473 protein-coding genes, 7 pseudogenes, 1 riboswitch and 1 other annotated feature (2 of these 482 cut by a window edge) are annotated in these 461,373 nt (G+C 44.3%); of the genes and pseudogenes, 407 read left to right on the top strand and 73 right to left on the bottom strand.

Going from position 1 to position 461,373, the window contains the following annotated elements; genetic code table 11:
- Positions 1–1,262 carry the 5' portion of a phosphoglycerate dehydrogenase gene (gene serA / locus PWYN_RS24295; RefSeq protein ID WP_036657251.1) on the bottom strand. Its footprint begins 331 nt before the window's first position, so 1,262 of the gene's 1,593 nt are visible here — the first part of the coding sequence; it begins with the start codon at positions 1,260–1,262; its stop codon lies beyond the left edge, outside the window.
- A 248-nt stretch (positions 1,263–1,510) separates the two neighbouring features.
- Positions 1,511–1,736, bottom strand: a binding site (T-box leader).
- A gap of 125 nt (positions 1,737–1,861) precedes the next feature.
- Complete coding sequence (locus PWYN_RS24290; RefSeq protein ID WP_036657249.1) at positions 1,862–2,767, bottom strand: hypothetical protein; 906 nt, start codon at positions 2,765–2,767, stop codon at positions 1,862–1,864.
- An 80-nt stretch (positions 2,768–2,847) separates the two neighbouring features.
- Here PWYN_RS24290 and PWYN_RS24285 point away from each other — a divergent pair, with 80 nt between their 5' ends.
- Genes PWYN_RS24285 through PWYN_RS24275 form a run of 3 tightly spaced genes read left to right on the top strand, consistent with a single transcriptional unit; the run spans position 2,848 to position 4,648 of the window.
- Entirely contained in the window at positions 2,848–3,441 is a 594-nt protein-coding gene (locus PWYN_RS24285) for a CPBP family intramembrane glutamic endopeptidase (RefSeq protein WP_036659149.1), read from the top strand.
- Positions 3,438–3,812, top strand: a complete 375-nt coding sequence (locus PWYN_RS24280) for a hypothetical protein (protein ID WP_036657246.1) — start codon at positions 3,438–3,440, stop codon at positions 3,810–3,812. Before PWYN_RS24285 ends, PWYN_RS24280 begins: the two co-directional genes overlap by 4 nt.
- A 5-nt stretch (positions 3,813–3,817) precedes the next feature.
- Positions 3,818–4,648, top strand: coding sequence for a metallophosphoesterase (locus tag PWYN_RS24275; protein WP_036659148.1), 831 nt, complete (start codon positions 3,818–3,820; stop codon positions 4,646–4,648).
- A 7-nt stretch (positions 4,649–4,655) separates the two neighbouring features.
- Here the strand turns inward: PWYN_RS24275 and PWYN_RS24270 are convergent, their stop codons facing one another.
- Positions 4,656–5,585, bottom strand: coding sequence for a polysaccharide deacetylase family protein (locus PWYN_RS24270; protein WP_338049230.1), 930 nt, complete (start codon positions 5,583–5,585; stop codon positions 4,656–4,658).
- Positions 5,586–5,670: 85 nt separating this feature from the next.
- Here PWYN_RS24270 and PWYN_RS24265 point away from each other — a divergent pair, with 85 nt between their 5' ends.
- The 54 genes from PWYN_RS24265 (at position 5,671) to PWYN_RS24005 (ending at position 51,814) form a co-directional block, all read left to right on the top strand.
- On the top strand, positions 5,671–6,069 hold the full coding sequence (locus PWYN_RS24265; RefSeq protein ID WP_036657244.1) for a hypothetical protein: 399 nt from the start codon (positions 5,671–5,673) through the stop codon (positions 6,067–6,069).
- 191 nt (positions 6,070–6,260) lie between these two features.
- Positions 6,261–6,875 (top strand): genetic competence negative regulator, encoded by a 615-nt coding sequence (locus PWYN_RS24260; protein ID WP_036657240.1) that lies wholly within the window; start codon positions 6,261–6,263, stop codon positions 6,873–6,875.
- A gap of 102 nt (positions 6,876–6,977) precedes the next feature.
- Complete coding sequence (gene prsW, locus PWYN_RS24255) at positions 6,978–7,673, top strand: glutamic-type intramembrane protease PrsW (protein WP_036657237.1); 696 nt, start codon at positions 6,978–6,980, stop codon at positions 7,671–7,673.
- Positions 7,674–7,995: 322 nt separating this feature from the next.
- Positions 7,996–9,354 carry a germination protein YpeB gene (gene ypeB, locus PWYN_RS24250; RefSeq protein WP_036657235.1) on the top strand — a complete coding sequence of 453 codons (1,359 nt, stop codon included), beginning with the start codon at positions 7,996–7,998 and terminating at the stop codon, positions 9,352–9,354.
- A gap of 126 nt (positions 9,355–9,480) precedes the next feature.
- Positions 9,481–10,200 carry a creatininase family protein gene (locus PWYN_RS24245; RefSeq protein WP_036657232.1) on the top strand — a complete coding sequence of 240 codons (720 nt, stop codon included), beginning with the start codon at positions 9,481–9,483 and terminating at the stop codon, positions 10,198–10,200.
- 84 nt (positions 10,201–10,284) lie between these two features.
- A complete protein-coding gene (locus PWYN_RS24240) occupies positions 10,285–10,938 on the top strand; it encodes a flagellar brake protein (RefSeq protein WP_036657229.1) in 654 nt (217 codons plus the stop codon).
- A 144-nt stretch (positions 10,939–11,082) separates the two neighbouring features.
- A complete protein-coding gene (cmk, locus tag PWYN_RS24235) occupies positions 11,083–11,793 on the top strand; it encodes a (d)CMP kinase (protein WP_036657227.1) in 711 nt (236 codons plus the stop codon).
- Entirely contained in the window at positions 11,790–12,377 is a 588-nt protein-coding gene (locus PWYN_RS24230; RefSeq protein ID WP_036657224.1) for a lysophospholipid acyltransferase family protein, read from the top strand. Before cmk ends, PWYN_RS24230 begins: the two co-directional genes overlap by 4 nt.
- Positions 12,378–12,555: 178 nt before the next feature.
- On the top strand, positions 12,556–13,899 hold the full coding sequence (rpsA, locus tag PWYN_RS24225) for a 30S ribosomal protein S1 (protein WP_240479824.1): 1,344 nt from the start codon (positions 12,556–12,558) through the stop codon (positions 13,897–13,899).
- A 251-nt stretch (positions 13,900–14,150) separates the two neighbouring features.
- Positions 14,151–15,473, top strand: a complete 1,323-nt coding sequence (gene der, locus PWYN_RS24220) for a ribosome biogenesis GTPase Der (RefSeq protein WP_036657221.1) — start codon at positions 14,151–14,153, stop codon at positions 15,471–15,473.
- Positions 15,474–15,485: 12 nt separating this feature from the next.
- Positions 15,486–16,103 carry a glycerol-3-phosphate 1-O-acyltransferase PlsY gene (plsY, locus tag PWYN_RS24215; protein WP_036657219.1) on the top strand — a complete coding sequence of 206 codons (618 nt, stop codon included), beginning with the start codon at positions 15,486–15,488 and terminating at the stop codon, positions 16,101–16,103.
- A complete protein-coding gene (locus PWYN_RS24210; RefSeq protein ID WP_036657216.1) occupies positions 16,096–17,136 on the top strand; it encodes an NAD(P)H-dependent glycerol-3-phosphate dehydrogenase in 1,041 nt (346 codons plus the stop codon). The genes plsY and PWYN_RS24210 overlap by 8 nt, the downstream gene beginning before the upstream one ends.
- Before the next feature lie 67 nt (positions 17,137–17,203).
- The gene (locus PWYN_RS24205; protein ID WP_036657214.1) at positions 17,204–17,479 is read left to right on the top strand and encodes a stage VI sporulation protein F; all 276 of its coding nucleotides are present in this window, start codon (positions 17,204–17,206) and stop codon (positions 17,477–17,479) included.
- Between the two features lie 422 nt (positions 17,480–17,901).
- A complete protein-coding gene (locus tag PWYN_RS24200; protein ID WP_036657210.1) occupies positions 17,902–18,081 on the top strand; it encodes a DUF2768 family protein in 180 nt (59 codons plus the stop codon).
- Between the two features lie 42 nt (positions 18,082–18,123).
- Positions 18,124–18,426 carry a 2Fe-2S iron-sulfur cluster-binding protein gene (locus tag PWYN_RS24195; protein WP_036657206.1) on the top strand — a complete coding sequence of 101 codons (303 nt, stop codon included), beginning with the start codon at positions 18,124–18,126 and terminating at the stop codon, positions 18,424–18,426.
- 20 nt (positions 18,427–18,446) lie between these two features.
- Entirely contained in the window at positions 18,447–19,097 is a 651-nt protein-coding gene (locus PWYN_RS24190) for a hypothetical protein (RefSeq protein ID WP_169744150.1), read from the top strand.
- A gap of 17 nt (positions 19,098–19,114) precedes the next feature.
- The gene (locus tag PWYN_RS24185; protein WP_036657201.1) at positions 19,115–19,483 is read left to right on the top strand and encodes a 2Fe-2S iron-sulfur cluster-binding protein; all 369 of its coding nucleotides are present in this window, start codon (positions 19,115–19,117) and stop codon (positions 19,481–19,483) included.
- A gap of 46 nt (positions 19,484–19,529) precedes the next feature.
- Complete coding sequence (locus PWYN_RS24180) at positions 19,530–20,282, top strand: hypothetical protein (RefSeq protein WP_240479823.1); 753 nt, start codon at positions 19,530–19,532, stop codon at positions 20,280–20,282.
- A gap of 822 nt (positions 20,283–21,104) precedes the next feature.
- Complete coding sequence (spoIVA, locus tag PWYN_RS24175; RefSeq protein WP_036657199.1) at positions 21,105–22,583, top strand: stage IV sporulation protein A; 1,479 nt, start codon at positions 21,105–21,107, stop codon at positions 22,581–22,583.
- A gap of 352 nt (positions 22,584–22,935) precedes the next feature.
- Positions 22,936–23,208 (top strand): HU family DNA-binding protein, encoded by a 273-nt coding sequence (locus tag PWYN_RS24170; protein ID WP_036657196.1) that lies wholly within the window; start codon positions 22,936–22,938, stop codon positions 23,206–23,208.
- A 114-nt stretch (positions 23,209–23,322) separates the two neighbouring features.
- A complete protein-coding gene (gene mtrB, locus PWYN_RS24165; protein WP_052088375.1) occupies positions 23,323–23,571 on the top strand; it encodes a trp RNA-binding attenuation protein MtrB in 249 nt (82 codons plus the stop codon).
- Between the two features lie 98 nt (positions 23,572–23,669).
- Complete coding sequence (locus PWYN_RS24160) at positions 23,670–24,212, top strand: hypothetical protein (RefSeq protein WP_036657192.1); 543 nt, start codon at positions 23,670–23,672, stop codon at positions 24,210–24,212.
- Positions 24,213–24,325: 113 nt separating this feature from the next.
- Positions 24,326–25,195: a heptaprenyl diphosphate synthase component 1 gene (locus tag PWYN_RS24155; protein ID WP_036657189.1), complete on the top strand. Its 870-nt coding sequence runs from the start codon at positions 24,326–24,328 to the stop codon at positions 25,193–25,195.
- A 2-nt stretch (positions 25,196–25,197) separates the two neighbouring features.
- On the top strand, positions 25,198–25,950 hold the full coding sequence (locus PWYN_RS24150) for a demethylmenaquinone methyltransferase (protein ID WP_052088373.1): 753 nt from the start codon (positions 25,198–25,200) through the stop codon (positions 25,948–25,950).
- Entirely contained in the window at positions 25,943–26,818 is an 876-nt protein-coding gene (locus PWYN_RS24145; protein ID WP_036657186.1) for a UbiA-like polyprenyltransferase, read from the top strand. The genes PWYN_RS24150 and PWYN_RS24145 overlap by 8 nt, the downstream gene beginning before the upstream one ends.
- Positions 26,815–27,417 (top strand): UbiX family flavin prenyltransferase, encoded by a 603-nt coding sequence (locus tag PWYN_RS24140; protein WP_036657183.1) that lies wholly within the window; start codon positions 26,815–26,817, stop codon positions 27,415–27,417. The genes PWYN_RS24145 and PWYN_RS24140 overlap by 4 nt, the downstream gene beginning before the upstream one ends.
- A gap of 3 nt (positions 27,418–27,420) precedes the next feature.
- Positions 27,421–28,281: a menaquinone biosynthetic enzyme MqnA/MqnD family protein gene (locus PWYN_RS24135; RefSeq protein ID WP_036657181.1), complete on the top strand. Its 861-nt coding sequence runs from the start codon at positions 27,421–27,423 to the stop codon at positions 28,279–28,281.
- Positions 28,278–29,246: a polyprenyl synthetase family protein gene (locus PWYN_RS24130; protein ID WP_036657179.1), complete on the top strand. Its 969-nt coding sequence runs from the start codon at positions 28,278–28,280 to the stop codon at positions 29,244–29,246. The genes PWYN_RS24135 and PWYN_RS24130 overlap by 4 nt, the downstream gene beginning before the upstream one ends.
- A 110-nt stretch (positions 29,247–29,356) precedes the next feature.
- Positions 29,357–29,800 (top strand): nucleoside-diphosphate kinase, encoded by a 444-nt coding sequence (gene ndk, locus PWYN_RS24125; RefSeq protein ID WP_036657177.1) that lies wholly within the window; start codon positions 29,357–29,359, stop codon positions 29,798–29,800.
- A 30-nt stretch (positions 29,801–29,830) separates the two neighbouring features.
- The gene (locus tag PWYN_RS24120; protein WP_036657174.1) at positions 29,831–30,628 is read left to right on the top strand and encodes a CheR family methyltransferase; all 798 of its coding nucleotides are present in this window, start codon (positions 29,831–29,833) and stop codon (positions 30,626–30,628) included.
- Positions 30,629–30,731: 103 nt separating this feature from the next.
- Positions 30,732–30,893, top strand: a complete 162-nt coding sequence (locus PWYN_RS29705) for a hypothetical protein (protein ID WP_169744149.1) — start codon at positions 30,732–30,734, stop codon at positions 30,891–30,893.
- 309 nt (positions 30,894–31,202) lie between these two features.
- Entirely contained in the window at positions 31,203–32,372 is a 1,170-nt protein-coding gene (gene aroC, locus PWYN_RS24115) for a chorismate synthase (protein WP_036659142.1), read from the top strand.
- 2 nt (positions 32,373–32,374) lie between these two features.
- Complete coding sequence (aroB, locus tag PWYN_RS24110; RefSeq protein ID WP_036657172.1) at positions 32,375–33,478, top strand: 3-dehydroquinate synthase; 1,104 nt, start codon at positions 32,375–32,377, stop codon at positions 33,476–33,478.
- Positions 33,472–33,846, top strand: coding sequence for a chorismate mutase (gene aroH / locus PWYN_RS24105; RefSeq protein WP_036657169.1), 375 nt, complete (start codon positions 33,472–33,474; stop codon positions 33,844–33,846). Before aroB ends, aroH begins: the two co-directional genes overlap by 7 nt.
- Before the next feature lie 321 nt (positions 33,847–34,167).
- Positions 34,168–35,721 (top strand): anthranilate synthase component I, encoded by a 1,554-nt coding sequence (gene trpE, locus PWYN_RS24100; RefSeq protein ID WP_036657166.1) that lies wholly within the window; start codon positions 34,168–34,170, stop codon positions 35,719–35,721.
- 57 nt (positions 35,722–35,778) lie between these two features.
- Complete coding sequence (gene trpD / locus PWYN_RS24095; RefSeq protein WP_036657164.1) at positions 35,779–36,819, top strand: anthranilate phosphoribosyltransferase; 1,041 nt, start codon at positions 35,779–35,781, stop codon at positions 36,817–36,819.
- Entirely contained in the window at positions 36,809–37,639 is an 831-nt protein-coding gene (trpC, locus tag PWYN_RS24090; RefSeq protein ID WP_036657161.1) for an indole-3-glycerol phosphate synthase TrpC, read from the top strand. The genes trpD and trpC overlap by 11 nt, the downstream gene beginning before the upstream one ends.
- Complete coding sequence (locus PWYN_RS24085; RefSeq protein WP_036657158.1) at positions 37,632–38,309, top strand: phosphoribosylanthranilate isomerase; 678 nt, start codon at positions 37,632–37,634, stop codon at positions 38,307–38,309. Before trpC ends, PWYN_RS24085 begins: the two co-directional genes overlap by 8 nt.
- Positions 38,306–39,505 carry a tryptophan synthase subunit beta gene (gene trpB, locus PWYN_RS24080; protein WP_036657156.1) on the top strand — a complete coding sequence of 400 codons (1,200 nt, stop codon included), beginning with the start codon at positions 38,306–38,308 and terminating at the stop codon, positions 39,503–39,505. The genes PWYN_RS24085 and trpB overlap by 4 nt, the downstream gene beginning before the upstream one ends.
- A complete protein-coding gene (trpA, locus tag PWYN_RS24075; protein ID WP_036657153.1) occupies positions 39,502–40,341 on the top strand; it encodes a tryptophan synthase subunit alpha in 840 nt (279 codons plus the stop codon). Before trpB ends, trpA begins: the two co-directional genes overlap by 4 nt.
- A gap of 42 nt (positions 40,342–40,383) precedes the next feature.
- Positions 40,384–41,481: a histidinol-phosphate transaminase gene (gene hisC, locus PWYN_RS24070; RefSeq protein ID WP_036657151.1), complete on the top strand. Its 1,098-nt coding sequence runs from the start codon at positions 40,384–40,386 to the stop codon at positions 41,479–41,481.
- A gap of 49 nt (positions 41,482–41,530) precedes the next feature.
- Positions 41,531–42,625, top strand: coding sequence for a prephenate dehydrogenase (locus PWYN_RS24065; RefSeq protein ID WP_036657149.1), 1,095 nt, complete (start codon positions 41,531–41,533; stop codon positions 42,623–42,625).
- 784 nt (positions 42,626–43,409) lie between these two features.
- The gene (locus tag PWYN_RS24060; RefSeq protein ID WP_036657147.1) at positions 43,410–43,997 is read left to right on the top strand and encodes an RNA polymerase sigma factor; all 588 of its coding nucleotides are present in this window, start codon (positions 43,410–43,412) and stop codon (positions 43,995–43,997) included.
- 5 nt (positions 43,998–44,002) lie between these two features.
- The gene (locus tag PWYN_RS24055; RefSeq protein ID WP_036657144.1) at positions 44,003–44,596 is read left to right on the top strand and encodes a zf-HC2 domain-containing protein; all 594 of its coding nucleotides are present in this window, start codon (positions 44,003–44,005) and stop codon (positions 44,594–44,596) included.
- A gap of 132 nt (positions 44,597–44,728) precedes the next feature.
- Positions 44,729–45,316, top strand: a complete 588-nt coding sequence (locus tag PWYN_RS24050; protein ID WP_036657142.1) for a histidine phosphatase family protein — start codon at positions 44,729–44,731, stop codon at positions 45,314–45,316.
- Between the two features lie 90 nt (positions 45,317–45,406).
- On the top strand, positions 45,407–46,492 hold the full coding sequence (locus tag PWYN_RS24045; protein WP_036657139.1) for a hypothetical protein: 1,086 nt from the start codon (positions 45,407–45,409) through the stop codon (positions 46,490–46,492).
- A gap of 19 nt (positions 46,493–46,511) precedes the next feature.
- Positions 46,512–47,018: a gamma carbonic anhydrase family protein gene (locus PWYN_RS24040; protein WP_036657136.1), complete on the top strand. Its 507-nt coding sequence runs from the start codon at positions 46,512–46,514 to the stop codon at positions 47,016–47,018.
- Between the two features lie 18 nt (positions 47,019–47,036).
- The gene (locus tag PWYN_RS24035) at positions 47,037–47,216 is read left to right on the top strand and encodes an IDEAL domain-containing protein (RefSeq protein WP_036657134.1); all 180 of its coding nucleotides are present in this window, start codon (positions 47,037–47,039) and stop codon (positions 47,214–47,216) included.
- A 129-nt stretch (positions 47,217–47,345) separates the two neighbouring features.
- Positions 47,346–47,777 (top strand): DUF2487 family protein, encoded by a 432-nt coding sequence (locus PWYN_RS24030; RefSeq protein ID WP_036657131.1) that lies wholly within the window; start codon positions 47,346–47,348, stop codon positions 47,775–47,777.
- Positions 47,778–48,042: 265 nt separating this feature from the next.
- Positions 48,043–48,597, top strand: coding sequence for a QcrA and Rieske domain-containing protein (locus tag PWYN_RS24025; RefSeq protein WP_036657129.1), 555 nt, complete (start codon positions 48,043–48,045; stop codon positions 48,595–48,597).
- 5 nt (positions 48,598–48,602) lie between these two features.
- Positions 48,603–49,274 carry a menaquinol-cytochrome c reductase cytochrome b subunit gene (gene qcrB, locus PWYN_RS24020; protein WP_036657126.1) on the top strand — a complete coding sequence of 224 codons (672 nt, stop codon included), beginning with the start codon at positions 48,603–48,605 and terminating at the stop codon, positions 49,272–49,274.
- A 30-nt stretch (positions 49,275–49,304) separates the two neighbouring features.
- On the top strand, positions 49,305–50,177 hold the full coding sequence (locus PWYN_RS24015; protein ID WP_036657124.1) for a menaquinol-cytochrome c reductase cytochrome b/c subunit: 873 nt from the start codon (positions 49,305–49,307) through the stop codon (positions 50,175–50,177).
- Positions 50,178–50,271: 94 nt separating this feature from the next.
- Positions 50,272–50,889 carry a DUF1405 domain-containing protein gene (locus PWYN_RS24010; RefSeq protein WP_036657121.1) on the top strand — a complete coding sequence of 206 codons (618 nt, stop codon included), beginning with the start codon at positions 50,272–50,274 and terminating at the stop codon, positions 50,887–50,889.
- Positions 50,890–50,947: 58 nt separating this feature from the next.
- Positions 50,948–51,814 carry a sporulation protein YpjB gene (locus PWYN_RS24005; protein ID WP_052088371.1) on the top strand — a complete coding sequence of 289 codons (867 nt, stop codon included), beginning with the start codon at positions 50,948–50,950 and terminating at the stop codon, positions 51,812–51,814.
- 566 nt (positions 51,815–52,380) lie between these two features.
- Here the strand turns inward: PWYN_RS24005 and PWYN_RS24000 are convergent.
- Positions 52,381–53,250 carry a YitT family protein gene (locus PWYN_RS24000; RefSeq protein ID WP_036657119.1) on the bottom strand — a complete coding sequence of 290 codons (870 nt, stop codon included), beginning with the start codon at positions 53,248–53,250 and terminating at the stop codon, positions 52,381–52,383.
- A gap of 103 nt (positions 53,251–53,353) precedes the next feature.
- On the opposite strand from PWYN_RS24000, the gene PWYN_RS23995 reads away from it, so the two are divergent.
- From PWYN_RS23995 to PWYN_RS23870, 26 genes are all read left to right on the top strand, one after another.
- Complete coding sequence (locus PWYN_RS23995; RefSeq protein ID WP_036657116.1) at positions 53,354–53,683, top strand: nucleotide pyrophosphohydrolase; 330 nt, start codon at positions 53,354–53,356, stop codon at positions 53,681–53,683.
- 57 nt (positions 53,684–53,740) lie between these two features.
- Positions 53,741–54,262 carry a tetratricopeptide repeat protein gene (locus tag PWYN_RS23990; RefSeq protein ID WP_036657114.1) on the top strand — a complete coding sequence of 174 codons (522 nt, stop codon included), beginning with the start codon at positions 53,741–53,743 and terminating at the stop codon, positions 54,260–54,262.
- A gap of 33 nt (positions 54,263–54,295) precedes the next feature.
- A complete protein-coding gene (dapB, locus tag PWYN_RS23985) occupies positions 54,296–55,099 on the top strand; it encodes a 4-hydroxy-tetrahydrodipicolinate reductase (RefSeq protein ID WP_036657112.1) in 804 nt (267 codons plus the stop codon).
- Positions 55,100–55,117: 18 nt separating this feature from the next.
- Positions 55,118–55,537 carry a methylglyoxal synthase gene (mgsA, locus tag PWYN_RS23980; protein ID WP_036657109.1) on the top strand — a complete coding sequence of 140 codons (420 nt, stop codon included), beginning with the start codon at positions 55,118–55,120 and terminating at the stop codon, positions 55,535–55,537.
- On the top strand, positions 55,534–56,253 hold the full coding sequence (gene bshB1 / locus PWYN_RS23975; RefSeq protein WP_036657107.1) for a bacillithiol biosynthesis deacetylase BshB1: 720 nt from the start codon (positions 55,534–55,536) through the stop codon (positions 56,251–56,253). The genes mgsA and bshB1 overlap by 4 nt, the downstream gene beginning before the upstream one ends.
- Positions 56,254–56,280: 27 nt before the next feature.
- On the top strand, positions 56,281–57,441 hold the full coding sequence (bshA, locus tag PWYN_RS23970) for an N-acetyl-alpha-D-glucosaminyl L-malate synthase BshA (protein ID WP_036657105.1): 1,161 nt from the start codon (positions 56,281–56,283) through the stop codon (positions 57,439–57,441).
- 12 nt (positions 57,442–57,453) lie between these two features.
- Positions 57,454–58,749 carry a CCA tRNA nucleotidyltransferase gene (locus PWYN_RS23965; protein ID WP_036657102.1) on the top strand — a complete coding sequence of 432 codons (1,296 nt, stop codon included), beginning with the start codon at positions 57,454–57,456 and terminating at the stop codon, positions 58,747–58,749.
- The gene (locus tag PWYN_RS23960; RefSeq protein WP_052088369.1) at positions 58,736–59,536 is read left to right on the top strand and encodes a biotin--[acetyl-CoA-carboxylase] ligase; all 801 of its coding nucleotides are present in this window, start codon (positions 58,736–58,738) and stop codon (positions 59,534–59,536) included. Before PWYN_RS23965 ends, PWYN_RS23960 begins: the two co-directional genes overlap by 14 nt.
- 336 nt (positions 59,537–59,872) lie before the next feature.
- The gene (panB, locus tag PWYN_RS23955; protein WP_036657100.1) at positions 59,873–60,739 is read left to right on the top strand and encodes a 3-methyl-2-oxobutanoate hydroxymethyltransferase; all 867 of its coding nucleotides are present in this window, start codon (positions 59,873–59,875) and stop codon (positions 60,737–60,739) included.
- A gap of 1 nt (position 60,740) precedes the next feature.
- Positions 60,741–61,631: a pantoate--beta-alanine ligase gene (gene panC, locus PWYN_RS23950; protein WP_036657098.1), complete on the top strand. Its 891-nt coding sequence runs from the start codon at positions 60,741–60,743 to the stop codon at positions 61,629–61,631.
- Positions 61,624–62,007, top strand: coding sequence for an aspartate 1-decarboxylase (panD, locus tag PWYN_RS23945; protein WP_036657095.1), 384 nt, complete (start codon positions 61,624–61,626; stop codon positions 62,005–62,007). Before panC ends, panD begins: the two co-directional genes overlap by 8 nt.
- Positions 62,008–62,113: 106 nt before the next feature.
- On the top strand, positions 62,114–62,755 hold the full coding sequence (locus PWYN_RS23940) for a tetratricopeptide repeat protein (RefSeq protein ID WP_036657093.1): 642 nt from the start codon (positions 62,114–62,116) through the stop codon (positions 62,753–62,755).
- A 115-nt stretch (positions 62,756–62,870) separates the two neighbouring features.
- Positions 62,871–65,732, top strand: coding sequence for an ATP-dependent DNA helicase DinG (gene dinG, locus PWYN_RS23935; RefSeq protein ID WP_036657090.1), 2,862 nt, complete (start codon positions 62,871–62,873; stop codon positions 65,730–65,732).
- 80 nt (positions 65,733–65,812) lie between these two features.
- Positions 65,813–66,466, top strand: coding sequence for a redox-sensing transcriptional repressor Rex (locus tag PWYN_RS23930; RefSeq protein WP_036657088.1), 654 nt, complete (start codon positions 65,813–65,815; stop codon positions 66,464–66,466).
- A complete protein-coding gene (locus PWYN_RS23925) occupies positions 66,453–67,754 on the top strand; it encodes an amidohydrolase (RefSeq protein WP_036657085.1) in 1,302 nt (433 codons plus the stop codon). Before PWYN_RS23930 ends, PWYN_RS23925 begins: the two co-directional genes overlap by 14 nt.
- Before the next feature lie 39 nt (positions 67,755–67,793).
- Positions 67,794–68,312, top strand: coding sequence for a cell wall elongation regulator TseB-like domain-containing protein (locus PWYN_RS23920; protein ID WP_036657083.1), 519 nt, complete (start codon positions 67,794–67,796; stop codon positions 68,310–68,312).
- A gap of 400 nt (positions 68,313–68,712) precedes the next feature.
- The gene (locus tag PWYN_RS23915) at positions 68,713–69,246 is read left to right on the top strand and encodes a hypothetical protein (protein WP_036657081.1); all 534 of its coding nucleotides are present in this window, start codon (positions 68,713–68,715) and stop codon (positions 69,244–69,246) included.
- Positions 69,239–70,741, top strand: coding sequence for an AAA family ATPase (locus PWYN_RS23910; protein WP_036657078.1), 1,503 nt, complete (start codon positions 69,239–69,241; stop codon positions 70,739–70,741). The genes PWYN_RS23915 and PWYN_RS23910 overlap by 8 nt, the downstream gene beginning before the upstream one ends.
- Positions 70,742–70,873: 132 nt before the next feature.
- Positions 70,874–71,746, top strand: coding sequence for a 3-hydroxyacyl-CoA dehydrogenase family protein (locus PWYN_RS23905; RefSeq protein ID WP_036657075.1), 873 nt, complete (start codon positions 70,874–70,876; stop codon positions 71,744–71,746).
- On the top strand, positions 71,743–72,951 hold the full coding sequence (locus PWYN_RS23900) for an acetate kinase (RefSeq protein ID WP_036657073.1): 1,209 nt from the start codon (positions 71,743–71,745) through the stop codon (positions 72,949–72,951). Before PWYN_RS23905 ends, PWYN_RS23900 begins: the two co-directional genes overlap by 4 nt.
- Positions 72,952–72,972: 21 nt before the next feature.
- Positions 72,973–74,268 (top strand): asparagine--tRNA ligase, encoded by a 1,296-nt coding sequence (asnS, locus tag PWYN_RS23895; RefSeq protein ID WP_036657070.1) that lies wholly within the window; start codon positions 72,973–72,975, stop codon positions 74,266–74,268.
- 19 nt (positions 74,269–74,287) lie between these two features.
- Complete coding sequence (locus PWYN_RS23890) at positions 74,288–75,049, top strand: DnaD domain-containing protein (RefSeq protein ID WP_036657068.1); 762 nt, start codon at positions 74,288–74,290, stop codon at positions 75,047–75,049.
- A gap of 123 nt (positions 75,050–75,172) precedes the next feature.
- Complete coding sequence (locus PWYN_RS23885) at positions 75,173–75,748, top strand: RNA polymerase sigma factor (protein ID WP_338049246.1); 576 nt, start codon at positions 75,173–75,175, stop codon at positions 75,746–75,748.
- Positions 75,745–76,209 carry a hypothetical protein gene (locus tag PWYN_RS23880; protein WP_052088365.1) on the top strand — a complete coding sequence of 155 codons (465 nt, stop codon included), beginning with the start codon at positions 75,745–75,747 and terminating at the stop codon, positions 76,207–76,209. The genes PWYN_RS23885 and PWYN_RS23880 overlap by 4 nt, the downstream gene beginning before the upstream one ends.
- Before the next feature lie 14 nt (positions 76,210–76,223).
- Entirely contained in the window at positions 76,224–77,327 is a 1,104-nt protein-coding gene (locus tag PWYN_RS23875) for a hypothetical protein (RefSeq protein ID WP_036657062.1), read from the top strand.
- Positions 77,324–78,043 carry an SLC5/6 family protein gene (locus PWYN_RS23870; RefSeq protein WP_052088362.1) on the top strand — a complete coding sequence of 240 codons (720 nt, stop codon included), beginning with the start codon at positions 77,324–77,326 and terminating at the stop codon, positions 78,041–78,043. Before PWYN_RS23875 ends, PWYN_RS23870 begins: the two co-directional genes overlap by 4 nt.
- 77 nt (positions 78,044–78,120) lie before the next feature.
- On the opposite strand, the gene proC is transcribed toward PWYN_RS23870, so the two are convergent.
- From proC to proB, 3 genes are read right to left on the bottom strand one after another with little or no spacing between them, the layout of a single operon-like run.
- Positions 78,121–78,990 (bottom strand): pyrroline-5-carboxylate reductase, encoded by an 870-nt coding sequence (gene proC, locus PWYN_RS23865; RefSeq protein WP_036657060.1) that lies wholly within the window; start codon positions 78,988–78,990, stop codon positions 78,121–78,123.
- Positions 78,991–79,017: 27 nt separating this feature from the next.
- Positions 79,018–80,265, bottom strand: a complete 1,248-nt coding sequence (locus PWYN_RS23860; protein WP_036657057.1) for a glutamate-5-semialdehyde dehydrogenase — start codon at positions 80,263–80,265, stop codon at positions 79,018–79,020.
- Positions 80,266–80,312: 47 nt separating this feature from the next.
- Entirely contained in the window at positions 80,313–81,416 is a 1,104-nt protein-coding gene (proB, locus tag PWYN_RS23855; RefSeq protein ID WP_036657054.1) for a glutamate 5-kinase, read from the bottom strand.
- A 639-nt stretch (positions 81,417–82,055) separates the two neighbouring features.
- Here proB and PWYN_RS23850 point away from each other — a divergent pair.
- On the top strand, positions 82,056–82,286 hold the full coding sequence (locus PWYN_RS23850; RefSeq protein WP_036657052.1) for a hypothetical protein: 231 nt from the start codon (positions 82,056–82,058) through the stop codon (positions 82,284–82,286).
- 64 nt (positions 82,287–82,350) lie between these two features.
- On the opposite strand, the gene PWYN_RS23845 is transcribed toward PWYN_RS23850, so the two are convergent.
- Positions 82,351–83,259 carry a LysR family transcriptional regulator gene (locus tag PWYN_RS23845; RefSeq protein WP_036657049.1) on the bottom strand — a complete coding sequence of 303 codons (909 nt, stop codon included), beginning with the start codon at positions 83,257–83,259 and terminating at the stop codon, positions 82,351–82,353.
- Between the two features lie 205 nt (positions 83,260–83,464).
- Between PWYN_RS23845 and leuC the strand changes: the two genes are divergently transcribed.
- From leuC to PWYN_RS23775, 13 genes are all read left to right on the top strand, one after another.
- Entirely contained in the window at positions 83,465–84,889 is a 1,425-nt protein-coding gene (gene leuC / locus PWYN_RS23840; RefSeq protein WP_036657046.1) for a 3-isopropylmalate dehydratase large subunit, read from the top strand.
- 28 nt (positions 84,890–84,917) lie between these two features.
- Positions 84,918–85,520, top strand: a complete 603-nt coding sequence (gene leuD / locus PWYN_RS23835; protein WP_036657043.1) for a 3-isopropylmalate dehydratase small subunit — start codon at positions 84,918–84,920, stop codon at positions 85,518–85,520.
- A 197-nt stretch (positions 85,521–85,717) separates the two neighbouring features.
- Positions 85,718–87,235, top strand: a complete 1,518-nt coding sequence (locus PWYN_RS23830) for an N-acetylmuramoyl-L-alanine amidase family protein (RefSeq protein WP_036657041.1) — start codon at positions 85,718–85,720, stop codon at positions 87,233–87,235.
- A 129-nt stretch (positions 87,236–87,364) separates the two neighbouring features.
- Complete coding sequence (locus PWYN_RS23825; RefSeq protein WP_036657038.1) at positions 87,365–88,786, top strand: N-acetylmuramoyl-L-alanine amidase family protein; 1,422 nt, start codon at positions 87,365–87,367, stop codon at positions 88,784–88,786.
- Positions 88,787–88,894: 108 nt separating this feature from the next.
- Positions 88,895–89,554, top strand: coding sequence for a GerMN domain-containing protein (locus PWYN_RS23820; protein ID WP_036657036.1), 660 nt, complete (start codon positions 88,895–88,897; stop codon positions 89,552–89,554).
- A gap of 80 nt (positions 89,555–89,634) precedes the next feature.
- Positions 89,635–92,385 carry an S-layer homology domain-containing protein gene (locus PWYN_RS23815; protein ID WP_036657033.1) on the top strand — a complete coding sequence of 917 codons (2,751 nt, stop codon included), beginning with the start codon at positions 89,635–89,637 and terminating at the stop codon, positions 92,383–92,385.
- A gap of 209 nt (positions 92,386–92,594) precedes the next feature.
- Positions 92,595–93,287 (top strand): endonuclease III, encoded by a 693-nt coding sequence (gene nth / locus PWYN_RS23810; RefSeq protein WP_036657031.1) that lies wholly within the window; start codon positions 92,595–92,597, stop codon positions 93,285–93,287.
- 26 nt (positions 93,288–93,313) lie between these two features.
- A complete protein-coding gene (locus tag PWYN_RS23805) occupies positions 93,314–93,580 on the top strand; it encodes a hypothetical protein (RefSeq protein WP_036657028.1) in 267 nt (88 codons plus the stop codon).
- A 1,037-nt stretch (positions 93,581–94,617) separates the two neighbouring features.
- Positions 94,618–98,307, top strand: coding sequence for a dynamin family protein (locus tag PWYN_RS23795; RefSeq protein ID WP_052088360.1), 3,690 nt, complete (start codon positions 94,618–94,620; stop codon positions 98,305–98,307).
- Between the two features lie 147 nt (positions 98,308–98,454).
- Positions 98,455–99,645, top strand: a complete 1,191-nt coding sequence (gene purT / locus PWYN_RS23790; RefSeq protein WP_036657024.1) for a formate-dependent phosphoribosylglycinamide formyltransferase — start codon at positions 98,455–98,457, stop codon at positions 99,643–99,645.
- On the top strand, positions 99,635–100,093 hold the full coding sequence (locus PWYN_RS23785; RefSeq protein WP_205622790.1) for a GNAT family N-acetyltransferase: 459 nt from the start codon (positions 99,635–99,637) through the stop codon (positions 100,091–100,093). The genes purT and PWYN_RS23785 overlap by 11 nt, the downstream gene beginning before the upstream one ends.
- Positions 100,094–100,276: 183 nt before the next feature.
- The gene (locus tag PWYN_RS23780; RefSeq protein ID WP_052088359.1) at positions 100,277–101,788 is read left to right on the top strand and encodes a spore germination protein; all 1,512 of its coding nucleotides are present in this window, start codon (positions 100,277–100,279) and stop codon (positions 101,786–101,788) included.
- Between the two features lie 6 nt (positions 101,789–101,794).
- Entirely contained in the window at positions 101,795–102,964 is a 1,170-nt protein-coding gene (locus PWYN_RS23775) for a Ger(x)C family spore germination protein (RefSeq protein WP_052088357.1), read from the top strand.
- Positions 102,965–103,194: 230 nt separating this feature from the next.
- On the opposite strand, the gene PWYN_RS23770 is transcribed toward PWYN_RS23775, so the two are convergent.
- A complete protein-coding gene (locus tag PWYN_RS23770; RefSeq protein WP_036657019.1) occupies positions 103,195–104,295 on the bottom strand; it encodes a GerAB/ArcD/ProY family transporter in 1,101 nt (366 codons plus the stop codon).
- A 215-nt stretch (positions 104,296–104,510) separates the two neighbouring features.
- Here PWYN_RS23770 and PWYN_RS23765 point away from each other — a divergent pair, with 215 nt between their 5' ends.
- From PWYN_RS23765 to PWYN_RS28365, 9 genes are all read left to right on the top strand, one after another.
- Positions 104,511–106,160 (top strand): response regulator, encoded by a 1,650-nt coding sequence (locus tag PWYN_RS23765; RefSeq protein WP_036657016.1) that lies wholly within the window; start codon positions 104,511–104,513, stop codon positions 106,158–106,160.
- A gap of 9 nt (positions 106,161–106,169) precedes the next feature.
- Positions 106,170–107,987 (top strand): sensor histidine kinase, encoded by a 1,818-nt coding sequence (locus PWYN_RS23760; protein ID WP_084147021.1) that lies wholly within the window; start codon positions 106,170–106,172, stop codon positions 107,985–107,987.
- Positions 107,984–109,009 (top strand): substrate-binding domain-containing protein, encoded by a 1,026-nt coding sequence (locus tag PWYN_RS23755; protein WP_036657014.1) that lies wholly within the window; start codon positions 107,984–107,986, stop codon positions 109,007–109,009. The genes PWYN_RS23760 and PWYN_RS23755 overlap by 4 nt, the downstream gene beginning before the upstream one ends.
- 196 nt (positions 109,010–109,205) lie before the next feature.
- The gene (locus tag PWYN_RS23750; RefSeq protein ID WP_205622789.1) at positions 109,206–110,276 is read left to right on the top strand and encodes a galactose ABC transporter substrate-binding protein; all 1,071 of its coding nucleotides are present in this window, start codon (positions 109,206–109,208) and stop codon (positions 110,274–110,276) included.
- Between the two features lie 121 nt (positions 110,277–110,397).
- Complete coding sequence (locus PWYN_RS23745) at positions 110,398–111,909, top strand: sugar ABC transporter ATP-binding protein (RefSeq protein WP_036657009.1); 1,512 nt, start codon at positions 110,398–110,400, stop codon at positions 111,907–111,909.
- Positions 111,910–112,016: 107 nt separating this feature from the next.
- Positions 112,017–113,024 carry a galactose/methyl galactoside ABC transporter permease MglC gene (gene mglC / locus PWYN_RS23740; protein WP_036657007.1) on the top strand — a complete coding sequence of 336 codons (1,008 nt, stop codon included), beginning with the start codon at positions 112,017–112,019 and terminating at the stop codon, positions 113,022–113,024.
- 514 nt (positions 113,025–113,538) lie between these two features.
- Positions 113,539–114,072, top strand: coding sequence for a hypothetical protein (locus PWYN_RS23735; RefSeq protein ID WP_036657004.1), 534 nt, complete (start codon positions 113,539–113,541; stop codon positions 114,070–114,072).
- Positions 114,073–114,127: 55 nt separating this feature from the next.
- Positions 114,128–114,556: a hypothetical protein gene (locus tag PWYN_RS23730; RefSeq protein ID WP_240479819.1), complete on the top strand. Its 429-nt coding sequence runs from the start codon at positions 114,128–114,130 to the stop codon at positions 114,554–114,556.
- A 183-nt stretch (positions 114,557–114,739) separates the two neighbouring features.
- Positions 114,740–116,206, top strand: coding sequence for an RCC1 domain-containing protein (locus PWYN_RS28365; protein WP_052088355.1), 1,467 nt, complete (start codon positions 114,740–114,742; stop codon positions 116,204–116,206).
- A 31-nt stretch (positions 116,207–116,237) separates the two neighbouring features.
- On the opposite strand, the pseudogene PWYN_RS30820 reads toward PWYN_RS28365, so the two are convergent.
- Positions 116,238–117,160, bottom strand: a pseudogene (locus tag PWYN_RS30820) (IS110 family transposase); the annotation flags it as partial.
- Positions 117,161–117,484: 324 nt separating this feature from the next.
- Between PWYN_RS30820 and PWYN_RS23715 the strand changes: the two are divergent.
- From PWYN_RS23715 to PWYN_RS23695, 5 genes are all read left to right on the top strand, one after another.
- Positions 117,485–118,153, top strand: a complete 669-nt coding sequence (locus PWYN_RS23715) for a Type 1 glutamine amidotransferase-like domain-containing protein (protein ID WP_036657000.1) — start codon at positions 117,485–117,487, stop codon at positions 118,151–118,153.
- A 164-nt stretch (positions 118,154–118,317) separates the two neighbouring features.
- Entirely contained in the window at positions 118,318–119,319 is a 1,002-nt protein-coding gene (locus PWYN_RS23710) for a phosphotransferase enzyme family protein (protein WP_036656997.1), read from the top strand.
- Between the two features lie 370 nt (positions 119,320–119,689).
- Positions 119,690–120,340 (top strand): hypothetical protein, encoded by a 651-nt coding sequence (locus PWYN_RS23705; RefSeq protein ID WP_036656993.1) that lies wholly within the window; start codon positions 119,690–119,692, stop codon positions 120,338–120,340.
- 87 nt (positions 120,341–120,427) lie between these two features.
- A complete protein-coding gene (locus PWYN_RS23700) occupies positions 120,428–120,877 on the top strand; it encodes a hypothetical protein (RefSeq protein ID WP_036656990.1) in 450 nt (149 codons plus the stop codon).
- Between the two features lie 201 nt (positions 120,878–121,078).
- Positions 121,079–121,756 (top strand): phosphotransferase enzyme family protein, encoded by a 678-nt coding sequence (locus PWYN_RS23695; RefSeq protein ID WP_276203449.1) that lies wholly within the window; start codon positions 121,079–121,081, stop codon positions 121,754–121,756.
- A 685-nt stretch (positions 121,757–122,441) separates the two neighbouring features.
- On the opposite strand, the gene PWYN_RS30375 is transcribed toward PWYN_RS23695, so the two are convergent.
- A complete protein-coding gene (locus PWYN_RS30375) occupies positions 122,442–122,564 on the bottom strand; it encodes a hypothetical protein (RefSeq protein WP_276203438.1) in 123 nt (40 codons plus the stop codon).
- A 113-nt stretch (positions 122,565–122,677) separates the two neighbouring features.
- Between PWYN_RS30375 and PWYN_RS23690 the strand changes: the two genes are divergently transcribed.
- The 8 genes from PWYN_RS23690 to PWYN_RS23655 all read left to right on the top strand — a co-directional run bounded on the left by PWYN_RS23690 (position 122,678) and on the right by PWYN_RS23655 (position 134,097).
- Positions 122,678–124,636 carry a WG repeat-containing protein gene (locus PWYN_RS23690; RefSeq protein WP_036656987.1) on the top strand — a complete coding sequence of 653 codons (1,959 nt, stop codon included), beginning with the start codon at positions 122,678–122,680 and terminating at the stop codon, positions 124,634–124,636.
- 278 nt (positions 124,637–124,914) lie between these two features.
- Positions 124,915–125,589 carry a CAP domain-containing protein gene (locus PWYN_RS23685; protein ID WP_052088353.1) on the top strand — a complete coding sequence of 225 codons (675 nt, stop codon included), beginning with the start codon at positions 124,915–124,917 and terminating at the stop codon, positions 125,587–125,589.
- 284 nt (positions 125,590–125,873) lie between these two features.
- The gene (locus PWYN_RS23680; protein WP_084146917.1) at positions 125,874–126,719 is read left to right on the top strand and encodes a GDSL-type esterase/lipase family protein; all 846 of its coding nucleotides are present in this window, start codon (positions 125,874–125,876) and stop codon (positions 126,717–126,719) included.
- 55 nt (positions 126,720–126,774) lie between these two features.
- Positions 126,775–127,755 carry an ABC transporter ATP-binding protein gene (locus PWYN_RS23675; RefSeq protein ID WP_036656983.1) on the top strand — a complete coding sequence of 327 codons (981 nt, stop codon included), beginning with the start codon at positions 126,775–126,777 and terminating at the stop codon, positions 127,753–127,755.
- Complete coding sequence (locus PWYN_RS23670) at positions 127,748–128,737, top strand: ABC transporter permease (RefSeq protein ID WP_036656981.1); 990 nt, start codon at positions 127,748–127,750, stop codon at positions 128,735–128,737. The genes PWYN_RS23675 and PWYN_RS23670 overlap by 8 nt, the downstream gene beginning before the upstream one ends.
- 67 nt (positions 128,738–128,804) lie before the next feature.
- Entirely contained in the window at positions 128,805–130,787 is a 1,983-nt protein-coding gene (parE, locus tag PWYN_RS23665) for a DNA topoisomerase IV subunit B (protein ID WP_036656979.1), read from the top strand.
- A 263-nt stretch (positions 130,788–131,050) separates the two neighbouring features.
- Positions 131,051–133,492, top strand: a complete 2,442-nt coding sequence (gyrA, locus tag PWYN_RS23660; RefSeq protein WP_036656977.1) for a DNA gyrase subunit A — start codon at positions 131,051–131,053, stop codon at positions 133,490–133,492.
- Positions 133,493–133,665: 173 nt separating this feature from the next.
- Positions 133,666–134,097 (top strand): MarR family winged helix-turn-helix transcriptional regulator, encoded by a 432-nt coding sequence (locus tag PWYN_RS23655; RefSeq protein ID WP_036656974.1) that lies wholly within the window; start codon positions 133,666–133,668, stop codon positions 134,095–134,097.
- Between the two features lie 84 nt (positions 134,098–134,181).
- Here PWYN_RS23655 and PWYN_RS23650 read toward each other — a convergent pair whose 3' ends face one another.
- Both PWYN_RS23650 and PWYN_RS23645 read right to left on the bottom strand, forming a co-directional pair.
- Positions 134,182–134,910 carry an RluA family pseudouridine synthase gene (locus PWYN_RS23650; RefSeq protein WP_036656972.1) on the bottom strand — a complete coding sequence of 243 codons (729 nt, stop codon included), beginning with the start codon at positions 134,908–134,910 and terminating at the stop codon, positions 134,182–134,184.
- A gap of 3 nt (positions 134,911–134,913) precedes the next feature.
- A complete protein-coding gene (locus PWYN_RS23645; protein ID WP_036656970.1) occupies positions 134,914–135,777 on the bottom strand; it encodes a class I SAM-dependent methyltransferase in 864 nt (287 codons plus the stop codon).
- Positions 135,778–135,929: 152 nt separating this feature from the next.
- On the opposite strand from PWYN_RS23645, the gene PWYN_RS30370 reads away from it, so the two are divergent.
- The 6 genes from PWYN_RS30370 (at position 135,930) to PWYN_RS29435 (ending at position 139,081) form a co-directional block, all read left to right on the top strand.
- The gene (locus PWYN_RS30370) at positions 135,930–136,052 is read left to right on the top strand and encodes a hypothetical protein (protein ID WP_276203437.1); all 123 of its coding nucleotides are present in this window, start codon (positions 135,930–135,932) and stop codon (positions 136,050–136,052) included.
- Positions 136,053–136,224: 172 nt separating this feature from the next.
- The gene (locus tag PWYN_RS30365) at positions 136,225–136,353 is read left to right on the top strand and encodes a hypothetical protein (protein WP_276203436.1); all 129 of its coding nucleotides are present in this window, start codon (positions 136,225–136,227) and stop codon (positions 136,351–136,353) included.
- A gap of 23 nt (positions 136,354–136,376) precedes the next feature.
- Entirely contained in the window at positions 136,377–137,207 is an 831-nt protein-coding gene (locus PWYN_RS23635; protein ID WP_052088351.1) for a helix-turn-helix domain-containing protein, read from the top strand.
- Between the two features lie 103 nt (positions 137,208–137,310).
- A complete protein-coding gene (locus PWYN_RS23630; RefSeq protein ID WP_036656967.1) occupies positions 137,311–137,682 on the top strand; it encodes a VOC family protein in 372 nt (123 codons plus the stop codon).
- Between the two features lie 164 nt (positions 137,683–137,846).
- The gene (locus PWYN_RS23625; RefSeq protein WP_036656964.1) at positions 137,847–138,299 is read left to right on the top strand and encodes a flavodoxin; all 453 of its coding nucleotides are present in this window, start codon (positions 137,847–137,849) and stop codon (positions 138,297–138,299) included.
- Between the two features lie 2 nt (positions 138,300–138,301).
- Entirely contained in the window at positions 138,302–139,081 is a 780-nt protein-coding gene (locus PWYN_RS29435) for a hypothetical protein (RefSeq protein WP_157261253.1), read from the top strand.
- Between the two features lie 72 nt (positions 139,082–139,153).
- Here PWYN_RS29435 and PWYN_RS23615 read toward each other — a convergent pair whose 3' ends face one another.
- Positions 139,154–140,005, bottom strand: a complete 852-nt coding sequence (locus PWYN_RS23615) for a GNAT family N-acetyltransferase (protein WP_036656962.1) — start codon at positions 140,003–140,005, stop codon at positions 139,154–139,156.
- 50 nt (positions 140,006–140,055) lie between these two features.
- Positions 140,056–140,337: a GNAT family N-acetyltransferase gene (locus PWYN_RS23610; RefSeq protein WP_036656959.1), complete on the bottom strand. Its 282-nt coding sequence runs from the start codon at positions 140,335–140,337 to the stop codon at positions 140,056–140,058.
- A 215-nt stretch (positions 140,338–140,552) separates the two neighbouring features.
- Here PWYN_RS23610 and PWYN_RS23605 point away from each other — a divergent pair, with 215 nt between their 5' ends.
- From PWYN_RS23605 to PWYN_RS23595, 3 genes and pseudogenes are all read left to right on the top strand, one after another.
- Positions 140,553–141,158 (top strand): 50S ribosomal protein L25, encoded by a 606-nt coding sequence (locus tag PWYN_RS23605; RefSeq protein ID WP_052088346.1) that lies wholly within the window; start codon positions 140,553–140,555, stop codon positions 141,156–141,158.
- A 349-nt stretch (positions 141,159–141,507) separates the two neighbouring features.
- A complete protein-coding gene (locus tag PWYN_RS30360; RefSeq protein ID WP_157261299.1) occupies positions 141,508–143,343 on the top strand; it encodes a fibronectin type III domain-containing protein in 1,836 nt (611 codons plus the stop codon).
- 156 nt (positions 143,344–143,499) lie between these two features.
- Positions 143,500–143,967 (top strand): annotated as a pseudogene (locus PWYN_RS23595) (glycoside hydrolase family 2 TIM barrel-domain containing protein); the annotation flags it as partial.
- A gap of 104 nt (positions 143,968–144,071) precedes the next feature.
- Here the strand turns inward: PWYN_RS23595 and PWYN_RS23590 are convergent.
- Positions 144,072–144,701, bottom strand: a complete 630-nt coding sequence (locus tag PWYN_RS23590) for a GyrI-like domain-containing protein (protein ID WP_036656954.1) — start codon at positions 144,699–144,701, stop codon at positions 144,072–144,074.
- Positions 144,702–144,914: 213 nt separating this feature from the next.
- On the opposite strand from PWYN_RS23590, the gene PWYN_RS23585 reads away from it, so the two are divergent.
- The 7 genes and pseudogenes from PWYN_RS23585 to PWYN_RS23555 form a co-directional block, all read left to right on the top strand.
- Positions 144,915–145,874 (top strand): ABC transporter permease, encoded by a 960-nt coding sequence (locus tag PWYN_RS23585; RefSeq protein ID WP_052088344.1) that lies wholly within the window; start codon positions 144,915–144,917, stop codon positions 145,872–145,874.
- A gap of 14 nt (positions 145,875–145,888) precedes the next feature.
- A complete protein-coding gene (locus PWYN_RS23580) occupies positions 145,889–146,785 on the top strand; it encodes a carbohydrate ABC transporter permease (protein ID WP_036656951.1) in 897 nt (298 codons plus the stop codon).
- Between the two features lie 96 nt (positions 146,786–146,881).
- On the top strand, positions 146,882–148,723 hold the full coding sequence (locus PWYN_RS23575) for a type 2 periplasmic-binding domain-containing protein (protein WP_036656948.1): 1,842 nt from the start codon (positions 146,882–146,884) through the stop codon (positions 148,721–148,723).
- Positions 148,724–148,856: 133 nt separating this feature from the next.
- Complete coding sequence (locus PWYN_RS23570) at positions 148,857–150,605, top strand: sensor histidine kinase (RefSeq protein WP_052088342.1); 1,749 nt, start codon at positions 148,857–148,859, stop codon at positions 150,603–150,605.
- Positions 150,598–152,004: a response regulator transcription factor gene (locus tag PWYN_RS23565; RefSeq protein WP_036656945.1), complete on the top strand. Its 1,407-nt coding sequence runs from the start codon at positions 150,598–150,600 to the stop codon at positions 152,002–152,004. The genes PWYN_RS23570 and PWYN_RS23565 overlap by 8 nt, the downstream gene beginning before the upstream one ends.
- Positions 152,001–153,668 (top strand): extracellular solute-binding protein, encoded by a 1,668-nt coding sequence (locus tag PWYN_RS23560; protein ID WP_052088341.1) that lies wholly within the window; start codon positions 152,001–152,003, stop codon positions 153,666–153,668. Before PWYN_RS23565 ends, PWYN_RS23560 begins: the two co-directional genes overlap by 4 nt.
- 395 nt (positions 153,669–154,063) lie before the next feature.
- Positions 154,064–154,939, top strand: a pseudogene (locus PWYN_RS23555) (MFS transporter); the annotation flags it as partial.
- 101 nt (positions 154,940–155,040) lie between these two features.
- On the opposite strand, the gene PWYN_RS23550 reads toward PWYN_RS23555, so the two are convergent.
- Positions 155,041–156,396 carry a PFL family protein gene (locus PWYN_RS23550; RefSeq protein ID WP_240479862.1) on the bottom strand — a complete coding sequence of 452 codons (1,356 nt, stop codon included), beginning with the start codon at positions 156,394–156,396 and terminating at the stop codon, positions 155,041–155,043.
- Between the two features lie 56 nt (positions 156,397–156,452).
- Positions 156,453–156,722: an ACT domain-containing protein gene (locus tag PWYN_RS23545; RefSeq protein ID WP_036656939.1), complete on the bottom strand. Its 270-nt coding sequence runs from the start codon at positions 156,720–156,722 to the stop codon at positions 156,453–156,455.
- 237 nt (positions 156,723–156,959) lie between these two features.
- Here PWYN_RS23545 and map point away from each other — a divergent pair, with 237 nt between their 5' ends.
- The 5 genes from map (at position 156,960) to PWYN_RS28350 (ending at position 165,105) form a co-directional block, all read left to right on the top strand.
- Positions 156,960–157,706 (top strand): type I methionyl aminopeptidase, encoded by a 747-nt coding sequence (gene map / locus PWYN_RS23540; protein WP_036656936.1) that lies wholly within the window; start codon positions 156,960–156,962, stop codon positions 157,704–157,706.
- A 346-nt stretch (positions 157,707–158,052) separates the two neighbouring features.
- A complete protein-coding gene (locus PWYN_RS23535) occupies positions 158,053–159,612 on the top strand; it encodes an IS1182 family transposase (protein ID WP_036656933.1) in 1,560 nt (519 codons plus the stop codon).
- A 202-nt stretch (positions 159,613–159,814) separates the two neighbouring features.
- A complete protein-coding gene (locus tag PWYN_RS23530; protein WP_036656930.1) occupies positions 159,815–161,449 on the top strand; it encodes a diguanylate cyclase in 1,635 nt (544 codons plus the stop codon).
- 46 nt (positions 161,450–161,495) lie between these two features.
- Positions 161,496–161,873, top strand: coding sequence for a response regulator transcription factor (locus tag PWYN_RS23525; protein ID WP_036656927.1), 378 nt, complete (start codon positions 161,496–161,498; stop codon positions 161,871–161,873).
- On the top strand, positions 161,857–165,105 hold the full coding sequence (locus PWYN_RS28350; RefSeq protein WP_052088339.1) for an ATP-binding protein: 3,249 nt from the start codon (positions 161,857–161,859) through the stop codon (positions 165,103–165,105). The genes PWYN_RS23525 and PWYN_RS28350 overlap by 17 nt, the downstream gene beginning before the upstream one ends.
- Here the strand turns inward: PWYN_RS28350 and PWYN_RS23515 are convergent, their stop codons facing one another.
- Positions 165,106–165,792, bottom strand: coding sequence for a DUF421 domain-containing protein (locus tag PWYN_RS23515; protein ID WP_036656924.1), 687 nt, complete (start codon positions 165,790–165,792; stop codon positions 165,106–165,108). It lies immediately after the preceding gene.
- Between the two features lie 286 nt (positions 165,793–166,078).
- On the opposite strand from PWYN_RS23515, the gene PWYN_RS23510 reads away from it, so the two are divergent.
- Together PWYN_RS23510 and cysI are read left to right on the top strand one after the other, a co-directional pair.
- On the top strand, positions 166,079–167,935 hold the full coding sequence (locus PWYN_RS23510; RefSeq protein ID WP_036659121.1) for an assimilatory sulfite reductase (NADPH) flavoprotein subunit: 1,857 nt from the start codon (positions 166,079–166,081) through the stop codon (positions 167,933–167,935).
- Positions 167,936–167,978: 43 nt separating this feature from the next.
- Entirely contained in the window at positions 167,979–169,703 is a 1,725-nt protein-coding gene (cysI, locus tag PWYN_RS23505; protein WP_036656921.1) for an assimilatory sulfite reductase (NADPH) hemoprotein subunit, read from the top strand.
- A 239-nt stretch (positions 169,704–169,942) separates the two neighbouring features.
- Here cysI and PWYN_RS23500 read toward each other — a convergent pair whose 3' ends face one another.
- Positions 169,943–170,704, bottom strand: a complete 762-nt coding sequence (locus tag PWYN_RS23500; RefSeq protein WP_036656918.1) for a hypothetical protein — start codon at positions 170,702–170,704, stop codon at positions 169,943–169,945.
- A gap of 160 nt (positions 170,705–170,864) precedes the next feature.
- Here PWYN_RS23500 and PWYN_RS23495 point away from each other — a divergent pair, with 160 nt between their 5' ends.
- Together PWYN_RS23495 and PWYN_RS23490 are read left to right on the top strand one after the other, a co-directional pair.
- A complete protein-coding gene (locus PWYN_RS23495; RefSeq protein WP_036656915.1) occupies positions 170,865–171,575 on the top strand; it encodes a response regulator transcription factor in 711 nt (236 codons plus the stop codon).
- A 1-nt stretch (position 171,576) separates the two neighbouring features.
- On the top strand, positions 171,577–172,956 hold the full coding sequence (locus PWYN_RS23490) for a sensor histidine kinase (protein WP_036656912.1): 1,380 nt from the start codon (positions 171,577–171,579) through the stop codon (positions 172,954–172,956).
- A 90-nt stretch (positions 172,957–173,046) separates the two neighbouring features.
- Here the strand turns inward: PWYN_RS23490 and PWYN_RS23485 are convergent, their stop codons facing one another.
- The 3 genes from PWYN_RS23485 to PWYN_RS23475 are packed head-to-tail and all read right to left on the bottom strand — an operon-like array spanning position 173,047 to position 176,406.
- The gene (locus PWYN_RS23485; protein WP_036656909.1) at positions 173,047–174,126 is read right to left on the bottom strand and encodes a mannose-1-phosphate guanylyltransferase; all 1,080 of its coding nucleotides are present in this window, start codon (positions 174,124–174,126) and stop codon (positions 173,047–173,049) included.
- A complete protein-coding gene (locus PWYN_RS23480; protein ID WP_036656906.1) occupies positions 174,119–175,225 on the bottom strand; it encodes a hypothetical protein in 1,107 nt (368 codons plus the stop codon). The genes PWYN_RS23485 and PWYN_RS23480 overlap by 8 nt, the downstream gene beginning before the upstream one ends.
- Positions 175,225–176,406 (bottom strand): glycosyltransferase family 4 protein, encoded by a 1,182-nt coding sequence (locus PWYN_RS23475; RefSeq protein ID WP_036656903.1) that lies wholly within the window; start codon positions 176,404–176,406, stop codon positions 175,225–175,227. Before PWYN_RS23475 ends, PWYN_RS23480 begins: the two co-directional genes overlap by 1 nt.
- A gap of 210 nt (positions 176,407–176,616) precedes the next feature.
- Between PWYN_RS23475 and PWYN_RS23470 the strand changes: the two genes are divergently transcribed.
- The 3 genes from PWYN_RS23470 (at position 176,617) to PWYN_RS23460 (ending at position 178,503) form a co-directional block, all read left to right on the top strand.
- The gene (locus PWYN_RS23470; protein WP_052088334.1) at positions 176,617–176,901 is read left to right on the top strand and encodes a helix-turn-helix domain-containing protein; all 285 of its coding nucleotides are present in this window, start codon (positions 176,617–176,619) and stop codon (positions 176,899–176,901) included.
- Positions 176,882–177,823 (top strand): DUF1861 family protein, encoded by a 942-nt coding sequence (locus PWYN_RS23465; protein WP_036656900.1) that lies wholly within the window; start codon positions 176,882–176,884, stop codon positions 177,821–177,823. Before PWYN_RS23470 ends, PWYN_RS23465 begins: the two co-directional genes overlap by 20 nt.
- An 89-nt stretch (positions 177,824–177,912) precedes the next feature.
- Positions 177,913–178,503 (top strand): 50S ribosomal protein L25, encoded by a 591-nt coding sequence (locus PWYN_RS23460; RefSeq protein ID WP_169744148.1) that lies wholly within the window; start codon positions 177,913–177,915, stop codon positions 178,501–178,503.
- 84 nt (positions 178,504–178,587) lie between these two features.
- Here the strand turns inward: PWYN_RS23460 and PWYN_RS23455 are convergent, their stop codons facing one another.
- The 3 genes from PWYN_RS23455 to PWYN_RS23445 form a co-directional block, all read right to left on the bottom strand.
- The gene (locus tag PWYN_RS23455; RefSeq protein WP_036656894.1) at positions 178,588–179,334 is read right to left on the bottom strand and encodes a YdcF family protein; all 747 of its coding nucleotides are present in this window, start codon (positions 179,332–179,334) and stop codon (positions 178,588–178,590) included.
- A 59-nt stretch (positions 179,335–179,393) separates the two neighbouring features.
- Positions 179,394–179,798, bottom strand: a complete 405-nt coding sequence (locus PWYN_RS23450; protein ID WP_036656891.1) for a CBS domain-containing protein — start codon at positions 179,796–179,798, stop codon at positions 179,394–179,396.
- 208 nt (positions 179,799–180,006) lie between these two features.
- Positions 180,007–180,882 (bottom strand): manganese catalase family protein, encoded by an 876-nt coding sequence (locus PWYN_RS23445; protein WP_036656889.1) that lies wholly within the window; start codon positions 180,880–180,882, stop codon positions 180,007–180,009.
- A gap of 209 nt (positions 180,883–181,091) precedes the next feature.
- On the opposite strand from PWYN_RS23445, the gene PWYN_RS23440 reads away from it, so the two are divergent.
- The 9 genes from PWYN_RS23440 to PWYN_RS23400 all read left to right on the top strand — a co-directional run bounded on the left by PWYN_RS23440 (position 181,092) and on the right by PWYN_RS23400 (position 198,185).
- Positions 181,092–182,585: an amino acid permease gene (locus tag PWYN_RS23440; RefSeq protein ID WP_036656886.1), complete on the top strand. Its 1,494-nt coding sequence runs from the start codon at positions 181,092–181,094 to the stop codon at positions 182,583–182,585.
- A 155-nt stretch (positions 182,586–182,740) separates the two neighbouring features.
- On the top strand, positions 182,741–183,421 hold the full coding sequence (locus tag PWYN_RS23435) for a response regulator transcription factor (protein ID WP_036656884.1): 681 nt from the start codon (positions 182,741–182,743) through the stop codon (positions 183,419–183,421).
- The gene (locus PWYN_RS23430; RefSeq protein ID WP_036656882.1) at positions 183,414–184,604 is read left to right on the top strand and encodes a sensor histidine kinase; all 1,191 of its coding nucleotides are present in this window, start codon (positions 183,414–183,416) and stop codon (positions 184,602–184,604) included. Before PWYN_RS23435 ends, PWYN_RS23430 begins: the two co-directional genes overlap by 8 nt.
- A 67-nt stretch (positions 184,605–184,671) precedes the next feature.
- Positions 184,672–185,355 (top strand): ABC transporter ATP-binding protein, encoded by a 684-nt coding sequence (locus tag PWYN_RS23425; protein WP_036656880.1) that lies wholly within the window; start codon positions 184,672–184,674, stop codon positions 185,353–185,355.
- The gene (locus PWYN_RS23420) at positions 185,352–188,006 is read left to right on the top strand and encodes an ABC transporter permease (protein ID WP_036656878.1); all 2,655 of its coding nucleotides are present in this window, start codon (positions 185,352–185,354) and stop codon (positions 188,004–188,006) included. The genes PWYN_RS23425 and PWYN_RS23420 overlap by 4 nt, the downstream gene beginning before the upstream one ends.
- Positions 188,007–188,805: 799 nt before the next feature.
- Positions 188,806–190,779, top strand: coding sequence for an ABC transporter ATP-binding protein/permease (locus PWYN_RS23415; RefSeq protein WP_036656875.1), 1,974 nt, complete (start codon positions 188,806–188,808; stop codon positions 190,777–190,779).
- 171 nt (positions 190,780–190,950) lie between these two features.
- Entirely contained in the window at positions 190,951–192,117 is a 1,167-nt protein-coding gene (locus PWYN_RS23410; RefSeq protein WP_036656872.1) for a hypothetical protein, read from the top strand.
- Positions 192,118–192,130: 13 nt separating this feature from the next.
- Positions 192,131–197,566: a diguanylate cyclase gene (locus tag PWYN_RS23405; RefSeq protein ID WP_036656870.1), complete on the top strand. Its 5,436-nt coding sequence runs from the start codon at positions 192,131–192,133 to the stop codon at positions 197,564–197,566.
- Between the two features lie 55 nt (positions 197,567–197,621).
- Positions 197,622–197,708, top strand: a riboswitch (cyclic di-GMP riboswitch).
- Between the two features lie 102 nt (positions 197,709–197,810).
- A complete protein-coding gene (locus PWYN_RS23400) occupies positions 197,811–198,185 on the top strand; it encodes a response regulator (RefSeq protein WP_036656867.1) in 375 nt (124 codons plus the stop codon).
- Positions 198,186–198,198: 13 nt separating this feature from the next.
- On the opposite strand, the gene PWYN_RS23395 is transcribed toward PWYN_RS23400, so the two are convergent.
- The 3 genes from PWYN_RS23395 to PWYN_RS23385 all read right to left on the bottom strand — a co-directional run bounded on the left by PWYN_RS23395 (position 198,199) and on the right by PWYN_RS23385 (position 200,807).
- Entirely contained in the window at positions 198,199–198,954 is a 756-nt protein-coding gene (locus PWYN_RS23395; RefSeq protein WP_036656864.1) for a PIG-L deacetylase family protein, read from the bottom strand.
- Between the two features lie 2 nt (positions 198,955–198,956).
- Positions 198,957–200,297 (bottom strand): MFS transporter, encoded by a 1,341-nt coding sequence (locus PWYN_RS23390; protein WP_036656862.1) that lies wholly within the window; start codon positions 200,295–200,297, stop codon positions 198,957–198,959.
- Between the two features lie 81 nt (positions 200,298–200,378).
- Complete coding sequence (locus tag PWYN_RS23385) at positions 200,379–200,807, bottom strand: PH domain-containing protein (protein WP_036656860.1); 429 nt, start codon at positions 200,805–200,807, stop codon at positions 200,379–200,381.
- Positions 200,808–201,282: 475 nt separating this feature from the next.
- Here PWYN_RS23385 and PWYN_RS23375 point away from each other — a divergent pair, with 475 nt between their 5' ends.
- The 3 genes from PWYN_RS23375 to PWYN_RS23365 all read left to right on the top strand — a co-directional run bounded on the left by PWYN_RS23375 (position 201,283) and on the right by PWYN_RS23365 (position 203,965).
- Positions 201,283–202,065: a CPBP family glutamic-type intramembrane protease gene (locus PWYN_RS23375; protein ID WP_036656855.1), complete on the top strand. Its 783-nt coding sequence runs from the start codon at positions 201,283–201,285 to the stop codon at positions 202,063–202,065.
- Positions 202,066–202,186: 121 nt separating this feature from the next.
- Positions 202,187–203,002 carry a GNAT family N-acetyltransferase gene (locus PWYN_RS23370; RefSeq protein WP_036656852.1) on the top strand — a complete coding sequence of 272 codons (816 nt, stop codon included), beginning with the start codon at positions 202,187–202,189 and terminating at the stop codon, positions 203,000–203,002.
- A gap of 87 nt (positions 203,003–203,089) precedes the next feature.
- A complete protein-coding gene (locus PWYN_RS23365; RefSeq protein ID WP_036656849.1) occupies positions 203,090–203,965 on the top strand; it encodes an AraC family transcriptional regulator in 876 nt (291 codons plus the stop codon).
- Between the two features lie 93 nt (positions 203,966–204,058).
- On the opposite strand, the gene PWYN_RS30745 is transcribed toward PWYN_RS23365, so the two are convergent.
- Complete coding sequence (locus tag PWYN_RS30745; protein WP_420805824.1) at positions 204,059–204,511, bottom strand: CPBP family glutamic-type intramembrane protease; 453 nt, start codon at positions 204,509–204,511, stop codon at positions 204,059–204,061.
- A gap of 331 nt (positions 204,512–204,842) precedes the next feature.
- Here PWYN_RS30745 and PWYN_RS23355 point away from each other — a divergent pair, with 331 nt between their 5' ends.
- The gene (locus tag PWYN_RS23355) at positions 204,843–205,904 is read left to right on the top strand and encodes a hypothetical protein (protein WP_036656845.1); all 1,062 of its coding nucleotides are present in this window, start codon (positions 204,843–204,845) and stop codon (positions 205,902–205,904) included.
- A 103-nt stretch (positions 205,905–206,007) separates the two neighbouring features.
- Positions 206,008–206,463: a hypothetical protein gene (locus PWYN_RS23350; RefSeq protein ID WP_036656842.1), complete on the top strand. Its 456-nt coding sequence runs from the start codon at positions 206,008–206,010 to the stop codon at positions 206,461–206,463.
- A 17-nt stretch (positions 206,464–206,480) separates the two neighbouring features.
- On the opposite strand, the gene PWYN_RS23345 is transcribed toward PWYN_RS23350, so the two are convergent.
- Both PWYN_RS23345 and PWYN_RS23340 read right to left on the bottom strand, forming a co-directional pair.
- A complete protein-coding gene (locus PWYN_RS23345) occupies positions 206,481–207,257 on the bottom strand; it encodes an AraC family transcriptional regulator (protein WP_036656840.1) in 777 nt (258 codons plus the stop codon).
- A gap of 19 nt (positions 207,258–207,276) precedes the next feature.
- Positions 207,277–207,858: a LysE family translocator gene (locus PWYN_RS23340; protein WP_036656837.1), complete on the bottom strand. Its 582-nt coding sequence runs from the start codon at positions 207,856–207,858 to the stop codon at positions 207,277–207,279.
- Positions 207,859–207,947: 89 nt separating this feature from the next.
- On the opposite strand from PWYN_RS23340, the gene PWYN_RS23335 reads away from it, so the two are divergent.
- The 9 genes from PWYN_RS23335 to PWYN_RS23295 all read left to right on the top strand — a co-directional run bounded on the left by PWYN_RS23335 (position 207,948) and on the right by PWYN_RS23295 (position 214,340).
- The gene (locus PWYN_RS23335) at positions 207,948–208,280 is read left to right on the top strand and encodes a hypothetical protein (RefSeq protein WP_036656834.1); all 333 of its coding nucleotides are present in this window, start codon (positions 207,948–207,950) and stop codon (positions 208,278–208,280) included.
- Positions 208,281–208,318: 38 nt separating this feature from the next.
- Positions 208,319–208,753, top strand: coding sequence for a GrpB family protein (locus PWYN_RS30160; protein ID WP_052088333.1), 435 nt, complete (start codon positions 208,319–208,321; stop codon positions 208,751–208,753).
- Between the two features lie 24 nt (positions 208,754–208,777).
- Positions 208,778–209,047 carry a hypothetical protein gene (locus PWYN_RS30155; protein ID WP_036656832.1) on the top strand — a complete coding sequence of 90 codons (270 nt, stop codon included), beginning with the start codon at positions 208,778–208,780 and terminating at the stop codon, positions 209,045–209,047.
- A 44-nt stretch (positions 209,048–209,091) separates the two neighbouring features.
- Positions 209,092–209,568 (top strand): DinB family protein, encoded by a 477-nt coding sequence (locus PWYN_RS23320; protein WP_036656829.1) that lies wholly within the window; start codon positions 209,092–209,094, stop codon positions 209,566–209,568.
- A 143-nt stretch (positions 209,569–209,711) separates the two neighbouring features.
- The gene (locus tag PWYN_RS23315) at positions 209,712–210,542 is read left to right on the top strand and encodes a hypothetical protein (RefSeq protein ID WP_036656826.1); all 831 of its coding nucleotides are present in this window, start codon (positions 209,712–209,714) and stop codon (positions 210,540–210,542) included.
- A 264-nt stretch (positions 210,543–210,806) separates the two neighbouring features.
- Positions 210,807–211,409, top strand: a complete 603-nt coding sequence (locus tag PWYN_RS23310; protein WP_036656823.1) for an RNA polymerase sigma factor — start codon at positions 210,807–210,809, stop codon at positions 211,407–211,409.
- Positions 211,336–212,661 (top strand): DUF4179 domain-containing protein, encoded by a 1,326-nt coding sequence (locus tag PWYN_RS23305; RefSeq protein ID WP_036656820.1) that lies wholly within the window; start codon positions 211,336–211,338, stop codon positions 212,659–212,661. Before PWYN_RS23310 ends, PWYN_RS23305 begins: the two co-directional genes overlap by 74 nt.
- A 102-nt stretch (positions 212,662–212,763) precedes the next feature.
- Entirely contained in the window at positions 212,764–213,174 is a 411-nt protein-coding gene (locus PWYN_RS23300) for a GNAT family N-acetyltransferase (RefSeq protein ID WP_036656818.1), read from the top strand.
- A 38-nt stretch (positions 213,175–213,212) separates the two neighbouring features.
- A complete protein-coding gene (locus PWYN_RS23295; protein ID WP_036656816.1) occupies positions 213,213–214,340 on the top strand; it encodes an SGNH/GDSL hydrolase family protein in 1,128 nt (375 codons plus the stop codon).
- Positions 214,341–214,383: 43 nt separating this feature from the next.
- Here PWYN_RS23295 and PWYN_RS23290 read toward each other — a convergent pair whose 3' ends face one another.
- Positions 214,384–215,211 (bottom strand): lipase family protein, encoded by an 828-nt coding sequence (locus PWYN_RS23290; protein WP_240479818.1) that lies wholly within the window; start codon positions 215,209–215,211, stop codon positions 214,384–214,386.
- 141 nt (positions 215,212–215,352) lie between these two features.
- Between PWYN_RS23290 and PWYN_RS29420 the strand changes: the two genes are divergently transcribed.
- From PWYN_RS29420 to PWYN_RS23255, 8 genes and pseudogenes are all read left to right on the top strand, one after another.
- Positions 215,353–215,631 (top strand): alpha/beta fold hydrolase, encoded by a 279-nt coding sequence (locus tag PWYN_RS29420; RefSeq protein WP_338049244.1) that lies wholly within the window; start codon positions 215,353–215,355, stop codon positions 215,629–215,631.
- Between the two features lie 38 nt (positions 215,632–215,669).
- Positions 215,670–215,939 carry a hypothetical protein gene (locus tag PWYN_RS29700; protein ID WP_205622787.1) on the top strand — a complete coding sequence of 90 codons (270 nt, stop codon included), beginning with the start codon at positions 215,670–215,672 and terminating at the stop codon, positions 215,937–215,939.
- Positions 215,940–215,972: 33 nt separating this feature from the next.
- The gene (locus tag PWYN_RS28345; protein WP_052088331.1) at positions 215,973–217,412 is read left to right on the top strand and encodes a sensor histidine kinase; all 1,440 of its coding nucleotides are present in this window, start codon (positions 215,973–215,975) and stop codon (positions 217,410–217,412) included.
- 56 nt (positions 217,413–217,468) lie between these two features.
- Positions 217,469–217,870, top strand: coding sequence for an HIT family protein (locus PWYN_RS23275; protein ID WP_036656809.1), 402 nt, complete (start codon positions 217,469–217,471; stop codon positions 217,868–217,870).
- Complete coding sequence (locus PWYN_RS23270) at positions 217,867–218,877, top strand: HD domain-containing protein (RefSeq protein WP_036656807.1); 1,011 nt, start codon at positions 217,867–217,869, stop codon at positions 218,875–218,877. Before PWYN_RS23275 ends, PWYN_RS23270 begins: the two co-directional genes overlap by 4 nt.
- Before the next feature lie 253 nt (positions 218,878–219,130).
- On the top strand, positions 219,131–219,505 hold the full coding sequence (locus tag PWYN_RS23265) for a hypothetical protein (RefSeq protein WP_036656804.1): 375 nt from the start codon (positions 219,131–219,133) through the stop codon (positions 219,503–219,505).
- Between the two features lie 172 nt (positions 219,506–219,677).
- Positions 219,678–220,474 (top strand): annotated as a pseudogene (locus PWYN_RS23260) (hypothetical protein).
- Between the two features lie 23 nt (positions 220,475–220,497).
- Positions 220,498–221,061 carry a cysteine hydrolase family protein gene (locus PWYN_RS23255; protein ID WP_036656802.1) on the top strand — a complete coding sequence of 188 codons (564 nt, stop codon included), beginning with the start codon at positions 220,498–220,500 and terminating at the stop codon, positions 221,059–221,061.
- A 103-nt stretch (positions 221,062–221,164) separates the two neighbouring features.
- Here the strand turns inward: PWYN_RS23255 and PWYN_RS23250 are convergent, their stop codons facing one another.
- Positions 221,165–222,289, bottom strand: a complete 1,125-nt coding sequence (locus PWYN_RS23250) for an N-acetylmuramoyl-L-alanine amidase family protein (RefSeq protein WP_036656799.1) — start codon at positions 222,287–222,289, stop codon at positions 221,165–221,167.
- A 193-nt stretch (positions 222,290–222,482) separates the two neighbouring features.
- Between PWYN_RS23250 and PWYN_RS23245 the strand changes: the two genes are divergently transcribed.
- The 3 genes from PWYN_RS23245 to PWYN_RS23240 all read left to right on the top strand — a co-directional run bounded on the left by PWYN_RS23245 (position 222,483) and on the right by PWYN_RS23240 (position 223,766).
- Positions 222,483–222,791, top strand: a complete 309-nt coding sequence (locus tag PWYN_RS23245) for a hypothetical protein (RefSeq protein WP_157261250.1) — start codon at positions 222,483–222,485, stop codon at positions 222,789–222,791.
- A 195-nt stretch (positions 222,792–222,986) separates the two neighbouring features.
- On the top strand, positions 222,987–223,088 hold the full coding sequence (locus PWYN_RS29695; protein ID WP_084146909.1) for a sporulation protein YjcZ: 102 nt from the start codon (positions 222,987–222,989) through the stop codon (positions 223,086–223,088).
- 246 nt (positions 223,089–223,334) lie between these two features.
- Positions 223,335–223,766 carry a DUF4362 domain-containing protein gene (locus PWYN_RS23240; RefSeq protein WP_157261249.1) on the top strand — a complete coding sequence of 144 codons (432 nt, stop codon included), beginning with the start codon at positions 223,335–223,337 and terminating at the stop codon, positions 223,764–223,766.
- A gap of 27 nt (positions 223,767–223,793) precedes the next feature.
- On the opposite strand, the gene PWYN_RS23235 is transcribed toward PWYN_RS23240, so the two are convergent.
- The gene (locus PWYN_RS23235; protein WP_036656792.1) at positions 223,794–224,474 is read right to left on the bottom strand and encodes a DUF5680 domain-containing protein; all 681 of its coding nucleotides are present in this window, start codon (positions 224,472–224,474) and stop codon (positions 223,794–223,796) included.
- A gap of 136 nt (positions 224,475–224,610) precedes the next feature.
- Here PWYN_RS23235 and PWYN_RS23230 point away from each other — a divergent pair, with 136 nt between their 5' ends.
- Positions 224,611–225,210 (top strand): class I SAM-dependent methyltransferase, encoded by a 600-nt coding sequence (locus tag PWYN_RS23230; RefSeq protein WP_036656788.1) that lies wholly within the window; start codon positions 224,611–224,613, stop codon positions 225,208–225,210.
- An 88-nt stretch (positions 225,211–225,298) separates the two neighbouring features.
- Here the strand turns inward: PWYN_RS23230 and PWYN_RS23225 are convergent, their stop codons facing one another.
- Positions 225,299–227,164: an LTA synthase family protein gene (locus PWYN_RS23225; protein ID WP_052088329.1), complete on the bottom strand. Its 1,866-nt coding sequence runs from the start codon at positions 227,162–227,164 to the stop codon at positions 225,299–225,301.
- A 405-nt stretch (positions 227,165–227,569) separates the two neighbouring features.
- Here PWYN_RS23225 and PWYN_RS23220 point away from each other — a divergent pair, with 405 nt between their 5' ends.
- Positions 227,570–228,133 (top strand): GNAT family N-acetyltransferase, encoded by a 564-nt coding sequence (locus tag PWYN_RS23220; RefSeq protein WP_036656785.1) that lies wholly within the window; start codon positions 227,570–227,572, stop codon positions 228,131–228,133.
- Between the two features lie 166 nt (positions 228,134–228,299).
- Here the strand turns inward: PWYN_RS23220 and PWYN_RS23215 are convergent, their stop codons facing one another.
- Complete coding sequence (locus PWYN_RS23215) at positions 228,300–228,689, bottom strand: hypothetical protein (protein ID WP_036656783.1); 390 nt, start codon at positions 228,687–228,689, stop codon at positions 228,300–228,302.
- 139 nt (positions 228,690–228,828) lie between these two features.
- On the opposite strand from PWYN_RS23215, the gene PWYN_RS23210 reads away from it, so the two are divergent.
- Both PWYN_RS23210 and PWYN_RS30355 read left to right on the top strand, forming a co-directional pair.
- Entirely contained in the window at positions 228,829–229,491 is a 663-nt protein-coding gene (locus PWYN_RS23210) for a CTP synthase C-terminal region-related (seleno)protein (RefSeq protein WP_036656780.1), read from the top strand.
- A gap of 92 nt (positions 229,492–229,583) precedes the next feature.
- Positions 229,584–229,736 (top strand): DUF255 domain-containing protein, encoded by a 153-nt coding sequence (locus PWYN_RS30355; protein WP_084146907.1) that lies wholly within the window; start codon positions 229,584–229,586, stop codon positions 229,734–229,736.
- On the opposite strand, the gene PWYN_RS23205 is transcribed toward PWYN_RS30355, so the two are convergent.
- Both PWYN_RS23205 and PWYN_RS23200 read right to left on the bottom strand, forming a co-directional pair.
- The gene (locus PWYN_RS23205; protein ID WP_240479817.1) at positions 229,719–230,588 is read right to left on the bottom strand and encodes a VCBS repeat-containing protein; all 870 of its coding nucleotides are present in this window, start codon (positions 230,586–230,588) and stop codon (positions 229,719–229,721) included. The two genes, PWYN_RS30355 and PWYN_RS23205, sit on opposite strands and share 18 nt — an antisense overlap.
- 285 nt (positions 230,589–230,873) lie before the next feature.
- Entirely contained in the window at positions 230,874–231,593 is a 720-nt protein-coding gene (locus PWYN_RS23200) for a class I SAM-dependent methyltransferase (RefSeq protein ID WP_036656778.1), read from the bottom strand.
- A gap of 115 nt (positions 231,594–231,708) precedes the next feature.
- Here PWYN_RS23200 and PWYN_RS23195 point away from each other — a divergent pair, with 115 nt between their 5' ends.
- The 7 genes and pseudogenes from PWYN_RS23195 (at position 231,709) to PWYN_RS23170 (ending at position 236,549) form a co-directional block, all read left to right on the top strand.
- Positions 231,709–232,188, top strand: coding sequence for an RrF2 family transcriptional regulator (locus tag PWYN_RS23195; protein WP_205622786.1), 480 nt, complete (start codon positions 231,709–231,711; stop codon positions 232,186–232,188).
- 95 nt (positions 232,189–232,283) lie between these two features.
- Positions 232,284–233,153, top strand: a complete 870-nt coding sequence (locus tag PWYN_RS23190; RefSeq protein WP_036656772.1) for an aldo/keto reductase — start codon at positions 232,284–232,286, stop codon at positions 233,151–233,153.
- A 108-nt stretch (positions 233,154–233,261) separates the two neighbouring features.
- Entirely contained in the window at positions 233,262–233,432 is a 171-nt protein-coding gene (locus PWYN_RS30150) for a hypothetical protein (protein WP_240479816.1), read from the top strand.
- A complete protein-coding gene (locus tag PWYN_RS30475) occupies positions 233,366–233,539 on the top strand; it encodes a GNAT family N-acetyltransferase (protein WP_338049243.1) in 174 nt (57 codons plus the stop codon). The genes PWYN_RS30150 and PWYN_RS30475 overlap by 67 nt, the downstream gene beginning before the upstream one ends.
- Positions 233,540–234,132: 593 nt before the next feature.
- Positions 234,133–235,050: an AraC family transcriptional regulator gene (locus tag PWYN_RS23180; protein WP_036656770.1), complete on the top strand. Its 918-nt coding sequence runs from the start codon at positions 234,133–234,135 to the stop codon at positions 235,048–235,050.
- A 74-nt stretch (positions 235,051–235,124) separates the two neighbouring features.
- Positions 235,125–235,742, top strand: a pseudogene (locus PWYN_RS30145) (aminoglycoside phosphotransferase family protein); the annotation flags it as partial.
- A gap of 234 nt (positions 235,743–235,976) precedes the next feature.
- Positions 235,977–236,549: a GNAT family N-acetyltransferase gene (locus PWYN_RS23170; protein WP_036659114.1), complete on the top strand. Its 573-nt coding sequence runs from the start codon at positions 235,977–235,979 to the stop codon at positions 236,547–236,549.
- A gap of 84 nt (positions 236,550–236,633) precedes the next feature.
- Here PWYN_RS23170 and PWYN_RS23165 read toward each other — a convergent pair whose 3' ends face one another.
- Positions 236,634–237,002, bottom strand: a complete 369-nt coding sequence (locus PWYN_RS23165; RefSeq protein ID WP_036656767.1) for a hypothetical protein — start codon at positions 237,000–237,002, stop codon at positions 236,634–236,636.
- Between the two features lie 27 nt (positions 237,003–237,029).
- Positions 237,030–237,971, bottom strand: a complete 942-nt coding sequence (locus tag PWYN_RS23160) for an SDR family oxidoreductase (RefSeq protein ID WP_036656765.1) — start codon at positions 237,969–237,971, stop codon at positions 237,030–237,032.
- A gap of 167 nt (positions 237,972–238,138) precedes the next feature.
- Between PWYN_RS23160 and PWYN_RS23155 the strand changes: the two genes are divergently transcribed.
- From PWYN_RS23155 to PWYN_RS23145, 3 genes are all read left to right on the top strand, one after another.
- Complete coding sequence (locus PWYN_RS23155) at positions 238,139–238,516, top strand: MerR family transcriptional regulator (protein ID WP_036656762.1); 378 nt, start codon at positions 238,139–238,141, stop codon at positions 238,514–238,516.
- A 247-nt stretch (positions 238,517–238,763) separates the two neighbouring features.
- Entirely contained in the window at positions 238,764–239,885 is a 1,122-nt protein-coding gene (locus PWYN_RS23150) for a PTS transporter subunit EIIC (protein WP_036656760.1), read from the top strand.
- Between the two features lie 649 nt (positions 239,886–240,534).
- Positions 240,535–240,942, top strand: a complete 408-nt coding sequence (locus PWYN_RS23145; RefSeq protein WP_052088324.1) for a 2'-5' RNA ligase family protein — start codon at positions 240,535–240,537, stop codon at positions 240,940–240,942.
- Positions 240,943–241,330: 388 nt separating this feature from the next.
- On the opposite strand, the gene PWYN_RS23140 is transcribed toward PWYN_RS23145, so the two are convergent.
- Positions 241,331–241,699 (bottom strand): hypothetical protein, encoded by a 369-nt coding sequence (locus PWYN_RS23140; RefSeq protein ID WP_036656758.1) that lies wholly within the window; start codon positions 241,697–241,699, stop codon positions 241,331–241,333.
- A gap of 27 nt (positions 241,700–241,726) precedes the next feature.
- Positions 241,727–242,668, bottom strand: coding sequence for an SDR family oxidoreductase (locus PWYN_RS23135; protein WP_036656756.1), 942 nt, complete (start codon positions 242,666–242,668; stop codon positions 241,727–241,729).
- A 164-nt stretch (positions 242,669–242,832) separates the two neighbouring features.
- On the opposite strand from PWYN_RS23135, the gene PWYN_RS23130 reads away from it, so the two are divergent.
- The 3 genes from PWYN_RS23130 to PWYN_RS30140 all read left to right on the top strand — a co-directional run bounded on the left by PWYN_RS23130 (position 242,833) and on the right by PWYN_RS30140 (position 244,750).
- A complete protein-coding gene (locus PWYN_RS23130) occupies positions 242,833–243,210 on the top strand; it encodes a MerR family transcriptional regulator (protein ID WP_240479815.1) in 378 nt (125 codons plus the stop codon).
- A 170-nt stretch (positions 243,211–243,380) separates the two neighbouring features.
- The gene (locus PWYN_RS23125; protein ID WP_036656751.1) at positions 243,381–244,076 is read left to right on the top strand and encodes a CTP synthase C-terminal region-related (seleno)protein; all 696 of its coding nucleotides are present in this window, start codon (positions 243,381–243,383) and stop codon (positions 244,074–244,076) included.
- Between the two features lie 524 nt (positions 244,077–244,600).
- Entirely contained in the window at positions 244,601–244,750 is a 150-nt protein-coding gene (locus PWYN_RS30140; protein ID WP_276203446.1) for a DUF255 domain-containing protein, read from the top strand.
- Here PWYN_RS30140 and PWYN_RS23120 read toward each other — a convergent pair.
- Together PWYN_RS23120 and PWYN_RS23115 are read right to left on the bottom strand one after the other, a co-directional pair.
- Positions 244,733–245,602, bottom strand: coding sequence for a VCBS repeat-containing protein (locus PWYN_RS23120; RefSeq protein WP_240479814.1), 870 nt, complete (start codon positions 245,600–245,602; stop codon positions 244,733–244,735). The genes PWYN_RS30140 and PWYN_RS23120 overlap by 18 nt on opposite strands.
- A gap of 286 nt (positions 245,603–245,888) precedes the next feature.
- Complete coding sequence (locus tag PWYN_RS23115) at positions 245,889–246,608, bottom strand: class I SAM-dependent methyltransferase (RefSeq protein ID WP_036656748.1); 720 nt, start codon at positions 246,606–246,608, stop codon at positions 245,889–245,891.
- Positions 246,609–246,926: 318 nt separating this feature from the next.
- On the opposite strand from PWYN_RS23115, the gene PWYN_RS23110 reads away from it, so the two are divergent.
- Both PWYN_RS23110 and PWYN_RS29415 read left to right on the top strand, forming a co-directional pair.
- The gene (locus PWYN_RS23110) at positions 246,927–249,029 is read left to right on the top strand and encodes a thioredoxin domain-containing protein (RefSeq protein ID WP_036656746.1); all 2,103 of its coding nucleotides are present in this window, start codon (positions 246,927–246,929) and stop codon (positions 249,027–249,029) included.
- A gap of 202 nt (positions 249,030–249,231) precedes the next feature.
- Positions 249,232–249,444: a hypothetical protein gene (locus PWYN_RS29415; protein ID WP_157261248.1), complete on the top strand. Its 213-nt coding sequence runs from the start codon at positions 249,232–249,234 to the stop codon at positions 249,442–249,444.
- 205 nt (positions 249,445–249,649) lie between these two features.
- Here PWYN_RS29415 and PWYN_RS23105 read toward each other — a convergent pair whose 3' ends face one another.
- Entirely contained in the window at positions 249,650–250,570 is a 921-nt protein-coding gene (locus tag PWYN_RS23105; protein ID WP_036656743.1) for an ArsR/SmtB family transcription factor, read from the bottom strand.
- Between the two features lie 177 nt (positions 250,571–250,747).
- Here PWYN_RS23105 and arfA point away from each other — a divergent pair, with 177 nt between their 5' ends.
- From arfA to PWYN_RS23065, 9 genes are all read left to right on the top strand, one after another.
- On the top strand, positions 250,748–252,253 hold the full coding sequence (gene arfA / locus PWYN_RS23100; protein ID WP_036656741.1) for an arabinosylfuranosidase ArfA: 1,506 nt from the start codon (positions 250,748–250,750) through the stop codon (positions 252,251–252,253).
- 57 nt (positions 252,254–252,310) lie between these two features.
- A complete protein-coding gene (locus PWYN_RS23095; RefSeq protein WP_036656738.1) occupies positions 252,311–253,804 on the top strand; it encodes an alpha-N-arabinofuranosidase in 1,494 nt (497 codons plus the stop codon).
- Between the two features lie 12 nt (positions 253,805–253,816).
- Positions 253,817–254,101 (top strand): DUF6171 family protein, encoded by a 285-nt coding sequence (locus PWYN_RS28865; protein WP_084146900.1) that lies wholly within the window; start codon positions 253,817–253,819, stop codon positions 254,099–254,101.
- 90 nt (positions 254,102–254,191) lie between these two features.
- A complete protein-coding gene (locus PWYN_RS23090) occupies positions 254,192–256,006 on the top strand; it encodes a cache domain-containing sensor histidine kinase (protein WP_036659112.1) in 1,815 nt (604 codons plus the stop codon).
- Positions 256,007–256,032: 26 nt separating this feature from the next.
- Complete coding sequence (locus PWYN_RS28340; protein ID WP_052088322.1) at positions 256,033–257,541, top strand: response regulator; 1,509 nt, start codon at positions 256,033–256,035, stop codon at positions 257,539–257,541.
- Between the two features lie 120 nt (positions 257,542–257,661).
- The gene (locus PWYN_RS23080; RefSeq protein ID WP_036656735.1) at positions 257,662–258,966 is read left to right on the top strand and encodes an ABC transporter substrate-binding protein; all 1,305 of its coding nucleotides are present in this window, start codon (positions 257,662–257,664) and stop codon (positions 258,964–258,966) included.
- A gap of 36 nt (positions 258,967–259,002) precedes the next feature.
- Entirely contained in the window at positions 259,003–259,887 is an 885-nt protein-coding gene (locus tag PWYN_RS23075; RefSeq protein WP_036656732.1) for a carbohydrate ABC transporter permease, read from the top strand.
- Entirely contained in the window at positions 259,884–260,708 is an 825-nt protein-coding gene (locus PWYN_RS23070; protein ID WP_036656730.1) for a carbohydrate ABC transporter permease, read from the top strand. The genes PWYN_RS23075 and PWYN_RS23070 overlap by 4 nt, the downstream gene beginning before the upstream one ends.
- Positions 260,709–260,798: 90 nt before the next feature.
- Positions 260,799–261,182: a hypothetical protein gene (locus PWYN_RS23065; RefSeq protein ID WP_036656727.1), complete on the top strand. Its 384-nt coding sequence runs from the start codon at positions 260,799–260,801 to the stop codon at positions 261,180–261,182.
- 177 nt (positions 261,183–261,359) lie between these two features.
- On the opposite strand, the pseudogene PWYN_RS28860 reads toward PWYN_RS23065, so the two are convergent.
- The 4 genes and pseudogenes from PWYN_RS28860 to PWYN_RS23045 form a co-directional block, all read right to left on the bottom strand.
- Positions 261,360–261,518 (bottom strand): annotated as a pseudogene (locus PWYN_RS28860) (transposase); the annotation flags it as partial.
- Between the two features lie 496 nt (positions 261,519–262,014).
- Positions 262,015–263,445: a hypothetical protein gene (locus tag PWYN_RS23055; protein WP_157261247.1), complete on the bottom strand. Its 1,431-nt coding sequence runs from the start codon at positions 263,443–263,445 to the stop codon at positions 262,015–262,017.
- 175 nt (positions 263,446–263,620) lie between these two features.
- Complete coding sequence (locus tag PWYN_RS23050; protein WP_036656723.1) at positions 263,621–264,328, bottom strand: ABC transporter ATP-binding protein; 708 nt, start codon at positions 264,326–264,328, stop codon at positions 263,621–263,623.
- 180 nt (positions 264,329–264,508) lie between these two features.
- Positions 264,509–265,066, bottom strand: a complete 558-nt coding sequence (locus PWYN_RS23045) for a beta-class carbonic anhydrase (RefSeq protein ID WP_036656721.1) — start codon at positions 265,064–265,066, stop codon at positions 264,509–264,511.
- Positions 265,067–265,245: 179 nt separating this feature from the next.
- Here PWYN_RS23045 and PWYN_RS23040 point away from each other — a divergent pair, with 179 nt between their 5' ends.
- From PWYN_RS23040 to trmD, 8 genes are all read left to right on the top strand, one after another.
- Complete coding sequence (locus PWYN_RS23040) at positions 265,246–266,763, top strand: carboxypeptidase M32 (protein WP_036656719.1); 1,518 nt, start codon at positions 265,246–265,248, stop codon at positions 266,761–266,763.
- 90 nt (positions 266,764–266,853) lie between these two features.
- Positions 266,854–267,501: a PAQR family membrane homeostasis protein TrhA gene (trhA, locus tag PWYN_RS23035; RefSeq protein WP_036656717.1), complete on the top strand. Its 648-nt coding sequence runs from the start codon at positions 266,854–266,856 to the stop codon at positions 267,499–267,501.
- Positions 267,502–267,650: 149 nt separating this feature from the next.
- On the top strand, positions 267,651–268,007 hold the full coding sequence (locus PWYN_RS23030; RefSeq protein WP_036656715.1) for a putative DNA-binding protein: 357 nt from the start codon (positions 267,651–267,653) through the stop codon (positions 268,005–268,007).
- 22 nt (positions 268,008–268,029) lie between these two features.
- The gene (gene ffh / locus PWYN_RS23025) at positions 268,030–269,418 is read left to right on the top strand and encodes a signal recognition particle protein (protein ID WP_036656713.1); all 1,389 of its coding nucleotides are present in this window, start codon (positions 268,030–268,032) and stop codon (positions 269,416–269,418) included.
- A 287-nt stretch (positions 269,419–269,705) separates the two neighbouring features.
- A complete protein-coding gene (gene rpsP / locus PWYN_RS23020; protein WP_036656710.1) occupies positions 269,706–269,978 on the top strand; it encodes a 30S ribosomal protein S16 in 273 nt (90 codons plus the stop codon).
- 22 nt (positions 269,979–270,000) lie between these two features.
- The gene (locus PWYN_RS23015; RefSeq protein WP_019910364.1) at positions 270,001–270,231 is read left to right on the top strand and encodes a KH domain-containing protein; all 231 of its coding nucleotides are present in this window, start codon (positions 270,001–270,003) and stop codon (positions 270,229–270,231) included.
- Positions 270,232–270,335: 104 nt separating this feature from the next.
- On the top strand, positions 270,336–270,860 hold the full coding sequence (rimM, locus tag PWYN_RS23010) for a ribosome maturation factor RimM (protein WP_036656705.1): 525 nt from the start codon (positions 270,336–270,338) through the stop codon (positions 270,858–270,860).
- Positions 270,860–271,606 (top strand): tRNA (guanosine(37)-N1)-methyltransferase TrmD, encoded by a 747-nt coding sequence (gene trmD / locus PWYN_RS23005; RefSeq protein WP_036659109.1) that lies wholly within the window; start codon positions 270,860–270,862, stop codon positions 271,604–271,606. Before rimM ends, trmD begins: the two co-directional genes overlap by 1 nt.
- An 887-nt stretch (positions 271,607–272,493) precedes the next feature.
- Here the strand turns inward: trmD and PWYN_RS23000 are convergent.
- Entirely contained in the window at positions 272,494–273,435 is a 942-nt protein-coding gene (locus tag PWYN_RS23000; RefSeq protein WP_036656703.1) for a DUF4097 family beta strand repeat-containing protein, read from the bottom strand.
- A gap of 265 nt (positions 273,436–273,700) precedes the next feature.
- On the opposite strand from PWYN_RS23000, the gene PWYN_RS22995 reads away from it, so the two are divergent.
- From PWYN_RS22995 to PWYN_RS22945, 11 genes are all read left to right on the top strand, one after another.
- Entirely contained in the window at positions 273,701–273,997 is a 297-nt protein-coding gene (locus PWYN_RS22995; protein WP_036656701.1) for a hypothetical protein, read from the top strand.
- A gap of 155 nt (positions 273,998–274,152) precedes the next feature.
- Entirely contained in the window at positions 274,153–274,497 is a 345-nt protein-coding gene (gene rplS / locus PWYN_RS22990) for a 50S ribosomal protein L19 (protein ID WP_036656698.1), read from the top strand.
- A gap of 197 nt (positions 274,498–274,694) precedes the next feature.
- Positions 274,695–275,315 (top strand): signal peptidase I, encoded by a 621-nt coding sequence (lepB, locus tag PWYN_RS22985; protein WP_036656696.1) that lies wholly within the window; start codon positions 274,695–274,697, stop codon positions 275,313–275,315.
- Positions 275,316–275,343: 28 nt separating this feature from the next.
- Positions 275,344–276,204: a ribosome biogenesis GTPase YlqF gene (gene ylqF / locus PWYN_RS22980; protein ID WP_036656693.1), complete on the top strand. Its 861-nt coding sequence runs from the start codon at positions 275,344–275,346 to the stop codon at positions 276,202–276,204.
- 160 nt (positions 276,205–276,364) lie between these two features.
- Positions 276,365–277,036 carry a ribonuclease HII gene (locus PWYN_RS22975; protein WP_084146898.1) on the top strand — a complete coding sequence of 224 codons (672 nt, stop codon included), beginning with the start codon at positions 276,365–276,367 and terminating at the stop codon, positions 277,034–277,036.
- Between the two features lie 116 nt (positions 277,037–277,152).
- A complete protein-coding gene (locus tag PWYN_RS22970; RefSeq protein ID WP_036656691.1) occupies positions 277,153–279,315 on the top strand; it encodes a hypothetical protein in 2,163 nt (720 codons plus the stop codon).
- The gene (locus tag PWYN_RS22965; RefSeq protein ID WP_036656689.1) at positions 279,312–279,614 is read left to right on the top strand and encodes an EscU/YscU/HrcU family type III secretion system export apparatus switch protein; all 303 of its coding nucleotides are present in this window, start codon (positions 279,312–279,314) and stop codon (positions 279,612–279,614) included. Before PWYN_RS22970 ends, PWYN_RS22965 begins: the two co-directional genes overlap by 4 nt.
- Positions 279,611–279,997 (top strand): YraN family protein, encoded by a 387-nt coding sequence (locus PWYN_RS22960; protein ID WP_036656687.1) that lies wholly within the window; start codon positions 279,611–279,613, stop codon positions 279,995–279,997. The genes PWYN_RS22965 and PWYN_RS22960 overlap by 4 nt, the downstream gene beginning before the upstream one ends.
- 145 nt (positions 279,998–280,142) lie before the next feature.
- Positions 280,143–280,544, top strand: coding sequence for a hypothetical protein (locus tag PWYN_RS22955; protein WP_205622785.1), 402 nt, complete (start codon positions 280,143–280,145; stop codon positions 280,542–280,544).
- Between the two features lie 135 nt (positions 280,545–280,679).
- The gene (locus tag PWYN_RS22950; protein WP_036656684.1) at positions 280,680–281,189 is read left to right on the top strand and encodes a phosphoesterase; all 510 of its coding nucleotides are present in this window, start codon (positions 280,680–280,682) and stop codon (positions 281,187–281,189) included.
- A 273-nt stretch (positions 281,190–281,462) separates the two neighbouring features.
- Positions 281,463–281,885 carry a hypothetical protein gene (locus tag PWYN_RS22945; protein WP_036656681.1) on the top strand — a complete coding sequence of 141 codons (423 nt, stop codon included), beginning with the start codon at positions 281,463–281,465 and terminating at the stop codon, positions 281,883–281,885.
- A gap of 24 nt (positions 281,886–281,909) precedes the next feature.
- On the opposite strand, the gene PWYN_RS22940 is transcribed toward PWYN_RS22945, so the two are convergent.
- From PWYN_RS22940 to PWYN_RS28855, 4 genes are all read right to left on the bottom strand, one after another.
- Positions 281,910–282,380, bottom strand: a complete 471-nt coding sequence (locus PWYN_RS22940; RefSeq protein WP_084146896.1) for a magnesium chelatase subunit ChlI family protein — start codon at positions 282,378–282,380, stop codon at positions 281,910–281,912.
- Positions 282,329–284,026: a recombinase family protein gene (locus PWYN_RS22935; protein ID WP_084146894.1), complete on the bottom strand. Its 1,698-nt coding sequence runs from the start codon at positions 284,024–284,026 to the stop codon at positions 282,329–282,331. The genes PWYN_RS22940 and PWYN_RS22935 overlap by 52 nt, the downstream gene beginning before the upstream one ends.
- Positions 284,027–284,051: 25 nt before the next feature.
- Positions 284,052–284,924 (bottom strand): ImmA/IrrE family metallo-endopeptidase, encoded by an 873-nt coding sequence (locus PWYN_RS28335; RefSeq protein ID WP_052088318.1) that lies wholly within the window; start codon positions 284,922–284,924, stop codon positions 284,052–284,054.
- Positions 284,925–285,368: 444 nt separating this feature from the next.
- On the bottom strand, positions 285,369–285,716 hold the full coding sequence (locus PWYN_RS28855; RefSeq protein WP_036656674.1) for a helix-turn-helix domain-containing protein: 348 nt from the start codon (positions 285,714–285,716) through the stop codon (positions 285,369–285,371).
- Between the two features lie 144 nt (positions 285,717–285,860).
- On the opposite strand from PWYN_RS28855, the gene PWYN_RS22915 reads away from it, so the two are divergent.
- The 26 genes from PWYN_RS22915 (at position 285,861) to PWYN_RS22800 (ending at position 301,299) form a co-directional block, all read left to right on the top strand.
- Positions 285,861–286,112: a helix-turn-helix transcriptional regulator gene (locus PWYN_RS22915; RefSeq protein WP_036656671.1), complete on the top strand. Its 252-nt coding sequence runs from the start codon at positions 285,861–285,863 to the stop codon at positions 286,110–286,112.
- On the top strand, positions 286,113–286,262 hold the full coding sequence (locus PWYN_RS29410; protein ID WP_157261246.1) for a hypothetical protein: 150 nt from the start codon (positions 286,113–286,115) through the stop codon (positions 286,260–286,262).
- A gap of 131 nt (positions 286,263–286,393) precedes the next feature.
- Positions 286,394–286,909 (top strand): helix-turn-helix transcriptional regulator, encoded by a 516-nt coding sequence (locus PWYN_RS22910; RefSeq protein WP_036656668.1) that lies wholly within the window; start codon positions 286,394–286,396, stop codon positions 286,907–286,909.
- Between the two features lie 9 nt (positions 286,910–286,918).
- Positions 286,919–287,209 (top strand): hypothetical protein, encoded by a 291-nt coding sequence (locus tag PWYN_RS22905; protein WP_036656665.1) that lies wholly within the window; start codon positions 286,919–286,921, stop codon positions 287,207–287,209.
- Positions 287,206–287,487, top strand: a complete 282-nt coding sequence (locus PWYN_RS22900; protein ID WP_036656661.1) for a hypothetical protein — start codon at positions 287,206–287,208, stop codon at positions 287,485–287,487. The genes PWYN_RS22905 and PWYN_RS22900 overlap by 4 nt, the downstream gene beginning before the upstream one ends.
- Positions 287,484–287,738: an AbrB/MazE/SpoVT family DNA-binding domain-containing protein gene (locus PWYN_RS22895; RefSeq protein WP_036656658.1), complete on the top strand. Its 255-nt coding sequence runs from the start codon at positions 287,484–287,486 to the stop codon at positions 287,736–287,738. The genes PWYN_RS22900 and PWYN_RS22895 overlap by 4 nt, the downstream gene beginning before the upstream one ends.
- Before the next feature lie 116 nt (positions 287,739–287,854).
- Positions 287,855–288,094, top strand: coding sequence for a hypothetical protein (locus PWYN_RS22890; protein ID WP_036656656.1), 240 nt, complete (start codon positions 287,855–287,857; stop codon positions 288,092–288,094).
- Between the two features lie 99 nt (positions 288,095–288,193).
- The gene (locus PWYN_RS22885; protein WP_036656653.1) at positions 288,194–288,454 is read left to right on the top strand and encodes a hypothetical protein; all 261 of its coding nucleotides are present in this window, start codon (positions 288,194–288,196) and stop codon (positions 288,452–288,454) included.
- Positions 288,451–290,439 (top strand): AAA family ATPase, encoded by a 1,989-nt coding sequence (locus tag PWYN_RS22880; RefSeq protein ID WP_036656650.1) that lies wholly within the window; start codon positions 288,451–288,453, stop codon positions 290,437–290,439. Before PWYN_RS22885 ends, PWYN_RS22880 begins: the two co-directional genes overlap by 4 nt.
- The gene (locus PWYN_RS22875; protein WP_052088316.1) at positions 290,440–291,483 is read left to right on the top strand and encodes a recombinase RecT; all 1,044 of its coding nucleotides are present in this window, start codon (positions 290,440–290,442) and stop codon (positions 291,481–291,483) included.
- Positions 291,483–292,190, top strand: a complete 708-nt coding sequence (locus PWYN_RS22870; protein ID WP_036656648.1) for an MBL fold metallo-hydrolase — start codon at positions 291,483–291,485, stop codon at positions 292,188–292,190. Before PWYN_RS22875 ends, PWYN_RS22870 begins: the two co-directional genes overlap by 1 nt.
- Positions 292,187–292,378 carry a hypothetical protein gene (locus tag PWYN_RS22865; protein WP_036656645.1) on the top strand — a complete coding sequence of 64 codons (192 nt, stop codon included), beginning with the start codon at positions 292,187–292,189 and terminating at the stop codon, positions 292,376–292,378. Before PWYN_RS22870 ends, PWYN_RS22865 begins: the two co-directional genes overlap by 4 nt.
- Positions 292,371–292,571: a hypothetical protein gene (locus PWYN_RS22860; RefSeq protein WP_036656643.1), complete on the top strand. Its 201-nt coding sequence runs from the start codon at positions 292,371–292,373 to the stop codon at positions 292,569–292,571. Before PWYN_RS22865 ends, PWYN_RS22860 begins: the two co-directional genes overlap by 8 nt.
- Positions 292,568–292,846 (top strand): hypothetical protein, encoded by a 279-nt coding sequence (locus PWYN_RS22855; protein WP_036656641.1) that lies wholly within the window; start codon positions 292,568–292,570, stop codon positions 292,844–292,846. The genes PWYN_RS22860 and PWYN_RS22855 overlap by 4 nt, the downstream gene beginning before the upstream one ends.
- Before the next feature lie 4 nt (positions 292,847–292,850).
- Positions 292,851–293,753, top strand: a complete 903-nt coding sequence (locus PWYN_RS22850) for a DeoR/GlpR family DNA-binding transcription regulator (protein WP_052088314.1) — start codon at positions 292,851–292,853, stop codon at positions 293,751–293,753.
- Positions 293,713–294,057 carry a replicative helicase loader/inhibitor gene (locus PWYN_RS22845; RefSeq protein WP_036656639.1) on the top strand — a complete coding sequence of 115 codons (345 nt, stop codon included), beginning with the start codon at positions 293,713–293,715 and terminating at the stop codon, positions 294,055–294,057. Before PWYN_RS22850 ends, PWYN_RS22845 begins: the two co-directional genes overlap by 41 nt.
- A complete protein-coding gene (gene dnaB, locus PWYN_RS22840) occupies positions 294,026–295,438 on the top strand; it encodes a replicative DNA helicase (protein WP_036656635.1) in 1,413 nt (470 codons plus the stop codon). Before PWYN_RS22845 ends, dnaB begins: the two co-directional genes overlap by 32 nt.
- 10 nt (positions 295,439–295,448) lie before the next feature.
- Positions 295,449–295,730 carry a hypothetical protein gene (locus PWYN_RS22835; protein WP_052088312.1) on the top strand — a complete coding sequence of 94 codons (282 nt, stop codon included), beginning with the start codon at positions 295,449–295,451 and terminating at the stop codon, positions 295,728–295,730.
- Positions 295,684–295,842, top strand: a complete 159-nt coding sequence (locus tag PWYN_RS29685; RefSeq protein ID WP_169744145.1) for a DUF6906 family protein — start codon at positions 295,684–295,686, stop codon at positions 295,840–295,842. Before PWYN_RS22835 ends, PWYN_RS29685 begins: the two co-directional genes overlap by 47 nt.
- Complete coding sequence (locus tag PWYN_RS22830) at positions 295,842–296,048, top strand: hypothetical protein (protein ID WP_036656633.1); 207 nt, start codon at positions 295,842–295,844, stop codon at positions 296,046–296,048. Before PWYN_RS29685 ends, PWYN_RS22830 begins: the two co-directional genes overlap by 1 nt.
- A gap of 128 nt (positions 296,049–296,176) precedes the next feature.
- Positions 296,177–296,710: a crossover junction endodeoxyribonuclease RuvC gene (locus PWYN_RS22825; RefSeq protein WP_036656630.1), complete on the top strand. Its 534-nt coding sequence runs from the start codon at positions 296,177–296,179 to the stop codon at positions 296,708–296,710.
- A 2-nt stretch (positions 296,711–296,712) separates the two neighbouring features.
- The gene (locus tag PWYN_RS22820; protein ID WP_036656627.1) at positions 296,713–297,771 is read left to right on the top strand and encodes a hypothetical protein; all 1,059 of its coding nucleotides are present in this window, start codon (positions 296,713–296,715) and stop codon (positions 297,769–297,771) included.
- Positions 297,772–298,224: 453 nt separating this feature from the next.
- Complete coding sequence (locus PWYN_RS22815; RefSeq protein WP_036656624.1) at positions 298,225–298,701, top strand: ArpU family phage packaging/lysis transcriptional regulator; 477 nt, start codon at positions 298,225–298,227, stop codon at positions 298,699–298,701.
- An 80-nt stretch (positions 298,702–298,781) separates the two neighbouring features.
- On the top strand, positions 298,782–299,963 hold the full coding sequence (locus tag PWYN_RS22810) for an MrcB family domain-containing protein (RefSeq protein ID WP_169744144.1): 1,182 nt from the start codon (positions 298,782–298,784) through the stop codon (positions 299,961–299,963).
- A complete protein-coding gene (locus PWYN_RS22805; RefSeq protein WP_036656622.1) occupies positions 299,960–300,289 on the top strand; it encodes a nucleotide pyrophosphohydrolase in 330 nt (109 codons plus the stop codon). Before PWYN_RS22810 ends, PWYN_RS22805 begins: the two co-directional genes overlap by 4 nt.
- A 41-nt stretch (positions 300,290–300,330) precedes the next feature.
- Positions 300,331–301,299 (top strand): AlbA family DNA-binding domain-containing protein, encoded by a 969-nt coding sequence (locus tag PWYN_RS22800; RefSeq protein ID WP_036656620.1) that lies wholly within the window; start codon positions 300,331–300,333, stop codon positions 301,297–301,299.
- 160 nt (positions 301,300–301,459) lie between these two features.
- Here PWYN_RS22800 and PWYN_RS29405 read toward each other — a convergent pair whose 3' ends face one another.
- A complete protein-coding gene (locus PWYN_RS29405; RefSeq protein ID WP_157261245.1) occupies positions 301,460–301,636 on the bottom strand; it encodes a hypothetical protein in 177 nt (58 codons plus the stop codon).
- Positions 301,637–301,743: 107 nt separating this feature from the next.
- Here PWYN_RS29405 and PWYN_RS22795 point away from each other — a divergent pair, with 107 nt between their 5' ends.
- From PWYN_RS22795 to PWYN_RS22745, 11 genes are all read left to right on the top strand, one after another.
- The gene (locus PWYN_RS22795; RefSeq protein ID WP_036656616.1) at positions 301,744–302,475 is read left to right on the top strand and encodes a restriction endonuclease; all 732 of its coding nucleotides are present in this window, start codon (positions 301,744–301,746) and stop codon (positions 302,473–302,475) included.
- Positions 302,476–302,923: 448 nt separating this feature from the next.
- Entirely contained in the window at positions 302,924–303,172 is a 249-nt protein-coding gene (locus PWYN_RS22790; protein WP_036656614.1) for a hypothetical protein, read from the top strand.
- A gap of 92 nt (positions 303,173–303,264) precedes the next feature.
- The gene (locus tag PWYN_RS22785) at positions 303,265–303,606 is read left to right on the top strand and encodes a hypothetical protein (RefSeq protein ID WP_036656610.1); all 342 of its coding nucleotides are present in this window, start codon (positions 303,265–303,267) and stop codon (positions 303,604–303,606) included.
- 293 nt (positions 303,607–303,899) lie between these two features.
- Positions 303,900–304,502, top strand: a complete 603-nt coding sequence (locus PWYN_RS22780) for a hypothetical protein (RefSeq protein WP_052088308.1) — start codon at positions 303,900–303,902, stop codon at positions 304,500–304,502.
- A gap of 65 nt (positions 304,503–304,567) precedes the next feature.
- Positions 304,568–305,872 (top strand): site-specific DNA-methyltransferase, encoded by a 1,305-nt coding sequence (locus tag PWYN_RS22775; RefSeq protein WP_036656607.1) that lies wholly within the window; start codon positions 304,568–304,570, stop codon positions 305,870–305,872.
- Positions 305,873–306,007: 135 nt separating this feature from the next.
- Positions 306,008–306,217 (top strand): hypothetical protein, encoded by a 210-nt coding sequence (locus PWYN_RS22770; RefSeq protein WP_036656603.1) that lies wholly within the window; start codon positions 306,008–306,010, stop codon positions 306,215–306,217.
- A 98-nt stretch (positions 306,218–306,315) separates the two neighbouring features.
- Positions 306,316–306,789: a hypothetical protein gene (locus PWYN_RS22765; protein ID WP_157261244.1), complete on the top strand. Its 474-nt coding sequence runs from the start codon at positions 306,316–306,318 to the stop codon at positions 306,787–306,789.
- 84 nt (positions 306,790–306,873) lie between these two features.
- On the top strand, positions 306,874–307,788 hold the full coding sequence (locus tag PWYN_RS22760; protein ID WP_084146884.1) for a phage terminase small subunit-related protein: 915 nt from the start codon (positions 306,874–306,876) through the stop codon (positions 307,786–307,788).
- Positions 307,769–309,085, top strand: coding sequence for a PBSX family phage terminase large subunit (locus PWYN_RS22755; RefSeq protein WP_052088307.1), 1,317 nt, complete (start codon positions 307,769–307,771; stop codon positions 309,083–309,085). Before PWYN_RS22760 ends, PWYN_RS22755 begins: the two co-directional genes overlap by 20 nt.
- Before the next feature lie 3 nt (positions 309,086–309,088).
- Complete coding sequence (locus tag PWYN_RS22750; protein ID WP_036656600.1) at positions 309,089–310,561, top strand: phage portal protein; 1,473 nt, start codon at positions 309,089–309,091, stop codon at positions 310,559–310,561.
- Positions 310,554–311,384 (top strand): phage minor head protein, encoded by an 831-nt coding sequence (locus tag PWYN_RS22745; RefSeq protein ID WP_036656596.1) that lies wholly within the window; start codon positions 310,554–310,556, stop codon positions 311,382–311,384. Before PWYN_RS22750 ends, PWYN_RS22745 begins: the two co-directional genes overlap by 8 nt.
- Here the strand turns inward: PWYN_RS22745 and PWYN_RS22740 are convergent, their stop codons facing one another.
- A complete protein-coding gene (locus tag PWYN_RS22740) occupies positions 311,385–311,672 on the bottom strand; it encodes a hypothetical protein (protein ID WP_036656593.1) in 288 nt (95 codons plus the stop codon).
- A 64-nt stretch (positions 311,673–311,736) separates the two neighbouring features.
- Between PWYN_RS22740 and PWYN_RS22735 the strand changes: the two genes are divergently transcribed.
- From PWYN_RS22735 to PWYN_RS22610, 27 genes are all read left to right on the top strand, one after another.
- Positions 311,737–312,972, top strand: a complete 1,236-nt coding sequence (locus PWYN_RS22735; protein WP_036656590.1) for an XkdF-like putative serine protease domain-containing protein — start codon at positions 311,737–311,739, stop codon at positions 312,970–312,972.
- A 21-nt stretch (positions 312,973–312,993) separates the two neighbouring features.
- Positions 312,994–313,941, top strand: a complete 948-nt coding sequence (locus PWYN_RS22730) for a xkdg (RefSeq protein ID WP_036656588.1) — start codon at positions 312,994–312,996, stop codon at positions 313,939–313,941.
- On the top strand, positions 313,941–314,246 hold the full coding sequence (locus tag PWYN_RS22725) for a Rho termination factor N-terminal domain-containing protein (protein ID WP_036659097.1): 306 nt from the start codon (positions 313,941–313,943) through the stop codon (positions 314,244–314,246). Before PWYN_RS22730 ends, PWYN_RS22725 begins: the two co-directional genes overlap by 1 nt.
- Positions 314,224–314,610, top strand: a complete 387-nt coding sequence (locus PWYN_RS22720; RefSeq protein WP_036656586.1) for a DUF3199 family protein — start codon at positions 314,224–314,226, stop codon at positions 314,608–314,610. The genes PWYN_RS22725 and PWYN_RS22720 overlap by 23 nt, the downstream gene beginning before the upstream one ends.
- An 8-nt stretch (positions 314,611–314,618) precedes the next feature.
- Positions 314,619–314,933, top strand: coding sequence for a hypothetical protein (locus tag PWYN_RS22715; protein ID WP_240479813.1), 315 nt, complete (start codon positions 314,619–314,621; stop codon positions 314,931–314,933).
- Entirely contained in the window at positions 314,926–315,414 is a 489-nt protein-coding gene (locus tag PWYN_RS22710; protein ID WP_240479859.1) for an HK97 gp10 family phage protein, read from the top strand. The genes PWYN_RS22715 and PWYN_RS22710 overlap by 8 nt, the downstream gene beginning before the upstream one ends.
- On the top strand, positions 315,411–315,905 hold the full coding sequence (locus PWYN_RS22705) for a hypothetical protein (RefSeq protein ID WP_036656578.1): 495 nt from the start codon (positions 315,411–315,413) through the stop codon (positions 315,903–315,905). Before PWYN_RS22710 ends, PWYN_RS22705 begins: the two co-directional genes overlap by 4 nt.
- The gene (locus tag PWYN_RS22700) at positions 315,902–316,162 is read left to right on the top strand and encodes a hypothetical protein (protein ID WP_036656576.1); all 261 of its coding nucleotides are present in this window, start codon (positions 315,902–315,904) and stop codon (positions 316,160–316,162) included. Before PWYN_RS22705 ends, PWYN_RS22700 begins: the two co-directional genes overlap by 4 nt.
- Positions 316,143–317,495: a phage tail sheath subtilisin-like domain-containing protein gene (locus PWYN_RS22695; RefSeq protein WP_036656572.1), complete on the top strand. Its 1,353-nt coding sequence runs from the start codon at positions 316,143–316,145 to the stop codon at positions 317,493–317,495. Before PWYN_RS22700 ends, PWYN_RS22695 begins: the two co-directional genes overlap by 20 nt.
- Positions 317,496–317,498: 3 nt before the next feature.
- Entirely contained in the window at positions 317,499–317,942 is a 444-nt protein-coding gene (locus PWYN_RS22690; protein WP_036656570.1) for a phage tail tube protein, read from the top strand.
- A gap of 88 nt (positions 317,943–318,030) precedes the next feature.
- The gene (locus PWYN_RS22685; RefSeq protein ID WP_036656567.1) at positions 318,031–318,237 is read left to right on the top strand and encodes a hypothetical protein; all 207 of its coding nucleotides are present in this window, start codon (positions 318,031–318,033) and stop codon (positions 318,235–318,237) included.
- Positions 318,238–318,325: 88 nt separating this feature from the next.
- Complete coding sequence (locus PWYN_RS22680; RefSeq protein WP_036656564.1) at positions 318,326–318,736, top strand: hypothetical protein; 411 nt, start codon at positions 318,326–318,328, stop codon at positions 318,734–318,736.
- A gap of 11 nt (positions 318,737–318,747) precedes the next feature.
- Complete coding sequence (locus PWYN_RS30350; RefSeq protein ID WP_276203435.1) at positions 318,748–318,873, top strand: hypothetical protein; 126 nt, start codon at positions 318,748–318,750, stop codon at positions 318,871–318,873.
- 40 nt (positions 318,874–318,913) lie between these two features.
- Positions 318,914–323,086 carry a lysozyme family protein gene (locus tag PWYN_RS29800; RefSeq protein WP_052088304.1) on the top strand — a complete coding sequence of 1,391 codons (4,173 nt, stop codon included), beginning with the start codon at positions 318,914–318,916 and terminating at the stop codon, positions 323,084–323,086.
- A gap of 3 nt (positions 323,087–323,089) precedes the next feature.
- Positions 323,090–323,728, top strand: a complete 639-nt coding sequence (locus PWYN_RS22670) for a hypothetical protein (RefSeq protein ID WP_036656561.1) — start codon at positions 323,090–323,092, stop codon at positions 323,726–323,728.
- 1 nt (position 323,729) lies between these two features.
- On the top strand, positions 323,730–324,710 hold the full coding sequence (locus tag PWYN_RS22665) for an XkdQ/YqbQ family protein (RefSeq protein WP_036656559.1): 981 nt from the start codon (positions 323,730–323,732) through the stop codon (positions 324,708–324,710).
- Positions 324,711–324,712: 2 nt separating this feature from the next.
- Positions 324,713–325,054 (top strand): hypothetical protein, encoded by a 342-nt coding sequence (locus tag PWYN_RS22660; RefSeq protein WP_036656556.1) that lies wholly within the window; start codon positions 324,713–324,715, stop codon positions 325,052–325,054.
- On the top strand, positions 325,044–325,487 hold the full coding sequence (locus PWYN_RS22655; RefSeq protein ID WP_240479812.1) for a DUF2634 domain-containing protein: 444 nt from the start codon (positions 325,044–325,046) through the stop codon (positions 325,485–325,487). The genes PWYN_RS22660 and PWYN_RS22655 overlap by 11 nt, the downstream gene beginning before the upstream one ends.
- A complete protein-coding gene (locus PWYN_RS22650; RefSeq protein WP_036656554.1) occupies positions 325,484–326,314 on the top strand; it encodes a baseplate J/gp47 family protein in 831 nt (276 codons plus the stop codon). The genes PWYN_RS22655 and PWYN_RS22650 overlap by 4 nt, the downstream gene beginning before the upstream one ends.
- Positions 326,311–327,141 (top strand): hypothetical protein, encoded by an 831-nt coding sequence (locus PWYN_RS28325; RefSeq protein ID WP_052088302.1) that lies wholly within the window; start codon positions 326,311–326,313, stop codon positions 327,139–327,141. The genes PWYN_RS22650 and PWYN_RS28325 overlap by 4 nt, the downstream gene beginning before the upstream one ends.
- A complete protein-coding gene (locus PWYN_RS22640) occupies positions 327,141–327,437 on the top strand; it encodes a hypothetical protein (protein WP_036656552.1) in 297 nt (98 codons plus the stop codon). Before PWYN_RS28325 ends, PWYN_RS22640 begins: the two co-directional genes overlap by 1 nt.
- A gap of 15 nt (positions 327,438–327,452) precedes the next feature.
- Positions 327,453–331,229 (top strand): LamG domain-containing protein, encoded by a 3,777-nt coding sequence (locus PWYN_RS28320; RefSeq protein WP_052088301.1) that lies wholly within the window; start codon positions 327,453–327,455, stop codon positions 331,227–331,229.
- 14 nt (positions 331,230–331,243) lie between these two features.
- Positions 331,244–332,050 (top strand): hypothetical protein, encoded by an 807-nt coding sequence (locus tag PWYN_RS22630; protein ID WP_036656550.1) that lies wholly within the window; start codon positions 331,244–331,246, stop codon positions 332,048–332,050.
- A gap of 106 nt (positions 332,051–332,156) precedes the next feature.
- Positions 332,157–332,441, top strand: a complete 285-nt coding sequence (locus tag PWYN_RS22625) for a hemolysin XhlA family protein (protein ID WP_036656548.1) — start codon at positions 332,157–332,159, stop codon at positions 332,439–332,441.
- Positions 332,441–333,358, top strand: a complete 918-nt coding sequence (locus PWYN_RS22620; RefSeq protein ID WP_036656546.1) for a peptidoglycan recognition protein family protein — start codon at positions 332,441–332,443, stop codon at positions 333,356–333,358. The genes PWYN_RS22625 and PWYN_RS22620 overlap by 1 nt, the downstream gene beginning before the upstream one ends.
- Before the next feature lie 23 nt (positions 333,359–333,381).
- The gene (locus tag PWYN_RS22615; RefSeq protein WP_036656544.1) at positions 333,382–333,660 is read left to right on the top strand and encodes a holin; all 279 of its coding nucleotides are present in this window, start codon (positions 333,382–333,384) and stop codon (positions 333,658–333,660) included.
- Positions 333,661–333,844: 184 nt separating this feature from the next.
- Entirely contained in the window at positions 333,845–334,423 is a 579-nt protein-coding gene (locus PWYN_RS22610) for a sce7726 family protein (protein ID WP_036656542.1), read from the top strand.
- On the opposite strand, the gene PWYN_RS22605 is transcribed toward PWYN_RS22610, so the two are convergent.
- Positions 334,392–335,468, bottom strand: coding sequence for a beta family protein (locus PWYN_RS22605; RefSeq protein WP_036656539.1), 1,077 nt, complete (start codon positions 335,466–335,468; stop codon positions 334,392–334,394). The genes PWYN_RS22610 and PWYN_RS22605 overlap by 32 nt on opposite strands.
- A gap of 454 nt (positions 335,469–335,922) precedes the next feature.
- Between PWYN_RS22605 and PWYN_RS22600 the strand changes: the two genes are divergently transcribed.
- Entirely contained in the window at positions 335,923–336,597 is a 675-nt protein-coding gene (locus PWYN_RS22600; RefSeq protein WP_036656537.1) for a hypothetical protein, read from the top strand.
- Positions 336,598–336,657: 60 nt separating this feature from the next.
- Here the strand turns inward: PWYN_RS22600 and PWYN_RS22595 are convergent, their stop codons facing one another.
- Positions 336,658–337,521, bottom strand: coding sequence for an ATP-dependent DNA ligase (locus PWYN_RS22595; RefSeq protein ID WP_036656535.1), 864 nt, complete (start codon positions 337,519–337,521; stop codon positions 336,658–336,660).
- 382 nt (positions 337,522–337,903) lie between these two features.
- Between PWYN_RS22595 and PWYN_RS22590 the strand changes: the two genes are divergently transcribed.
- Positions 337,904–338,605, top strand: a complete 702-nt coding sequence (locus PWYN_RS22590) for a hypothetical protein (protein WP_036656533.1) — start codon at positions 337,904–337,906, stop codon at positions 338,603–338,605.
- A 16-nt stretch (positions 338,606–338,621) separates the two neighbouring features.
- Here the strand turns inward: PWYN_RS22590 and PWYN_RS22585 are convergent, their stop codons facing one another.
- Complete coding sequence (locus PWYN_RS22585) at positions 338,622–338,834, bottom strand: hypothetical protein (protein ID WP_036656531.1); 213 nt, start codon at positions 338,832–338,834, stop codon at positions 338,622–338,624.
- A gap of 527 nt (positions 338,835–339,361) precedes the next feature.
- Between PWYN_RS22585 and PWYN_RS22580 the strand changes: the two genes are divergently transcribed.
- Entirely contained in the window at positions 339,362–340,042 is a 681-nt protein-coding gene (locus PWYN_RS22580) for a nucleotidyltransferase family protein (RefSeq protein ID WP_052088298.1), read from the top strand.
- On the top strand, positions 340,043–340,786 hold the full coding sequence (locus tag PWYN_RS22575; protein WP_036656529.1) for a Panacea domain-containing protein: 744 nt from the start codon (positions 340,043–340,045) through the stop codon (positions 340,784–340,786).
- Between the two features lie 364 nt (positions 340,787–341,150).
- On the opposite strand, the gene PWYN_RS22570 is transcribed toward PWYN_RS22575, so the two are convergent.
- On the bottom strand, positions 341,151–341,312 hold the full coding sequence (locus PWYN_RS22570; protein WP_205622784.1) for an aspartyl-phosphate phosphatase Spo0E family protein: 162 nt from the start codon (positions 341,310–341,312) through the stop codon (positions 341,151–341,153).
- A 237-nt stretch (positions 341,313–341,549) separates the two neighbouring features.
- The gene (locus PWYN_RS22565; RefSeq protein WP_052088296.1) at positions 341,550–342,371 is read right to left on the bottom strand and encodes a hypothetical protein; all 822 of its coding nucleotides are present in this window, start codon (positions 342,369–342,371) and stop codon (positions 341,550–341,552) included.
- A gap of 284 nt (positions 342,372–342,655) precedes the next feature.
- Between PWYN_RS22565 and PWYN_RS22560 the strand changes: the two genes are divergently transcribed.
- The gene (locus PWYN_RS22560; RefSeq protein WP_052088295.1) at positions 342,656–342,877 is read left to right on the top strand and encodes a hypothetical protein; all 222 of its coding nucleotides are present in this window, start codon (positions 342,656–342,658) and stop codon (positions 342,875–342,877) included.
- Positions 342,878–342,888: 11 nt separating this feature from the next.
- Complete coding sequence (locus PWYN_RS22555) at positions 342,889–343,215, top strand: YolD-like family protein (RefSeq protein ID WP_036656528.1); 327 nt, start codon at positions 342,889–342,891, stop codon at positions 343,213–343,215.
- A 102-nt stretch (positions 343,216–343,317) separates the two neighbouring features.
- Here the strand turns inward: PWYN_RS22555 and PWYN_RS22550 are convergent, their stop codons facing one another.
- On the bottom strand, positions 343,318–343,755 hold the full coding sequence (locus PWYN_RS22550) for a helix-turn-helix domain-containing protein (RefSeq protein WP_052088293.1): 438 nt from the start codon (positions 343,753–343,755) through the stop codon (positions 343,318–343,320).
- Positions 343,756–343,798: 43 nt separating this feature from the next.
- A pseudogene (locus PWYN_RS22545) lies at positions 343,799–345,046 on the bottom strand (YifB family Mg chelatase-like AAA ATPase); the annotation flags it as partial.
- Between the two features lie 196 nt (positions 345,047–345,242).
- On the opposite strand from PWYN_RS22545, the gene PWYN_RS22540 reads away from it, so the two are divergent.
- Together PWYN_RS22540 and PWYN_RS28845 are read left to right on the top strand one after the other, a co-directional pair.
- On the top strand, positions 345,243–345,758 hold the full coding sequence (locus PWYN_RS22540; RefSeq protein ID WP_036656526.1) for an accessory gene regulator B family protein: 516 nt from the start codon (positions 345,243–345,245) through the stop codon (positions 345,756–345,758).
- Positions 345,759–345,765: 7 nt separating this feature from the next.
- Positions 345,766–345,888 (top strand): cyclic lactone autoinducer peptide, encoded by a 123-nt coding sequence (locus PWYN_RS28845; RefSeq protein WP_084146880.1) that lies wholly within the window; start codon positions 345,766–345,768, stop codon positions 345,886–345,888.
- Positions 345,889–345,980: 92 nt separating this feature from the next.
- Here the strand turns inward: PWYN_RS28845 and PWYN_RS22535 are convergent, their stop codons facing one another.
- The gene (locus PWYN_RS22535; protein WP_036656523.1) at positions 345,981–346,409 is read right to left on the bottom strand and encodes an organic hydroperoxide resistance protein; all 429 of its coding nucleotides are present in this window, start codon (positions 346,407–346,409) and stop codon (positions 345,981–345,983) included.
- 145 nt (positions 346,410–346,554) lie between these two features.
- On the opposite strand from PWYN_RS22535, the gene PWYN_RS22530 reads away from it, so the two are divergent.
- The 100 genes from PWYN_RS22530 to PWYN_RS22035 all read left to right on the top strand — a co-directional run bounded on the left by PWYN_RS22530 (position 346,555) and on the right by PWYN_RS22035 (position 446,500).
- Complete coding sequence (locus PWYN_RS22530; protein ID WP_036656520.1) at positions 346,555–347,022, top strand: MarR family winged helix-turn-helix transcriptional regulator; 468 nt, start codon at positions 346,555–346,557, stop codon at positions 347,020–347,022.
- A 340-nt stretch (positions 347,023–347,362) separates the two neighbouring features.
- Positions 347,363–348,523, top strand: a complete 1,161-nt coding sequence (gene sucC, locus PWYN_RS22525) for an ADP-forming succinate--CoA ligase subunit beta (RefSeq protein ID WP_036656518.1) — start codon at positions 347,363–347,365, stop codon at positions 348,521–348,523.
- Between the two features lie 64 nt (positions 348,524–348,587).
- A complete protein-coding gene (gene sucD, locus PWYN_RS22520; RefSeq protein WP_036656516.1) occupies positions 348,588–349,517 on the top strand; it encodes a succinate--CoA ligase subunit alpha in 930 nt (309 codons plus the stop codon).
- A 229-nt stretch (positions 349,518–349,746) separates the two neighbouring features.
- The gene (gene dprA / locus PWYN_RS22515) at positions 349,747–350,865 is read left to right on the top strand and encodes a DNA-processing protein DprA (RefSeq protein ID WP_036656514.1); all 1,119 of its coding nucleotides are present in this window, start codon (positions 349,747–349,749) and stop codon (positions 350,863–350,865) included.
- A gap of 37 nt (positions 350,866–350,902) precedes the next feature.
- On the top strand, positions 350,903–352,999 hold the full coding sequence (gene topA, locus PWYN_RS22510; protein WP_036656511.1) for a type I DNA topoisomerase: 2,097 nt from the start codon (positions 350,903–350,905) through the stop codon (positions 352,997–352,999).
- A 25-nt stretch (positions 353,000–353,024) separates the two neighbouring features.
- Positions 353,025–354,383 (top strand): FADH(2)-oxidizing methylenetetrahydrofolate--tRNA-(uracil(54)-C(5))-methyltransferase TrmFO, encoded by a 1,359-nt coding sequence (gene trmFO / locus PWYN_RS22505; RefSeq protein ID WP_036656509.1) that lies wholly within the window; start codon positions 353,025–353,027, stop codon positions 354,381–354,383.
- 15 nt (positions 354,384–354,398) lie between these two features.
- A complete protein-coding gene (hslV, locus tag PWYN_RS22500) occupies positions 354,399–354,941 on the top strand; it encodes an ATP-dependent protease subunit HslV (protein WP_036656507.1) in 543 nt (180 codons plus the stop codon).
- A 34-nt stretch (positions 354,942–354,975) separates the two neighbouring features.
- Positions 354,976–356,379 (top strand): ATP-dependent protease ATPase subunit HslU, encoded by a 1,404-nt coding sequence (hslU, locus tag PWYN_RS22495; protein ID WP_036656504.1) that lies wholly within the window; start codon positions 354,976–354,978, stop codon positions 356,377–356,379.
- A gap of 369 nt (positions 356,380–356,748) precedes the next feature.
- Positions 356,749–357,156, top strand: a complete 408-nt coding sequence (flgB, locus tag PWYN_RS22490; protein ID WP_036656502.1) for a flagellar basal body rod protein FlgB — start codon at positions 356,749–356,751, stop codon at positions 357,154–357,156.
- Positions 357,157–357,162: 6 nt separating this feature from the next.
- Positions 357,163–357,609 carry a flagellar basal body rod protein FlgC gene (gene flgC / locus PWYN_RS22485; RefSeq protein ID WP_036656500.1) on the top strand — a complete coding sequence of 149 codons (447 nt, stop codon included), beginning with the start codon at positions 357,163–357,165 and terminating at the stop codon, positions 357,607–357,609.
- A 27-nt stretch (positions 357,610–357,636) separates the two neighbouring features.
- Positions 357,637–357,948 carry a flagellar hook-basal body complex protein FliE gene (gene fliE, locus PWYN_RS22480; RefSeq protein ID WP_036656498.1) on the top strand — a complete coding sequence of 104 codons (312 nt, stop codon included), beginning with the start codon at positions 357,637–357,639 and terminating at the stop codon, positions 357,946–357,948.
- 33 nt (positions 357,949–357,981) lie between these two features.
- The gene (gene fliF, locus PWYN_RS22475; RefSeq protein WP_036656496.1) at positions 357,982–359,568 is read left to right on the top strand and encodes a flagellar basal-body MS-ring/collar protein FliF; all 1,587 of its coding nucleotides are present in this window, start codon (positions 357,982–357,984) and stop codon (positions 359,566–359,568) included.
- 4 nt (positions 359,569–359,572) lie between these two features.
- Positions 359,573–360,589 carry a flagellar motor switch protein FliG gene (fliG, locus tag PWYN_RS22470; protein ID WP_036656494.1) on the top strand — a complete coding sequence of 339 codons (1,017 nt, stop codon included), beginning with the start codon at positions 359,573–359,575 and terminating at the stop codon, positions 360,587–360,589.
- Positions 360,582–361,430 carry a FliH/SctL family protein gene (locus PWYN_RS22465; protein ID WP_036656492.1) on the top strand — a complete coding sequence of 283 codons (849 nt, stop codon included), beginning with the start codon at positions 360,582–360,584 and terminating at the stop codon, positions 361,428–361,430. The genes fliG and PWYN_RS22465 overlap by 8 nt, the downstream gene beginning before the upstream one ends.
- Positions 361,411–362,736 carry a flagellar protein export ATPase FliI gene (gene fliI, locus PWYN_RS22460; RefSeq protein WP_036656490.1) on the top strand — a complete coding sequence of 442 codons (1,326 nt, stop codon included), beginning with the start codon at positions 361,411–361,413 and terminating at the stop codon, positions 362,734–362,736. The genes PWYN_RS22465 and fliI overlap by 20 nt, the downstream gene beginning before the upstream one ends.
- A gap of 9 nt (positions 362,737–362,745) precedes the next feature.
- Positions 362,746–363,189 carry a flagellar export protein FliJ gene (gene fliJ / locus PWYN_RS22455; RefSeq protein ID WP_036656488.1) on the top strand — a complete coding sequence of 148 codons (444 nt, stop codon included), beginning with the start codon at positions 362,746–362,748 and terminating at the stop codon, positions 363,187–363,189.
- A gap of 18 nt (positions 363,190–363,207) precedes the next feature.
- A complete protein-coding gene (locus PWYN_RS22450; protein ID WP_052088291.1) occupies positions 363,208–364,146 on the top strand; it encodes a MotE family protein in 939 nt (312 codons plus the stop codon).
- Between the two features lie 23 nt (positions 364,147–364,169).
- Positions 364,170–365,555: a flagellar hook-length control protein FliK gene (locus PWYN_RS28315; protein WP_052088289.1), complete on the top strand. Its 1,386-nt coding sequence runs from the start codon at positions 364,170–364,172 to the stop codon at positions 365,553–365,555.
- 22 nt (positions 365,556–365,577) lie between these two features.
- Complete coding sequence (gene flgD, locus PWYN_RS22440) at positions 365,578–366,081, top strand: flagellar hook assembly protein FlgD (protein ID WP_157261241.1); 504 nt, start codon at positions 365,578–365,580, stop codon at positions 366,079–366,081.
- Complete coding sequence (locus tag PWYN_RS22435) at positions 366,078–366,461, top strand: TIGR02530 family flagellar biosynthesis protein (protein WP_036656484.1); 384 nt, start codon at positions 366,078–366,080, stop codon at positions 366,459–366,461. Before flgD ends, PWYN_RS22435 begins: the two co-directional genes overlap by 4 nt.
- A gap of 97 nt (positions 366,462–366,558) precedes the next feature.
- Positions 366,559–367,377: a flagellar basal body rod protein FlgG gene (gene flgG, locus PWYN_RS22430; protein WP_036656481.1), complete on the top strand. Its 819-nt coding sequence runs from the start codon at positions 366,559–366,561 to the stop codon at positions 367,375–367,377.
- Positions 367,378–367,500: 123 nt separating this feature from the next.
- The gene (locus tag PWYN_RS22425; RefSeq protein WP_036656479.1) at positions 367,501–367,725 is read left to right on the top strand and encodes a flagellar FlbD family protein; all 225 of its coding nucleotides are present in this window, start codon (positions 367,501–367,503) and stop codon (positions 367,723–367,725) included.
- Positions 367,722–368,189, top strand: a complete 468-nt coding sequence (locus tag PWYN_RS22420; RefSeq protein WP_036656477.1) for a flagellar basal body-associated FliL family protein — start codon at positions 367,722–367,724, stop codon at positions 368,187–368,189. Before PWYN_RS22425 ends, PWYN_RS22420 begins: the two co-directional genes overlap by 4 nt.
- Before the next feature lie 37 nt (positions 368,190–368,226).
- A complete protein-coding gene (fliM, locus tag PWYN_RS22415) occupies positions 368,227–369,225 on the top strand; it encodes a flagellar motor switch protein FliM (RefSeq protein WP_036656475.1) in 999 nt (332 codons plus the stop codon).
- The gene (gene fliY / locus PWYN_RS22410; protein WP_036656472.1) at positions 369,215–370,543 is read left to right on the top strand and encodes a flagellar motor switch phosphatase FliY; all 1,329 of its coding nucleotides are present in this window, start codon (positions 369,215–369,217) and stop codon (positions 370,541–370,543) included. The genes fliM and fliY overlap by 11 nt, the downstream gene beginning before the upstream one ends.
- Before the next feature lie 27 nt (positions 370,544–370,570).
- Positions 370,571–370,936, top strand: coding sequence for a response regulator (locus PWYN_RS22405; protein ID WP_019910416.1), 366 nt, complete (start codon positions 370,571–370,573; stop codon positions 370,934–370,936).
- Positions 370,937–370,945: 9 nt separating this feature from the next.
- The gene (locus PWYN_RS22400) at positions 370,946–371,473 is read left to right on the top strand and encodes a flagellar biosynthetic protein FliO (RefSeq protein ID WP_052088287.1); all 528 of its coding nucleotides are present in this window, start codon (positions 370,946–370,948) and stop codon (positions 371,471–371,473) included.
- Complete coding sequence (gene fliP / locus PWYN_RS22395; protein ID WP_036656468.1) at positions 371,470–372,231, top strand: flagellar type III secretion system pore protein FliP; 762 nt, start codon at positions 371,470–371,472, stop codon at positions 372,229–372,231. Before PWYN_RS22400 ends, fliP begins: the two co-directional genes overlap by 4 nt.
- A gap of 20 nt (positions 372,232–372,251) precedes the next feature.
- Positions 372,252–372,524 (top strand): flagellar biosynthesis protein FliQ, encoded by a 273-nt coding sequence (gene fliQ, locus PWYN_RS22390; protein ID WP_036656466.1) that lies wholly within the window; start codon positions 372,252–372,254, stop codon positions 372,522–372,524.
- A gap of 5 nt (positions 372,525–372,529) precedes the next feature.
- Positions 372,530–373,327: a flagellar biosynthetic protein FliR gene (fliR, locus tag PWYN_RS22385; RefSeq protein ID WP_036656464.1), complete on the top strand. Its 798-nt coding sequence runs from the start codon at positions 372,530–372,532 to the stop codon at positions 373,325–373,327.
- Positions 373,328–373,339: 12 nt separating this feature from the next.
- Positions 373,340–374,434 carry a flagellar biosynthesis protein FlhB gene (flhB, locus tag PWYN_RS22380; protein ID WP_036656461.1) on the top strand — a complete coding sequence of 365 codons (1,095 nt, stop codon included), beginning with the start codon at positions 373,340–373,342 and terminating at the stop codon, positions 374,432–374,434.
- Positions 374,435–374,454: 20 nt separating this feature from the next.
- A complete protein-coding gene (flhA, locus tag PWYN_RS22375) occupies positions 374,455–376,488 on the top strand; it encodes a flagellar biosynthesis protein FlhA (RefSeq protein WP_036656459.1) in 2,034 nt (677 codons plus the stop codon).
- Positions 376,485–377,849 carry a flagellar biosynthesis GTPase FlhF gene (flhF, locus tag PWYN_RS22370; protein WP_036656456.1) on the top strand — a complete coding sequence of 455 codons (1,365 nt, stop codon included), beginning with the start codon at positions 376,485–376,487 and terminating at the stop codon, positions 377,847–377,849. The genes flhA and flhF overlap by 4 nt, the downstream gene beginning before the upstream one ends.
- Complete coding sequence (locus tag PWYN_RS22365; protein WP_036656455.1) at positions 377,846–378,727, top strand: MinD/ParA family protein; 882 nt, start codon at positions 377,846–377,848, stop codon at positions 378,725–378,727. The genes flhF and PWYN_RS22365 overlap by 4 nt, the downstream gene beginning before the upstream one ends.
- A gap of 34 nt (positions 378,728–378,761) precedes the next feature.
- Positions 378,762–380,165, top strand: coding sequence for a protein-glutamate methylesterase/protein-glutamine glutaminase (locus PWYN_RS22360; RefSeq protein ID WP_036656452.1), 1,404 nt, complete (start codon positions 378,762–378,764; stop codon positions 380,163–380,165).
- Positions 380,166–380,198: 33 nt separating this feature from the next.
- A complete protein-coding gene (locus PWYN_RS22355; RefSeq protein WP_036656449.1) occupies positions 380,199–382,268 on the top strand; it encodes a chemotaxis protein CheA in 2,070 nt (689 codons plus the stop codon).
- 27 nt (positions 382,269–382,295) lie between these two features.
- Positions 382,296–382,757 carry a chemotaxis protein CheW gene (locus tag PWYN_RS22350; RefSeq protein ID WP_036656448.1) on the top strand — a complete coding sequence of 154 codons (462 nt, stop codon included), beginning with the start codon at positions 382,296–382,298 and terminating at the stop codon, positions 382,755–382,757.
- Positions 382,758–382,760: 3 nt separating this feature from the next.
- Entirely contained in the window at positions 382,761–383,387 is a 627-nt protein-coding gene (locus PWYN_RS22345) for a chemotaxis protein CheC (RefSeq protein WP_036656446.1), read from the top strand.
- Positions 383,380–383,877, top strand: a complete 498-nt coding sequence (locus PWYN_RS22340) for a chemotaxis protein CheD (protein WP_036656443.1) — start codon at positions 383,380–383,382, stop codon at positions 383,875–383,877. Before PWYN_RS22345 ends, PWYN_RS22340 begins: the two co-directional genes overlap by 8 nt.
- 89 nt (positions 383,878–383,966) lie before the next feature.
- Positions 383,967–384,299 carry a hypothetical protein gene (locus tag PWYN_RS22335; RefSeq protein WP_240479811.1) on the top strand — a complete coding sequence of 111 codons (333 nt, stop codon included), beginning with the start codon at positions 383,967–383,969 and terminating at the stop codon, positions 384,297–384,299.
- A gap of 93 nt (positions 384,300–384,392) precedes the next feature.
- Complete coding sequence (locus PWYN_RS22330; RefSeq protein WP_036656438.1) at positions 384,393–385,181, top strand: FliA/WhiG family RNA polymerase sigma factor; 789 nt, start codon at positions 384,393–384,395, stop codon at positions 385,179–385,181.
- Between the two features lie 29 nt (positions 385,182–385,210).
- Positions 385,211–386,620, top strand: coding sequence for a DUF342 domain-containing protein (locus PWYN_RS22325; RefSeq protein WP_036656436.1), 1,410 nt, complete (start codon positions 385,211–385,213; stop codon positions 386,618–386,620).
- Positions 386,621–386,671: 51 nt separating this feature from the next.
- Entirely contained in the window at positions 386,672–386,983 is a 312-nt protein-coding gene (locus PWYN_RS22320) for a hypothetical protein (protein WP_036656435.1), read from the top strand.
- A 31-nt stretch (positions 386,984–387,014) separates the two neighbouring features.
- A complete protein-coding gene (locus PWYN_RS22315; RefSeq protein ID WP_036656432.1) occupies positions 387,015–387,602 on the top strand; it encodes a hypothetical protein in 588 nt (195 codons plus the stop codon).
- Positions 387,599–388,201 (top strand): endolytic transglycosylase MltG, encoded by a 603-nt coding sequence (locus PWYN_RS22310; protein WP_036656430.1) that lies wholly within the window; start codon positions 387,599–387,601, stop codon positions 388,199–388,201. The genes PWYN_RS22315 and PWYN_RS22310 overlap by 4 nt, the downstream gene beginning before the upstream one ends.
- A gap of 209 nt (positions 388,202–388,410) precedes the next feature.
- Positions 388,411–389,112, top strand: coding sequence for a 30S ribosomal protein S2 (rpsB, locus tag PWYN_RS22305; RefSeq protein ID WP_036656428.1), 702 nt, complete (start codon positions 388,411–388,413; stop codon positions 389,110–389,112).
- A 103-nt stretch (positions 389,113–389,215) separates the two neighbouring features.
- The gene (gene tsf / locus PWYN_RS22300) at positions 389,216–389,881 is read left to right on the top strand and encodes a translation elongation factor Ts (RefSeq protein WP_476703795.1); all 666 of its coding nucleotides are present in this window, start codon (positions 389,216–389,218) and stop codon (positions 389,879–389,881) included.
- A gap of 190 nt (positions 389,882–390,071) precedes the next feature.
- Positions 390,072–390,800, top strand: coding sequence for a UMP kinase (gene pyrH / locus PWYN_RS22295; RefSeq protein ID WP_036659083.1), 729 nt, complete (start codon positions 390,072–390,074; stop codon positions 390,798–390,800).
- Positions 390,800–391,354 carry a ribosome recycling factor gene (gene frr, locus PWYN_RS22290; protein ID WP_036656423.1) on the top strand — a complete coding sequence of 185 codons (555 nt, stop codon included), beginning with the start codon at positions 390,800–390,802 and terminating at the stop codon, positions 391,352–391,354. The genes pyrH and frr overlap by 1 nt, the downstream gene beginning before the upstream one ends.
- A gap of 78 nt (positions 391,355–391,432) precedes the next feature.
- Positions 391,433–392,200: an isoprenyl transferase gene (locus PWYN_RS22285; protein ID WP_036656421.1), complete on the top strand. Its 768-nt coding sequence runs from the start codon at positions 391,433–391,435 to the stop codon at positions 392,198–392,200.
- 21 nt (positions 392,201–392,221) lie between these two features.
- Positions 392,222–393,025, top strand: coding sequence for a phosphatidate cytidylyltransferase (locus tag PWYN_RS22280; protein ID WP_036656420.1), 804 nt, complete (start codon positions 392,222–392,224; stop codon positions 393,023–393,025).
- A gap of 20 nt (positions 393,026–393,045) precedes the next feature.
- Positions 393,046–394,185: a 1-deoxy-D-xylulose-5-phosphate reductoisomerase gene (locus PWYN_RS22275; protein ID WP_036656418.1), complete on the top strand. Its 1,140-nt coding sequence runs from the start codon at positions 393,046–393,048 to the stop codon at positions 394,183–394,185.
- 134 nt (positions 394,186–394,319) lie between these two features.
- Positions 394,320–395,594, top strand: a complete 1,275-nt coding sequence (gene rseP / locus PWYN_RS22270; RefSeq protein WP_036656414.1) for an RIP metalloprotease RseP — start codon at positions 394,320–394,322, stop codon at positions 395,592–395,594.
- 33 nt (positions 395,595–395,627) lie between these two features.
- Positions 395,628–397,085, top strand: a complete 1,458-nt coding sequence (gene proS / locus PWYN_RS22265) for a proline--tRNA ligase (protein ID WP_036656412.1) — start codon at positions 395,628–395,630, stop codon at positions 397,083–397,085.
- Positions 397,086–397,255: 170 nt separating this feature from the next.
- A complete protein-coding gene (locus tag PWYN_RS22260; RefSeq protein ID WP_036656410.1) occupies positions 397,256–401,596 on the top strand; it encodes a PolC-type DNA polymerase III in 4,341 nt (1,446 codons plus the stop codon).
- 156 nt (positions 401,597–401,752) lie between these two features.
- The gene (gene rimP, locus PWYN_RS22255) at positions 401,753–402,220 is read left to right on the top strand and encodes a ribosome maturation factor RimP (RefSeq protein WP_036656408.1); all 468 of its coding nucleotides are present in this window, start codon (positions 401,753–401,755) and stop codon (positions 402,218–402,220) included.
- 26 nt (positions 402,221–402,246) lie between these two features.
- Positions 402,247–403,344 carry a transcription termination factor NusA gene (nusA, locus tag PWYN_RS22250; RefSeq protein WP_036656406.1) on the top strand — a complete coding sequence of 366 codons (1,098 nt, stop codon included), beginning with the start codon at positions 402,247–402,249 and terminating at the stop codon, positions 403,342–403,344.
- 27 nt (positions 403,345–403,371) lie between these two features.
- The gene (gene rnpM / locus PWYN_RS22245) at positions 403,372–403,680 is read left to right on the top strand and encodes an RNase P modulator RnpM (RefSeq protein ID WP_036656403.1); all 309 of its coding nucleotides are present in this window, start codon (positions 403,372–403,374) and stop codon (positions 403,678–403,680) included.
- Positions 403,673–403,996: a YlxQ family RNA-binding protein gene (locus tag PWYN_RS22240; RefSeq protein ID WP_036656401.1), complete on the top strand. Its 324-nt coding sequence runs from the start codon at positions 403,673–403,675 to the stop codon at positions 403,994–403,996. Before rnpM ends, PWYN_RS22240 begins: the two co-directional genes overlap by 8 nt.
- On the top strand, positions 403,989–406,751 hold the full coding sequence (gene infB, locus PWYN_RS22235; protein ID WP_036656399.1) for a translation initiation factor IF-2: 2,763 nt from the start codon (positions 403,989–403,991) through the stop codon (positions 406,749–406,751). Before PWYN_RS22240 ends, infB begins: the two co-directional genes overlap by 8 nt.
- Positions 406,752–406,769: 18 nt before the next feature.
- Positions 406,770–407,123, top strand: a complete 354-nt coding sequence (gene rbfA, locus PWYN_RS22230) for a 30S ribosome-binding factor RbfA (protein ID WP_036656397.1) — start codon at positions 406,770–406,772, stop codon at positions 407,121–407,123.
- Between the two features lie 21 nt (positions 407,124–407,144).
- Positions 407,145–408,122 carry a DHH family phosphoesterase gene (locus tag PWYN_RS22225; protein ID WP_036656395.1) on the top strand — a complete coding sequence of 326 codons (978 nt, stop codon included), beginning with the start codon at positions 407,145–407,147 and terminating at the stop codon, positions 408,120–408,122.
- The gene (truB, locus tag PWYN_RS22220) at positions 408,119–409,033 is read left to right on the top strand and encodes a tRNA pseudouridine(55) synthase TruB (protein WP_036656393.1); all 915 of its coding nucleotides are present in this window, start codon (positions 408,119–408,121) and stop codon (positions 409,031–409,033) included. Before PWYN_RS22225 ends, truB begins: the two co-directional genes overlap by 4 nt.
- A 38-nt stretch (positions 409,034–409,071) precedes the next feature.
- Entirely contained in the window at positions 409,072–410,019 is a 948-nt protein-coding gene (locus PWYN_RS22215; RefSeq protein ID WP_036656392.1) for a bifunctional riboflavin kinase/FAD synthetase, read from the top strand.
- A 150-nt stretch (positions 410,020–410,169) separates the two neighbouring features.
- Entirely contained in the window at positions 410,170–410,439 is a 270-nt protein-coding gene (gene rpsO / locus PWYN_RS22210) for a 30S ribosomal protein S15 (RefSeq protein WP_036656390.1), read from the top strand.
- 325 nt (positions 410,440–410,764) lie between these two features.
- Positions 410,765–412,867 (top strand): polyribonucleotide nucleotidyltransferase, encoded by a 2,103-nt coding sequence (gene pnp / locus PWYN_RS22205; protein WP_036656385.1) that lies wholly within the window; start codon positions 410,765–410,767, stop codon positions 412,865–412,867.
- Between the two features lie 235 nt (positions 412,868–413,102).
- Positions 413,103–414,089, top strand: a complete 987-nt coding sequence (locus tag PWYN_RS22200) for a polysaccharide deacetylase family protein (RefSeq protein ID WP_036656382.1) — start codon at positions 413,103–413,105, stop codon at positions 414,087–414,089.
- A gap of 59 nt (positions 414,090–414,148) precedes the next feature.
- The gene (locus PWYN_RS22195; protein WP_036656381.1) at positions 414,149–415,414 is read left to right on the top strand and encodes a M16 family metallopeptidase; all 1,266 of its coding nucleotides are present in this window, start codon (positions 414,149–414,151) and stop codon (positions 415,412–415,414) included.
- Entirely contained in the window at positions 415,392–415,838 is a 447-nt protein-coding gene (gene dut, locus PWYN_RS22190; protein WP_157261240.1) for a dUTP diphosphatase, read from the top strand. The genes PWYN_RS22195 and dut overlap by 23 nt, the downstream gene beginning before the upstream one ends.
- 177 nt (positions 415,839–416,015) lie before the next feature.
- Positions 416,016–416,909 carry a dipicolinate synthase subunit DpsA gene (dpsA, locus tag PWYN_RS22185; protein WP_036656375.1) on the top strand — a complete coding sequence of 298 codons (894 nt, stop codon included), beginning with the start codon at positions 416,016–416,018 and terminating at the stop codon, positions 416,907–416,909.
- Positions 416,910–416,911: 2 nt separating this feature from the next.
- Positions 416,912–417,508 (top strand): dipicolinate synthase subunit B, encoded by a 597-nt coding sequence (locus PWYN_RS22180; RefSeq protein ID WP_036656374.1) that lies wholly within the window; start codon positions 416,912–416,914, stop codon positions 417,506–417,508.
- Between the two features lie 56 nt (positions 417,509–417,564).
- Complete coding sequence (locus tag PWYN_RS22175; RefSeq protein WP_036656372.1) at positions 417,565–418,602, top strand: aspartate-semialdehyde dehydrogenase; 1,038 nt, start codon at positions 417,565–417,567, stop codon at positions 418,600–418,602.
- A 147-nt stretch (positions 418,603–418,749) separates the two neighbouring features.
- Complete coding sequence (dapG, locus tag PWYN_RS22170; protein ID WP_036656371.1) at positions 418,750–419,973, top strand: aspartate kinase; 1,224 nt, start codon at positions 418,750–418,752, stop codon at positions 419,971–419,973.
- A 14-nt stretch (positions 419,974–419,987) separates the two neighbouring features.
- Positions 419,988–420,866: a 4-hydroxy-tetrahydrodipicolinate synthase gene (gene dapA, locus PWYN_RS22165; protein ID WP_036656370.1), complete on the top strand. Its 879-nt coding sequence runs from the start codon at positions 419,988–419,990 to the stop codon at positions 420,864–420,866.
- Between the two features lie 567 nt (positions 420,867–421,433).
- Positions 421,434–423,113, top strand: coding sequence for a ribonuclease J (locus PWYN_RS22155; protein WP_036656367.1), 1,680 nt, complete (start codon positions 421,434–421,436; stop codon positions 423,111–423,113).
- Positions 423,114–423,323: 210 nt separating this feature from the next.
- The gene (locus PWYN_RS22150) at positions 423,324–424,100 is read left to right on the top strand and encodes a ClpP family protease (RefSeq protein WP_036659082.1); all 777 of its coding nucleotides are present in this window, start codon (positions 423,324–423,326) and stop codon (positions 424,098–424,100) included.
- Positions 424,097–424,315, top strand: a complete 219-nt coding sequence (locus tag PWYN_RS22145) for a YlzJ-like family protein (protein WP_036656365.1) — start codon at positions 424,097–424,099, stop codon at positions 424,313–424,315. Before PWYN_RS22150 ends, PWYN_RS22145 begins: the two co-directional genes overlap by 4 nt.
- A 117-nt stretch (positions 424,316–424,432) precedes the next feature.
- Positions 424,433–427,084, top strand: a complete 2,652-nt coding sequence (locus tag PWYN_RS22140) for an FtsK/SpoIIIE family DNA translocase (RefSeq protein WP_036656364.1) — start codon at positions 424,433–424,435, stop codon at positions 427,082–427,084.
- Positions 427,085–427,260: 176 nt separating this feature from the next.
- A complete protein-coding gene (sleB, locus tag PWYN_RS22135) occupies positions 427,261–428,118 on the top strand; it encodes a spore cortex-lytic enzyme (RefSeq protein WP_036656361.1) in 858 nt (285 codons plus the stop codon).
- Between the two features lie 129 nt (positions 428,119–428,247).
- Entirely contained in the window at positions 428,248–429,528 is a 1,281-nt protein-coding gene (gene yfmF / locus PWYN_RS22130; RefSeq protein WP_036656360.1) for an EF-P 5-aminopentanol modification-associated protein YfmF, read from the top strand.
- 2 nt (positions 429,529–429,530) lie between these two features.
- Positions 429,531–430,811 carry an EF-P 5-aminopentanol modification-associated protein YfmH gene (gene yfmH / locus PWYN_RS22125; RefSeq protein ID WP_036656357.1) on the top strand — a complete coding sequence of 427 codons (1,281 nt, stop codon included), beginning with the start codon at positions 429,531–429,533 and terminating at the stop codon, positions 430,809–430,811.
- Entirely contained in the window at positions 430,811–431,578 is a 768-nt protein-coding gene (ymfI, locus tag PWYN_RS22120) for an elongation factor P 5-aminopentanone reductase (RefSeq protein ID WP_036656355.1), read from the top strand. Before yfmH ends, ymfI begins: the two co-directional genes overlap by 1 nt.
- Before the next feature lie 95 nt (positions 431,579–431,673).
- Entirely contained in the window at positions 431,674–431,946 is a 273-nt protein-coding gene (locus PWYN_RS22115) for a DUF3243 domain-containing protein (protein ID WP_036656354.1), read from the top strand.
- Between the two features lie 174 nt (positions 431,947–432,120).
- Positions 432,121–432,888 carry a DUF3388 domain-containing protein gene (locus tag PWYN_RS22110; RefSeq protein ID WP_036656353.1) on the top strand — a complete coding sequence of 256 codons (768 nt, stop codon included), beginning with the start codon at positions 432,121–432,123 and terminating at the stop codon, positions 432,886–432,888.
- A 25-nt stretch (positions 432,889–432,913) separates the two neighbouring features.
- Entirely contained in the window at positions 432,914–433,906 is a 993-nt protein-coding gene (locus PWYN_RS22105; protein ID WP_052088283.1) for a RodZ domain-containing protein, read from the top strand.
- Positions 433,907–433,984: 78 nt separating this feature from the next.
- Positions 433,985–434,146 carry a hypothetical protein gene (locus PWYN_RS29680; protein ID WP_169744143.1) on the top strand — a complete coding sequence of 54 codons (162 nt, stop codon included), beginning with the start codon at positions 433,985–433,987 and terminating at the stop codon, positions 434,144–434,146.
- Between the two features lie 160 nt (positions 434,147–434,306).
- Complete coding sequence (locus PWYN_RS22100) at positions 434,307–434,795, top strand: YajQ family cyclic di-GMP-binding protein (protein ID WP_036659080.1); 489 nt, start codon at positions 434,307–434,309, stop codon at positions 434,793–434,795.
- 88 nt (positions 434,796–434,883) lie between these two features.
- Positions 434,884–435,471 carry a CDP-diacylglycerol--glycerol-3-phosphate 3-phosphatidyltransferase gene (gene pgsA / locus PWYN_RS22095; protein WP_036656350.1) on the top strand — a complete coding sequence of 196 codons (588 nt, stop codon included), beginning with the start codon at positions 434,884–434,886 and terminating at the stop codon, positions 435,469–435,471.
- Between the two features lie 42 nt (positions 435,472–435,513).
- Complete coding sequence (locus PWYN_RS22090; RefSeq protein WP_036656347.1) at positions 435,514–436,767, top strand: competence/damage-inducible protein A; 1,254 nt, start codon at positions 435,514–435,516, stop codon at positions 436,765–436,767.
- A gap of 314 nt (positions 436,768–437,081) precedes the next feature.
- The gene (gene recA, locus PWYN_RS22085; protein ID WP_036656344.1) at positions 437,082–438,143 is read left to right on the top strand and encodes a recombinase RecA; all 1,062 of its coding nucleotides are present in this window, start codon (positions 437,082–437,084) and stop codon (positions 438,141–438,143) included.
- 99 nt (positions 438,144–438,242) lie between these two features.
- Complete coding sequence (locus PWYN_RS22080; protein WP_036656342.1) at positions 438,243–438,986, top strand: regulatory protein RecX; 744 nt, start codon at positions 438,243–438,245, stop codon at positions 438,984–438,986.
- A 306-nt stretch (positions 438,987–439,292) separates the two neighbouring features.
- Positions 439,293–440,834, top strand: coding sequence for a ribonuclease Y (gene rny / locus PWYN_RS22075; RefSeq protein WP_036656339.1), 1,542 nt, complete (start codon positions 439,293–439,295; stop codon positions 440,832–440,834).
- Between the two features lie 88 nt (positions 440,835–440,922).
- The gene (locus PWYN_RS22070) at positions 440,923–441,717 is read left to right on the top strand and encodes a TIGR00282 family metallophosphoesterase (RefSeq protein ID WP_036656336.1); all 795 of its coding nucleotides are present in this window, start codon (positions 440,923–440,925) and stop codon (positions 441,715–441,717) included.
- 201 nt (positions 441,718–441,918) lie between these two features.
- Positions 441,919–442,179 (top strand): stage V sporulation protein S, encoded by a 261-nt coding sequence (locus PWYN_RS22065; RefSeq protein ID WP_036656334.1) that lies wholly within the window; start codon positions 441,919–441,921, stop codon positions 442,177–442,179.
- A gap of 170 nt (positions 442,180–442,349) precedes the next feature.
- Entirely contained in the window at positions 442,350–443,315 is a 966-nt protein-coding gene (locus PWYN_RS22060; RefSeq protein ID WP_036656332.1) for a dipeptidase, read from the top strand.
- 139 nt (positions 443,316–443,454) lie between these two features.
- Entirely contained in the window at positions 443,455–444,027 is a 573-nt protein-coding gene (gene pduL, locus PWYN_RS22055) for a phosphate propanoyltransferase (RefSeq protein ID WP_036656331.1), read from the top strand.
- 417 nt (positions 444,028–444,444) lie between these two features.
- Positions 444,445–444,759, top strand: a complete 315-nt coding sequence (locus PWYN_RS22050) for a hypothetical protein (protein ID WP_036656329.1) — start codon at positions 444,445–444,447, stop codon at positions 444,757–444,759.
- A 140-nt stretch (positions 444,760–444,899) separates the two neighbouring features.
- Positions 444,900–445,655, top strand: a complete 756-nt coding sequence (locus tag PWYN_RS22045; protein ID WP_036656325.1) for a DUF3888 domain-containing protein — start codon at positions 444,900–444,902, stop codon at positions 445,653–445,655.
- Positions 445,656–445,677: 22 nt separating this feature from the next.
- Positions 445,678–446,142, top strand: a complete 465-nt coding sequence (locus tag PWYN_RS22040) for a DUF1801 domain-containing protein (RefSeq protein ID WP_036656322.1) — start codon at positions 445,678–445,680, stop codon at positions 446,140–446,142.
- A gap of 88 nt (positions 446,143–446,230) precedes the next feature.
- Positions 446,231–446,500 (top strand): NifU N-terminal domain-containing protein, encoded by a 270-nt coding sequence (locus tag PWYN_RS22035; protein ID WP_036656320.1) that lies wholly within the window; start codon positions 446,231–446,233, stop codon positions 446,498–446,500.
- A 135-nt stretch (positions 446,501–446,635) separates the two neighbouring features.
- Here PWYN_RS22035 and dapA (PWYN_RS22030) read toward each other — a convergent pair whose 3' ends face one another.
- Positions 446,636–447,532: a 4-hydroxy-tetrahydrodipicolinate synthase gene (gene dapA / locus PWYN_RS22030; RefSeq protein ID WP_036656318.1), complete on the bottom strand. Its 897-nt coding sequence runs from the start codon at positions 447,530–447,532 to the stop codon at positions 446,636–446,638.
- Between the two features lie 118 nt (positions 447,533–447,650).
- On the opposite strand from dapA (PWYN_RS22030), the gene PWYN_RS22025 reads away from it, so the two are divergent.
- Positions 447,651–448,553 carry a LysR family transcriptional regulator gene (locus PWYN_RS22025; protein WP_036656315.1) on the top strand — a complete coding sequence of 301 codons (903 nt, stop codon included), beginning with the start codon at positions 447,651–447,653 and terminating at the stop codon, positions 448,551–448,553.
- Between the two features lie 16 nt (positions 448,554–448,569).
- Here PWYN_RS22025 and PWYN_RS22020 read toward each other — a convergent pair whose 3' ends face one another.
- Entirely contained in the window at positions 448,570–449,460 is an 891-nt protein-coding gene (locus tag PWYN_RS22020) for a helix-turn-helix domain-containing protein (protein WP_240479810.1), read from the bottom strand.
- 176 nt (positions 449,461–449,636) lie between these two features.
- On the opposite strand from PWYN_RS22020, the gene PWYN_RS22015 reads away from it, so the two are divergent.
- On the top strand, positions 449,637–451,706 hold the full coding sequence (locus PWYN_RS22015) for a beta-galactosidase (RefSeq protein WP_036656313.1): 2,070 nt from the start codon (positions 449,637–449,639) through the stop codon (positions 451,704–451,706).
- Between the two features lie 694 nt (positions 451,707–452,400).
- On the opposite strand, the gene kduD is transcribed toward PWYN_RS22015, so the two are convergent.
- From kduD to kduI, 3 genes are read right to left on the bottom strand one after another with little or no spacing between them, the layout of a single operon-like run.
- Positions 452,401–453,153, bottom strand: a complete 753-nt coding sequence (kduD, locus tag PWYN_RS22010; RefSeq protein WP_036656311.1) for a 2-dehydro-3-deoxy-D-gluconate 5-dehydrogenase KduD — start codon at positions 453,151–453,153, stop codon at positions 452,401–452,403.
- An 18-nt stretch (positions 453,154–453,171) separates the two neighbouring features.
- Positions 453,172–453,954 (bottom strand): DeoR/GlpR family DNA-binding transcription regulator, encoded by a 783-nt coding sequence (locus PWYN_RS22005; RefSeq protein WP_036656309.1) that lies wholly within the window; start codon positions 453,952–453,954, stop codon positions 453,172–453,174.
- A 35-nt stretch (positions 453,955–453,989) separates the two neighbouring features.
- Positions 453,990–454,823: a 5-dehydro-4-deoxy-D-glucuronate isomerase gene (gene kduI, locus PWYN_RS22000; protein WP_036656308.1), complete on the bottom strand. Its 834-nt coding sequence runs from the start codon at positions 454,821–454,823 to the stop codon at positions 453,990–453,992.
- 270 nt (positions 454,824–455,093) lie between these two features.
- Between kduI and PWYN_RS21995 the strand changes: the two genes are divergently transcribed.
- From PWYN_RS21995 to PWYN_RS21980, 4 genes are all read left to right on the top strand, one after another.
- The gene (locus PWYN_RS21995) at positions 455,094–456,773 is read left to right on the top strand and encodes a hypothetical protein (RefSeq protein ID WP_084146876.1); all 1,680 of its coding nucleotides are present in this window, start codon (positions 455,094–455,096) and stop codon (positions 456,771–456,773) included.
- A 150-nt stretch (positions 456,774–456,923) separates the two neighbouring features.
- Complete coding sequence (locus PWYN_RS21990) at positions 456,924–457,502, top strand: bifunctional transcriptional activator/DNA repair enzyme AdaA (protein WP_338049223.1); 579 nt, start codon at positions 456,924–456,926, stop codon at positions 457,500–457,502.
- The gene (locus PWYN_RS21985; protein WP_036656305.1) at positions 457,483–458,019 is read left to right on the top strand and encodes a methylated-DNA--[protein]-cysteine S-methyltransferase; all 537 of its coding nucleotides are present in this window, start codon (positions 457,483–457,485) and stop codon (positions 458,017–458,019) included. Before PWYN_RS21990 ends, PWYN_RS21985 begins: the two co-directional genes overlap by 20 nt.
- A gap of 76 nt (positions 458,020–458,095) precedes the next feature.
- A complete protein-coding gene (locus PWYN_RS21980) occupies positions 458,096–458,347 on the top strand; it encodes a YolD-like family protein (RefSeq protein ID WP_036656303.1) in 252 nt (83 codons plus the stop codon).
- Between the two features lie 51 nt (positions 458,348–458,398).
- Here PWYN_RS21980 and PWYN_RS21975 read toward each other — a convergent pair whose 3' ends face one another.
- Positions 458,399–459,337, bottom strand: a complete 939-nt coding sequence (locus tag PWYN_RS21975; RefSeq protein ID WP_052088282.1) for a DNA-3-methyladenine glycosylase family protein — start codon at positions 459,335–459,337, stop codon at positions 458,399–458,401.
- Between the two features lie 122 nt (positions 459,338–459,459).
- Here PWYN_RS21975 and ybaK point away from each other — a divergent pair, with 122 nt between their 5' ends.
- Positions 459,460–459,933 (top strand): Cys-tRNA(Pro) deacylase, encoded by a 474-nt coding sequence (gene ybaK / locus PWYN_RS21970; protein ID WP_036656300.1) that lies wholly within the window; start codon positions 459,460–459,462, stop codon positions 459,931–459,933.
- Positions 459,934–459,940: 7 nt separating this feature from the next.
- Here the strand turns inward: ybaK and PWYN_RS21965 are convergent, their stop codons facing one another.
- Positions 459,941–460,921 carry an NAD(P)-dependent alcohol dehydrogenase gene (locus tag PWYN_RS21965; RefSeq protein WP_036656298.1) on the bottom strand — a complete coding sequence of 327 codons (981 nt, stop codon included), beginning with the start codon at positions 460,919–460,921 and terminating at the stop codon, positions 459,941–459,943.
- Positions 460,922–460,954: 33 nt separating this feature from the next.
- A protein-coding gene (locus PWYN_RS21960; RefSeq protein WP_036656296.1) for a DUF4386 domain-containing protein crosses the window boundary here: on the bottom strand, positions 460,955–461,373 show its 3' portion. Its footprint extends 253 nt past the window's final position; 419 of the gene's 672 nt are visible here — the last part of the coding sequence; the start codon falls outside the window, past its right edge; the stop codon is at positions 460,955–460,957.

The following is a 461,373-nucleotide window of genomic DNA, read 5'->3' as shown; positions in this document are numbered from 1 at the left end:
GCCTTCAATGTAACCGTTAAAAGGTTAGTAAAGCCCTTTGTTTTCGAGGCTTTGGTTACCACAACGTTGACATCGCGAGTCTTAGCCAAATGCATCGAGTTTACAATATTCACGTCTCCGGCAAAGTGACGGGAGAGTACACCCTTTACAATATATCGTGTCAGCGGTTGTGTATCCACATCTGCAAGGTCTCCGGCATATTCAACGTGAATTTCACGGATGGCAGTATTTGTAATTTGGGTTACAAAGCTTCCTAGCTTTTCTCCAAGGTTGAAGTATGGCTGCAGTCTGTTCATTACACTAGGAGCAACAGGAGGAATATTAACGGCATTGATAAATGGTTCGTTCCGCAGAATGTGCAGTACTTGTTCCGAGACATCAATCGCAACGTTCTCTTGTGCTTCCACAGTGGATGCACCCAGATGCGGAGTTACAATAATTTTTGGGTGAGAGAGGAATGGATGATCCGCTTGCGGCGGCTCCTTCTCAAATACATCAAATGCGGCTCCGGCTACAATACCGCTGTCGATGGCTTCAACCATAGCCAGTTCATCAATAACACCGCCGCGTGCACAGTTGATGATACGCATTCCCTTTTTCATAACCTCGAACTGTGGACGGGAAATCATATGGCGAGTTTCCGGAGTAAGCGGTGTGTGTACTGTAATGAAATCTGCTCCGCGTACAATGTCATCAACAGAAGCAAGCTTTACTTCCATCTTTTCTGCGCGATCTGCTGTCAGGAAGGGGTCGTAAGCAAGAATGTCCATTTCGAAGGCTTTAGCCCGTTTAGCGACCTCGCTACCGATCCGACCCATGCCCAGTACGCCCAATGTTTTGCCGCGAAGCTCGACACCCAGGAAGGTTTTTTTGTCCCAGGTTCCGCTGATCGTTTTGGCATAAGCTTGCGGGATGTGACGGGCCAAAGCCATCATCATTGCGAAAGCATGCTCACAAGTTGTGATTGTGTTACCATCTGGTGCATTAATAACTACAATACCCCGTTTAGTTGCTGCTTCAAGATTAATATTGTCTACACCAACACCAGCACGGCCAATAACCTTCAGGTTAGTGCCGGCATCAATAATTCTTTCCGTAACCGTGGTTTGACTGCGTACGAGAAGACCGTCATATTCACCAATAATGGCAATGAGTTCATCTTCACTAAGTCCTGTTTTCTTCTCTACTGTTACATCCTGTGCGTCCATCAATTTCTGAATACCCAAATCACTGATTGGATCCGATACTAATACTTTAAACATGGTTTATATTCCTCCTTAAAGTTAAAAAGCATAATATGTTGAGGATGCCCGGAATAGGCGGTCCACAGTACCTGTAGTAATCATACGCAGTAGCAGAATACATAAAGAATTGAAAACAGCGGGGCAACGCGGTGGCGCATAAAAGAACGAAGGTGTGCCCGGGCCCAAAAGTTGGACTTTAGCCTATAAAAACACGTTTTTATAGTTTTAGGGTACAAAAAAGACCCTCACCCCATACTAATGCCATAGTAAGGGACGAGAGTCGTCGTGGTACCACCCTAATTCACTGTGAGATTAAATCACAGCCTCATTGGCCTGTAAAGGCCACACTGGTAACGGAGATGATCCGATTGTACCTACTTTAAGTTCGATACAATATCTCAAGAGTGCTAAAGATATCTGTCCGCCACCGGTTTACACCAACCACCGGCTCTCTGAAGACCTTCAGAATCTTTGTTCTATCATCGGTTTTGCGTGATTAATTTTTCATAATGTAACATGGTGATGCCAGAGGTGTCAATAGGTTATTCAAAGGCTCCCCCAATAAGGGAGTAATCTTGAAGTGGACTTGATTTTTCGTTATGATGCAATAACTGACCTTACTCTGAGAAAAAAGGAAGCTGGGGCAGGGTTTCCTTTCCGTAATACTGTTCCCGCCATTTAATGAAATCGTTCTGCTGTACAGCACCTGTAGAAATAAGCAGTGTAACAGAAGTCTGAACGTCCTTAAGTTTAAGGCTGCTGGCGGTACCGGAATAGATTAGGTCATCCATTTTTGCAGTTATGTCCTGCGGATCATATCCGGCATAAATATTGTGATTCAGCATCATATTGGCGATGGTTGCATTTTTAGTGAGTAAGGGCATTTTCTTCCACTCAATAAAGTTCAGAATTTTCAATTCACGGAGTTCACCCGAAATTTTATTGTTGCTTTTGGCACCCCACTTGAGCATGGAATCATAGAAATTTTTTTGGGCAAGGAGTCCATATTTGATTGCACTGGATGTGAAGCTGTTGCTCTTCAGCACCTTAGCGGTCTCTAAACCTCCAGATCCTGCTACCACTTTATCAGAGGCTTGGGAGAAGAGAGTGAGGCTTTTTAGAATATTAAGTTGGGATTGATGCAGCAAAGGGGAATTGCTGAAAATGGAGTCCTGATTAACTTTTTTATACTGCTGGTCCGCTAGAATGCCAAGGTCTTTGAGAATAGCATTGTTCTCACGAGGATCGTTGCTTCGTGCCAGCTTCTCAACCTTGCTGTTCCAATCCCGCTTGAATTCCCGGTAAGGCAAAAATACGTTATGATAGAAAGTAACCAGATCCTGTTGTTGATAGGAACCTGAAAATTCCTCAGTTTCTTTAGAACTGATCAAGCGGTTATACTTGTCTTCCGTTTTATCTGCTCCTACCTTCACACCTGTAAAAAAGGCGGCAAATGCGGATATCAGGAAAAATAACAAACCAAGTGTGTATAGCATTTGAGTGCGGGAGGTACGGCTGTTCATAAGTAAGTGCTCCTTTTTCTATAGGTAATATGGTTATGTACTAACTGGAGAATAATCAAATATAGAACAGGCAGGTTATGATGAAAAAATTCAAATTGGGTGATATTAAACTGAAAAGGGCAAACCCGCAGCAATTAACAGAACGATTACTATTGCTGAATCTTTATATTACACAGGGGCTTACTTTAATTATCGGTTTGATCTGGATTTTATTTCAGAAAAGAAATCCTTTTCAGGTATTAAATTTTCCGGACAGTGGACATTTTGTGGCATGGGGGCTCGGTCTTGCGGCAATTATGCTGGTAGTAGACTTTTTATTGTCTTTCATTGTACCTGAAGATACCATGGATGACGGAGGAATAAATGATCTTCTGTTCCGACGACGGCCCGTTTGGCATATCTTTTTAATTGCGGCTGTGGTTTCCGTTTGTGAGGAGCTTTTATTTCGCGGTGCGGTGCAATATGCATTCGGACCGTATTGGACTAGTATCCTATTTGCTGTTATTCATATTCGATATTTGCGTCACTGGATACCCACCGGTTGGGTTTTCCTAAGCAGTTATGGTCTGGGATACATTTATATCCTTTCCGGTAGTCTTTGGGCTCCGATTGTATGTCATTTCTTCATAGACCTGATCTCAGGCCTGGTGATTCGCTATAGGAGGGAGTCATGAGTGACGAACTTAGTCGGGTGAAATCCCGTAAGAAGCAGTATAAGAGTGAGGTAGTTCCCGCTGTCAAGGTGAAAAAAGAACGACATTCACCAGAAGAAACTCCAAAAGTGCTGGAGTCCTCCTCTGGTGAATTGACGAGAGCAAGCCGACTTAACTCTAGAGCGCAAGCGGGTACGGCTGTAAAAGATGGGGAGAAAACAGCCCAGAATGGTGAAGCTACGCCATCACGATCACAGACGTACACTTCGGAGCGGGTAAGGCTTAGCAAAATGTTTGTTAATTCTTTAATTGTACTGTTTGTAATCCTGCTCATATCTCTTCTATGGTGGGGTATTGAGGGCGCGCCGGAGCTGAGGACTCTGCTTTGGTAGGGGGCTTGTACGTTCTTTTAGCAGGCTTGATTGTATTGTTTACGGGGATACTGGGCTATATGATTGCCCAAGCCTTTGGGAAAAGCATTATTGCCGAGGAAATAGTATTGGATTCACTTCCATTGTCCTTTGACGGGTTTCGAATCTTGTTCATTACGGATATTCATCGACGCCGACTTCCCTCGGCGCAGTTGTCACGGTTAAAGAACCGGGTTGATGCTGTGTTTTTGGGCGGTGATCTAACGGAGAAAAATAGTCCCTTGGTACGGCTTGCCCACAACATGAAGCTTCTTGTTTCTATTGCACCTGTATACGCTGTACATGGGAATCATGATTATAGAGCAAATACCCCGATTGTGGATAATATTCTTCGGGGTAATGGAGTCCGATTGCTTATAAATGAGAATGTAGCTATTGAGAGACCGGATGCTACGCTATGGTTGACAGGGGTGGATTATCCAAAAAACGGCGGCAAGATCGCTTACGCTCCTTTGCCGCCGCTCCCCTATAGTGATACCAATCAGCCTTGCCGAATTATCCTTGTCCATGATCCTATGTGGCTCTCACAGCGCAGTTCTGTGCCGGCAGACCTAGTCTTGGCCGGACACACACACGGTGGACAAATCATTCTACCCTTTATCGGCCGCAGCAAACGAATTGAAACCTTTTATCATACCTATCATTCTGGAAGGTTCCGGTGGCCAAAGGGAGATGGCGGGAATTCTTTTGCCCAGTTGCTGATTAGCCGGGGATTTGGGACCTCCCACCTGCCGCTGCGCTGGGGGAGTCCGGCACAAATGCATATTTTGACCTTGCGCCGGGACACCTCCGCTTGAACCCGGATCAGCGCATTTTCAATTCAATGGAGCGGGGGTCTATGAAGCCATACCCTTTGCCCTCTAAGGTGCTAAGCAATGCATCCAAACCTTCAACAGTCCAAGGAAGCTCATGCATAAGAATATTGCTTCCGGAGTGCAACTGATCTGTGACATTTTTGATCAATTTTTCGGTTTTACCCGATTCACTTTCTTTCATCTCCCAATCAAGGGAACCCACAGACCAAGTCATATAGAGCATTTCGTTCTCTGCTGCTACCTTCCGTCCTACATCGCCGCCTGCACCATGTGGCGGGCGAAAGAAATGGGGCACGTCACCTGTTATTTCTTTAACAATATTCTGTACATCCTCCAACTGCTTCTTGACAGTGGCATAGGGTTTATCTTTCAGGATGATGTGATCCCAACTATGGTTCCCAATAATTCCGCCACGGTCATGAATGAGCTTAAGCAGCTCCGGATGCTCTTTGATACGATAACCATTTACAAAGAATATGGCTTTAGCCTTGTGATTGTCCAAAATATCCATCATTGGATTGATTAATTTGGCATCTTTCGGCCCATCATCAAAGGTAAGCAGTACTACCTTTTTAGGGGTACCCGCTTCGTTGGGGATGAGGTCATAATTTTTGTTCATGTGGTACAGAAGAGGGATTCCAGCTGGGTTTCCGGTGTTGGTATCCTCATTCCCGGCGGTATCAGGGCTTGGGGATACTGCTGGAGTTGCCTCAGTAGGACTAGGCTCTGGTGAAGGACTGAGCTCAGGCTCTGTGTTTTGTGATATAGCGGGTGTTGTTACCCCCTCTGTTGCAGCCGCCGTGGGCTGTAGGTTGGTCTCCTGAGCTGTATTCCTGCTGTTTCCGTCAGAATTACTGCACGAAACCAGCAGGAAAGCAGCTAGAAGAAGCACTGCTGTCTGTTTACCCACCTTTTTCATCTCACTTTCCTTTTATTAGACTGTATGAGTCGGAATCTTTCAGCAAACACTAGTCATGATTTTACCATACAAGGAGGTTAGAGATATGAAATCTTCGACATTTCTGTGCGGAGTGGTAGTTGGTGTAGCTGCCAGCATGTATATGCGCAAGAAGCGGTCTTCAATGATGTCCTCTTCTGGTCAATCGAAGGGTTCCATGAGCGGAGCCGCTGAAAAGGCCAAGGACAAAATCATGGGAATGGCTATGACTGGCTTTGGAAGCACTTCAGCAAGCGATACAGCAGGTAATACATCTAACAACACATCAAGCAGTTCACAAGGAAGCACATCACAAACCAGCGGCAGTACTGAACAGTATTCTCCAATTAAGTCAAAGGAAGCCAATCTAGACATGCTTAAGGATTTTATCCGCAGCAACCCTGATGTTAAGCATGAAGTGGAAAAGATTCTTAAAGAAACCCATACAACCATATCGGGTTTGTAACCCCAAAAAGCGCCTGCAGAATCATTTTGGGGATGCATATATCTCCAAAATGATTCTTTTTTTGTATATTTATTTTCGTGCATTTATGGCGTTGAAATGATAACATACATACATAGTAACCATTTTTGGCTCATTACTCAGGACTCATCATACATTATAATAAATTGAGCTTGCAAAAGGAGGATCCTGTCATGAGAATAGAGCGATTAAGTCAAGATAAGATACGGATTTTCCTCACTTTTGACGACCTGAGCGAGCGGGGCATCCAGAAGGAAGACATGTGGCAAGAAGTTCCGAAGGTACACGACCTGTTTACGGAAATGATGGACCAGGCTTACAGTGAACTTGGATTTGATGCCACTGGTCCTCTTGCCGTGGAAGTGTTCGCTTTGCCCGCGCAAGGTATGGTCGTTATAGTGACCCGGGGAAAATATGATCACCATCATTACGGTCTGTCCGGGGAAGAGGAATTGCCAGAAGAGATTTACGAAATGGAAGTTACCCTTGAACAAAGCGACTCCATTATGTACGCATTCCGCGATTTTGAAGTACTGATTGAAGCGGCTCATGTGCTCATCGGCAATATTACTTCCGAAGGAAAACTGTATTCTTATAATGATAAATGGTTCCTGTACTTCGATCCGAAGGAATTTGAGGAACCTGTTCTGCTAGGACTTATTGCCGTACTGTCAGAGTTTGCGGAATCATCTCCAGTTACTGAAGCAGTGCTGGACGAATACGGTAAGACAGTTATGGCGAAGAATGCGGTACAACAGCTATGCACTCATTTTAAACGTAAGGAATAAGTCATTTGTATCTGGATTGGAGGACTCTCCAATCCGGGTTAGGTCTCAGATATTAGTTGCTCATGCTGTTTTTAAGCTGCGTGGGTGCAGGGAGGTTATTCGGTGCTTGTGTTATCGGTTATTACGTCAGCAGTAGCACCGGGACTGGCTCTGCTGACCTATTTTTATTTAAAAGACAAGTATGATCAAGAGCCGCTCCACATGGTAATCAAGGTTTTTTTACTTGGACTTTTGATAGTTTTTCCAGTAATGATTATACAGAGAGGCCTTATGTTGGGTCTTAATGGCGGTCCATATGTGAATTCTTTCCTCATTTCCGCTGGCGTGGAAGAATGTTTGAAGTGGTTTGTGCTATATCACATGATATACAATCATACTGAATTTGACGAGCCATATGATGGGATACTATATGCTGTTGCGATTTCGCTCGGCTTCGCAACTATAGAGAATGTGATGTACGCTTGGTATAGCCAAGCTTCGATCGGCGCCATGTTCCTAAGGGCACTGTTGCCAGTTTCAGGACATGCTATGTTTGGGATTATAATGGGTTATCACATGGGTAGGGCGAAGTTCTCACAAGGAATCAGAACCCGGAGTATTTTGCTAATATCGCTGCTGCTGCCTTGGTTGTGGCATGGAATATATGATTTTATTCTCACTACAACAGCAAACTATTGGATTTGGTTTATTATCCCTCTAATGGCCGTATTGTGGTATGGAGGTATGGGAAAGGTAACCAGAGCGAATAACCGCTCCCCTTTTCGCTTTTTGAATCGGGAAGAAGAGGTTAACCTATAATTGAGATGGACACACTTACATCTGAAGGGCAGTTCCGAAAGTTAGGAATACCAGTCAGGAGGAAGGTGTCTTTTTTTGCGTGTAAAAGTTCGTATTGTTTGCAAACAGTGCGGGGAAACCTATATTTTAAGAGGAATCAAAGAAGAGGGTATCATTCAAACTGGGTTTAAGCAGTGTCTGTGCAGTAATAGCAGCGGTTTTCAGATTGAAGAGCGGGCCTAACGCCTCTTAATCGAATCTTCGTGGGGATATTTGTGAATAAGACTCCTTCGTTATTGTCAAACTAACGGCAATAAGCAATAGAAAGGAGATTTTCAGCCCTATGTATAAAAGACTGAGTGCCATAATGTTCCCGCTGACCACGCTGCTGTTGATAGGAGCGCTAGTATGGGGATACCAAGAGAATCAGGAGAAGAATTCGATTCTGATTAAGGCAGAGAACCAATATCAGCGGGCATTCCATGATTTATCCTATCATGTGGAACGGTTGCATGGTGAACTCGGCAATACCCTGGCCGTAAACTCGGCGTCTACCGGAATGCATCGCAAAGGATTGGTTAATGTATGGAGACTGACTAGTGAGGCGCAGAACGAGATTAATCAACTGCCTCTTACTCTGCTGCCTTTCAGTCAGACGGAGGAGTTTCTCTCCAAGATCTCCAATTTTTCTTATAAAGCCGCGATTCGGGACTTTACTAAAAAACCTCTAACGGACGGGGAACTGAATAATCTAAAAGCTCTCTATAAAAGCTCGGGTGAAATTTCCAAGGATCTTCAGGAAGTTCAGGACAAAGTCATTCAAAACCGGCTACGCTGGATGGATGTTGAAACCGCTCTGGCATCTGAAGAAGAGGTAAGAGATAACACGATTATCGATGGATTTAAGACCGTAGATAAAAGAGTATCTGCTTATCCGGAATTGGATTATGGGCCGTCTGTAGCCAGTATTTATGATAAAAGATCCGTTAAGAAACATGGAGGTTCCCTTGTTACAGCTGAACAAATCCGAGCTAAAGCCGCTAAATTCGCAGATGCGGGCAACGGAGCTAAGATTGATGTGAAGGGAAATGGAATAGGTACTGAATGGGCTTCCTATACAGCAACTGTAATGGGGTCAAATGCAGCAGTGCCAATAACTATGGACTTTACCACAAGGGGAGGGCATCTGATTTCCTATAGTGATAACCGTGAGGTTGGCCCTGCTAAGGTATCTATGACAAATGCGGTTTCCAAAGCGGAGCAGTTTTTGAATCAAAAGGGATACCCCAATATGACAGCTGTCCGCGCAGACCGTTTTGATAATTTAGGTAATTTAACGTTTATAACTTCACAGGATGGTGTGCTGATCTACCCAGAGAAGATAACTATTCGTGTAGGTCTTGATACAGGGGAAGTTACCGGATTCCAAGCCAGTGACTACGAGAATGAGCATCAAGAGAAACGTGTAATTCCCAAACCTGCAATAAGTGTTGCTGAGGCGAGAAAGTTCCTGAATAGTGAATTTAAGGAACTCTATAATCGTCTTGCTTGGATTGAGAATGAAGATAGTGAAGAAGTTCTGACCTATGAATTCGGCGGTAAAATCAACGGATCACAATATCGAATATATTTGAATGCTGCCGATGGGCATGAAGAAACGGTAGAGGAAATCAGAACCTCTTCAGGAGCACAGGATATGTAAATACCCGGAGAACGGGTTTAATATACGAAAGGCTGTCCCAAAGTATTACGGGGCAGCTTTTTTTTACACCAAGATCCTTGAATTTGGTAAAATAGAAGCATCAAAAACATTAGCAGGGGGATTAAAATGAAGTTTAGCAAATGTACATATGTGGAAATCAAGCAAAAAGCAGAAGAAGGATACATGGCGATTATCCCTACCGGATGCACAGAACAACAGGGTCCACATGCCACCGTGGATTTCGATACTTGGTTTGCAGAAGAATTAATGGATGAAGTGTCAGAACTATTAGCTGTAAATTTCGGAGTGAATTCACTGGTTTTGCCTGCAGTGCCTTTTGGACCTACACCCGAACATATAAACTTTGGGAGCGGGTATATTCATATTCCTCAAGCTTTGTATGAAGAATTCATATATTCAATTCTGAAATCGCTGTCCGACCAAGGGTTTAAAAAATTGATCCTTTGGCGTGGATGCGGAGGTCATCAATTGGATAAAGTTGTTACTAAGTTTAATGAAGAGTATGAAAATAGATCAGAAGTATTGAATATATCTCATCCCTTTCATGAGGTCTGGTGCCGTTGCAGCGATCCTGCAATAGAAGGCGGCCATGCCGATAGCTTCACAACTTCCATCACTTTATATAAACATCCAGAAGACATACGGGTTGATAAAATAAAGAATCCACACAGCTCAGAACCGGAGTGGGACGACCCGAATTTAGATTTTAGTAAATATTCAACAACAGGTGTAATTGGAGATCCTACATATGCAAGTTCTGAACTTGGAGAAAAGCTGTGGAAAGAGGTCGTCAAGACGTTAGTAAATACGTTTAAGGAGTTATAAGCAGTATTTTCTCCCCCGAATTATAAAACAGCATGTTATAATATTTTTTATCAATATCTTATTACATAAGTGGCGGTGACAGATTTGTATCCTAAAATCAATGATTATCTATATATTCAAATCGCTTCCAGTGATACTGAAGAAGCAGAAATTGAATACAAATCTAGAATTGCTGAGACAGAGGATCAATCTTTTTTGATTGAAATTCCCATTCAGGAAAAAGGCGGAAAGCTTAAAAAGTTATTTATGGGAGACGAGCTGTCCGTTTATTTTGTTAGCGAGGGTGGAATTAAGAATTATTTCTACACTCATGTAATCGGTTTTAAAGAAGATGTGATTCGTATGATACGGATCAATAAACCTGCAGAAGAGTCTATTTTCAAAGTACAAAGACGCAGTTTTTTACGCGTAAATGCTGAACTGGAGCTTGCGGCAAAGTCGGAGAGCGGTACACGGTTTTTGGTTCGGACCGATGATGTCGGCGGTGGAGGAACCTCCTTCCTGACAGATAACAACATAAAGCTCGAAGTGGGAAATAAGCTAATCTGCTGGCTGCTAATTCCGTACCGTAATGGTTCAACTGAGCATGTCTATTTCGAAGGTGAGGTTGTAAGAATTAAGCCTTTGGAGAGTGGAAAAAACCTGGCTATGTTGAAATTCGCTTCGATTTCTGATGGTGAAAGGCAAAAAATTATCCGCTACTGTTTTGAACGGCAGTTTGATTTTCGCAACCGATAAAGCTTTATTTATATCCTTTTTTTACTGTGTGCGCTTTTGCACTGAAATACAAACTGTGGTATAATTTTATAAGTCGCAGGCAATGCCTGCTTTTTTCTTGATAATATCAATAAGTATGCACGATGTTTGAGGAGGAATGCCCCGTTGGATAGGCAGGGTACACACATTTACGACAGAATAAACGTCGCTATCGACGGACCTGCCGGGGCAGGCAAGAGTACTGTTGCCCGATTGGTAGCACAGAAGCTGTCTTATATTTATGTCGACACGGGAGCAATGTACCGGGCAATTACCTGGTATATGATTCGGGAAGGCATATCTTCGGAAGATTACGATAATGTGTGTCAAAGGGTACACAATATGGTGATTGAATTAATACCGGAGAAAGACGTGCAGAAGGTGTTGATTAATGGGGAGGATGTAACGCCGCATATTCGCAGCCTTCAGGTCAACGGCTTGGTGTCGCAGTATTCGAAAATCGAAGGTGTCAGATCCAGACTCAGTCATCTGCAGCGTCAGATGGCGCTCCGTAAGGGAGTCGTAATGGACGGCCGCGACATTGGAACAACTGTATTGCCTGATGCCGAAGTGAAAATATTCATGACGGCAAGTGTAGAAGAACGGGCGCTCCGCCGTTATAAGGAATTGAGAGATGCGGAAGCAGTGAGTCTACAACAGTTAGAGAAGGATATCGCAGAGCGGGATCGGCTTGATGAGAGCCGGGAAATTTCACCGTTGCGCCGTGCAGAAGATGCAATTCTTCTTGATACGACGTCTATGGATATCCATCAAGTTGTTGAAGCCATTGTGTCACATTGCAGATCTCATGTTGACGGGGAGAGAAATCATCTATGATTTATGTTATTTGTCGAGGATTATTGCGCTTCATTTACGCCATTTGCTTCCCCTTAAAAGTGGTGGGGAAAGAAAATGTGCCCAAAGAGGGTGGAGTATTGCTCTGTGCGAACCACATCAGTCTGCTAGATCCTTTTACTATGGGGATTAAGCTGGAACGTCATGTGAAGTACATGGCCAAGGCGGAAATCTTCAAGGTTCCTGTGATTGGCTGGATCGCTAGACAAGTTGGCGCGTTTCCTGTTAAACGGGAAGGCGTTAGCAAAGAATCCATTAAAACGGCTCTTAATACGCTGCGTGGCGGTAACGTCATGGGAATCTTCCCCGAAGGTACGCGTAACTCCGATGCAGGATCTGCCAAAAAGGGTGCAGCAAGTTTTGCTCTTCGCAGTGGTGCTGCTGTTGTCCCTGCAGCCATTATCGGGCGTTATAAGCTATTTCGGCGGATGACTATCATCTACGGAGCTCCAATAGACCTCAGTGAATTTGCAGGTGCCGGCAGTGACTCGCTGGAAGCTGTAACTGATGTAATTATGGGCAGGATCCGTGTGATGCTTGAAACAGGTAAGCCAAGCCAAAGGTAACTGAACTGGCACATATACCGTCTATAAGAGGTAAAACGGCATAGCCGTTATATTGTTAGAACATACTATTCATAGAGATAGCCGTTTTTATGCTTTCTCTCAAGTAATGATGATTGTTTTGAACTCTGCTCTACGCGGGTTTAAATAAATGGGGTTTTGAATCGAGGAGGGTAATCACATGTCTGAGGAAATTAGAAATCAGGAATCTGCGGATAACGTTGAGAACAACGAGAACGCAGAAGCGACAGAAACTGTTGAATCCGCTGTGGTAGAAGAGAACAACGGAACTACAGAAGCTGTTGCCGGTAATGAAGAAGCGAGCCAAGAGGATTTGGAAGTTATCATTTCCGTGAAAAAGGGCGACACCGTGAAAGGAACGATCGTCAAAATCGAAGATAACCAAGCTTATGTAAGCATTGGATATAAATACGACGGCGTAATTCCGATTCGCGAATTGTCATCCGTACAATTGGACAACGCTGCTGAAGCGGTAGAAGTTGGACAAGAAGTAGAATGCAAAGTTGTCAGCATCAACGATAACAAGGAAAGCTTAGTGCTCTCCAAACGTGCGATTGACAGCGAAAAATCATGGGAAGATCTTGAGAAGTATTTTGCTTCCCAAGAAACTTTCGAAGTTACTGTGGCTGACGTAGTTAAGGGCGGTCTAGTAGCTGATGTTGGCGCTCGTGGATTTATTCCAGCATCCATGGTTGAACGTCACTTCGTTGAAGATTTCAGTGATTACAAAGGACGTACTTTGCGCGTTAAAGTGAAAGAATTGGATCGTGAAAACAGCAAAGTTATCTTGTCTGCTAAAGAAGTTCTTGAAGAGGAATTTGAAGCTAATAAGATCAAAATTATGGCTGAGCTTTCCGAAGGTCAAATTATTGAAGGAACTGTACAGCGTTTGACTCAATTCGGCGCATTCGTTGATGTAGGCGGTGTTGATGGCCTCGTTCACGTATCCGAGATTGCTTGGAACCATGTAGAGAAACCTTCTGATGTTGTATCTGAAGGAGATAAAGTCCGCGTTAAAGTACTTAAAGTTGATCCTGAGAAGGGCAAAATCAGCCTGAGTATCAAAGCTGCTGCTCCAGGTCCTTGGGATTCTGCCGGCGAATCAATCAAGATTGGTGATATTGTTACAGGTGAAGTTAAACGCCTTGTTAACTTCGGAGCATTCGTTGAATTGCTTCCGGGTGTTGAAGGTCTTGTGCATATCTCCCAAATTTCCCACAAACATATCGGCACTCCGCATGAAGTGTTGAAAGAAGGACAAGAAGTACAAGTGAAAGTACTTGACTTCAATCCTTCGGAAAAACGCGTGAGCCTTAGCATCAAAGAAACTGAAGAAGCTCCAGCTCCTTCAGCTAGACCAGAAAGAAGCAGCAACAGCAACAGAGATAGAGGTCCTAAAGAAGTGCTTAACAACCCTAACGTTTCGTTAAGCAACGAAGGCCTTAGCTTTACTCTTGCTGAGCGTTTTGGCGATAAGCTGGACAAATTTAAGGGTAACAACTAATCCGTTAACCCAAGAAGAGCAAAATATAAGGATACTATATAGGGTTAAACTTATGTGTTCTTATATTTGGAGTCATACCGGGTAAAGTAATCGGCGAACCCTCGATACGGGGGTTCGCCGATTGTGTTTTTTTGGACTCTTATTGGGGGAATAATAAATAAACGGTGAGATTGGTGTTTGGATGAGCGTTAGCCAATTTTGTTGATTTTTGCTATGATGAGTAACGTATAGGAAGACAGGAGGAATGGAATATGGCAAGACCCGTTGTGGCAATCGTTGGGAGGCCTAACGTCGGTAAATCGACGATTTTTAATCGGCTGATCGGTGAAAGAGTAGCCATTGTAGAGGATAAACCGGGCATTACACGTGACCGGATATACGGTATTACAGACTGGAACGGTAAATCATTCAGTGTAATTGATACCGGAGGTATTGAAATTGACGGTGATGATACGATTCTGAAATCGATTCGTGCTCAAGCAGAGCTGGCGATTGAGGAAGCTGATGTCATCGTATTTATGTGCGACGCTAAGAGTGGACTTACGAATTCGGATGAAGAGGTAGCACAACTCTTGTTCCGTTCAGGAAAGCCTATAGTGCTTGCCATTAATAAAGTGGACAATATGAAGCGTACTGACGATATTTATGAGTTCTACAGTCTGGGGTTTGGCGATCCTATTGGTATTTCAGGAAGCCATGGCACCGGGCTCGGTGATTTGCTTGACGCAGTAACTGAGCGCCTTCCGGAGCTTACAGAAGATGCATATGATGAAGATGTTATTCGCGTTGCCTTAATCGGGCGTCCGAATGTAGGCAAATCTTCTCTAGTTAACGCAATTCTGGGGGAAGAACGCGTTATCGTTAGTGAAGTTGCAGGAACGACACGTGATGCAATTGATACTCCCTTCGAAAAAGACGGACAGCGTTATGTACTCATCGATACTGCCGGGATGCGTAAGCGCGGCAAAGTGTATGAGTCTGTAGAGAAATATAGTGTAATGAGGGCTATGCGTGCTATTGAACGTGCTGATGTTGTACTCGTTGTCATTAACGGCGAAGAAGGCATTATTGATCAGGACAAACATATTGCCGGGTATTCACATGAGGCCGGTAAAGCAGCAATATTTGTTGTGAACAAATGGGATGTCATCGAAAAAGATGATAAAACCATGCAGAATTTTGAGAAGAATGTCCGTGACCATTTCTTGTTTATGAGCTATGCCCCAGTTGTCTTCTTATCGGCTTTGACCAAGCAGCGTCTGCAAAAACTGCTTCCGGTCGTACAGCATGTAGCTCAGCAGCATTCACTGCGCATCACGACGCATTTGGTTAATGATGTTGTATCCGATGCTGTGGCTATTAATCCTCCGCCTACGGACAAAGGCCGACGCTTGCGCATTAACTATGTAACGCAAGTTGCGGTTAAACCGCCTACTATAGTGGTGTTCGTTAACGATCCTTCGCTGATGCACTTCTCCTATGAGCGCTATTTGGAGAATAAAATCCGCGCGGCATTTAATTTTGAAGGAACGCCAATCCGTATCTTTACACGGCGTAAATCCGACGAAAGTTAGGGGAGAATCAGTGTGGCACTTGAATTTCTGGTCATTGTTGTAAGCTATTTGCTTGGCTCCGTAAGCTTTAGTGTATTGCTCGCCAAGCTTCTGAAAGGAATTGACATCCGTCAGTACGGAAGCGGCAATGCCGGGGCTACGAATACGCTGCGGGTTCTGGGGAAAGGACCTGCGATAACAGTGCTCCTTCTGGATGTTCTGAAGGGGATTGCTGCTGTCTGGCTCGGAACCTGGATTGGTGGTTGGGGAACGTGGGTAGCAGTTATCTGCGGGGTCGCCGCTATTATCGGCCATAATTGGCCTATATACTTCCATTTTCGTGGCGGCAAAGGTATTGCTACTACGATCGGTGTAATGGCTACGCTTTGTTTCTGGCCTGCCCTGATCGCGGGAGCCATCGCCATCGCGTGCATATGTATAACGCGCTATGTATCGCTTGGCTCACTGATTTTTGTTGTTCTCACACCGGTTATACTTTTGCTGACCGATTTTACGCAGCCTGTGCTCTGGACTAGTATTACCATAGCACTCTTCGCGTTTTGGAGGCACCGTACCAATATTGTGAAGATATTTGAGGGTCGTGAGAACAAAATTGGCTCCAAAGCAAAAGGGGGGGACCGCGTTGTCTGATAAAGTCACCGTACTGGTTGCGGGCAGCTGGGGAACTGCGCTGGCAAGCGTGCTGGCGGCTAATCATTCGGAGGTTTATCTGTGGACGCGAAATTCTGATCAAGCGGCCGAGATCAATAAATCTCACACCAATGATCAATATCTGCCGGGGATTATTCTGCCATCCAACATTGTTGCAACTACGGATATGGAATCTGCTGTAGCCGGTTCTAAGGCTGTTGTGATTGTAGCGCCTTCATCGGGAATGCGTCAGGTAGCCCATAGTCTGAAACAATATTGGAAGGAAGATATGCTCTGTGTACATGCGACCAAGGGGTTCGAGACGGAAACCATGAAGCGGATGTCGACAGTAATATCCGAGGAACTTGGCATTGCTGAGGGGAACGTTGTGGTGCTCTCTGGTCCTAGTCACGCAGAGGAGGTTGTCCGACACTGTCCAACAACCGTGGTCGTCGCCTCACCGGACGATAAAGCAGCTGCAGCAGCCCAAGAATTGTTCATCAACAATGATTTCCGAGTCTATACGAATCGCGACCTCATTGGTGTAGAACTTGCCGGAGCCCTTAAAAATATAATTGCCCTCGGAGCGGGTCTTTCGGATGGGCTTGGTTTTGGTGATAACGCCAAAGCTGCGTTGCTTACACGCGGTCTGGCAGAGATATCCCGTGTCGGAGTTGAGATGGGAGCGAACCCATTGACCTTTTCCGGCTTGGCGGGGATAGGTGACCTTGTAGTAACGGCTACTAGTCAGCACAGTCGTAATTGGCGTGCCGGGTCAATGCTTGGCAAGGGAATACCGCTGTCGGAGGTACTGGAATCCATGGGAATGGTTGTTGAAGGAATTCGTACAACGCAGGCAGCTTATGCGATTTCGGCCAAATTAGGCGTGCAGATGCCGATTACCGATCAAATCTATCATGTCCTTTTCAAGGACAGAAGTCCGCGAAGTGCCGTGGAGTCATTAATGGGACGTGATCGGAAAACGGAGATGGAAGCTATTTCTCAGGAAACCTGGGAGCAATGGCATTCCTAAGCTCTTTCACCTTTTACCGGAGATTCTCATATGTTGTTAGTGGGGATTGACGGAGGAGGGATGAAAAGTGAGCAAAAATTTTTCCAAAGATGCGTTGAACGCCATTAACAAAAAAGCGGGTAAGAATATTACGGAAGGCGCCGTCAAAAAGCTGGCCAGTACGGTCAAGCCGGGGACGATGCAAAATGAAGCCCAGCTCCGCCAGTTAATCAAACAAGTATCTGCAATGGCTAAAGTACCTGTCAGTGAGGATACCATTCAGGATATTATCAACACGGTTAAAAAGGGCGGAGCCGGGGCAGGTACCATGGAAACGTTAATGAAAATGATGCTAAAAAAATAGCTTGATGTAGTGTAAGACAAGAGGAAAAGGAATCGGACAGAATTTTACCGGTTCTCTTTCCTCTTTTTTTATAGGTTGTGGAAAATATTAACAGCAAGAGAACAAAAGGCCATTGATTACAGTAAAGAATATATTAAAATGATTAAAAACGGTGATGTCAATAAAATTAAAGTATGAGACCAATCAGGCGCTACGCATTCCATTTTAATATACTTTGGGGATGGGATGACTGTAGTTCTAGATGAATTCGCAAAGCAGACCCTAAATTAAGCTGTCATATGATCTAATGCTAAGCCTGCAGCCGATGTGGGTTCTTTTTTTTTTGTGAAAAATATTATATCTTTGAACGTTCTGTAAAGAAAATGAAATGGGGTTTATGATATGATGTTCACTATATAAAACAGCTTAGGGGGGATTTGACCATGGATCCAATGGCAAAAATGTGGTTGTCCCTAGTCGCAATTTTGATTATGGGAGTGTCTGTTTTTCTAATTACTTTTGCCCGCAGTAAAACAAAAGGCGTGATCAGAGTAGTATTGTCCGTAGTTGCTTTTGTAACGATGATCATTGGCTTTTTAGGCGGAGTGGCTTCTATTATGTGAGCCCTTACAAGAGACTACAGGCTATGCTGAAAGGGGGCGGAAATGGACGGATTATTAATATTAAAAGGTAAAACGGTAACCAAAGAAGTTCAGCCTCAGCAGGGCAGTACCCTTTTGGAACATGCCTTGAAGCACGGTGTGGATTGGCAAAACCTGTGTACACGCGGGACATGCGCACGCTGTCGTTGTTATATGGAGGCCGGAGCAGAGCTTCTGGAAGCTCCAACTAAAGCTGAAGAGAGACGCCTTGATCCTGAGGAATTGGAAGAAGGCTATCGCTTGGCTTGCCAGGCAATTATAAAGACACCAGGAATCCTTATAGCGCTGAACAAAACGTATTTCTAACAAGAGGTAACTCATAACAATTGAGCTGTTATTTTGTAGAAATGGAGTGTGAGGGTATGGCTGCTGCAGAGATGCCACCTGAGCTACGTGAAACGTTGAAGAGTGTATGCAATTTATTGAGCATGGATAGGATGGGGAACTCATCCTTGTGGTTGCTGGGAGGAAGCTGCGGGCTGCTGCTTCATAATGTACCTCTGGCAAGACCGCCTCGTGATATAGATTTGTATGCCGATCTGGGAGAGACCGATTCTCTGCATAATGCTTTAAGTCATTGGTCTCTTGATCACCCAGAGGAAAACTACAGCAAGGATTGTTTCTCCGTTATGAGTCATTACAGGTTTGGAACTTATCCTATTGAACTGGTATGCGGCTTCAAGATTTGTTCCGGTTATTCACAATATATAGTTGAGACAAGCCTATTGCTAAAAGATGCCCCCCTTACTTATTTTGAAGGTATAGGATATCTGCGGTTAATGCCCTTGGCTCATGAATTTGTGTTCAATATTCTACGAGGCAGAAGTGACCGCTATGAAAGCATAGCTGCGGTAATGAGAATGGATTTGGCAAGCCATTTACCGCTGCTGCAGTCTTTGTCCCAACGCAATACATTGGAGGAGTCCCACTTGCGTTTACTTGAACAGCATCTGTCTGTATCTTTGTCTCTCGTCTAGGAAAGGAAAATGACATCATGAAATCTCAACAGGGTTTGACCGTAATATTTCAGCCGGATAACCGAAAAGCTGTTGTGCCCCGGGGTGTGACGCTTTTAGAGGCTGCCCGTAAGGCCGGTGTAGCCATTACCACACGCTGCGGAGGTAAGGCAGGCTGTCTTATGTGTAAGGTAAGGATAGAAGGACAGGATGCGGCAGCAGTTCGTCCTGCGGGCGATGCAGAACGCCGCAAGCTCGGCAGCTTACTGCATGAGGGAGTACGTTTGGCCTGCCAGGCAGCCGTGTGGGATAATGTTACCGTTATTGTTCCTGAAGATCCCTTAAAGGCCGCAGTTCGCCGTAAGTTGGAGGCTGCACGGCGTGGAGAGGAAGAAGATTTGTGGTAGGACACTATGTCAATTGAAGGATAACAGAAGAGGGGGGCTTGACACGATGAGATACATACGAGCGAAGAGGAAATTCCCGACCCGCAGCCTACTTATGATGAGTGCACTGCTCTTTCTGACCTTTTCACTCTCTGGATGTCTGTACCCGAATAAAGAAGAAGGTCGGTCTACGGTTAATTACCGCGAAAGTGTGAAAAGGATTCAATCGGCTGTGGATGATTACAAACAAGAAGAAGGCGTTCTGCCTATAATCAATGCGGAGATAACCACTCCAAGATATGAAAAATTTCGAATTGATCTTGACATGTTGAATAAAAAGGGATATGTGGATGACATTCCAGCCACAGCATTTGAGAAGGGTGGAAGTGCATATTTTCTTATTTTAAATGAAGAGAGCAACCCGACCGTAAAAGTAATGGATCTTGAGACGGTTCAGAAGGTAAACGACGTACAGCTTCAAGTAACTCGGTTTAAGTCTGCTCATGGGGGCGGTCTTCCCGTTGGGGAAGAGATTTATCCAGGGCTTTATTCGATTGACTCGAAAAAAGCGGGAACCGCAACGATTAAGCTGTCCAGTGTATATTCAGGTCAGGAAATTCCGTTTATTATGGATAAAAACGGAAATGTTTACGTTGATTATGTTTTTGACATTATGACCGTTATTAATAAAAATGGAGGCCCACAGAAGCAAACAGCAGATTTAAGGCTAGATTTGGAGCTGGCTTCCTATTATGTTCCTGTTAAATCCTTGCCTTATCTGTGGATCAATGAACAGCCAGTCCCTCAGGCGCCTAATTAAGGACGGATATGAGTAGACGTGATTTGCTAAAAAGCTGGTCCTATAAACTAGGGTCAGCTTATTTTTTTGCCCAATTAACTGTTCTCCCACCGTATTGTCCAACACTAACCAATCAGTGTTATATAACTGGGGTGACAGCACGGGTTAAATTGAAAAGGGCCTTCAGAGATTACTATTTATTTTTAGGAACTATATTGATTGAAATTGAAAAACTGACAAAGGAATGTAGTAACGGAGGGGGATTTTGGAACTGGAAAAGCGGTAGCGTCCGGCCGAAAGATTTCCGTAGGAAAGCTCGCTTCGAAAGCATAAGCTGTCTCCGGATTTCATCCGCTAATAGCGGTATAAATCCAGAAAGTCTTACGACAACAGCGGTTGGAAGTCCAACATTCACCGCAGTTACGGCCCAAACCTAAAATAGATAAATGTTAAGTTCATCTCATAATGCGACTTCTTTAGGTCGCGCCATAAATAGTAGTTCTTTTCAAGATCCCGTCCTCATATGATTGATGAGAAAGGTTCCGGGCGCTCTACGACTGCATGCGTACACTACTACCTCATTGGAAATTCATAATTCAAATTGCGCAATTGCAGGTCATAATTTCGTACTGGATACATATGATGATACTAGTCCAAATGCATGTCCGAGCATTCGGAGTTTAGCGCGGGGCAGTACGTTCCGTCATCGTAAGCGGCTAAGCTTCGGGCGGACATACGCAAAGCCCGGTTAATGTCCCTAACAGGTCATGAAAGCCGGCGGAACGCGAAGTCGATGCTCTTCAGGCATTTTTTCTTCGGAGTAATATGAGGAGGGGATCTCTTTTGGAAAAAGTGGATATTTTCAAGGACATTGCCGAGCGAACCGGCGGAGACATTTATCTTGGAGTCGTCGGCGCGGTCCGCACGGGAAAATCAACATTCATTAAACGTTTTATGGAGACGATTGTATTGCCTAACATTACGAATGAAGCAGATCGTGTACGGGCAATAGATGAGCTTCCACAAAGTGCGGCAGGCAAAACCATTATGACAACGGAACCGAAATTCGTCCCTAACAACGCTGTTCAAATCAAGGTGGCGGAAGGGCTTGAGGTGAATGTACGGCTGGTAGATTGTGTAGGCTACGCTGTAGATGGCGCCAAAGGCTATGAGGATGAAAATGGACCGCGGATGATCTCAACCCCATGGTTCGAAGAACCCATCCCGTTCCAGGAAGCAGCAGAAATCGGCACACGTAAGGTTATTCAGGAACATTCAACACTGGGAGTAGTAGTTACTACTGACGGTACGATTGCTGAGATTCCCCGTAGTTCTTATGTGGATTCTGAAGAGCGTGTGATCGCGGAGCTTAAAGAGGTCGGCAAGCCTTTCGTACTTGTCATTAACTCCACTCGACCACGCAGCGAAGAAGCACAGCAGCTTCGCGGAGAACTTGCTGCGAAGTATGATATTCCGGTTATGACGCTTAGTGCTGCGAATATGACTGAGGATGATGTTACCGGGGTACTTCGCGAGGTGCTCTATGAGTTCCCGGTACACGAGGTTAATGTTAACCTGCCTAGTTGGGTCATGGTGCTGGATGAGAATCATTGGCTGCGCAGCAGCTACGAAAACTCTGTTCGTGATACCGTTAAGGATATCCGCCGCCTGCGGGATGTAGACCGTCTTGTAGCGCAATTTTCAGAGTATGAATTCATTGACAGAGCCGGCCTAAGCGGAATGAATATGGGTCAGGGAGTAGCGGAAATTGATCTATACGCTCCAGAAGAGCTCTATGATCAAGTATTGATGGAAGTCGTAGGCGTAGAGATCCGCGGCAAGGATCACCTGCTGCAATTAATGCAGGAATTCTCGCACGCCAAACGCGAATATGACCGGTTTGCGGAAGCGCTTGAGATGGTCAAGACCACCGGCTATGGAATTGCAGCCCCTTCGCTGGCGGAAATGGCACTGGATGAACCGGAACTGATTCGCCAAGGCTCACGCTTCGGGGTACGTTTGAAAGCGACAGCCCCATCCATTCATATGATCCGTGTTGATGTAGAATCGGAGTTCTCACCGATTATCGGAACCGAGAAGCAAAGTGAAGAGCTGGTACGGTACCTGATGCAGGATTTCGAGAACGACCCGATCAAGATTTGGGAATCCGATATTTTTGGAAGATCCCTGCATTCCATAGTCCGTGAAGGCATTCAAGGTAAGATTGCCATGATGCCAGATAATGCCCGCTACAAGCTTCAGGAAACTCTTGGACGTATTATTAATGAGGGCTCAGGCGGTTTGATCGCTATTATCCTGTAAGAATGAGATAGCTTCACGCACGATAAAGATGTGATGTGAAAACTATAGAACAAGCCAGTCTCTGGGGTATTGGGGGCTGGCTTGTTCTTGTTGCGGTTTGCGCAGCGATTTGCGTTTTTTGGAAGTATAGGTCTAAGAAATCAGTGATATATTACCGGAAAGTTGATACTTTCTACTCCTTTTTTAAGTAACGCCTTGAAATTATGATTGCGCTGTATTACTATAAGTTTGTTGCGCTTCAGGGTCACTGGGCGCCAGAGTCTTGCTTGTAGCGGGATTATCACGTATATTTTACGCTGAAACGGAAACAGTGAGTGATATTGCAACATATTGGTCGGGGAGGTGAGAAGACATGAACAAATCAGATTTGATCAACGCAGTAACGGAAGCAACTGAACTTCCCAAGAAAGATGTTACCAAAGCAGTAGATGCAGTATTCGAAGCCATTACGGGAGCTCTACAAGGCGGCGACAAAGTACAACTGGTTGGATTTGGTAACTTTGAAGTGCGCGAGCGTTCTGCACGTAAAGGCCGTAATCCACAAACTGGTGAAGAAATCGAAATTCCTTCGAGCAAAGTTCCGGCATTCAAACCGGGTAAAGCGCTTAAAGACGGAATCAAATAAAGATTTCTACATATCCTATTCCTTATTTGGTTACAACAACAATGCCGCCCTCCAAGGCGGCATTTGTTTTTTGGAAGCATAAATGGAATTAATAGGTTCAGAGGAGGATTAGAGATGAATGAGAACAATAATACCGGCAGCCCCGTTCCTACTGGCAGCGATTATATCGTAGTCAAAGCGAAAGAAAACGGTGTTCAAGTAATCGGGCTGACCCGAGGTCTGGATACAAGGTTCCACCATACGGAAAAGCTGGATAAAGGCGAGGTACTCATCGCTCAATTTACCGATCATACCTCGGCAATGAAAATTCGCGGCAAAGCTGAAATTTGGACGAAACATGGACAATTGGAGAGTGAAAGCTGAAAAGCAGGCATAGCCTGCTTTTTTTCGAAATATAAGTAAGTATGATAATCGTATAAAGGACGAAAGACACGGAAACGATGGATAGAGGGGGAAGGTCCATGAACCGGGGATGGTGGATCGGTGCTGTTCTGCTGCTAAGTGCAGCATCTACTATAATGCTACCTAAGCTGGCAGATATGGATTCTGTCCTTCAGAGGGAGCATGGGGTGCTGGAGACCTTCATTGGCGGGAGGGATAAGGTTCTTGATGAGTCCAATCTCGTGGATCAGTTGGGTTCTCTGCCTTTGATGTTATCCATCGACAGCGCGGGCTGGGAGAATAATATTCTGTCACTGGATTTGAAGATTACAAGTAATGATCCCGATCCGGAGGCAATATATAAAGATATGTCAAAGGTTATTTCCTTCGCTTTTCAAGATACACCTAATGTGAACGAGCTTTTGTTGCGTGTGATAGTTGAGGATAAATGGCTAGGAAGTCGTAGGCTCTTGCTGGCAGGGGATATCAGACGCACCGAATGGTCACACGAGCTGCAGCGAGAGCTTGATTCTACTGGTAATACGCCCCTTTCGGATCGGATTAAAATGGGTTTTCGGATTAGCGAAAGTGATCTATGGAATAAACAGTTCATATCTCCCTAAACAGGGTAAAAGAAACTAGGATCACCCACGATGCGTGACAAAAAAACATGTGATATAATAGACAAGATTGTGAACAAAGAAATTGTCATAATGTCATTGGCTCGGAGGCTGAAATGAAACCGTACCGCATACCACAGCTAGCTAAACCCTATACAGACTACGATATGATTCAGCGGCATGCGGAATTGCCGCCATTTCCTGATGTCCGTGGACATTTATTATATATATTTCTCAATCATGGCGCCTCGGGCCCGCAAAACAATGGAGAATTATATACATTAGTAACCACACTTGTACAACTGGGTCTGGATACCCATGAAGTCATTGACCGTTCTAATGGCGATCCTGATAAAGATACGATGCGTTCCCGTCAGCTTAAGGTGCTTGCTGGAGATTACTTCAGCAGCTGGTTTTACCAATTACTCGCAAAAAGTGAACAGATAGAGATGGTGGGTATCCTCAGTACGGCCATTGCTGAATTAAATGTAATGAAGGCACATCTTTACAGTAAAATGCGTGGAATGCTGCTTACAGCGGAACAATATCTGCGACACACGGTACAGCTGAATATGCAGCTGTTCCTTTCTTTTACCCCAATGATTGAAGAATCCCTTGCGGATCTGTGGCAAAGTCTGCTGCATGAGTTCTCCCACTGTGAGACGGTAGTTATGGAGCTGCGCCGTAGTGGCGATCCTGCCGAAGCCATTGATGGTTACTGTTATTTGCATTTGCTGGATGCAGTGACAGAGGACGAGAAGCCCCTGTTGCAGAATCGGAATATGGACCATAAGGACTGGAAGAAACTAAAAATGAAATATAAATGTGACTCACTATTGAAGGACAAATTGCATCAATCAGTGGAGACCATTCAAGGCATACTGCAAGGTGTTAAAGATGAAAGCCTAATTAAAGAATTAAGTGCTGCGCTGGATCGATTCCTGCTCCAGATGAAAATTACGGGACAAGCTGCCGGGGAGGGTTAATTATGTCTATAGAGAAAACAACAGCCGCCTCAGAAAATGCTGTGAAGCCCAAAGAGCAGTACGTACACTCCGTTTTTGAGAGTATTGCGGGCAATTATGATATTATGAACGATATTTTAAGTTTTCGACGCCATAAGGCATGGCGTAAGTTCGCAATGAAGAAGATGGCTATGAAGTCAGGAGACAATGCGGTTGATTTATGCTGCGGGACTTGTGACTGGAGTATTACAATGGCGGAAACCACCAAGACCGGGTCGGTCATTGGGTTGGATTTTAGCGCTGGTATGCTCGAGGTTGGCCGTCGTAAAGTAAAAGAACACCGGCTTGAAGACCGAATTTCCCTCGTACAGGGCAACGCAATGAATCTTCCATTCGGGGATCACTCCTTTGATTATGCAACGATTGGCTTCGGACTGCGGAACGTGCCTGATCTTGTTCAGGTGCTTAACGAAATGAAGCGGGTGGTGAAACCCGGAGGCATGGTCGTATGTCTAGAGCTTTCCAAACCTACAGTTCAGCCGTTCAAAGGCGTGTACTATTTTTATTTCCAGCGCGTGCTTCCCTTACTGGGCAAGTTGTTCGCTAAGAGCTATGAACAATACAAATGGCTTCCTGAATCACTGGCTCTTTTCCCTGATCGGGAAAAGCTGGCTGAGATTTTTCGTGAAACCGGACTTCATAAGGTTGAGTCATATCCTTTAACCGGTGGCATCGCTGCATTACATATTGGACGCAAGGAGAAGTTGGATGTTTAAGAAAATGGGCATCTTTTTACAAATGATCAAGTTTGAACACACTGTGTTTGCCTTGCCCTTTGCTTTTATGGGGGCATTACTTGGTTCTGTTGTTATGTATGGATCATTGCCATCATGGAGCAAGATTGGTTGGATTGTAATTGCAATGTTCGGCGCTCGCAGTGCAGCCATGGGCCTGAATCGTCTGATCGACCGTATTAGTGACGCTAGAAACCCCCGGACAGCCGGGAGAGCTATTCCAGCAGGCCTTCTGAAGGCAGGAGAAGTGGTTTTGTTTATCGCGATTTCTTTCTTTTTACTATTTTGGGCTGCCTTTAAGTTAAACCCTTTATCCACTAAATTATTGCCGATTGCCGTTTTTTTACTGGTCTTCTACTCTTTTACCAAACGCTTTACTTGGGCATGTCACATTATTCTTGGCTTGACGATCGCATTGGCACCGCTTGGAGGTTGGGTGGCGGTAACAGGAACTGTCGACTGGACGGCAATGGTATTTTACTTCACGATTGTGTTCTGGACGGCGGGGTTTGATATTATCTATTCCTGCCAGGACGTTGAATTTGATACAAAGGAAGGTCTTTATTCGATTCCTGTTCGATTTGGTGTTGCTAACGCACTTTTAATCGCTCGAGTATTCCATATTCTTACCGGTATTGGATTCGTATCTCTGTTGTTTATTACCGATTTGAGCTGGTGGTATGTTGCAGGGATGCTGATTGCCTATATTATCCTTTTTTACGAGCACCATATTGTATCCCCAAGCGACTTGAGCCGTTTGCAAACCGCATTTTTTACGATGAACGGCGTGCTCAGTATTGTCGTGTTCTCTTTTACTTTGATTGACTTGGTGGTGCAGTTCTACAAATGACCCACTCTAAACCAAAGAGCTTTGTAGTAGGAATTACAGGTGCAAGCGGTGCGGTCTATGGAGTTCGCTTAACTGAAACCCTGCTGTCTCTGGGATTTACTGTGCATTTGGTGGTTAGTAATGCGGGCTGGCGTGTACTTAAGGAAGAGCTCAGCGTTAATATCTCAGACCGGGACGGTTATTTGAGCGAAAAGTTCAGAGACTATCCCGGTTCTCTGCTGTATCACCCCATTGGTGATATTGGTGCGTCGATTGCAAGTGGCTCTTTTCGTGTGGAGGGTATGATCGTGATGCCTTGCTCAATGGGTACACTCTCCGCTATCGCTGCCGGAACCTCGGACAATTTAATGACTCGTGCGGCAGATGTGATGCTTAAGGAAGGACGGCCACTGGTGATCGTTCCCCGTGAGACACCTTTGCATGCCATACATCTTGAAAATATGCTGAAGCTTTCTCGACTAGGAGTGCGAATCATTCCGGCTATGCCAGCCTTTTATTACGGACCTGAGACTTTAGATGATATCGTCAATTTTATGGTAGGTAAGGTGCTGGACAGCTTTAATATTGAGCATGCTTTATTCCGTAGATGGGAGGGTTGACTTATGGGTAGTGACGGCTACACCGTTATCGGTAAGATCAGCTATACAAACTCATGGCCGGTATTTTATAATTTTCATCCTTCGACTTTGAGATACCCTGCAGAAATGGTGTCTGAGGTACCTTCGGTTCTCAATAGGGGAATGAGCCAAGGCAGTATACATGTAGGGGCGTTATCTTCTTTTGCCTATGCTGAAGCCAGCGACAGGTTGCTGCTTCTGCCGGATTTATCCGTCAGCTCGGATGGACCGGTCAAATCTATTATGCTATTTTCTAGAGCTCCTTTAACGGAGGTGGCCAATGGGATTATCGCCGTAACCAATACTTCTGCAACTTCAGTTAACTTGCTGAAGATATTACTCGAGAAGGCTTTCGGCGGAAAACCTCAGTACATAAGTGCTGATCCCGATCTGGAGGATATGATGGAGATTGCCGATGCCTGCCTGCTTATAGGAGATCAGGCCATTAGAGCTTCTTGGCAGGATCTAGGCTATATTGTTACCGATATTGGGGAACTATGGAAAGAATGGACTGGTTTGGGAATGACTTTTGCAGTGTGGGCTGTGAACAGGGATGCAGCAGAAGAGAAGCAGGAAGTCATAGCGGAAATTGTTAATGCCTTTGCAGCAAGTAAGAGACTTGGTCTTCAGGATCTGACGCCCATTGTCAAGGATGCCTGCATTGCCATCGGAGGGACCGAAGCCTACTGGTACGGGTATTTCCGTAATTTATGTTATGATTTTGGAGAAAGGCAGCAAAAAGGTCTGAATCTCTATTTTCGTTATGCCTATGAAATGGGTCTGCTGCTGCAGGAAGTGAAAATGGAGCTTTGGAGTCACAATCTGCTGACTAGGGTGAAAGAATGAAACGACTGCAAATGTTCGGTTTGCTAAATAAAGATATGGATCATATCGAAAAAGAGTTATATCGCAGCGTCCAGGGCGATGACGACTTGTTGTCTGAGACATCTCTGCACCTGTTGAGGGCAGGGGGGAAACGTCTCCGGCCTGTGTTTGTTCTCATGGGGGGCAAATTTGGTAATTATGATCTGGAGAAGCTGAAGCGTATTGCTGTTCCATTGGAGCTGATTCACAGTGCATCGCTTGTACACGATGATGTTATTGATGATGCAGATCTTCGGCGTGGCGAGCCAACGGTAAAGTCTAAATGGGGCGATAAAATTGCCATGTACACCGGGGACTATATCTATGCTAAGGCCTTGATTATGACCAGCGAGTTAAAGAATCCGAGAATTCACCAGATCTTGTCTAAAGCTATGGTGGAAATGTCCATTGGCGAGATGGAGCAAATCCGTGATTTTTTCAATAGTGAGCAAAGTATACGCCATTACCTGCGACGGATTCGCCGCAAAACGGCGTTGCTTATCGCTATCAGCTGTCAGCTTGGTGCTCTTGCTGCAGATGCCAATCCGGAAGATGCACGACTGCTATATAACTACGGTTACAATGTGGGGATGGCCTTTCAGATCCGTGATGATCTGTTGGATCTTTCCGGAACAGAGAAGCAAATCGGTAAGCCGCCGGGCAGTGATATGCGGCAGGGCAACATCACCCTTCCGGTTATCTACAGTTTAGAGGATGATAGGCTTCGAGACCGTTTACTCGAGGAATTGGATTTAATCCGCGGAGGACGGATGGAGGTGGGGCGCGCTATTGACCTTATTCTTTCCGGGGATGGCATTATCCGGGCAGAGGAATTAGCTTCTCGATATATCTCCAAAGCACTTACAGCGTTAGATGGCCTTCCGAATAATAAGACGAAGCGTAACTTGCGTGATATTGCATTCTTCGTTACAGGGAGAGCTTATTAAAATTCGTTAGCGGATGAACATTGGTACAATATTAAGCGTTCACAGAAGTAGAAGTTTCTGTTAAAATATCGAAAAACACATTATTCGTATGGAAATGGAGAGTGGACCCTATGGAACAAACGTACCTGATGATCAAACCAGATGGTGTACAGCGTGGATTAATTGGCCGCATCGTTGCCCGTCTGGAGGATAAAGGATTCAAATTGGTAGCAGCAAAGCTGTTAACGGTTACAGAACAACAGGCAAAGAGACATTACGCCGAGCATGAAAGTAAAGACTTTTTCCAAGAGTTGGTTTCGTTTATTACATCAGGTCCTGTTTTTGCAATGGTTTGGGAAGGTGATGACGTTGTAACCTTGTCGCGGATGCTCATCGGCAAGACCAAGGTAGGCGAGGCTTTACCGGGTACTATTCGCGGTGATTTTGCCAGTCATACTCCCCTTAACCTGATCCATGGCTCCGATTCTCCCGAAAGCGCGAAGCGAGAAATTAGCAACTTTTTTGCTCCAGAAGAATTAGCTCAGTATCAAAAAGACATCGCAGCTTGGATTTAGAATCCAGGCGGGAGGCAGGGGAAGAAGATTATGTCCGAACGTGAAGTGTCAGCCGTGGATCCTGATTACACCGGGTTTATCCATAACATTAACAAGAGTACAGGAATCGATCTGTCTCAATACAAGGAAGCCCAGATGAAACGGCGTCTGACTACTCTTCGTGTAAAGAATGGATATCATAGTTTCGCCGACTTTTTTGCCGCAATGATGAAAGATAAGGCCTTATTTTATGAGTTTTTGGATCGTATGACAATTAATGTATCGGAATTCTGGCGTAATCCCAATCGCTGGGAAGTATTGCGTGATGTTATACTGCCTGAGCTGCAGCAGGGGAACCGCAGGCTGAAGGTATGGAGTGCCGCTTGTTCCACAGGAGAAGAGCCTTATACACTGGCAATGATCCTGTCCGACAAAGGCATTCTTGGGCAGACGGGAATTCTGGCTACGGATATTGATGATGGTGCATTAGCCAAAGCTAAACAAGGCATTTACCTGGAACGTTCGCTTAAAGATGTACCGAAGGATGTAGCTCAGCGTTACTTTACACCTGAAGGGCCAATTTTTAAGGTGAGCGATTCCCTGAAGAAGCATATCGATTTCCGCAAACAGAATTTGTTGCTAGACAAGTTTGATGAAGGTTTTGACCTTATAATATGCCGTAATGTAATGATCTATTTTACTGAAGAAGCCAAGAACAAGCTCTACCAAAAATTCTCCAGCAGCCTTCGTCCCGGCGGATATTTATTCGTTGGAAGCACAGAGCAGATCTTCACGCCTTCTCAATACAACTTCGAATCCACGGAGACGTTCTTCTATCGTAAAAAATAAAGCCTAGTACATATCCATAAATGTTTCTGCGTATACTTTCACCTGTAAATACTGATACTGCATAGTAGGCTCAGTATGATAAGTGAAAGGTCGTTAGCAAACCATGGACAAAAGCAAGGTTATTGCCGCTTATAGACGCGGATTTATTACGATTCACGAATGCGGGCAAATCCTTGGTGTGGAGGAAATGCAGCTGAAGCGTCTTCTGCAACAAGAAGAGAGTAAGCGGGCTTTTCCACAGCAAAGGCAGCCCATCGGAAGCTGATCTGATATCCAGTATAAGTCTGAAGGCGTCGTCTCTACCCGTAAGGGCAGGGGCGACGTTTTTGTTTAAATATAAGAAAGTATAAGTTTTCAGTTTACTTTGCTTATATTTCTACGAGAAACGGATACCTGAAAGCGATATGGGTATCGCTGCTACGAAAGCATAGGCTTCATTAAGGATGGCAAAGGCTTTTCTTCTTATAATCCTAACATCAGTTTCTTGTCAAAGAGGATTCCCTATACTATAATGAGCAAAGATCATAAGGATTTTAGCGGTTTACAGTTTAAAAGTGTGAAGGGGGAACGCAGCATGAGTTTACGCTATTTGACGGCGGGGGAAACGCACGGGCCCCAGCTTACAGCCATTATTGAGGGTTTGCCAAGTAATCTTACACTGAATTTTGAGGAGCTTAATTTCCAGTTGCAGCGGCGTCAAAAAGGTTATGGACGAGGTCGTCGGATGCAAATTGAGAAGGATACGGCTCAAATTGTCGGCGGAGTTCGTCACGGCTTCACGACAGGTGCTCCAGTTGCCTTGGTAGTAGAGAACAAGGACTGGACCCATTGGAAGAACATTATGAATATTGAACCCATTCCAGGCAGCGATGAAGAGAAGCGCCGGGTGAATCGGCCACGTCCCGGGCATGCGGATCTGAATGGCGGATTGAAATATAATCTGACGGATCTCCGGAATGTTCTGGAACGCTCCAGCGCAAGGGAGACGGCGGCAAGAGTGGCCTGCGGCGCTATTGCAAGACAACTGTTGGCAGTCTTTGGTGTCAAGATAGCAGGTCAGGTTATTCGTATCGGTGAAATTGAAGCACCGGCTAACCAATTGCCTATTGATGAATTAATCGAATTAACGGAACAGTCCTCGGTACGAGTGGTAGATAAAGAAACAGAACTTAAGATGGAGTCGTACATAGACAAAATCAAAGAGGAAGGCGATTCTATCGGAGGAATTGTCGAGTGTATTGTGGAAGGTCTTCCGGTAGGATTAGGCAGCTATGTTCAGTCGGACCGTAAGCTGGATGGAGCGATTGCTGGAGCTGTAATGTCAATAAACGCATTTAAAGGTGTAGAAATCGGAATAGGCTTTGAAGCCGGCCGACTGCGCGGATCACAAGTGCATGACGAGATTATGTACAATGCAGAGCAAGGGTACTACAGAGCAAGCAACCGTTTGGGAGGATTTGAAGGTGGTATGACGAATGGGATGCCTGTGGTGGTACGTGGTGTGATGAAGCCGATCCCGACACTGTACAAGCCTTTACAGAGCGTAGACATTGATACCAAAGAACCTTTTACAGCTCAGGTTGAGCGTTCGGATGCATGTGCGGTTCCAGCAGCTTGTGTCGTACTTGAGAATGTAGTGGCTTGGGAAATCGCCAAGGCATTCCTGGATAAATTCGGCGGAGATTCTATCGAAGAGATTAAAGCTAATTATAACAATTACCTGTCCCAGTTGGAGAGCTACTAATTATGCGGAGTATAACGGTAGATTTGGGCGAACGTTCTTATCCTATCCATATTGGCAGCGGGCTTTTACAAAATATCGGTGCACGGTGCGTCGAGGCTGGTTATCCGGTCCGCAGTCCACTGTTGCTCGTTAGTGACAGTTCCGTAGCTCCTCTTTATTTAGCAGATCTGGAGTCTCGTCTTCGTGAACATGGTTATACAGTGGTTAGCCACATTATTCCTTCCGGTGAGGCTTCGAAATCGCTGACTTCCTACGAAGAAATAATGACAACAGCGATCAAGGCAGGCTTAGACCGCAGTTCTGCTGTAATCGCTTTGGGTGGCGGTGTGGTTGGTGATTTAGCAGGATTTGTGGCAGCTACTTATATGCGGGGTATCGGCTTTATGCAAATACCTACCACCATTCTTGCACATGATAGCAGTGTCGGTGGGAAGGTTGCAGTTAATCATCCTCTTGCCAAAAATATGATAGGTGCTTTCTATCAGCCATCAATGGTCCTGTATGATCTGGATACACTGAGTACACTTCCGCAGCGTCAAGTATCTTCCGGTCTGGCTGAAGTTGTGAAGCATGGTCTTCTTGTAGACCGCGATTTTGCCTACTGGTGCCGAGAGCATGCTTCGGAGCTCCTGGAATTAAATCCTGAAGCACTGGGCTACGCACTGGAACGGGGTTGTTCCATCAAGGCTGATGTGATAGCTGTTGATGAGCGGGAACAAGGACTCAGAGCTATCCTGAACCTCGGACACACCATCGGTCATGCCATAGAGGCCGTTAGCGGTTACGGTGTGGTTTTGCATGGTGAGGCTATTTCCATTGGCATGGCTGGGGCTGCGCTTCTAGCACATAAGCTGGGCCGTGATAAGTCTATATATGAGGAGACAGTTTCCATGCTGTCCTCACTTTCTCTTCCCGTGACTCTGCCCTCCCATTATGATGAAGATGAGTTGATGGCGGCCATGATGCATGACAAGAAGTTTAAGGAAGGCAAGATGACCTTCGTTATTCCGAATTCCATCGGTTCAGTCAGCATTATCAATGATGTGTCTGAGACCGCTGTGCGCGAGGTTTTAACACAGCTTAAGAAGGAGGGAAGCCCGTGGTAAACCGAGGGATTCGCGGAGCAACAACAGTTACCCGCAATGAAGAAATCGATATTTTACATGAAACTGTGGTATTGCTTCGTGAGATTGTCGAACGTAATGATGTCATTGCTGAAGATATTTGCAGTGTATGGATTACAATGACAGCAGATCTGGATGCAACATTTCCGGCGCGGGCCATCCGCGAGATTGAAGGCTGGGAAATGGTGCCGTTGATGTGTTCTACAGAAATCCCTGTTAAAGGGAGTCTGCCGCAATGTATCCGATTGATGGTGCAAGTCAACACAGACAAGAGTCAGCGGGAAATTCAGCATGTCTATCTGAATGAGGCCCAGAGACTGCGTCCTGATTTATCCCAAAGTAAATCCTAATCTTAAGCTCGGGGTTGTCAATGACTGTGAGCTTCATGTATAGTGTAATTAGACGAGTAGAGCAGAGTAAGTTGAGATGAGTATAGTTGAGCAGAGTGCTAAGGTTGTATTAGTATAATCGGATTACGTTTTACAGTGTTCATCTTTTAATATACGCTGGAGTTTATTTGTGATATCAGTGTATCTTGAAATGATGCCATTCTGTAGACTTCGGAGCCGATACTATGCTCTTTTTAACATACTTACTTACATAAACCTCTACTTCGGTGGAGGTTTTTCTGTATTTTAACACCCTATAACATTCCCTAAGGAGGGCTCATAATGACGAACCCCAGCGCCCAGGAAGTAGTAACACTATCCAAGCAATATAATTTGATTCCTGTTGTCAAACGGCTACTCGCTGATATGGAGACACCCATCCGAATTTTTCAGCGTTTTGCAGGACGTGACCGCGCCTTTTTACTCGAAAGTGTAGAGGGCGGCATTCAATGGGCCCGGTATTCTTTTATAGGCAGTGATCCTTTTCTAATGATTTCCGGTAAAAAGGGTGTAATTAACGTTGAATGCGGGGGAGAAAAGAAGCAACTCCACGGCAAGCCTATCGAAGAGCTTAAGGCATTGCTTCGTTCCTACCGTAGTCCCAAGCTAGAAGAGATGCCGCCATTCACAGGTGGAGCTATAGGTTTTTTCGGATATGACCTGCTGCAGTATTATGAAAAGCTACCTTCCCATGCCAATGATGATCTTAATATGGATGACATCCGCTTCATGTTCTGTGATCGCATTATTGTGTTCGATCATGTGAAGCAACAAATTCTTCTTGTCGGCAACTTGCATATTAAAGACGGTGACACCGACTCCGATATCAGAGCCAATTACGAGGAGCTAAGCGACAAGCTGGAGGCTATGGCGGAAGATTTGCAAAAGGAAGGTCCGAAGGAGAATGTGAACCGTCGAAGCATCCCATCGGACATTGAACTGGGTGATATACAATCTAACCTCACCAAGGAACAGTACATTGGCAATGTAGAGCAGGCTAAGGAATACATTCGTGCCGGAGATATTTTTCAGGTTGTATTATCCCAGCGATTCCATATAGATACCGAAGTTTCTCCCTTGCATGTATATCGTCTGCTGCGGACCTTGAACCCATCACCTTATATGTACTATTTGAAAATGGATGATGAGATCATTGTTGGAACTTCACCTGAAGCACTGGTCAAAGTGGATGGGGATCGGCTGGAGACAAGGCCTATTGCCGGAACGCGTCCGCGAGGTGAGAACGAAGCTATGGATCGTGCGCTTGCAGCAGAACTACTGGAGGATGAGAAAGAACGGGCAGAGCATCTAATGCTGGTCGATCTGGGGCGTAATGATTTGGGCCGGGTTTCCAAGTTCGGCTCCGTGAAATGTGATTCTTTTATGGAAATCGAAAAGTACTCACACGTTATGCACATGGTATCCAATGTTTCTGGCACTTTGCGGGAAGATAAAGATTTCTTTGATGCTTTCCTATCCTGTTTGCCTGCCGGTACGGTTTCAGGTGCGCCGAAGCTACGGGCAATGGGAATTATAGCTGAGCTGGAGAAGGAAGCCCGAGGTGCTTATGCCGGAGCTATTGGATATCTCGGGTTTTCAGGGAACATGGATTCTTGCATTACAATACGTACCATTATTTTTCGGAAAGGCCGGGCGTATGTTCAGGCCGGAGCGGGTATCGTCTGGGATTCTGTTCCGGAGAAGGAATACGAAGAAACAGTGAATAAAGCCAAAGGGATGCTGAAGGCGATTCGAATGGCTGAAGCAATGTTCCCGCCTGCGGTACAACAAAACGAGGTCATCAACCAAGATTATCTGTATGAATATACACCTTGAAAAAGGATTGAATCATAGAGAATAAGCTTTAAATTCATAAGGTGGGGGGAGAAAGAGATGGAAGCAACGCATATTATTCAAGCCGGTATTAGAGGACTGATAGAGGGGGATAACCTTACCCGAGGGCAAGCAAGGGATATTATGGGGGCAATCATGGAAGGAAGTGCATCCCCTGCCCAAATCGGTTCATTATTGACGGCGCTGCGAATTAAAGGGGAAACCGTGGATGAGATTACCGGATTTGCAGAGGCTATGCGCGGCTTCGGGACACATGTGGTCACAGAAACCTCAAGACTTCTGGATACATGCGGCACCGGGGGATCTGGTATTTCCAAATTCAATATTTCGACAGCCTCAGCGATCATTTCCGCTGCGGCTTCGGTACGGGTGGCTAAGCACGGAAACCGATCTGCTTCCAGCAAAGCGGGTAGTGCAGATGTTCTCGAAGCACTCGGTGTTAACATTCATCTGAATGCAGAACAGGCCCGGCAGTGTCTGGACAACATCGGGATATGCTTTCTCTTTGCGCAAATTTATCACCCGTCTATGCGCCATGCCGCCGCACCTCGCCGCGAGCTTGGTGTTCGGACAGTGTTCAATATGCTCGGTCCCCTTACAAATCCGGCGGGGGCTGATCGCCAACTGCTAGGAATATATGACCGCAACAAGACAGAAACCGTCGCTACCGTATTGAGGGAGCTAGGCTCCAAGCGTGCCCTTGTGGTAAGCAGTTTGGATGGGCTGGACGAGATCAGTATTTCGGCGCCTACCCAAGTGTCTGAATTGCGGGGAGGAAGGGTAACAACTTATGAAGTGACTCCACATGAGTTAGGCCTTGAAACGCATCCCCTGGAGAACGTTCTAGGCGGTGATGCGGTTGAAAATGCAGCCATTATCACTTCTGTGCTTCAAGGGGCCATGACTCCTTACCGGGATATTGTCCTCGCGAATGCCGGCGCCTGTATTTATGTGGCAGGACTTGCAGATACGTTGGCGGGTGGTGTGGAAAAGGCAAAGACTGTAGTAGATTCGGGACAAGCGCTCAGTAAGCTGGAACAGCTTGTAGCCATGACGAAGGAGCTTAACTATGTATCTTGATAGAATCGTTGCCACCAAAATTAGAGAAGTTGAAATTCTTAGCTCAACGTTTTCCTTGTCTGAAGCTGAACGTAAGATTGCTGAATTACCGGCAACTAGGGGGTTTCGAGATGCGCTGACGAACCGGAGGAATCGGAGTATGGGTCTTATCGCCGAGGTGAAAAAAGCATCGCCCTCGAAAGGTTTGATCCGAGCGGATTTTGACCCTGTGGCTATCGCCAAGGGATATGAAGCCGGAGGTGCGGATTGTTTATCCGTTCTGACGGATGTTGATTATTTTCAAGGCAGCGGCGCTTATTTACAGCAGGTTCGTGATGCGGTGAAGCTTCCTCTGCTGCGTAAAGATTTTATTGTTGATGAGAAGCAAATATATGAGGCGCGATTGCTTGGAGCAGATGCGGTCCTGTTAATTGCAGCGATTTTGACACCTTCTGTGCTATCGGCCTTTACAGATATTGCCGCAAGTCTCAGCCTAGATGTATTAATTGAGGTGCATGACCAGAGAGAACTGGATGCAGTACTTGATACAGGCAAGGCAGTGGATAACCATGTATTGCTCGGAATTAACAATCGTAATCTTCGAACTTTTGAGACATCATTGAATACAACGAAGATGCTGGCTAGCCTTATTCCACAAGGAGTTCCCGTTATTAGTGAAAGCGGAATCTCCGGCCCTATGGATATTGAATTTCTAAAAGGAACACGGGCTGAAGGCGTGCTGGTAGGGGAATATTTGATGCGTCAACCTAATGTTGAGGATGCCATCAATGGGTTGCTAGGCGCTCTGCCGGAAGGAAGGAATCGTGTCAGAAATGACTAAGACAATGGTAAAAATCTGTGGACTTCAGGACGTTGAAGTGCTAAAATCTATGTTACACTTGCCTCTGGATTATATCGGATTTGTCTTTGCCCCGAGCCGACGCAAAGTTACACCTGAAAGAGCCGCTGACCTTATATCTGAGCTTAAGGGCTGGCAGACAGGTGAGGCTCCCCGTACTGCTGGAGTTTTTGTGAATCCTGAGATGGACGAATTGAGAGAGCTGCTCTCTGTGGCCCCGCTGGACGTAATTCAGTTGCATGGTGATGAGGGGCCTGACTTTTGCCGTAAGGTGCAAGAAGCATTTCCACAGGTACAAGTATGGAAGGCATTCTCGGTTACAGCAAGAGAGGACAATAATGTCGGAGTGAACTTTAGAATTGAAGATTTTGCCGGTTCTGTTCATGCCCTGCTGCTGGATACCTATGATCCACAGCAAAAAGGCGGTTCTGGCCGCACATTTGCCTGGGAGGACATCCCGGGGTATAAAGAGCAAGCGGCGGCACTAGGTATACCGTTGTTCGTAGCCGGTGGACTCCATCCTGATAATGTTGGAGAACTGCTGGAGGGTTATGCTCCCGATGGAGTTGACGTTTCCAGTGGAGTAGAAACAGACGGTCTAAAGGATATCGTTAAGATGACAGCTTTTGTAGAGAGGGTGAAGCAATCATGATAGAAGTTCCGGATCAGCATGGACGTTTTGGTTCCTTCGGAGGACGTTACGTACCTGAAACTTTGATGAATGCCTTAATTGAGCTGGAAGAGGCTTACCGTAAGTATTCCGGTGATCCCGCTTTTCAGGCTGAAATAGATTATCTTCTTAAACAGTACTCCGGTCGGGAGACTCCGCTTTATTACGCTGAACGTCTCAGCAAACATCTTGGTGAAGCCAAAATATACTTAAAACGTGAAGATCTCAACCATACAGGTGCCCATAAAATCAACAACGCCATAGGGCAGGGCATTCTGGCTAAAATGATGGGTAAAACAAAGGTTATAGCAGAAACGGGAGCGGGGCAGCACGGGGTTGCGACAGCAACAGTTGCTGCGTTGCTCGGGATGGAATGCAAGGTGTTCATGGGAGAAGAGGATACACGCCGACAAGCGCTTAATGTATTCCGTATGAAGCTGCTGGGAGCCGAAGTTATTCCGGTTACCTCGGGTACTCGCACACTGAAAGATGCTGGTAATGAGGCGCTCCGCTATTGGGTCAGTCATGTGGATGATACGTTCTACGTGCTTGGCTCTGCAGTAGGCCCTCACCCTTATCCGATGATGGTTCGTAATTTCCAACGTATTATCGGTGACGAGACTCGTCGCCAAATCCTGGAGGCTGAAGGTCGTCTGCCAGATCTGCTGGTGGCTGCTGTAGGTGGAGGTAGTAATGCCATCGGGATGTTCTATCCTTTTGTTGGCGATGAAGGTGTGGGAATGATCGGCGTAGAGGCGGCTGGTAAAGGAGTCGATACCCCTTTCCATGCGGCTACAATGAGCAAGGGAAGTCACGGCGTGTTCCAAGGTTCGATGAGCTACCTGCTGCAGGATGAGTATGGACAGGTTCAAGAGGCTCATTCCATATCGGCAGGTCTGGATTACCCAGGCGTCGGTCCGGAGCACTCCTACTTAAAAGATATCGAACGTGCGCAATATGTTCCCGTAACGGACAATGAAGCTATGGACGCCTTAAAGCTGTTGTGTGTAACCGAGGGTATAATTCCGGCGCTTGAATCGGCACATGCTATAGCACATGTTGCTAAGATTGCTCGAGGCCTTACTAAGGATGATATTATTGTAATCTGTCTTTCGGGCCGCGGGGATAAAGATGTAGAATCGATCTTGGCCTACACAGAAGGGGCGGAGAAGAAATGACAACCGAAACCACTAACCGTATGGATGTGACTTTCCAGAATTTGAAGCAGCAAGGACGGGCGGCCTTGATCCCTTTCCTAACCGTAGGAGATCCTGATCTGGAGACCACACTTGCGATCATTCAGGAGCTGGAGGCAGCCGGAGCAGACATGCTGGAGCTGGGTGTTCCTTATTCAGATCCACTAGCAGACGGGCCCGTTATCCAACGTGCCTCGGCACGTGCGCTAAAGAGTAGCATTCATGTAAGAACCTGTATGGAAACGGCGCTTAAGGCTCGTCAGGCAGGGAGCACCCTTCCTTTTATCCTATTTACTTATTACAATCCTGTTCTGCAAATGGGATTAGATAAATTCTTTGCAGAAGTGAACAACCATGAGATCAGCGGGCTTATTATCCCTGACCTGCCTGTTGAAGAATCAGCGGATATGCGCCGCCGCAGCCGCGAGGCGGGAGTCAATCTTATTCCCTTGGTGGCTCCGACCTCCAGTGAACGAATCGCCAAGATCGTATCTGGTGCAAGTGGATTTGTGTACTGTGTATCCTCATTAGGTGTAACCGGTGAACGCTCCTCATTCCATGCTGGGGTAGAAGAGTTTATCGGCTCCGTCCGACAAGCGACGGATCTACCAGTAGCAGTTGGATTTGGGATTTCTACTAGTGAACAAGTTGCCCGGTTTGCGAGCATATGCGATGGAGTAGTTGTGGGCAGCGCTATCGTTCGTAAAGTTGAGGATGTTATTCCACTTCTCGACAATCCTGCGACACGTAGCGAAGGGCTTTTGCAAATCCGTGAATTTGTGGCACAATTAAGACCAGCGGAGTCGAGATCACTATAGTTGAATGACTGAACAAGTATGATGGAGAGCGAGGGACGTTGAATGAATCCGAAACCTAGTATTGTGAATTTGCCTGTCTACAAACCGGGCAAGCCCGTAGAAGAAGTGAAGAAGGAGTTGGGCCTTAATGAAGTGATTAAGCTCGCTTCCAATGAGAATCCTTACGGATCTTCACCTAGTGCCAAAGCAGCCATTATCTCCGAGCTGGACAATCTGAGTATTTATCCGGATGGATCTGCTGCTGAATTAACCTCGGCTTTAGCGGCTCATATAGGAGTAAATAGTGACAATATTATATTTGGTTGCGGCTCTGATGAGATTATAGCGCTGATAGCACGTGCCTTCTTCCTGCCTGGCGATGAGACGATTATGGCTGATCAGACGTTCTCTGTTTATAAGAGCAATGCTGATATTGAGGGTGCTGTTACTATAGAGGTGCCGCTGACCGCTGGAACACATGATCTTGAAGCGATGTTGGCCAAAGTCACTGACCGGACAAAAGTCATTTGGGTATGTAACCCTAACAACCCGACCGGAACCATTGTTTCGGCAGATGCGTTAACAACTTTTCTGGATTCGGTGCCTAATCAGGTCATGGTAGTGCTGGACGAAGCTTATTCTGAATATGTAACGGATCTAACCTACTCTGATGGAATCAAGCTGTTAGAGCGTTATCCTAATTTGGTTGTTCTGCGCACCTTTTCCAAAATTTACGGCCTTGCAGCTCTTCGAATTGGCTATGGTGTTGCAAGACCCGAAATCATTAAATTAATTAATCAAGTAAGAGAGCCCTTTAACACTTCCCGGGTAGCCCAGGCAGGGGCTTTGGCAGCATTAGGCGATCAGGATTATGTTCAGGAGTGCCGTCGTTTGAATGCTGCTGGAATTTTACAGTTGCAGGCCGAATTTAAACGTCTGGCCTTGGAATTCTTCCCGGCACACGGTAATTTTATTATGGTTGATGTTAGGAAGTCTGCGCTGGATGTATTTGAAGCCTTGTTGCGAAAAGGGGTTATTGTGAGAGCTGGACATCGTCTATATCCAACATATATTCGAGTCACAGTCGGCTCTGCAGAGCAGAACCAGGCTTTTGTTGAAGCTTTGGAACAAATCCTTACCGAGCAAGGTGTAAGAGCATAGTTAACGATACAGCGAATAGAAATTACAGAAGGCAGGTTGTTCAAAGAACATGACGACAAAAATAGCCATATTCGGTGTCGGTCTGATCGGCGGCTCACTGGCCCTTTGCTTTAAGGGCAAGGAGGGCCTAACCGTTGTAGGCCATGCCCATCGCCCCGAATCAGCAGTAAAGTATGTCAGCAGAGGTGTTGTTGACAGTGCGACACTTTCGCTTGAGGAAGCGGCGCTGGATGCTGACTTTATTTTTTTATGCGTACCCGTGGGTATGCTTGAGAGTTATTTGCAGCAGTTGAGCGTGCTTCCGCTTAAACCGGGCTGCATCATAACGGATGTTGGCAGCACAAAAGCAAGCATTGCCGCTTGTGCGGTCTCCTTGGATCTTCCGGGTGTTCATTTTATCGGGGGACATCCGATGGCAGGCTCTGAACGCTCGGGAGTGGAAGCAGCGTCTTCCCTATTATTCGAGAATGCGTATTATGTACTAACACCACCACCTGGAGTCCCAGAACAGGCTTACCGTTCCCTTGAATCCTTGCTACTACATACCAGAGCACAGATTGTTCGTCTGGAACCGGAGCGCCATGATGAAATTGTTGGAGCGATCAGCCATTTGCCGCATATTATAGCGGTGGCACTTGTAAATCAAATTCATGCTTATGATGACACCGATTCCTTATATAGTACGTTAGCCGCTGGCGGCTTCCGTGATATCACGCGGATTGCATCTAGTGATCCCGTAATTTGGCGCGATATTTTGTTGAATAATAGAATGGTTATGCTCAAGTTGCTTAAGGATTGGAATCAGGAGGTTTCTTCATTTGTTGATCTCTTGGAAAATGAGGACGGGGCAGGTATTGAGGAGGCTTTCCATGAAGCGAACGGATTTCGCAGCCAACTGCCGGAACGGCGCAAAGGTATGATTGCCCCCTTGTTTGATCTACACATTGATGTGCCTGACCATCCCGGCATTATTGGCCGTATTGCTACGGAGCTGGGAGACGAAGGAATCAATCTTAGCAACATACAGATTATTGAGAGTCGTGAAGACGTCCCGGGCATCATGCGTTTATCCTTTCGGCAAGAACATGATATGGAACGAGCCAAGATATTATTGCAGCATAATGATTATATGGTATATGTATAGCGCCGGGGCCTTTGCCCCGGTTTTTTGTTATGGGTTGTTCAAAAAATAGACAAAAAAAAGACCGCTTACAAAAAGCGGCCTTTGCTCATTAAGAGCAGCAGTTTTGGATAGGAGTGGAGAGAAACCATACTGTACTTTTATTATATGTATACGTTTACATTCTGTCAATACCTATTTACCAATCAATCCCTAGCTTGTAAAAATGCATTGATACAAGGCAAATAATCGGAGGTTCATTGAGGTGATGATTGTGCTCCTTCGATATCAATAGCCTAGAAATCGCTCCAGCTTTTGAAGTTAAGAGGGAAAATGTGTTCTATATGAAATAGCATGGAACATAAAATGTTAGAACGACTGGTAAGGTCATCGGTGTTTACAATGATAATATTAATATGGATATTAAGAAATAAAAAAAGAAATATATAGGAGAAAGAAGTGGAGAGATTTTGAAAGATATACCGATCGCTGAAATATCGAAGTATCGGTGCGGTTCCGGGGTTTATGAGCGGTTGATTACTTAAAAAATAATGTAATTTTATATTTTTCTAATTTTGCGAATCTACCAAGTTAATGAAATTTTATAGGGAAGTGTGTTACAATAGAGAAAGTATTTTTAGAGAATACTATATTTGTCGACGAACTGAAGCATTCCTGGAATATTGGGTATGTGAATATACATAAGCATTTCATTGAATGAGACCGCAACTTTTTAAGACCTGCCCGGTACTAATAACTAGGACCGGATGGGATTATACTTGCAAGGGCGAGGAGGGCCAATCCCACCATGACGGATTCCCAGTTGATCCAGCTAATTAAACAAGGGGATACAGAACTTTACTCGGAATTGATGCGCCGGTACCAGCGCAAGATACTGGCATTTGTCTATCATATGCTAAAAAACTCCCATATGGAGCTGATCGCAGAGGACCTCTGTTCAGAGACGTTCTATAAGGCGTTCCGAAGTCTGCATTCCTTCCGTGAAGTTGATGCATCTTTTTCAACTTGGTTGTATACGATTGCTCGCAACACTGTACTAAGCGAGCTTAGAAAACATCGTTCGGGTAATGTTTCGTTAGAAGAAAGTGGATATACACCAGTAGCTCCGCAAGAGGTTGCTCCTGAACAGGCTGCACTTCGAAAAGAACGAATGAATTTAGTTCGAGATGCGATTAACAACCTTCCAGAGAAGCAGCGCTCGGCGCTGATCCTGCGTGAATATGACCAGATGGATTATCAGGAAATTGCTGTGATTTTAGATCAGAGTGTAAGCTCTGTGAAATCACTCTTGTTTCGTGCCAGGAGCAGCGTGAAGCTCCAACTCGAATCCTATTTTTATGAGCCTGTATTTGAAGAGCAGGTTGAGAGGGTGTAAGGCCTATGGACTGCAGGGAAGCGCAGGACAATATTCCGCTCTTGTGGGACGCTCCCCCCACACACTTTAGGCGGATTATGTTAGAGAAGCATATTGCAGGTTGTCCATCTTGTGCGCATGAATGGGCGATATGGCAGGAGAGCAGTCTGCTTTTGCTAGAAATGAAGGAAGAAGTTAGTGAAGAACGAGCTGAAGTTATAAATGCCAGTGTAATGGAGCGGATTTATCTAGAGAGTCCTTGGTTGTTGCCAGGTGACGGGAAAACGGCAGGTAATTCAACAACTTTCCGCCGTAGAATCAGTCTTTGGATAGCGTGCTTTCTGGCTGTGTTTTTGTGCAGCTTCCTTTACTTTACAATGTTTAAAGATCCCGGGAACCTTACTGCATCGCAAAGTGGTATTGTAGATACAGGTGTGGCCGGATTAACAGTAGACTGGACGTCTTCATACCCTGCGACAGCCGCTGATAATGGTATTATTGAACCTCTCGTTGCAAATATGGGACCGTCTCACCCGCAATATTGGATGATATTGTCTATGCTTGGTATAACATTATCCGTGATCTCTTTAACACGATTAAATCGGTACCGTAGATCATAAGAAGCTCCTTTACGAATTTGTAAAGAGAGCTTTTTTTGATGGGCTGATGCCCCCAATATGCTTAAAAAGAAGACTTTTGAATTTATCCGTGGTACATTAAGAAACAAAACACGAGAGAGGACAGGTGCGCTAATGATAATTGGCTTAATACGCCATGGGTTAACAGATTGGAATGCCGTAGGGAAAATTCAGGGACAAAGTGATATTCCACTAAATGACGAAGGTCGACAACAAGCAGAAATGCTGGCAGACCGACTTCGGCAGGAGACCTACCAATGGGATTATTGCATTACCAGCAGCCTTTCTCGTGCAGAAGAGACCGGGGCAATTATTGCTGCCAAGCTTAAGCTTCCTTTGCTAGCCCCTGATTCTAGGATCAGAGAGCGTGCATATGGACAGGTCGAAGGACTTACAGCAGAAGAACGTGAACATAAATGGGGTAAGGATTGGAATCAGCTCGATTTGGGTCAAGAAAAAGACGAACAGTTACAGTGCCGCGCGCTTGCCTTTATGGAGGACATTTCTACAAAATATTCGGGGCGTAATATCCTAGTTGTATCTCACGGGGGATTTCTGGCTCAGCTCTACAATGCGTTGTATAAAGATAAATATTCAGAACGAATTGGCAATTTATCACTAACTATTTTGGAGAAAAAGGAACAGGTATGGAACCCTTTGTTGTACAATTGTTCCCAACATATCCTGCAAAAGCAGCACTAACCCGGCGACACGGGTTATTTTTTTTGCATTTAAGGGAATAAAATGGCTAGTATTTCCCATAATGGTAGTAAAACGGCGAGGCGATAAAAGATGAATCTGGCGGATATGCTCACCTATGCAGACATTGGGCAGTTGACCGCTATTGCGGGCCGATACCAATGCGATTGCAAACGAAACTCCAAGCACGACCTGATTCAGAACATATTAATCACTCTAGGCAGCAGAGATTTCATGAAGGCTCACATTCAGGAGTGCTCTCCGGGTGACCTGCGCTTCATGAACATGTTATTGTTTGATGAGAGAAGCTACTTCAGTCTTGAGGATTTGCTTGCTGCAGCCCGTCAAGCTACATTTGATGAAACAGTGGATAAGAAAGGAAGCTACCGGGATGTCGTAGCCCGTTTTAAGAGTAGCGGATGGATATTCAGCGGTCCTTCCCAGCAGACCCGTTATTTGTTTCAGGTGCCCATAGATCTGAAGGAGCGCTTCCGGGATCACATGGGGGAACATATCAGAGAACGGGTCGTATTCAGCATTGAGCCTGATATCTACAGAGATGAAGGTGATATGAGTGCCCTGGATCTCCTCTTACTGCTACGTTATATTAAAGATAACGAGCCGGAGTTGAATTTAGAAGGCGCTCTGTATAAAAGATATCAACAGGGTCTTGTGAATGCCCTTCACGTTCCCGAGCCGCTCCTTACTAAAGGGGGGTGGACTTTTGGATACGGAAGAGCCTTCGAACACTATCCGCCGAGGTTGGCCCTGCTGTATGACTATGCTCGCCACCGTCGCTGGATTACGGAGGAAGGGTCACGCCTCAAGTTATCTCATTCAGGTCATTTGATTGTTGAGGAAGGAAAATGCGAGAGCCTGATGCAGTTATACTCCTTTTGGTTAAGACTGTATAAAGGCGCAATTCCAAACCTGCCATCCCTAATTTACTGGATCAGCCTCTGCACAAGTGAATGGGTTACTGTTTCTTCACTACAGGAGTCCGTAGGGTGGTTAATCAAGCCGTTTTATTATGACGATGCCAGTTCAATTTTAGAGAAGCGTATTTTGCGTATGATGCTGCATTTAGGGTTGATACGTCTTGGGGAGACCTCAGAGGGGCTTGTGGCAAAAGTTACTCCTTGGGGAAAAGAGGCGGCTAAACCCAAGCAGTTGATGTAGTGGCAAGGGGGAGAGGGAAGTGCGGATTGGTTATGGTTCTTACATACCGCAGCTGGATGGTTCCGTTTATATTGCGGAAGGAGCAAAGCTGGTCGGTGACGTGAAGGTTGGACGTGACTCCAGTATTTGGTTCAACGCTGTACTTCGGGGAGATTTGGCACCGGTTATAATTGGGGAACGCTGTAATATCCAAGATGGTGCGATAGGTCACGTCGGTGAAGGTGTGCCTCTGATATTAGAAGATGACATATCTGTAGGACATGGAGCTATTATTCACGGCTGTAAAATAGGTAAGGGTACATTAATTGGAATGGGTGCAATTGTTTTGAACGGTGCAGAGATTGGTGAATATGCTTTAATAGGAGCAGGATCTATTGTAACCGAAAACAAAATAATCCCACCCTATACGCTTTCTTTGGGCTCACCTGCCAAAGTTGTGCGTGAATTGACCGAACAAGACCTGCTCAGAATGGCGCATACGGCTGAGAGTTATGTGAAGAAAGGCAAAGAATACAGGATTTTTTAAACAGCGGAGGTGTATCGAATGGACAAAATGAAGGCTACCTATGAAGTGATGCTGGGTCTAGCGGCGGAAATGGTGTGGGACGAAGCGCTGCGTAAGCGCCGTAGCGACATCTTGTACCGGGAGATCGACACAGCGCTGGCTGCCGGAGATGAGGCAGCTTTCCGAAATCTGACTGAAGAACTAAAGAGCTTGGCATAAAGGAGTACAGCGCGGGCTGTATCGTCCTTGTAATCTCTTAAGAAACGGATTCTGTTCAAAATAGAACAGGATTTCCGTTTCTTCGTGTTGTAGTATTGAGAAGACTATTGTAAGGGGAGAGGTTCGATAATGAAATTCAGTGATTTTGATTCGGTTAGCTGGGAAGAGCATCGCGGTTTTTATGATACATGTCTTATTCCGTTCACTGGATTGAAGGGATCGGAAAGTCCTGTGGAAACCGTTGCCGCTTTAGAGAGATTACGAGATTTCATGGACATAATTGAAAAGCCTTTTCGCGGGCGTATAGTTACATATCCGGTTTTACAATATGGAGGAGAGCATTCACTGAAGCTTATTAATGAGTTATGCTGTAATGTCAAATCCAAAAATTTCCGCTATGCCATCGTATTGACTGCTGATATAGACATTTCAGAGAGCAAGATTATTGAAAGCGATTTAGTTCTTTCCCTGCCTCATTTTAGAGAACTTACGAGCAAGGAAGTGCAGGCATTTACAGCTGAGAAAATACAAGAACTGTGGCTTAAAGGTGTTCCACTTTAAATGTGTCTAATTAGCGACAATTTTAACGGGTAATTACTTTTCAGCTTGTCACAAAACGGACAATATTCTTGACGGTTTTTAGAACCATAAGATATGATTAGGTTGATCTTATATGACATGTGATTATTATCATTGAAAACGCATTATAAATGATTGTGGCGGCATGGCCATGGTCTTAGACGAAAAGAGAAATATCAGAGAAATATGGCATCTTTGGGGCTTCACTGATAGGTGCTTGATACTTTGAAGAGGGGGTTATAACAATATGAGCAGCCATAATGAGCAACAAGAGACCTGGCCCGACAAACCACCCGGCCGCAAAGAAATGTCACGCAGACAATTTTTAACGTACACGCTCGGCGGCGCAACAGCCTTTATGGGAGCCGGCGCGATCCTCCCCATGGTCCGTTTTGCTGTGGACCCCATTCTACATAAGAAAGGCAAAGGGGATTTCATTAAGGTAGCGGAGACCAAGATCATTACAGATCAACCTCAGGAATTCACCTTCGAGCTTCAGCAGCAGGATGGTTGGTATGCGAGTACTGCTACACTAACTGCCTGGATTCGTAAAAATGAAAAAGGAGAAATTTATGCACTCTCACCTGTTTGTAAGCATTTAGGCTGCACGGTGGGCTGGAATAATAACAAAAGCACTCCTGATGAATATCATTGTCCTTGCCACGGAGCGCGCTACACAAAGGCGGGCAAGAACCTTGAAGTAGCTCCTAAACCACTAGACCAATACACACTGAAAATTGAAAACGGATGGGTACTTCTGGGTGATATCATTCCGAATTCCGAAGTCAACAAGGAGGCGTAAATCTGATGTTTAAAAATGTCTATAACTGGATCGATGAGCGTTTGGACATTACGCCAATTTGGAGAGATGTGGCTGATCATGAGGTTCCCGAGCATGTAAATCCAGCCCATCACTTTTCGGCGTTTGTGTACTGCTTTGGCGGACTTACTTTTTTCATAACCGTTATACAGATTTTATCAGGAATGTTCCTGACGATGTATTATGTTCCCGATATCATAAATGCTTATGCCAGTGTTGAATATTTGCAAACTAAGGTGGCCTTTGGACAAATTGTTCGCGGCATGCACCATTGGGGCGCAAGTCTAGTTATCGTAATGATGTTCTTGCATACCATGCGCGTATTCTTTACCGGATCCTATAAGGCTCCACGTGAAATGAACTGGGTAGTGGGGATGCTGATCTTTTTCGTGATGCTGGGCTTGGGGTTAACGGGCTATCTACTCCCATGGGATAACAAAGCATACTTTGCCACTAAAGTTACACTTGAAATTGCTAATTCCGTTCCCGTTATGGGGCCGGTGCTTAAGGAACTGATGCAAGGCGGAACAATAGTCGGAGCAGAAACACTTACCCGGTTCTTTGCCCTTCATGTATTCTTCCTCCCGGCGGTACTGCTTACTCTGCTTGTAGGACACTTTATTATGATCCGCAGACAGGGTATCTCAGGCCCGCTATAAAATAGCAAACCTATAGAGAGGAGGAATATAATGGCACACGGGGACAAATCCAAAGAAAAGATTGTATATGTCGGCGATACACGTGTACGTAAAGGCAATGGATTTATTTCACCGCCAGACTATAGTGCTTATCCGGGCAAATCAGAAGCCTTTATTCCTAATTTTCTGTTGAAAGAATGGATGGTCGGGGTAGTTGTGCTTGTTGGAATACTAGTGCTCACCATTTCTGAACCGGCACCGCTTGGTTTTCCAGCGAGCGCCACGGCAACAGTTATTCCGATTCCCGATTGGTATTTCTTGTTTCTATATCAATATTTGAAGCTTCCTTATGCATCAGGCAGCTACATCGTACTTGGGACACTTGGGGTTACGGGTGTTGCCTTCGGAGCACTTCTCCTAGCACCGTTTCTGGACACGGGCAGAGAACGTCGTTTCTATCGCAGACCGATTGCTTCATCATTAATGTTTCTCTCCCTAGTAGCTATTATTTATCTTACAAATGCTGCCTGGACCGACTACAAACATGAGATGGCTGCAACCAATCAAATCCCTGAGGATGTTCAACGTGAAGAAAAGGCAGCAGAAAACAAGGCCAAAGGCCTTCCTACTTCCAGTGCTGTAAAACCTAAAGAAGTTGCCATAGTGGACAAGGATGATCCGGCAATGGCTTTATTTAAACAAGCAACCTGCATTTCCTGTCATGCGACCGATTTAAAGGGTGGAGGAGGACCTTCACTCCGCGGTGTGGGAGATACACATGACAAGGAAGGTATTCTGACGATAATCAAAGAGGGCACTGGAAATATGCCCAAGATGTATGATGTTGCCATGGATGCGGGTCTAAGTGATAAGGATATTGATGATCTGGCAGGATGGCTTGCGAAACAAAAAAGTGAACAGTAAAATAAGAGTATGTCGCGAAGCCTGATCGTATATGCGGTCAGGTTTTTGCGTGAGAATAAGTACAGTAGGGATAATTCGGGGGGATAATGGATCTATGCTTGGGAAATGGAGCGAAAAAATACTTATAAACCGGTGGTTCTTATGGTTGCTCTTCACCGTTAACTTCCTCGGGACGATCTATGGTTACATATGGTATGGAAATCAACTCGAATACACTGCCGCCAATTACCCGCTCTGGCTGTTGCCGCTTGTTCCTGACAGTCCGACAGCCAGTCTCTTCTTCACCATAGCACTGCTATTTCTGCTCTACCCACCAAAAAGCATAGCAGTCACAACCTTGCGTGGGTTGATCGAAGCACTAGCTGTCATTACATCGATTAAATACGGGATATGGGCGGTCAGTATGATCGTTGCCGGAGGCTATCAAGGAGACGTTATCAGCTGGAAAGACTGGATGCTGATGATTTCCCATACGGGGATGGCTATCGAAGTCCTTCTATATGCCAGATTTTTTTTCTATCGAAAAATGCTTCCCCTTGCCCTTTTTTGGACTCTATTTAATGATACTGTGGATTATTCTTACGGGGTATATCCATGGCTGCCAAGAGTGCTTGAGGATGATGTGGTTAAAGTTCAGACGTTCACTTATGTCTTGACCTTGTTTAGCGCAGTTGTAGCTTGGCTGCCAAAGGGGCGTAAACAGGCATTGTAACCTTTTGTGTTCTAACCCTTGTCCTTATGCCATAACTATAAGGCAGGAGGGATGTCTCATGCCGCGTAAGGGGTATTATCGAATTATTATTCTTCTCTTTTGTTGGATACTGTACCTGGCTTTAGGGGGAATTACGGCCTTTGCAGCTACTATTGGTAATACCGCCGGGGCTGGCAACGGTGCTGAGCAAGGGAACGCCAAAAGCCGGGCACTTCAATTGGAACAAGCCGCAAAGACTTTATATGGACATGTCTTGGAAGGTGATGTAACCAAGGTCCGACAGGGGACGGAGGATATATCCCGCCTGTTTGTTTCATCTTCCTTCGAGGGTCTTACTTCAGTAGAAGGTATTAATGCGCTGTCAGGAGTTATTATGGATCTCAAGGCGGCTGTGGCCGGAGTTGAGGTTTCACCCCAGCGTTGGGAATCTGCTGCAGCTAAATTACGACTTGCGACTAACGCTCTTAACCACCCGCGTCAGCCGATTTGGACACAATATTATAAGCTGATCCGTGAGGATCTAAATAACATGGAAAAAAGCTCAACACTTAATGATGTTGCAGCTTGGAAAGCTGCACTTCAGCGTCTTCAAAGCCGTTATGATACCATTAGACCGGCAGTAATCATATCCCGGCCGGCTGAAGAGGTTAACACCTTCGATTCCTGGCTTTCCTATGCAGCGGGTGCGATTACTTCTTCCCAGCCGCTTGACCGTACACGGCTGCTCGAGATTGTCTCGTATGGACAAGAAGCTGTGAGGGTGTTGTTCGGTAAAGAAAAAGATGAGCCGGCCTTATCTTTACCTATGGCACCGGAAGAATATGGGGTATGGGCAATGCTCGCAGCTTGCTTCATTATGGGGGCGCTGGTATACACCGGTTACCGCAAATACCGTGCAGATAAGAAAGGGTGGAGAACGGTCTAATTCACTGCGGCAAAATCGTCAACCTACAGAAGTTTCAATATATATAGTTGCACAATGTACACTTATATTTCTCCCATAGCACACATTAGGGTGTTTAATTGCACTTTATACACTTATTTTTGGGTATTCCGGGGTGTAACCGACATATCCGTGTTTTTAGTTGCACAAAGTACATCTATCCATACATCCGAGCGCCAAAGGCTAGAAATAAGTGTATAAAATACATCTATTACACTGACTTCCTCCGTTTTTTCGGTAGGAAAGGGTTAATTTTATGTAAGAGAGTAGAAAGTAGTCCAGAAGCGAGAAGGTACGAAAGGTAATATGAAAAACCATAGGAGCGATAGCAGCGCCTTGTATCCGAATTAATGTTACTACTTTTATGAGAAGCTTCCATGCGAACCCGTTGGAAGTCAATGATCGGCTTTGAATTCACCTTAAATCAAAAGTTCAGTTCTATAGAGCTGAACTTTATTAGTTAATATAAAAGAGCCGATTTGAATGGTAATCTCCATTCAACGGCTCTTTTTGTGAATTTTGTAAGTGAAGTAGCAAGAGCATTAGGATTAGGTTTCGCGGAACCCCTCTCCGTGTACATCATGAACGTCATTGATAATAACAAATGCCCGAGGATCGATGGACTTAACTAGCTGGCTGAGTCTGCGGATTTCCTGCCGTGAAACCACACAATAAACCATATGCTTCGCCTGCTTGGAATAAGCACCGATGGCAGGAATCAACGTCACTCCACGATCCATTTCCACTGTGATCAAATCGGCAATTTCAGGAGCGTGATCGCTGATGATAGTAAAGGCTTTAGCAGCATATGCACCCTCTTGGATAAAGTCAATAACACGGGAAGAAATAAATACAGCCACCAGTGTGTATAGGATCTTTTCTCTGGGGATATAAAGCAGGGAAGCACCAATAATAAGGATATCAATAGAAAGGATCACCTGGCCCATACTCCAACCGAAGTTCCGTCCGCAAATTCTGGCGATGATATCGACACCGCCGGTGGTGCCACCAAACCGAAAAACGATACCAAGACCCGCCCCTAAAGTTACCCCGGCATATAATGAAGCAAGAATGAAATCATTTTTTGTAGTGAAAGGTACAATCCAACCGGAGTGGATCATTCTTTCGAACAACCACAGGAAGAAGGTAAGTGCTCCGATTCCAACTCCTGTATAGGCAATTTGCTTACCTCCCAGAATTTTCCACCCTAAAAAGAATAACGGGAGATTCAGTATTAGAGTCGTCAGGAAGATAGGGATTTGGAAGGCATAATTCAAAAGAATTGTAATCCCCGTTACGCCGCCCTCCATTAACTGGTTAGGGATAATAAAATAGAGCAGCCCGAATGCATAAATAGCGGTTCCGAGCAAGATGGGTGCTACGGTTTTGGTTATTGCAAATGTTTTGGTTGAATTCATATGATCCCTCATTATTTAAAAAAGATTTGTCTTCAAAACGTCTTTACGATAACATAGGGGCAAACAGAAGGCAAGATCCAGCAAGGAGGATGAGGTACTGTTTATGGAAAAAAGTCTTGGTGACATACAGCGTGAAGTGGACGCCTATATATCCCAGTTCAAGGAAGGGTACTTCAGCCCTTTATCTATGCTAGCGCGAATGTCCGAGGAAGTCGGAGAACTGGCGCGGGAAGTTAACCATCAATTCGGTGAAAAACCGAAAAGGCAAGATGAAGCGGATAATTCCATAGAGCTGGAGCTTGGAGACATCATGTTTATAACGATTTGTTTTGCCAATTCTTTAGGTATTGATCTAACGGAAGCGCATAATAAGGTTATGCATAAATTCAATACACGCGATGCTGATCGATGGACCAAAAAACACACAGATTGACCTGTGTTATCATATGCTGTACCAAACGACCGGCATTTAGCCGTGAGGATGGTGCATATGAGTCCAGATGATTATATTAGGCAGGCATACCGCTGTATACTGCGCAGTGACTTTGCAGAAGCCATTGTTTGTTTCGAAGCGGCAATTTCAGAAAATCCAGGTGATGCGGAAGTCCGTTACCGCTGCTCTATTACCTATGCTCGTAACGGAAGATTAGACAAGGCCATTGAACACGCTCAAGCTGCCGTAAAGCTGGATCGCAGCAAGCCGGAGTATACTTTGCACCTGCAGCATTTAAAGGGCTTAACGCTTGTTCAGGAAGCCAAAGTATTGCTTGAAGCGGAAGAGAAGGACAGTGACAATCCTTACCGACCTATTACCTTATTAAAAGAAGCTGTAACGCTCGATCCCTTGAACGGGGATGCTTATGTATGGCTTGCTCTAGCCTATAGTCGAATGAATGAACACATGCTGGCAATTGCTGCTTTGAAGGAAGTAATCTCCTTGCATCCCGATGACGCCGGGTTGCGGCAATTAATGAAAGATCTTCAGAAATCACTACAAAAGTATATGCATTAACCATAGAACCAATGAAAGCGGGGGAGTCATCAAATGAGTAACAAAATCAGAGTTATTGTAGCCGGTGCTGGTGGAAGAATGGGAAAAGAAGTGGTGAAGCTTGTACTTCAGGATGATGCCTTGGAGCTGGCGGCGGCGGTTGACCGCTCTCCGCAAGAGCAGGATGCGGGCCGGCTCGCCGGCCTTCCGGACGCCGGAATTGTTGTATCTGAGGATTTAGAGGAAGCGCTAGCGTCAAGTACAGCTGACGTATTGGTTGATTTCACTACACCGCAATCTGCTTATAGGAATACGGCACTCGCTATTAAATATGGAGTCCGTCCCGTGATTGGCACTACAGGGTTCACACCTGAACAGATTGCCGAGCTGGACAAGCAGTGTCTGGATCAAGGGATAGGCGGTTTAATTGCACCTAACTTTTCAATTGGCGTAATCCTAATGATGAAGTTTGCAGCACAGGCTGCCAAATATTTCCCTCACTTAGAGATTATCGAGTATCATGGAGACCAGAAGCTTGATGCGCCTTCAGGTACAGCTATAAAGACAGCTGAGCTGATCTCTGAAGCCCGGCAGGAACTTCGTCAAGGCAATCCTCAAGAGGAAGAAACGATTGAAGGCGCGCGCGGTGGATATTACAACGGGTTCCGTATACATAGTGTACGTCTTCCCGGAGTATTTGCTCAACAAGAGGTTATCTTTGGAGGTTTTGGCCAGTCCTTAAAGATTAGGGCTGATTCCTATGAACGGGCCGGATATATGCCGGGTGTCAAATTGGGCATTCAAAAGGTTATGGAATATACCGGAATGATATATGGTTTTGAACATTTTATTGAGTAGATGGGAGAGAACTGCCAGATGAAAGTAGCATTTATCGCACATGATCGCAAAAAAGAAGAAATGGTTAATTTTGTTACCGCCTATGAACATGTCTTTGAAGGACGTGAGCTATACTCTACCGGAACAACAGGCCAAAGAATTATGGAAACAACCCAGCTGAAGATACACCGTTTTATGTCAGGACCTCTGGGAGGAGATCAGCAAATAGGCGCATTGGTCGCTCAGGATGAGCTTGATCTTATTATCTTTTTACGAGATCCATTAATGGCTCAGCCGCATGAACCGGACATTACAGCACTGCTTCGGCTTTGTGATGTCTACGGAATTCCGGTAGCTACTAATATTGCTACAGCTGAGATTCTAGTTAAGGCGATTGACCGCGGTGATTTTGCTTGGCGGGATCTTGTACATAAGTACAAACCGGGTGTGGATGAATGAAGCTCGATATTCTTATCTTTGGTGCCCATGCAGATGATGCTGAAATTGGAATGGCAGGAACGATTGCGAAGCATACGGCTGCTGGATTTTCAGTTGGCTTGTGTGATCTTACGGCTGCGGAGATGTCCTCTAACGGTACGGTAGAAAAGCGCAAGCTGGAAGCCCAGCAGGCTGCAGAGGTGTTGGGGGTTAAGGTAAGAACTAACCTTGGACTACCTGACAGGGGTCTTTTTATAACAGAGGAGCATTTGGCAGCAGTGACTTCGGAGATTCGCAAGTACTCTCCGGATCTTGTGTTTGCTCCCTACTGGGAGGATCGGCATCCGGATCATATCGCTTGCAGCAAGCTGGTTGAAGAAGCTGTATTTAATGCCAAACTCCGTAAATATCTGCCGGATATGCCGGCAGTATCGGCACCTCAACTTTATTTTTATTTCATAAATGATTTAGGGCGCACGGATCTGATCGTTGATGTGACAGAGCATTACGTAGATAAAGAAAAGGCGCTATCCTGCTATCGTTCACAATTTCAGAAGACTCCGGGGGAGGACTTTGTCTCGACCCCCTTAAACGACGGTTATATAGAACGAGTACGATCCAGAGATATGCTGCTCGGGCAGCGAAGACTTATACCTTACGCGGAGGGTTTTGCTACTAAAGTTCCCCATACCGTGGGGTTGTTCGCTGCAGGATCTTCGAGCGTACAGAAGCCTTAATCAGAGGTCAGAGAGGGGGACGGAACGATGGAGCGGTTGTTGAAAATAGGCATTACCTGTTATCCGTCTCTTGGCGGCTCGGGTGTTGTAGCAACTGAACTGGGCAAGCTATTGGCTGAGAAAGGCCACGAAGTTCATTTTATTACACATAGTATCCCGTTCCGGCTTGGAACGTTTCAGAAAAATATTTTTTATCATGAGGTTGAGGTCAATGATTATTATGTTTTCCGTTATCCTCCCTATGACTTAGCGCTGGCTACCAAAATGGCTCAGGTCGCCAAAATGCAAGGACTTGATTTGTTGCATGTGCATTATGCAGTTCCACATGCGGTTTGTGCTCTTCTGGCTAAACAGATGCTTGGGAATCAGATCAAGGTTGTCACTACGCTGCATGGTACTGATATTACCGTATTAGGCCATGATGAATCGCTTAAGGATCTTATTCGTCTAGGAATCAATGAAAGTGATGCAGTAACAGCCGTATCATTGGATCTTATTCAGGAGACGCACCGCGCACTCGATATTACGCGTAATATTGACTTGACTTATAACTTTGTAGATAAACGTGTCTATTATCCGCGTGATATTTCCGATTTACGTGATGATTTTGCTACCCCTGACGAGAAGATACTTATGCATATTTCGAATTTTCGTCCGGTTAAGCGTGTCAGCGATGTCATTGATGTTTTTGCACGTGTGAGCGCCCGGCTTCCTTCTCGTCTATTACTTGTAGGTGAAGGACCGGAACTGCCGAAGATACAGGCTAAGATCGCTGAGATGGGGCTGGAGGACAAAGTGCGATTCCTTGGCAAGCAGGATGAAATCGCCCAGGTTATATCTATGGCTGATTTGCTGCTGCTGCCTTCAGAGAAGGAGAGCTTTGGTCTGGTAGCACTCGAAGCAATGGCTTGCGGTGTGCCTACCATCGGTTCAATGACCGGGGGGATCCCTGAATTAATTCAGCACGGAAAAACCGGCTTTCTCGCACCCGTCGGTGATACGGCAGCTATGGCTGATTACGCTATAACTCTGTTATCGGACGAATACAAAGCGCAGCAGTTCAGGGAGGCATGTCTCAGACGGGCGTGTGAGGATTTCAATAAAGATAAAATTACGAGACAGTATGAAGATATATATTACCGAGTACTGGGTTGCAAGGTACCCGGAATGGACGCAGTCCGAGGATAAGGGGTTATAGGTATGAATTGGACAATGGCAGATCCCGGCATGGCGATGGCTGCCGAAATTGTAGTCACCCGGCTGACCGCAAACGGTCATGAGGCTTTTTGGGTGGGGGGCTGCATTCGTGATGAACTTCTGAACCGTCCTGTACATGATATGGATATCACTACCTCCGCTTTACCTGAGGAAGTCTTATCTATCTTTCCCCGCTGCATTCCTACAGGATTGCAACATGGGACAATTACAGTGCTGCAGGATAAGTACGGCTTCGAGGTTACGACCTATCGGACAGAGAGCACATACGCCGATCATCGCCGTCCAGAGCAGGTTGTATTTGTAAAAGATGTGAAGGAAGACCTCCGCCGGCGGGACTTCACCATTAATGCGATGGCCTGCGGCGTAGAGGGCGAACTTATCGATCCGTTCTACGGAGCGAAGGATTTGGATCGTCGTCTCGTACGCTGCGTAGGAGACGCTGAGGAGCGCTTTGAAGAGGATGCGCTGCGTATGCTTCGCTGTGTACGGTTCGCCTCCACGCTGGACTTCAGCGTTGCCAAGAACACGTGGCGGGGGCTGCTGCGCCAGCGCGATAAGCTGGCGCATATCGCCGTGGAGCGTGTCCGCGCGGAGCTGGAGAGAATTGTGGAGGGACCGCATCCGTGGCGCGGTCTCGGTATGCTCTCGCGCAGCGGACTGCTGCAGCGCGGCAAGGCCCCGTTCCCCTGGATCGGTTCCGACCTGGCGGCAGCCGCCGCCTATGTGGCCGGGATCGGGGAACTGGAAAGCGCCCGCCTGCGGTGGGCGCTGCTCCTTCATGCCCTGGGGCGGTCGGCCGCTGAGGCCGACGAGCTCCTGCGGGCATGGACGTTCCCGGGGGCGACGCGGGTCGGCGTCGCCGGGGTGCTGCGGGTCCGCGAAGCTTGGACCGCTGCCCTTGAAGAAGTGCCGGCGGGGGACCCGGCCGGCACCGACAAGCTGCGGCGGCGTTGGATCGCCGCCGTGCTGACTCACGGGCAGGACGCCGCCTGCGGATGGCTGACGCTGCTGAAAGTGCTGCCTGCGGATAGCCCCGACGAACTTAAGGATTTCCCTGCTGTGGCTCAGACATGGATGTCCTGCATGACCGTGACCGGACTTGCAGATCTGGCCGTTGGAGGGACTGAGCTGGCAGAAGCCTTGGACAGACGACCCGGGCCTTGGTTAGGGTTAGTTCTAAATGAGCTGCTGCTGAAGGTGGCTACAGGGGATATTCCTAACGATAAACAACAATTACTTGCAGAAGTAAAAAGGATGGTTGGACATGAGCAACTATGATACGCTGCTGCTGGCCCATTTAAGACGGGAGCCTTCCGCTTCGGGCTGGACGGGTGGGCTGCAGCTTCTGGAGACGGTAGTGTCCACTCAGGAGGAAGCAAAAAGACTGGCGGAAGACGGAGCCCCGGAAGGGACGGCGGTCATCGCTGAAGAACAGACCGGTGGAAGAGGCCGGATGGGCAGGAAATGGCATTCTCCGCGGGGGAAAGGCATTTGGATGAGTGTTATCCTTCGCCCGAAGCTTCCCCTACACTCCACCCCTCAACTTACCTTGTTAGCAGGTGTGGCGGTTTGCAGAGCGATACGTCGAGTTGCCGGTGTTGGAGCCGGGATCAAATGGCCTAATGACCTGTTGGTCTCTGGGCGCAAGGTATGCGGAATTTTACTGGAATCCAGCATGAATGAAGGGCAGCTTCAGTACTGCATTGCAGGGATAGGGATAGATGCTAATCTGGCTGAGGACGATTATCCGGACTTCTTGAAAGGCATTGGAACTTCGCTAATGATTGAACGCGGAGGAGCTCCTGTGGATCGTGCAGAGCTTGCCGGAACGGTTCTGTCTGAACTGGAATTACTATATTCTTTATATTTGGAGCAAGGATTTAGACCTATCGGTATGCTCTGGGAATCTCTATCGGTGACACTAGGTCGGCAGGTTGCCCTGAATACAGCTCAAGGGCGCAGTGAAGGCAAGGCGGTTGGGCTTGATAGTGACGGGGGACTGCTGCTGGAAAATCATCATGGACAGATATTCAGTGTGTGTTCCGGTGAAATCGAGATGATATAACTCGGCAAGGGGTTCACCCCTTGTCATATTTTTTGGTGTATTTGTGAAATCAATTTGGTATACTATGGCTAGAGGCAGTATCAGAGGATACGAACTGCACTCTGCGTATGAATTAACTTTAGCGTTTGAAATTCATGAATCATTGGATTTACCTTCATAACTGTGTTATCGGTTACGTTGGATTCTGCTCTGAGCCGTAAGGACCGAGACAGAAGGGACGACACGCGAGTGACTCTTCTTACTGCCCTTCGGACCTTTTTAGCGGACATGCTAAAGGGTTTTTTTGTTTGCGCGAGTGACGCGTAAATGTATTCAAAAAAGGGGAGCGAAGCTTAAATGGCTGGAAAACAAGCATTGAACATTGTGAAAATGAAAAAAATGAAATTGGATGGTGTGCCTCTAAGCATGCTGACCGCATATGATTTTCCTTCTGCACGGCTGGCTGAGGAAGCGGGAATTGATCTCATTCTGGTGGGAGATTCTCTAGGTAATGTGGTTCTTGGGTATGACTCTACCTTGCCGGTCACTATTGAGGACATGGTCTACCATACCCGGGCAGTGACCCGCGGTGCGGAGCATACTTTTATCGTTGCAGATATGCCGTTTATGACCTATCACGGCGGAATTGACGAGACGCTGCGGAGCGTAAGAAGACTGATGCAGGAAGGCCGTGCTCATGCCGTCAAAATGGAAGGCGGACTGGAGATTTGCAATACTGTGGCTTCAGTGGTTTCCGCAGGTGTGCCCGTTCTTGGTCATATAGGACTTACACCTCAATCTGTCAATATGATTGGCGGTTACCGTGTTCAAGGCAAGGATCCACAGGATGCGAAACGCTTGATGGACGAAGCGAAGGCTCTGGAGGCTGCAGGTGCGTTTGGAGTGGTGCTGGAGCTGGTTACAGAAGAAGTAGCCGAAGCTATTTCAAAAGAACTTAGTATCCCTACCATTGGAATTGGTGCGGGTCGTTACTGTGACGGTCAAGTACTGGTTTTTCATGATCTCTTGCGTTATGCATCCCCATACCGGGAAAAGCGTTTTGTCAAAACCTATGCAGATGTTGGAAGCTTAATCCGTGAAGGGATTAGTCAATATGTACAAGAAGTGAAGCAACGTTCCTTCCCTGATGAAAGTCATATCTTTGCAGCGGATGAGACCGTACTTGAATCATTATATGGCGCTGCCGGAAAAGGAGTGAAATAAGATGAGAGTGGTAAGAAATGTAGAGCAATTACGTGAAGCGATGGAATATATGCGCGGTGGCGGTCATGGACCGATCGGTTTGGTTCCGACTATGGGTTTTTTACACGAGGGACATGGGAGCCTTCTGCGCCGGGCCGGGGAAATGTGTGGTACGGTCGTGATGAGTATTTTTGTCAATCCGTTGCAGTTTGGGCCCAATGAAGATTTCGAATCCTATCCGCGTGATGAGAAAAGAGATCTGGAACTCGCCGAGCGGGAGGGTGCCGATATTGTTTTTATTCCTAGTGTGGAGGTCATGTATCCTACACCGATCCGTACCCAAGTATCTGTAACCTCACTGACCACTCAGCTTTGCGGAGCTTCGCGTCCGGGTCATTTTGACGGAGTTACAACCGTAGTCTCCAAGCTGTTCAATATGGTGCAACCCGATTATGCTTTCTTCGGTTTAAAAGATGCTCAGCAGGTGGCTGTATTGCGGCAAATGGTTTCCGACCTCAACATGAATGTTAACATTATAGCCTGCCCAATTGTACGCGAAAGTGACGGCCTGGCGCTGAGTTCACGAAATGTTTATTTATCTAAGGAAGAACGTGATCAGGCACTTGTCTTGTCCCAGTCACTCCAAGAAGCCCGGCAAGCCTTTGAAGAAGGCAAAGCCAATACAGTGGCTGAGGTACAACAATTACTTGTATCTGTGATTTCGCGTTCACCGCTTGCAAATATTGATTATGCCGAGATTTTAACCTTTCCAGGGTTAGATTCTTTGGATGCCGATGCTTCCCTAATGACTATAGATGGTGAAATTATAATAGCGTTGGCTGTGAAGTTCGGCAAAACTCGTCTTATAGATAATATTGTATTCACGCCGAAGGAGGTTGTCGTTCTTGTTTAGACATATGATGAAGTCCAAAATACACCGTGCAACGGTTACGGAAGCTAATTTAAATTACGTGGGCAGTATTACCATTGATGAGAACTTAATGGAAGCCGCTGATTTATTAGAGAATGAAAAGGTGCAGATCGTTGATAATAACAATGGATCCCGCCTTGAGACTTATGTGATACCAGGTCCGCGCGGAAGCGGAGTAATTTGTCTTAACGGCGCAGCTGCCCGGCTGGTGCATCCAGGGGATACAGTAATTATCATTTCTTATGTAATGCTGTCTCAGGAAGAACTGAGTACTCATAAACCAACCGTCGTATTTGTTGACGATAATAATAAGCTGCTTAAGCAGGTTGATCACGAAATTCACGCTACAATAGCCTAAGCAATTATATATGTAATCAATGGAAGGGATGAAAGGACTGCTCTCGGCGAAAAATGAAGTCAGGCAAGTTGAACTGATTTCATTTTCAGTGAGGGTGGGATGTCCCGTGTTTCAACATTTATTTGCTGAAATGAACGAGATGCTACGCGAAATCATTATTGATTACCCTACAGCGGAGGGTGCCCGCCGGGAAGAGCTTTTATGCAAGTACAATCTGCTTCGTCGCCTTAGTGATGATGTGATGGATGAGTGGCTAGCGTTTGCAGAGAAAATGAGTGATTTTAACCAAGGGACGGACTTAACCTTGGAAATGGAAGAAGAACCGCCTCAGCGTGAAGCTCCAGAACTCTCCATGGAGTCCTTTGCCAGAGGACAGGGGTATTATAAACTGCTTATGTACCCGCAATGTATTGAGCAGTTTAAGACGGTCATTACCCGCTATCCGGAGAGTCTTTCAGGTCGTTTGTATTTAGCCATGTCGTTCCTTCATCAGGGTGAAGGCGAAGCGGCTTGGGTGCATTTGGAGCACATGGTGACTTTGGTAAGGAATAGGAAGCTGAAGGCAATGGTTTATAATGCCATGGGCTGCATTAGAGCTTCTCAGGAACGTTTCACGGAGGCTCGGGAGCTATTTAGTTTATCTCTGCAGCATGATCCTTCACTTCCTGAACCGAATGTTAACCTGGAGGTCTGCCGGAGCAAAGGCGGGGAACTTCAGTACGGAAGTCAGCTTGTTTCGCTTTTATAATCATAGTCCGTTATCTTAAGCGATGCATCCTCTGTCAAAGCGGTGTGCATCGCCTTTTTTCGTAACTTCTGTTATGCTGATAAGGAGTCTCAAGTGAAAGGGAATAGAACTTATAATGAAATTTGCCGTGCTTGATTTTGAAACTACCGGAACCCAATCTGTGGGTGAAATTATCCAGGTTGGACTCGCCATAATAGAAGAAGACCTGTCCATCTCCCGTGTCTACGGTTCTTTCGTCAAGCCCGCAGCACCCATTCCGCCCTTTATTACCGGTCTAACCGGAATAACCGACAGTGATGTGGAGAATGCCCCAGAACTGGAAGAAATGATGATGGAGCTTGTGCCCTTATTGGATGATGTTGTGCTCGTTGGGCATAACGTCTCCTTTGATTTTCATTTTTTGCAAAGTGCCCTGGACCGGTGCGGATATTTGCCGTTTCAGGGTCGTATTTTGGATACGATAGATTTTCTCAAAATATGTTTTCCATCCCTGACCACTTACCAGCTCGGAGCTGTCACTTCTCAATTTGGCCTCACGCATGAACGTCCGCACCAGGCGGACAGCGATGCTCATGCTACAGCTCTTGTGCTGCTTAAATGTCTAGAGGAACTATATAGCCTCCCCTTATTAACCATTCAACGCCTCAGTGAGCTCTTTACAGAGTCAGATGGTGACATGGGCTGGTATTTCGACGGTCTGCTCCGTGAACGGGAAATGGAGACCTTCCAGCCCGAAGGAGATTTGACCTTTTACCGACAGCTTGCCCTTAAGATAGGGGACTGGAACGAGTTGGCTCTTCCGCGTGCTGACAGTCATGAGAATCCATTAGAGCATTTATCTTTTACAGATTACATGTCTGAGGTAACCAAGCGCCTTAAAGAAACTTTGCCGCATTATGAAAGTCGGGAAGCCCAAGAAATCATGTTCGGCGAGGTCATGAAAGCACTGGAGGAAGAGAAGCATCTGTTGATCGAGGCAGGAACAGGTACAGGAAAGTCTCTTGGGTATTTACTGCCAGCCATTTATCAGAGTGTTCTTACAGATCAGAAAGTCATGGTCAGTACTCATACCATTAATCTTCAAGACCAACTGCGTGAACGAGATATTCCTTTGCTAACTCAAGTGGTTCCCTTTCCCTTCAAAGCTGCGATTTTTAAGGGCAGAGGGCACTATTTGTGTCTTCGGAAATTTGAACATAAAATTAATAGAAGAGACTTTATCAGCCCAAGAGAAGATATTATCACTTCAGCGCAAATGATTGTCTGGTTGACCCAAACGGAATCCGGGGATGATGAAGAGCTGAATATGGGTAACCGTGGCGGAGATTTCTGGGAAACGGTAGCTAGTGATACTGATTCCTGCCTAGGACGTTCCTGCCCTTGGTTCCGCAAATGCTTTTACCACCGGGCAAAGCATGAGGCAAGTATCGCTGACGTGGTCATAACGAACCACTCGAAGCTGTTCGCAGATGTAAAAGCGGGACATCAACTGCTCCCTGCATATGAACACTTGGTTATCGACGAGGCTCATCATCTGGAGGATGTGGCTGGTAAACATCTGGGGATGCACATGAAGCATTTCACTGTGGTTCACACACTTTCCCGACTGTTCAAAGACAGCCGTAACGGTCAATTGCCCACACTTCGCCAGCAGCTGCAATCTGCCGGAAGTGAGCAGGCCTCTGAATGGAGTCTAATTATTGATAGGATTTATTCCGATTTGATCACTGTCAAGGAGACATGGGACACATTAAGTGAGAAGTTATTTGGTCTTCTTCCCGAACGGAGTGATGCGGGTGCAGGAGAAGCTGGGCAACTGGTTATGCGTCTTCTCCCAGGCAACAAGCCGAAGAACTGGGAGGAGCTCTCTACCTTGGAGAGCGGGATGATAACTACCCTTAGTGATGCCCTGCGTTCGGGCGAGAGAATGCTGAATGAAATGCGGGATCAGGAGGGACAGTCCTCTTCAGACAGCCTTATAACTGATATTGGTGGATTATTTAAAGATTTGGCAGCCATTCGGGATAACGTGCGTTTTTTTATGGGCTTGAATGACGAGAATGTTGTATATTGGCTGGAGGCAAATGGAAATTACCGCAGCAAGTCTTTACAGCTCTATGCCGTTCCCGTCGATGTCAGTTCCCAATTAAAGGAGCTTTTCTTCGATAAGAAAAAAAGCATCGTGCTTACCTCGGCAACATTGTCTGTTGATAAATCATTTCAGTTTATGATTGATAATTTAGGGTTAAATGAAGCTGCCGAGAACGGTCGGCTAATGACCGCCCTTCTTCCTTCTCCCTTTCATTACAGGGAACAGGCGCTGCTTGTGATTCCAAGAGATTTTCCAAGTGTGAAAGGCAGCGTGGGAGATGCCCGCTTTGTCGATACGCTGGTGCAATCGCTTGCCGAAGCGGCAGTGACGACCCGAGGAAGAATGATGGTGCTATTCACATCCTACCGTATGCTTCGTCAGGTATACGATCCCTTGAAAGAAGCTCTGTCTTCACAAGAGATAACGGTACTAGGTCAAGGGATTGAAGGAGGCAGCCGGAGCAAGCTTATTCGCCGCTTTCAGGACAGCAATGCTTCGGTCCTCTTGGGGACCAGTAGCTTCTGGGAGGGCGTAGACATTCCGGGCGAGGCTTTGACCTGTCTGGCCATTGTAAGGCTTCCTTTCCAACCGCCTAACCATCCACTGGCGGAAGCGAAATCGGAGCTCCTGCAGGCCCAGAAGAAGAATCCTTTTATGAAGCTGTCAGTGCCTCAAGCAGTGATTCGGTTCAAGCAGGGTTTTGGGCGGTTAGTCAGGACTGCACAGGATAAGGGAATTGTAATTGTGTATGATACCCGAGTAATCGAATCTTATTATGGAAAATATTTTCTTTACTCTCTACCGGGGCCCAAAATGGAGCATATGCTGACAGATCAGATGGTCCCGCGTATTGCAGAATGGTTAGAGGAGGGGGGCGTCTCCTAAAACGCCCGATTTTTTGCACTTTTCTGAGTTGACTTTCAATTATTTTGGATACAATGTTAACACCTATAGGAGGAGAATATATGAAGTCGGATAAAATATCGGAGGCTGTCGTACGCAGACTACCTGTGTACCTGCGTTTCTTGAATGAACTCCACACTCGTGAAATTGCCACAGTTTCTTCTCAAGAGCTTGGACAAAAGCTCGATCTAAATCCAGCACAAATACGCAAGGATCTGGCTTATTTCGGTGATTTCGGAAGAAAAGGAATCGGTTATGATGTTCCTTACCTCATTGAAAAAATCCGCCATATCCTAAAATTGGATCAGCCGTTGAACGTAGCGCTTGTTGGTGCCGGAAATCTGGGGCATGCTTTGTCTAATTACAATGCCTACTTACAAGATACAATGAAGATAACAGCTATCTTTGATTCATATAAGCCGAAAGTTGGCCAAAAAATTAACTCACTTGTTGTTCAACCAATGGAAGAACTGGGCAGTACAATCCGTGAACAGGGCATCCGAATTGCTATTATTACTGTACCGGAGTTTGAGGCACAGAACGTAGCAGACACTTTGGTTGAATCAGGTATAGAGGCAATTCTGAACTTTGCACCGGTTATTCTGAAGACTCCTTCTAATATCCGCATTCATGCAGCTGATTTCACAACCGATTTGCAAAGTCTTGCTTATTATTTGCAGGATGGAAAGGAAGAAAGCGAACATGAAAAGCAATAAATGGACAATAAAGAACGGTAGATATGTAATACCTGGTTCTGATAAGCCTGTCCTTACCGGTTATATGACCATCGAAAATGATCTGATCACTTACATAGGTGAAGTGGAACCTCCTTTCGAAAGCGGAGTTGAGATTGTAGACGGCAGCCGATTGTTGTTCATGCCGGGTTTGGTTAACACACATGGTCATGCGGCGATGTCGCTACTTCGCGGATATGGTGATGATCTTGCCCTTCAGGTATGGCTTCAGGAAAAAATGTGGCCTATGGAAGAAAAGTTCACCGGGCAGGATGTATACTGGGGAACTTCACTCTCCGTATTAGAAATGCTCAAGGGCGGAACAACTACCTTCCTGGATATGTATGATCATATGGATCGGGTCGCCGAAGTAGTGGAGTTATCCGGAATTCGTTCTGTTCTAATGCGCGGAGTAATCGGCTTTTGTTCTGAAGAAATGCAGAATCATAAGCTTGCAGAAGCGATTGAATTTGCCCGGAACTGGCATGGCAAGGCGGATGGAAGAATTACAACTATGATCTCCCCACATGCACCTTACACATGTCCACCTGATTTTTTTGTTAAGTTCGTTCAGGCGGCTCATGATTTGGATCTTCCGATGCATACTCATATGTCTGAGACACGTCGTGAGGTTGAACAGAATGAAGCCGATTACGGCCTTCGACCGGTCGCACATTTGGAGAAGCTGGGTATGTTCACCCGCCCTTCGCTTGTAGCACATGGTGTTCATTTGAACGATGAGGAAATTGAAATTTTGGCTCGTCATCAGGTTGGCGTTTCCCATAATCCAGGCAGTAACCTGAAACTAGCCAGCGGAATAGCGCGTGTAACCGATTTACTGCGGGCGGGAGTGCCAGTGTCCCTTGGAACGGATGGAGCTGCGAGCAATAACAACCTGGATATGTTTGAAGAAATGCGTCTTGCGGCGCTGATTCATAAAGGGATAAGCGGAGATCCAACGGCCATTCCGGCACCGGAAGCCATGCGTATGGCTACGGAGTATGGAGCTAAATCTATCTTTTTGAACAATGTAGGACGTCTTGCACCTGGAATGAAGGCTGACTTTATCGCTATTGATATTGACCAACCTCACTTGCTTCCACATTCTGATCTGCTCTCTCATGCGGTCTATTCGGCAAGTGCGAAGGATGTTGAGCATGTATGGATTAACGGTCAGCAGGTTGTTAAGCACGGGAAATGCCTGACAATGGATGAAGAGATGATCCGCCACAAAGCTCAAGAGTCTTTTGAGAACCTTCTACAACGGTAATTATGAACGTCTGAATGTTATAGGAAAGGGAGCTGTACTTTGAAGAAAAGGAGAAAATGGCTCTTGCTGGGGTTAGGCGTGACTCTGCTCCTTCTGTTCGGATTAAGCCAGTTCTATGGCTATATTATGAAAGATCAATGGAATGAGCGCAGTGCCGCCAAAGCGGCAGCTAAAAGTAGGGCCGGATTGATTGAAATCACAAAGGCGCAGAAATCCGTCTGGGATGAAAATTCTATCTATTGGGTCCTAACGGGAAAGAACCGGGATGATACGGATATGATGGTGTGGGTCCGATTTACAGCCAACGGCAAGATTGCAGATGACGATACGGCTGTATATGCAGAAATGGTTAGTAACGGAACCTCTGAGGACAAAATCAGAGCGATTATAAAATCAGAAATGCCTGGAATTACCATAAAGCGCTTATTACCAGGTGTCTACAATGGTGAATATGCATGGCAGCTCTTCTACAAGAAAAACGATCGTTATCATTATCGCTTCTATCGTTTTGCAGATGGTTCCTCCATCGGGGATGAGTTCAGTCTGCCCAACCGCTAATATAAAAGCCGAGCAAACGTAATTGTTTGCCCGGCTTTTTTTGTCTATTAAGTGTACTCAGTAGCTGCATTGGAGTGTATACTGTAAGTTGCATTAATTGTACACTCTTCATAATTTCCACATTGTTAACAGAGATATTTATCACATTTCAGTTGTGACAAAAAGACCGAATCGCTAATAGATTCGGTCTTTTTGTCGATAAAGGGTTAAAAGTAACCATAAACAGGAAAACATTAGTAGTGAAAATTTTAAATATATTCACAATTTGTTTTCAAATAGTATATACACTTATGATATACTACTACTTGTATTCAAGGCATGTTGCAGTCATACACTCTTGATATTCTGTTATTAATGCGAAACTTATATATGTTCTGCCATTATGAGAGGAGGACGTTACTTGAAACTGCGTCTTGTACCTGTATTACTAACTTCACTGCTATCAGTCGCCCTTATGTTCGGCGGGTGGTTTCTGTATCGCCAGTTTGCTATCCAGGAACCCTTGCAAAAGATTGTTAACAGCTATCAGGGAGTCAACAAATCACACATATCTATTAACCGCAATGAAGTATCTTTGAAACTTGATTTACAACCTGGAACGAAACTACGCGATTTAGTCCAATATATTTCCACAGAAGGAGAATCTGTCATTGGAGGACGTTCCATTAAGTTGGATTTAGAACAACATTCCAGTGAAGAGCTTGATGAAATTTGGGATCAAGCAATGTTCTCTGTTGCTGAAGCCATGGAGAGCCGCAAATATACATTAATACCTGCTAAACTTGACCAGTTGAAGGAACAATATGAGGGCATCACTGCTACTACCGAAATTGATGACAACAATGTGTATGTGAGCTTGACGAACGGTAAGGAAAGCAAATTTATTATTTTACCGCGACAGCCTGAGAATATGGGGGTATGGAATAATGCCTAAGTGGATTAAAGAAGTATTAGTGGGATTTATTCCTGTACTGCTGATTTTTATGGCCTTTGTGGGAATAAATATACTGCCCATAATTATTGCTGTTGCCATGCTGGGTGCCCTGTTGCTCGTAGCCCATATGCGCGGCGGGTTGACCGTGAATGCCGGAGCTGAGAAGAAACGTAAGAAGAGCGGCCCATCTAAACTCACCTTTGAAGAAATCGGTGGACAGGACAGTGCCAAGCAAGAGCTGCGTGAAGCACTGGATTTTTTGATCCGACATGAAGAAATCAGTAAATTTGGTATTCGCCCACTGAAAGGTATACTTCTCACAGGCCCTCCGGGAACCGGTAAGACGTTAATGGCCAAAGCTGCTGCGCATTACACGAATTCCGTATTCATCGCTGCAGCGGGCAGTGAGTTTGTTGAGATGTATGTGGGTGTAGGTGCTGGGCGTATCCGTGATTTATTCCGTGATGCCCGTACCCGTGCTGTGAAAGAGAACAAGGAAAGTGCCATTATTTTCATAGATGAAATTGACGTCATTGGCGGTAAGCGTGAGGGGGGGCAGCAGCGGGAATATGATCAGACGCTGAACCAGCTGCTTACGGAGATGGACGGAATTTACAATAATGAAGCACCTCGTATCCTTTTGGTAGCAGCTACAAACCGCAAAGAAATGCTGGATTCGGCACTTCTGCGTCCAGGACGTTTTGACCGCCATATTCAAGTGGACATGCCTGATAAAAAAGGTCGTAAATCCATTCTCGATCTCCATGCCAAGAACAAACCTCTTCATGCAGAGGTTAGCCTGGATAAAATTGCTGAGGAGGCTTACGGCTTCTCGGGAGCTCAACTAGAAAGTGTTATGAATGAGGCAGCGATTTATATGCTGCGGGAAAATCTGACGGCAGTGGAACAGCGTCATTTATCCATGGCTATTGATAAAGTTATGATGGGCGAAAAGACAGACCGAGAAACCAATCAAGAAGAGAAAAAACGCGTGGCTATTCATGAGCTTGGACATGCTATTATGGCAGAACTGTTGCGTCCGGGTAGTGTAAGTCAGGTTACTTTAACTCCGAGAGGTCAAGCGCTTGGTTATGTCCGTCATAATCCGCAACAGGAACAGTACTTATATACAAAAGATTATCTGGAAGAACAGATTATGATTGCTCTCGGCGGAGCTGCTGCTGAAGTTATATTTTATGGCGGAAGAAGTACTGGCTCTCGCGGAGATTTCGATCAGGCACTCAATATTGTTGAGACAATGATGAAATCGGGACTTACTTCGCTCGGGATTGCCAAGCTTGAAATGGTAACAACGGAAGAGATTATGAAAGAGAATAGTAATATTTTGGATGAACTTATGGCACGTACACATGAGTTGCTAAATCAGCAGCGAAACGTGTTTAATTACTCCTTGGACATCCTTATGAAGGAAGAAGTCCTCTCTGGAGAGCAATTTCGTTGTCAATTTAGTGACAGCGTCCTTTTACCGGCATAATTCTTTATGCCGGTTATTTTTTTTTACTTTTCAGACATGCTAAGATATCATTATATGTCGGGCTTATAAATCTTTACGACAGACAAGGTACAATACAAAAGTATAGATACCTGAAAGGATGGAGACTTTTTGATGAATTTTAAAAAAATAGGTGTCATTGGCGGTGGCACGATGGGTCAAGGTATTGCTGAGATGTTATCAGCCAAAGGCCTCGATGTAATGTTAGTGGAGAAAACCCCAGAACGATTGAATTACTCCTATGAAATGATTGAGACCAGTCTAGACAAACAACTGGAGAAATGGGCAATCACTCAAGCGGAGAAGAAATTAATTCTCAGCCGGATTCAAAAGGTAACCCATTTTGCTGAACTAAGTTCTTGTGATATGGTCATTGAAACCATCACAGAAGATTTGGAAGCAAAAAAAGCAGTGTTCAACCAGCTTGACCAAGTATGTCCTAGCCATATTATCCTAGCTAGTAACACATCAACACTTAGCTTAACGGAACTTGCAAGCTCAACGATGTATCCGGAGCGCGTAATCGGAATGCATTTTATATATCCTGTAGCTAAAGTGGATCTTGTCGAAATCGTGCGTGGACTGAAAACATCCGATGCTACTTTTGAAGACACCAAGTTGTTCGTTGATGAAGTTGTTGAGAAAAAAGGCGTAATGATTTATGAATCCCCTGGATTTGTAACATCCCGCCTCATTTGCTTGTTCATTAACGAAGCTATGCATGTGCTTCAAGAAGGCGTTGCTTCACCGCAGGATATTGACGATGCTATGCGTATCGGCTACCAATTCCAATATGGACCTCTTGAAATGGCTGACCGTTTCGGTCTAGATTCCGTGCAGGCTGCGCTGGAACGGATGTTCCGTGAATATGGCGAGTTGAAATACCGTCCTTCTACTATTCTTAAAAAAATGGTGCGTGCAGGACAATTAGGTATGAAATCGGGCGAAGGCTTCTTCAAGTATGACAAGGATGGTGACCGTGCATGAATATTCTAGTTATTAACTCAGGCAGTTCTTCTTTGAAATATCAGCTTTACAATATGATTGACGAATCCGTCTTGGCTAAAGGTCTGGTAGAGCGTATTGGAATGGATTCTTCCATTTTGACTCATAAGCCAACCGGTAAACCGGATGTAACTGAAGTCAGCGAAATTTTGGAACACAATACAGCCATTCGTAAAGTTCTGGCTTGCCTTACTGATAAAGAGCACGGAGTTCTTGCTTCAACGGATGAGATTAATGCAGTAGGTCACCGTGTAGTTCACGGGGGAGAATTCTTCAAGGCTTCTGCGCTGGTGGATGCTGATGCAAAGACTAAAATTCGCCAATTGTTTGACCTGGCTCCGCTTCATAACCCAGCAGCAATGATGGGTATTACGGCAACCGAGATTAATATGCCGGGAGTACCGCAGGTTGTAGTATTTGATACAGCGTTCCACCAAACTATGCCTGAAAGTTCTTATATGTATGCTATTCCGAGAGTTTTGTATAATAAATACAAGGTTCGCCGCTACGGTGCACACGGAACATCCCATGAATTCGTAAGCAAAGCTGCTGCGGAATTCCTGGAACGTCCGCTGAAGGACCTGAATATTATCACTTGTCATATCGGTAACGGTGGCAGTGTGACGGCTGTGAAGAATGGTATATCTGTTGATACATCAATGGGTATGACCCCTTTGGAAGGCCTCATGATGGGTACGCGCAGCGGTGATCTTGACCCGGCAATTGTTCCTTATGTAATGAATAAGGAAGAACTGTCCGTAGGCGAGGTTAACTCTATGCTTAACAAACACAGTGGAGTCCTAGCTATTTCAGGATTCAGCAGTGACATGCGTGATATTGAGTCCGGGGCTGAGAAGGGTGATCCTAACTCAACACTTGCTTTTGATATGTATGAATATCGCTTGCGGAAGTACATTGGTTCTTACGCAGCTGCTATGAATGGTGTGGATGTTATCGTATTTACTGCCGGTGTTGGTGAGAATTCATCAATGCTGCGTGGAAGAATTCTTAACAATCTGACATTCCTCGGCATTGAACTAGATGAAGAGGCTAACAAGGTCCGCTCCGGCGACCCGCGCCGTATTTCTACGGTTGATTCCAAGGTGCAGGTGCTTGTAGTGCCGACAAACGAAGAGCTTGTCATTGCACGTGATACAAACCGTATTGTGTCAGGAATTAACGGCTAAATTAGAGGAGAGATTGAAGGCATGGCTAACAAGAGTGTAATTAAGACTGTGAATGAACATGTCGGAGAACCGGTAGTTATCGGTTGTTGGGTCAATAACAAACGCTCCAGTGGTAAAATACAGTTCCTTCAGCTTCGTGATGGTACAGGATATATCCAAGGGGTTGTAGTGAAATCGGAAGTATCCGAGCAAGTGTGGGATGATGCAAAGAGCCTGACTCAGGAAAGCTCATTGTATGTGACCGGAATTATCCGCGAAGAGCCGCGTAGTCAGTCAGGGTATGAAATGACTGTGACCGGCATAGAAGTGCTTCATTTGACGGAGAATTATCCAATTACACCGAAGGAGCACGGCGTAGATTTCTTGATGGATCACCGTCATCTTTGGCTTCGTTCCGCAAAGCAGCGGGCGGTGTTAGTTATTCGTGCGGAGATTATCCGGGCCATTCAGCAATACTTCGATACGAACGGATTTACGCTTGTGGATCCGCCGATTTTGACACCTTCCTCTGCTGAGGGTACAACCAACCTCTTTCATACGAAGTATTTCGAAGAGGATGCCTATTTGACCCAAAGCGGCCAGCTCTACATGGAAGCTGCTGCAATGGCGCTGGGCCGAGTGTATTCCTTCGGACCTACCTTCCGTGCCGAGAAGTCTAAAACACGTCGCCACTTGATTGAGTTCTGGATGATTGAACCTGAAATGGCATTCACAGATCATGAGGAGAGCCTGCGTGTTCAAGAGAACTTCATTAGCTATGTCGTGCAATCCGTAGTTACGAATTGCCGTCCTGAACTTGAGGCGGTTGGCCGTGATATATCTAAGCTAGAGAACATCAAGGCTCCTTTCCCGCGTATCAGTTATGATGACGCAATTAAATTCTTGAATGAAAAAGGGTTTGAGATTGCTTGGGGCGATGATTTCGGCGCACCGCATGAAACGGCTATCGCTGAAGAGAATGACAAGCCGGTATTTATTACTCATTACCCAGCTTCATTCAAGGCTTTCTATATGAAGCCAGATCCGGATCGTCCGGAAGTGGTATTGTGTGCAGATATGATCGCTCCTGAAGGTTATGGGGAGATTATTGGCGGCTCCCAGCGGATCGATGATCCTGCACTCTTGGAGGAACGTTTCAAAGAACATAATCTTTCAATGGATACGTACAAATGGTACATGGATTTGCGCACTTACGGTTCAGTGCCTCACTCTGGCTTCGGTTTGGGACTAGAGCGCACAGTAGCCTGGATTTGCGGTCTTGACCACGTTCGCGAGACGATTCCTTTCCCTCGTACACTGTACCGTCTTTACCCATAAGGGAAGAGAGGGGACGCATATGGACAGCAAAGGATGGAACACTTGGGGCGAAGGCGTCTCCTTTGGCTTGGATAATGGAATGGCAATCATTCCGTATGCCCTGCTTAAGAATTACCGCAAGCTGAACTTAAGCGGTAGTGAAACACTACTGCTTATCCACTTGCTCTCCTTTCGTCAAGTTGAGGGAATTGAATTCCCTTCTCTTGAGGAGCTTCAAGCTGTAACAGGGCGGAGCATACCCGTTATTGCCGGGGAGCTTCAGAAGCTTATGAAGGATGGATTTATCAGTATCGATGGTGATAATGATGAACTGCGCGACATGCATTATGAGCGCTATAACTTTTCTGGTTTGTACGGAAAGCTAGGTTCTTATCTGGCGACTCAAGCAAAAACTGCTGAACAAGAGGGAACTCAAGGAAATGGATCGAAGTCTTCGGTCTCTAGAGTAACTGACAATCGTTTTGGTGGTTCTCCACCTAATGGTGGGACTGGAAAAGGTCTATCGGATCCTGAGGAAGCAAGCCGCAGCTTGTTCAGTATTTTCGAAAAAGAATTCGGACGTCCATTATCCCCAATGGAATGCGAGACCATATCAGGCTGGTTAGATCAGGATCGCTATCCTGAGGAACTGATTTTACTGGCGTTGAAGGAATCCGTATTCGCGGGGAAACTTCATTTTCGTTATATTGATCGGATTTTACTGGAGTGGAGCCGAAATCGGGTCAAAAACGCCCAAGATGTGAAGGCCTATTCACAGAAATTCCGTGGTGGCGGTAAATAAATCATATATAAACCGTGTTGCAGGGGCATTTTAGCCCTTTGCAGCACGGTTTTTTCTATACATTTTGTAATTCAGAAAAAAGTTTCTATTAAGGCGCAGGGGTAGACATACTTTCTTGCGTCTATTGCTAAGGGAAGGAGGGGAGACGTCATTGAGGATGAGAATCTAATCAGAGAAATCTGTCAGGGCAATGTACAATCGTTCCGGCAGTTCGTTGAAGAATACAGTCAACATGTGTATAAAGTGACTTACTCGGTTTTGAGGGATGCCAAAGAAGCTGAGGATGCGGCTCAAGAGACCTTTTTGCAGATATATAAGTCTCTCCCCGACTACCGTCATCAGGGATTAAAAACCTGGATCACCCGCATTGCTCTACATAAAGCAATTGACGCCAAACGGAGGCGTGACAGATTGAGGGAACACCCGGTGGATTATGATAATGTGCTTAGTATTACTCCTGCGCAGGATGAAGACGTGTTACATGGAGTGATTCGACGGGATCGCAGGGATCGATTGTGGCAGGAAGTAGAAAGTCTGCCATCCGTTCACCGCGAGGTGGTTGTCGCTTTTTATTTGGAACAGAAAAACTACGAGCAAATTGCCGCAGAGCACGGGATCACCCTGAAAACGGTTGAATCCAGATTATACCGGGCTAGAAACTGGATTCGAACCCATTGGAAGGAGGAGGAATGGCTATGAAGGATAGCGAGAAGCACTTCATGGGTACAAATGGATTTAAAACATACCTTACGGGTCAAGGAACCCCTGCTGAACGAGAGAAATGGGAGGATATTCTCCTCGAAGATGAGGAAGCTCTCTCTTTATATATGGAATCTCTGGATGAATGGAAGGATGGAATTCCTGAATTAGTGGATCAGGTTTCTTTTGTCAACAAGGTTATGGAGGGATTGCCAGTAACGGGAAATAGCATTGAACCGCAGAGGCAGACTCGAAAACGCTGGTATGAGCGTACCCTTTTTCACTACGCAGTTGCTGCGTCACTGACCTTGTTGTTTATGTCCTCTGGTGTTTTTGACCGTCTGATGACGGGGAACATGGATGTAGTGGTACCAAATGATAGCGGAGGTTCCTACAGCGAACAAGTGATTCAGGCAACCAGCGGTTGGTTGGAACAGATTATGACGGATGGGAACCAATGAGAGGAGAGTTAAGCATGCAAAATCAGATCAATAAATTAGGTGCGTTTTTTCTAAATATCATACCGGGAGCAGGACATTATTATGTCGGTAAAAGAATCCTTGGGATCGTATATTTTCTAATCAGCTTCGGCGGATTATTTATGTCCTTCTTGGTTGCCCTTGCCTCACACGATGGTGAATTCGCATTACTCGGTTGGGTTGGCTTTTTAATAGTGTGGAGCATAAGTATGCTGCATTTGTTAATCGTTCTATTGAAATCGCCGAATCACACAGCAGCAGTAGCCAGTAACGGAGAGATGCAGGCCGTAATACCGGTACGAAATAATGATAATGAGAAATTTCATGTTATTCTGCTTTCTTTTATCCCTGGATTGGGTCATTTCCATATGGGGCTTATGCAGAGGGGGTTATCCTTTCTGATTTCCTTCTTCGGATATATGACGGTAATGCTCTTCCTTACAGGTGTTACATCCAGTTCTGCCTTTCTGCTATTGTTCGGCGTTCTGCCTGTGATTTGGCTGTATAGTATGTTCGATGCGGTACAGCATATACACCGCAAGCTGGCTGGAGAAGAGCTGGTCGATCGGACTTTGTTTGAGGATTTGGAGGCAGGCCGTGAGGATGGACGTCGCAGTAAAGTATTGGCTACGCTGCTGTCTGCTTTTCCCGGTGCTGGACAAATGTATCTGGGATTGCAAAAAAGAGGGCTCCAACTCATGCTGCTGTTCCTCGGTAGTATTTACGTAATGGATTTGCTTCGTCTATCCGTGCTCTTCTTTCTGATACCGGTCATATGGTTCTATAGTTTGTTCGACGGTCTGCAGCTCGTTAGCCGTTATGGGCGGGAGCAGTTGCAGGATAAGCCTGTAATTCAGGGTTTTATGAATCATCAGGGCTGGCTGGGAGCAGGGCTTCTGGCACTTGGACTGTATTATATTGTTGCGAACGTTGCAATCCCTGCCTTGGATGTCCGCTTTCCGGAATGGCGTCTGCAATATAGGTTTAGTACTTATCTAAAGACGGTTATCGTATCCATATTGCTCATTGGCGGCGGTGTTAAGCTGTTGGTAGGCAGTAAAAATACATCAGTAAAAAAGGAATCGGGTGCTAAAAGATGAGTAACTCAATAGAGGTACAGCAGGCAGTAGGAGCTGGCGTAGTTGATTTTAAAGAGGAGATCTCCCGGCGCTGGCGTGTAGGCACTTTATCTATGGGTCTGAGTCTATTGTTCCTGGGCGGGTTGATCATGGCCTCCCAATGGAAAGGCATGGATGTGTTTGAGACGGCGCTAGCCTGGTGGCCGCTAATCTTCATTTTATTAGGATTAGAAGTCGTTATCTACACGTTGTGGTTTAAGGGAAAAGGGAAAATGTATTATGATGTGCTTAGTATTTTCTTCGTCGGCTTCCTGTCCCTGTGCTGTCTGGTTTTCGCCGGACTTAGTTCCCTGGGTCTAACTCAGGAGATCCGCCAAATGGTCTCTTCTGTTGAACATAATTACCCGCTTCCCGAATGGAGCGGTTCTGTCCCTGCAGGAGTGAAGCAAGTTATCGTTCAGGGAGATAATCCGTATGGAGTTACAGTGGATAAGACAGGTGGAACCGAGCTCAATGTCTTCGGAACCTACGTTTCGAATGATGGGCGCTTGGGAGCGGACGATGAGGATCAGCTGCTTCGTACCAAGGTAGCGGGAGATACACTGTATATTCTGCTGGGTGATACCGCGCGAAATTCATTGGATCACACCCGAAATAAAGTGAATGTAACCGTTGCTGCTCCTTCAGAGCTTAAGGTGATCGTACGGGATAATAGCGGAAATAGGGTCGAAAGGTAAGATTTTTATAAAAAAAGAGCCTGTTCTGAGTAGAAAAAATCTACTAAGAAGAGGCTCTTGTTCATTAGACGATGAAACTACTTACTGAGTTCTTTCTCCAGGGCTGCACCCATCTCGCGGGAACGCTCGGCGCAGCGGTTTACGGCAGCAATAACCGTTTCAAAAAAGTCTCCTTTGTCGAGTACCTCCAGCGCAGCTTGTGTAGACCCGTTCGGAGAGGTGACCTTCTTGCGCAGGGCAGCTGGTGTTTCTCCGGTCTGTTGAACCATCCGAGCAGCCCCAAGCACTGTCTGCACGGTTAACTCACCACTTTGCTCTACAGACAATCCACCACGAATACCAGCAGCAATCATGGCTTCCATCATGTAATAAATGTATGCTGGACCGCTTCCGGAGATCCCCGTTAGAATTTCCATACGTTCTTCATCAATAACAGATGTAAGGCCTACCGCCTCGAACATATTCAGAGCCAGACGTCGGCCCTTTTCATCCACTTCTTTGGAGAAAGAGATTCCTGTAGCTCCGAGTCCAATGGAACTGGAGGTATTGGGCATTGTGCGAACAACAGGCTGTTGTCTTCCGAGCAGTCCTTGAATTGTACGGATCGTTAGTCCTGCAATAACAGAAATGACAAGCTGGTCCGGATTTAGCAGCGGGCCCAAGGTCCGTAAAGCTTCAGCAGCATCTTTAGGCTTCATGGCCAGAACGATAACGGGTGCAGTGCGCAGGTACTCCGTTTTCTGTTCGGGATCGTTGCTTGCGAGTACACTATAACGTGCTCGAAGCTCAGCCAATCTTTCGTTGCTACTACGATTAAGTACAACAACATGATCTGAGGCAACAACCGAGCGGGCAATCATACCGCGTACGATAGCTTCAGCCATGGATCCTGCTCCATAAAAGACAATTTTCTCGGAAATGAGGGGAATTGAAGGTTGTTGACACATTGATAAAGCCCTCCCTAGGGTTGAATTCTAGCCTCGAATTTGACCGTGGCCGTAAATCTTATATTTGGTTGATGTAAGTGCAGGCAATCCCATAGGTCCCCGGGCGTGCAGCTTTTGTGTACTGATGCCGATTTCGGCTCCAAACCCGAATTCAAAACCATCGGTAAAGCGGGTAGATGCATTGTGATAGACAGCAGCAGCATCCACCTCCTGCAAGAAGCGCGCAGCCGTGTCCGTATCTTCAGTTACGATACATTCTGAATGCTTTGTTCCATATTGAGCGATATGCTGCAAAGCTTCATCCAGATCGCCGACAACTTTGAGGTTGAGAATATAATCATTATATTCGGTGGCATAATCTTCTGGAGTAGCGGATAAGGCCCATGGGATTAAGGATAAGGTTTCAGGGCAACCACGTAGCTCTACATTAGCTTCCTTGAACACTTCGGCAAGTGCCAATAGGTTCGATTCGGCATAGTCACGATGGACAAGCAGTGTCTCCATAGAGTTGCATACAGAGGGCCGCTGAGCTTTTGCATTAAGACTAATGGCTTGTGCCATCTCTGGCACAGCACTGGAATCAAGATAAGTATGGCAGATACCGGCACCTGTTTCGATGACGGGTACAGTTGCATTCATGACTACATTTTGGATCAGGGAGCTGCCTCCGCGCGGAATAATAACATCAAGTAGGCCATTCAGCTTCAGCATTTGATCAACCGAGGTGCGGTTAGGGTCCTCGATCAGCTGAAGTGCATTCTGGGGCATTGCGGTCTCCGCAAGCGCATGATGCAGCACTTCTACAATCTTGCGGTTAGAGGATATGGCGGAAGATCCACCGCGCAGGACTACTGCGTTGCCGGTCTTAAGGCAGAGTCCGGCTGCGTCTACGGTAACATTTGGCCGGGCTTCGTAAATAATCCCAATGACACCCAGCGGTACCCGAAGCTTCTCGATGGTCAGTCCGTTTGGACGCTCCAACAGTTCCAGACGATCGCCGATAGGGTCCGGCAGTTCGGCAATTTGCCGTAATCCTTCTGCAATATCATCAATACGGCTTTCGTTAAGTGCCAGACGGTCTAACATCGATTCAGGAGTTCCGCCGATTCTGCCTCGTTCCAAATCCTCAGCATTGGCAGAAATGATAGCTGCTGCTTCGCGTTGCAAGGCATCGGCCATGATTAGCAGAGCCTCATTTTTTTGATCGGTTGTTAATCCAGCCAGTATTCCTGTTGTAGTCTTAGCCAATGTTGCTTTCGTTACAACTTCACTCATGACAATATTCCTCCCTGAACTTCTTGTTATTTTGAGTCTGCTGCCTATTATCTCAAAGTGATCCATTCATCCCGGTGAATGACTTCCAACCGAGGAACCTCTCCAAGCTTATCCACAATTTGGCGGCTTGGTAAGCCTTCAATCATTCGTAACTGAGCGTCATCATAGTTCACAATTCCCCGTCCAAGCAATCGGGAATCGGGTCCTAATACTTCTACAACATCCCCGGCATGAAAGTGGCCTTCCGTCCGTTTCACACCTACAGGAAGCAGACTGTGTCCACCATTCAGCAGAGCCTCAACTGCGCCCGCATCTACGTGTAAGGAGCCTAGAGGGGTAGACATAAAGCCTAGCCACTGCTTCTTAACCGGTAAAGAAGTGGAGGTAGTGGCAAAATAGGTTCCCCTTCCGGTACCTTCTACGGCAATTCGTAAATCCCCGGGTTCTGACACTTTCCCCACGAAGACGGGGACGCCTCCCCGGGTTGCAATCTTAGCTGCATCGATTTTGGAGCGCATGCCGCCGGTTCCGACACTGGAGCCAGCTCCTCCGGCGATCGCATAAATCTCAGGAGTAATCTCCTCTACCTGCTGATATCTGACTGCATTCGGATGCTTGCGCGGATCACCGCTGTATAGTCCGTCCATATCTGTGAGCACGAGCAGCATTGAGGCTTTAAGCAGGTTGGCGACAAGTGCGGAAAGGGTATCATTATCCCCGAATTTGAGCTCGTCTACAGAGACGGTGTCATTCTCATTAAAGACAGGTATCGCTCCTTGGCGAAGCAGCTCTTCTACGGTCATAACCGCATTGTTCATAGCACGGCGGCTGCAAAAATCGGTACGGGTTAATAAGATTTGCGCGGCAGTAATATTATGCGAGGTGAAGGCTTCCTGGTAAGCTTGCATAAGCAACGCTTGGCCCACTGCAGCTGCAGCCTGCTTCTCATGAAGCAGCTTCGGACGTGTAGGATAACCTATACTGCGAAAACCGGCAGCTACAGCACCCGAGGTAACCAGCAGCACCTCACAGCCGCTCTGCTGAAGCTCAGCGATCTCAGTTGCGAAGAATGCGATGGCCTCACGGTTCAATCCGCCTTCGGATCCTGTTAGAGAACTGCTTCCGATTTTGACCACTATTCGTGTCGTCAATGTCTTTCACTTCCTCAATAGTTAATGAAAATACAAAAAAGCCCCATCCTAAGACTTAGCAAAGGACGAAAGCTTGGTTAACTTCCGCGGTACCACCTTCATTGATGAGGTTCATCCGACTCTAGTCCTCATAACGGGAGGGTCCGTCCTGCTTAGGGCAGGCCGTTCGGGGGTAGGATTCGGAATGATATCACGGTAAATTCTCTCAGCTATTACGGAATTTACTCTCTGATCGTGATGGTTTCATTCGTACTGGTCCCGTCTGCACGTTTCATTGTTTGTTGTTTAGAATAACATGGAGCAGGGCGGTTTGCAAAGGGAGAACGAACTATATATGCCATACAGCTAATTATATAAGCTGAACAAAAGAAAATAACAAAAAGCGAGAAGGAACGAAGTGAAATTTGGAACTGTAGGAGCGACAGCGACCGCCTTTGTATCCGGATTTCAACCGCTAAAAGCGGGTTAAATCAAAGAAATCTGGAAACAACAGCGGCCGGAAGTCCAAATCTTCACGGTAGTGACACCAGAGCCTTAAGTTAATATCTTAAGTACATCTTATATAGATTGAAAATTTTTGTTTATCCTTAACTTGAACGGGTAAAATACTACTAATCTGTTACTAGGAGGTGGATAGAATTGGATAACAGCAAGGATGTCCTACAGGAACAGATTCAAAATGTAGAAGTCTTACAAGAGCAGATCCAAGATGCAAAAGAAGAAGCAGCAATTCAAAACCAAGTGACTCGTGAGTTTTTGGAGGAAAAGGCAGGCACTCGGAAAGATAATGGTCCAGTAGATGATGATACATCCCGTCTTAAGGATAATCAGAACCGTTTGACTTCAGTGCATAATAGACGCTTAGAATAATGTATACACAAACAAGCAGCCTAATGCCTAATGGCATCAGGCTGCTTGTTGTGCTTTTCTGAGGTTAGTGATTTAACCCAGCCACAGTAGTTTTGAACGTTTCGATAAAAGCCTCGGCGGCTTTTGACAGGTATCTTCCACGCCGATAGGCGATAACGAGAGTTCTGGTCGGAACGGGCTCCGCCAGCGGGAGATATACGGGAACGAACTCACTCCGTGGTGCTCTGGCAATAAAATGAGGGACGAGTGTTACACCCATTCCGGTTGCTACGAGTGATTGTACAGTTTCCATGTTGTTGCTTTCGAAGACTATTCTGGGATTGAAGCCGGAGTTCAGGCATAGTTCCATTGTCATTTTGCGAAAGCCCTGTCCTTCTTTTAGCACGATAAAGGATTCATCCTTTAATTCCTCCAGTGAGGTACGCACTCCTGTCAAAAGGCGTGAGGCGAGCGGATGTCCTGGCGGAACCGCAAGATCAATCCGCTCTTCTCCGAGTATTTCATAAGTCAGAGCAGGTATTTCAAGAGGGAGTGAGAGCAGACTAAGATCGGTCTGCCCGTTCGCCGTCAGCTTCTCTAAATTCATGGAGGAATCCTCAAGCAGATTAATATCAACTTCTGGGTATTTCTCTTTAAATACAGGAAGAACATGAGGAAGGAGATGGGCACCTGTAATCGGCATACTTCCAACAACAACCCGGCCGGTCCGGAGTTGGGAAATATCAGACATTTCCTGACGCAGCAGTTCAACAGCATCAATGATAGTCTGTGCCTGCTCAATAAATTTTGCTCCTGCGTGCGTCAGTTCAACCGAGCTTGTATTTCTTTGGAAGAGCAGGACTCCCAGCTCCTTCTCCAATTTGGAGAGCTGCTGACTTAGAGAAGGCTGAGCGATGTGCAGCTTATCTGCCGCGCGGGAGAAATTTCTTTCGGCTGCAATCTGCAGCACATATTGTAATTGTCTAAGTTCCATGGTTCTTACTCCTCTGATTTAATAAGACTACTTATAAGTATATCCTATAATGTGTTCGACTCCATCATCACACTTATAGGCTGAGACTATGGCTTTTATAGATATCATATCTTGGAATTATAAACAAAGCCATGTTATATTTATTTCATTCAAGAGAGACTCCACGCTCTCTTCCTAATGAACGATTAAATAATGAGGTGAATTCATGAGCAAGAAGACAATGTTTGAGAAGATTTGGGATAATCACGTTATACATCAAGAAGAAGGCAAACCAGGTATTTTGTACATCGATCTGCATTTGGTACATGAAGTTACTTCTCCGCAGGCATTTGAAGGACTTCGCCTGAGCGGTCGTCAGGTTCGCCGTCCTGAACTGACATTTGCAACTATGGATCATAACGTTCCTACTAAAGACCGTTTTAATATTACGGATCCTATATCCAAGCAGCAAATTGACACCCTTTCTCAGAACTGCCGTGATTTTGGCGTGAGATTGTTTGATCTTCATGATATTGATCAAGGGGTTGTTCACGTAATGGGTCCGGAAATCGGCCTAACACATCCCGGAAAAACCATTGTTTGCGGAGATAGCCACACTTCCACGCATGGAGCCTTCGGTGCTTTGGCATTCGGTATTGGTACGAGTGAGGTTGAGCATGTCCTTGCTACTCAATGTCTGCAGCAGTCCAAAGCTAAAACGATGGAAATTCGTTTTACAGGCAAACGGAATCCTGGTGTGACAGCAAAAGATATGATTCTAGGCGTTATCGCCAAATATGGAACGGATTTTGCAACCGGTTATGTTATTGAATATACAGGTCAAGCGATCCGTGACTTGTCTATGGAAGAGCGAATGACTGTTTGTAATATGTCGATTGAAGGCGGGGCGAGAGCAGGATTGATTGCTCCGGATGAGACTACTTTCGAATATTTGCGCGGACGTCAATACGTGCCGCAAGGTGAGGCTTATGATCAAGCCGTAGCCCAATGGAAAGGATTCGTAACCGACGAGGGTGCAGAGTTTGATACTGTGGTAGATTTCAATGTCGAGACTCTGATCCCACAAGTCACCTGGGGCACAAGCCCGGGAATGGGCACGGATATCTGCTCAAGCGTACCGAATCCGGCTGACTTCACTACAGAAAATGAACGTAAAGCTGCTGAAAAAGCTCTAGAATATATGGATTTGGCTCCAGGTACACCTATTTCCGAAATCAATATTGATTATGTGTTTATTGGTTCTTGCACAAACGGCCGTATCGAAGATTTGAGAGCTGCTGCACAAGTTGCTCAGGGACACACGGTATCAGAGAACGTTACAGCCATTGTTGTACCGGGCTCCGGACGTGTTAAGATGCAAGCCGAGAAGGAAGGACTTGACAAGATCTTCGTGGAAGCTGGCTTCGAATGGCGTGACGCAGGCTGCAGTATGTGTCTGGCGATGAATCCGGACGTTCTGCAACCAGGGCAGCGCTGCGCATCTACCTCTAACCGCAATTTTGAAGGACGTCAAGGACGCGGCGGCAGAACACACTTGGTATCACCGGCTATGGCTGCAGCTGCGGCCATCAAAGGGCATTTTACTGATGTACGGGATTGGAATTATAAGGCGGTAGCCGTCAACGCATAGAATTGAGAAGAAGTGGGAGGGTAATGAAATGGATGCTTTTAAGAAATTAACGGGAATCGTGGCACCAGTGGACCGGGTAAATGTAGATACGGATGCAATCATACCGAAACAATTTTTGAAACGGATTGAACGGACAGGCTTTGGGCAATTCCTATTTTATGAATGGCGTTTTGACGAAGCTGGCAGCGATAATCCAGCTTTCGAGATGAACAAACCGCGTTATAAAGGGGCCTCCGTACTTATTTCCCGAGCCAACTTTGGCTGCGGATCCTCCCGGGAGCATGCACCTTGGGCGATAATGGACTATGGATTCAAAACGGTAATTGCACCTTCTTATGCCGACATTTTTTATAACAACTGCTTTAAGAACGGTATACTTCCAATCAAATTGTCTGAGAGCCAAGTCGATGAGCTGTTTAATCGGACTGCTGCTCACGAAGGATATGTATTAACTGTTGATCTTGAAAACAAGACACTTAGCGATGAATTTGGCCTTACGATCCAGTTCGAGTTAGATGAGCATCGCCGCCAATTTCTTTTGCAGGGTTTGGATGATATTGGTCTTACACTTATGCATACTGATGAAATTGACGCATACGAGAAACGTCATGCAGCCAAACTATTCTCTTAATCGTTAAGATGGAGAGATAGCGACAACTTTCATGTTAATTTTACACAAAACTTCCATTTCCGGGATGCGGAATTGGAAGTTTTTTTGTTATACTCAATATATTCATAGTTTGTAAGCGTAACTTTTGGTGAATTTTACCGTCTAGTCTTTATATGTAATCATTTGTCTATTAATCAACCATTTAAGGGGAGAAAAGAATGAGGAAAGCCGGACTGCGACTACTGCTTCTGCTGCTGTTGCCCTTATTATTGATGTCGTTCATCGGTCGGGAAGCATCTGCTGCAGGAAGCGGCAAAATTATTCTCGATAACAAGGAACTTGTCCTGCCCTCAGGAGTGGTTCTTGAGAACACTAACGGGAGTGTTATGATCCCCATCAGAGTGGTTGTAGAAAACCTTGGATTCGAAGTGCTGTGGGAACAGAAAACTCACAAGGTAACTGTACGTCAAGACGGCAGAAGCGTAGAACTTGCAGTCGGGAGTAAGAAAGCCAACGCAGGCGGAGTATTGCTCGATCTGAATACTGCACCTAAGCAAACGGGCGGTACAGTGCTTGTGCCTATTCGTTTTGTTGGCGAGCAATTTGGGCTCAAGGTAGGTTGGGATAACAGTGATAAGACCGTTTATTTAACCGGGGTCACCCCTGCTACTTCTGAAGGCGCTAACAATAGTGATGGCTCAGGTTATGCGTTAGATGTACCTGTGAATACGCCGAACGAAACACCGAATTCCACTCCACCTTCTGGAACTGAGGGAAATCCGGCAGTGACGGTTACTCAGGTAAAAGGTGCCATATTCACAGAGAATCGGTTAATTGTAGCTTCGTCTGGCGCAGTGAAGCCAACTGTAACTACGATGAACAATCCTTATCGCATTGTAGTAGATTTTCCGGGAACCTCATTCGCTGCAGATTTTACAGGCGGAATAGGAGGCATATCAACAAATGGAGGTCTACAAGGAAAGCTGGATGTTACCGGTTATCCTCAAGTAGCAGAAGTCAGGTATGCGCTTTTCAGTAACACTCCTACTACCGTTCGTTTTGTCATCCAAATGACGGGCAGCAGTCCTTATCAGGTGGTAACAGATGACATCTCCGGGTTAACTACCATAGATCTCAATTTACCTTCGAGCGGTGTAGGTCCCATAGGAGGGATAACTGGAGGAGGCAAGCCTATTGTTGTTCTCGATGCCGGCCATGGAGGAACCCAGCCGGGCGCGATCAGCGTAACTAAAAAGATGGAAAAAGACTTTAATCTTTCAGTTATTCTGAAAGCAGCAAGCTTGTTGGAGCAGCAAGGAGGAGTAACCGTTCTATTGACCCGTACGGATGACCGTACACTTGGGCTGCAGGACCGGGTTAATATTGCTAAAAATGCGAATGCCAATATATTCGTCTCTCTACATGCCAATGCAATGCCTTCTTCAACTGCCAATTGGAATAAAGTGAACGGGAGCGAGACCTACTACAGTCGTAATGAAAGTCTTTTATTAGCTCAAATTATGCATAAGCATCTTGTGGCGGGGACGGGCTTAAAAGACAATGGGGTAAGAAGCAAGAGTTTGCATGTGACCAGAGAGACAACGATGCCCGCTGTTCTGCTGGAAGCAGGATATTTGACGAATAGCAGCGATGAGGCATCCCTATACAGTGAGGAATTGCAGAATAACTTGGCGAGGGAAATTGTTGCGGGAATTATGGAATACCTTGGCCTGTAGAGAAATGACTATGGAATATATTCGCAACTTTTAAATAGAATTGGCGTCTAATAGAGGTCGAAGTCGTCTGTTGTCAGGTCATCATGAACGCCGTTCCCAGGCGGAATACTAGATTCTCAGAGGTGAAGAATGAAGAAATTTTGCTGTATGTTGTTGTTGCTGCTCTTTGTACTAGTGTTACCAGAAAGTGGACATGCCGCTACTGTGACCGGCAAGATTTTTCTGGACGGCAAAGAACTGACGGCGAGTCAGGGTGTCCAGGTAGAGAATGTGAACGGCACTGTCATGGCACCCCTCAGAATGATATCTCAGAATTTGGGATACAAGGTGGACTGGGATCAAAAGAGTCAAATGGTTACCATAGGTCAGCAAGGAAAGACTATCCAACTGATCGTGAATCAAAAGTCTGCATCTGTTGATGACAAGACTGTAATTCTTAATACCGCACCCTTACTTAAGAACGACACGACTTTTGTGCCGATTCGGTTCATCAGTGAACAATTTGGCCTTACAGTCGGTTGGGACAACCAGGATAAAATTGTGACTCTTGTGACTCCGGTAAGTGCTCCGGATACTGGTAATGATACAGGGACTGGCGTTGTAGTGCCACCGGTGGATACTACCAATCTCACTCAGGTAAATGGAGTAAGCTTTAACAACAATCAGCTACTGATTACCATGCAGGGGGCCTCACAGCCTAAAGCGACATTACTTACCAATCCTAATCGGTTAGTAGTTGATTTTCCGAACGCAACCTTTTCTGATGTATTTGGCACAGGACAGTTGTTGGATCCAAACTTAAACGGCAAGCTGGATGTAGTCGGATACCCGGATGTGTCCGGAGTCCGCTATTCACTATTTAGTACTGCTCCCTACACGGTTAGGTTCGTGGTAGATTTGAATTATGCCAAAAATTATACAGTTAGTATATCCGAAGATGAAAATAAACTGGTTATTGTTGATTTAAACGCCGAAGATTCTGGTGAAACAGGAGCTTTACCGGGTAATAGTGGGAGAAAGCTTGTTGTACTGGATGCAGGACATGGAGCTAAGGATTCAGGAGCAGTCGGCGTTACCGGTAAATATGAAAAGGCTTTTAATTTGGCTATTGTTCTAAAAGCAGCTGCGCTGCTGAAAAAAGAAAAAAATATCGACGTTGTGCTCACACGCAGTGATGATACATTTCTTGAACTCAAGGAACGGGCTGCAATCGCTAATAATCTAAATGCTGATTTATTTATTTCCGTGCATGCTAACAGCAGTGCGTCATCAAGAGCCACCGGTGCAGAGACGTATTATCAACGTCAAGCCAGCAAAGCGTTTGCTACTGTTATGCATAAATATTTGGTGCCTGCTACTGGACTGAGTGATCGGGGCGTTAGATACGGGAATTTCCATGTAATACGCGAAACCAAAATGCCGGCTGTTTTACTTGAAGTAGGATACTTAAGCAATAAGGGTGATGAAGCCCTGCTCTTTACAGAGGCTTTGCAAAATCGTGTTGCTGCTGCAATGGTAAGTGGCATTAAGGAATATCTCGGTATAAAATAACAGCCAAACGGCAGACAAGCGTCGCAAACCCCACTTTCTGTTGATATAGCAGTGAAGAAGGCTTTGTGACGTTGGTCTGTCCGTATTTATCTAGGGGGCGCTATGAAAATGAAAACAAAATTGGGTTACGCAGGATTATCGATACTATTAATGTTTATTATGTCAGGATGCGGTGAGAAACCAGAGGCTTCATCTTCAAATCCATCGCAGAATTCTCCTGCGGTTGTCAGCGGAGCGGGCGGGAATGCTGTGAGTTCAGAGGGAACAGGAAATTCTGCCACTGAAGCCACTGCGGTACCTACTGATACTGCTACTTCCGTAGGTACCGACAATGCGGCACCGACAGAAAAGCCTGTTCAAAACAAAAAAAGTGAGACCATTGAAGTTTATTTTACCGATTCACAATTGATGGATTTGGTACAGGCAAAAGCTGATATTAGTTATAGTGCTTCAGATGAAGCCAGTAAGTACGGGGAAGCCTTTAAGGCACTGCAATCTAGTGAGAATCCAGATCTTATTCCTCTCTGGGGAAAGATTGAGCTAAAGTCCATAAAATTTGAGAATGGACAAATTGTATTAGATATCCATAAACCAATCGAGGCACAGCTTGGTGCAGGTGGTGAGTCCTTTGCCTTAAGCGCATTGGCAAAAACATTATTTCAGTTTAAAGAAGTAGAAAGCATTGAGGTTCTGCTGGACGGAGAGAAAGTGGAAAGTCTTATGGGGCATGTAGATCTAGAGCACCCTATGACCAGGGACAATAGTTAAATCTTCGCAGGAATATGAAGGCTTTATGGCGAACATCTATGGAAACTACTTATATGCGATTCAGAGAGGGGAATATCATTTTGTACGGAAATCATAAGTCAGGTCGTCCCGCAAGGGGCTATTCTTCTAAAGCGGTATCCGCAATACTTGCAGGAGCCATAGCACTCAGCGGCGCTAGTGCAGTATATGCCGATGGCGCAACTGCAGTAGCCGCAACTACTAGCACAACTCCGGCAACAACAGGTACGGCAACTGCTAGTGCATTTAGTGATGTGAAAAGTGGACTTTGGGCTGAGAAGCATATCTACAAGCTTGCAGCTCAAGGCATCGTTATCGGAAATAACGGAAATTTCCGTCCTAGTGATCCTGTAACTCAACAGGAAGCCGTACTCATGGCTTTACGTTTTATGAAGCTTCAGAATATGGTTGATAAAGATGCTCAAGTAGCTCTACCCACTGATTTCAAGGTTTCGAATTATTATAAGGCATATGTTGTATTAGCCTTCCAGCAGAAGCTCCTGGACAAGACGCTAGAGATGGATCCGAGTAATCTGAAGACATCCTGGGGTGAGCGTAAAGCGACACGGGAATGGATTGCCGAAGTGTTAATTCGTGCACTTGGTAAAGGTGCAGCTGCAGTCGCCGTAGCAAATGAGCCTACCGGCTTTGCCGATGACGCTAAGGTGTCAGCAAACAAACGGGGATATATAAATGCTGCTGTTGATCTAGGCTTGGCTAATGGTCTAGACGGCAATCGCTTTGATCCGCAAGGAGTTGTGACACGAGCGCAGCTTGCAACTTTTCTCAGCCGTGCGCAAGCACACAACACACTTGTCTACGACAATACTACAACCGGAACGGTAAGTGAGTTGAAAGACGGTAAGATCACGATTTACGACAATGGTAAATTATCAACCTTCAATCTTGTCTCAAGCACGGCCTATTTCTCAAGTGCCTCCGAAATCAAAGGCAGCCTAAGTGATATTAAGCCCTATACAAAGGTAATGGTAATTGGTACTAACAGTAATGCAGCCTATGTTGAAGTTATCGATCCTAAGCAGCAGGTTGAGAGTATTCAGGGCAGTTTTGCTATGATTACGAACAATAAACTTTTCATGAAGACCGCTGACGGTTATCCTGAATACGTAATCGATGCAGCTACTTCGTTTTTGGATGTAAATGGGGCCAAAATTGAGCCGTCTTCCATCGCTCCAGATAGCCTGATAAAGTTGTTGCGTGAGACTTATACCAGCTCCAGAAAGGTAGTCTCTGTTCAGGTGACTTCGGGAGTAATTAACAAAAACGGTACAGGAACAATGAAAAGCATCGATCTGAACGGTAAAAGCATCACATTCAAAAATGCAGCGGGTGTAGAAGAGACCTTCAAATGGAACGATTCGACCATCTTCCGCTATCAGAATGTCATTTTGGGTGCTGCAGAGCTGAAGGTCGGTTCAGCTGTGAAGTATACAATTACTAATAACTTAATCCAATCTGTTGAGGTCACTGAGTCGGTAGAACGGACTTTGCAAGGTACTCTTTATGAGCTTAGCAGTTCTTCCGTAGTCTATAAAAAAAGTGATGGTACCAAAGAAGTGAAACTGCTTGGTGCGGCCCCGGTAATCGTTATCCCAGGGATCACAAATCCCTTGGCTTCTGATTTGATTGCGGATGCTGTCGGCGGTGATAATATCCGGTTGACCTTGAATAGCAGCGATCAAGTTACCAAAATTGAAGTAACCAGTCGCCAAATTGAACTTTTTGCCAGTCTGACAGTAGTATCTTATAATGTGAAAAATAAGCTGTTGACTGCCTTGGACAGCAGTAATAAAGCCCACTTGTTTACATTGGATGATAAAACTAAGCTGACCAATGAGGGAACGGTTCCTACCTTGGCTAATATAGGTAACTTTTTAACTGAAGGACGTAAAGTTGCAGTAAGCGCAATTGGACAACGGACATTTTCATTGGAAGTTGTGACAAAGTATGAGGGTACGGTCACCTCGATCAATACAGCAACCCAGAAGATTGTAGTAAAAACGAATGAAGGTCAAAGTATTACACTTCCATTCCCGATTTCCGTTGATATATTCGGACGTACGAATGCAACTATAGCGGATGTTGCCGTTGGGAATACAGTTTCTGCAGTGCTTGCAGGTAATCAGGAAGTGATATCGGTATTAAGAGTCAAAGCCATACAGCAAGTTGTAGTTACCTTCTTGGATACAGCGAATAATCGAATGAATGTAAAATGGGCTGGGGGTACCGGCAATATTTATACATCAGGTGCGGTGCTGAATAATGAAGCAGGTGAAACTCTTAAATTAACTGATTTTAAAGTGGGCGATTATGTTAATCTCGTATCTATCGGATCCTCACCGGTATCCTTGCAATTGGTTAAACTTACTACAGGACAAGTCTTGTCTTTAGATACAACTGGAGGAACTTTAACAGTCAAGAACTTTGCAGGTACAACGCAGTCATTCTTGTCAGGCAACAACGTGAAGATCATCCGTGCCAGCGGCACTAGCACATCTTTGAGCAGTCTTGCTGTGTCAGAAAGAGTAGAATTGCGCAAAGAGGCTGACGGATCTACTATCATTCGTGTGCTGCCTATGCTTAGTCGTTATTACTCCCGTTATGAAAGTTTATCGAACCAAGTAGTAGTTAAGCGTGATAGCATAAATGACGAGAATTATCGTTTCCAACTCGCCTCAAATGCTTATATTCACCAAGGTGACACGACATTAACAGTGCAATCTCTCAAAGAAAATGATAATATTACAGTATATTTCAATAACGATGTAATTATTGAAATTGTGAAACAATAAGGCTATGGTGATTTTCCGTGTGAAACACCGTCTTGACGCAGATGATATCCTGCGTCAAGACGTTTTTTTTGAAATATAAGAGCGTTAATTTTTTCGCTTGTAATGTATGAATGTGTACGCTATAATACATACTTTGCTTATATTTCCTTACATCAGAGGAGACACGCCGGGATACTCACAGTGGCGTAATACTTCGTTGGGGGGATGCTATGAAAGTTGCAGATGTCCGCCACATTCTGGATACCATGGGAAACATGTTTCCGGAAGCTCATTGCGAGTTAAATCATAGCAATGCATTTGAGCTGACGATTGCCGTATTATTATCTGCTCAATGTACGGATGCGACGGTGAACAAAGTAACCGTGGACCTGTTCCAAAAGTATAAAGCCCCTCTGGACTACATTTCAGTTCCACTAGAGGAGCTGGAACAAGACATCAGACGAATCGGACTATACCGGAATAAGGCCAAGCATATTCAGAGTCTATGTTCCATACTGATTGAACAGTATGGAGGCGAAGTGCCGCAGGCGCATGATCAACTGGTCACCTTGCCAGGAGTCGGACGAAAAACGGCGAATGTAGTGGTTTCCAATGCTTTTGGAGTTCCCGCTATAGCTGTTGACACGCATGTGGAGCGAGTATCTAAGCGGCTTGCTTTGGCCGGCTGGAAAGATAGCGTGCTGGAAGTTGAAAAGAAGCTGATGAAGGCTGTTCCGAGAGAGGAATGGACATTAACACACCATAGGCTCATTTTTTTCGGACGCTATCATTGTAAAGCCCAGAATCCGCAGTGCCAGGTATGTCCACTTCTAGATGTGTGCCGTGAAGGTAAGAAACGTATGAAAATGTCGCTGATCAGGAAAGATAAAGATTCTGCGACCAAAACTAAACTAAAGAATTAGAGATGATGAAGAGGATGGGGATAGAGATGAAGTGCATTTCTGTATACACTGATAATTTTGAGGCTTTTTCGGATATTTTTGAACGGGTAGTAGACAGCCCTATGGAAGAGAATGAAGAGCAGGAAGTAGAAGGAATTACGGTCAGCCATTCCGGTGATGTTCCGGAGCATTATCTGGAGCGTATGTCCGTGAAACCAGAGGTTGTAGTAATGAGAGATAAATCCCGTGGTCTTACCATTCTGCAGCATGGTAAAGTTTTTGAAATTTTGCTGCCGGTTTTGGAAACTGCCTAAACCCAATGGATTGCAATCCATTGTCGAAATATAGAAACAGGGGTGTCCCAAGCTATGAAATAGCTTGGGACACCCCTGTTTTTTGAGTTGGATCATCATGCGCGCTTGTGAGGACGATCCGCGAACAGACCTTTGTTCCAATCACTGTGGACTCCAGATTTTTTAATTCCCCTTAACGGTGAAAATCCGGCGATTGCTTATGCTTTCGAAGCTAGTTTTCCTTTGGAAAACTTTCGGGCGACCGCTGCCGCTTTTCTACAGTCGTTCCTTCCTCTGTGTGACACATTCAAAGCTGTAGTGAAAAAAGAAGGACGAGAACACCAAGAACACCAAGAACACCAAGAACACCAAGGTAAGGACCTCGCTATTTGAACGGGAAACGTGTCTACACCAGGGACCAACTTTGCTTGCCTATGGATATGGAAGAAATATTCTCGAAACAAACTCCTCTCCTAAAATGCTCGCCAAAACCAGCTTACACATTCTCTGTGACACATTCAGAGTTGTAGTGAAACAAGAACACCAAGAACACCAAGAATTTTTTGTGAAAGCGTTTGAACAACTTCGCTATTTGTTATTTCTTTTGTTCAGCGTATTTAGAAGGAATTTTTCCTACTAATTTATAGATTAAACCACCTTCCGAGGGAAACAGAGGGGAAAATTCCCTCTAAATTTTGGTTTTAGCCTCAAAAAACCTCAATGTGGGTAATTCAGCTGCATTTAGTGGGAATTTTTCCCTCTAAACTTTATTTATCACAGGTCCAGTGTCCTAGTAGAAAAATGGATCTGAAACAAACACGGGAAAATCGTTGCTCTGCTGTCTTTTTACGTTTTGTACTAGACTGCCTCATTTATGGAAAACACACTTATGTGACTGTTCCTTTTTATTATCTAAGAAAGTTACAACGGTTCAGTAGTATTTGATTTGTGGCAAACTGGTGTTAAAATAGAATTATTCTATTCTAAAAAGTGTTGAACGGTAAAAATGTCATTGAAACTTACTGATTTCTTAAGGAACTAGCAGAGGTGGAGAGACGATGAGCGCAGAGCGGGCCAAGTTCGATAAAAATAGACAAATAAATACTAACTCCGTACTTCCCTTACTTAAAACCTTAATGGAGCAATGGGGAGATGCGGAGGCTGTACGTATATTTTCTGAACTACACCGGAAAGAACGGGCCGATGAGCTGACATTAGCCTTCTGTGGGCACTTTTCAGCCGGAAAGTCCAGCATGATTAATGCTTTATGCCAGAGTCATGTACTTCCCTCAGGTCCAATTCCGACCAGTGCAAATATTGTATCGATTAGATCCGGGAATCCTCGTGCTCTTATTTATCCCCGTAGTACAAATGATGACGTAGCCATTAAAGCCTGGGAGACGACCCCTGAGAAGCTTGGTGAATACTGTCGTAATGGAGGAGATTACTCTGCCATTGAGGTATGGGAAGAAGTTCCCCTGCTTGGATCGCACGGAGTTCTCATGGATACTCCCGGAGTTGATTCTACAGATGATGCTCATCAGAGTGCTACCCGGTCGGCACTTCATCTAGCGGATGTCGTGTTCTATGTTATGGACTATAACCATGTACAATCGGAGAATAACTTGGCTTTTGCCAAAAATCTTAGTGATTGGGGCAAGCCGCTCTACCTTATAGTTAACCAGATCGACAAGCATAGGGAACAGGAAATATCGCTGAAGGAATATCAACGCCAATTAGAAAACGCTTTCAATCAATGGGGCATTCGTTGTGCAGGACTTCTATTTACTTCCCTAAAAGTAGAAAACCATAATCTAAATAACTGGGATAGCCTAGTATTGCTGATCAAAGATCTTTTGGAACGTCGGGATGAACTGCTGCAATATAGTTTGTCTTGTTCTATACATCACGCGGCAGAGTCCGCACTAACTTCTTATCGTGAAGAGCAGAGGGAGGAAAGAGAAGAACTTTTTGCGGAGCTGTCTGGTGCTGATGTAAGGGTTATTAACAGTGAACTGGCTTCTATAGAAGAAGAACGCGAATTGCTGGAAAATCTAATGACAAAGTCCCGACTAGAGCTTCGTACCGGTCTAGATGATCTGCTTGGCAATGCCAACCTCAATCCTGCGGAGGTCCGAGACCTTGCAGGTCAATATATAGAAAGTTTAAATCCGAGCTTTCGACAAGGCCTATGGTTCACTTCCGCTAAGAAGGAAAAGGAACAGAACAGCCGATTGACGGCTTTTAGTGATTTACTAAGCCGTCAGGTGAATGCTCAAGTGGAGTGGCATTTAACGGCTCTTTTAAGAACTTGGGCCGAAACTCTTGAACTTTGGGATAAAGATACGGAGCAAACACTGAAGCTTAAGCTTCCGGTCATTCAACCGGGATGGTTGGCCGGCGCGGTGAAGCCGGGAACCAGCGGTACGGGCGAGGCGCTGCTTAATTTCTGCCGAAGTCTTTCGACAGAAATTAAAGCTCAATACCGCCGTGCTGCGCTGGAGCTGGCAGATGAGCTGCTGGCGAAGCTACCGCCTCTGATCGAAGAGCGCCGCGCTGCGCTGGCGCTCCGCGAGCTCGCGCTCGGGCAGCAGTCGCGCGCCTGCGCCGCGCTCGCAGCCCTGGACCGCGCGGCGGACGCCCGCGCGGCTGAGCTTGCGGCGCTGCTGCCGCCGCGCCGGACCCTCACCCCCGGCAGCCTGCCGGAGGTGAGGGCAACCCCGCGGGCGACCGCGCACAGCGCAGCGCCGCCCGCGGCTGAGCCGCCGCTGCGCACGGCGGCTCAGCCGGGTCCCGCCGCCGCAAGTCCTGCGGCGGCCCCAACGCCGGCGGGCGATCGCCACCGCCGGCTATCCGCAGCCGCGGCGACGCTTGCGGCTGCGGCGGAACGGCTGCGCCGGGAGCCGGCCATGGCCTCGGCGGCACGCAGCCTCGCGGCGCGGGCGGGCGATCTCGCCGGCGGCCGCTTCACTCTGGCGCTGTTCGGAGCGTTCAGCGCCGGTAAATCCTCCTTCGCCAACGCCCTACTCGGCGAAGAAGTGCTGCCCGTGTCTCCTCACCCCGCCACGGCCGCGGTCAACCGCATCTTGGCGCCGGAAGGGGACTTCCGGCATGCTACCGCGGTTGTGACCATGAAGACAATGGAGGATTTCTGGGGAGATATTACCCATTCCTTTAACGTGCTGCAACTTGGTGAGCCTAGATATGACACATGGTTTTCTGCCTTGGATAACCTGCCCTTAAGGGGGATCCATCCTTCTGTACTGCCTCATGCCGGATTTCTAAGGGCAGCAGCCGCTGGCTGGGAAGAATCAAAAGATCGCTTAGGAAAAGTCCGTACCGTAGATTTAGAGGAATACCGCTTGCTTGTTGCAGAGGAGACACGGGCCTGCTTCGTACAGGGTATCGATCTATATTATTCAAGTCCGCTTACGGAAAGCGGTATTGTCCTTGTGGATACGCCGGGAGCCGATTCTCTCCATGCCCGTCATACGGGGGTTACCTTTGGATACATGAAGGATGCGGATGCGATTTGTTTTGTGACCTATTACAATCATGCTTTTTCTAAAGCGGATCGAAGTCTCTTGGCACAGTTAGGGCGAATTAAAGACAGCTTTGCACTGGATAAAATGTTCTTCATTATCAATGCCTCAGACCTTGCCTCAAGCGAAGAAGAATTGGAAGAGGTAAGGAATCATGTGGCTGCCAATTTACGTGCAGGGGGACTTACTGCACCGCGTATCTACAGTCTTTCCAGCCTGCAAGCGCTGGAAGGCAAGAGATGTGGCAATCATGAAGTATATGAATCCTCCCGATTCGGACCCTTTGAGGAGGCTCTGGCCCATTTTGCAGGTGAAGAACTGCCTGGGCTTTCCTTAGCAGCAGCACGAGACAGTATCCTCTCCGTCCGCCGCCGCGCTGAGGAATGGCAGGCGATGGCTTCCCAGGAACAAAGTGTGCGTGAAGCCGGGTTTCAACAACAGGTAAAACGACGCACTCAAGCTGAAGTAAGGTTATCCCTGTTATTGACGGAGGAGCGGCCACGCCGCGACCTGCACCGTGAAGGTGAGGAGCTGCTGTATCATGTAAGGCAACGGCTTGGATTCTCATTTGGTCGTTACTTTCAAGAGTCTTTTCATCCATCATTGCTCCGAGAAGATGCCGGGAATCTGAAAGACATCTTTGCAGCTTGCGGACGGGAGCTTTGGCGTACAGTCCAGCGTGAGCTGGAGCAGGAGCTCTGGGCGACCACCCTGCGTCTGGAAGCAAAAGGTCGTCAGCTGGTCCGTCTAACTGTCGGTTCTGCGGCAGAGGAACTAGCCTTTTCTGAAAGTGAGACTTTGTTCCTCTTGGAGGAAGATCAACATTGGCCCCCCCCTAAGAGCGTGGAATGTCAGCTTCAACCGCTGAATTGGTCTAATCTATGGAATGATTTCAAATCACCCCGGCATTTTTTTGAAGGCTCTGGACGGGATAAAATTAAATCTGCTGTTGAACCTCTGCTAAAGGAAGCTGTTGCTAATGCTGCGGTTCAACTGGAAAGAGCGCTGCTTACTCATTATGAACGCTGCATTTTAGAAGCCTTGCAGGACTCTGCTGACCACCTTCGGAATTTATTGTCCGAGCAGGAATTAGCCATGTCGCTGGACCGGGAAGGAGGTGATTCAGCAGCGGGATTAAGTCAACTAGTCCGTGATTTATTAGATTTGGAACAATCTTTCGACGATCTGGTGGACAAAGTTGTGTGAAGTTTGTAGGAAAATGTCGAAGAACACTTGCTTTCTTCTCTATGATGGATGAAAATAAAGAAGTCTGAAAATTTACAAGGAAACTGTCGTATTTTCCTGAAAAGGGAAGAATGACAGTGAAATTGCCGAAAGAGGTCGAGATCGACAATGTGGGGAGCTCCTTTTTCAGCTCAAAGCCGCAAGCTGCTGCTGCTTGGCAGTGGTGAATTGGGTAAGGAGGTCATTATTGAAGCTCAACGCCTTGGCGTGGAGACCGTGGCCGTAGATCGTTACAACAACGCACCTGCGATGGGGGTTGCCCATCGTTCTCATGTCATTGATATGCTGGATGCGGAAAGTCTCAAGGCACTCATACGTTTAGAAAAACCTGATGTGATCGTACCGGAGATCGAGGCGATTGCAACCCAAGCACTAGTTGAACTGGAACAAGAGGGCTTCTTAGTCATTCCGACTGCCCGTGCAACCAGATTAACGATGGACAGGGAGGGGATTCGGCGGCTTGCTGCTGAAGAGCTTGGACTGCCTACTGCAGAGTACCGTTTCGCGGATAGTCTGGAAGAACTGCACCAAGCTATTACAGAACTCGGAACACCTTGTGTGGTGAAGCCTATTATGAGTTCATCTGGTAAAGGGCAAAGTGTATGCCGGAAGCCGGAGGATGCGGAAGACTGCTGGAATACTGCGCTGGAAGGTGCAAGAGCCAAAGGTACACGTGTCATCGTAGAAGCGTTTGTTACTTTCGAAAGTGAGGTCACCCTTCTTACCGTACGTTCAGTGGATGGAACGGTGTTTTGTCCGCCCATTGGCCACATTCAGAAGGATGGGGATTATGTTGAATCTTGGCAGCCTCATCAGATGAATCCCGGTCAATTGGATGAAGCACAGTTTATTGCCAGAACCATTACGGATGAGCTTGGTGGCCTGGGGATTTTTGGTGTGGAGTTATTTTTAACAAATCGTGGAGTGTTGTTCAGCGAAGTATCACCAAGGCCGCATGATACCGGTATGGTGACGATGGCGACTCAGGACTTATCACAATTTGCCTTACATGTCAGATCAATACTTGGATTTCCCGTTCAGACAGTGAATTTATTGACACCGGGAGCCTCTGCTACCCTTAAGGCGGTAGGGAATGGACAAGCCTTTGCTGTCACTGGACTGAAGGAGGCCCTTGCGCTTCCACGTACTCAGGTTCGGGTGTTCGGCAAGCCGGAAGTTCGTCCCGGTCGGCGGATGGCAATAACGTTAAGCGCAGCGGAAAATGTGGAAAACGCAAGGACGACAGCCAAGAAGGCAGCGTCTATGCTAAAAGTGGAGGTATATGAGGATGAACAGTAGTATTGCGGCACCAGTACTGCAAATTCGCAAATGCGGCATGAACGATCTGGAGAGAGTTACTGCACTCTTGCGTGAATTCGGCTATCCAACAACGCTTAGCGTAATGAAAGAGAGATTGCAAGATATGGAGAATGATTCCCTCCATTGTACATTCGTTGCCGAACTGGACAACGAAGTCGTGGGTATGATCGGACTGCGGCAAATAAGTTCATACTACAAACAACAAGACTGTATTACCGAGATAACAGCACTCATTGTATCAGAGCAACTAAGAGGAAATGGACTCGGCAAAAGACTTGTAGCCTCAGCGGAAGAATGGGCACGCCAGCAAGGTTGCTGTCAGCTTTTCCTAAGAAGTGGAAACCGAGTAGAGAGAGCCCCGGCGCATGCATTTTACCGTCATATCGGGTTTGAAAAGGCAGGTTACCGTTTCATCAAGGCGTTATAGTAGAACGTATACGTTAATGATCATCCCCATCCCGGTTCAGGCGGGATGGTTTTTTTTGTTTATACATAATTTTAAAAACATTAGCAAAAAATAAGAACACCATTCGAAGGAGAATAACGATCCTCTGTTTTACAAGCTGCAATTACAGGTATGACAATTAATAAGTGTCGGAGGAGGAGAAGGATGCCAAAGGGAAAAACAGAAGCTGAGAGATTATCAAAGGACGTACATATATCCGATAGTTCTAATGAAACATTACACACAGATTTGAATCAAAATCAGCAACTATTCAAAACCATTTTCGAGAATTGTTCCGATATTGTTTTCCATCCCTTTCGGATTTATGGAGAATTAAATGCCGTTTTGGTTTACGTAGACAATTTAATAGACATCAAATATCTTGAAGAGAATGTTTTACAGCAGATCATTAAAATTGAATTATCACTAGAGGAGGACAACATAGCCCGAATACGAACATTTTTAACTCAAGGTAACATGGCAGGACAAACAAAATACATTTCGGATATCATTCAGAAAATATTGACAGGTAATGTAGCCATTGTGGTTGATGGGGAATGTGAGGCTTTGCTTGTAAGCGTTAAAGGCTGGAAGAATCGAAGCATTGAAGAACCTTCTAACGAAATAGTCATTCGAGGACCGAAAGAAGGATTTGTCGAGAACATTTCAATTAATATGAGCATGTTACGTAGAAGACTTACCACTCCGCAGCTAAAAATGGAATCCCTAACTATCGGGAAAATATCGCGCACCGATATAGTTATTGCATATGTTGACGGCAGGGTGAAACCTTCACTCTTAGAAGAAGTAAAACAAAGATTAAATCATATTCAAATCGATGAAATCATCGAATCAGGCTATATAGAAGGTCTAATCGAAGATACCAAATATACTCCTTTTCCACAAATACAAAATACCGAGAGGCCAGATGTTGTCAGTTCGAGTTTATTAGATGGAAAAGTATGTATCTTAGTTGATAATACCCCGGTAGCACTTATAGTACCCCTGACATTCTGGACAGGAATGAGTTCAGTTGATGACTATTATGAACGATTTCCAGGCATTGTTCTTATTCGTTGGCTACGTTTGACACTTCTTTTAATTGCAGTGTTCCTCCCTTCGATTTACGTGGCTATTATGACGTTTCATCATGAAATGATTCCTGCCCATCTAATAATAAGCTTTGCTACTACCCGTGAATCGAGTCCATTTCCGCTTTTGACAGAAGCCTTGCTGATGGAGATATCGTTTGAAGCGTTGAGAGAAGCAGGTATTCGATTGCCGAAGAATGTAGGTTCAGCTGTCAGTATAGTCGGAGCATTAGTTATTGGGCAATCGGCTGTAATGGCAGGGCTCGTATCTGCACCAATGGTGATCGTGGTGGCTATTACAGGAATTGCATCATTTACGATTCCGCGTTTCAATCTTGGAATTTCCATTCGTATGCTTCGATTTCCTATGATCCTTCTTGGAGGTACTCTAGGACTATATGGAGTCATGCTTGGTGTTTTGGTTCTTATCATCCATATTTTAAGTTTAAGTTCGTTCGGCACCCCATATTTTACACCCGTAGCTCCGCTGAGGATTCGAGGCTTGAAGGATTTATTTAGCCGTGCTCCGTGGTGGAAGTTGAAATCAACCTTAGATTCAAACTCTAAATCGAGGGGAAATAGATAGCATAATATGAAACGACTCTCTTTTAGTTGTATCGTAATTTTGCTTACACTTGTGCTGACAGGGTGCTGGGATCGTACAGAAATAAATGATATTGCCATCGTTATGGCGGCGTCATTTGATCTTTTGGAAGATGGCAAGATGTTATGTACCTATCAAATTGCCAACCCAAGCACACAAACAGGCTCTTCGGAAGCTAAAGGACCCGGTCAAAAGTTTGTGATCGTATCAGCTGTTGGAGAGGATGTCCAGGAACTTCTGGCAAAGGCTCAAAAACAACTTTCACGCAAGATATTTAGGGCCCATCGAAGGATTATTATAATTGGCGAGCGCATGGCAGAACACGGCATTGGTGAAATATTAGATTCAATAAGTCGTGACCCAAGCAGTCGTATACGGACCTTTATATTGATAGTAAAAGGAGGGGAAGGACAGGATATTATCAAAATGGGATACCCCTTTGAGAGTACTCCTGCTGAAGGAATGCGGGAAATGATGGTGAATGTAGGGGAAGTACCCAAAATATTGATACGAGATTTAATTACGGCCTCTTCCAGTGAAGGCATTGAGCCCATAGTTGGAACCATTAAATCCTTATCAAATAAAAGTGAGAACGAGCCAGGATTTCAAATATCTGGTGCGGCGATACTCAAGGATTTAAAACTGTCAGGATACTTGAATAATGAAGAAACAAGCGGACTGCAATGGATCAAAGGAGATATTAGTAATTGGGATATAAAGATCAAAGTACCGGGGACTACCGGGAACGTCAGCATAACTTTAACTAATATGAGAAGAAGGATCAAACCGATAATGTATGGGGATGTAATCAAAATCAATCTAGAACTAGAAGGCAAAGGTGTAATTAAAGAAAATGATCCAAATCTGGATCTTTTTCAACCGAAGAATATTAATACTGTACAAGCGGCCCTCCAAAACCAGGTGAATGAACAAATTCGACAAATCATTTCAAAAGCACAGAAAAAATATAAAGCTGACATCTTTGGTTTTGGGGATGTGATCCACCGTAAATATCCCCGCCAGTGGAAGTCACTGGAAAAAGATTGGGATAATAAGTTTTCAATGGTGGAAGCAGCTGTTACTAGTGACCTTACTATCACAGACCCGGGAATCATTGGAGCGCCTTTATATCTCAAAAAAAGTGAAATAAATAAGTGAACCATTAAAATGGAAAAGACAAACCAATGCAGCTAGCCTCTTCTTTGTGGCTAGCTGCATTGGTTTGTCTATTCACTTTTTTTATTCCTGCCTCTAATCCATGTGATGATAGATCCAGCAATCGCTGATGAAATCAGAAATAACTGCATAATCCAAGGATTTTCCAACATGGTTTTCGATGCCCACGGCCATATAATCATTCATGAATTTCCTTCCACTGTAAAAGTTGTTCAAGAAGTTATTTTAAATATCCTTTTCTTTATCCATATTACGATTAACAAAATACCGGGTAAAACCAAAAACAAGGGTACCCAAAAATAAGGTGAAAGAATTTTGAACGCAACACCATAAATGTGCTCAACTATACTTGTAGACATCGTTAATCCAACAAATATTGCGGTAAATACCACGGGAAATAGGATGACCTTCCTATTTTTTATATATGTCAATTGCTGAATAGCAAGAGTCGCCATCATTATATGCAGGGATATCTTAAAAAAAGCATTCACTGTAATGTACAAAACTCCAATTACGTCGACATTTTCAATAACATCACCGACCCCTATCTGTTGTATAAGTGTGTAAACCGGAAATATACTCCTCTGAAAAATGTCTTCACCAAGAACTGAAATCGCTAGACAATCAAGTGATGCAAGAAAAATACCGACACTGAGGGTAGCAAGAAGACTCGTCGTCATCACTTTTTTCTTAGGCTTTACCAATGTCCATATCATTGCAAATTCAATAGTTTCAGCAAAGGACTGAGTTATTCCTATTGGCCATACTGCACCCCAGACTCGTCCCCAACCTAAATCAAGTACAGGTAGAAGATAGGTCAATCGGACAATTTTGGATGCGAAAAGCAATATGGTTTCGACAATAAATACAAGGAAAATGATCGGTAAAAAAAGTCCTGCCATTTTTCCAAGAAGTTGTATTCCATGATAGACACCATACAAGACCACAAGCATAAACAATCCAACAGTAACTATAGGGGGCGTCCTCGGTAATAATGTACTTGGAATCAAATAACTTAAATCGGCTACACCGCGTCCTGCATCATAAATAAATATTAAAGGGTAAAGCCAAGAAATGGGTGTGCCTATCCATCGACCGAACTGGGCAGGGAACCATTCTACAAGAGTTAATCCTGGATTCAGACGCATTAGGACGATATACATAGCGATGATGAAGGATCCCAGAATGGTTGAAAGAGCAATACTTATCCATGCATCCTTGCCAGCTGAAGCCGCAAATCCAAAAATACTGGAAGTGCCAATCTGGAACAACACCATAAGCGAAAATAGCTGGTAATTTGTTATTTTCTCCATTTCTCCTCCATCAATATATTACAATTGTTAAATAATGAGCTATAATTTATCTTGCCCATAAAAACAATAACAATGCTTGTATGGTTTTCGTAGACGAACTGGTTTAAAGTAACATCGCAACTAAACATAGATCGTGTCGAATGTATCATATAGAATAGAGTTAATATGTGACTTGTGAAAACGAAATATAACCATATTCAAAGAGGGATGAATGCATGTATAAATTAATTTTGGTTGAAGACGAAGAAGATGTAAGAGAAGGGATTATCGCTCAGATCGATTGGGCAAAATACGGTTTTGAAGTAGTTGATCAGGCGGAGAACGGAAGAGAGGCGGCAGAATCGATTGACCGACTCATGCCGGATGTAGTTGTAACTGATATTCAGATGCCATTTATGAACGGACTGCAGCTTGCGGAGTGGATTCGCAGTCGCCATCCGAATACAAAAATAATTATATTAACAGGATATGATGAATTTGAATATGCCCAGCGGGCCATCAAGCTGCAAATCGATGAATATGTACTGAAGCCTTTCTCTGCTCAGGAACTGATAGACATCCTGATTAAGGTAAGAGAACAGATTGAAGCTGAGATCTCCGAGAAAGAAAATGTTTATGTTCTCAGCGAACATTATCGTAAAAGTCTGCCTGTACTTCGTGAGCAATTCCTGTCTTCCCTTGTTTCCCGTAGACTTCCTTCTGCGGAGATTGCCGAGAAGAGTGCAGAATACGGGCTGAAGCTTTCCGGCGCCTTATTTCAGGCTTCTGTAATAAGTGTGGATTATATCCGCGGGGATGGACAGTCTAACATCTCGGGAACAAGACAGGTTTCCTTGAGAGATACTGGAGATCGTAATTTACAGCTGTTCGCTGTGCTTAATATCGCCGAGGAAATCTGCATGAAGCACGACTTTGGCAAGGTGTTTATCCATAGAGATGATATCGTTATGCTCTCGGTGAGCGGAACGCTGGAAGAGGCAGAGATTACCGGCAAGACTTTTGCGATTCTAGAGGAAATTAGACAGAGCGTGCAGCGATTTTTGAAGCTGACTATTACCGCAGGAGCCGGAACGGTGTGTCAATCCGCGGCACTGTTGTTCAATTCTTTCACAGACGCTTCGCAGGCCTTGGATTACCGGCTTGTTCTGGGCAACAATAGGGTGATCTGGATTGAGGATGTTGAATCCCGCTCTAATCGGATGCTTGCCTATGATGAGTTGACTGAACAGGCTTTGATTCGAACCCTGAAGCTGGGTACCGTGCAGGAGTTAACCGAAACCATCGATGAACTGTTCAGCGGTTTGGATGTGGATCAGGTTTCCACCCAGGACTATCAAATTTTTCTGCTGGAGATTATGACATCGATCCTGCGTGTAGCCAAAGAAGCAGGCAGTGAGACCACAGAGTTGTTTGGACCTGGCTTTTCTTCACTAATGGTCATGAACCGCTTTAATAATATGGGTGAGGCTAAACAATGGATCATTTCGGTATGCACCCGGCTTATGGATAATATCGCTACGGAGCGGCAGTCCAGCTATAAACTGTTGATTGAACAGGCTAAAGGGTACATCCGGGCCCATTATGAGGAATCTGATATTTCAGTCGGTAAGGTTTGTCAGCATCTCCACATCAGCACAGGTTATTTCAGCAGCATCTTCAAAAAAGAAACGAAAATGACTTTTGTCAGCTACCTGCTGCAAATTAGGCTTGAGGCCGCAAAGGACTTGCTGCGTTCAACAGAGCTTAAGGCTTTTGAGATTGCGGAGAAAATCGGCTTTGCTGATCCGAATTACTTCAGCTTTTGCTTCCGCAAAAAATATGGACAATCTCCTAAAGAGTACAAAAACAGCTCCAGGGGAGGATAAGCCATGTCGATGAAGAAGGCTTTTTTTCCGCTACGACCTGAGCGGCGCAAGGGAGGGAAGCTTCGGCTTTCCTCCAAGCTGCGCAGCATCCAATTCCTAATTACAGTTACCTTCACAACCGTTGCCGTTCTTGTAGCGGTTATTGTGAGTTTTATGCTATATAACAAGTTTGCTAAGACCGCTGAAGACAATGCTAATCTTAATATGCAGCAAATTATAGAACAGGTGAACTACAACTTGGAGCTGTATGTCAAAGGTATGCGTAATATCTATGAGAAAGCAGAGGAACAAATCTCCCAGACTTCATCCATCGATACTCCGCTCCTAAAGGAAAGGCTGTCCACTCTTCTTGAGACACGGGAAGATTTAGTATCTGTTGCATTGTTTACACCCCAGGGAAAACTGGTACTTGATGTGCCGAATACGACGATGCGCAATAATACGCAGCTGGGGAACCAAAGCTGGTTCACTGCACCGACGCGTACCACGGAAATCTCATTTTCCCCCCCGCATATTCAAAATTTATTCAAGAATCAATATACATGGGTCGTCTCCATGAGCAAATTGGTACAGTACAGAGAGAATGGAGTACTTAAAACCGGGATTTTACTGATAGACTTTAACTTTCGGACGATCGATGAGCTAAGCAAACAGGTAAAGCTAGGCAAAAGAGGATACGCTTACATCCTGGACCCTTTAGGTAATATTGTGTACCATCCTCAACAGCAGCTTATTTATGCCGGATTAAAATACGAGAATGTGGAACCGGTCCTTGAATATGCTTATCGAAGCTATTTGGATGAATCGACCGGGGAGAAACGTTTTATTACCGTTCGTACTCTGGCACAGACAGGCTGGAAGATCGTGGGTGTAGCGTATTACGACGAGATTGTTACCACGAAGCGAGACTTAAATCAGTTTCTAGCCGGTTTTTTGGCTGTTGTCATCCTAGGTGTGATTATCGCCTCAGTCCTCATGTCTGCTCTGATCGCAAGCCCAATCCGCAAGCTGGAACGGACGGTTAAGCAGGTGGGAGAGGGAGACTTGAACACTCCAATAGATGTCAGTGGAACGTATGAGGTAGAACAACTCTCCAAAAGGTTCAACTTAATGCTGCAGCGTATCCGCCAGTTGATGGATCAAATTATTTATGAACAGGAGACCAAGCGGAAGGGTGAGCTGGAAGTATTGCAATCGCAGATCAATCCTCACTTTCTCTATAACACGCTGAATTCGGTTATCCGGTTAGCGGAGCGCGGTAAAACAGATGAAGTGGTAACGATGATTCAGTCTCTATCCAAGTTTTTCCGTATCAGCTTAAGCAAAGGGAAGAATATCATAACCATTCAAGAGGAGCTGGATCATATCCGGCATTATCTGGTTATTCAGAGCTTCCGGTTCAAGAATAAATTTCGCTTTGAGATATTTGCAGACGAGGAAGTTTTGCCTTATCAGACCATTAAGCTTATTTTGCAGCCTATTGTGGAGAATGCCCTATATCACGGTATTGAGATGATGCCGGATGAAGGTCTAATTTCTATTCAGGCAAAACTTAAGGAAGGCATTGTAGAAATTTCGATTTGTGATAACGGACTGGGGATGTCGGAGGAAACTCTGAAAGGGATTTTGACAGGGGGAAGCAAGAGCGGAGGCGGATCCGGTGTAGGTGTACGAAATGTCAATGAGCGTATCGGACTATACTTCGGACGTGAATACGGGCTTTCTTTTGAAAGTGAAATTGAAGAAGGAACAACCGTCACCATTACATTTCCTGCTTTAATCAACCAAGAAGCCCCTATAGTTAAAGAGGGAGGGACTCCTGAATGAAAAAAGTTCGATTTGGCTTAACCTTGCTGCTGTGCGTTGCCCTTTGGGTAACAGTTACTTCCTGCTTTAGCGCAACACCTACCTATATTGGTAAAAGTAGTGAAACCCATAATATTCATATGATCGTGAAGATGAACAGAGGGGAATACTGGAATACCGTCAAGCAGGGGGCGGAGGCTGCAGCGAAAGAGTTCAATGTTAATTTGACCTTTAAGGCCCCAAATTCTGAGAGCGACGTCACGGATCAGATACAAATGGTAGAGGACTCCATTTCGGCAAAAGCCGATGCTATTATTTTGGCAGCCAGCAGCTATATGGGACTTGCGCAGGTTGTAGATAAAGCATCGTACTACAAAATACCTGTAATTTCGGTGGATGCAGAGGTTGGTTCGGCTAGAGTTACAACCTACGTGGGAGCGAATAGTTATGAAGCCGGACAAAAATCCGCAGAAAGGCTTATAAAGCTTCTGAACGGATACGGTGAAATCGGGATTATTAATTTTACTAACATGTCTTCCCACGAGGAGGACGAATCCTCTAGTTCCATGGATCTAGGAGCCAGGGATGCGGATGAACGAGAGAAAGGATTTTTGAATTACGCAGCCAGATACCCTGAGGTTCATATTGTTCAGATCTCTTACACCAATTCAGAGATTAAGGATGCAGAGGACCTTACACGACTTATGCTCATTAAGCATCCGAATTTACGCGGCATAGCAACGTTGAACGAAATTGCATCTCAGGGAGCAGCAAAAGTCATACAAAACTCAGAATTGGATAAGATAAAAATGGTTGCATTTGATAGCTCTCCAGCCATGATGGAACTGCTGCAGGACGGAACAGTACAAGCTGCGGTAATCCAAAACCCTTTTAGTAACGGTTATTTGGCTGTGAAGCATGCTGTAGAGGTAACAGAAGGTATAGATGTGCCAGATCGGGTGGATACGGGTACGAAGCTCATTGATCTGGAAAATATGTTGTGGCCGGAAAACCAGAAGCTGTTGTTTCCGTTCGTCAGATAACCTGATTCCTCAAAATGAAAGGAGGATTTTATAACTATATGAGTATTGTTATAAGAGTCTGGGCAGTACATTAGAATTTTCATAAAACAGAGTAGTATTTTATATTCGCAACCGTTTTCAAGTAATGCATAATAAGGATGTACCCGGGACAACACGGGATAACAAAAAAGAAATATAATCAGGAGGTCAATGAATAATGAAAAAAATCACTTCCGTATTACTCGCTAGTGCTTTGCTGGGTGCTGCTCTTGCAGGCTGCGGCGGCAACAACAAAGAAGCTAACACAGGTAACAATGCTGCTGAAGCAACTACTGCTCCTGCTGCCGATGCAGCTAAAACTCCAAAAGTTGGGGTAGCAATTTACAAATTTGACGACACTTTCATGACTGGTGTTCGTAACGCAATCCAAACTTCTGCTGAAGGTATTGCAGATGTAGACATCGTGGATAGCCAAAACTCCCAACCAACACAAAATGACAAGGTTGACTTGTTCGTTACAAAAAAATATAACGGTATGTTGATCAACCCGGTTGACCGTACAGCTGCCGGCGTTATCATCGACAAAGCAAAAGCAGCAAGCATTCCAGTTGTATTCCTGAATCGCGAACCGCTTCCTGAAGATATGAAGAAATGGGACAAAGTATACTATGTAGGCGCTAAAGCAGAAGAGTCAGGCACAATGTCCGGCCAACTGGTTGTTGACTACTGGAAAGCACACCCAGAAGCTGACAAGAACAAAGATGGAGTACTTCAATATGTAATGCTTAAAGGCGAGCCAGGACACCAAGATGCTGAGCTTCGTACAACTTACTCCATCCAAGCTATCGAAGATGCTGGAATCAAAGTTGAAAAATTGGCTGAAGATACTGCAATGTGGGATCGCGTAAAAGGTCAAGAAAAAATGGCTGCATTCTTGGGATCTAACGGCGACAAAATTGAAGCTGTTCTAGCTAACAACGATGACATGGCTCTTGGAGCTATCGAAGCTTTGAAAGCTGCTGGATACTTCACTGGCGACAAATATATGCCTGTAGTAGGTGTTGATGCTACTGCTCCTGCTGTTCAAGCTCTTAAAGATGGCACAATGCTTGGTACTGTTTTGAACGATGCTAACAACCAAGGTAAAGCAGCTATCACTGTTGCCGCTTTGCTTGCTAAAGGCGAAACACCAACAAAAGATAACGTAGGCTTTGACATCACTGACAACCAATACGTGTGGATCTCCTACAAAAAGATCACTAAAGAAAACGTTGATGAAGTAAAATAATAAAATTCTTTAAATAAAGGGTGGACGGGGAGCGCTTGCTCCCCGGAACTTCCTTTCGGGTAGGGAACAGGATAGAACCGCTGTGCCTCTCATAAAAAAAAAACTTAGGGGGCGTAAGAAAATGGCTCAAAGCGAGTTTTTGCTGGAAATGAAAAACATCACGAAGGAATTTCCCGGCGTTAAAGCACTAGATGGTGTAAGCTTGCAAGTAAAACCTGGATCCGTTCATGCACTTATGGGCGAAAATGGTGCAGGGAAATCAACACTGATGAAATGTCTCTTCGGAATTTACTCACCGGATGCCGGTGAAATCTTTCTGGACGGCGAAAAGGCCTCCATTAATAGCTCTAACGATGCACTCAAAAGCGGAATCTCAATGATTCACCAGGAGCTGCACCCTGTGCCATTCCGTAGTGTTATGGAAAATATCTGGTTAGGACGTTTTCCGACCAGAGGAATCGGGCCGCTTCAGTTCATTGATCACAAAAAAATGTACACTGATACGGAGAACCTTTTTAAGGATCTGGATATCGATCTGAATCCCGAAACTTTGGTGGGCAAGCTGTCCGTATCCAAAATCCAATCCATTGAAATCGCGAAAGCAGTCTCTTTTCATTCTCGCGTTATTGTAATGGACGAACCAACTTCATCCCTAACAAGCGTGGAAGTGGAGCATTTATTCCGGATAATCCGTGATCTCAAAAAAAGAGGCGTAGCCATTATTTATATATCTCACAAGATGGAAGAGATTCTCGAAATTTCCGACGATGTCACTATCATGCGTGATGGTAAAAAAATCGGTACCTGGCCCGCAGTAGAGATGACAACCGACCTCATTATCTCCAAGATGGTAGGACGGGACTTGACCAACCGCTTCCCGGAACGTTTTAACGTACCAAGTGAAGTCTACATGAAAGTAGAAGGTTTAACTTCTCCTGAACCAAGATCCTTCAAAGACGTTTCATTCGATTTGAGACGTGGTGAAATTCTCGGTATAGGCGGACTCGTAGGCGCTCAACGTACAGAAGTAATTGAAGCATTGTTTGGTCTACGTGCGATTAAGTCAGGTACGATTTCAATCGGTGGAAAACAGGTAAAAATCAATTCACCAAAAGATGCAAAGAAGCATGGATTGGCATTGCTGACCGAAGAGCGGCGGGTAACGGGTATTTTCCCAGTATTGTCCGTACACGAGAATGGTGCGATTGCAAACCTTGACCGTTATCAGAAACCGTACTTTCTACTTGATGGTAAGAAGAAAAAAATAGAAGTGGATAGAATGATTGAAAAATTGCGTACCAAGACACCAACGACTAAAACTCAAATCATGAACTTATCAGGCGGTAATCAGCAAAAGGTATTGCTAGCCAGATGGCTGCTCACCGAGCCTGAAATTCTTCTTCTCGATGAGCCAACACGCGGTATCGACGTTGGAGCTAAGTTCGAAATTTATACGATCATCGCTGATTTGGCGAAGCAAGGTAAGAGCATCATTATGATTTCCTCTGAAATGCCGGAACTTCTCGGAATGTCCGATCGGGTCATGGTTATGTCAGAAGGAAGACTGACAGGTATATTAGAAGGCGAGCAGGCTACGGAAACCGAAGTTATGCGTCTCGCTGCACAGCACTAGGATAGGAAAATAAGATTATGCTTTCGAAGACAGTTTTGCCAAGTAAAACTGGTGAATGCTTACGAAGAGAGCTACGCTCCGCGTAACTTTAAGGAGGAACACTACTAATGAACGCTAAAAAAGCTCAATCATTTATTACACAGAACGCAATTTACATCGTATTGGTATTGCTTATTGCGGGTATTGCCTTATACGAACCAGCCTTTATTTCTGTAAACACATTGCGTGACATTATGATTCAATCGTCCACGCGGATTATCATCGCACTAGGTGTTGCTTTTATCCTCATCACGGCTGGTACAGACTTGTCTGCAGGTCGGGTAGTAGGTTTCACGGCAGTTATCTCTGCTTCCATGTTGCAAATTCCAGATTATTCCCGTCGTTTCTTCCCAGATCTTCCGCATCTAAATGTATTACTGCCTATTATCATTGCGATCATTGCAGGTTTGATATGCGGTCTCGTGAATGGTCTGATTGTCTCCAAGCTTAATGTTCCACCGTTTATCGCAACGCTGGGTACAATGGTTATCGTATACGGTGTTAACTCCCTGTACTTCGATATGGACCCGAACCAATCGCAACCTATCGGCGGTCTTCGTCCTGACTTCACTAAAATCGGATCCGGATTTATTGGCAGCGGTCAGTATTCCATTCCGTATATCGTAATTATAGCCTTGGTAGTCGCCGCCTTTGTCTGGGTATTGTTTAACAAAACAAAACTTGGCAAGAACATGTACGCTATCGGCGGTAACATGCAAGCTGCTAAAGTATCCGGTATCGACGTTTCCAAGAACCTGATCTACATCTACGCTATTGCCGGTGCTTTGTACGGTCTGGCTGGTGTGCTTGAAGCTGCTAGAACAGGCGGAGCTACAAACAACTATGGTAACATGTATGAGCTTGATGCGATCGCAGCCTGCGTAGTCGGCGGTGTATCCACAACAGGTGGTATCGGTACTGTACCGGGCGTTCTGGTCGGTGTTATCATCTTCACCCTAATCAACTATGGTTTGACCTTTATCGGCATCAGCCCTTATTATCAGTTGATTATCAAAGGTTTGATCATCATCGCAGCCGTTGCTTTCGATATGCGTAAATATTCATCGAAAAAATAAATTGGCTCGGTGATTGAGCCGTAACTGCGGTGAATATTGAGCTTACGATCGCTGTTGTTCTCGGATTTCCTGATTTAAACCGCTGTTCGCGGTAGAAATCCGAGAAGAGCGTATGCTTACGAAGCGAGCTTTTCTTACGAAAAGCTTTCGGGCGACCACTAACGCTTCTCCAGCTCCAATATTCCCCTTCGTTACTTCTCATCACCTCGCCTAAGCAGGGTGGCAATCCAAAAAGCGTTTGCGATACACAGCAAACGCTTTTTGGCATGTTTATTTCGATTGCTTCGCTCCGAAATAACCCCCTAACCCCCCTGAAGTTTTAAGTTGCGCGAAACTTCATCTTTTTACACCCACTTCAAAAGGGTGATATTTGTCTTTCTTGCCAGAAGAAAATAATGTTTTTGACTGGATAATAAAGTATTAGACTACCGTCACTTCATTAAACTAACGAGCAGGATAGTTGAGTCGAGATGAAGAAAATAAGTATATCTAAATTATATATTGAGGTGAAAAAATGGGCAAAAACCAACTCCTTGAAGAGATGAAGAAAGATATGTTGCGTGAAATTCAGGTTGCCGTTAAGGAAATTAAATTGGATGAATCTGATGAAGTATGTTATATATCTCTTCTTGGAACCGATTACGAACCCGTACTTGGATTAATCACTTTGGGTATTAAATCATATCGAGACAAGATGATAAAAGAAGAGCACCCACAAGAACTTTGGTATCTGTGGAATTCTGGTGAGATGCCTGTTGAATATCAAGTGGGACTTGAAAAAGTGCTTTCTTCTTTCCAAGAGAAACAGGAGAAATTTGTGGAGCAAATTGGAGACAATGAGTGGGAAGAGTATTGGGAGGCTTGTCAAGATGTTCGTTTTGAAGTTGCGTATCAATTAAACTCATTAGATTGGAGTGGGATTTTGCCCGTCACATCTGATTTTGTTTTATTTTCAGATTGGGAAGCAATTGACGTTGAGAATGGTGACTTAGAAAGAAGTATTCCAAAGGAAAAGCTTTTAATCCTTAAGGAATCCAGTCTGGCTTGATATGTTATACGTTTGCTTAAGTAAAAGATTGAGGATGATTTGGGGCTGCCGTGACTTGCTCTTTGTATTAATGCATGTATGGCTAACGGGGAACGATAGTTCAATCAATACACGAAGGCAGCCGGCCAGATGGATCGGGTGCCTTTTCATCAAGGCTATAAGTCAATATAGACTGGGCAATGCTCTTTCAGATATTCTGCATTATATTGATGTAGAGAATCCGGCAAAACGTGAGGAGTTTCCCATCGATGAAAGCAAGCTTAAAGAGTGTTGCGGAACTTATTTGAAAGATAAGATCCAAGTTGAATTAATTAACGGAAAATTATACTTTACGAGATTCGTCGGCAATCTTCATATAGAGATTTATCCGGTTGGCGAAGGATTATTTGTACGCAGATATTGTGACCAAGTCCATCCATACAGTATTGCTGAGAACGAAAATGGAAAGATGACGTTTTTAGGATATGTCAAAGATAAATCCTAATACAAGACGGTACTTGTGGTTGCCACAAGCAGCCGTTTATTACGTTAACGGGCAGAATAACGTAATAGCTATATTGAAATATGATATTGAAGGGTGTTGGTATAAAATAGAGAATATAATAGGTATCTGGAAAATAAATGAATGAGTTAATCTGGGTTAATGCCTAAGAAGGGGAGGATTATATTGAAAAGAACAGGCATACATGAGGTCTTTCGAAAAATAGTAACGTTAGGGTTGCTTAGCCTGACCGTACTTACACCTACGATAGGTGAGGCAGCGAGTGTAGTCTCTAAACCTTCAGAAGAAAGGTTGCTGACTGATATCGTTCAGCTAGATGCTGGGAACAGGTCAGCATACGCCGTCAAGTCAGATGGGAGTGCTTGGGCGTGGGGAGGCGGATACGGCTCAATCGGCAATGGGGCGAAAACGCCTGCTTATACTCCGGTTAGGATGCATATTGAGGATGCACTCAAAATATCAGGTGGGGATAGACATTCGTTGATTTTGAAAAAAAATGGTTCAGTTTGGGCTGTCGGAGGCAACGAGCACGGTCAACTTGGTAACGGTCAACAGACTGCTTCGATCTTTGTAGAACCTGTTCAAGTAAGAGACTTGTCTGATGTAATCATAGTTTCGGCTGGAAGTGATCATAGTCTAGCGCTGAAGAGCGATGGTACCGTGTGGGGGTGGGGGGGCAATCAATACGGTCAAGTTGGTGATGGTGCAAGTACCAATTCCCTCGTACCTGTACAGGTCAAGAACTTGCCCAAGGTAGTTTCGGTATCAGCAGGAATGTATACTTCGGCTGCATTGGGCAATGGTGGGGAAGTGTGGGTCTGGGGTCTGGCGGCATATGGCGGAGACAAATCAGATGTCGTACGTAATCCAACGAGGCTGAAAGGAGATGGAGAATTTAAGGCTATTGCAGTTGATCAATTTTACGGAACTGCTTTGAGAGGGGACGGCACGGTGTGGATCTGGAAGAACCAAGCATGGGTCATGCCAAACCTGCCGACATTGGAGCCTTTTCAAATTGAAAACCTAAAAGATATTGTATCCATTAGCACCAACGCTGCAGTTCGAGCAGACGGTACCGTATGGCAATGGAATTTGAATGAGCGGGGAGAACCTCAAGTTACACAAGTTCTTGGTATTTCAAGCGCTGTATCCATTACTAACGGTGGGCGCAACCAGTATGCACTGCTGAGAGATGGACATGTCCTATCCTGGGGCACGAATGAGTTTGGTCAGACTGGACTTGGGGTTTTAGATTTTGAAATCAAGCTACCCCAATTCGTTAAAAAATCGATCGGTATTACTATAAATGGTGAAGAAGTAGAAATGGCGACGCCGCCGCTATTGCTGATTGATTCCGTGTATGTTCCCATAAGAGGGATTTTTGAGCAAATGGGTATGAAGCTTGAATGGGATGTGAAAACGAGATCGGTCATCGCTAAGAACGGCACATCTACCTTTACTTTAAATTCTGTAAGTGGACTAGCGACGATAAACGGGCAGACACTGTCCTCAGCCAAGAAAATAGTTTTCGTCAATGGCAGTGTGTTTGTCCCACTCCGACTTATCTCAGAGACATTTGGTTCCCAAGTGACTTGGGACGCAGCTGCTTACATGGTTAGAATTGATAAATAAGTTACGGACTTCTTTCTAATTGAATCATCACTAGGGACAAACGAGTGTGCCAAATCACTAGTTCACCATATTGGAATTTAGCTTCGCCTAGTATGCCAGCTAAGCTCGTTGCATTAACGCCTCGAATTTGAGGCAGCTTCTGCGCGTAGGGAATACGTTCGAGGATGAGATGGAGTTCAGTCTCAATCTGTTCCAGCTGGCGCTGTGTTAAGTCATACTCCTCAAGTAGTTGGCCCAGATGAAGCTTGTAAGCGTGGAGCGCCTGAGTCGCACCAACACTGCATTTAGCTAGCATAATGAGTTGCTCAGCTCGTTTAACTCCGGAATGACGCTTTACGTAATGCTTCCAGCCGGTAAGGACCTGTTCAGTCGTTAGTCGACTAATTTCGTTCGGTAGAGGGAAGAGCCTAGGTGTTGCGATGGCACTGGTGCAGGTAAGAATTTTAAAGACCTGTCGCAACTCGGGGAACACAATATCTACCCAACGATGAATCTGGTTAACAGCACTGTTGAGCCGTTTGGTGACGGTGCCCCGGTTTGCCATGAGAATTCGCAGTTCCTCGTAGGCTTCTGGATTAAAACGTACAGGAGAGTAGTATCCGTTTTTAATCATATCTGCAATAACAAGCGCGTCCTTACGATCGCTTTTAGATGGGTATTGTCGCGATTCTCCTTATTCTTTTTAACGAGGTGAGGGTTTACGAGAACAGCTTCAATCCCTTGAGAAGTAAGCCAGCGAGCTAGGCTCAGCCAGTAATGTCCGGTAGGTTCCATGCCTACAATGACTTTGTTAAGGTTGTAGTTCTTCAACAGATCCTGAATCCAACGTCCAAATAGCTCAAAACCTTTACGGTGGCTACTGAAGTCTAGTGGTGAACCCAGTACAATCCCACGAAAGCTGACTGCGCGAGCGACGTGTGTTTCCTGTGCTATGTCTACGCCGACAACAAGATGGGATTAAACTTCATAGTAGAGCGACCTCCTAGATGGGCTTTTTGAGGCAATGACCTCGTGTGCAACCCTATCTTACCGAGGCGCTCGTTTTTGTTCAAACTCCAAATTATTCAGTTTACAGGAATTCTAACGGGCAGTTTAACGTGGATACATATTTCACATCCTTCAATTCCAGGTTATGGTAATGTAAAGCTGAATTTATGAAAAGTGTACAAGGGAATGTAAGTGAAATGGCTGAAGAACCGTTCATCTTTCTAGCTTGCATAATATGTTTTCTCGTTAAGAATGGATGAATGTAAATAATACATATGGAGGTAATTAAGTTTGAGTACTCACTACTATCTCAGTTGGTTTAATGATTTTTTCCCAGAGAAGCTGGTCCAATGGTTGCATGAGGATATAAAAGATAGAAAATCGCTTGTTATGATTAGCGCTCAACCGTCTGGTTATAAAGGTGAGCAAATTAACATTGATGATGTTTCTGAAAGGACATGGTTAAATCAGGCTAACATTATTTTTGATGAATATCATTTAATTGATTACCGCATGCAGAAGGAAGATGCCCAGCGATTAATTCAAAACGCTTCTGTCATTTTTTTATGCGGTGGAGATCCTATTTTGCAGAACGATTTTTTGGCGGAATATGAATTATCGGATGTTATTAAGAACAGCATTGCCGTTATAATGGGTGCTAGCGCCGGTGCGATAAACATGGCTGCAAAATGGTTAAGCTTGAAAAACACTGGCTATGAAGTTGAAACAAGTACTATTTATGATGGTATTGGCTTTAATCATTTTGCCTATGAATCTCATTCTAAACGCGACTACGCCACGTTTGTTCAAGGCTACCTGTTCCCCTTGTCTGAAGAGATTGATGTTTATGCGGCAGAACAGGAGAGCGCTATGCGTGTGAAGGACGGCAAAATAGACATAATGGGTCCTTTATATTTAATTTCCCACTCAAAGATTCAGAAATTGGTTGAGACGCTCTAATTAGGGTTTTCGGGTAGAAATGATAAATTTTTTAGACCGCCTTCAATGGCGGTCTTTCTATGCTCAGCGGATGCTAGCTGCTCATTTTATTGAACTAACGGGACACTTTAACGCCGTGATATATGGATTAAATTTACGGGGGCACCCCGTGTTGGAGGAAGGTTATGAGTGGGTTATTTATGATGGCATCTGAAAATGAAATAGGGAAGGCGATTTCGCAGTCGAAGCTAGCAGCTTTGAAGGCACTTCAATATTACAACTTAGATTGGGAGCACATACGTTTCATCCAATTCTCCGATACATGTACTTTTCAAATTGATACAAGTAAGAATGGATCCTTTTTACTCCGTATTCATTGGGGAATGAGTGAAAAAGAAATAATATCTGAGATTGATTGGCTAGATTATTTGAATGAGAAATTCGATATTACTCTTCCAAAAGGAATATTAGACCGCGACGGTTTCAAGACTCTAAGAATTGTTCAAGAGGATGGTTACTATAGTTTCGCTTCGTTGATGCGATGGGTAGAGGGGACGCACGCGAGTGGAGGACTATCTGATGAGCAAATCTTTAAAGAGGGAATTCTCTTAGCAAAACTCCATAAAACATCAATGGATTTTGAGTTGACACCTAATTTCGCGAGACCCAATTGGGGGGAGCAGAGCTTTAGACGAGCTATGAGCCGCTTGAAAAAATATTATGATCGTTTCCTGTCAGATATAGAATTCCAATTGTATCAATTAGCGGCTGAGAGGATACTCTCTTGGATTACCCAACTTCACAAAGATAGCAGAAGTTATGGCTTAATCCATGGGGACCTGCACCAAGGAAATATTATTTTTTATAACGGTGAACCTCGTCCAATCGATTTTGGGAGATGTGGGTTTGGTTATTTTCTTTATGATATAGCACATACAATTCTAGGGATTTATCCATTAAAAAGGGAATTATTAATTAAGGGTTACGAGACAATTTTGAGATTAGAAGCTGACTGGCTCCCAGCGTTGGAGAGTTTTACTGTGATGGTCATGATCGAAAATTATTGTCACCATGCCCCTGACCCGAGGGAAACAGAGGGACTTAAGGAAGAGCAGGCTTATGCTCAAGCTATGATAAGAAATTACTTAAAAGGTAAACCATTTCTCTTTAAAACTTTAGATTTGTAATATGATGCATCGAAAAGTTCATTACGCTCCCTCAATATGATTCAGTTTTCTCGCTCAGGCTTATGAATTCGCAGGAATAAAGGTGAGAGTTTATCACCCAATTTGTTCCATATTCTGCACGTCTCCATGTCGCCCCTAGCGACTTTCACTCCCATGTCTCAACGGGTCATTGCCCTTTCATTCCTTCGTCACATCTAACTAAGGGGTTATTATTATTTTAACAATGTTATTGTTATCATGCCGACCGAGGCTCGAGAAGATAAGCGTCTTCTGATTCCATTGAGCGCGATAAAAACAATAGAACCTTGGCCTGATGAAGATGTTTCTTTTCCTCAAACTATCTAATTACGATTTTAAAAGGAGATTTATAATGAAGCATCTTTGGTGGAAAATTTCATTTTATTTCGTCTTGTTCGTGTTGGTCTTATTCATGGCAATCAATGACTATTCACCAGTCTTGATAGTAGGAACTGCTGTGATGGCTACCCTGATTTTTTTTATAATCCAATTCATTTATCCGTTAGCTTTGGAAAAGCGTGTGGATCGCGTGGAATCCTTTTTACGCAGCCAGAAAAACACGCCTGGACTCTATATTAATTATGTTTTTGCTAACAGACTTGAGGATGAAGCAAGAACGATTATGGAGCAGCTTATGAGCAAATATAAGCAGGCAGCAGCACAGGCATCGTACAAGGCGGCATACGGCGTTTATCGCAAAGATATGACTGCAGTTCAAGAAGCCGTACCGTACATCCGCTATTCTGATTACCGGGCATATTACGAAACGATTCTACTGTCGGAGGACGGGGAGAGTGCTCAGGCCCGAAAACATCTTGAATCCATCAAGAAGCCTTGGATGAGATCAGCACTGCTCGCGGAAATTGAACTCAAAGCTGGCTGCATCGAAACTGCGGTCAAGCACGCCAGGGAAGCCCTTAACTCTTCGAGAGGCGTCCAGCATTATGTGTTACATAAGGAATACGAAAGGATATTACCACAGGCTGTTGAACTCGTATCGTAAATTCGGAATGTGAAGGTAGGGTTAGGCTTGAATTTAGCGTAGTCCTGGTTCGTAAGGATATTCATATTTTTTGAGAGAGGTTTTAATTTGAAAAAAACATTCACAATCGTTTTATTAACTACAGTAGTTGCTCTTGTTTTAACAGTCATATCCACTCCATTTATTAACAATCATATTGCAAATTCCATAAAAAAAGATCTAGTAAAAGTATCGCTGCCAGACAAAACCGAATGGATAGATGATATATCATCAGCTGGAAAATTAATTGGGAATGGAAACGGAATGCAATTTTTTGGCGCTATTCTAATTAAATCGGAACTAACTTTGGAAGAATTAAATAAGTATTATTCAAAATATCGCGAGAATGAATGGAGTTACATTGTTGAACAGCAAGTGAGTGATACAATTGATTTTCTTAATGGTCACTTGAAATTCAAAGCATTGAAAGCAGATGAAGAACTAATTAACTATTATATTGTTTATACTTGGGGCAGCAGTGACTATCCATTAAGTGAGCTTGACATACGAGGACATTGACACTCTGGACAAGCAAGATCACGTGCTACGCGGCCCCACTAAGTAGAACCGTACCATAGATGACAGATCCTCATTCTGCTCCCTCGAAATGATTCAGTATCCTCACTCTAGCCCATGAATTCCCAGGATTTCACCCTGTGGTAAGTGTAAGGGAAGAGCACATGGTGGAGGCGGTATTATCGGTACCGGGATGGAGCTCCGATTACTGAATATTATTATAATTGCGGTAAAGTTCTGGGGAAACTGCACCAAATATCAAAAAGGTATACGCCTGTTCATCGCCGTTATAGTTTTTTTGATAAATTTAATGCTGAATATATCGATAAACTGATTCCTGACTCCTTATCCCTGATTAAGGAAAAACTAGTACAGATCCTCAATATTTTAAAAGGATTGGACATGAATCAGGAAACTTTCGGTATGATTCATTTTGATTATAACGATGGGAAGTATTCGATAGATTTTAATACCGGGCAAATAACCGTATATGATTTCGATAATTCATGTTTCGGTTGGTATATGTATGACCTGGCAAGTCTCTGGACTCACGGAGTGGGCTGGACTCATTCTGAACCAGACGCCGGTAAACGCAGAAAGTTTATGAATGATTATTTTGAAACCGTCCTCGCTGGATATAGATCCGAGGCCAAACTCGAAGATTCAATGTTGGATAGGCTGCCCTTATTTATTCAAGTATGCATTATGGAAAGTATTGTGGATGCTTTCGAGGTAATGCAGAACATCGGTGAGGAACCGGAGTGTGACGAGGAATTGTCGTATCTCATAAAATGTTTGGAGGACGATATCCCGTATAAGGGATTTTTCCATGACATTTACTCTTGTGAAGAACCCTTTGAGTATGAGGAACGAAATAGTTAGCCCAGACCTGAAACCCATTATGATGCACACCTACAAAGAATTTGGATTGATTCTTTGTAGGTGTATATATTTGAACTGTTATGTTTTTATAATTTGGTTGGCCGTTAGAGCGATACGGAGAACCGTATCATAAATTAGAACATGTCATTCAACGGGTAACGTTAGCTCATTGGAACAGCGACAGTCTAGGACTTTATTTTCTCGTCCTTTGCTGTCGCTGTTTCAATTTTTAGCGTCAGGCTAAAACTATTTTATGAAGTCTGACGATATGACAATTAGAACAGCCTCCTGGAATAAAAACATTCTGTCTAATACGTTTTTTTCTTTTAATATTTCTTTCACTCCAGGAAGTTGACGTTGGTGTTGACGTTGCCGCTGATAGCAGCGGAGAGAACGGAATGATTGCGGAGAAGTGTCAGCCTTCGCCTATGTATCCAAATTTGGATACAACAGCGATTGCAGTAACGTTCCGTTCGCGGAGCGCCCGCCCAGCCGACTCTCCTAACCTTCAATGTTTCAAGCTAGTGAAACTTCATCTGTTTAAATACACCAACTCCAAAGGGTGTTAGTAGTCTTTCTTTCACTCCAAAAAGTTGCTGTTGACGTTGGTGTTGATGTTGGTGTTGGTGTTAGTTAGGGTTACCGCTGATAGCAGCGGAGAGAACGGAATGATTGCGGAAAAGCGTCAGCGTTCGCCTTTGTATCCAAATTTCAACCGCGCTGCGGTTCCAATCCAGAAATTTGGATACAACAGCGATTGCAGCAACGTTCCGTTCGCGTAGCGGCTGTTCGTGGAGCGTCCTCCCACAGGCACCAACACTCCCCACAACTAAGCTCAACTTCATATGTGACAATATGACACATAAACACCCGCTCCCCCATATTCTATAGGCAAATGCCTTGTGCAAGGGAGCGAATGAAATGATACGGATGAGGTTAAATGGCTTGGATAGCGGGCAGGAAGATTACCTACTTCATGTGGAAGTATGGAAATGGAACGGAATGAGCTGGAAAGCTTGGTTGGGCCAGCAGCAAAGCTTTATCCGTGGCGAGGAAGAGCAATTTGTAACGATTCCGGCCGAACCGGGATTGTACCGTGTTGATTACTCCTCCAGACCGTGGGAGGCGCTCTTCCTGGTTGATCAGGAGGACGAAAATAATTTACAAGTGACAAAGCTGCACCCGGCCCCGTTTAAGCTTAAGGAAGGAATGCTGTGGGGTTATATCAATAATGAGGGTAAGACTGTAATTGAACCGCGATTTGAATATGCAGAAGAATTTCAGGAGAATGGGCTGGCGATTGTGCAATTTAAGGGACATAGTGGACTCATTGACCGCACGGGTCGGGAAAAAGTAAAACCCATTTATTCGTTTATCGCTCCTTTCTCTGAAGGCCGCGCAGTAGTTTCGGATGCTAAGGGATATTTTTTGATGGATGAAGAAGGTAAGCCGGTTACCTCGAAGCGTTATGATTTTCTGAACTCGCTGCAAGAGGGGCGGGCACTATTTTATACAGGATTAGAGAGTGGAAAAATTCTGTACGGGTATCTGGATCGTCAGGGTAAAGAGGTCATTCCTGCACAGTTTGAGGATGCCAGCGATTTTAAGGAAGGGACGGCCGTGGTTAAGATTACAAGCGGTGAATTCGCTTTGATTGATACTGAGGGGCGCAAACTGCATACCTACAATCATCCCTATGTAGGAAGTCTTAGTGAGGGTCTGCTTCCTTTTCAGGAGACGGAGAATGGGAAGTATGGTTACCTCCGAATGGACGGAACCATTGCTATACAACCGCAGTTCACATCTGCCTTACCATTTTCCGGGGGAAGAGCGGTTATAAATACAGCTGAGAATTATGGTAATGCATATGGCTTGATCGATAAGCAGGGAAAAAGTATTATCCCCGCGAGGTATTACGGAATCCAGCAGCTTGGAGAAGACAGGGTTGCACTCGGCACACCTATCTACCCAGATCAACCTTACCGCGGCTCCCGCTACGTCATTGCTGATGCCGAGACCGGAAAGATTTTAAGTGATTACCCACTGCTCGCCGTCAACAACTACGATAGGGGAGTGGCGTCAGTACATGATGCGAAGGAGACATATTTTATTGATAAAAGCGGCAATAGAGCGGCTCAACCACCAGTCATTCCTGGGGCGGGAACCCTTTCCTACAGTGGGAACTTAATAAGAGCAGATGTAGATCAGCGGACTGCTTATTATAATCGAGTGGGTAAGCAAGTTTGGAAGCAAAACGCTGTGATACCGCTTAGACCTCCTTATTCAGTGATAGAGAGAAAATATAAACCGAACATAGACTATTTAGTCTATTATCCGATAGTTGAAGGAATCGCAAATACAGAGGTCTCTAGAGAGGTGAATGACAGACTTCGGAAGCTCTCACTAGTAGAGGGAGCGGGGAGTGGTGGGGGATCGCAGGAGTTTAGTTATACCGGGGACTTTTCAGTAGCTTTCTTTCGTAAAAATTTGCTGGTGCTGGAATTGAACGGCTATAAATTCCCCTTCGGAGCTGCACACGGTATGCCTACCAGAAATTATGTACACATCAATCTGCGAAATGGAAAGTTCTATGAGCTGCGTGATTTATTTAAACCGGGCAGTAAGTATGTGGAAAAGCTTAGTGAAATCGTGGGAAAACAAATCGCTAATGACCCTCAGTATTCCTATGTATTCCCGGGTTCTTATACCGGAGTCTCTGCTAATCAGCCGTTTTATGTGGATGAACAAGCGCTTTACTTGTATTTTGCCCCCTATGATATTGCTCCTTATGCCGCAGGCTTTCCTACATTCCGGATTCCTTATGCTGAGATCATGGGGTTAATATCGACAGAAGGAGACTTTTGGCAATCCTACCACTAAAAAATGGGGTGTTTGCACCCGATATAGGTTATAAGGAAGCTATAATCTAAAGGTAAGATAAGGCCGCTCTTCAGGGGGCGGCAAACTCTTTAATGCTATTTTTTACAGAAATACGGACATGCCTTATTCACCCTGAAGCTTACATAAATTAACACCGCACAGCCCCTGAAATTGTGATACAATGACTGAGGACGAGAAAAGTTACATATTTGTAATCTTTTCCGCCGTGTATCTAAGACACCATAGAGAATAGCATCCAGAACTAAGGAGATGGCAAAATGAAAAGCAAAAACCTCAAAGCATTATTAATAGGCGGTAGCCTTGCAACCGTTATGGCGGTTAGTATTTCGTTACCCTCACAAGCTAGTGCGGCTACAAGCAGCCCTATTGATCTGACTAACACTCGTTACGAGCAAATACTGAAATATTATCAAACTTATTATAGCCAAACTGCCCCTACTGTTGTGGTTAAAACTCCTGTTGTAACAGAGCAGAAGGCTCCAGTAGCACCAGTAGCTCCAACAAAAACTACTCCTGTTACGCCACCCAAGAGCACACCAACAACGGCTGTAGCAGCTCCTAAATTAACTTACACTCAGCAGGTAGTAACCTTAGTCAATAAAGAGCGAACTGCTGCCGGCCTAAAACCGGTTACCGGATTGGACAGCTTAAATAAATTGGCGGCCACTAAAGCAACGGATATGCGTACTAACCAATATTTCTCTCATACCTCCCCTACTTATGGATCTCCATTTGAAATGATGGGTACTTTCGGAATTACTTATAGAGCAGCGGGCGAGAATATTGCCATGGGGCAAAAAACTCCGCAAGAAGTAATGACCGCTTGGATGAACAGCCCGGGTCACCGCAAGAATATCCTCAGTGTTGATTTTAACTATATTGGTGTAGGATTTGACAATAATTACTGGGTTCAAGAATTCATAGGTAAATAAGAGACAAAGTCTTACAGGATAAATCGTTCTTCGCTTTTTAGCGGAGAGCGGTTTTTTTATTAAAATATAAGAAAGTACAAGTTTTCAGTATACTTTGCTAATATTTCTACGAGAAACGGATACCGTCTCATTGAGGACGGCAAATCCGTTTTTTCTTGTGTGCGGGTATAAGGGTACATTTATGCGATTCATTTGCAAATTGCAGATAGAAGATTTATGTTTAACTACATAGCTGAAATTAGTGAACAATTTGGCAGAATATAAGGGATATGGAGGAATGGCTTTTGAATGATTCCAAATGGACCTGGCGGTTTGTATGCCTGATTTCCATAGCAGCAACCCTAATCTTTATAGTTGGTTTTGGTTATGCGGTGAAAGATATTGTCTACCCGCAAGGAGATGCTCCTCTGACCTCTCTGCCCCAGAAGACGGGTGCGCCGGATGAGGAAGTGACCGGAATTTTGAAGGTGGTCGCAATTGGGGACTCGTTGGCAAAAGGGACAGGCGATAATACAGGAAGCGGATTTGTAAAACGAGCTGTTGAGGGAATGTCAGAAGGAGACCAAGAGGTAAATTTGCTTGGGAACCTGGGAATAAATGGACTGACCACCCTTGGGCTACAAAGTGAGCTAAATGAAGAAGGCGTTAAGTATACCCTCCGTCAAGCCAATACCATTTTGGTGTCTATAGGCGGTAATGATTTATTTAGAGGAGCAGGTATTGTTCAGAGTAACAGGAATACAAGTCCACCATCCTCGGATGAACCCCCGGCTCCAACAGATGAATTAACATCGAAGGAACTTTTGGCAGCTTTGCCTGAAGCCTCAAAACGGCTTGAAGAAGCGCTTCGGAAGATTGCCGAAATTAATCCGGAAGCTAGAATCTATTTTTTGGGTCTATATAATCCATTTGGCGATATTCCGGAATTGCGTGTTCCCGGTAATCAAGCCGTAACAGCTTGGAATAACGCAGCGATGGATATCATTAATACTCACAATAACATGACACTGGTACCAACTTTTGATTTGTTTCACAATCACCTCGGGAAGTATCTATCAACGGATCATTTTCATCCGAACGGTGACGGTTATCAGCGTATAGCGGATCGAATTATACAGGCGGTGCAGTAGAGGACTGCAATTAATATGGATTTCGACATGAGGGTACTAAGGAGTTGTAGGGATAATGAATAATGAAGGGTACGGCAGCACCGCAAAGGTTGTCTTGTCTGTAAGTAACGTCCGTAAAAAAATCGCTCGCAAGTGGATTATTGACGATGTTTCCTTTGACGTAAGAGAAGGCGAAATATTTGGTTTTCTTGGACCTAACGGTGCAGGGAAAACTACGACCATACGAATGCTCGTTGATTTGATCCGGCCAAGCTCCGGGACTATTACCGTTTGCGGGTATAATGTTAACCGTCATCCTGAAAAAGCACTACAATTTGTGGGCTCGATCGTAGAAAATCCGGAGGTCTATACCTATTTAACGGGTTGGGAGAATTTACAGCACTTTGCCCGTATGCAGCCTGGAGTGGATGAGGCCCGGATCGCCGAGGTAGTGGAAATTGTACGATTGGATCAGCGGATACATGACAAAGTCAGAACCTACTCACTTGGAATGCGTCAGCGGCTGGGTATTGCACAAGCTTTGCTGGGACGACCTCGGCTGCTTATTCTGGATGAGCCTACAAATGGACTTGACCCTAAAGGCATTAAGGAGCTGCGAGAGTTTATCCGTAAGCTGGCTGATGAAGGTTTAGCTGTATTTGTCTCCAGCCATCTGCTTAGTGAAATTCAGCTTTTGTGCGACCGGGTCGCAATTATTAGTAAAGGCCGCGTTCTGGCTGTAGGCGGAGTAGACGAGCTTGTATCCAGGAACTCTCCATATGTATTATGGGACATTGAGCCTTTTGATAAGGGGAGGGAACTGCTTGCAGCCCGGAACGAAATAAATATAACAGACCGGGCAGAAGTCACTCTGGACGATACCGTAATTGCAGGTATGGGAACAAACTCGGTGATTACGATCATGGAGGATGAGCTAATTCCGGAGATCGTTGCCATGCTGGTTGCCGCCGGCATAGAAGTTAGAGGCGTGCATAAAATCAACCCTACACTGGAACAGCTATTCTTGAAACTGACGGAGGGTGAGACTATTGAATAATCTATTGCCGCTCATCCGAAATGAGTGCATAAAGATACTGAAAAAGAAACGGTTTTATGTTATTCTGCTTATTCTGGCTGTATTGGTACCGATGTTCACCTACGCACAGATGCGTATAGCAGAGCGCAGTCAGGATAAATTTAACTCGGATTGGCGATTGGAGGTACAACAGCGGATTACCGATAATCAGAATTCACTCAGCAGTGACCGGATTCCGGAGGAGTGGAAATCGTATCGCCGTATTTTTGTGCAGCAGCTTCAATATTACCTTGACCACGATGTGAATCCGAATGAACCAAGTGGTGTTACCTTTACCCGCGAATTTTTAGACAACTCCGTCACATTATTCATTCCGCTCTTAATCATGGCAGTGGCCTCTGATCTAGTATCAGGTGAAAGAACCACGGGTACAATTAAGATGCTTCTAACAAGGCCGGTCAAACGTTGGAGGGTACTCTTCAGTAAAATGACGGCTTTGATCATGTTTGTTTCATTAATTGTTTTGTCTACATTTTTAGTAAGCTACTTAATTTCAGGTCTGGCCTTTGGGTACAGAGGGTTTAATGTGCCGGTCTTTACAGGATTCCAGATCGGTGGGGATACCGTAAATATGTCCGCAGTGCACGCAGTGCCTCAATGGAAGTATATACTTATGCAATGCGGTTTGATCTGGTTTGTCAGTGTCGTTGTAGCTTTATTAGCCTTTATGGTATCCGTACTCGTTCGCAGCACGGCCGCTAGTATTGTGGTAATGATGGCGACACTAATCGCTGGAACCATATTAACGAACATGGCATCGGCTTGGACAACTGCCAAATATTTGTTTATGGTTAACCTAGGGCTAACCGGATATTTAGCGGGTACACCTGCGCCGATAGAGGGAATGACACTTCCATTTTCAATGGCAGTACTGGGCACATGGGGTGTGATTTCGGTGATCATTTCATTCACCGTCTTTACGAAACGGGATATCTTGAATTAGAATAAACAAAGTGACCAAAACATTTGTTTGCATTTTGGGTATAGAGACAAAAGAAGGAGGAGCATGAATGCTCGAACAGATCGATATGTTTGCAGAGTCATCAAAGACCGGTGCAGCAGCCCGGACTGGATACGATGCTGACGACATTCAAGTGCTCGAAGGTCTGGTTGCAGTACGCAAACGGCCTGGCATGTATATTGGCAGTACGAGCGCCTCGGGACTGCACCATCTAGTATGGGAGATTGTTGATAACGCAGTAGATGAACATTTGGCTAAATATTGTTCCAAAATTGACATTACGCTGCGTAAGGATGGCTCGGTTACCGTGATTGACAACGGTCGGGGAATACCGACAGGAATGCACAAGACGGGAGTACCTACGCCGCAGGTCGTGTTTACGATTCTGCATGCCGGCGGTAAATTCGGCGGTTCTGGCTATAAGAAATCGGGCGGATTGCACGGAGTAGGGGCTTCAGTTACCAATGCTTTGTCCGAGTGGCTGGAAGTTGAGATTTATCGCGAAGGCAAAATTCACCGGCAGCGTTTCGAATATTGGGTAGATAAGAACGGAAAAGAGCATGTAGGTGAGCCGGTTACTGGTTTGGAAGTTTTGGGTAATACGAACAAAACCGGTTCGAAGATTACCTTCAAACCGGATATTCGTGTCTTCCCGAATGGGATTGCTCTTAGCTACGATACGCTTGCCGAAAGAATTCAGGAGATAGCATTTCTTAATTCCGGTTTGCGAATTACACTTACAGATGAGCGCAGCAATAAGCAGGATGAGTATTTCTATGAAGGTGGAGCAAGTCAATTCGTTCAATTTCTGAATGAAGGCAAGGATGTCTTGCATGATGTCATCCACTTCACTGCAGAGAAGGATGATATAGAAGTAGAGATAGCCCTTCAATATAATGCTGGCTATACGGAAACCATTGCTTCCTTTGTGAACTCTATTCCTACCCGCAGCGGAGGTACTCATGAGACCGGCTTCAAGACAGCCTATACTCGTGTCATGAATGATTATGCGCGGCGTACGCAATTGCTGAAAGAGAAGGATAAGAATCTGGAAGGCAATGATTTGCGGGAAGGCATGATGGCTGTAATCAGCGTGAAAATGTCTGAAGTTGAATTTGTCGGACAGACCAAGGATCAGTTGGGAAGTGCTTCTGCGCGCAGTGCTGTAGACTATATGGTTTCTGAGAATACGGCTCGTTTTCTGGAGGAAAACCCGCAGGTTGCGCAAAGCCTGTTAAAGAAATCGATCCAAGCCTCGAGGGCCCGTGAAGCGGCCCGCAAAGCCCGTGATGAAATCCGTACAGGAAAAAAACGCAGCGAGAGCTCAAATCTTGGCGGCAAGCTGACACCTGCTCAGTCCAAAGATGTTACGCGTACAGAGTTGTTCATTGTGGAAGGCGATTCCGCCGGAGGTTCGGCGAAGCAAGGCCGTGATTCTAAGATACAGGCTATCTTGCCGCTTAAGGGCAAGCCGATGAATCCTGAAAAGGCCAAGCTGCTGGACATACTGAAGAATGATGAGTATAAAGCGATCATCTCTGCGATTGGAGCGGGGATTGGTACGGAATTTGCCGTGGAAGACAGCAATTATTCCAAAATCATTATTATGACCGATGCGGATACTGACGGAGCCCACATTCAAGTGCTGCTTCTTACGTTCTTCTATCGGTATATGAAGCCTTTGATTGATGCCGGAAAAGTATATCTGGCCCAACCGCCACTGTATAAGTTGACACGAAAGACGGGTAAGTTGGAAACAGTGCGTTATGCATGGAGCGATGAGGAATTACAGAATTACCTGAAGGAATTCGGTAAAAACTTCGAGCTACAGCGTTACAAAGGATTGGGAGAGATGAATCCTGACCAGCTATGGGAAACGACGATGAATCCTGAATCCCGCACACTTCTACAAGTGCAGATTGATGACGCTGCAAAAGCTGAGCGCCGAGTATCCACTCTGATGGGTGATAAAGTCGATCCCCGTAAGCGCTGGATCGTTGAGAACGTCGATTTCACTGAAATAATTGAGTAACACACACCATTTTTTATAGTAGTGCGGCAAGTGACGATAATCCCGATTTTTAAAGAGCTTGGTGATTAAAGGAGCGTAGAGGAATTTTGGAACTGGAGAAGCGCTAGCGTTCGCCTTTATTCTCGAATTTCATCCGTGAAGCGGTTAAAATTAAAGAAATTCGAGAATAACAGCGATCGGAAGTCCAAACATTCCATGAAGCGACGATTTATATCACCACACTATTTATAAACAGGGCAGTTTGAGGAACAGAAGGTGAGCCAATGAGTAGTTTATCAGAACAATTTTTACCGGCTTTTCTGGAAGAGGTCGTCGGTGACCGTTTTGGCCGGTATTCCAAATATATCATTCAGGATCGCGCTATTCCGGATGTGCGTGATGGACTGAAGCCGGTTCAGCGTCGTATTTTGTATGCGATGTATGATTCCGGCAATACTCCGGACAAGCCGTATCGGAAATCTGCTAAAACTGTCGGGGACGTTATGGGTAACTACCATCCTCACGGTGACTCCTCGATTTACGATGGCATGGTGCGTATGGCACAGCCCTGGAAGATGGGTCATGTGCTTGTTGACGGACATGGCAACTGGGGTTCGATGGATGATGATCCAGCTGCGGCTATGCGATATACAGAGGCTCGCTTGTCTCCTATAGCTATGGAGATGATGCGGGATATTGAGAAGCGGACGGTATTGTTTAAGGACAACTTCGACAATACAACTAAAGAGCCTGTTGTTGTTCCTTCACGGTATCCGAATCTGCTTGTAAATGGTGCAAGTGGTATTTCTGCAGGTTTTGCAACCGAAATTCCACCGCATAATCTGCGCGAAGTCATTGATGCCTGTATCGCAGTAATGCAAAAGCCCGATATTGAGCTTGAAGACATCATGACCTTCATCAAGGGTCCGGATTTTCCAACAGGCGGCACTATTATGGGCGGCGACGGAATCATGGATGCTTACCGTACCGGCAAGGGTCGTATTTATTTGCGGTCTAAGACGGATATTGAGAATTTACGCGGCGGCAAGCAGCAGATTGTTATTACTCAAGTCCCTTATCAAATCGTGAAATCACGACTGGTTACTGCAATGGAGAATATCCGTCTAGAGAAGAAAATTGAGGGTATTGCCGAAGTTCGTGACGAGAGTGGCCGGGAAGGCCTCCGTATCGTGGTGGAATTGAAGAAGGAAGCGGACGCACAAGGGATTCTGGCTTATTTACTCAAGAAAACGGATCTGCAGGTTACATATAACTTCAACATGGTGGCGATAGTTAACAAAGCGCCCCAGCAGCTCGGTTTAAAATCGATCTTGGAAGCCTATATCGCCCATCAACGCGAAGTTGTAACGCATCGGACACGTTATGATCTGGAACGTGCAGAAGATCGTGCCCATGTGTTGGAAGGGCTAGTTAAAGCCCTCAACATCCTGGATGAAATTATAGCGGCAATCAAAGCTTCGAAGAATCGTCAGGATGCACAGAATAACCTGGTGTGGATGTTTGGTTTCAGCGAACGTCAGGCAGATTCTATTCTTACTTTGCAATTATATCGGTTAACCAACTTGGAGATTAACTCTCTTCAGAAGGAACTTGACGAAATGCATGCTCGAATTGCGGTTCTACAGGGGATACTAGATAGCGATAAGAAGCTGATCGCTGTAATCCGCAAAGAACTCATGGAGATTCGTGAAAAATACGGGATAGACCGCCGCTCTCTCATCCAAGGTGAAGTGGAGGAGCTCAAGGTCAGTCTTGAAGTGCTGGTTAACGCAGAGGAAGTGTTAGTCGCGCTTTCTTCAGACGGTTATATTAAGCGTACTAGTATGCTTTCTTTTACCCGTTCTGGCAGTGAACGACATACTTCCGGGGTTAAGGAAGGGGACCATATCGTTAAGCTGATGGATCTGAATACAAGGGACAGCTTGCTGGTATTTACCCGTAAAGGCCAGTATTTCTTGCTTCCGGTTCATCAAATTCCGGAGTTTAAATGGAAAGAACCGGGAACAGCGATAGTAAACGTCATTAGTTTGGCTAAGGGAGACGGGGTTGTTAGCATTCTCCCTGTTAATAATCTGGATGATCCGCAGCAAAGTCTTGTGTTCATCACCCGTAAGGGTCAGGTGAAGCGTACAGAGCTCAAGGAGTACTCTACAAGCCGTTCCGGGGCAGTAGCGGCCTGTAAGGTGGCTGAAGGCGATGAAGTCATTACAGTGGCAATTAGCCGGAATGACAAGGATATTGTCTTGGTCACTCGCGAAGGCATGAGCATCAGGTTCCATGAGAATGAGGTAAACCCTATGGGCCGGGTGGCCTCAGGTGTAAGAGGGATTCAATTGCGCGAAGGAGATAGCATCATAGCCTCCTTCTGGGTCAGCGAAGATGAAGGTGAGATCTTGGCCATCACGGATCTAGGTTACGCCAAGCGCACACTGCTCTTGGATTATCCATCCCAGAGCCGCGGAGGCAAAGGGATGCCGACGTTCGAATTCAAGGAAGGCAAGCGGGTTCGTCCGAACGGAAGCCGATTGGCAGGCGCGTTCTATTGCAAAGATCCGCTGGAATTGACTGCTGTTACACAGGATGGTTTGATGCACACATTCACTTCCGAATCTGCACCTCTTGGAGAACGCCGATCTATAGGCAAGCAGATTGTCCCGGTTGAGAAAAAAGACGAGATATTAAATATCTTACTTACGATTAAGTAGAGATAGGAACTTAACAACAATAAGAGGCGTTTGATCTATCTCCTAAAGAGAGCGATCAAACGCCTTTATGTATAAATGTCAGTATTTTATTTTTTTCCTTTTGCAGGAAATTGAAACTCTTTCTCGAAATGTAGATATACAGAAAAGAACCGTGAGGAAAGGAAGGAATAAGTGTGCACTCCTCTGAATTCAGTAAAATTTGGCATAAGCTTTTGAAGGACTATAAGCTACATATGGATAGCAAACTTGCCCCGACGTTGACGGATGCCCAACTCACTGTGCTGGAATTGCTTCAAGAGCGTGATGTCATGAAACCTTCTGATTTGGCACCACACCTGGCAACCAGTCCGGCAGCAGTTACCATGCTGCTTGACCGAATGGAGAAACATGAATTAATCAGCCGCGACCGGGATGATGCTGACCGCCGGATAGTATGGATCAGTATCACCGAGACAGGGAAGAAGGAAACGGAGCGTGGCCTAAAGATACGCAGTGACTTTTTTGCTGAAGCCTTAGATCCTATTTCTTCACACAATCAGCAGTTGTTGCTATATCTGATGGGAAAGATGGTTGTTACTTCAACACCTGAGGCTGCAACGTCCTAAGGTTGTTATTTCTACTATTGGTAGTAAGAACGTTTACATATGATCCAAATGAAGCGGAATTCATGTGAAAAAGCAGGTCGTCCTTTAACGGACGGCCTGCTTTTGTAATTCCTGCGGCCACAAATTCCAAGGATGGCTTTGCGGCGGTAGGGATATTAATTGTATATCTTCTTTGGTAGTAGGATGGGGAAAGCCAACCAGTACCGACCAAAGTGCAATTTGCTGTCCCGGTTTGTTCACCGAGGCACCGTACTTCTGATCACCATACAACGGACAGCCCTTGGAACTAAGTTGCACACGGATTTGGTGGGAACGTCCAGTTAGCAGATCTACCTTGAGCAGGCTGAATCCTCCTGAAGTACCGAGTACAGTGTAATCCAAAATAGCTTCCTTACCACCGGGTGTTCCTTTTCGAACAACGCTAACGGTATTGCTTTTTTCATCCTTTAACAGAGTGTCTGTTAGACGTCCCTGCGAGGAAGGGAGCGTTCCATGAACCACTGTAAGGTATATTTTACGGAAGCTTCGGCTGCGTACACTTTCTGAGAGACGTGATGCAGACTTGGAGGTTTTGGCGAATACCATCGCACCGCCTACGGGCCGGTCCAGACGATGAACCAACCCCATATATACATTGCCGGGCTTGTTATAACGCAGTTTAACATCCTCTTTGAGGATATTGAGGAGATCCAGATCTCCTGTTGCATCCTCTTGTACAGGAATATTAACAGGCTTCACAATGCCGAGCAGATGATTGTCCTCAAATAAAATCTCGACTGACGGCAACCCGTTCTGGCTCTCATGCTGTGCCATGGCTTACGCCTCCCAGCGTCCCAGGATACCGCAAGGAAGGTTCAGTCCGGTGGAGGTAATCGGCAAGCCGATCTCGCCGGAGGTCAGTTTGCCCCCGTAGCGCTTACCCATCGTCATCGACAGCATATTGCGCAGAACAGTTGGAGAGATCCCTGTTGTATAGGAGTTAATGAGCATGAACAAAGGATTGTCACTCATAATTTCCATACAGCTTTCTAGGAAAGGATATAGACTGGATTCCAGCTTCCACATTTCGCCGCTTGGCCCTCTGCCATAAGAAGGCGGATCCATGATTATCGCATCATATTTACTGCCGCGCCGTTGCTCACGTTGAACGAACTTGAACACGTCGTCTGTGATGTAGCGGACAGGGCGTTCGCTTAGACCCGAGAGCTTCACATTATCCTTCGCCCATTGCACCATGCCTTTAGCGGCATCAACGTGAACGACCGATGCTCCTGCACTAGCTGCTGCTACAGTTGCTCCTCCTGTGTAAGCAAAAAGGTTAAGCACTTGGATGGGACGGTTTGCCGCTGAAATCTTGTCCATCATCCATTTCCAGTTAGCCGCTTGCTCAGGGAATAATCCTGTATGCTTAAAATTAGTCGGACGAAGTTGAAATTTCAACTTGCCGTAGTTAATGTGCCAATGATCAGGGACAGCTTTCTTCATATCCCATTGCCCCCCGCCAGCCGAGCTGCGGTGATAATGTCCGTGTACATTGTTCCATTGAGCCGTTTCCTGCGCCAAAGGCCATATGATTTGCGGATCTGGGCGTCTCAGTATTACATCGCCCCAACGCTCCAGCTTTTCTCCGCCTCCAGTATCAATAACTTCGTAGTCCTTCCAATCACTTGCTATATACATGTTTTTATCCATCCTTCAAAATTTCATTTAGCCTTTATTGTACAACATTTCGTCCTATAGCTACAAACAAATAGCTGCGACTATTCTCATTTTATCCCATAGAACGCATGTGTATAATATTACCAAGTTAAAAAAGGAAGGTGTGTGAGAATATGTTATGGAACAAGCTGCTTTTAAAAGGAGTGGTTACAGCTGTTATTCTGGCACTCCTAGCAACGATTGTGTATGATCAAGTTAGACTAAACCGGAGCCGGTTCAGTATCAAATGGATATAAGCACGGACAATTTTCAGATAAACAATATTAACTTTGTAGCCACTTCGAATCACGTATATTTAGCGGGAGGCTACTTTTTAAAGCTTACAGAAGGTAATAAATCTATAAATAATATAATCATTGATGGGAGTGTTTCCGGTAAGAGGCTGTTGGATATAGGGATAGTAGAGCCTTGAATATTACATACACGGAAAATATTTTGCTAAAAGATAAAATCAAGTCCTTCAGCTCCACTAAGCTTGGCAGTTATGAAATCTATGACCTTAAACCAAGAGATAACCCGGATGGCAAACCTGAATAAAACCTGGCAGAGAAAGGACACGTATGTTCAACCTATCAGAGCTATATTATCCGCTAACAGCGAAGCCTGCGCATACCAACGAGTTCTTGCCTTGTAAAGCATTGCAGCCATATATACGCTGTTTCTGGGGTCCAGAGTCTTCCTTGCGGGAACCGCAAACATCTACTATTCAAAAAGAGGTGATCATACCGGATACCTGCATGGACATTATTTGGGAGCTGGATGAAGCGGTAGGCAGGCCGAACATTTATTTTTGCGGAATTAATGACACTCCCTTTGAAATCATGCAGGAGAATATGAAAAGCGGAACAACACGTTTCGCTATCCGTTTTCATATTTGGGCGGTACAGTTTTTTGCCGATCATCATCTTAGGGATGTGCTTAATGTGAGTACAGATGTGGAGCATTACTTCAGTTCCTTCAGGAAAGACTTGGGTGATCTGCTGGCGGTGACTGACACCATGTCAGAACGGATCGCTGCTGCGGAAGCCTATTTGCTGCAACGTTTGGAGGGGACACACCGAACCAATGATAGTCTAATGAATGCCGTTCACATGATTATTAAACATAAAGGTGTTGTGACGGCTGAAGATTTGGAGATCAGTTCCGGTCTTAGTCGGCGTCAGCTTGAAAGGTTGTTTCAGGAGTATATAGGTGTTGCGCCCAAAAAATCAGCAGATCTCGTACGTTTTCAAAATGTATGGCAAGACTTGTACTACAGCCCAGGTAGAAGGGGGAGGGTACAGGATATTGTCTTTGCTTATCAGTACAGTCACCAGTCCCATCTCATTAATAATTTCAAAAAGTATGCCGGAAGAACTCCTATGGAGGCCTTAACGAATGCAGGTCGGTAATCATGTCGTTTTTTTGCAATACTTTGGATAGAAATGAAGGTAAGATGTCACTAGCAGAGATAACTGCCGTCATTAATAAATATTAAATGTGAGGGGACGAGCTATGATTTCTTCATTTGAGGGCATTAATATCTACAGTAAGGACACCGCTGCATTGGCAGCATTTTACACCGAGGTACTTGGTATTCCACTAGTCTTTGAAGGTTTTGGGGATTTTGACGGCGCAAAAATCAGCTTTAATGTCAATCAACCCGGCATAATCATATGGGATGAGAACAAATGGAACAAACTCACCGCCGGAGTTATTAATTTAGTATTCTCCTGCAGTAATCTGGATGATACCTATGAGACGCTCAAGTCCAGGGGGCTCAAATGCGAACCTCCGGTAACTATGGAATATGGCGGAAAAGAAATGAATTTCAGTGATCCTGACGGCAATAATATCACGCTGCTTCAAGGTTCTTATGTCGAATAAGCAGTAACATATATCAAAAGAAAGAACGCAACAGCGCCGGGGTAAAGTCGGTGCGATTGCGTTTCTTTTTTTCTTAATATTGACAATGATAATCATTATCAAATAAAATAAGGGTAACAAACTTAGATTAAATTTTATCTATCCACTTAAGGAGGAACAGATGTATGACCAAGGTTTTGGTTGCGTACGCGAGTCTGACCGGAAACACGGAAGAAATTGCGGAACTCATAGTTGAAGGAATACGCGAAGCAGGGGGAGAGGCTGTCTTGAAAGCGGTCACCGACTGTAACGCGGTTGAGATACAATCATACGAGGGTGTCCTGCTGGGTGCTTATACTTGGGGGGACGGTGAGCTGCCGGATGAATTTCTGGATTTCTATGAGGAGATGGAGGAGTTGGATTTATCTACTTCTAAATCAGCAGCCTTCGGAAGCGGAGATACCGGATACGATATATACTGCGGAGCTGTCGATCAAATTGAGAAAAAACTGAAGGAGCGCGGAGCTACTATTCTCCAAGAGAGTCTTAAGATCGAATACGGGCCAACCGCACCGGAAAAAGAAGCTTGCCGTCAGTTCGGCCGTCAATTTATTCAAGCCTGCAAAGCGGTTTCATAAATATGGGCGGCCCCGTGGAACCTTATTCGGCTCGAAATGGTACTTCACCAACAGAAGGGTATAGAAGACTTCACGATTATCGGGTGGAGCATATCCTGCTGGATCGAACCTATTTTTCAGGAAGGAGCCCTTCTGCCACAGGGCTTCCTCGCTGGCGCCAACAGGTCCAGTATGCAGTGGGGCACACATTGAACGATTTTTATAGTCTGCACCCGGATGTTCGCAGAGAAACACCGATTCAGTTTCTACTGGAACGCCGATGGCCTCCCAAGGGAGCATCCTTTTCTTCCTTAATGAATTACTGGGATATCAAGACAAGAATAGCCGATGAGCTGATGCGAATCGCTTCTATCAATCATTTGCAGGATATTCCTGTAAAATTGTATGAACAATGGTTTGTACTCGTACCGGAGCTTAAGATAGAGCTGTCTATTATATTTCAGCTGGCCTGGAAATCCCAACTCAGAGGCCGCAGTCTTCATGTTCAAAAGTTCATGGTTACGGCAGATGAAGAAGTGATTTCCGGATTTTTTCATATGGTTAATGTCTTTTGCCATTATGCTTACGGAGAGCCTCCCGAGCAGGTGGAGATCTATTCTCTGATGGATGGACGAAGACACACCTTTGATGGTAACTCCATAGAGCTTGCGAAATCCTTAGATTATGTTCGATTACTGTCTGTGTTTTTGGAACTGGACGAAGTTTCTAACTGTGCTTTAACATGTAGCGGCCGTAAAAGCGAGAAGAATGAGGATGCGTATGGGAGATTTGGATTGATGTAAAGGTTGATGTAAATAAACCTTAACGCTGGCGTTATAAGCTAGCGTTAAGGTTTTATTTGTTCTATTCATTAATCAGCCAATATACAGGTAATAATCCTGCTTGTTCAAAATGACAAAACCGCAGCTCTCATATAGCTTCAGGGCATTGGGATTATCCAGCGCTACTTCAAGATTTACTCCATTATAATTGCGGCGCTCACGCTCGATGGTCTGCAACAGAGCACTGCGTCCAATGCCGAGCCCGCGCAATTTCTTGTAGACCGTAAACCCGTAAATCCAGGTTTCGTTATCCTCTGTCCACAGGCGCATTTTACCGGCAGGTTGTCCATCCAGCTCAATAATAATATGCTCCTGCAAATCTTCCTGCTTCTGAAGTTCGTAGACTTTGGAGGCCTCCTCCTTCGTCATATTGAATCCTCCGCAGTCCAGATCCACAAGGATATGGGCTTCATTATCGCTCGCAGGCCGCAGGATTACTGCAGCTGTGGCGGAACTAGCTTCTGATGAGGCTAAGTGAGCCGAAGCCCCGTCCCATTTCATTTGATATTCTGAATGATTAAAGGAGAGTGGAAGAGTGCTTAGGAACGGCTTCGCTGTTGAAGAAGCTGCTGGGGCATTCAGTAGCAGTTTTGAAACATTTCCCCCGGTAATGATACTACGCGCCCGCTTCCATAGAGTGGTGAAGATACCTCTCCGGCGATAACCCGGACGTACCATTCCGCATACTTCCATCTCTCCACCGATGTTGTACATTCCTAAAAAGCCGACCAGCAATTCGTCCTCATAAGTTACCAGCCATTCTGCACCCTCTGAAGACGGGGGTTGACGCATCATGTCCCAATTTAGTTTTAGCGATATTCCGTCGAATTGCTCGCAGCGGCGCTGTAGCTCTTCCACCTCTTTTAAAGTATCGGTTGTTGTCAAACTTTTTCCTCCCAAGCTGTTGTCGTCATTTAATTAATTGCTTCTGGCGGTCATTCATTACTAAGCACGTCTTGGTATTCTGGATGTTTCTTGAATTGATGAGCCGCATAGGAACAAACCGGAACAATCTTCAATCCTTCATTTCGAGCCTTGTCTACTACAGCCTTAACCAGTTCTTCACCGGTACCCTGTCCGCGAAGCTCTTCTGAGACACGGGTATGTTCAATTACAAGAATTCTAGAATCCCCCTGGTGTTTGTATGTGATTTCCGCGAGAACTTTCTCTTCTCCAGCCACCCAAAAACGATCTTTCTCACTTTGAATTTGAACCATGTTTCATCACTCCCGCCGTTATTATTACCTTTATTTTACTACCCTGATTTGCAAAAAGCGAGGAGAGGCAAGTAGGCATCTATTTTATTGTTAATTCAATTAACGTTTAATTGGGTCGAAATAGGGGTAATTTGATAATCAGATATCCGTTTATTTTAAAATTCATATTTTTGCTAATATGGATTCCAATTAAATATTACTTAGGAGGAAATTTCATGAATACAACAGTACGTTTGACAGAAAGATCTGGATCATCTTCTTCACAACGGAAAAAAGGCTTTGTACCGGTCGTTATTTACGGTGCAGGTTCAGATAGTCAATCCTTTACAGCGGACGCAAAGACCATCAATGAAATACTAGGAAAGAACCCACGGGCGATTCTCAAAGTAGAGTTTCCGGGGTCCGGTTCCAAGAATGTAGTCATCCAGGAGGTACAACGCCAGCCGATATCCAAGCAGCTACTGCATATTGATTTTCAACAGATCGATATGAAGGCGGAGCTGGTTACAAAGGTAGCGTTCCATTTTACCGGCGAACCTGTAGGTGTGAAGAACGGAGGTACTCAGCAAGTAGAATTGTATGAGTTGGATATTCGTACTCTCCCTGATAATCTGACGGCATCCTTTGATGTTGATATCAGCGGATTGGACATTGGTGATCAACTGCTGGTTTCCGACCTTCCAACGCATAAAGGCTGGGAAGTATTGACCCCTGAAGACACACTTGTTCTTAGAATTGCACCTCCGGCTCATGAAGAGCCTGCAGAGGGTGAGACTGCTGCCGAGCCGGCAGCTGCTAACGCCTCCGGTGAAGACAAATAGTAAGTTAAATACTAAACACGTATTTCGATAACTGAACGTTCAGGAGTAGACTAGTACCCGTAAGAGGGGCTGTCTACTCTTTTTTTAAATCATTCATATATACGCAAATCCAAACCATAGGAGGTCTTTCGTTTGGTTTTCGCAAAGCAATAAATGGGCATTTCGCCTTATTTCGTTCTTTTTAACTTAAAATGGGTTGACTGGCGTAAAGATGGAGATCAAAATGAAGATAATACCATGGTATGGAATTAAAAAAGCTGCATCGACACAATGTGAAAGCGCTTTAGTGGGTTTAGCTATTCTGGGATTAATCGGTCTTATCTATCATTACTCTACGGGAGGGAAAGGTATGAAAAGAAGGTTCATTCACATCTTATTAAGCATGTTTATTGTTCTGGGTGTAACGATTCCTGTTTCGGGACTAGCCCAAGCAGATGCTGCGAGTGACGCATCGAATCGGGCGTTAATTTGGCTGAAGGCACAGCAGGATGCAACGGCAGGGTATGCTTTTGACGGGTTGGTTGATAGTTTTGAGGATTTCTGGGGGCCTAATAATCCCAAACAGATTGTATATACGTATGATCAAGCGGTCGCTGCCATTGCCTTCATGATCAAAGGTGAGCGCGCAAGAGCAGAAAAGGTAATGAACAAAATGCGGGACATTCAGGACCCGTCAGGGTTTTGGCTGAATTCCTATTGGTGGAACAACGGCTCCGGTGAGGAAATTCGCAAGCATGTCGGACCTGTAGTCTGGATGGCCATGGCGGCCATGGCTTATGAGAAGCAATACAACGACACACGTTATCGTCCGATGGCTCTGAAGGCGCTGGATTGGAGTCTAATGTATAAGAAAGCAAATGGCGGCATTGCCGGGGGCTGGAGCGGATGGAGTAACTCGGATGAGCCTTGGAGCTCCACTGAGCACAATATCGATATCTACCGGGTACTGCAATATTTCGCTTCTGTGGATGCCTCGAAGGCAACAGCTTACAATGGGGCGGCCACAGGAGTTAAAAGCTTCCTTGATAATTATGTATGGGATGATAGTGCCAAACGCTTTAAGGGCGGCTGGAAAAATGATACCAATCTAATTGATCCTAAAATTCCGCTGGATGTAAATCCATGGGGAGTATTGGCTCTAGGTTTGACAGGAACTCGCAATTATGGAGCCAGCTTGGCTTATGTAGAAAACGCTGCCGGTAATCCCGGTACGTTGGCAAATCCTCGTTATAAGCAGACCTTAACCTATAATGATGCCGGCAACACACTTACCGGATATGATTTTGACTGGACGGATCAGGTTCTGCCAGCCTATGACGATAACGGCAATCAGATCGGTAACACTGGTGCTGATGTGTGGTTCGAGGGAAGTGCATTTATGTCTCTTGCTTATTATATGCAGGGTAATTTGGCAAAAGCGGATGCGATCAACACTGAAATTATTAAAAAACAAGGTACAAGCGGACCTTCCCTTGGTGGAATTCCATATTCACTGAAAGGAACCAGCAATAGCTACTGGGTCATGGCACAGCAAAATTGCGTTTCCAGCACAGGCTGGCTTATTATGTCTCTACATCGGTTTAACCCATTCACGGGACAATATTTAAGCGGCGGCAGCAATCCGGGAGACACGACAGCGCCTACTGCACCGGCTAATCTTGCCGTTACAAGCAAGACGGATACAGCAGTCAGCCTGAGCTGGTCGCCTTCCACAGATAATACAGGTGTTACAGGCTATAACGTATACCGTGGGGCTACTCAGGTTTCAGTTACGGGGACATCTGCTACAATAAGTGGACTTACAGCGGGCACAGCTTATACATTCACAGTGAAGGCTACGGACGCGGCAGGAAATCTTTCCACTGCCAGTAATGCGGTTACAGTTACAACTAATACTTCTGGAGGTGGGGGAGATCATGTTACGGCTGACTTTACGGCTGGTGTAACCAAAGTTTCGGCAACAGAAGCAAGCATTTATATCAAGCCGGTTACCGCAGCTCTTTATGTAGACGTCCATTACAAAATAAACGGCGGCGCTCAACTAAATTACCGGATGACCAACACCTCGGGAACTTGGAAGCAGGCGGTAAGCGGTCTTAGTGCGGGCAGCAGTATTGAATATTGGTTCACCTATGAGAAATCCGGTCCGCAATACGATTCTCCACATTATACGTATGTACAATAGGCGGGACTTACGACTGGGAGAGCCATTCGCTCTTCCGGTCTTTTTTTGGTTTTTTCTCACGTTGCATGAGTGTTCGGATGGGTAGTAAACTTGGAGATAGATGGATTCTACCATTAATATACTTGGAGGTCTTACTATGCTTCGGCTATTCGATAGTCTTCCAGACTCCTTACCTTTGCCTCGGATAAACGAGACAGGGAGTTGTGTTTTGAGCTTGCTGATATCGTGTCCTTTAATCTTTATCCGCTTTGGTACGGGGATGAAGATCCGGGTGAGCTAATGCAGCTGGCAAGGCAGTGGGCAGATGCTGCAGGGGGTTCAGGCAAACCGATGATCATGAGTGAGTTCGGAGCCGACGGATATTATGGCTTACGCGACCCGAGTCGAGTCAAAGGTACTGAAGAGCGCCAATGTGATATTCTGGAACGCAATCTGCAGGCTTATACCTCCTCAACTTTAATATCCGGAATGTTCGTATGGCAATTCTGCGATTGCCGGGTAACCGAAGGGAATGGCTGGCTATTGGCTCGGGCTGGAACGCAGAACAGCAAGGGTGTGGTGGATAGATACCGCAGACCTAAGTTAGCGTATTCCACAGTGAAAGAATATTTCACTAAACATTAAACAAAGGCGCTAAGGTAAGCGAAGGATTACTACTAGGAATACTGAAAGTCTTCCATGAATAGCACGATTGTTAGTTATAGCACAAACTCCTGTTAGTAGAGTGATTAACTAGTCAATAAGTGAGCCTTAAATCGAAGAACAGTCTTTAGCTTATCCGGATGGGTTTTACGAGCATCGTTAAGATAGATCTCCTTGTGAGTGTGAAAAGTTCTTTGTAGACCGTTGTCCGTACAATATTGCTCCATTATAGCGAAACTGTGCGGCTCCTCATCGTAATGGCCGAGATGCAGCATTTGTATGCAAAGACCTTCCTCTAGACTGCTGAAGCTTGCCTTCTCTAACAGGGGGTGAGGCTTCTTGCGTTTCACTATCTCAATCACCTCATCCGCCAGCTCGGAAGTCACAAAATCAGGTTGTCTAATCATAATGGTGTACAGCAGCTCGTCTTTATCGAGGGCTGTTTTTCTTTTTCCTTCCTCACTTAAATCCCAGACCCCTTCCAATGGAAAGATGGAGTACTCATAATATCCGTCTGGCACCTTTCCGCTTTTTGGCATCATTTTTACACCATAAGATAGGGAGTAAAGGACACCGATGGCTTCAGCATAAGCCTCATGGTTAGGATTGCCTTTGCCGCTTACCATGAAGTAATTGTAACTTGGTATCGTTAGGATCTCCGGTTTATTTTTAGGCTGGTACAGGTGTTTATCTTGCTTCTTCCATTCGTATTTCATAGGATCAACCTCCTCTAATATCACTAAGATTATCATAACTAACTAGACAAGAGTATGTCAGGATTTAGTTGAAAACGGTCATTTCTCCTGTGAAAATGGTTCACAAGAATCGTACGATCCTCCCTTAAGGGAGTCCGTCTGTCACTCACCCCCAGGGTTTAGAAGCTGATAGGATGAAAGCGTAAACAAAATCTGGGTATAGGAGATTCCGCTATGGGGGTAACAACGGGTGAGCTTATTCGTAAGGTACAGCCGGTTAAGCGGCCGCGCAGGAAGATGCAGAACAAATATAAGTTGTTTTTCATGGCACTTCCGTTTCTTATTGTAACTTTTATATTTTATTATTTGCCGATTAGCGGATGGATTTATGCTTTCTATGATTTTATCCCCGGTATTCCGTTGTCGGACACCCCTTATGTAGGGTTGAAATGGTTCCGGACCATGGTTTCCAATCCAACTCAAACGGCGGAGGTCATGCGTGTTCTGAAAAACACGTTAGCGATGAGCTCACTGGGCTTAATTACCTCGGTTTTTCCGGTCATCTTTGCCATATTACTGTCTGAAGTCAAAGCAGGATGGTATCGAAAGCTTGTCCAGACATTAACTACCATTCCGAACTTTATCAGTTGGATTCTGGTGTATGCACTCGCGTTCTCCTTATTTTCTGTAGATAACGGCGTCATCAGTCATATTCTTGTCCAGTTTGGATTGGTGGGTGAAGACTTTAATTTCCTTGCCTCGAACTCTAACATTTGGGTAACGATGATTGCTTGGTACTGGTGGAAGTCACTAGGATGGGGAGCAATTCTATATCTTGCGGCAATCGCCGGGATCGATCAGGAATTATATGAGGCTGCTGAGGTGGATGGGGCGAGCCGATTCCGTAAAATCTGGCACATCACGGTTCCCGGTATTATTCCCACATTCTTTGTACTGCTGCTCCTCTCGATCGGCAACTTGGTTAACAACGGAATGGAGCAATATTTTGCTTTTCAAAATGCCATGAATAAAGATTCGATAGAAGTACTGGACCTATACGTGTACAATATCGCATTCGCCAACAATTTCCCGTTCGCTACAGCCGTCAGTATGCTTAAGTCGGTAGTCAGCGTAGTTCTGCTATTCGCAGCTAACACGTTGTCCAAGGTAGTTCGTGACGAGTCCATTATTTAAGCGGGGTGATCCAATTGAAAAATAAAAAAATGAAGCCCGGCGAGGTTTTTTTTCAAAGCCTAAACTATCTGCTCTTCGGATTATTTACGCTGTCCTGCATTTATCCGTTCTATTATCTATTCATCAATACGATCAGCTCCAATGATTTAAGCGCTGCGGGTTATATCAAATTCTATCCAAGGGATATTCATTTCGACAATTACTTCAAAGTCTTAAGTATAAGCGGCCTTAGTCATGCGGCACTCGTCTCCGTCTATAGAACCGTAGTTGGGACACTGCTTACTGTGGGCGCATCGGCCTTTCTCGGCTATCTTTTTACTAAGAAAGAAATGTGGGGCCGCCAAGTCTGGTACCGCAGCGTGGTAGTCACTATGTATTTCAGCGCAGGACTGATTCCTTGGTATATCACAATGAATAATCTGCACCTGACCAATAACTATCTTGCATATATTTTGCCATCGATTATTACACCCTTCAATATCATTCTAGTCAAAACCTTTGTGGAGGCGATCCCGCCCTCGTTGGAGGAATCAGCCTCCATGGACGGCGCGGGTTACATGCGGGTGTTCTGGAGTATCATTATTCCGCTAACTACACCTATTCTGGCTACGATTACGATTTTCTCTGCGGTGAATCAGTGGAACTCCTTCATAGATACTGCCTTTCTAATGACGGATACCAAATACTTCACACTGCAATTTCTACTATGGCGATACTTGAATGAATCGAGCTCACTTGCCGCGTTAATTCGCAATTCGCCGGATATGGCGGCCAGTATTCAGAACATGCAGACACCAACCTCGGTGAGAATGACCGTTACCATGATTGTCGTTTTGCCGATTCTCATTGTCTATCCGTTCTTCCAGCGTTTCTTTGTGAAGGGGATTATGATCGGTGCTGTAAAGGGTTGATTTCATTAAGAATTGGAGTAAGACAGGTGTGGGTTTGTCTCCGCTTCAACTGCGGGGTGGACTATAGGAAGCTATTTAAGGGAGGGGTACAAAGCAATGAGAGTAAAAAAAATATCGCTGCTTATGCTAGCCGCAATCCTCGTGTTTGTCTTGTCATCATGTAGTGGGGGGAAAGGGAACTCGGCGAATTCGGGTAAGGAGAATAATGCCGCGAAACCTACGACAGCTGCTACTAATGGAGCTGACAATACTGCTGAGGGAACGGCTGCAGATGGAACGCTCGATCATACGAAGCCGCTGAAGCTGACGGTGTTCTCTACAACCGCCAATTATGCCGGCCCGCAAACCGGTTGGTTCGCTAAAATTATCAAGGATAAATTCAACATTGAGCTGGAGATCGTCGCGTCGAACTTGACGGGAGGGGATACCAAAATCTCCGCCTTGATGGCCTCCGGTGATCTCGGAGATATTATCATCTTCGGGGACGACAAGAACCATTATCCGAACGCAATAAAAGGCAAGCTGCTATTGGACTGGACTCAGGACGGTCTGCTGGACACTTATGGGAAAGATATTGCTGCAAGTTTCCCAAAGGCCGTAGAGAAAGCTAAAGTTGCCTTTGGCGGCGGTTCATCCGTCTTTGGAATGGGGAACAGTGTGGCTACCAACCCTACAGGACCGTCTGAAGGTAAGGATATGACATGGGGCCCGGATCTTCGGTGGGATTTATACCAACAGATTGGCGCGCCTGAGATTACGAAGATTGAAGATTATCTCCCTGTCCTGAAGAAAATGCAGGATTTAGAACCCAAAAATGAGCAAGGCAAGAAGAACTATGCGTTCTCACTCTGGTCCGATTGGGACGGCAATTATAAAATGACATTGGCAAAACAATTCGCCAACATGCTGGGATATGATGAGATCCCGGATACAGCACTATATGTCAAAGCAGATGAAGAGAAATACTACGATTTTCTATCGGATGACAGCTGGTATATGAAATCTTTGAAGCTATATTTTGACGCCAATCAGATGGGGTTGCTGGACCCGGATTCATTAACACAAAAGTTTGATGATGTTGTAGCCAAATACAAGGATGGACGTCTTCTATTCTCCTGGTTTCCATGGCTCGGAGCTGCAAACTACAATACTCCGGAAAGAACAGCGGAAGGAAAAGGCTTCGCACTTGTACCCTTCAAGGATGAGCTAATGTACTCTACAGGCTTTAACGTATACGGCGGCAACGGAATTATTTCCATCGGTGCTAAAGCGAAGGAGCCTGCCCGGATTATGGAATTTATCAACTGGATGTACACCCCGGAAGGTGCTATGATCTCGGCGGGCAGCGGTACAGCAGTTCCTAATGGTCCTCAGGGCCTTACTTGGGACTTGGACAGCAGCGGGAAACCGTTGGTCACAGACTTCGGCTGGCAAGCCTTTACCGACCAGCAAAATACTCAAGTGCCTGCAGAATATGGCGGCGGTGACTATTACTATGGCTCCAATCAAATGAACTTCTCCTTTGTTGTTCCTGCGATGGTGAACCCGGATAATAACGAACCGTATGATCATAATTTGTGGACCACGACGCTGCAGCGTAATCCTTCGAAGCTTGACAGTGACTGGAGAGCGAAGATGGGCGTGCTGACACCTAAGGAATATTTTGAAAAGAATAATCTCCTGGCTGTTGCGCCACAAGGCTTTACCGGCAAAGAACCGCTGATGATGGACAAAACATTGGAACAAAAGAATAAACAAATCGGTACAGTGATTCAGCAGTTCTCCTGGAAGATGGTTTTTGCTAAAGATCAGGCCCAGTATGACAAGCTAAATAAGCAGATGCATGACAAAGTCAACGGCTTGGGTTATGCGGATGTGATAGATTTCTCTGTTAAAAAAGCAGAAGAACTTTTCGAAGCGCGTAAAAGCGTACAATAGTGCTGAATCATAACTAATAATAAGGCAGAGCGCCATGGAGGCAGTTCTGCCTTATTATTTTCAGAGATCGATAAATCTGATATGCTTAAGGAAGTAATTAAAGCGGTTACAAGAAGGCGGGAAGATAAGAAAGATGGTACTAGCGACTCTGCTGAAAAACACCCGAGCGAAAGCATCTTTGCGTAAAACGTTGGTTATTTATCTGATCGTCGGCAGCCTGTTGCCGGTTCTTCTTGTCGGGATTGTGACCTATACCTCCATTTACTCCATACTCACAGGTAAAATCGGCAACGGGATCAGTGCAAGCTTGAAGCAGGAAGCGTTTAGCCTGGAGAATGCTATTGATAATCTTGATTTTGCCTCCAAGCAGTTTGCGCTGGATGGCCAGATTGTTAAAGAAATGTCTTCCTTTCTTGAAGCAAAACAAATTTATCTCAAATCTCAGATCATGAATTCTATCAACCAAAAGATCAATTTGGTAAACTTCACGAACCCTTATATCGGACTGACAGCCTATATTATGCCGGATTCGCAAGACCCGGTGTTATTTACGAATATGAGTACAAGGCGGAATTTCAAAGTAGACACTCTGCCTGTCTTTATGCACTACAACGGAGCGGATTATTACGGACCCCATGGAACAATGTATGCCGTCGGCGATAATCTCGTCTTCTCCGAGAAGAGAATTGTACGAGTATCCGGTCAACACCCGCTGTATATTTATTTGGAAACCAATTATAGTTTATTCCGCAAGATTTTCAATCAGGAAGCCTATGGAATGAAAGTAAACCATCTGTTGGTTAATCAGCAAGGCAACATCAAGTATGTTATAGACGGCAAATTACCTACTGAAATTGTTAAAGCGGCCGGTGAAAGCTCAGAATCTCAGCATGAAGAGATAAGCGGCTATCATCTATTTCGTTATCAAAGTCCTCAAGGATGGCAGCTTGTTGCCGTCGTCAAGAAGTCGGTTTTTAACAGTGAAATTAACGCTTGGGTGTACAAAATGATTGTGCTAATCCTATCTACGCTATTGTTCGCCGGATTTCTGGCATTTCTAATATGGAAAAGAATCTACGGTCCGTTGCGCAAGGTTAACCTCGAAATTATTCGGATGGCGGAGAATGTGACAGTACCGGTTTCCTACACAAACGTTGTAGAATTTGACCTTGTACTAAACAATTTTCAGCAAATGAAGGATCAGGTCAATGCATTGATTCTCGCAGTAGCTCATAATGAGAAGCAGAAAAGTAAGTTTGAAATCGAGAAACTGCTTAGTCAAATTAACCCGCATTTTTTGCATAATACCTTGAATACGGTCCAGTGGCTGGCACGCTTAAACGGTCAAAAAGAGATTGATAAGCTGGTAACTTTGCTGGTGAAAGTCTTGCATTATAATCTGGGCAAACAAAGCATCATTGTCACAGTGGGTGAGGAAATTGATGCGATCCGCAATTATATGGAGCTGCAGCGTATCCGTTACGACTATGAATTCGAATTCAATGTGAGGGTAGATCATCAAGTCCTCTCCGCAGCCGTTCCACGATTTCTGCTTCAGCCGCTGGTGGAGAATTCCATCTACCATGGTCTGAGTGACAACGGAAGTGTAGACGTAATTATTACGGCACACGGCTCTTCAGAAGTGCTTCTATGTGTTAAAGATAACGGTACCGGTATAGAGCCCGCACAATTGGAGCAATTACTCTCCGATGATGATGAGGCTAAGAAACGAGGGCTTGGGATTGGTTTTTCTTATGTGAACCGGATGTTGAGGACTTATTTTGGAGACCAGATGAAACTTGAAATATTGAGCATTCCCGGTGAAGGGACTACCGTATCTATCATTATCCCGATAAAAAGTAAGGAGGACTTCGATGATTAGAGCTGTAGTAGTGGATGATGAGAGACTTGTACGCAAAGGCTTTATTTCTATGATCGATTGGTCATCATTCGGTGTAGTCATTATCGGGGAAGCTGGTGACGGTAAATCAGCATTGGAGCTGTTGGAGCAAAAAGAGGTAGATCTGCTATTTGTTGATATTACGATGCCGGGAATGTCCGGCTTTGAGCTGATTCGAACCGTGAGACAAAAATATTCCGGTATTCGTTCAGTTGTTCTGACCTGTCATCATGAATTCGATTATGTGCAAGAGGCGATGAGGCTAGGCGCAGTTGACTATATCGTCAAAACACTGCTTGAAATGGAAAATGCAGATGAGGTTATCGGGCGTTTAGTCGAACGGATCAAATGGGAGGATGGCAACCTTGAAGCGATGATTCGCGGTGAAGGAAAGCGGATGGCTGCAGATAAAGCGATGGTCTATCTCCCCTTAGGGCTGACTGTTAATGAGGAAGAGCTGTTTCAGTTATCTATAGTTAGGAATAATCCGTTAATCACTTTTCAGGAAATGTGGATGACTCCGCTGCACCAACGAATGCAGGAGGAAGATGGAGGACGTGAGCGCGCTATTCATCTTGGAGGACGGTGGCAGACGGTATTGGTCAGTGGCCTGCGGGATCATCCGCTGGAAGAAATTGAGGCCACCTTTACAGCTAAGCTTCAGCATGCTTTATTCTACATCGGAAACGACGAGGAGCTGACCTCTCTGGATTATAAGGAGCTGAAGGAGTCAGCTTCCTCACCGAAAGCCGCACAAATGAGCAATGACATCCTTACTCAAGCAGAGGATCTGAAATGGAGTATCGATGGATCGTCGTGGGAGATTTTTATCCAAGAGATTATCCTCCAGAAGCCTAACTATGAGCGTTTTCCTGCCTTTGGAAAGTCATTATGCCGGAGCTGGGGTCCGCTGCTACTGAAATCGGAGGAAGCCCAGGAATTGGAGGAGGACATGAGCCGGAATAGGAACTGGTGTCATTGGAAGCATTGGCTACGGCGTTTCTCCGATAGGATTCAACGCAGGATGATTGAACTGAGTATGACGAAAGAGGTAATGACCTGCCTGATTAAGGCCGTGATCTATATGAGAGAACACGCAGGCAACAAAATCAATCAAGGAGATGTAGCAGCCGCCATAAATATGAGCCGCGGTTATTTTAGTCAGTGTTTTGCCAGATTTGCCGGTGAGACCTTTGGGGAAAGTCTGCGGGGAATGAGGCTGGATCTTGCCAAATCTCTTTTGCAGGACACGAATGCATCCATCTGCGAGGTGGCTTCCCGCTCCGGCTTCGAGGATGATCGCTATTTCAGCAAATTGTTCCGGGAACGGGTAGGGAAGCTGCCCAGTGAGTTTCGTGCAGGCGGGATGGAGAAAATATGAATCGGATAAAACTCCTATTATGCCTGTTGCTGTTGTCTCTAGGTGGATGCAGAGGAGACAAGGAATCGGAGGGACATTCTGCTCTTCTAAATGGGAGTGATCATTCTGTCGAAACCAATGCGTATGGCAAATATACAGATCCGGTAGTCCTGCGCATCGGCTTTAAGGTTCCTGACTCCAAGCTAAATACAGGGGACAGCAATGATAATAATCCTATTTCCCGTTATCTCGAAAGCATTACGAATATCAAAGTAGTCCATACCTGGGAAGCAAAGGGGGAGGACACTTTTACCCAAAAGGCGCAATTATCTATCGACAGCAATGACCTGCCAGATGCTATGATTGTGAACCGAAATCAATTATGGATGCTGATCGACAATGATATGATCGAGGATTTATCTCAAACTTATAAGGACTATGGCTCCCAATTAATTAAGGATATGTATGAATCGACTAAAGGTGAGGCATTAAACGATGCCAGCCGGAATGGAAAGCTATATGGTCTCCCCAATGTGGCGATCAATGCGGATTCACCCTCACTCCTCTGGATTCGCCAGGACTGGTTGGAGAAGCTGAATTTGCAACCGCCGAAGAATCTCGGTGATATTGAGGCCATTGCCAAGGCTTTTATTGATAAAGACCCTGACGGTAACGGGAAAAGGGATACGGTTGGCCTCAGCGGCTACAAAAATATCGTGTATGGCACGAAGCCGCATGCGAACGGCCTGGATACCCTATTTAGCAGCTATCATTCGTTTCCAACGAATTGGATTAAAGACAGCAGTGGCAATATTGTCTATGGTTCTATAACACCTGAGACCAAAGAAGCGCTCGCCAAGCTTGCCAACTGGTACAAGAGAGGATTAATTGACCCTCAGTTTGCACTTTATAAGGAGACCCAGGAGCCTATCATTAACGGAAGAGCTGGAATGTTTTTTGGTCCTTGGTGGATGCCTTTTTATCCATTGTCTGAAGCGGTGGCTCTAGATATAAAGTCGGAATGGAGGGCCTATGCGGCTCCACTTGATGTGGAAGGGAAATTCATAACACACATGGCTCCTGTCACAGATCGATATTTGGTTGTACGTAAAGGTTATGAACATCCGGAAGCAGCTGTGAAGCTGTTGAATGCTTTTACCAGGCTTGAACGCCGGCAGGATCCCAACAAAGAGGAAGTTAGGAAGTTGGATGACTTTTCTGCACAAACCGGGATTCAACCACGTGCCTACTATCCATATGATCTTCTGATCGATTTCTCGGACGCCATTGAAAAGCATTATGCGGATATTCAGCAGACGCTCCACGGCAAGATTGACCCAAACACGCTTGATGCAGAGACGCGGAAGTTATATGAACAATGGATGGCGGAGGAGGAACAGCCGAAGAAGAATATGGAAGGCTGGAAGGCTGTAAATGCCTATAAATATGGAGCCGCTATATTATCCTCCACCCCAATCGAAGGAATCCGCAGTGTGTTTTACGGGAATACCCCGATCATGAAAAGTAAGTGGGATAATCTAATGAAGCTGGAGACAGAGACCTTTCTAAATATTATTGTCGGCGATGCCCCGATCAGTGACTTTGACCATTTTGTTGCCCAATGGAAAAAGCTTGGGGGGGACGAAATTACTAAAGAGGTAACGTCGATTGTTAACAAGAAATAATTTGTGGAATGTAACTTCTTTCTTCGCTGCCCATGCCAACAAATAATGCCTGCCCGCAAAATTTATCTGCGGGTTTTTGTTTGTGTCATCATTAGGCTGAATGCGCCCAAAGGGTCCGATTCGGCTAAATGAAGTGTAAAAGTACAATTGAATCCGCCCAAAGGGTGCGATCCCGCTGAATGAACTGTAAAAGTACAATTGAATCCGCCCAAAGGGTGCGATTCGGCTAAATGAAGTGTAAAAGTACAATTGAATGCGCCCAAAGGGTGCGATCTCGCTGAATGAACTGTAAAAGTACAATTGAATCCGCCCAAAGGGACCAACTAATCCGTAGGATTCTCGCTGATCTTTTGCAGCAAAGCAACGAGCTTCGATATTCCATGTTGGGAAATCGAATTATAACAACTCTGCTTCATTGGAAGCAACTACCCAAGAATCCTCCACCTCTACAGGTGGCGGGAGTGTTCAATGTAACTTTGTTTGTCGGTCTTCTACTTGGACAACAGCTTGGCTACGGGGACAACCGTATTATAACCGCGCTGAGTATAGCCATGATCGCATTCATCACTTTTATATGGGTTGAACTTCGCAAACCGCAGCCTTTGCTGCAGCTGTCATTATTCAAAAATCCACTGTTTTCTGTAAGCATACTTTGCGGTTTTCTTGTCTTTGCCGCCAATTTTTGTTTTAACATTATTGCACCCTTTTATGCGCAAAATATGCTGAATCTATCCCCTTTTTATGCGGGCTTTCTGCTCATGCTGTTGCCGATATCTATGGTTGTTGTCGCGCCGATCAGCGGAGCATTGTCAGATAAAATCTGTTCAGAACTTCTTACGTTTGCTGGACTGGTCGTCATGGTTACCGCTCAATTCGGCTTAGCCCAGCTTCATGCCGGCAGCTCTGTTCTTCTGGTCGGGCTTTGGATTGCCATGCTGGGGATTGGTAGTGGACTATTTCAATCTCCCAATAACTCACTTATCATGTCCAAAGTACCCCGAACCCAGTTGGGCTCTGCGGGAAGTGTGAATTCTTTGGTTCGGAATGTAGGTATGGTCGTCGGGATTACTATTGCTACTACCATCCTGTTCAATGTGATGAGCAGTAAAGCGGGTAACCGGGTAACCGGACTTATACCGGATCGGCCGGAGCTGTTTCTAGCGGGGATGCATGTCGTATTTGTAACCTCGGCGACAATTTGTCTAGTTGCGGCTATATTGACGGGCTGGCGGTTGCTGAGTGCGGTAAGAACCCAAAAAGTCGAAGCCTAGTTATACAGAGTTCTAAACCTAGGGCGGTTGTAGATTGAAAAAATATAGAGCCGCCTCCCCTGAATTCAGGCTGAGGCGGCTCTTCTTGCGTAATACCCAAATTAATTCTTGAAGCTGTGAATTGGAGCAGGGATGCGTCCGCCTCTGTTAATGAAATTCGCGCAGTTAAAGCTGTTGACCGCCATCACGGGAGCATAACCCAGTAGTCCGCCGAACTCGACCATTTCGCCTACGTCCTTGCCGATGACCGGAATTACGCGTACAGCAGTTGTTTTGTTGTTAACCATGCCGATTGCTGCTTCATCAGCTATGATTCCAGAGATCGTTTCTTTGGAAGTACTTCCTGGAATCGGGATCATATCCAAGCCTACCGAGCATACGCAGGTCATCGCTTCGAGCTTCTCCAGTGTAAGTGCCCCGCGTTGTACAGCCTGAATCATGCCGTGGTCTTCACTGACCGGAATGAATGCACCGCTGAGTCCACCAACATAAGAAGAAGCCATAACGCCACCTTTTTTCACATTATCATTCAAGATAGCCAGAGCGGCTGTGGTTCCTGGAGCACCTGCTTCTTCAAGTCCCATGACCTGGAAGATTTCAGCAATAGAATCACCGATTTCAGGTGTAGGGGCTAGAGATAAATCAATGATCCCGAAGGGAACGCCCAATCGTTTGGAGGCTTCCTGAGCGACAAGTTGTCCCACGCGGGTTACCTTGAAGGCGGTACGTTTGATCGTCTCGCACAAGGTTTCGAAGTCCTGGCCTTTTACTTCCTCCAACGCTCGCTTTATTACACCGGGACCGCTGACGCCTACATTAATAACACACTCGCGTTCGCCAACACCGTGGAAAGCTCCAGCCATGAAGGGATTATCTTCCACCGCGTTGCAGAAGACAACCAGCTTAGCGCAGCCAATGGAGTTTCTATCTTTAGTACGTATAGCCGTCTGGAGAATGATATCACCCATTAATTTCACAGCATCCATATTGATTCCGCTACGGGAGGAGCCTACATTCACAGAGGAACAGACTCTTTCGGTAACGGCCAGCGCTTCAGGGATACTGTCGATCAGAATCCGGTCACCCTTGGTGCAGCCTTTTTGCACAAGTGCGGAGAAACCGCCTATAAAATTGACGCCGACCTCTTTCGCAGCCTTGTCCAATATTTCGGCAACAGGAACATAGGTATCGGTCTTAATTGCACCTGCGGCAATACCGATGGGGGTTACTGAAATCCGTTTATTCACTATGGGAACACCGAATTGACGTTCCAGATCCTCACCGGTTTTTACCAGCTTCTCTGCTGATTTAGTGATTTTGTCGTATACATTTTGGTTGAAAATGCGCATATCCGTATGAGCACAGTCCATAAGGCTGATTCCCATGGTGATAGTGCGTACATCCAGATTCATTTCACGGATCATTTTATTGGTTTCCTGTACTTCCACGAGTGAAATCATCAAAATCCTCCTCTAGTTGGGCAAGTATTAGCTGATGAACGATAGCCGCGGCTCTATATCCGGTGCATAATATTAAAAATATCTTCGTGCTGTAGCTTAATCTCTACGCCAATGGCCTCGCCTACTTGCTGCAACTCTTCGACAAGGTTCTCAAAGGGCTGGGTCGCTCCGGAAATATCCACAATCATCATCATATTAAAATAGTCCTGAACAATCGTTTGAGAAATATCCAATATGTTCACCTGATGCTCGGCCAGATACGTACATACCTTGGCGATGATACCTACACTGTCTTTCCCTAATACTGTTATGATCCCCTTCACTCCGTTTGCCTCCCTATTTCTATTTAGTTCTCAACCGTCCTAGCATAAGGCATTGACCGTTTCAACTATTATGGCAAATGGCATAAGAAGGTACAACAAAAGGTTTTGTGACGGATGGTTTAAGTTGATTTGGATTTTTTTTAATTTTCTCTCATAATATAAAGAGTAGTGAAGAGTTTAACACCATAATCATGGGCCATTATCAACAATAATGTGTTCTGCAAAAGAGGCGAATTTATGATCATTATTAAAACTATGGAGGAAATCGAAAAAATGCGGGCGGCTGGTAAAATCCTTGCAGAATGCCACCAGCAAATTGAAAAGATGCTTAGACCGGGTATTTCAACTTGGGAAATAGACCAGTTTGCGGAGAATTTCATACGCTCTAAAGGAGCTACTCCAGAACAGAAGGGATATCACGGCTACCCTTATGCAACTTGTGCATCCGTAAATGATGTCATATGCCATGGATTTCCAAAACATGAACCCCTTCAGGAAGGGGATATAGTCACTATTGATATGGTGGTGAATCTGAATGGCTGGTTGGCAGATTCCGCTTGGTCCTATGGAATCGGAACGATTAGCGATACGGCTGCCAAGTTGCTTCAAACGACAAAGGAATCCTTATTTAAGGGAATTGAGCAGGCGGTAGCCGGGAACCGAATCGGTGATGTCGCGCATGCGATTCAAGTGTATGCAGAGTCTAACGGCTACTCGGTGGTTCGTGATTTCATCGGTCATGGGATAGGCTCTGAAATGCATGAAGCACCGCAGGTTCCTCATTACGGCCCGGCAGGTAAAGGGCCGAGGCTCAAAGAAGGGATGGTATTTACCATCGAACCCATGCTGAATACAGGCAGCTTCCGGACGCGCATTGACGCAGACGGCTGGACAGCCCGTACCATCGACGGAAGTTTGTCAGCTCAATACGAGCACACGTTAGCTATCACTCCTCAGGGAACGGTTATACTGACAGAGCTTTAATACATGGCCTATAGTTTTTCTTATGTAAGGGGCTGTCCCATAAGCCATGAAATGGCTGCTTGGGACCGCCCCGCTGTTTTTGAGTCGGATTGACTTGTGTACGTGGTGTGGACGCTCCGCGAACGGACCGTTGCTCCAATCGCTGTGCTCTCCAGATTTTATTTATTTCCCTTAGCGGTAAAAATCCGGAGACCAAGGCGACCGCTACCGCTTTTCCGCAATCAGTCCGTCCTCTCCGCTGCTTTGAGCAGAAAAAGTTTCTACAATCTTCTTTAAAATCACAAAAAGAAATCGCCCTTTTGGTAAAATGGAGGTACCACCCAACCATTCAAAAGGAGCGATTTCTTTGTACATTCAATATACCATGGACCAACTTTGCTTGCCAATGGATCTGGAAGAAGACATACCGGAAAATCACCTCGTTCGTGTCGTGAACGCAGCCGTCAATCGGCTGGACGACACCATCTTTGACGCTGCCTATCCTGGCGGCGGCCGCGACAGCTACCACCCTAAAATGCTCACCAAAGTTATTATCTACGCGTACACCCAGCAAATCTATTCGTCTCGCCAAATTGCCAAAGCGGTACAGGAGAATATTCCCTTTATGTGGCTGGCCGGACGGCAGCGACCCGACTTCCGCACTCTTAATCGCTTCCGTTTCCAGCGAATGAAGGACGTCCTTGAAACGGTATTTACCGCCGTGCTTCAGTTTTTGTCTGACGAAAAATACGTTTCGCTGGAGCATTACTTTGTGGACGGAACCAAAATCGAGGCGAATGCCAATCGCTACACCTTTGTGTGGGGCAAAGCGGTCAACAAGAACAAATTGAAATTACAGGAGAAGGTACACGCCCTGTTCGCGAGCATTGAAGCGGCAGAAGACCAAGAAGAACGCGAGCACCACGGAAACAACCTCCTTGAACTCGGGGAGTCTTCTGAGTGGAACAGCGAGAAACTCGAACTAGCAGCGCAGAGGCTTGAAGCCCAGCTATTGGAAAAACCCAAAGACAAACCCCTAAAAAAAGCCGTTCGGAAGATTCGCAAGGATTTGCTGCCTAGGCTACTGAAGTATGAGCAGTACCAAATACTGCTTGGCGACCGGAACAGCTTTAGCAAGACCGACCCGGACGCGACCTTCATGCGGATGAAGGAAGACCACATGCGGAATGGTCAACTCAAACCGGGTTACAATGTACAGATTGGAACCGAAAACCAATTTATATTGGCCTACAGCCTACACCCAAGACCTACCGATACCCGTTATTTACAGCCGCACCTGGAAAAGGCAAGGCAGATCCTAGGAAAACTTCCTGGGACGTTAGTTGCGGATGCAGGCTACGGCAGTGAAGAAAACTACGCCTATCTGGAAAAGGAAGAGATTCAGGCGGTAGTGAAATACGGCAGCTACCATAAAGAAAAGAGCAAAGCATGGAAAGAGAATGTCGGAAAGATTGAGAACTGGACCTATGACAAAGCCAAAGATACGTGGATATGCCCCACCGGACAAACGCTGCATTTCCGCAAGGAAAGTAAGGAGCTCTTGGAGAGTGGATATGAAATTGGAAAACGTCATTACCGCAGCTTAAGTTGCGACGGTTGCCCGCTGAAGGAACGCTGTACAAAGGCAACAGGAAATCGGGAAGTGGTTGTAAGTCTGGAACGACTGCGGTACCAGAAGCAAGCTCGGGCAATCTTGCAAAGCGAGGAAGGCTACGCTTTGGCTGTACGTCGAATGACAGAACCAGAAAGTGTGTTTGGACAACTGAAGAATAACCGGGGCTTCCGGCGGTTTCTGCTTCGCGGCATGGAAAAAGTGACGCTTGAAGTCGGGTGGCTTTCCCTTGCCCACAATCTACTGAAGCAAGCTGCAAATGACCAAAGACGCAGAGCAGCGATCCTCCAATAACAGGAGAATCGCTGCTCTGTTGACTTTTTGCGATTTTGAAAATGAAGAGGGTCTTTCTCCGCTCGTAAAAATCTACTTATGGGACAGCCCCTTTTTGTAAGTATAGGTGTGAAGGAGTAGCGATTTGACGAAACTTAATAATTGACAATAAGTAAAAAACATGTTTATGTAGAAGATTGACAACATGGCCGGGGGGGTTCCAATGACAATGCGGAAGTATAAGGATCTGATAGAGCAGCGGACGAGACAGACTCTACAGGAATGGTCAGAATACCGGGGGGTTGAGGAAAGGGATATATACCGTTTCTTGCATAATCTAAAAGGTACTGCTGGAACAGTCGGGATGAAATACGTGGAAAAATTAGCAGAGAGCACGATCTTACTATTCTCGGAGAACAGTGAGCGAAGCTGGTCCGTGGAGGAATGGGGGGAATATTTGTATCCATTCCTGCCTGTTTTTAGAGAGGATATCTCTGTCGATGTGTCCATACACGATAGTCAGCAACAAGCAACCGACAGTAATGCAGACCCTTCAAAATATGAAATTCTTATGATAGATGATGATGTGGAGTTGGTTGCTTTTTTCAAAGAGTCTCTGGAGAAGCAGTCCTATTATGTCACTATTGCTTTATCTGCGGAACGGGGATTGAAGGTTTTTTATGAGAGTAAGCCGGACCTGATCCTGCTAGATATTCTACTTCCTGATCAAAGTGGCATAGAGGTCTTGCATCAAATTGTAGGTAAGGCAAATAAAGAGCATATCCCCATCATGATCATTAGCAGTGAATTCTCCAAAGAGCTTCAAATGCAAGCCTATTCTCTGGGTGTGATGGATTTTGTGAAAAAACCGGTGGATATGGATCTTTTCCTGGTCTTAATCCAAAACCGTTTTAAGCTTAAAACGGATTGGCAGAAATCCATCATCGTGGATGAGCTGACGGGTGCCTTTAACCGCAAGCATTTCAATCAGACCTTAAAACAGCTGATCGCAGATTTCAAGCGTACCGAGCGGAAGTTTTCTTTAGCGCTGCTTGATCTTGATTATTTCAAAAAAGTGAATGATTCATACGGACATCTCGTTGGTGATGAGGTGCTGCAGACTTTTGCAGAAATCGTACAAAGTTCCATACGTATAGAAGATACCTTTTGCCGATATGGTGGAGAGGAGTTTGCCTTATTTCTGCCTAATACGGATGCATCCTCTGCGAAGTCTGTTGTAGAGCGTATTCAGGAACGCTTCTCTGACAGGGAATTCCAATCCAAAAATGAAACTTTCCGAGTAACGTTCTCGAGCGGAATAACAGAGATCATAAATCCTGATGTGGATGCCGATAAATTAGTAGAGGAAGCTGATCAGGCGCTTTATGTCGGTAAATATGCCGGTAGAAATCAGACCATCCTTTATACGGATCATTTGTCTTCGCTTCGATTAAAGTCAGTCCTTAATGTGATTATTGTAGATGATGATGCGCTGATACGCAGGATCGTATCCACTCAATTCTCTACTTGGGCTCCGTCAAATATTGCCAAGATTAGTATAAGCAGTTATGCGAACGGTCTGGATTTTTTGAACTCGAATTGGTATTCAGCAAACGAGAAGTATATCATCCTGTTGGACGGAGTGATGCCGGACCTTGACGGTGTCGAAGTGCTGGAACGTATCCGTAATGATTATCCGTCAGTCAATATACTGGTGATTATGCTGACAGGCAGAACGAATCAATCAGATATTGTGCATGCATTGCAAACGGGAGCAGATGACTATGTTATCAAGCCGTTCCACATGAAGGAATTGCTGCTGCGAATTGAACGTCTAGCCTTTAGATTTTTATTCTAGGTAGGTATCTTACAAAAGTAATTTGATTTCACAGCGGAGGTATTAGATGCAGAAAGTACTTGTTGTAGAAGATGAAGAAGTGCTGCGGATGTTAATAGTGGATACACTGGAGGATCTGGAGGGTGTAGAGATTCATACCGCGGAAAATGGTGTAGAGGCGCTGGCAAAGCTTTCTACGGAGACTTACAGTCTGGTGCTCCTAGATTATATGATGCCAGTCTTGACGGGGATTGAGGTACTGGGTCGGCTGGATGAGGCTACAAAAAGTGCTACTCCTATATTGATGTTGACCGCCAAAGCACAGGAAATGGACCGCAATAGAGCAATTTTAGCAGGCGCCCGTTATTTTATGCCCAAACCGTTCAGTCCAATGGAACTCTTGCAGATTGTGGAGGGGATCCTAAGTGATGAAGGAAAAGACTAAACCGACTAAAACAAGTATCAAAACAAAATATCTCCGCATTATTATTATTCTATTTTCCATCATAATCTTGTTAGGTTCGATTTCCTTCATCTATTTAAATAAAAAACAGACCCAGCAACAAGAGGCTCGGGAAGTTTTACAGAACAAAACGAATACGATAGATGTACTAGCTGAATCGTTGAAAGAAGTGATTTTCCGTGCTAGAAGTTATGCTGCATTTAAGAGTGACAACGATTTAGAGTTATTAAATACTGAGTTTCAAAAGCTTGATGGCCTAATGAATACCTATTCATTGCTTGATTTGTCAACGGAAGAAGTGCAATTTAGAGATGATATTGAAGCATTCTATACCCAATATAAAACGGATATTCTACCAGAAATGATTCGTTTGGTCGATGCCGATGACTATGCAGGATTGAGAGCCTTCTCTCAAGACGGCACTACTCAAGACGTAAATAGTTTCATCCTCTATACCAAAGAATTCAAGCAGAAGTCAGATCTTACTCTAGATACTATGGCTATGGACTCCATACATAAGGCGAACAATTTAACATGGATAGGGTTCTTATTCAGTACACTTATCCTGCTGTTCTTCACTTGGATCACTTGGCGAATTATTAAGGATTTGATTAATCCCATACTGTTACTTGAAGGTGCGACACACTCTGTGGCAGCAGGCGATGAAATTTTGTTAAGTCAGCTTCATAGTCAGGATGAGATCGGCCGCCTCTATAATGCCTTTCTTGATATGGCTAGAAGTATTCAAGATAAAGAAGAAGAGCTCATGATGCAGAATGAAGAGCTTTTCGCCCAGCAGGATGAGCTTCAAGCTCAGCAATCCAAGCTGCAGAACTCCTTAAGCGAGATTAATAGTATGATGAAGGCTCTTGATCAATCATCTGCGGTAGGAATACTTACAGATAAAGGGGTATTTAGCTATGCCAATGATAATCTGAGCGAATACACCCATTACAAGAAGTCGGAAATCATCGGTTATACGTACAGATTATTTGAAGTGAACAATATCTCTTCAATTCACTTCCAACGGATCTTCCGCAAATTAAAAAATGGTGGAGTCTGGAGCGATGAAGTTCAAATTCTAGCTAAAGACGAATCTTACCTATGGCTGCATCTGACTGCAGTCCCTTACTTAGACGAGAATGGTAACGTGTACCAATACATCCTGATTGCAAATGATATAACCTCTATGAAGAGCACTCAGCAAGAGTTAGCAACTACGTTAAAAAATACACAACAAACTCAAATGATGCTGGAGTTAAATAATCAATTGAACCATGAAATCACCTATACATTGGATAAGTATGAGTTTGCAGATAAATTTATACAGTCCATGAACAGGCTTTATTCCTTTGATTCCAGTTTCTTTCTACTAGTCAGAGATAAAATCGCAGCTGTCAGAGGGATACCTCAGGAGAGTGTTGAACGTTATATCGAAAATGACAACAATGAAATGTTATATCGTATGCAAACAGAGAAATCATATATTATTAAGCGTCTATCGACCCCATCCGAACAGGGAATCTCACCAGATGTAATGTACAGTTACGATTACTATACAACGGTTGTGAATGCCAAGGATGAGATTTTGGCTGTTTTTTGCGGCAGTAGAGTTGGACATTCCTTCACCAAGGAGGAGATCAACGAAGTTCAAGGGATGATGAATAGAGTAGCTCTTGCAATAGAACGGTTATTCATGTATGAGGAAATTGAACACGGAAGAAAACTGAATCAGGATATCGTGAATAATGTGAACGAGGGAATCCAATTTGTTGACTCGGAGGGTAACATACTCCATATCAATAAAGCTCTGCGCCAAATATTTGATTTCCGATTATCAAGCGAGGGGACGCAAATTCCTAAGGAACAATGGATGGAACATTTCACCTCGCAATCCATGGAATCTAAGGATTTCCAGAGGTTTTACCTTACAGCAATCTCCGAAAATTCGGTCGAATCCAGCAGTATGAAGTACTCTATTGGGTCGAAACCAGTGAAGCATATTGATGTGTATGCTATTCCGGTTTTCCGCCGTAATACCCGTATTGGTACATTATTCGTACATCGGGACATTACTAGAGAATATGAGCTTGATTTGATGAAATCAGAACTGGTTAGTACGGTTAGCCATGAACTTCGGACACCGTTATCGAGTGTGTTAGGCTTTACCGAACTACTGCTGTCTAAAACGATGAAGCCGGAGAAGCAATTGAAGTATCTGGAGACGATCCATAAGGAAGCAAAGAGATTAACCGATCTAATCAATGATTTCCTGGATCTCCAGCGGATGGAGTCGGGCAAACAGCAATATGTTACTGAGCATGCCAATCTTAGTGAAATCGTACTGGGTGTTATTGAACAATATAAACTGAGCAATACTCATCAGGTTCTTCTGGTCGATGAAGCTCAAAACGCCGAAGTGGATGTCGATAAGAATAAAATTATTCAGGTACTGACGAACCTGCTTGGTAACGCCATCAAGTTCTCGCCTAACAGCAGCGAAGTTAAAGTGCTCCTCCATAATGAACAGGGTTACATAGTTGTTCAAATTCAGGACTCCGGGATGGGTATTGCACAAGACCAAATCAGCCAGCTTTTCCAAAAATTTAGAAGAATAGATAATAGTGCATCAAAGAGAATCGGTGGAACAGGTCTGGGACTTGCGATCTGCAAGGAAATTATAGATAAACAGCAGGGTACCATCGGTATAGATTCAGTGGAGGGTGAAGGTACTACAGTCTGGTTCAGAATCCCTGTTCTTCATGCTGAAGCAACCGGGCAAGAGGAAGACCACAACAAATGGAGTACCGACAAAGAAAACAAGCCCAATGTTTTGATTGTAGAAGATGACAACAGTTTGTCTCTACTCTTATCAGAGGAGCTAAAAGCCAAAGGCTTTAGGGTTACTCATCATTACCATCCGCAGAAAGCTTATGATCAGGCTCTAAAGACATCATTTGTAGCCATAGTAGTTGATTTAATGCTAGGGGAAGAATTGGATGGGTGGGATCTCATCCGAATGTTGAAAACAGATCCGAGAACGGAGAACATTCCGATCGTAATCTCTTCAGCGTTGGATAAATCAGATAAAGATTTAATGAACGTTGTCCAAAAGTACCTAACCAAACCCTATCCACCAGGTGAACTGTCAAATACAATTGAAGAAATTGTGAAGATTAAGCAAGGTTTGGGTGAGGTGCTTTTTCCGGGATGATTAATTCTGAGCATAAGCAGGGATGATAGTTAAATCACCTTCCCCGTCGAATTCGGCATAAGCTATGCTCTTAATGTCCGGGTATCCCTTTTTTTCAATCTGACTCTTAAACCAAGCTTGATCTTTACCTAAACGATGGAGATTTTCCTTGTGTAAAACACCTTTTTCCACGATGCAAAGCGTCAACTGTACTTCCTGATCAGGAAGATTCAAATCCTTTCGGAGTACACCTTCGTATAGAGGTTTTTTAAGAATGCTTAAAGATCCGTTTGTTTCATAGATGGCAAAAGCAACTTCCTCCAGAGAAAAGGTGTTCTTCGCTCGAAGCATCATCCGCAATTGATCAAAGTCTAAGTTGTTTTTCCGGAGTTTAGTCAAATCAATTTTTCCATCATGAATCAGGATTTCCGCTTGGCCCTCCAAGGGTTTGCGAAGCTTGGGTATAAACTGCGTGATTTTTTCAAAAAGAACAGACAGTAGGGTCCAGATGACAAGGGTGAAGATCAACTTAAGCACGGAATGCTCTTTTTCATAAATCGTGTTTCCTACCAGATCACCCAATACGACAGCGGAAATAAAATCAAAGGGTGTCAATGCAGAAATCTCTTTCTTGCCAAGTAATCTCGCCATACTCCATAACCCAAAGAATCCTATGATTAACTTGGTCAAAATGGATCCGAGTTCCATTATGTACCTCCTATTTTAACAATTCACATCATTTGATTATCACGTTATCTAATCAAAGTCATCATTTTTTATAATGAAGCGGCTTAAATCAGGGTGATTTACTCTGATTTAGACTGCTTTTTCTTATTTTGCACATATTATTACCTAAGTATCCAATTTATAGGAAGTATATCTGCGTTGATGGATTTCCTTAATTATGTTAGCCTGAATCCATGGCAGTTTAGTATGGTTTACAAGAGGAAGCACTAATGTATATAGATTTCAGGATTAGGAGAGATGGATATTGTTGCAACTTCAAGTAACGAACAGTCCCTTTAATGAGAGCCAAGTCGAACTTCTCAATCGGCTTCTACCATCCTTAACGGAAACACAAAAGATATGGCTTAGCGGGTATATTTCAGCTCTTCAATCCGCTGCAGTGACACCGAATGGTACTGAGCCACAGTCTATTACAGCAGCAGTTGCAAATACGGATGTTATTTCAGCAGTAGGAGCATCCGCGGTTTCCCGTGAAGTTACCGTGCTTTTTGGTTCTCAAACCGGTAATTCTCAGAGACTTGCCGGAAGCTTGTCCCGGAAGTTGGAAGAGCAGGGTTATCAGGTAACTCTGGCTTCCATGAATACATTTAGACCCAACGGGCTGAAAAAGGTCGAGAATCTGCTTCTATTGGTCAGTACCCATGGAGAAGGAGAGCCGCCGGATAATGCCCGTTCCTTCTACGAGTTTATCTATAGCAAAAGAGCGCCGCAATTAGACAACCTGCGGTTTTCTGTACTGGCTTTGGGAGATACCTCTTATGAGTTCTTCTGCCAAACGGGAAAAGATTTTGATCAACGTCTGGAAGAGCTCGGCGGTAAACGGCTTACTCCTCGTGTAGACTGTGACTTGGATTATGACGATCAAGTAGCAGAGTGGTTTGAGAGTGTATTAAGTTCTCTAAACGGACAGTCCAATGCTCATGCTCTTGCCGCCGAGGTAGTTAAAGCTTCTGAAGCTGCGGAGTCTGAGGGGTCGGACTATTCACGTAATAATCCCTTTAGGGCTGAGGTTCTTGAGAATCTAAATCTTAATGGTCGTGGTTCAGACCGTGAAACCCGTCATCTTGAGCTTTCTCTTGAGGGCTCTAATCTGCAATTCGAACCCGGTGATTCATTAGGAGTGTATCCGGAGAATCACCCAGAGCTGGTAGATGCAATTATAGGGGCAATGGGCTGGAATTCCGGAGAGACCGTTCCTTTTAACAAAAAAGGTGAAGAAGGTACACTGCGCGAGGCTTTACTCTATCACTACGATATTACTGTCCTGACCAAACCTCTTTTGGAGCAAGCGGTTCAGTTCTCTTCCGTTAGCGGGTTGGGTGAACTTCTGTCACCGGGCCGGCAACAGGACCTTAAAGATTATATCCAAGGACGTGATCTCTTGGATTTAGTACAGGATTTTGGACCTTGGCAAGCTCCGGCACGCAGCTTTGTTACCATTTTGCGTAAGCTGCCCGCCCGTCTATACTCTATTGCAAGCAGCTGGAAGGCTAATCCGGATGAAGTGCATTTCACAGTAAGAGCTGTGCGCTACCAGGCTCATGGTCGAGATCGTTACGGTGTTTGCTCGGTTCATTGTGCGGAACGTGTGCAGCCGGGCGGAACTTTACCGATTTATATCCAGCACAATCCTAATTTCAAGCTTCCTGCTAATTCGGATGTTCCGATTATTATGATAGGCCCTGGAACCGGAGTAGCTCCGTTCAGATCTTTCTTGGAAGAGAGAGAAGAACTGGGTGCGCAAGGTAAATCCTGGTTAATCTACGGGGATCGGCATTTTGTAACGGATTTTTTATATCAAACCGACTGGCAGAGAATGCTTAATGACGGCGTACTCACGAAGCTGGATGTCGCGTTTTCCAGAGATACAGAAGAGAAGGTTTATGTACAGCACCGCATCATGGAGAAAAGCCGTGAAATCTATGAATGGCTTAAAGAAGGTGCCCATATCTATATCTGCGGTGACGAAAAGCATATGGCGCATGATGTTCATTCCGCCCTTATCACAGTTATTCAACAAGAAGGCGGTATAAGCCCGGAAGAAGCGGCAGCCTATCTTGAAGATATGCAGCAGCAGGGGCGTTACCAGCGCGATGTTTATTAATTACCTAGGAGTAAGTGAATGATAGCGGGAGGAGATAGCAACAATGGCAAACAATGAAGTAGTTAAGCCGATTGGCGGGCCGCCAAGTGATGTTGAGCATATTAAGATAGAGAGCAATTACTTGCGGGGTGCGTTAGTTGAAACCTTGAGAAACCCTATTACCGGGGGCCTGCCGGAAGATGATAACCGGTTGTTGAAATTTCACGGGAGCTATATGCAGGATGACAGAGATTTGCGTACTGAACGCGATCGTCAAAAGCTGGAGCCTGCTTACCAGTTCATGCTCCGTGTAGTCATACCGGGCGGTGTAATGACATCGGCACAGTGGCTAGTCATGGATGATCTGGCCCATAAATATGGAAACGGTACGCTTCGGATTACTACCAGACAAGCTTTTCAAATGCATGGTGTGCTGAAGTGGAACTTGAAAAAGACGATCCGATCCATTAACGATACTCTAATGACAACACTAGCCGCTTGCGGCGATGTTAACCGTAATGTGATGAGTAACCCTAATCCGTATCAATCAGAGGTTCATGCCGAGGTCTATGAATGGGCTCGTAAAGTTAGCGATCACTTATCGCCACGAACACCTGCTTATCATGAGATTTGGCTGGATGGGGAAAAGGTAGTGGACAGCTTGGCAGACGGGGCAGAGGTGGAGCCTATCTACGGTCCCGTGTATTTGCCGCGTAAATTCAAAATTGGTATGGCGGTCCCTCCTTCCAATGATGTAGATGTTTTTTCTCAGGATCTAGGATTTATCGCTATTATCGAAGAGGGAAAACTTGTAGGTTTTAACGTTTCGGTTGGCGGCGGTATGGGAATGACTCATGGAGATACCAGCACTTACCCGCAATTGGGACGTGTAATCGGGTTCTGTCGCCCTGAGCAGCTACTCGATGTGTCCGAGAAGACGGTTACTATTCAACGGGATTACGGCAATCGTTCTGTCCGCAAAAATGCGCGGTTCAAGTATACCATTGACCGTCATGGCATTGAATGGTTCGTAAGTGAACTGCATGAAAGATTGGGATGGCAGTTGGAAGCAGCACGTGCCTACCATTTTGATCATAACGGTGAACGCTATGGCTGGGTGAAAGGTACCAACGGCAAATGGAATCTGTCGCTTTATATTCAAAGCGGACGAATTCATGACGAGGACAACAATGCATTGATGACAGGATTGCGGGAAATTGCCAAGATTCATACCGGTGATTTCCGCCTTACCCCGAACCAGAATTTGATTATTGCCAACGTATCCAGTACTAAAAAGGGTAAAATCACTGAATTGGCTAAGCAATATGGACTCACGGACGGTGCACATCATTCCGCACTGCGGAGAAGTGCCTTGTCCTGTGTGGCCTTCCCTACCTGCGGATTGGCCATGGCTGAAGCGGAGCGTTATTTGCCCTCGTTGCTGGATAAGCTGGAGGTGATCTTGGATAAGGCTGGCCTTCGGGATGAGGAAATTAATATCCGTATGACAGGCTGCCCGAACAGCTGTGCCAGACCAGCGCTTGGTGAAATTTCGTTTATTGGTAAATCTCTTGGCAGATACAATATGTATCTAGGTGCAGGCTTTGCCGGTGACAGATTGAACAAGATCTATAAGGAAAATGTAGATGAGACCGAAATCTTGGAGATACTTGAGCCTATCATTCATCAATATGCTGCTGAACGCAATAACGGCGAGCATTTCGGCGACTTCGTCATTCGTGCTGGATATGTGAAGGCTGTTACCAACGGTCTGAATTTTCATGACTGAATGGTAGAGCAACAAACATTTCCGAACATTATAGACTGTACCAAATGATGCACATCAATGCTGTAAAAGCTAAAAAAACAAGCCAGTCTCCGCGTTATAGGAGACTGGCTTGTTTTGTTTTTGAATGGTTCCGCTGAAAGTAGCGGAGAGGACGGAACGATTGTGGAAAAGCGGTAGCGGTCGCCCGAAAGTTTTCCAAAGAAGAACTAGCTTCGAAAGCATAAGCTGTCTCCGGATTTTCACCGATAAGGGGAATAAAAAAAATCTGGAGAGCACAGCGGTTGGAGCAACGGTCCGTTCGCGGAGCGTCCGCATCGAGTGTCCAACTCAATCCTACTGGATTTAGGGGCAGCCCCTTCGAATCGCTTATTGAAGTGCTTCCCACTTAGCAATTTGCTGTTTGTATTGCTCCAACAGCTTGGTAAGTGATAGTTGGATAGCGGTTGCATCCTTGATTCATTAACTTGGTTTAACTCAATCTGAGCACTGAAAAAGGCGCTATTGGCAACATCATCCTTTGTAGTTGCTGCATATACGGCAATATTTTTAGGGCCAGCTTCATTAAGTGTCATAACTACATCGGCAGGTGTACCCCTTACTGCACCCACTGCGATTGGAGCTTCACCCAGATAATTTTCCTCAGTCAACTTAGCTTCAATGAATTCTATCTCAAGCAGACCTTCCTTAACAACATCTACACTAGGAACTGCTTTAACAGCGATGCCTTCTTCACCGAAGTCCACTGCCTGAGGGATAAGCTCAGTGTATTTGGCTAAAGTTGTTTTCCAATCCAATACCGTGTCAGGTGCATACTTTTTGGCTGCATCCAGCGGGTCGATCATTGAGAACATAGGAACTGCTATAGCTTTCGTAGATGAAACGGTCAGGCTTTCTTGAGAGTCTTGGGGAACATCTGAGGCATTTGCAATCAGCGAGCCCGTAACAGCAGACACCAATAAGGCAGACAGCACAGCACTTTTGAACATGATTTTGCGATTCATAATTAACACTCCTCGTTCGTTTGGTTTGTCTTACTTGCTTAACTTTATAGTTCAACGATGGCAGAACGATGGTTGAAGTGTGGAAAAACAATGGCATTCATCTCTACCTCAGGTTCCGTTAGTATAATGAAATATGAATGTAATTCGGGGGGCTAAGGTATTGGATAACTTTTTCATTGCTGTTGTGGATGATGATATACATATACGGAATCTAGTGGAGGCCTATCTGCAGAAAGAAAACTATCGCACCATCGGACTAGAGAACGCCGAGGATGCGTGGGAGTTATGGAGATCAGATCCGCCGGACATGTGGGTGCTGGATTTAATGCTGCCTGGTATGGATGGCTACGAGCTGTGCAGGCGTATTCGAAAGGAAGCCGAAGTGCCTATTATAATGATTTCTGCCCGGGATAATGAAGTCGATAAAATATTGGGATTGGAGCTGGGGAGTGATGATTATCTGGTCAAGCCCTTTAGCCCTCGAGAACTGGTAGCCCGTATTAAGCGCCAGCTGCAGCGGTGGTATCGCTTGAAAGGGTCTGAGGAGGCAATTCTAAATTCAGATGTCAAGCTGCAAATTCATCTAGGCCGACTTCAGCTTATGCTGACTGAGAGGCGCGTTTTTTGGTCAGGGGAAGAAACGGATTTAACACTCAAAGAATTTGATCTGTTAAAATCTCTGGCTGAGAATCCCAATCGTGCTTTTACAAGAGACGAGCTATTGACTAGGGTTTGGGGAGATGATTATTACGGAAGTGATCGAGCTGTAGACCATCTAATTAAACGGATTCGTAAAAAAATAGACGGATTGCCCATCGAAGCTGTGTGGGGTCACGGCTATCGCTTAAGAACCGACGGAGAGGAATCATAATATGAAGCTAGTTCATCAGATAAATCTGGCCTTCGCCAGCGTACTCCTAGTTGTGCTCACGGGTTCAGCCGTAATCATCCATTATGTATTACTTGATCATTTCATGGGTGCCAAGGCAGAGGAGATGCAGTCTATTGGATCAGTAATGACGGCCAGTCTGAATAGGGAAGCAGTAAAAGGTACGACAGCAGAAGGAGTGATAGCACTTACTCCTGTCTCCATAGTGGCTCCTGCCAAGGGGGTAGAAGCCATTATTACCGATAAAACAGGGAATGTTCTGTCAAGTTCGGTTGCAGCTAGTCCAAATGTGATTGCCTCAGAGATTTCAGAATGGGCTCAGGCGGAATATTCCAGGCCCTTGTCTACTGACCTAACCAATCTATGGGAAGGGAAAGATAACCGTTTTATTGTTGCTGTAAATCCTATTTCCCAAGGCATGTTGACACTCATTTCACCCGTCAGCAGAATTAAAGAAATTGAACAAGAGCTGCTAAAACAGCTACTAATGGTGATATGTCTGGGTGGAGCCATGATGTTCCTGCTGAGCTTGTTGATTACAAGAAAACTGATTAAGCCTTTGATGTCCTTAAAAGAAGAATTAAAAAAGGTGAAAACCCGACATTATTCAGAGGTTCAACTGATTCCTGCAGGAGGGGAAATTGGCACAGTTGCCGAAGCCGTGTATGATCTCGCACGGGACATGGACAAATATAGTCATGTACAGAAGCAGTTTTTTCAGAATGCTTCTCATGAGCTTAAGACACCGTTGATGTCCATTTCCGGTTACGCTGAAGGTATACGGGACGGTATATTTGAGGGGGAGAGTGTCCATAAAGGCTTGGATATTATCCTTAGTGAAAGCGGCAGGCTGAAGAACATCATTACCGAAATGACCTTGCTAGCCAAGCTGGATAGTGAAGAGGACATATTTCGCCCTGTGGAGGTGTGCATCCAGGATATATTGACAGAAAGCATCGAACGAGTGAATCCGTTATTAGTTAAGAAAGGATTGGAGCTGCAAATTGAATATAGTGCAGGGGAATCTCAACAGTTAATGATAAGAGCCGATCAAGATAAATTACTGCAAGCACTGCTAAATGTTGTAGTGAACGCAACAAGATATGCGAAGAAGCAGATTTGCATTCAAGCAGGGAAGAACAATGATCGTATTGAAATTATCATTACTGACGACGGTACGGGAATACCAGAGGATGTGTTTCCGTATTTATTTCATCGTTTTGTAAAAGGGAAGGATGGAGACACTGGCCTAGGACTGGCCATTTCCCGGGCGATTGTGGAACGGTGCGGAGGGCTGATTACTGCAGGGAACAGCAGCCGAGGAGGGGCAGTTATTTCTTTTAGCTTTCCATCTATTTTGTGATATGGATCAACGAAACCGCGAGAATCTAAACAAAAAAGCAATAGCACAGGGATCACTCCCCAACTATTGCTTTTTATAAAATGCTGAACCTTAGATATATTCCTTCATTCCTTTTTCTTTCAATATATCGACGATGTCTTTGACGGCCTGCGCATTGTCCTTAGGACAGATTAGAAGCGCATCCTCGGTATCTGCAATGATAAATCCGTCAACGCCAATGGTTGTAATAAGTCTGCCGTTGCCATAAATAATAGAATTGCGGGTATCAATGCCGATGTGATTGGCTTTAATAATGTTGCCCGACTCATCCGGAGGGAATATCGCACCAAGAGCATCCCAGCTTCCGATATCATTCCAGCCGAACTGGCCGGAGAGAACAACAACTTCATCAGAGCGTTCAAGAATACCATAATCAATCGATATGCTCTGAAGTGTCGGATAGATCTGATTGATTACAGCATCTTCCTGATCCGTACCTAGAGCATCACTGATGGGAAGCATCGTCTTATACAGCCGGGGAAGATATCTTTTGAAATTATCAATAATAACTGATGTTTTCCAAATGAAGATACCGCTATTCCATAAATAATTGCCGGATGCCAGATAACCTTGTGCTTTCTTGAAGGTTGGTTTTTCTACAAATTCAGCTACATCGTATATCGCAACAGGATGTATAGAAATAGGATCCTTATCATAGGCAATATAACCGTAGCCAGTTGATGGGAAAATTGGCGTAATACCAATGGTCACTATTTTATCTCTTTCCATCGCTACTGTGCATGCTTCATCTAGTGTAAGACGGAATTGTTCTTCATCTGTTATATGATGATCCGAAGGCAACACAACCATTAAAGAATCGCCGTGGGTTTTCTCTATACTAAAGGCAGCGAAAAGTATACTTGCAGCCGTATTGCGTGCAACAGGCTCAATGAGAATATTGTTCTTCGATACACTGCTATGCATAATACTTTCCAGCAGCACAGCCTGAGTACGATTCGTTACAATTACTGTATTTTCTTGAGGGATAATCCCTTTGAAACGCTCAATCGTATCATTTAACATTATATCGTTACCGCTTATATTGAGGAGCTGCTTAGGAACCTCTTGTCTGGAGAGAGGCCAGAAGCGGGTCCCGCCGCCGCCTGCTAGGATCGTCGCGAATTTATTCATGATGCATCACCAGATGGGCGATAGAGTAAGAAATGATACTCTCCGAGCCTTGATTCAGGTTCAATCCAGTACTGTGGATACCGTCATAACATGCCCCGGTTTGCGGATCAATGAGAGACATTTTTAAAGAGTTATGACCTAAATACCATTCATAGCACAGGGCTGCTTGTTTAAGATAAGTCGTGTCTTGAAGGATAACAGCTGCTTCTTTGCATGCGAGAAGCATTTCACAAGCCTCAATAGGCTGTTCATCGTAGGGAGCAGCTTCTCCACCCCGCAGCAGCCACCCATGGCTGCCAATCGGCTTATAATAGCCTTCATCAGAGAAGGTCTTAGAGGTCAGGAAATCCAGACTTTCTTTAGCGGTATCCTTCAAATTGACGTTGCCGGAAATACGGAATGCTTTTAGAAGGGCCCAAGGAAGCATCGAGTTCCCGTAAGTAAGGCTGTCTTCGAACCAATTCCAATCGCTCCCTTTATTAAGGGTATATTGATTATGAAGACGAACCGCTACAGTTTCAATCAGATCCATGATGAATTCTCTTGGCAGAAACGCCTTTTCTTCCGCGGTGCTTGGTGTGTGGGGATAGGGAAAGGCATAGGTCAAAGCATTAGGTGTTTCGATCAGGTAACTTAGACCGATCAGTGCATAAGCTCCTGCACGCGGTGAACCCAAAGCTTCGATATGCGGTAAAGCTTGATTGATCATGTAACGGCAAGTGTTCAATAGATTATCGGGTAAGGAGGAGGAATAGGAGAGGGCAAAACCAAGCGCCCACAGCGTTCGTCCTTGACAATCCTCAGAGCCGCTATCCTCGATAAAGGATCGGTTGTAATCCATGAAATTTCTAAAGTTTCCATCTGAATTTTGAGCATGGTGAATAAAGGATATATAGGTGTGAATCAGATCCAGTGTCTCTGAATCCTTATTGCTGCTGTACATCAGTACGGCAGCTATTAATGCGCGTGCGTTATCGTCTGTCGTATAACCCTTTGAGCGATCAGGCACACCAAACTTGGTGTGCTGGAAGATCCCTGTATCATCCGTAATTCTGCGCATGTAATCATTTTTGAACTTTACTATCGTTGGTACTACCATTAAACCACACTCCTATTAGCTAATTCCGAGATCGAGATTTTCTCTTGAAACATTACAGCATAAGTTTTGGCGATCTCGCTCCATAACATTGTTTTTCCAAGCTCGAGTGTACGGCGTTCCATTTCGATTACTAAATCAGGGCTATCCAGCAATTGAAGGATACAGGTCTCCAAGGACGCAGAATCGCGGAAATTAGCGAGCAAACCTCTTCCTTCAGCCAGCATTTCTTCTGCGTATCGGTAAGGTGTGGAAACAATGACTCGGCCATAACCTACTCCGTAGGCCAAAGTACCGCTCACAGCTTGATCTTTACCCAAATAAGGAGTCATATAGATGTCGGACATAACAAGAGATTGAATCACTTCTTCCTGAGTCAATAGCTTGTCGACGAATATAACGTTATGCTCTAAATTGAATTCTTTAACAAGATCCATCAGCTTCTGTCTATAGACCTCGCCTGTTTCTTGTTTGACGACTGGATGTGTTTTACCCCAAATGATATATAGGCAATCGGGATGCTGCTGGACCACTCCGCGCATGGCTTCTATGCTATATTCGATTCCTTTACCCGGGCTCAAAAAGCCAAAGGTGGATAAGATTTTTCGGTTGGCAAAGCCGTATTGTTCTTTTAATTTAGACCTGGATTCTGTTTTGACATAGGGTACTCCATGGTGGATAAATGAGATCTTTTTAGCCTCAATACCATAGATAGAAATAAGATCATTGACCGTGGACTGGGCCATCGTGACGACTTTAACGCTTAGTTCAGCCAATCGTGTAATAATTTGCTGCTGTTTCAATGAAGGTTTTGTTAATACGGTATGAAAAATAACGATGAATGGAATTTTGAGTTTTTCGGCAAACGGAATCAAATATTCTCCGCTTTCACCGCCATAAATACCGAATTCATGTTGAATAACGAGAAGATCCACATCCGATTTATTAAGGAAATCAGCTGTATCTATATAATCGGATAGCTTGTGCTGGTCTATTTCTCTAAATACTTGATCTCCGTATTGGTAAGTTTCTTTATTGTTAATGGCAATGATACGAGGTTTATTAAACCCACGCATATGTTCAAACTGATCTAATAAATCTTGTGTGAATGTAGCAATACCGCATTCTCTCGGGAGACTGGTGCTCATAAAAACGATATTTCGATTGCTGATTGGACTTTTCATTAAGAGCCTCCATTTTGTGTTTGGAATTTTTGGAAACAAAAAAAGAAAATAAAGAGTACTTTATTTCCTTGAGAAAGTGGGTATAAAATTTTCTGAAAATACAAGTATTACAAGTTTTTTCCTGCCCTTACTATAACATGACCATTTTTTCTTGTCAATTTTATTGACTCTCTGTCATTCCCAATATATATTGTTGTAGGAGGTGTATGTATGCCGGTCATACGCAGTAAACTGAGTGAGGTCATGATAAAACACGACCCTAAATTATCTATTCGCAAGCTTGCAAAAGATGTGAATTACCATTTCGATTCCGTTCGCAGGATGTATAAGGATGAAATGGTCCAGTACCCTCGGGATCTTCTGCTAAAGCTTTGTCTATATTTCAATGTTCAGCCCGGAGAGCTTATTCGGATAGAAGAAACTACAGAAGATGTTGATACGCAAATTGATACGAATCACCCTAAGGAGCATGGATATGAAAAGGAAAAAGACTAAGACAAGAACCTGTACCCAGCTTCTAGACACATTTTATGCGAATCTCCGTACAACACGGGTGGAGAAGCTAGCCTTCTCCGGTGTCGGCAATCGAGACGTATATAATATTACGGCCCCTTTCCGATATAATGGTGAGGAAGTCATCATGGGAAGAGTTGAGGAACGAGATAGTGAGTTCTCTCAAGTCTTCTTTTTTACATGCGAGAATGAAGTTTGGAGTCCCCGGGCTCATACACATACTTATAATTTGCAGGATCCATTCTATACCATAATCAACGGTGAATTAATTGTTGGTGGAGTTGAAATAATCACGGATCCAGATTACCCGGAGAAAATCGTATCATGGGTCACTCAATTTTATCGTGGATTCGATATCGATTCATTATGCCATTTCTCTTCCGGACCCGGTACCATGAAGGATATACGCCTGATTGAGCTGACAGATGGCAGGGTGGGGGTATTTACAAGACCGCAAGGTATTAGAGGTGGAAGAGGGAAAATAGGATTCACGATTATTCCTTCGCTTGATGAGCTCAATGAGCAAACCTTTTTAGATGCGGAGGTTTTCCAAGATCAATTTATTCCTTCAGAGTGGGGAGGCGCAAACGAAGCGCATCTATTGAAAAATGGCCATGTGGGTGTGTTGGGTCATATTGCCTGCTTTGATAAATTAGATAACAAGCATTACTATTCTATAGTGTTCTCCCTAAATCCTGAGACAAAGGAGACCTCACCTATAAAAATTATTGCAGCTAGAAGTGACTTTCCCATTGGTCCCGGCAAACGTCCCGACCTAAAGGATGTTATTTTCAGTGGTGGACTTATACGCTTTGGGGATGGTCGAGCGATTCTATCTGTGGGAGTTAGTGATGCAGAGGCTTATCATATTGAAATTCCGGATCCATTTGATGAATATGAATAAACGTAAGAGGTGATTTGACTAGATTCTATGGTCATGTTATAATGAAATTTGACAAGAATTTATGGTCAAAAGAGAGCGGGAACCAAAAAATGAGTAAATTTATTCAATTAGACAAACGCACTGGAGAAACAAAGTCCCAAAAGAGTCAAGCAAGAAAATTAGGACGCATTCCCGCTGTGTTGTACGGCATTGGTAAAGATACTTTGAATGTAGAAGTAAATGAGAAAGAAATGCTGGATATTCTGAAAAAGAATCCACGCGCCATTCTCCAAGGCAAAACAGCCGATGAGAAAGTAATGCCTATTGTGATTCAAAACATCCAAAAGGACTCATTATCAGGTAAAATTTTGCATATCGACTTCCAACACGTAAATATGACTATAAGCATGGATAGCAAAGTTACGATACATTTTGCAGGAGAAGCTATCGGCCTCAAATCCGGTGGAGTAATGCAAGTCGAATTATACGAAGTAGAAGTTCGTTGTATGCCAGATGTTTTGCCAACCTCCATGGAAGTCGATATTAGCGGCCTTGATGCCGGAGATCAACTCCTAGTGTCTGACCTGATTTTCCAGGATGGAATAGAAGTACTTACGGATCCAAGTACAGTAATGATCCAAATTAAAATCATGCATGAAGATGTTGAAGAGCCAGCTGCTACCGAAGCTACTACTGCATAAACATAAAAATTACTTTACTTGAGCAAACAAAAACCGTCCCATGATCGCAGAGCCTGCTGATTTGGGGCGGTTTTTGTTTGCATATTAAAATGTTGCAGCCAGCAATCCGAGGTATTCTTTCAGTGCTGTTGCGGTTAAGGAGAGGCCAGTGGAGGACGGTGTGAACTTTGACGCGTACAGCTTCTCTGGCCTGCTGGTCCAATAATCAGTAGGATAAGGCTGTACAATCAGTCCAGCCTGCTTGAACTCAATAATGGCTCGCGGTAGATGAAAAGCAGAAGTAACCAATACTGGTTCAGAAAAACCTCGATTCATCAATTGTTCCGCGGTGAACTTAGCATTTTGTTCAGTATTTAAGGACTGGTTCTCGATAAATATGTCCTTATTGGGAATTCCCAGTGCTTGCAGCTGCCTCCGGGAAATTTCGGCCTCGTTCCCCGTGTCGGAGAATACTTTTCCACCAGAGATAAGGATTGGAAGTCCACTGGAGCGGTGAAGCCTCGCGGCTGTTAACAGACGGTTGGCAGCTGATCCAGATAAATTACCTTCGCCGTCCAAATCAGGAGTTCCCGAGGTAGCTCCACCTCCAAGCACTACGATAATATCGCCCTTTAGCGCATTTGGCTGGGGGTATTTTCGTTCCAGACTCCCCATTAACATGCCCCCGACCCAACTCGTTGCAGATAGGTACATGACCAACGTTACTGCTAGAAGCAACAAGGCCGGTTTCCGTTCACGTTTCCATAACCATAAAGATATTCCTGCCAAAAGAAGTATAAATATACCAGGTGGAAGAATGAAGCTGTAGATAAGTTTGATTAGATAGATCATTACTAGAACCCCGCTTTTTTAGACTTTGGTTCTATTATATCAAAGGATTGGGATTCTTTTTAATCTGTTATATTTCTAGTGTAGTATTCAATAATATCTTTTCGGCGGATTATACCTAGGAATATCCCACCCTTTTCGATCACGGGAACAAAATTCTGGTCGGCCGCGAGCGTTAGCATATCCTCCATTTGAGCATTTATCAAGACGCTCTCGTTGTGAACATGCTTTTGAATTTCGCTTACTGGAACTTTCTCCATATTGCCAAAGGTAAGATCCGGTGTGTTTTTCAGTTTCCATAAAAGATCGCCTTCCGATAGAGTGCCTACATATTTCCCTTCTTCATCAACAATAGGGATTGCCGTGTAATGGTGCTGTTCCAGCTGATCCATGGCTTCCCGCATGGAGAATGAGGAGGTTATATAGGCAACCTTGTCTTTGGGTAACAAAAATGAGGATATTTCCATCATATAAGCTCCTTTACTCTGGAATTTTCTTTTACGATACTTTATTAAAGCATACTTTTCTAGGAAAACGCATTCAAAACTCACAAAAAAATTTAATAAATAAATTTAATGAATAAATTAGAACAAGATACATAGAAAAGGGACTAGACCAAAGTCAACGATATTGACTAGGGTAAGCCCCTCGAACTTTGAACGTGAGTGAAGACTTTTACACCCTGCTTGTAAACAAGGGATCCTTACCGACTGTAGGGATTTCCGGACTATGTTCAATGGGTCTCTCTGCCAGAACAGGAACCGGAAAGCCCATCGGAGGTTCCGCCATAGATAAGGTGCCACCATGACGACCAGGAGAAGTTCCTTGGAAGATCTCACCGATTCTTGTAGAATCCATTCTGAAATTGAATTGGATGTTATTCCAGCCCCGTTCAATGTATTTGCGGCATTCCGGGTACTGCTTCAAGTCGTAATCGGGTACAGGAAGAACATTCCCCCATTTTACCCCCAAGGTCTCAAGCGCTTTCGCATAGGCATTCTGATGAGCATTATCCCGAACCATTAGGAAAGCTAATGTTTCGCGCATGGTTTTATTAGCGCTCATTTCATAAATACGCGATTTCTGTAGGGTTCCGGTCGCTTCCAGCACCAAATTGTCTAATAAATTACTAACCAGATTACCGTGGTCATACACCCAAGAGCCGTTCCAAGGATTACCGGAGGAATCAACAGGCAGGGAGCTTTGTGCACCGATAATGTAATGATACGTGAGGCCATCCCCTACAGCGCTTGTAAGTGCAGGATCACCCGTGTTATCGGCCTTAGAGGTTGATCCGGAATCATCTAATAACTGATTAATCGTGGCTTGTACCAATTCAACATGGCTAATTTCCTCTATAAAAATTCCTCTTATTAAATCACGGTATTCGGTTGCCGGTCCACGAAAATTGGCGCTTTGAAATGAAAATTGCATCATTGTACGCATTTCACCAAAATGACCGCCTAAAATTTCTTGCAGAGCTTTGGCTGCAGCGGGATCGGGCCGATCCGGCACGATTTCATTTATTAGTTTTTCTTGGTAGTAAAACAAAGTGATCTCCTCCTGGAAAGTTCAGATGCTGTTGTTAGAGTTCTCAATATTCAAATTACTATACGAGTAGAATTTGCAGAAAATTATACGTATGAGTTGGGATGCCATTCTCTGCACAATCATGGAGAAGAGGTTACCATATTTCGAATTAACGGGTAACTTCCCTTGTTTTTGCAGATACTTGTAAAAAAAAGATTGGGGAGGAACCCATGGAGCAGGAGAAGGATACAAAAGGTTTATCCGTGTGGCAGCTTACAATGCTTGCGCTTGGTACTGTAGTAGGAGGCTCTTTTTTCCTAGGTAGCTCGATTGTTGTTCGTGCGGCTGGACCTTCTGCACTAATAGCTTTTGTGATTGGCGGTATATTGGTTTATTTCATTTTGACCGCTATAGCCGAAATGACGGTGGCTAATCCGAAGTCAAGCTCATTCCGCTCTTATACAGAGCAAGCTTTTGGGAAGGGAGCAGGTTATACGGTCGGTTGGGTCTACTGGATTGGACTTGTACTGGCTATGTCCAGTGAGGCAACGGCAGTTTCAATTCTTCTAAGGGGCTGGTTCCCTGGAATATCACTGCCGCTCCTCGGAAGTATTATTATTGTGGGTGTGACCCTGCTGAACTTGCTGGGGGCAGAGCGTTTAAGCAAGCTGGAGAGCGGACTAGCCGTGTTTAAGCTGCTCGCGATTGTTGCCTTTGTATTCATAGCCATTTTCTTTGTAGTTGGATTTACTACAGGGGGACCGAGACCCGTGGGTGTTGATGTCCTTCGTTCGGAGAATTGGATACCGGGAGGTATCCGTGGAATCGCCGGGAGCATGCTGATCGTAATGTTCTCTTATTCAGGATTTGAGGTCCTCGGACAAACATCAACGGAAACTACTGATCCTGCAAAAACAATACCAAAGGCCATTCGTTATACTACCGTATTGTTGATTGGCCTTTATTTATCCGGGATGGCGGCATTGTTCTTGCTGATTCCTTCATCTCTGGTGACTGAAGCAGTTAGTCCGTTTGTATCCGCACTTAGCCTGCATGGTTTAGGCTGGACGGGATCGGCTATGAATATTGTACTGATCTCCGCCGTGTTATCCACCATGCTCGCATCTGTATTCGGACTTGGACAAATGCTCCGTTCTTTAGCAGATGAAGGACACACCCCGGCTTGGATGAAAGACCGTAAGGACATTCCCTATCGTGGAATCCTTATTTCTGGAGGGTCCATGTTAGCAGGACTCGGTCTAGGTATGCTTTTACCGCAAGGGGTCTATCTGTTCCTGGTGAGCTCTGGCGGTTTCTCTGTACTGTTCACGTACGCTATCATTATGGCAAGCCACTACCGGTTACGCAAACGGAATGGGGGACCATTCTCGAAGCAGCATGGATTAAAAGGTTTTCCATATACATCCTGGCTCACCATCGGAAGTCTTATTGCAATCATAGTAAGCATGCCGCTAATCCCTGGACAGGGGGGAGGATTGGCTGCAGGTGTTATGTTTGTAGCAATATTCGCAGGCTTGTACGCATGGGGACACTTTCGTAAACCTGTGGTAGTGGCTCGCAAGCCATTGGTTCGTGTGCCATCTATAACATCGCCTTTTTCCGGATTAGCCCAGACAGAGATGTCAGAAGAACTGACCGAAGGAATACCCGAGGTACTGGCTAAAAGCGCCGAATTGAAGAAGGGTGATGAACCCCGAAAATGAATTTATGAACAGGGACGATTGAGTATGAGATAAGAGATAAAGCCGCCGCTTTGGCGGTTTTTTTAATGGAATAATATAACTATTGATATCTACAGCAGTTATACTAAACCTTATAGAATTATCTATACATAAATGAACGTCCAAGGAGTGCAAATATGGGAAGACAACAATTACTAATCGTTGAAGATGATGAGACTATTGCCTATGGGATTCAGGTATTTATGCAAAAGAGGAACTTTAAGGTAACCTGCGTAGAAAGTGTTCATAAGGCAAAAACAATTTTGCAAACCCAACCGTTTGATCTAATACTGCTGGATTGGAATCTTCCTGATGGAAATGGGTACGAGTTGTGTGCTTACTTCAAGAAAACCTCAAGTACACCTGTTATTTTTCTAACCGTTCGGGATGATGCGAAGGATATTGTGAAGGGACTCGACATGGGTGCAGACGACTATATTATAAAGCCGTTTCAGTTAAGTATTTTGTTCTCTCGTATTAACGCTGTACTTCGCCGGGGTAGAGTTTTACCCACAACAAGCAACCTGTCCTGTGAAGGAATTATGCTGGATAAGACCAAGACTCAGGTGTTTTGTGATGATAAAGAGGTGCTGCTGACCGCCAGCGAATACCGGCTGCTACTAATTCTTTTGGAGAACAAAAATAAAACCTTAACCCGTAGAATTCTACTTGAAAGCTTATGGGATATGGACGGTGCTTTTGTAAATGACAACACACTGACCGTAACCATGAAGAGACTCCGAGAGAAGCTGGGAGATCCATCCTGCATGAAAACGATTCGCGGAATCGGCTACAGAGCGGAGGATGCTGATGAGTAGAAAACAGTTGACCTTGGCTCTAGTTATAGGCTTTGTTACCGCTATTTGTATTGGACTATTGATGGGTATTCTGGCTTCCAGGGCCATATCAAATACAACGTATAACCATACTGCCTACTTGGTAGGATCTGTATATAGTCAACACCCGGATCTCGAAGAATCCTTGATACAAGGACTCAACCACCCGAAAACTGAGAGATCACAACTTGGTGATGAAATCTTGAACAAATATGGATACACCCAACGGTTGTTTTTCGGAGAAAACCTCTGGGCTAGCATTACACATAGCCTTTGGGTGTGGGGACTTTTATTTCTGTTGTTCACTGTTACCCTATGTGGTTTTACGAGGAAAAAAAGAGTCCGAATCCATGAACTGACTAACTATCTAAGCTCTATTAATCGAAGGCAGGAAGGTGTTATGCACCGGGTTCAGGAAGATGAATTTTCTTTATTAGAGGATGAAATGTATAAGACAGTTGTGGAACTTCGCCAGACGCGAGAGACTGCATTGAAGGAAAGGCAATCCTTGGCAGACAATCTAGCGGACATCGCTCACCAGCTTAAAACTCCAATTACCTCTGTGTTTTTGATGACGGAGCTGCTCTTGGACAGCAATAGGGATAGGGAGGAACTTCTATATGTAGAAAAGATTCATGGTCAAATGACTCGCCTGGAACATCTGGTTTCAACACTGCTTACATTATCCAGACTGGATGCCGGAACTCTGGAAATGCGACAGGAACCGATTAATGTGTTTGAGATGCTCACGAGTGCTTCGGAACCTTTGGAAAAGGTCATCGGTCAGAAGAGACAGACCCTAATCCTTCAGTCCGAGCCAACATTATTCTATTGTGGAGATTGGTATTGGAGTGTGGAAGCGCTGATCAATCTGATCAAGAATTGCTCTGAACATACCCCTGAGGGTGGGGCTATTTCGCTCAGCTACGAGCAAAACCCTATTTTCACGAAAATCGTGGTGGAGGATAGCGGTGAAGGATTCGTGATGGAGGATATTCCACGTTTGTTCGAGCGGTTTTACAAAGGAAGAAATGCCCATAAGAATAGCGTGGGTATCGGGCTTGCGATGGCCAAATCGATCATCGATAAGCAGAAGGGCACCATTCGGGCAGAGAATCGACCGGAGGGTGGAGCACGATTTATTGTAAAAATGTATACGCGCTGAATTCTGGTTTGTCACCGGAATGTCATTTTGGGCGAGTATAATGGCTGCATAAAGGAGGTTCGTACAGATGGAAATATTGCGCTGTGAACATTTAACCAAAACCTATGGATCTGGGGAAACGATAGTAACCGCACTTCACGAAGTGAATCTTTCGGTTCAAAGGGGGGAATTCGTAGCTATTATGGGCCCATCAGGCTCAGGAAAGTCTACACTTTTGCATATGCTAGGGGGCGTTGACCGACCCACACGTGGAACAATATCCATTGAAAACCAGGATATATCCAAACTTAATGAAGAGCAGCTTGCTATATTTAGAAGGAGAAAGGTGGGTCTAATTTATCAATTTTATAATCTGATTCCTACTCTAGATGTGAATAAGAATATTAGGCTTCCACTTCTGCTGGATGGCAGAGATCCGGACGATGAACAATTTAAAGAGATTATACGTACACTGGGTCTAGAGAATCGGCTCAAGCATTTACCCAATCAGCTCTCAGGAGGACAACAGCAGCGGGTTGCAATCGCACGTTCATTGATTTACCGACCTGCTATTATTCTGGCAGACGAGCCTACCGGAAATCTAGATAAAAAGAATACGGAGGAGACAATTGAGCTTCTTAAGCTCTCTAATCAGAAATTCAATCAGACCGTCCTGCTCATCACCCATGATGAGAAAATAGCGTTGGAAGCAGATCGCATTATTCAGATTGAGGATGGTATTATAGCTTCTGACGAGGCGGTTCGGAAATGAAAATCATCCGTGAATATGCGCTCTCCCATCTGATAGAAAACCGGCGTAACAGTGTTTTTATATTCATAGCTATCCTAGTTGCATCTTCCTTAATCTGTGCTTTGGGCGTGTACAGCCATACGGAATGGCTCAATAAAATTGACATGACGATTGCCTCCAGAGGTAGCTGGCAGGGACGATTCGAGGAACCCATTCCACAGGAACGTTTGAAGTACATACAGAAGAATCCCCAAGTGAAAGAGGTATACTTACAGTCGCATGCTCAAACTCTGAAGCTATCAGGTGCATCGCGCTCCTATATAAGTATCACCCCACTGAGTCCCAATTCGTGGGGAACAACCATCGACTTGAAATTGTTGCTGGAAGGGAGGCTCCCCGCGAAAAGCGGAGAAATTGTGGTCTCCAAACTATTCTTCTCCGAGAATCCCCAATATAAGATCGGCGATACACTACTTCTTCCTATGGGAGAGCGTGTACTTGAAGGGAACACGATAGCCGTGGACTCTCCCCGTTTAGAGGGAGAAACCTTTCTTGCTACTGGAGAACTAACGGTTACGATTACAGGTTCGCTGAATGTGAAAGGGGTCTCCTCTTACCCCTGTTATGACTCTTATGGATTCATGGATACACAATTACTCTTACCAGAAGGGCAATACACGGTATCGGCTAGTTTGAAAAACATCCGTAAGGCCTACGAAGTGTTCCCGCTGCTGGCTACCAATAGCGGAGTGAACCTTAATGATGAAGGTCAATCTGTAATCACATACAACACCTCTCTTCTAGAGTTGTATGGAGTTAGAGACCCTAGAGGTTATGGAAGTAATACCGGCTTATCCGGCTATTTACTCTCAGTTTTTCTATCTATTGGTTTGGTCATGCTTCTGTTCATTATTCTTATCTATAATGCCTTTACAGTTACAGCTGAGAGTCAAATCAAACAACTTGGTATCCTCAAAAGCGTGGGAGCTACACCGAAGCAAATCCGATATTGTGTCCTAATGGAAGCTTTTATTCTTGCCAGTTTGGCGATTCCTCTGGGTATTACCCTGGGCTACACAAGTATGCTAATTCTTATTAAATTTGTGATGTCCCAGTTAAAAGATAATACGGATATGCACCTTCAGGTTGTTTTCTCCTGGGAGATTATACTGATTTCTATCCTTGCTAGCGTGATCACTGTTCTATTATCTGCGTGGGGTCCCGCAATCAAGCTTGGAAAGCTACTGCCCATTGAGGCTGTCCGTAATACACCGGCAGCTGCTACTCCTAAGAAGACTAGAGATCACCGCTGGATACGTAAATGGTTTGGGTTTGAAGGAGAGCTTGCCATTAACGCGCTGTATGCCAATAAAAAGGCATATCGAACAACTATAATCTCCTTGACATTATGTATCACGCTGTTTCTAGGATTTCAGAGTTTTTCAGCGATCTGGATCATGGACCAAAAGCAGATGCTTGCCGGAAGAACGTATACGCTAACGATATCAGCGGACATCTTGAAAGATCCCGATCCACTCATGCTGAAGGAACTCTCCGGTATTCCGGGTATCCAAAAACAGGTAATGTACCGTGATTCGTACTATAGCTTGTTATGGGATGAGGAGAGATTAAGTCCTGATTTCCGTGCAGTCGGAGGGTATAAGAACCACTACTTTGGGAGGTACAATCTGGAGCGGGAAGGAGTGCGCCCGCGTATATTTGTGGAATTGAAGGGCCTAGATGCCGCTTCCTTTGCAGAATATGCTAAGAAGGCGGGTGCTGATCCCGCGCAGTTTAAGATTCCAGCCGAGCATAAAGGAATTGTCGTTAATTACACTAGTGGTAATATTAATTCAATTATAGACAAGCTCCAAGCTCCCCTAACTGAATATCTCGATATTGCTGTAGGAGATTCGCTTGCTGTTGAAGAAAGAGCCCAGATTGATATTCATAATCTAAAAGGTTATACGCTAAAGGTAGGAGCACTTACCCAACAATATCCTGAACTGGATCAATATTATTATCCCTTTGGTCTTATTGTTATGGTGCCTATGGAAACTTACGAGAATATAGTGCTGAACCTCAATCCGGAACGGGGGCTGGATTATCAGAGAATTACCTATAAGATGTATATCCCGCGTGAAAATCTAGCCGAAGCTCAAGATAAGGCCAATACGATACTAAGCCAATATCTTCTGAAGGAGGATTGGAATACACGATCCTTGATTGATCAAGAATCGTATTATAACAAACTGATGCGATCCGTTGCGATGCTTATTAACGGTTTCTCAATATTCCTCGGAATCGTCGGAATCACCGGAGCCTTCACCGCTGTGTCCGGAAATCTTATGGCCCGAAGAAGACAATTTGCAGTGCTTCGCAGTTCCGGGCTGTCTCCTAAAGGAATGAACAGGATACTGTTGCTTGAAGGTGTATTTTTTGGATGTATCCCTTTGCTGCTGTCTGTACCTTTGCTCATAGGTGGATGCAGCATCATGCTGCAGAACGCGAGCAGTGTGACATGGGAGACCTTAATATCAAATGCGCCATGGGGTTACGTCGTTTTCTTCCTCCCTTTTATCGTTAGCTGCGTAGGTCTGGCATACTGGATCACGGGTACCAGAATAAAGAGAGAAAGTATTATTGAAGCGATCAGAGATGAGAAACTATAGAGGATTCTAATTAGCAAGCCAAATCAGGATTTACCTGCTTCGGCTTGCTTTTATTCTAAAAAAATATATAAGCTGAACAAAAGAAGGCTCTTACTCGAGATCAGAGCTTGACATTCCTTTTACGTCACTAACCGGGAGCGATTTCGATTTAACTTCGCCTGATGTTTCACTGGATTTGGGCGACTACGCCTTACAGGTAGCGGAATCCGGGTTGCGGGGTAGCGTCAAAAAGTTTGTGTAGGAGAGTAGAAGTATCTCCCAGGTATCCCCGACAAATACGGCAAATCGTCTACCTACATAGGTTTCCATATATATAGTTGCACAATGTACACTTATAGTTCTCCCCTAGCACACTTTAGGATGTTTAATTGCACTTTATACAATTATTTTTGGGTATTCCGGGGTTTAACCGACCTATTCGTATGTTTAGTTGCACAAAGTACATCTATCCATACATCCGAGCGCCAAAGGCTAGAAATAAGTGTAAAAAGTACACCTATTACTCTGACTACCTCCAAGTTTTGGGTAGCGTTAAGAAGTTTGTGCATGAGAGTAGAAAGTAGTTTCTCGGGTGTGGTTTGTAGGTGTGAGTTGTAGGTGTTAACTAAAACGTTCTTTTGGGCGTAACGAATTACTGTCCTTCTCGTCACATGTCAAGCACTGATTTAGCGAAAAAGTAGTGACGCCTTTATAGAAAACAAAAATAGCCCAGTACATATTCAGTTCACAAAGAAGTGTTAGAATTTAGTGGAAGGTAGATATAGATAGAGATGTATAACAGGATATGGAGGAAATTGAAATGTCATTATTAGAAATCAAACACTTGAATAAATCTTACTTACTGGCCGGTAAAGAGAGGGTGCCTGTACTTAAGGATGTGAATGTGAAATTTGAGAGCGGAGAATTTGTTTCGATCTTGGGTGAATCCGGATCAGGCAAATCCACACTTATGAATATAATCGGAGGAATGGACTCTGATTACGAGGGTGATGTTATCATTCAGGGGAAGTCATTGCACACGATGAAGGAAGTCGAAATTGATGCATACCGGAAAGATAAGATCGGCTTTATTTTTCAGAGCTTTAACTTAATTCCTCATTTATCCGTCCTTGAAAATGTAATGATTGCTATGCAAATGACGGACCATAGTACACAAGAACGCACCCAGCGTGCTAAGGAAATTCTCACGGAAATCGGCTTGAAGGATCACTTGGCAAAACGTCCAAATCAACTGTCCGGGGGTCAAAAGCAACGTGTGGCGATTGCCCGGGCGCTTTCCAACAATCCGGATATTATACTTGCAGATGAGCCTACGGGTTCTCTCGATCAGGAAACCAGTGAGCAAATACTCGAGCTGTTGGATTCCATTGCGAAAAAAGGGGTCCTCATCATTACAGTAACCCATTCACAACGTGTAGCGAGCTTTGGAAGTCGGATTGTTTCTGTGGAGGACGGGTGCATTAAGGAAGATCAGTTTTTGAAAGAGCGCTATTTGTCCGTTAAAGAGACGGAAGAGAAAAAAGGGAAGAACCTTAGCTTCAAAGCCTCTTTCAAACTGGCCATCAAGAATATGATCTTGAATTCAAAGCGGAATACTCTCGTTGCTGTCGGCGGGGCTATCGGAATACTGAGTGTTATTCTTATGCTCTCCCTTGGAAATGGAATAACAGGTTACATGAACGACCAGATTAATTCGAGTCTAACTCCCCTCTTAGTAGATGTGGTAAAGCCGGCAAAGGCGGCAGATGCAGGAGATCAGCAGCAAAATGGCGGTCCCATGCAGCAAATATCCAATGAGCCCTTCACGGAGCAGGATATCGTAACCGTTAGCGGCATTAAAAATGTGGAAAGAGTCGAAAAGGTTATAACAATCAGCGGAAAAAATAACATGGTATTCAATGATAAGAACAAAGTACTTTCTTCAGTGGGAACCATTACAGATGCAATCAAAGCTGAAGATATAGAAAAGGGCGCAATGCCGGTGGAGAACGAAATTCTGCTGACGGTAAGTTTCGCAAAAGGTCTTAGCAGTGAAGAGACCTATCCATCTCTGGTAGGCAAAAAAGTTCATTTATATATAAATGAAATGAATGATCAGAACCGACCGGTTACTGTAGAAGCGGATTGGGTAGTCTCCGGTATATATAAGCAGGAAGATAGAGGGCCAATGAGTGGATCTAACGCCTATACTTCGTTCACAACGCTAGAAAATGCATACAGCAAACAAGGATTAACCCTGCAGCCTACTCAACTTAATGCTTATGCGGAGAATATTAATGATGTAGCGGGTATTAAAGAAGTGATCAAGGCAGATGGATTCCAAAGCTCGCCGCTAGCTAGTATTATGGAGAGAGTTACAACGTATTTAAAAATGGCATCATGGGTGCTGTCTGCGATAGCCGGTATTTCATTGCTGGTTTCAGGCATCATGATTTTGGTAGTCTTGAATATTAGCGTTGTGGAAAGAACGAGAGAGATTGGTATTTTGCGGGCGATCGGTGCACGGAAGAAGGATATTCGCCGTATTTTCTTCTCAGAGTCCGCACTACTAGGGTTGTTTAGCGGATTGATTGCCGTAGTAGCAGCTTGGATCATCAGCCTCGGACTAAATACTGTTCTATCCAATGTCTTTGGTGTCGAATTAATAAGACTGTCTGCCACTTACCTGATATTCGGCCTTTGTGTCAGTACATTAATCAGTGTTGTCGCGGGTCTAATACCTTCATCCAAAGCGGCTAAGCTCGATCCTATGGAATCTTTACGTTACGAATAAGTTATATTTTAATAAAACCTATGCCTATGCGGTATGGGTTTTTTCTATCTATATAATAGAAGTAATAGGGCGTGTAGCAGGAATTAACAGGACACTTATCGAATCATACATAATAAATAATCAACAAATTTCGACTTTTTAATACAAAGTGATCGGATGGTAGAATACATAATGAAAAATTGGAATACTAAGTTTTTTCTTATCATTACGTTTGGTTTTATTTTCATTCTGCCGCTGTTAGGAAGTTTAACGAAATGGAAGGATTTGCCGCCAGGCTACGGTGATTTTCCCGCTCAAAAGGTAGGAGTAGACCCGGGATTTAATATCATTTACTTTTCATTAGCTGTTCTTGTAGCTTTGTTTATTACCTTATTTTTAGTGTTTCCTGGGCTTTTTGGTTTTAAAAAAGTGCCAGTGGAACGAAGACAAGCAGCTGCGAAAACGGGCTTTCCGGTTTGGTTCTGGTGGAGCTTACCCGTACTTGCGCTAAGCTGGTTCTTCATGTGGGCGCGGATTAAACTATTCATCTCTATTGAATACTATACGTTTGTTCCGTTATGGTGGTCGTTCATACTTATCCTGGACGGGATCGTTTATAAACGCAATAATGGGTTGTCTATTATTTCCAAGAGGCCTCATGTCATGCAGTTGCTGGCCGTTGTCTCCTGCTTTAGCTGGTTTGCTTTTGAATTTCTAAACTTCTTTGTTTTGGAGAATTGGTATTATCCTAATAATCAAGTATTTTCAAATTTCGGAAATGTTTTTTGGTTTTCACTATCCTATACGACTGTTTTGCCTGCAATTGTTGAATGGTATATGCTGCTTAAGACCATCCGTTTGTTCAGAGATCGATACCGATTCGGCCCCTCATTTAAGGTTTCCAAAATCTTCCTTATAATTTACTATGTGCTTGGACTGATTTTGGCTTTCGGGATGGGCTACTATCCTTATTTGCTGTTCTGGGTGTTATGGGTTGCCCTTGTTCCCATGTTATCCACTGCCATGGCACTTACAGGCTATTGGACTCCCTTTACTCCAATTAAGAACGGGGATTGGTCCAAGGTGATCTTAATCGGACTGGCAACTTTATTCAACGGATTCTTCTGGGAATTCTGGAATTTTGGTAGCGAGTGGTTTCATGATTCCATGCCCACCAACCCGAATTACTGGAAGTATTCTGTTCCTTTTCTTGATAAAATACATATTTTCTCCGAGATGCCTATCCTGGGCTACTTCGGGTATTTATTCTTCGGGTTAAACTGTTGGATTATCTGGCTTATTGCTGCCTATATATTTAACTTTGACGCCGATTTTGAAGTGACGGAAGATAACAGCTAAAGGTGGAATAGGTATGTTTGCAATTGATGACTATCAAATACTGGAGACACTTTCCGATAATTATAGAAAATCCGTTTACAGATGCAGAGATGCGGCAACCGAAGATACTTTTATCTTAAAAGTGTTAAAAACGGAGTTTACCGGACATGAAGAAGTGATGCGATTTAAGCAGGAGTACAGGCTGCTAAAGGAGTTAAGCGAACGAACGTCCGGAGTTACTAAGCCGCTTAAGCTGGAGGAACAAAACGGACACTACATTATGAAACTGGAAGATATTCGCGGACGGTCCTTGAAAAAGATCCTAGAGAAAGAGAAATTGGGTCTTGATACTCTTTTAAAGCTGACCATCAAGATCGTAGATATTATCGGAGCCATTCATGAAAAAAACGTCATTCATAAGGATATCAAACCTTCAAATATTATTTGGAATCAGGAAAAAGATGTGGTGCAGGTCATTGATTTTGATCTGGCAGTGAAACTGGTAAAGGAAAAGAAGGAGTTCCAGAACAGTGGTGTTCTCGAAGGAAGTCTGCTGTATATCTCCCCTGAACAGACTGGCAGAATGAATCGGGATATCGATTATCGTACGGATTATTATTCTCTGGGCGTATGTATATATGAGATGGTGACCGGGGTCAAACCGCATGAGTCAGTAGAAATGCTGGATCAGATTTATTCAATTATTGCTAAAGAAACCACTTCCCCCTATACAATAACTGAAGGGAAGATTTCCAAGGCTTTGTCCGATATAATCATGAAGCTTTTAGAGAAATCGTCCGAGGACCGGTATCGAAGCGCCTATGGACTAAAAGCGGATTTGAAGAAATGCTTAGCAGAAACTAAGGATTTTGAGATTGCCAAAGAGGATCGGCTGAATATTTTCCAGATTCCGCAAAAGATATACGGCAGAGAAGAAGATATAGAGCGCTTGGTTGACGCTTTCCGGAGAAGTGCCAGCGGCAATCCGCAAATGATGCTCGTATCAGGGGATGCAGGAGTGGGCAAGACCGCACTCGTACATGAACTTCATAAATATATAAGCCAAGAAAAGGGAATTTTTGCTGAGGGGAAGTTTGACCAGTACAACAGAAATACCCCATATAGTGCTATGATCCAGGCATTCCGGAGATTGATTAGCCAACTCCAGAGTAGTCGGAATGTGGAATACAAAGATGCTATGAAGAACTCTTTGCTCAAAGCTCTAGACGGAAACGGGGCTCTGATAACCGGACTTATACCGGAGTTAGAGTCTTGGATAGGGGTCCAACCTGAGATCGATCGTTTGAATCCAGAGGAGGAAACCAATCGCTTCTTCATGACCTTTGCCAAATTTATTGAAGGTATTACTAACAATAACAGACCACTCGTATTGTTTCTGGATGATGTTCAGTGGGCGGATTTATCAAGCTTACAGCTAGTTGAGAAATTGATTTTAAATAACCGTTTACGTAAATTTTTCGTGATATGTTCCTATAGGCACAATGATATTCCTCAAGGACATCTGATTTTCTCCTCTATAAATAGATTAGAAAAAAGCAGAGAAGTCGGACGAATTGTTCTCGATTCCCTTTCTGTAGAAACTGTAGAAAGCTTAATCGCTGACACGCTTTGCACCGATTCAGGAAGTGCTAAAGAGCTTGCTGATGTTATCCACAAGAGAACCAAGGGGAACTCTTTTTTTGTAAATGAAATCTTGAAGGATTTATATAAAAAAGGGTATCTCTATTTTGATGACTTAAAGGGAGCATGGAGTTGGGATCTTAATCAAATCCTGAATTTGCCTTTCAATGACAATGTTGTAGATTTCTTAATCATGAATCTCAAAAATTTGCCCGAGGATGTACGCCGGATTTTGATGTTAAGCGCCTCAATAGGAAGTTTGTTCGATTTTAATATGCTGTCTTTAATTGGTGAAGTGGATAGAGTGGATATTGTTCGCTCTCTTATGAAAGCTGTAGATGAGGATATCATCCTGCCTGTGAATTCAAATTATTGGATATTTTCTGATTACCTCGAGGAGGAAGAAGATGTTGTCCAGAAGATGCGTATACAATTCAGATTTCAGCATGACCGAATTCAGCAGGCGTTCTACCAAATGCTTGATGGTGAAACAAGCAAACGGCTGCATCTGACCATAGGAAGACTGCTGCTTAAACATTTGCCTCCTGAAGAAATCGAAGAAAATATTATGGATATAGCCACACATTTGAACAAAGGGGTCAAATATATCCTCACTGGGGAAGAAACAGACCAAGTCATCCTTCTAACCTTGAAGGCCGCTAGAAAAGCCAAAGCAGCTTTTGGTTATGATTCTGCTTTCACTCTATTGGAGGCCGCCAGAAGCCTATTAACGGAGGACTCTTGGCTCGAGAATGAGCAGCAAACCTCGGAGATATACCAATTATATACTGAATGCGGATACCTCTCTCATCAGCTTGAAGCTGCTAACGAAGCTTGCTCGATTCTCCTTAGACATACCAGGGACAACTTTGCCATAGCCCAAATCTACGAGATGCAGGCCAATCATTATACGTATCTGGGGATGATGAAGGAATCAATAGCCTCCGGTAAGTTAGGACTCCAAGCGATGGGGATTAAAATTCCTGAAAAAATCGGAATGGCCTCGGTACTAATAGAATTCTTGAAAGTGAAAGCCAGTCTCAGAGGAAGAAAGATTGAAGATATTTATGAAAAACCGGAAATGGATGATTCGAGGATTAAGCTCATTATGAGGCTGTTGATCAACTTTATTCCACCGAGCTTTATCTCTGGAGAAACCGCACTTTTTGGTTTTGTCGTATTGAAAAAAGTAAGTATGACGCTGAAATACGGGAATTCACCTGAATCTGCCCTCGCTTTTATTGGATACTCCATTTTATTGTCCGGATTTGGCGATCTTAAGGGGGCTTTTGATTTCGGGAGACTGGGTATAAGGATCAACGATAAATTTAATGATCTGCAATGGAAAGGGGCGGCCAATGTTTTATACACGCTTTTCTGCCATACATGGACTGAACCATGGGAGACTCTAGAGGATTGGTATACAACCTCGATTGAATCCAGTTTACGGTCAGGGGATATGCTGTATCTTGCACACGCCTGCTTTTATCTGAATCTTTGGAATCCAACCATGGATATTCCTACAAATCTGCTGGAGAACAGCAAATCCATCGCCATGATTGAGAATACGAAGTATAAGGAAGCCCTGGCGACTGCTAAGCTGTTCAGACAGCAGCTTCTTAGCCTTGCGGGAGAATTAGACGACATCCTTTCTCTAAATGACGGGACCTTCAGCGAAAAGGCCTATGTTGAGCAGCTTGAAGAAGCGAAGTATTATTCAGGGATTGCTATTTACTATATTTATAAAATGAAGCTGCATTTCACTTATGAAAGCTACAAAAGTTCGTTGGAGTTTATAGACAAGGCGTACCCGATTATAGATACACTTGCAGGGTCTGCTTTCATGGAAGAGTTCGCTTTGTACACATTCCTGAACTTAGCTTACTGTTATCAGGACTTAAATACCTTTGAGAAAGTTAAGGCAAAAGCAAGAATGCGTAAAGAATTCAGCAGGGTGAAAAAATGGGCGAAGCATTCCCCAACAAATTTCCAGCAGCATGAATACCTAATGAAGGCAGAATGGGCCAGAGTTTTTTCCGGAAAGGATGAGTTGGCTGGTAAATACTACGATCTTGCAATCGAAGCCAGTGAAAAAGGGGATTTTGTAAGGTACAAGGCGCTGACGAATGAACTGGCCGCCAAATTTTATTACAGCAGAGAGTATAGAGAGTTTGCCGCGTACCTTCTAAGACAAGCTCTATATTACTATACCGTCTGGGGTGCCAAGGGTAAGATTAAGCATTTAAGTGAACAGCATCCTAATACGATGATCAAAATTAACACCAAGGATTTCTTACTTGGAAAGACGATTACTGATTTCACTGAAAGTATTGATTTGAATTCTATGATTATGGCTTCGCAGGCGATTTCCAAGGAAATTGATCTGAACAAACTGCTGGAAGCACTAATGGACATTGTAATTAAAAATGCGGGGGCCCAAAGAGGCTGCATCGTGATGAGATCCAACTCCAACTTGCTTGTGGAGGGGGAATATAGCCCAGAACATAATAAGATAAATGTTGTGATCCACGACTACTCACTATATCGGAATTTACCAGAGTCTATTCTGAATCATGTGGAGGAAAAGGGGGAAAGTCTGATCTACAACGATGCTTTTTCTGAAACGCAGTTTGTAAATGACTCGTACATTGTTAAGCATCGACCTAAGTCAATGGTGTGTATGCCGTTGATTAATCAAAACAAGACGATAGCGATCATATATCTGGAAAATAATCTGGTATCAGGTGTATTTACAAAGGAACGGATGAAAGTGATCAATCTGTTATCCAGGGAAATGGTGTTTTCACTTGAGAATGCTAGTTTATACTCCGATCTGGAGCGATCCGAAGAGAAGTATCGGGAGCTTGTCAACAACTTGCAGGACGGTATCTTTATTACTCAAGACAAAAAATGCAAATATGTAAATGCGGCTTTAGCCGATATGCTGGGGTATGAGATGGAAGAAATGATAGATCAGCCCTTCGAGAAGTTCATCAGTGAGCCGGAGAGGAAAAAAGTGATGCACTTTTACTCGAGAAGGTTTGATGGGAAGAACGCTCCCCAAGAATATGAAACAAGTCTTAGGTATAAGGACAATACCCGTGAGGTATATGTGATTCATAAAGTAACGATAATCAACTATATGGACAAGCCAGCCATTCAAGGGACGGTTAAAGATATAACCGAGCGAAAGAAGGCGGAAGAAGAACTTAGACGACATAAAGAGCATTTGGAAGAACTGGTAGTGGAACGGACTCAAGAGCTGGAGCTGAACAATGATGAGCTTAATAAATATATTCAATTAATTGAGAAAATCTCTATAACGGATGAATTAACAGGTCTGTACAATAGAAGATACTTCAATAAAATCTTTCAAGAGGAAGTAGATACAGCCGCCAGAAATAAAGACTATTTAACCTACATCATGCTCGATATCGACTATTTCAAAAAATATAATGATACGTATGGGCATTATGAAGGCGATAATATCCTGCGCAAGCTTGGGGAGAATATTAAAGAGTTCGCCGGAAGGGCCAACGGTTACGTATTTAGATTGGGAGGAGAAGAATTCGGTATAATTGTCTCCGGTTTTACTCCCCAGCAGTCTGGGCAATTTGCCGAGGGGATTAGAAGGAATGTCGAGGATTTACGAATAGAGCACGCGATGAGCTCCGAATACGGAATCATAACCGTTTCAATAGGTGTAGCGGTAGTCACATTGGAAGGTCTCCGTGAAGAGGATATCTACAAGCTCGGAGACGATGCCCTATATCAATCCAAGGCTAGGGGCAGAAATTGTGTTACGCTGTTGATTGACACTCTTTTATAATTGTACTTGAAAGAAATACTATAAATGGCTATTATATATTTAGGTCTTTTTAACTATATATCAAGGGCAAACCTATTGAAAGGTAGGGACGCAAAGCCATGGGTCTAAGGTTCCTACGAACTACGAAAGCCAGGTTGCAGGTTGAGAATTTTTTTGATTTGACCTTTTAAGGTCATTGAACCCTTCAACTGCTGAAGGGTTTTTTATTTTTACAAGCTTTTTTGAAGACTAGGAGGCTACTGAGATGAAAAAGGTTCTTATTGTGGATGATGCAGCATTTGTGCGGATGAGTTTGCAAGTATTATTAAGAAAAAACGGTTTTCAGGTAGTTGGTGAAGCGGGAGATGGACACACAGCTATTAAAAAATATGTCGAATGTCAACCTGATATTGTTACGATGGATATCACCATGCCGGAATGCTCAGGTATAGATGCTCTCAAGGGAATAATGGAAATTGACCCTAAAGCAAAAGTAGTTATGATTTCCAGTATGGGTCAAGAGAAATTAGTTCGGGAAGCCATGATAGCAGGTGCAAAATCTTTCATATTAAAACCGTATAGTGAGGAACGTGTAGTTAAGACACTTCAACAAATTGCTGATATGGGTGTTTTTGTTTAGCTATTTTGTTCCCTTAGATATGAATAGCATCTACGAAGCAATGTAAATGGACAGGAGAGAGTACCTTAAGACCTTCGCCTATTTCAAAATCCTTCCCTTCTGCAAGCTGTCTGCCTTTCTCTTTGAAATAGATACGGTATAATGCCAGGATCTCGTCGTTAAATTGACTGCGGTGCAGTTCTATAGCTTTGAATTTCTTCTCAAAGGCATCTGTCGTATCTATTATTAGATTTGGGTTGGCCGTGAAATAAAAACCGATAGCCGATACTTGCCAAGGGTGGGTAAGGGTGCCTTTAGGATATCGGGCAAGACCTGAAGAGAGGAAGGCATGCGCAACCGCTTTTCCCGTAATAATATGATCATAGTGCGCTTCATAAGTAAGCCAAGGGTCGGGGCAGAATATGGCTTCTGGTTTCACCGTTCGAATAATCTCGGCAATTTCTCCAGCTAAACGAGGAATGTTCTCTAAAGTACCATCACCGTAATGTAAAGAATGGAAGACCGAGGCTCCAAGGAAACGTCCGGCTTCCTCCAATTCTTTAGTGCGGATCTCGGCGACTTCTTCATGGGTTAGACGCTCATCCATGGAACCCAGATCACCGTTGGTCACCGTTAAGTAATGAATTTCGCAGCCTTTGTCAGCATAAGTAGAAATAATTCCACCCATTCCAATTTCGTTATCATCCGGGTGAGGCTGTACGCACAATATTCTTTTATAATTATGGATGTCAGGAGGGGCCATCAGGGTATTCAAGCTAGATATGTCCAATTCTACACACTCCTTCTATGAGTCTCGAGTTCAATCAACATCTGATTTCTCTGACTATTGCTTAAGGTATAAAAAAGTATTGGAATGATAGCAATCACAAAACACAATGCCGGTAAAACAAACATCACAAAACTTAAACCCTGTTGAAGATTGGCGGTAGCAGGTTGGTTCTCAATATAATTCAACAATCCCAGGCTCGCACCAATGATCAACTTCGAAACAGCCCCGCTAAATTTAGTGATAAAGGTATGCGTTGAGAATACAATCCCCTCGCCTCGGAAGCCCAGCTTCCATTCGGAATAATCAATAGTGTCTAACAGCATGGAGGTACTTACAATTGTGGTCACTCCTGAAAAAAAGAAGCTGACGGCGAATAATACAAGCGTAAATGTTATATTGCCGTCTCCTTTAAAGTAAGGAACCAAACAGGATAGGCTGCCTAATATGCAAGAAATAATAAATACTCTCTTATGTGAAAATACACGGAGTAGCTTTGGTGTCACGATCATCCCCAGCAACATTCCTACAACTAGACTCATTCCCAACTGACTAATATAGCTCGAATCGCCCCAAACATAAACCACATAATATAGTTGAATGCTCTGTCTTATCCCGATAACCAAATTGACGATCAAAAGGGCTGACAACAAAGTTAACAAAGGTTTATTCTTGTATATAGTTTGCAGATTTCTACGAAAGGGGATTTGTTCCGCAGGAGGGGCTACCCTCTCTTTGGTATGGAAGCCTGCCAGAAATATGGAGATAGCTGCGATTACGGCAATAATCATTGCGGAGTACAAATAGGCATGAGTATCTCGTTCTCCACCGAAAGCTAACAGTAATTGAATGCCTCCGACAGTTATAGCGACCGCACCTATCATTCCCCCGATTTTCCCCAAGGTTACGAGGAGCGTTCGTTCATTAGGATCTTTAGAGATTACAGAAGATAGTGCCCAAAGCGGAGTATCACAAACGGTGTAAAGCATCCCCCAAAGTAAATAAGAGACAGTGGCAAAAACAAGCGTCGTCGTAGATGAACCGCCAATATCCCAAAAACATAATACGGTAGCAGCGGCAATCAAGCCCGGGGCAAACAGTAGGTAGGGTCTGAATTTCCCCCATCTCGTTCGGGTTTTATCGGTGATCATGCCCATTAAAGGGTCCAGACAGGCATCAAATATACTTGCGACTACTAATATAGCGCTAGCAGTTGTCGCAGATATCCCTAATAAATCCGTGTAAAAAAACAAGATATACGTGGACATAAAGCTATATAAAATATTCTGGCCCAGCAAGCCACCCGAGAAAAATAACTTCTCTCGCATTGAAATTGTTGTCCCCAATGTTCTTGCCTCTTTTCTGTTTTCTTAACATAACGATGTCCCCCACCAACACACTGGCAGAGGACATATTCGTACTTTAGATCAGGAATTCAGACGTTTACAATTCTCGCTGGCAATACTGACCAATGCTGTATACAAAGGCTGTACATTGAATTTCTTGCCGAACTCGAACTTATACAAGGACGTCTGCAGATTGTTGGACTTGTGATAAGGTGAGGTAATGTAATGAAGCGTAACTTCGCAATCCTCGAAGCCCGTACCGCCCGTTTCCATAGTAACCTCATAGATGGAATTAAGATGTATGGAGGCAACGCGGGTCTTTTTCCCTGTTACTCCCTGATGATCAATTAGAATCAAACGGTCATCCGTAATAATAAAAGCATCGCGGACCAGCTTGAACCCCATCCGAATCTCTTCTTGGGGCGTAAGATAAATCCCGTATTGACTCTTTAACTCAGAAATACTTATCTCAGAATAGTTACCCAACAATCCACCGAACAAGTTAACCATTATTTTGCCTCCTGTTATCAAAAATCTATTGTTGTTGAATTGATACTTGTACATTGTTGATATTCTCCGTAGAATGACAATATCCTGCTTAATTCTTCCATAAATCCAAAAATGTGCAGGCTATTGATGAAATTATATAGAACCAGCGGAGGGATAACATGGATAAGGAAAAAGAGATGAAATCTGACGGTTTTCCTCGGAGGCTTATTGGAACATGTACACTCATTTCCGGAGTAGCAACAATTGCAGCGATGATCAACTCAATATCCTCAGGAGAATATGGCTTATTATTTCTTTGTCTGTCTTGTACGCTAATTTGCCTGCTAAGCTTAATTAATAAAAGCCGCTCTAAATGACGGAAAAAATCTCAATTCTCTTTATCTAATCTTATGGTATAGTTAAAATCGGAGTGACAAATATTCCATTATTATACTTAGCCATTCATTACAGATTTGATGTTAAAGGAGAGAGAACGATGAGGAAAAAAGAGGTTAAAGGACATCCTATTCTATTTTCAATCATGCTGGGGGTAGTACTGACTTTACTGATTACAGTTGCTTCTGCCGCAGCGACGATCATGGAGCTAGATGATTGGGGGATGATGGCTGCTCAGGCTTGTGCATTTTTCGTTATGGCAGTAATTGTTTCATTGTACATGAGGAAAAAAGACCCTACCTTTGGGAGTTTTGGCTTTAAGAAGCTCGATATTCGTAAAGAAAAGGTAACGCTCTATTATATTCCCTTGCTTGTGATTGCTGCTGTTCAACCTATAATGGGCGGTTTCAACTTAGAGCTTACAGCTGCTCAAATCATCCTTATTCTAGTTTTCTCGATACTTGTCGGTTATACGGAAGAATCGATTTTTAGAGGGATAATCAGAGAGAAACTGCTGTCCAAAGGGCCTGTTTTTTTTATCGTCTTTTCTTCCATATTCTTCGGTATTCTACATATGGCCAATGCGCTTAACGGCAGTGATCCCATACATATTGTTCTACAGATTATCAATGCATTTCTTATCGGGCTCATTCTTGCTCTACTCATAGAGACGACACCCAACATCCTGCCCTTGATCGTTTTTCATTTCATGTTTGATGCGCTTGCTCAAATGACGAACACTACTATTGAAGACAAAGAGTTACTGGTGGTATCTATATTGAATATTTTATATTTGCTGTACGGAGGCTACCTGATCTATGTATTGCTGCATAGGAAAAAGATGAACACCCCAGTAGACAGTTTATCTGATATGGTGGTTTGAAATTAAGTAAAAGTAATCTCAAAAAGAGCTGGGATAATGATCTAGCTTTTTTTTGTTTTGTAGAATTAAACCCATAATTAAAGAGAGATGCTCATACTAATGGAGATCGGAAAGGACAGGTATGATAACACTAGAGATTAATGATTACCACAAAGCAATATTGCCTTTAAGCCATGTGAATATCAATACGTTATTTGCAGAAGCGGTGATTCTACAGCGTATTTCAGGTACGATCTATGTGGATTGTGAGAAAGACCCAAGTACGTTTTATGTCGTACATCCCTACGGAATGTCACTGCTATACGGGGACACTGACAATGAATATTTTCATTACGCCCTCCTAGAATACATAACCAATAGCAAGCAGATTAGGCACAAGCCGGAATGGCTGCAGATTGCACCGGAGGGAGCTTGGACAAGCAAAGTTGAGTCTATGGTGAATTCCCATAATTGCGCTAATCATCAGAATCCGATCATCAAACAACAAAGAGTTAATTTCATTTTTAATAAGGAATCCTATCATCAATCGAAAGAACATTATCATAGTCAAGGCACATGCATAATGCAGACAACAAAAGAACAGTTTCTATCCCTTACCGGCAGTGTAAGTCCGAGGTGTTTCTGGAGTAATGCTGACCAGTTCTTAGCGGAGGGTATAGCCTATAGCTTGCTGGATAATGAAGAAGTTGCATCAACGGCATTTTCCGCTTATCGAAAGGGGCATCAGTTGGAGATTGGCATTGAAACCTCTGAAGCGTACCGCGGGAAGGGATATGCATATTCCGTTTGTTCCGCACTGATAGATTATTGTCTGAAGAATGAACTAGAGCCTGTTTGGGCATGCCGGTTGGAGAATGAAGGGTCTTATAAATTGGCTTTGCGTCTGGGTTTTACACCAACAACAACCATACCCAATTTCGGGCTGGCTTACTTTTAAATTCTACCCCGTTAATGTTGTACACGAAATGTCGGATGGTTCACCCTGATTTTTGATACTCTACAGTAGAAGGAGGGAGAGGTGAGGATGTATTCACTTGAGAACATGAACAAAGCATTGTCCTATATTGAAGAAAATCTCACTCAAGAGATTGACTTTAAAGAAGCTGCAAAGAGGGCTTTATGCTCGGATTATCATTTTAAAAGGATGTTTTCATTCCTAGCCGGTATATCACTGTCAGAGTATATCCGCCTAAGACGTCTTACTTTAGCAGCGTATGAGCTTCAAAAAAGTCAGTTGAGGATAATCGACATAGCCATGGATTTTGGATACAGTTCACCGGATGCATTTGCGAAGGCTTTCCAAATCTTTCATGGGATTACTCCCTCAGAATCCAGAATTAAGGGGCAATCTTTAAAGTCCTATCCACGCATGAGTTTTCAGTTAACGATTAAAGGAGGTAGTGAAATGATCTACCGTATTGAAGAAAAAGACTATTTTCGAATCGTGGGTCTCAAAAAGAGAGTCCCTATTATATTCCATGGAGTAAATCCGGAAATAGCTGCGATGTGGGCAAGTCTAAATGAGGAATTAATTACTCAACTGAAACAGCTGTCGAATGTCGTCCCTTTAGGAATGCTTAGCGCATCCGCTAATTTTTCCGAGGGTCGAATGGAGGAAAAGGGAGAACTGGACCATTACATCGGTGTGGCTACAACAGAGGATTGTCCTGAAAATCTCTCGCAGCTAGATATTCCTGCAACGTCATGGGCTGTATTTGAGGCAGTCGGACCTTTTCCCGCAACTCTTCAACAAATTTGGGGACGGATCTATTCCGAATGGTTTCCCTCCTCCAATTACGAACAAGTGGAAGGCCCGGAAATATTATGGAATGAGAGTAAGGATACCACTTCCCCTATTTTTAAAAGCGAGATTTGGATACCTGTTGCGAAAAAGCGGTAAGAGAAAAACAGGTTAGCCGGAAACAGAGCAAAAGAGATGCCTAATCGTAGCATCTCTTTTGTTGTTGATAGAATAGAGGGAATACTTCTAGTATCAAGATAATGTTTTATTCAGTACTAATAGAAATGCAAATATACATCCGTTAATAAACCCATGTGCAGCATAAACAGCCCAAAAACTTCTGGTTTTAATAAATAAAATCCCTAAGAATATTCCTAATACACTGACGACTAGAAGATGAAGCGGAACAAAATAGGTGATTTGGAACGGATACAAAAGGAATCCAATATGTCGGGCAGCAAATATTAGAGTAGAAGCGATAATAACTGCCATCTGAAGATAGTTAGGTTTGGTGAACATTTGGTCCCATAATTTAAAAAGAAGCAGGATCACAAAACATCGGAAGAAGATCTCCTCTAAACCGGAAATCAATAATTGAAATAAAAACCATCGTAAAATATTGCTGATTGTTAGAGGGAATTGGAACGAGTAGTCAAACAAATGTTGTTTTGCCGCAAGAGTGCCGAAAAATATATAAATGATCATGAACACGATAACAAAGATCAGGATGGCTCTAAAGCTTTTTCTAAATGTACTAAAGCGGAAATCCAGTTCTTGATATGTAGGTTTGAGAGCTAGACCTCTTGAACAGACGATTAAGAGCAAAGAAGCGAACAGTGCACCCATGATACCGTTAAAAAGATAAGAAGAAATATATGTATTTATGGATGTGTATGGAACAATATACGGCGCCACAATGTAAGTATTTATCCAATCATTGCTGATGTAGCTTAATAGAACGAGTAGAATAATATGTAAGGGCATAACAGCGAAAGAGAATACTTTTTTCAGAAGGCACCCCCAAAGGAGAATTAATATGATACTCAAAAGTTTTAAAAAGAAAAGAAAGCTCATGGTCAATGGGATCTTATTATTACTGGTATTGATATTAGCTAGAATGTTGGTGGTTCAAATATATTCCCAAAAACTGACGGTTACTACCACACCCATGCCTAGAGTAGAGGATACGCAAGTCAATACTCAAGAAATAGAATTTGAGAAGAATAGTACCCAGTATGATGTGATTTTGATTAACGATACAAGGACCGTTGGTGGTTCTTTCGAGTCATCATTCACATGCCCGCCAAGTAATGACGTTAGAATAGATGTATCGATTAAAAATCGAAAGGGGACCGTAAAGTTCAAAGTATATTATGGTTCGAAAGACTTTGGATTTGTGGATATTAAAGAAGGACAAGACTTAACGAGATCATTTAAATTGACTAACAGCCATACAGAGTCTGAGAGGTGGAAGGTTTATGTTACCACCGCTGATGGACATGGAATAGACATTGATGTAAAGGCAAGACAAATAAATTCGAATAAGGTACCCATAGAGGAAGCGAATCGGTTAATTTTAGCAACTCAAGATATTCCTAAGTCGAGTGGTAAGGATATGGATCTGATTGAAATCACACCCTCTGATTTTTGGGATCAAACAAGGCTTCAGCTTTTTAAAATGGTTGGAGATTCAAGTTGGGAAACATTCATCGTGTCCAAACAAAAAGCTGTCCATATAGGCAACGGATTTGGCGGATATGGGGTAACAAGTGCAGTTCCTTTCGATTTAAATAAGGATGGAACTTTGGATGTTGTCTATGCCTATTCTTATGGTTCAGGTATACATCGCTCTGAGATTTCGTGGTTAGATTTAAAGAATTTTACCGAGCATAGAGTTCTAGATCGCCCGGAAAGTACTGGTTTCAGAATGGATGATTTGATACTAAAAAATGAAAGCAAGGAAATAGCAGTCTATCGTATTTCGGGCATAGATAAAAGTGAAATCAATTTTGACTGTCTAAGAACCTATCCCACGAAGAAGGATATAGAACACATGGCTTTAGAAAAGATTGGGGTGTTATCACGAGAGAATAATTAATTATACAATATTCACCAGTAGGATTGCGAGATGGATAAATTGAAGGTATAATTCAATAAGGGAATTTTTGGAAGATAAATGGATGGGTAGGGGGTGAAATGCTGTGAAAATTAGAAGAAAACCACTGTATCGTACTGCTCTAATTATTTTACTTTTAATCATCATTACCGGTTGTAATGCTGTACAAGATAAATCCATAATACTGAATACATACACGGATCAAAAAGAAAAAGGAATTCCAGCATCATCTTCTTTTATAGCAGATACTAACTTAAACTTAATTATGAATGGTGAGGGAAGCTCAGGTCTTTATTATTCAGGAGATGCGCCCTTACAAATAAGTATTAAAAATATAGGCAGCACTGAATTTGATTTTAGAATCAGGAATAAGGAACGTGAAGCAGTTATTCAACAAGGTACCCTCAAACCTCGTGAATCTTTTGAATATACATATGAAGAATCATCCACTCTTTTTCCCGAAGGGGATTATATCCTTGTATTCAGCCAGAGTAGTGGTGCGGAAATGTCTGCTCACGTCGAGACAGAACTTAAAGAATAATCACAAATTATTTATGCTCAACTGAGTTGTGACATATATTCATAGGCTGTGATTCCAAATACGCTCTTAAAATGCCTGTTCAGGTGAGTTAGATCCACAAACCCGCATTCTGCCACGGCGGAATAAATATCCTTATTCTTCTCAATAGATTGCTTGGCATGCTCTACTTTACAATTCAGGAAAAATTGATAAGGCGATATTCCAGTGTGGGACTTAAACTCCCGGATAAACTGATATTTTGACATCTTAAACTCTTTGCTGAGATCCTCAAGTTTTAGTACATTCTCTAAATTATAGAACATCATTTCCTTTGCTTTGTTAACCAGTTCATTATTCTTTCTAGTGGCTGTATCTATTTCCGTATTGGAAACTAGATCGACCAAGGTTAAGAGTAGATCACTGCTTAGAGATTCTTCTTTGCCGCTCAAGATGGAATGGCTTAGAGATAATACACAGTTCGCTAATTTGGCATCGTAAACGATAGGAGAGGAGAAACGCACCAATTCCTTCTTACCAGAACTCTCTAAAAATAAGTCCGGCTTGATATAGAGCATGACATAGTCAATGCCAGTCTTATCGTATGCACTGCCATCATGCGACTGCTCGGGATTAAACAGCATTACGCCATTTTTATGGGAAGATTGAAAACTGCCTTCCAAGTTATATTGTTGGATGCCGCGCAGAGTTACACCGATCGCATATTCCTCGTGGCAATGTTTCTTATAGGTGAAGTCTGTAAAGCTTGCCGATAATGCCAGAATATCTGCCGATCTTTTATAGTTGAATTTCTCCACGCTCTCCACCTCCAACTCTCTATAGGATCCCTGAAACCATTATTGCAGAATACACTAAAAAAAGCGCCATCAGGGTATTTATCAATTTTTGATGGTTCTGTAGAAATCTTCTGAATACTGCGCCAAAAACAACCCATGTCGTGAATGCCAAGAAACCAATGACAGTTATGATCATGACAAACAGGAACGATGACGCAGATGATGTATAGTAGGGCATTACATAGCTGGGGATTACGGTTAGTGTAAATAGAAGAACTTTAGGATTTACAAATTGCATAAGTAAGCCTGAGACGAAATTGGCTGTTGAGGTAGGTTTGGATTCGGTTGAACCCATCTTATAGATTTGATAAGCAAGGTAGAGCATATATAAGCTGCCTATGATCTGCATGATACTCAGGATATTTGGAATGACCCCTGCAAGAATGCGGTTTAGCATGGAGGAAGCGGCAAGCAGCAGGCCAAAAGCGATCGTGGCTCCGAATACATATTCCATGGCTTTTTTTACACCAAAATGATGCACGGATGATAATATAACAATATTGGTAGGGCCAGGTGTAAATGTAACAACAACACAATAGATAATAAAGGATATTATATTCATTATGACCTCCTGCAAAAGTAGTCACATGAATATACACCGTATAACTTGAATGTTTATAGTATATTATTGCAGATGGTTAAGGAGGAAATATGAAAAGAACTCGTGCAGGTCTTTTAATCCTTATGATCATACTTACTGGGGCATCGCTAAAATACGTGATTACGGAGCATCAGAATAAGCAAGCGGTAAGAACCCTAGGAATGAAATATGTCCGTAAGGAATATGCGGAAGGTGATACGTTAAAGGCCGCAGCAACATGCAAGCCATTATTTGGAGGCAGCGGTTACCAGTTGGTACTCAAAAATTCTCATGGGGAAGCCTACTATGTCTTGATTGTGCTTGGACCGGAACGCAACTTAGTTACTTTGAATGATCTCACATTAGGTGTCCGTAGCGGGTCTTCTATGTTCCCATGCCGTTAACGGTGCGAGAATCAGCGCTCAAACAGGGAGGGAGTCTATTGAAATCAGTTCATTTTTATGATCATCGATGGGTCTGTTATAAAGCACAACAATTATTTATGGAGCATAGAGTCAAAATTAAACAAGTCGTACCGGAAGCTGATATCCAGCATATAGGAAGCACAGCGATTCCGGGGACCTTGACCAAGGGTGACCTCGATATACAGGTTCGGGTGACGCAAGAACAGTTCCATCAAACCGTCAAGGATCTTTCTATTCTGTATTCAATAAATCACGGGAGTTCAATAACGGAAACATTTCAAGCCATGAAGGATGATTCAACGGATCCACCGCTAGGTATACAGGTAACCGTTATGGGATCAGACTTTGACTTTTTCCATAAAATTCGTGATGTATTATTGAGGAACGAGAGTTATAGAAGGAAATATGATCAATTAAAAATAGATTATGAGGGAAGAGACATGAACGTATAGATTGGATTTAGGAGGGTTATTGCGATGTCCAACGAGGCGAAAAGGTTCTTTAACATATTTGCCAAGAAAGTAAAAGAATCAATTGGAGCGGGCTATTATCAAGCCTACGGGATAAATGTTACATGTACTCATTGTCACTATGATAAATTTGAACATGGATATGCACAATTGAATACAGCATTGTTAAGCTTTTTAAATCTGGATTTTGCAAATCGTTCAGCTAATATATTAACCTGCCACCGCTGTGGTTATGTTCTATGGTTTAATAAAGATATTAAAAGAGTGTATAAATAATAAGATAAGTATATTAATTTACAACAAAGGGGCCGAGGGATAATATGGATCAAATACTGTTCAAACAACTTGAATTTGTACGTCTGCTGACAATCAAAGCAGTTGAGGGGATATCAGAACAAAGGCTGGATATCATTCCCGAAGGGTTTAATAACAATCTGAGATGGAATTTAGGACATATTTATTTGGTTCAAGAGAAGCTTGCTTTTCAACTTGCTGATTTGCCCATGCAATTACCTGAAAGCTTTGGTCGATTATTTGGAAGAGGATCCAAACCAGCCGAATGGAACGAGGAACCTCCAACACTTGAGGTATTACTAAAAATGCTTGCAGAGCAGCCCGGACGTATACAAGAATCTTTACAGAATCGCTTAGGTGAACCAGTGTCTGAGCCATTTACCATAAGCAGTGGATTATCTTTAAAAACATTAGGCGAATCTCTAAACTATACGTTTTATCACGAGGGATTGCACTTTAATACCATTACTCTACTGAAACGCTTTGCGGATAAGAGTATTTAGTAGTATTACACTTCATGTATAGGAGATATTTTGTCAAGGATGACCCTATTCAGTAGAACTTTTTTTTTGGAGTGGGTCACTAATGTCATAGGGTCAATTTCTCTACTCATATATAATTGTGCCTGAAAGGGGAGTGGGAAGAAATGCCCGTTAAGAAACTGTCTAAAATATTGTTAATTAGTTTTATAGCCATCATCATTCGTTCAATGCTGCAATTGCTAATACCTTCAGGAAATCAAACGGTGTTGCAACAGAGTGTATTTGTTAAGAATGGAACGTTACCTATTGTGTTTATGATTTATGGTACCTTAGCATTTACTGCAATAACTATTATATTTGAACGGATTCAAAGGGGAATGGGTGGAGGCAGGATATCAAAGGGTTTGAAAGCCGGTATAATATTCTCGGTGGTATGGACTGTTTTCTTAGTGGAACCCTTACCGCATGGCTCTACGATTGATTTATTCTCATATCCCTTGGCTGACGGTTTAGTTCTTTTATTCTTAGGATTCATGTCAGGGAGATTTTTATCAGAGGACTCAGCACAGAAAAAGCATAAAGTAACCTCTAATTCCATAGTGAATATCGCAATTATTACTTTGATTTTCACAATGGGTAGAATAATCCTATATAAAGGATTTCATATTTATTCTATGTTTGAGCAAGCGCAAGTAAGGACCCTTGTATGGGTCATCTGTACAGGAATTGTTATAGGTTTGATGTTTGAGTATTTAAATTATACGATTAATAGTAATAAGGCTTTTACAAAGTCTTTGGTATTTGGTGGAGCGATTTTTGGGATTAATTTAGTATTCTTTAACTTTTTCTTGCCACTGGTTCTAAAAGTAGATATTCAAGATATGATTATTAGAACTGTAATGGATACCGTATCTGTAATCATTGGTTGTCTAATTATTAATGTTAAGGATAGCAAAGTAATACATAGGACAAATAACAGCAGATCTATATCCTAGAAAAGGTACTATCACAGCAGTTTTTCCTTGTGCAAAACAATATTCATGTAACTGAGGCTGATCCGTTGGATTGGCTTCTTTGTTTGGAACAACGTAATGGGCATTTGAGCTTCCGTGATTCACGGGAGCTTTTTTTCATTTTAACGACTATTCTTATGGAAAGGATATCTCTAAACTGAACTATGCTCTTAAATTAAAAAATATTGTGTACATAATGAACTTTAATACCCTCTGCGATCTCTTATCTATGAAAGGGGTGAGAATATGAATGTAAGCCGTCTTGTCAAACAAGCCCAAAAAGGCAGCAAGGAAGCTTTATTACAACTAATCATAGCCGAACAGGACGCTTATTATCGTCTCGCCTATAGCTACATGAGAAATGAGCATGACTCGATGGATGCCATGGAAGACATGATTGTTACGCTTTATGAGAAGCTGGATCAATTGCAAAAAGGGGAAGCTTTCTACAGCTGGAGCAAAACCATTCTCGTCAATCGTTGCAAAACATTACTCCGCAAAAAGGAACGATTTCTTCCATTGGAAGACGAGCAAGAACCGTCACTTGCTGCATTAACTGACGCTAATTCATATCGCAATACGGAGTCTGAGATGGACATGGAGGTGTTGCTCTCTCATCTGAATGTAAGGCAGCGGGAAGCGATTGAACTTCGTTACATACATGATCTTTCGTATCAGACGATTGCAGAGATGACCGATGCACCGGTTGGCACCATCAAATCAAGAATTTCGCAGGCCAAACAAAAACTGAAAGCCATGATCGGAGGTGATCGTTATGACAACGATCGAGGAGAGAATACTGGAGCACAAACAGACCTTGAATATCGTGCAGGCTCCGTCAGAACTTGAAGGCAGACTTCGAAACGCACTTGAGAATGTTCCTACTAAGAAAAGAAAAGTAAATAGAGCGATGACATGGGTTGCTTCGTCAGCTGCAGCACTCCTTCTGATTGTTGGAACTTATCAATATCCTGCATTTGCTTATTTCGGAAGTATGTTATTTAGTAAAAACGAGCTGAGCTCTCTAAGCTTTTCTGAAGTGGCGGAGCAAGGATACGGTCAAACGGTCAACAAAAGCAAAACGCTTGATGATGGCACTGTCATTACCATTAACGGAGTTATTGCAGACGATAACGCATTGCTTATGTATTACACCATTGATCGACCCGCAGGTTCCATATTTAATGAGAGTAAATCATTTCGTTACAACGTGGATAAAGTGCAAGGTTTTTTGACTGATTCAGACATGAGAGGAGGAAGTGGTGGCAGTAGCAAAGACGAGACCCATTACGAGGGAATATCTAAATTCGAACCGGTTAGTCCATTCTCCAGAACATTAACCGTTACATTCTATGAGTGGCTGAATAGTGGGGAAAGGGCATCCTACCCGATTTCCTTCAAGTTTGAAGCGAATAAAGCGATGAGAAGTATGTTTAAAGAAGAGGACATTTCAAAATCCGTTCCTGTCGATCGGGGGATTGTCCACTTTGACTCCATTACAGCTTCACCAACTACAACCAATGTGAAGGGATATTATGAAATGGATTATGAGGGATACCCGAGATTTCCAGGTGAAATAAAGCTTTATTTGAATGGATCAGAAGTGAAGTCATGGGGAATGCGGGGGGAACGTTTCATTGAGGAGGGCATCGCGGGATTTGAACTTGAATTTGATGTACTTCAGACAGACAAGATAGAGACCCTTGAACTTGTACTCGAAAATTTCGACGGATATCAGAAAGTAGAAGAACCCATCTCCCTAGCCTCTCCATCAGATCAATCCATTACGATTGGCAATGAAAAGGTATGGATTCGAAGCGTCACAAAAACCGATACAGGTTATGACATCATTATCGCTAGAAAACAATTTACAATCTTGGAGACGGAAAAATTATCCGTTCAAGCTGATGGTATCGTAGTTCCCGTATCCTCAATATCTTTGTCACGTCCGTGGGATCTGAAGAACGGTAACATCCTGTGGGAGCAGACGTATTCTTTTAACACAATGGAGAAACCGGATCACCTACTGCTAGACGGATATCATTATATTAAAACCTATGACAAGACAATACCTTTACCTATAGAAGATAACAAAAAATAAAATTTAGAAACAAATACAAACTCTCCTACAGTCAATCCATTTTCTAGACCTATCTGTAACGGTATATTGAAATAAAGAAAATGGTTGAAAGGAAGATGTAGGATGAGTATTTATTATGCTTCTAACATAGAAGAGATCACTAAGGAGGCTCTCCAAGAGTTGTTTCTTTCGGTAGAATGGGAGTCTGGCAAGTACCCCAACGAGCTTTTACAAGCAATCAGAGGGTCTCATTCTATTGTTGCAGCATGGGAGGGGGATAAGCTTATCGGGTTAATCAATGCTTTGTCAGACGGTGCTTTAACGGTGTATTTTCATTATATGCTAGTCCATCCGAGTTATAGTAGTAAAGGTATAGGCAGGGAATTAATGAGTATGATGCTCGATCGATATAAAGGCTGCAAAACCAAAGTGTTAATATCTTATCCCCATGCAGTAGATTTCTATAAAAAAATAGGTTTTAATACAGAGGACGGGGCCACACCTATGTTTATTTCAGAGCTGATTACGGTGTGACCACGATATGTATTGAAATTAGGGGGAAGCAAAATAGCATGATGCAAAATGAAAAGTTAAAGGTACATCCATTATCTGAACTTGATCATTTAAAAGTCCATGGTAGAACAACGGGGTGCCTTTCTCCATTAACCTTGTTTTGGACAGGAAGTGCTATTGAATTAAATGTTAAAGGATCTGAACTTTGGATTGAAGTAGAGTCAGATTATGATAATTATGAACCTTGGATTAGCATAGTCATTAACTCTGTTCCAGTAAGTAGACAAATGTTAACAGCAGGACGGTATTGGGTTTGTGTATTTAGAGGTATGAATGAAAATACGGTGAAAAATGTTCGCATAGTAAAAGATTTACAGGCTATGAGTGAAGATCCAGGCCACTCCTTGCAGATCCATGCGGTGAAGGCGGATGGAGAATTTCTACCTGTTGATGAAAAGTCATTTAAAATGGAGTTTATAGGTGACAGCATTACTTCAGGTGAAGGGATAATCGGTGCAAAAGCTGAAGAAGACTGGATTCCCATGTGGTTTAGCGCGATTAACAATTATAGTACCCTGACAGCAGAAGCTTTGAACGCAGACTATAGAATAATTTCTCAAAGTGGTTGGGGAGTCCTTACAAGCTGGGATAATAACCCACATGCAAATATTCCTGAGTACTATGACAAGGTTTGTGGTCTTCTTACTGGTGACAAGAATGAAGCTTTAGGGGCCTTTGAAGAGCACTCCTTTGATTCCTGGCAGCCCAATGTTGTGGTAGTTAATCTTGGGACAAATGATGCTGGAGCTTTCCATTCACCAGAATGGAAAGATGAAGGAACAGGGCAGACTCATAAACAAAGGTTAAATAAAGATGGTTCCTATAATGAAGAGGACTTGGGAGCGTTTGAAGAGGCCGTTCAGAATTTCCTGACCAAACTTAGAAAATATAATACAAATGCACATATCGTATGGGTATACGGAATGCTGGGTATACCGTTAATGCCTGCCATCTATCGGGCTGTAGATATTTATATGAAGAAAACAGGTGACAAGAAGGTTAGTGTTTTTCAAATTCCGAATACCACAGATGAAACCGTAGGTTCAAGAAGCCATCCAGGAGTATTAGCTCATCAAAAAGCAGCACAAGAGTTATCTGGATTTATAGCAGAAATTTTAGCGAGATAATCTAATCCAAGATAGTCATGGAAAAGCATGATATGAAAAGACCCTAACTCCTCGTTAGTGTCTTTTTTGACTTTTGCGGGTTCTCTTCAATGACTGGGCAGAAGCCGGGGTTCGTTGAACATAACCTTTGGGTGAATATCGGTTCAAGCTGCGAGAGTTTTGCGAAATAACTACTTATAATGTGATTGAGGCCTATAGCTCCATTCTGGAAAGTCAGCGATGAGAGAGTTTGGACATGGGTGTAATAGTATTTTTTTTCCCGCTTAGGAAGCTTGTAGATGGTTGGCGGAGCATATGTTACGACATCAAAAAGATTGGCAATACGGTAGCTATTTCGGACATACATGGTAAAAACCTTCGCAAAAGCCGGATCACCTACACGGGGGGAACCAAATGTATATAGGTTGGGTGAGCTGTGTGCAGTGTTGGCTGCAAGATCAATAGCACATAGGGTCGCGAGTGCTGCTCCGAGACTATGCCCTGTAATGTACAAAGTCTTATCGGTTGACAGCTTGGCCAGCGCGGAAAGAACTCCGCTACGGGCTGTAGAATAGATGTCTGTAAAACCCCGATGGGTTAGGCAGTCTTCCTTAATATATTTAAACCTCTTTTGCGAGGCGATCATGTCAGAGATCCAATCAGTCGTTGAGCTCGTTCCTCTAAAAGCAATTATAATCTCATCCGGAGATTCAATAATAAACCCGAAGCGCTCCCATATATTGCTGATGGATTTCGCTTGAATCGTATGACTAACCGAATAATTCAGAGGAACAACAAACGAACCGTCCGCATTTGTAAATTGGGCATAGGTCTGTCCGCAGATTGCCGCCAGGAAGATAGCCCGTTCTTCATTAACAGTATAGTTAGCCACCGGCATCCCGCCCTTCTTTCCTATCTATTTATGATAAGAACACGAGATTGGTGCTTGTTGATGTACAAAAGAAAAAAGGGGATTATTGTATATGCAAAAATGTTATATTTAGTATATCAATTCCAAATCAAATAAAGACTTATAACAGTATCGGGGGATGAAATTGATAGAGGAAATGATCAAGCTGTTTTATTTCTTCATTTTAGTGGCGGAAATTTGAACATGTGGGATGGAATCATACCGCAATTTGAAAAGAATTACAGTATCGTTGCTCCTGATTTTCGAGGACACGGCAAGTCAGACAAGCCCGAATCAGGATATCACATTGTGAGGGTGCCTTATACAATGAGTTTGGAGAAAATGGGTTATTCAAGAATCTACTGCAGTTGGAAGACGGTAGCTTTACTTACTGTTATTTAAACCGCGTTAGAACAGAGTATATTCAAAAGTACTGGGATGTGAAGTTTGAGCAATATTACAAGAAAGTACAATGCCCTATTTTATTTCTTCCAAGTGAAGAAGAGTGCGGAAATGAGAAAATCAGAAGCTGTTTACATACGTTTGCTAGTCTGTTAGATACATATGAAATTGAGCGTCTAGAGAGTTCCGTCCATGCTTATGTTTGGATGCAACTTCCGATTGCATCAGGCGAAGCAGCTAATAGATTTATAAGTAAATATGATGTCTTGGAAAAGGATATATTCAATGATAGCAGTACTGCATATTAATCCATTTCTTACATTTTTATTAGGGGGATTTATGTGACTATTCGCATCAAAAGTTTAATCGCATTCAGCTTAATTTTCGTGCTTGTTTCAATAGTTTTTATTTATCATAATACTATTGCAACTAAACAGAACAATAGTATTCTAACCTTTGAAAATAAAGCGTTGACCTCTGCATTATTAGCGGATGATATAAAACTTTCAGTTGTTCAAGTGCAGCAACATTTAACGGATATTAGTGCAACAAGAAGTCTAAATAGTTTAGATGGAGGATTTAGGGTAGCAAATGAATATGCGGATCTATTTTATAAGGATATTGCGGAATTTCTTGCATTAAACCCAGAGATGAAGATAGAAATAAATGAAATTAAGGATTTATTTAAGATTTATCACCTCACAGGAGAAAAAATGGCACAGGATTTCATTGATGGTGGACCTGCAAAGGGAAACTTATCCATGCCTGCTTTTGACGTTTATTCTGATGCTATCAATAGTAAGATTGATCAAATTCAAAAAAGACAATTGGCATTGATCAATAATAATATGGCTGGAATAATACAATCCAACAGAACAATGATCCATAATACTTTTGTTTTTGGAATTTCAGTAATATTACTCGGAATAGTTATTGCATACCTTCTCTATCGTTCAATAACGAATCCGACCCAGAAACTTATTAGGATTGCTGAGACTATTTCCAAAGGGGATTTTACTAAACCTATTCTTTCACAGTCTAACAATGAAATCGGAAAACTTTCTCAGTCCTTTGAAAGAATGAGAGAAAATTTAGATAAACTACATGATGACCGGTTAAATTTAATTGGCAAAATGGCTTCAAGTATGGCACACGAAATACGAAACCCATTAACCTCTATCGCAGGATTTTTAAAATTGATAAGGCATGATATAAATAGCGGCAGACAAACACAATTACAGAGATACCTGGATGTTATAGATGATGAATTCAAGGCCATAAATATGCATATAACTGGGTTTTTGAGTTTCTCAAGGAATAACGCTTTTGAAGAAGAAAAAGTAAATATCTCTGTTACACAGCTAATTCATTCAACCGTATATTTACTAAATCCACGATTGAGTAATGAAAATATAAATCTGCTTTTAAAAGGCGGAGAAAATTTTTATTTCTTTATTCAGAAAATCTCAATACAACAAGTTCTATCGAATATTATCAGCAATGCCATTGATGCATTAATTTCAGTGAAGATGGATAGAGTCATAAATATAGAATGCATGGAAGATGAAGAGTGTGTTCAAATACATATAAAGAACAATGGGCCTCAAATACCAAAAGAAATAGAAGATTCGCTATTTCTTCCTTTTATAACTCACAAAGAAAGTGGCACTGGATTGGGTTTGGCGATATGTAGAGAGATAATGACTAAAAATAACGGAAAAATAGAGTTTCAGTCAAATGAACAGGAGACAAACTTTATTTTGTCTTTCAATAAATCATAATTTCGCCCAAAATATTTGTATAAAATCGACATAATGATCCACTAAGGAGTAATCAAATGTCTAATAATGATAACTGCGTCTTTTGTAATCCCGAAAATGAAAAGAGGCAAAATGAAATTTTGAGTAATGAAAGCTGCATATTCTTTCAAATGCCGCAGGAAATATTAATTGGATCGGGATTAATTGTACCTAGACGCCATAGAGTGAACGTATTTGAACTTACTGATAAAGAATGGAACGATACATTTAGTTTAGTGAAAGAAGTAAAAGAACATCTAGACAGATTACATAATCCGGATGGGTATAATCTTCAATGGAATACGAATGGTGCAGCGGGTCAGCATTTATTTCACTCACATTTGCATGTTATTCCAAGATTTGTGGATGAGCCCTTGGTTGGTAAAGACTTAAGAAGTTTTCTCGGAAAAGAAGATAATCGAAGAAAGAGTGTAGTATGAAAGAATTCAGATCGATTCAATATATTGCGCAATTAATGGGCGGAAATGAAATATGGGAACCATTGTGGGGACTTAAAACGAAGTTAACTGAAATTGAATCCTGTTTACTTCAATCATCCCCTTTACGCAGATTGCATTTCATACATCACAATGGTTGCAGTTACATTAACACACAACATGTCGCGACTCGTCTGCAACACACCCTAGGAGTATTTTCCCTAGTGGCCTATTATTGTCCTTATTGGTTTGAACTAAGGATTGCAGCACTATTACATGATATTGGACACAGTCCCTTTAGCCACGTTCTAGAACAGCTTGAAGGTATTGATCATCATAAAAGAACTCATGAGTTGCTATATTCCACAGAATTAAGTGATATTCTGACTAAATATAACTTTGACCCTAGTATAATACTAGATTTAATAGAGGGTAATATAACAAGTCCCTTACGAAATAAGGATAATATAATCCATTTGGACCATCTTGATTCTTGGGTAAGGAGTGCACAAATAACAGGACTTATAACGTCTCCTAATCAGCTGTTGTCTAAAATAAGAATAGAGAGCAATTATATTTCAACAGATTTTGAAACTGCTGAATTATTACTGCAATTCATTATTTCCGAAGCCAAATTTCATTGTTCAGAAGCTAATATTGGACCGAATGTAATTCTAAAGCATTTAGTTTCTGAATTAATCGAACAAAATGTAGTAACTGTCGAGTCTTTAAGTGAGATGACGGATTCTATACTTGAATTTCTATTAATAAACTGTGAGCAGACAAAAGAGGAAATGAATCGTTTGCTTTACCGTCCACATGAAATACAGGTCACTCAAATAAAAAGAAATGTTCCTTCAAATGCACACCTCTTTGTTCTTAATAAACTATATCTATCGGAACCCTTAATTACTAAAGGAGTGGGAGCCGTTAATGCCCTAACATCTTATTCTAAACTTGAACAATTAAGTTCGCTCTTAGGAAGTTACTTTGTTTATTGGAATGAGTGAATTGCTCAGGTCGCCATAAAGAGAAATAGCTTTGGAGTCTTCATATTACATCAGAGATTGGTCCTGCAGCGCTTGAGATTGGTAAGATGTTCAAAATAGGGCTGTCGGGGATAAGGTATTCACTTTTAGTCTTCCGAGAGATGTATCTTATGCTTCTCCGTAATAAACAAACTAATGCACCGCTGAATTTGTCTTATACCATTCTCTTAAGTTGGCATAGAATATATCAACCCTAAGAAAAGGAGTGGTATAAATGGCAAACAGTGATGTACGTCTCGCCCTTTGGTCTGGCACCAATTTTTCCGTTCGTCGAATTCTATTCAGACGTGGAGGGGTTGCAGTTCGTGATCTTGGAGCATTTAGATTTAACAACGAACTCTCAAGTTTCAGACTTAGAAATGTTGTACAGAGTTCTGAGGTAACGCTTGTAATCTTTTCGCGAATTAACTTTCAGGGATCATTCCGTGTGTATCGCGGAAGCCAAAGTGTAGCGAACTTGGGTAATGCCAACTTTAACAATGTCACATCTTCGTTTGTTTTGGTAGGGCGCAATCTTACAAATGCCCAAATTACTCAAATTCAAAGCACAGGTAGACCCCCTCAGGATGTCCTCATCATCAGACAATAGAACAAAGATTGTGGAATGTTCCATTGCCATTAAATTTTTATGAATAGTTAATAAAGGTCAACGTAGAAACTATGCGTTGGCCTTTATTTTGTTTGAGTGAGTGAAAATAAAAGGTTATATTAAAATAAATATATGTATTTTTAAAAGAGATTCGAAAAGAGGTGAATCTATAGTGGATAAAAAAGCGAAAAAAGTACTGTTGAATACCTTCTGGTCCTCCAAGGGTTGGAAAGATCGACCGGATCCCTTTGCTGGTGAAGATTTCGACGATGCCAAAATAAAGGACTGATGTTCGATCCTATAACTATTAGTCATGATAAAATGGTTATACGGCTTCAAGAATTACACTTGGAAATTACTAAAGAACGTGTTGCCTCGGCGTTTTTGCACAGTCTTTCTACGAAAAAAACCTATTTGCGGAGCGCCCTTTCAAGTTGGGCTTTAACCTCTAGGTTACCTTTACATTCGTACGGAGAACGAAGTGTAATACTACCTAATTATAGTAATTGCGGGGATTGCAATTTCCACGGGTTAATGTCAGAACATGAATATGTGAATGAGGATTTGAATGTGCTGAATTTCGAGCGGGTCAAATGGGGCGGCGTCCGTTTGAACAATCTTTTATACTGTTGGCTGGATCTCGAATTGTTCAACAAAGAAGAAGACTTCACACCTACCATAGAGGATGTTGCCATACTCCACCAAATGACCAAAGTGATTCAGGACTGTGGGGATTATGAAGGTGCCCGGAGTTTAGAGAAACATTGGAAGGATGTAATCCCCTCAAGCAAGTACGAAAGGGATGTGATCATGGAAATATGGGGATATGCGGGTTTACTTACCCAGCGTGATACGCCCCGCATGCTTCGAGGTGGATATAATGATTTTAACTCTGTAGCAGGTTGGCAGGGAAACGACGGATATTCACAAGAAGCGCTGGAATATTATTTCGGTTCATTTCTTCATTAACGAACAGAAGAGAGGAAGATATAATGAAATTTAATCAAGCCTTATTAATCATCGATGCCCAACAGGAATTAATGGATGGGAATCAAAAAGAAAGTGCTGTATTTAATAAAGACCAGCTTATCCAGAATATTAATATTGTGATTAAAAAAGCAATAGAGGCTAATGTGGAAGTGGTGTTTGTTCGGGATCTCGATGTATCCGAGGGAAAAGGTACAGGTTTTCAAGTGCATACTGAAATCCAGATGCCCACGGGTGCAACCATCTTTGATAAGTTAGCAACAAATTCTTTTCATGGGACAGGACTTCTAAAATATTTAAAAGATAAAAAAGTCGAACATGTAGTCATCATGGGCTGTAAAACTCAGTACTGTATTGATACTGCAGTCAGAACTGCTACTGTGAGTAACTTGGATGTCACATTAGTAGGCGATGGACATTCTACAACAGACAATGATGTTATAAGCGCAGAGCAAATCATTAAGCATCATAATAATACGTTACATGGGCACTACAATGTCGAACACTTCTCTATGGTTAGAACTTCTGAGGAAGACCTGTTTCATCCAACACATGATTCTTATCGGTAAATGTTGTTCAATTAACGGTAAACGAGAGTCCAATAACAAAAGGTCGCTAATGATCAGCGGCCTATTAACGTTAAAGGGCATAATTCCTTGCAGCTAAGCCATTTCAACGTTTGAAATAATCGGCCAGTCCAACGGCGATGGCCTTGGCTGCTTTTTTCTGATAGGAGGATTTTCGAACGATGGCTTCGTCCTTTGGATTCGATAGAAACCCGAGCTCTATTAGGGCTGCTGTGGTGCTGTTCTCTCTCAGGATGTGGTAGTCGCCAAAGGACAATCCGTTGCTCTTCAGACCTACGCCTTGTCCAAGACGGGTCTCAATCGCGCGGGCCAGCAACAGATCTGTCTCCGAATGATAGAAGGTTAACAAACCGGATACTTTTTTAGGTGAGGAATTGTAATGAATACTTACAAAAGCATCGGCGTTCAGTGATTCACTAACCCCTACACGCCGGGATAAGGCGACTTTCCGATCAGTAGTACGGGTCATTTCTACCCGAGCGCCTCTAGCCAATAGATAATCTCGGACGTAAAGGGCTGTTTGCAGATTCAAGTCTTTTTCCATCGTGTTATGGGTAGTACCTAACATTCCCGGATCGCTGCCGCCATGCCCGGGATCAATGACAATCAGTTTCCCCCTTATACTACCCGAGGACTTTACAGAATGTATTGCTGTGCCCTGAGAAAACCCGCTGCGGATATATTGTGCTGCCACCCAACCCACTTCACCACTATTGGTGCGAATCCGTATCCATCCGTTCTGACTAAGAAGCGGTGTTATGGAATCACCAGCCTTCAAAGACCCCTGCACACTATAGGTGGTTCCCGGACCTCTCCTGATACGTAATGAATCGGCTATTACAGTTGCTTTCGTAGATTTGTTGCCACCGGTAAAATGATTCACATTTACGATTGGCGAACCAGTGGAGGTTGATCCGGTACTACCTGCGGAGCTACTGACCCTTTTCAAGTAATAGCCGGCCACCCAGCCTGAGCTCCTACCAGCTTGCACCTTCATCCACCCATGCTTTTCATCGGTAACTGTAACGATTGTGCCGTTTTTTAAAGATCCTGTTACGGCAGCATTTGCGGCGGGCTCGCTGCGTACGTTCAAGGAGTTCGCATATATTTTGGCTGTATAGGCCTCTTTCGCGTTTACTGTAGCAGGTTGTAGTTCTAACATGCCGATTATGTACGCAATGCACACTGCAATGCCGATGACTTTTTTCATAGCTGAACCTCATCTCCAGAGTTAATAGAGATTTTTACCCATTACTTGAGGTTTAGAATACCTTTCAGCTCGAATTCGTACTTTCGACCCAGAGATTAAGCGTTAAGATTAGATGAGGAAACCAATTCACTATTCATACATTTTTGGAATTAAGTAATAAACAAGTCTTTTCAAAAAGAGGGTGCTATTGCCATTGAGAAAAGTGGATATCGAAAGTTTATTGTACTGTGGTGTGATGGGCTTAGTATTTGGTTTGGTAGTTATTTTAACAATAGTAATAGGAAGAAGAAAGAAAACCTTTGCTAAGTCCTTGTTTCAGTCAATAGGTTTGGCTGTTCTTCTATATGGAATGGCGTGTCTTTGGTGGTTTTCATATGTTCAAGATGGTTTAGCACAACTCTTTGGTGTAATGATTTATGGAATCGCTTTTGCAGTTAATGTACTCGTAAACACTGGGATTCTGTACTTTGCAAAAAAACGTTTTGATAAACACACACGTTAAATTAATTGGTGATGGTTGAAATCGTCGCAGAATAATTGTAGAAAGGATTTATGATGAACAAGTATGTTGCGGAGTTTGATAATAAAGTTGAATTTGTGATATACGAAGGTGGAGAAGTTACTTAGGTTATAGTCCATTCATTTAGAAAGGACGGTGCATATCATGTCTTAGGAAGTCAAAAAGGAGGGAAAATCAATGGGTTGTGCTGAAGTTGGACACGGATTTACTTCTACGGCTGCAATTTTGGTTCTTTATATTTTGTTGGTAATCATTTTATCTGCTGGTTTCTTTGTTTAATAGCAAGATCGAATAAACCAAGAACAAAAGCCTATATTCTAGGCTTTTGTTCTTTTTTATGATATGAAAGAAAATAAACTTTGCCCCCATTTGAAAATTTCATGCCCGTGGATTTGTAATTTGCAATTTCTACATACATAATCAAATTATTCTAACTTTTGAGTCGGGTAACTTGACAGTTTTCTGCAGTCTTATGGTCCTGGGGAATGTTGCATACGTTATATTACGAAAGGTTTGATAAATCAGTTGAAAACAAAGATTGTTATGGTCAGTATTACTCTAGTGGTTGTAATTGCATTTCTATTTTCTATGAATTTTAAAAGTAAGGGGCCCGACAACGTATTAATCAATTTAGATAGATCTGATTTAATACGGATGAAGAAATTTGTTTCGAGATTTAATGAGGGAAAATTCGATTATCTTATAGCAGTTGTTCCAACAATTGAGGGTAGTTATATCTTTTATGATTTTATCTCCACTGGATCAGAAGTGACATTTAGTATAGATTCATCTAGAGATCCTTATTCTGTTGATAACGTTATAAAAAAATACCAGTGTAAGGGAATCTCAATAAGCCATAAAGTTGAAATGGAAGGGATATCTGGCCTTCTAGAGGTTAGCGATTGTACAGGGGACCAAACCATAAAAAAGGCAGGAATATTAACATTCAGATACTAAGATTTTGAACAATTTAGAGACAGTTTGTCATTTAATACTCCCGCCGTGGAACATACATTCATAGACTTTTTTGCCATTACAGAAGATCTCTTCATAGCCTTGGAACCATTCAAACCTCCCGGTTACCATACAATGATAAGTGTAATCTCCATTATGGTGGAGCAGGGGCCCCCGATACGGATATTCCTGAGGAACTAGGCTCAGAGCTTCTTTCAGAAAATCGCCGCTGAAGCCTTCGGCAAGGATACGTCCGGCATAATTCATGGACCAGAAAGGCTGATTGTCCAACCACATGGCTTCTTCACCGGCAAACTTCTCCCCACCCAGATAGGTATCAATATAGCTAAGCAGTCCCTCAGTATAATGCAAGTCATGGGACCCGGGTCTGGAAGGTTCGGTCTCCGCTCCTTTTGCGGCATAAGTGGATTTCTTGGCCCGGCATAGAAAATCAATAATGGAATTATCCGATTGCAAATGGTTCTGGACGCTGTCAAACAGGCAATTTTCATCGGTATGCTCTTTGACCAGATGATCAATACTGACCCGGAATAAATCACTTAAACCGATAAGGTTCACCATATCCGGGTAGGATAGTCCAACCTCCCATTTAGCAACCGCTTGTCTCGAAACCCCGATGAGTTCAGCCAGTTTTTCTTGAGACAGTGCCTTTTCTTTCCGCAAAATCTGCAGTTTATCCTGAAATTTCATTTTCTTCACCTCTTGGTATTAGGATATCGAACCCGTCTCCAGCTTACTACCAATTATAGTTAACAGATATGACAACTGCTGGTTGTCAAAAAAGCTTTTTTAAGAGTGCACATACATTTTGTAAGGAGGTAGAACAGTGGAGAAGCAGAAATTAATACGTGTCTTCGATAAGCAAGCAACCCAATATGAGAAAAAAACAGGGGACCCAAACCAAAAACGTTGGCGGCAGCATCTTGTTAGTCATGCAAAGGGAGAGGTGCTTGAACTTGCAGTGGGGGCAGGTGCTAATTTCCCGTATTATCCTCCTGGGGTAAAAGTTACTGCAACTGACTTTAGTAAGGTTATGCTTAAGAAAGCAAAACGAGCCGCAAAATATCATCGGATAGAGGCCAATTGTATTTGTTCAGATATTGAAGAAATGGATTTTCCAGATCATTCGTTCGATACTATTGTTTCTACGTTATCTTTTTGCAGTTATGACAATCCCTTAATGGTGTTGGATAAAATCAAACGGTGGTCCAAACCGGACGGGCAAATCCTTTTGCTGGAGCACGGGATTAGTTCGAACTTTGCAGTATCGGCTGCCCAAAAAGCACTGAATCCGCTCTTATACCGTGTTTATGGATGTCATCACACAAGAAACATTCTAGAATTAATCAGAGAATCAGGTCTTGAAATCAATAAGGTGGAATTCTACTGGCTTAACACGGTTCATCTGATATGGGCAAAAAACTAAACAGCCACCCCTGCCTCATCGCTGCGAGGTGGAGGTGGTTGTGTCTTACACTGCTGTCATAGCCGGGAGGAGAATATTCCAAGCTGCCTTATTCTTTAACTTCTCTGTCTGGTAATTGTGTCACATAACTGTCGGACAGGTGTAGGAGCTCTAGCGCACGGTTGAATTCATCTTCTGTAGATTTAAGGGGTTTGTTGCCGTCGCCAGATAATGTATAATGCCGGCCGTCCTCGAACCCGCTACCGGATAAGAATAGCTCTTCGTTATTAACGAATGATCCGGTAGGCAAATAATAACGCTGTGGCAGCAAATTATAGGCGGTCTGATTCATCAAATCCTGTCCAAAATGAATATGGTTCTCCAGGGAAACGCCTAATAAATTCGATACCGTTGGTAGAATATCAACCTGTCCGCCTAATTGATTCTTAACGCTTGGAGTCGAAACTCCACCAGAAGCTATTATTAGTGGAATATTGATTAGATCGCGCTCTGTGTACTCATGTTCCAGGATTTCCTTCATTAAGTCCTCATCTTCATCTTCCAACGAGAAAATCGGGAGTCCGCGATGGTCGCCATACAGTACGACTAGGCTGTCATCCCATACACCGTTCTGCTTGAGTTCTGCTATAAACTGGCCAAGTGCGTAATCTGCATAATTCTGAGCTCGAATGTAATCACCAATGAAGGTCCCCTCGAATCGTTCGGGCAACTGCATTTGGTATTTGCTTTCCGGAATGGTGAACGGATTATGCGATGACATCGAGATAACCTGCGAATAGAAAGGTTCGTTGCTGTCATTCATTCGGGCCAGTTCAGCAGCTGTCTTCGAATACAGTACTTCGTCGGACGCTCCATAAAATACAGTGTCCTCTTCGCCGAAAAAGGCCTTGTCATAGTACTGATTAAATCCCAGCGCCCTGTATAGCTCACCACGATTCCAGAAATCAACTTCATTCGTATGAAAGGTAGCGGTGTCGTAACCTTGCTCCTCAAGAAGTTTAGGTAAGCTTGGAAGTTCTTTGGGAGCATATAACTCCGTAGCAGGACCATCCGGTGGAACATAAAAGGAAGTGTTCACGATAAATTCAGCATCGGAGGTGTTGCCTTGCCCGACCTGCTGGAAGAATCGGGGGAAATAGATATTGCTGTCCGCAAGCTTATTCATATTCGGAGTGATTTCCTGTCCATCAATCGACAAATGGATTAAGAAGTTCTGAAAAGACTCCATTTGAATAATGATCAGGTTCTTTCCTTTGGCAGCTCCATATAAGAGCGGTTTCGACTGAGATTGAATGCTTTTAGTCTGATCAATGACAGATTGAGTAATTTGGGAGAACTCGATTTGCTCTTCCTCTTCATCAGCAAGCAGGGCGTAAGCTTCGTAATTCAGAATGCCCATTTGCTCGGCTTGGACATTTTCATTCATACTGGCCTGGTTCGGGAAGATATTCATCATACATATAGCCAAGGATATACAGAACAAGGCAGCGACTACCCTCCGGTTGCTGGGGCGTGACATGGATTTCTTCCAGGCCAGCGCTTTCTTCCGGCTGAGCATAATGAGGCTGATGATAATAATATCCAGAAAAATAAGCATATATTGAGGATGAATGACCGCAAAAATACTCTTCTTGACAGCTCCTACTTGCTTGGCCTGGCCGATCACTTGAGAAGTAGCTATAAAGCCAAAGTGATTATGGTAGACAATCAAGGAAAAGAACAAAATAGTAATTAATAGATTAACGAGCATGTAGATATAAATCTTCCGTTTCGTGGCGAACCATTCAATCAAGCAGAAGATGATGAGAATAAAAGGGATTTCCTTGAACCATGTACTCCAGGTTGGCCCGTCTTCGAATAAGTAATACCAGGCAAAATAACTTTTCGCTAGCATAATCAAAGAGAAAAACAGTATAGATCTTTTGCTGAGAGTGCGAGGTATCTTCAACTGCATTGTTTATGCGCATCCTTTTCTTTGAAATTAGTTCATTCTATTCTACTTTAACTAATACATTCTATTCTATAGAAGGTTTCATAATCAATTATAAAAGATTACTAGAAATTTCTACAAAAAGTACATTGGGTGGATATTCCTATATCGTCGAAGCAAACATTGATTCCTTTCTTGTGTGTTACGAATTAACACCTAAAGCTTTCGTTATTTTAGCTCCGCATTGCCCTGATTTACCTTCGAATTACCCTGTTTTTGTAGCAAGACTTTATTTATGAGGGCAACGGTGGAATGCGGGTTTGAGGGCTGTTTTTTAGCAAGGGTTTATTCATTCTGAACAAGTAGAATACTGACTCATTTATGGAAATTTGATTTTATTATTGCCTAGTGAAAGGAATGATAGTTATTATGAAGAAATTAGAAAGTGAAAGATTAATTTTAAGAGATTGGAATGTTTCTGATTTAGTTGATTTTCATGAGATTTCATCTAATGAAAAAGTTTCTGATTTAGCTGGATTTAGACTTAAAACTAGTAAAGAGGATAGTTTTAAGAATTTAGAGAAATTTATTGCTGCGTCAGATGATTCAACATGGAAAGTGAAATTAAAAGAATTAGACCAAGTAGTTTTTTGGGCTATTGAATTAAAAGAGTTAAATAAAGTTGTTGGTTGGTTTGAATTATGTGAGGCTTCATGCAAACCCGAACAAGAAAGGTTTAAATATGCAAAAGAAATAGGTTTTGTTTTAACAGAAGAATATTGGGGACAAGGTTTAATGCCAGAAGTTATTAAACGAATTCTTATTTATTTGCTTAATGAAGAAGAAATTGATGCTGTTGTATGTTCACACTTTATAAATAATTATCAATCTGAAAAGGCAATGGAAAAATGTGGATTTAAATTTTATTTAGAAGATGATGAGGAAAAATATTATTATGTGACTAAGCATGCAATAGATAAAATTAAAATATAGAAGTGATTCGCAGAAAAGCATATGAGTTTTGAAGCACAAGAGTATGCATCAAATAAGATAATAATATTAAAGAAATTGTTAGATATTTCTCATAACAATAATGAATTGATCGGATGGGAAAACATAAAAAGGAGCATGATGCGTTTAATCGCATGATGCCTTTTTTTTAGTTCAATGTGAAATCATAAGTAACAACTGTCTCATTCCATTCTACTATTATTAAATATGAACCTGACTGTAAATTATTAAATATCTTTTTATCTTTGTATTCTTCTTCAGGTTCTAAATTGAGATAGTCCTTAATGGGAACTCCACCTTTTTCAATTAAATTATTATCTTTAAGTAATTTATATCTTGCTCCTCCAATGACTGTTATCGTTTCTTTGCTTTTGTTTTTGAATGTGTAAAAGACTATTGTTTCTGTACCTTCTACTTTTATATCTACGTTACCTTGTAAGCCTGTTGAAACAGATTCAGATTCATTATCTGAATTTGTATTTGAACATGCAGATAATACCAGTGAAATACCTAATATGAAAATTAATATATAATTCATCTTTTTTCAAATCTATCATCCACCTCGTTAATTTTTGACTACACATTATATACGAAAACTTTGATGAAGTTGTTGCTATCACCTTTTTGCAGGTTAAAAAATTGGTGGACTTTTCATTGACCTTTAAAGTATAGACACAATGATGGTCATGACACATATCGCAATACCTCAAGCTATTCAATTGGCTTCGGATGATCTTGGTTGTCAAATCGATATCGAGTGGATACCAACTTCTTCACTAGAGAATGGTTTTGAACAAAAACTAGCAACGTTTCAAGCACTTTGGACCGTGCCTGCTAGTCCTTATAAGAGTATGCAAGGTGCGTTAAATGGTATCCGATTTGCACGAGAACATAATGTACCCTTTCTAGGAACATGTGGGGGTTTTCAACATATGATTATTGAGTTTGCTAGAAATGTTTTGGCACTTTCAGAAGCAGATCATGCTGAGGAGAATCCTACCTCCTCATTAATGTTGGTTGCTCCTCTCACTTGTTCGGTAAGTGAAAAAACGCATACTTTTAAACTTACACCTGGCTCTAAGGTTGCTGATATTTATGGTGGTCTTGAGATTGTTGAACAGTACGGGATTTGTAATTATGGTTTAAACCCTGAGTATGCTCCTCTGTTAGAGAAAGCAGGTATGCGAATTACAGGAATTGATACTGAGGGTGACACTCGTATTATGGAACTAATTAATCATCCTTTCTTTATGGGGACGCTTTTTCAGCCTGAACGATCAGCATTTAAAAATATTGTTCACCCAATAATTAGGGCGTTTCTTCAAAAAGTCATACAATAACACTTTTAAAATCATATCACCAACTTTGTGAAAGACACTAACCCCTCGTTAGTGTCTTTTTGCCATCAAGGGAGTAATACTAACAATGAGCCATACCCCACTCCCCATATCTACTACAACATGCATATAACCCAGTGAATTGGTATTCCTGGGGAGACGACGCTTTCACCAAAGCCCACGAACAAAATAAACCAATAATTCTAAGTATTCGTTATTCCGCTAATTATTCAGTAAAGGGTAATTAAATTAGTACCAAGTATGGCTACTGATAATCTTGATGATCTAAATCCAGTACCATCCCATGTCAAAAGGTTTTCTACGTACCCAATTGTATCCGAATTTGTAGAGCCGATAATTCGTTGAACAGCAAGTAAATCATAACTATTGCTTCTTTCGTTTGTAACAATGGGATATAACGCACCTAAAGCGAGCACCTCTCCCTTAATCGGTTGTTTTAGTTTACTGTTTTCGTTGTAATACTGTGATAAATATTCATTGCCTTTGTAGCTAATATCTATAGTAAATAGCACGTTAAATTGGGGGTTACCTACACTAACTTTATAAAAATCCTCATAGTTCACATTGAATTTATAATCATTGTTATATTTTTCAGCATTAAACATTTCACGTAGATTGTTATCCTTAAAGGAAAACATATAGAATATGCCATACCCTCCGCTTCCTCCAGTATCAATACTTATTAAAATATCCGACACGTTATCCTTAGAAAAATCACCCAGAAATAGCCTAGCATTATATCCCGCATTGTATTGAAGACTTACCGTTGTAGTTTTGTTAGAATGACCATCTTCGATAACTAGAGTGATCTGATCTGCAAAGATTCCAGTTTCTTCTGGTTTATTTCCGTATAAATATATGTTATCAATTGTTCCGTCCCCATTTACATCTCCTTGCTTCATATCCAACAAAGTAATGTTTCTGAAAGGAGTATTTCCATACTTTTGATATAATTGCTCTAAATATTGTCGTGGAGTCCCATAGTAAATGATTTGTCTATATTGCGGGTGAGTGGATTCAAATGAAGTGGCAGGTGGAATGAGTTTCACGGTTAATTTTTGTGAGTTAAAATTAGACATATATAATCCTCCATGTTATTTAGGTTATAGTCCATACATTCAGAACGGACGGCGCATATCATGTCTTAGGAAGAAAAAGGAGGGGAAATCAATGGGATGTCCTGAAGTTTGTCACGGATTTACTTCTACGACTACAATTTTGGTTCTTTATATTTTGTTGGTAATCATTTTATCTGCTGGTTTCTTTGTTTAATAACAAGACCATATAAAGCGTATTAAGCAAGAACAAGAGCCTATACTGTTAGGCTTTTGTTCTTTTTTGTAGTATGGTGAACAACAACCTATTTATTTAGTTCCAATCACAAGAATATATCCGATGTATTCTTCATAACTGTCCATTATATTGTTGTACTTACTTATTATTTCCCAAATGGAGAGGTCAAGAAAGGAACCCACATCAATTTGTTGATAATAGTCTGGATGCTCAAAAAGATCCTCACTTGATTTAGGAAACATGAAGGGACCCTCTATCTGTGAACGAATAAATCCAACTGTTTGTACTAAGGCTGACCAATCTTTAATGTCCCATAGCCTATCAACGTGATAAAATTTAGTGATTTCTTGGTTGATTTCTATAGGCATGGGTTTTCGTTGGATCATTTCTCTGTCAAATAGTTGGCCTCCAAACCGCAAAACTCTGTAATATTCCGAAAAAGCCTTCCCCGTGTCAGTGAATATGGATACAGACTCGACAAGTATCACATCAAAGGATTCGTCAGGAAAAGGCAGTGAAATTGCATCTCCTTCCAAGAATGTTAATGTTGCATTTTCTTTTTCAGCCCGTTTTTTGGCTTTTGCGATCATATCTGGGCGAATATCTAGACCTACTACATCATGACCCTGAGCAGCTAAATAACAAGATGTTCTGCCTGTGCCACAACCCACTTCAAGAATTCGGGAGTTAGTGGGTATAGGGAATTGTTCTAACTGCCTTAAAGTTGCAGCAAATCCTCCAGGATGAGCATTACCAATACCTAATTTGGCCAGCATGTCGAAATATTTCATGTATTAAATTCCTTTCATCGGAGGTTTTATCTTATAATATGTAAGAAAATTAACTTTGCACCGCAGTGGAGGATTTTATTGACATAAGGACATAAGAAACCAAGAAAATAATTTATTGATAACTAAAGATAAAAGATATATAGTATATTTAGAAAAAACGATAGTTAGGATGATTTATTTGGCATACTCTACAGCTTTATCTCAAGGGATTTCCATATTGCTTTATATTCACGGTATTACAGAGGAGCACTGTTATAACTTTTTATCTACCAAGGTAATTTCTGAGCAGTTAAATATCCCTGTTCCAACAACGGTTAAAGTCATCCGCAATTTGAACAATGCTAAACTGACTATTGCCAAAGAAGGGGCTAAGGGCGGCATACTGCTGGCAAAGGCTTTATCAGAAATTACATTATTGGATGTTTTTCTGGCCGTTGAACCTGGAAAAGCGTTGTTCAAACTTCATACAGATGTAACACTTCAGGGGAAAGAAGTTGACGAAGTCAAACAAAAAATTGCCGATAGTCTACAAGCAGCGGAGATAGCTATGCAGAATCATTTAAAAGAAGTAAGATTAACCGATTTATTGAATTAAAATGGGTTAATCTCTTTTTTTGAGATAACTTAATATAATAAATATTTAGAATATTTTGAATATAATGATACTAATCAAAGAAAAGGGGCAGTCAAATGAATTTAGAAACGAAAGTAGTGGAAGCAATAAATGGAGTCAAAATCCCCCAATTAGGTTTTGGAGTTTACAAAATAACGAAAGAAGAAGAGTTTGCAAAAGCGATCAGTGAGGCTATTCGAATAGGCTATCGGCATTTTGATACCGCAAAAATTTATGGGAATGAGGAAGCTTTAGGGAGAGAGATTCGAAATAGTCAAATCCCCCGTGAACAATTTTTTATTACTTCTAAAGTCTGGAACACGGATCATGGTTATGAAGCCACTAAGAAGGCCTTTGAGCAAACTGCTAAAAAGTTGAATATAGATTACTTAGATATGTACTTAATCCATTTCGCCTCACCTAACTATATAGAATCGTGGAAAGCCATGGAGGAGCTATATTTAGAAGGGAAAATCAAAGTCATTGGTGTTGCGAATTTTGAGATTCAACATCTGGAAGAATTAATAAAACATTCCAAAATCCCACCAATGATCAATCAGATTGAGACACATCCAGAGTTCCCGCAAAATGGCCTGCATACCTATCTCAATAACCATCAGATATTGCACGAGGCCTGGGGTCCACTTGGTCAAGGAAACAAAACATTGCTGAACCATCCAGAATTAAAAAAAATCGCTAATCAATATCATAAAACGGTGGCTCAAGTCATCTTACGTTGGCACTTGGAACGGGGAGTAATCATTATTCCAAAATCATCAAATCCTAAACGAATACAAGAAAACAGTCAGATATTTGATTTTGAGCTTACCGGCGATGATATGGAAAAGATCGATCAGTTGAATACAGGCAAAAGGTATTCGATCAACCCAACGGGTTATATCGTTAATCCTATCTATAATAAGCTGATGAAGATTTTTGTGAAATAAATACAAACTCCTCTACAATCAATCCATTTTCCATACATGTTTTTAACGATATATTGAGATTAGAAGAGAAGTTGTGTAGTAATTCCTTTTATGAAGGGGAGGCTTAGGGTGAGTATTTATTACGCTTCAAACAAAGAGGATATCACTAAGAAAGCTCTCCAAGAGTTATTTCTTTCGGTAGAATGGGAGTCTGGAAAGTATCCAATGAGCTTATACAAGCGATTGAAGGATCTCATTCGGTTGTTGCAGCTTGGGATGGAGATAAGCTCGTCGGTCTAGTAAATGCTCTGTCCGATGGTGTTGTGACAGTATATTTCCATTATATGCTTATCCATCCGAGTTATCAGGGTGTAGGAATAGGCTTATCAGAGTGCAGTGGATTTTAATCATAAATGCGGCTTTTCCAAAGAGGATGGAGCCACGCCTATGTTTATTTCAGAGTTGGTTTGATTCTGCTAATCTTTGATTCATATCCTAGTTAATTTTTCTTATCACTATCCCGCTAAACTCTTGTTGTATAGAACTAACCGCAATTGAGAAAAATATGGAAGGAGATATAAACAAAATAGGAGTGAGTATATTGGAAATCACACTAGGAGCAGATGAAGTAATTAATCGGATTAGGCAACTTCGATCCAATGGAGAAACAATTAGCAAAAAACAAGTGAAACAGAATGATCCAGAGTTAATGCGGAATGCATTGTTTTATTTTCCGAGTTGGGACCATGCATTAAAAAACGCAGAGATTTTGTAAAAGAAAAGCACGGATATGCACCGAAGAGTCGAGGGGTTTGCAGGAATCTGACCATGCAATCCCTCGATTTTTTTGTGACACTTGGTTGGAATGATCACAGTGTAAGAGTTTTAATTGTATAAAGCTGAAAAAGACGATAAAGAAATTAGGAGTAACCTCCATGTTTTCCATTTCGGGTGTATAATTTTGGTAGTCTAATACAAAAGTAATTGGAGAATTCGATAAATGAAGAATGACTATAAGGATAGAATTGATAAAGTAATTAAATACATAGAGGAAAATAGTAATCAAAAACTCAATCTCGATATATTGGCTGGTGTTTCAAACTTTTCGAAATATCATTTTACAAGAATATTTACATCTATAGTCGGTGTGACTCCAGTTGCATTTGTAAATCAAGAGCGTTTACAAAAGGCTGTTTATTATTTGGCTGAAACCAATAAGACCATTTTGGAAATTTCGAATCAATGTGGTTTCGAATCGTTGTCAACCTTCAATGCCCTCTTTAGGAAACACTACAGAAAAACACCAAGTGACGTTAGAAATAGCGTAAGGAAAAAAAGCAATTTCTCATTACATTTCAGCAATAAGCAAGAAGAGTTATCTCCTCTACAGGATTACAATAGAAATAGAGAAAATCAACTCTTAAAAAGAGCGTGGGAAAATATGATTACAATCAAAGAGCTTCCAGAACATGAAGTGGCGTACCTTAGACATGTCGGGAGTTATTTGGATACTCGTGTTGCTTGGGACAAGTTGGGACGTTGGGCGAGCCAACAGGGACTTACTCCAAAAAACTATCAGTTTATAGGAATATCGTTGGATGATGGAAATCTTGTAGAAGAATATGCTTGTCGATACGATGCTTGTGTTACATTACCCAGTGGATTCGAGAGATACAAACATATGAAGCATGTGGAATTCAAAACACTCTCTGGTGGAATGTATGCTTTATATCCATACTACGACACTATAGAAAAATTTGTTCTCGCCTATCAAAACGTATTCAGTCTATGGCTACCCAATAGTGAGTATGATGCCGACGATAGACCATGCCTCGAATTCTGTATGAATGATCCTGCTAAGGATAAGGATGGGAAATGTAAAGTCGATTTATATATACCGATCAAGAAGAGAATATAAATAATCGCAGGGAAGGATGATGATTATTGGGACACTCTATAGGTATTGTGGATTGGGTAGAAAAAAACGAAAAAATGGATGAATTATTAACTCAAGTGAACACCTTAACTACACATTCAATGGATCATGGATTTGAAGCTGAAGTTATGAAAATAAGCTCAAATAAAGAGAGCTTTGTATTGAAAGTATGGAATAAGGGTTCCAAACCGGACGTTAGTTTTCAATTTCATTTATTGAATGTCCTTTCTGAACGAGGGTTATCAGTCTCTAAGCCAGTGGGTTGGGGGATAAATCCAAACGCAGATGAGGTGTTGCTAACAACCTTTGACGGAATGCCTGTTCTTAAAGTGAATGAAAAGAAAATGGTTGATATTGCGAAGATATTATCTAGAATACATAAAATCCACGTGGAAGAGATAAGATATGTAAATCTTCCCAAGTACGACTTCATTGATTACTTTTTTCCTGAAGTAAGGGAGCATGATGACCTAAGTAGTGCATTATTTTCTCTGGTTCAAATCATTCCAATAAAGCAAGATCGTATAATTCATGGTGATTTCCATGTGGGAAACATTTTAGAGGAGAATGACCGATACACCGTAATAGATTGGACGAACGGACAATTAGGGGATTCCAGATATGATTTTGCGTGGGCACTTACTCTACAAAGTATATACATGTCGGAGCGATATGCACATGTGTTTCGTTCCGCTTATCTATTGGAAAATGATATTGAGCAAAAAGAACTTGAAGTTTTTGAAGCGTTCGCTTGTCTTAGGTGGATATTGCTTAATAGAAATGGTGGTGTACCCAACCGACCTAATACAATAGAGAGGGTAAGAAGTTTAATAATAAATAATTCTTTCTTAAATGAGATGGAGTTTAGAGATATTCCGATAAAAAAGAAAATATGGGGCGGTGACGGAATGAACATTGAAGCAGTTTTTGAACAGTTTCCTATCCTAAAGTCAGATGATTTCGTATTGAAGAAAATTGAAGATCAACATCTTGACGATGTTTTTGAAATCTATAACAATGACAAAGTATTTGAATACTGTGGCATAATACCCAAACACAATAAAGAAACTGTAAAAAATATGATTGGTCATTTTGAGAGAGATTATAATAAAAGGTCAAGGGTTAAGTGGGGGATTTTCGCCAATCCTAAACCCGATCGATTGCTTGGAATTATTGAAGCTGTTGACTTTAATCAAAAGGTAAACGCAGTGACGATTGGCTACTATTTGTCGGAATCACATTGGGGAAAAGGTAACGCTACCGAAGCGGTAAAAATATTACTCGATTTTTTGTTTGCGGATGTCAACGTCAATAGAATTCAGGCTGAAGTTATGCCTTTAAATGAGACTTCAAAAAAGGTATTGTTGAAGAATGGCTTCATCAAAGAAGGAACATTGAGACAAGCAACACTATGGGCAGGTAAAGGAATTGTCGATTTAGAAATATACAGTATTTTAAAAGAAGACAGGCGTGCTATTTAGTATCAGGCAAGAAGAAGGAAGGGGACGAGTTTATTCGCTCCTTCCTTTTGTTTTATCCTGTATAACGGGATCGGATAAATGGATTTATAAAGCTAAAGACTTGACTGCGGCCGCGATTACGAGCAATGCAAATATGAAACTAATGATTTTCGGTTCCCGGTACGGAAGAAACATAAAGCTGAATGCCAGCCATGCAAGGGCGGCAGCGATGGCAAGTGTAACGGCCGGCCACTCGGCTGCCAGCTGCGGCGCCTTCAGACACAGGATCAGACCAAACAATCCGAATAGAACCTCTCCCAGTGCAAAGGCGGTATTCATCCCGTAATAATAGGTGGATTCCGTACCGGGAGCGCGTACTCCGCGCACATACTGGGAGACTACATCAACCATGAAATGCATTGAACCCGTAACGATAACCCAGCCATAGGCTATAAGCCACAACGTCATTCTCATTCTATTCAACCTTTCGGTAAGGAAAAATTATGAATTAGCAATCTTGTCAAAATCCACATGTGTCAGCTGTTTGGATACTTCCCACAGTCTGGCCGCGACAGTGGTATCCAACCCTTGAGGAGCGATCTTACCCGGCTTTGGCAAGCCCCTCATTTCCATGAATCTGCCGGGACCGTAATAAGTATTGGGTTTCGCATCAGGCGATGTCGCGGCGAACAGCGTTGGAAGCGCGCCTTGCGCGGCCGGCTGGAATAGGATCGGCCCCAGCAGTCTTCTTGCAATACCCGCAGGGCTGTTCGGCCCGGCCCCGTTGAGAAGTAGATCCGTGCGCGATATTCCCGGATGAACCGGAATGCTCAGCAGTCCCCAGCCCGATATGTCGCTGCGCCGCTGCAGTTCCAGAGCGAACATAATCATGGCTATTTTTGATTGGGCATAAGACTCACTTGCATGATAACGCCGTTCAAATTGCAGGTCGTCAAAATGGATGGAGCCGTTACGGTGGGCAACACTGCCTAGACTGATTACACGCGGTTTTTCCCCTTTGCGCAGTAAAGGCATCAGATGCGCGGTCAACGCGAAATGTCCAAGGTAATTTGTGCCGAATTGAAGCTCGAACCGGTCTTTCGTGACCTTGCGGGTTGGCGGTGTCATTACGCCTGCATTATTGATCAGAAGATCAAGACTTTGCCGTTCCTTATTCATCCTTTTCCCAAAGGCTTGTACCGAGGCCAGGCTGGCAAGATCCAGTTCCTCAAAGCGTATGTTGGCCAAGGATACGCTGCTGCGGATCTTTTTAACTGACTCTGCTCCCTTTGCAGCGTTGCGTCCGGCCAATATGACCTCTGCTCCGTTTTTCGCCAGTTCTAACGCCGTTTCGTAGCCTAAGCCCCCTGTGCCGGTAACGATGGCCGAGCGGCCCCGCTGAGAGGGAATATTTGAAGATGTCCATTTAGGGAATTTTTCCATTTTTTCTTTCTCTCCTTTGTCTGCTTGCTGTATCTTCCAAAAATGCTTGAAGCTTAACGTATGGCACCTGAATTGAAGGTTGACCAGCCGTTCGATATACTTAATGCTAATACTTAGAGACATATCGAAGTCAAGCTGTCTTTAAAATACCTATTTCGAGGTGAAAGATGATGTACAGCATCAATGAAGTAGCTACTATTTGCGATGTGACGGCGCATACGCTCCGCTTTTACGACAAGGAAGGATTATTGCCTTTTGTGGGTCGCAACGGGGCAGGTAATCGTATATTTTCTGACGGGGATCTAGTGCTTGTCAAAGTGATTTGCTGCATGAAAAACACCGGAATGCCTATTAAGGACATCAGAACGTATATCGAATTGCTTATGGAAGGTGATACTACCAAGGAAACTCGGCGCAGCATCATGATCGAGCATCGTAAGGAAGTGCTACGGCAGATAGATGAATTAAAGAAGAATTTGAACATTATTGATTTGAAGGTCGCCATGTATGACACCAATAATATCGATTTGCTTCGGGAAATCTAATCACTTTTTAGTTAGAGTAGTCTCTAACTGTTTATAGCCCAAAAGACGCTTTTTCCTAATCGCCAACTTCTAGTGAGTTTCAATTTTTATGGAAGCATTCTAAAGAATAGCATTAGATTATCGCATACCCTACTTGCACAATGCCTTATCCGCTACAAAGATATTTTCTATGATATAGTAGTCTTTGATTGTATGGTTGGGGCTGATGCCTTGGCCGGCTAATTTGTTGGGAATGTAGGAGGTACATATGGAAGTTGAAAATCAAGTTATTTCAGTCAAGCAGCCCCGGAAGAAAATCGTTAATATCATTATAGACGGGATTTCCGGTATCTTTCTTCCACTGGTGAATATTTTGAGCGCGGCGGGAATTATGAAGGGTTTGTTGGCTGCCGCAGTAGCATTAAATCTGTTAACCAATAAGGAAGGTACCTATTTGGTGCTGAATGCGATGGCTGACAGTCTGTTTTATTATCTTCCCGTTCTTCTGGCATTTACATCGGCTAAAAAATTCGGGGCAAACCCATTTAGCGCTGTAGTCATTGCCGGAGTGCTGTTGCACCCGAGTCTTAGCACTCTCTTTGGAGACGATCAAACGATTAACTTTTTTGGGCTAAGTATTTCCCCTGTTACATATCCGGCCAGCGCGATTCCTATTCTTCTGGCGACGGGCTTGCTGCTATATATCGAAAGATTCTGTTTTAAAGTTTTACCCGAAGTCATCCGAGGCTTCTTCACCCCCTTATTTTCAATAATTATAGTCTCATCCGTTACACTATTGGTCTTTGGTCCAATGGGTATGGTCGTGGGGGATGCGCTCGCAAAAGGATATAGCTTTGTGTATAATCTCAGTCCGGTCGGTGCGGGAATAGCTCTAGGGGGGGCCATCCAGGTGATGGTCATATTTGGACTGCACTGGAGTTTGGTGCCGCTTGCTATAAACAATATTTCAATCAATGGTTCGGATACGATTTTAGCCTTGATGGGTCCGGCTGCTTTCGCTCAGGCAGGAGCGTCATTGGCGGTTTTCTTTAAAGCCAAGGATAAAAAGTTTAAAACTCTGTCATTATCCGCATCGATTTCAGCATTATTCGGTGTCACCGAGCCCGCGATGTTTGGTGTGAATCTCCCCTTGCGTAAGCCGATGGTTGTCGTTTGCTGTGCCGGCGCCGTTGGTGGTGGAATCGCTGGAATCTTTCACTCGGCTGCGATTTCTTTCGCCTTTCCTGGATTGGCAACCTTGCCGGCTTATTTGGGGGACGGATTCAGCGGCTTCCTTATCGCCTGCGCGACGGGATTGGTCATATCCTTTGTTGCAACCCTGCTACTAAAGCTGGAGTTGGCTCCTGCCGAACAGTCGGTAAACGAGTAGATGTCGGAAATTGAATTTCTCGCTCAAAAAAGCTCCAGTCTGCATTACCTATGTGCAACAAATTCTCTAAATAAAGCCTGCTTTTAAATTGGAGATATGGTTAAAATCAGGAAAATAACTTATGCACATCAAAGACACTAACCCCTCGTTAGTGTCTTTTTTCTTCCAACCAATTCGTTTAATATATGACATTTTATACGTGCGTTTACATCTATAATTGAAAGAGAGTTAGGAAAAATAGCAATATTTCATTATACTTTAGCAATAAGCAAGAAGATGTATCTCCACTTGAACAGGCTGAAGTTATGAAGATAAGTCAGCTAAAGAGAGCTTTGTTTTGAAAGTATGGAATAAGGGGTTCCAAACCTAATGTTAAGTTTCAATTTCATCTATTGAATGTCCTTACTGATCGAGGGTTATTAGTCTCAAAGCCAGTGGTCTGGGGGATAAATCCAAACGCAATTAAATAGTGCATTTGGCTTGCCTTAGCTGGATATTACTTAATAGAAACAGTGAGAAATATGATTGGGCTTTTTTAGCTACTGAATACATGTTTAATGGAGAAGTTACAAAAATATATGAAATAACAATATATTCAGCTAACGTGAAACGATAGATGAATAGTTACCCTTTAAAGGTGGGTGAAAAAATGCAGTATTTTTTAGGTGTTGTTCCTCCGAATGAGTACAAAGAACAAATAATCAGATTTCAAAATCGTTGGTCTAGTAACCGCATTTCGGATGTGGTAGAACCTCATATTACCGTTAAAGCCCAAGGAGGACTTAATCAGGACATGGTTTGGATGGGTAAAATCAAAGAGGCGTGTTCTTCGTTTTCGCCTTTCCAGCTATCACTTTCTGAAACGGCGTCGTTCGGTAACTCTGTTGTATACATATGCGTTCAATCAAATATGATTTTTGAGCTACATAGGCGTTTGGTTGAAGCAGTAATGCCCTCAAAGGAACTTATTGAACGATATTTTGAATTGGACAGTTACGCACCTCATTTGACACTAGGACAAACATATTGGGGTATGAATGAAACAGAACTGAAATAAATGAAATTTGATACAGGCAAGGCGTTATCCCCTTATCCAACTTTTACTGTGACGCACGTTCGGGTATATAAAGAAGTTGAACCTGACAAGTATGTACCTTATGAAGATATTCGATTAGCGGAGTAGGAGAGTTGATGAGGTTACCTTATTTCTAACTTGCATTCAGGAGATCTTTTAGTAATATACCGAACTCTCCAATTTATCATAGCTTTATGTCGAAATGTAGAAATATGCAAGAGAAGGATGTCAAGCTCCTTCTCTCGATATAAACCGGTATAGGGTTACCAGGTGAACCGGATGACTTCTGTTATCCAAGATAAGAAATGCAGCTGCCGGCGCGGTGGGAATTTCAGATAACTGGCCGGGGAACAGTTATCTTTGAATATCTTTATAGAGCTAAAGACTTGACTGCGGCCGCGATTACGAGCAATGCAAATATGAAACTAATGATTTTCGGTTCCCGGTACGGAAGAAACATAAAGCTGAATGCCAGCCATGCAAGGGCGGCAGCGATGGCAAGTGTAACGGCCGGCCACTCGGCTGCCAGCTGCGGCGCCTTCAGACACAGGATCAGACCAAACAATCCGAATAGAACCTCTCCCAATGCAAAGGCGGTATTCATCCCGTAATAATAGGTGGATTCCGTACCGGGAGAGCGTACTCCGCGCACATACTGGGAGACTACATCAACCATGAAATGCATTGAACCCGTAACGATAACCCAGCCATAGGCTATAAGCCACAACGTCATTCTCATTCTATTCAACCTTTCTGTAAGGAAAAATTATGAATTAGCAATCTTGTCAAAATCCACATGTGTCAGCTGTTTGGATACTTCCCACAGTCTGGCCGCGACAGTGGTATCCAACCCTTGAGGAGCGATCTTACCCGACTTTGGCAAGCCCCTCATTTCCATGAATCTGCCGGGACCGTAATAAGTATTGGGTTTCGCATCAGGCGATGTCGCGGCGAACAGTGTTGGAAGCGCGCCTTGTGCGGCCGGCTGGAATAGGATCGGCCCCAGCAGTCTTCTTGCAATACCCGCAGGGCTGTTCGGCCCGGCCCCGTTGAGAAGCAGATCCGTGCGCGAAACACCCGGATGAACCGGAATGCTTAGCAATCCCCATCCCGCAGCATCACTAAGCCGCTGCAGCTCCAGGGCGAACATAATCATGGCAATTTTGGATTGCGCATAAGATTCCATTGCATGATAACGCCGTTCAAATTGCAGGTCGTCAAAATGGATGGAGCCGTTACGGTGGGCAACACTGCCCAGGCTGATTACACGCGGTTTTTTCCCTTTGCGCAGCAAAGGCATCAGATGTGCGGTCAACGCGAAATGTCCAAGGTAATTTGTGCCGAATTGAAGCTCGAACCCGTCTTTCGTGACCTTGCGGGTTGGCGGTGTCATTACGCCTGCATTATTGATCAAAAGATCAAGACTTTGCCGTTCCTTATTCATCCTTTTCCCAAACGCTTGTACCGAGGCCAGGCTGGCAAGATCCAATTCCTCAAAGCGTATGTTGGCCAAGGATACGCTGCTGCGGATCTTTTTAACTGACTCTGCTCCCTTTACGGCGTTGCGTCCGGCCAATATGACCTCTGCTCCATTTTTCGCCAGTTCTAACGCCGTTTCGTAGCCTAAGCCCCCTGTACCGGTAACGATGGCCGAGCGGCCCCGCTGAGAGGGAATATTTGAAGCTGTCCATTTAGGGAATTTTTCCATTTTTTTCTCTCCTTTGTCTGCTTGCTGTATCTTCTAAAAATGCTTGAAGCTTAACGTCTGGTACCTGAATTGAAAGTAGACGTGCCGTTCGATATACTTAATGTTAATACTTAGAGACTTATCGAAGTCAAGCAGGCTTTAAATACCCATTTTCGAGGTGAAAGATGATGTACAGCATCAATGAAGTAGCTACTATTTGCGATGTGACGGCGCATACGCTCCGCTTTTACGACAAGGAAGGATTATTGCCTTTTGTGGGGCGCAACGGGGCAGGTAATCGGATATTTTCTGACGGGGATCTAGTGCTTGTCAAAGTGATTTGCTGCATGAAAAACACTGGAATGCCTATTAAGGACATCAGAACGTATATCGAATTGCTTATGGAAGGCGATACTACCAAGGAAACTCGGCGCAGCATCATGATCGAGCATCGTAAGGAAGTGCTGCGGCAGATGGATGAATTAAAGAAGAATCTGAACATTATCGATTTGAAGGTCGCCTTGTATGACACCAATAATATCGATTTGCTTCGGGAGATCTAATCACTTTTTAGTTAGAGTTGCCTCTAACTGTTTATAGCCAAAAAGACGCTTTTTCCAAAGCGCCCCCTGAATACATATTGAGAAGGCAAAACTTAAGACTCGCAGTTGACCGCGGCGCTCTAATAATCATCTTTTTTATGATTAATACTTTAAATTTGAGGGGGAGTTTTGTGAGTAAGATTGGATTAATTGGTGATTTTGACGTAGAAGTTGTTGCACATATCGCAATACCTCAAGCTATTCAATTGGCTTCGGATGATCTTGGTTATCAAATCGATATCGAGTGGATACCAACTTCTTCACTAGAGAATGGTTTCGAACAAAAACTAGCAACGTTTCATGCACTTTGGACCGTTCCTGCTAGTCCTTATAAGAGTATGCAAGGTGCGTTAAATGGTATCCGATTCGCACGAGAACATAATGTACCCTTTCTAGGAACATGTGGGGGTTTTCAACATATGATTATTGAGTTTGCTAGAAATGTTTTGGCACTTTCAGAAGCAGATCATGCTGAGGAGAATCCTACCTCCTCATTAATGTTGGTTGCTCCTCTCACTTGTTCGGTAAGTGAAAAAACGCATACTTTTAAACTTACACCTGGCTCTAAAGTTGCTGATATTTATGGTGGTCTTGAGATTGTTGAACAGTACGGAATTTGTAATTATGGTTTAAACCCTGAGTATGCTCCTCTGTTAGAGAAAGCAGGTATGCGAATTACAGGAATTGATACTGAGGGTGACACTCGTATTATGGAACTAATTAATCATCCTTTCTTTATGGGGACGCTTTTTCAGCCTGAACGATCAGCATTTAAAAATATTGTTCACCCAATAATTAGGGCGTTTCTTCAAAAAGTCATACAATAACACTTTTAAAATCATATCACCAACTTTGTGAAAGACACTAACCCCTCGTTAGTGTCTTTTTCCCATCAAGGGAGTAATACTAACAATGACTATTTGTGTTATTTTAAGAAACATACTCCACTTTATTTGATATAATTTTATGTCTTTTACGGTGAAAAAACGAAAAAAGCCAAGGTATGCATTTTGGAGAATCAAGTAACTTTATTATGGATAGAGTACAATAAGGTTCCTTTTATAATGTAACTGATAATAGCCCAATAGTATTAACGATATCATCATCTACATGAGTGACACCGAGTAAGCAGTTCGGCAGTAAAAAGTAATCTATTTTGAAATTAACATCCCCATTGAAAGAGTATGAGTTTTTTTGAGAAAGTTACATTCGATCCTCCTTTAAAAGACACTAACCCCTCGTTAGTGTCTTTTCGTCCTCCAGTGGGTAATACTAACAATGATCCATACCGCACAAGGAGGTTACATAAATGGAATTCAAAGAAGGCCAAAAGCCTAACTGATTGATAAATGTGAAGTCCCCATATCTACTACAACACGCTTATAACCCAGTGAATTGGTATTCCTGGGGAGACGACGCTTTCACCAAAGCCCACGAACAAAATAAACCAATAATTCTAAGTATTCGTTATTCCGCTAATTATTCAGTAAAGGGTAATTAAGTTAGTACCAAGTATAGCTACTGATAATCTTGTTGATCTAAATCTAGTACCATCCCATGTCAAAAGGTTTTCTACGTACCCAATTGTATCGGAATTTGTAGAGCCGATAATTCGTTGAACAGCAAGTAAATCATAACTATTGCTTCTTTCGTTTGTAACAATGGGATATAACGCACCTAAAGCGAGCACCTCTCCCTTAATCGGTTGTTTTAGTTTACCGTTTTCGTTGTAATACTGTGATAAATATTCATAGCCTTTGTAGCTAATATCTATAGTGAATAGCACGTTAAATTGGGGGTTACCTACACTAACTTTATAAAAATCCTCATAGTTCACATTGAATTTATAATCATTGTTATATTTTTCAGCATTAAATATTTCACGTAGATTGTTATCCTTAAAGGAATACATATAGAATATGCCATACCCTCCGCTTCCTCCAGCATCAATACTTATTAAAATATCCGACACGCTATCCTTAGAAAAATCTCCCAGAAATAGCCTAGCATTATATCCCGCATTGTATTGAAGACTTACCGTTGTAGTTTTGTTAGAATGACCATCTTCGATAACTAGAGTGATCTGATCTGCAAAGATTCCAGTTTCTTCTGGTTTATTTCCGTATAAATATATGTTATCAATCGTTCCGTCCCCATTTACATCTCCTTGCTTCATATCCAACAAAGTAATGTTTCTGGAATGAGTATTTCTATACTTTTGATATAATTGCTCTAAATATTGTCGTGGAGTCCCATAGTAAATGATTTGTCTATATTGCGGGTGAGTGGATTCAAATGAAGTGGCAGGTGGAATGAGTTTCACGGTTAATTTTTGTGAGTTAAAATTAGACATATATATTCCTCCATGTTAGTTGGGTTATAGTCCATACATTCAGAACGGACGGCGCATATCATGTTTTAGGTAGCAAAAAGGAGGGGAAATCAATGGGATGTCCTGAAGTTTGTCACGGCTTTACTTCTACGGCTGCAATTTTGGTTCTTTATATTTTGTTGGTAATCATATTGTCTGCTGGTTTCTTTGTTTAATAACAAGACCATATAAAGCGTATTAAGCAAGAACAAGAGCCTATGCTGTTAGGCTTTTGTTCTTTTTTGTAGTATGGTGAACAACAACCTATTTATTTAGTTCCAATCACAAGAATATATCCGATGTATTCTTCATAACTGTCCATTATATTGTTGTACTTACTTATTATTTCCCAAATGGAGAGGTCAAGAAAGGAACCCACATCAATTTGTTGATAATAGTCTGGATGCTCAAAAAGATCCTCACTTGATTTAGGAAACATGAAGGGACCCTCTATCTGTGAACGAATAAATCCAACTGTTTTTACTAAGGTTGACCAATCCTTAAGGTCCCATAGCCTATCAACGTGATAAAATTTAGTAATTTCTTGGTTGATTTCTGTAGACATGGGTTTTCGTTGGATCATTTCTCTGTCAAAAAGTTGGCCTCCAGACCGCAAAACCCTGTAGTATTCCGAGAATGCCTTCCCTGTATCAGTGAATATGGATACAGACTCGACAAGAATCACATCAAATGATTCGTCTGGAAAAGGTAGTGAAATTGCATCTCCTTCCAAGAATGTCAACGTTGCATTCTCTTTTTCAGCCCGCTTTTTGGCTTTTGCGATCATATCTGGGCGAATATCTATACCTACTACATCATGACCCTGAGCAGCTAAATAACAAGATGTTCTGCCTGTGCCACAACCCACTTCAAGAATTCGGGAGCTAGTGGGTAGGGGATATTGTTCAAATTGTCTCAAAGTAGCAGCAAATCCTCCAGGATGAGCGTTGCCAATACCTAATTTGGCCAGCATGTCGAAATATTCCATGTATTAATTTTCCTTTCATCGCAGGTTTTATCTTATAATATGTAATAAAATTAACTTTGCACCGCAGTGGAGGATTTTATTGACATAAAGAGGATTTGATCTTTTAAAGCCTAACCGATTTCCACAATAAAAATTATTTGTTCAATTATTACTGGAAAGGTGGCTATGGCAGTCACTATTATTTACAGCAGAGCAAATCAGTAAGACTCCAATAGCGATATTTAATACTCAAAAAGACACTAACTCCTCGTTAGTGTCTTTTCGCCTTTCATTGGGTAATACTAACAATGGCACTTATTGCTTTAGGAGGTTACATACATGGAACTTAAAGAAGGCCAACAGCCTAATCGATTGGTAAATGAGAAGTCCCCATATCTACTACAACATGCATATAACCCCGTGAATTGGTATTCATGGGGAGACGACGCTTTTGCAAAAGCTACTGAGCAGAATAAACCGATCTTCTTATCTATCGGTTATTCAACTTGTCATTGGTGCCACGTCATGGAACGCGAGTCCTTCGAGGACGAGGAAGTCGCAGATCTTCTTAACAAATACTATGTTGCAATAAAGGTTGACCGTGAGGAGCGGCCGGATATTGATGCGTTGTATATGTCCGTATGCCAGGCGCTCACGGGATCTGGTGGGTGGCCGCTCACGGTGCTGTTAACGCCGGATAAAAAGCCTTTTTATGCCGGGACTTATTTTCCCAAGCGGCGAAAGTATGGGCGGATGGGGATTATGGATGTGCTTGAGCAGATTCAGGTGAAATGGGAAGAGGATGGGCATGCGCTGAATAAGATGGGCGATGACCTGCTTGCTGAGATTCAAGCCTCTGAGCATCAACCTGAGGGAGGCGAAGGGGAAGTTGTTGGAGAAGAAATGCTGCATGAGGCATACAAGCTGTACCGCCATCAGTTTGATAAGGAGTATGGAGGCTTTGGAGACGCACCCAAATTTCCATCCCCGCATAATCTATCTTTTCTCTTAGCATACAGTCAGGCCTATAATGAACCCGAAGCATTAAAAATGGTGGAAATCACTTTGGAATCCATGTACCGGGGTGGGATGTACGATCATGTTGGATTTGGATTTTCTCGTTATTCCACAGACCGGCACTGGTTGGTCCCGCACTTTGAGAAAATGCTGTATGACAATGCGCTGTTGGCATATGTCTATTTAGAAGCTTTTCAGCTTACGGGTAAACCGCTCTATGCTGAGATCGCTGAGAATATCTTCACTTACGTACAGCGTGACATGACTTCTCCAGAGGGTGCTTTCTATAGTGCAGAGGATGCGGATTCCGAAGGAGTAGAGGGTAAATTCTATGTGTTCTCCAGAGAAGAGATTGAGGAAGCGCTAGGTCTTGAGGATATGCATTCTTTCTGCCATGTATTTGGGATTACACCGGAAGGTAACTTTGAAGGCAAGAATATTCCGAATCTCCTGCAAAGCCTACCGGATGAATTGGCAGAGAACCTCGGGATGAATCCACTCGGGCTGCGGACTCGAATAGAGGAATGGCGTGAAAAGCTGTTTGTCTACCGGGAGCAGCGAATTCACCCTGCCAAGGATGATAAGGTGTTGACGGCATGGAACGGGTTGATGATCGCTGCCATGGCTCAGGGAGCAAAAGCATTACAGAAGCCGGAATACGCCAAAGCCGCCGGGGCAGCAGCCGATTTCATATGGAATCAAATGCGACGTGATGATGGAAGGTTGTTGGCCCGTTATCGTGAGGGGGAGGCTGCCTATCCCGCTTATATAGATGATTATGCTTTTTTACTGTGGGGTCTTACGGAGTTATATGAAGCTACAGGGAATGCGGATTATCTGGAACGTACGCTTATTTTAAAAGATGGGCTGCTTGGGCTCTTCTCCGATGAGGAGCGCGGCGGATTTTTCTTCACGGGCATAGACGGGGAGGAGTTACCTATTCGCTCCAAAGAGTTGTATGACGGTGCGATGCCTTCGGGCAACTCTGTGGCAGCAAGAGCATTGTGGAAGTTGGCGGGCATAACTCAGGACGCAGAGCTAAAGGGTGTCGCTGAACGTACTGCGGATGTACTCGGAGCCGCAGCTTCTCATTATCCACCGGGTTATGCAATGTATTTGCAGGCACTGCTTGCCATGGTCGGCGGTGGTAAGGAATGGGTCCTTTCCGGTAAGCGGCAGGATCCTGTACTTCACGGTATGATTGCTCATGTTCAGCAGGCTTATATGCCGGATGCCTCGCTGCTGATCAAGTGGGAGGGTAACGATGAGGAAGCTATAGTGAAGTTGTTGCCACATCTTGCGGACAAGCCATCCATCCATGGAGAAGCAACCGCCTATGTATGCAGGAACTTTGCCTGCCAAGAGCCGATTACGAATATGGAAGCTGTACGGGAGCAGCTTGCTTTTACTAGGGGAAAAGTATAGCCGTTCCTGAACCTTTGGGTGAACTTAGATTGCGTAAGGAAATAGTGAATTGCTGGGAACGACATGAGCCAAGGAGTAAAGATTAATGTTACTTAAGGAAGATTCGCAGTGAATGGGAGTATGGTGCGGCAGAGTGGAGTGGGAGTATAGGCAGACATAAGTCAGACAGAAAGAAAGTAAAACACATGGACAGAACGACAGAATGAAAGAGCGACAAAACAACAGAACGACAGAACGACAGAATGACAGAATGACAGAACGACAGAACGACAGAACAACAGAACAACAGAACAACAGAACAACAGAACGACAGAACGGCAGAACGACAGTGGATATGGACTGTAAAGACCTTATTTTGAACAAAAATGTCTTTGGACAAACTATGTGGACAGAGGTGCCGCTATTTGATGGATAGTGATCGTAAAATGATGATTTTGCATCCAATAGCGTCCACTGAGTCCGCAAGATTACGGAATCTGGAGTATTTAGCTAAATAGGGTCTTCTGAGTCCACATGCGCCACCATACCCACCATACCCACCACAAAGAGAGGTGCAGCCCCAGCCGCACCTCTCTTTCTTTTACAATAAATCAATAAATCAATAAATCAGTCAGCCATCCTTAATCTTCCGCAGCCGCCTTATAGTAGGTGCGAAACATGATGTCCTGATTATAGTTCCCGAACCCTGCACCGTATAAGGTTAAACCGCCGACATGGGCGGCATCTTCTTTGACTTCCAAGCGAAGTGTCCACTGGTTACGCTCAATGGCTAGTTCTGGCAAACCAATATCAGACATTTTTTGGCCATCTAGAAACGTACCGTTGGCATTAATCTGAATTTGCTTCAGGAATCCGTATTGATTGATATCATCCCTCCACCACGTAGGTGTATAGGTTCCCCGTCCCTCACCTGAATCTCCAGGACTCGTCCAGGACCCAAGCTCCGTCCCATTCAGAATAAAGCTGATGTCGGAGGGCCAGTTCCGGTTGATACCCGGTGCCTCGGAGCCCATTTCCAGAGAAATCTCAATCTCCTCAATTTTTTGGGAGGATAGGAGGAAGTTGGGCAGTTTGTATTCTACGTACCCCTTGCCGAACCAAAGAATACCCGCGTTCACACGCTCTGGATCCAAGAAGAAACGGGGATCATCGAATTGACCGATTAATTTACTGGTCGTAGCCAGCCCGCAGGTTGGAGCGATCTCGTAATCGTTATAGTGACCGATAGGGACGGAGATTTCATGAAACAAGCGCGGAGCATTTTTAAGAAAAGGAAACAGGATCTCAATCGCTTCAACCGCGAGGGTATTCATCTTATGGGTACCGCCGTCTATCCGGATCATTTCTGATCTGACGATTCCGGTTTCTTGGAGCTTGCGCACATGCATGGATACGATCGCACCGCTTAATTTTAGATGGGATGCTAGATCTTTGTTGTTCATAGGTTGCTCAGCGAGCAGTCTTACTATATTCAGCCTCACTTCACTTGCTAAGGCTTCAAATAACGGGAGCCAGTTCGTGTCTGCGGAAGCTTTTATCAATGTCAGCCCTCCAGGATTCTCAAATCTATAGTTATTCTAAGACAGAATCAATGAATGTACAAATGCATTTCCAAAAAAATAGTTGCAGAAGTCAGGATATACTCCTATTATAGTATTTAAATTAACATTTACGCAACGCGGTTAATTAAAACGTTAATTCAAGGAGTGATTATACTAATGGCTAACAAAGCAACCATGATTGTGGACAAGGATTTTGTTATCGGTGATATTGATGCAAGAATTTATGGTTCATTCATTGAACATTTAGGTAGAGCCGTATACGGCGGCATTTATGAGCCTGGTCATCCGCAATCTGATGAGAACGGTTTCAGGGAAGATGTGCTCGAATTAATCAATGAGCTTAAGGTGCCGATTGTCCGTTACCCGGGTGGCAACTTTGTCTCCGGTTATAACTGGGAGGACAGTGTCGGTCCTAAGAGTGAACGTAAACATAGACTGGAACTTGCTTGGCGTACGATTGAGACGAATGAGTTCGGTTTCAATGAATTTGTAGATTGGGCGAAGAAAGCCAATACGGAAGTGATGATGGCCATTAACCTGGGAACCCGGGGTATGGATGCGGCCAGAAACATTTTAGAATACAGTAATCATCCTTCTGGAACCTATTGGAGTGACCTACGTCGTGAGCATGGATATGAACAACCCCATGGGATTAAAACCTGGTGTCTAGGCAACGAAATGGATGGTCCTTGGCAAATCGGGCATAAAACAGCACATGAATACGGCCGCCTCGCGCAAGAGTCAGCTAAAGTTATGAAATGGGTTGACCCTACTATAGAGCTGGTAGCCTGCGGGAGTTCAAACATTGTGATGCCAACCTTCCCGGAATGGGAAGCTACCGTTCTTGACCACACGTACGATCATGTGGAGTATCTATCGATGCATCAATATTATGGAAACCGTGAAGATGATACGCCGACCTTTTTGGCACGCTCGCTTGAGATGGATGATTTTATCCGTACCCTTATTGCTACCTGTGATTATGTAAAAGCCAAAAAAAGAAGCAAGAAGAAAATGATGTTATCCTTTGATGAATGGAACGTTTGGTATCACTCCAATGAAGTGGATAGCAAAATGGACCCTTGGAGTATTGCTCCGCCACAGCTTGAAGATGTTTATAACCATGAGGATGCTTTACTTGTAGGCTGCATGCTGATCAGTCTTTTGAAGCACGCGGATCGCGTCAAAATGGCTTGTATCGCTCAGTTGGTCAATGTAATCGCACCGATTATGACCTCTAAGATGGGTGGTACATGGAGACAAACGATTTTTTATCCTTATATGCATACCTCTGTATATGGCCGAGGAAAAGCACTGGTACCTTTAATCAACTCTCCAAAATACGATTCCAAAGAAATTACGGATGTGCCTTACCTGGAATCGGTTGCCGTTCATAATGAAGAGTTGGGAGAAGTGACAATCTTTGCTGTTAACCGTCATTTGGAGTCTGAACTGCTGTTCGAGATTGATCTTCGCAGCTTCGGATCTTGCACGCTGATTGGACATACAGTTATGGAGTGTGATGATCTCAAAGCCGCTAATACAGAACAACAGCCAGATCGTGTTAAACCGCATAATAACGGCAATGCAGTTGTTGACGGAGCTAAAGTAACAGCCTCACTTGTAAAAGCTTCCTGGAATGTCATTCGTCTAAAGGTGTAGATTTATCGCTTTGAAATTTGTAGGGTTCTACTAACCAATGAAAGAAGGTACTTACACATGGCTAACCGTTTAACTGTCAACACAGACATTACAAAAGGGACCATTAACCGTAATATTTATGGACATTTCTCTGAGCATTTGGGGCGCTGTATTTATGAAGGACTATGGGTAGGCGAAGATTCTCCTATTCCGAATACGAATGGTATCCGCAATGATGTTGTAGCAGCACTCAAGGAAATGAAAATCCCTGTACTTAGATGGCCGGGTGGATGTTTCGCCGATGAATATCATTGGAAGGATGGAATCGGTCCTAAGGAAACTCGCAAGCGGATGATCAATACCCATTGGGGCGGTGTTGTAGAAAATAACCACTTCGGTACCCATGAGTTTATGATGTTATGTGCAATGCTTGAATGCGAACCGTACATTAACGGGAACGTGGGTAGCGGAACTGTACAAGAAATGTCGGAGTGGGTGGAATATCTAACTTTTGAGGGTGTATCCCCAATGGCTGAGCTGCGTAAGGAAAATGGGCGGGAAGAGCCTTGGAAGGTTAAATATTTTGGTGTTGGCAATGAGAACTGGGGTTGCGGTGGTAACATGCGTCCAGAATACTATGCTGATTTGTACCGTCAATTCCAGACCTATGTACGAAATTATGGGGACAACAAGATCCATAAGGTTGCTTGCGGTCCTAATGTGGATGATTACAATTGGATGGAAGCGGTAATGAAAAATGCTCACCAGTTCATGGATTCTATTACCCTACATTATTATACGATTCCAGGAGATTTTTGGACCGGAAAAGGGGCAGCTACAGGCTTCCCGGATGCGGAGTTTACCGGAACTCTGAAAAAGGCATTTTACATGGAAGAATTAATTACCAAGCATACAGCGATTATGGATCAATATGATCCGGAGAAACGAGTAGGTCTGCTAGTGGATGAATGGGGGACTTGGTACGATGTTGAGCCGGGAACCAATCCGGGATTCTTGTATCAACAGAATACCATTCGTGATGCATTGATTGCCGGAATCTCGCTTAATATTTTCAACCAGCACTGTGATCGTGTACAGATGGCTAACATTGCTCAGCTCGTTAACGTACTGCAATCGGTTATTCTGACCGAAGGCGAGAAAATGATCTTAACGCCTACTTATCATGTGTTCAACATGTTCAAGGTACACCAAGATGCACAATTATTGGACATTCATCTATCGAGCGAAGAACTGGGCAGCGGCAAAGAAGCTTATCCTCAGCTCTCCGTATCCGCATCCAAGAATGATGCAGGTCAAATTCATATCAGTATTTGTAATTTGGATCATCTAACCGGTACAAATATGGAATTGGATTTACGAGGCCTTATGGGTAGTCAGGTTACAGTAAAGGGAACTACACTAACTTCCGATACTACAGACGGACATAACACCTTCGATAATCCTGACCGCGTGGCACCTTCCGAATTCACATCATTTTCTTTGGAGGATACAATGCTGACATTGGAGCTTCCAGCAATGTCTGTTACGGTTCTCGAATTAACTGCGGAATAGAAGGTCAAAGGTATGAACAATAATCGGTCTTGCAAAGGATGTCGGGATGATTATCAAGTAACAGAAGTGCAAATCAACCGAGTTCTGTCTTCACCTATGTTCAACAACGCGGCGCATTCTGTTCCTGACGCGATCTACGAGGAACGATTACTCCATTGTAAGGAATGCCCTAAGCTGGTAGGCGGGTATACATGCTCTCTATGTGGATGTATCGTGCGAATCACCGCCAAGCTGAAAGAGAAATATTGTCCTCTGCCAGGTAATCCTATGTGGCGTCCCTATACAGAGAGTGAGTAAATATATTCCAGGCTGCCCCGTCTATGATTGGGCAGCCTGTTTTGTTAAACTATCAAAAACAAAAGTTCACTATAAAGGTAAGAAAGGATGATGTTTTTGATCAAAATAATCACGATCCTTAAACAAACCTTATTCCGCCGTACGATTACCCGAACCATCTTTCTTTCCTACCTTTTTATCAACATTCTCCTTGTTTTTCTACTGGGTTATTTCTCTATCCGGGATTCTACCGCCACCATCACAGACCAAGCTGCAGCCTCCAGTTACAAGGTAATGGAACAGGCTGCACAATTATTTAATTTTAATCTCGAAGAGGCTAAGCGGCCTTTAGTACCTTTAGCTGGACATTACTCGGTTATCGCGCTAATGAAATCCGGTTGGACACCAGGTGCCGACGAGCTTATTCAGCATGAGCGCAACATTGCCGATTTAGCTTACGGGATCACTGCCTATCAAAGCTTAATAAGTGACGTTCTTATCTTGGGGAAAAACGGATACGTGAATAACGTTGCCGGCCGTAATTTACTGCGTTGGGACTACCCGTTTACAGAGCAAACCTGGTTCCAGACAGCGGTAACCGAGAAGGCTGACAAAGGATTTAAGACACTGGGCCTTCATAAGCAAGATTATTTATCTTCCAGTAATGTGTATAGCTATAACCAATATACACTCTCTGTGGCTCTTCCGGTCAAAGCGTACAATGGTCAGACCATTGGGGCGGTCATAGCTAATCTGGATTTGGATAAGTTCAACGGATTGTTCGAATTAAGCGCCTACCAGGATAACGAAGATATTTTCATGATAGATGATAAACGGACGATTATCGTGAATAAGCATAGCGAAAGTATCGGCAACAAGTTAGATTTTCCCGGAATTGAGATTCTATCCGAACGACAGTCCGGCAGCTTGATTACTACTATTGCCGGGAAGGAACAGTTGGTTACCTACCATCCCACCTCAACGCCAAGTATACGAATGGTCTCCACCATCCCTATGTCGGAAATTCGTGCGCAATCGGATCAGCTGAGGAGTTATCTGGCGGGAATTATGTATTTATGTATCCTCTTTAATGTCCTCATATCCATTCTGATTACGGTTACGATCTCAAGACCCTTCAAAAGACTGCTGCTTACACTGGATACTATGGGGGAAGATGATCTTTACGTTGTCCCCAAAAACTATATATACCGGGAGCTCAATCTCATCGGCAAAAAATTCAAAGAGCTTGTCGCAAGAATTGAAGGATTGGTCAAGCAAAACTACCTATCGCAGATTTCGATGAAAGAGGCGGAATTGAAATCTCTTCAATCGCAAATTAACCCCCACTTTCTATTCAATACTCTTCAGGCACTTCAAACGGAAATTGTCTGCGGAAATACAGACGATTCCAACCGCTTGGTATTATCTTTGAGCAATCTGCTGCGGTATTCCATGAAGCAATCGCAAGAAACGGTAGAACTGGAACAAGAGCTCAACAATGTAAGGGACTATTTGTTCATTATGAACATCAAATATGATCATGCCATCGACATTCAATACGAGATTCCAGATCCGGCAGTATTGCGCAGCCGAACCGTGAAATTGATGCTTCAGCCGCTGGTGGAGAATGCCATACTTCATGGCTTCAAGGAGAATCCCCAGTCAGCCTGCATAAAGATTAGTGTGAAGTTTGTTCAACATGGGGTATGTGTTGCCATAACGGACAACGGAGCGGGGATTACGGAAGATTTTCGACAGAAGCTTGCAGAGCGATTGGAGCATTCTTCTACAGATTTATCGTCAGAGAGCATCGGGCTATACAATGTAAACCAGCGAATTAAGCTGAGGTTTGGTGATCCTTATGGCATAGGAATTGAGAGTGAACCCGGCTCTTACACCTGCGTTTATGTAATAGTCCCGGAATAACCGAAGCTAAGAATGGAGTGGATGTTATGAAGCTACTTATTGCAGATGATCAAATGTCGGTCCATAAGTATCTAGAGAAAACAATGGATTGGAAGGCTCTCGGAATTAAACAGATTAAACATGCTTACAACGGGGAAGAAGCAGCTAATCTTGTGGAGTCCTACCATCCCGATCTATTGATTATAGATATTCAAATGCCTTTGTTAAGCGGACTTGAAGCCCTGCAGCGTATTCAATCTTTGGACTGGAAGCCGAGAACCATTATATTGAGTGCGTATGATCAATTTGAATATGCCCGGGAAGCACTCCGTCTAAGAGTTTCTCAATATATCTTGAAGCCTATAGATTCAGAGCAGTTAAGGAAGGTTCTGGAGGAGCTGATCGAGGAGGCTCGTAAGGATATCCTATCATCCATCGAGAACGAATTGGACAAAGCAACGTATGCGGGAGTATTACCAGAGACTGCAGTAAAGATCATTCAGGAGGGATTTGAAAAGCTGGGCATTAGCTCTTACGCAGCCCTGGCGATTGATGGTCTTCCCTTCGATCATTTTTACGGGGAGCAGCAATCTTGGGAGAGGGAGGGCATCCATGTATGCAGTGTACGGACTTATAAACACCATAAGGAGCATGTGATTGTGGTGGGTCTGCACTCGGGAATTAAAGATGCCGAATTGTTGCAATGCACCAAAGGGAGTGTCATCCATTGGAAGGAACGGTATCCTATGGAGTCGATAAATATAGGGATAAGCGGAATCGAGTCTGATGCAGGATTGCTGCTGACCCGTATTGCCGAGTGCAGGGAAGCGGTACAGCACTCTTTTTTTGAAGCGGATGCTATCCATACTTATGCTGCGATTCGAAATCGCAATGAGGGTTCACTTGAACTTCTTCAGAGCAGGGAAAAGGCTTTTGAAGACAAGGTTAGGATGGGATTACCGATACCGGCATTGGAAAAGGACATTCGTGAATTATTTGAAATGCTCCGCTCTAAACGTCCAAAACCCGAATCCGTATATTTGATCTGCTATCGTTACCTGCTGCATTTGAATGAGATCTCTGCCCCTGGTGAAGAGTTACAGAATAAACTGCCTTCTATACAAGAATTGATGAACCTGTATCGTCAAGTAGATGAGCTGGAAAATTTATTGCAACAACGCCTTGCGCTGCTGTCCTCCTGTCAAGAGCTGCCGTTACCGAAACTTCTGGAAATGATCAGGGTCATCAAAGCTTACGTGGATATTCATTATGAGGAGGATCTATCTCTCCAACATGTGGCCGACCGGTTCGACATGGACAAGTATCAAATCAGCCGTACATTTAAGCAGGAATTTAATGAGAATTACTGGCAATATGTCACCCGGATCCGTATGGAGAAATCAGCCGAGCTACTGAGAGAAACGGATTTGAAGAACAATCAGATCGCTGAGCGTACCGGTTTTTTGGATGACAGTTATTTCAGCCGGGCGTTCAAGAAGCATTTTGGCATGTCTCCCAAAGACTATAGAAGTTCGCACAAGATAAACGGTTTATAAAAAAATCATGCAACAATTTACAAGAAATCATGCAACGATGTGAATTCATTCAACATCCATTCCGGGATATCATGTAGTTATGTAAGTGCTTACAAAAATGATTTGGGGGGCTTAGCCAGTATGAAAAAATCATATGGAATCGTTTTAGCTGTCATCTTGTGTTTGTCGGTTATGTTAACTGCATGTGGAGGGAACAACGGAAATGCCACGAATGCCGGAAATACAAATACTAGCGGCGATGTCGGAGGCTCCGGAAATTCAGGCAAGAAGGTAAAGCTTAGTATCTTGTCGTGGAACAATGAGAAAGAAATGGCTCCTTTGCTGGAAGGTTTCCAAGCAAAGTATCCTAATATATCCTTCGATTTCCAACATGCTCCGCCTGTTAAAGATTACATTTCCAAGCTGCAAACGATGCTGCTGTCCCATTCAGCTACCGATATCTTTATTATCGCTGCCGAGAACCGTAATGAGATTATTGACGGGGGTTATGCGATTGACTTAACCAATGAGCCGTTCATGGATGTGATGCTTGAGGGTAATAAACCGATGCTTAGTAAAAACGGAAAAACCTACGCTTTTACACAAACGGGCTGGGTCGGCGGGCTCTGGTACAACAAAGACTTGTTCGCGAAAGCCGGTATCACTACCTTTCCTGAGACGTGGGATGAGTTCATTGCAGCCTGCTTGACTCTAAAAGAAGCCGGTATCATTCCTTACTACGATAACGTAGGGGATGTGACGATGATACATGACGGATTATTCGCAAATACGACGCTTGCAAAGGACGCGGATATCGATGCCAAAATCTTTGAAGGAAAAGCTACCTTTGAACAATCCTGGACCGAAACCTTCAAGCTGTGGAAGTCGGGCCTAGTGGATAATAAAATTCTTACGGCTGACATGATTGGGCTGACGGCCGATCAAATCGTCAATGAATTTGCCGTAGGCAACGTAGCTATGATTACAGGCGGGCCATGGAATATTAACACTTTTAAAGAAGCAAATCCGGACCTCAAGTATGAAATGGCTCCAATTCCCGGACCGAATCCTGGCGGCAACTACTATGCAGGTGCTCCTGGTGTGGGCTTGGCCATTAACAGCAAGACCAAATATAAAGAAGAGGCACTTACGTTCTTGAGCTATTTGGCTTCTCCTGAAGGCTTAAAGAAGTTTGAAGAAGGAAGCGGTGCCTTCATTACAGCTAAAGGTTATGAAAGTACAGTAAGTCCTGAAATCGAGAAAGCTTATAAAGAAGGTCTCCTTCAAGGCAAGTTCTACTTACCGATGGTTTCCTGGCCGAGACATCAAGAAGCTCTGCGCAACCAATTCATGATCTCCTCACAAGATCTAATTGTAGGAAAAGGAACCCCTGAAGGGATTGCACAAGCATTGGATAAAAAGCTGGCCGAAATGGATAACAAATAAAACCTGCTGGAAGCTCCCGGAAGGAGGAGGGGCCACTTGCCCAAGTTTCTCAAGCAACTGCAATATCAGCTGTTCTTGATTCCGATTCTGCTATTCTATACCTTGTTCACGATCTATCCCTTAATCAAGTCGTTCATTTTCAGCTTGACTGATTTCAACGGTTATAATAAAAACTACAACTTTGTCGGGATGAGCAATTATTTAAAAATATTCAAAGACGATGCTATAGTATCCGGGATTAGCTATACGCTCTTATATGCAATCTCTAGTACGGTACTTATTACCTTAGTTGCGATACCGCTTGCTCTTATTCTGGATCAGAACTTCTTCACCAAAAATATTCACCGGGCGATATTCTTCTTCCCGTCCATCCCGAGTGGATTGTTGCTAGCGTATATTTGGGGATTTATATTGGCCCCTATCTCATCCGGTGTTCTGAATACCGTGCTTAGAGAAGTGTTTAATCTCGGTCCGCAGCCCTGGCTGTCAGACCCGAACTTAGCAAAATTAATGACGATCATTGTTGCAGCGTGGGCAGGTGCCGGGTGGCACGCCGTTCTCTATCTGGCTTTTCTGCAAGGCATCTCCAAAGACTACTATGAAGCTGCCTCCATAGACGGGGCAGGACGCTGGGGGCAAATCCGCCATATTACACTGCCGCTGCTTGCACCAGCTATGACAGTTAGTATAATGCTGCTGCTAACCGGGGGACTCAAGGTGTTCGAAATCCCTTTTGCTTTGACCAGAGGGGGACCGGGATTTGAGACCCATACCATCACTCAGGTAATTGTGCTCCGCGGGATCTCTGAGGTCCAATACGGCTTGGCATCTGCCATGTCCATCGTTTTCTTCCTAATTGTGCTTGTGATTACGTTCTTCCAAGTATCATGGATGCAAAAGCGGGAGGAACGTGTCCTATGATCCAATCCGCAAAAAGAAACTGGCTGCTGGATATCCTGATGCTTCCGATCGCCATCGTCACTTTCTTTCCTTTTTATCTAATTATTATTAACACGGTGAAAAGCCAAGCCGAGACCGCTCGGCATCCTATGGGATGGCCTAAGGTTTGGAATTTCTCGAATTATGTCAAAGTCTTTGAAGAAACACCGCTGCTGCGCAGCTTTGGTAACAGCTTAACCATTACTGTTTTCTCCGTCATGTTCATGGTATTGTTCGGGGCTATGGCGGCATATCCGGTCGTTTTCAATGCCAACAAAATGAATAAAATAATCACCACCTATTTGCTGGCAGGGTTTCTCATCCCGTTTCAAACGACACTGATTCCGTTATTTGAATTAATGACGGGCTTACATCTGGTCAATAAACTGTCAGGGCTAATTGTTCTTTACATGGGGGGAGCGGTGTTCGTATTCTTCCTGATGATGGGGTATATGAAGACGATTCCGAAGGAATTGCCGGAAGCTGCGGTCATTGACGGATGCAGCATCTGGGGGATTTTCTGGCGAATTATTTTGCCACTTCTTAAACCCATCACCGTGACCAGCATTATCTATCAGACGATGTGGATATGGAATGACTTCCTGGCACCCATGCTTTTCTTGAATTCATCCAATAAAGCAACACTGGTACTGCTGGTGTACAAAGCCAAAGGAGAGTTCTCCGTGAACTGGCCGATGTTCATGACCTTGACCGTAATTGTCCTTATCCCTATCTTTATTTTCTTTGTGGTCATGCAGAAACAAATTGTTAAAGGAATTGTAGGAGGGGCCGTCAAAGGTTAGAAAGATTACGACAAAGGTTGATTGGTATTCACCTAGGCATGGGCTTCTGCATAGAATGGAGCAAATCCATTTACGGAGGTCTCGATAAATATGTCGACATTAAACACCGGACAACAGTCCGTTATCTATCAGGCGGATCCTGCGGTAATCCAACACCTGCATGGTGTGAAGGAATCCTTGCATCAATCCTGCAAGCCTTACATGAACCACAATGTGAAGGTGCAGACGCTAGACGGTCAAATGCATGAAGGGGTTATCAGCGGGCTTGATAATAAGCACTTATACTTGAGTGTGACCGTCACACAGGAAACAGCCCGCGGGTTCTATAACCCTTATTACAAACCGTATCCGGGATATTACCCAGGTCAATATCCGGGTTATTATCCAGGATATCAATACCCTGGTTACGGCTATTACAATAACGTTATTTTACCGCTTGCTCTGTTCGATCTACTCGCCATCGCTTTGATTTAAAGTGTCACTAATCCATTAAGAAAAGGGCTTGTCCCAAAAGAAGATATTTTTCACGTATGAGGCAGCCTTTTGCACTTCAAAGCTATAAAAGCTAAAAAACTAGCCAGTCTCCGGGTTATTGGAGACTGGCTAGTTTTCGTTTTTGATCCGTATTGGCTTGCTTTAGCAGGTTATTTATCCTTCCTCGCTCCGCAGTAACTCCCTTGCCTGCTTTCGGTAACGTAAGGACTCCATGCTGACGGTGACTTCACGGTTTCCCGCGGCCTTTGTACAACTAGATTTCAGTGGACAGTCTTCACAACTTGCGCTTCGGTAATGACGTTTACGAATTTCATATGGCGGTTTCTAATTTCTCGCCGGTCAGTTCTGATCTTCCCGCTGCTCGTCAGTTTCAATGGCAGCAAAAAGGGTATACACTTTCTCCTGTAACGTTGGTCCATGGTATATTAAATGTATAAAGAAACCTCTCCTTTTGAAATGGTTGGTCGTACTTCCATTCTACCAAAGAGAGGTTTCTTTTTGCTTTTTTTGGAATAGATTTTGGAATGGTTTCCGCTGAAAGTAGCGGAGAGGACGGAACGATTGCGGAAAAGCGGTAGCGGTCGCCCGAAAGTTTTCCGAAGGAAAACTAGCTTCGAAAGCATAAGCTGTCTCCGGATTTTTACCGCTAAGGAAAATAAATAAAATCTGGAGAGCACAGCGATTGGAGCAACGGTCCGTTCGCGGAGCGTCCTCACAAGCATAACCGTCTATCCGACTCCCAAAATGAGGGGTGTCCCAAGTAGCCATCCCATGGCTTATGGGACACCCCTTTTTTCATGGAGAGGGTTGTTTATTTAATACGGAAGGTCCTGGGTGAAAGTTTGTACACCAGTATCAGAGCGGCAGTTATATACACCATAGTAGCGATAAGAACAACAACTGCGAAATAAGCAGGAGTGCTTTGAAATTGAAAACAAATAATGCAGATACCATATACGATGCCATTGACGATGCGGAAAAAGGGGTTTTTCATATTAAACTCTGTACTGTAAGGTTGAAAAATATAGTACATAAATAAATGATGAACGGAGAAGAAGAGGGAGAGAAAAATAATCGATAATAAAAAGCTGAACGCATCCATCATTGGCCAGTGGACCCCTGAGAAAAGAATCAATGCACTGACAGCAATACAGATTGCTGCGGAGGGAATGAGATTTAGCCCGGCTATTTTCATAAATCTAATTTTGAAATTTTGCAGGATAGTCTCTTGATCCCGATAAAATCCATAGCGTAATAGACTGATATCACAATTGTAAAACATCGCTTTACATACTCGTTCCCCGATAGATGTGAAATACATGATAAATACTAAGATAGGCAGCCCATCAACTAATTGGGAAGCAAGAGTGAATGAGGCCTCGGGAAATATCAGCATGCTTGCAAAGCCGGCGGCAGTGAGAACAGCGATAACATATAGCCTTCTTATGACGGGTTGGATTAAAAAGCGTCTATGTCTGTCAAAAAAGATGGCATTCAGGTATGCATAACCTGTTTTGTCGCTATATCTATCAATGGCTGAATATGTGGAAGAGCTATCGGATTCTTTGATGCTAACCTCGGCCTGCTTTGCAGTAGATATCATTTTTCCCATGTCAAGCAGCGGTTCATCTATCTTGGTTACGGCATCTACCGCCCTGCGGTAGTCAGGGTATTTTGCAATATAAAATACCGCAATTACTCCTAAGGTTAGAATTGCAAAAGAAATAGGAAGGTTGAAGATGACCCTACTAATAGCAAATGGATTGCCTACCGCAAGGGGAATATAAGCTGCCAAAGTGCCTGCAAGGATGGCTGACCAAACAAGAGTATACTTTTTCCACAGTATTATGTCCGTCTTATCAAATATCCAGAGAGTTAGGGCCTCACCGATTAATCGCCAAGCAGTCATTAAAAGTGTGAACAGAATTGCTTGCCCCGTTGATGCCCCGAAGATGGAGAAAAATACAATGACCGCTGGCAGAAAATAAACAAAAAAATGGACAAATTTAAAGCCAAGAGTAGCTTGTGTATATCTGGTTGGAGAAATCCTTAGCAGCTTTACACAGATATATTTATCTCGTTTAGCTTCTAAAATTACGGAATTTGAGATTGGAGCGATTACAAAACTTAACAGTACAAAGATATAAAGAAATAGTTCAAGCTGTTCAGTTACCTGGAGATCTTTTTTATAATAAAAGACGGGTAAGTATATTAGGGCGCCTATGTACAAGAATTTGTTCAACAATCCCCATATCACACTAAATATCATTACAACAATGGCTAGGCTTCTTTTGAAAGAAATATTGCCGTATAGGCTGTCATCGAGCCGCTTCCCAATAATCGGAGTTCGTTTGAAATAGAAAATCAGACGGTTGGTGGTTGAGGAAACCCGGATATTCAGAATACTATTAAGCGTACTAATCATAATTCTCATCCTTTAATAAGGTTATGATCTTCTCTTCAAATTCAGGGCTATGCAGAGTACTGGAGGGAATCTCCTCAAGTTGTCCGTTACTCAGCACAACGAGCTCATCGCATAGATCGGTAGCAAGCTGCAGGATATGTGTTGAGAAAATAATGATATGATCTTCCTTCATGTCACGCAGTAGTTTTTTGATCTCCAAGGCTACCACAACGTCAAACGAAGTTAACGGTTCATCTAGCAAGATTAATGGAGGCCGGGTAATGATGACACAGAGCATTTGGATCTTGTTCTTCATTCCGTGAGAGTAGCTTTTGATCAACCGGTGCCGATCCGTCTGACCAATCTTGATGAGGTCAAAATAGGTCTCGATAGCGGTGCTCGGCATTACTTTCTCCTTATTAATATCCATAAAAAACTTTACAAACTCATAACCCGTTAAAAATTCCGGTAAAATGGGGAGGGAATACACATAGCCGATATCCTCATCCTGGAGTTGTCTTTTAACCTCATGAATACTAAGAAAAGCGCCTCCGTTATCGGGTTTGATCTCACCGCTTAGACAGTTGAACAGTGAAGTCTTCCCTGCGCCGTTGCGTCCTAGTAAACCATAGATTTTTCCTTTTTCAAAGGTATAATTAATTCCCTGAAGCACTTTTTTGTCTCCAAAACTTTTGTGGATATTCTCTAATTCCAACTTCATTGCAATCACCTCTATCCATACTTATTCATGCTTTTGTGTACCCAGAGTAAATACGTAAATGGATAAAGTTGGTTTCGCCTTTAAAATAATCCAAACCACTCTATAGATGTATAGCAAAAAAAATGCGTGGACAGAGTCCACGCAAACAGCAGTTGAGAGTTGTCAATAAGCGTTACGAGACTAGTACCCTTCAGTGACAAGATCAAGCGCTCCGGTAGCCGGATCGATAATCATGCCGTGTACAGGTATGCCCGGTGGAAGTAATGGATGTTGTTTTATTAGCTCCACAGTTTGAATTACCCCGTCTTCCACGTTGTCAAACCCGCGCAGCCATTTCGTCAGCTTAATTCCTGAGTTTTCCAGGGTAGCCAATACTTGTTCTGAAACACCGCGATCCTTGATGGAGTTAATCATCTTGTCAGCGTTCAAGGAGGCCATACCGCACTCATAATGGCCCACGACGATCACTTCTTCTGCATCCAGCTCATACAAAGCAACCATTACACTGCGCATAACGCTGCCAAAAGGCTGGGAAATAACGGCTCCGGCATTTTTAATGATTTTGACGTCACCGTTCTTGAAATTCATAGCCTTTGGCAGAAGTTCTACCAAACGGGTATCCATACAGGTAATTATGAGGATTTTTTTATCTGGAAAACGACTGGTCAGGTAGGATTCATATTCTTTTTTCTCTACAAATTCCTGATTAAACTCCATGATTTTAGACAATTGACTCATACTGTATTTCCCCCTCCACATTTCTTCGACAGTGCTTACCTTACATACAGGTGCTTGATTTAAGGATGAATTTTCGAAGTATTTCAAATTAAAAATGAATACCTTGAAGTTGATTATACGTATTTAAAAAAGTATCATCAAGTGGAGATAAGTAAAACAGAGAAAGTGGGTGTCCCGAAATGGAACAACACGTAACGGAAGAGTGGGAGAAATTTAGCGCACTATTATCCAAAATCAGCGGATATAATGAGGCGATTGGTCTGCTGCATTGGGATTTGCGTACAGGTGCGCCGCGTAAGGGAGCCGAAGTTCGGTCCAGAACAGTAGGAATGCTGAGTGGAGAATCCTTCAGGCTGGAAACCTCGGCGGAAATGGGACGTTTTACAGAGTTTTTCAGCCGCCCGGCTATTATGAATCAATTGACCGATATCCAGAATAAAATCGTAAAGGATTGCCGTAAGGAGTACGAACGCAGCAAAAGCATCCCTCCTGAAAGATACGAGGAATACGCTGTGCTGGCCGCTCACACGGAGACGATGTGGGAAGCGGCGAAGGAAAATAATGATTTTGCCTCCTTTGAGCCTTTTTTAAGCAAGATTGTCGATTTCAAGAAAGAGTTTATTGATTATTGGGGTGTAAAAGAAACACGTTATGATACGTTGTTGGATATGTACGAGCCTGATCTTACAGTGAAAAAAGTAGATGAAGTGTTCAGCCGCCTGCGCAGCCGTCTTGTTCCTTTAGTGGAAGCGATCGCGGCATCTCCCAATAAACCGGACACAGAGTTTTTAAATCGTATATTTGAAAAGGATCAGCAGGAGAAATTCGGCCTGTTTATTCTGGAGCAGATGGGCTATGACTTTGATGCAGGGCGGCTGGACGAGAGTGTGCATCCGTTCGCCACTGGACTCAATCCTGGAGATGTCCGTATCACTACGAATTATTTACTAGATAACGTGACCAGCGCAGTATTTAGTTCTCTTCACGAAGGCGGACACGCGCTCTATGAGCAAAATATCAACAAAGAGCTCGTGGGAACACCTTTGGCTCAAGGAGCATCCATGGGTATTCACGAATCGCAGTCTAGACTTTGGGAGAATATGATTGGTCGCAGCCTTCCCTTCTGGCAGCGTTATTTCAACGATCTGCAGCAGCATTTCCCTGCCCAACTTGTTAATGTTGAAGTTGAAGATTTCTACCGCGCTATTAACAACGTATCGAATTCCTTTATTCGAATTGAAGCAGATGAGCTCACCTATAATTTGCACATTATTATTCGGTACGAGATCGAGAAGCTGATTTTTAATGAGGGACTTGATGTAAAAGACCTTCCTGCAGTGTGGAATGCGAAGTATCAAGAATATCTGGGAATTACACCGCCTACAGATAGCTTAGGTGTGCTGCAGGATGTACATTGGTCAGGTGGAGATTTCGGATATTTCGCCTCCTATTCACTCGGGAATATGTATGCCGCTCAAATGTTGAATACTCTCCGCAAGGAGCTTCCGGAGTTTGACGAGTGGATTGCAGCGGGGAACCTGCTTCCGATCAAAGAATGGCTTACAGACAAAATCTATCAGTACGGGCAAAGCCTGACGCCTTCACAAATCATTGAACAAGTGACCGGAGAGCCGTTGAACCCCGATTATCTGGCTGATTACTTGGAAAAGAAGTACACCGAACTGTATAAATTGTAGTTAGAGGCTCCCGGGTGGTCTTTCGGTGCAGTGGAAGGGCACCCGTGGAACGTCTATAATAGTAGAAAATGATTCACGAAAGGATTTGGCATGGCGAATACTCATACTTACAGCCGCAAGGAAGAAGTGGCAAATGCGGTAACCCATGGTATCGGAGCCGTATTAAGCGTCGCTGCACTTGTGATTTTAATTGTTTTTGCAAGCTTGAAGGGAACGGTCTGGCATGTGGTCAGCTTTTCCATTTACGGCACGACGATGATGCTTCTCTATTTCAATTCCACATTGGTGCATAGTTTGAATGAAGGTAAGGCAAAGGATTTTTTTGAATTTCTAGATCATTCTTCAATCTACCTATACATTGCCGGTTCGTATACACCTTTCTTACTTGTTGCGCTCCGTGGAACATTGGGCTGGAGTTTGTTTGGCATCATTTGGGGGATTGCCATCTTTGGAGTTTTATTTAAAGCCTATTTCGTTAAAAAATTCCTATTTATGTCCACCGTCTTTTACATCGTTATGGGCTGGCTAATCGTTATTGCCTGGAATCCACTTTCTGCTGTAGTCGCACCAGAAGGCATGACGCTGCTGATGGCAGGCGGGATTCTTTATACACTGGGTACGATCTTTTATGTATGGAGAGGCTTCCCATACCACCATGCGATCTGGCATCTATTTGTGCTTGGCGGAAGTACCATACACTTCTTGGCCGTCTTCATTTATTTGCTGCCAATCCATTGATATAGGCCTAATTTCTGATAAAAATTATGGAATTAAGACAAAGAAAAAGATGACAAGCAAAAAGGCTTGACATCTTTCTTTGTTTTAGGTATTATAAGGGACGTTGTAGTGCTGTAAAGTGTTTTGCCTTGACGAAGGGAGTGCCCTTAATGAGTCAGGATAACAAGCTTGATAAAACAAACCGAATTAACTTGCTTTTTGCTTTCTACGAACGGCTGTTAACAGATAAGCAGCAGACGTTCCTTAAATATTACTTTCATGATGACTTCTCCTTGGGAGAAATTGCCGCTGAATTTGAAATTAGCCGTCAAGCTGTATATGAGCATATCAAACGGGCGGAGCAAGTGTTGGAGAACTACGAGGACAAGCTCGGTTTACTTAGTAAACATGAGAGTCGTAGTCACTATATAGATGAACTGCGCAGATTGCCGGAAATCGGACTGCTGTCAGAAGAATATAATATACGTTTCACAGAAATAATAGACCGTTTACAGAGCTTGGATTAATGAAGAAGGGAGGCGGCAGAATATGGCGTTTGAAGGTTTAAGCGGAAGACTACAGAGTGTGTTCAGCAAACTACGCGGCAAAGGAAAAGTTTCTGAGGATGATGTTAACGAAGCTATGCGCGAAGTTAGGCTGGCCTTGCTGGAAGCAGACGTTAACTTCAAGGTAGTGAAGGATTTCGTATCCAAGGTGAAGGAGAAATCCATCGGCAAGGAAGTGATGGATAGCTTTACTCCCGGCATGGTCATTATCGATATCGTTAATAAAGAATTAACGGAACTGATGGGTGGCAGCCAAGCAAAGCTGGCGAAGTCAAACAAGCCGCCGACTGTTATTATGATGGCGGGTCTGCAGGGCGCCGGTAAGACGACAACCTCTGCTAAGCTTGCGAAGCTCTTGCAGAAAGGGAATCATCGGCCATTGCTTGTGGCAGGAGATATTTATCGTCCTGCTGCGATCAAGCAGCTGGAGGTTCTAGGAGAGCAGATTAAGGTTCCGGTATTCTCACTGGGGGATAAGACTAGTCCGGTAGAAATCGCCAAACAAGGTCTACAGTATGCGAAGGACAATAACTTAGATTATGTGATTATCGATACTGCAGGTCGACTGCATATAGATGAAGATCTCATGGAAGAACTCAAGCAGATTCACGCTGTAGTGAACCCTGATGAAGTCTTGCTGGTTGTGGATGCCATGACCGGTCAAGATGCTGTAAATGTGGCCGACAGCTTTAACAAACAGCTTGCCCTTACGGGTGTGGTATTAACCAAGCTGGATGGTGACACTCGAGGCGGTGCTGCTCTATCTGTTAAAGCCGTTACCGGCTGTCCGATCAAATTCGCTGCTCTTGGCGAGAAGATCGACGCTTTGGAGCCGTTCCATCCGGAACGTATGGCATCCCGGATCTTGGGTATGGGCGACATGCTGTCGCTGATCGAGAAAGCCCAGTTCAACATTGATGCTGACAAAGCCAAGGAAATGGAACGTAAGATGCGTAATGCGGAATTTACGTTCGATGATTTCTTGGAGCAGATGGATCAAGTGAAGAAGCTTGGACCTATCGACCAGATTCTTGACATGCTGCCTGGCATGAACAAAGCTAAGGGCATGAAGGATTTGAAGGTGGATGACAAGCAAATGGGACGCGTAGAGGCCATTGTGCATTCCATGACTAAGGCTGAGAAAACTCAGCCTGAGATCATCAATCACAACCGCCGTAAGCGTATTGCAACAGGCAGCGGTACTTCAGTTGCTGAAGTTAACCGACTCATCAAGCAGTTTGATGAGATGCGCAAGATGATGAAGCAGTTCTCCGGCATGATGGGCGGCGGAGGCGGCGGTAAAGGTGCCAAGAACGCCATGAAGCAGCTCAAAGGCATGGGCGGCAAAGGTATGAAGTTCCCTTTCCGTTGATCTTTTGAACTTGATTTTAATCAGTTGATCGGTTTCCCGATAATCCATAGTACAACATAGGATTAATCTTTATCTTTATTCCTTATGTTTTCTAGATACCGCAAGCGTAAAGCGTGTCCCGCCAGGGACGTAAGCGATCATACACCCAAACGTCCTAAGTACCGCCATACTGAACTCTATCGCCAATACGTTTTTGGTGCGGGTGTCCAGAGGGTGCAACCCTTGGGGCCCTCCCTTGGAAGGGAGGGTTTGGGTGGGATCGAAACTATTTTAAGGAGGTGAATTTCGTGGCAGTACGTATTCGTTTGAAACGCATGGGTGCACATAAAGCGCCATTTTATCGTGTAGTGGTTTCTGATTCCCGGTCCCCTCGTGACGGTCGTTTTATCGAGGAAATTGGTTATTATAATCCGATTGAACAACCGGCAGTAGTTAAGATCGATGAAGAGAAAGCTCTTAAATGGCTTCAAACAGGTGCACAAGCATCTGATACCGTTCGCAACTTGCTTTCCAAAGCAGGCGTGATGAAGAAGTTCCATGAGCTTAGACAACAGAAATAATGACTGAATGCGAGGGTCCCCTATGGAAGAATTAGTTGGAGTTATTGCTAAGGCTTTAGTGGATCATCCAGAAGATGTGACCGTACGGACCGTTGAGAAGGATCACCTGATTGTATATGAACTGTCCGTACATCCTGATGATGTTGGAAAGGTCATCGGCAAGCAGGGCCGGATCGCCAAAGCGCTTCGTACCGTAGTTACATCAGCAGCAGTCAAAAGCGATAAACGTGTAACTGTAGATATTTTATCTTAAGTAGATCGCACAATGAGGGGCTCGGGATAGTATATCCCAGCCCCTTTTTGTTCTATTATATAGAGTAAGAAGGATTAATGAACGTTGCTAAAGGAGAGGTTCACATGACGGAAGATTTATTAACCGTAGGCAGACTGGCAAATACACACGGTATTCGCGGAGAAGTAAAAATATTGTCCTATTCTGATTTTCCCGATGTACGTTTTGCACCCGGCAAAAAGCTGTTGGTGGTTCCGGAGAACGGAAGTTCTTTTGAAGTAATAGTGGAATCCGCACGCGAACATAAAGGGATGTTTATTACCAAGCTTAAAGGATATACCGATATCAACCAGGTGGAGAAGTATAAAGGCAGCCTGTTAAAGGTGCCAAGCAGTGATTTGGTGGAGCTGTCAGATAACGAGTATTACTTCCACCAGATTATTGGGTGTGCGGTTTATACAGACGAGCCAGGCGCAGAGCCGTTGGGTTTGATCACTGAGATTTTGACACCGGGAGCCAATCATGTGTGGGTTGTCAAACCTTCTAAAGGGGCTGATATCCTTATTCCTGTTATTGATGAGGTCGTACTCGATGTAGATGTACAAGAACGGCGTGTAACGATTCATCCCATGGAAGGGCTGCTGTCATGATAAGAATTGATGTGCTGACGCTGTTTCCTGAAATGTGTGAAGGCGTTTTTGGCACAAGTATTCTTGGCAAAGCCCGTGATAAAGGCATTGTATCGTTGAATGCTGTCAATTTTCGTGATTTTTCCGGCAATAAACATAATACGGTAGATGACACTCCCTATGGCGGAGGCGGAGGGATGGTTCTAAAGCCGGATCCGATTTTTGCGGCGGTGGAGCACCTGTTGTCCCCTTTACCGGCTGAAGAGGTTAAACCGCGTATTATCCTGATGTGTCCTCAAGGCAAGACTTATACTCAGAAAATAGCCGAGGAGCTGGCTCAAGAGCAGCACCTAATCTTTATTTGCGGGCATTATGAGGGGTATGACGAGCGAATTCGCGAGCATCTGGTAACAGACGAACTTTCCATTGGCGATTATGTACTTACCGGTGGCGAGCTCCCGGCTATGACCGTTATTGATTCCATTGTCCGTCTTCAGCCTGGAGCGTTAGGCAATGAGACGTCTGCAGTGTCTGATTCGTTCAGCACGGGACTGCTCGAATATCCGCATTATACGCGCCCAGCGGAGTTTCGTGGCTGGAAGGTGCCGGATATGCTGCTAAGCGGACATCATGCCAATATCGATGTGTGGCGGCGTGAGCAGGCGCTGCAGCGCACCTTAGAACGGCGACCTGATCTGTTGGAGACAGCAGAACTGACCCCGAAGGATAAACAGATTCTGGAGCGGTTAAAAGGCAGTAGATCCTAATACGTAGATCGAATACGTAGTTCCAAATACGTAAATCCAAATACTATTTTTATAGGTTAAAACCTGAAGCACTTTATTGACGTGATCTCACGTTAGTAAAGTGTTTTTTTTTATGTTCAGAAACGCGAAAAAATATTTTTGAGATTTGTCATCAAAATAAATATCCGTGCATATACTGATAAAGTGTGTTAGAGAGCTGATTTATGGGTAATATGTAATGCAGCCGATTAACACATGCAGCTATGTTGCATTTTACTAACGAAAGGAATGAACTAGAGTGACTACGAAAACGCGCGAAGAATTCAAGCAGGACGTTGACGCTGTCCAAAAAGAAGCGGAGCAGCTCCGCACGGTGAGTGATATTATCGATTTTTACAAAAATCGGAAATCGTAAAATTCCAAAGAGAAATGAACATTCAGAGGAATAACCACATAGGATGAGAAATAAACCATTAAGGTCAGGTGAACTGCATGTTCGCTGCCCTAATGGTTTATTTTGTTGTAGGCATTTATATTTATAATCTGTAAAGTGACTCGAATCGACTGTTGTGAGGTAATATCACGAAATCAAATGTAAAAGTGCAATTGAAACGGCAGGTATGAGGGGATATCACGAAATCATAGGTAAAAAAGGCAATGAAAAAGACCGTCCGAAGACGGTCTCTCTACTCGGGGCGCTATTTAAAGCTTGTAAGGCCTTGATCCGTATCCCGCGCCACCAACGTGAATATTACTGAATGTTGGTTCGAGTAAGGGATACGTTCAACATGTCATGCTTGATGTGAACGCACCTCCTTTCCTTGTAGGGAGAGTATAGCACAGCCCAATTGAAATATCCATAAAATTTTAAAGAAAATTATCGATCTAATAAAAATAGTTTCATAGTCTTAATTATTAATCGTTATCGCACCGATGGAGGAGGCTAATGAGATTAAGGGTCCGCCGCCATTGATCTCACTTTTACCGTCTTCCGCCCCTTTTATAACTCCAAGTTCACTCTCAATTTCAAGGCTGCATTGAAGTGATTTTGCTAGAGATGCGGATATGCTGCCAATATCTGTTTTGACTTTGAGGCTGCTCTTAGCCTTCATATCGGCAATATCCAGATGAATACTTCCGGTATTAGATTCTACTGTAGATTTTCCATTAAACGTTGCTCCTGATATTTTTACGGCGCCTACATTGCTGACAATGTGGTAGGTTCCTTGCAGATCATGAAGTTGTACCTCACCCACATTATTAGTGATTTTGTACATATCTACGCTCTCGGGAACTTCTATACTATAATCTATACTGAAATTGGAGTAGTCGAATTTATCTTGGGCCCAAGTCCACAAATCCTTTTTCAAATTGTTCTTTACATGTGTCGAAGCGGTTATTTTGTCTCCATTCAACTGGATGGAGACTTCTGCATGGTCCATGATCTCCTGGCGGTCAGCCTCATGATTGGAATTGTTGTCGAACCAGATCGTAGTATTCACAATGATCTGATTACCTGATGCAGGCTTTACCTCTATCGTTCCAACCGGATTATTGATGCTCAGAACCGTTGAGGAGCCGACCTCCTTAGCTACAGATAACTTTTTGCTGATTCCCTTGGTTATGATGTGCTCAGATAATTTAATTGCAGAATCCTCTACCGTCTGCTCCAGGCTAGCTGCCGCTTCGCCTAGATCCTGCTGAAGTGCAGCCCCAAGATCGAGACGAACCTCGTTTTCTCCAATAAGTTCCAGATTGGTGTCCGCTTTACCGGGGAGCTGTGTACAACCCGCCAGCAGTACCATAGATAACACAACTGCCGCAAGTATCGGCTTATAATTTTGTCTCATTCAATAAATCCTCCTTATTATAGGGTCATTCTTTGATGTTGGTTGTTATGTAATATGATTTTGTGCTTATATCAGTATATAAGATGGAAATTTATTGTAAAAGGGGCTGTAGGAGGAATTATATACTGGACTTTAGACTAGGATTCTTTGGGGAATACAATACAATATTTAACGGAGAAATAAATGAGTATCAAAATAGTATGTTCCTCTAAAAAAAATTATCTTATAATAGATAATATAGTTCAAATGCCGTAAGAGAGAAGGTATGGCAAAAATGCGATATGCCGTTATTATGATCCTATTGCTAGTAGTATTGGCATTCATTTATTTTCTTAATCGCCGAACAAGAGACCAGAAAGCGGATCAGCGTACCTCCAAAAGTAATGTTATATCCATGGACAGGCATCGCAATACTAAGAAAATAAGCGGGGAACAGCCCTGCTCTTCCTGTAAAAAGAAAAATGGAAAGCTAATCTTCTACGCTCAGGACAATGGAACAGTGGTCGGATTATGTAAGGACTGCCGTACAAAGGCGAAGAAGCAAGATATGTTACCAATATAGTAGATAAATATAATAATATAAGTTGAAATAAATATTCCATTATGGTATTATTATTTTTGTTGTGTGGAATACGGTGGTCCTCTGCGGATAATGATGGAGAGCTAAGTTCTCTCTGGAAGAGGCATGAACACCTGTACGGAAGGAGGAAGTCATAAATGAATATCCTACAAGCTATTACGCAAGAGCAACTTCGCAAAGATCTCCCTAATTTTCGTCCGGGTGACACTTTGAAAGTACATGTAAAAGTTATCGAGGGAACTCGTGAGCGTATCCAGTTGTTCGAAGGCGTTGTAATCAAACGTCGCGGCGGTGGAATCGGTGAGACTTTTACAGTTCGTAAAATCTCTTACGGTGTTGGTGTGGAAAGAACTTTCCCATTCAACTCGCCTAAAATCGAAAAAATCGAAGTGGCTCGTCGTGGTAAAGTTCGTCGTGCGAAACTTTACTATCTTCGTGAACTACGCGGTAAAGCAGCAAGAATTAAAGAAATCCGTCGCTAGTATAGTGACAAAAGGAAGGGGCTTGATTTCAAGTCCCTTTCGTTTTATCAAAATACAAGGAATTACTGTTCATAATAGAGCGCTGGGGAATGGCTTCTCCAAAAAGACCTCCTGAAGGAGTATCTGTGGAGGGATTTTTGGTGGGAGTTTTTTTGTGTTTGAATAGTAATGTCAGTAAAAGGAGAGGATGGTGAACTATGCAGCAGGATTTGCCGCAGGGACCAGGGGAGACTGGAGAGTCTAGTCAGCAGCTTCCTCCCAAGCAGAAAAATGAAGTATTGGAATGGTTGAAGGCTATTGCGATTGCTTTAGTGCTTGTTGTTCTGATTCGCTGGCTTTTGTTCAAACCGTTTATTGTAGACGGGCCTTCCATGAAGCCTAATTTCCATACCGGAGAGCGGGTAATTGTGAACGAGATTTTATACGATATTAGATCTCCTAAAAAGGGTGAGGTTATCGTATTCCATGTGCCGTCAGAGGGCAGGGATTTCATTAAGCGTGTAATTGGTGTAGCTGGAGATAAGGTGAAAGTAGAAGGGGATGTCGTTACAGTTAACGGTGAACCGGTGAACGAAACTTATATCCAAGGTGTGATCGATGATGCGCATAAAAATAATTCTTTGTATAATGATAAGAACTTCCCTAACGAAAAATTCACGGACGGCACTGTGCCCGAAGGTCATATATTCGTAATGGGCGATAACCGCTCCGATAGTACAGACAGCCGGATGATCGGCTATGTACCTTTGGGTGATATAGTGGGACGGGCAGATTTAATATTCTGGCCTGTGAAAGATATTGAATTGATTAACCATTAATGTATAGAAGTCAAAGGAGGTGACGGCAATGGCCATACAATGGTTTCCTGGTCATATGACGAAGGCTAGACGGCAAATCGAGGCTAAGCTGAAGCTGATTGACGTTGCAATAGAACTGCTCGATTCACGTCTTCCTCTTTCCAGTCGCAATCCGATGATTGATGATATTTTGCGGGACAAGCCAAGGCTTATTATTCTGAACAAAGCCGATTTAGCGGATCCGGAAGCAACACGGAAGTGGTTGGCATACTTTAAGGCAGAAGGACATGTCGCACATCCTGTAGATGCTTCTACTGGAACGGGTATTAAAGAAATTCCGGAGCAGGTCAAGCTACTGCTAAAGGAAAAGATCGATCGGCAAATTGCCAGAGGTATGAACCCGAGGCCTTCCCGTGCACTTATCGTCGGTATCCCTAACGTAGGGAAGTCTACATTGATCAACAAAATGGCCGGAAGGCACATTGCTGCGGTCGGTGACCGCCCAGGTGTAACCAAAGGTCAACAATGGATCAAGACGGGTGGGAATTTGGAACTGCTGGATACCCCGGGTATTCTGTGGCCGAAGTTCGAGGATCAAGAGGTAGGTTACCGTCTGGCGGCAACGGGTGCCATCAAAGAGGAAATCCTCAATATTGAGGAAATTGCTTTTTATGCAGTGAAGTATCTGGTTAAGGATTACGGGTCCAGATTTAAAGAGCGTTTTGGAATTGAGAAGCTTCCTGAAGATTTGGGAAATCCGGATGAGATCGTAGCTGTTTTGGAAGCGATAGGTCGGAAACGTGGTTGTCTGATCAGTGGGGGACGGGTAGATCTTGAGAAAGCCTCCCGAACACTTTTACATGAGCTACGTGAAGGTAAGCTTGGCCGTTTTACGCTGGAGACTCCATAAACCAGCGCTACATAGAACGGATTATAACGTTGTAAATGGATGGAAGAGCCAGCCGATTGTCGGTTGGCTCTTTTTATTTTTGCGTGCCCCAAAGTCACTTTTTGAACAATTTAACAAGACTAAAGAGGGATGCCCCCATAAGCATTCGTATGGTAAGCTGATGTGTAAGCGTTTTGGAGAAATTATAATTGGCGGTGAAGGTAAAGTGAGTACTGTTGATATGCTGTTATATGAAAAAGAGTGCTGGGAGCAGTCTTTTCGCCACATTGCTGGTGTAGATGAAGTCGGTCGGGGTTGTTTATTCGGTGATGTTGTGGCGGCGGCTGTTATTTTACCGGAGGGACTTATTATTGAAGGAGTAGACGATTCCAAAAAGTTGACTGCCAAGAAAAGAGATGCCTTATTTGAAATTATTATGGAGCAAGCTCTGGCAGTTGGCGTGGGGCATGTGGATTCTCGAGTAATCGATGAGATAAATATAAAACAGGCTTCCCGTTTGGCTATGAAAAAAGCAATTGAGGGCTTAAATCAGATGCCGGATTATATGCTGGTTGACGCCGAGAAGGTAGATTTGCCTCTCCCGCAGCGGGCTATTATTAAAGGGGATGCGAACAGCCAGTCGATTGCTGCTGCATCTATTGTGGCCAAAGTAACGAGAGACAGACTCTGTGAAGGCTTGTGGCATGAATGGTATCCGGATTACGGAATTGCGATACATAAGGGGTATGCGACCAAATTGCATAGGGAACAAATTACGACGCTAGGGGCGACACCGATGCATAGGCGCAGTTTTCTCGGGCGAATAATGGCTGAACAGCAGACCCTTTTTTAGAATGAAACAAATGAGAGGCATAAGCCGATATAAATACTAAAACATTAAAGATTAAAGATAAAAAGATAAAAGCTGGTAGATAGAAAGTTAGTTATGAATAGAAGGGAGGGTGCAGAATGAACATTGGATCCATGATTCGTGGACTTCTCGGAGACAGCAAGGTGACGGAACCGAAGTCTTTAGAGCTTAAGGAAGGGCAGATTGTGCGAGGTGTCGTTCTTAGTGTGTCAGAGTCGGGTAAAGAAGCGGTTGTCCAGATCCAAGGCACCCCGGTTCGTGCGGAGCTGGAAACACCGCTGAAGGTAGGGCAAACGATGAATCTTCAGGTGTCTCCTCCCGGTGAGGGCGGGCTTCCCGTATTAAAGGCCGTATCCATGGGTGAAGCTGCTTTGGTCTCTCCGCAAAGTATGGGCGAAGCGTTGGAAACCTTGGGTCTATCGGATGCTAAAGCAGGCCGTGAAATTGTACAGGCGATGCAGTCCGGAGGAGTTCCTCTTACCAAGGAAACTGCAGAGATGCTGAAGGCAGTCATGAATGCCAAGCCTGCGGGAGTTCCGACAGAACAGTGGCTCGAAGCCGCAGTTATCTCCGTTAAAAGAGGGTTGCCAGTTACAGCTGAGAGTGTAAAGGGATTGCAGCAAGCTGTCTTTGGTCCGCAGCTTCATCAGCTGATAGCCAATTTGGAGGAGCAGTTGAATGTATGGGTAGGACAAAAGAAAGGAGGCGGAGAAGGAGCAACATTAACAGGTGTTCCTATTCCTTCTTCAGAGGCCGAGATTACAAATAGTATGCCGAAAGCCTCAAGCACAGGGGAAACAGTATCGCAAACAACAACTGACGATGGAGTCTCGGACTCAAGGACAGGGAAGATACCACTGAACAGCTTGGAGAAAGGGATTCCATCATCCAAAGGAACGGGAGCTGTCCCAACTGGAAACGTTGATGTGAGTCAATCTCTGGACGTAACGGATGAGGCCACGAACGGAGGGCGGAATCTATCTAGCGGGGTTCGTGCTGGAGCGGGTGAAGTCGTAGTTACTTCTGGGAATGGGTTTCCTCAAGCCCCGAATGGGTCTCCAGTAGGGGGGGCTTTAGGAACCTTAGCAGGGAATAGTCCGGCGAGTCTACTGCAGGATATGGACGGTATACCCGGTGCAGAAAAAGGCAATGTGAGTTCAGCCAGTAATCTCCCTGAAGGTAAAGGTGCTGAGAGGGCTGGTAATGCAACTATAGCGGTTAAAACTGCTGGAGATACAGGTGGTTCTTCCGGAGCAGTGAAAGATCCGACCAATGGAGTTAATACAGTGACCGCTGGCAACGGTACAGCGGTTATGGAGGGTGCTGGCAATCGTACAGCACCATCCGCCCCTGCCCTGCTCGCGAAGCTGCAGGGCGTGCTTACGGAGCTGCGCGGCACCCTGCCGCAGCTCGCCGCAGTCCCGCCCGCTGCCGCGGCGGGACAAGAACCGGCCCCCGCAGCGAGTGCGCCGCGCGGGGGGGACAGCCCTGCAGCCGCTGCGCAGCCGCTGCAGGGCGCACCCGCTCCCGCCCACGACACAGAGTCGTGGGTGGGGCGGGTGCTGAAGCTGCTCGGTGCGGAGCACGAGCAGCAGGCCGTACGCGGCGGCGCAGCCATCGCCGCAGAGGCACGTCCCGCGGCGGCTGGTATCGCCGCGGATGGGCGTTCAGCATCGGTGTTACCGGCGCTGAACGCTTCTGTCGGCGAAGTGGAGAACGCCGACACACTGAAGGGCGTGCTGCTGCAAGTGCTGGGCAGCAGCGAGGTTCCGCCGGCGCTCAAGGAAGCCGCCAGTCAATTGGTGCAGCATATGACCGGTCAGCAGCTGCTGCTGAACACGGATCGGACGGCACCTTTTGCTCAGGTGACCCTGTTCTTGCCCCTACAAGGGCCAAACGGGGAAGAGACTGCATCCGTCCATATTCAATCCAGACGGGGACGGAAGGGTGAACTGGATGCGGCCAATTGCCGATTATGGTTCGATCTGGACATGAAACGTCTGGGTCAGACTCTTGTTGACGTTCAGGTGGTGGATCGTATCGTAAGCTTGAAGCTTCATAATAATGAACCTTGGGTTCTAGAGCTGCTGGAGAACCGGCGGGATGAGATCAAAGCAGCGGTAGAATCCATCGGTTACCAGCTGTCAGGACTCAAAACAGAGCCGCTTCCCGTTCTGAAAGGAACCGATTCGGATAAAAATCTGGGGAAGCTTACCGATTTTGTTCCCGATTCTTATAAAGGGGTGGATTATCGGATATGAATGAGCATCCCGATCAAGTTTCACAAAGACTCAAAAAAGCAGTTGCTCTCAAATACACTCCCGGCCAAAGTGAAGCTCCAATGGTGGTAGCCAAGGGCCAAGGAGCTGTGGCAGATATCATATTACAGAAGGCCAAAGAGAATGGGGTTGCTGTTCAGGAGGATGCCGCATTGGTAGAGGTGTTGTCGAAGCTAGATCTTGACCAGCAAATACCGGCCGAGCTTTATCAACTGGTAGCCGAGGTACTGAGCTTTGTCTATCAAAGTGACCGGTCAGCGGGGGCGCGGAAGTTGAAATGAACAATCTGACTCCTGGAGCGAAATATAACCGCAAACAGAAGGGTTTCGCTGCTGAAGAAGCAGCTGCTCAATATCTGTCTTCCTTAGGTTATGAAATTATTGAACGGAATTGGAGATGCCGCAGTGGTGAGATTGACATTATTGCCTGGGAACGGGGTCGTCTTACTTTTGTGGAGGTACGCAGCCGCAGTAATAGAACTTTACAAGGGAGTCCGGAAGAATCCGTTAATGTCCGCAAAATACAACAAGTACGCAGCGTAGCGGAAGTTTATTTGTATATGAAACGCCATCCGGAGGGTCCTCTTTCTTTCGATGTGATCAGCGTAATATTGAACAGCGATTTAAGTGTTGCCTCACTATACCATATCAAAGAAGCCTTTTAGACTGTAATTTGTATGCATTTGGTAAAATCTCAACAATTATTATGAAAAAGATCAATCGGGCCGCTTCAAATGGGTCATTTCTAAAAAGAAATGGGTAAACAGTTAGTGTGCTTTTTTCAAAGCCAAGTAAAGGAGGGCTGTCCGAGTGAACGATGAACCCTTTAAAATTCAAGTGAGTTTTGCATGTCAGCATTGTGAACGGAAAATCGAAGTGGTATTCAGCGGGGAGCCTGTGTCCGTTGTATGCTGCCCGGATTGCCGTAAAACATTTACCGTCATGCGGCCAACGATAGCCGAAGAAATACTGATTGATTGGGAAAATGAAGCCCTGTTCCAAAAAATTCGTGCGGATCAGACGCAGACCAATAATAGCAGTTTAACGGCACTGGTTATACAAGTGGTGGAACTCTTAACCTGGCGAGATAAAGGCGATGGACAGGTTGAGGCCATCAGAGCTATGCGTGAATGGCTACTTGAGAATGAATCGGTATCCTCAATAGCAGAACTCATCCATGTTGCTGATAAACGACGTCGATTCCGCAAATGATAGGTAAGGAAGTGAACACCCTGAATAAGCTCCGAGCTTCCCCAGACGATTGGGAAGCCGGAGCTTTTTTACATCAGCACCTCATAGTACAATGGCTAAGAAGACTGAAGGATATCGAGAGAGGATTGGTAAATAATGGGTAATGTATTTTTTACATCAGATCACCATTTTGGACATAAGCATATCATTGATTTTGAATCCCGTCCTTTTACAGATGTGGAGCAGATGAATGAATTCATGATAGACAGCTGGAATTCTGTTGTAGGAAAAGAGGATCAGGTTTTTCATCTGGGTGATTTCTCATTTCTGAACAAAGAAGCTACAAAGGCTATTCTCGTAAGACTAAACGGCTACAAAATACTGATCATGGGCAACCACGACCGTGGACGGGGTAGGGATTGGTGGCTTGATGCAGGTTTTGCTGAAGTGACGGCATATCCGCTGATTTACAAGGATTTCTTCTTTCTCTCTCATGAACCTATGTACATGAACAAGCATATGCCATTCGTAAATGTGCACGGTCATATCCATAGTCAGAAATATGAGGGCAACAGTTATTTAAATATTTGTGTGGAGCACTGGGACTATAAGCCGCTGACCTTTGAAGAAATCAGAGCAGCGGTGGTTCCAAGTGAAGAGGGATAAATGATTTTGCCATTCTTGGGAAATTTGGTAATCGCTTAGTCGGCACCGTTTTACCTGTTCAGGCGGGCCGATGAGAAGAATGTTTACTATTGGACACCGAAAATAATGAATAAAGGAGTTTCATTAATATTTTCTTTTTGGTTTTTCTTATGGATGCCAATCATTATTTTGCTACCTTTATCAGTTTTCCTCTATTGGTTAGACGGGGGAACCATGTCAATCTCCTTGTTCAAAGAATGATTTCGTCTTATACCTTTTAATGGGGATGATTGGTTGTTGATTTTCGGAGCTGTAATTTTGACAATACTCTTTGATCAACTGTTAGAGCCAGTAGGTAAGTTTTTTGCACGGTTACGATTTTTTTCTCCTCCCAGCTACCTACCGGCACCATTTAAATTTTTTGATGTATCGCTAAGTAAAAATTGGAGATTGTTTATCTTGTTTGTGCCGATACATATCCTTGCAATGTTTAGCGAAGAGTTAATGTGGAGAGGGTACATTTTACCTTTACAGATAAATACATTTGGGGATTATGTGATTCCTGGCATGTTAATAGCACCTTGGATTGCACAACATACAGGTTCCACCTGGGCCTCATTTGCTGCACATGCTATTCCGCTTTGGATAATTCTACTTCTAGGTATTCTGAACTCGCCGTTAGATGAGGACAATAGTAGTGCTGAAACGAGCACATAAGAAACCACCCCAATGATTTGTTTGTCACTCCTCAACCAACACCTGACGATCCAAATTGCGGTATTGAACAGCTTCCGCCAGGTGTGCGGAGGTAATTTTAGAGGCCCCGTCCAGATCGGCGATGGTGCGTGACAGCTTGATAATGCGGTCATGCGCACGCATGCTAAGTCCAAGCGTCTCCAAGATATGATGAAGCATTTCGGCTTCTTCCGCTCCAAGTCTGGCAAAGCGGCGGAGGGCTGCGCCGGACAGTTCACTATTCCATGATATGGATAGATTCTTGTACCGTTGAAGCTGAAGGGCTTGCGCTGCAGCAACTTGCGTCCGCATTTCCATAGAAGAGAGGACAGGGCCTTGGCGGTCCAATTCTTTAGGTCGGGGTACATCAACCTGCAGGTCGATACGATCAAGCAGGGGGCCGGAGATTTTGGAGCGATATAGAGCTATACGAGCCGGACTGCAGGTACACCGCTGTTGAGGATTCCCGCTCCCCAGAAATCCGCAATGACAACCGTGCGTGGAACACCTTTGGAATTATAAAACGAGTAGCGAACATTTACGGAAGCTTTTTTCCTACCTCCACCAGGGGGATCTATGGTTTCAATTATAATCTCTTGGACCAATGTTTTTACAATCTCTCTTCGAGTTTCAAATGAAGGACTGCCTTCTATTTTTGACCGTAACTTATTCAGCATAATTTCAGCAGAATCGAACTGGTAGGAGTGGTCTTTCTCAGCTTCCATTAATTTGTCTAATTCTTTTAAGCGCCGTTCTAAAGTGTTTGTCTCCGTTAAAATATCTTGGAGCTGTATTTCAACATCTGTTGCTTTAATCATCTTTTGTCGGTAAAGGGAAAGAATACCTTGTCGTTCAGGTTCTTTATCTTTTAAGCCTTTAAGTATCATTTCTTTTTCTTGCAAATAATTAGCTGTATGAGACTTCCTTAAATTCAGTCCTTGCTCAAATTCTTTGAGAGCTTCACCGGGATTGCGGATAAAGCGAACACATTCATCCCAAACCATTTCTTCAATCCACTCACAAGGAATGTTCTTAGAATAACATTTCCCTTGAAGCGGCCCCTTATAAGCCGTCTTACCTCCGCAGAGATAATAAGCCTGAGGTTTATTTTTTGCACCTTTAAATGCTCCTCCATGATAGGTCAATCCACAACAACCGCATCTAATTAAACCTCGTAGAAGATAATGACGTGTTTGGTTACGGAAAGCTTCAATTTGATTATCTCTTAGGACTTGCTGGGCGAGCTGCCAAGTATCTTCTGAGACGATTGATGCAACTTCTCGAATGATTGTTTCCCGTTCTCTAGTGGCCCGCTTTCCGTACTCATGCACGCCTTTATAGGTAGTGTTGACAATCATGTTACGAATGCGGCCAGGGCTCCAGACTCCAGCTGTGTTCTCCTTACGCTTACCTTTCTTGACTTGACGCCCGTGGATTACATATGAAGGTGGTATCTTTAGTGCATTTAAGTAATCAGCTGCTTTGATAGTCGACAACTTTTGATCAGCGATAAGATGATAAATAAGTCTAATAACTCCTGCTTCGGACATGTCCTCTTTACCAGGTAGAGGTTCTTCATTAACTTCTAGGAACCGTTCGCTGTTCACTTTATAACCGTATGGGATTATACCGCCAAGCCATTTACCTAGTCGCGCATGCCTGTTAGCTCCGTGCCACAATGTCTCCAGTAAAGTATCTCGATCAAACTCAGCTTGTCCAGCAAGTACGGTAATAATAAATCTACCCATTGGATCCCCAGTGTCAAATGGTTCTGTCATGCTTTTAATTTTAACTCCGTGCTCTTCAAGTTGGTAAATCGCATCCAGAGTTACGCGAGCCTTCCGGCCAAGACGCTTCATGTTGTAAATGAGTACTGTATGGAACCTTCCAGACTTAGCCTCTTCAAGTAGCCGTTTTCCCTGATCGCGCTGATCCAGGCCTATCGTTCCAGTAACACCGTCATCTTTGTACCATTCAACTATGTTCATCTTGTGGAGCTCGCAATACTTTTCTGCAAACTCGACCTGATTTTCTATGGTTTCACGTTCCTGCTGATCGTCGGAAGATACACGAGCATAAACGGCTACATCTTTAACTTGTGTCGACTCAGAATAATTAAACACTGATAACTCCTCCTTTAAATCATTGCTAAAAGTTCAACGCATCGTCTATTGCTTCCATAGGTAGATACAGCCGGCTGACTGATTTGCCGTGTCTCCAGGCCACTCGGGATAAGTTAATGGTGACGCATCCGTTCCGATTTGGACAAACGGAGAGGTCTCCAGATAAAACAGGTGCGGATTCCTTGGACATATAAGAGGGGAGATCGCAGCTTCTATAATTTCGGTCAACCTCAATATGCAGTGGCTTATCCCAATTGAAACCTTCTCGTTGTTCGATCACTAGGGTGTGCGGCCGGGAAAAGTCGTTGTAGTCGTAAAAGGCACGTATCCGCTGAGGTAAGAGACTTCCGTTATCATCTTCTTCTTGTGTAGCTGACTGTTCGACTAAACTGTCATCGATATTTGTAAAACCAGCCAGAAATCGAGCACCGGCAATCCGTTCTCGGATCTGATCCAGACGCTGTTGGGTAAGTTCGGGGTGAGTCCTGAAGGTATGTGCTGCTCTACTGATTGCTTCGCTTAGTCGTGCTGGTAACCGGAAATTCTCAAGCATGAAAAATGGAATAGAAGCATAAAGGGTGAAGCGGTCAGCTTCATTTTCTTGGGCTTCACGGAACATATCGGGCATCCACCGCTGATCGCCGGAGTGACGAACAACGTGGCAGAGTTCATGAAAAAAAATCATTCTCTGGGAGATTTCTTCCTCATTTCGATTCAGAAAAATAACGTAATCCTCATTATCACTAAAAGGTCCGTGATCATAATAGACTACGTCTACACCAAAAATTGTAGCAATCTTCTCGATTGTGAGATCAGCCGGCAATAATATTCCATTTGCCCGATACTGCTCTTCGATCATTTGTTCAAGTGGAGTTTTGAAATATTGGGAAAAGTTCATATGTATTCCTCCTAAATGCGCACGTATGTTCTGTTTTGTGTTGAAAAGAAAAGCCATTGCTGGCTTATTTCAAATTAATGGGATTCTATTGTACTTCTTGATGTCTGCTCCACGGGCTGTGATTTTGAATCATCGTTCATTATACCTATAGCTACAATAAGCAAGCATAGAGTAGAGACTAAAAATTTATATTTTGCAGTTTTATCTTTTTTAATAAGAGCTACTATAGCTAGTGTCAAAAAAGCCGTGAATCCCACTAAACTTAATATCAAAGCGATTATGATTAAATCATCCCATAACAACATAACAACTATTCCAAGAAAAAGGAACGATATTATAGTTTTTATCTCTTTTTTATAGATAATAGCAAGTATCAAAAAAATAATTAGAATAAGCACAAATCATCAGCCTTTTATCAATATCCCCATCGGCTGGGGTATTTGCTCATTTGTTCTTCTCCGCTTGTTCTGTTGCTCTTTTCTTCATCTCTCGATAACGCAGGAGAGCAGCTTCCATCTCATCGATCTCATCTGGTGTGTATTTTTCAGGGCCTCCGTAAAACGAGAGGTTTGTTTCTTCACGACTTGTCTTATCAGTACGACCAAAAAGATAATCAGTTGTAACTTCAAATCGATCTGCGATTTCATTAGCAAGTTTAAACGAAGGCTCTCTTTCGTCACGCTCATACATCCCAATCGCGCTTTCACTGAGTTTAAATAACTTAGCAAATTCTTTTTGAGTTAAGTTTTTGGCTGTGCGAATTTCGCGAAGCCGTTCACCAAAAGTGGCCATATATTCATCACCCAACATTAATATAACACATAGCGTGTTATTTTTTAATAAAAAACACAAAACGTGTTGACAGCACGTTTTGTGCGGTGTATATTTATTTCAACAACACAATACGTGGTTTTCGAGAGGTGGTGTACCAACAAAATGAAAGAAGTTATTGCAAAAAGATTGCTGGCTTTGCGTAGTGATTCCTCAAGAGAAGAAACGGCTCAAGCTATCGGAATCAGTGTTAGTGCGCTGCAAATGTATGAAAATGCTCAAAGAGTGCCCCGGGATGAAATTAAGGTTAAGATTGCGAATCATTACAAGAGTTCGGTTCAGTCAATTTTTTTTGATCCAGAACCGCACAATTCGTGTTCTTGTGATGAACAAATCGTAACGAAGGAGGTGGGGTAGGTGGACAACCCAAGAGGAATTCAGTACATCGCTACTTACGAGCCAGATATGAACAAGATGGTCAAGGCCTTGCGGATTGTCAAAGAAGCTCCAGTGGTTAAGCCGCTGTTAGAACCAAAGCAAAAGCAGAGCGAAAAAGATTCAGCCTAAAAAGAAAACCGCCGAGCTGTACCGGCAACGGCGGGTGAGGGTTTCGGCAAGGGGAATTGCTTAAGAACATTATACATCAGGCCTCTGTCCGATAGCTTCCTACTACTTTGGACAAATGAGGTGAAATTCAATTGTCAGTTGGACATTTTACTGAAGCCCTACAAGAAGTAATGAAACGGAAGGGTGACTCCTTAGCAAAAGCTGGACGAGCTGCACATGTAGACGGTTCACAGATAGGGAAGATCATTAAGGGAACTCGAAAGGCTTCTAAGCCAGTGATACAAGCAACCGTGCAACATTACGATGACGGACAACTTTTCTTAGCAGCTGCAGCTGAGGTAACCGGAGGAGCATCAGTTCCTTGGTTAGATCGCGCTGACCTTCATCCGAGTTCAGCTTACATCAAGACACTTGAGGAGATTAGGGAGGCAGAAAGAGCTTTGCTTGGTTTACCTATCACAAAAACTTTGGAGCAACTGAGTTCAACTGATCGTCAAATTATTAGGGACGGGCTTATGGAACAAATTGAGGCGATAACTGCCCTGACGCATAACGTTGCAGTGCTATGCCGGAAATATGATTTCTCCTACATAGGGCTTTGGAAAGAGCACAGGGCAGAACTGAAAGCTAAAAAATACATGAAATGAGGTGCTGGAATGAAACTAGAGGATTTGGAAGGTGAAGCTAGGTTCGTGGCTCAGAATGCAGAACATAATCTGCAATTAATCAAGCAGCAGGCCGATGTGATTGATCCTGTAAAGCTCGAGCGTAACATCAAATGGCTTGAAATGATGATCAATCTGCATGAGCATGACCTGGCTGCAGCAAAGGCACAAAAGAAAAAAGCCCGCCTGGCAGGGCGGACCGGTTTGAGAACTCGCTTAAAGTATCTCGTTGCGTCCATTTTAACCCTTGATCACGATAAACACAAGGAGGGGGCTGCGTGACGGAACAAGAAACTAAGCAGTTTGGCGAGGCGCTTGCTGAGCGCTTCTGGCAAAAAGAAATGGATCTCCATTTCGCAGAGAAGCGTCACTGGGACGACTTATCGAATGCGGCTTCCACTACGAAAGAGGTACAGGGGACATTCCTGCTTCTTAAGGCAGCTAGTGATAATCATAAACTTTTCCTTGAAATAATCGGCACTCTTCCACATGAGATACGCATTATTTTCTTCAATCATTACAACCAAATCAATGGAAACCAGGGAGGGGATTTATTATGAAAGCAACTGGAATTGTGAGAAAAGTGGACGAGCTTGGAAGGGTGGTCATTCCGATTGAGCTACGGAAAACGATGGAGATTTCGAATGGTGATCCGGTAGAAATATTTGTGAACGAAAATATGATTATCCTTAAAAAATATGCACCAGGATGTGTCATCACAGGCAGTCAGGATGATTTGGTGTCATTTCAAGGTAAGCTGTACAGCCGATCCGTAATCCGGCAAATGGCTCTGCAGGTAGGCATTCATTAAATCGGCAAGGGCTTCGGCCCCTGTCTCGGAATATCGGACCTTAGAAATAACCTTCCTCCGGCCGGTATTCCGAGATGCGGCTGACGCATCAATTACATAGAGAAAGGAGGCATTGTATGCTCCAAGTCATTCAAAAGTTAACAGTGGTTAGTAATCCAACACGAGTATTTGAGGTCGGAACAGAGCATGAAGGTCGGGAAGTTATCGAGATTAAGCAAGTAGGTGCCGAATACGAAGATCACGTTCATTCAGAATTCTCAGTTTATGACGAGAATGACAACCTGATCGCAAGTGTTGAGAACGCACCGGTGATCGTTGATTATCGGCAGATCGTAGATCATGACAACGAAAAATAGCCCACTGGCATGGGCTATCACTGATCATTGACATTCAAATATTTACTTGCCCCCACTATAGCATGCTGGGGGCGCATTTCACAAGAGGGGGAATTAGCCATGCGTGGAACACATTCATTTTTAGTTAATGAAGAGACGGCTGAGTTTTCAATCGATTCGGAAACGCACTTCAACCCTCCAGTTTTGAACATTCAACTGGGATCTGGATCCATTCAACTCCATGCCGACAACGAACAACTTGCTGAATTAGAATATGCACTTAAAACATATCTGGATGGTATTCGTTATCCTGAGACACCCGATCAACAGATGATTTTTGTTGCAGAATGTAGTGCAGCAATCGAGGAGGTAATCGCTTGAAGAGAATCGTTATGGAACGGTTGTCGCTTCGCAATTTTAAAGGAATCAAGGAACTTGTTCTCGCCACTAACGGTGGGGACACGGATGTTTATGGTGACAATGCCACCGGCAAGACCACTGTTTTTGATGGATTTGTTTGGCTGCTGTTCGGTAAGGACAGCCAGAACAAAGCGGATTTTGAGATCAAAGGTTTGGACATTGCAGGAAAGATTCTTCAACACAAGCTGGAGCATGAAGTTGAGGGGGCCTTTCTGGTTAATGGTCGCCCTCGCACATTTCGCAGGGTGTACGCCGAAAAGTGGACCAAAAAGCGCGGTGCACCAGTGGAAAGCTTCGAGGGTCATTCCACAACCTATTATGTAGACGGGGTTCCGATGGGCATGCGGGAGTATCAAGCAGAGGTGGACAAGGTCATCAAAGAGGACCTGTTCAAGCTTCTGACCAGCCCTTCCTATTTCAACGAGCAACTCAAGAAAGAGGAGCGGCGAAAGACATTGCTGGAGGTATGTGGCGATCTAACGGATGGTGAAGTAATCCACGGTCATAAAGATCTGGAGCTTTTGCCAGCCATCCTGGGTGACCGAAATATTGACTCTCATAAAAAAGTGGTCGTAGCACGGTGTGCGGTGATAAATAGCGAAATCAAGGAGTTGCCGGTCCGGATCAGTGAGGTCCAGCGGCAGATGCCAGATGTAACCGAGCTAGATGAGGAGTCCTTGAAGGAGGACATCGGTACATTGCGTAGCCGAATCGAGGCGCGGGAGGCTGAGTTGTCCCGCATCCTTTCTGGTGGAGAGGTGGCAGTTAAGGAAAAGCGACTCAGAGAAATTCAAAGCGAGCTGTTGGACATTAAGAGCCGGCTACAGTCGGATGTACTGGACAAGGTGGCTATTAAGCGAGACGCCGTAAATCAATTGCATCTGGAGCTTGATAGATTTTGCCGCACACTTGAGGACAAGAAGCAGCGAATCAAGCAAAATGAGCGCCTTGCGGATTCACGGCGCCAGGAAGCGGCACGGCTACGGCAAGAATTTGCCGACCTGAAGGGACTCGCTTTTGAACATCCTCAGGATCATGACCCTAATTGTCCGACTTGTGGACAGGCAATCCCGGATGATCAAGTCAAAATTGCTCACGATAAAGCGGAAGCCGACTTTAACCGCCAGCTAGCAGAGCGTAAGGAACGGATTAACGCTTCTGGAAAAGCGGCTGTGGCTGAAGCAACGAAGTTTGAGCAGGAAATTGAACGCCTTCAGGGTGAGATTGAGATCTTAAACGATACATCGGCTAAATTGCAGACTGAACTGACTGCTGCTGAAGCAGAGCTGGAAAACTTACGTTCTGGCGTGAAAGATCCTGCAGCTGATCCGGAATATGCCGGTAAGCAAGCCGAGGCTGTAATTGTCCAACAAGCAATTGAACAGCTAAGTTCTTCCACGCAGGAGGCAGCCGGAACGGTTCGGGAAGAGATCCGAGGGCTTCGCGATGAAGTGGTTGGAATGGAGCAGGACCGCGTCAAGTTTGATGGCTTCCGTAAAGCTCAGTTGCGTATAACTCAACTGGAAGGGGAGGAACGAACGCTGGCCACTGAGTATGAGCGCCTACAACATGAGCTCTATCTTATGGATGAGTTCACTAAACGCAAGGTCTCCATGCTGGACTCCAAGATCAACAGTAAATTCCGTCTTGCACGCTTCCGACTTTTCGAAGAACAAATTAACGGTGGCATGAAAGAAGTATGTGACACGTTGTACAAGGGAGTTCCTTATGACGCTGGTCTTAATAATGCGGCCCAAATCAATGTCGGTCTGGATATCATCAACACGTTGGGTGAGCATTACGGTTTCTCGGCTCCGATCTTCGTAGACAATGCGGAAGCGGTAACCAAACTGATCGATACGGATGCTCAGGTGATCCGGCTAGTAGTGAGTGAAGCAGATAAGCGACTGCGCATTGAGACGGCAGCCATACAGGAGGCGATTTAATTGAGTACTACAGATCAAACAAAGCAACAATCGGCACCAGCAGAGATCACAAAGAAAGAACCGACTGCCTCAGAACGCTTTATGAACAAGGTTGTTTCTGAATTTGGTTCCGGCGTGGGGGAGGTTGCCCTTACTAATTTTCAAAAACGCTTAGCGCAGAATTACTTCATCGCTCTGGATGCCATTCTTAAAACCACTGAGGAAAAGCGGCTGAAGAAGTCGGAGAAATTTCGGGATGCCGTTCCAGTTACCTGGCAGCATGTGAACATGGAAAAACTTGCACGTGATGTGGTGGCTATGGCAAGGGTTGGTTTTGACCCTTCTCAACCGAATCACATTAATCCCATCCCTTATAAAAATAAGAATAGCGGCAAATACGACATCACCTTCATCGAAGGGTACCGTGGTATTGAGCTCAAGGCTACGAAATACGGTCTGGATGTTCCAGATCACGTGACCGTTGAGCTGGTTTACTCCACTGACAAATTCAGACCAGTCAAGAAGGATTCGAAGAACACGTATGAAGGCTACGAGTTCGAGATCGTCAATGCCTTTGATCGCGGGAATATTATCGGCGGCTTTTACTATCACAGTTTTTCCAAGGCCCCAGAAAAGAACAAGCTTGTCGTCATGACAAAAAAGGATATCGAAAAGAGAAAGCCAGATCATGCTTCTCCGGAATTCTGGGGAGGAGAAAAGGACAAATGGGAAAATAACAAAAAAGTTGGTACAGAAACAGTTGAGGGCTGGTATGACAAGATGGCATGGAAGACCATTTACCGTGCGGCCTATGGTGACATCACCATCGACTCTCAGAAGATAGATGACGATTACTTGCGCCTGAAGCAAATGGAAAGTGATTTTGCTGAGGCGGAGGTTGATGAGGAAATCCGGGCGAATGCTAACGGACCGATTATCGATATTACTCCTACTAATCCACCAGACAGTACACCTGATAGTGAGCCGGCAGACTCTAAAGGGAGTCCGGGTCCTGATAATTTCTCAGGTGATGTTCCGCCCATGGAACAAGAGATGGATTTCTAATGATTGACATTCAATGCCTCGGCTCCAGCAGTGCAGGTAATGCCTATCGCATATCTGATGGCCATACCACGCTTCTGCTGGAAGCCGGCTTTCCATTTAAGTCGATTCAGCGGGCGCTTAACTTCCGTATGTCGGACATTGCCGGTTGCTTGATCACACATGAACATATAGATCATAGCAAGGCTGCTCCTGAAATCATGAGAGCAGGCATTAACATTTACACCAGCGCAGGAACGGCGAGTGCCAGAGGGCTGTTAGGTCACCGTCTAAAGGTTATCAAGGCGTTGGAGCAGTTCACGATTGGCACCTGGACAATCCTACCTTTTGATATTCAGCATGATGTCGAGGAGCCTCTAGGCTTCCTGCTTGCCAATACAGCAGGCGATAAGCTGGTCTTCCTAACAGATACCTATTACTGCCGGCATCGCTTCAGAGACCTAACGCACATTATGGTGGAGTGTAATTACTCCAGGGATATCGTCAATAAACGGGTGGCTGCAGGCCATCTGCATCCCGCCCAGAAGAAGCGGCTGCTTCGTTCGCACTTTGGACTTGAGCACGTGAAAGACTTCTTGAAAGCCAATGATACCCGGAATGTTGAGGAGATTTGGCTCTTGCACTTATCGGATGGTAATTCAAACGCAGAACTTTTTAAGAGAGAAATTCAGGAGACTACAGGCGCACTGGTCAGGGTAGCAGACCGATGATCGAGGACAAACCTCTGATGCAGAGCATGATGGGCGAGCGGATCTGGCAGCTGATGCAAGTGGACCAGGAAGCATTCAAGAGGGAGGCTCGGGAGTATTTTGCCCGTGGTTATCCTGGATGGACCATAAAGCGAGTTAAGTACCCCATTGTATATCTGCTGGATGAGAGGGGGCAAGTCAGTGAGTAGTGTTGAGCAGTTGGATTTGTTTGCTGGAACTGTTCCGGAGTTAGCAACTCTGTTAAACGGGATGTATTACGAGAAATCCACAGGTTTATTTGTCTCTTATGTTCTGGGCCGCCGCTATTTTGAGGTAACGCCAAGCAGATGCCTGGGGGATAAGGAATGGAAGGAAAAGACCAAGCGGGAGCGTGCGATATGAGTAATGTGTTGCTTCATGAGAAGATTTTTAAGCAAATGGAATCCTTGCTAGATGAAGCTTGTCAAGGTGGGCATGATGCTGTTTTGGCACATTTGAAAGCCTTGGCCTACTCCCTTGGAGCTCAAGTGGCTGTAATGAGTAGCCCAGAAGAAGTACCGGACAAAATCAATGAGGTCATGACGCAATTTGGCCGTGGAGTACAATCTGGAATGCTTACGACCCATGGGCTTACGGGCAATTTTACAGTTCAGATACGCAGTGTTACAAGGGGATGATTGAATGCCCGAAGGCAGTTACCCGTTTCCGACATACTCAGGGCTTTTGGAGCCGCGACATTATAAACAAATTGGCACAGCGATATGGCTTTTCCTGTGGTGTATCAGCTCCACGACTGCGGAGAAGGAGAAAGAGGGAACTGTCTGGGGCGTCGTCCTCGGGAATAAGCCTATTCGAATTAATGAGCTTGAAGAGATATTTGAAGTCAGCAACCGCACCATCCGTTCTTGGATAAAAACACTCGAAGATCATGGTTACATCCGGGTGACAAGAGCACCTTACGGACTCATTTTTAGTGTTAGAAATTCTAAAAAGTATCAAAACAGAGTGGCAGAAAACTTCCACTCTCCTGATAGAGATCGGCAGAATGTTGCCACTCTGGAGGGTAGTGATAGGCAGAATGTTGCCGATCTCGCGGCAGAAAACTGCCGATCTAATAAAGATATTACAGAGATATTAAAAGATGCTGCTTCTGCTTCTGACGAAAGTCAGATTCTGAAAGCAGTCTCTCAAATTGAAAAGCACTTTTGTCAGAGACGCGGTAGAGGGCTGAATGTATCCCCTACAGATTTTGCCGAAATCAAGCAGATGATTATTGATGGACTACCAGTCGACTTGATAAACAGGGTTGTCGATGATTCCTTTGACAACTACAAGCCGAAGCATAAGCGCGATGAAATCCGAAGCATTACCTACTGCGTCCCTCGCTGCTATGACGAGTGGACGAAGTTGCAGCAGGAAGAGCCCATAACAGGTGCGGTGCCGCACGTACCTGTCGCCATTGGGAGTCCGCAGCCGCAGCGCAAAACGAAGCATCAACGAGATCTTGAAGAATTAGACATGATGATTGAGGAGGAGAGACGACGTGGAGAAACTGGAGGTTATTCTTCTGGTCCGCACCATTAAGGCCAATTATCCCGGGTTTGACCAGTCGCCTGAAAACATTGATCGGCTGCATAAATATCTTCAAGACTTCCCTTATCAAGTGGCCATGCACAATGTGAATAACCACATCTTGACTGAGCGCTTCCCCCCGAACATCGCTGAAATTAGAGGGCGGGTCGGAGAACTATTGGAGCGGGATCGGCTACGTGCCGCCACGGATAAATTATTTGCAGAAATGGACGCGGCGCGTGCGGCTGCAGTACCGCCTCCGCGTGGGCTGAAGGAGAAGATTTATGCAAGACTACTCGGAAATCCAAGGGATTGAAATACCACACAGCGCGGAATCAGAGGCTTCTGTTCTGGGTGCGGTGCTCATCGACAAGGAAGGTGACGCTCTGGAAGCGGCGCTGGAACTATCGTCAGAGGCCTTTTACACTCCTGCAAACCGATTTGTATTTGAAGCTATGGCTGAACTGGCGGAGGCCGGGGAACCGGTCGATGTAGTAACAGTTGCAACAAGGCTGGATGCGAGTAAGCGGCTTGTTGATGTTGGTGGAGTTCAGCATCTCTCCCGGATCGCCGGAGCGGTACCCACAGCGGCGAACGTTGATCATTACATCAGCGTCTTAAAGGACAAGCATATGCTGCGTGAGCTTATCCGCTCCGGTATTGAGCAGATCCGAATGGCCAGCGAGAGCGGCGATGCTGCACAGTCCATTACGGCAATGCAAGTATCCGCAGCTCGTCTGTCAGATCAGGCAGCACCCAAGCAGGAGTTTAAGCGGGTGCGTGATGTCGCGGTCCAAGTGTATGAGGACATGGAGCATCGAGCAGTCAACCAAACAGAGAACGGTGTAACTGGCCTGCCCAGTGGATTCCCTGACTTGGACCGAATGACTTCCGGCTTCCAGCGGAGTGACCTGATCATCGTAGCAGCCCGGCCATCTGTCGGCAAAACGGCATTCGCGCTTAACATCGCTCAAAACGTAGCGGTGAGGACCAAAGAGACGGTCGCAGTCTTCAGCCTAGAAATGTCAGCCTCGCAGTTGGTACAACGGATGATCTGTGCTGAGGGGAACCTGGACGCGAATCATATGCGGACAGCAGCCTTCCTGGATGATGATTGGGCTAAGGGAGCTGAAGCTATTGGGCGGTTGGGTGAGAGTAATATCCTGATCGATGATTCACCCGCGCTGACGGTCCATGAAATTCGGAATAAATGCCGGCGGCTGAAGAAGCAGGAAGGGCTCGGGCTGATCGTCATTGATTACCTGCAGCTCATCTCCGGATCCGGAAAGCGCAATGATAATCGACAGCAGGAAGTTTCAGAAATCTCCCGTACCTTAAAGCAGATCGCCCGGGAACTGGATGTGCCAGTGATCGCGTTGTCGCAGCTCAGCCGTGGCGTCGAGCAACGCCAGGACAAACGGCCGATGCTTAGTGACCTTCGGGAGTCGGGCTCCATTGAACAAGATGCTGATATCGTCGCCTTTCTTTACCGGGATGACTACTACGACAAGGAAACCGAGAAGAAAAACATTATCGAGATCATTATCGCAAAGCAGCGGAACGGTCCACTCGGCACGGCCGAATTGATCTTCCTCAAGCAGTTCAATAAATTCGTTAATTACGAGCGGGCGCATGCGGATCAGTCATCGCCGCCTGCTGGGAACTTCAAGGATATCGACAAGCGCAAATGGGCGTGAGGGGGCAAACATGGACGAGAAGTTTTACGGATATTGCTTCCCGGAGCCGGATGGCTGGCACACACCGTCGGTCACATTGAACACACCGGAGGAAATTTATAGCTACACGCAGCTACACGGTAAAACGGGAATGTTCAGGGAGGTTCGGGTTACGGACTCAGGAGATTTTATGGTCGCGCAGATGATCGATGGCAAGTATGTCTGGCCAGAAGAGTGGAAGCAGCTCAACAAGGAGGAGACTGGGGATGAAACAAGGGAAGCGACCAACACGTCGGCAGAAGGGCGAGATTAAAGCGGCTGGGCTCATTCCAGCAAACTGGCTGATTGAACGGGATACTCAAGACAAACTTATCGTGATCAATCGGGTATCTGGCAAGACTCGGGACATTCGGCGGTGGGCGTAATGGGTAGCCGTTGGAATTACTGGCATGTGTATCAATTCATGATTACCCTGTTTACTCAAACGGGGGTAGCGCCGGACCGGACGGATTTAATTGCCGAATTCACTGAGCTGGAGCCAGCTGAAATAGACGAGGGTATTGCAGAATTTGAGCTTGTGATCGGAAAGCGACAAAGGGGGGCGGACCAGGATGTCTGCAAAGAAGCGTAAGCCAATTGATCCGTTCTTTCATCGTCGTAACTTTTATACCGTGTGGGACGACATTGGACGAGTCGCCGGTACGGTCTATGTACTTGATTCGGCCATGATGCCGCCAAGACAGAGGGGAGCGAAGAATCATGAAAATCATGGGCATCGATCACGGAACAAATTACTCAGGTTGGGCGACTATGGAAAGCGGCAAACCGATTGAATTTGGTCTCCGTGATTACAGCAAGATTGCAATGCCTCATGTGCTGGATGCCATATACCAGGACACCTTCCGGATGATTGAGCAGGAACAGCCTAATTTAATCGTATTGGAGAGGCCGGTTCATTTCAAAAATGCCTCGAGCGTTATTGCCCTGGTCGGTGCTTACTCCATGGTTACATTGGCCGCACTACATATGGGTATCAAGGTTGCTGATATCCGGCCATCAGAACTCAAAATGCAGACAGGTAAGGGTAATGCGGATAAAGAGACGGTCGCTGTTGAAATGCAGATGCTTTTTGATCTCGATTATGACGAACTAGCTATACCGGTCTTATATAAAAAAGACGATCCTAAGGGCAAGTACAAGAAGGGGGATGTTCAGCAGCGGCTGTTCGATCCCTCGGATGCTTTAGCGCTCTGTTGGGCGTACAACCAAAAATATATTAAGGGAGTGGCATAAGGATGAGCTATATCAACTTCAAAGGAACCGTTAAAAAGATCAATTTGAAGTCTGCTGAGGAGACGGAGATTACAATTAGCATCCCGGCTTCCGAATTGGACGGGCAGTATAACACGCTTCAAAGCATGTTGGAGCTGAAGGTTATCGGAGGATTTGATTCGCAGATTGTTACGTACAAGATTATGAAGAATGCGCTCACCGGTAAGCCTTTAACTAAATATATCGTTGATAACACAGGCGTTGTGTCGGTGGCTCAGCCGGATGGTGAACAGCTTGCTATGGACTTGGGATTGCCACTCGAGAAGGTAGAGATAAAAGCGGAGCCGGTTCAAATTGACCTTGAAGTTATCCATGAGTTTATTTTAAGCGGATTGGCTCCGAGCTTCGATGATCTGAAGCATGACTTCTATAGCATTACGGAGAGCCTTTCAGAAGGTGAGACATACCTGAAGCTAGCTGCAGATGCTGATATGGGTGTTGGTGTGTTTGTGGTAATGGTGGACGAATACCGTAAGCGCGTGGCTCCACTGGCTGCTAAGTGGGATGAGTGGCGCACTGGTAAGGTTAAACCAGAGGCAGTAGTCAAAAGAGAAGATTTCGATGCTGTATCTGAGGGAGATGAGAATCCTAAAGATGATAAAGCAGAGGGCAGTCCAGATACCATTGAACCGGACTGGAAGAACGGTGGAGATAATCAGGATCTGGAAGGGAACCAAGATACAGAGATCAGAAACACTGACCAGGATCATGTTCTAGGTGAGAGGGAGAAAGACTCAAAAGAAGGTATATCCGATCCGGCGGACTCAGATATTGAAGCCGAAGTGAGTAAAGAAGAACTGGACGCTTTTATTCTTCAAGAGCGGCCACTTTTTCCAGAGGTTGAATATGAAGGACACCCAATTCCCTTTCCTGACCTTTTAGAAAAGCGCTTAAAGGAAAATAAGGTTTGGAGAGAGATTGCGATAGAGCGCGGCATGACCAGTGGGCAGTTATCTTCACGGTATAATGCCTACCGAAAATTGGCGGCAAAAAGAATGATGGATGGGGGAGGAGCAGCGTAAAGCTGCTTCTTCACTTACAAGGGGGACAGATCGGGTAGATGGTAGAATATTACGATTGAAAAATAAAAAAAGACACCACAAGGTGTCTTAGTACAGATACTTTTCGCTCGAATCTCACGAGCTCGTCAGTGAACTGAGTCCATAAGCAAGACTGGCTACGGCAAACAGATGAAGAGATACAGTAATATCAATGTTGAAATGTGCGGAAATATTAATATTCATAGATAACCACGCTCCTACAGTAAACATAGACATTAAGATAACTTTATAAATCATTTGGCTTGCCATCATCAGTGCCAGGTAGCCATCCTGTACAGACGCTTTAGCGTTTCGGCAATTATAGTATACTTAATATTTTGTGTTTTGCAAACCAAAGACCCCCATATCCTTGGCCGGGGCGGGGGTCCAAACTCTTACCTTCATTCGAATTATACCACGAGTGAGGGGATTATCATGGGGAAAAGCGACAAATTAGCAATCCAACTGGCTTTTGACATCCTCCCGATCGACGAAATTGAGACCCGTCGGAGGGTGGAAGAGCATTTGGAGACGATACGTGTATATCGGCAGATTGGATTCGTACGGCGGCAGGCAGCATTAACGGCCAGTCCGGAACCGCGGTATCACGGGTCAACCAATGCGATTAGCCGAACGACGGAGAACATAGCGATATGGAATACAGATAGAGCAGCGGAACTAGAGCAGCAGTCGAAGCTACTTGATTTGGCAATGGGGAGGCTTAAGAAGGCTGAGCGGGAGATAATCCAACTACGTTATTTGGATTATGAAGACGAATATGATTCGATTCTCTGTGGGGAATTGGGAATGAGTGAACGGAAATATCGAAGGGTGAAGTCGAGGGCAATTTATATATTGGCTTGTGCACTAGGAATTGAAGTTTATAGGGAGAATAAGAAGGATGCTGAATAACCAGCATCTTTTTTTATGCCTGGTATTGGAAAATGTCGGAATTTTAGATAGGATGGATGTTATAAGAGAGGATGTTAACTATGGGGGAAATAGGAAACTTGAGTAGAAGTGATAGTAATTTTCAAAGTAGCTGCAAAGTAATACTTGAGTCGTTTTCTCAAGCTAAGCGGGAAGAGTTCACAGCACATGGAATTGCGATTCATATTAGATCAACAATACCACCAATTCTTCTAAAAGAGGCTAAATTAGATCAGTCAATGTATAGAGTTCAAGGTTCACCTGGTCAGGGGAATTGGGCAGATGTACCTTGGGTAGCAGTTTTTAATAAACAGAAAAATGTGGAAGCTACAAAGGGTTATTACATTGTTTTTGTATTTCGTTCAGACTTCAAAGGTTTTTACATTAGTTTAAACCAAGGGTGTACTTATTTTCATGAGAAATATAAGGAAAAATTGGGGAATGAAAAATTAGGTATAGTTTCAAATAAAGTACGTGAGTTATTACATACAATACCAAAAGAACAAGGTTTGATTAATATTGACTTAGTGAGTCAAGGAAGGTTAGCAAAAGGATATATGAAAGGACATATCTGTGGAACTTATTATGATCAAGACAATTTACCAGACTCAAAAAAAATTATTGAAGATCTAGAAGAACTTTTGATTACTTATGAAGAATTGCTTGTAATAATGAATGGTCGGACTCTTGAACAATTTAATGACTATTTGCTTTTAAACGATGATCAGTACTATTTAGAAGATGAAAGTAGTGAAGAGAAGTTCCAAGAAACACTTCTGGAAATTGAGAAAAAAAATCAGAATGTTCCGAACTATATTGAAGAGAATCCAGAACTGAGACCGCCTGCATTGGTTGATAAAGGTGGTAGTGAAAAATGGCCTAGAGATTCAAAAAAAGCATCTAGAGCTCTTAGAAATAATAATTTCAAATGTTCATTTGACGATTCGCATAGTACTTTTATTTCTAAAAAATCTGGGAAGTTTTACGTAGAAGCTCATCATTTTATACCAATGGCTCAACAGAAGAGTTATAAGTATAACCTAGATAGAGTCGCTAATATCTTTGCTCTGTGCCCAAATTGTCATAGAATGGTTCATCACGGGAGGGATAATGACAAAGTTATCGTTCTACGGAAGTTGTACAAGGATCGGATTCACAAACTAGAATCATTAGGGTTAGGCATAACGTTTACAGATCTGTGCAAAGCTTATGGGATTAGTAAAGGAGGAAATGATCTGCTATGAATGAGTTAATAGAAAAAATACTTGAATTTAGACAAGAGCGAGATTGGGAACAGTTTCATAACCCGAAAGACTTAGCAATCTCTTTGAATTTAGAAGCTTCGGAATTACTAGAGTTGTTTCAATGGAAAACAAGTGAAGAAGCGTTGGAGAATAATATTGATAAGATTAGGGATGAATTAGCGGATATATTCTATTACATATTGCTCATCAGTAATGACTTGGGAATCGATCTAGAAGATGCTTTGCGAAATAAAATGATAGTTAATGAAGAAAAGTACCCTGTTGATAAAGCTTATGGCTCAAATAAGAAATATACAGAATTATAGAAGAAGTCTTATAAACCTGAAAGTAAGAAAGGGTTGTATTAATGGTCAACGCATTTTCAATCTATCAGAGGATAATTGACGGAAGATACTCTGGAATAAAATCAATGATAGGCAGCCGCGAAGAAAACTTATTTCTTGATTTTAAACAAAAGAGTGCTGCTCAAGTTCGAGGTGCTCAAAAAGATGATAGGAAAATATATGCAAAAGCTCTATCGGGATTCTCAAATTCAGCAGGAGGTGTTATTGTATGGGGGATTTCTACTGAAAAGGAAAACAAAGAAGCAGCTGATATAGCAAGTGAGGAAAAACCAATTAAATATATAAAAAATTTCCTTACTGATCTAAATAATTTGATAAATGAAGCAATCGTTCCATTAAACATTGGAATCATAAATCAAGTAATTTACATAAATGATGATCAAGAATGTGATGAGGGGTTTGTAATTACATATGTACCGGAAAGTGAATTGCCACCACATAGAGCAATGCTTGGAGATAACTTATATTACACGCGAGCTGGGGATAGTTTCATTAAAATGGAACATCATATGTTGGAGGACAGTTTTGGGAGAAGGCAAAAACCAAAGTTGGAAATATTTTATAATTTGAACCAACATGAAGGAAATCGTTTTTCAATTGTAGTTGGGATTAAAAATACAGGTAAATATATAGCGACATACCCTTCAATTAGAATTATACCAACTGAAGATATAAAGGATGAACCTATACAGATTAATCTTAATGTTGTAACGCAATATTTTGAAAATGATGAAAGTAAAGGAGTGTTTTTTGCAGGTGGGATTAATGACGTGATTCATCCTAATACATATATTGAAGTTACGATACTTCATCCAAAGGATAATTGGTTAGACAAAAAAACATTATTTTCTTATATGCATAAAAATAGAAATCTTGAATTTAATTATGAAATGTATGCTGAAGGATGTACTTCAGTAATGGGGACTGTGAAAATAGAGCCTTCGAAAATCCTAGAAAGTCTTTCTCTATAGAAACGTGTCCGCTTTTTGACCGGGTTATGACCGCACAATGGCCGTTCACTAGGGTTTTAGCATGATATATTTGTACTGTGGAAATCAGGCGAGAGTGACACGCACGGCTGCAGGAATGCAGCGCTAACCGAGGCGTATCTCCTCTCCCTTTTTTCTGTTGCTAAGACTTCAAAACTTTTTTAGCGACCACTTCGTAAAAAGTTGCGACTTCTTCTGCAGAAGGGAATCTTCTTTCTTCTCCTGTTCCAGCGCCAGCAATTGCTAAGTCGGCCTTAGCTTTTAACCATGCACTAGTAATATCACCGGCAACAGTTTGATATTCTTTTGAATCTGCCATAGATAATCATCTCCTTTCATAGGTCTAAAGTTCGACACCAAAGGAGGAAAATCCTTCCTTTATGACGTATATTGGACTATAAGAAGATATTAGCGGAGGGGTTTCAGATGGCAAGAAGAAAGAGTAAGGCAAAACAGGAAGAAGAATTTATTCAAGGTGTTATGGGACTTGCAGCATTTGGATCGCTAGCTGGAACTTATATGTTAACGAAGTCGATTCAGGCATCGGTTATTGTCTGTGTTCTTGTAGTTGCTGTTGTGGTTGTAGTTTTAATAGCTCGGAGAATGAAGCATGAGGAGCGCTTGAAGAAATCGGGGATTGCAGACATTGATAAAATGGAAGGAATTCAGTTTGAGCAGTATCTTGGTCATCTATTTCGAGCACAGGGATATAAGACTGAGGTAACAAAAGCCGCTGGTGATTATGGCGCTGATCTGATCCTTCAGAAGGATGGGAAGAAAATCGTAGTACAAGCCAAGCGTTACAGTAAGAACGTAGGGATCAAGGCGGTTCAGGAGGCACAGGCTTCCATCGCGCATTATGGAGCTGTTGAGGCTTGGGTTGTCTCTAATAGTGATTATACGACCGCTGCTTATGAACTGGCGAAGTCCAATCATGTAAAGTTAATTAATCGTGAGGCATTAATTGAAATAATTTTGGCTATGAATCCCGGGACAGCTCCGGCACCAAAGGCTGTTATCGCTGCAACCCCGGTGGATGAGATGACTTGTCCGAAATGCGGTAGCACGCTCGTTCTTCGTAATAGTACTAGAGGTCAGTTTTACGGATGCAGCAGTTTCCCAAAATGTCGGCATATCAAACAGATAGAAGCAGTATAACGATTGAGTGAGCAGTGCAAAGGGAAATAGGGGAAAGCGGGTATAATTTGTCCGTCATCGTCATTGGGTCAATTGACTCTAATTTCGGTAGCTTTGTAAAATGGTCTTGTCCTCCTTTGTAACAAAGTCCGTAAAGATTTAAAGCAAAGAGCGTAGCGCATTTGCTGCGAATGCGGAGCGGACGCCGTTCTATAGATCTGGCTCATTGCACGATTGAATTGAATTCATATTCTGAAGTCGCTCATTTTATTGGGCGGCTTTTTCTATTGGGGGAATTGATTTGAAGAGGAAGCAGCAGCGGTTAAAAGATCCGCCGAAGCAGCCAAAGAAGTGCAAAGGCTGTATATGGGGCCGTTGGGAAGGTACGGCTCAGTTTTGTTCCAAGGTAAAATGCCAGAAGGAAAAAACTTCCTAGACGTCGAAATATGATGTCGAAGGGAGGATTAAAATGAACGTCAAAATTGAAGTCACTGACAACGGCGAATCTGTTTTTTATCGAGTGATAGAAGGACAGGACTACATTAGAGCAAATGGCTTTCTTGTAAATGTTAATCAAAAAAAATCAATAATTAAATCATGGGAAGATGATCGTGGTCTTGGCTCTTTCAGATCGGAAATTGAAGCAGTATTAATGTCCTATAAAGAAAATGATGTTAAATTCACTTATGTAGATCCTGACGGCAGAACGTTATTGTGAGCATTTTCAGTGAAGTACCTCTGAGTGCATTTTTCTAAAATGAAAGAACAAAGATTCCTAAATTTTAAATGTGATGTCGAAGGGGGATTTCGATGAGTTCTTGGAAAGAAGAGTTAAAGACAAGCGTTGCAAGCAATATTCAATCTAGATCAGACATTAAAAATGCCCTAATAAATGTACTGAAAGAAATTCAGTCTGAGCTGGGATATGGTGTTGATGCAAAGCCGGTAGGGATTTCACCAGCTGATTGGGCTGTTAAAATTCAGATCCCAAGTATAGGTGTCATTGAATTTGTAATAACTCATAAAGAAATTTCTTCAGCTGGAGGATATTTTGATGATGTAGGACAATGGAATGCCAAATTTCCTGATAATTTAGAAAATGCACTAAAGGAAATTGTCTCAAGTAAAATTATTGAAACAATAGAGTTATAAAGCACCTTCTGGTGCTTTTTTCATGTCTGTATTTGGCCCTCTGTAAGCCATTCTCAGGATTTAAATGAAGGATCGTGCGTTTGTGTGGTGAAGGGCGGAAAAGAGCAGGGTGGGTAGATTATCTTCGTCTCCCGCTGAGTTTCCACCTATCCGAAGATGGGGAAACCAACTCAACTCAAAGAGGTGTTCCCAATCTGCAGATGATGCCTGATTTACCCCAATGTATCTTATAGTATCTATTTGTAAATATATTTCCACTATTAACCGAAGTATAGGGTTAAGGGGGCTGAAAGATGGATCAAGATATTGAGAAATATTTGAGGTGTATGGAAGAGATCAAAGCTCGAATTGAAGTGATAGAGTCACACATACTAAAAGTAAATATTTCGTTATTTGATGTTGAATTTATTTATTTACAATTCAGAAAAATAATCGAACTTATTGCTCTATCTTCTATAGCTGCGAATAAAACGGAATATGGAAAGCAATATCGGGACTTCAAGAAACATTGGAATGCCAAAAAAATCCTCCGAAATTTATTTGCAGTTAATCCAAAGTTTTATCCAGTTCCAAGTAGGCCTGGATATAATGAAGATCAACAGAGAACTGTAGAACTATTATCTGATGGATATCTTACGAAAAGTGATTTAATTGATCTTAATAAATGGTGTGGGGAGATTCTACACGCCACAAATCCCTTTCGTAAAGAGAAAGATTATGAAAAATTCTTCAATGAAGTCCCTGTGTGGATAGAAAAAATAGTAGTACTACTAAATCATCACCAAGTTCAACTGATTGACAAGGACTACGAGCTTTGGATTTCTATGCAAGAAGAGCACTCTGGTAATGTACACTATGCGTTGATGAAAAAAATAGACCAACCCACTAATATTTAGTACTACAAGCTACTCAAAAGAGTAGCTTTTCTTCTGTCTATTAAATAATGAAGGATGAGAGTGAATTGAGAATTAAAAACATATCAGTAGAGCGAATCAATCCCGCCGTATACAATCCCCGCATAAACCTTCAGCCAGGCGATCCAGAGTACGAGAAGCTTCGACGCAGCCTGGACGAATTTGGTTATGTGGACCCGATCGTGTGGAATGAACAGACCGGCAACATGGTCGGTGGTCATCAGAGATACAAGGTTCTAGTCAATGAGCAGGGTCTTACAGAGCTGGCAGTGTCTGTCGTCAACTTGGACCCGGAGCGGGAGAGGCTGTTGAATCTGGCACTGAATAAAGTATCTGGCCACTGGGATGATGAGGCACTGGCCCGGTTGCTTGGTGAGCTGCAGGAAGGTGGTGCGGATCTGGCTTTGTCCGGTTTTGATCCGGATGAGATCGGTGAGTTGATTACAGAGTTTGGCGGCATGCCGGATACTGAGATCGATCAACTGGTTGTTGAAGATGATTTCGACGTGCAGGGGGCTCTTGATCAGATCAAGGAGCCGGAGACGCGTCGCGGTGATGTGTGGCAGCTCGGACGTCACATTCTAATGTGTGGTGACTCTACGGATGCTGAGGATGTTGCCAAGCTGATGGACGGGGTGAAGGCTGCTCTGGTTGTGACGGACCCACCGTATAATGTCGCGGTGCAGAGCGGCTCTGCCCGCCTGGTTGAAGCCGGCACCAGCTCAATAATGAACGACGATATGCCCACAGAGGAGTTTGCGGGCTTTTTGCATGCAGTCTTCGAACAGTACGCCGTGGCCATGGAACCGACCGCAGCAATCTATGTATTCCATCCATCGTCCTATCAGCGAGAGTTTGAAGACGCGATGAACGCCGCAGGGATTACTATTCGTTGCCAATGTATTTGGGTTAAGAATGCAGCGACGTTCGGCTGGGCTCAGTATCGCTTCAAGCATGAACCGGTGTTTTATGCTCACATGAAGGGGAAGGCTCCGGCTTGGTGCGGCGACCGTAAGCAGACCACTGTATGGCGGGCCGGCTTACCGGCGGAAGATCCACTTCCGGAAACAGTTTGGGAGGTTTCGAAGGGGGATGTGACTAAATATGTGCACCCTACGCAGAAGCCATTGGAACTCCTGGCAATTCCGATTCGGAACAGTAGCAGGCGCGGGGACACGGTTGCTGACTTCTTTGGCGGTAGCGGCTCCACCATGATGACCTGTGATCAGCTTGATCGCTCCTGCAGGACAATGGAGCTTGATCCGGTATTTTGTGATGTGATTAAATTACGGTACCAGGCTGCGACCGGCACAGAGCCGGTGCTGCTTCATCGCTCTGATCCCGTTGCATAATTAAAAGGAGGACGCGCTAACGTCCTCCCGATCATCCAGGGTATCCCCCGGCTGAGACAGCGGCGCGCCACGCGTGGCATTTTCGGACATCCGCTGTCTCGTTTCCAATACTACATGGAAGCCGAGGGGAACACAATGGGAACAAAAGATGAACTTTTATTGCAATATGAGCTTGAAGTCATGGCCGGAATCCTTGAGAGCAAGGCACAGTACCGGAAGATCGTTAAGGCCGGCATAGCCAAGTGGGTAAAGGACTTTCAGGACGGTCGGATTGAGATTAAGACGGTTGATGATCTGAAGAAGTTGATTGAGATAGATATTGAGCTGCAGAAAGATGAATTGTAGTTTATTATTTGTGTTTTAAGTAAGCGAATATGCCCAATCTTACATTTTTTCGTCTTGGTCTGATTTATCCTTAAGAGAAAAACATAAGGGATGATATAATGGGCGCTTCTTCTTCACATGGACAAAGGCAAAAAGGGGCAGGGTTTATATTTTGGTTTATAGGATGTTGTTATTTGTTTATAACAATTGGTACTTTCGGTATTCTATATCGTGATGGGATCTATAAAACGGAGAATGCTGCTACCTCTGTACCCTTATTAAGGGAGCTGCTGAAAACTATGGCTACTATGAATATTACAATTGCATTAGGTCTAGCGGCATTATTATTCTCTATTATTACAGTGAATAACAAAGTGAATACGAATAGTGGTGTGAAAAAGGATGTAATAACTATTTCCAGACCTTATTTAATGTTTCTTTTATTAAACTCAGTAATAGTTATGCTTAGTAGTATAGATTTATATGTAACTAGTATAGTATCAGTTTTGACTTCGTTGTTGGTGAACACAGTCTTAGTTTTGCTTGCTAGTTCTGTATATAAGTTCATGAAAAAAGTTCTATTGTCGACATGATACTTTAATGTTTATCAATAAAAATCAGTAACTATTGGACAAGTGAATGCTTGTCCTTTTTTGTTGGAGGTGGTGACATGTAGCATGGCCAGAGAACGCAGTCCCGAAAGGGACAAAGCAAAGCAGATGTGGCTGGCGAGTAGTGGAATGATGAAGCTAAAGGACATCGCCGCTGCTCTTTTTATTGGCGAAAACAAGGTCCGAAAGTGGAAGTCACTGGACCGCTGGGAAGACGAACTCAAAGGGAACGTTCCACATAAATCCAAAGGGAGCGTTCCATTAGAAAGTAAAGGGAACGTTCCACATAACCGTGGCGCTCCTAAAGGGAACAAAAACGCTGTTGGCAATCGTGGTGGTGCTCCCCCAGGGAATCAAAACGGCAAAGGTAACAGCGGCGGTATGGGTGGGCCTGTCGGAAATAACAAGGCAGTCACCACCGGTGAACATGAAACGATCTGGATGGACACTCTTACCGAAGCCGAGCAGCAGCTCATCGATCAGGTTGACACCAATCCAATCGCCCAAGCGAATGAATCACTATACCTTCTGACCATTCGTGAACGACGTATGATGCAGCGGATAAAGGTTCTGATTGATGGTCTATCTGAAACAGAGCGAAGTGTGCTCTATGAAATGAAGGCCATTAAGGAAGTTGCAGAGATCCACGATGAGAAGACTGGCATCACGAAGAAGATTCCGCATAGCCGTAATGAAATGGTGGAATCTAAGATCGAGGAGAAGGGTTTCCGTAAGCTGGACGATATTTTGAAGCTGGAAGAGGCGCTTACCCGCATCCAGGACAAGAAGATACGGGCTATTGAGCTGAAGGGCCGCCTGACGGACGAAGAGAAACGTGTCCGAATCGAGATGCTGAAACATGAACTGATGATCAAGCGTGGCGGCGCTGAGCCTGACGAGATCCAGGACGATGGCTTTATCGATGCTTTAAGGGGAAGGGCTTCGGAGGTGTGGGCTAAAGATGGCGAATCTGAAACTTAAGCCTCCCACGTTCAAGTGGAAGCCTTTTTCCGATAAGCAGGTGCAAGTGCTAACGTGGTGGATGACAGAGAGTCCTCATCATGACAAGGATGCCATTATATGTGATGGTTCCGTTCGTGCTGGCAAGACGGTGGCTATGTCGTTCAGCTTTATCGTTTGGGCGACGGAGACATTTCACAGTGAGCAATTCGGATTGGCCGGCAAGACGATAGGTGCACTAAGACGGAATGTCGTGGGATCGCTGAAAAGGATGTTAGCTAGCCGCGGTTACCAGATTCATGACAACAAGACTGAGAACGTCCTAACGATATCCAGAGGGCTGGTCAGTAACCAGTTTTTCCTCTTCGGCGGTAAGGATGAACGCTCCCAAGACTTGATTCAGGGTATTACGCTTGCAGGAATGTTTTTTGATGAGGTTGCGCTGATGCCGAAATCTTTTGTAGATCAGGCGACAGCACGCTGCTCAATTGACGGTGCAAAACTTTGGTTCAATTGCAATCCTGGAGGACCCTATCACTGGTTTAAGGTGGAGTGGTTAAACCAGCTTCAGAAGCAAAATGCGCTGCATATACATTTTACAATGGAGGACAATCTTTCACTCTCCGAGCGGGTGCGCGAACGGTATCGGCGGAGGTACACCGGGATTTTCTATGACCGTTTCATTCGAGGTCTTTGGGTTATGGCTGAAGGGGTTATCTTCTCAAAGTTCGAAGATGCCATCCATAAGAAGGCGCGGGACTGGTTCCCGGCCAAGTTTGACCGTAAGTTCATTTGTATCGACTACGGGGCCAATAACCCGACAGCGTTCCTGAAATACGGAGTCCTCGGGAACATCTATTATGAGCTGGATGAGTATTATCACAACATTCGCCGCAAGGGTGAGAAAACAAATGGCGAATACGCTGATGACCTGGAAGCCTTTCTTGACGGCGATGAGTATGCAATCTTCATTGACCCGTCAGCAAAGGCTTTTATTATTGAGTTGCAGAAGCGGGGTATTGCCAACATCCGGGCTGCTGTGAATACGGTGTTGGATGGAATTCAAACCGTGTCCAACCGGTTCCAGCGCAATGAATTATATATCTGTGCTGATAACACCAATTCCCTAATGGAGTTGGTGTCTTACGTTTGGGACGAAAAAGCGGCACAGCGGGGCGAGGACAAGCCCATTAAGCAAAATGACCATACCTGTGACGCTCGCCGCTATGGTATCCATACGGATTACCTGCTGCAGCGTGTGAAGCAGCGGAAAAAGGACAGAGAGGAGCGATCAGATCATGATGTGGGGTGGGTGTAACACATGAGCGGTGAAGCTCAGTGGTTCCAGATATCCAAAGCAGAGGACCGACATATCCCTTCCAGTGCGCAACTGCCGGATAGCTTTGAAAACCTCTACGATCAGCATGGGCTGCTGCCGTTCCCTCCAGGCAATGACCCTGCATCCTGCAAGCTGCTGGTCAAGAACAGTAACATCATCCCGCAGTGCATTGAAGCGTACAGGCGGAACATTGCGGGTTACGGTATTGCCTTGGAGTATATTCCGGGGGAGAGCGACCAGACGGCACTGGAGGAGTGGAACAGAGCTGACAAGTTTCTGGAGACCTGCAACCTGGAGGATACACCGGATGAGATCATCAGCTCTTTGATTGAGGATATTGAAAGCAGCGGGAATGCGAATGTAGAGGTCGCCTGGCCTGCAGGCAGTGAGTTCCCTACACTGTACCGGATCAATCCTAAGTTCGTGCGTTGTACCCGGGAGACAGATAAGGTGACGATTAAGCGTAAGCGGCTGATCCGGTCATCGAAGAAGGTCGAGGAGTTTTCTCAGGATATTTACTCCCGGAAGTATGCTATGAAGCGCGGGCAGTCAGTGGTATGGTTCCGGCCGTTCGGAACAGAGGGTCAAGGTAATCAGATTATCCCCCTGAAGCTGGGCAATGACGGTCCATATGGTGAACCCCGTTGGTTTGGGAATGCGCCGGGCGTGGTCGGCAGCCGAGAGGCCGAGGAGCTCAACGTTTCCTACTTCAGCAATGGCCGCATGCTGTCCATGCTACTGACCGTTACCAATGGCCGGCTGACGAAGCAATCCATGGAGCTACTTAAAAACGTTAAGGGTTCACAATCTCAGGGTGGCATTCTCTATTTAGAAGCCTTGGGGGAAGAGACCGGCGGGCCACTAGATGAAAAGGTCGAGAAGGTATCCATTAAGCTGGATAAGCTAAACGATCTACTTCAGCAGGATGCGCTCTTTCTAGAATACGGAAAGGACAAAAAAGCCGATATCCTATCTGCGTTCCGTCTGCCACCAATTCTGGTCGGACAGAGCTCCGATTACAACCGCGCCACAGCTCAGGCCGCCCTACGATTTGCAGAGGAGCAGGTCTTTGAACCGTATCGCAAGTGGATCATGGATGAGATATTCAACAAACGTTTATTCCCGGCCATGGGTATCTTCCGCGTGCGGGCGACCTTGCGAGGGCCGCGCATCATCGATCCCGAAGACCGCAAGGCACTTCTAGACTTTATCGCAGACCGAGGCATCATGCTGGTCCGGGATCTGATTCCGATAGCCGAGGAAGTTCTGGACACAACCATTGATGAGTCTAAATACAGCGAGGAGTACCTGGATACCCCGATTGCGCAGCTTATGAACAGCCAGCCGGCGCTGACGATTCCAGATACCGATGGGGATGATATGCAGGATCGTGTGGCTACTATTGCCAAGCGCCTGCTGTGTCAGAGCCATGAGGAGGCCGAGGGACATGTGTAAGGAATGCTGGGAGCGGATCGCTAAAGCGGATGATACTGAGTTTCTGGACAGTCTGGAGCTGACAAATGCGGAACGGGTCGTGCTGGAGGAGCTATATAAGCAGGGAGAGAACCTGATTGTCGAGATTCTTGAACTGCAGGGGAAGGCCCTGCATGATGCCATTGAGGAATTGAGCGAGGATCTGCTGATTGATATCGGGGAGCTGGGCAAGGTACTGGTGTCCGTTCAGAACGGTGATTTGTTTACCATCCAATTCGAGCAGGCAGTATATGATGCCTTTACACCGCTGTATCACCTGGCCGGGGAATCAGAGCTCTCGGTTCTTAGTAATGAGAAAACGTGGTCCACGAAGAATAAGGCTGCTTCACGGTTTGCTAAGAACCTGCAGAAGCTTGTTCCCGATATGAATGGCACTTCTAAGGACACCATGACTCGTGCCTTTCAGAAGGCGATCAAGGAGGGCAAGACACCTTCCGATCGGGCGCTGCTGGTACGTGAGATCAGCGCAGCGGCTGCCAAAGGTGATGCAGGACCTTTTACAATGGAACGGGCCATTACAGTTTCCCGAACCATGAGCACGGCGGCTGCCAACGGCGGGAAACTGGAAGGATGGAAGCAATCGGAGGTCGTCAACGGCAAGAAGTGGCGGTCTTCAAAGGGCGATCGTACACGCAAGAGTCATAAGAAAGCAAACGGCCAGGTCAGAGCACTTGACGAGCCGTTTGAGGTTGGGAAAAGCAAACTGATGTTTCCTGGTGATCCTGCAGGACGTCCCGAGGAGATTATTCGTTGCCGTTGTACGATGCAGGCAATAATGGAATAATTATTCTTCGGGAAAGCATCCGGCCCAATTGGGCTCATCACCATATTCAGGTTTTATCTTACCCGAAGCAATATCATTCATCCGAGTGATGTGTGCCCCTATAGTTGCGTTTAAATCATTAACATTAGATTTTCGTTTATCAAACACACCTATTTTGTCTTCAGCGATGAGTGTTTTTGCGATTTCAATAGCGGCGAAAGATGAGTTGTGTTTTTTAAATAATACTCTGTACTCTGGCAACATTCCGATAACTTTAGCATTTTCAATTGGGGTCCATTTCAAAGACATAAAAAAACTCCTTTGTTTTTGGATTATTGTACCATATACACTTGGAAGGAGGTGAGAACAAAACATGACTTTCAAACTGAAGGACGCAAAGATTACGCACATTTCCCTAGTGGACAAGGGAGCCAACGGCGTACCCTTTGCTATCATCAAGGCTCAGAAAGCCAACAAAGCCGGTGTTATTCAAAAGCAGGTCCAGATCGCCAAGATTGACGATGATAAGCTGATCGTTAAGGGCGTGGTGTACCAGCCGGATGTGGCAGACGCACATGACGATCAAATGGACGAAGTCGAGATCGAGAAGGCAGCCCATCTCTTCATGGAGAAGCAGCACACCTACAACATCGACAAGCAGCACGATCTCGAAGCCGACAAGGGATTTGTCATTGAGTCGTACATCGCTCCTTGCGACATGACGCTTGGTGATCAGCAGATCGTGAAGGGCTCCTGGGTGGCGGCCGTGAAAGTGACGGACGACGACACCTGGGAAGCCATCAAGAAAGGCGAGATCACCGGCTTCAGTATGTGGGGTGTCGGGAAGCGGGAAGAGATCGGGGAGGAAGAGGAGGTATCCAAGGGAATCTTGAGCCGGATAGCCAAAGCGCTGGGCCTGATCGAGAAGGGCGCGGTCGCTGACAAATACCATAAGAACCGGAAGAACCGAGAATTTTGGGCGGCGCAGGATGCCCTCAACTCGGTTCTTTTTAATTGGGACAGCTGGCAGAGCGGCCTGGAAACCGATCCGGAGGCCATCCGGGAGGCGCTACAGGACTTTGTTGATATTGCCGAGGATGTGCTGACCAAGGAAGACATCATCAAAGCCATCGGCAAGCCGCCGGAGCAGATAGCAAAGGCCGGGAAGAAAATATCAGCCGGAAACTTGAAGCATATAGATGAGGCGATTGCAGCTTTAACTGAATTGAAAAATAAAACGGCTCCCGTAGAGGAGGAGCCAAAGGAGGAATACGATTTGAAAGCTGAAGATATCGCCAAGGCTGTAACGGCCGCACTGGCTCCAATCGCTAAGCAGGTAGAAGGCCTTACAGCAGAGATTGCGGAGCTGAAAAAAGAGGAAGGTGTCGAGGGAGAGCAACCTGCAGGCGGTGTCGCTCCGGCTGCGACTGCAGAAGAAACGGCAATCACAGATGCCATTACCAAGGCTCTTGCACCGCTGAGTGAGCAGATGCAGACGCTGGCAGCTGATGTGCAAATGGTAAAAAATAGCCGCGGTGCTTCCGCGCAGGGTGATGAAGAAGAGATCCAAAAGTCAGGTAGCGCCGTAAGTTTCGGACGCTTCTTGTAAATCAAAGGGGGAATGCAAATCATGAGAACAAACGGTAATATCGCCAGTGCCAGCATCCAGAAATCTACCATCGTTACACCGATGGATCAGAATGCTTTAAATTATCAGGAAGTCGAAGCCTTTACCGATATGGCATATGAAGCCAACGGCTTCCTTAAAGGTATTCGTCATGAAAACCGGAAGAGTTCCAAAGGGACCATCGACAAAGTAGGTGTACGGGGCCGGAACATGCGCAGTAAAAAAGAGAATGTTATGGCATCCAACACACCGGGACTGACCTTTCCACAGATTCCATATTCGGTGGAGCCAGTGGTGCTACCTTTTGACATTACCGAAGAATTTATTCGGCAGACTCAACGGGTTCGCGGACAAAATGCTGAAGAAGTCATCATGCGGGCTATGGCAAACAATTACGGCGAGAATATGCAGGATATCGGGTTTAATGGTGACATTGATACCCTGAACACTGACCCTGATTATGAGTTCTTGTCCATGAATGACGGTTGGTTAAAAAAGGCACGAACCACCGGTCATTACTTGGACTGGGCCACTCTAACGGCTGCTGAGAAATTAGGGATTTTGTTTGAGGTAGAACGTGCAATTCCAACTCGTCACCGTGCTAGTGGTGTATTTAAATACTTTATGCATCCTAACACCTTCAGCAAGCGGCTTCAGAAGTTGGCAGAAAAGGACACTAGCGCTTCGATACAACTTCAGATCACTGGTGGTGTCAAGAAAGTTAATGCCTATGATGTCGAGGATGTATGGAGTATGCCGGAAGGAGCCATTCTCTTTACTTATCAGCCGAATTTTGTGATGGTCCATACCTATGATATGCAGATTCGTAAGACAACTGAAGGCAAGGAAGCGATCTGGACTGATAAGCGCTTTTACGCAATCCATTCTGATTATGATTCGATTTTCGAAGAGCCGCAAGCTCTGGCTTATGTGGAAGGGGTGGAGTTTTAATGGCGTACGTCACTTACAGAGGGAAGAACGCCTCCCTGCGGCTGCATAGTATCCGGTTTGAACCTGTCTTACCGATCCTCGTAGAGAGTGAGTCTGTCCTGAAGCATTTTCGTAATCTCTCAGATTTCGAAGTTCAGGAGGAGAAGGTGATTCCCTTAGAGGACCTATCGGTGGTACAGCTGAAGGACAAAGCGAAGGTAGCGGGCATTGAGGGATTCAGTGACTTGAAGAAACCGGAATTATTGGCCGCACTGAAGGCGCTGGAAGGCAAAGGACAGCTGGATGCTAACAACGACACTCCTTAAGAGTCGCAGCCGTGTCAGCGCTGTACAGGAGGCCACTCCCGAGCAATTGGAACAGTATATTGATGATGCTCAGACTCGTATCGAGTTGTATTTGCCCGTTGCTTTCCCAGAAGTAGCAGACAAGCAGCTCATGCTGGCCTGGGTGAAGCTGGCGGAATCTCTGGCCCTGCAAGACAGTGAGGAATACCTGGCTTCCGTTGCCCGCGGTTATTCAGCGGAAAGTGACGGTGCCTGGACATACACACGGCAGGCAGTGGAAGGGAAGACCACCGGAAACGCCGATGTGGATTCTATTCTCTTTCTGTGGGTCAAGAAACAGCAGGCAGGGCCGGATGATGGGAACATTACGGCCTATTTGTTATGAATCACCGAATGAATACCCCGCTGGCGGTTTACCGACTCGGCCGCCAGAAGGATGCAGATAACCTGTTCAGTGATCGGAAGGCGGGAAAGATCGAAGATCTGAAGTGTTTCGTTGTTAAAACGCAGACTGATGCTAAGACAGAATCCACTCCTGTCATATACATTATCAAAAAGACAATTGGGGTTCCTAAGACAGCGGACGTCCGGATCAGCGACGAAGTATTGCTGTTCGGACGTAAATATCTGGTGATTGACTCCAATCCGCGCCGTTACTGGCGTGAGTTATTGGTGACCTGTGAGGTGAAAGGCAGTGAACATGCATGACTTTGACGGCCTGGCTAAGAAGTTCAAGAAGTTGAGTGACGAAGGTGTGAATCAGATCCTCCGGAACATTGCGGAAGCGGTAGGAGAGACGCTGCTGAACTTGATCATTGATGAAGTTGATAAGCAGGACCTCATTGATACCGGTACAATGTGGAACTCTTTTACCCGCGGGGAAGACGGAAATGTATGGGAGTGGGACGTTGATAGGAATTCCATTTCGATCGAAGTGGGTTCAAACCTTCCTTATGCGCGTCATCTTAATGACGGTTACACCATCCACAATGCGCACTTTGTTCCCGGGTATTGGGCAACGAATGGCACATTTGTCTATGACCCTCGCGCGAAGTCCGGATTTATGGCAAAGCCGCGTTCATTCATTGGCCGGCATTACTTTGATATTGCTGTAAAGGAGCTGGAAGGCGGGATGAATGCTTTGATCATGAAACGGCTGGAGAAAGAGCTCGGGAGGATGCTGTCATGATGGATGTTGGGTTAAAAGCCTGGGCAGAACTCGTGCAGCAGGTCTATCCGGAACTGCCGATTCTTCGGGATCGTTCCCTCTGGCTGGCCGGGCAGTTTGATCGTCCCAGCGTGTTCATCGAAACGGACCTGGTGTCCGATAAGGCGCACACTCCGCGTGCAGACCGAATCATTGAGGATGTGGGCCTGGTCTTTCACTACGACAGCGATCGTAGCGGGGCAGAGGACGCCGGAGAGCCGGTCCCCTTGCACTTATCTCCCTTCTTCCTGTACCTTCGCCAGCGGCGGTTCTGCGTGGCTTCACAGCGCTTCGGCATTATGATGGTGATCGAGGCTCCGCGCATGCGGCCACTGACTGACCGGATGGAAGTAACCTTCAGGTATTCATATCTGCTGCATGTTCCGAAGCTGCTTGTAAACATTGACGGCAGTCCAGTCGCCAAGATTAACGATTTCTATACGAATTACGAAGGAGAGGAGCAACAGGCATGAGCAGCAACAAGCGAATACAGCATCCGCAGCCGTCCAGCCTGCCGGTGACAGTAGCGGAGGATGTGAACAAACGGTATAAGCAGGAATGGATTGAGAGCGCAGTGGTTTTGAAGCGGGAACGCTTTGAAATCGCCGGCGCTCTTTTTGATTGTGTGGATGATGCACTGCTGTCGCAGCAGGAAGTCATTCAGAAAGTGGAGGCCTATTTGGGTCGGACAACAAAGGAGGAAATAGTAAATGTCGATACAACGGAGTAGACCCGGCGCCTATGTGGAGCTGCAGGCGGTTGCGAAGTCACGCGTCCTGTCGGTTTCCGGCCGTGTGCTGGTGCCATATCAGGCGGAGTGGGGCTTGCCGAACAAAGCTGTGGATATGACGGATCAGTCGGAACGATTCAAGGAATCCGGATTGCTGGTAGACGAATTGGAGCTGGCAGCGGAGAACGGGGCGACCGTTGTCGGGTACCGCGTTACCAATGGCAATGAGGTGGCAGCTTCCGTTGCAGTGGCCAGCAGCTACACAATTGAGGCCCGTTATCCCGGAACGCGGGGGAACGATTTCGAATATATGATTCGAGCCAGCCTGGTGGACGCCGCAAAGAAAGAGATCTTGATCCGGGACGTGAAAGGAATTTATGATACTGAGACCTTCCTTGTAGCTGATAAAGCGGAAGCTGTCGAAGCTCTTAAAAAGTCCAACATGGTTCGGTTCAAAGATACCGGTGCAACGGCGCTGGCCGATGTCGCATATACCAAACTGATCGGGGGAGTGTCGGGTACTGCAGCCATCACAGCAGCTAATTGGAGCGGCATCTTTAACCGAATTGACGGTTTGGTGTTTGATGTTGTGTATTTGCCTTCGTCTGACGCTGCTGTTCAGGCAGCCGCCAAGCAGTGGCTGCTAGATCGTCGCAGCAAGGCTCGTAAGTTGGCACAGATGGTTGTTGTTGGGGCAGCAGTTTCCGACGATGATATCGAGGCTCACAATACCCGGAGCCGTGCCATGAATGCTCGCTTTATCATTAACTGCTCTTTGGCCGGGGAGCATACCAACGGCAAAAGTTATGACTCCTTGCAGTGGGGTGCTTGGGTGGCTGGGTTGGCAGCAGGTACACCAGCGAATAAATCCTTCACCGGGGTAAAAGTGCCGATGGCAGAGGCGAAGGTAGACTGGAGCCATAGTGAGGTTCTGAAAGGCCTCGCGGAAGGAACTCTTATGGCCACTCGTGATGGGTATGACTACATCATTGAGTCTGGGGTGAATACTCTTACCACACTGGGTGCCGGGGAACGGGAGGACTTTGGAAAGATTCGTGTGTCTATGACGATCGATCAGTTGCTGAATGATATTTATAGCGCCGGCAAGGTGAATAAGGCCAAGCTGGATAATGATAAGGATGGCCGGGGGTTATTTATCGCTGCGGTTGTCAGTTACCTGAAGACTCGCGCTCAGCAAAAAGCGATTAGTTCTGAATTCACTTTTACGGAGCATCCAACGAAGGTTAGCGATGCGGATTATGCCTACTTCTCTTTGTCCGCTAAACCTCTTGATGCGATTGAAATATTTAATATTGACTGGGAGGTGGCGTAGTCCATGGAACGCGAACTGATTGGCCGTAACTTATCCGTTCAGGATGACAACGGTGATACAATACAGACCATCAAAGAGATTGAGGTCATTTTGAAGCCGGAGACGTTGGATATTATCCGCGCGCGAAAGATGTCCAAGACGAAGCAGATCGTTGGGTATGAAATCACTGTGAAACTGGTGATGTCAAAGCTGGAGTCTCAGCTACGTTATCGGCTGCTGCAAGATTTTAAAGCGGGTAAGACCATGTTCCTGGAACGCATTACCGGCTCTCTTCAGGATATGCAGACCGGTAACGTGGAGCGGGTGATGATTAGCGGCGTGCATATTCATGATGATATGGATCTTCTGGTTGCTAAGATCGACGATAATAACGGGATTGATATTACACTGTCAGGTACCGCAAATGATTTTGATTTCATTGAGCAGTTCCCTGGTTATATGGCGTAAGAATCCCCTTCTAAATGCTCCTAGCATTGGACAATCAGCTTGAAGCATATGGGTTATATAAACCCCTCAAAGGTGGCTGATATGACCCATGTTTCAAAATCAAGAGTTTAAAGTTTACATTATAACCACTGGAGATATTATGCGATTCTTTGTTATAGAGATAATAATCGGGACAATGACATACTCTCTGGCTATGAAGCTTTTTCATAATGTTATACTGGCAAGTGCAGGTGGATGGGTTGGCACAGAAACGATAAAACGATTGAATGCCGCTGTGAAAATTTTAGTGAAGTAGAAACACATAGGCTTAAAGACAACAATCGCTGCCTTGGAAAAGGCGGCTTTTTGGTCTTCAAGGAACGAAAATTTAGGAGGAAATAGAAATGAGCGATAAATTAGAGAAATATCTGTCCAAAGGCAAAGAGGGCCGCAAAGATGATACGATTTTAATTACAGCTGACGGCGAAGATTGGTCTGTCCGCCGCCTGACTACCATCGAGGTACGACGTTCGTATGAACTGGCTTACGAGGAAAATGGTGACCCAAAGGAATCCTTCAATGAGATTGACGTCATGATCGTCAAAGCAACGGAGCATGAATTTGATTGGAATAACACCGAGCTACTTAAAGCCTATAAGTGCATCAGCAAATATGAGCTGCCACCGCGCCTCCTGGACAACCCTGCGGACTATGCAGAGCTAAGTAAAGCCGTGAACAAATTCCAGGAGACAAAGGATGCGCTGCTGAAAGAGGCAAAAAACTCATCAAGCAAGACGGAGAAGCAAGCTGGGTAGCATCCTTTTGGATGAACCAGAAGCGACTGCCGGCTGAGATCCTTCCTTATGAAGTGGACAAGCAGCGGCAGTATTATTTCTGTCTTGCTGCGGGCATGATTGCCGAAGAAGAAGCGAAACGTTTGGCAAAGAAGTAAAGCGGGTTGGAGGTGAATAATCATAGCAGCAACATCAAAAGTGACGGTCCCGTTCGAAGCACGGGACCTTATTTCCGGTGCTGTCCGGAATATCCGAACGGCGCTGCGTGGTGCGACCGATGATTTACTGGATTTTCGGCGCGCTTCAGGGCAGCTGGGTGACAACCTGGTGTCAGATCTCCGAAGGTCACGGAGTGCTGCAGACGATTTAGGTAGTCGTATCGGAGATGCTGCAGATGAAACCCGCAGGCTGGGAAGAACCAACGTTGACGATATCTTCCGGAGGGCTCGCGGTGGTGCGGATGATCTGAGGCATTCGATTTCCCGCGCGGACGCTGAGATCAGGGGTATGAGTGATTCTCGTGTGCATCTTCGCGCGCGAGATGAAGTAAGTCCGGTCCTTGATGGTATTTCATCCAAGATATCGACAATTGCGATGACAGCGGGAGCCATGTTACTTGGGGGTGGACTGAAGGACGCCATGTTTAGCGGTGCGATAGATTATAATTCCGTGGCTTCACGGAGTGCGGCTCTATTACCCGCTGATGTGCGCTTGAAAGGTCTTCAAACGGTTAATACGTTGCATGCCCAAGGACTTATTCCTTCTCAAACCGAAGGCGCTAAGCAATTAGCCGACTTAGCTCCTTTGGTAAGGGACAAATCACAGACCAGTGAATTTCTAGGTGCTTCTGCAAAGATGCAATTTATCCGTCCTGATTCAGGATCTGAAGAGATAAATCGGGCACTTGCTCAGTCGGCAGACACATTTAAAGAGTCTTACGGATCCGTAGCGGATAGCATGATGTATGCGTACAAAGAAGTCGGTGATCGACAACAGGATTTATTCGATACCTTCTGGGAATATAGCGGATATTTCAAAAACACCGGCGCCAATTCGGGACAAATGGCTAACTTCTTAACGCAAAGTGTAAAGGAAGGCAGCTTTAACTTTGACAAACCAGCGGATTTTATTAAAGAGACGTTTGGCGTTAAAGCTTTGGACTCCGGGGACATGGAGAAGTATTTCACGCTTCGTGGAGCTGGCAAAGATGAGGCTGCTAGGCAGGCTGCTACATTTACCGGGGATATCAACTCAGGAGAAGAGCAGCGGGCTAAAGGCGCTCTGATGGCTTTGGTCGCTGACTTAGCCAGCCAGACGCAGAGTGAGCTTAAAGCGTCGCTCGTCTCCCTTGGATCTGCAGCAGCTGAAGACAATGGTAGTGCTGTTCTGAAGACCTTTCAGGTACCATTTCAACCTGCGCCTACCGGCATATCCGGTACTACAGATGCAATGGTGAAGGCTCAACAAGCTGCCAATCCGATGCAAGGCATCATCCAAACGCGTGCTCAGATTGACCAACAAATGCAGGAGTTAGGGGCAAATATCTCGACTGCTGTTCTTCCAGCACTTAAGGAATTCAATGTTCTTATTACAGAGAATAAGGACGATATACAGGAACTAGGCTCTAAAGTTGTTGGGTTCGTTAGTGGGATTACGAGTATCTATAGCGATCATTTTTCAACAATAAACACTAGTTTACTTCTTATAGGTGGTAGTATTGCGGCTATAAAAGGAATTAAATTTGGAAAAGGAATTATTAACGACACAATTATAGGTACTAAAAAAGTCCGTGGTTGGTTCAATTCGGGTAACGTTGGACCATCTCCTACACCGGTCCAAGAAGTGGGTACACCAACCCGACGACGATTCACACTTCGGCGAGGGGGTACAGGAAGTTCTAGTAGTGGGTTGGGTGGAATGAGCTCAGTATCGTCCATGACGGTTAATGCTAGTATTGTATATCTTAACGAGGCTAGGGGAGGACTAGGCAGCCAAAGAGGAAGTCAGAGTCGTCGAAGGAGTAGAAGAGGACGAACTGGTAGCACCAGAAGAATCAACCGTAGCACCATAGATAGCCGTACTACAGGAGGCTCCATCAGTGCTCGACGAGGTACACGAAGAACAAACTTACCAGATTCAGATACAATACCTGATGTAGCCCCAAGACGGGGTCGGGTCATTTACCGAAACTCTAGCAGAATACCAACCCCTTCATCCATTCCGGATGTAATTCCTGATATTCCTGCACGTGGTGGAGTGATCAAAGGGTTGCTTAAGGGTGGTCGTAAGGCTGTCAAAGCGCTAGGTATAGCGGGTACAGTCGCTGGGATCGGTATGACGGGGTATGACTTATACCAGGCATCCAAGGAGGATGGACTTAAAGAAGGTATATCTTCAAGCGGCGGTTCTTTGGTAGGTGGTACAGCCGGAGGTATTATTGGCGGTGTCGTAGGGTCACTCGCTGGACCAATTGGAACGGCTGTTGGTGCAGCTGCTGGAGGGTTCATTGGTGAAAAGCTCGGCTCCATGGCGGATAATGCCGGTTGGACTAAGAAAGCAGTAGATGGTATCTACTCCATAGGCCATTGGATTACAGGGAAGAAAAAGGAAGAGCCTGTGCCAGTTGTTAAAGCACCACCTGAAGCCAAGGTTACCTTCGGCAGTATGACCCCTGAGAAAGAAAAGAAGTTGAAGGAAACGTTCGGTGTGTTCAGTTCAGATATTGCTAAGAATGGTTTGATATCTGCCGTAAGTGGTGCCTTTGAAAAAAGTGGGATCAAGCAAACGGTGAGCACCGTTAAAGAAGATATCTCGGTTATGTGGAAAGGCACCGAGTCGACGGCCGCACAGCAAAATATGGAGGCTGTGGGGACTGCTGCAAAGAAGACTTCCATTCAGGCTGAGCTACTCGGGGTAACGACGAAAGCTAGCACTACAGGTATAGTTCAAGGAGCGAGTGCTGCAGGCATAAGCATGCTTGGAGTCGGTACTGCTGTGAAAACGGCAACGGACGAGACTAAGCAGCACCTTCTATCTATTCAGACGATGACGAGCCAAGGTGAAAATTGGGGCAGTAGCCTAATCACTTTGATCACCAAAGGGATTCGTAGTCGTTTTCCGGGTCTTATTTCTGTAGCGACTGAAGCAGGCGGTATGCTAAAGAGCATGATGACCGCTTCATCGTCAGTTTCCTCTGGTACTGGATTGGGTGGTAGCTCGAATAGTTCAAGATCCAGTGGTGGCGCAGCCTACGCCAACGGCGGTGTTATAAATCGTCCTCATCTTGGTTTAGTCGGTGAGGCAGGTCCAGAAGCAATTATTCCGCTTTCCGCAGGGCGAAGAAAGCGCGGTGTTGAGTTGTGGGAGCAGGCGGGAGAACGCCTCGGCGTTCGGGCATATGCAAACGGTGGAATTGTGGGCGCGCAGCCACTCCGAACAAATGTATTTAAGGCCAAATCTTATATTGACGATAACAACGACAACATCGGGTACGGGGCTGGTTATGCCGAAGGGATACACGGTTCATTAGAGCAGGTAAAGCGTCAAGGGATTAAGCGGTACACCAAAGCTATGAGCAAGTCCAATAGCCTCACCGATGCGTATAAGGTCCGGGCAACAGGCCACCAACTTCGAAGACAGGCAGCAAAGGTACGAACATTCGCGAAAGGCAGCCAACTGCTCGGCAAGGTTGTCCGACCGGTTGGCTACGCCATGGATGCATGGGATATCGCCTTTGCTAAGAAAGGCACACGTGGTCGTCAAGCCGCTAAGGTAGTAGGTGGGGTGGCGGGCGGCGTTCTCGGTGGTGCGGCAACAGGAGCATTGTTAGGGACTTTCCTGATGCCCGGTGTCGGAACTGCGATCGGTGGTGCAATTGGTGGTCTTATTGGCACCTTTGGTGGCGAGAAGTTAGGTACAAAGCTTTACGATGGTATTTCAGGTTTCTTTGGTCGAAGAAAAAGACGAAAGAAGAAAAAATATGCTGACGGTGGCCTGATCAGTGGTCCACATATGGGGCTGGTTGGCGAAGCTGGGCCGGAGATGATCATTCCTCTTTCCCGGCAGAGGAGAAACCGAGGGATGGCCTTATGGGAGCAAGCCGGCAGTTTACTCGGCGCACGGCCGTATGCTGATGGCGGCGCTGTAGGCATGAGATCCACAAGCATCCCTGTAGCGAAAACGCTGGCTCAAGCGCCTGCTGCGATTCGTGACATTGTGATTGAGAATATTAATATTGATTTTGGTGAGTTGGCGAAAGGCATTACCAATTTCACAGAATTTGCAAAAATGTTAACAAGCCCGCAGGGCCGATCACTCTTCCGAAAGATCTTTGGTGAAGAGTTATATAAAGCCCTAGAGAGTGGGGGGTAGCATATGTTGACCATGATTCGAGACAAGAATCGCTTTACCTTCCCGATTACGCCTGCGGAGATCCAAATTACATCCAGCAATGAGGTCGAGACCTTCACCGTCATAACCGGGGAAGAAAAGACCGGTAAGAGACTCACTTCGAAACTGAAGCGGGTCTCTTTTTCTGCGATTTTTCCGCGTGGATGGGACGAGCTGTGGGAGACAGGGAAAGAAACGGCCGTCTATCAGTCCCCAGAGCAAGCATGGAAGCTTATGGAGGAATGGAAGGCTAAGCCGGTTGTCGTTAATTTTGAATCTCTGTTCTCGCAGACGATGTGGTTTGAAAGTTTTGAAGCGACGTATAAAGACGGTCAAGCGAATCTGCATATAAACTTTAATTTTATTGAATTCGATCCGGTAAAGATCGTGTCTTATTCAAATACCAAGCAACTACTGAAGCCTGGTGTCATCATCACGAAATCGTCTAAGAGCAGGCCGAATACCAGCGGGAAGAAGGACAAAAAAAATGAGACAGCGAAGAGCGAAAAGCAGAAAAAGGCTGAAGCGAAAGCGGCTGCCGTCAACGCCAAAGGGAACTTTGATTACCTCGTTCAGAAAGAACGTATCTTGACAAAGAATTCCAGCGTAAAGGGCGGGACGTAGCGTGGACAATTTTGCGGTTCTATATGGAAAAGAGAGCAAAAGGATTTTACTGACGGATGCGGTGATTGACGTATCCTGGTCTTCAGCACGGGATGAGATAACTCGCAGCATGACCGTCCGGCTCCGGAACGCGGTAAACATTAAAGTGGCCGGTATGCTGATGTGCTTTTCGCAGCAGTTGGCTGGGGTGGGAGTTCTTCACCATAAGAACCAATTTTTCCACGGGCCGATCATCAAGTATGAGCGAAATGAATTTACGGATGAGTGGGAGCTTGAAGCCCGGGAGATCAGCTGGTACCTAGCCAAGAACAAGGGAGCTCGTCCTTACCTCAAAGGGGAAGCCGGCGTGGAGCTGCAACGGTACATCCAAACAACCGGCATCGATTTCCGCTGTCCTGTTTTCGGCTTTAATCTGGATGAGCGCTACGGCACGATGTTTCATTCGGAGGTCATTTTGGACGTGTTGCAAAAGGCATATGAGCGTAGTGGCTACCGATATCATGTCGGTGTTATTCGGACTAATACCGGATTTTATCTGCAGGTCGTTCGGGAAGGGAGTAATACCCGTGTTCCCGTATTTATTCCTGAGCAGATGGAGGCTAGCACAGCCGGCTATAGCATCGAGGATACCTATTCGGTAGTGACGGCACAAAAATATAAAGATGACAAACTAGCTTCCTCCGTCACCAAAACAGCGGAAGGAGTTCTGCAGGCGATGGGCCGGATGGAAGAAATCATCGAGGTGGAAGAAGATGAGGACCCGGCCACGATCGCTACGCAGCGCCTGAAGACTTTGTCGCAGGCTAAGCAGATCAAGAAGATTACGGTCAAGCACGAAGATCATTCTTTGGCTGGGCTTCGCGCCGGCTGGATGGTTCTGATCAAAACGGATCATACGTCCAAGTGGATTGTGGAGAGTGCGGATTCAAGTTTCAAAAACGGAATATACACCGTGAAGCTGGAACTGGAAAGGAGGGGGTAGCCATGTTGAATGACGCGCTTAAGCTGCTGCGGGAAAAGACAGCTGGTCACATCGATGCCCGGGATACTGAGAGGGCCACTCTGCTGAGCTGGCCGGAGAGCCCGACGATTCAAGTTGACGGCGATCAGGAGCCTTACCCCGCCGACAAGCTCGTCTTCGCAGAGTATTTGCAGGAACGTCGCATTGATACAGTGTTTGAGGTTAAGCAACCGGCTATCTCTACGCTTACAGGTGTCTTAGTCCTCCCCAGCCCCTTGCAGGTGGGCGACCGACTCATTGTGTCCCGGTTGACCGGACAGCGATACTACATTCATGGAAAGGATGTGGGCGGCAGTGGCGGATGATGGTTTGTTTCCTGTTCTGGATTTTACAGACCTTGATGGCATTGAGCTGGCGGAGTCCGTCGTCTCTGAGACCAAATGGACATACGTCATCGATTATCGAAATCGATGTGCCGTGCTTGATGATGCGGGTTATCCCAAAAAGACCTGTACCTATGAAGAGTACCTGCTGCAGACGGCGCTCAAGATTTTGAATACCGAGCGTTTTCGCTATGCGGTGTATGGCGAAGAGGTCGGCGTCGAACGTTCCGAGTGGTCCGATTGGGAGGACGTAGAAATTAAGCGTGACATCGAAGAGGCGTTAAAGGCCCATGCGGAGATCCAGCGGGCCGAAGTGAGGTCAATGCAGCGCTCAGGACAGAAGGTGGTACTGCTTAACATATCTTTATCAGGCTTAGCCGGCAATGCTGAACTGGAGGAGGCGATTAGCACATGACTATTAAACTATCAGATTTGCCAGCCCTGCCGAACATGCCGATCCTCCAGGAGACACCAGAGGATATTTATCGACGCTGGGTCAATCGAGCTATTGCCCTGGCAGTTGAGCGTGGCCTTCCCCCGCCGCCTATGGATGAAGGCGAGTATTTTTATGACCTGTGGTACCCGTTGGCCATTGAGATTGCAGAGCAGCAGGCCTTGTGGACATATGGGTTTCTTCAGGGCTTTCCGATCTGGGCGGATGCGGAGTATCTGGATGGCCATGGTTGGGCAGCGGGGGTAACAAGAAGAGAAGGGGAAGACGACGACACGTTGCGCCTCCGGATGTTGGAACGCGCTGTGACGGAAGTGGGCAGCGGACGCCGTAAAGATTATGAAACATGGGCTAAGGATATGGAGGGAGTAGGCTCCGCTATAGCCCGGGAGAAAGAGAGGAATGAGAACTCCATTGATCTGTACCTCACGGATCTGGCTGGCCAGCCGATTACTGAAGAATTCGCTGAGACGGTAAAGTCTTGGATGTGGGAGGAGTGGCGAATCGCTGGTCATGATTTGGAGGTGCATCCTGCACCGGTCTTTGTTGTCGTGGTGGAGACCCAGCTTATTACTGTCGATGGTTCGGATCTTGTTGAAATGACCGCTATTATACAGGAGCGGATCATGGAATATGTAAGTGAGCGAACCAAACTGGCTTATAACTATGTCGGCTCGTTGCTGCTTGTAGCTGGAGTGGAGGATTATGAAAACTATACTCTCAACGGAATGGAGGAAGATGTCGAGATGACGCCTTCCTCCATTCCTCGTGTAGAGGTGGTTTTATTGTGATCCCTGAACGGTACAGCGGCATGTTGCCGGCATATTGGTATGAGATAGACATGGCCGACCGTCACTTTTCTGTCATGGAAGACGAAATGGAACTTCGGGAGCAGAAGATTGATGAGTTAAGTGATCAGTTTATCCTTCCCAGGGCGACATGGTCCTTATTTATATGGGAGTGGATCTATTTCAGACGCAAAATGAATGGGTCTGATAGCTCCCGAAGGGAAGCCATTCGGCAAAAACGTTGGGGGAACAGTCCATTCCGGATTCCAGTTTTACGTGATCTGGGAAATCAACACGGTAAGCTTCTGGAGATCAAAGAGGATTTCATTAACAAGGTCATTGAATTACAGTTTTCAACAGAAGAACCTATTGATCAGGAATCGCTAAAGCGAAATTTTGAATATATTCGGCCTGTCCACATTCGTTCTATGACGGTGAGCCTCAAGGCACCGGATTGGAGCAGCCGTATAGATATATCCGAGCATTATTCGGTTCTCAACTACCCTTTCCAGGCTTTTGCGAGTAACGCGCTTTACGCGGGCGTCCTATATGAGGGGACTAAGGTAGCAACACTGCCTACGCCGCCGTTGTACTCCGGTGAGGAACGGATCGCGCAGACCTACGAACTGGTCCTGCAGGCCGCTTTCCCGATCACAAGCCTGTTGTATGCAGGTAGCAGCGGGGCTATCATCCCGCCAACGATACGACCAAATGACCAGGTGGTGACCTATAGCAGCGAGGAGACGGTAAGTGGATCTTATGAAACGCAGCTGCAGGTAGCCTACAAGCTAACTGGCACAATAAACTCGGGAACGGAGGAGATCATTTAATGTCTTTAACCACGACGGCTCATGGCAAAATGAAAATCTGGCTTCAAAATATGATATCCCATGGCACATACACCATTGGAAACACGGTTACGATCATGCCGATTCAGACATTGACTTTATCTGGTGATGTTATCACGCTGCAATTTTACATGGCCGATTCGGTGAGCGGAACAATCACCAAATTCCAAGTAATTGACAAGGATGGTGCAGTATTCGACGACCAACCAGACAGCATCACCAAGCCAGCGATTAACGGTCTGCTGGTGACCTTTAAGTACACTATCACAAGAGTATAGGAGGCCTGATCGTATATGACAATTTACAGTAAAACGGCGTGGAAAGATCATATCGTAGACAGTGAAGGGGCGGTAGTCCAGCAGGGTACACCCTTAAGCGCTGGAAATCTGTTAAAGATTGAAGAAGGCCTGGCGAATGCTACGGCCCTTACGGCTGGGGAACTAGGGGCTGTTACGGCGCATAGCGGCGTACTGGAGTATGTCCAAAACGCCACGGGTTCGGTAGCGGCCGCAGTAGCGGGGCAGGTTTATGTGAATTACGGTATTGACTGGGCTAATGCATTCGGCATAAAGGCTTTCCTGTCTTTAATTGCTGGCACGGCAGTAAATGCACCAGCTACAAGTATTAATAAGGTAACTATGCCGGCCCCACCTACAGAAGGCACACGCGACGACCTGGTATTTCTGGAAGCCTGGCGGGACCAAACAACGCAGGAATGGAAAAGCCGGATTCGAACCGTGGCGAGCGTGGACTTTACTGTATATACGATTGATGGCTTCGTTTCAGGGGCGGGGGCTGCTAATCTCGATTTTAAAGGACAAGGAGGTTTAGCTGATATTACAACTGACGCCCTAGCCGTATTTTATGGCTACGGTAATAGACGAGCCACTGGCAGCGCTGGCCGGAAGGTATCTCTGGATGATGTAGGCCTGTACGTAGCTGGGGACGGAACCGTAGCCAGTAAAGACGCCTTGAAAACCTACGATGGCTACGCGTACGCTATCCCACTTTTCAAAGTAAACCGCCGGAATTCGGGGGCCTACAGCGTAAACAATCCAAACGGGGCGCGGGAATATTTTAATATTACCCACGATAGGAGCGCGTCGGTTCCTGGTGGGACTGCAACGTTAACTAACGTTACAAACTACGACAAAATTAATGTGGGGGACACCCTCAATAGTTCCGCAAATGTTGCAATTTATAAAGTAACCGCTAAAAACGGAGACAACACGATTACAACCCAAAATATCTATACCAGTAATTTAAGTAGTGGAACAGCTATAACCGGGTATTATGTACTATCTGACCGCCCCGACAGCCTATACGCGAACATCATAGACGATCGCGATATAACCGATTTGCGGCATAAAACGTACCTGGTATCCCCAAGTTATGACCAGCTGCTGATCGACGGTACAGACCAAATCCTGCGGGGTGCTTCCCAGGTCGGGCGAAAAAAGACCATGCGGAAAACATACGCAGGCGTTCGGAAGACACCGCTTGACGCGAACCATATATTTTACGCTTCCCTGGATAGCGGCAGCACGGCAGAGATTGGGGGGCCTATAACACTGGGAACCGGTTCGTTTGTTCCTGGACCGACTGGCGGCGCTTATCGTTTTAATTTGGGGACTATGACGCCGCGAACATTTGGGGTAGCTGCTTCGACTAATGAAGGAACCGTGGAATTTTTCCTAACTGTTCAAGGGGCGGCTTCCGGTAATAGCGAGGGCCTTATCAACCTGGATTCTGCTGGGGGCCAGCGAGCGCTGGGTATGTATCTGAATTCGGTAGGTGTTGCAAACGTCCATATTTACGGTAGTGACACGGTAGATACCACGCTAGTATATACCACTTCAGGAAACCCCATTCCGAATGGGACAAACCATATTAGAATTACTTGGAAGTTAGGAGACTCGCTAAAACTTTACGTAAATGGGAAGCTGGCCGGAACTTCATTAGAGTACACTACGCCGGGCCAGGCACCAGTTAGTGTAATATTGGGCGACCTAAGAACAGGAGCGCCAAGCGGCGGGACGGGGTCATTCCGGGCCACGTCCCGGTATTCTATGAGTGACGTTTCGATCAGCAATATAGACCGGGGTGCGACCTTCGCCACGCTGCCCGCTGATTTTATTGCAGGCTATGCGGATATCGGGCCAGCCCTAAACTACCAGCGCCGGATCAACAGCGATGCGCAGACGTCCCAGAAGTCCTTCGCGTCGGCCAAGGTGCAGAACCAAACCCAGGAACGCGGGGTTACGGTTACGAAGGGGACCGGCGTAAATACCGCAGCCTGGGAAGCAGGCGACAAAATCAAAGTGAAGGGTCTAGCGGGGGAGATTATCGGGGGAGTTATTGACACGGATACAGCGCTGGCTTATATCGCGGAAGTAAACACAGCATCCCGAACAGTGGTTAAGGTAAGCGATACGAGTAAACTAGCCGTAAACGATACTATCCGGTTAGTGGCCAGCGACGGCGGGGTTAGTGGTGTGTTTACCGTAACAGCTGTAGACACCACCGCCGGAACAATAATCCTTAACACAGCTACGACCTGGTCATATGGTAGCTGGTTAGTCGAAACCACCGCCAGCACTTCCAGCCCTGTAGTGCGGGCCATTATTGCGGGTACTTCGACAACCGTACCGGGAACCTGGGCGAACCTGGGAACGAACGAAGCCGAAGTAACCCTGGGAACGTTGCCTGTCGGCCTGGACGTCGAAGAAATCATTATCGAATATAGCCTTAACATGCCAGCGGGGCAGGGATCACTGTACCAGGTGTACACGAAGGCCCTGGGGGGCGAAGCGAACGGGAAGAAGCTAATACCGGGAACCTTGGCCATTACTGACGATTTTGTGGGCAAAGTTGCGGGAAGCACGACAATAAACCCGAACAAGGCTTACAGCGCTGTAGGTAGCGCCCTGGCTACGCCAACGGCCCCAGGTACAGAATTAGCCCAGGCAGACTACGACGCAATTAAAACGCTGGATTCATCCTTGAAGGTAGTTACTACAGCGGTTAACGGCCAGCAGGCCCAGCTGGTAGTTATGCTAGACGTAATTACAGCGGTAGAGTCTGTTTTCGGTAAAATTCCAGGAGCCTACACGATAGCGGAGAAAATAACCTGGATAAAAGCTAACATAGGCGCTTCTGCCTTTAACGCCTGGGTCTACGGGAGCGGCCCGTTAGGTAACAAAGCTACCACCACCGACTGGACCGTATCGCTGTCTCAATGGGGCTCCCAAATACTGCCCCAGTATGGCGTTTCTACGACGGCGGCAGTCCCTACGAAGATTACAAAAAACATGACCAATTTGACTACCAGTATCGACGGCAACGGCTTTATGTCTTTTATAGTCTTCGCGGAGCCGTCCGATGGTGTGACGGCTTCGACGCTATACGTAGACCGGGTTAGTATCGACATGAATATAGTCACTAAAGCCGGTTACGACACCCTGGTTCCTGAAAGCCCACGCCGAGACAACGGCCTGTCTGGTGTCCTGTACGTCCGCAGATCGACCCGAGAAGTCGAAAGCCTGTTCCCAGGTAACGACGAAGATAACGGCATTATCGTTATCGGGGAATATGTACCGACGCAGGATTACGCTTCGTCGCTGGTGGGATTCAAGGAAATACTGCAAGGTATGCGGGGGCTAGTTACCACCGCGGGTACGAATAGGGCGTACGGTAGCGTAAACCAATACTCTAACATAATCACCAGAATACTAGGACCGGAAAGCGACCTGAATTACAAAGTAGACCCCCAGGCGTTAGTGGGTACTATACCTTACGAAGACAGCAATAACAGCGTACTACGTTACTGGTCTATCGAATGCCCTCACTCTGCCGGGGTTTCTGTAGGGGTATACACCGACGGCATACCAGCCTGGGCTGCGAAGGTGGCCGAATTCTTATGTATGGTCCCACGATTAATCGAGTATAACGGGGAAATCATGCTGCGAGTAGATATTAAGAAGCGCAGCGAACTAACTTTTGTAGGCCTGGGGGGAGCATCCACAGCCAGATACTACCGCTTACCTGGACGCCCGCTAATCAGAAACTAAGGAGGATCACCCGAATGGATAACGTAATTTTCAATCGGCAGGATCACACCGTAGCAGGGCTTAACCGCCCGGCCGGTCCCTGCGAATATTCCCTGGCCCTACCCTTCCCGATCACGGCCGTAAAGACCCTGACCTGGACGAACGGCGAAAAGCAAAAAGCGGACGAAAACGGCCAGCTGCTGTACAAAAGCCAGCCGATCCTGGACGAAAACAACCAGGAAACGTACAACGAAGTAATCACGGCCCGAATTCCTACAGCCTGGGAAGAACGAACCCAGGAATATAGCCTGGTCAACGAAGACGGCAGCCGCACTCTCTTAACTAATACCACCCAAGTCCCGGTCGAGTGGGAAGAACTGCAGCCAGCCATGGTTTCGAACGTCGAGCAGTACCAAGTAAGCTTCACGGAGCAGCCGAGTTTGTTTACTTACGACGAACTGCAGGTAGCAAAGCTGATTAGCATCAAAAAGGCCTATTCGGGGGTACAACTGGTTTACTATGACGAGGATTTTGAACCGTCAGGTTTTTCGACGGACCTGGCAGAGCATGCGGCCAATATGGGGGACGGTGTACTAGCGGTTCACCCGAACGGAAAATGTCGGACAACAAAGTTACCGCTGGGGAAAATAGCCGACACGATCCAGCTTTACCTGGAAGCCCAGGCAGGGATCACGGTCGAAGTCGGGGCCACGGTAACCGGCTTTACCGAAGTCGTCCAGGGGATCGCTCAGCTACCCGTGCCTACCAACGAATTGTATGTGCGATTCACGAATACGACAGACAGCTATAAGGAAGTGTACGCCTTCGGGATCCTTGCATAAAGAACTGATTTTATTATCAGAGCGCCACAAAGGCGTTTTTATTTTGCCCTCGGAGCCGACCCGGGGGCTATTTATATTGAGGGAGAAGTAGAGAGGGGGAACAAATATGACAGTAGGAGGCGGAGTTGTGGGGACAGAGGATAAGCTTGTAGAGATACAGATACAACTTGCTCGAATAGAAAAGACACTTGAAGCTGTGCCGACACTTACAACGACCATTGAGACTACACGGGATTTAGCTCGAGAGGCTATGCAATCTACAAAATCAGCTCATCATAGGCTTGATCGTATGGAGGAAGCTCAGAGGTGGGTTTGGAGGACTATCGGAGGGTCAATTATTACAGTGGTTGTAGCTGCTATTATTGCTGCTATCAAATTAGGAGGTAAGTGATGATCAAAAATAAATATGTAATCGAACGGCGTTATATAGATATACGCCAAAACGTTCGGCCCGGCACACGGTTAGCCTCCGGAGTACCGGGCTTTTTAGTTGCCCATGATACAGGTAATCCAGGAGCGACTGCGGATAATCATTTTACCTATTTTCAAAATCTTACTGATCGATCAGCGTCTGCCCAGGTATTTATTGATGATAAAAAGATACTGGAGATCATCCCGACAGGTACCGGGCCTGATCCAGCGGAAAAAGCCTGGCACGTCCTGTACAATGTGACGACTGATAACCAGCTTTATGGTGATGATGCTAACGATATTGCTCTTGGCATCGAGCTGTGTTACGGCGGTAAGATTGAATTTGCAGAGGCATACAAGCGGTATGTGTGGTATCTGGCTTATTGCTGCGATAAGTGGAGGCTTAATCCTCTGATCCATATTCCTAGTCATAAGCAGCTGGACCCAACTCGTAAGAGGGACTGTGAACAGGGGTTGGTTACTGGTAATAAGACTTTCAAGGATCTACTGTACGATGTGGTATCTGAGATCAAGGAGCAACCAGCTATTATCATTCCTCCTGAAGCTACACAAATGCCAGCTAATGTGGCGCAGCGTTTGATAGATGAGTATGTATCCCTTGCATGGTTTACAGCACAACACGCACGCGATCAGGTGGGCATGACGCATTTTCATAACTTGGCGAATAATCTCCGAATGGCATCATGTATTCCATTACAGCAAGGATCAGTAGTACCTTTTAAACAATTGTACAAGAGTAACGCCCAGGAACTTATCTTTAGATGGCTCTCTCCGGACTGGTTCGCTGCCAAACTCAAAGGCGATAAGACGGTAATGACTTATTACAATAACACTGCTAATCATTTACGGCGTGCTGCTGGAATACCAATAGAGTAATAGGGATGAGAGGATGATGTAATATGGAAAATCAAAATCTAACGGAGGTTCTGATGTTTGCATCTCTGCTTTCCGTTTTTGTATTAGCGGGCGTGCAGTTGGTTAAGACCACGATTACCTTGCCTAAAAATATTATACCCTTGATCGGCGTCATTGTAGGTATGCTGATCGGAGCTGTAGCTTATCCGTTTACCGATCTCCAGCTGGTATTGCGGCTGTGGGCTGGAGCATTGGCTGGGTTGTCGGCTACAGGCTTGTTTGAACTGGCCTTTAGTAATCGTTCAGGAACGACCAAAGAGTAAAGTCCCAAGCGCCTGCGAATTTTATTTACAGATTGTCCCAGATGAATTATGATTGCTTTATTGAAAATTGTCATCTTGATCCCCCTTCAGCCATCTGGATGGGGGATTTCTAATGACATTATAGTTATCTTGTGTTACAATACCGACCGATACTGCGTTCAAATTTGTTGAAGGGATGAACCGCATGAAAACAAAAGACATAGATATAAGAACTTCATTGCATCGACGTTTGAAGGCGGAGCATGCTACCGAAATTGCAGATACACTAATTCTTGATGAACTTGCCCTTTGCCAAGGCGATGCGAGGATTGATGTCGCTGTCGTTAATGGTGCAATCAACGGATATGAAATTAAAAGCGAAAGTGATACCTTGGGAAGACTTCCACGACAATGTGAAGCATACAGTAAGGTTTTTGATACTGTCACTGTCCTAACAGCATCGAAATATGTTGAGGGCATTATAAATTTGGTTCCTGATTGGTGGGGCTTAACACGGGCTGAGATGGAAGAGGATGGGGTAGTTCACTTTTTTTCCATTCGTGAGCCGCAAAAAAACCCATGTATTGATTCTTTAGCCCTTGCTCAGCTTCTTTGGAGAGATGAGGCTATTATTATTCTCAAGGAAAGAGGCTTGCAAAAGGGTCTCTTAAGCAAGCCGAGAAAAGTGTTATGGGAAGCCTTGGCCGAAAATCTTTCTCTTGTAGATTTGCAATATGAGGTACGTAAAACTCTTAAATCAAGGACAAATTGGCGAGTTCATTGATAACCACAGCTAAATGATGATTGGTCCCAACTTTTCTCCAATTAGTAAGATTCCCGGGACCGTCATCACCACTTGCAACATCGCTTATATACTTATCTCCTTCTGAAAAGTTACTTCCATAATACTCACGATGATTAACTACAAGGTTTGCCAAGGAATAGAACTGATCATACCCAAATTTTCTCAACCATCTCCCTTTAAAAATGATAAACTTGTCATCCGCAGTATATCGTATGTTAGCACTAATTCTTAGGAATTTCGGATCAGCCTCGAGAATATCTGGATGAGAAATTCCATAATCACCAAAAACAGGCAAGCGGATTGGACGATTTGAAATAATTCGTTTCCAGATCAACCATTCAGATCTTTCTAAGGTATCAACGGAATCCGCATCAACATCTGAAAGATCTTTGGGAAAAGAAGTCCCCAACAAAACTACTTTTCGCCATCTATCAACTACTGGTATACTGTTTAGTAATAAATGTAAAAATTGATATGTTCTTGTTCTTTCAGCAGGGTTCACATAACCATAGTCAATTATTAAATCGATCATTTCGGGCTCTAATTGGACAATTGAAAGAAGATCGGTTATATTTTTTCCTATATTTTCAAAATCCTCGCCTACCAATCGAAAACATACTCCCAAGTTATCAATTTGGATCGCATTAACTACAGCTGATTGGTATTCTGTGTCCTTATCTGTACCTAAGACAGGTACCATTTTCACACTATGTTCTCTTCCAGAGTTTAATATATGAGATAGATAGTGATTTCCATCGGCCATTCTCTCCTCTTGATCAATCCAAAGACAATCAATATAAACCTCTCCATCATTATTCCAACATTGACGTAATGATTCACCAATCTTCTGTAAATGACCGTCAATTGTTTTCTTCGGCTGGCCCTTATCAAAATCCCAATCGATTGGCGCGACTTCAATAAGGGGTGTAATTATGCTCTTTGATTCATCGCTAAGGCATTCAATTGCTTTCTGCTCTCCCTGTTTCCACTTGATTACGGGAACATAATTCTCTTTGTATGACATTTCTACCTCCTCATTTCTTCATAAGATAAAAGTACTATTATAGGACTTCTGGACGACATTATCCTACAACATAATACCTAATTAGAGATATGTGGAAGTTTATTTACAAAATAAGCCATTGCTGTTAAGCTAGTTTCATATGATCCAAAATAGAGTTCTTTATTGAACTTTAGCTAAGTTAAGATTTTCGTTGATGATTTTTTTGAACTCGAAAGAGATACTTCATCGAGATGTGAAGCAAGGAGATCACTTGAGTAATACGATCAATATATCAGAGCTGGAATTCACCAAGGCATATGAAAATCGTTATTTACAGATTGTCCCAAACATGATATTGTGTTCTTACACGAATTGGAAGCACCGAGCGTGCAGTCCGAAAGAATCGGCAAATACCCCTGTTGGCTACTACGGCCGATGGGGGTATTTTTAAATATATCTAGGAAGGAATGTTTTCATGAACTTTGACTGGAGCGTAGTAATATCAGCTGTAACTGTTTCAGCAGTAATAAATGCTGGTGTGCAATTATACATAAAAAGTAAAGGTGAAAAAAGTTTAGAGAATCATAAACAAAAGTTGAATGTACATACAGAAAATCTAAAATTCGATCTTCAGAAGAAAATTCACGATTACAGTTTATATTCAGTAAAAAGACATGAGATATACCCTCAACTGTTTAAATTACTTCTGATAGCTGAAGGTAATATTCGTAGCTTGTTTGGTTTCAGGAGAGTGTTGACATTTGAAGAATTTAATAAGGCTGATATAAAGATATTTATGGAAGGTAGGGAAGTTGTTGAGGGTAAACAAGAACTAATATTGAGTCTTTGGGATAACCAAAAGAATAATGCAATTGAAGAACTAAAAGCATATTTAAAAGTGTTAGATATACAGGACGCAAGGAAAAGTCTGGTGGAGGCTAAAAACTATCTCTTGTTTTCAGAATTATTTTTATCAGAGAATGTTGCTCTGAAAAGTGACGAAGTTTTTCAATCGTTGGCAATGATTTTAGCCTATAGTGAATTTCCCACTCCAGGTGACTACAGGGAAAGAGATCAACTTAACAGTGGATTGAACGAAGTAATTGCCGAACTAAATAAACAAATGAAAAAAGATCTTTCTGATATTTAGTACATAAAACAAAATAAAAAAATGGAACCCTGACAATGAAATATTCAGGATTCTTTTTGTTTAGAAAATAAACTCTGTGAACACAGGACTCCGTAACATCCCTGATTTTGTCCAATTCCTCGTTCGAACCTTCGCACGTAACCTCGGCTCCAGATATACAAACTCCTTATCTTCACCTTTAACTAATTGCTTAGCCACTCCATAGAATGCTTTCTTATTCAGCGGGCTTGCTCCAAGTTCTATAATCCCAGCTGGATGCAGCCTCCCTGATGTTCCGGAAGGAATTGCTGTTAACCACCCGAATTCATCCTTGCGATATCCCGTTATAAAAACCTCTGCATAAGTCCAGTTTATAACCTTTTGCCATGCTGGGGATCGGCGGCCAGTCTCATAAAGACTTGTCTTCCTCTTGCCTACCACACCCTCCATACCTCGTGATTCAATTTGCACGAATAATGCTTCGCCATCCCCATCTATATGCGGCACCACTCCGAAACTTCTTGATGGCAAAGTAATACTCAAAAGAATCTCCCTACGCTTCATTAGCGGTAATCCACGCAGATCCTGACCTTTGTATCGCAGTATGTCAAAGATGGCATAGTAAGCTGGAAGTGTGGTTGTAAGACGTTTTATTTTATCTGCCTTTCGTGCCTGAAACCGACTCATCACCGATTCAAAGTCAGACACGCCATTTGTAGGATTAACGCAAGCTACTTCTCCATCTAGGATAATATCTTCTGAGAATGGTAGTTGAAGTTCGGGGTATTGCTGGGTACATTCGTTATTGTGGCGAGTATACAATTGGACCAAACCGGACTGCTGGGAATAAATAAGACGATGGCCGTCTATTTTTGGTTCAAATATATAATCGCTGTGAGAAAACGGCCTGTGAGTAGTCTGCAGCAGTGTAGGAGCAATAAACAAATAGATCACCTCCCAATAATTATAATTCCTCGAGAGGGCATGAAGGGCAGGTAAGTGTTGGGTAGATTCCTTGAGGGGTAATTGTGCTTACAATTGATATAAAGTTCATATATATCTTTGATCGTTACCACAAGTGGTGGGCATCGAAGAGGAGGGAGAACTTTTGGTTATTCAATAATGCAAAAAATGACTATACTCTATAGAATATGAAGAATATGAAGAATATGAAGAATATGAAGAATATTAAGAAAAAGTCACATTTGGATTTAGGGGTTCTCCTTTTTATTCATAAAATATACAAATATTCTTTTTAAAATGATCTAAAAGATTGAATTTACAGACCCGATAATACACCAATATAATAATATTGGAGGCCGGGAAATTGACACCTACAAAAGAGGAGATTAGTCAAAAAATTAATAATATTTCCGAAAGTGCGAATGAATATGAGGATATAGGCATACTGCTAATCAGTAGGTGCCGAAAATTACATACAAAATTGAATAAAGAGCCAAGTATGTTCTCAAAAATAATACTTCCGCTTATTACCAAAGAAAATCCTGATGCTCATCAAATTTATTTAGAAAAAAAACTTTGGGATATTAAGTTTGAAATTGATAAGCTTGAGGTAATCTTACACGATCATAGGGACGGGAAACAATCGGCACATAGGCGGTTATCATCACAATTCAGCCTGCAAATGACCTATTTTATATTAATATTATGCATTATGATGTATTCAGTTATGTTCGTTATATTGGATTCTGATTCTCCGATTAAAGTGAATGAGAATTTGAATGTTTACTTAAAATATTTTCTTATATCTGTGATGGGAGGCTTGTTGTACTTTTTAACCAATTCAGTCAGTGTGTTTAGTAAAAGCATCATGCGCCTTCTTGTAGCAATGCTTATACCAGTGTTGTTCTTAGGAATTGTATTTAAAACAGGTAGTAATCAATCCCATACGTTAGACTTAACCAGTACTAACGTTATGTTGTTCTTGTTTGGGTACTCATCAAATCTAATTACTATTATATTGAATAAAGCTATTTCCAAAATAGAAGAAGTGTTTAATGTCAACTAAAAAAGAACGTAACTCACTACTTGGGAGTTACGTTCTTCTTTAGTTGAATCACTCTGTTAACGTGAGTAATTTCGTTATATGGAATCCATACAGCCCCATCAAAACATATGACTTTTGCTCTGTCAGGGTCGGTTGATACTGTTGCTACTCCATTAATAGTGCCACCATCTCGAAGAATAATTGTTACCTCTTCACTTCTTTCAGCAGCTACATACAATTGTTTCCTCATAATACACCTTCTACACCCCTTGTATCAATTTGCCTTTTTATAAAATATTATTATTCCCTAAAATAAACAAGACAAAAAAATACAGTTTTCAGTGTCTAGATCATTTAATATGTGAATGAAGGAACATCAGAGACAAGTATACCATGTATGACCAGGGGATTTATGTTAGTGTGGTGGTCACAGTTTGTTGGACAAGAGTCATTCTTCCAAATGAGGGTATGTTAAATCACTCTCTATAATCGACTTCATTTTTAATGACCACGATAGCTGCGGCTGTGGGCTGTCGGCAACCGGTCCGTTCGAGCAACCGTTTTTCGGCATGAAACACTAAGTAATTATTCTTCCGCCTACTGGTTCGAATGGTGGCCCATTTTAATTTAGTTGGTTGTTTATTATGCCTTTAGAATAACTATTAAATATCATATCATTGCTTTAGACAGAGGGTGTTGGGAAAAACATCTATTGACAGCTATGATATGATTTAGTCAAATAGGTGTAAAGTAAATTATCTTGAAAGGTTTGTTCTTATGAGCCAAGCATATGATAAAATATGCAAACTTATTTCTGCTATTTGTTATGAACACGATAAGTTTTCTCAAGCATATTTGGACACTTACGAAGATAGTGCATTAAATTTGAAGAAAAAAGAAGTAAAGGATATAATGATTAGTGATCACGAAATCATAAAGTACTCGTTTCTTCAATTAATACAGGACTATTTAGATCAATTGGGAAACTTAGTCGTTGATCTTGAATATGAGTACGAATATGAAGATCTGGATTTTCGATTGAGAATTAAACAAAAAGATTCTATTGTTAATAAAATTTATCATTACAAATTTGGTAAGAACGAAGAAGGAAAAGTCCCCCTTAATAAATGCTTAAATGACTTATTAGGACTAAGAATTATTGTTAATTCATTTGATCATAATTGTGAAGACTTTAAAAGTATTTGCGAAAACTTGAAAAAAGATTACAAAATGACGAAAATTAATTCATCGAAAGATAAATACAAGGCAACACACGTATATTTTTATGGAAATAACAAATACTTTCCTTGGGAGCTTCAAATTTGGGACTCTTCTGACTCCCAACAAAATGAAACTTCACATAAAGAACACAAAAGTAAACGTGAATACATAAACTGGCCTCAAATGTATGCGAAATCTAATGAGTACGAATATTCTAAGAAAGGAGGAGATTTATAAATGGCTTTCCATTTTATTGCTATTGCGAATGATTATGTGCAAGGAAGACGTTTAGGGTGGCACTATCCATCGAGAGAAAAGTTACGTAAAGAAAGAATTCAATCATTTATGAACAGAGTTGAGTTAGAATGTGGTGATATTCAATTAGGAATACACAAATTTTCAACAGAATCTAAAAAATGGGATTCTGTTTTGGAGAAGGATTCGTTTTTTGAAGACGTAATCGTAACCGAAAACGAAGATTTTTTCATTGAGCAGGTTTCTTCTGGAAAAGAATTAAGGGCTTATGATGTAGCAAAATACATTCTTTCCATCACACCATTGACACATTTGAAGTTGCAAAAACTGTTATATTACGCGTATGCTGAATATTTACTGGCAACAGGAGAGAAATTGTTTAAAGATCCAATTGTGGCTTTTAAGTACGGACCAGTAGTAGAAGATGTATTTTACCAATTCCGACACAATGGGTCTTCCCAGATAGATTATAAAGAAGATGAAGTCTTTTTCATTCACACAAAAAAAGCTCCTCCTTCTTTCGTAAGGATAATCTCTTCTGATAACGGATTGATTGCAGCTGCATTTGTATTAAAAACTTGGAAAAGATACATCGACTTTACTGCTAAAGAACTGGTTGAAAAAACACACAAACGAGGTGGACCTTGGGATCGTGTTTATAAGTCAGGAACTAATCAGGTAATATCGGATGATCATATCAAAAAATATCATCATGTAGTTCAATAATAAATTAAACAAGTAAGAAAAGCCTGCTAACTCGGTCTGGAGTGGCAGGCTTTTCTTATTATCTCTGAACAAACACCTGTCATCTTAATGTTGTTTGTTTGATCCGTTTGGGGATAAGGATTACAAAGGAATAGTTATGGCTGTGGATCGACGGTTACGCCGGATTAAGTTGCGGTGGTCTGAGGATGACTGGGATTGGGTTAATTAGAGGTCATACCTCAGTGATTACATAATTAAGCCCCGGGGCTTTCCTCACCAGAAATCAGTGGCTATAACGTAATAACCTGATTTCCGTACTTACTATTATTCTCAACCATAAGGAATGTGAGAAGACCTGTGGCGTTTTAGCCAACAGGTCCCTTTTTTATTCTGAGATTCTTTTTTCCAGCAAGATGTTATACATATTTAATGCATCATCTAGTTCTTGACTTGCTTTTATAACCTCCGGGTCGGCTAGGCGTTTATATGCGGATAGTTTATTCAATTCCAACCGGAGTTCTTCGATTCTTAGAATGATACTCTCCAAGACGAACAGCCCCTATAATCCGTATATCTATGTAATACGCTCGCCGTGCACTGCGACCGTTTTGCGGATATCCAATACCATTCGGTTTGAAGGTGGTTGACCTGATCCGCATCGGGTCTCAAAGGTGATTGCAAATTTGCTTATATATTATTCGATATTCTTCGCACAAATCCTCCAAAATGTTACAAATGAAAAAACCCAGTTAGGCTCGAGGCCTGACTGGGTTTCATAACTTACTTATTGTGCTGTATATTCACTTACTTCAAAGGTTAGAATTTTATTGTGAATTACATATTCAGTTCTCTTCTCGAAGGGACCTTTGTTGTTATCATGTTTATTGATTCCATACTTAGCCGATCCAGAGGCTCCATCATACCAATTTAGGAATGTTGTTATTTCTGACATTGGAAGATCAAACTCTTTATCAAATCCATTCTCCAAAGTGATGGATAGAAGTGCACGGTCTCCTGTAGGAATTTCAGGAGTAGGAGATGGAATTACGCTTGGTGTTACTGTTGGTGACGTTGTAGCTGTTGCAGTTGGTGTCGGTGTTTGAGTAGGTGCTGGAGTATATGAAGTTAATGTACCATCTACATCAATAGCTGCTATTGATAAATAATTCATGGTATTATTCACGAATTCAACGGAGTGCTCTCCCTGCGGTAATCCTATTTTTTCAAACATGATTTTTCTGCTTGAACTCTCAGGACCATTAAGGGATATTTTCTGTACAAACTGACCGTCAATCAAGACGTCTACGTCAGTAGAAAATGAACTCCAAGTTGGCGAAATAAGTCTGACTTTTGTCCCATTAAAATTAAATTGTATCTTGGCTCCGCTTTGTTGCCATTGTGATCCATAACATATCGGGGCTGGGAGTGCATTCCAGGTTCCGCCGGAGTAAGTAATTTCAGGCGTGTTATAATTGTATCTAGTCCATCCACTCTCGGGGGATGGAAGTAAATCTCCAACTGATGCGGCGAATATGTTTTGTGTAAAGGTAAAAATGAGTAGAAAACTAAGTGCGATTGGAATAATTAATTTTTTGATCTTTTTCAAATTCGAGTTCTCCTTTTATTTGAATTTCCTAAGATAGGATATAATTAATGGAAGAAGAAGTCCGAGCTATATTTTCTATATTTTGAATTTAAAGGTTTTATTCATCAATTATACATAAACATACCAGTTAAGTAATAACCTAAGGGTTGATTGCGGGACATTTGCTTGGCTATAATACAAACAAATGTTCTTATATTGAGGGATAACTGATGTTAGACGATACACCGCGTAAGTTGCTGAGGATTATGTATCATTTTTCGGGCCACTTCAAGAGGATGCCTACAATGCCAGAAATGGAGCGATTAAGTGGACGAATGCCGGTAGCGATTAGAAAAGGAATGCTTGAGTTGGCTGATCAAAACTATATTTCTTGGAATCCTCACACGACTGTTGAGACAGCTGTAATCATTGAGGGGTGGGAAAGGGAGAACGATACCTCAGAACGTCCACATGAGCATCGTAGTTCATCACAAACTGGCAACTTAGATTATTGGCAGTATTATTGAGGAGGAGAAGTATGTCGAGAAAATTGGATAGCATATGGGACTGCAACAGAATGGTGATGCCAGAACATAAACAACGGATAATAAGGGAAGAGAGGGAGCAGGAACGGCATGTCAAACCCACTCTGGACCCTCAGGAGATTGAGTTGATTGATAGAGTTCTTTACCAATCTATGGAGGCTCATAGTCCAGTTACGTTGACGTTATTCGACCCTTTTAGAAATAAACAATATAAGGGCATTGTCATGAAGGTGGATCGACAACTTGGCATAAAACTACGCTGGTCTGAAGATGATTGGGACTGGATCAAAATAGAGGATGTTATAAGTGCAACTCAATGAATAACCACACTTAGGTTTGGCTTTGTGAATCCTTTATCTCTATGCCTGTATTGTAGGGGGGACCACAAAAAACCATACTCGTCATGAGTATGGTTTAAAAGTTTAAGGGGTATCTTGCCGATTAATTGCGAGGATTTCTAAAAATAGATTTAATTCTTTCATATGCCTACTCAGTGGTTTTCTTTTATCTGTCTCCCAATTTCTTATTGTCTTCACATCTACGCAAAATTCAACGGACATATCTAAAACTAGCATCCCCCGATACATACGCGCCTTTCGAATTTGTTCTCCCAATGATACTTCTGGTAGATCCTCAAAACATCCGAGATAATAGATCGGGAGATCAAGAACATCGGATAAACTTTTTAAGGTCGGAAGGGAAGGTATATTTTTATTTCCTTCTATATAAGAGAGTGCTACTGCAGAGATCCCTATTTGAGCAGCGACCTCAACTATTGTCATATCTTTGAGTTTTCGCCCATGACGAATCCTTTTACCAGATAAAGCTGGTACAACAGTCTCTATTTGGAGGAGTTGCAATGGCTTCCGTTGTACTATATAAATACCCGAGGTGTTATCTTCACGGACACGGATTCATCGAACAAGCCAGCATGAACTGCGCTGGAAAAGTAAAAGCCGCCCGTGCCCGGCTAATGGTTACCGACCCATCTTCTAGAGGCTGGCGTAAAACCTCCAGAACGTTGCGCGAGAATTCCGGGAGCTCATCTAGGAACAGAAGCCCACGATGGGCAAGGCTGACTTCTCCCGGTTTGGGGATTCCGCCGCCTCCAATAAGTCCGGCTGCTGATATCGTGTGGTGAGGTGAACGGAAGGGACGGCTCCGCAGCAGACCGCTGTGAGTTTCCTTCAGTTTACCGGCAGCGCTGAATATTTTGGTGACCTCCAGTGCTTCGCTGTCAGAGAGTGGAGGAAGAATACCGGGCAGGCGTTTAATCAGCATCGTTTTACCTGTTCCGGGTGGGCCGATGAGAAGGATGTTATGCATTCCGGCAGCGGCGATGGTTAAAGCTCTTTTGACATGGTATTGTCCAATTACATCGCTGTAATCGTCACTCATCTCGGATTCGGGAGAGGAGCTGGCGGAGGAGAGGGATATTTGGGGCATATATTTCAAATGTTCCAAGGATAGAGCCAAGACGGGGGGCTGTTCTTTGGTAGCTGATCCAAGGCTGGTGGTCACAGGGAATCCCATAGAAGAGGTTGCTGTTGTCTGATGTTCTTGGTTTATAACAGCAGCCCCTGCATGTTGCTTATATGATCCATGTTCATCTACAGAATGCCTATACGTATTGGGCAGAGGAATGACTTGGCCCGGATCGGGCAGCTCACGCAGATGATCGGCGGCATACACAGTCATGCCGCTGATGAGTGAGGCTTCCGCTGCGTTCCCGCGTGGAAGAAGCACGGCGCGGAAGCCTGCCCGGCGGGCGGCTTCCACCATCGGCAGCACACCGGTCACCGACCGCAGGCTGCCGTCTAGGGCAAGCTCTCCGATCAGCAGCATCTCCTCGGCAGTAGGCATGACAAGCTGACCGCTTGTCGTCAGTATGCCGAGGGCGATGGCCAGATCGAAAGCCGAGCCTTCCTTGCGCAGGTCCGCCGGCGCAAGGTTGATAGTGATACGCTGCTGAGGATAGCGGTACCCGCAGTTTTTTACAGCAGCGCGGACTCTTTCTACCGCCTCACGAATGGCGGAGTCGGGCAGACCGATAATATTCGTCTGAGGCAGTCCGTTCGCCAAATCGATTTCAACCCCGATCATAACGCCCTCTATACCATAAAGACATGCACTGTGCATTTTTCCATACATAACAAAAAAACACCTCTTCTCTGGGATTGAGCCCTATGTGGGCTGTAAGGTTCCAGGAAAAAGGGTGCTTCCTCATCTTCCGATTTTTATACGATAATTGTATTATACATAGCAAGTCAGAACTATTTCAACACATTGTTAATGGATTCATCTAACAACCTCTTTTGTAACTATTCAATTAGAAAGGAAAAGAACGATGATTGAGATTCTGGCTACAAAACTGGCAGTAAGGATCAAGCTTATTGTTCCTGAACATCCTGCCTCGGAATCAGTACTAAAATTCGCATTAAGTCTGCTAATAAATGCAATCTCCATTATTTTCTTTAGTTTGGCCATATCTTTGTTAACTGCAAAGACTCTAGAGACGGTAACCGTTCTGATAGCCTTCGCCATTTTGAGACAACTTTCAGGCGGATTTCACTTAAAGTCGGGTTTTTGGTGTGTTGTAGGGACTACAGCCATGGCATCAATTATGTCCTTGCTGCAACCCAGTGCCCTTTGGATTCAAATCCTGAATATCACAGGAATTTTATTAGTATTAATCTACGCACCTTCAGGAATCGAAAAGCAATCCCGCATACCTTCAGTATTCTATCCTTATTTGAAAATCGCAGCTGCTTTAACTGTAGCCTCTAACCTACTTATTCAATCACCGATGTTGGCTTTATCTTTCTTCGTCCAAAGTGCAACGCTTATTAAGTTAAGGAGGTGAGATTTCTATGTTCAAAAAAAGTATTTATGCATTGGCTAGCGGCCTTTCATTATTTGCAGCTATCATCGTGTCTACACCCAGCTTTTTGTTTATCTATCAAGGTGAAACCCCGCGGGAGCTGCTTAAATAATCCTTCAGAAAAGGTGTTCAGGATTCCACAGCTACTGCGAATTGAAAAAGGAGCCTTTCGGCTCCTTTTTTGGCTGTCTGGATATACTATTTTTACAGTACATTAATGTCTACAACGATATTACCGCGTGTGGCGCGGGAGTAAGGGCATGCTCCGTGAGCGGCTTCAGCTAGGGAAACGGCTGTTGCATGATCTACTCCTTTTACAAGTACATCAAGCTTAACAGCAATCCCGAAGCCGCCATCTTCCACTTTGCCAAAGCTGACCGTAGCCGTCACTTCACTACCCTCTATTTTCACTTTGCCCATACGGGCAACCATATTCAGCGCACTATCGAAACAAGCGGAGTAACCGGCTGCGAACAGCTGCTCAGGATTTGTACCTTCTCCGCCGGCGCCGCCCATTTCACGGGGTGTACTGATATCTAAACGCAGCTGGGGGTTGTCTGATTCGATAAAACCGTTTCTTCCTCCAATTGCTTTAACCGTTGTTTCGTACATTTTTTGTTGTATAACCATCATAAGTAATCTCTCCCGTTCCGTTAAATGTATTGTACACAATATAATTTAACACAAAATTAATAATAGTCAAATTATTTTTTGCAATAAACATGAAGTTGATAACACTTTATGATAAAATGATAGCAAGAAGGCAGGTGAATAAGACATGGAAAAAAAGACAACAACTCCGGAATTACTGCTTGAAAATCAACTCTGTTTTACGATATATGCCTGTTCACGCGAGATTACTAAGCTGTATCAGCCTTATTTGGACAAGATTGGTGTGACCTATTCGCAATATCTTGTGATGCTCGTCTTATGGGAGAAACAGCAATGCACGGTGAAGGAAATCGGAGAGGCGCTTTTCCTGGATTCAGGAACTTTAACTCCGTTGCTCAAGCGGTTGCAGGCTGCCGGTCTAATTATACGTGAGCGTTCCCTACAGGATGAGCGTAAGGTACTCATCTCTTTGACTGAACAAGGCTGGGCTTTGCAAGCAGAAGCAGCATGTATTCCAAGTAAGATGATGGAGGGTACAACGATGTCCGGCAAGGAGTTCGAGGATCTGTTGGGACAGTTCAAAAGCTTGCTCAGTCGGGTTCATGAAGTGAACGTAAGTACCCCGCGGAAATAGCCAAAATTGATTTGTCAAGGCGATTGATCTCGTAGCGGCATGAAACCGAGCGAAAATATGTGTATATATGATGATTATTTTTAAGGAAAGCGTTTTAAAAACATGTTACACTATTCTGGGCTTCATTATTAGACATATAAGAGAGTATAGCTGGGATTCATACTTTGCTTCATATGTCGCTCGGAGAAACTAAGCCGTCCCTAGGGGGCGGTCTACCGTTTCTACTAGTCCCGGGAAGTGTATATTGTACCGGCCTGGACCATACCCCGCGGCAATCAAAACGGAAAGCGGAGCTGCAGGCAGCCTGCAGGACACCGCAACACTTTAGGAGGCTTCCGGAATGAATATCCACGAGTATCAGGGAAAAGAAGTGTTGAAGAAGTACGGAGTCACTGTGCCTAATGGAAAAGTTGCTTATACAGTGGAGGAAGCAGTTCAAGCCGCTGAGTCCCTGAAAAGTCCGGTAGTTGTCGTAAAAGCCCAGATCCATGCCGGTGGACGCGGTAAAGCCGGAGGCGTAAAGGTTGCTAAAAGCATCGAAGAAGTGCGAAGTTATGCAAGTGAAATTCTAGGTAAAACATTAGTTACACACCAGACAGGACCTGAAGGCAAAGTCGTCAAAAGGCTTCTTATTGAAGAGGGCTGTCAAATCGTTAAGGAGTATTACATCGGATTGGTCGTAGACCGAGGTTCAGGCCGGGTCGTTATGATGGCTTCCGAAGAAGGCGGAACGGAGATCGAAGAGGTTGCGGAAACGCATCCGGAGAAGATTTTTAAAGAAATCATTGATCCGGCTGTTGGTCTGCAGACATTCCAGGCTCGTAAGCTCGCTTACAGTATTGCTATTCCAAATGAGCTTGTCGGTAAAACGGTCAAGTTTATGCAAGCGTTATATTCAGCTTTTGTTGATAAGGACTGCTCGATCGCGGAGATCAACCCACTGGTTGTTACGGCTGATGGAGACATTATGGCCTTGGATGCCAAGCTTAATTTCGACTCTAATGCATTGTTCCGTCATAAGGACATTTTGGAGCTTCGAGATTTCGATGAAGAGGATGAGAAGGAAATTGAAGCTTCGAAGTATGATCTAAGCTACATAGCGCTAGACGGCAATATCGGCTGTATGGTGAATGGGGCAGGTCTGGCGATGGCTACAATGGATATTATTAAATATTACGGCGGAGAACCCGCTAACTTCCTGGATGTAGGGGGCGGTGCCACTACAGAAAAGGTTACAGAAGCTTTCAAAATCATATTGTCAGATTCAAAGGTTAACGGAATTTTTGTGAATATATTTGGCGGTATTATGCGTTGTGACGTCATTGCAAATGGTGTGGTGGAGGCAGCCGGCCAACTTGGCTTAACTAAACCTCTTGTTGTGCGTCTCGAAGGAACAAATGTAGAACTTGGCAAGCAGATTCTGGCTGGTTCGGGACTGAATATCGTACCAGCAGATTCAATGGCGGATGGGGCCCGTAAGATCGTTGCTCTTGTACAGTGATAAGTGATAAGGAAAGTTTAATCTAGTTGATCGTATTGACCATTAAAGTAGGGATGTGACACGCATGAGCATTCTTGTAGATAAAAATACGAAAGTTATCACGCAAGGTATAACGGGTTCAACCGGGTTATTCCACACTAAGGGAGCATTGGATTACGGCACACAAATGGTCGGCGGAGTTACACCGGGTAAAGGCGGAACCTTTGTTAACATCCAGCTGGAAAAGGGTGGAGAGGTCAGCCTCCCGGTCTTTGATACCGTAGTTGCAGCCAAAGCGGCAACAGAAGCAACAGCCAGTGTAATCTATGTACCTCCGGCGTTTGCAGCCGATTCTATTATGGAAGCGGTCGATGCTGAACTGGACCTGGTCATTTGTATTACTGAAGGTATTCCTGTATTGGATATGGTCAAAGTATCTCGCTATATGGAAGGAAAATCAACTGTACTGATTGGCCCGAACTGTCCAGGGGTTATTACTCCGGGGGAGTGTAAAATCGGTATTATGCCGGGTTATATTCATATGCCGGGTTATGTTGGAGTCATTTCACGCAGTGGTACATTAACTTACGAAGCGGTTCACCAGTTAACTACCCGTGGAATCGGGCAATCTTCTGCTGTAGGTATCGGTGGCGACCCTGTTAAGGGCTCGGAGTTTATTGACATACTGAAGATGTTTAATGATGACCCGGGTACCAAAGCAGTAATTATGATTGGTGAAATTGGCGGAACTGCTGAAGAGGAAGCTGCGGTATGGATACGTGATAACATGGTCAAGCCCGTTGTTGGCTTCATTGGTGGTGCAACCGCGCCTCCGGGCAAACGGATGGGTCATGCAGGAGCCATTATATCCGGTGGTAAAGGAACCGCAAGTGAGAAGATCGCTGTCTTGGAGTCTTGTGGAATCAAAGTAGCGCCAACACCTGCGGAAATGGGTTCCACGCTGGTAAGTGTGCTTGAAGAACGCGGTATTTTGGATGCTTGTACAACACACTAAGAAGAAACGGTATTACCGTCTTTTTAATATTTTTGGATAAAATCTCCACAACACTTTGCAGTTCAGTTATAATCATACCAAAGGTAAGCAACCTTTTGTTCCCGCAGGGGAATGAAAGGTTGCTTTTTTGCGTCTTTACGAACAAACGGCAATCCGGATAGAGATTTATAGTTCTTCAGTTATACATAATAAGGAAGGAAGCTCCTTCCAAGACAGGGAGAGTTTGCGCATGCTCGATCGCGATTTGTTATTTGGACTCAATGAAGTGGAAGGCATCGGCTGGAAGACCATCTATAAAATTAGTAAAGCAGGTAACTTGTCTAATAAGCTCTTCAAAGCTTCTAGTGAAGAATGGGAGGGTTTCGGATTAAAAGAAAATATGTCTGTAAAACTCGCTGCGAGCTTTACAGAAGCGTGGGTTTCTACACGTTACTCTTTAATGAAAGAAAGTGGTGTAGGGCTGCTTACAATTTTGGATGAGGAATACCCTGAACTTCTTAAGGAAACTGCCCAGCCTCCTTGGGTGATCTATTACCGGGGGAGACTTGAGTTACTGTCCCGCCCTTCGGTCGCCATGGTGGGGACGCGAATCCCTACGTCGTATGGCCGTAAGGTTGGATCGTGTTTGGCCGAAGAGCTCAGTGAAGCCGGATTAACAGTTGTGAGCGGACTTGCCCGAGGCATCGACAGTGTCTGTCATGAAGCATCTCTAATGAAACGAGGAGGGACGATTGCTGTCATAGCTACAGGAATGGATAAGGTATACCCTCCGGAAAATCGAGACCTGCTGCGGCAAATTGCACAGGATGGTCTGGTTGTATCCGAATATCCTATTGGGACCAAAAGTCATCCGGGTTTGTTTCCACAGCGTAATCGCATTATAGCGGGTATTAGCCTTGGTACTGTGGTGGTAGAGGCAGACACCCGCAGCGGATCGTTAATTACATCGGATGCAGCCTTAGAGGCAGGAAGGGATGTATTTGCTGTACCCGGACCTATCACCTCTCCCAAGAGCAGGGGCGCACTTGAACTCATTAAACAAGGGGCGAAACTAGTAACCTGTACGGCCGATATTCTTGAGGAATATACTCATTATTTGTCGAAGTCAGACCTCTCCCAGAAAGAAAACGCCTCCATTGTGCCTGATTCTAAAGAGTCGCTAATTGAAAAAAAATTGACAAGAGAGGAGTTCCAACTATACCATATACTGCATCAGGGCCCGTTTACTCTCGATGAGCTGCTTGCACGGAGTCGGTGGGATTTTGGACATTTGCATTCAGTTCTGTTATCTTTAATCATAAAAAAAGCGGTATCACAATTACCAGGTGCTATTTATAAGGTAATTTAATATAAAAGCTTACGTAGTACACGAGGAGGACGAATTTGTGGCTGATGTATTAGTCATTGTCGAATCGCCAGCTAAGGCGAAAACAATCGGCAAATATCTGGGCAGTAAATATATCGTAAAGGCATCCATGGGTCATATTAGGGATTTGCCTAAAAGCCAGATCGGTGTAGAAGTTGAGAATGATTTCAATCCAAAATATATAACGATTCGCGGAAAAGGTTCCATTCTGAAAGAGTTGAAAGACGCCAGCAAGAAAGTGAAAAAAGTGTATCTCGCAGCTGACCCGGATCGCGAGGGTGAAGCGATTGCTTGGCACTTGGCGCATGCGCTGGATTTGGATCAAACACAGGAGTGCAGAGTTGTTTTTAACGAAATTACGAAGCAAGCCGTGAAGGATGCTTTCAAGACACCGCGCAAGATTAATATGGATCTAGTTAATGCGCAGCAGGCGCGACGGATTTTAGATCGGCTTGTAGGATATAAGATTAGTCCACTATTATGGAAGAAAGTCAAAAAGGGACTGTCGGCTGGGCGAGTGCAATCGGTTGCTGTTAAAATTATTATGGACCGTGAGAATGAAATTTCTGATTTCGAGCCTACTGAATATTGGAGTATTTTAGCCAAACTCGGTATAAGAGATTCTGTCTTTGAGGCTAAATTCCACAAATTTAAGGGTGAGAAAAAAGAGCTTCATCAAGAAAGTGATGTTCTTGAAGTTCTAGAAGCCATTAAGGATTCTGCTTTTACGGTAAAAGAAGTTAAGGAAAAAGAAAGACAACGCCATCCTTCAGCACCGTTTACAACAAGTTCACTACAGCAAGAGGCAGCAAGAAAGCTTGGCTTCCGTGCAGCCAAGACCATGTCAGTTGCCCAGCAGTTGTATGAAGGCGTTGAGTTAGGGAAAGAGGGTACCGTGGGTTTGATCACCTATATGCGTACGGACTCAACTCGTGTATCCACCACTGCACAAGATGAGGCTAAAGAGCTGATTATTGGAAAATACGGCGAAAAGTTTTTGCCGGAAACGCCACGACAATATTCTAAAAAAGCCGCAAATGCCCAAGATGCCCATGAAGCCATCCGACCAACCTCAGTACTTCGTGAGCCTGAGCTGGTGAAAGAATATATGAGTCGGGATCAGTTCCGCTTATATAAGCTGGTATGGGAACGTTTTGTATCGAGCCAAATGGCTTCAGCAGTTCTAGATACACTTTCTGTAGATATCACCGCAGGTACTGCTATTTTCCGGGCTGTGGGTTCGAAGGTCTCATTCCCCGGCTTCATGAAGATTTATGTTGAAGGTAATGATGATGGCACTACGGATGAAGAAAAGTATCTGCCTCCTTTGACAGCCGGGGATGATCTGGTTAAGCAGAATGTTGAACCGAAGCAGCATTTTACCCAACCGCCTCCGCGCTATACGGAAGCCAGATTGGTAAAGACGCTGGAAGAGCTGGGTATAGGCCGTCCGAGTACGTATGCACCAACACTTGAAACCATTCAGAAACGCGGTTACGTTGCCATTGAAGAAAAGAAGTTCATGCCCACAGAGCTCGGAGAACTTGTAATTGAGCAAATGGAGCAGTTCTTCCCGGAGATCTTGAACGTAGAGTTTACGGCTAATATGGAAGATGATCTTGACCATGTGGGTGAAGGTGCTGAGGATTGGGTCAAAGTATTGGCCGAATTCTACGAGTCATTTGAAAAACGCCTTGTATTTGCAGAAGAAGAAATGAAAGAAATTGAGATTGAAGATGAAGTTTCTGATGAGTTTTGTGAAAAATGCGGTAAATCAATGGTCTATAAGCTGGGGCGCTTTGGTAAATTCCTGGCTTGCTCGGGCTTTCCGGATTGTCGCAATACAAAACCTATCGTGAAAGATATCGGTGTAGGTTGTCCAAAATGCAATGAAGGTAAGGTTGTTGAACGGCGAAGTAAAAAGGGTCGTGTCTTCTACGGTTGTGATCAATATCCAGGCTGTGATTTCGTGTCATGGGATAGACCTTCCCTTAAGCCTTGTCCGGAATGCAGCACATGGATGATAGAGAAACGCAATAAACAGGGAACTAAGCTGCAATGTACGTCATGTGACCATACGGAGGCAGTGGAAGACAACGAAGAATTAGCAGAATAAGAGTCTACACAGGAGGTAAGGGAAGTTGACGGAAACAGCAAAGGTAACAGTAATAGGTGCAGGTCTGGCCGGTAGTGAAGCTGCTTGGCAAATAGCCTCGCGTGGGGTACCGGTAAGGCTTTATGAAATGCGGCCTGTCGTTAAGACACCTGCACATCATACAGATCAATTTGCAGAGCTTGTCTGCAGCAATTCACTGCGCGCCAACGGATTAGGGAATGCAGTGGGTGTACTGAAAGAAGAAATGCGCCGGTTGGATTCTCTGGTGCTTGGTGCTGCTGACCGTCATGCCGTGCCCGCCGGTGGTGCGCTTGCCGTTGACCGGGATGGCTTTTCCGGCGAAATCACAGCAACCTTGCACAACCATCCTTTGGTAGAGGTTATAAATGAGGAACTAACGCATATACCGGAGGAAGGGATAGTTGTCATTGCAACCGGCCCGCTGACTTCTCCAGCATTGTCTACTGAAATTAAAGGCCTGTTGGGTGAGGAGTACTTTTACTTCTACGATGCAGCAGCTCCTATTGTTGAGAAGGATTCCATTGATATGAGCAAGGTATATCTGGCCTCCCGTTACGATAAAGGTGAGGCGGCATACCTTAACTGTCCAATGACGGAAGAGGAATTCGATGTTTTCTATGATGCACTCATTACGGCAGAGGTAGCTGCACTCAAAGATTTTGAGAAGGAAATCTATTTCGAGGGCTGTATGCCCATTGAAATCATGATGAAGCGTGGCAAACAAACAGCCCTGTTCGGGCCGATGAAGCCGGTTGGATTGTTAAATCCCCATACAGGGAAACTACCGTATGCAGTGGTTCAGTTACGTCAGGATAATGCCGCAGGAACTCTTTATAATCTTGTGGGCTTCCAGACACACCTGAAGTGGGGAGAGCAAAAGCGAGTGTTCTCTCTTATCCCGGGTCTTGAGAATGCGGAATATGTTCGTTATGGCGTTATGCACCGCAATACCTTTATCAACTCTCCGAAGTTGTTGCATCCAACCTATCAAATGAAGGGTAAGGAACGGCTGTTCTTTGCCGGACAAATGACCGGAGTGGAGGGGTATGTGGAATCTGCCGCTTCAGGGATGATTGCCGGAATCAATGCAGCGAGGGCAGCGCTGGGTCAAGAAGGACTTATATTTCCTTCAGATTGTGTATTAGGGAGCATGCCGGCCTATATCACCTCCGCTGATCCGGAACATTTCCAACCCATGAATGCGAATTTCGGATTATTACCGAAACCTGAGAAGAGAATGCGTAGCAAAAAAGAAAAAAATGAGCTTCTTGCTCACCGCGCATTGGAAGTTTTATCAGCGTTTGCTTCTCAGACGGGTCTCCCGTATTCTGAGCCTGTAACCCAGGAGCAAGATCTATCTTAAGGAGGTTCTAGAGATATGGTTCCCAGTTTTCATGCAACGACAATATGCGCAGTTAGGCATGGAGGCCAAGCCGCTATAGCCGGTGACGGTCAGGTAACTTTCGGAGAAAGTGTCATTATGAAGACGACTGCTAAAAAAGTGCGGCGATTATACCGAGGACAAGTGATCGCAGGATTTGCGGGATCGGTCGCTGATGCAATCACATTGTTTGAGAAGTTTGAGGGTAAGCTGGAGGAGCATCATGGGAATCTGCAGCGTGCAGCGGTAGAACTTGCCAAGGATTGGCGGCAGGATCGCATACTTCGGAAGCTGGAAGCACTGATGATCGTTATGGATAAGGAAGGAATGCTCCTTATTTCCGGTAATGGTGAAATTATTGAACCGGACGATGATGTTTTGGCTATTGGCTCTGGAGGTAATTTTGCATTAGCTTCCGGACGTGCTTTAAAGCGCCATGCCCCTACTCTAAGTGCAGCTGATATTGCCAGAGAGGCTCTTCAAATCGCTTCTGAAATATGCGTATACACCAATTCCAATATTATTGTTGAACAATTGTAGGCCTCAGTGCCATAGAGAGATGGAGGAAGTATAGATGATAAATCAATCGCTTACACCCCGCCAAATCGTAGCTGAGCTGGATAAGTATATAGTGGGTCAGAAGCAAGCAAAGAAATCCGTGGCAGTTGCACTTCGCAATCGTTACCGCCGCAGTCTTCTAGCTGAGGAGTTGCGTGATGAGGTTGTACCGAAGAACATTCTAATGATTGGTCCTACCGGAGTGGGGAAAACAGAGATCGCCAGAAGACTTGCAAAGCTGGTCAACGCTCCATTCATTAAAGTGGAAGCAACAAAATTTACTGAAGTGGGCTATGTAGGACGCGATGTAGAATCAATGGTTCGTGATCTGGTCGAAACTTCAATTCGTATGGTGAAGCTGGAACGCACAGAAAAGGTCAAGGACCGTGCCGAGGAATTAGCTAACGAAAGAATTGTGAACATCCTAGTCCCTTCCACTTCGAAGAATAAAGGCCAACGAAATCCTTTTGAAATGATATTTGGTGGCAATAGTGGTGGACAGGACGATTCCAAAGAAGAAGTGGAACAGGACGGAAGCCTTAGTGAACGCCGTCGTGGAGTTCGATTCAAACTGCTGGCCGGCCAACTGGAAGATGATATCATTGAGGTGGATGTTGAGGATACCGCACCGTCGATGCTGGACATGTTTGCTGGTCAAGGAAATGATCAGATGGGCATGAATATGCAGGAGATGTTCGGAAGCCTCCTCCCTAAACGGACTAAGAAGCGTAAGCTCCCCATCCGGGAAGCTCGTAAAGTGCTGACTCAGGATGAAGCTTCTAAACTTATAGATATGGATGATATCATTCAGGAATCGGTTACCCGGGCAGAGCAAACGGGGATTATCTTTATAGATGAGATTGACAAGGTCGCAAGCCAAGGAAAGGGTGCGGGTCCCGATGTCTCCCGGGAGGGTGTGCAGCGCGATATTTTGCCGATTGTCGAAGGCTCGACCGTAATGACGAAATATGGCCCTGTAAAGACGGACTACGTGCTCTTCATGGCTGCCGGAGCTTTCCATATTGCGAAACCTTCGGACCTCATACCGGAGCTCCAGGGGCGCTTTCCGATCCGTGTAGAACTGAGCAGTCTTACGTTGGAGGATTTTGTTTCGATTTTAACTGAGCCGGAGAATGCACTTACGAAGCAGTATGTAAACTTATTGGCTACAGAAAACATTGATATCCAATTTCAAAAAGAGGCCATATACGAAATTGCCAAGATAGCTGCTACTGTTAATCAGAACATGGAGAACATTGGAGCACGCCGTCTTCACACCATTCTGGAGAAGCTGCTGGAGGATCTTTCTTTCGAAGCTCCAGAGTTGACTCTAGACACTATGGTTATTACACCCGAATACGTGCGGGATAAACTTGCGAGTATTGCTCTTGATCGAGACTTGAGTCAATATATTCTTTAGTTTACAAATTTCGTGCTGCTATTTCCTGAATTCGCCAAAAATCCATAAAATTCGTGACAAAATATTGGGAATTAAATCCATCGTATTCATAAACGAGTATTTATTTTCCATATAAAAGTAAATATATAGAAAAAACATTCAATAAGCCCTCTCTTTTTTGAAAAGATAGGGCTTATTTCTTATTGTAATAATATGCATTTTCCACGAAAATCAAGATATGTGATTATGACTGTTTTCTGTTCTACGACAACATTCGACTTTAAGTCGATGGAAAGCTACTAATTTGTAGCCTTTTTTGTCGAAAAAGAAGGATTACTAGTAGTGTTGTGGAATTCTTTTCAATATGGTAGTTTTGGAAGGGGGATATTAATGGGATTGCTGAATAATGTCAGTTTTCAAAGAATGCAGGGAGGCATGGAAGCTGCCAACAAACGACAAAGTGTTCTTTCCAATAATGTCGCTAATGTAGATACACCGAATTTCAAACGGTCTGATGTCTCATTTGAAAGTTTTCTGCAGCAGCAAGATAAAGGGATGAAACCCCAACTCAGCGCGAAAGTGTCTGATTCGCGTCATTTTGCATTCGGAAATAATGTAGTTGTTCCGGCCGCGGTGGTCACTACGGATGAGGTTTCTTCAATGAATAACAACGATAATAATGTTGATATTGATCGGGAAATGGCACTTAGTGCAGAAAATCAGCTTAGGTATAACTCTTATATCCAACAAATTAATAGTCAGATTTCAATGATGCGAACAGTTGTTGAGGGGAGATAACCTAGTATGAATTTTGGTAGCAGTTTTGGGATTAGCGCCTCGGCACTAACTGCCCAGCGGTTGCGTATGGACGTGATTTCTTCCAACATCGCTAACGCTGAAACGACTCGGGCTTCGGTGGTTGATGGGAAAGCGGTTCCTTACCGTCGAAAAATGGTTGTCCTTGAAGCCGTTCAAAGTAGTAAGTTTTCTGATATTTTAAACAATAAAATGAACGGCGGCTCTAGAGGGGTTAAGGTACAGGCTATTACAGAGGATGCCTCGCCGCTTAAGCCAGTGTACAATCCAAGTCATCCGGATGCGGACGAGAATGGATATGTATATATGCCTAACGTTGACGTTACGAAAGAAATGGTTGATATGCTATCCGCTTCCCGTTCCTATGAGGCAAACGTTACTATGCTTAATGCAAGTAAAGCCATGGTAAGCAAAGGTCTTGAGATTGGACGGTAATCATAAACACATAAAGGAGGGAACATATTGATACAAAATTTAGGAATAGGTGCCCAAGCTGTCCAACAGCTTGCAATGAAAACTCCAACGGCACCGTCTTCATCCGTTCCAACCGGTTCATCGCAAAGCTTCAGTTCATACCTAGAAGATGCTCTGAACCAGGTAGCCGGTCAGGAGCAGCAAGCGAAGGAAATGAACAATAAATTTGTACTTGGTGAAGTAAATGTAGATGAAGCACTAATCTCTTCCCAGCAGGCATTGCTAAGTTTGCAGTTGACTACACAAGTCCGGAACAAAGTGATTGAAGCCTATCAGGAAATTATGAGAACTCAGATATAAATATCCTAGCTAAGTTTCGGATGGGGTGACACTGTGAATGAAAGATTTGCCCAGTACAGGGACAAGGGTGTTCAGTACTGGAATAGATTCAGCAGTAGACAAAAGATATTATTCTTTTCGACACTGTTTATCATTATTATTGTCATCGTTGTTATAACGATGCAGCTTTCAAAAACCGAGTATGAGGTAGCCTTTCAGGATTTGGATAGTACGGATTCGGCTGCAGTTATGACTTATTTGGATTCATCGGGTATTTCATACCAATTAAGCACGGATGGGAAGAGCATCTCTGTACCAAGTACGGAGGCTGCCCGGATTAAAGTGGACGTAGGTTCTCAGGGGATCGTTCAGGGAGGGTCTATAGGGTATAAAGTATTTGATGAAAACTCTTCAATGATCGGAACGACAGACAATGAGTTTAATGTAAAGTATAATAATGCGCTTAATGGTGAAGTTGAACAATTAATGAGAAGAATGCAAGGGATTAAAGACGCAAAGGTATTAATTAATTTGCCGAAAGAGACGGTATTTGCATCGCAGGCAGATCAAGAGAAGGCCTCTGCTTCAGTAGTGCTATCGTTCAATCCTGGGTTTAGACCGAGTCAGGAGAATATTGACGGTTATTTCAACCTTGTTAAAACAGCGGTTCCTAATCTTCCGATTGAGAATATTACGATTGCTAACAATGAAGTTGAACTTAAACCTACATCAATGGGTGGTCAAGCAGGGGTATCAAGTCAGGTTGAAGAGAACTTTACTATGCAGAAGAAATTCGAAGAAGAAGTCAAAAAGAATGTAAAACAATTTCTTAGTACCCTGACAGGTCCTGACAAAGTAGACGTTCTAGTATTTTCAAAGCTGAACTTTGATAAAGAGAGCCGCAAGGAAGATTTGGTATCGCCAGTGGATAATGAGAATATGAAGGGAATTGAAATCAGTTCTCAAATTATTAGTAATTCATTTTCAGGACAAGGGAATACGAGTGGTGGTGTAGCGGGTACTGGTTCACAGGATGTGGCAGGTTATCCTTCGGGTACTGATACTGGAACTTCCTCTTCTGAGGAATCATCTGAGACCAGGAACTATGAAGTTAACCATATTACCAAGGATATTATAGCTAGCCCATACACTGTTAAAGATTTAACCATAAATGTCGCAGTTGAACCACCTTCAGGTCAAACAACTTTGGATCAACCGACAAAAGACGCTATCCAAAACATTTTAGTGAATATTGTGCGCGCTTCATTGGCTGATTCTGGAATTGACTATACAGACGCAGACTTGAGTAAAAAGGTTTCGGTGTACTCCCAACAATTTGGTAGCAACGCTGCAGCTGCTGCTGCGGGCAAGCTGGCAAACTGGATGATATGGGCAATCGGAGCAGGAGCACTAGTTATTGGAGCAGGAGCGGGTTATCTCTTCTATCGGAGTCGCAGAAAGAAAGCGGAAGAGGAAGAAGAAGATGTACCGTTACAGGTTCCGACTGAGTTTCCATCCATCAATATGGATAGCATAACGAACGAAAGTCAAGTACGTAAACAGTTGGAAAGTCTAGCCAAGAAGAAGCCGGATGAATTCGTAAATCTTCTGCGTACATGGCTTGCTGATGAACAGAGGTGAAGGAATGGCAAAAGCTAGCCAGCAGGGATTAAGCGGTCGACAAAAAGCCGCAATCCTGCTTATCACACTAGGACCTGAAGTATCGGCTCAAATATTCAAACATCTTCGGGATGAGGAAATTGAACAACTGACGCTTGAAATTGCCAATGTCCGCAAAGTTGACAGTGGTGAAAAGGAATCAATCATGTCAGAGTTTCACCAGATATGTCTTGCTCAGGAATATATATCACAAGGCGGTATTAACTACGCCAAAGAAATTTTGGAGAAGGCGCTCGGTCAGACAAAAGCGATGGAAGTCATTAATCGTTTGACAGCTACCTTGCAAGTTAGACCATTTGACTTTGCACGTAAAGCCGATCCGAATCAAATTCTCAACTTTATTCAGAACGAGAATGTTCAGACGATCGCACTAGTGCTATCGTATCTCCAGTTTGAACAGGCTGCAGCGATCCTCTCCTCTCTTCCTCAGGAGAAACAAGCCGAGGTGGCAAGACGGATTGCTATTATGGACAGTACTTCTCCTGAAGTTATTTCTCAAATTGAACGCGTTCTGGAACAGAAGCTGTCAGCAACGGTTACACAGGATTATACAAATGCTGGCGGTATCGAATCTATCGTTCAAATTCTGAATGGAGTAGACCGAGGGACGGAACGAACCATTCTGGATTCCCTAGAAATACAGGATCCGGAACTTGCCGAAGAAATCAAAAAGCGGATGTTCGTATTCGAGGATATTGTCAATGTGGATAACCGTTCAATTCAACGGATTATCAGAGATATCGAGAATGCAGATCTGCAGTTGGCATTGAAGGTCGCAAGCGAAGAAGTTCGAGACGTTATTTTCCGAAATATGTCCAAGCGTATGGCAGAAACATTCAGGGAAGAAATGGAGTACATGGGACCCGTTCGGTTGCGTGATGTAGAAGAAGCGCAGACCCGAATTGTAGGAACCATCCGCAGGTTGGAAGAGTCCGGTGAAATCATCATCGCACGTGGTGGAGGAGATGACATTATTGTCTAAGCTGATCAAACACTCCCAATACGTCCCTCTAGATGTTCTGAAAAGACTGGAACAAGCCAGGCATTACGCGGGCCTGTCCCATGAGCTTGGTTCAGAAGAACCTGCTGTTGAGATTCACTATCATGACCCTTCACGGGAGGAAGCTGAACTTGCCCGCAAGCAGATGCTTCGAGATGCTCAGGAGTTTGCTGAGGGGCAAGTAAGAAATGCCTCGGAAGAAGCTGAATTCATCAAAGAGTCGGCTCGTGCGGAAGTTGAACAATGGTGGCTTCAGCGGCGGGAACAAGATGAACATCTCATAGAGGTAGTGAAGTCTGAAGGTTATCAGCAAGGTTATCAGGAGGGTGTCTCTCAGGCTGAGGAAGAAATGAAGCGGAAAGTTGCCGAAATGATGGAAGAAGCTAGAAATGTACTAGCAGATGCTCACAGGGCAAGAGACGTCATCATTCAGGAAGCTGAACCCTTTTTGGTAGAACTTAGCTGCGGCATTGCCGAGAAAATTGTGGAGAAACAGCTTACGATAGAGCCCGAGTTCACTATGGATTTAATAAAAAAGAATTTAGCGCGCAAACGTGAGCAGGGGTTGATCTCCCTTTGTGTATCTCCATCCCAGTTCATATTCGTAAACGCAGCCCGGGAAGAACTGGCGCTCGCAATTGATTCACAGGCTGAACTGCAAATTTTGCCTGATTCGATGGTTAAGGATCACGGTTGTGTAATCCGATCTTCATTTGGCAGTATTGATGCACGAATCGACACCCAGCTTGCGGAGATCAAGAAAGAGCTTTTAAGAATCGCTCTGGATACCGAGGAAGGCAAAAATGGTGAAGAAAATGCTTGATAGTAAGCGTTATAAAGAACAATTGCTGAATTTTGATCCCGTCAGAGTTAACGGTAAAGTCACTCAGGTTATCGGCCTCATGGTTGAATCCGAAGGTCCGGATGCTAGCATAGGTGATGTATGTTTCATCTACCCCACTAAAGGGACTAAGCCGCTTAAGGCTGAAGTTGTTGGATTCCGGGATAATAAAGTACTTCTGATGCCTTTGGGTGAACTGCAAGCCATTGGTCCTGGCTGTGATGTAGTGGGAACTGGCAAACCATTGAGTGTTCAAGTAGGTTCTGAGCTTCTCGGTAAGGTATTGGATGGATTGGGTCAACCGTTGGACGGTTCACTCATTCCGGCTCGTATGCCGCATAGCTCGACCTTCAACATTCCGTCTAATCCATTGAACCGCCCGAGAGTGCAGGAGCCAATTAGTATAGGGGTTAGAGCAATTGACGGGTTGTTGACTATTGGCAAAGGACAGCGGGTTGGCATATTTGCAGGTTCAGGTGTTGGTAAAAGTACACTGATGGGTATGATCGCTCGAAATACATCGGCAGATGTAAACGTTATTGCTTTGATAGGTGAGCGGGGCAGGGAAGTTTTAGACTTCATAGAACGTGATTTAGGACCTGAGGGTCTACAACGTTCTGTAGTAATTGTAGCTACCTCTGACCAGCCGGCACTCATAAGAATTAAAGGTGCATTAATCGCCACAACGATTGCTGAGTACTTCCGGGATCGCGGACTAAATGTCATGCTGATGATGGATTCTGTTACCCGGTACGCGATGGCGCAACGTGAAGTGGGTCTCGCAGTTGGTGAACCACCAGCTATGCGAGGGTATACACCATCCGTGTTCGCGAGCCTTCCCAAGCTGCTTGAAAGGGCTGGTACAGGGCCTCTAGGTTCAATAACTGCCTTTTACACCGTTCTGGTTGATGGAGATGACATGAACGAGCCTATTGCGGATGCCGTTCGGGGGATTCTGGACGGTCATATTGTTCTAAATCGAAGTATTGCTAACAAAGGTCACTTTCCTGCAATTGATGTACTATCTAGTATTAGTCGGGTTATGAAAGATATAGCGACTGAAGAACAAATAGATGCTGCAGAGAATGTAAAAAGACTAATGGCGGTGTACAAGGATTCGGAAGATTTAATTAATATCGGGGCCTATCAGAGAGGCTCTAACGCGCAAATTGACGAGTCCATCCAATATATCGACAGCATTTGGAATTTCACCAAACAAAAGGTGAATGAGAAAGTTACGTTAGCCGAAGTTCAAGAATCCTTAATTTCACAATTCTCAAGGAGTTGAAGCTGAATTATGAAATTTCATTATCCTTTTCAAAAAGTTGTGGACTTGAAGGGCAATGAAAAGACACAGGCGGAGTGGATACTTTCAACCGCGCTTGGGGAGCTGCAAGCCCAAGAAAAAAGTCTTAATGAATTGATGGTTCAGCGAAGTGATGTCATTCTTTCTTTGCAAAGTTCAGTAGAACAGAGAACATCAATGAATAAAATTCGCGAATTACAGGACTATGTGGACTATCTCGATAAATGTATTACCCGTAAGCATTCAGAGATCTTTTATGCAAATCAGGAAGTACAACATAAGCAAGAACAGCTAAGTACAAAGGTTTTGGATGAAAAGGTGTGGCTGAAAGCTAAGGATAAGGCTCAGGTGCTGTTTCAGCATAGCATGAATTTACGGGAACAAAACGAATTGGATGAGATAGCTACGGTCCGATTCGCGATGAAATCCCTCTAAACTCGGAGGTTTCCGCTAGTGGCGAAGAATGAAATGGAACTCGATAATCAAGAGTCAGCTGGTAAATTTGAGCGGTTTCTATTTTTAATGATACCTATTATTTTTACGCTGGTATTATTGGGAGTATTGCTGACCCTTTTTAATATGGATATCCGCAATAATGTGCTAACCGTTGCGAACAAAATACCGATAGTAGAAAAATGGGTTCCCGATCCACCAGCAGACCCTGCTTTGGATGATAAGCAGCAGGCTGAGGAACAGGCCGCCAGCTCAGAAACAACCATTAAAGAACTAAAAGCTAAGCTGGCTGATCAGAATGAAATCCTGAGAAAAGTTACTGAGGAAAAAGCGGCTCAGGAGACTCAGGTGAAGGCCCTTCAATCACAGATTAAAAGTATTGAAGAGTCAGCATCCGCTGCTAAAGAAGATACGGTTAGCGAAGAGGATGCCTACCAAAATCAGGTTACCAACTTAGCCAAACTATACGCGGGAATGAAGGCATCCAAAGCAGCACCGATTATGGAGAATCTAACGACAGAAGAAATGGTGCAAATCTTCAGCGTCATGAACAATGCGAGTAAAACTGCTATTCTGGAAAAAATGACCCCTGAAACGGCTGCCGAGGTATCTGTAAAGTTAAAGGAAATTACAACTTCAACGGATTTGTCGATTGCGGCCCTTCAATCAAGATTGAAGAAACAGTCCGGTACAACAGCATCCACATCTGGAAGCAGTACAAACCTTGATAAGGAAAAGCTTAACCAAACGTTTACCACTATGCCGGCTGCTGAAGCAGCTAAGCTGTTGAGTGAGATGTACAAAATCAGTCCAGATAAAGTGGTTACGATTTTGAGCAGTGTTGGTGATAGTGTGAGATCCTCTATCTTGGGGGAAATGACCAAAAATGATAGTACACAGACAGCTATGGTTGTTAACCGCTTAATGGGCGCTAAATAAGACTTGAAGGGAGGTGAAAAAATATGAGCTTAGTATTTCAAATGGTTTCTGCAGGAAATGGAACAACTGCTACTTCAACTGCTGGGGCATCTACCACAGTAGCAAGTGCAGAGGGAACAGGATCATTGCTGCCTTTTGCACAAGCACTTATTCAAAAGATGACGGGCGTTCAGGATAGTAATAATGCTCCGGTTGCTGTAAGCGGGGACCCGCTCGTTTTATTGCAAGGTTTGCTGAAACAAATCCAACCTTTTGATGATGCAAAAGAAGAGGCTGCTTCTCAAAATTCTGATTTGCTTAGTGAGTTGGCGCAGGATATAGAGAAACTTGATGATTTAATTGCTACCGATCCAACATTACTGGCTTCACTTCAAGGCTGGCTTATGCAGGTAGCAGCGCTTCTGACTAATAGTGTTCCTCAGGAAACTCAAACGGAGGCTGCAGCAGTATTGTCACCTTTAGCACAAAATCCCGAGACCCTTCGTTTTGCCGTACAGGATGATCTTAACCGATTAGTCTCTATCATTAAGGAGGCTGCAACTGGCGGAAATGAGGAATTAACAACCAAAGGGTTAACTGTCCTAAATAACTTTACTGAAATCATGAGTCAATCCTCTGTGAATACAGACAAGCCTAAAATGGCAGTGAGTCAGAATCAACAATCTTCAGATCAACTGTTGGTAAAGAGCGAAAAACCTGCTACTTCAACTCAAGCCGTTAATGCCGAGTCAGGAAGCAATGATACGGATCTCTCAGGCACTATTCAGACAAAGGTTGTCGTAACTGCAGATGCGAAAAAGTCATTATCTGATGAGGGAGCAGTGCCAGAATTCACAGTCCCTACCGAAAGCAATGAGATTGTTACCGCAGGGCAGTTGTCCATACGAAACGGAATTACAGCACCGCTGAAAGCAGAGGTACCTCAGGTACCTGTTCATCAATTTGCTAAAGAAATGACAGGGTTGATCACTAGCAAACTGGAGATTGTGAACAAGGGCGGAGTTGCAGAAGCTACGATCTCACTGTTTCCTGAGAATCTTGGACAAGTTGATGTCAAAATTACAATGCAGAACGGACAACTTATAGCACAGTTTGTAACCGAACATGCCGGTGCCAAGGATTTATTGGAGCAGCAAATGGTTCAATTGCGTGCAGCACTACAGTCTCAGGGACTTCAGGTTGAGAAGTTGGAGGTAACACAGAATAACACACCTCTCCAATCGCAAATGCATCAGGAGGGTCGACAGTCCGGCTCAGGAGGACAATCTGGTAAACGTTCGAACAATGGTAATGACGCTTCGACAGACGCCGTAACCGCAGCAGAGTTAAGTGGAGAGTGGAAGGATTTGCTTGAAACAGGAGTTTCGGGAGATCCGAATCAAACCGCATCATTTTCTGCCAAGGCCTAATGAGTAAGACAGAGAGGAGAATATTATGGCTTCTTCAAATTTAATATCAACCAGTAATACTTGGCCTAACTATGCTACAGGCAACAGCGCAAACCCTGGCAGTGCTTCAGGCAGTTCGGTTATGGGGAAAGATCAGTTCCTTAAAATTCTTATTACTCAGCTTCAAAACCAGGATCCGATGCAGCCGATGGAAGATAAAGAGTTTATTGCACAAATGGCTCAATTCTCGTCTGTTGAGCAGTTGATGAATATTTCTACACAGCTAACATCCCTGAATCAGTCTCTTGGTTCTGCTTCCAACCTGATTGGCAAAAGTATTACTTGGACAGATAGTACAACACTTTTACCTGTATCTGGGATTGTAGATTCAATAGTCGTAAAAAGCGGTGTTAATTATGCGGTTGTTGGAGACAAAAAGATTGCTATTACAGATGTAACAGAAGTGAAAATTGCACCTTCAGCAGCAAACATTGACTCTAGTGGTACGAATACAGGAGGCAGCGAGGAGAGCGGGGAGACGACATGAGTGAACGGCTGACGATTGGCCAAATGTATCCCAATGTAGTCCATCCATCAACTTTACAACGTCCCTCAGCTTCCAAAAGCACAGGGGGTCCAGAAGCTTCGTTCGAGAACGTGCTGCAGCGCAATATGCTTAAATTCAGTAATCATGCCGCTAAGCGATTAGAACAAAGAGGGATAACACTTGGAAGCCGTCAATTGGATCAAATATCTTCTGCCGTCGATAAGGCAGCAGCCAAGGGAAGCAAGGAATCGCTGATCTTGATGAAAGACATGGCACTAATCGTTAGTGTTGCCAATCGTACTGTTGTTACAGCAATGGATGGAAGCTCTATGAAAGATAATGTATTTACCCAAATTGATAGTGCAGTAATTATTTCATGAACTGGCTGGTCCTAACGGAAAGCCGGAGTGACCGCCGACCGACTGACGCGGTCCTTACTTCACCAAAGAACTATTATAATCCGGGAGATGATATTAAATGTTAAGATCGATGTACTCAGGGGTTTCAGGCATGCGCGGTTTTCAAACTAAATTGGATGTTATCGGGAATAATATCGCCAACGTTAATACAATCGGCTTCAAATCGGGCCGTGTAATGTTTAAAGATATCATGAGTCAGACGGTGTCCGGAGTAACTGCACCAACTGATGGTGCTCAAGGCGGAGTAAATGCCAAACAAATCGGTCTGGGTGTAAGTATAGGTTCTGTTGACACATTACACTTGGCAGGTAGCGCAATGACCACTAATAATCCAACGGATCTGCGACTTGATGGAGACGGTTTTTTCTTGGTTAAGCTTTCTGATGCACAAGAAACTCCTTTTCTTACCCGTGCAGGTGATTTTCATGTAGACTCGAGCCGCAACTTAGTTACCTCTGATGGCTTGCACGTATTAGACTCTGCTGGAGGCATTATACAGTTAGATGAAGCCGTAACCGGTTTTTCGATCTCCAATGACGGTACGATTGTTCAAACGATGAGTGACGGTACAACACAGCCTGGTGTTCAGATTGGTGTCGGTAAGGTTTCCAACCCTCAAGGTCTTGAGAAAATCGGCGGAAATCTGTATCGTATGACCTTGAATGCTAACGCGGATGGTGCATTGGAACCGACAACTGCCAATAATACCGAAACAGGAACAGGAGCGATTGTGGCAGGTCAACTTGAGATGTCTAATGTTGACTTAACTAATGAATTTACTGAGATGATAGTTGCCCAACGTGGTTTTCAAGCGAACTCCCGTATTATCACTACTTCTGATGAGGTACTGCAGGAAGTTGTTAACCTGAAACGTTAACAGTAGATCATAACTACTTGAATAAACGCTTTATATTAATAGAAACATTTCGGCAATTGTGGGAGTGTTATCGCTCAGACGGGGGGAGAGCTCCTTCCCCTATTTTTTGTTAGGAGGCCTGCTATGATCTCGGTAACTCGTATAAATGGAACCCCAATGTGGCTGAATGCCCTTTTGGTGGAGATGGTGGAAGAAAGCCCGGATACATATATTACTTTGGTTACGGGCAAAAGATTGATCGTACTTGAAAAAGTCGATGAGGTTATTGAAAAAATCCGGCAGTATAACAAGGAAATCGGCTCAAACGTAGCTACCATTAAAGTGCAATCATTGGAGGACCATTCATGAAAAAGATGCTGCCATGGCTCATAACTATTTTGCTGGCAATTACATTAATTGTATTAGCCGCCTTTCTGTTAATGGGCAAATTTTTTCCAAGTGACAAAAATGAGGTCAACGCGGCTGTTGAGAATGTAGAAGCAAAGCATTTAAGTGCCGATGAAATTGTCGAGCTGACCGCGGAAATAACTGACATCAAAACTAATCTTGCAGACCCCGATTATATCGTTTTAATAAATTTCGCATTTCAATTGGATTCTATTACATCCAAGGAAGAATTCGATAAGATTAAAGATATTAAGATCAAGCCAATCATCATTAAGACGCTTGCCGATACCAAACCAGAGCAATTAAACGGGGCGGAAGGCAAAGATCAGCTTAGCAGTAAACTAGTTAATTTGATCAACAAAACCTTGACTGAAGGCAAGCTGACACAGATTGAGATTACCAATTTTATTTTGACTTCTTTGTAGTTTCAAGCCGGTTATTCTTGATAGGGGGGTGATTGAAATGGTTGATGTACTGTCACAAAACGAGATTGATGCTCTACTAGCTGCACTCTCATCCGGTGAAATGGATGCCGATGAATTAAAAAAAGAAGATACTCAGAAAAAAATTCGTCTTTATGATTTTAAACGGGCAGTGCGTTTTTCTAAGGACCATATCCGAAGTCTGACTCGGATACATGATAACTTCGCCCGCTATCTAACGACTTACTTTTCAGCCCAATTACGCACCTTTGTGCAGATTAATGTCGTTCAGGTAGAGCAGCTCCCTTATGATGAGTTTATCCGCTCCATTCCTAAAATGACAATTTTAAATATCTTTGAAGCTGAGCCTTTAGAAGGTCGAATGGTCATGGAGGTTCATCCAAATATTGCATTCGCAATGCTCGACAGGCTTCTTGGCGGGTTCGGTACGGCTCCAACCAAAATTGTTGCTCTAACCGAGATTGAAACGACAATTATGGAACGGATTTTCAGCAGGTGTTTTGAAAGCTTACGGGAAGCGTGGAAGACGGTGTTGGATATTGAACCCCGTATGGAAGCTTTGGAAACGAATCCGCAATTTATGCAAATCGTTTCTCCAAATGAGACGATTGCTCTGATCTCACTCAGCACCAAAATTGGTGATACCACCGGTATGATAAATCTGTGTATACCTCACGTTGTATTGGAGCCGATTATGTCGAGGCTATCTGTACACCAGTGGTTTGTGACGGAGAAGAGAGCGCGTGATGCAGGTGAGCTAGAGATTATTAAGACAAGAGTTCACCGGGCACAGCTTCCTATTGTAGCCGAACTCGGGGAGTCCAATTTATCTATATCTGAGTTTCTTGGGCTAAGCGTTGGTGATGTGATATCGCTTAACAAAACTGTAGATTCTGGATTGTCGATTAAAGTAGGGAATAAGCTGAAGTTTATCGGTAGTCCTGGAGTGATAAGAGATAGGGTTGCCGTGCAAATAGACGAGATTGTCAGTGAAGGAGTTGAAGAATTTGACGAGTAAGGACTATTTATCCCAAGAGGAAATAGATGCTCTTTTAAGACAATCAGCAGAAGGATCGATTGCCCCTTCGGTTAAAACTGTAAATGACTTCTTAACGGCGTTTGAACAAGATGCTCTAGGTGAAATTGGTAATATTACTTTTGGTAGCGCAGCGACTGCACTCTCCACATTATTGGGGAAAAAGGTTGATATCACTACACCGCAGGTTTCTATCATTACGCGCGGTGAATTCGAGGAAGCTTTCCCAAGACCCCACGTTGCAGTTCATGTGCAGTATGTGGATGGTTTTCAAGGTATAAATTCACTTGTTATTAAAATTAGGGATGCCCAAGTCATTGCAGATCTAATGCTAGGTGGTGAAGGGGAACCTAAGGATGAAGAACTGAATGAAATTCATGTCAGTGCAGTTCAAGAGGCAATGAACCAGATGATGGGATCTTCAGCGACCTCTATGTCAACCATATTCAATCGCTTTGTCAATATATCTCCACCAGGGATTGATATCCTTAATATGTCCAGTGGGGAAGGCGTTGGTAGCCTACCTGATGAAGAGACGCTTATTCGTATATCATTCCGTCTCAAAATTGGAGATCTGATAGATTCTACGATTATGCAGCTTCTACCGGTTCCTTTTGCAAAAGATATGGTAACTATGCTGCTTGGTGATGTAAGTGTTGCAGATCAGGAGGCAGCAGTATCATCTACATCGGCTCCTTCTAAACCTGCTCCAGCCCCGGCAGCTGCACCAGCACCGGCACCAGCACCGGCACCGGCACCTGTAGCTGAGCAACCGCCGATGCAGCACCCTGGACAGCCTCCACAATATGCGCCACAACCGGGGATGCCACCTTATCCAGGAATGCCAGAAGGAGGCTATTATTACCCTCCGACAGGAATGCCGGCGTATGGAATGCCCGGGATGCCTCCATACGGAATGCCGCCTCAGGGAATGCCATATGGGCAGGGTCCGCCGCCAAATTCTGCACCAAATCGCAACATTAATGTTCAGCCTGTACAGTTTGCGAATCTCAATGGTGGAACCTTTGGTAATTTCGACGAAAATAATTTAAATTTATTGATGGACATACCACTAAGAGTAACCGTAGAATTAGGAAGGACCCAAAAGCAGATCAAAGATATTCTAGAAATGTCTCAAGGTTCGATTATCGAGCTGGACAAGCTGGCTGGTGAACCGGTAGATATACTGGTCAATAACAAATTAATCGCCAAGGGTGAAGTCGTGGTTATCGACGAAAACTTTGGAGTGCGCGTTACAGATATTGTAAGCCAATGGGACCGAATTCAAAAACTACAATGATTATAACTTAGGGAGGATTTTGTAAAAATGGCTAATCGAATTCTAATCGTGGACGATGCAGCATTTATGAGAATGATGATCCGTGATATTTTGTCGAAAAACGGATTTGAAGTAGTAGGAGAGGCTCAGGACGGTTCTCAAGCAATAGAGAAATTTAAGGAGTTACGTCCGGACTTGATTACTATGGATATAACAATGCCTGAAATGGATGGAATCGCTGCCCTGAAAGAAATTAAAAAAGTGGATGCGAATGCTAAAGTTATTATGTGTTCAGCCATGGGCCAGCAGGCTATGGTTATCGATGCGATTCAAGCGGGCGCTAAAGACTTCATCGTGAAGCCTTTCCAAGCAGACCGTGTAATTGAAGCTATCAACAAAACTTTGGGTGTTTAGGAAACAAATATGTCAGGCAATTCCGGGTCGATAGGGCAAGGTAGCAACCTGCTGAATTTGCTTAATGTTATTCTTGTCCTCGCGGTAATTATTATACTTATTGTGTTGTTAATTCGATTTTTGGGACGTCGCAATCAATCTTTGACAAGCGTTCGTTCCATGCGCACCTTAGGTGCAATGGGACTGGGTCCCAATAAATCGATGCAGGTCATTGAAATCGGTAACAGTCTCTACTTGATCGGGGTAGGTGAAAGTATTTCCCTTTTGGATAAAATTACCGACCCGGTTGAGGTTGCCTTGATCATATCATCATTTGAGGACTCATCCTCAAACCAGAAGAATTTTCTTGTGCCGCTGATCTCCAAGATAACAAATAAGCTGCGCGGGGAAGTACCCTCTGAGGAAATCGATCTTAGTGATACTTCTACTTTTTACGAGGTACTTCAATCCAAGCTTCGCTCTGCACCTGAACGCAAAGAGAAAATTGAAGAGCTGCTCTCGAAAGATTTCACTAAGGATGAGTCGAGGAAACTATGAAAAAAAAGTTCATCATTGCATTTCTACTGATAGGGTTCATCAGCATCATTGCCTTAGGCCCAATCTATGCCGATCCCATTCCTAACATTGACATTAAGATTGGTGATAACAACGGTTCAAGCGGCACCAGCTCAATATCTATATTACTACTTGTTACGGTGCTGAGTATTGCTCCGGCATTTCTTATGCTTATGACCAGCTTCACGCGTATAGTTATCGTTCTTGGTTTTGTAAGGAATGCTTTGGGTACTCAGCAAATGCCGCCTAACCAGGTTCTAGTCGGACTTGCGCTATTCCTTACCTTTTTTATAATGTCTCCAACACTGGCTACTGTTAATGAAACAGCGTTACAACCTTATATAAAAGGTGAGATTACACAGTCTGTGGCTTTTGATAAGGCAGCTGATCCCTTAAAAGAATTTATGTATAAACAGACTGATTCCAAAGATTTATTATTGTTCATGAAGTATAACGGTTACACAGGTAGTACGAAACCAGCTACATATTCCGATATACCTCTAACGGTTATGGTACCTGCATTTGCTATCGGAGAAATGAAAAAAGCCTTTACCATGGGCTTTATGATTTTTATTCCCTTTTTAATTATCGATATCGTGGTTGCCAGTACGTTAATGGCGATGGGGATGATGATGCTACCTCCGGTAATGATCTCACTGCCCTTTAAAATTTTGCTCTTTGTACTAGTAGACGGCTGGTACTTAGTCATCAAATCGCTACTAATAAGCTTTAACACCTGACTTAAGAGGAGACTAGTGATATGAATACGGAGTTTATTATCGGTCTGGCAGGCCAAGCCGTATATATCGTGCTTCAAGTCAGTGCACCTATGCTAATCCTTGGTCTAGTGGTAGGGCTTATCGTTAGTATTTTTCAAGCTACGACACAAATTCAGGAACAAACGTTAGCGTTTGTACCCAAAATCGTAGCGGTGTTGCTGGCACTATTAATATTTGGTCCATGGATATTAACGAAACTGATCGATTTTACCAGCCAGATTCTAGGCAACCTTGATCAGTATATTGGTAGATAAAAGCTATGGAGACTATTCTGCAAAGCTTTCCCGTCTTTCTGTTGTTTTTTTGTCGAATTACATCCTTTTTTGTTGTAGTACCTGTTTTTTCTTCCAAAGGTGTACCAACTTCATTTAAAATAGGGTTTTCTTTTTTTGTGGCTCTGGTTGTTTTTAGTGCCAATGGTGGAAGTGGAGTGAATGTACCCCAAGATTTAAGTTATATTTTACTGATTATTAGAGAAGTTTTGATAGGGCTGCTGCTTGGTTTTATAGGATATTTAATGTTCATGACGATTCAAACGGCTGGGTCATTTATTGATATACAGATTGGATTCGGTATTGCGAATGTCATTGATCCTATGACTGGGGCATCCTCACCTATACTCGGTAACTTCAAATATATGATTGCCCTTCTGATGTTTCTAGGTATGAATGGACATCATTTTTTATTGGATGCCATTGTATACAGTTACAACTGGGTTCCTATCGATAATAATTTGTTGCTTAGTATGATAAACGGCGGTCTTTCGGACTTTCTAATTCGGTCATTTGCACAATCTTTTGTATTGGCATTTCAAATGGCGGCGCCTTTAGTAACCGCTTTGTTTCTAACGGATGTCGGTCTTGCCTTTTTGGCTAGGACAGCACCGCAATACAATGTATTTGTAATCGGTGTCCCTTTGAAGATCTTTATCGGCCTTGGTCTGCTATTTATACTAATGCCGACTCTGGCTGTCCTTTTTCAAAATCTTTTTGACATAATGTTCGAATCGATGCGTAATTTACTGGGCGTGATGGGGAATAATCCTCAATCACCGTAAGGGGAGAATATCATGCCGCAGCCCCAACTTTACAAGCTGGATCTTCAGCTTTTCGCAGGAGAGAAGACAGAAAAGGCCACCCCCAAAAAGCGGCAGGATGCCCGTAAAAAGGGTCAAGTCGCTAAAAGTGCAGAGCTTTCGGGTGCGGTGGTACTACTGTCGGCTGTACTAAGTCTGAGCATGTTCGGAGGATTTATTAAAGAGCGAGTAGTTTCGCTTTACACAGATGTTTATCTTAACAGGTTGAATATGGAGGTTACACCAGACAATGTTACACTGTTGCTTAATGAGTACGGTGTACAAATTCTGATATTACTTGCTCCATTGCTAGGGATTACTTTCGTTGTTGCTATAGTTGTCAACTTGGCTCAGGTGGGTTTTATGGCTAACGGAGAAGGCCTTACTCCTAAATTTGATAAGATTAATCCTATTAAAGGCTTTAAGAATATAGTTTCAATGCGTTCCTTTGTGGAGTTTCTGAAATCTATTTTCAAGCTTCTTGTCATTTCTTATATAGTGTACAGCACTATATGGGCCCAAAAGAGTGACTTTGCTTCATTGTCTCATATTAGCTTGGATAGAATTTTTAAATTTGGTGCAGGTATGACCATTAAATTAGGTATCAAAATTGGAGCGGCGCTGATGATAATGGCTGCGCTCGATTATATGTATCAGCGTTATGAACACGAAAAAAGTCTGAAAATGTCCAAACAGGATATCAAGGATGAGTATAAAAAGTCAGAAGGCGATCCTCTAATTAAAGGTAAGATTCGGGAGCGTCAACGTAGAATGGCTATGCAGCGGATGATGCAAGAGGTTCCCAACGCAGATGTTATTATTACAAACCCAACTCACTTCGCAGTTGCATTGAAATATGACGGATCTAAGATGGAAGCTCCGCAGATAGTGGCTAAAGGCCAAGATTTTGTTGCTTTACGCATTCGAGAGCTAGCCAAAGAGCATGGCATTATGACTATGGAAAATAAACCTCTTGCACGAGCGCTGTTTCAAAGAGCAGAAATCGGGGATATTGTTCCAGCGGATTTGTTCCAGGCAGTGGCGGAAGTGCTGGCGTATGTATATAAACTTAAAGGCAAGTCCAGATAATACGGGGGAGGTAAAAACCATTGAAAGCTAAAGATCTAACAGTTCTAATAGGTATTATCGGCATCGTGCTTATGATGATTCTTCCAATCCCGGCTTGGCTTCTGGATGTACTTCTTGTTATCAATATAGCTATAGCGTTGACCATTATATTAGTTGCGATGAATACAAAGGAAGCCTTGGAATTCTCTATTTTCCCATCACTTCTACTCATAACCACTTTGTTTCGATTAGCCCTAAATATTTCAACAACCAAGCTGATCCTTACTTACGGTGAAGCTGGTTCTGTTGTCGCTACGTTCGGCAGTTGGATTGCCGGAGGTCAAATAGCAGTAGGTTTCATTGTCTTTCTAATTCTGGTAGTTGTGCAATTTATCGTAATTACCAAAGGTTCAGAGCGTGTTGCTGAGGTAGGAGCACGGTTTACACTCGATGCAATGCCGGGTAAGCAGATGAGTATCGACGCTGATCTTAACGCTGGTATGATTAACGAGCAGCAAGCACGTGACCGTCGCCGCAACGTAGAACGTGAAGCGGACTTTTATGGTGCCATGGATGGTGCGAGTAAGTTTGTTAAGGGAGATGCAATTGCAAGTATTATCATTCTCTTAATCAATTTGATCGGCGGATTTATTATCGGAATGACCATTCAAGGCAAATCCTTCGGAGATTCACTGTCCACGTATTCCTTATTGACCATAGGGGACGGCCTGGTCAGCCAGATTCCTGCCCTGCTCATTTCAACCGCTGCCGGTTTGATTGTAACCCGGGCTTCTTCAGCAGGAAATCTTGCTGAGGATCTGACAGCGCAGCTGTTTTCTTATCCTAAGTTGTTATATATCGTATCAGTAACCATAGCATTTCTTGGATTTTTTACCCCGATACATATCATCACTACACTACCTTTAGCAGGAATTCTAGCTTTTTCCGCATATAGGATGGGACAAAACTTAAATCTCAAACAAATTGCCGCAGAGCAATTGGTCGAGGAGAAACAAATCGAAGAGGTGAGAAGCCCAGAAAGTGTTATCAACCTACTGTCTGTTGACCCGATCGAATTTGAATTTGGATACGGGCTTATCCCCTTGGCAGATACGGGGCAAGGCGGTGATTTGTTGGATCGCATCATCATGATTCGACGGCAATGTGCACTTGAAATGGGTCTTGTTGTGCCTGTTATTCGCATTCGCGACAATATTCAACTAAAACCGAATGAATATGTCATAAAAATTAAAGGGAATACTGTCGGCGGTGGTGAATTATTACTTAATCACTATCTTGCCATGAGTCCCGGATATGATGACGAATCTATTAACGGGATAGAAACGGTGGAACCTTCATTTGGACTACCAGCATTATGGATTGATGAATCAGTTAAAGAACGGGCAGAGTTATCAGGTTATACAGTAGTTGACCCCCCATCTGTCGTAGCAACACATTTAACAGAACTCATCAAACGTCATGGGCATGAGCTTCTCGGCCGGCAGGAAACCAAGATGCTTGTTGACAATCTTCGCGAGAATTATCCGGTGCTTGTAGATGAATTAATTCCGTCTCTGTTGGTAATCGGAGATGTTCAGAAAGTATTGGCCAAGCTGCTTCGTGAAAAGATTTCAATTCGGGATCTCGTTACGATTTTCGAAACCCTAGCAGATTATGGAACCTATTCTAAAGATCCAGATATTCTTACAGAATATGTACGTCAGTCGTTGTCCAGACAAATTACTCAACAGTTCTCCCAAGCTGGAGAAACCATGAAGGTAATTACTGTAGGACCGACATTAGAGAAGAAAATTGCCGAAAGCGTTCAACAATCCGAGCAAGGAAGCTACTTGGCACTTGATCCTGTATCGACACAGACTTTGTATCAACGGTTCACGGAGCAAGTCAATCGTCTATTACAGTCAGGACATCAACCTATTGTATTGACTTCACCGACCATTCGCATGTACTTGAGACAGGTACTGGAGCGGACCATGCAGGATATCCCGGTATTGTCTTATAGTGAACTTGAACCGAATATTGAAATTCAAAGTGTTGGAGTGGTGAATTTATGAGAGTGAAGCGCTACGTTGTCGATACGATGCCGGACGCTATGCATTCTATCCGCAGTGACCTTGGAAGTGATGCAGTCATTTTAAGTACTAAGGAGATCAAAATAGGTGGTTTCTTAGGCTTTTTCAAAAAAAAGAAAATTGAGGTTGTCGCAGCAGTTGAAAAGGAACAGAAGCGAACAGTTCCAGAAAAAACAACTCCTTCACTGAATGTACCACGTAGCGCTGTACCCCAAGCTTATATGAAGGCTTCAGGAGCATCACAGGCTACTTCTGTGAAGCAAAAGACAGAGAATCGCACATATGCGGAGCTTGCAGCAGCATTATCTGATGCAGTCGGAGTTCTCCAAGATTCTACTGAACTAGAGAAGGACAGCATCGATATAAACATGGATCCTATTGTACTGAAGAAGGAAATGGATACTTCAACTTCTGCACTATATGAATCTATGGGCGTTAGGCAGACAACCGCTGTTTCCTCAGCTCAAGATAATGAAGTGCTCGTAGAAATCAGAGAAATGAAGCAATGGATGGAACGATTTGCGAGGCAAACGACTGCTTCTAAGGACATGCCAGACCCTCTAAATGATCTAAGAGAACGCCTAATCGAACAAGAACTGGATATCGATTTGATTGAACTATGGGTAAATACCACCTTTGATCAATGGACTAATGAGGGTCGTAATTGGACCTCATCTGAGTTTCAAGAGTCCTTAAAAGAGCAGGTAACCCAATTTTTATCCAAACGGATCGGTAAAGGTATTGCACGGGATACACGTATTTTATATATAGCGGGTCCGACCGGAGTTGGAAAGACCACAACTATTGCTAAGCTGGCGGCAGAGCAGTTGTTTCGACAGGGACGCAAAGTTGGGCTTATCACTTCGGATACCTATCGGATTTCAGCCGTAGAGCAACTTAGAACATACGCTGCAATTTTAAATGTTCCGTTAGAGGTTGTGCAGTCCCCAGGAGATATGCAGAGAGCACTGTCAAGACTGGAAAGCTGCGACCTGATCTTAATGGATACAGCTGGCCGTAATTATCGTAATGAGATGTTGGTCGCGGAATTGCAAAGTCTGCTGTCAAAGGAATTGAAGAGTGAGACTTACCTAGTTTTGAGTCTTACATCTAAGAGCCGTGATATGAAGATTATTACAGAACACTTCAATAAGTATCAGCTGGATAAAGTTATTTTCACCAAATTAGATGAAACAGAAAGTTTTGGCCCTTTGTTCAATCTCCTGAAGGATTTCCCGCTTGGTTTGTCCTATTTGTCTAACGGACAAAATGTTCCTGATGATTTACTAATGGCCTCGGAAGAGAAGCTCTATGGAATGCTACTAGGAACAGGGGGCAAATGATGGATCAGGCTCAATCGTTAAGACAGCTTGTATCCAGTCAGGATTCCAAACGCATGAATGACGGAGAAGCCACCGCTCGCATTATTACAGTATGCAGCGGCAAAGGTGGGGTCGGTAAATCGAATTTTACATTAAATTTTTCTTTAGCCCTAAAGGCTATGGGTAAAAGGGTATTGTTATTCGATGCCGATATAGGAATGGCCAACATTGATGTGTTGATGGGTGTGACGGCTAAGTACAACCTGTACCATTTGTTGAAGCGTGAGGCAGAAATAGAACAGATTATACAATTGGGGCCGGGTTCACTTCCCTTTATAGCCGGAGGCTCGGGGATGGATGAATTATTTTCACTCTCTGATGCAGATCTGAATTATTTCACCACTCAAATCGAACAAATTGCTGATCAGATGGATTTTATACTGTTTGATACAGGAGCCGGGCTTTCAAAAGAAACCATGAAGTTCATTACCTCAGCTGATGATTGTCTAGTTGTAACTACACCGGAACCAACAGCCATTACAGATGCTTATGCTCTAATGAAGGTTGTCCATAAATCCCATCCAGAGGTTTCATTTAAATTGATTGTGAATCAGGCAGGAGACGAGAAGGAAGCCATCTCGACAAGTGATAGAATCCGGTTGGCAGCTGACCGCTTTTTACAATTGGATCTCCCTTTTCTAGGATATATCAGCGCTGATACTCATGTGGTGCAAGCCGTAAAGAAGCAAATTCCGTTCTCCATGGCTTTTCCGAACAGTACAGCAGCTAAGGATATTCAAAGACTTGCCCTTAGTTACTTGGCCGGAAGTCCGGAGGAAACTAAGAAACTTCAAGGTATCAAAGGTTTTATTAGCAAGTGGTTGAAACGGACGAAATAATTGTTCTTCATTCAAGAACAGAGGTGGAAATGATATGGAACCATATAAAGTTTTGGTTGTGGATGATTCAGCATTTATGCGAAAAATCATTTCCGATTTAATTGAAAACGACGCTAACTTCCAAGTGACGGCTACGGCTTCTAATGGTCGCGAGGCTATTGACAAGATTAATGAGCTCTCTCCGGATCTTGTCACAATGGACGTGGAAATGCCTGAAATGAATGGCTTGGAAGCGCTGAAAATAATCATGGCTTCTCATCCTCTTCCGGTTATTATGCTTTCAGGAATAAATGAAGAGGGTATGAAGGAGACCATTTTGGCACTGGAATGGGGGGCTTTTGACTTTATTCGTAAGCCATCCATCTCCAATTCGCAAGATATCATCGCAGTTGGAGAATCGTTAAGGGAACAAATGAAAGAGGCAATGCTTGCCCGCAAGCAGAGAGAAGCTAGAATATCTGCTAATAAAGCAACCGAACTTGAACCTTTAAATGTAGTTTCGTTATCTGTTCCTGATTTGCCTAAGGTGCAGCCTGAGAAAATGGTTATCAAGCAGACTGAGGCTGATATGAAGCCCAAGCGTAACTTAGCGGGGGACAAGCTTCCACCTGCTCGAACCTCTTCTTTGGATACTAAAGCTGAAGGGAAATTATCAAATAGCGCTCCTTTGGAAAAGGGAATCCCGAAAAATATCGTGAAACCCGCAGCCCTACCTCCGAAACCGGCCATTGAGAAATTAAGGGATCGGACTAAAGTGGAGAAGAAGCCTGTATCACCTCTATCACAAGTCATTTCAGTAAGTAATGCTGTCCCAGATACCCCTAAGGCTGGTGGAGACAGGAAAGTAGTCGGTAAGGATGTCCTTAATAAGCTGGTTGCTGTGGGGTGTTCAACTGGTGGTCCACGCGCATTAAAGGCTTTGCTTGAGAATATCCCGGCCAACTTTCCGGCGCCTATTGTAATTGTGCAGCATATGCCGCCTAATTTTACAAAGTCGCTTGCCCAACGTTTAAACACGTTTAGCCCACTCGAAGTGAGCGAGGCAGAACACGGGATGATATTGCGGCAAGGATCTGCGTATATTGCTCCAGGCGGTTATCATATGAAAGTTTCTTCAACCGTCGGTGGGCAATATATGGTATCACTGACCAAGGAGGAATCGCGCAATGGGCATCGGCCTTCGGTGGATACTCTATTTGAATCCTTGCTCTCTCTAACTTCTCTGGAACGTCATGCGGTACTTATGACTGGCATGGGAAGTGATGGTGCCAAAATGATGAAATCTCTTTATGACTCAGGTGTAACATCTACTTTTGCCGAAAGCGAAGAAACCTGTGTAGTGTATGGAATGCCGCGTTCCGCGGTGGAATTGCAGTGTGTCAGACATATCCTGCCTTTGCAAGAGATTGCTCCAAGGCTGGTGCAAGTGGTTAAGTAACGGAAAAGCGAACTCACGAGGAGGTGTCTCACAATGGACATGAACCAATATTTATCCATGTTTATTGATGAGTCAAATGATCATCTACAGTCTTTGAACGAAAAAATGATGGAACTAGAAGCAAATCCTGAAGATCTCAGTATCGTTCAGGTCATTTTTCGCTCTGCCCATACCTTAAAAGGTATGGCGGCAACTATGGGCTACGAGGATTTAGCTTCACTTACCCATCAGATGGAAAATGTTCTTGATCTTGTCCGTAACAGTAAGCTGCGTATGCAGGATTTTATTTTTGATACCTTATTCAAAAGCTTGGATGCACTAGAGTCCATGGTGGAGAATATAACAGGAGGCGGGGACGGTAAGGCAGATGTGTCTACCATTGTCGCTTCACTGCAAGCCATCGTACGTGGTGATATTCCCACAGCAGGCGGTACTTCTACAAATGATACAGTTTCAGCAGCTGCTGTAAATGCTACCAATGCCCCTATTTTGCTTGATGAGTTTCAATTCTCAGTCTTAGAGCAATCTCTTCAAGAAGGACACAAGGTAATGTACGTTGAAGTGACAATTCGTAAAGATTGTCAGCTTAAAGCTGTCCGATCTTATATGGTGTTTGATCTGCTTGAACGTTCCGGTGAAGTTGTAAAATCATTTCCTTCGGTTCAGGATATTGAGCAGGAGAAATTTGATCAAAGCTTCTCCCTCTACTACATAACCCAAAAGGAAGCAGAAGAAATTCAATCGATGGTTCTTAACCTATCAGAAATTGAGAAAGTCAATGCTGTTGCGTTGGACAGTGAATCACTTCAGCAATTGGGTCAAGAAACTACTGCGGCAACCCTTGAAGCTCCTGTTCAAGAAGTACCAACAGTATCCCCAACGCAGGCGGCTCCTGTACAGTCGAAAGATGAAGCTGCAAAACCAGCTGTTAGAAGCGGAACAAACAGTGCTCCATCTAGAACCATTCGTGTAGATATTGAACGTTTGGATGTCTTGATGAACTTGTTCAGTGAGCTTTTAATAGACCGTGTACGTCTTGAGCAACTGGCATCAGAAGTGCATAATCAGGATCTAACGGAGACGGTTGAACATATGAGCCGAGTAAGTGCGGATCTGCAGAATATTGTAATGAAATTACGGATGGTTCCTGTTGATACCGTATTTAACCGTTTCCCACGTATGGTTAGAGACCTTGCGAAGTCTCTCGATAAAAAGGTTGACCTTATTGTAACGGGTGCGGAGACAGAGCTTGACCGGACGGTTATCGATGAAATTGGTGATCCGTTAGTCCATCTACTACGTAATGCGGTAGACCATGGAGTAGAGTCCATAGCTGATCGTATTGCTGCAGGAAAGCCGGAGACTGGAACGATTAATCTGCGTGCCTTCCACAGCGGTAACCATGTCTTTATTGAAATCGAGGAAGATGGAGCTGGTATTTCCCGTGATAAAGTCTTAAAGTCAGCTCTCAAAAAAGGTGTTGTTACATCAGAGCAGGCTGTCAACATGACGGATTCCGAAGTCTACCAGCTGTTATTTGCCCCTGGTTTTAGTACTGCTGCGGTAATTTCCGATATTTCGGGACGTGGTGTAGGTCTAGATGTCGTTAAATCAAAGATCTCATCACTTGGTGGTCATGTAACCATTTATTCCACGCTGGGTAAAGGAACAAATTTCTCGGTACAACTGCCTTTAACCCTTTCAATTATCGCAGCTATGCTAATCCGGTTAGGTTGTGAGAAGTTTGCCATTCCGCTGTCCTCTATAGTGGAGACTGGCATTGTGAAACAATCGCAAATTCGGACGATCCATGGCAACAAAATGCTGGAATTCCGCAATACACATATTCCGCTGGTTTCACTCAGCCGTATTTTTTCCATACCTGATTATGATGAAAGCAATGAAGAAGAGACTGAAATAGTAGTCGTTCGCAAGGGAGAGCGTCTTATCGCTCTAGCCGTTCAGGACTTCATTGGGCAGAACGAAATCGTAATTAAGAACTTGGGCAAATATTTGCCTGAGATTCAGGGAATATCCGGTGCCACCATTTTAGGCGACGGACAAGTTGCACTCATTATTGATCCCAACGCTTTTATAAAATAATTAGGATAGAACAGGGAGGTTCATTCCATGGCTGAAGATATTAAAGTCATCGTATTCAAATTAGGTACTGAGGAATACGGCATTGAAGTTGAAAAGGTACAAACCATTGAGCGTATGATGCCGATTACACGTGTGCCTAAAACGTACTCTTTTATAAAAGGTGTTATTAATTTACGAGGTGTTGTTATTCCTGTTATCGATCTTCGCGGTCGTTTCGGTATTGAAGAGGCGGAGCACACGGACCAGACCCGTATTATTATTGTATCGGTTAACGATATTGAAGTAGGATTCATTGTCGATTCGGCCAATGATGTTATTGATTTGAACAAGGATTCAATTGATACCCCCCCAGATGTGGTCGGCGGAATCAAAGCTAAATATTTGGATGGGGTGGCCAAAATCGGCGAGGATCGTTTGCTAATTATGCTAAACCTGTCCGAGGTGCTTAATAAGAGTGAAATTGTTCAGTTGGAAAGTATAGAGGAATAGCCTATGGAACTTTTCAAACATTTTAAAGATTTTAAAATGGATGTTCTGAAGGAAATTGGTAATATTGGAGCCGGGAACGCTGCTACTGCGTTATCCCAGCTCTTGAACAAGCCCATTGATATGGCTGTTCCCAAAGTGCAGCTATTGAGTTTTGAAGAAATTACTGAAAAAGTAGGCGGAGCGGAAAAGCTGGTATATGCGATATTCTTAAGGGTCGAAGGTGAAGCTCCGGGTAATTTGTTTTTCATTTTGTCTCCGGAAGCCGCTACGAGTTTACTAAGTCGTATTGCAGGCATCGAAATTTCCGGCGGCGATGAATTAAGCGAAATGGAACTTTCTGCCCTGAACGAAATCGGGAATATTTTAGCAGGCTCTTATTTATCATCATTGGCTGATTTCACTTCACTTTCTATGTATCCTACGGTTCCGGCACTGGCAATGGATATGGCAGGAGCGATTTTGGGTTATGGCCTGTTGCAGTTCGGTCAAATGGGAGATAACGCCCTGCTGATTGATACAACTTTCCTTGAGGGGAATAATGAAATTGAAGGCCAATTCTTCCTCATTCCAGACCCGGAATCATTCCCAAAAATCTTCAAGTCATTAGGGGTTCCGTTCGAAGATGATTGAAGAACAAAGTATCATCAAAGTTGCTATGGCAGATCTCAATGTAGGTAGTCAAGACAGTTTGATCCGGACAACCGGCCTTGGCTCCTGTGTTGGTTTAACCCTTTATGATCCAGGGAAGAAGCTAGGCGGTATGGCTCATGTCATGCTGCCTTCCTCGGATATTGCCAGGGAGGGCCAATTAAATATAGCGAAGTTTGCAGATACGGCTGTGCCGGAGCTCTTATCACGGTTAATAGAATTGGGAGCGGTCAGAAGCAGAATTGTTGCTAAAATGGCCGGAGGCTCCCAGATGTTTGCTTTCGCAGGAGGTAATGATACTATGAGAATTGGTCCTCGAAATGTTGAATCCTGCAAGCTTGCGCTCGAAGCTCTCAAAATTCCGCTTATTGCAGAGGATACGGGCGGAAGTTATGGTCGAACAATAGAAATTGCCTGCAATACCGGAGTTTTGTTTATCCGAAGTGTGCAAAAAGGCTCTAAGGAAATATAATGATGATCGGAAACATTCTAATAAATATGTTGTTTGGGTTAATAGGTTTTGTATTAACCTTCCTTGTTACTTTGGGGAATAATTTGCTGATGACTAGTTTAATACGCGGGTTTTTCGGATTTATCCTTTGGTTTATGCTTGCATTTGTCCTGAGATGGGTATTGGGTTTTATCTTTAAGGAATCATTGGATCCAAATGACTTGCAGTCTTCTTTGGAAGAAGATACTAGCGAAGCTTTAGGAACCACACTGGATATTAGGACTCCAGATGAGGATGAAGAACTCAAGAATCTGTTGAAGCCGCAGCCGGGTCAGGGAAGTGGCAGTGAGCTAGGATTTAAACCGCTGCAGCCTCCAAAACTGGTATCTTTAAAAGATCCTGAAGAATTGGCAAAGGCCGTTCGTCACCTGAAAGAAGAATAAGCGTGTGCTGTGGCGGAACTGGTATTGCCTTAATAATGGAGGTGAAGTTTCGTCACACAAGAACGCTGAATATACTTTGGGAGGTGAAAGCTATTGAACGAGCGTAGAGCTTCTCAATTGGAAACTGACGGGTTATGGATAGAGTGGAAAGAACACGGTAATCCGGAAGCCAAAAAAAAGCTGATTGAGAGTTATCTCCATATTGTAGATTATGTATCTAGCCGCCTTGCGGTTGGATTACCGAAAAATGTGTCAAAGGATGATTTAGCCAGCAATGGTGTCATGGGTCTTATTGATGCGATAGAGAAGTTTGATTATAAAAGGGGTCTTCAATTTCAAACCTACGCCTCCTGGCGAGTGAGGGGAGCTATCCTTGATTCCTTGCGCCAAAGTGATTGGGTTCCCCGTTCGGTAAGAGAAAAGGCTAAAAGGATCGAGGATGCTTATCAGCAGCTCGAGCAGAAATATTTAAGATCCGTTAGTGACGAAGAAATGAGCAAGTACTTGAATATCAGTGAACAAGAATTTCAAACGATGTTGCAGGATGTCGCAGTCATGTCTCTGTGTTCATTGGAAGATCCTATTCGTGAAGAAGAATCGGAGACTCGGATGTCTTTATTGGTAGATGATAAAGCCAAAAATCCAGATACTAAAGTTAATGAATTTTATTTACGAGAGACGCTCACCAAAGGAATTGAGAAACTAACGGCGAAAGAACGGACCGTAGTGTCCCTTTTATATTATGAAGATTTGTCATTAAGCGAGATTGCCGAGGTTATGTCGTTATCGCCCTCACGCATTTCTCAGCTTCATTCCAAAGCTATTTTACGTCTAAAGGGAACGCTTGAGAAAAACCGTGATCTTTTGATGCAAAACGATTGACAGAGATGCTTGCGAAGGGGGGGCCAAAAATGATTGGCCAATATGCGTTGAATCACTATTTGAACATTACCTTTTCAGATGATAAAGGGATTGCGTATCTTCAGTTTTCCAAAAAGGACGAGAATTTTTCATGTACTGTTGAAGATATTGAAGCATTTTTGAACAGCCATAATATTCGCTACGGTATACAACGTAACATTATTGAACGTCTTGCTAGTCATCCTGAGGAATATTTTTTCAATAAAGTATCTATTGCCGTCGGAGATACACCTATTCAGGGAACTGATGGACAAGTTGTTATGGCTGTTTCTCTGGAAGAGGAAGTAGATCGGAAACCCCTGGAGAAAGCAGATGGAAAGGTCGATTACAAGGATTTAATCAGGCTGAGTAATGTTCGTAAAGGTCAATTGATTGCAAAAATAATTCCTCCGCAGCCGGGAACACCGGGGAAAACGGTGACGGGTGAGGAAATACCAAGCAGAGTGGGTAAAGAATCCCATTTTAAAATTGGCAAAAATGTACTTGTAGATAATAATCAAATCTCCTTATACGCGGCCATAGATGGACTTATTACGTTAACGGAAAAGGGTAAGATCAATGTATTTCCTATTTATGAGATTAACGGGGATGTTGATTACAGCGTTGGCAATATTGATTTCGTGGGTACAGTTGTTGTTCGGGGAAATGTTCTCACCGGATTTACTGTGAAGTCGGATGGAGATATTCGGGTTGTTGGTGGCGTGGAAGGGGCAGAGTTGATTGCCGGGGGATCCATTGAGATTACTGGTGGTATTATCGGGTACAACAAAGGTCACGTGAGTGCTGGGGGGAATGTAAAAGTCTCCTTCATTCAAGAAGGCAATGTTATGGCGGGTGAAGATGTAATTGTGTCCCAAAGCATTATGCATTCCAACATTCGTGCTGGACGAGATGTATTATGCAACGGTACGAAGGGGTTGATTGTCGGCGGGATCATTCAGGCCGGAGATAAAGTCGTAGCACGAACCATTGGCAATACGATGTCGACAACAACCGCTGTTGAAGTGGGTGTTCTTCCTGAAATGAGGAATGAAATCAATGATCTTCGGCATCAACTGCGAATATTGCTTGAGAATACTGACAAAACAGCCAAAGCTCTCTATCTTTTAAATCAACTAGCAAATAACGGTCAACTTTCTCCTGATAAAATGGAGCTGCGAGTAAAGCTTAATGCTACTAAACAGTCCCATACACGAGAAGAAGCAGCCATTAAGTCCCGCATACTTGAAATTGAAAGAATGCTTGAAGACACAGGAAAAGCCAAAGTAGAAGTAATCAAGACTATTTATGGCGGTTCAAAAATAGTAATCGGCAGATATACTAGATTCATTAAAGATCCGACGGAAAGAGTTATCTTTACTTATAGTGATGGTGATATAAGTATACTGCCGTATATATAATCAGGTGGGCAGCTGCAGTAGCCGGCCACTATCTGCGAGAAGGGGATTGCCTTGAGTCTAAAGCCGGTGGAGTTGCAAATCGCAGTACCCCGTGCAACCGAGGCGGGGAAGCTTCAGAATGATCTTCAGCATCGTCCATCGCTGAATCAGCAGCAGTTGGCCGGGCAAAATGTGAAGAGCAGTCATGAACAGACTCAACGAAGCAGCGGAGTGGATGAGACTGCTGAAACCTCAGTTCGGGATGATGGCCATCATGAACAAGGTTCCGGTGGGAGTTCTTCATCTGGTAAAAAGGGTGAATCTACTAAGTATCGTGATGCAGAACACCCTTACAAAGGTCATAGTATTGATCTAACACTATAATAAATTACGTAAGGCAAAGGAGATCGGACACTTGCAACCATGGGTGTATATTGTGCTGTTGGGCGTCTTTGCCATCGCTTACGCACTGAAGTTGCCAGCTCGCTCCCGAGAAGGAACTGCAGAGAAGCGGAGTTTGAAAGAGACAGAGGCAGCACTTGAACTGTATGTGGCGGATATCGAGCGTGAGAATGAAGAGATGATTAGGTTGGTAAGCGGAATTAAGCAGCAGTCTTTGGAGAATCAGTCAGCTCTTCAGGAGCAACTTAACGAGTTAAGGGCGCAGTTAACCGAGCAGCAGCAAAAATCTACACATATAGAAGCACGAGTGGCGGCTGGAGAAACGGGAATGCTTCAGCTGGCTTTTTCACATAAGAAGGATAATGCAGAGAACAAACACGAACCTGTTAATGAAAAGCTACCTACCCCTCAAAGTGTCAAACCTGAGGTCCAGCCTGAGGTTCTGCCTGAGCCGATCAATTCTATTAAGATGCGGTATCCCAAATTATTTGAGCTTGATGAGCAGGGAAAGTCAATTGATGCTATCGCAAAATTGACCGGTCTCCAGCGGGGAGAGGTCCAACTTATTCTGCAACTGGCTAAACAGGAGGAATCGACGTGATCAAAAATCGTTCCTTTATGCTTGGTCTAGGTTTTGGGCTTTTATCAGGCGCGATCTTGCTTCAGCTTATGATAACTGCAGGTACAGCTCAACTTACCAAGGAGCAAGTTATAAAGGAAGCAGCAGAACTCAATTTAAAAGTAATTGCTGAGTCCGATAAGCTCCTTACAAAGGAAGAATGGGCGGCACTTGAGGAACAAGTTGTTAAACCTGGTGGAAATAAGCCTTCTCCCTCTCCAGTAGTGGAACCAAAGGCTGCTAATAGCCCCGATGATACCGTTGCGCCTTCAGCGCCGTCCACCCCGAAACAGTCAGAAGTGATCCAGCCTGACACAAGTACTATACCTGTATCTACTATAGCTCCTGTCGAATCAAATTCTCTCGGCAAGAGTGCTGTTTCCGTGCGTATTCCTAATGGCATCACCTTAAGTGAAGTCGCTGACCTTTTGTCAAAGAACGGGGTCATTCAAGATAAACAGGAATTTTTACGTGCAGCCGTCAAACGTGGGGCCACTAAAGTTATACAGTATGGGAATTATACTTTCGATACGAAAGAAAGTCTTGAGACTATCATTGATAAGTTAATAACGGTAAAGTAGGAATACATTTAGTTTGATATTCTGTGATTTTAATAAATATAGAAACAACTCGTTGCATCCATTCTTTTATTGTGATATAGTAATTGACGGTGTTAAAACACACGCCGGTTGATTTCGACAAGAGGTGCTTTCTTCTGAAGAAAGTCTTGCTGAAAGATGACGCGCGGCGGAGGAGACACACAAAAAACCATATTAGGAGGTGTGTGAAGATGGCAGTAATATCTATGAAACAGCTTCTAGAAGCTGGGGTACACTTCGGTCACCAGACTCGTCGTTGGAACCCAAAAATGGATCGTTATATCTTCACTGAAAGAAACGGAATTTACATCATTGACCTGCAAAAAACGGTCAAGAAGGTAGAAGAAGCTTACAACTTTGTAAAAAGCGTCGCTGCAGACAACGGCACAATCCTATTCGTAGGAACAAAGAAACAAGCACAAGATTCCGTAAAAGAAGAAGCTGAACGTTCGGGTATGTTCTTCATTAACCAACGTTGGTTGGGTGGTACCCTGACTAACTTCCAAACGATTCAAAAGCGTATTGATCGCCTGAAGAAATTGGAAGCTTGGGAAGAAGACGGTACCTTCGCAGTATTGCCTAAGAAAGAAGTAATCCTTCTCCGCAAAGAGAAAGATCGTCTTGAAAAATTCCTAGGCGGTATCAAGAACATGAAAGGTTTGCCAAGCGCGTTGTTCATCATTGACCCGCGTAAAGAGCGTATTGCTGTTGCAGAAGCTCGCAAATTGGGTATTCCTATCGTAGCTATCGTTGATACTAACTGTGATCCAGACGAAATCGATTATGTTATTCCAGGTAACGATGACGCTATCCGCGCTGTTAAATTGTTGACTGGTAAAATGGCTGACGCTGTTGTAGAAGCTCACCAAGGCGAAGAAACAACTACAGCTTAATAACTATCGAACTAAAACATGAACTTAAATGAAAAGGGTGGTTGGCAGGTGGATAACCTCTCACTGCCCTTTTTTTAGGATATAAGATGTAACTACAATTCATTTGGAGGTAATAACAATGGCAGTAGATGCAAAAGCAGTAAAAGAACTTCGTGAAAGAACAGGCGCAGGTATGCTTGATTGTAAAAAGGCGCTTGAAGAAGCTAATAACGATATTACTAAAGCCGCTGAATTGCTTCGTGAAAAAGGTCTTTCCGCAGCTGCAAGCAAAGCAGGACGTATTGCAACTGAAGGTACTGTAGAATCTTATATCCACGCTGGAGGCCGTATTGGCGTTCTTGTAGAAATTAACTGTGAAACTGACTTCGTTGGTAAAACAGAGCAATTCAAAGATTTCGCACGTGATATCGCAATGCAAATTGCTGCAGCTAACCCGCTTTATGTTCGTCGCGAAGAAGTGCCGATTGAAGCTGTCGAGAAAGAAAAAGAAATCTTGAAAGCTCAAGCACTTAACGAAGGCAAGCCTGAAAAAATCATTGAAAAAATGGTTGAAGGCCGCATCAGCAAATTCTACGAAGAACATTGCTTGCTTGAGCAAACCTTTGTTAAAGATCCTGACAAAACGATCTCCCAATTGTTGAATGAAAAAATCAGCACTATCGGTGAGAACATCTCTATCCGTCGTTTTGTTCGTTATGAACTTGGCGAAGGTTTGGAAAAGAAAGTCGACAACTTCGTTGAAGAAGTAATGGCACAAGTAAACAAATAAGATATCCTTTCAGCAGTAAGGGTAACTAATGAATATGATTAAGAGAAGAACGGGACACGTACACGTAGTGTTCCGTCTTTTATAAACACAGGGTATAAGAACCGCCGTTTTCCTAGTACGGTATCTAAGGGTGCTAGGGAAATGGTTAACCTGGAGCCGTAAAGCTCCATTGCAAAGTGAGGGTAAACATTTGGAACAGCCTGTATTTAAGAGAGTAGTCCTGAAGGTTAGCGGAGAGTCTTTGGCGGGACAAAACGGATACGGTATTGATGCCGTGACGATTATTTCCATCGCGGAGCAAGTCAAGGAAGTTGTGGAATTGGGTGTTCAGGTATCAATCGTTTGTGGCGGAGGCAACATCTGGCGTGGAATTGCAGGCAGTGCTAGTGGTATTGATCGTGCTACTGCAGATTACATGGGAATGTTGGCAACGGTTATGAACTCGTTGGCCCTGCAGGATGCATTGGAACAAATCGATGTACCTACCCGGGTGCAATCCTCTATCTCCATGCAGCAAATTGCTGAGCCTTACATTCGTCGTCGCGCCATTAGACATTTGGAGAAAGGCCGTGTAGTTATTTTTGCGGCAGGTACGGGTAACCCGTTCTTTTCGACAGATACTACAGCGGCGCTCAGAGCGGCCGAGATTGAAGCGGAAGTCATCCTGATGGCTAAGAATAAAGTGGATGGTGTATATTCAGCTGATCCTTTCAAAGATAGTTCTGCCGAGAAGTTTGAACAGCTAACCTATATGGATATGCTAAACAAGAATCTGGGCGTTATGGATTCCACCGCATCCTCTCTCTGCATGGATAATAATATACCGCTCATCGTGTTTGCCATTACTGAACAAGGTAATATCAAACGCGTTGTCCTTGGTGAGAAGATCGGAACGATTATTAAAGGGAGTGTAGATTAATGCCACAATCGGTCAAGAAAAATGCCGAAGAGCGCATGGAGAAAGCGATTTTATCGCTAAAGCGTGATTTGGCTTCTTTGCGGGCGGGACGCGCCACACCGTCACTGCTCGATCGCATTCAGGTTGAATATTACGGTTCTCCTACCCCAATTAATCAGCTAGCCAACATTAACACCCCGGATTCACGGACATTGTTGATCCAGCCTTGGGATAAAACATCGGTTTCTGACATCGAACGTGCGATTATGAAGTCTGATCTTGGGCTAACCCCTGCTAATGATGGAACTACAATTCGTCTATCTATTCCTGCTCTTACGGAAGAGCGCCGTACCGATCTTGTGAAATTCACGAAAAGATTCGGTGAAGAGGCGAAGGTAGCCATCCGAAATATTCGCCGTGATGCTAACGACGATATTAAGAAGATGGAGAAAAACGGTATTTCAGAAGATGAATCCCGTGGACATCAGGAAGAAATTCAAAAGACAACGGATAAATTTATTGCCGAAGTCGATAAGGTGCTCTTAGCCAAAGAAAAAGAAATTATGGAAGTATAAAGAATTCAAGAGACTAAAAGCCCCTCCGTTTATTGGTGGGGTTTGTCTCTTTCTGATAAGAGCTTGGAGGAAACGGAAATGATCAAACGGGTTCAATCTTGGCTGAACCGGGAAGACCGGCAGACGCCGGTCGAGATTTCACCGGATAATATTCCCCGGCATGTTGCGATTATTATGGACGGCAACGGCCGCTGGGCCAAACGTCGGGGATTACCGCGCATTGTCGGTCATCAGAACGGGATGAAGGCGGTGAAACGCGCTACAATCGCCGCGGATGAGCTGGGTATTCAGTACTTAACGATGTATGCATTCTCGACCGAAAATTGGAAGCGTCCCAAAGAGGAAGTTGATTTTCTCATGCGTTTACCAGAGGAGTTTTTGGCTCTTGAGCTTGATGATTTAATTGCCAAGAATGTACAGGTGAAAATGATGGGCGATGCGGATGCTCTACCATCTTTTACCCGTAGAGCCATGGAGGAAGCGGTAGCTCGGACGGAAAACAATACGGGACTTATCTTAAATTTTGCTTTGAATTACGGTGCTCGCAAAGAGCTTGAAGATTGCATGCGGGCTATGGGTGAGGATATTCAAGCAGGTTTGCTGTCACCGGAACAGATTACAGCCGATTTAATTGATAGCCGACTGTTATCGGGAGGCCTACCTGACCCTGATCTGCTTATTCGGACAAGTGGAGAGATGCGGCTCAGCAATTTCATGCTTTGGCAGCTTGCCTATAGCGAACTCTGGTTTACAGATGTGCTTTGGCCGGAATTCAACAAAGAGCATTTGCTGGAGGCTGTGGCTGAATACCAGCGCCGTTCACGCCGTTATGGTGGACTGAAGTAGCCCGATAGGAGATGGAACCCTTTGAAGCAACGATTAATAACCGGTATTGTGGCCGGAGTTTTGTTTTTAGGTTTATGCTTGCTTGGTGGCTGGTGGTATCAGCTTTTGCTGATTGGGATGGCATTAATCGGGTACTATGAGTTCGTAAAAATGACAGGTACGCCTTCTTTTAGCAAAACTGCTATTATAGGATATTTAGGCATCCTGTATTTCATGGCGCCATGGAACTTGCTTGACCTAACCCCACCGGTTTCTTTGGAACGTGTGATATGGCTGTTGCTTTTCCTTTTTCTATTAATCACAGTGTTTACCAAGAATAAAATGGATATTCGCACTACCTCGTTACTTTTTATCGGTATTTTATACGTTGGTATGGGTTTTTCTTATATGGCTTTATCCCGTGCTTCTAATGATGGTCATGGTCTTATGTGGACGTTCTTATTATTGTCCTGTATTTGGGGCAGTGATGCCGGAGCTTATTTTGTAGGTAGAAAATGGGGGAAGAACAAGCTTTGGCCAGCTATCAGCCCTAACAAAACGGTTGAAGGCGCCGTAGGTGGGGTTCTTATATCTATAGTTATCTCCGTCATATTTGCCATTATCGTTCCTGATCTGCTGACGGTTGGCCGGGCATTTCTAATCGGTCTCTCGTGCGCCTGTGTGGGCCAGCTTGGAGATCTTGTTCAATCAGCCTATAAACGGATATACGGCATCAAAGACTCGGGATCACTCCTGCCCGGGCATGGCGGTATTCTGGATCGCTGTGACAGCTGGATTATCGTATTTCCGTTCGTACATATTATTATGCTTATGCCATACTATTAACGGAGGAAGTAGGTACACCTGTGAAAAAAATCAGTGTTCTCGGCTCTACGGGTTCGATTGGCACACAGACACTGGATGTTGTGGCCATGCACCCCGATGCTTTTGAAGTTGACGGTTTGGCGGCGGGAAGCAATGTCGGATTACTGCTTGAGCAGATCAAACGGTTCAAACCCCGGCGTGTCTCCGTGGCAACACCTCAATTAGCCGATGAGATCAGATCCAGCTTGCCTGCCGGTATAGAACTTTTCAGCGGGAATGAAGGTCTGGTAGAGGTTGCTGCAGGCGGTGACGCTAACACGGTTGTAACAGCAGTCGTGGGTAGTATTGGGCTCCAATCTACAATGGCGGCTATTGAAGCTGGCAAGCATATTGGACTAGCTAACAAGGAAACCCTTGTAACGGCTGGGCATCTGGTAACGGAACTTGCTGCCCGTAAGGGAGTTTCTTTACTGCCTATCGATAGCGAGCATTCAGCTATATTTCAATGCTTGAATGGGGAAAACCGTGAGGATGTTGCAGGTATCACGCTTACGGCTTCCGGCGGGTCTTTTCGTGATTACAGCCGGGAGCAGCTTAAGAATGTAACGGTGGAGGAAGCACTGCGTCATCCCAATTGGGCTATGGGATCCAAAATTACGATTGATTCCGCTACAATGGTAAATAAAGGTCTCGAGGTCATTGAAGCGCATTGGCTGTTTGGTCTGTCGTATGATCAAATCCATGTAATTCTTCATCCCGAGAGTATTATCCATTCTTATGTTGAATTTCGAGACAGCAGTATTATCGCTCAGTTGGGCAGCCCGGATATGAGAGTTCCTATCCAGTATGCATTAACCTACCCCGAGCGTTGGAACTCACCGGCGCAACGTCTATCACTGGCAGCTGTAGGGAGCCTCACGTTCCGGGAGATGGACTTCGAGCGGTTTCCGGCCCTAAGACTGGCAATTGAGAGCGGCAGGGCTGGAGGGACAGCAACAACAGCGTTTAATGCAGCGAACGAAATTGCTGTCAGCCGATTCCTTCGCTCAGAAATCTCATTTCTACGGATTGAAGAAATCATTGCGGAAATCCTTGATCGCCACATCAACGAGAGTAGTCCTAATTTAGAGCAGATACAGCATTGTGACCGAACAGTCCGTGCACTTTCTGCTAAGATATAGCGATTTCTGGTTAAAATTCCTGTTTTACCCTAATAAATAGGTTTGGACTGTTGATTCTCTTGTGCCTGATCGGAGAATAATGATAAATTAAGAGGACATACTTCGGTCTTACACCTAAAGGGGGATGTTACACTTTGGAAATGGTTCAGGTTGTTTTTTTGACGGTGCTCATGTTTTTTGTCCTTGTGACTGTCCATGAATGGGGGCATTACTATTTTGCCAAACGCGCCGGAATATTGGTAAGAGAGTTTGCTATCGGTTTCGGCCCGAAACTGTTTTCTTATAAACGCAATGAAACCCAGTTTACATTGCGGCTGCTGCCCTTTGGCGGTTACGCTCGGATGGCCGGTGAAGATCCTGAAATTATCGAGATTGGAGCCGGACAGACCATAGCGGTAAGACTCGGTCAAGATAATAAAGTGAAGAATATTTATCTGGATGCTCTCGACACCCGCAGAAATGTTATTCGCGGAGAGGCGCAATACACAGATCTGGAGAATAACTTGCAGATCAGGCTGGATGTGGATGGAGATGTTACTACTTATGAGGTTCATCCTCAAGCGATGCTTATCCGGGGAGGGCAGCAAACTCAGATAGCCCCCAAGGATCGTCAATTCGGCAGCAAAACGGTAGCTCAACGCTCGATTGCCATTTTTGCCGGACCCGTTATGAACTTCATTCTTGCCTTTGTTCTATTCGCGATTCACTTGCAAATGGTTGGAATTCCAGTGGAAAATCCGACTTATGTTAAGATAGGTGATGTTTCCCCTAATATGCCTGCTCAAGAAGCCGGATTGAAAGAGGGAGATATTGTAGAATCTATAAATGGTGAGAAGATAGGCGCCGATTACCAAAAGATGATTACGATGACTTCTGAATCTAAAGGTAAAGCCATGAAGTGGTCCATTGTAAGAGATAATCAGACCATAGATTTCACTTTGATACCACGCAGCATGGAAGGTCAGGAAGGCGGGAAGGTGGGTATAACGCCTCAACTGCCAAGTCGTTCAGCAACAATAGGTGAGACAATAACAGGATCGGGAACTGCTATGGTCAGTACGACTAAAGCAATTTTTTTAGGCTTTAAGCAGCTGATTAACCAATTCAATATGGATGACATCGGAGGTCCTGTAAGAACCTTTGAAATGACCGGACAGATTGCTAAGCAAGGTATTGAATATCTTACGTATTGGGCTGCAATTCTCAGTCTATACCTGGGCATCTTTAACCTGCTGCCGATTCCTGCACTCGATGGAAGCCGCCTGGTATTCCTTGGTGTTGAGGCTCTGCGCGGCAAACCGGTAGATCCAAGCCGTGAAGGAATGGTGCATTTTGTAGGCTTCGCGATGCTGTTCCTGCTTATGATAGCTGTAACTTATAACGATATATTACGCCTTATTAGCGGTTAATTTTGCTTTTATTCACGGGAGGAATTCCATTACATGTCTAACAACAACAACAACAAACAGTTCGTTACGGAAATTACGCCTCAGGGCGAAGATTTCTCACGTTGGTATATTGATGTTATCAAAAAAGCCGATCTGATGGATTATTCCCCGGTTCGGGGTTGTATTGTGTTCAAACCGGACGGCTTTGAAATCTGGGAGCATATCCAAGAGGAAATGAACCGTCGATTCAAAGCGACAGGACACAGAAACGCTTATTTCCCTTTGTTTATCCCGGAAAGCTTTTTCCAAAAGGAGAAGGATCATATTGAGGGCTTTAATCCGGAGCTGCCTTGGGTAACCGAAGCGGGTGGGGATAAGCTCGAGGAGCGTCTAGCGATTCGTCCGACCTCCGAAACTATGATCGGTCATATGTACTCCAAATGGATTCAATCGTATCGCGATTTGCCAGTGCTTATTAATCAATGGGCTAACGTTGTCCGTTGGGAGAAGCGTACACTACCATTTATCCGTACCAGTGAATTCTTGTGGCAGGAAGGTCATACCGCACATGAGAATGAGACCGAAGCCCGTGAAGAAACGATGCAAATGCTGGAGACTTACCGTGATTTTGTAGAAGGATATTTGGCAATTCCGGTAATTACCGGTCAGAAGACACCTTCCGAGAGATTCGCGGGAGCTATAGATACCTACTCGATCGAAGCGATGATGAAGGACGGTAAAGCTGTTCAAGCCGGAACCTCCCATTATCTAGGGACTAAATTTGCAGTCGCTTTTGATATACAATATCTAAGTCGGGATAACGTACTTGAGTATGTACACACGACTTCTTGGGGTACGAGCACGCGCTTGATCGGTTCCCTGATCATGGTACATGGTGATGACCGCGGACTGGCCTTGCCGCCGAAGGTAGCGCCAACTCAAGTGATTATGATCCCAATTGGCCCTCCTAAGACTCGTGAAGCGGTTATTGGCCGGACCGATGAACTGTTCCTCGAGTTGAAGAAAGCGGGTATCCGTGTGAAAGTGGATGATCGTGCGGATGTAACTCCAGGCTGGAAGTTCAACGAATATGAAATGCGCGGTGTACCGATTCGCCTTGAGCTTGGGCCTCGCGATATGGAGAACGGTGTCTGCGTTCTTGTGTCCCGTATCTCAGGCGAGAAGAAAATCGTACAGCAGGACAACCTTGTGGAAGAAGTACAAGCTATGCTGGAGCAGGTACACAATGAAATGTTCGAACGTGCCCTTAAGTTCCGCGAGGATCATTTCTATTCAGTAGATACATTGGATGAGATGAAAGCTTCGATGGAAGAAAAGCGCGGCTTCGCTCTTGCAGGCTGGTGCGGCTCTGAGGAATGCGAATCCAAAGTTAAGGAAGAGACGGGCGCAACTAGCCGGAATATTCCGTTTAACCCAGCCGAAACCAAGGATATCTGTATTTGCTGCGGCAAACCGGCACAGCATACTGTTGTTTTTGCCAAAGCTTATTAAGAGAGAATAAATCATTAGTATTGAACCTTATTTGTAAACTAAATGTAGCTTCTGGCAAAAGGAGTCGGCGGGCCGAAAGAACCCAATGCTTTTTGACACCGGAAGCTTTTAGTTTTTAGATAGATTCGGATAGGCCTTGCTATGTGAAGGATTAAAGGTGGGGGGAAGGCATGGAGCATAACGAGGAGAGAAGAAGAAGATTTGAGCTGCTGATGAAGCAGGGTGAGGTTCCGCCGGGACTTATTGATCCTTATTTCTTGGATGGATATATAGACCGTGTAGAGATTAGCCGGGAGAACCGGGATTGGCATATTGCCATTGTAAAAGAAACTCTGGTTCCCGCCCAAGCCTACCGTACGTTTTGCCTGAGAATGCGGGAGAAGATGCAGCATATTGCTAAAGTAAGCTTTTTGTTCACATATGATGAGAAAATAAGCAGAGCAGACATTATTCAGGAATATTGGGGTTTGTTTCTGGAATGGGTTCAGCGGGAAATCCCTTCGGTAAATGGTTGGCTGACACGCTCCACCCAAGAGCTTGAGGACCAGACACTTCTTGTAATCATGAGTGATTCTACGTCCCTAGAGCTTGCCCGCAAAAAAGGGATCGATAGCGCAATTATAAAATTTTATGCGAAGTATTTCGGGATTGCCCTAAAGGTAAAGGTGCAGATTGCGGAGAAGGACAGCCATGTTGGAGTGGTTGAAGAGTTCCAACAAGAGTTCCAGCAAAAGCTTCAGCAGGAGGAACGCGAGTTCATAGAGCAAATGATGACTTCTATTGAGTCGGAGGCTTCCGCAGAAGAGAATGACGGCAATGAAGTTGTGAAACTGCAGGTGGGTTATGATATTAAGGAACCTCCGGTTCCCATTGTCGAGATCCAAGATGAAGAGAAGAAAATTACCATTCAAGGTACGATATTTGCCCTAGACCGCAAGGAGCTGCGAAATGGCAGCACGTTATTTACTTTTAGTTTGACGGATTTCACGGATTCCCTGCAAATGAAGATGTTTGCCAAGAATAAAGAAGATTTAAAAATCATGAGCCAGCTCGCCAACGGAAAATGGGTAAGAGCGCGCGGACGGGTGGAAATGGACCGTTTTATGCAGATTCCTGAACTGATGATGATTCCTTCAGATCTGACAGAGGTGCAAGCTCCCCCAACCCGTAAGGATAATGCCCCTAAGAAGCGGGTCGAGTTCCATCTTCATACTACAATGAGTTCAATGGATGCTGTTGCCTCCATCGATGCCTATATCAAAACGGCTGCCAAATGGGGCCATCCTGCTATCGCTGTTACGGATCATGGCGGAGTTCAAAGTTATCCTGATGCGAATCATTCCTCTCACAAGAACAAGATCAAAATGCTGTATGGGGTTGAAGCCAACGTTGTAAATGACTCCGTGAACATAGTGGAGAATGCACAACCGCTTGAGCTTAGGACCGCTACCTATGTTGTTTTTGATATCGAGACCACGGGCCTTTCTATAACCCGTAACAATATTACGGAGCTCGCAGCCATCAAAATGCAGGAAGGTCAGGAAATTGACCGATACTCCACCTTCGTTAATCCGCATGAGAAGATTCCGTATCATATTCAGCAGCTTACCAATATTACGGATGAAATGGTCAGAGACGCTCCGGATTTGGAGCCTGTACTGCATAAATTTGTTGAATTTATCGGTGAAGAGAGTATTCTTGTCGCGCACAATGCCCGGTTCGATATGGGATTCATACAGGCTTCACTTATTAAGCTGGGATTGCCGCAACTAACTAATCCTTCCTTAGACACCTTAGAGTTGGCGCGGTTGCTGCATCCTTCTATGAAAAACCACAGATTGAACACACTAGCTGACAAATATAAAGTTCTGCTGGAAAGCCATCACCGTGCGATTGATGACACGATTGCGCTAGGCGGGATATTAACCGGATTGCTGGCCGATGCTGAGAAGCTGAAGGGCATGACCAGACTTGAACGCTTGAACGACTACGTGGGGAATGATTTGTCGAATACACGGCCATTTCATTGCGGGATTTATGCTCTTAATGCCATCGGCAAAAAAAATCTGTACAAGCTGATTTCTCTTTCTCATACGGAATACTTCAAACGTGTCCCCTGTATTCCTAAGTCTAAGCTGGTTGAGCTGAGGGATGGACTTTTAGTGATTTCGGGTTGTGAACGCGGGGAGTTTTTCGAGGCCGTTCTCAATAAAACAACCGAGGAAGCCATGGAGGTTGCCCAGTTCTATGATATTTTGGAAATTCAGCCGATAACCATGTACATGCATTTGGTCGACAAGGGTTTTGTGGCAAGTCCTGAGGAAATTAGAGGTGCGCTCCGTAAAGTTTGTGAAATTGGTGAAAAGCTGAACAAACCGGTTATTGCTACGGGTAACGTGCATTATCTGGAGCCCCGCGACAAGCTGTTCCGTGATATCACCATCAACGGTATTACCGGATTTAGTCCGCTGAAAGACCAACGTAAACCGGATGCCCATTTCCGTACAACGGAAGAGATGTTGGCAGAGTTCGAGTTCTTAGGTGCAGAAAAAGCCATGGAGGTTGTGGTCACCAACACGGTTGAGCTGGCTGAACGTTTTGAAGAGCTTGAGCTATTTCCGGAAAAGCTGTTTACACCGGTAATTGAGGGTGCGGATGAAGAGATCCGTGAGACCTGCTATAACACAGCTAAATCGATCTACGGTGAGGAACTGCCGGAAGTTGTTATTGCCCGGTTGGAGAAAGAATTGGCGCCTATTATTAAATTTGGATTCTCTGCCAACTATCTAATTTCCGAACGATTGGTTAAAAAATCGAATAAAGACGGCTATCTTGTAGGGTCCCGGGGTTCTGTAGGATCCTCTGTGGTAGCGACCTTCCTCGGCATATCCGAGGTTAACCCGCTTCCGGCCCATTACATTTGCGGTAATCCTGAATGCAGGCACAGCGAATGGTTTCTGGACGGTAGTGTGCCAAGTGGTTTCGATTTACCGGACAAGACTTGTCCGGATTGCGGCGGAAAGTTGAGAGGCGAAGGACAGGATATTCCTTTTGAGACCTTCCTTGGCTTTAAAGGAGATAAGGTTCCCGATATCGATCTTAACTTCTCCGGCGAATATCAACCCAACGCCCATAACTTTACGAAAACGATGTTTGGTCCGGATAACGTATTCCGTGCAGGTACGATTGGTACAGTCGCGGAGAAAACGGCTTTTGGTTTTACCAAGAAATATGAAGAGCTTCACCAGAAACGGTGGCGTGGTGCGGAGATCGGCCGTCTGGCGGCAGGCTGTACAGGGGTTAAGCGCAGTACGGGACAGCATCCCGGCGGTATTGTGGTTCTGCCAGATTATATGGAGATTGAAGATATCACACCTGTTCAGTATCCTGCGGATGATGTCAATTCCGAGTGGAAAACGACACATTTTGACTATCACGCCTTTGATGCCAACCTGTTGAAGTTAGATATACTCGGGCATGATGATCCTACTATGATGCGTATGCTTCAGGATTTGACGGGTGTTGATCCTACGACAATCCCAATGAATGACCCCAAAGTTATGAGTATGTTCAACTCTACCGAGTCACTGGGTGTGAGACCTGAACAAATTCGCACGCCTGTTGCTACCTATGGTGTACCGGAGATGGGGACGCGTTTCGTACGTCAGATGCTTGTAGAAGCACAGCCGGCTACCTTTGCTGACTTACTGCAAATATCGGGGCTGTCCCATGGAACGGGTGTTTGGCTAGGGAATGCACAAGAACTTATTAAGAATAATACCTGTAATATCAAAACCGTTATCGGCTGCCGCGACGATATCATGCTTTTCTTAATTTATAAGGCGGGTATGGATGCAGGTCTGGCCTTTAAAATTACCGAGAGTGTGCGTAAAGGTAAAGGTTTGTCTGCCGAATGGATCGAGGAAATGAAGAAATGCAAGGTTCCGCAATGGTACATTGATTCTTGCCTTAAGATCCAGTACATGTTCCCGAAAGCCCATGCTGCGGCTTATGTCATCTCTGCCGTTCGTACCGCTTATTTTAAGTTGTATCATCCTATCGAATACTATGCGACTTATTTTTCGGTAAGAGCAGCAGACTTTGATATCGAGCTCTGCTGTCAGGGATATGATGCTATTGCCCGGCAGATCGTTGACATTGAACAGAAGGGCTTCCAAGCCCTGCCGAAAGAAAAGGCTATGCTTCCTATTTTGGAAATGGCTCTTGAAATGACGGCACGCGGCTTTTCCTTCAAAAGCATTGATCTATACCGCTCAGATGCTACACGGTTTACGGTTGACAGTACCAGTCTCATCCCGCCATTCTCTGCCTTGCAGGGGATTGGGGACAATGCAGCTTACAATATTGCGGCCGCAAAAGATGCCGGAGAATTTCTTTCTATTGAAGATTTTCAGCAAAAATCGAAGGCTAGTAAGACCGTTATCGAGCTGCTTACCAACATGGGTTGCTTCCGCGGTTTGCCTGAAAGTAACCAATTATCACTGTTTTAAAATTAGGCAGTCAAGGGGTAGCACTTGTCAGTGCCCACGCACTATGGTATAATTTTTTTGGTAATAATGAGATAAGTCCGTTGTGTAGAGAGTGGGGAAACCCACTCTTTATCTTTGGTATATAGCAAAAGACAAGTTCGTGGAGGTTATTATCTTTTGAGCACACCCAAATCCCAAATTAAACAAACGGTAGAGCAGATGCTCGGGCCCTATCTCGACGACAATGGTTTCGAACTGGTGGACGTTGAATACGTGAAGGAAGGCTCCAATTGGTTTCTGCGTATATTCGTAGATAAAGAAGGCGGCATCGATATTGATGACTGCGGAACGATCAGCGAATATTTTAGCCAAAAGCTGGATGAGAATGATCCTATCCCTGAGGCTTATTTCCTTGAGGTATCTTCGCCGGGAGCTGAACGACCGCTCAAAAAAGCTGCGGATGTTGCAAAAGCGGTAGGCAAGGACGTGTATGTGACTGTTTATGAATCGATTCAAGGACTCAAGGAATTCGAGGGTCGTTTGCTTTCGTTCGATAACGAGGAATTGCTCATCTCCGCGGGCAAAAAACAACATGTTATACCGTATGCCAAAGTCGCCAGCGCGAGATTGGCCATTATTTTTTAACGTCTTGAAAGGGGGACCGGAATTTCATGAGTATGGATTTTATCGAAGCTATGAATGAACTGGAAAGGGAGAAAGGCATAAGTAAGGATGTGCTGTTTGAAGCCATCGAAGCTGCGCTGATCTCCAGCTATAAACGTAATTTTAATGCGGCTCAGAATGTGCGTGTTGACATGAATCGCAATACAGGTGTTATCAAGGTTTACGCCCGCAAGTTAATTGTGGAAGAGGTTCTTGATACTCGTACTGAGATTTCATTGCCGGCTGCCAGAGAGATTAATCCTCACTTCCAGCTTGAAGACATTGCTGAGCTAGAGGTAACACCCCGTGATTTCGGACGCATTGCCGCTCAAACTGCCAAGCAGGTTGTAACCCAACGCATTCGCGAAGCAGAGCGTGGACTTATCTATAACGCCTTTATAGACAAGGAAGACGATATCGTTACGGGTCTTGTACAACGTCAAGATATGCGTAATGTGTATGTTGATCTTGGCAAAATCGAGGCGGTTCTGCCATTGAACGAATTAATGCCTGGTGAAAAGTTCAAGCAAAGCGAGCGTATTAAGGCTTACATCACTAAAGTTGAAAATACGACCAAAGGGCCTCAAATTATGTTGTCCCGCAGTCATCCAGGATTATTGAAGCGTCTTTTCGAGCTTGAAGTTCCGGAGATTTTTGACGGAGTGGTTGAGATTCGTTCCGTTGCCCGTGAAGCTGGCTTTCGTTCCAAAATCGCAGTCTTCTCCCGTAATCCGGAAGTGGATCCAGTTGGTTCCTGCGTAGGACCGAGAGGGACTCGTGTTCAGACTATCGTGAACGAGCTTCGCGGTGAGAAGATCGACATCGTCCGTTATTCGGATTTGGTACAGGAGTATGTGGCGAATGCCCTTAGTCCGTCCAAAGTGCTTGAGGTTCAAATCTTTGAGCCGGAAAAAATGGCACGAGTCATTGTTCCTGATTATCAATTATCCCTGGCCATTGGTATTAAAGGTCAAAATGCACGTCTTGCTGCCAAGCTGACGGGCTGGAAAATTGATATTAAGAGTGAAACTCAAGCGGAGCAAGAATACGGCAGACCTAGAACATCAAACGATGAATTGCATCAGGATTCCGTCTCCATCGATTAATGAACCAAGTTGGCGGGAGGTGCAGGTATGAAACAAAGAAAGGTGCCATTACGTAAATGTGTTGCCAGCCAGGAGATGATGCCTAAGAAAGAGCTGATTCGAGTGGTTAGGACGCCGGAGGGCGAAGTGCTGATTGATCTGACCGGCAAAAAGTCGGGACGTGGCGCTTATATCTGCGGCAAGCTGGAATACTTTAAGCTGGCACAAAAAACAAAAGCGCTTGACCGCGCGCTTAAATGTCAGGTCAGTCCGGAAATTTATGCTCAGCTAACCAGGGATTTCACATCCGTGGAAGAGCAGTTTTTGGCAACAAAGGATAGTGAGGATAATGAGTAAAGCACTTTCTTATTTGGGGCTTGCCATGCGTGCAGGAAAGATAGTAACAGGTGACGAGGCAGTGCTGAAATCGGTGCGGTCTTCGGAAGCGAAGCTAGTTATTCTTGCAGGTGACGCTTCAGATAACACACAAAAGAAGTTCCGTGATAAATGCGGAACCTACGATATTCCACTAGTAATCGCATTTCATCGAGATGAACTCGGTGCAAGTATTGGTAAGGATCAGCGAGTTGTGCTGGCCATTACGGATAAAGGATTCGCGGAAATGATCTCCAAGCAACTCGGAGATACTGTCGGAGGTGGATTTATTGAGTAAAGAGGACAATAAGGATAAACTGCGTGTTTATGAGTACGCAAAATCACTGAATATGAGCAGTAAAGAAATCATTACGATTCTGAAGCGTTTGGATGTCCCGGTGAACAATCATATGAGTGTCATGGAGAATGGTTCCGTGAACAAAGTAGAGCAGTTCTTCAAGGATGTTAAATCAAATGCAGCAGCTAAGCGAGACAGCGGTCCAAGCAGTCGCCCGGTGAATACCAGTGCGCCAGCAGCCGACTCCGCCAAGGCTCAGAATGTTAACCAAAATCAACCGGAAAAGCAGGTAGGTATGAACAGTAACCCAAACAACAACCCATCGACGACGTCTCCTAGGCCCCAAAGCGGACAAGATTCCCGCAGCACACAAACAACAGCAGGCTCTACCCAGAACGCACGCCCGCAACAAAGCGGAGCACCGCGTCCAAGCAATACTGGTGGAAGCCGTCCGCAAGGCAGCACCAGCAGCACAGGTGGAAGCCGTCCACAAGGCAGCAACACCAGCAGTAACCGTCCGCAAAGCGGAACGGGTGGAAGCCGCCCGCAAGGCAGCACTGGAACTCGTCCACAAAGCAGTACTGGCGGCAGCCGTCCACAAGGCGGCACTAGCAGTACTGGCGGCAGTCGTCCACAAGGCGCTACCAGCAGTGCTGGTGGAAGCCGTCCGCAAGGCAGCGCACCACGCACAGATAACCGTCCGCAAGGCGGAGCACCACGTACAGGAGCACCTAGCACTCCTCGTCCGCAAGGCGCACAAGGTGGAGCACCTCGTACGGGTGACCGTCCACAAGGAGCAGGTCAAGGCGGCGGAGATTTCTCACGCGGCACAGGTACTGGGGACAGAGGTCCTAAGAAGACTGCAACAGGCGGCAGACCGGGCCCGAACCAAGGTGGTCAAAGACGTTTTGACGATGGTAAAGGCGGTAACTACCGTGGACGCGGCGGCAAAAATGGCCGTGGTAAGAATCAACAAATGGAACGTCGCGAGAAGATTGATAACACACCGAAGAAGATCATTGTTCGCGGTAGCATGACTGTTGGTGAAACAGCTAAGCTTCTGCACAAGGATGCTTCCGAAGTTATCAAGAAGTTAATTACCATGGGTGTTATGGCTACCATTAATCAGGAACTTGATATCGATACTATTCTTCTTTTAGCTGGTGAGTTCGGTGTAGAAGTAGAAGTGAAGATTCCTGTAGATGAAGATAGCTTCGAAACGGTAGAAGAGAATGATATGGATGAGGAATTGATTACGCGTCCTCCGGTAGTAACTATTATGGGTCACGTTGACCATGGTAAAACAACATTGCTGGATGCGATTCGCTCTACCAATGTAACCGGCGGCGAAGCGGGCGGAATTACACAGCATATCGGTGCCTACCAAGTCGAAATTAACCATAAAAAAATCACGTTCCTCGATACACCGGGTCACGAAGCGTTTACCGCTATGCGTGCTCGTGGAGCGCAGGTTACGGATATGACTATCATCGTAGTAGCAGCTGATGACGGCGTTATGCCACAGACAGTAGAAGCTATTAGCCATGCCAAAGCAGCGGGATTGCCAATAATAGTAGCTGTCAACAAAATTGATAAGCCGGGCGCAGATCCTGACAAAGTGAAGCAAGAGCTTACTAAATATGAGCTGGTTCCGGAAGAGTGGGGCGGCGATACTATCTTCGTAAACTTGTCTGCTAAGCAGCGTACAGGTCTGGAAGATTTGCTAGAGATGATATTGCTCGTAGCCGAAGTTAATGAATACAAAGCGAACCCTGACAAACGGGCGCGCGGTACCGTTATTGAAGCAGAGCTTGATAAGAATCGTGGACCTGTAGCGCGTATCCTTGTGCAGCACGGAACACTTAGAGTCGGAGATGCCTTTGTTGCAGGTAACTGCTTCGGACGTGTTCGGGCAATGGTGAATGATAAAGGCCGTAAGATTAAGGAAGCGGGACCTTCTACTCCAGTAGAAATTACTGGTTTGACTGAAGTGCCGCAAGCTGGAGATCCGTTTATGGCTTTCGAAGACGAGCGTAAAGCTCGTGCGATAGCCGACAGACGTTCGACTACTCAGCGCCAATCTGAGCTGAACATCAACACCCGTGTAACTCTGGATGACTTGTTCAAGCATATCAAGGACGGCGAAATTAAGGATCTGAACGTTATTATTAAAGGGGACGTACAGGGTTCTGTTGAAGCTCTGAAAGGCTCCTTGGCCAAAATCGAAGTGGAAGGCGTACGCGTGAAGATTCTTCACAGCGGAGCGGGTGCTATTACCGAATCCGATATCGCGCTAGCAGCTGCTTCTAATGCTATTGTAATCGGCTTTAACGTTCGTCCGGATGCTCAGACTAAAGCAGCGGCTGACCAAGAGAAGGTCGATGTTCGTCTACACCGTATTATCTACAATGTTATTGAAGAAATTGAGCATGCTATGAAAGGGATGCTTGATCCTATCTTCAAAGAAAATGTTATCGGACACGCCGAAGTGCGTAATGTCTTTACAATCAGCAAAGTGGGTACCATCGCTGGCTGTATGGTTACTTCCGGTAAAATTGCCCGTAATGCCGAAATGCGCTTGATCCGCAGCGGAATCGTTGTATTCGAAGGTAAGATTGACACCTTGAAACGTTTCAAAGATGATGCAAAAGAAGTGGCGCAGGGTTATGAATGTGGTATTACTTTGGAACGTTATAATGATGTCAAAGAAGGCGACATTATCGAAGCGTTCATTATGGAAACTGTTGAGCGCTAAGCAAAGAGGTGAACAAAAATGTCTAAAATCAGAGCTGGTCGGGTAGGCGAACAAATTAAGAAAGAACTTAGTTTGCTTATTCAAAAAGAACTAAAGGACCCACGCATTGGTTTCGTAACAGTAACCGGTGTAGACGTAACCAACGATCTATCGCAGGCTAAAGTATACCTGAGCGTGTTGGGGGACGACGAACAAAAAGCTAACTCACTCAAGGCTATAGAGAAGGCCCATGGCTTTCTCCGTTCTGAGCTGGGTAAAGCGATCCGACTCCGGCATACACCGGAACTGACCTTCAAGACTGATGAGTCTGTTGCTTATGGCAGCCATATCGAAAAGCTGCTCGGACAAATCGGAAAGAACGAAGAAAGCTAGGCAACATAAAGGAGACGGCGAATGCAGAGCTATGAACAAAGTCTCCAGCAGACCCGTAAATATCTGCTGGAACACGACGATTATCTTGTAGTGTCGCATGTTCAGCCGGACGGAGATGCAGTCAGTTCCACCCTTGCGGTGGGCTGGCTTCTCTCATGTCTGGGCAAGAAATACACTATGATCAATGAAGGTCCGATCCCAACACGGATGGAATACCTATGGCATTCAAGTGACATTGTTAATATGTCCACTGCCGAATCCCTAGGTCAATTCAGCAATGTCATCTGCGTCGATTGTGCTGATTTTCAACGTGTAGGAATGACACAAAGATATTTTGCCGAGGATGCCCTTATCGTTAATATAGATCATCACCCAACGAACAATGGGTATGGCTATGTAAACTTAATTAAACCGGATGCTGCTGCAACTGCAGAAATTCTGTTTGATTTGTTGAAGATGTTTGAGGTGGAATGGAACATAGATATTGCCACGGCAATCTATACCGGACTCCTTACAGATACAGGGGGTTTCCGTTATTCCAATACTTCTTCAAAGGTGATGTCCGCAGTCTCTGAGTTGTTGGCCCTAGGAGTTAACGGCCCTGAACTGGCTGAAACATTACTTGAGGAGATGACACTTCCACAGGTTAAAGTATTGAACCGAGCTCTCGATACATTGCAGTTATCTCCAGAAGGAGATATAGCCTGGGTTTACGTTACCCCACAGGATATGATGGATTGCGGTGCTGCTAATGAGGACTTGGAGGGGATCGTTAATTATCCCCGCAATATTCGTGGTGTGGAGGTTGGAATTCTTTTCAAGGTCATTCATGATCATGCTGTTAAGGTCAGTCTACGTTCAGCTGGAAAAGTGGATGTTGCTGCATTGGCCCAAATCTTCGGTGGAGGCGGTCATACCCGTGCTGCAGGCGCTCGTATAGAGGCAGCTTTAGAGCAGGTTATACCGCAAGTACTGAAGGAGGTAAGACGGTATTTATGAGTGAATTAGAAGGTGTTTTAGCTGTCTATAAGCCCGCAGGCTTTACTTCGCATGATGTAGTTGCTAAGGCACGCCGTATCCTCGGGATGAAACGGATTGGCCATACAGGTACGCTTGATCCTCAGGTTACCGGCGTTTTGCCGCTTTGCCTGGGACGGGCTACACGTGTGGTTGAATATATTCAGGAACTCCCTAAGGAATATGTGGCTACCCTCCGCTTAGGAATGTCCAGCGATACGGAGGATTTAACGGGAACCATAACGGAATCCGTTGATGAGGTCCATGTAACGGAGGAAGAGATTCTTGAGGTGCTTCAACAATTTACAGGAGTAATTTCCCAGACACCTCCTATGTACTCCGCTGTTAAGGTCGACGGTAAGCGTCTTTATGAGCTGGCCCGTGAAGGCAAAACCGTAGAGCGTAAGAGCCGTGAAGTGGAAATTTATGAAATAGAAATGCTCGGTATGATCTGGAACGATACATACCCGGATATTACCTTTCGAGCGCTCTGTTCTAAAGGGACTTATATTCGTACACTTTGTGTTGATATCGGACGGGCATTAGGACTTCCTGGTGTAATGGTGAAGCTTACAAGAACAATGTCAGCAGGCATAACAGCCGATCATTGTTTAACCTTAGAAGAAATTGCTGAGCACCGGGCAGCGGGTACGCTTCAAGACCATCTAATTCCGGCGGACCAATCGATTGCTCATATGCCTATGTATACGGTGATGGAAGAGAAGAAGAAGGCTGCCCTTCAGGGCCAACGACTTTCCACCCGTTTTGTATCTCCTGAAGTTAAGACTGCCGGACATTTTCGCCTGTATGATCTGCAGGGGCTATTCCTCGGGATCTATGAGCTGGACGAAAGCGGATCTATTGCTCCTGTCAAAGTGTTTGCACAAATGTAAGACTGATTTTACAAAGTGAATTGCAGGTGAGAAACAGCGTGAGAACCGTAACCTTAACCTATCCTATATCGCCGGAGAGCGCTGCAGAGTGGGCTCAGCCCCAAGTGGCTGCTCTAGGCCAGTTTGACGGTCTGCACCGTGGACATGCCAGTGTGATTAAATCTGTTGTTGCTCTGGCACGCCAAAAGGGTGTTGCTGCTGCAGTGATAACCTTTCATCCCCATCCTAAAGACGTTATGGGCAAGGGTGACTATGACGGATATTTGACACCTCCATTAGACAAGCAGGAGCTTCTGGTTGAGATGGGTGTTGATATTCTTTATATTATTGAGTTTAATGAGCAGCTTTCCAGAGTAAGCCCGCAAAACTTTGTGTCCGGCATGTTGCTGCCGCTCCAACTTGTAACCGCAGTGATCGGTTTTGATTTCCGCTTCGGTTACAAAGGAGAGGGAGATGCTGATATGTTGCGTGAGCTGGGACAAGGGATCATGGATGTAGAAACCGTTCCCCCGTTCCTGCTTAACGAACAGAAGGTGAGCAGCTCTGGAATTCGCAGAAGCCTGCAAAGCGGGGAGTTGGAACTTGCTAACTACTGGTTTGGCCGTTGCTATCATCTGCGTGGAACCGTGGTGCATGGTGAGAAACGGGGACGTACTATTGGGTTCCCTACGGCGAATCTACAATTAGAGGATCATTTTGTCATTCCTGCAAAAGGGGTTTATGCAGTGCGCGCATTCTATAATAATCAGGTTCTGCCTGGGGTTATGAATGTGGGTGTTAAGCCTACTTTTCATGAAGGTGAGACCAAGCCGAGCTTTGAGGTGCATTTATTCGATTTTAACGGGGATTTGTATGGCCTGCAGTTGACAGTGGAATTGGTCTCATATATACGGCCGGAGCGTAAATTCGACTCCATTCAGGCCTTAGTACAGCAGATCAGCGCTGATGCTGAGACTGCCAAAAAGATCTTAATAGATATACAATAAACTGCTCTGGACAGGACGTTTACTTTTATCTTGTAAGGTGCTATACTGATTAACGTTGCTGAACGGCAACAAACAGAACCTTAGCTTGGTTATTCGATCTCACCGACGGTGACGAGGCTATTGGCGATTATAATGAAGGAGGTGAACAGGATGGCATTGACTCAAGAACGTAAACACCAATTGATTGACGAGCACAAAACTCACGAATCCGATACTGGATCCCCTGAGGTGCAAGTTGCTATCCTTACGGAGAACATCGTTAATTTGACTGACCACTTGCGCACACACAAGAAGGATCATCATTCCCGCCGTGGATTGCTGAAGATGGTTGGACAACGTCGTAAATTGCTGGCGTATTTGAAGAATAAAGACATCAGACGTTACAGCGCTCTGATCGAAAGACTCGGATTGCGTCGTTAATATTCGATATGATTACCCTTAAAGCAGCCTGGATGTTTACCGTATGTCCTTCTCGGAGCGACAACGGGGACAACCGGGTTGCTTTTTGAAAATTAGGGTATTATATTTCTTATGGGACCTATAACTAACTTTGCAAATTTATATTATTCGCATAAAACGGCTACTACTTCAAATGAGGCCAGGCCGTTTTTGCTTGTATTGTATAAAGAATCGGGAGTTGTCCTTAACGGGATGGATATGCAAGAACTGCAGCTCCACTTAATTTAACAAGATGTGAACCTGCTGTATTAGAGAGCGGGTCTACTTACATTCAAGGAGGGAATTTATGGAACATCGTGTTGAAATGCAGCTGGGCGGAAGACGCCTTGTACTGGAAACAGGCCGCTTAGCTAAGCAGGCAAACGCAGCAGTTATGGTGCGTTATGGAGATACTTCAGTATTATGTACGGTTACAGCTTCCAAAGAACCTAAGGATTTGGATTTCTTTCCACTTACAGTCAACTACGAGGAAAGACTATACGCAGTTGGTAAAATCCCCGGCGGATTTATCAAACGTGAAGGAAGACCTAGTGAAAAGGCTATTCTTTCGAGCCGGTTAACTGACCGTCCTATTCGTCCTCTGTTTCCGGAAGGCTTCCGTAATGATGTTCAGGTAATGAACATGGTTATGAGCGTAGACCAAGACTGCACACCGGAAATTGCAGCTATGATCGGTACTTCGGCTTCACTTAGTATTTCTGATGTTCCTTTTGACGGACCGATTGGCGGCGTGGCTGTAGGTCGGGTTAATGGCGAATTCGTGATCAACCCTGATATTGCTCAACAAGCAGTTAGCGACATGTATCTGGTAGTAGCCGGAACCAAAGAAGCTATCATGATGGTAGAAGCAGAAGCGAATGAATTAACAGAAGATATCATGTTAGAAGCCATTATGTTTGGACATGATGAAATTCGCAAAATTGTAGCTATGATTGAAGAGCTGGTTAAACTTGCCGGTAAAGAAAAAATGGCTGTGAAGCTGCATGCGGTAAACGCTGAAGTGAACGCTGATGTTCGCGCTATGGCAGAAAGCCGTCTTGTAGCAGCTGTCAAAATTGCTGAGAAGCATGCCCGTCAAGAAGCTATTGATGTCGTAAACAATGAAACCGTTGCGTATTTCGTTGAGAAATACATAGAATCACCGGAACTTCTGAAGGATGTGAAGGAAGTTCTTCACGATATCGTAAAAGAAGAAGTTAGACGTCTTATCACGCATGACAAAGTTCGTCCAGATGGTCGTAAGCTTGATGAAATTCGTCCGATTGAATGTGATACAAGCCTTCTGCCGCGTACTCACGGCTCCGGTCTATTCACACGCGGTCAAACACAAGTACTTAGCGTATGTACACTGGGTGCTCTTGGTGATGTGCAAATTCTTGACGGTATTGATCTTGCCGAAACCAAACGATTCATGCACCATTATAATTTCCCTCCATTCAGCGTAGGTGAAGCCCGTCCGCTTCGTCCTCCGGGTCGTCGTGAAATCGGTCATGGAGCATTGGGTGAACGTGCTTTGTCCAAGGTTATTCCTAGTGAAACTGAATTCCCGTATACCATCCGTCTCGTTTCCGAGGCTATTGAGTCTAACGGGTCGACTTCCCAAGCAAGTATCTGTGCCAGCATCTTGGCTATGATGGATGCCGGGGTGCCTATTAAAGCACCTGTTGCCGGTGTGGCTATGGGTCTCATCAAGGATGGGGAGCATGTATCCATCTTGACAGATATTCAAGGCATGGAAGATCACCTGGGTGATATGGACTTTAAGGTAGCAGGTACAGCAGCAGGTGTAACTGCCATTCAAATGGACATCAAGATTGCCGGTATCGACCGTCAAATCCTGCAGAATGCATTACAGCAGGCAAAAGAGGGACGTATGTTCATCTTGGGTAAAATGCTGGAGTCTATCTCTGAGCCAAGACCTACTTTGTCCAAATATGCTCCAAAGATTATTATTATTAATATTAATCCCGACAAGATCCGTGATGTTATCGGTGCTGGCGGTAAGATTATCAATAAAATCATTGAAGAAACCGGCGTAAAAATTGATATCGAGCAGGATGGCCGTGTCTTCATTGGATCCTCCAACGAAGAAATGATCCAAAAAGCCCGTACTATTATTGAAGGCATTGTACGTGAAGTACAAGTCGGCGAAATTTACGTAGGTACTGTAAGACGAATTGAGAAATTCGGTGCTTTTGTCGAATTGATCCCAGGTAAAGACGGATTGGTGCATATCTCTCAGCTCTCCACAGAGCGCGTAGCAAAAGTTGAAGATGTAGTTGCTATTGGCGATACCATTACTGTAAAAGTAACCGAAATCGACCCACAGGGCCGCGTCAACCTGTCCCGCAAAGCTGTGCTGACCTCCGAAAGCGGAGCAAAAGCGTAAAACTCCTATTAAAGAACAGATTAGGGTTTTAGTTATCAAAAGAGACAGAAGCGATTACGCTCTGGCTCTTTTTTTAAAATATAAGGGAACTATAAGTCTTGTATGGATAAAGTATGCGGGTCGGGTTTAGCTGTATGCATGCATAAATCATCCATTTGTATCATAGGTTGGGACAAAGCGTCCCCTCAACCAAAAAGGGACGGTATACCGTTTCTGTTGGGGAGGATGTCGCACGATGAAGTTGGAAAAAACGGCGGTAGTGCTGGCCTGCATAGCTATCGTAATCGGGATTGGAAGCAGTACGGGGCCGGTTAAGACAATGCTGGAGGAAATATCACCACAGCATGGAAATGTCGCTGTATTGAACATTAATTCAGAAACTCCAAGCGAAAAAATGCGCAGGGTTATCAAGGCCAAGGCACTAGAGCTCAAAGCACCGCCGGTGAACGCTGTCGTAGACAAGGTTTGGAAGGCAATTCCAGGCTATAACGGATTGGAAGTAGATGTTGATGCTACATACCAGAAATCACTTTTAGTGTCATCAAATGCAGCAATTAAGTACGTATACAAGCAGATCAAACCTGAAGTTACTTTAGATGATTTGGGAGCCCACCCGATATATCGGGGAAATCCGGGCAAGCCCATGGTATCCTTGATGATTAATGTTGCGTGGGGAAACGAATATATTTTGCCTATGCTTGATATTTTGGACGAGGAAAAGGTTAAAGTGACTTTTTTTCTGGATGGCAGCTGGTTAAGTCATAATCAGGAGCTTGCCGCAGAAATGTTTAAACGAGGGCATGAACTGGAGAACCACGCGTATACCCACCCGCAAATGAGTAACCTGAGCAGAGCCAGAGCAACACTTGAAATCGATAAAACGCAAAAGCTATTGGAGAATATGGGTATAACTAATAAATGGTTTGCTCCGCCTTCGGGTGATTTTGACCAGGAAACGGTCGACATTGCGAGAGGTCTCGGATTAAAAACGGTGCTATGGACACTGGATACGGTAGATTGGCGGAATCCGACTCCTGAATCTGTAATAGCCAAAATTACGGCAAAGGTCGAACCTGGTTTTCTGATATTAATGCACCCCACCTCATCCTCATCCCAAGCGCTAAGGGGTATGATTCACGGGATAAAGGCAAAGGGACTGAAACTGGGAACGGTTAGCCAGACGCTGTCAGCAGATCGTATAATACCCTCTGAGGTTGAGTGAGAGGTTTAATTCTGTTATAAATGTAGGAAGAAACAGGGCTATGCCAGGAGGATTTTGAAGTGGAGAAAATAGTGCTTTCTAACGGGTTGCGAGTAGTAATGGAGAAGATCCCAACTGGACGGTCCGTATCCTTCGGAATTTGGGTCAGAACAGGGTCGAGAAACGAACGTCTTGAGAATAATGGGATCTCCCATTTTGTAGAACATATGCTGTTTAAGGGAACGGACCGCTTCAGTGCAAAGGATATTGCGGAGCAGTTTGATGCGATTGGCGGAAATGTTAATGCGTTCACCTCTAAGGAATATACTTGCTATTATGCTAAAGTTCTGGACGAGCATTTGCCAATTGCCATCGATATGCTTTCGGATATGTTTTTTCGTTCACAGATGGATGCTGAGGAGCTTAAGAAAGAAAAGAACGTTATTCTCGAAGAAATCGCGATGTGCGAGGATACGCCTGATGATTTAGTGCATGACCTGATGTGTGCTGCTGCCTATGGTGATCATCCGTTGGCATATACCATTTTAGGTTTGAAGGAACGGCTAATGGACATGACTCCAGACGATCTTAGGGCCTACATGAAGGATCAATATACCATTGAGAACACAGTAATTAGTGTGGCGGGTAATATCAATGACGGACTTATCGAGCTGCTGGAGAAGCATTTTGGCACTTTTGACAATCATGGTTCATCGGCTTCTTTGACTCCTCCGGATTTCCATGGTGATTTAAGATTCCACCGCAAAAAAACCGAACAGAATCACATATGTCTTTCTCTTCCAGGGGTTCGTACGGGAGATCCTTTACAATATGCGATGGTCTTAATTAACAATGCTGTCGGTGGTGGAATGAGCTCGCGGATGTTCCAAGAAATACGTGAAAAGCGCGGGTTGGCCTATTCGGTCTTCTCTTATCACAGCTCCCAAGCGGATAGCGGCCTGTTTACGGTGTATGCGGGTACTGCTCCTAAGCAGACGAAGGATGTCATGGAACTAACCAAAGAGATGATGCAAGAGCTTGCGGAGAAGGGCTTAAGCGAGGATGAATTGAGAAAAGGGAAGGAACAGCTTAAAGGCAGCCTTATTCTCAGTTTGGAGAGCACAAGCAGCCGCATGAACCGGATCGGTAAGAATGAGCTGATGCTGGGTAGACATCATTCACTAGATGATATGATTGCCAAAATTGGGGAAGTAACCATGGAGGATATAAACATGGTATTGAACCTTATGTTTGCTGAGCCTTTGGCTATTGCAATGGTAGGCTCATCAGATAAAGTTATGAATAAAGTTAGGAGAGATGATCTTGTCTTATTACGTTCAAATTAATAAACTTCCGGGAAATGAAGAGGTCTTTCTGCCTCGTAAAATGTCTGAGCAGGCATCGGGGTATGACCTGTTCGCAGCAGTGGATGGGGAGTTTACACTTGCTCCTGGGCAACGTGCACTAATTCCGACGGGCATAGCCTTGGCTATGCCGGATGGACTAGAAGCACAGATACGCCCACGCAGTGGATTGGCACTGAAGCATGGTATTACATGTCTGAATACACCGGGAACCATCGATGCCGACTACCGGGGTGAAATTAAGGTATTATTAATCAATCTGGGTCAGGAGCCTTTTGTTATTTGCCGTAATGAGCGGATTGCTCAGATGGTATTTCAGGCTGTACCTTCTATAACATTGGTAGAGGTGGAGCAGCTTTCAGATACGGAGCGTGGCGCCGGAGGGTTCGGACATACCGGGAAATAATTTTTTAAGATATTATGCTTGCGGAACATGCCAATCAGGTATGAACCGCAAGCTTTTTTTTGTTTTTAACTGTGCTGAACCGGCTGTTGGCGCTCGCGATCCTCTTTCACCCATTGGCAGCCCGTGGCATAAGATGCTTTATAGTCGAGAGTGTAGTTGAAAGGAGCGTCATCCCTTATGCTTACTGGCGTCAGGATCGTCTTCCTGGGTGGGGACGCAAGACAGTTTGAAATCATTCGAAAGTGTGTGGAATTGGATGCCACAGTAAGCGCTGCCGGGTTCGATAAATGGGTAACCCCATTTGAAGGGGTTAGCTTGGAACTGATGACTGCAGAGTTATTGAGTAATGCTGATGTGTTAGTGCTCCCTACGGTAGGCTGCGATGATGAAGGGAATATCAAGACCATGTTCTCCGCTCAGCAACTTCAATTACTGGATGAACATGCAGCGGCCTTGCCGGCCAACTGTAAGATTTATACCGGTATGGCAAAAGAATACTTACGCCAGCTATGCTCCAAGTATAAGCTGAAGCTGGTAGAACTATTGGATCGTGACGATGTTGCTATTTACAATTCTATCCCGACGGCAGAAGGTGCACTGGTACTGGCTATTCAGAATACCGATTTTACCGTACATGGGTCCACTTCGATGGTACTCGGGATGGGAAGAACGGGGTTCACGATGGCTAGAAGCCTTCAGGGATTGGGTTCGAACGTTAAGGTGGGAGTTCGGCGGCAAGAGCATTATGCCCGAGCAGAGGAAATGGGCTGGAAGGCTTTTTTGACTGAAAATTTGCTTTCACAGGTGTCGGATACCGATTTAATATTCAATACGATTCCCAGCATGATCATAACCGCACAGATTCTCTCACGCATTCCCCGACACTGCGTCATTATCGATCTTGCCTCTGCACCGGGTGGGTGCGATTTTCGTTTTGCGGAAAAAAGGGGAATAAAGGCGATACTGGCTCCGGGTCTTCCTGGAATAGTAGCTCCCAAGAGTGCTGGAATCATTATGGCGAATGCGCTGGTACAGTCGATTTCGGACGAGACTTTTAATCAGGGGGGATGAATATGGACTGGAAAGGTATAACAGTTGGGTACGCCATTACGGGCTCCCACTGTACATTTGCTGAGGTGATGCCGCAGATTCAGCGCTTCATCGATGGGGGTGCGAACGTCGTTCCTATTGTCTCAGGATCCGTATTAACAACGAATACCAGGTTCGGTACATCGGAAAATTGGCTAAAACAGTTGAAAGATATAACAGGGAATGATATCATTTCTACAATTGTTGAAGCAGAACCGTTAGGTCCTTCCAAGCTGCTGGATGTGCTTACGATAGCACCCTGTACTGGAAATAGCCTGAGCAAGCTGGCTAATGCAATGACGGACAGTCCGGTACTCATGGCGGCAAAGTCGCAAATGCGTAATGGTCGGCCGCTTGTTTTAGCAATATCAACAAACGATGGCTTGGGTCTGAATGCTGCGAATATTGCAAAGTTGCTGGTGGCTAAGAATATTTATTTTGTACCGTTTGGTCAGGATAATCCTCAAGGGAAGCCAAATTCTTTGGTGGCACGGATGGAACTCATTCCGGAGGCCTGCTATGCTGCACTTCAGGGAAGCCAGCTGCAACCGATGATCGTCGAGCGGTTTCATTCAGCGTAGTAATTTTGATGACACAGTAGATCCAGCTGTAACTAATAGAAGGGGAGATGCACCAAATGAGCAATGTAAAGTTTAATGTAGCCGTTGTCGGAGCAACAGGAGCGGTAGGAGAACAAATTATAGGTCTCTTGGAGAAGCGGGATTTCCCGATTGCCAAGTTGAAGTTGTTGTCTTCTCCGCGGTCGGCAGGGACAGTCATAAACTTTAAGGGCCAAGATATAGTAGTAGAAGTAGCTACCCCCGAAAGTTTTGAAGGCATTGATATTGCTTTGTTCAGCGCCGGCGGAGATGTGAGTAAAGCTCTTGCGCCTCACGCAGTACGCCATGGTGCTGTTTGTATTGATAATACAAATGCGTTCCGTATGGATCCGGGCACTCCGCTTGTTGTACCTGAGGTTAACCCGGAGCAAATTGATAACCATAAGGGTATTATTGCCAATCCTAACTGTTCAACCATTCAAATGGTAGCTGCACTCAAGCCACTGCAGGACAAATACGGCATCGCTCGTATTATCGTATCCACCTATCAAGCGGTATCTGGTGCAGGTGCTCGTGCTATTGATGAACTTTTACGCCAGAGCAAGGAAGTGCTGGATGGCGGCGAGATTAATCCGGATATTCTGCCGGTAGGTTCACTTCCGGTGAAACATCAAATCGCTTTCAATGCCATTCCGCAAATTGATAAATTTAATGAGAACGGCTATACGCTTGAAGAAATGAAAATGGTCAATGAAACGAAGAAGATTATGGGTGATGATTCTATTGAGGTGACAGCTACTTGTGTTCGTATTCCGGTAGTCTACGGTCACTCTGAATCGATCTACGTTGAATTGAAGTCTGATTATGAGCTAGACGAGGTTCGTGAACTTCTGTTAAATGCACCGGGAATTACGTTACAAGATGATCCGTCTTCTCAATCTTATCCACTGGCAACTCATGCTGCCGGCAAACCCGATGTATTCGTCGGACGGCTACGCCGGGATCTTGGGGCCAAGCGTGGTCTTAATATGTGGGTGGTCTCCGATAATTTGATGAAAGGCGCGGCTTGGAATGCTGTGCAGATTGCCGAGATCATCGCTTCACAAAGATCATAATCTCACTATCCACCGTCCTCTTCCTTTCGAGGGCGGTTCAATTATTTGACTTCATAATCGTATTGAAATGCGCAGGTTCTAGCTCACTTTACGGGTTAACTCCTGCGTGTTTGTTGATGTGTTTGCATAGTAATGGAGGAATTATACATGGGTATTTTAGTGCAAAAGTTCGGTGGAACCTCACTTTCCACCCCGCAAGCCAGAGAACATGTCATAGGGCATGTTAAGCGCGAGCTGGCTAATGGATATAGTCTGGTTATTGTAGTCTCAGCAATGGGACGCAGAGGGGAGCCTTATGCCACCGATACTTTGTTGGATTGGGCTGTACAGAACGGCAATGCGCTGCCGGATCGGGAGAAAGACCTGCTGCTGTGCTGCGGTGAAATTATTTCAGCCACAACGCTCTGCAGTTTACTTCAGATGGAGAATATCCCTTCTACAGTGCTTACAGGCGCGCAGGCTGGATTTTTAACGGATAGCAGCTATGGCAATGCAAGAATCCTTGATGTGCGCCCTGAGCGTATTTTGCGTGAGCTGAGAGAGCATAAGGTAGTTATAGTAACAGGGTTTCAGGGTCAAACTGAAGCGGGCGACTTTACAACCCTCGGTCGGGGAGGCAGCGACACCTCGGCGACAGCATTAGGTGCAGCACTCCGCGCAGATATGGTTGATATTTATACGGATGTGGATGGCATATTAACAGCAGATCCCCGTATTGTAGAAGATGCGAAGCCTTTGGCTTATATGACTTATACCGAAATTTGTAATATGGCTTATCAGGGAGCGAAGGTAATCCATCCCCGTGCGGTTGAGATCGCGATGCAGGCACAAATTCCGGTGCGTGTACGATCGACGTTCTCTGAAGGGGAAGGAACGCTCGTTACCCTGCAGGAAGGATTTAATGATATGCAGAACGGCGGAATTGTAGACCGTTTTGTTACAGGCATAGCTTATGTAAGCAATATTACACAAATCGCCGTGGATTGCCCCGATGGAAATGTGGATGGCGTTCAACTGCAAATTTTCAAAAGTATGGCGGATAATGGCATCAGTGTTGATTTTATTAATGTAACTCCTACAGGAGCAGTGTATACGGTATTCGATAACAACTCGGAAAAAGCAATCTCTGCACTTCAAGAGCTTGGACTTCGTCCAAAGAGCTTATCGGGATGTGCAAAGGTATCTGTAATTGGCGGTGGGATTAACGGGGTTCCGGGGATCATGGCTCATGTCGTAGAGGCACTAAGCTCTCAGAACATCCAGATCTTGCAGTCTGCAGATTCCAATACCACGATTTGGGTACTCGTAAAAAAAGAGGATATGGTGCAATCTCTGCGTTCGCTGCATGCCAAGTTTGAACTTCACCGTTAGGAGGAGGAATTCAAGTGGATTTCGGAAGATTAATTACGGCCATGGTCACCCCTTTTGACAAGGCAGGAGAAATCAACTGGGAGGAAACTTCTCGGCTTGTAGATTATTTAGTTGAGGAACAGAAAACAGAGGGTCTGGTCGTCTGCGGTACGACTGGGGAATCTCCAACCTTGACGGATGATGAGAAACTTAAATTATTCGCTTATGTAAAAGAAGAAGCACGGGGACGTTGTAAAGTTATCGCAGGAACGGGCAGTAACAGCACAAGGCACTCTATTCATCTCACCAAAGAAGCAGAGAAGCTGGGAGTGGACGGAGCGTTGCTGGTTGTTCCTTATTACAACAAGCCGAATCAGGAAGGACTGTACCAGCACTTTGCAGGTATAGCGGCGGAGACTCGTCTCCCGCTCATTCTATACAATGTCCCGGGCCGTACCAGTGTGTGCATGAGTGCCGCTACAACGATACGCTTGGCGCAAATTCCTAATATCGTTGCAACAAAGGAATGTGTGTCGGTGGATCAGGTTACCCTTATAGCTGCCGGCAGTCCCCAGGATTTTCATGTCTACTCAGGTGACGATGCTGCTGCATTGCCAACATTGGCTGTGGGAGGCCACGGGATTATCAGTGTAGCCAGTCATATTGTCGGAGCTCAGATGGCGGAGATGATCAGTTCCTATATTTCCGGTGATGTTCGGAAAGCCGGGGAAATTCACCGCAAGCTGTTCCCTATTTTCAAAGGGTTGTTCGAATGTCCGCAACCGCTGCCGAACCCCTCAGCTGTTAAATACGCCTTAGAGATGCGCGGCTTGAAGGTTGGTTCCGTAAGACTTCCCTTAATTTCCCCAACTGAAGATGAAGCAGCGTTTATAGAAGCACTTTTGAAATCATAGGATTGAGTGGAATATCCACCATAAAAACCGGTATCTCTTTTTAAGGAGAATCGGTTTTTTTTGTGAATCTTTACCTTAATCAGAGTCATAATTTACATAAGTAGTTGTTCCTGAATAAAAGTAATAACGCAGATAAATTGTTTAAATAACGATCAGCTTTTGGGGGAATAATAATGATATGGAGTGGACGACTTGTCTTTTGACAAAAAAATCATGTATAATATGGATAAGTGACTGGGTGCGGTTAAAATTAAATATGCTATAATCTTCCGTCAATGTGTTACATTGTGAGACAGGATAGGTCCCTGGATAAGTCTGCCTACTATATGCTATAGTTTCGCGCGAGGGGCGCGGCGGTGAAATTTGACGGCATTTATGGCTTGAGAAGATATTACTGCCCGAAATCGGGAGCTTTAGAATTGCCCAATATGCAGACTTTCGGAATTTCCTCGTTGCTTCCGGAAGCTTTAAGCAGTTTGAAGAATGTGTTCAGCGCCGCTGAAATAACGAAGTTCAATGTTTTAAATAATAGTATGACGTCCAACATCATAGGAGGGTTAGATTCATTTGTCCAAAAAAACAAACAACGATAAACTGACGATATTCGCTTTGGGCGGAGTCGGCGAAATCGGGAAGAACATGTACGTTATTCAATATGGAGCGGATATTGTAGTCGTGGATTCAGGACTTAAATTCCCTGAAGAGGATATGCTCGGTATTGATATCGTTATTCCTGACATTTCGTATTTGACGGAAAATCGCGATAAGGTAAGAGGCATCGTGCTTACGCATGGACATGAAGACCACATTGGCGGTCTGCCTTACGTCTTGAAGAATTTGAATGTTCCAGTATACGGAACAAGATTAACTTTAGGTCTTGTGGAAAACAAGCTGAAGGAAGCGAATTTGCTTGGAGATACCAAACGGATTTTGATTCATGAGGATTCGGAAATTCAACTGGGAACTTCTCTAAAAGCTACGTTCTTCAGAACGAATCACAGTATTCCTGACTCTGTCGGAGTATGTATCGAAACTCCTGAAGGCAACGTAGTCCATACGGGCGACTTCAAATTTGACCATACCCCAGTTAATGGCCAATTTGCAAACCTGCACCGTATGGCTGAAATCGGCACAAAAGGTGTACTCGCACTTTTGTCTGACAGCACCAACGCTGAGAAGCCAGGCTTCACACCATCAGAAAAAAATGTAGGAATTGTCCTCGAGGATATATTCCGCAAGGCTGAACAACGTGTCGTTGTAGCGACCTTCGCATCCAACGTGCACCGTATTCAGCAAGTAGTAAATGCTGCTGAATCAACAGGCCGCAAGATTACAGTTATCGGCCGCAGCATGGTTAATGTTGTGTCCATTGCTTCCGAGCTAGGCTATCTGAATGTACCGGAAGGTATGTTGATTGAGCCAGAAGAAATGAACAGAATGGCGGCAAACCGTGTAGTCGTTCTTTGCACAGGCAGTCAAGGCGAGCCAATGTCTGCATTGACACGTATGGCACGCTCCAGCCACCGTAAAGTTGATATTATGCCGGGAGACACTGTTATTATTGCAGCAACTCCAGTACCGGGTAATGAGAAATATGTAGGCCGTACGATTGATGAATTGTTCCGTTTGGGCGCCAACGTTATCTATAGTGGATCCAATTCCGGCGTTCACGTCTCCGGTCATGGTAGCCAGGAAGAATTGAAGCTGATGCTTAACCTGATGAAACCTAAATATTTCATTCCAATTCACGGTGAATACCGGATGCAGCGCAAGCATGCATTATTGGCGGAATCCGTTGGTGTGGAACCAAGCAACATATTCATTACTGAGCTTGGCGAAGTCATTGAAATTTCGAATGGTGCTGCACGCAGAGCTGGTAAGGTTACTGCAGGTAATGTACTTATTGACGGCTTGGGTGTTGGTGATGTGGGTAACATCGTACTGCGTGACCGTAAACTTTTGTCCCAAGATGGTATTCTCGTTGTCGTGGTAACCTTAAGCAAGCAGAACGGAGCCATCGTTTCAGGACCAGACATTATTTCTCGTGGATTTGTATATGTACGTGAGTCCGAAGGACTTCTGGACGAAGCGAACCGTATTGTCTCCGGTACACTTCAACGTCTTATGAGCGAGAAAGTGAACGAATGGGCATCCCTCAAAACAAGTGTGAAAGATTCACTGGGCCGATTCTTGTATGAACAAACTCGTCGCAGACCGATGATTTTGCCGATTATTATGGAAGTATAAGGAGAACTCCTCCTAAATTATATGTTTACTCAAATAAGTCTCTTCTCCCGGAAATATTGGACGGTTTCCGACGGTGAAGGGGCTTTTTGTGTTGAGCTCTGGCAACATATTCTGCGTACCTTGAATAATGCTGCGCCCTCTGATGTCATACTAAGGAAAGTCAGCAGGCTGCAGCGGTATGGCTGTAAGCGGAAGGGAGAGCTTTTAACAATGAACAATAATGTGGGATCCCAATCTAATGAGCAAATGGGTGGAGAAACTATACCTGTTCCGGTAAGAACGGAGAACATCCCGAATGGGGAAATTGCAACACTGGGTGCAGTCAAAGAGCTTGGACAGAACGTAGTTCCAAATGGAGAACCCGATATTTTTTGTATGACCATAATAGGACAAATAGAAGGGCATCTTGTTCTCCCTCCTCATAACAAAACAACGAAATATGAACATATTATCCCTCAGTTGGTGGCTGCAGAGCAGAGTAAAAACATCAAAGGACTGCTAATTATTTTGAATACGGTGGGCGGAGATGTGGAAGCGGGTCTCGCAATAGCCGAGATGATCGCATCCCTGTCGAAACCGACTGTAACGGTAGTTATCGGAGGGGGACATAGTATTGGAGTGCCGATAGCTGTATCGTCCAACTATTCCATTATTGCTGAGAGTGCTACGATGACTATTCATCCCATCCGTATGAACGGTCTTGTGATAGGTGTTCCTCAGACCTTTGAATATATGGAAAAAATGCAGGATCGCGTAGTAAATTTTGTTACGAGTCATTCAAGGATTACTGAGGAAGCCTTCAAGCATCTTATGTTCAAAACAGGTGAACTAAACCGTGATATCGGGACTGCTGTCGGAGGACATGATGCGGTTAAGTACGGTCTTATGGATGAGGTAGGGGGAATTGGAGCTGCGCTTTCACATCTGAACAGCATGATAGGCAATACAACTCCAACCCAGTCCATCAATGGAGGGTTAACCCAATGACACTGTATACGGTAATGCCCATGGAACAGGTCTGGGAAGGAGCGTGGAATGTATCACCTCAGCTGCTGGAACTGCAACAGGGAGGAATGCTAATGCAGGTAGAACCTCTTGAGCACGGGAGAGCCCGTATTGTGCGGCTAATAAATTGCCCCTTGAATTGTTATTTGAATCCTGCACTCTCTCCGGGGGCAATAATCCCTTATATATCAAGCTAATAATGGATGATATGGACCCGATATTGGGAAGTGCACAATAACGCATTTTGTGACAAAAGAGAACATAGGTGCGCCACCCCATTATATGGTATAATGTTGTTCTTGGGGGTGGCTTTTGTGGCAAAAAGAAAAAAGAAAAAGAAAAAAGTGCTGCTTGGTAGCGTTTTAAAATATGAAATATATGGGATATTATTAATCACCATTTCTGTCATAGCATTATCAGGGGAAGCGGCGGTGGGCCGTTCTCTTTCAAGTATGGCCGGATATTTATTGGGCCGATTTTATTTCATCCTGCCTCTTATAGGTATATTCTACGGTCTTATGGTCATGATTCACCGCAAGTGGCCTTCCTCTTGGAACAGCCGCCAATCCGGTGTGGTTCTTCTTGTGCTGTCTATGTGTCTTATGAGCAGCATCTCTTCCATGGAGCAGAAGCTGGGACCGTTATCCATGCTCCATCCGAATAATGTCCTTTCACAAATACATAATGATCTTAACGGGGCACTGTCACCAACCTCTAACAGCAGCGAAGTGTTTATGCTGGGCAAAGATATCAGCGGAGGATATCTTGGAGCTCTTGAGTATGCAGCCCTCCTCTGGCTGTTCGGGAACCTGGGTGCAAAGCTATTGATGATTGTAATGCTGGCCATCAGCTTTATGCTGATTACGAACCTTTCTTACGTTGAACTATTTGGGCTGTTTCGCCAACGTACGGTTAAGCTGATTGAAAGCATTCGGCTTCGAGCAGCTAATCGACCACAAGCCGTTCCTGTAACCAGCACACGAGCGGGGAAAGGCAAGAAAGAACCTGTTATTCAGGATGACGATCTGGATGATGATGAGGATTACAATGAAGGTGGACAACCTTTGCCGAATCGCAGACAGCCCCTTTTCTTCAAAAGGTTGGCACAGTGGACATCCGGTTCGCTTAATACAAGAAGTGAGACGGACCATTTAGAGGATGATGAATCTGAACAGGAGCTATCGGGTCAGACGGGTCCTATTATCACAGGATTAACCGGTGGGGCAGCTCCGACTATCGGACCTTTGGACAACGAGAATGAGCTTATTGACGATGATCTGGAACCGGTAACGCCAATCATCCGGGATTTCTTCGAGCATATACGTTCAGAAGGGTTAAGTCAGGAGGACCGCGAAGAATGGAGTGAGTTCTCACCGACTGCACGAAGTGGAGCAGTGGCTCATGAACCGGAGATCTCTCCAGAGGAATTAGCAGCTCTTAATCACTTAGAGGATTTTGGAGACAAGAATGTAATTGATCCATTAGGTAGTTCTGCAGTTGAGGAGGAATTAGTTATTTCACCTCCGCTTCCGCCGCCACCTAAACCTTACAAGCTTCCGCCTTTCCGTCTGTTGACCAAGCCGAGTAATGCGGGTAAAGCCGGTGATCAGAATGATTATATGCAAACCGCTAGGAAGCTGGAGGCAACGCTTGAGAGCTTCGGTGTAAGGGCCAAAGTACTTGAAGTAGTAAGGGGACCTGCTGTTACCCGGTACGAAATTCAGCCGGATATCGGTGTGAAAGTGAGTCGTATTGTTAATCTCACAGATGATATCGCCCTCGCACTGGCTGCCAAAGACATTCGTATGGAGGCCCCAATTCCCGGCAAGTCTGCCATTGGTATTGAGGTGCCAAATCCTGAGGTATCTATTGTAACTATGCGCGAAGTTATGGAAACACAGACCTTTCAGGAGGCTGAATCGAAGCTGACTATCGCTTTCGGACGCGATATTTCTGGGCAGACGATCATTGGTAATCTGGCGAAAATGCCCCATCTTTTGGTAGCGGGTGCTACAGGATCAGGGAAATCTGTTTGTATTAACGGAATTATTGCCAGTATTTTATATAAGGCTAAGCCTAACGAAGTGAAGTTTCTGATGGTCGATCCTAAGATGGTAGAACTTAACGTCTATAACGGAATTCCTCATTTGCTAGCACCTGTAGTTACGGATCCCAAGCGTGCCAGTCTGGCGCTCAAGAAAATCGTTGTAGAAATGGAGAAGAGATACGAGCTGTTCTCCAAATCAGGGACACGGAATGTTGAAGGCTATAATACACTCATGAAGGATAACCCGGATGCTGTGCTTCCTTATATCGTTGTTATTGTGGACGAGCTTGCAGACTTAATGATGGTAGCCGCAAATGATGTAGAAGATGCCATTTGCCGACTTGCACAAATGGCGCGTGCTGCAGGGATTCACTTGATTATTGCGACACAACGTCCTTCAGTAGATGTTATTACTGGGGTTATCAAGGCTAACATTCCTTCGCGGATAGCCTTTGGCGTATCCTCTATGGTCGATTCACGTACCATCCTGGATATGGGAGGGGCAGAGAAGCTGTTGGGTCGCGGAGATATGCTGTTCCTGCCTATGGGATCATCCAAGCCGATTCGTGTACAAGGGGCGTTCCTAAGTGATCAGGAAGTTGAGACTATTGTTCAGTATGTAAGCGGACAAGCTGAGGCTAATTATGATGACTCTATTGTTCCGGAAGTGGATGATTCCAATACGGTGGATCAGGAGCCTCAGGACGAGCTATATGAGCAAGCCGTACAAATAGTACTGGAGGCGAAGCAGGCCTCTGTATCGCTGCTGCAGCGTCGCATGCGTGTAGGTTATACCCGTGCTGCCCGATTGATTGATTCCATGGAGGCCAGAGGAGTCATCGGCTCCTATGAAGGCAGTAAGCCGCGAGAGGTACTCATTTCGTTGGAACAGTATCAGCACAATCGAATCAGTTCATAACACATGGATAAGTGGAGAAGGCATCCCAAGCCAATATATAAGTGGCTTGGGATAGCCTTCTTCTTTTTGTTGAACTCTCCTTTCTAGATAGGTAGTGCATAGGATGTGTTGACAGTCGTCATAATAACTTTAGCCATTCATGCAGAATCTACAAGAGAAAGGTAGAGCGAACCCCTATGAAGAAACAAAAGATGTGGATACTTACCATATTGACCCTTGCATTAACTGCAGGACCGCTTACTGTTCAATGGTATGGGGAACAAGACGGAATTAAGAATAAGAACCAAACTATGTCAGAGTCTAACGGCTCACCACAAGCCGCTTTTGAAGAGGCGCTTCCAGCTTTTAGTACTACTCTGGTTAAATACGGAGCCAAAGGTCAAGATGTATATGAACTTCAGGGAAGGCTGAAGCATTTAGGATTCTATGCCGGAAAAATAGACAGTCAATACGGTCCTATAACACTGAAATCCGTCAAATGGTTTCAATGGAAGTTTGGCATAAAGGCAGATGGAGTCGTAGGAGCCAAAACAAAACTGAAGCTATATAACGCCACTAAGAACTGGAGACCTACCGAGCCAAAAACGGCTGCGGGTGGTGCAGGAAAGAAGGCCGCTACGGCTAAAAAAACCACTACAACAAGTACAGCCAAATTATCTTCAGGTAATGCAATGGGACTATCTGAAAATGATCTGAAGATTATGGCGAATGCCGTGTATGGTGAGGCTAGAGGGGAGCCATTTGAAGGACAAGTTGCTGTTGCTGCGGTTATCCTTAATCGGGTGAAATCCCCGAGTTTTCCTAAAACACCTTCAGGGGTTATATTCCAGCCAGGAGCTTTCACAGCTGTGGCTGACGGCCAAATTTACCTGGAACCTAACGTACAGGCACGTAAGGCGGTACAGCAGGCATTAAGCGGCTGGGATCCGTCAGGAGGATGCATCTATTATTTTAATCCCCGTACAGCAACATCCAAGTGGATTTGGAGCCGCCCGCAGGTCAAGACAATTGGTGAGCATATTTTCTGTATGTAAAATATCACCTTCAAAGGAGCAATCGGAACTGGACTTCCGGTTGCTTCCTTACTTTGGAATGGTTTAGAATGGATATTACTTCATAAAATGATCTATAGCACCTATTCACGCCGTAAAGGAGTTTTGGACTTGAATAATAATGGTTTTCAGCATGGTAACGCTGCAGGCATGCGTATTCACGTATTGCCAACTAAAGCGTTCAAAACCTTCGCCATCTCACTTTATGCCGGTGTTCCGCTTGCAGAGGAGACTGTAACCTCAACCGCGCTAGTTCCTTTTGTACTTCGCAGAGGGACTGCCTCTTATCCTGAGACTACTCAGTTTCGCGAAAGGCTGGAGGAGCTCTACGGAGCCGGATTTGGTTTTGATGTCTATAAACGCGGTGACCACCAAATCGTTCAGTTTCGGATGGATACGATTAATGATTCTTTTGTGCAGAGCAAAGAAAGTCTGCTGGGTGAATCGTTCGCTTTTCTGGGAGAAGTATTAACCCGCCCTGCTCTGGAGAATGGAATTTTCCGTTCGTCCTACGTCGCTACAGAACGTGAAACGGTCCGTAAGAAACTGGAGTCTATTGTGAACGATAAGATCCGGTATGCTGCCGAACGATGTATCGAAGAGATGTGTAAGAATGAGCCTTATAGACTCCACCCCTTGGGGCAGAGAGCGGATTTGGATGCATTGACACCTGAGAAGCTGTATCAATCTTACAATTCTTGGTTGGATGGTGCCATTCTGGATCTGTATGTGGTCGGGGACACTACTCCGGAGGAAGTGGAGAAGCTGGTGAAACGCCACTTCGGCCGTAATACTTCAGAAACCAAAGACTATACTTCCCGATTCTCTCCAGTAACGGTAACAGAAGTTCGAACCGTGGAAGAAAAACTGGATGTAAGCCAAGGTAAGCTGAATATGGGGTTGCGTACCTCTATCACATACAAAGATGATTCGTATGCCACTGCATTGATGTATAACGGAATTTTGGGTGGCTATCCTCATTCCAAGCTATTTGTGAATGTTCGTGAGAAGGAGAGCCTTGCTTACTATGCTTCCTCCCGCTACGACGGTCATAAAGGGATCGGAACGATTCAATCCGGTATTGAAGTTCAAAATTACGGTAAAGCGGTCGATATTATTACCAAACAATTGGAAGAAATGAAAGCCGGCCGTATCAGTGATTTAGAACTCAGTCAGACCAAAGCGATGATTCGTAATCTGCTGTCTGAAATTCAGGATTCCGCATTTGAAATGATTTCGTTTGATTTCAACCGCCAGCTTTCCGGAAAAGATCGGTCTACTCAGGAGCTAATGGATCAGGTTGAAGGAACCGGAGCAGAGGATGTGAAGGCAGCCGCTGACACTTTTCGGCTGGACACGATTTATTTCCTGACAGGGCAGAAGGAGGAATAGCGGTGGAACAGATGTATTACGAAAGACTCCAAGAAACCATTTATCACGAAGTGATGGAGAACGGTCTGCGGGTATATGTATTGCCAAAGCCGGGATTCCGTAAAACATATGCGACTTTTGCAACGAAATACGGTTCTGTAGACAATCATTTTCATGTGGCAGGAGGGGAAGAGACAAAGGTTCCTGACGGAATCGCCCATTTTCTGGAGCATAAAATGTTTGAAGAGCCGGAAGGCGATATTTTCGCTACCTTTGCTTCCAATGGTGCGTCTGCAAATGCTTTTACAAGCTTTGACCAGACGGTCTATTTATTCTCTGCTACGGAGAATATTGAGACCAATCTGGAGACGTTGGTTGACTTTGTGCAGCGTCCCTATTTCACCGATGAGAATGTAGAAAAGGAAAAGGGGATAATTGGCCAAGAGATCAACATGTATGCGGATAATCCTGACTGGCGTGTCTATTTCGGCCTAATTGAAGCGATGTATTCCAAGCACCCAGTTCACATTGATATCGCCGGAACGATTGAATCCATCGGGACAATTACAAAGGAGACACTGTATTCCTGTTACAACGCGTTTTATCATCCGAGCAATATGCTTCTCTTTGTGGTCGGAGGGGTAGAACCGGAGAAAGTCATTTCGCTTATTCGCAGCAACCAAAGTGCGAAGTCTTACGGGATCCAAGGCGATATTGAACGCATATTTGAAGAAGAACCACAAGCAGTGGATCAAAAAGTTCGTGAGTGCAAGCTGGCCGTATCCATGCCTAAATGCTTGTTCGGCTTCAAGGAAAGGGTGGAGGGAATTTCAGGCGAAGCAGCTATTCGTCGTGACCTAACAACCAAGCTGATGCTGGATCTGTTATTTGGCAGTAGTACTACTTTGTATCAAAAGCTTTATGACGAGGGACTGATTTCAGATAGTTTTGGTCATGAATTCAATAGTTCACCCGAATATGCATTCTCGGCAATAGGCGGGGACACCAAAGATCCTGATCTGCTCCTGAAGCGTATCCGGGAAGAGGTAGATGCTATTCTCGAGTCCGGTTTTGCAGAGAGTGATTTCGAACGTGCCCGCAAAAAGAAAATTGGCGGCTACCTGCGAATGCTGAATTCACCAGAAAGTATCGCTCATGAGTTTACTCGCTATCAGTTCCGCGGCGGCAATTTATTCGAGGTACTTCCTGTATATGAATCCCTCACACTTGATGAGGTTAATGAACGTCTGCGTAGTCATGTGGATTGGGAACAGCTGGCGGTATCTTTGGTGGTGAGTCCTTAATGGCTGGTGTGGGAGAGAACAGCAAACCATTAGGGGAAATGACTGTGCTCGTTACCGGTGGTGGTGGCGGTATCGGTGGGGCTATTGCTGAACGTTTTGCATCCGTGGGAATGAATGTAATCATACACTACATGACCTCACATGAGGCAGCTAATGACGTTGCCAGACGCTGTATGGCGCTAGGGGCTAAGGTCATGACTGTAAGGGCTGATATTAGAGACCGCAGTCAGCTGCTGCGTATGGCCGAGAGGCTCGAGAGTAGTGGAATGATGCCTGATATTCTTGTTAACAATGCAGGGAAAGCTCATTACGGCATGTTAGCCGATCTGAGTGAAGAGGAATGGGATGATATCATGGCTGTGAACTTGAAAGGCAGCTTCCTTTGCAGTCAAATTTTCATGCCTTATATGGTTTCTGGGCGCTATGGTCGAATTATAAATGTTTCTTCCGTCTGGGGGATTTCAGGAGCATCCTGTGAAGTGGCTTATTCCGCTAGCAAAGGTGGCGTTAACGCCTTCACCAAGGCCCTGGCCAAAGAATTAGCTCCTTCAGGTATAACGGTTAATGCTGTTGCTCCTGGAGCGGTAAATACATCAATGCTGTCCACTTTGCAGGAGGATGAGCTGCGCATGCTGGAGGAAGAAATTCCAGCAGGGCGGCTAGGGTCTCCTGAAGAAATTTCATCACTGGTTTATTTTCTGGCTTTGCCTGAGTCTGGATATATTACCGGTCAGATTATCAGTCCGAATGGCGGCTGGATCACCTAACCGTTTGGAGAAATGCTCCAGCATAACGACCTTTGACCCGGGACATATTATAACTGTTGCTTTTAAATCTCAGTAAATATGAAGGAGGATTTAAGATGTCAACAGGATCGAATGGGCCAACGGTTATCAAAAATTTCGACACTTGGAAAAAGTTTCTGGGTGAACGTGTCGTACAGGCGGAGAGAATCGGAATGAGCGATGAGACAATCTCAAAGCTGGCTTTTGAAATCGGGGAATTCCTCGATAAAAAAGTCGATCCGCAAAACTCTTCAAACCGGGCGATCAAAGAGCTGTGGGATGTCGGTAATGCAGCAGAGAAGCATACGATTGCTACTCTGATGGTCAAACTGGCGAAAAACAACGCATAGCTGTGGAATAAGCTCCCTTTCCGGGAGCTTTTCTGCAATTATACAGTCTGACCTTGCCTTTCAAATTTTTTTTATATATCATTAACATGACCCGTGCAATAAAGTGCTTTGTCGATTTATCATTTTTTTTGACAGGTGACAAATGCAGGGAAAAGGAATCTATGAGGTGTACAAGTGGAATATAAACAATGGTATATGGAATATAAGATACATAAAAACAGACCAGGTCTGTTGGGTGATATTGCTTCCATGCTAGGTATGTTAGAGGTCAATATTTTGACTATTAACGGTGTAGAAGGCAAAACCCGAGGTATGCTACTGGAAACAAATGATGATCAGAAAATTATGCTTATGGGCGAAATGCTCAAGAAAGTTGATAATATTACAGTGACGGCTCTACGGACACCCCGACTTGTAGACAAGCTGGCGGTGCGTCACGGCCGTTATATCGACAGGGATTCGGATGACCGCAAGACATTTAGATTTACCAGGGATGAACTAGGTCTTCTGGTAGATTTTCTGGGAGAAGTGTTTAAGAAGGAAGGGAATCAGGTTATCGGATTGAGGGGCATGCCTCGTGTCGGGAAGACGGAATCTATTATTGCCGGCAGCGTGTGCGCCATGAAGCGATGGACTTTTGTATCCTCTACGTTGCTTCGTCAAACGGTGCGCAGCCAGCTTGCCGAGGATGAGCTAAACCCAAACAATGTGTTTATTATTGACGGAATTGTAAGCACAATACGTTCAAATGAGAAACACTATAACCTGTTGCAAACGATTATGGCTATGCCAAGCACGAAGGTTATTGAGCATCCTGATATTTTTGTGCGGGAATCCGAGTACACTTATGATGATTTTAATATCATTATTGAGCTGCGAAACACTCCCAATGAAGAGATTTTGTATGAATCGTTTACAACGAGCTACAGTGATGATCTATAAAACAAACTAACGAGGAGGTGATGGTATGTCGGAACTGGGCCGGCATTTGAAGGAGGCGCGTCTGCAAAAAGGGATGAGTCTTGACGATGTCCAGGAAGTAACGAAGATACGCAAAAAATATTTGGAAGCCATCGAAACAGGGGATTATAAAGTTCTCCCGGGGGATTTTTATGTAAGGGCGTTTATCAAAACCTATGCGGAAGCTGTGGGTGTGAACCCTGACGAATTAATGCAGGAGCACGGCAATGTTGCTGTGACACCTAAAGAGCCTACCATGGAAAGTGTAATACAAAAACGCAGCCGTAGGCCTGAAACGGAACGGAATGCCAAGTGGCTGCCCACTTTGCTTATGTGGACTTTTCCAGTCCTCATTATTGTTGTCATTTATATGTATGCTATTAAGTCTGGATCCGATGGAAATCAGACCGTGGATCCAACTAAGGTAACAGATGCGACGCAGGATCCCAAAACAGCCCAGACATCCTCTCCAGCGCCCGGTGGAGGGGTAGCGCAACCGACTGCCTCTCCAACAACCGGGAATAATGGGGATTCCGTACAGACTACACCAGAACCGTCACCGAGCCTGTCGCCTTCTCCACAATCAATTACTTTAAGTGAAGGCCGTAAATCAGGCAAAACCACCATCTTTGATGTATCCGCTCCGGCAGGAAGTCCGGTCGAGGTTGTCATCAACGCTACGGGGATAAGCTGGCTTGAGGTGTATAAAGGCGGGAACTCCACGGGGGAGAAGCTTTCATATGGCAATACGGCTGCAGGAGACAATATGGTCTTTACACTGGGTAGTGAAGGGATTTATATTAAATCCGGCAATTCACGAGCTACTGTAATTACCGTTAACGGACAGACAGTGACGGACGGCAAATCCACTTCCCGAATTCTTTTTGAATTGGCAGATGGTGTAGATGGTACAACAGATGGAGCCGGTACAACCGAGGGAACTCAAGGATCTGAGGGTTCTGAGCCCACTGCTACGGAAGAAAGCATCACAAGTGAGTAAAACGTGGAATAGGCTTTCACTTTATGGATAACCTAAGAATGACTTACAGTTCTTACAGCCAAAGTGAGGTGTATTCCCATGACCGTCAGTTGGATCGTAACAGGCCTAGGTGTTATCGTCAGTTTGCTAGGTTATTATTTAACTCCAAACGCTTGGGGCTATGGAATTCTAGGCTTCGGACTAGCACACATCGTGCTTGGGCTCTTGGATATGTTCAGGAACCCTGCCCGCAGCAGATAAGCAGCTTCAGCAAAAGAAAAAGCGTCTCCTGGAAGCTCAGGAGGCGTCTTTTTGTGCTCTTTTTACCTTTGGAACGCTGGAATTTCTTGCATTATTAGACTTGCGGGCTGGTTTCTCATATAATAGGAAAAGAATAAATGTTGGTAAAGGACGTGGAGTAATGAGTTCGGAAAGTTCATTCGACATCGTATCCAAAATGGATATGCAGGAGTTGACCAATGCGGTTCATCAAACCGAGAGGGAATTAGAGAACCGGTTTGATTTTAAAGGAAGTAAAAGTAGTCTGAAGTTGGAAAAAGACGCGCTTATTATTGCTTCCGAGGATGAATATAAGTTAAATGCAGTGATTGATATTCTGCAAACTAAGATGGTTAAGAGAGGGATAACCCTCAAAAATTTAGATTATGGCAAAATAGAACCGGCTTCAGTAGGTGTACGCCAGCGATTAGGCTTGAAACAAGGAGTCGATCAGGAGAATGCTAAGAAAATCAATATTCTCATTCGTGATTCCAAGTTGAAAGTGAAAAGCCAAATACAGGGTGATCAAATACGCGTGACCGGTAAAAACAGAGATGATCTGCAACAAATCATTCAACTTTTGCGAAATGCCGATTTACCGCTGGATCTACAGTTTAACAATTTAAAGTAAAGTAAGAATTCGTGCCCCGCGGTGCTTAGAGCACAATCACTTGCGGGGTGCTTTCTGTTCTGAATAATTTTTCCAGGGAGGAACTTCTGTGAATTTGCCTAACCGTATCACTCTTGCCCGTATTTGTCTTATACCGATCATGATGTTTTTCCTGCTGGGGAATTTCGACTTTTACCCTGAGCCTATCCATTGGGGTTCTTTCCAGCTTTCTGTTAATCATTTATTTGCGGCGGTTATCTTTCTGCTCGCAGCCAGTACGGATGGGATAGACGGTTACATTGCACGTAAATACAATATGGTTACTAACCTGGGCAAACTGCTAGATCCTCTTGCAGATAAGCTCCTAGTGTCGGCTGTATTGATTTCATTGGTGGAAATGGGAAGATGTGATTCATGGATTGCCGTTGTTATCATTAGCCGTGAGTTTGCCGTAACCGGACTTCGCCAAGTTGCTTTGCTTGAAGGAAAGGTTGTTGCCGCCAGTAAATGGGGCAAGATTAAAACCGTTATTCAGATTGTAGCCATCTCACTGTTGCTGCTGAATAATTTCCCGTTCCAGTTTGTCCAGATTCCTGTGGATGATATTGCTATATGGGCCGCAGCTCTAATCACTATTTATTCAGGTGTGGATTACTTCGTGAAAAATAAGGATTTGCTACAGCTTCATAAGGCATAGGCAGGATTTCAAATACTCAATTACAGGAGGCTAGAACCAGCTATGAAAGCGGAAATTATAGCCGTCGGTACAGAACTATTATTAGGACAAATAGTCAACAGCAATGCCCAATTTTTATCGGTAGAACTTGCCGCGCTAGGAATTGATGTGTATTTTCAAACTGTGGTCGGGGATAATCTCAATCGTCTGCAGCAGGCTATTGAGATCGCTCAGAGCCGTGCCGATGTAATTTTGTTCACAGGCGGCATAGGTCCAACCGAAGATGATCTTACCAAAGATGGATTGGCTGCTGCCCTTGGCCGCAACTTACATATTGACACCCCTGCAATGGAGCATGTTCAACGTTTTTTTGATGAACGCAAAATTTTTATGACGGAGAATAACCGCAAACAAGCGCTCATGGTAGACGGAACTACGCCGCTTCCGAATGAGGTGGGTCTTGCCGTCGGACTTGCTCATGCACATGAAGGTAAATTTTATATCGTTCTTCCCGGGCCTCCCCGGGAGATGAAGCCGATGTTCACGGACAAGGCCAAGCCGTGGCTTTTGCAGCACGCGTTGACGCATGAGATGCCAATCTACTCTAGAATGCTTAAATTTGCCGGTATTGGAGAGTCTCTTCTCGAGGATAAGTTAATTGATTTGATCCGCAATCAAACCGATCCGACCATTGCACCTTATGCCAAGGAAGGGGAAGTAACCGTTCGTATCTCCACTAAAGCCCCTTCCGAGCAGGAAGCTGCTGAGAAGCTGAACGCTTTGGAGGAGCAGATACGGGAAATTCTTCCTGAGCATATGTATGCGAACATAGACATCCCGCTGGAAAAGCTACTAGTTGACCGGATGGTAAATGCCAGTTTGACTCTGAGTGCTGCTGAGAGCTGCACAGGCGGGCTGTTGATGGAGACCCTAACCAGTATCCCGGGAAGTTCAAGCATGTTCTTGGGAGGCATTGTATGTTACTCCAATGAAATGAAGATGAAGCTGCTGAATGTACCGGAAGCATTATTAGAGGGCAAAGACGCACCAGGCGCTGTAAGCCGTGAAGTAGCTGAAGTTCTGGCGGAACAGGCCAGATTAATAGCGGACAGTGATTTCGGTTTATCGGTTACAGGAGTGGCTGGGCCGGGCTCGTCTGAACGTAAACCTGTGGGGCTTGTATATATCGGAATAGCAGAGCGCGGCCAAGAAACTGAAGTGTTCGAGCTTAATCTTAGGGGTACAAGAGACAATATAAGGCTGCGGACTGTGAAGGCGCTGCTTTATCGGCTCTGGAGAAGACTCGAACAACGTTAACACAGGAAAAGAGAGAATAAATTATATAGAGGATCACACTTGTAATAGTTCCCATTAGGGGTATATAATCAGGACACACGGAAGAACCGTGGCATTGAGTATTCTTTGCCACGGTTCTTCCGTTTTTTTTCGTAGTAATAAATAGCTATCTCTGTACAGGTTTTTGTTAATTAAGTTAAGTGTAAAGAGGCTTACAATAAAAGGGATACAGAAGGGAGAAAACAAAAAAAACGAATGTATGTTCGAAAAAAGTCTTGGCAAGACCTCAAAAACACGTTATTATAATACTATAAACAGTGAAGGAAGTGGTCTGATTGTCAGATCGTCGTGCAGCGCTGGAGATGGCGCTTCGTCAAATAGAGAAACAATATGGTAAAGGTTCTATCATGAAACTGGGAGAATCCGCTCATATGCAAGTGGAAGTTGTACCTAGTGGATCTATCGCATTAGATATAGCATTAGGCATTGGCGGACTCCCAAAAGGTCGTATTATTGAAGTGTATGGCCCGGAATCTTCCGGTAAAACAACGGTTGCTCTTCATGCGATTGCAGAAGTGCAAAAGGCTGGCGGACAAGCTGCATTTATTGATGCCGAGCATGCATTAGATCCTAAATATGCAAATGCCCTAGGCGTAAATATTGATGAGCTGCTGCTTTCACAGCCTGATACCGGTGAGCAAGCGCTTGAAATTGCAGAAGCACTCGTTCGCAGTGGTGCTGTAGACATTATTGTTATCGACTCTGTGGCAGCGTTGGTTCCGAAAGCGGAAATTGAAGGTGATATGGGAGATTCCCACGTGGGTCTGCAGGCACGTTTGATGTCACAGGCTTTGCGTAAATTATCTGGTGCGATTAGCAAATCCAATACCATTGCTATCTTCATTAACCAGCTTCGTGAGAAGATTGGTGTGATGTTTGGTAACCCTGAGACTACTCCGGGTGGACGGGCACTGAAATTCTACTCCTCAGTACGCTTGGATGTGCGTCGTGTAGAGAGTATTAAGATGGGTAACGATGTGGTGGGTAACCGCACCAAGATAAAAGTTGTTAAGAACAAGGTAGCTCCTCCGTTTAAGCAGGCAGATGTAGATATCATGTACGGTGAAGGGATTTCCAAAGAAGGAAGTCTTGTTGATATTGGTACCGAGATGGATATTGTGAACAAGAGTGGTGCATGGTATTCCTATGAAGGCGAGCGTCTGGGTCAAGGCCGTGAGAACGCGAAGCTGTTCCTGAAAGAACATAAGGATATTGCCCTTGTAATTGAGAACAAAATTCGTGCAGCAAGTAATCTAACCACCCTAGTAGCTCCACCAAGTGAAAAAGAAGTGGAAGCGGAGCAACAAGAAGAAAAAGCATTACTTGAAATTGAATAAATTCTAACCATTGGGCGCCCTGTGAAGACTGTAACAGGGCGTCTTTTAATAGGGTGTCATAGCTGTACTTATCATCAGATGGCGGGGTGAATAACATAAATGGTTATACAACTTGATCCTGAATTTGAGGAAAAGCAGGATAAAGAGGAACATATTCTTTCGGACTTTCCGGACAATGAACTTCTTGAGATTACAAGGGTAGAACGGAAGAAGAAATCCGATCACCGTTATATCATCCATTTTGGAGCCTATAACATGACTGTTCATGAAGATGTCATGATTAAATATCGAATGATAACCGGCAGCCAGTTTATGAAGTCTGATCTGGAGGAAATTGTTCTGGCGGATGAGCGCCAGCGGGCTTATGTGGAAGGGCTTCGCTATTTGGGTCACAAACCCCGAACCGCTCAGGAAATGGCCCGCCGTTTACGGCAGAAGGAAATCGGGGAGACTATTATAGCAGAAACTTTGCAGCGGCTGCAGCGTGAACAATATATTGATGATCCCTTATACGCCAAGCAGTGGGCTGAACAGCGGATTACCAATCAGCGTAAAGGTAAGATGTGGATCCGGCAGGAACTGCGGGAGAAGGGGATTGATAAATCCCTCATCGCGGAAGCGCTGGATGATATCACCCCGGAACAAGAGCAGCAGAGTGCACTCCTATCAGCCCGCAAAAAGTGGAATTTAATTCGTGGTGAAGTTCCGGATAAGAGACGGAAAACCGGTGCTTATTTAATGAGACGCGGATTTTCGGGCGAAATGGTGCGTCAAGTGCTGCAGATTTTGGTGCAGGAAGAGAATTTTCAGGGCGAAGATGATGAAATATACTACCCTGAGTAAGTCTCTTGACTTTCCTGTCTATATCGACTCTCTTGACAAGGTCTTTTTATAAATAATAAAATATAACATGAATCGGCATAAAGTTTGAATCCTTTTACCTTCCCAAAAAGGTTCCTACTCCGATTCACGTATCCACTCATATGAAATGTAATCGCCAGATAAGGCGGGCAGTGTGCATGTAGAGCATGTGCAGGAAAACAATTGGTGAGATTACCGGTTTTTTGTATGGTGATGAACGGTAGTTTGACAACTGCACAATTCCCAGGGAATACCTTGGAGTAACTAAATCAACGAGGAGGTGAACAGATGCAAGATTGGATCTGGGTCATTATCGTTCTCGTTGTAGCGACAGCATTCTTTGGGTTCGGTTATATTATTCGGAAATCCATTGCAGAGGCTAAAATTTCCAGCGCAGAGCAAGAAGCCGTAGTCATCGTGGAAAACGCGAAGAAAGAGGCAGAAGCGCAGAAGAAGGAAACGGTATTGGAGGCTAAGGACGAAGTCCATAGAATCCGTAGCGAAGCTGAGAAAGAAACGCGTGAACGTCGTAATGAAATTCAACGACAAGAAAGACGTTTACTGCAAAAGGAAGAATCTCTGGATAAAAAAATGGAATCGCTTGAACGAAAAGAAGAACAAGTGGCTAACAAAGAGAAACGAATTGATGAAACCCAACAGCAAATTGACGTCATTTACAAGAATCAAGTGACTGAACTGGAACGCATCTCTAATTTAAGTATTGAAGATGCAAGAAGTATTATTTTAAGTAACGTGGAGCAGGAAGTTCGCCATGAAACTGCACAGATGATTAAGGAAATCGAGCAGCAGGCGAAGGAAGAAGCGGACAAGAAAGCCCGTGAAATCATAACTCTCGCTATTCAACGCTGTGCGGCTGATCATGTAGCAGAAACAACGGTATCTGTTGTAACGTTGCCGAATGAAGAGATGAAGGGTCGGATTATCGGTCGTGAAGGCCGCAACATCCGGGCACTGGAGACTCTCACAGGTATTGACCTTATTATTGATGATACGCCTGAAGCGGTTATTTTGTCGGGATTTGATCCTATCCGTCGTGAAGTTGCCCGTACAGCACTGGAGAAACTGGTAGCTGATGGACGAATTCACCCAGCACGCATTGAAGAAATGGTCGAGAAATCCCGTAAAGAAGTAGATGAGAGAATTCGGGAATACGGCGAGCAGGCTACCTTCGAGGTAGGTGTTCACGGATTGCATCCGGATTTGATCAAAATTCTGGGACGTCTGAAATTCCGTACGAGCTACGGTCAAAATGTGTTGAAGCACTCCATGGAGGTTGCTTATTTGACTGGACTTATGGCCGGTGAGCTTGGGGAAGACATCGTGCTTGCAAAACGTGCCGGATTACTGCATGATATCGGCAAAGCGCTGGATCATGAAGTAGAAGGTTCACACGTAGAGATTGGTGCCGAACTAGCAAGGAAATACAAGGAGCATCCGGTTGTTCTTAACAGTATCGCTTCTCACCATGGTGACTGCGAAGCTACCTCGGTTATTGCTATGCTGGTTGGAGCAGCTGACGCATTGTCGGCAGCAAGACCTGGCGCTCGCCGAGAAACACTGGAAACCTATATCAAGCGTTTGGAAAAGCTGGAGGAAATCTCCGAATCATTCGAAGGTGTCGAGAAATCGTATGCCATTCAAGCAGGCCGCGAGGTACGCGTGATGGTTCAACCTGAGAAGATCGATGATGCTGAAGCTTTCCGTCTGGCTCGAGACATTACTAAGATGATTGAGAATGAACTGGATTATCCAGGTCATATCAAAGTTACCGTTATTCGCGAGACACGGGCGGTTGAATACGCTAAATAGGCAATAATGAAAAGTGGCGCCTTAATTGGTGCCACTTTTCATTATGTATTGCTTATAAATACCTATTACCTATGAGGAGGAGAACATTATTAAAGTTTTGTTTATTGGTGATATTTGTGGCAACACCGGAAGAAAAGCATTGCGTGAAATGCTTCCATCCCTAAAAAGTAAATATCAGCCACATATAATTATTGTCAACGGAGAGAATTCAGCAGCCGGAAGAGGGATTACTGCCTCTATTGCGAATGAATTTTTTAATTGGGGCGTACATGGTATAACGATGGGAAACCACACATGGGATAATAGAGACATCTTCGAATTTATCGATGACGAGCCGCGTATGATTCGCCCAGCCAATTTCCCTCCGGATACTCCGGGACGGGGGTATACAGTTATCAAAGCTAACGGCAAAGAGCTAGCGATAGTTAACTTACAGGGACGTACCTTTTTACCGGCGATTGACTGCCCTTTCCGGGTAGGAGACGATATTATGGAAGAACTGTTAACTAAGCATAAATGTATTCTCGTAGATTTTCATGCGGAGGCGACCTCTGAGAAAATTGCTATGGGTTATTTCATGGATGGACGAGCTTCGATCGTGGTTGGTACACATACTCATGTGCAAAGTAATGACGATGTGATTCTCCCTGGGGGAACCGCTTATCTGACCGATGCAGGAATGGTTGGTTCAAGAGAAGGCGTATTGGGTATGGAGAAGGATGCAGTTCTATATAAATTCACAACCCAGCTTCCCGCTAGATTTGTCGTGGATGAAGGTAAATGGCAGCTAAACGGTTTATTTGTAGAATTAGATGAGTCAACCGGATCGGCAAAGCGCATGGAGAAGATCCGTTTGCGTGAAGATGAATGGATTATGGACTAATAAGGCTGAACAATAAGTGGACAAATCGGGAAAATCGGACAAACCTGGGTAAATTGTGATATTTATTATATCGAAAAAGAGTATCTTTTGAATTAATTTCTGCAGAATGCTTCGAAAAAAGAAGGAATTATTTCTTCGCTCTCGAATAACATCTACAGTAGTGGAAGAACACCATCATTTTTCCCAGGGGAGGTACTTACAATGGATGTATTAAAAGTATCAGCTAAATCCAATCCGAATTCCGTCGCCGGTGCATTAGCAGGTGTTCTTCGTGAACGTGGTACGGCCGAGCTTCAAGCGATTGGAGCGGGAGCACTGAACCAAGCAGTTAAAGCTGTCGCTATTGCCCGTGGGTTTGTCGCACCAAGCGGTGTCGATTTGATCTGTATCCCAGCCTTTACCGATATTGTCATTGATGGAGAAGACCGTACTGCTATTAAACTGATTGTCGAGCCTAGATAAATATAATTTTAAAGATTAAATCTGCCCTATACATCAGGCAGATTTCTTGAAATATAAGTAAGAATAAGTTTAGTCTTATCCTTTTTTATATTTCTGAAAAGAAACGGGGGTTGTCCTAAGGGGCGGCGCAGCCGTTTCTTTTTGCATTCAGAGAAAGTGAGGCCAAGCTAATGGGAGTCGGAGAACGAAAAATAGTCGATTTTCACTGTGACGCTTTAAGTAAAATGCAGGAAATGCCGGATATTGTCTTCAAGGATGATCATCGCTTAGATGTTACTGCCGAACGCATGGCTGAGGGGAAAGTCGCGCTTCAATGTTTCGCCATATATCTGTCTTCAAAAAGAGGCCGGCCACGCTTTGAGGATGTGCTGGGACAAATCGATCACTACAGAAGTGGTGTATTGGGTTTAGGAGGCCTTCAGTGGCTCCGTTGGAGAGAAGAAACGACAAACATAGGTAAAGACGCCTTGAGTTGGGGGATGCTCTCCTTGGAGGGTGTAGACGGTCTGGAGGGTAACTTGTTTTATGCGCAGCTCTGCTTCGAGCTTGGGGTGCGGTTTATGGGAGTGACCTGGAACTATGCGAATTGGGCGGCGGACGGTGTTCTGGAGCAGCGGAATGGCGGTTTTACCGAAAAAGGACGTAAACTAGTGGAGTGGTGCAATGAAAGCGGAATGCTGTTAGACGTGTCGCATTTGTCATCGGCAGGGTTCTGGGAATTGACTGAGCTTAGTAAACGTCCTTTTATAGCTTCCCACTCTAATGCTGCGGCGATCTGCAACCATCCACGAAATTTAACAGACGAGCAGATTTCTGCCCTGATAGCTATGGACGGAAGAATAGGGTTGACCTTTGTTCCTTGGTTTGTACGCGAGGGAGGGGAGGCTACCTCAGAAGAATTATTTGGACATATTGAGCATATATGTAGTCTTGGCGGTGAAAAGCAGATTATGTTTGGTTCGGACTTCGATGGGATCGATGCTTGGGTAAAGGGTTTGGAGCACTCAGGGAAATATTCGGATTTTGCAGAGCAGTTGCTTCGCCATTTTCCTGAGGCTTTTGTGAAGGGTTGGCTCTTTGATAATGCTATTACATATTTGAAGTGTCATTTACCCTCTAAACCGGTTCAATCGTGACAAATCGGTTCCGAAATTACGAAATGTCACAAAAAAGAGCCTTAAAGTGATGAGGCTCCTTTTTAATTTCAAGGAATAAGTTGTATAATGTACAGTGGCTTGTACAGATAATAGAGAAAATACAAGGAGTGACTTTACAATGAGCAAGACTGTACCCGTAGGTGTGTCGGCCCGACATATTCACCTAACGCAGGAGCATGTGGAAGTGTTGTTTGGAGCAGGTTACCAATTAACTGAATTCAAACCGCTTTCCCAACCAGGACAATTTGCAGCAAATGAGCAAGTAGCAGTAATCGGAACCAAAGGTAAATTCGACAAAGTAAGAATTCTTGGGCCTGCCCGCCCGGCATCACAACTGGAAGTATCTCGCACAGATGCATTCAGTCTTGGTGTGAAAGCACCCGTTCGCGAATCCGGCAGCATAGAAGGAACTCCAGGCATTACGCTTAAGGGTCCTGCAGGTGAGGTTGAATTGGACAAAGGTGTTATTGTTGCAGCCCGCCATATTCACTTTCATACATCTGAAGCTGAGGCTTGGGGAATTTCCGACAAGCAAATGCTTAAAGTACGTCTTGGAGGCGAACGCGGCCTCGTATTGGAGAACGTCCTAGCACGTGTATCCGACAGCTTTGCGCTGGATATGCATATTGACACCGATGAGGCTAATGCTGCAGGTGCCAACAATGGCGATAGCGCTGAGATTCTAGACTAATTACTTACTTAACTCCATAAATGATGTTTTAGGAAAAAATGGGCAATGCAAAGTGAAAACCTCGCTTTGTGTTGCTTCATTTTTTTTACAATTCGGATGGGATTTTATTCTTAAAACTCTAGAAGTATTATCAGTCCCGTCGAGGTTAATAATACTTATATATAGAACGGCTCATGGCATATTTCCTTATAATAATCTACAAATAACAAGCGATGGAATAAATATCCATACCTTTTTATGCATAAATGCGCAAATTGGACTCCTTTTATTGTTAATTTGGACTTTCGGGTGTAACTAAGCCTTCAATTATAGTATGATAAGAGAAGGTAGAGAATAAGGACCTTTTCGTTTAGAGAACCATATTCAAATCAATCCGCTCATATTAATGGTTAAAAAAAGAAAAGGGGAATAAAGACATTGGAAATTAACTTAAATTTTACGCCAAAAGGTAAAGTAGCTATTGAGAATTTTTCGAACGAGGAATTAATTGAAATCTTCACCAGATACTCCAACACATTAACTAAGAAGTATAGTGTTGATGTCGCTGTGCCTGCGGATGCGAACCAAGGTATTGTGGCTGACGGCTCATTGAAAGTCATATTAAGTAATGTTAAATGTGATGTGGATATCTTTTTTAGAGAGTTAGGCCGTGATGTTAAAGTTCCTTTGAAGAAGAGACTTGCCGGTGGAAACTTAGACAACGTATTTAAAATTGTTACTGTGCAAGAATAAGTCCCTTTACAGGGGCAGTAACTAACCTAGAGAGATACAGGATGGGAAGGACTGATACAGTTCCTTCTTTTTTGTCGTTCCTAGAATTAGACATGCGGTGCGGATATTAATACATGAGGGAGGGAGAATAGGACAAGGAGGTGGGGATTATTCGAAAACAGCTCTTTTTAACATTAGTCCTTCTAATTGGGGGATTTCAGCAGCCGGGTTATTGCAGTGCAGTGAGCACGGACAAGTCTGATCATAAAAGCAGCCTCTTTGCCCTCTTATACCCTTATGTGAATGCTGCGATTACTGAATACTATGGCCGGCCTAAGCAGTACATGAATGAGGAAATTACGAAGGTTCGTCACGTAGGGGGGAATCAAACCAAATATCACTACTTCGTAGACGTGAAGCTGGATACATTCGAACATGCTCATAACCCTCCTTATGGTCAAGATTTGTTAACCTTTGAGGTTAAACTAGGGAAAGCAACATTGGTTGCATATGATCATAAAGGTGATGCGTGGGAAGAGAAAATTAAGATTTTTAAAAAGACGGTCCTTCAGGATATAGAAAAGACATTTGCGCTGGACTTCACGCACTACCGTAAATATGATTATGGTTTATTGTTTCAAGAAGCGCAGCATAATGCGGAAATGAAACCTCTTTTAGACATTAGCGATAACATTATGAACAATAGCCTTAGAGTCAAAGGGGCCTATGTGAATGTAACCGCCCCCTGGGTTTTCCTTAGAAACAATGAGGGGTATATTGTATATAAAAAAACTGACGGTATGAACGTAGTGATCCGTGTGGTCAAAATAGCAGGGGTATGGTCGATAATGGGTGAGGTCTCAAAACAGGGTGTGCAAATGAAGCCGGAGCTGCTATGGTATATGCAGGCCTTATAGTAGAGATGATGGAGGGATAAGAGTGAAATACGAGAGTAACAGTCCTGAAGAATATTTGAGCCAAGTACCGCAAGAAAGAAGAGAAGTACTGGAGAAATTAAGGCAGACTATTCAGGATAACCTTCCTATCGGTTTTGAGGAAACCATAGAATACGGAATGATTTGTTATGTCGTTCCTCATCGAATTTATCCTTCAGGATATCATGTGGATCCCAAGGTCCCTCTCCCTTTTCTAAGCATAGCCTCCCAAAAGAACTTTATAGCGCTTTACCATATGGGGTTGTATTCGATCCCTGAGGTCCTGACATGGTTTCAGGAAGAATATCCTAAGCATGTGACAACAAAGCTTGATATGGGCAAGAGTTGTGTGCGGTTCAAGAATATGAATAACATTCCATATGATCTAATAGCAGAATTGTGCAGGAAGATAACACCGGAGGATTACATACGGACTTATGAAATGCAATTGAAAAAGATACAAAAGTAACGTTACCCAGTAGGAGTAGGTATGAGGGTGGATTTGGAAGGCTGGGCTTCCCCGTGCTACAATAGCACTCAAAAGGAGTGATTAAGTAATGGCTATAGAAATTAACGTTCAAGAGACACCCAATCCGAACTCCATCAAGATCAGTACCAATCAGACTATATTTGAGGGTCCTAGAAGTACTTCTTTGAAGAAGGGTGATGCCACAGAGCATCCCTTAGCCAGCGCGCTTTTGGGTATTGAGGGTATTGATAATATTTTTGGGATCAAAGATTTCGTGACGGTCAGTAAAATAGAGGATGCGGAGTGGGATACGATTCTACCCCAAGTGGAAGCTGCTTTTCAATCCGTCTACGCCTAAAAAAGATTCATGAACTTCCCTTTAAACATCAAAAGCCGCCTGTATACAGTCCTCGACTGCGTACGGCGGCTTTTTTAAAATATCAGAAAGTATAAGTTTTCAGTAAGGACGGCAAAGCCGATTCTTCTTGTATGATTAGGCTTCTAAAGCCAAGGGATTCTGATGTAAATGTAATCCTAACTCTTCCTGAAGGGATTGACTTATGGAGGTCAAGGGAAGTCGCAGCGTATCCGATGTAATGGAGCCGCTTTGGCTGAGGAACCATTTAATAGGTGCAGGATTAGATTCCTTGAACAATAGGCGGATTAGTGGAACGAGATTATCAAATGCTTGCTTAGCCAAATCCAATTGGCCTGATCTGAAGTACTCATAAATTTGGATGAACTCAGCAGGTTTAACATTAGCCGAAGCGAGCATGCCTCCTGCGGCACCGTGACCCAGCATATCGAAAAAATTGATATCGTCCCCGCACAATACGGGTTTTGATCCATAACGGGTAAGCTCAGTTACTAGTTTAGGGCTGCCGGAGCAGTCTTTTAAACCTACGACGTTATTCATTTCCAGAATGGTACGGGCTGTATCCACCGTCAAGCCAACACCGGTTCGACCTGGGATATCATAAGCTATAACGGGGATTCCTACCTCTGCAGCCTTGCGGAAGTGAGCAATGATACCTTCTTGTGAAGGGCGGCTGTAATAGGGAACCACTACAAGAACGGCATCAGCCCCCAAGTTTGCGGCAAGCTCGGTGCGTGTTACAGTCGATCTTGTATCATTCGTTCCTGTGCCGACTATCAGGGGAACCGAGGATGATTGTAGAAGTTCACGAGAAGCATTAACCAGCAGCTGCAGCTCATTTATGTTTACAGTTGGTGATTCTCCAGTTGTTCCGTTTACGACCAAACCTTGAATGCTGTTGTTAAGAATGCTTTTGACATATCGCTGATACGAATCCAAGTCAACTTCACCGGCAGCATTAAACGGGGTTACCACAGGGACGTACACTCCACAAATCTGTTTTTCTGTAAGCATAATATCGGCCTCCAACGTATTTAATTCCTTTAATGCTACTTTAGCATGGATTATTGCATCGGTGTTATCTATAATAAATGATATGTATCATCATTATTATTGATGTTGGGGTGAGAATATGGATTTAACCTACTTACGAACTTTCCGCGAGGTTGCGAAACGCCAGAGCTTTACACGTGCAGCCGAAGAGCTGGGATATGCTCAGTCCAGTGTAACGATGCAGATCCAAAAAATAGAGAAGGAATACGGTGTAAAGTTAATTGAAAGGCATGGACGCCAGTTACGCCTTACACCGCCTGGTGAAGAGCTTCTGAAGCTGTTTGTTGAGATACTCGATTTATATGACCGTTCCAAGGAGACGATCGCACAGCAAATAGGGGGTACTTTAACCATAGGTACGATTGATTCTTTGGCTGCTTTTTACTTGCCGCCTTTTTTACAGCAGTTGAGGACTCGTTTTCCGGGGCTGAATATACATTTGCAGACGGATAAGGAAGCTAATCTAGTTGCCAAAATAAAAGAGGGCGAAGTAGATATCGGATTAATGTTAGACCGCAATACCGCTGATTCTTTCCTGCACCGGAGGATCATTCGTGAGGAACCGCTAGTGTTAATCGCTCCTGCGAACCACGCGTTATCCAAGTTGGACATGGTGACTATGCAGGATCTTAATAACTATGAGTTCATTGTTTCCGAGGAGAGTTGCATTTATCGAAGTTTATTTGAGAATTTGTTAAAAGAGAATGGGATCATCTTCCGTATTGGCTTTGAGCTCTCGAATTTGGAAGCGATCAAGCGTTGCGTGATGAATGGCCTTGGAATTGCGCTGCTGCCCAAAATTGTTGCACAAGAAGAGATTGCACGGGGATATCTCATAGAGCTGCCCTTTGTTCATCCCGAAATCCACTTTGATCTGCAGCTTCTTCTCCATCCAAAGAAATGGATCTCCCAACCCTTGCAGCATTTCATCCAGATGCTGATGTCGGAAGCCAAAACCGAAGCAGAGGCTGCAAGTAGCTAAAGGGCAGGTATTGAGCCTAAGCCTGCGGAGTTCCGCCCTCAGATGGGTGGAGCCGCCTTCTCATTACACCGGGCGTACAGCCGTAAGTCTTACGGAAGACCCGTATGAAATAATTAGTCTCCATCCCCAGATGAAGAGCAATGTCCTGAACGGGGATTTCTGCATCCTCCATAATCATTTGCACCGCACGCTGCAAGCGCAGATTCTGTAGATATTGGTGTGGAGTTACACCGTATTCCTGCAGGAACAGGCGCTGGAAGTGCTGGACGGAATAACCGACAGCACCTGCAAGATTGGAGATTAGCAGCGGCTCGGTAAAGTGCTCATTAATGAGGCCGATAGCTTTTTGCAGGGCATCGTTACGAACAGTCTCGAACTCTTGACGGCCTACAACTCCATGATGGGATTCGGATTGGCGCAGCATTAACAGCAGCCTGTACAGCGTCACTGAGAGCTCCTGCATGGATTGCTCATCCTGACGATTGGCAGTTTGCGTGTTCACTGTTTGCCAGATCTGTCCGATGGCCTTCCAGCATTCTTCGAAACGGTCGGGACGGAATGGGATAGAAGTTTGCCTTCCGATGTCTCCCAAAAAGTGGTGAGCCTGACTTCCATGGTAGCCAATAAAAGCCACATGCCAGGGTTCATGGGAGAGGGGATGGTATTCATGACCCCGGTCCTGTGGGAAAGCAAAGGCCATTCCCGGTTCCAACGTTATTTCGGTACCGCTCTCCAGATCACGGAACAAACCTATTCCACTACGAATCAGAAAAATCTGGTTCGAGGGAAAGCCGGTTGGACGTACGTGATGATATTGGATATGTCTCCCCACGGAATAAGGGAATAAGGGAAAGCGATCAAGGTTGCGAGGCATTTCAATTAAGGAGAAGGGAAGAATGTTTATCACCTCATATTCATTTTGTACTATTCAGTTGCTAATATCATCCTACTTCATTACATGAAAAATCTTATATTATAAATAGTATAAATGATGATTCATGAAATGGACAGGGAGCTCTCTGTGTATTCATCAGAGAATAATCCCATTCTCACATGGTCACGATATGAGAGGATGAATGAGATATGAGTATTAAATTCCCACCGATTAGCAGCAAGGCTCCAGTTATGCTGCATGGTGCTGATTATAACCCCGAGCAATGGTTTCGATACCCTGAAGTTCTTCAGGAGGACCTGCGGCTGATGAAGCTTGCAGGCTGCAATGTGATGTCAGTCGGTATTTTTTCATGGGTATCGCTTGAGCCGGAAGAGGGAGTCTTTACCTTTGGTTGGTTAGATCAATTACTGGATTCTTTTGCATTGAACGGTATTTATGCCTTTTTGGCGACTCCTAGCGGAGCGCGTCCAGCCTGGATGTCAGAGAGATATCCTGAGGTGCTGAGAGTTGAACGCAACCGTGTCCGTAATCTGCACGGGGTTCGTCATAACCACTGCTACACATCCCCCGTATACCGGGAAAAAACAGCAATTCTTAATGGGAAGCTGGCTGAGCGTTACGCGCATCATCCTGCTGTCATCGGCTGGCATATCTCTAATGAGTTCGGCGGGGATTGTCACTGTGACCTATGTCAGGCTGAATTCCGAGGTTGGCTGAAGAATAAGTATAATGACAGCCTGGACGAGTTAAACCATGCTTGGTGGGCCACGTTCTGGAGTCACACCTACACCTCATGGGAGCAGGTTGAATCACCGGCCCCCCATGGGGAGAATCAGGTACACGGCTTGAATCTCGATTGGCGGAGATTTGTCAGCGAACGAACCATTAATTTCTGTCAGCATGAAATTGATTCGGTTCGCAGCTTCAATCCTGAACTACCTGTGACTACTAACATGCATAACATAGACGGTATAGATTACCGCAAGCTGGCAGAGATTCTAGATGTGATTTCTTGGGATGCCTACCCGGAATGGGGATATACCGACGATGGAGATAATGCCCGGTTAGCGGCATGGACTGCGATGCATCATGATTTGTTCCGTACCTTGAAGCAGAAACCTTTCCTGCTCATGGAGAGTACTCCTTCACTTACGAACTGGCAATCGGTCAGTAAGCTGAAGCGGCCCGGAATGCATATGCTGTCCTCTATTCAGGCTGTAGCGCACGGCTCGGATTCGGTGCAATATTTCCAGTGGCGTAAAAGCCGCGGCTCCAGTGAGAAGTTCCACGGCGCTGTCGTGGACCACAGCGGACACCAGGAGACTCGTGTGTTTAAGGATGTCGCAGAGGTAGGGAAGACTCTGGCGGGGCTGTCAGAAGTCGTTGGAACCTCTACACCGGTACAAACAGCCATTATCTATGATTGGGATAATCGCTGGGCGATCAAGGATGCTCAAGGAATCCGTAATTCCGGATTGCATTATGAGGAGACCGTATTACAGCATTACCGTGCACTATGGGAGCAAGGGATTGCAGTAGATATGATCGGGATTGAGGATGATCTATCCGCCTACAAGCTGGTTATTGCTCCGATGCTTTATCTGATCAGTGAAGAGAATGGTAAACGAATCGAGAAATATGTCGAGCAGGGCGGAACTTTCCTGGCGACGTACTGGTCTGGCGTTGTCGGTGAGACGGATCTATGTCATTTGGGCGGGTTTCCGGGACCGTTGCGGAGAACACTTGGCATTTGGGCTGAGGAGACAGAGGGCTTACACAGCCGTGATTTGAACGGACTGGTGATGAAGGACGGTAATGCACTTAAATTGACCGGAGATTATGATGCTCATGAGATCGCGGAGCTGATTCATCTGGAAGGTGCGGAGGCTCTTGCACATTACCGCAGTGATTTCTATGCGGGGCGTCCAGCGCTAACCATGAACCGCTTGGGTGAGGGACGTGCGTACCATCTGGCCACTCGGGTGAAGGATACTTCTTTCTATGTGGAGTTGTACTCCGAGATTACGAGAAAGGCTGGCATTCGCCGGACACTGGATACGAGTCTTCCAACGGGCGTAACCGTACAGCTTCGGACGGACGGAGAGCATGATTATCTGTTCGTGCAGAACTTCAGTGATATGGAACAGGTTGTGGAGCTGGACGACAAAGATTACAGCGTTTTGAGAACCGGCACTAAGGCTCCGCATGTATTGAATCTGCCGGTCAATGGACTGGTGATGTTGAAGCGCAAACATTAATAGGCTTAATTTAATTAATTGGGGCAGGACCTGGTGAATAGTCCTGCCCTTTTTTTGGTGTTTCATTAGTTCAGTATAAATTTAGAAGGAATTTTTCCTACTAATTTTAGGGATTAAACCACTTAGCGAGGTATTTATTTATATTTCTCTTTAAATTTCTTCCCACGGTTGAACAACGGATTATTTTCGTATGCCTGCTCCCAGACGAAGTTTTAATATTCACCTCTTTTACTACACAATCCCAAAGAGAAAATATAAGTAGAATCTATATAGATTCTACTTGAGTCAGTTTCATAAATGTTTTTACAAGATATAAACCATATAAACATCTGTGCATGTGGGTGGTAAGTCTGAAAACCTGCTGAATTCAGAATATTATCCGTTGTTGACTACAATTTTGATGAGGAATCAGCAGATTTTCGCATTATGAAAATGACTCCTTAATGCAGATTTCAAGCGCAGACGGTGCCTCAGGAGCAGAATGTTGTAAATTGTGCAGGAATTCGAGCGTAAATGATGCTTTAGGAGCGAAATTGTTGTATTTTGTGCAGGATTTCGAGTGCGAAGGGTGCTTCAGGAGCGGAATTGTTGTACTATGTGCAGGAATTCAGGCGCAAAGGGTGTCAAAGGAAATTGACTTACTTATAAAAAAAAGGGTGCCCATCGGGCACCCTTTAAGATTATTATAGTCGGATTATCTAGCCAACCATCCACCGTCTACGTTCAAAATGTGACCGTTTAGGTAATCGGAAGCAGCAGATGCCAAGAAGACAGCTGGTCCTTTAAGATCTTCAGGTGTTCCCCAACGTGCTGCAGGGATACGATCCAAAATTGAATCGGAACGCTTTTGATCCGCGCGGATAGGTGCAGTGTTTTCAGTAGCCATGTAACCCGGTGCAATTGCGTTGATGTTCAGACCGGAACCTGCCCATTCGTTAGCAAATGCTTTAGTAAGACCAGCTACAGCATGCTTACTAGCTGTGTATCCCGGTACGTTAATGCCGCCTTGGTAGGAGAGCATAGAGCAGATGTTGATGATTTTACCATTTCCTCTTTCCAACATGTGTCTACCCACAATTTGTGACAGCAAGAAAACGGTATTCTGATTCAGGTTGATTACATCGAACCAGTCTTTTTCGCTGTGGTCTTTAGCCGGTGCACGACGGATCATTCCTGCGCAGTTCACGAGGATGTCAACGTGGCCAGTAAATTCAAGGGCTTTATCAAACATACCTTGAAGGGTAGTGTGGTTACTCAGGTCGCACTCCAGGCTAAGAGCCTTAACGCCAAAGGCTTCAGCTGCTGCTACTGTTTCTTCACTCGAGTTAAGGGAAGCAGAGATAACATCTGCGCCCGCTTCTGCGAAAGCAAGTGCAATGCCTTGTCCAAGACCTTGGGCTGCGCCTGTTACAATTGCTGTTTTTCCTGCTAGGCTAAATAATGACATAATAATATTTTCTCTCCTTTAATAGTTTAGATGTGTGAGTGGATTGTGCCCACATTCGATGGTAACGCCTGCGCTACGGAACAGTTCCGCTGTTTCCGGGGCGAGCCCTTTGTCTGTCAGAAGTACGTCCACTTCTTGTAAAGAAGCGAAGGTACGCAGTGCGGTGTTGCCGAACTTATGATGATCAACAACGGCGTAAACCTGGTGGGCTGTAGATACAAGTGCTTGTTTATACTCTATGAAATCCCCCGTGTAAATGGAGAGTCCTTGCTCTATATTAACCGCTGTAGCCGACAAAAATGCTTTTTGTATGTTTAAGCTTTTTACATAATTAACAGCTTCCTGACCAGCAAGCATGTTACGAACACGGTAGCCCCCGGGTACAACGAGACGAATGTTATCTTTAAGAACAAGTTCGCTGATGATGTATACATCATTGGTAATGACGGTCAGGGACATATTATTCAGACGCCGCGCTATTTCGAGCGTCGTACTTCCGCCGTCCAGAGCTATGATATCGTCCTGTTTAATATGACGAAGCGCGCTCAGTGCAATCTCCGTTTTTTCTTCGGAATACTTATCCAGCGGCGCCTTGGAGGGCAGAATACCGAATTGATCGCTTTGTGCCAACACAGCTCCACCATGTACACGAACGAGCAATCCTTGTTCCTCGAGTTTGCTTAAATCTTCGCGGATTGTTTTTCCGGTCACCTGGAGCTTATCGCTAAGCTCATTAACAGTTACATCTTTTTGGTTCAGCATAACTTCCATAATCATTTCGTGTCGTCGTATCGGGTTCATAACCGTCCTCATCTTTCCGTAAGAGAAGTTTCCCTCTATTGTAATTCTTTTATGGAGACGGCGTCCATATCATCATAACGTTTGTTGTCGCCAGCCATACTCCAAATGAATGTATAGTTGTGGGTACCCACACCGCTGTGGATGGACCAGCTTGGAGAAATTACAGCTTGTTCGTTATGCATTACGATATGACGGGTTTCAGTTGGCTCACCCATAAGGTGGAACACCGCTTGATCCTCAGGAAGATCGAAATAGAAATACGCTTCCATACGGCGTGGATGTGTATGGGAAGGCATTGTATTCCACATGCTGCCTGCTTTAAGCTGCGTCATACCCATAACGAGTTGTGCACTTTGAACTCCGTTGGTATGGATGAAGCGGTGAATGGTGCGCTCGTTAGCATTTTCCATTCCGCCCATTGCTCCGGATTCGGATTCAGCCAAGTTAGTTTTTGTAGTAGGGTAGGATTGGTGTGCAGGAGCGGAATTCAGGTAGAATTTAGCTGGTTTTGCAGCATCTACGCTCTTGAATATTACATCCTTAGAGCCTTGACCCACGTACAAACATTCTTTGGTGTCTACTTCATATTCTGTTCCGTCAACGACTACTGTACCTTTACCGCCTACATTAATAATACCGAGTTCGCGGCGTTCCAGGAAATAAGTAACACCCAGCTCTTTAAGGTCCGTTGTCAGAACAACATCCTTAGTTACTGGGTTAGCACCGCCAACAATCATGCGGTCTTCGTGAGTTAGAACAAGCTTGAGCTCATCTGGAGCAAAAATTACAGGGATGTGGAATTCCTTGCGCAAACGCTCAGTATCAAATTGTTTAACTTCATTTGGGTGGGAAGCAAAGCGTCTTTCCATGGGTTATTCAATCTCCTTCTCAGTGAGAAATGGTTTGTATATGTACAATTTACTCCATTTAGGTTCATATTACAAGTGGTAATCTTTTTTAGTAGGTTTGTTTTAGTTTATTTGGTGGTTTATACAATTGCTATGTGAACGGGAAAGGTGCAGAATTGAACTATTATATATTAACCAGATGACATAATCACATCCAGTATCAAACGCATTGTATAAATGTAGTAACAACTCGCAATGTATATATTGAACGAATGAAAGGGTGGTCTTACGGTGATTAACTTGAATAGTTCTAATAGTCCTTATAAGGAAAGGCAAATCGAAATTATTAATAAAATAGCCTTGGAAGCGGAACGCATGCCTTTACTAGATAGTGGTTTGTGGTTCCACGATGATGTTCGCAACAACTTTTATTATGCTTCATATTTATTCGCCGCCACAGCTAACGCATCCCTTCAACTTCCCTTTGACCGCGAGGATGCAAAGCAGAAAGCAGAACATGTGCTGATGGAGACGCTTATGCTGCAAAACCGGAAACCGGGCACCGTATTATACGGTCATTGGCCGCTGGGACTCCATCCGATTCCAAGAGAGGCTGCGCCGCATGAGCTTCCGGTAGAGATTATGGGCAGTCTCATCGCCTATTTTAACAGGGAGTATGGAGGAATGATGAGTGCCCGGCTGCGGGTAGCTTTCAACACAGCATTAGGACATATCTACCGAAGTAAATTCTATCTCAAGCCGGTAGTGACATTTGGTCACCATGAAGCTAAACATACTGCTGCTAAGCTAATTTTCGGAAAAATGTTCGAGGATGATGAGTTAGTGGAGGATGGCCGTCAGAGCCTGAAGGATACCTTGTTACATATCAAGTCCAAAGGAATGCCTGAGTACGGCTGCCTTCCTTGGTTTTGGCACTGGGTACAAGCCTTTACTTGTGCTTTGGAGCTGGGTGCCGGTGAGGATATAGATTTGCGAAACTTGCTTAGAGAAATGCTAAATTATTTGTGGAATGAGCGGGCTCAATTTTATCTACAGGGAGCTTGGGTGGGAGCCCGTTCCCGAGGATGGCCGCATGATGTGCCGGGTGATGCGAATGTATTGCATGATTATGTGCAGTTTGGTGATTTCCAGCTACCTGAAGGTATACCGCGTACTGAATATGCCGGATTCTTGTTCTATGAAGCGCCAGAGCAGATTCGTGCAGCTGCACTTAACCGTAGCCTGCCCGTAGAAATAACCAAGATTACTGAAAAAGTTGCAGCAGGTGATCCGAATCGTCAGCCACCTTTACACTCCTATGTTTATATTACTAAGGAATATGCAGCAGGCGGCATGTGGGAGCGAGTAGAGGAATTCGACAATGAACAACTGCGCTGGGCTTATTCATTGCCTCTTCGCGGAGGTGAATTTACCAACCAGTTGTATTTTTTCCATCCTGGACCCGGGTATAAGGAAGGCGATCCCCGTCACCAGAGCCGACATGCCGAAGTGCTGTACCATCAAAATGTAATCTTGACCTTATACCCCGTCCCGGCAGGAGAAGTCAATACGATAATAGGTGTTTTACCTAAAGGGCAATGGCTGCAGCAGCCATCCGCTTTATATGGATTAGTGGATCAAGTTTATTTTGCAATCTTCTTGTCTCATTCCTATTCTCTAAAACAACAGGCTAGATATCTTGAAGTAACTGTTGATGGTATGCCGGGTGGAGTTACTGTTGAGGCTGTAAGTGTAGAAAAAGCAGTCGAACTTGGGATAAGCGGACTGGATGAATTCGCAGCTGCAATGACATCGAAGGCGCCTTTCTTCAGCGTTAGTGATTCTGACTCTTTACAAGTGGATTATACCAGCACTGCGGGTGATTGCTTGCAACTGCTAGCCGAAGGCGACAAAGGAGCGAAAGCGATTATTAACAGTTCCCCGGTATCATTTGAAGGATATAGAGTATAATTCGTACGAGCTGACCGGAATCCGGTTGGCTTTTTTTTTGCTGCATGACCTAGTAAATATAGTTATATAGTTTCGTTATCTTGCTTTTCCATTCGGAAATTGCTCCAATACCGCCTGACAAAGGGTATACTGTGTTTGGAGGTGACCCTAGTGACGGAGGAACAGTGGCAAGCTATTTTACAGAATGATGCTGGCTTTGATGATCATTTTTTCTACGCAGTGAGAACGACAGGGATTTATTGCAGGCCGTCCTGTAAGTCCAAAGCACCCAATAAAGAGAATGTGCGTATTTACTCCACTAAGGATCAAGCCTCATCTGCTGGATTTCGCCCCTGCAAAAGATGCAAGCCTACCGGTGAGCGGTTGCCAGATAGCGAGTGGGTATCCGTAATTACACAGTACATCGACAACCACTACGCTGAACCTATCCCTTTGGATGTATTGGCGGAAGCCTGCCATGGTAGCCCCTATCATTTACAACGAACTTTTAAAAAAGTCTTGGGCATTGCTCCGGTAGAATACGTTCAGCAGGTGCGAATCATGAAGGCGAAAGAGCAGTTGATTCATACAGATCGAGCCATTGCGAACATTGCCATGAGTGTCGGGATGTCCAATGTGCCTTATTTTATAACCTTATATAAGAAAAAGACGGCGCATACCCCTAGTGAGTTCCGTCTTTTATATAAACATAATTTGGAGGTGCTACATGATGCGAAAGTTAACAAATGAAGTCATTTATTGGACTTTATTGAAGCATGAGGCTTGGAAAATATATATCGCTGCAACCTCCAAAGGTCTCTGTTATGTAGGCTCGCAGGATAAACCCTTTGAAGAATTGGCGGCTTGGGGTTCTGCACGTTATCCCGGAGGTACACTTGGACAAGAGGATGGGGAATTGCAACCGTATGCTGTAGAATTGATTGATTTTTTAAAAGGCGTACGCAAGAGCTTCACCTTTCCTATGGACTTCCGTGGCACCCCGTTTCAGTTGGCGGTATGGAATGCGTTATGCGAGATTCCTTATGGACAAACCTGGTCTTATTCAGACGTTGCTGCGCATATCCAAAAGCCAACATCTGTGCGTGCTGTGGGAACGGCGATCGGGGCTAATCCTATTTTAATCACAGTGCCCTGCCACCGGGTTATCGGCAAGAATGGCACACTCACCGGCTACCGGGGAGGCTTGAATATGAAAATGCAGCTCCTTGATCTGGAACGGACAAGTTCGCTAGTTATTGCTCCGTAAAGACATGCTATAATAGAATGAAGCATTCGTACTTTAGTATTCTCTTAATCTTGTAATGACTTATTGGAGGAATAGCGTGGCAAAGGCAAAGGTAGCAAAACGTCCGACCCGGGATGAATTTGTTCTGGAGGAAATAGGTAATCAATTGACAGAGGCAAAGCAGGAAGATTCCGAGATTTTATTGACCGTATGGGGAAAAGAAGAGCAGGTGCGTGGACGTATAGTAGAAATGGATCCGCGAACCGGCAGGGTGCATGTCAGCTTGAATGAAGAGATCAATAAGGTTCCTTTCATGGATATCATGCGGGTGGATTATCCCAGAGACTAATAAGCATGACTGAAAACCCCATTTCAATCTGAAGTGGGGTTTATATTTTATTTAATACAGAAATCTCCACAAATAAAAGGTGGCATAAGACTCCCAATCGGTCCAAGTCGCAGACAGCTGGAGGATCTCTTCTTTCGTTGGCTTGCGGTCCGATTGTAGCAGATATTTAATGGAATTATGGAGTCCCACATCATCTATAGGAAAAGCCGAAGTCATCCTCAGACAGCGCATCAGCACATAGTTGGCCGTCCAAGGACCGATCCCGCGTATGCTAAGTAACATTTTTTCTGCTTTTTTAAAATCGCCTGTCTCCAGCAGCAGCTCCTTCGTTAGCCTTCCATCTGTAATCAACTGGGCAACAGCGATTAGATACTCACATTTTTTGACAGTCATTCGTACAGGAGCTAGGTCCTGAACTGTCATACACGCGATATCTTCAGCTCTTGGGAAAATCCAGTAATCCGCACCTTCACATACTACATGACGACCGAAGTTTTCTACGAGCTCTCTTTTTAAAGTATAGGCAAAAGTAAGATTGATTTGTTGACCGATAATCCCCCAACAGATCGCCTCGAACAAATTAGGAATGCCGATACATCGCAGGCCGTAAAAGGATTCAACAGCCCTGTTCAGCAGAGGATCAGCCTTCGCCATCTCATAAAAGGGAAGGAGGTCCCTATCTAGATCAAACCAATCTCTGACGTAATTGACAACGGCTTCTTTAGTAGAGGTTAGAGTGGGGGTAGTATCTCCCAGAAATCGGAGCGTAATCATACCGGGGTCATCACCGCTTAACTCAATGACGGGAGTTTCTTCTCCAACCGTGATAGCTTTATAGATTTTTTGATCTTGCAGACGATACAGGCACTCATTAGGAGCATTATAGAAATAGTTCAAGTTCTCTGCAAAGCTGAATTCTTTCGGAACAGCCATTGTAATTACATGTCCATGGTCTTCCCAATCGGATTGAGTCCGTATAAAATAATTCATAACCAGCCTCCAAGATTAGACTCTGCATACACTCTTAGTTGTATCACAAACCGACGTTTTGTGTTGTCGTTATCTTGCTGTTTCATTCTAGGGATATTTACAGCCAGAAAGGTTGAATAATCATGCAAGTTAGCAAAACGAATGCCATGCGAATTCTGGATACGAAGAAAATCAGCTATGAAATCCTTTCTTATGACAATGAGGATGGAAAAATCCACGGGACAGCGGTAGCTGAGAAGATTGGGAGAGAACCGGAGTCAGTTTTTAAGACATTGGTCTCCCACAGCGGACCTAATCTATACGTATTTGTGATTCCGGTTGCTGAAGAGCTCGATCTCAAAAAGGCCGCCAGAGCAGCCGGTGAAAAGAAGATCGAAATGCTGCCTGTTAAGGATCTGTTAAAATGGACAGGATATATTCGCGGAGGATGTTCACCGTTGGGTATGAAGAAGCTGTATCCAACCTTTATTGACAGCAGTGCAGAGCCCTTGGACAAAATAGCTGTCAGCGCTGGCAGGATCGGCTTGCAGATGGAATTGGCTCCGTTGTTGCTGGCGGATACGGTTACTGCTAAATTTACAGAGTTGATTAAATAAACGGAGATTAACAATTTCCCTCTACAGTGATGATAACTTTTCCTATGGCATGCCCTTCCTCCAGATACCGGAGCGCTTCAGGGACTTTACATAACGGATACTTTCGATCTATCACAGGGACGATTGTACCGGCTTCAAGAAGTTCTTTTATAAAAGTTAAATCCTTTTGGTTTGGTTTAGCCATCGCATTATGCATCTTCTTGCTTCCGGTCATTGAAATCCATGGTCCTAGGAGCATAGCTTGGAACATTTGAGCCATGGAACCACCGGTCATGACATATATCCCTGTGGGGTTTAATGATTTCTTGTACTCTAGAATCGAGTGATACCCGTTAGCGGCAATTATCAAGTCATACTGTTGCCCATTTTTGGTGAAGTCTTCTTGCGTGTAATCAATGACATGGTCTGCGCCAAGTGCACGCACCATATTTATTTTCCCCGTACTGCACACGGCAGTGACTTCAGCCCCGAACGATTTGGCAATCTGGACGGCAAAGGTACCCACACCACCGGACGCACCATTAATCAGAACCTTTTGCCCTGCCTGTATCTGCCCTTTATCGCGAATACCCTGCAGGGCGGTGACTGCCGCCATCGGTACTGCCGCTGCTTGCTCGAATGTTCTGTTAGCCGGCTTCAACACCAATACATGCTCAGGAACCGATACATACTCTGCGAAACCACCCCAACCACATCCGGATATATCCCCAAATACCTCATCACCTGCCTGAAATTCCTTTACGTTTCTGCCAACCGCTTCAATTCGTCCTGCGATGTCAGATCCGAGTATGGTGTTTTTAGGTTTTAGAAGTCCGGACATTAGACGGGTCAAGAACGGATCTGCTCGGAGGAGATGCAAGTCAGCTGCATTGGCGGACACCGCATGTACTTTTACCAAGACTTCATTATCTTTGGGGGTAGGTTTTTTGACCTCTTTCAGTTGGAGAACATCCGGCGATCCGTATGTTGTATATACAACTGCTTTCATGTGCGTGGCCTCCTAATGGGTTACGTCTGATTACTACTGAATCAGAATCTTTTGAGGTGAATGAAAGCCTTTTATGATAAGCCATATTGGAAAAATAATCTCAAATAATGCCCCAGGAAGATACAGGATCATGCTTACCTCAAAACCAAAAATCTCTAAACAGCTGCTTGCTATTAGTGCTACGTATCCGATAAAACCAATGACTGATATTAATCGCGGAATAAGCTTAGAAGTGTATAACAAACAACAGAACATCAGACTACCCAGGCCAAGAACTAACATCGCCAATTGAAAGGCTGTATCATATCCTTTTATAGCTAGAGTCCCTATAGTTTGATATGAACCACCTGTTGTTCCCGCGGCTGTGTATTCTTGACTTAGTGGTATTAGTATCAATAGGCTTATTATACTTACGATAAGAGTTACGGACTCCATAACCCTTGTACCAAAAT

It is taken from the genome of Paenibacillus wynnii (genome assembly GCF_000757885.1).
In the GTDB taxonomy this organism is placed as follows: domain Bacteria; phylum Bacillota; class Bacilli; order Paenibacillales; family Paenibacillaceae; genus Paenibacillus_AQ; species Paenibacillus_AQ wynnii.
The sequence above is the reverse complement of the archived record's forward strand: the minus strand, read 5'-3'. Positions and strand labels throughout refer to the sequence as shown.

Excerpts from the sequence above, each read along its gene's own strand:
- PWYN_RS22685 (WP_036656567.1), top strand. The coding sequence starts at position 318,031 with ATGTTTCAAAATCAAGAGTTTAAAGTTTACATTATAACCACTGGAGAT.
- rpsA (WP_240479824.1), top strand. The coding sequence starts at position 12,556 with ATGTCTGAGGAAATTAGAAATCAGGAATCTGCGGATAACGTTGAGAAC.
- PWYN_RS23150 (WP_036656760.1), top strand. The coding sequence starts at position 238,764 with ATGGAAGTTGAAAATCAAGTTATTTCAGTCAAGCAGCCCCGGAAGAAA.
- PWYN_RS23045 (WP_036656721.1), bottom strand. The coding sequence starts at position 265,066 with ATGAGTCAATTGTCTAAAATCATGGAGTTTAATCAGGAATTTGTAGAG.
- PWYN_RS22435 (WP_036656484.1), top strand. The coding sequence starts at position 366,078 with ATGAGTGAACGGCTGACGATTGGCCAAATGTATCCCAATGTAGTCCAT.
- PWYN_RS22240 (WP_036656401.1), top strand. The coding sequence starts at position 403,673 with ATGAGTAAAGCACTTTCTTATTTGGGGCTTGCCATGCGTGCAGGAAAG.
- frr (WP_036656423.1), top strand. The coding sequence starts at position 390,800 with ATGCCACAATCGGTCAAGAAAAATGCCGAAGAGCGCATGGAGAAAGCG.
- lepB (WP_036656696.1), top strand. The coding sequence starts at position 274,695 with ATGCAGCAGGATTTGCCGCAGGGACCAGGGGAGACTGGAGAGTCTAGT.
- dinG (WP_036657090.1), top strand. The coding sequence starts at position 62,871 with ATGAAATTTGCCGTGCTTGATTTTGAAACTACCGGAACCCAATCTGTG.
- PWYN_RS22580 (WP_052088298.1), top strand. The coding sequence starts at position 339,362 with ATGAGCCAAGCATATGATAAAATATGCAAACTTATTTCTGCTATTTGT.
- PWYN_RS22995 (WP_036656701.1), top strand. The coding sequence starts at position 273,701 with ATGGCAAAAATGCGATATGCCGTTATTATGATCCTATTGCTAGTAGTA.
- PWYN_RS22805 (WP_036656622.1), top strand. The coding sequence starts at position 299,960 with ATGAATGAGTTAATAGAAAAAATACTTGAATTTAGACAAGAGCGAGAT.
- PWYN_RS23735 (WP_036657004.1), top strand. The coding sequence starts at position 113,539 with ATGGGCAAAAACCAACTCCTTGAAGAGATGAAGAAAGATATGTTGCGT.
- PWYN_RS23095 (WP_036656738.1), top strand. The coding sequence starts at position 252,311 with ATGGCTAACCGTTTAACTGTCAACACAGACATTACAAAAGGGACCATT.
- PWYN_RS23455 (WP_036656894.1), bottom strand. The coding sequence starts at position 179,334 with ATGATCTATCTAATCAAACTTATCTACAGCTTCATTCTTCCACCTGGT.
- PWYN_RS23805 (WP_036657028.1), top strand. The coding sequence starts at position 93,314 with ATGAAGTGCATTTCTGTATACACTGATAATTTTGAGGCTTTTTCGGAT.
- ffh (WP_036656713.1), top strand. The coding sequence starts at position 268,030 with ATGGCGTTTGAAGGTTTAAGCGGAAGACTACAGAGTGTGTTCAGCAAA.
- panC (WP_036657098.1), top strand. The coding sequence starts at position 60,741 with ATGAGAGTGGTAAGAAATGTAGAGCAATTACGTGAAGCGATGGAATAT.
- PWYN_RS29415 (WP_157261248.1), top strand. The coding sequence starts at position 249,232 with ATGAAAGAGCGACAAAACAACAGAACGACAGAACGACAGAATGACAGA.
- PWYN_RS24265 (WP_036657244.1), top strand. The coding sequence starts at position 5,671 with ATGAAATCTTCGACATTTCTGTGCGGAGTGGTAGTTGGTGTAGCTGCC.
- PWYN_RS23635 (WP_052088351.1), top strand. The coding sequence starts at position 136,377 with ATGTTCAACCTATCAGAGCTATATTATCCGCTAACAGCGAAGCCTGCG.
- PWYN_RS22535 (WP_036656523.1), bottom strand. The coding sequence starts at position 346,409 with ATGATGGTTATACAACAAAAAATGTACGAAACAACGGTTAAAGCAATT.
- PWYN_RS22730 (WP_036656588.1), top strand. The coding sequence starts at position 312,994 with ATGAGAACAAACGGTAATATCGCCAGTGCCAGCATCCAGAAATCTACC.
- PWYN_RS29435 (WP_157261253.1), top strand. The coding sequence starts at position 138,302 with ATGGGCGGCCCCGTGGAACCTTATTCGGCTCGAAATGGTACTTCACCA.
- mtrB (WP_052088375.1), top strand. The coding sequence starts at position 23,323 with ATGAATGAGAACAATAATACCGGCAGCCCCGTTCCTACTGGCAGCGAT.
- PWYN_RS22260 (WP_036656410.1), top strand. The coding sequence starts at position 397,256 with ATGGAGCATAACGAGGAGAGAAGAAGAAGATTTGAGCTGCTGATGAAG.
- fliP (WP_036656468.1), top strand. The coding sequence starts at position 371,470 with ATGAAAAAAAAGTTCATCATTGCATTTCTACTGATAGGGTTCATCAGC.
- PWYN_RS22640 (WP_036656552.1), top strand. The coding sequence starts at position 327,141 with ATGTCTTTAACCACGACGGCTCATGGCAAAATGAAAATCTGGCTTCAA.
- PWYN_RS28320 (WP_052088301.1), top strand. The coding sequence starts at position 327,453 with ATGACAATTTACAGTAAAACGGCGTGGAAAGATCATATCGTAGACAGT.
- flhB (WP_036656461.1), top strand. The coding sequence starts at position 373,340 with ATGCCGCAGCCCCAACTTTACAAGCTGGATCTTCAGCTTTTCGCAGGA.
- dnaB (WP_036656635.1), top strand. The coding sequence starts at position 294,026 with ATGCAAGACTACTCGGAAATCCAAGGGATTGAAATACCACACAGCGCG.
- PWYN_RS23430 (WP_036656882.1), top strand. The coding sequence starts at position 183,414 with ATGAGTAGAAAACAGTTGACCTTGGCTCTAGTTATAGGCTTTGTTACC.
- dapB (WP_036657112.1), top strand. The coding sequence starts at position 54,296 with ATGAGTAACAAAATCAGAGTTATTGTAGCCGGTGCTGGTGGAAGAATG.
- PWYN_RS22865 (WP_036656645.1), top strand. The coding sequence starts at position 292,187 with ATGATCGAGGACAAACCTCTGATGCAGAGCATGATGGGCGAGCGGATC.
- PWYN_RS22605 (WP_036656539.1), bottom strand. The coding sequence starts at position 335,468 with ATGTCATACAAAGAGAATTATGTTCCCGTAATCAAGTGGAAACAGGGA.
- PWYN_RS22740 (WP_036656593.1), bottom strand. The coding sequence starts at position 311,672 with ATGTCTTTGAAATGGACCCCAATTGAAAATGCTAAAGTTATCGGAATG.
- PWYN_RS22885 (WP_036656653.1), top strand. The coding sequence starts at position 288,194 with ATGCGTGGAACACATTCATTTTTAGTTAATGAAGAGACGGCTGAGTTT.
- PWYN_RS23210 (WP_036656780.1), top strand. The coding sequence starts at position 228,829 with ATGATGGTCATGACACATATCGCAATACCTCAAGCTATTCAATTGGCT.
- ypeB (WP_036657235.1), top strand. The coding sequence starts at position 7,996 with ATGTATAAAAGACTGAGTGCCATAATGTTCCCGCTGACCACGCTGCTG.
- nth (WP_036657031.1), top strand. The coding sequence starts at position 92,595 with ATGAAAGTTGCAGATGTCCGCCACATTCTGGATACCATGGGAAACATG.
- PWYN_RS24200 (WP_036657210.1), top strand. The coding sequence starts at position 17,902 with ATGGATCCAATGGCAAAAATGTGGTTGTCCCTAGTCGCAATTTTGATT.
- PWYN_RS22025 (WP_036656315.1), top strand. The coding sequence starts at position 447,651 with ATGGATTTAACCTACTTACGAACTTTCCGCGAGGTTGCGAAACGCCAG.
- PWYN_RS24230 (WP_036657224.1), top strand. The coding sequence starts at position 11,790 with ATGATTTATGTTATTTGTCGAGGATTATTGCGCTTCATTTACGCCATT.
- parE (WP_036656979.1), top strand. The coding sequence starts at position 128,805 with ATGCTCGAACAGATCGATATGTTTGCAGAGTCATCAAAGACCGGTGCA.
- PWYN_RS23605 (WP_052088346.1), top strand. The coding sequence starts at position 140,553 with ATGAATACAACAGTACGTTTGACAGAAAGATCTGGATCATCTTCTTCA.
- PWYN_RS22035 (WP_036656320.1), top strand. The coding sequence starts at position 446,231 with ATGGCTATAGAAATTAACGTTCAAGAGACACCCAATCCGAACTCCATC.
- PWYN_RS28845 (WP_084146880.1), top strand. The coding sequence starts at position 345,766 with ATGTTCAAAAAAAGTATTTATGCATTGGCTAGCGGCCTTTCATTATTT.
- PWYN_RS23905 (WP_036657075.1), top strand. The coding sequence starts at position 70,874 with ATGAATTTTAAAAAAATAGGTGTCATTGGCGGTGGCACGATGGGTCAA.
- PWYN_RS23070 (WP_036656730.1), top strand. The coding sequence starts at position 259,884 with ATGATCCAATCCGCAAAAAGAAACTGGCTGCTGGATATCCTGATGCTT.
- PWYN_RS24140 (WP_036657183.1), top strand. The coding sequence starts at position 26,815 with ATGACCCACTCTAAACCAAAGAGCTTTGTAGTAGGAATTACAGGTGCA.
- PWYN_RS23750 (WP_205622789.1), top strand. The coding sequence starts at position 109,206 with ATGAAAAAAATCACTTCCGTATTACTCGCTAGTGCTTTGCTGGGTGCT.
- PWYN_RS24005 (WP_052088371.1), top strand. The coding sequence starts at position 50,948 with ATGCCGCGTAAGGGGTATTATCGAATTATTATTCTTCTCTTTTGTTGG.
- PWYN_RS22600 (WP_036656537.1), top strand. The coding sequence starts at position 335,923 with ATGAACTTTGACTGGAGCGTAGTAATATCAGCTGTAACTGTTTCAGCA.
- PWYN_RS22630 (WP_036656550.1), top strand. The coding sequence starts at position 331,244 with ATGGATAACGTAATTTTCAATCGGCAGGATCACACCGTAGCAGGGCTT.
- PWYN_RS23765 (WP_036657016.1), top strand. The coding sequence starts at position 104,511 with ATGTATAAATTAATTTTGGTTGAAGACGAAGAAGATGTAAGAGAAGGG.
- sleB (WP_036656361.1), top strand. The coding sequence starts at position 427,261 with ATGAAGAAACAAAAGATGTGGATACTTACCATATTGACCCTTGCATTA.
- PWYN_RS23030 (WP_036656715.1), top strand. The coding sequence starts at position 267,651 with ATGAGTCAGGATAACAAGCTTGATAAAACAAACCGAATTAACTTGCTT.
- PWYN_RS23335 (WP_036656834.1), top strand. The coding sequence starts at position 207,948 with ATGAAAAGAACTCGTGCAGGTCTTTTAATCCTTATGATCATACTTACT.
- PWYN_RS23525 (WP_036656927.1), top strand. The coding sequence starts at position 161,496 with ATGCAGAAAGTACTTGTTGTAGAAGATGAAGAAGTGCTGCGGATGTTA.
- PWYN_RS28315 (WP_052088289.1), top strand. The coding sequence starts at position 364,170 with ATGAGCTTAGTATTTCAAATGGTTTCTGCAGGAAATGGAACAACTGCT.
- PWYN_RS23965 (WP_036657102.1), top strand. The coding sequence starts at position 57,454 with ATGAATTGGACAATGGCAGATCCCGGCATGGCGATGGCTGCCGAAATT.
- PWYN_RS24155 (WP_036657189.1), top strand. The coding sequence starts at position 24,326 with ATGAAACCGTACCGCATACCACAGCTAGCTAAACCCTATACAGACTAC.
- PWYN_RS22745 (WP_036656596.1), top strand. The coding sequence starts at position 310,554 with ATGTGTAAGGAATGCTGGGAGCGGATCGCTAAAGCGGATGATACTGAG.
- PWYN_RS23425 (WP_036656880.1), top strand. The coding sequence starts at position 184,672 with ATGGAAATATTGCGCTGTGAACATTTAACCAAAACCTATGGATCTGGG.
- PWYN_RS23745 (WP_036657009.1), top strand. The coding sequence starts at position 110,398 with ATGGCTCAAAGCGAGTTTTTGCTGGAAATGAAAAACATCACGAAGGAA.
- PWYN_RS22400 (WP_052088287.1), top strand. The coding sequence starts at position 370,946 with ATGTCAGGCAATTCCGGGTCGATAGGGCAAGGTAGCAACCTGCTGAAT.
- PWYN_RS21985 (WP_036656305.1), top strand. The coding sequence starts at position 457,483 with ATGCGAAAGTTAACAAATGAAGTCATTTATTGGACTTTATTGAAGCAT.
- PWYN_RS23165 (WP_036656767.1), bottom strand. The coding sequence starts at position 237,002 with ATGAGAATGACGTTGTGGCTTATAGCCTATGGCTGGGTTATCGTTACG.
- PWYN_RS23040 (WP_036656719.1), top strand. The coding sequence starts at position 265,246 with ATGGAACAACACGTAACGGAAGAGTGGGAGAAATTTAGCGCACTATTA.
- PWYN_RS29695 (WP_084146909.1), top strand. The coding sequence starts at position 222,987 with ATGGGTTGTGCTGAAGTTGGACACGGATTTACTTCTACGGCTGCAATT.
- PWYN_RS22695 (WP_036656572.1), top strand. The coding sequence starts at position 316,143 with ATGTCGATACAACGGAGTAGACCCGGCGCCTATGTGGAGCTGCAGGCG.
- PWYN_RS22225 (WP_036656395.1), top strand. The coding sequence starts at position 407,145 with ATGCAGAGCTATGAACAAAGTCTCCAGCAGACCCGTAAATATCTGCTG.
- PWYN_RS23910 (WP_036657078.1), top strand. The coding sequence starts at position 69,239 with ATGCCTAAGTGGATTAAAGAAGTATTAGTGGGATTTATTCCTGTACTG.
- PWYN_RS23490 (WP_036656912.1), top strand. The coding sequence starts at position 171,577 with ATGAAGCTAGTTCATCAGATAAATCTGGCCTTCGCCAGCGTACTCCTA.
- PWYN_RS23310 (WP_036656823.1), top strand. The coding sequence starts at position 210,807 with ATGAATGTAAGCCGTCTTGTCAAACAAGCCCAAAAAGGCAGCAAGGAA.
- PWYN_RS22145 (WP_036656365.1), top strand. The coding sequence starts at position 424,097 with ATGACACTGTATACGGTAATGCCCATGGAACAGGTCTGGGAAGGAGCG.
- PWYN_RS23645 (WP_036656970.1), bottom strand. The coding sequence starts at position 135,777 with ATGTATATAGCAAGTGATTGGAAGGACTACGAAGTTATTGATACTGGA.
- trpE (WP_036657166.1), top strand. The coding sequence starts at position 34,168 with ATGACGAACCCCAGCGCCCAGGAAGTAGTAACACTATCCAAGCAATAT.
- PWYN_RS23370 (WP_036656852.1), top strand. The coding sequence starts at position 202,187 with ATGATAACACTAGAGATTAATGATTACCACAAAGCAATATTGCCTTTA.
- rbfA (WP_036656397.1), top strand. The coding sequence starts at position 406,770 with ATGTCTAAAATCAGAGCTGGTCGGGTAGGCGAACAAATTAAGAAAGAA.
- PWYN_RS24260 (WP_036657240.1), top strand. The coding sequence starts at position 6,261 with ATGAGAATAGAGCGATTAAGTCAAGATAAGATACGGATTTTCCTCACT.
- PWYN_RS22720 (WP_036656586.1), top strand. The coding sequence starts at position 314,224 with ATGCTAACAACGACACTCCTTAAGAGTCGCAGCCGTGTCAGCGCTGTA.
- PWYN_RS22790 (WP_036656614.1), top strand. The coding sequence starts at position 302,924 with ATGAACGTCAAAATTGAAGTCACTGACAACGGCGAATCTGTTTTTTAT.
- PWYN_RS23485 (WP_036656909.1), bottom strand. The coding sequence starts at position 174,126 with ATGAATAAATTCGCGACGATCCTAGCAGGCGGCGGCGGGACCCGCTTC.
- PWYN_RS22670 (WP_036656561.1), top strand. The coding sequence starts at position 323,090 with ATGTTGACCATGATTCGAGACAAGAATCGCTTTACCTTCCCGATTACG.
- PWYN_RS22830 (WP_036656633.1), top strand. The coding sequence starts at position 295,842 with ATGGGTAGCCGTTGGAATTACTGGCATGTGTATCAATTCATGATTACC.
- PWYN_RS23630 (WP_036656967.1), top strand. The coding sequence starts at position 137,311 with ATGATTTCTTCATTTGAGGGCATTAATATCTACAGTAAGGACACCGCT.
- PWYN_RS23470 (WP_052088334.1), top strand. The coding sequence starts at position 176,617 with ATGCCGGTCATACGCAGTAAACTGAGTGAGGTCATGATAAAACACGAC.
- PWYN_RS22755 (WP_052088307.1), top strand. The coding sequence starts at position 307,769 with ATGGCGAATCTGAAACTTAAGCCTCCCACGTTCAAGTGGAAGCCTTTT.
- PWYN_RS22835 (WP_052088312.1), top strand. The coding sequence starts at position 295,449 with ATGGACGAGAAGTTTTACGGATATTGCTTCCCGGAGCCGGATGGCTGG.
- PWYN_RS24045 (WP_036657139.1), top strand. The coding sequence starts at position 45,407 with ATGAATCTGGCGGATATGCTCACCTATGCAGACATTGGGCAGTTGACC.
- PWYN_RS23200 (WP_036656778.1), bottom strand. The coding sequence starts at position 231,593 with ATGAAATATTTCGACATGCTGGCCAAATTAGGTATTGGTAATGCTCAT.
- PWYN_RS22100 (WP_036659080.1), top strand. The coding sequence starts at position 434,307 with ATGAGTTCGGAAAGTTCATTCGACATCGTATCCAAAATGGATATGCAG.
- PWYN_RS22425 (WP_036656479.1), top strand. The coding sequence starts at position 367,501 with ATGATCTCGGTAACTCGTATAAATGGAACCCCAATGTGGCTGAATGCC.
- PWYN_RS22115 (WP_036656354.1), top strand. The coding sequence starts at position 431,674 with ATGTCAACAGGATCGAATGGGCCAACGGTTATCAAAAATTTCGACACT.
- PWYN_RS22815 (WP_036656624.1), top strand. The coding sequence starts at position 298,225 with ATGGGGAAAAGCGACAAATTAGCAATCCAACTGGCTTTTGACATCCTC.
- PWYN_RS23770 (WP_036657019.1), bottom strand. The coding sequence starts at position 104,295 with ATGGAGAAAATAACAAATTACCAGCTATTTTCGCTTATGGTGTTGTTC.
- leuC (WP_036657046.1), top strand. The coding sequence starts at position 83,465 with ATGAGCAAGAAGACAATGTTTGAGAAGATTTGGGATAATCACGTTATA.
- PWYN_RS23530 (WP_036656930.1), top strand. The coding sequence starts at position 159,815 with ATGACAATGCGGAAGTATAAGGATCTGATAGAGCAGCGGACGAGACAG.
- PWYN_RS23480 (WP_036656906.1), bottom strand. The coding sequence starts at position 175,225 with ATGGTAGTACCAACGATAGTAAAGTTCAAAAATGATTACATGCGCAGA.
- PWYN_RS22715 (WP_240479813.1), top strand. The coding sequence starts at position 314,619 with ATGAATACCCCGCTGGCGGTTTACCGACTCGGCCGCCAGAAGGATGCA.
- PWYN_RS24160 (WP_036657192.1), top strand. The coding sequence starts at position 23,670 with ATGAACCGGGGATGGTGGATCGGTGCTGTTCTGCTGCTAAGTGCAGCA.
- kduI (WP_036656308.1), bottom strand. The coding sequence starts at position 454,823 with ATGGAAAGACGCTTTGCTTCCCACCCAAATGAAGTTAAACAATTTGAT.
- PWYN_RS23565 (WP_036656945.1), top strand. The coding sequence starts at position 150,598 with ATGATTAGAGCTGTAGTAGTGGATGATGAGAGACTTGTACGCAAAGGC.
- proC (WP_036657060.1), bottom strand. The coding sequence starts at position 78,990 with ATGTGTCAACAACCTTCAATTCCCCTCATTTCCGAGAAAATTGTCTTT.
- PWYN_RS23130 (WP_240479815.1), top strand. The coding sequence starts at position 242,833 with ATGATGTACAGCATCAATGAAGTAGCTACTATTTGCGATGTGACGGCG.
- PWYN_RS22335 (WP_240479811.1), top strand. The coding sequence starts at position 383,967 with ATGACTAGTTTAATACGCGGGTTTTTCGGATTTATCCTTTGGTTTATG.
- PWYN_RS23265 (WP_036656804.1), top strand. The coding sequence starts at position 219,131 with ATGGCAAACAGTGATGTACGTCTCGCCCTTTGGTCTGGCACCAATTTT.
- PWYN_RS23375 (WP_036656855.1), top strand. The coding sequence starts at position 201,283 with ATGAGGAAAAAAGAGGTTAAAGGACATCCTATTCTATTTTCAATCATG.
- PWYN_RS22975 (WP_084146898.1), top strand. The coding sequence starts at position 276,365 with ATGTGTAAGCGTTTTGGAGAAATTATAATTGGCGGTGAAGGTAAAGTG.
- aroC (WP_036659142.1), top strand. The coding sequence starts at position 31,203 with ATGAGTTTACGCTATTTGACGGCGGGGGAAACGCACGGGCCCCAGCTT.
- PWYN_RS22090 (WP_036656347.1), top strand. The coding sequence starts at position 435,514 with ATGAAAGCGGAAATTATAGCCGTCGGTACAGAACTATTATTAGGACAA.
- hslV (WP_036656507.1), top strand. The coding sequence starts at position 354,399 with ATGGTTCCCAGTTTTCATGCAACGACAATATGCGCAGTTAGGCATGGA.
- PWYN_RS22005 (WP_036656309.1), bottom strand. The coding sequence starts at position 453,954 with ATGAACCCGATACGACGACACGAAATGATTATGGAAGTTATGCTGAAC.
- PWYN_RS24170 (WP_036657196.1), top strand. The coding sequence starts at position 22,936 with ATGAACAAATCAGATTTGATCAACGCAGTAACGGAAGCAACTGAACTT.
- PWYN_RS22795 (WP_036656616.1), top strand. The coding sequence starts at position 301,744 with ATGGCAAGAAGAAAGAGTAAGGCAAAACAGGAAGAAGAATTTATTCAA.
- sucC (WP_036656518.1), top strand. The coding sequence starts at position 347,363 with ATGAATATCCACGAGTATCAGGGAAAAGAAGTGTTGAAGAAGTACGGA.
- trpA (WP_036657153.1), top strand. The coding sequence starts at position 39,502 with ATGACAACCGAAACCACTAACCGTATGGATGTGACTTTCCAGAATTTG.
- PWYN_RS24185 (WP_036657201.1), top strand. The coding sequence starts at position 19,115 with ATGAAATCTCAACAGGGTTTGACCGTAATATTTCAGCCGGATAACCGA.
- PWYN_RS23650 (WP_036656972.1), bottom strand. The coding sequence starts at position 134,910 with ATGGCACAGCATGAGAGCCAGAACGGGTTGCCGTCAGTCGAGATTTTA.
- qcrB (WP_036657126.1), top strand. The coding sequence starts at position 48,603 with ATGTTTAAAAATGTCTATAACTGGATCGATGAGCGTTTGGACATTACG.
- PWYN_RS24130 (WP_036657179.1), top strand. The coding sequence starts at position 28,278 with ATGAAACGACTGCAAATGTTCGGTTTGCTAAATAAAGATATGGATCAT.
- PWYN_RS22555 (WP_036656528.1), top strand. The coding sequence starts at position 342,889 with ATGTCGAGAAAATTGGATAGCATATGGGACTGCAACAGAATGGTGATG.
- PWYN_RS24030 (WP_036657131.1), top strand. The coding sequence starts at position 47,346 with ATGAAATTCAGTGATTTTGATTCGGTTAGCTGGGAAGAGCATCGCGGT.
- dapG (WP_036656371.1), top strand. The coding sequence starts at position 418,750 with ATGGGTATTTTAGTGCAAAAGTTCGGTGGAACCTCACTTTCCACCCCG.
- PWYN_RS22625 (WP_036656548.1), top strand. The coding sequence starts at position 332,157 with ATGACAGTAGGAGGCGGAGTTGTGGGGACAGAGGATAAGCTTGTAGAG.
- PWYN_RS22965 (WP_036656689.1), top strand. The coding sequence starts at position 279,312 with ATGAATGAGCATCCCGATCAAGTTTCACAAAGACTCAAAAAAGCAGTT.
- PWYN_RS23190 (WP_036656772.1), top strand. The coding sequence starts at position 232,284 with ATGAATTTAGAAACGAAAGTAGTGGAAGCAATAAATGGAGTCAAAATC.
- PWYN_RS28335 (WP_052088318.1), bottom strand. The coding sequence starts at position 284,924 with ATGAACTTTTCCCAATATTTCAAAACTCCACTTGAACAAATGATCGAA.
- PWYN_RS24035 (WP_036657134.1), top strand. The coding sequence starts at position 47,037 with ATGGACAAAATGAAGGCTACCTATGAAGTGATGCTGGGTCTAGCGGCG.
- PWYN_RS24135 (WP_036657181.1), top strand. The coding sequence starts at position 27,421 with ATGGGTAGTGACGGCTACACCGTTATCGGTAAGATCAGCTATACAAAC.
- PWYN_RS22970 (WP_036656691.1), top strand. The coding sequence starts at position 277,153 with ATGAACATTGGATCCATGATTCGTGGACTTCTCGGAGACAGCAAGGTG.
- PWYN_RS23410 (WP_036656872.1), top strand. The coding sequence starts at position 190,951 with ATGAAAAATTGGAATACTAAGTTTTTTCTTATCATTACGTTTGGTTTT.
- PWYN_RS22325 (WP_036656436.1), top strand. The coding sequence starts at position 385,211 with ATGATTGGCCAATATGCGTTGAATCACTATTTGAACATTACCTTTTCA.
- PWYN_RS23355 (WP_036656845.1), top strand. The coding sequence starts at position 204,843 with ATGATACTCAAAAGTTTTAAAAAGAAAAGAAAGCTCATGGTCAATGGG.
- PWYN_RS24010 (WP_036657121.1), top strand. The coding sequence starts at position 50,272 with ATGCTTGGGAAATGGAGCGAAAAAATACTTATAAACCGGTGGTTCTTA.
- PWYN_RS22710 (WP_240479859.1), top strand. The coding sequence starts at position 314,926 with ATGCATGACTTTGACGGCCTGGCTAAGAAGTTCAAGAAGTTGAGTGAC.
- PWYN_RS22420 (WP_036656477.1), top strand. The coding sequence starts at position 367,722 with ATGAAAAAGATGCTGCCATGGCTCATAACTATTTTGCTGGCAATTACA.
- hisC (WP_036657151.1), top strand. The coding sequence starts at position 40,384 with ATGAATCCGAAACCTAGTATTGTGAATTTGCCTGTCTACAAACCGGGC.
- PWYN_RS22760 (WP_084146884.1), top strand. The coding sequence starts at position 306,874 with ATGGCCAGAGAACGCAGTCCCGAAAGGGACAAAGCAAAGCAGATGTGG.
- PWYN_RS22065 (WP_036656334.1), top strand. The coding sequence starts at position 441,919 with ATGGATGTATTAAAAGTATCAGCTAAATCCAATCCGAATTCCGTCGCC.
- trpC (WP_036657161.1), top strand. The coding sequence starts at position 36,809 with ATGTATCTTGATAGAATCGTTGCCACCAAAATTAGAGAAGTTGAAATT.
- PWYN_RS23475 (WP_036656903.1), bottom strand. The coding sequence starts at position 176,406 with ATGAAAAGTCCAATCAGCAATCGAAATATCGTTTTTATGAGCACCAGT.
- fliQ (WP_036656466.1), top strand. The coding sequence starts at position 372,252 with ATGAATACGGAGTTTATTATCGGTCTGGCAGGCCAAGCCGTATATATC.
- PWYN_RS28855 (WP_036656674.1), bottom strand. The coding sequence starts at position 285,716 with ATGGCCACTTTTGGTGAACGGCTTCGCGAAATTCGCACAGCCAAAAAC.
- PWYN_RS22735 (WP_036656590.1), top strand. The coding sequence starts at position 311,737 with ATGACTTTCAAACTGAAGGACGCAAAGATTACGCACATTTCCCTAGTG.
- proS (WP_036656412.1), top strand. The coding sequence starts at position 395,628 with ATGTCTAACAACAACAACAACAAACAGTTCGTTACGGAAATTACGCCT.
- PWYN_RS24055 (WP_036657144.1), top strand. The coding sequence starts at position 44,003 with ATGGACTGCAGGGAAGCGCAGGACAATATTCCGCTCTTGTGGGACGCT.
- PWYN_RS23785 (WP_205622790.1), top strand. The coding sequence starts at position 99,635 with ATGAACAGTAGTATTGCGGCACCAGTACTGCAAATTCGCAAATGCGGC.
- PWYN_RS23560 (WP_052088341.1), top strand. The coding sequence starts at position 152,001 with ATGAATCGGATAAAACTCCTATTATGCCTGTTGCTGTTGTCTCTAGGT.
- PWYN_RS23420 (WP_036656878.1), top strand. The coding sequence starts at position 185,352 with ATGAAAATCATCCGTGAATATGCGCTCTCCCATCTGATAGAAAACCGG.
- PWYN_RS23115 (WP_036656748.1), bottom strand. The coding sequence starts at position 246,608 with ATGGAATATTTCGACATGCTGGCCAAATTAGGTATTGGCAACGCTCAT.
- PWYN_RS22200 (WP_036656382.1), top strand. The coding sequence starts at position 413,103 with ATGAAGTTGGAAAAAACGGCGGTAGTGCTGGCCTGCATAGCTATCGTA.
- PWYN_RS28350 (WP_052088339.1), top strand. The coding sequence starts at position 161,857 with ATGAAGGAAAAGACTAAACCGACTAAAACAAGTATCAAAACAAAATAT.
- PWYN_RS22015 (WP_036656313.1), top strand. The coding sequence starts at position 449,637 with ATGAGTATTAAATTCCCACCGATTAGCAGCAAGGCTCCAGTTATGCTG.
- mglC (WP_036657007.1), top strand. The coding sequence starts at position 112,017 with ATGAACGCTAAAAAAGCTCAATCATTTATTACACAGAACGCAATTTAC.
- PWYN_RS23090 (WP_036659112.1), top strand. The coding sequence starts at position 254,192 with ATGTTTTTGATCAAAATAATCACGATCCTTAAACAAACCTTATTCCGC.
- dprA (WP_036656514.1), top strand. The coding sequence starts at position 349,747 with ATGCTCGATCGCGATTTGTTATTTGGACTCAATGAAGTGGAAGGCATC.
- PWYN_RS22785 (WP_036656610.1), top strand. The coding sequence starts at position 303,265 with ATGAGTTCTTGGAAAGAAGAGTTAAAGACAAGCGTTGCAAGCAATATT.
- gyrA (WP_036656977.1), top strand. The coding sequence starts at position 131,051 with ATGAGTAGTTTATCAGAACAATTTTTACCGGCTTTTCTGGAAGAGGTC.
- PWYN_RS23140 (WP_036656758.1), bottom strand. The coding sequence starts at position 241,699 with ATGAGAATGACGTTGTGGCTTATAGCCTATGGCTGGGTTATCGTTACG.
- PWYN_RS22770 (WP_036656603.1), top strand. The coding sequence starts at position 306,008 with ATGGGAACAAAAGATGAACTTTTATTGCAATATGAGCTTGAAGTCATG.
- PWYN_RS22180 (WP_036656374.1), top strand. The coding sequence starts at position 416,912 with ATGGACTGGAAAGGTATAACAGTTGGGTACGCCATTACGGGCTCCCAC.
- PWYN_RS23825 (WP_036657038.1), top strand. The coding sequence starts at position 87,365 with ATGAAGAAATTTTGCTGTATGTTGTTGTTGCTGCTCTTTGTACTAGTG.
- flgB (WP_036656502.1), top strand. The coding sequence starts at position 356,749 with ATGGGATTGCTGAATAATGTCAGTTTTCAAAGAATGCAGGGAGGCATG.
- PWYN_RS23110 (WP_036656746.1), top strand. The coding sequence starts at position 246,927 with ATGGAACTTAAAGAAGGCCAACAGCCTAATCGATTGGTAAATGAGAAG.
- PWYN_RS22575 (WP_036656529.1), top strand. The coding sequence starts at position 340,043 with ATGGCTTTCCATTTTATTGCTATTGCGAATGATTATGTGCAAGGAAGA.
- ymfI (WP_036656355.1), top strand. The coding sequence starts at position 430,811 with ATGGCTGGTGTGGGAGAGAACAGCAAACCATTAGGGGAAATGACTGTG.
- PWYN_RS23890 (WP_036657068.1), top strand. The coding sequence starts at position 74,288 with ATGGACAGCAAAGGATGGAACACTTGGGGCGAAGGCGTCTCCTTTGGC.
- PWYN_RS23415 (WP_036656875.1), top strand. The coding sequence starts at position 188,806 with ATGTCATTATTAGAAATCAAACACTTGAATAAATCTTACTTACTGGCC.
- bshB1 (WP_036657107.1), top strand. The coding sequence starts at position 55,534 with ATGAAGCTCGATATTCTTATCTTTGGTGCCCATGCAGATGATGCTGAA.
- PWYN_RS24280 (WP_036657246.1), top strand. The coding sequence starts at position 3,438 with ATGAGTGACGAACTTAGTCGGGTGAAATCCCGTAAGAAGCAGTATAAG.
- PWYN_RS23860 (WP_036657057.1), bottom strand. The coding sequence starts at position 80,265 with ATGAGTGAAGTTGTAACGAAAGCAACATTGGCTAAGACTACAACAGGA.
- PWYN_RS22765 (WP_157261244.1), top strand. The coding sequence starts at position 306,316 with ATGGGCGCTTCTTCTTCACATGGACAAAGGCAAAAAGGGGCAGGGTTT.
- PWYN_RS23610 (WP_036656959.1), bottom strand. The coding sequence starts at position 140,337 with ATGGTTCAAATTCAAAGTGAGAAAGATCGTTTTTGGGTGGCTGGAGAA.
- PWYN_RS22615 (WP_036656544.1), top strand. The coding sequence starts at position 333,382 with ATGGAAAATCAAAATCTAACGGAGGTTCTGATGTTTGCATCTCTGCTT.
- PWYN_RS23225 (WP_052088329.1), bottom strand. The coding sequence starts at position 227,164 with ATGCAGTTGAAGATACCTCGCACTCTCAGCAAAAGATCTATACTGTTT.
- PWYN_RS29705 (WP_169744149.1), top strand. The coding sequence starts at position 30,732 with ATGGACAAAAGCAAGGTTATTGCCGCTTATAGACGCGGATTTATTACG.
- PWYN_RS29685 (WP_169744145.1), top strand. The coding sequence starts at position 295,684 with ATGAAACAAGGGAAGCGACCAACACGTCGGCAGAAGGGCGAGATTAAA.
- PWYN_RS22800 (WP_036656620.1), top strand. The coding sequence starts at position 300,331 with ATGGTCAACGCATTTTCAATCTATCAGAGGATAATTGACGGAAGATAC.
- fliR (WP_036656464.1), top strand. The coding sequence starts at position 372,530 with ATGGAGACTATTCTGCAAAGCTTTCCCGTCTTTCTGTTGTTTTTTTGT.
- PWYN_RS23875 (WP_036657062.1), top strand. The coding sequence starts at position 76,224 with ATGCAAAATCAGATCAATAAATTAGGTGCGTTTTTTCTAAATATCATA.
- PWYN_RS23295 (WP_036656816.1), top strand. The coding sequence starts at position 213,213 with ATGATGCAAAATGAAAAGTTAAAGGTACATCCATTATCTGAACTTGAT.
- PWYN_RS23575 (WP_036656948.1), top strand. The coding sequence starts at position 146,882 with ATGAGAGTAAAAAAAATATCGCTGCTTATGCTAGCCGCAATCCTCGTG.
- PWYN_RS23500 (WP_036656918.1), bottom strand. The coding sequence starts at position 170,704 with ATGAATCGCAAAATCATGTTCAAAAGTGCTGTGCTGTCTGCCTTATTG.
- PWYN_RS22905 (WP_036656665.1), top strand. The coding sequence starts at position 286,919 with ATGAAACTAGAGGATTTGGAAGGTGAAGCTAGGTTCGTGGCTCAGAAT.
- PWYN_RS28340 (WP_052088322.1), top strand. The coding sequence starts at position 256,033 with ATGAAGCTACTTATTGCAGATGATCAAATGTCGGTCCATAAGTATCTA.
- hslU (WP_036656504.1), top strand. The coding sequence starts at position 354,976 with ATGATAAATCAATCGCTTACACCCCGCCAAATCGTAGCTGAGCTGGAT.
- PWYN_RS24150 (WP_052088373.1), top strand. The coding sequence starts at position 25,198 with ATGTCTATAGAGAAAACAACAGCCGCCTCAGAAAATGCTGTGAAGCCC.
- PWYN_RS22890 (WP_036656656.1), top strand. The coding sequence starts at position 287,855 with ATGCTCCAAGTCATTCAAAAGTTAACAGTGGTTAGTAATCCAACACGA.
- PWYN_RS23255 (WP_036656802.1), top strand. The coding sequence starts at position 220,498 with ATGAAATTTAATCAAGCCTTATTAATCATCGATGCCCAACAGGAATTA.
- PWYN_RS24285 (WP_036659149.1), top strand. The coding sequence starts at position 2,848 with ATGAAAAAATTCAAATTGGGTGATATTAAACTGAAAAGGGCAAACCCG.
- PWYN_RS23450 (WP_036656891.1), bottom strand. The coding sequence starts at position 179,798 with ATGGAAATATCCTCATTTTTGTTACCCAAAGACAAGGTTGCCTATATA.
- PWYN_RS22350 (WP_036656448.1), top strand. The coding sequence starts at position 382,296 with ATGGCTGAAGATATTAAAGTCATCGTATTCAAATTAGGTACTGAGGAA.
- PWYN_RS23405 (WP_036656870.1), top strand. The coding sequence starts at position 192,131 with ATGTTTGCAATTGATGACTATCAAATACTGGAGACACTTTCCGATAAT.
- PWYN_RS24145 (WP_036657186.1), top strand. The coding sequence starts at position 25,943 with ATGTTTAAGAAAATGGGCATCTTTTTACAAATGATCAAGTTTGAACAC.
- PWYN_RS30350 (WP_276203435.1), top strand. The coding sequence starts at position 318,748 with ATGAACCAGAAGCGACTGCCGGCTGAGATCCTTCCTTATGAAGTGGAC.
- PWYN_RS23690 (WP_036656987.1), top strand. The coding sequence starts at position 122,678 with ATGATACGGATGAGGTTAAATGGCTTGGATAGCGGGCAGGAAGATTAC.
- PWYN_RS22355 (WP_036656449.1), top strand. The coding sequence starts at position 380,199 with ATGGACATGAACCAATATTTATCCATGTTTATTGATGAGTCAAATGAT.
- PWYN_RS29405 (WP_157261245.1), bottom strand. The coding sequence starts at position 301,636 with ATGGCAGATTCAAAAGAATATCAAACTGTTGCCGGTGATATTACTAGT.
- PWYN_RS22855 (WP_036656641.1), top strand. The coding sequence starts at position 292,568 with ATGAGTAATGTGTTGCTTCATGAGAAGATTTTTAAGCAAATGGAATCC.
- PWYN_RS23080 (WP_036656735.1), top strand. The coding sequence starts at position 257,662 with ATGAAAAAATCATATGGAATCGTTTTAGCTGTCATCTTGTGTTTGTCG.
- PWYN_RS22560 (WP_052088295.1), top strand. The coding sequence starts at position 342,656 with ATGCCAGAAATGGAGCGATTAAGTGGACGAATGCCGGTAGCGATTAGA.
- fliG (WP_036656494.1), top strand. The coding sequence starts at position 359,573 with ATGGCAAAAGCTAGCCAGCAGGGATTAAGCGGTCGACAAAAAGCCGCA.
- PWYN_RS22705 (WP_036656578.1), top strand. The coding sequence starts at position 315,411 with ATGATGGATGTTGGGTTAAAAGCCTGGGCAGAACTCGTGCAGCAGGTC.
- kduD (WP_036656311.1), bottom strand. The coding sequence starts at position 453,153 with ATGTCATTATTTAGCCTAGCAGGAAAAACAGCAATTGTAACAGGCGCA.
- arfA (WP_036656741.1), top strand. The coding sequence starts at position 250,748 with ATGGCTAACAAAGCAACCATGATTGTGGACAAGGATTTTGTTATCGGT.
- PWYN_RS22850 (WP_052088314.1), top strand. The coding sequence starts at position 292,851 with ATGCCCGAAGGCAGTTACCCGTTTCCGACATACTCAGGGCTTTTGGAG.
- PWYN_RS22960 (WP_036656687.1), top strand. The coding sequence starts at position 279,611 with ATGAACAATCTGACTCCTGGAGCGAAATATAACCGCAAACAGAAGGGT.
- PWYN_RS24060 (WP_036657147.1), top strand. The coding sequence starts at position 43,410 with ATGACGGATTCCCAGTTGATCCAGCTAATTAAACAAGGGGATACAGAA.
- PWYN_RS23820 (WP_036657036.1), top strand. The coding sequence starts at position 88,895 with ATGAAAACAAAATTGGGTTACGCAGGATTATCGATACTATTAATGTTT.
- PWYN_RS24180 (WP_240479823.1), top strand. The coding sequence starts at position 19,530 with ATGAGATACATACGAGCGAAGAGGAAATTCCCGACCCGCAGCCTACTT.
- leuD (WP_036657043.1), top strand. The coding sequence starts at position 84,918 with ATGGATGCTTTTAAGAAATTAACGGGAATCGTGGCACCAGTGGACCGG.
- PWYN_RS23015 (WP_019910364.1), top strand. The coding sequence starts at position 270,001 with ATGGAAGAATTAGTTGGAGTTATTGCTAAGGCTTTAGTGGATCATCCA.
- fliI (WP_036656490.1), top strand. The coding sequence starts at position 361,411 with ATGGTGAAGAAAATGCTTGATAGTAAGCGTTATAAAGAACAATTGCTG.
- PWYN_RS23795 (WP_052088360.1), top strand. The coding sequence starts at position 94,618 with ATGAGCGCAGAGCGGGCCAAGTTCGATAAAAATAGACAAATAAATACT.
- PWYN_RS22680 (WP_036656564.1), top strand. The coding sequence starts at position 318,326 with ATGAGCGATAAATTAGAGAAATATCTGTCCAAAGGCAAAGAGGGCCGC.
- PWYN_RS22870 (WP_036656648.1), top strand. The coding sequence starts at position 291,483 with ATGATTGACATTCAATGCCTCGGCTCCAGCAGTGCAGGTAATGCCTAT.
- flgG (WP_036656481.1), top strand. The coding sequence starts at position 366,559 with ATGTTAAGATCGATGTACTCAGGGGTTTCAGGCATGCGCGGTTTTCAA.
- PWYN_RS24065 (WP_036657149.1), top strand. The coding sequence starts at position 41,531 with ATGACGACAAAAATAGCCATATTCGGTGTCGGTCTGATCGGCGGCTCA.
- sucD (WP_036656516.1), top strand. The coding sequence starts at position 348,588 with ATGAGCATTCTTGTAGATAAAAATACGAAAGTTATCACGCAAGGTATA.
- PWYN_RS30155 (WP_036656832.1), top strand. The coding sequence starts at position 208,778 with ATGTCCAACGAGGCGAAAAGGTTCTTTAACATATTTGCCAAGAAAGTA.
- purT (WP_036657024.1), top strand. The coding sequence starts at position 98,455 with ATGTGGGGAGCTCCTTTTTCAGCTCAAAGCCGCAAGCTGCTGCTGCTT.
- PWYN_RS23315 (WP_036656826.1), top strand. The coding sequence starts at position 209,712 with ATGCCCGTTAAGAAACTGTCTAAAATATTGTTAATTAGTTTTATAGCC.
- PWYN_RS23625 (WP_036656964.1), top strand. The coding sequence starts at position 137,847 with ATGACCAAGGTTTTGGTTGCGTACGCGAGTCTGACCGGAAACACGGAA.
- PWYN_RS23365 (WP_036656849.1), top strand. The coding sequence starts at position 203,090 with ATGTATTCACTTGAGAACATGAACAAAGCATTGTCCTATATTGAAGAA.
- PWYN_RS23960 (WP_052088369.1), top strand. The coding sequence starts at position 58,736 with ATGAGCAACTATGATACGCTGCTGCTGGCCCATTTAAGACGGGAGCCT.
- PWYN_RS22895 (WP_036656658.1), top strand. The coding sequence starts at position 287,484 with ATGAAAGCAACTGGAATTGTGAGAAAAGTGGACGAGCTTGGAAGGGTG.
- PWYN_RS23050 (WP_036656723.1), bottom strand. The coding sequence starts at position 264,328 with ATGAAGTTGGAATTAGAGAATATCCACAAAAGTTTTGGAGACAAAAAA.
- PWYN_RS24120 (WP_036657174.1), top strand. The coding sequence starts at position 29,831 with ATGTCCGAACGTGAAGTGTCAGCCGTGGATCCTGATTACACCGGGTTT.
- fliJ (WP_036656488.1), top strand. The coding sequence starts at position 362,746 with ATGAAATTTCATTATCCTTTTCAAAAAGTTGTGGACTTGAAGGGCAAT.
- PWYN_RS23845 (WP_036657049.1), bottom strand. The coding sequence starts at position 83,259 with ATGGAACTTAGACAATTACAATATGTGCTGCAGATTGCAGCCGAAAGA.
- PWYN_RS23925 (WP_036657085.1), top strand. The coding sequence starts at position 66,453 with ATGAAAAGCAATAAATGGACAATAAAGAACGGTAGATATGTAATACCT.
- asnS (WP_036657070.1), top strand. The coding sequence starts at position 72,973 with ATGGCTAACAAGAGTGTAATTAAGACTGTGAATGAACATGTCGGAGAA.
- PWYN_RS23705 (WP_036656993.1), top strand. The coding sequence starts at position 119,690 with ATGAAGCATCTTTGGTGGAAAATTTCATTTTATTTCGTCTTGTTCGTG.
- PWYN_RS28865 (WP_084146900.1), top strand. The coding sequence starts at position 253,817 with ATGAACAATAATCGGTCTTGCAAAGGATGTCGGGATGATTATCAAGTA.
- PWYN_RS23710 (WP_036656997.1), top strand. The coding sequence starts at position 118,318 with ATGAGTGGGTTATTTATGATGGCATCTGAAAATGAAATAGGGAAGGCG.
- PWYN_RS23830 (WP_036657041.1), top strand. The coding sequence starts at position 85,718 with ATGAGGAAAGCCGGACTGCGACTACTGCTTCTGCTGCTGTTGCCCTTA.
- PWYN_RS22365 (WP_036656455.1), top strand. The coding sequence starts at position 377,846 with ATGATGGATCAGGCTCAATCGTTAAGACAGCTTGTATCCAGTCAGGAT.
- PWYN_RS23760 (WP_084147021.1), top strand. The coding sequence starts at position 106,170 with ATGAAGAAGGCTTTTTTTCCGCTACGACCTGAGCGGCGCAAGGGAGGG.
- PWYN_RS23250 (WP_036656799.1), bottom strand. The coding sequence starts at position 222,289 with ATGAAAAAAGTCATCGGCATTGCAGTGTGCATTGCGTACATAATCGGC.
- mgsA (WP_036657109.1), top strand. The coding sequence starts at position 55,118 with ATGAAAGTAGCATTTATCGCACATGATCGCAAAAAAGAAGAAATGGTT.
- PWYN_RS23065 (WP_036656727.1), top strand. The coding sequence starts at position 260,799 with ATGTCGACATTAAACACCGGACAACAGTCCGTTATCTATCAGGCGGAT.
- PWYN_RS22915 (WP_036656671.1), top strand. The coding sequence starts at position 285,861 with ATGAAAGAAGTTATTGCAAAAAGATTGCTGGCTTTGCGTAGTGATTCC.
- rpsO (WP_036656390.1), top strand. The coding sequence starts at position 410,170 with ATGGCATTGACTCAAGAACGTAAACACCAATTGATTGACGAGCACAAA.
- PWYN_RS23180 (WP_036656770.1), top strand. The coding sequence starts at position 234,133 with ATGAAGAATGACTATAAGGATAGAATTGATAAAGTAATTAAATACATA.
- PWYN_RS23135 (WP_036656756.1), bottom strand. The coding sequence starts at position 242,668 with ATGGAAAAATTCCCTAAATGGACAGCTTCAAATATTCCCTCTCAGCGG.
- PWYN_RS23320 (WP_036656829.1), top strand. The coding sequence starts at position 209,092 with ATGGATCAAATACTGTTCAAACAACTTGAATTTGTACGTCTGCTGACA.
- PWYN_RS30745 (WP_420805824.1), bottom strand. The coding sequence starts at position 204,511 with ATGATCATTTATATATTTTTCGGCACTCTTGCGGCAAAACAACATTTG.
- PWYN_RS23880 (WP_052088365.1), top strand. The coding sequence starts at position 75,745 with ATGAAGGATAGCGAGAAGCACTTCATGGGTACAAATGGATTTAAAACA.
- PWYN_RS23675 (WP_036656983.1), top strand. The coding sequence starts at position 126,775 with ATGAATAATGAAGGGTACGGCAGCACCGCAAAGGTTGTCTTGTCTGTA.
- PWYN_RS22585 (WP_036656531.1), bottom strand. The coding sequence starts at position 338,834 with ATGAGGAAACAATTGTATGTAGCTGCTGAAAGAAGTGAAGAGGTAACA.
- PWYN_RS23995 (WP_036657116.1), top strand. The coding sequence starts at position 53,354 with ATGGAAAAAAGTCTTGGTGACATACAGCGTGAAGTGGACGCCTATATA.
- PWYN_RS24085 (WP_036657158.1), top strand. The coding sequence starts at position 37,632 with ATGACTAAGACAATGGTAAAAATCTGTGGACTTCAGGACGTTGAAGTG.
- PWYN_RS22780 (WP_052088308.1), top strand. The coding sequence starts at position 303,900 with ATGGATCAAGATATTGAGAAATATTTGAGGTGTATGGAAGAGATCAAA.
- flgC (WP_036656500.1), top strand. The coding sequence starts at position 357,163 with ATGAATTTTGGTAGCAGTTTTGGGATTAGCGCCTCGGCACTAACTGCC.
- PWYN_RS23570 (WP_052088342.1), top strand. The coding sequence starts at position 148,857 with ATGGTACTAGCGACTCTGCTGAAAAACACCCGAGCGAAAGCATCTTTG.
- PWYN_RS23930 (WP_036657088.1), top strand. The coding sequence starts at position 65,813 with ATGAAGTCGGATAAAATATCGGAGGCTGTCGTACGCAGACTACCTGTG.
- rnpM (WP_036656403.1), top strand. The coding sequence starts at position 403,372 with ATGAAACAAAGAAAGGTGCCATTACGTAAATGTGTTGCCAGCCAGGAG.
- PWYN_RS22620 (WP_036656546.1), top strand. The coding sequence starts at position 332,441 with ATGATCAAAAATAAATATGTAATCGAACGGCGTTATATAGATATACGC.
- PWYN_RS23275 (WP_036656809.1), top strand. The coding sequence starts at position 217,469 with ATGTCTAATAATGATAACTGCGTCTTTTGTAATCCCGAAAATGAAAAG.
- PWYN_RS21965 (WP_036656298.1), bottom strand. The coding sequence starts at position 460,921 with ATGAAAGCAGTTGTATATACAACATACGGATCGCCGGATGTTCTCCAA.
- PWYN_RS22660 (WP_036656556.1), top strand. The coding sequence starts at position 324,713 with ATGTTGAATGACGCGCTTAAGCTGCTGCGGGAAAAGACAGCTGGTCAC.
- PWYN_RS23120 (WP_240479814.1), bottom strand. The coding sequence starts at position 245,602 with ATGTCTAATTTTAACTCACAAAAATTAACCGTGAAACTCATTCCACCT.
- PWYN_RS23170 (WP_036659114.1), top strand. The coding sequence starts at position 235,977 with ATGAACATTGAAGCAGTTTTTGAACAGTTTCCTATCCTAAAGTCAGAT.
- PWYN_RS23870 (WP_052088362.1), top strand. The coding sequence starts at position 77,324 with ATGAGTAACTCAATAGAGGTACAGCAGGCAGTAGGAGCTGGCGTAGTT.
- flhF (WP_036656456.1), top strand. The coding sequence starts at position 376,485 with ATGAGAGTGAAGCGCTACGTTGTCGATACGATGCCGGACGCTATGCAT.
- PWYN_RS22175 (WP_036656372.1), top strand. The coding sequence starts at position 417,565 with ATGAGCAATGTAAAGTTTAATGTAGCCGTTGTCGGAGCAACAGGAGCG.
- PWYN_RS23400 (WP_036656867.1), top strand. The coding sequence starts at position 197,811 with ATGAAAAAGGTTCTTATTGTGGATGATGCAGCATTTGTGCGGATGAGT.
- PWYN_RS22360 (WP_036656452.1), top strand. The coding sequence starts at position 378,762 with ATGGAACCATATAAAGTTTTGGTTGTGGATGATTCAGCATTTATGCGA.
- PWYN_RS23270 (WP_036656807.1), top strand. The coding sequence starts at position 217,867 with ATGAAAGAATTCAGATCGATTCAATATATTGCGCAATTAATGGGCGGA.
- PWYN_RS22345 (WP_036656446.1), top strand. The coding sequence starts at position 382,761 with ATGGAACTTTTCAAACATTTTAAAGATTTTAAAATGGATGTTCTGAAG.
- PWYN_RS23465 (WP_036656900.1), top strand. The coding sequence starts at position 176,882 with ATGAAAAGGAAAAAGACTAAGACAAGAACCTGTACCCAGCTTCTAGAC.
- PWYN_RS23340 (WP_036656837.1), bottom strand. The coding sequence starts at position 207,858 with ATGAATATAATATCCTTTATTATCTATTGTGTTGTTGTTACATTTACA.
- PWYN_RS23385 (WP_036656860.1), bottom strand. The coding sequence starts at position 200,807 with ATGGTTAACTTGTTCGGTGGATTGTTGGGTAACTATTCTGAGATAAGT.
- rny (WP_036656339.1), top strand. The coding sequence starts at position 439,293 with ATGCAAGATTGGATCTGGGTCATTATCGTTCTCGTTGTAGCGACAGCA.
- PWYN_RS24015 (WP_036657124.1), top strand. The coding sequence starts at position 49,305 with ATGGCACACGGGGACAAATCCAAAGAAAAGATTGTATATGTCGGCGAT.
- PWYN_RS24025 (WP_036657129.1), top strand. The coding sequence starts at position 48,043 with ATGAGCAGCCATAATGAGCAACAAGAGACCTGGCCCGACAAACCACCC.
- ylqF (WP_036656693.1), top strand. The coding sequence starts at position 275,344 with ATGGCCATACAATGGTTTCCTGGTCATATGACGAAGGCTAGACGGCAA.
- PWYN_RS23685 (WP_052088353.1), top strand. The coding sequence starts at position 124,915 with ATGAAAAGCAAAAACCTCAAAGCATTATTAATAGGCGGTAGCCTTGCA.
- PWYN_RS23590 (WP_036656954.1), bottom strand. The coding sequence starts at position 144,701 with ATGAAATACGAATGGAAGAAGCAAGATAAACACCTGTACCAGCCTAAA.
- PWYN_RS23305 (WP_036656820.1), top strand. The coding sequence starts at position 211,336 with ATGACAACGATCGAGGAGAGAATACTGGAGCACAAACAGACCTTGAAT.
- pduL (WP_036656331.1), top strand. The coding sequence starts at position 443,455 with ATGAGCAAGACTGTACCCGTAGGTGTGTCGGCCCGACATATTCACCTA.
- nusA (WP_036656406.1), top strand. The coding sequence starts at position 402,247 with ATGAGTATGGATTTTATCGAAGCTATGAATGAACTGGAAAGGGAGAAA.
- der (WP_036657221.1), top strand. The coding sequence starts at position 14,151 with ATGGCAAGACCCGTTGTGGCAATCGTTGGGAGGCCTAACGTCGGTAAA.
- fliM (WP_036656475.1), top strand. The coding sequence starts at position 368,227 with ATGGTTGATGTACTGTCACAAAACGAGATTGATGCTCTACTAGCTGCA.
- PWYN_RS24000 (WP_036657119.1), bottom strand. The coding sequence starts at position 53,250 with ATGAATTCAACCAAAACATTTGCAATAACCAAAACCGTAGCACCCATC.
- trpB (WP_036657156.1), top strand. The coding sequence starts at position 38,306 with ATGATAGAAGTTCCGGATCAGCATGGACGTTTTGGTTCCTTCGGAGGA.
- ndk (WP_036657177.1), top strand. The coding sequence starts at position 29,357 with ATGGAACAAACGTACCTGATGATCAAACCAGATGGTGTACAGCGTGGA.
- PWYN_RS22405 (WP_019910416.1), top strand. The coding sequence starts at position 370,571 with ATGGCTAATCGAATTCTAATCGTGGACGATGCAGCATTTATGAGAATG.
- PWYN_RS22080 (WP_036656342.1), top strand. The coding sequence starts at position 438,243 with ATGGTTATACAACTTGATCCTGAATTTGAGGAAAAGCAGGATAAAGAG.
- rplS (WP_036656698.1), top strand. The coding sequence starts at position 274,153 with ATGAATATCCTACAAGCTATTACGCAAGAGCAACTTCGCAAAGATCTC.
- PWYN_RS24270 (WP_338049230.1), bottom strand. The coding sequence starts at position 5,585 with ATGAAAAAGGTGGGTAAACAGACAGCAGTGCTTCTTCTAGCTGCTTTC.
- PWYN_RS22825 (WP_036656630.1), top strand. The coding sequence starts at position 296,177 with ATGAAAATCATGGGCATCGATCACGGAACAAATTACTCAGGTTGGGCG.
- PWYN_RS22950 (WP_036656684.1), top strand. The coding sequence starts at position 280,680 with ATGGGTAATGTATTTTTTACATCAGATCACCATTTTGGACATAAGCAT.
- aroB (WP_036657172.1), top strand. The coding sequence starts at position 32,375 with ATGCGGAGTATAACGGTAGATTTGGGCGAACGTTCTTATCCTATCCAT.
- PWYN_RS22690 (WP_036656570.1), top strand. The coding sequence starts at position 317,499 with ATGGAACGCGAACTGATTGGCCGTAACTTATCCGTTCAGGATGACAAC.
- PWYN_RS23220 (WP_036656785.1), top strand. The coding sequence starts at position 227,570 with ATGAAGAAATTAGAAAGTGAAAGATTAATTTTAAGAGATTGGAATGTT.
- dapA (WP_036656318.1), bottom strand. The coding sequence starts at position 447,532 with ATGCTTACAGAAAAACAGATTTGTGGAGTGTACGTCCCTGTGGTAACC.
- PWYN_RS23300 (WP_036656818.1), top strand. The coding sequence starts at position 212,764 with ATGAGTATTTATTATGCTTCTAACATAGAAGAGATCACTAAGGAGGCT.
- panB (WP_036657100.1), top strand. The coding sequence starts at position 59,873 with ATGGCTGGAAAACAAGCATTGAACATTGTGAAAATGAAAAAAATGAAA.
- PWYN_RS22650 (WP_036656554.1), top strand. The coding sequence starts at position 325,484 with ATGACTATTAAACTATCAGATTTGCCAGCCCTGCCGAACATGCCGATC.
- PWYN_RS22810 (WP_169744144.1), top strand. The coding sequence starts at position 298,782 with ATGGGGGAAATAGGAAACTTGAGTAGAAGTGATAGTAATTTTCAAAGT.
- PWYN_RS23900 (WP_036657073.1), top strand. The coding sequence starts at position 71,743 with ATGAATATTCTAGTTATTAACTCAGGCAGTTCTTCTTTGAAATATCAG.
- PWYN_RS23145 (WP_052088324.1), top strand. The coding sequence starts at position 240,535 with ATGCAGTATTTTTTAGGTGTTGTTCCTCCGAATGAGTACAAAGAACAA.
- PWYN_RS23775 (WP_052088357.1), top strand. The coding sequence starts at position 101,795 with ATGAAACGACTCTCTTTTAGTTGTATCGTAATTTTGCTTACACTTGTG.
- PWYN_RS23000 (WP_036656703.1), bottom strand. The coding sequence starts at position 273,435 with ATGAGACAAAATTATAAGCCGATACTTGCGGCAGTTGTGTTATCTATG.
- PWYN_RS23215 (WP_036656783.1), bottom strand. The coding sequence starts at position 228,689 with ATGAATTATATATTAATTTTCATATTAGGTATTTCACTGGTATTATCT.
- PWYN_RS22610 (WP_036656542.1), top strand. The coding sequence starts at position 333,845 with ATGAAAACAAAAGACATAGATATAAGAACTTCATTGCATCGACGTTTG.
- PWYN_RS23755 (WP_036657014.1), top strand. The coding sequence starts at position 107,984 with ATGAAAAAAGTTCGATTTGGCTTAACCTTGCTGCTGTGCGTTGCCCTT.
- rpsB (WP_036656428.1), top strand. The coding sequence starts at position 388,411 with ATGGCAGTAATATCTATGAAACAGCTTCTAGAAGCTGGGGTACACTTC.
- PWYN_RS23515 (WP_036656924.1), bottom strand. The coding sequence starts at position 165,792 with ATGGAACTCGGATCCATTTTGACCAAGTTAATCATAGGATTCTTTGGG.
- trpD (WP_036657164.1), top strand. The coding sequence starts at position 35,779 with ATGGAAGCAACGCATATTATTCAAGCCGGTATTAGAGGACTGATAGAG.
- PWYN_RS22060 (WP_036656332.1), top strand. The coding sequence starts at position 442,350 with ATGGGAGTCGGAGAACGAAAAATAGTCGATTTTCACTGTGACGCTTTA.
- PWYN_RS23205 (WP_240479817.1), bottom strand. The coding sequence starts at position 230,588 with ATGTCTAATTTTAACTCACAAAAATTAACCGTGAAACTCATTCCACCT.
- PWYN_RS29680 (WP_169744143.1), top strand. The coding sequence starts at position 433,985 with ATGACCGTCAGTTGGATCGTAACAGGCCTAGGTGTTATCGTCAGTTTG.
- ybaK (WP_036656300.1), top strand. The coding sequence starts at position 459,460 with ATGCAAGTTAGCAAAACGAATGCCATGCGAATTCTGGATACGAAGAAA.
- PWYN_RS22820 (WP_036656627.1), top strand. The coding sequence starts at position 296,713 with ATGAGCTATATCAACTTCAAAGGAACCGTTAAAAAGATCAATTTGAAG.
- bshA (WP_036657105.1), top strand. The coding sequence starts at position 56,281 with ATGGAGCGGTTGTTGAAAATAGGCATTACCTGTTATCCGTCTCTTGGC.
- PWYN_RS24245 (WP_036657232.1), top strand. The coding sequence starts at position 9,481 with ATGAAGTTTAGCAAATGTACATATGTGGAAATCAAGCAAAAAGCAGAA.
- PWYN_RS23160 (WP_036656765.1), bottom strand. The coding sequence starts at position 237,971 with ATGGAAAAATTCCCTAAATGGACATCTTCAAATATTCCCTCTCAGCGG.
- PWYN_RS24195 (WP_036657206.1), top strand. The coding sequence starts at position 18,124 with ATGGACGGATTATTAATATTAAAAGGTAAAACGGTAACCAAAGAAGTT.
- PWYN_RS23460 (WP_169744148.1), top strand. The coding sequence starts at position 177,913 with ATGAGTAAATTTATTCAATTAGACAAACGCACTGGAGAAACAAAGTCC.
- PWYN_RS22285 (WP_036656421.1), top strand. The coding sequence starts at position 391,433 with ATGATCAAACGGGTTCAATCTTGGCTGAACCGGGAAGACCGGCAGACG.
- PWYN_RS23585 (WP_052088344.1), top strand. The coding sequence starts at position 144,915 with ATGGGGGTAACAACGGGTGAGCTTATTCGTAAGGTACAGCCGGTTAAG.
- PWYN_RS22340 (WP_036656443.1), top strand. The coding sequence starts at position 383,380 with ATGATTGAAGAACAAAGTATCATCAAAGTTGCTATGGCAGATCTCAAT.
- PWYN_RS23990 (WP_036657114.1), top strand. The coding sequence starts at position 53,741 with ATGAGTCCAGATGATTATATTAGGCAGGCATACCGCTGTATACTGCGC.
- PWYN_RS23155 (WP_036656762.1), top strand. The coding sequence starts at position 238,139 with ATGATGTACAGCATCAATGAAGTAGCTACTATTTGCGATGTGACGGCG.
- dpsA (WP_036656375.1), top strand. The coding sequence starts at position 416,016 with ATGCTTACTGGCGTCAGGATCGTCTTCCTGGGTGGGGACGCAAGACAG.
- PWYN_RS22540 (WP_036656526.1), top strand. The coding sequence starts at position 345,243 with ATGATTGAGATTCTGGCTACAAAACTGGCAGTAAGGATCAAGCTTATT.
- PWYN_RS24290 (WP_036657249.1), bottom strand. The coding sequence starts at position 2,767 with ATGAACAGCCGTACCTCCCGCACTCAAATGCTATACACACTTGGTTTG.
- PWYN_RS23435 (WP_036656884.1), top strand. The coding sequence starts at position 182,741 with ATGGGAAGACAACAATTACTAATCGTTGAAGATGATGAGACTATTGCC.
- cysI (WP_036656921.1), top strand. The coding sequence starts at position 167,979 with ATGGCAAACAATGAAGTAGTTAAGCCGATTGGCGGGCCGCCAAGTGAT.
- PWYN_RS22700 (WP_036656576.1), top strand. The coding sequence starts at position 315,902 with ATGAGCAGCAACAAGCGAATACAGCATCCGCAGCCGTCCAGCCTGCCG.
- truB (WP_036656393.1), top strand. The coding sequence starts at position 408,119 with ATGAGTGAATTAGAAGGTGTTTTAGCTGTCTATAAGCCCGCAGGCTTT.
- PWYN_RS22150 (WP_036659082.1), top strand. The coding sequence starts at position 423,324 with ATGAACAATAATGTGGGATCCCAATCTAATGAGCAAATGGGTGGAGAA.
- rimM (WP_036656705.1), top strand. The coding sequence starts at position 270,336 with ATGACGGAAGATTTATTAACCGTAGGCAGACTGGCAAATACACACGGT.
- PWYN_RS30370 (WP_276203437.1), top strand. The coding sequence starts at position 135,930 with ATGTTATGGAACAAGCTGCTTTTAAAAGGAGTGGTTACAGCTGTTATT.
- PWYN_RS23235 (WP_036656792.1), bottom strand. The coding sequence starts at position 224,474 with ATGAAATTTCAGGATAAACTGCAGATTTTGCGGAAAGAAAAGGCACTG.
- PWYN_RS23780 (WP_052088359.1), top strand. The coding sequence starts at position 100,277 with ATGCCAAAGGGAAAAACAGAAGCTGAGAGATTATCAAAGGACGTACAT.
- PWYN_RS22105 (WP_052088283.1), top strand. The coding sequence starts at position 432,914 with ATGTCGGAACTGGGCCGGCATTTGAAGGAGGCGCGTCTGCAAAAAGGG.
- pnp (WP_036656385.1), top strand. The coding sequence starts at position 410,765 with ATGGAACATCGTGTTGAAATGCAGCTGGGCGGAAGACGCCTTGTACTG.
- trhA (WP_036656717.1), top strand. The coding sequence starts at position 266,854 with ATGGCGAATACTCATACTTACAGCCGCAAGGAAGAAGTGGCAAATGCG.
- map (WP_036656936.1), top strand. The coding sequence starts at position 156,960 with ATGATCATTATTAAAACTATGGAGGAAATCGAAAAAATGCGGGCGGCT.
- PWYN_RS24050 (WP_036657142.1), top strand. The coding sequence starts at position 44,729 with ATGATAATTGGCTTAATACGCCATGGGTTAACAGATTGGAATGCCGTA.
- PWYN_RS23440 (WP_036656886.1), top strand. The coding sequence starts at position 181,092 with ATGGAGCAGGAGAAGGATACAAAAGGTTTATCCGTGTGGCAGCTTACA.
- PWYN_RS22750 (WP_036656600.1), top strand. The coding sequence starts at position 309,089 with ATGAGCGGTGAAGCTCAGTGGTTCCAGATATCCAAAGCAGAGGACCGA.
- PWYN_RS30360 (WP_157261299.1), top strand. The coding sequence starts at position 141,508 with ATGAAAAGAAGGTTCATTCACATCTTATTAAGCATGTTTATTGTTCTG.
- PWYN_RS22530 (WP_036656520.1), top strand. The coding sequence starts at position 346,555 with ATGGAAAAAAAGACAACAACTCCGGAATTACTGCTTGAAAATCAACTC.
- PWYN_RS21975 (WP_052088282.1), bottom strand. The coding sequence starts at position 459,337 with ATGAATTATTTTATACGGACTCAATCCGATTGGGAAGACCATGGACAT.
- PWYN_RS22725 (WP_036659097.1), top strand. The coding sequence starts at position 313,941 with ATGGCGTACGTCACTTACAGAGGGAAGAACGCCTCCCTGCGGCTGCAT.